Origin of the sequence: Nakamurella lactea DSM 19367 (assembly GCF_000426645.1) — a bacterium.
Classification (GTDB): Bacteria; Actinomycetota; Actinomycetes; order Mycobacteriales; family Nakamurellaceae; genus Nakamurella; species Nakamurella lactea.
This window is the reverse complement of the sequence record NZ_AUFT01000005.1, coordinates 57672-519044: the sequence shown is the minus strand read 5'-3', so window position 1 is coordinate 519044 and position 461373 is coordinate 57672. Positions and strand designations below refer to the sequence as shown.

The 461373-nt window shown below is 69.3% G+C and carries 391 protein-coding genes, 2 tRNA genes and 3 pseudogenes (2 of these 396 running past the window's edge); 191 read left to right on the top strand and 205 right to left on the bottom strand.

Annotated features, from left to right (window positions below; all coding sequences use genetic code 11):
- Positions 1–36: the beginning of an SGNH/GDSL hydrolase family protein gene (locus K340_RS27715; protein WP_211229276.1), read on the bottom strand. It extends 1185 nt beyond the left edge of the window; 36 of the gene's 1221 nt are visible here — the first part of the coding sequence; its start codon is at positions 34–36; its stop codon lies off the left edge, out of view.
- 176 nt (positions 37–212) lie between these two features.
- On the opposite strand from K340_RS27715, the gene K340_RS0105570 reads away from it, so the two are divergent.
- Positions 213–1901 (top strand): HAD family acid phosphatase, encoded by a 1689-nt coding sequence (locus K340_RS0105570; RefSeq protein ID WP_029135998.1) that lies wholly within the window; start codon positions 213–215, stop codon positions 1899–1901.
- Positions 1902–1944: 43 nt separating this feature from the next.
- Here K340_RS0105570 and K340_RS0105565 read toward each other — a convergent pair whose 3' ends face one another.
- The 3 genes from K340_RS0105565 to K340_RS0105555 form a co-directional block, all read right to left on the bottom strand.
- Positions 1945–3345 carry a mycothione reductase gene (locus K340_RS0105565; protein WP_029135997.1) on the bottom strand — a complete coding sequence of 467 codons (1401 nt, stop codon included), beginning with the start codon at positions 3343–3345 and terminating at the stop codon, positions 1945–1947.
- Positions 3346–3358: 13 nt separating this feature from the next.
- On the bottom strand, positions 3359–3904 hold the full coding sequence (locus tag K340_RS0105560) for a YbhB/YbcL family Raf kinase inhibitor-like protein (protein ID WP_029135996.1): 546 nt from the start codon (positions 3902–3904) through the stop codon (positions 3359–3361).
- 83 nt (positions 3905–3987) lie between these two features.
- Positions 3988–4866: an NAD(P)H-binding protein gene (locus K340_RS0105555; protein ID WP_029135995.1), complete on the bottom strand. Its 879-nt coding sequence runs from the start codon at positions 4864–4866 to the stop codon at positions 3988–3990.
- A gap of 91 nt (positions 4867–4957) precedes the next feature.
- Here K340_RS0105555 and K340_RS0105550 point away from each other — a divergent pair, with 91 nt between their 5' ends.
- On the top strand, positions 4958–5401 hold the full coding sequence (locus tag K340_RS0105550; protein WP_029135994.1) for a MarR family winged helix-turn-helix transcriptional regulator: 444 nt from the start codon (positions 4958–4960) through the stop codon (positions 5399–5401).
- On the opposite strand, the gene K340_RS0105545 is transcribed toward K340_RS0105550, so the two are convergent.
- From K340_RS0105545 to K340_RS0105535, 3 genes are all read right to left on the bottom strand, one after another.
- Positions 5385–6197, bottom strand: coding sequence for a class I SAM-dependent methyltransferase (locus K340_RS0105545; RefSeq protein WP_029135993.1), 813 nt, complete (start codon positions 6195–6197; stop codon positions 5385–5387). The genes K340_RS0105550 and K340_RS0105545 overlap by 17 nt on opposite strands.
- Before the next feature lie 83 nt (positions 6198–6280).
- Complete coding sequence (locus K340_RS27710) at positions 6281–7402, bottom strand: RIO1 family regulatory kinase/ATPase domain-containing protein (RefSeq protein WP_084614069.1); 1122 nt, start codon at positions 7400–7402, stop codon at positions 6281–6283.
- Positions 7403–7646: 244 nt separating this feature from the next.
- Entirely contained in the window at positions 7647–8387 is a 741-nt protein-coding gene (locus K340_RS0105535) for a YaaA family protein (RefSeq protein ID WP_029135992.1), read from the bottom strand.
- A 90-nt stretch (positions 8388–8477) separates the two neighbouring features.
- Between K340_RS0105535 and K340_RS27705 the strand changes: the two genes are divergently transcribed.
- Positions 8478–9476: a GNAT family N-acetyltransferase gene (locus K340_RS27705; protein WP_051265153.1), complete on the top strand. Its 999-nt coding sequence runs from the start codon at positions 8478–8480 to the stop codon at positions 9474–9476.
- A gap of 37 nt (positions 9477–9513) precedes the next feature.
- On the opposite strand, the gene K340_RS27700 is transcribed toward K340_RS27705, so the two are convergent.
- Both K340_RS27700 and K340_RS0105520 read right to left on the bottom strand, forming a co-directional pair.
- The gene (locus K340_RS27700) at positions 9514–10074 is read right to left on the bottom strand and encodes a DUF4439 domain-containing protein (RefSeq protein WP_051265151.1); all 561 of its coding nucleotides are present in this window, start codon (positions 10072–10074) and stop codon (positions 9514–9516) included.
- Positions 10071–10604 carry a hypothetical protein gene (locus tag K340_RS0105520; RefSeq protein ID WP_154674086.1) on the bottom strand — a complete coding sequence of 178 codons (534 nt, stop codon included), beginning with the start codon at positions 10602–10604 and terminating at the stop codon, positions 10071–10073. Before K340_RS0105520 ends, K340_RS27700 begins: the two co-directional genes overlap by 4 nt.
- Before the next feature lie 9 nt (positions 10605–10613).
- Here K340_RS0105520 and rimP point away from each other — a divergent pair, with 9 nt between their 5' ends.
- The 9 genes from rimP (at position 10614) to K340_RS0105475 (ending at position 21260) form a co-directional block, all read left to right on the top strand.
- Positions 10614–11486, top strand: coding sequence for a ribosome maturation factor RimP (rimP, locus tag K340_RS36540; protein WP_211229275.1), 873 nt, complete (start codon positions 10614–10616; stop codon positions 11484–11486).
- Complete coding sequence (gene nusA / locus K340_RS0105510) at positions 11473–12531, top strand: transcription termination factor NusA (RefSeq protein WP_037362703.1); 1059 nt, start codon at positions 11473–11475, stop codon at positions 12529–12531. The genes rimP and nusA overlap by 14 nt, the downstream gene beginning before the upstream one ends.
- Positions 12532–12558: 27 nt before the next feature.
- Positions 12559–12900: a YlxR family protein gene (locus K340_RS33880; RefSeq protein WP_051265147.1), complete on the top strand. Its 342-nt coding sequence runs from the start codon at positions 12559–12561 to the stop codon at positions 12898–12900.
- A gap of 108 nt (positions 12901–13008) precedes the next feature.
- Entirely contained in the window at positions 13009–15855 is a 2847-nt protein-coding gene (gene infB / locus K340_RS0105500; RefSeq protein WP_029135989.1) for a translation initiation factor IF-2, read from the top strand.
- Positions 15856–15950: 95 nt separating this feature from the next.
- Positions 15951–16577: a 30S ribosome-binding factor RbfA gene (gene rbfA / locus K340_RS27685; RefSeq protein WP_084614068.1), complete on the top strand. Its 627-nt coding sequence runs from the start codon at positions 15951–15953 to the stop codon at positions 16575–16577.
- Positions 16574–17584, top strand: a complete 1011-nt coding sequence (locus K340_RS0105490; protein WP_037362701.1) for a DHH family phosphoesterase — start codon at positions 16574–16576, stop codon at positions 17582–17584. The genes rbfA and K340_RS0105490 overlap by 4 nt, the downstream gene beginning before the upstream one ends.
- The gene (locus K340_RS27680; protein ID WP_211229274.1) at positions 17581–19167 is read left to right on the top strand and encodes an MFS transporter; all 1587 of its coding nucleotides are present in this window, start codon (positions 17581–17583) and stop codon (positions 19165–19167) included. The genes K340_RS0105490 and K340_RS27680 overlap by 4 nt, the downstream gene beginning before the upstream one ends.
- On the top strand, positions 19164–20183 hold the full coding sequence (truB, locus tag K340_RS0105480; RefSeq protein WP_051265145.1) for a tRNA pseudouridine(55) synthase TruB: 1020 nt from the start codon (positions 19164–19166) through the stop codon (positions 20181–20183). The genes K340_RS27680 and truB overlap by 4 nt, the downstream gene beginning before the upstream one ends.
- 114 nt (positions 20184–20297) lie before the next feature.
- Positions 20298–21260: a bifunctional riboflavin kinase/FAD synthetase gene (locus K340_RS0105475; protein ID WP_029135986.1), complete on the top strand. Its 963-nt coding sequence runs from the start codon at positions 20298–20300 to the stop codon at positions 21258–21260.
- Positions 21261–21335: 75 nt separating this feature from the next.
- Here the strand turns inward: K340_RS0105475 and K340_RS0105470 are convergent, their stop codons facing one another.
- Complete coding sequence (locus K340_RS0105470; protein ID WP_211229273.1) at positions 21336–21758, bottom strand: DUF3054 domain-containing protein; 423 nt, start codon at positions 21756–21758, stop codon at positions 21336–21338.
- Positions 21759–21975: 217 nt separating this feature from the next.
- Here K340_RS0105470 and K340_RS27675 point away from each other — a divergent pair, with 217 nt between their 5' ends.
- The 5 genes from K340_RS27675 (at position 21976) to dapB (ending at position 28306) form a co-directional block, all read left to right on the top strand.
- Complete coding sequence (locus tag K340_RS27675; protein ID WP_051265143.1) at positions 21976–22956, top strand: hypothetical protein; 981 nt, start codon at positions 21976–21978, stop codon at positions 22954–22956.
- Between the two features lie 328 nt (positions 22957–23284).
- The gene (rpsO, locus tag K340_RS0105460; RefSeq protein ID WP_029135984.1) at positions 23285–23554 is read left to right on the top strand and encodes a 30S ribosomal protein S15; all 270 of its coding nucleotides are present in this window, start codon (positions 23285–23287) and stop codon (positions 23552–23554) included.
- A 301-nt stretch (positions 23555–23855) separates the two neighbouring features.
- Positions 23856–26099 carry a polyribonucleotide nucleotidyltransferase gene (locus tag K340_RS0105450; protein ID WP_029135983.1) on the top strand — a complete coding sequence of 748 codons (2244 nt, stop codon included), beginning with the start codon at positions 23856–23858 and terminating at the stop codon, positions 26097–26099.
- A gap of 112 nt (positions 26100–26211) precedes the next feature.
- Positions 26212–27558: a M16 family metallopeptidase gene (locus K340_RS27670; protein WP_245599471.1), complete on the top strand. Its 1347-nt coding sequence runs from the start codon at positions 26212–26214 to the stop codon at positions 27556–27558.
- A complete protein-coding gene (dapB, locus tag K340_RS0105440; protein ID WP_169726899.1) occupies positions 27551–28306 on the top strand; it encodes a 4-hydroxy-tetrahydrodipicolinate reductase in 756 nt (251 codons plus the stop codon). Before K340_RS27670 ends, dapB begins: the two co-directional genes overlap by 8 nt.
- Positions 28307–28348: 42 nt before the next feature.
- Here dapB and K340_RS0105435 read toward each other — a convergent pair whose 3' ends face one another.
- Positions 28349–29143 (bottom strand): DeoR/GlpR family DNA-binding transcription regulator, encoded by a 795-nt coding sequence (locus K340_RS0105435; RefSeq protein WP_029135981.1) that lies wholly within the window; start codon positions 29141–29143, stop codon positions 28349–28351.
- 138 nt (positions 29144–29281) lie between these two features.
- Between K340_RS0105435 and K340_RS0105430 the strand changes: the two genes are divergently transcribed.
- Positions 29282–30556, top strand: coding sequence for a winged helix-turn-helix domain-containing protein (locus K340_RS0105430; RefSeq protein ID WP_245599461.1), 1275 nt, complete (start codon positions 29282–29284; stop codon positions 30554–30556).
- Positions 30553–31950 carry a gamma-glutamyltransferase gene (locus K340_RS0105425; RefSeq protein ID WP_029135979.1) on the top strand — a complete coding sequence of 466 codons (1398 nt, stop codon included), beginning with the start codon at positions 30553–30555 and terminating at the stop codon, positions 31948–31950. Before K340_RS0105430 ends, K340_RS0105425 begins: the two co-directional genes overlap by 4 nt.
- 9 nt (positions 31951–31959) lie before the next feature.
- Here K340_RS0105425 and K340_RS37245 read toward each other — a convergent pair whose 3' ends face one another.
- The 4 genes from K340_RS37245 to K340_RS0105405 form a co-directional block, all read right to left on the bottom strand.
- Positions 31960–32088: a hypothetical protein gene (locus K340_RS37245; protein WP_281170686.1), complete on the bottom strand. Its 129-nt coding sequence runs from the start codon at positions 32086–32088 to the stop codon at positions 31960–31962.
- A gap of 59 nt (positions 32089–32147) precedes the next feature.
- A complete protein-coding gene (locus K340_RS0105415) occupies positions 32148–32450 on the bottom strand; it encodes a WhiB family transcriptional regulator (RefSeq protein ID WP_281170685.1) in 303 nt (100 codons plus the stop codon).
- Between the two features lie 71 nt (positions 32451–32521).
- On the bottom strand, positions 32522–33403 hold the full coding sequence (locus K340_RS33875; protein ID WP_161632057.1) for a DUF4097 family beta strand repeat-containing protein: 882 nt from the start codon (positions 33401–33403) through the stop codon (positions 32522–32524).
- A 116-nt stretch (positions 33404–33519) separates the two neighbouring features.
- Positions 33520–34074, bottom strand: a complete 555-nt coding sequence (locus tag K340_RS0105405) for a toxin-antitoxin system HicB family antitoxin (protein ID WP_029135977.1) — start codon at positions 34072–34074, stop codon at positions 33520–33522.
- Between the two features lie 164 nt (positions 34075–34238).
- Between K340_RS0105405 and thyX the strand changes: the two genes are divergently transcribed.
- Positions 34239–34985, top strand: a complete 747-nt coding sequence (thyX, locus tag K340_RS0105400; RefSeq protein WP_037362697.1) for an FAD-dependent thymidylate synthase — start codon at positions 34239–34241, stop codon at positions 34983–34985.
- Positions 34986–35136: 151 nt separating this feature from the next.
- Positions 35137–35793, top strand: coding sequence for a TIGR03085 family metal-binding protein (locus tag K340_RS0105395; RefSeq protein ID WP_037362695.1), 657 nt, complete (start codon positions 35137–35139; stop codon positions 35791–35793).
- Positions 35794–35814: 21 nt separating this feature from the next.
- Here the strand turns inward: K340_RS0105395 and K340_RS0105390 are convergent, their stop codons facing one another.
- Together K340_RS0105390 and K340_RS27660 are read right to left on the bottom strand one after the other, a co-directional pair.
- Entirely contained in the window at positions 35815–36690 is an 876-nt protein-coding gene (locus K340_RS0105390; RefSeq protein WP_029135974.1) for a phosphotransferase family protein, read from the bottom strand.
- Entirely contained in the window at positions 36674–37774 is a 1101-nt protein-coding gene (locus tag K340_RS27660; protein WP_037362692.1) for a M20 family metallopeptidase, read from the bottom strand. The genes K340_RS0105390 and K340_RS27660 overlap by 17 nt, the downstream gene beginning before the upstream one ends.
- Before the next feature lie 171 nt (positions 37775–37945).
- Between K340_RS27660 and dapA the strand changes: the two genes are divergently transcribed.
- Genes dapA through K340_RS27650 form a run of 3 tightly spaced genes read left to right on the top strand, consistent with a single transcriptional unit; the run spans position 37946 to position 40954 of the window.
- The gene (gene dapA / locus K340_RS27655) at positions 37946–38914 is read left to right on the top strand and encodes a 4-hydroxy-tetrahydrodipicolinate synthase (RefSeq protein ID WP_051265139.1); all 969 of its coding nucleotides are present in this window, start codon (positions 37946–37948) and stop codon (positions 38912–38914) included.
- Complete coding sequence (locus tag K340_RS0105375; protein WP_029135973.1) at positions 38911–40602, top strand: ribonuclease J; 1692 nt, start codon at positions 38911–38913, stop codon at positions 40600–40602. The genes dapA and K340_RS0105375 overlap by 4 nt, the downstream gene beginning before the upstream one ends.
- Complete coding sequence (locus K340_RS27650; RefSeq protein ID WP_051265137.1) at positions 40595–40954, top strand: DUF952 domain-containing protein; 360 nt, start codon at positions 40595–40597, stop codon at positions 40952–40954. Before K340_RS0105375 ends, K340_RS27650 begins: the two co-directional genes overlap by 8 nt.
- A 48-nt stretch (positions 40955–41002) precedes the next feature.
- Here the strand turns inward: K340_RS27650 and K340_RS35705 are convergent, their stop codons facing one another.
- Positions 41003–41284 carry a hypothetical protein gene (locus K340_RS35705; protein ID WP_154674085.1) on the bottom strand — a complete coding sequence of 94 codons (282 nt, stop codon included), beginning with the start codon at positions 41282–41284 and terminating at the stop codon, positions 41003–41005.
- A 411-nt stretch (positions 41285–41695) separates the two neighbouring features.
- Between K340_RS35705 and K340_RS0105365 the strand changes: the two genes are divergently transcribed.
- Complete coding sequence (locus K340_RS0105365; RefSeq protein ID WP_211229272.1) at positions 41696–44203, top strand: DNA translocase FtsK; 2508 nt, start codon at positions 41696–41698, stop codon at positions 44201–44203.
- Positions 44204–44407: 204 nt separating this feature from the next.
- Entirely contained in the window at positions 44408–44944 is a 537-nt protein-coding gene (locus tag K340_RS27645; protein ID WP_051265133.1) for a YceI family protein, read from the top strand.
- Positions 44945–45029: 85 nt separating this feature from the next.
- Here the strand turns inward: K340_RS27645 and K340_RS27640 are convergent, their stop codons facing one another.
- From K340_RS27640 to tkt, 10 genes are all read right to left on the bottom strand, one after another.
- Positions 45030–46328 carry an RNA polymerase sigma factor gene (locus K340_RS27640; RefSeq protein ID WP_051265131.1) on the bottom strand — a complete coding sequence of 433 codons (1299 nt, stop codon included), beginning with the start codon at positions 46326–46328 and terminating at the stop codon, positions 45030–45032.
- A gap of 13 nt (positions 46329–46341) precedes the next feature.
- Positions 46342–46707 carry a YciI family protein gene (locus K340_RS0105350; protein ID WP_029135971.1) on the bottom strand — a complete coding sequence of 122 codons (366 nt, stop codon included), beginning with the start codon at positions 46705–46707 and terminating at the stop codon, positions 46342–46344.
- 147 nt (positions 46708–46854) lie between these two features.
- The gene (locus K340_RS27635; protein ID WP_051265127.1) at positions 46855–47262 is read right to left on the bottom strand and encodes an NUDIX domain-containing protein; all 408 of its coding nucleotides are present in this window, start codon (positions 47260–47262) and stop codon (positions 46855–46857) included.
- Positions 47263–47315: 53 nt separating this feature from the next.
- On the bottom strand, positions 47316–48302 hold the full coding sequence (locus K340_RS0105340) for a malate dehydrogenase (protein WP_029135970.1): 987 nt from the start codon (positions 48300–48302) through the stop codon (positions 47316–47318).
- Positions 48303–48417: 115 nt separating this feature from the next.
- On the bottom strand, positions 48418–49176 hold the full coding sequence (pgl, locus tag K340_RS0105335; protein ID WP_051265125.1) for a 6-phosphogluconolactonase: 759 nt from the start codon (positions 49174–49176) through the stop codon (positions 48418–48420).
- Positions 49173–50219 (bottom strand): glucose-6-phosphate dehydrogenase assembly protein OpcA, encoded by a 1047-nt coding sequence (locus tag K340_RS0105330; RefSeq protein WP_029135968.1) that lies wholly within the window; start codon positions 50217–50219, stop codon positions 49173–49175. Before K340_RS0105330 ends, pgl begins: the two co-directional genes overlap by 4 nt.
- 31 nt (positions 50220–50250) lie before the next feature.
- Positions 50251–51801 (bottom strand): glucose-6-phosphate dehydrogenase, encoded by a 1551-nt coding sequence (gene zwf, locus K340_RS0105325; RefSeq protein WP_029135967.1) that lies wholly within the window; start codon positions 51799–51801, stop codon positions 50251–50253.
- Between the two features lie 2 nt (positions 51802–51803).
- Complete coding sequence (locus K340_RS0105320) at positions 51804–53444, bottom strand: glucose-6-phosphate isomerase (protein ID WP_161632056.1); 1641 nt, start codon at positions 53442–53444, stop codon at positions 51804–51806.
- Positions 53441–54586: a transaldolase gene (gene tal / locus K340_RS0105315; RefSeq protein ID WP_029135965.1), complete on the bottom strand. Its 1146-nt coding sequence runs from the start codon at positions 54584–54586 to the stop codon at positions 53441–53443. The genes K340_RS0105320 and tal overlap by 4 nt, the downstream gene beginning before the upstream one ends.
- 5 nt (positions 54587–54591) lie before the next feature.
- On the bottom strand, positions 54592–56778 hold the full coding sequence (gene tkt, locus K340_RS27630; RefSeq protein WP_084614093.1) for a transketolase: 2187 nt from the start codon (positions 56776–56778) through the stop codon (positions 54592–54594).
- A gap of 511 nt (positions 56779–57289) precedes the next feature.
- On the opposite strand from tkt, the gene K340_RS0105305 reads away from it, so the two are divergent.
- The 3 genes from K340_RS0105305 to K340_RS0105295 all read left to right on the top strand — a co-directional run bounded on the left by K340_RS0105305 (position 57290) and on the right by K340_RS0105295 (position 59333).
- Entirely contained in the window at positions 57290–58180 is an 891-nt protein-coding gene (locus K340_RS0105305; RefSeq protein WP_084614092.1) for a heme o synthase, read from the top strand.
- Entirely contained in the window at positions 58174–58503 is a 330-nt protein-coding gene (locus K340_RS0105300; RefSeq protein ID WP_051265123.1) for a hypothetical protein, read from the top strand. The genes K340_RS0105305 and K340_RS0105300 overlap by 7 nt, the downstream gene beginning before the upstream one ends.
- An 89-nt stretch (positions 58504–58592) precedes the next feature.
- Positions 58593–59333 carry a peptidylprolyl isomerase gene (locus K340_RS0105295; protein WP_037362689.1) on the top strand — a complete coding sequence of 247 codons (741 nt, stop codon included), beginning with the start codon at positions 58593–58595 and terminating at the stop codon, positions 59331–59333.
- A gap of 21 nt (positions 59334–59354) precedes the next feature.
- Here K340_RS0105295 and K340_RS27625 read toward each other — a convergent pair whose 3' ends face one another.
- The 4 genes from K340_RS27625 to mptB are packed head-to-tail and all read right to left on the bottom strand — an operon-like array spanning position 59355 to position 63731.
- A complete protein-coding gene (locus K340_RS27625) occupies positions 59355–60398 on the bottom strand; it encodes a COX15/CtaA family protein (protein ID WP_051265121.1) in 1044 nt (347 codons plus the stop codon).
- Positions 60399–60439: 41 nt separating this feature from the next.
- A complete protein-coding gene (locus K340_RS0105285) occupies positions 60440–61225 on the bottom strand; it encodes an ABC transporter permease (RefSeq protein ID WP_029135961.1) in 786 nt (261 codons plus the stop codon).
- Positions 61222–62169 carry an ABC transporter ATP-binding protein gene (locus K340_RS0105280; protein ID WP_211229271.1) on the bottom strand — a complete coding sequence of 316 codons (948 nt, stop codon included), beginning with the start codon at positions 62167–62169 and terminating at the stop codon, positions 61222–61224. Before K340_RS0105280 ends, K340_RS0105285 begins: the two co-directional genes overlap by 4 nt.
- Positions 62166–63731 (bottom strand): polyprenol phosphomannose-dependent alpha 1,6 mannosyltransferase MptB, encoded by a 1566-nt coding sequence (gene mptB, locus K340_RS27620; protein ID WP_051265119.1) that lies wholly within the window; start codon positions 63729–63731, stop codon positions 62166–62168. The genes K340_RS0105280 and mptB overlap by 4 nt, the downstream gene beginning before the upstream one ends.
- 286 nt (positions 63732–64017) lie before the next feature.
- Between mptB and K340_RS27615 the strand changes: the two genes are divergently transcribed.
- The 7 genes from K340_RS27615 to K340_RS0105240 all read left to right on the top strand — a co-directional run bounded on the left by K340_RS27615 (position 64018) and on the right by K340_RS0105240 (position 70764).
- Positions 64018–64857, top strand: a complete 840-nt coding sequence (locus K340_RS27615; protein WP_245599454.1) for a helix-turn-helix transcriptional regulator — start codon at positions 64018–64020, stop codon at positions 64855–64857.
- The gene (sufB, locus tag K340_RS0105265) at positions 64854–66308 is read left to right on the top strand and encodes a Fe-S cluster assembly protein SufB (protein ID WP_029135959.1); all 1455 of its coding nucleotides are present in this window, start codon (positions 64854–64856) and stop codon (positions 66306–66308) included. Before K340_RS27615 ends, sufB begins: the two co-directional genes overlap by 4 nt.
- Before the next feature lie 162 nt (positions 66309–66470).
- The gene (sufD, locus tag K340_RS0105260; RefSeq protein ID WP_029135958.1) at positions 66471–67664 is read left to right on the top strand and encodes a Fe-S cluster assembly protein SufD; all 1194 of its coding nucleotides are present in this window, start codon (positions 66471–66473) and stop codon (positions 67662–67664) included.
- Positions 67665–67731: 67 nt separating this feature from the next.
- Positions 67732–68493, top strand: coding sequence for a Fe-S cluster assembly ATPase SufC (sufC, locus tag K340_RS0105255; protein ID WP_029135957.1), 762 nt, complete (start codon positions 67732–67734; stop codon positions 68491–68493).
- Positions 68494–68513: 20 nt separating this feature from the next.
- Positions 68514–69866, top strand: a complete 1353-nt coding sequence (locus K340_RS27610) for a cysteine desulfurase (RefSeq protein ID WP_051265117.1) — start codon at positions 68514–68516, stop codon at positions 69864–69866.
- On the top strand, positions 69863–70354 hold the full coding sequence (gene sufU, locus K340_RS27605; protein ID WP_051265115.1) for a Fe-S cluster assembly sulfur transfer protein SufU: 492 nt from the start codon (positions 69863–69865) through the stop codon (positions 70352–70354). Before K340_RS27610 ends, sufU begins: the two co-directional genes overlap by 4 nt.
- Positions 70351–70764: a metal-sulfur cluster assembly factor gene (locus K340_RS0105240; RefSeq protein ID WP_029135956.1), complete on the top strand. Its 414-nt coding sequence runs from the start codon at positions 70351–70353 to the stop codon at positions 70762–70764. The genes sufU and K340_RS0105240 overlap by 4 nt, the downstream gene beginning before the upstream one ends.
- A 128-nt stretch (positions 70765–70892) precedes the next feature.
- On the opposite strand, the gene K340_RS0105235 is transcribed toward K340_RS0105240, so the two are convergent.
- Positions 70893–71897: a type IV toxin-antitoxin system AbiEi family antitoxin domain-containing protein gene (locus tag K340_RS0105235; protein ID WP_029135955.1), complete on the bottom strand. Its 1005-nt coding sequence runs from the start codon at positions 71895–71897 to the stop codon at positions 70893–70895.
- 247 nt (positions 71898–72144) lie between these two features.
- Here K340_RS0105235 and K340_RS0105230 point away from each other — a divergent pair, with 247 nt between their 5' ends.
- The 4 genes from K340_RS0105230 to K340_RS0105215 all read left to right on the top strand — a co-directional run bounded on the left by K340_RS0105230 (position 72145) and on the right by K340_RS0105215 (position 77999).
- Entirely contained in the window at positions 72145–73701 is a 1557-nt protein-coding gene (locus K340_RS0105230; protein ID WP_029135954.1) for a deoxyguanosinetriphosphate triphosphohydrolase family protein, read from the top strand.
- Positions 73702–73729: 28 nt separating this feature from the next.
- Positions 73730–74392, top strand: coding sequence for an acVLRF1 family peptidyl-tRNA hydrolase (locus K340_RS0105225; RefSeq protein WP_029135953.1), 663 nt, complete (start codon positions 73730–73732; stop codon positions 74390–74392).
- A 212-nt stretch (positions 74393–74604) separates the two neighbouring features.
- Positions 74605–75429 carry an ABC transporter ATP-binding protein gene (locus K340_RS27600; protein WP_051265112.1) on the top strand — a complete coding sequence of 275 codons (825 nt, stop codon included), beginning with the start codon at positions 74605–74607 and terminating at the stop codon, positions 75427–75429.
- A complete protein-coding gene (locus K340_RS0105215; RefSeq protein WP_029135952.1) occupies positions 75426–77999 on the top strand; it encodes an ABC transporter permease in 2574 nt (857 codons plus the stop codon). The genes K340_RS27600 and K340_RS0105215 overlap by 4 nt, the downstream gene beginning before the upstream one ends.
- Positions 78000–78035: 36 nt before the next feature.
- Here K340_RS0105215 and K340_RS0105210 read toward each other — a convergent pair whose 3' ends face one another.
- Genes K340_RS0105210 through K340_RS0105200 form a run of 3 tightly spaced genes read right to left on the bottom strand, consistent with a single transcriptional unit; the run spans position 78036 to position 81642 of the window.
- Positions 78036–80453: an ABC transporter permease family protein gene (locus K340_RS0105210; protein ID WP_029135951.1), complete on the bottom strand. Its 2418-nt coding sequence runs from the start codon at positions 80451–80453 to the stop codon at positions 78036–78038.
- Positions 80450–81121, bottom strand: coding sequence for an ABC transporter ATP-binding protein (locus K340_RS0105205; protein ID WP_037362688.1), 672 nt, complete (start codon positions 81119–81121; stop codon positions 80450–80452). The genes K340_RS0105210 and K340_RS0105205 overlap by 4 nt, the downstream gene beginning before the upstream one ends.
- On the bottom strand, positions 81118–81642 hold the full coding sequence (locus K340_RS0105200; protein ID WP_029135949.1) for a PadR family transcriptional regulator: 525 nt from the start codon (positions 81640–81642) through the stop codon (positions 81118–81120). Before K340_RS0105200 ends, K340_RS0105205 begins: the two co-directional genes overlap by 4 nt.
- Positions 81643–82118: 476 nt before the next feature.
- Between K340_RS0105200 and K340_RS37445 the strand changes: the two genes are divergently transcribed.
- From K340_RS37445 to K340_RS0105180, 3 genes are all read left to right on the top strand, one after another.
- A complete protein-coding gene (locus K340_RS37445; protein WP_051265110.1) occupies positions 82119–85121 on the top strand; it encodes a helix-turn-helix transcriptional regulator in 3003 nt (1000 codons plus the stop codon).
- A 102-nt stretch (positions 85122–85223) separates the two neighbouring features.
- Positions 85224–86855: an ABC-F family ATP-binding cassette domain-containing protein gene (locus K340_RS0105185; RefSeq protein WP_029135947.1), complete on the top strand. Its 1632-nt coding sequence runs from the start codon at positions 85224–85226 to the stop codon at positions 86853–86855.
- Between the two features lie 108 nt (positions 86856–86963).
- Positions 86964–87254 carry a helix-turn-helix domain-containing protein gene (locus K340_RS0105180; RefSeq protein WP_245599453.1) on the top strand — a complete coding sequence of 97 codons (291 nt, stop codon included), beginning with the start codon at positions 86964–86966 and terminating at the stop codon, positions 87252–87254.
- A gap of 106 nt (positions 87255–87360) precedes the next feature.
- On the opposite strand, the gene K340_RS0105175 is transcribed toward K340_RS0105180, so the two are convergent.
- Positions 87361–88707 (bottom strand): family 4 glycosyl hydrolase, encoded by a 1347-nt coding sequence (locus K340_RS0105175; RefSeq protein WP_029135945.1) that lies wholly within the window; start codon positions 88705–88707, stop codon positions 87361–87363.
- A gap of 43 nt (positions 88708–88750) precedes the next feature.
- On the opposite strand from K340_RS0105175, the gene K340_RS0105170 reads away from it, so the two are divergent.
- Entirely contained in the window at positions 88751–89884 is a 1134-nt protein-coding gene (locus tag K340_RS0105170) for a carbohydrate kinase family protein (protein WP_084614058.1), read from the top strand.
- A gap of 42 nt (positions 89885–89926) precedes the next feature.
- On the opposite strand, the gene K340_RS0105165 is transcribed toward K340_RS0105170, so the two are convergent.
- On the bottom strand, positions 89927–90628 hold the full coding sequence (locus K340_RS0105165; protein WP_029135943.1) for a VOC family protein: 702 nt from the start codon (positions 90626–90628) through the stop codon (positions 89927–89929).
- Positions 90629–90784: 156 nt separating this feature from the next.
- Here K340_RS0105165 and K340_RS0105160 point away from each other — a divergent pair, with 156 nt between their 5' ends.
- The 3 genes from K340_RS0105160 to K340_RS0105150 all read left to right on the top strand — a co-directional run bounded on the left by K340_RS0105160 (position 90785) and on the right by K340_RS0105150 (position 94108).
- Complete coding sequence (locus tag K340_RS0105160; protein ID WP_051265108.1) at positions 90785–92224, top strand: ABC transporter substrate-binding protein; 1440 nt, start codon at positions 90785–90787, stop codon at positions 92222–92224.
- 13 nt (positions 92225–92237) lie between these two features.
- On the top strand, positions 92238–93191 hold the full coding sequence (locus K340_RS0105155) for a carbohydrate ABC transporter permease (RefSeq protein WP_051265105.1): 954 nt from the start codon (positions 92238–92240) through the stop codon (positions 93189–93191).
- A gap of 125 nt (positions 93192–93316) precedes the next feature.
- Complete coding sequence (locus K340_RS0105150) at positions 93317–94108, top strand: carbohydrate ABC transporter permease (RefSeq protein WP_037362939.1); 792 nt, start codon at positions 93317–93319, stop codon at positions 94106–94108.
- Between the two features lie 126 nt (positions 94109–94234).
- Here the strand turns inward: K340_RS0105150 and K340_RS0105145 are convergent, their stop codons facing one another.
- The 4 genes from K340_RS0105145 to K340_RS0105130 form a co-directional block, all read right to left on the bottom strand.
- Complete coding sequence (locus tag K340_RS0105145; protein WP_029135939.1) at positions 94235–94792, bottom strand: TetR/AcrR family transcriptional regulator; 558 nt, start codon at positions 94790–94792, stop codon at positions 94235–94237.
- A 46-nt stretch (positions 94793–94838) separates the two neighbouring features.
- Positions 94839–97685, bottom strand: coding sequence for an aconitate hydratase (locus K340_RS0105140; protein ID WP_029135938.1), 2847 nt, complete (start codon positions 97683–97685; stop codon positions 94839–94841).
- 255 nt (positions 97686–97940) lie between these two features.
- On the bottom strand, positions 97941–99494 hold the full coding sequence (locus K340_RS27595; RefSeq protein ID WP_051265103.1) for a hypothetical protein: 1554 nt from the start codon (positions 99492–99494) through the stop codon (positions 97941–97943).
- Positions 99495–99637: 143 nt separating this feature from the next.
- Positions 99638–100234: a hypothetical protein gene (locus tag K340_RS0105130; protein WP_154674083.1), complete on the bottom strand. Its 597-nt coding sequence runs from the start codon at positions 100232–100234 to the stop codon at positions 99638–99640.
- Between the two features lie 337 nt (positions 100235–100571).
- Between K340_RS0105130 and K340_RS33870 the strand changes: the two genes are divergently transcribed.
- The 7 genes from K340_RS33870 (at position 100572) to K340_RS0105095 (ending at position 107899) form a co-directional block, all read left to right on the top strand.
- Positions 100572–102647 carry an NlpC/P60 family protein gene (locus K340_RS33870; protein WP_029135936.1) on the top strand — a complete coding sequence of 692 codons (2076 nt, stop codon included), beginning with the start codon at positions 100572–100574 and terminating at the stop codon, positions 102645–102647.
- A gap of 256 nt (positions 102648–102903) precedes the next feature.
- A complete protein-coding gene (locus K340_RS0105120) occupies positions 102904–103935 on the top strand; it encodes an AAA family ATPase (RefSeq protein ID WP_029135935.1) in 1032 nt (343 codons plus the stop codon).
- The gene (locus tag K340_RS27585) at positions 103935–104912 is read left to right on the top strand and encodes a DUF58 domain-containing protein (protein WP_051265101.1); all 978 of its coding nucleotides are present in this window, start codon (positions 103935–103937) and stop codon (positions 104910–104912) included. Before K340_RS0105120 ends, K340_RS27585 begins: the two co-directional genes overlap by 1 nt.
- Positions 104909–105862, top strand: coding sequence for a VWA domain-containing protein (locus K340_RS0105110; protein WP_029135934.1), 954 nt, complete (start codon positions 104909–104911; stop codon positions 105860–105862). Before K340_RS27585 ends, K340_RS0105110 begins: the two co-directional genes overlap by 4 nt.
- 63 nt (positions 105863–105925) lie before the next feature.
- Positions 105926–106666, top strand: a complete 741-nt coding sequence (gene fabG, locus K340_RS0105105) for a 3-oxoacyl-ACP reductase FabG (protein ID WP_051265099.1) — start codon at positions 105926–105928, stop codon at positions 106664–106666.
- 77 nt (positions 106667–106743) lie between these two features.
- Complete coding sequence (gene fabI, locus K340_RS0105100) at positions 106744–107589, top strand: enoyl-ACP reductase FabI (RefSeq protein ID WP_051265097.1); 846 nt, start codon at positions 106744–106746, stop codon at positions 107587–107589.
- 115 nt (positions 107590–107704) lie between these two features.
- Entirely contained in the window at positions 107705–107899 is a 195-nt protein-coding gene (locus tag K340_RS0105095; RefSeq protein WP_029135931.1) for a CsbD family protein, read from the top strand.
- Between the two features lie 139 nt (positions 107900–108038).
- Here the strand turns inward: K340_RS0105095 and K340_RS0105090 are convergent, their stop codons facing one another.
- Positions 108039–108830, bottom strand: a complete 792-nt coding sequence (locus K340_RS0105090) for a hypothetical protein (protein WP_029135930.1) — start codon at positions 108828–108830, stop codon at positions 108039–108041.
- Between the two features lie 26 nt (positions 108831–108856).
- Positions 108857–109747 carry a neutral zinc metallopeptidase gene (locus K340_RS0105085; RefSeq protein WP_161632055.1) on the bottom strand — a complete coding sequence of 297 codons (891 nt, stop codon included), beginning with the start codon at positions 109745–109747 and terminating at the stop codon, positions 108857–108859.
- Positions 109748–109879: 132 nt separating this feature from the next.
- On the opposite strand from K340_RS0105085, the gene K340_RS0105080 reads away from it, so the two are divergent.
- The 4 genes from K340_RS0105080 (at position 109880) to ligD (ending at position 113871) form a co-directional block, all read left to right on the top strand.
- Complete coding sequence (locus K340_RS0105080; protein ID WP_037362928.1) at positions 109880–110704, top strand: DUF3097 domain-containing protein; 825 nt, start codon at positions 109880–109882, stop codon at positions 110702–110704.
- Between the two features lie 121 nt (positions 110705–110825).
- The gene (locus tag K340_RS0105075; protein ID WP_029135927.1) at positions 110826–111254 is read left to right on the top strand and encodes an NfeD family protein; all 429 of its coding nucleotides are present in this window, start codon (positions 110826–110828) and stop codon (positions 111252–111254) included.
- Positions 111255–111381: 127 nt separating this feature from the next.
- Positions 111382–112791 carry an SPFH domain-containing protein gene (locus tag K340_RS0105070; RefSeq protein ID WP_037362683.1) on the top strand — a complete coding sequence of 470 codons (1410 nt, stop codon included), beginning with the start codon at positions 111382–111384 and terminating at the stop codon, positions 112789–112791.
- A 9-nt stretch (positions 112792–112800) separates the two neighbouring features.
- Positions 112801–113871 (top strand): non-homologous end-joining DNA ligase, encoded by a 1071-nt coding sequence (gene ligD, locus K340_RS0105065; RefSeq protein WP_029135925.1) that lies wholly within the window; start codon positions 112801–112803, stop codon positions 113869–113871.
- Between the two features lie 108 nt (positions 113872–113979).
- Here the strand turns inward: ligD and K340_RS0105060 are convergent, their stop codons facing one another.
- Entirely contained in the window at positions 113980–114999 is a 1020-nt protein-coding gene (locus tag K340_RS0105060; RefSeq protein WP_211229269.1) for an asparaginase, read from the bottom strand.
- Entirely contained in the window at positions 114992–116077 is a 1086-nt protein-coding gene (locus K340_RS0105055; RefSeq protein ID WP_037362681.1) for an ATP-dependent DNA ligase, read from the bottom strand. The genes K340_RS0105060 and K340_RS0105055 overlap by 8 nt, the downstream gene beginning before the upstream one ends.
- Positions 116078–116332: 255 nt before the next feature.
- On the opposite strand from K340_RS0105055, the gene K340_RS27580 reads away from it, so the two are divergent.
- The 9 genes from K340_RS27580 to K340_RS0105010 are packed head-to-tail and all read left to right on the top strand — an operon-like array spanning position 116333 to position 126151.
- Complete coding sequence (locus K340_RS27580; protein WP_245599450.1) at positions 116333–117979, top strand: ABC transporter substrate-binding protein; 1647 nt, start codon at positions 116333–116335, stop codon at positions 117977–117979.
- A 13-nt stretch (positions 117980–117992) separates the two neighbouring features.
- The gene (locus tag K340_RS0105045; protein WP_029135922.1) at positions 117993–118937 is read left to right on the top strand and encodes an ABC transporter permease; all 945 of its coding nucleotides are present in this window, start codon (positions 117993–117995) and stop codon (positions 118935–118937) included.
- A complete protein-coding gene (locus K340_RS0105040) occupies positions 118934–119812 on the top strand; it encodes an ABC transporter permease (RefSeq protein WP_084614055.1) in 879 nt (292 codons plus the stop codon). The genes K340_RS0105045 and K340_RS0105040 overlap by 4 nt, the downstream gene beginning before the upstream one ends.
- Positions 119809–120642 (top strand): ABC transporter ATP-binding protein, encoded by an 834-nt coding sequence (locus K340_RS0105035; protein WP_051265093.1) that lies wholly within the window; start codon positions 119809–119811, stop codon positions 120640–120642. The genes K340_RS0105040 and K340_RS0105035 overlap by 4 nt, the downstream gene beginning before the upstream one ends.
- Complete coding sequence (locus tag K340_RS27575; RefSeq protein ID WP_211229268.1) at positions 120639–121562, top strand: ABC transporter ATP-binding protein; 924 nt, start codon at positions 120639–120641, stop codon at positions 121560–121562. The genes K340_RS0105035 and K340_RS27575 overlap by 4 nt, the downstream gene beginning before the upstream one ends.
- Positions 121559–122809: a M20 family metallopeptidase gene (locus K340_RS27570; protein ID WP_084614054.1), complete on the top strand. Its 1251-nt coding sequence runs from the start codon at positions 121559–121561 to the stop codon at positions 122807–122809. Before K340_RS27575 ends, K340_RS27570 begins: the two co-directional genes overlap by 4 nt.
- The gene (locus K340_RS0105020; protein WP_029135919.1) at positions 122806–123915 is read left to right on the top strand and encodes a P1 family peptidase; all 1110 of its coding nucleotides are present in this window, start codon (positions 122806–122808) and stop codon (positions 123913–123915) included. Before K340_RS27570 ends, K340_RS0105020 begins: the two co-directional genes overlap by 4 nt.
- Positions 123912–125369 (top strand): aldehyde dehydrogenase family protein, encoded by a 1458-nt coding sequence (locus K340_RS0105015; protein ID WP_029135918.1) that lies wholly within the window; start codon positions 123912–123914, stop codon positions 125367–125369. The genes K340_RS0105020 and K340_RS0105015 overlap by 4 nt, the downstream gene beginning before the upstream one ends.
- Positions 125366–126151 (top strand): SDR family NAD(P)-dependent oxidoreductase, encoded by a 786-nt coding sequence (locus K340_RS0105010; protein WP_029135917.1) that lies wholly within the window; start codon positions 125366–125368, stop codon positions 126149–126151. The genes K340_RS0105015 and K340_RS0105010 overlap by 4 nt, the downstream gene beginning before the upstream one ends.
- Here the strand turns inward: K340_RS0105010 and K340_RS0105005 are convergent.
- The 3 genes from K340_RS0105005 to K340_RS35700 all read right to left on the bottom strand — a co-directional run bounded on the left by K340_RS0105005 (position 126076) and on the right by K340_RS35700 (position 129061).
- Entirely contained in the window at positions 126076–126399 is a 324-nt protein-coding gene (locus K340_RS0105005) for a hypothetical protein (protein WP_154674082.1), read from the bottom strand. The two genes, K340_RS0105010 and K340_RS0105005, sit on opposite strands and share 76 nt — an antisense overlap.
- 102 nt (positions 126400–126501) lie before the next feature.
- A complete protein-coding gene (locus K340_RS0105000) occupies positions 126502–127896 on the bottom strand; it encodes an aspartate aminotransferase family protein (RefSeq protein ID WP_029135915.1) in 1395 nt (464 codons plus the stop codon).
- Between the two features lie 274 nt (positions 127897–128170).
- Positions 128171–129061, bottom strand: coding sequence for a hypothetical protein (locus tag K340_RS35700; RefSeq protein WP_029135914.1), 891 nt, complete (start codon positions 129059–129061; stop codon positions 128171–128173).
- Positions 129062–129163: 102 nt separating this feature from the next.
- Between K340_RS35700 and K340_RS0104990 the strand changes: the two genes are divergently transcribed.
- The gene (locus K340_RS0104990; protein WP_029135913.1) at positions 129164–130090 is read left to right on the top strand and encodes an Rv1476 family membrane protein; all 927 of its coding nucleotides are present in this window, start codon (positions 129164–129166) and stop codon (positions 130088–130090) included.
- Positions 130091–130145: 55 nt separating this feature from the next.
- On the opposite strand, the gene K340_RS33860 is transcribed toward K340_RS0104990, so the two are convergent.
- Positions 130146–130922, bottom strand: a complete 777-nt coding sequence (locus K340_RS33860) for a DUF6636 domain-containing protein (RefSeq protein WP_051265091.1) — start codon at positions 130920–130922, stop codon at positions 130146–130148.
- 113 nt (positions 130923–131035) lie between these two features.
- On the opposite strand from K340_RS33860, the gene K340_RS0104980 reads away from it, so the two are divergent.
- The 4 genes from K340_RS0104980 (at position 131036) to K340_RS0104965 (ending at position 134342) form a co-directional block, all read left to right on the top strand.
- A complete protein-coding gene (locus K340_RS0104980) occupies positions 131036–131707 on the top strand; it encodes a DUF998 domain-containing protein (RefSeq protein WP_029135911.1) in 672 nt (223 codons plus the stop codon).
- 103 nt (positions 131708–131810) lie between these two features.
- Complete coding sequence (locus tag K340_RS27560; RefSeq protein ID WP_051265089.1) at positions 131811–133163, top strand: NAD(P)/FAD-dependent oxidoreductase; 1353 nt, start codon at positions 131811–131813, stop codon at positions 133161–133163.
- Positions 133164–133182: 19 nt separating this feature from the next.
- A complete protein-coding gene (locus tag K340_RS27555) occupies positions 133183–133743 on the top strand; it encodes a MarR family winged helix-turn-helix transcriptional regulator (RefSeq protein WP_245599449.1) in 561 nt (186 codons plus the stop codon).
- Positions 133743–134342: a hypothetical protein gene (locus tag K340_RS0104965; protein WP_029135910.1), complete on the top strand. Its 600-nt coding sequence runs from the start codon at positions 133743–133745 to the stop codon at positions 134340–134342. Before K340_RS27555 ends, K340_RS0104965 begins: the two co-directional genes overlap by 1 nt.
- Before the next feature lie 90 nt (positions 134343–134432).
- On the opposite strand, the gene K340_RS0104960 is transcribed toward K340_RS0104965, so the two are convergent.
- Positions 134433–135719, bottom strand: coding sequence for an endonuclease/exonuclease/phosphatase family protein (locus K340_RS0104960; protein ID WP_211229267.1), 1287 nt, complete (start codon positions 135717–135719; stop codon positions 134433–134435).
- Between the two features lie 146 nt (positions 135720–135865).
- Between K340_RS0104960 and K340_RS27550 the strand changes: the two genes are divergently transcribed.
- The 5 genes from K340_RS27550 to K340_RS0104935 all read left to right on the top strand — a co-directional run bounded on the left by K340_RS27550 (position 135866) and on the right by K340_RS0104935 (position 139946).
- Positions 135866–136342: a DUF5709 domain-containing protein gene (locus K340_RS27550; protein ID WP_051265087.1), complete on the top strand. Its 477-nt coding sequence runs from the start codon at positions 135866–135868 to the stop codon at positions 136340–136342.
- Between the two features lie 58 nt (positions 136343–136400).
- On the top strand, positions 136401–136955 hold the full coding sequence (locus K340_RS0104950; protein WP_051265085.1) for an NfeD family protein: 555 nt from the start codon (positions 136401–136403) through the stop codon (positions 136953–136955).
- A 13-nt stretch (positions 136956–136968) separates the two neighbouring features.
- Positions 136969–138534, top strand: coding sequence for a flotillin family protein (locus tag K340_RS27545; RefSeq protein ID WP_051265083.1), 1566 nt, complete (start codon positions 136969–136971; stop codon positions 138532–138534).
- A 113-nt stretch (positions 138535–138647) separates the two neighbouring features.
- Positions 138648–139169 carry a GNAT family N-acetyltransferase gene (locus tag K340_RS0104940; protein ID WP_029135907.1) on the top strand — a complete coding sequence of 174 codons (522 nt, stop codon included), beginning with the start codon at positions 138648–138650 and terminating at the stop codon, positions 139167–139169.
- Between the two features lie 120 nt (positions 139170–139289).
- On the top strand, positions 139290–139946 hold the full coding sequence (locus K340_RS0104935; RefSeq protein ID WP_211229266.1) for a GNAT family protein: 657 nt from the start codon (positions 139290–139292) through the stop codon (positions 139944–139946).
- A 39-nt stretch (positions 139947–139985) separates the two neighbouring features.
- Here the strand turns inward: K340_RS0104935 and K340_RS33855 are convergent, their stop codons facing one another.
- From K340_RS33855 to K340_RS0104910, 5 genes are all read right to left on the bottom strand, one after another.
- A complete protein-coding gene (locus K340_RS33855; protein WP_029135905.1) occupies positions 139986–142448 on the bottom strand; it encodes a BACON domain-containing protein in 2463 nt (820 codons plus the stop codon).
- Positions 142445–144541 (bottom strand): S8 family serine peptidase, encoded by a 2097-nt coding sequence (locus tag K340_RS27540; protein WP_161632054.1) that lies wholly within the window; start codon positions 144539–144541, stop codon positions 142445–142447. Before K340_RS27540 ends, K340_RS33855 begins: the two co-directional genes overlap by 4 nt.
- A gap of 422 nt (positions 144542–144963) precedes the next feature.
- On the bottom strand, positions 144964–146373 hold the full coding sequence (locus tag K340_RS0104920; protein WP_029135903.1) for a glutamate decarboxylase: 1410 nt from the start codon (positions 146371–146373) through the stop codon (positions 144964–144966).
- A 63-nt stretch (positions 146374–146436) separates the two neighbouring features.
- Positions 146437–147273, bottom strand: a complete 837-nt coding sequence (locus K340_RS0104915; protein ID WP_029135902.1) for a pentapeptide repeat-containing protein — start codon at positions 147271–147273, stop codon at positions 146437–146439.
- Between the two features lie 102 nt (positions 147274–147375).
- A complete protein-coding gene (locus K340_RS0104910; RefSeq protein ID WP_029135901.1) occupies positions 147376–147783 on the bottom strand; it encodes a YccF domain-containing protein in 408 nt (135 codons plus the stop codon).
- 190 nt (positions 147784–147973) lie between these two features.
- Here K340_RS0104910 and K340_RS0104905 point away from each other — a divergent pair, with 190 nt between their 5' ends.
- From K340_RS0104905 to K340_RS0104895, 3 genes are all read left to right on the top strand, one after another.
- Entirely contained in the window at positions 147974–149053 is a 1080-nt protein-coding gene (locus tag K340_RS0104905; protein ID WP_154674080.1) for a YhjD/YihY/BrkB family envelope integrity protein, read from the top strand.
- Between the two features lie 126 nt (positions 149054–149179).
- Positions 149180–150049: a sugar phosphate isomerase/epimerase family protein gene (locus K340_RS33850; RefSeq protein ID WP_051265081.1), complete on the top strand. Its 870-nt coding sequence runs from the start codon at positions 149180–149182 to the stop codon at positions 150047–150049.
- 106 nt (positions 150050–150155) lie between these two features.
- On the top strand, positions 150156–150959 hold the full coding sequence (locus K340_RS0104895) for a class I SAM-dependent methyltransferase (protein ID WP_037362677.1): 804 nt from the start codon (positions 150156–150158) through the stop codon (positions 150957–150959).
- A gap of 85 nt (positions 150960–151044) precedes the next feature.
- On the opposite strand, the gene K340_RS0104890 is transcribed toward K340_RS0104895, so the two are convergent.
- Positions 151045–151130 (bottom strand) — tRNA-Leu (locus tag K340_RS0104890).
- Between the two features lie 69 nt (positions 151131–151199).
- The gene (locus K340_RS27530) at positions 151200–152213 is read right to left on the bottom strand and encodes an N-acetylglucosamine kinase (RefSeq protein WP_211229265.1); all 1014 of its coding nucleotides are present in this window, start codon (positions 152211–152213) and stop codon (positions 151200–151202) included.
- A 189-nt stretch (positions 152214–152402) separates the two neighbouring features.
- Between K340_RS27530 and K340_RS0104880 the strand changes: the two genes are divergently transcribed.
- A complete protein-coding gene (locus tag K340_RS0104880) occupies positions 152403–153677 on the top strand; it encodes a 6-phospho-beta-glucosidase (RefSeq protein ID WP_029135898.1) in 1275 nt (424 codons plus the stop codon).
- Positions 153678–153743: 66 nt separating this feature from the next.
- On the opposite strand, the gene K340_RS27525 is transcribed toward K340_RS0104880, so the two are convergent.
- The gene (locus K340_RS27525) at positions 153744–154883 is read right to left on the bottom strand and encodes an ROK family transcriptional regulator (protein ID WP_051265079.1); all 1140 of its coding nucleotides are present in this window, start codon (positions 154881–154883) and stop codon (positions 153744–153746) included.
- 187 nt (positions 154884–155070) lie between these two features.
- On the opposite strand from K340_RS27525, the gene K340_RS0104870 reads away from it, so the two are divergent.
- The 7 genes from K340_RS0104870 to K340_RS27515 all read left to right on the top strand — a co-directional run bounded on the left by K340_RS0104870 (position 155071) and on the right by K340_RS27515 (position 162337).
- Complete coding sequence (locus K340_RS0104870) at positions 155071–156027, top strand: ROK family protein (protein WP_029135897.1); 957 nt, start codon at positions 155071–155073, stop codon at positions 156025–156027.
- Positions 156028–156089: 62 nt separating this feature from the next.
- A complete protein-coding gene (locus tag K340_RS0104865) occupies positions 156090–157913 on the top strand; it encodes an ABC transporter substrate-binding protein (protein WP_029135896.1) in 1824 nt (607 codons plus the stop codon).
- Between the two features lie 63 nt (positions 157914–157976).
- Entirely contained in the window at positions 157977–158966 is a 990-nt protein-coding gene (locus K340_RS0104860) for an ABC transporter permease (RefSeq protein ID WP_029135895.1), read from the top strand.
- A 6-nt stretch (positions 158967–158972) separates the two neighbouring features.
- Positions 158973–159911, top strand: coding sequence for an ABC transporter permease (locus K340_RS27520; RefSeq protein ID WP_051265077.1), 939 nt, complete (start codon positions 158973–158975; stop codon positions 159909–159911).
- Positions 159880–160857 (top strand): ABC transporter ATP-binding protein, encoded by a 978-nt coding sequence (locus K340_RS0104850; RefSeq protein WP_037362673.1) that lies wholly within the window; start codon positions 159880–159882, stop codon positions 160855–160857. Before K340_RS27520 ends, K340_RS0104850 begins: the two co-directional genes overlap by 32 nt.
- Positions 160854–161837: an ABC transporter ATP-binding protein gene (locus K340_RS0104845; RefSeq protein WP_029135893.1), complete on the top strand. Its 984-nt coding sequence runs from the start codon at positions 160854–160856 to the stop codon at positions 161835–161837. Before K340_RS0104850 ends, K340_RS0104845 begins: the two co-directional genes overlap by 4 nt.
- An 83-nt stretch (positions 161838–161920) precedes the next feature.
- Entirely contained in the window at positions 161921–162337 is a 417-nt protein-coding gene (locus K340_RS27515; RefSeq protein ID WP_211229264.1) for a ribosomal maturation YjgA family protein, read from the top strand.
- Here the strand turns inward: K340_RS27515 and K340_RS0104835 are convergent.
- The 3 genes from K340_RS0104835 to K340_RS27510 are packed head-to-tail and all read right to left on the bottom strand — an operon-like array spanning position 162293 to position 165416.
- Positions 162293–163231 (bottom strand): ATP-grasp domain-containing protein, encoded by a 939-nt coding sequence (locus K340_RS0104835; protein WP_029135892.1) that lies wholly within the window; start codon positions 163229–163231, stop codon positions 162293–162295. The genes K340_RS27515 and K340_RS0104835 overlap by 45 nt on opposite strands.
- The gene (locus K340_RS0104830) at positions 163231–164019 is read right to left on the bottom strand and encodes a hypothetical protein (RefSeq protein ID WP_029135891.1); all 789 of its coding nucleotides are present in this window, start codon (positions 164017–164019) and stop codon (positions 163231–163233) included. The genes K340_RS0104835 and K340_RS0104830 overlap by 1 nt, the downstream gene beginning before the upstream one ends.
- A 5-nt stretch (positions 164020–164024) precedes the next feature.
- Complete coding sequence (locus K340_RS27510) at positions 164025–165416, bottom strand: chymotrypsin family serine protease (protein ID WP_051265073.1); 1392 nt, start codon at positions 165414–165416, stop codon at positions 164025–164027.
- A 140-nt stretch (positions 165417–165556) separates the two neighbouring features.
- On the opposite strand from K340_RS27510, the gene K340_RS0104820 reads away from it, so the two are divergent.
- Positions 165557–165778 carry a hypothetical protein gene (locus tag K340_RS0104820; protein ID WP_029135890.1) on the top strand — a complete coding sequence of 74 codons (222 nt, stop codon included), beginning with the start codon at positions 165557–165559 and terminating at the stop codon, positions 165776–165778.
- Positions 165779–165825: 47 nt separating this feature from the next.
- Here K340_RS0104820 and K340_RS0104815 read toward each other — a convergent pair whose 3' ends face one another.
- Positions 165826–166716, bottom strand: a complete 891-nt coding sequence (locus K340_RS0104815) for a hypothetical protein (protein ID WP_154674079.1) — start codon at positions 166714–166716, stop codon at positions 165826–165828.
- Between K340_RS0104815 and K340_RS35695 the strand changes: the two genes are divergently transcribed.
- The 4 genes from K340_RS35695 to K340_RS0104795 all read left to right on the top strand — a co-directional run bounded on the left by K340_RS35695 (position 166706) and on the right by K340_RS0104795 (position 172878).
- Positions 166706–167176, top strand: a complete 471-nt coding sequence (locus tag K340_RS35695) for a hypothetical protein (protein WP_154674078.1) — start codon at positions 166706–166708, stop codon at positions 167174–167176. The genes K340_RS0104815 and K340_RS35695 overlap by 11 nt on opposite strands.
- A 48-nt stretch (positions 167177–167224) precedes the next feature.
- Entirely contained in the window at positions 167225–169810 is a 2586-nt protein-coding gene (locus tag K340_RS0104805) for an exo-alpha-sialidase (protein WP_154674077.1), read from the top strand.
- 138 nt (positions 169811–169948) lie between these two features.
- Positions 169949–171499: a serine hydrolase family protein gene (locus K340_RS33845; protein ID WP_051265071.1), complete on the top strand. Its 1551-nt coding sequence runs from the start codon at positions 169949–169951 to the stop codon at positions 171497–171499.
- 71 nt (positions 171500–171570) lie between these two features.
- Positions 171571–172878, top strand: a complete 1308-nt coding sequence (locus K340_RS0104795) for a M20/M25/M40 family metallo-hydrolase (RefSeq protein WP_029135886.1) — start codon at positions 171571–171573, stop codon at positions 172876–172878.
- Between the two features lie 46 nt (positions 172879–172924).
- Here the strand turns inward: K340_RS0104795 and K340_RS0104790 are convergent, their stop codons facing one another.
- The 5 genes from K340_RS0104790 to K340_RS0104770 all read right to left on the bottom strand — a co-directional run bounded on the left by K340_RS0104790 (position 172925) and on the right by K340_RS0104770 (position 177265).
- Complete coding sequence (locus tag K340_RS0104790) at positions 172925–173236, bottom strand: AzlD domain-containing protein (RefSeq protein WP_029135885.1); 312 nt, start codon at positions 173234–173236, stop codon at positions 172925–172927.
- A complete protein-coding gene (locus K340_RS27500; protein ID WP_037362670.1) occupies positions 173233–173955 on the bottom strand; it encodes an AzlC family ABC transporter permease in 723 nt (240 codons plus the stop codon). The genes K340_RS0104790 and K340_RS27500 overlap by 4 nt, the downstream gene beginning before the upstream one ends.
- A 23-nt stretch (positions 173956–173978) precedes the next feature.
- Positions 173979–174182: a DUF5703 family protein gene (locus tag K340_RS0104780; RefSeq protein ID WP_029135884.1), complete on the bottom strand. Its 204-nt coding sequence runs from the start codon at positions 174180–174182 to the stop codon at positions 173979–173981.
- A 192-nt stretch (positions 174183–174374) separates the two neighbouring features.
- The gene (locus tag K340_RS0104775) at positions 174375–176273 is read right to left on the bottom strand and encodes an AAA family ATPase (RefSeq protein WP_029135883.1); all 1899 of its coding nucleotides are present in this window, start codon (positions 176271–176273) and stop codon (positions 174375–174377) included.
- An 8-nt stretch (positions 176274–176281) separates the two neighbouring features.
- Positions 176282–177265 carry an aldo/keto reductase gene (locus K340_RS0104770; RefSeq protein WP_029135882.1) on the bottom strand — a complete coding sequence of 328 codons (984 nt, stop codon included), beginning with the start codon at positions 177263–177265 and terminating at the stop codon, positions 176282–176284.
- Between the two features lie 165 nt (positions 177266–177430).
- Between K340_RS0104770 and K340_RS0104765 the strand changes: the two genes are divergently transcribed.
- The 6 genes from K340_RS0104765 to mshC all read left to right on the top strand — a co-directional run bounded on the left by K340_RS0104765 (position 177431) and on the right by mshC (position 182806).
- Positions 177431–178489: an LLM class F420-dependent oxidoreductase gene (locus K340_RS0104765; RefSeq protein ID WP_029135881.1), complete on the top strand. Its 1059-nt coding sequence runs from the start codon at positions 177431–177433 to the stop codon at positions 178487–178489.
- Entirely contained in the window at positions 178486–179199 is a 714-nt protein-coding gene (locus K340_RS0104760) for an MSMEG_4193 family putative phosphomutase (protein WP_029135880.1), read from the top strand. The genes K340_RS0104765 and K340_RS0104760 overlap by 4 nt, the downstream gene beginning before the upstream one ends.
- Before the next feature lie 13 nt (positions 179200–179212).
- Positions 179213–179791, top strand: coding sequence for a DUF3090 domain-containing protein (locus K340_RS0104755; RefSeq protein WP_029135879.1), 579 nt, complete (start codon positions 179213–179215; stop codon positions 179789–179791).
- A gap of 8 nt (positions 179792–179799) precedes the next feature.
- Positions 179800–180675, top strand: a complete 876-nt coding sequence (locus K340_RS0104750; RefSeq protein WP_037362889.1) for an SCO1664 family protein — start codon at positions 179800–179802, stop codon at positions 180673–180675.
- A gap of 133 nt (positions 180676–180808) precedes the next feature.
- The gene (locus tag K340_RS0104745) at positions 180809–181537 is read left to right on the top strand and encodes a matrixin family metalloprotease (protein WP_029135877.1); all 729 of its coding nucleotides are present in this window, start codon (positions 180809–180811) and stop codon (positions 181535–181537) included.
- A gap of 36 nt (positions 181538–181573) precedes the next feature.
- Positions 181574–182806 carry a cysteine--1-D-myo-inosityl 2-amino-2-deoxy-alpha-D-glucopyranoside ligase gene (mshC, locus tag K340_RS0104740; protein WP_029135876.1) on the top strand — a complete coding sequence of 411 codons (1233 nt, stop codon included), beginning with the start codon at positions 181574–181576 and terminating at the stop codon, positions 182804–182806.
- Between the two features lie 23 nt (positions 182807–182829).
- Here the strand turns inward: mshC and K340_RS0104735 are convergent, their stop codons facing one another.
- Complete coding sequence (locus tag K340_RS0104735; RefSeq protein WP_029135875.1) at positions 182830–183681, bottom strand: PAC2 family protein; 852 nt, start codon at positions 183679–183681, stop codon at positions 182830–182832.
- 221 nt (positions 183682–183902) lie between these two features.
- Entirely contained in the window at positions 183903–187736 is a 3834-nt protein-coding gene (gene metH, locus K340_RS0104730) for a methionine synthase (RefSeq protein WP_084614048.1), read from the bottom strand.
- Positions 187737–188059: 323 nt separating this feature from the next.
- On the opposite strand from metH, the gene K340_RS0104725 reads away from it, so the two are divergent.
- The gene (locus K340_RS0104725) at positions 188060–188737 is read left to right on the top strand and encodes an HAD family hydrolase (RefSeq protein WP_037362668.1); all 678 of its coding nucleotides are present in this window, start codon (positions 188060–188062) and stop codon (positions 188735–188737) included.
- Between the two features lie 9 nt (positions 188738–188746).
- On the opposite strand, the gene K340_RS0104720 is transcribed toward K340_RS0104725, so the two are convergent.
- The 8 genes from K340_RS0104720 to glgX (K340_RS27485) all read right to left on the bottom strand — a co-directional run bounded on the left by K340_RS0104720 (position 188747) and on the right by glgX (K340_RS27485) (position 202953).
- Positions 188747–191575, bottom strand: coding sequence for an efflux RND transporter periplasmic adaptor subunit (locus tag K340_RS0104720; protein ID WP_029135872.1), 2829 nt, complete (start codon positions 191573–191575; stop codon positions 188747–188749).
- The gene (locus K340_RS27495) at positions 191568–192746 is read right to left on the bottom strand and encodes a hypothetical protein (protein WP_051265067.1); all 1179 of its coding nucleotides are present in this window, start codon (positions 192744–192746) and stop codon (positions 191568–191570) included. Before K340_RS27495 ends, K340_RS0104720 begins: the two co-directional genes overlap by 8 nt.
- Positions 192746–193978, bottom strand: coding sequence for an ABC transporter permease (locus tag K340_RS0104710; protein ID WP_029135871.1), 1233 nt, complete (start codon positions 193976–193978; stop codon positions 192746–192748). The genes K340_RS27495 and K340_RS0104710 overlap by 1 nt, the downstream gene beginning before the upstream one ends.
- On the bottom strand, positions 193975–194706 hold the full coding sequence (locus K340_RS0104705) for an ABC transporter ATP-binding protein (RefSeq protein WP_029135870.1): 732 nt from the start codon (positions 194704–194706) through the stop codon (positions 193975–193977). Before K340_RS0104705 ends, K340_RS0104710 begins: the two co-directional genes overlap by 4 nt.
- Before the next feature lie 8 nt (positions 194707–194714).
- On the bottom strand, positions 194715–196394 hold the full coding sequence (locus K340_RS27490; RefSeq protein ID WP_051265065.1) for a biotin/lipoyl-binding protein: 1680 nt from the start codon (positions 196392–196394) through the stop codon (positions 194715–194717).
- Positions 196395–196635: 241 nt separating this feature from the next.
- Positions 196636–198402, bottom strand: coding sequence for a malto-oligosyltrehalose trehalohydrolase (treZ, locus tag K340_RS0104695; protein ID WP_029135869.1), 1767 nt, complete (start codon positions 198400–198402; stop codon positions 196636–196638).
- A complete protein-coding gene (treY, locus tag K340_RS0104690; RefSeq protein ID WP_029135868.1) occupies positions 198395–200707 on the bottom strand; it encodes a malto-oligosyltrehalose synthase in 2313 nt (770 codons plus the stop codon). Before treY ends, treZ begins: the two co-directional genes overlap by 8 nt.
- A 38-nt stretch (positions 200708–200745) precedes the next feature.
- Positions 200746–202953, bottom strand: coding sequence for a glycogen debranching protein GlgX (gene glgX, locus K340_RS27485; protein ID WP_051265063.1), 2208 nt, complete (start codon positions 202951–202953; stop codon positions 200746–200748).
- A 200-nt stretch (positions 202954–203153) separates the two neighbouring features.
- On the opposite strand from glgX (K340_RS27485), the gene uvrC reads away from it, so the two are divergent.
- From uvrC to secG, 8 genes are all read left to right on the top strand, one after another.
- Complete coding sequence (gene uvrC / locus K340_RS27480) at positions 203154–205280, top strand: excinuclease ABC subunit UvrC (protein WP_037362665.1); 2127 nt, start codon at positions 203154–203156, stop codon at positions 205278–205280.
- Positions 205281–205434: 154 nt separating this feature from the next.
- Complete coding sequence (gene rapZ, locus K340_RS0104675; protein ID WP_051265060.1) at positions 205435–206367, top strand: RNase adapter RapZ; 933 nt, start codon at positions 205435–205437, stop codon at positions 206365–206367.
- Positions 206364–207410, top strand: a complete 1047-nt coding sequence (locus tag K340_RS27475; protein ID WP_084614047.1) for a gluconeogenesis factor YvcK family protein — start codon at positions 206364–206366, stop codon at positions 207408–207410. Before rapZ ends, K340_RS27475 begins: the two co-directional genes overlap by 4 nt.
- Complete coding sequence (whiA, locus tag K340_RS0104665) at positions 207401–208414, top strand: DNA-binding protein WhiA (protein WP_029135866.1); 1014 nt, start codon at positions 207401–207403, stop codon at positions 208412–208414. Before K340_RS27475 ends, whiA begins: the two co-directional genes overlap by 10 nt.
- A gap of 144 nt (positions 208415–208558) precedes the next feature.
- On the top strand, positions 208559–209566 hold the full coding sequence (gene gap, locus K340_RS0104660; protein WP_029135865.1) for a type I glyceraldehyde-3-phosphate dehydrogenase: 1008 nt from the start codon (positions 208559–208561) through the stop codon (positions 209564–209566).
- A 158-nt stretch (positions 209567–209724) separates the two neighbouring features.
- Positions 209725–210942: a phosphoglycerate kinase gene (locus K340_RS0104655; protein WP_029135864.1), complete on the top strand. Its 1218-nt coding sequence runs from the start codon at positions 209725–209727 to the stop codon at positions 210940–210942.
- A complete protein-coding gene (tpiA, locus tag K340_RS0104650) occupies positions 210942–211763 on the top strand; it encodes a triose-phosphate isomerase (RefSeq protein ID WP_051265059.1) in 822 nt (273 codons plus the stop codon). The genes K340_RS0104655 and tpiA overlap by 1 nt, the downstream gene beginning before the upstream one ends.
- A gap of 105 nt (positions 211764–211868) precedes the next feature.
- Positions 211869–212108 (top strand): preprotein translocase subunit SecG, encoded by a 240-nt coding sequence (secG, locus tag K340_RS0104645; protein ID WP_029135862.1) that lies wholly within the window; start codon positions 211869–211871, stop codon positions 212106–212108.
- Between the two features lie 26 nt (positions 212109–212134).
- Here the strand turns inward: secG and K340_RS35690 are convergent, their stop codons facing one another.
- Positions 212135–212749, bottom strand: coding sequence for an amino-acid N-acetyltransferase (locus tag K340_RS35690; protein ID WP_154674075.1), 615 nt, complete (start codon positions 212747–212749; stop codon positions 212135–212137).
- Between the two features lie 12 nt (positions 212750–212761).
- Between K340_RS35690 and rimO the strand changes: the two genes are divergently transcribed.
- The 5 genes from rimO (at position 212762) to K340_RS0104615 (ending at position 217349) form a co-directional block, all read left to right on the top strand.
- The gene (gene rimO, locus K340_RS0104635; protein ID WP_084614046.1) at positions 212762–214264 is read left to right on the top strand and encodes a 30S ribosomal protein S12 methylthiotransferase RimO; all 1503 of its coding nucleotides are present in this window, start codon (positions 212762–212764) and stop codon (positions 214262–214264) included.
- On the top strand, positions 214261–214869 hold the full coding sequence (gene pgsA / locus K340_RS0104630; RefSeq protein WP_029135860.1) for a CDP-diacylglycerol--glycerol-3-phosphate 3-phosphatidyltransferase: 609 nt from the start codon (positions 214261–214263) through the stop codon (positions 214867–214869). Before rimO ends, pgsA begins: the two co-directional genes overlap by 4 nt.
- 39 nt (positions 214870–214908) lie before the next feature.
- Positions 214909–215466 carry a CinA family protein gene (locus K340_RS0104625; protein ID WP_029135859.1) on the top strand — a complete coding sequence of 186 codons (558 nt, stop codon included), beginning with the start codon at positions 214909–214911 and terminating at the stop codon, positions 215464–215466.
- Between the two features lie 144 nt (positions 215467–215610).
- Positions 215611–216060 (top strand): helix-turn-helix domain-containing protein, encoded by a 450-nt coding sequence (locus K340_RS37235; RefSeq protein WP_211229263.1) that lies wholly within the window; start codon positions 215611–215613, stop codon positions 216058–216060.
- An 80-nt stretch (positions 216061–216140) separates the two neighbouring features.
- Positions 216141–217349, top strand: a complete 1209-nt coding sequence (locus K340_RS0104615) for a M20 metallopeptidase family protein (RefSeq protein ID WP_029135858.1) — start codon at positions 216141–216143, stop codon at positions 217347–217349.
- Between the two features lie 42 nt (positions 217350–217391).
- On the opposite strand, the gene K340_RS0104610 is transcribed toward K340_RS0104615, so the two are convergent.
- Both K340_RS0104610 and K340_RS0104605 read right to left on the bottom strand, forming a co-directional pair.
- Complete coding sequence (locus tag K340_RS0104610) at positions 217392–218186, bottom strand: thymidylate synthase (RefSeq protein ID WP_029135857.1); 795 nt, start codon at positions 218184–218186, stop codon at positions 217392–217394.
- A gap of 25 nt (positions 218187–218211) precedes the next feature.
- Positions 218212–220068: a Na+/H+ antiporter gene (locus tag K340_RS0104605; RefSeq protein WP_029135856.1), complete on the bottom strand. Its 1857-nt coding sequence runs from the start codon at positions 220066–220068 to the stop codon at positions 218212–218214.
- A gap of 95 nt (positions 220069–220163) precedes the next feature.
- Here K340_RS0104605 and K340_RS0104600 point away from each other — a divergent pair, with 95 nt between their 5' ends.
- On the top strand, positions 220164–220571 hold the full coding sequence (locus tag K340_RS0104600) for an MmcQ/YjbR family DNA-binding protein (protein ID WP_029135855.1): 408 nt from the start codon (positions 220164–220166) through the stop codon (positions 220569–220571).
- Between the two features lie 24 nt (positions 220572–220595).
- Here the strand turns inward: K340_RS0104600 and serA are convergent, their stop codons facing one another.
- Together serA and K340_RS35685 are read right to left on the bottom strand one after the other, a co-directional pair.
- Positions 220596–221786 (bottom strand): phosphoglycerate dehydrogenase, encoded by a 1191-nt coding sequence (gene serA / locus K340_RS0104595; protein ID WP_029135854.1) that lies wholly within the window; start codon positions 221784–221786, stop codon positions 220596–220598.
- A gap of 76 nt (positions 221787–221862) precedes the next feature.
- The gene (locus tag K340_RS35685; RefSeq protein ID WP_154674074.1) at positions 221863–222645 is read right to left on the bottom strand and encodes a L,D-transpeptidase family protein; all 783 of its coding nucleotides are present in this window, start codon (positions 222643–222645) and stop codon (positions 221863–221865) included.
- Between the two features lie 90 nt (positions 222646–222735).
- On the opposite strand from K340_RS35685, the gene K340_RS0104585 reads away from it, so the two are divergent.
- A complete protein-coding gene (locus K340_RS0104585) occupies positions 222736–223554 on the top strand; it encodes a putative protein N(5)-glutamine methyltransferase (protein ID WP_029135853.1) in 819 nt (272 codons plus the stop codon).
- A 14-nt stretch (positions 223555–223568) separates the two neighbouring features.
- Here the strand turns inward: K340_RS0104585 and K340_RS0104580 are convergent, their stop codons facing one another.
- The gene (locus tag K340_RS0104580) at positions 223569–223922 is read right to left on the bottom strand and encodes a UBP-type zinc finger domain-containing protein (protein WP_029135852.1); all 354 of its coding nucleotides are present in this window, start codon (positions 223920–223922) and stop codon (positions 223569–223571) included.
- A gap of 52 nt (positions 223923–223974) precedes the next feature.
- Between K340_RS0104580 and K340_RS27455 the strand changes: the two genes are divergently transcribed.
- Positions 223975–225471, top strand: a complete 1497-nt coding sequence (locus K340_RS27455; protein WP_051265201.1) for an MFS transporter — start codon at positions 223975–223977, stop codon at positions 225469–225471.
- On the opposite strand, the gene K340_RS0104570 is transcribed toward K340_RS27455, so the two are convergent.
- From K340_RS0104570 to K340_RS0104560, 3 genes are all read right to left on the bottom strand, one after another.
- Entirely contained in the window at positions 225468–225881 is a 414-nt protein-coding gene (locus tag K340_RS0104570) for a VOC family protein (protein ID WP_029135851.1), read from the bottom strand. The genes K340_RS27455 and K340_RS0104570 overlap by 4 nt on opposite strands.
- Positions 225882–225960: 79 nt before the next feature.
- The gene (locus tag K340_RS0104565; RefSeq protein ID WP_029135850.1) at positions 225961–227085 is read right to left on the bottom strand and encodes a methyltransferase domain-containing protein; all 1125 of its coding nucleotides are present in this window, start codon (positions 227083–227085) and stop codon (positions 225961–225963) included.
- A gap of 52 nt (positions 227086–227137) precedes the next feature.
- Complete coding sequence (locus K340_RS0104560; RefSeq protein ID WP_084614042.1) at positions 227138–228508, bottom strand: aspartate aminotransferase family protein; 1371 nt, start codon at positions 228506–228508, stop codon at positions 227138–227140.
- Between the two features lie 137 nt (positions 228509–228645).
- Between K340_RS0104560 and K340_RS0104555 the strand changes: the two genes are divergently transcribed.
- Positions 228646–229572: a LysR substrate-binding domain-containing protein gene (locus K340_RS0104555; RefSeq protein WP_037362857.1), complete on the top strand. Its 927-nt coding sequence runs from the start codon at positions 228646–228648 to the stop codon at positions 229570–229572.
- Positions 229573–229624: 52 nt separating this feature from the next.
- Positions 229625–230188 (top strand): cysteine hydrolase family protein, encoded by a 564-nt coding sequence (locus K340_RS0104550; RefSeq protein WP_029135847.1) that lies wholly within the window; start codon positions 229625–229627, stop codon positions 230186–230188.
- A gap of 27 nt (positions 230189–230215) precedes the next feature.
- Here K340_RS0104550 and K340_RS0104545 read toward each other — a convergent pair whose 3' ends face one another.
- The gene (locus K340_RS0104545) at positions 230216–231244 is read right to left on the bottom strand and encodes an LLM class flavin-dependent oxidoreductase (protein ID WP_029135846.1); all 1029 of its coding nucleotides are present in this window, start codon (positions 231242–231244) and stop codon (positions 230216–230218) included.
- A gap of 214 nt (positions 231245–231458) precedes the next feature.
- Between K340_RS0104545 and K340_RS0104540 the strand changes: the two genes are divergently transcribed.
- From K340_RS0104540 to K340_RS0104525, 4 genes are read left to right on the top strand one after another with little or no spacing between them, the layout of a single operon-like run.
- Entirely contained in the window at positions 231459–231908 is a 450-nt protein-coding gene (locus K340_RS0104540) for a helix-turn-helix transcriptional regulator (protein WP_029135845.1), read from the top strand.
- Positions 231909–231913: 5 nt separating this feature from the next.
- Complete coding sequence (locus K340_RS0104535) at positions 231914–232324, top strand: VOC family protein (protein ID WP_211229261.1); 411 nt, start codon at positions 231914–231916, stop codon at positions 232322–232324.
- Between the two features lies 1 nt (position 232325).
- On the top strand, positions 232326–232979 hold the full coding sequence (locus K340_RS0104530) for a VOC family protein (RefSeq protein WP_029135843.1): 654 nt from the start codon (positions 232326–232328) through the stop codon (positions 232977–232979).
- 3 nt (positions 232980–232982) lie between these two features.
- The gene (locus tag K340_RS0104525) at positions 232983–235382 is read left to right on the top strand and encodes an ATP-binding cassette domain-containing protein (protein ID WP_029135842.1); all 2400 of its coding nucleotides are present in this window, start codon (positions 232983–232985) and stop codon (positions 235380–235382) included.
- Here K340_RS0104525 and rox read toward each other — a convergent pair.
- Complete coding sequence (gene rox, locus K340_RS27450) at positions 235367–236839, bottom strand: rifampin monooxygenase (RefSeq protein WP_051265197.1); 1473 nt, start codon at positions 236837–236839, stop codon at positions 235367–235369. The genes K340_RS0104525 and rox overlap by 16 nt on opposite strands.
- 66 nt (positions 236840–236905) lie before the next feature.
- On the bottom strand, positions 236906–239080 hold the full coding sequence (gene helR / locus K340_RS0104515; protein ID WP_029135841.1) for an RNA polymerase recycling motor ATPase HelR: 2175 nt from the start codon (positions 239078–239080) through the stop codon (positions 236906–236908).
- A 157-nt stretch (positions 239081–239237) separates the two neighbouring features.
- Here helR and K340_RS27445 point away from each other — a divergent pair, with 157 nt between their 5' ends.
- The 3 genes and pseudogenes from K340_RS27445 to K340_RS37440 all read left to right on the top strand — a co-directional run.
- Positions 239238–240464 (top strand): VOC family protein, encoded by a 1227-nt coding sequence (locus K340_RS27445; protein WP_037362660.1) that lies wholly within the window; start codon positions 239238–239240, stop codon positions 240462–240464.
- Between the two features lie 93 nt (positions 240465–240557).
- On the top strand, positions 240558–242339 hold the full coding sequence (locus K340_RS0104505; protein WP_084614040.1) for an alpha/beta hydrolase: 1782 nt from the start codon (positions 240558–240560) through the stop codon (positions 242337–242339).
- Positions 242336–242491 (top strand): annotated as a pseudogene (locus K340_RS37440) (type II toxin-antitoxin system YoeB family toxin); the annotation flags it as partial. The gene K340_RS0104505 and the pseudogene K340_RS37440, both read left to right, overlap by 4 nt.
- Here K340_RS37440 and K340_RS27440 read toward each other — a convergent pair.
- The 3 genes from K340_RS27440 to K340_RS0104490 all read right to left on the bottom strand — a co-directional run bounded on the left by K340_RS27440 (position 242425) and on the right by K340_RS0104490 (position 244795).
- A complete protein-coding gene (locus K340_RS27440) occupies positions 242425–243696 on the bottom strand; it encodes an RNA polymerase sigma factor (RefSeq protein WP_051265053.1) in 1272 nt (423 codons plus the stop codon). The pseudogene K340_RS37440 and the gene K340_RS27440 overlap by 67 nt on opposite strands.
- Before the next feature lie 22 nt (positions 243697–243718).
- Positions 243719–244060: a YciI family protein gene (locus K340_RS0104495; protein ID WP_029135839.1), complete on the bottom strand. Its 342-nt coding sequence runs from the start codon at positions 244058–244060 to the stop codon at positions 243719–243721.
- 156 nt (positions 244061–244216) lie between these two features.
- Entirely contained in the window at positions 244217–244795 is a 579-nt protein-coding gene (locus K340_RS0104490; protein ID WP_029135838.1) for a dihydrofolate reductase family protein, read from the bottom strand.
- Positions 244796–244959: 164 nt separating this feature from the next.
- Between K340_RS0104490 and K340_RS0104485 the strand changes: the two genes are divergently transcribed.
- Positions 244960–246654 carry a class I adenylate-forming enzyme family protein gene (locus K340_RS0104485; protein ID WP_029135837.1) on the top strand — a complete coding sequence of 565 codons (1695 nt, stop codon included), beginning with the start codon at positions 244960–244962 and terminating at the stop codon, positions 246652–246654.
- Positions 246655–246938: 284 nt separating this feature from the next.
- Complete coding sequence (locus tag K340_RS0104480) at positions 246939–248564, top strand: HNH endonuclease signature motif containing protein (protein ID WP_154674073.1); 1626 nt, start codon at positions 246939–246941, stop codon at positions 248562–248564.
- Between the two features lie 57 nt (positions 248565–248621).
- Here K340_RS0104480 and K340_RS0104475 read toward each other — a convergent pair whose 3' ends face one another.
- Positions 248622–248969 carry a VOC family protein gene (locus K340_RS0104475; RefSeq protein ID WP_211229260.1) on the bottom strand — a complete coding sequence of 116 codons (348 nt, stop codon included), beginning with the start codon at positions 248967–248969 and terminating at the stop codon, positions 248622–248624.
- Between the two features lie 41 nt (positions 248970–249010).
- Positions 249011–249442, bottom strand: a complete 432-nt coding sequence (locus K340_RS27435; protein ID WP_051265051.1) for a nuclear transport factor 2 family protein — start codon at positions 249440–249442, stop codon at positions 249011–249013.
- Positions 249443–249520: 78 nt separating this feature from the next.
- Here K340_RS27435 and K340_RS0104465 point away from each other — a divergent pair, with 78 nt between their 5' ends.
- Positions 249521–249958 carry a VOC family protein gene (locus K340_RS0104465; protein WP_029135834.1) on the top strand — a complete coding sequence of 146 codons (438 nt, stop codon included), beginning with the start codon at positions 249521–249523 and terminating at the stop codon, positions 249956–249958.
- Positions 249959–250087: 129 nt separating this feature from the next.
- Here the strand turns inward: K340_RS0104465 and K340_RS0104460 are convergent, their stop codons facing one another.
- Positions 250088–250408, bottom strand: a complete 321-nt coding sequence (locus K340_RS0104460; RefSeq protein WP_029135833.1) for a hypothetical protein — start codon at positions 250406–250408, stop codon at positions 250088–250090.
- Between the two features lie 106 nt (positions 250409–250514).
- On the opposite strand from K340_RS0104460, the gene K340_RS0104455 reads away from it, so the two are divergent.
- Together K340_RS0104455 and K340_RS0104450 are read left to right on the top strand one after the other, a co-directional pair.
- Positions 250515–250868, top strand: coding sequence for an iron chaperone (locus K340_RS0104455; RefSeq protein WP_029135832.1), 354 nt, complete (start codon positions 250515–250517; stop codon positions 250866–250868).
- 236 nt (positions 250869–251104) lie between these two features.
- Positions 251105–253564 (top strand): excinuclease ABC subunit UvrA, encoded by a 2460-nt coding sequence (locus K340_RS0104450; RefSeq protein WP_037362847.1) that lies wholly within the window; start codon positions 251105–251107, stop codon positions 253562–253564.
- On the opposite strand, the gene K340_RS0104445 is transcribed toward K340_RS0104450, so the two are convergent.
- From K340_RS0104445 to sigJ, 3 genes are all read right to left on the bottom strand, one after another.
- The gene (locus tag K340_RS0104445; RefSeq protein WP_211229259.1) at positions 253555–254073 is read right to left on the bottom strand and encodes a nucleotidyltransferase domain-containing protein; all 519 of its coding nucleotides are present in this window, start codon (positions 254071–254073) and stop codon (positions 253555–253557) included. The two genes, K340_RS0104450 and K340_RS0104445, sit on opposite strands and share 10 nt — an antisense overlap.
- A 47-nt stretch (positions 254074–254120) precedes the next feature.
- Entirely contained in the window at positions 254121–254927 is an 807-nt protein-coding gene (ddaH, locus tag K340_RS0104440) for a dimethylargininase (RefSeq protein ID WP_037362844.1), read from the bottom strand.
- Between the two features lie 72 nt (positions 254928–254999).
- Positions 255000–255878: an RNA polymerase sigma factor SigJ gene (gene sigJ, locus K340_RS0104435; RefSeq protein WP_029135828.1), complete on the bottom strand. Its 879-nt coding sequence runs from the start codon at positions 255876–255878 to the stop codon at positions 255000–255002.
- A gap of 125 nt (positions 255879–256003) precedes the next feature.
- Here sigJ and K340_RS0104430 point away from each other — a divergent pair, with 125 nt between their 5' ends.
- Positions 256004–256792: an SDR family oxidoreductase gene (locus tag K340_RS0104430; RefSeq protein WP_029135827.1), complete on the top strand. Its 789-nt coding sequence runs from the start codon at positions 256004–256006 to the stop codon at positions 256790–256792.
- Between the two features lie 75 nt (positions 256793–256867).
- On the opposite strand, the gene K340_RS0104425 is transcribed toward K340_RS0104430, so the two are convergent.
- Together K340_RS0104425 and K340_RS0104420 are read right to left on the bottom strand one after the other, a co-directional pair.
- Positions 256868–259057: a glycosyl hydrolase family 28 protein gene (locus K340_RS0104425; RefSeq protein ID WP_084614037.1), complete on the bottom strand. Its 2190-nt coding sequence runs from the start codon at positions 259055–259057 to the stop codon at positions 256868–256870.
- 95 nt (positions 259058–259152) lie between these two features.
- Positions 259153–260205 (bottom strand): LLM class flavin-dependent oxidoreductase, encoded by a 1053-nt coding sequence (locus K340_RS0104420; protein WP_029135825.1) that lies wholly within the window; start codon positions 260203–260205, stop codon positions 259153–259155.
- Between the two features lie 134 nt (positions 260206–260339).
- Between K340_RS0104420 and K340_RS0104415 the strand changes: the two genes are divergently transcribed.
- Together K340_RS0104415 and K340_RS0104410 are read left to right on the top strand one after the other, a co-directional pair.
- Positions 260340–261320, top strand: a complete 981-nt coding sequence (locus tag K340_RS0104415; protein ID WP_029135824.1) for a ribose-phosphate diphosphokinase — start codon at positions 260340–260342, stop codon at positions 261318–261320.
- Positions 261321–261352: 32 nt separating this feature from the next.
- Entirely contained in the window at positions 261353–262399 is a 1047-nt protein-coding gene (locus tag K340_RS0104410) for a PHP domain-containing protein (protein ID WP_029135823.1), read from the top strand.
- Between the two features lie 32 nt (positions 262400–262431).
- Here the strand turns inward: K340_RS0104410 and K340_RS0104405 are convergent, their stop codons facing one another.
- Positions 262432–262797 (bottom strand): hypothetical protein, encoded by a 366-nt coding sequence (locus K340_RS0104405; protein WP_029135822.1) that lies wholly within the window; start codon positions 262795–262797, stop codon positions 262432–262434.
- Between the two features lie 86 nt (positions 262798–262883).
- On the opposite strand from K340_RS0104405, the gene K340_RS0104400 reads away from it, so the two are divergent.
- Positions 262884–263648 (top strand): glycerophosphodiester phosphodiesterase, encoded by a 765-nt coding sequence (locus tag K340_RS0104400; protein WP_029135821.1) that lies wholly within the window; start codon positions 262884–262886, stop codon positions 263646–263648.
- 46 nt (positions 263649–263694) lie between these two features.
- Positions 263695–264426, top strand: a complete 732-nt coding sequence (locus K340_RS0104395; protein ID WP_084614036.1) for a thymidine kinase — start codon at positions 263695–263697, stop codon at positions 264424–264426.
- 30 nt (positions 264427–264456) lie between these two features.
- On the opposite strand, the gene K340_RS33835 is transcribed toward K340_RS0104395, so the two are convergent.
- Both K340_RS33835 and K340_RS37435 read right to left on the bottom strand, forming a co-directional pair.
- Positions 264457–266592 (bottom strand): hypothetical protein, encoded by a 2136-nt coding sequence (locus tag K340_RS33835; protein WP_245599440.1) that lies wholly within the window; start codon positions 266590–266592, stop codon positions 264457–264459.
- Positions 266593–267231: 639 nt separating this feature from the next.
- Positions 267232–267477, bottom strand: a pseudogene (locus tag K340_RS37435) (eCIS core domain-containing protein); the annotation flags it as partial.
- Positions 267478–268105: 628 nt separating this feature from the next.
- Between K340_RS37435 and K340_RS0104385 the strand changes: the two are divergent.
- On the top strand, positions 268106–268447 hold the full coding sequence (locus K340_RS0104385; RefSeq protein WP_029135819.1) for an RNA polymerase-binding protein RbpA: 342 nt from the start codon (positions 268106–268108) through the stop codon (positions 268445–268447).
- A 72-nt stretch (positions 268448–268519) separates the two neighbouring features.
- Here the strand turns inward: K340_RS0104385 and K340_RS0104380 are convergent, their stop codons facing one another.
- Both K340_RS0104380 and lnt read right to left on the bottom strand, forming a co-directional pair.
- Positions 268520–269263: a polyprenol monophosphomannose synthase gene (locus K340_RS0104380; RefSeq protein WP_245599439.1), complete on the bottom strand. Its 744-nt coding sequence runs from the start codon at positions 269261–269263 to the stop codon at positions 268520–268522.
- Complete coding sequence (lnt, locus tag K340_RS27425; RefSeq protein ID WP_084614081.1) at positions 269260–270948, bottom strand: apolipoprotein N-acyltransferase; 1689 nt, start codon at positions 270946–270948, stop codon at positions 269260–269262. The genes K340_RS0104380 and lnt overlap by 4 nt, the downstream gene beginning before the upstream one ends.
- A gap of 153 nt (positions 270949–271101) precedes the next feature.
- Here lnt and K340_RS27420 point away from each other — a divergent pair, with 153 nt between their 5' ends.
- The gene (locus K340_RS27420) at positions 271102–273555 is read left to right on the top strand and encodes an HAD-IC family P-type ATPase (RefSeq protein ID WP_051265194.1); all 2454 of its coding nucleotides are present in this window, start codon (positions 271102–271104) and stop codon (positions 273553–273555) included.
- Between the two features lie 52 nt (positions 273556–273607).
- Positions 273608–274456 carry a spermidine synthase gene (locus K340_RS27415; RefSeq protein ID WP_051265047.1) on the top strand — a complete coding sequence of 283 codons (849 nt, stop codon included), beginning with the start codon at positions 273608–273610 and terminating at the stop codon, positions 274454–274456.
- Positions 274457–274584: 128 nt separating this feature from the next.
- Here K340_RS27415 and K340_RS0104360 read toward each other — a convergent pair whose 3' ends face one another.
- Together K340_RS0104360 and K340_RS0104355 are read right to left on the bottom strand one after the other, a co-directional pair.
- Positions 274585–276729, bottom strand: a complete 2145-nt coding sequence (locus tag K340_RS0104360) for a prolyl oligopeptidase family serine peptidase (RefSeq protein WP_051265045.1) — start codon at positions 276727–276729, stop codon at positions 274585–274587.
- A 43-nt stretch (positions 276730–276772) separates the two neighbouring features.
- Positions 276773–279772, bottom strand: coding sequence for an RAD23 family protein (locus K340_RS0104355; RefSeq protein ID WP_154674070.1), 3000 nt, complete (start codon positions 279770–279772; stop codon positions 276773–276775).
- Between the two features lie 267 nt (positions 279773–280039).
- Here K340_RS0104355 and K340_RS0104350 point away from each other — a divergent pair, with 267 nt between their 5' ends.
- Positions 280040–281680 carry an ABC-F family ATP-binding cassette domain-containing protein gene (locus tag K340_RS0104350; RefSeq protein ID WP_029135815.1) on the top strand — a complete coding sequence of 547 codons (1641 nt, stop codon included), beginning with the start codon at positions 280040–280042 and terminating at the stop codon, positions 281678–281680.
- Here K340_RS0104350 and K340_RS0104345 read toward each other — a convergent pair.
- Genes K340_RS0104345 through K340_RS0104335 form a run of 3 tightly spaced genes read right to left on the bottom strand, consistent with a single transcriptional unit; the run spans position 281625 to position 284380 of the window.
- Positions 281625–282722: a hypothetical protein gene (locus tag K340_RS0104345; protein ID WP_029135814.1), complete on the bottom strand. Its 1098-nt coding sequence runs from the start codon at positions 282720–282722 to the stop codon at positions 281625–281627. The genes K340_RS0104350 and K340_RS0104345 overlap by 56 nt on opposite strands.
- The gene (locus K340_RS0104340; protein ID WP_029135813.1) at positions 282719–283180 is read right to left on the bottom strand and encodes an Lrp/AsnC family transcriptional regulator; all 462 of its coding nucleotides are present in this window, start codon (positions 283178–283180) and stop codon (positions 282719–282721) included. The genes K340_RS0104345 and K340_RS0104340 overlap by 4 nt, the downstream gene beginning before the upstream one ends.
- Entirely contained in the window at positions 283181–284380 is a 1200-nt protein-coding gene (locus K340_RS0104335; protein ID WP_051265043.1) for a M24 family metallopeptidase, read from the bottom strand.
- A gap of 81 nt (positions 284381–284461) precedes the next feature.
- On the opposite strand from K340_RS0104335, the gene K340_RS0104330 reads away from it, so the two are divergent.
- Positions 284462–285406, top strand: a complete 945-nt coding sequence (locus tag K340_RS0104330; RefSeq protein WP_037362656.1) for a 5'-3' exonuclease — start codon at positions 284462–284464, stop codon at positions 285404–285406.
- Here the strand turns inward: K340_RS0104330 and K340_RS0104325 are convergent.
- The 14 genes from K340_RS0104325 to dop form a co-directional block, all read right to left on the bottom strand.
- Complete coding sequence (locus K340_RS0104325; protein ID WP_029135810.1) at positions 285384–286085, bottom strand: SDR family oxidoreductase; 702 nt, start codon at positions 286083–286085, stop codon at positions 285384–285386. The genes K340_RS0104330 and K340_RS0104325 overlap by 23 nt on opposite strands.
- Positions 286086–286116: 31 nt before the next feature.
- The gene (locus K340_RS0104320) at positions 286117–286743 is read right to left on the bottom strand and encodes a nitroreductase family protein (protein ID WP_029135809.1); all 627 of its coding nucleotides are present in this window, start codon (positions 286741–286743) and stop codon (positions 286117–286119) included.
- A gap of 1049 nt (positions 286744–287792) precedes the next feature.
- The gene (locus tag K340_RS0104315; RefSeq protein WP_029135808.1) at positions 287793–288503 is read right to left on the bottom strand and encodes a DUF4333 domain-containing protein; all 711 of its coding nucleotides are present in this window, start codon (positions 288501–288503) and stop codon (positions 287793–287795) included.
- Between the two features lie 198 nt (positions 288504–288701).
- A complete protein-coding gene (locus K340_RS0104310) occupies positions 288702–291539 on the bottom strand; it encodes a DEAD/DEAH box helicase (RefSeq protein ID WP_245599438.1) in 2838 nt (945 codons plus the stop codon).
- Positions 291540–291573: 34 nt separating this feature from the next.
- Positions 291574–292593 carry a twin-arginine translocase subunit TatC gene (gene tatC / locus K340_RS27410; protein ID WP_245599437.1) on the bottom strand — a complete coding sequence of 340 codons (1020 nt, stop codon included), beginning with the start codon at positions 292591–292593 and terminating at the stop codon, positions 291574–291576.
- Between the two features lie 113 nt (positions 292594–292706).
- Complete coding sequence (locus K340_RS27405) at positions 292707–293717, bottom strand: helix-turn-helix transcriptional regulator (protein WP_051265039.1); 1011 nt, start codon at positions 293715–293717, stop codon at positions 292707–292709.
- A complete protein-coding gene (locus K340_RS0104295; protein WP_037362653.1) occupies positions 293714–294766 on the bottom strand; it encodes a helix-turn-helix transcriptional regulator in 1053 nt (350 codons plus the stop codon). The genes K340_RS27405 and K340_RS0104295 overlap by 4 nt, the downstream gene beginning before the upstream one ends.
- Before the next feature lie 45 nt (positions 294767–294811).
- On the bottom strand, positions 294812–296170 hold the full coding sequence (gene pafA, locus K340_RS0104290; RefSeq protein WP_029135805.1) for a Pup--protein ligase: 1359 nt from the start codon (positions 296168–296170) through the stop codon (positions 294812–294814).
- 9 nt (positions 296171–296179) lie between these two features.
- A complete protein-coding gene (locus tag K340_RS27400) occupies positions 296180–297337 on the bottom strand; it encodes a hemolysin family protein (protein ID WP_037362651.1) in 1158 nt (385 codons plus the stop codon).
- Positions 297334–298743, bottom strand: coding sequence for a hemolysin family protein (locus K340_RS0104280; protein ID WP_029135804.1), 1410 nt, complete (start codon positions 298741–298743; stop codon positions 297334–297336). Before K340_RS0104280 ends, K340_RS27400 begins: the two co-directional genes overlap by 4 nt.
- Positions 298740–299597: a proteasome subunit alpha gene (gene prcA, locus K340_RS27395; protein ID WP_084614031.1), complete on the bottom strand. Its 858-nt coding sequence runs from the start codon at positions 299595–299597 to the stop codon at positions 298740–298742. The genes K340_RS0104280 and prcA overlap by 4 nt, the downstream gene beginning before the upstream one ends.
- 57 nt (positions 299598–299654) lie before the next feature.
- A complete protein-coding gene (gene prcB, locus K340_RS0104270) occupies positions 299655–300485 on the bottom strand; it encodes a proteasome subunit beta (protein ID WP_029135803.1) in 831 nt (276 codons plus the stop codon).
- Between the two features lie 4 nt (positions 300486–300489).
- Positions 300490–300684, bottom strand: coding sequence for a ubiquitin-like protein Pup (locus K340_RS0104265; RefSeq protein WP_029135802.1), 195 nt, complete (start codon positions 300682–300684; stop codon positions 300490–300492).
- A gap of 138 nt (positions 300685–300822) precedes the next feature.
- Positions 300823–302340: a depupylase/deamidase Dop gene (gene dop, locus K340_RS0104260; RefSeq protein WP_029135801.1), complete on the bottom strand. Its 1518-nt coding sequence runs from the start codon at positions 302338–302340 to the stop codon at positions 300823–300825.
- 102 nt (positions 302341–302442) lie between these two features.
- Here dop and K340_RS0104255 point away from each other — a divergent pair, with 102 nt between their 5' ends.
- Entirely contained in the window at positions 302443–303591 is a 1149-nt protein-coding gene (locus K340_RS0104255) for a GNAT family N-acetyltransferase (protein WP_051265037.1), read from the top strand.
- 127 nt (positions 303592–303718) lie between these two features.
- On the opposite strand, the gene K340_RS0104250 is transcribed toward K340_RS0104255, so the two are convergent.
- A complete protein-coding gene (locus K340_RS0104250) occupies positions 303719–304471 on the bottom strand; it encodes an SDR family oxidoreductase (RefSeq protein ID WP_037362649.1) in 753 nt (250 codons plus the stop codon).
- On the bottom strand, positions 304468–305316 hold the full coding sequence (locus tag K340_RS27390; RefSeq protein WP_051265035.1) for a TetR/AcrR family transcriptional regulator: 849 nt from the start codon (positions 305314–305316) through the stop codon (positions 304468–304470). The genes K340_RS0104250 and K340_RS27390 overlap by 4 nt, the downstream gene beginning before the upstream one ends.
- 64 nt (positions 305317–305380) lie before the next feature.
- On the opposite strand from K340_RS27390, the gene K340_RS0104240 reads away from it, so the two are divergent.
- The 4 genes from K340_RS0104240 to K340_RS0104225 all read left to right on the top strand — a co-directional run bounded on the left by K340_RS0104240 (position 305381) and on the right by K340_RS0104225 (position 308880).
- Positions 305381–306382 (top strand): ATP-binding cassette domain-containing protein, encoded by a 1002-nt coding sequence (locus K340_RS0104240; protein ID WP_211229257.1) that lies wholly within the window; start codon positions 305381–305383, stop codon positions 306380–306382.
- Positions 306379–307203, top strand: coding sequence for an ABC transporter permease (locus tag K340_RS0104235; protein ID WP_084614030.1), 825 nt, complete (start codon positions 306379–306381; stop codon positions 307201–307203). Before K340_RS0104240 ends, K340_RS0104235 begins: the two co-directional genes overlap by 4 nt.
- A gap of 149 nt (positions 307204–307352) precedes the next feature.
- A complete protein-coding gene (locus K340_RS0104230; protein WP_029135796.1) occupies positions 307353–308159 on the top strand; it encodes a hypothetical protein in 807 nt (268 codons plus the stop codon).
- Positions 308160–308412: 253 nt separating this feature from the next.
- Positions 308413–308880: a hypothetical protein gene (locus K340_RS0104225; protein ID WP_154674069.1), complete on the top strand. Its 468-nt coding sequence runs from the start codon at positions 308413–308415 to the stop codon at positions 308878–308880.
- 36 nt (positions 308881–308916) lie between these two features.
- Here K340_RS0104225 and arc read toward each other — a convergent pair whose 3' ends face one another.
- Positions 308917–310632 (bottom strand): proteasome ATPase, encoded by a 1716-nt coding sequence (gene arc / locus K340_RS0104220; protein ID WP_084614078.1) that lies wholly within the window; start codon positions 310630–310632, stop codon positions 308917–308919.
- 288 nt (positions 310633–310920) lie between these two features.
- On the opposite strand from arc, the gene K340_RS0104215 reads away from it, so the two are divergent.
- Positions 310921–311409, top strand: a complete 489-nt coding sequence (locus tag K340_RS0104215; RefSeq protein ID WP_029135793.1) for an Rv0361 family membrane protein — start codon at positions 310921–310923, stop codon at positions 311407–311409.
- 103 nt (positions 311410–311512) lie between these two features.
- Positions 311513–312379, top strand: a complete 867-nt coding sequence (locus K340_RS0104210; RefSeq protein WP_154674068.1) for a hypothetical protein — start codon at positions 311513–311515, stop codon at positions 312377–312379.
- 63 nt (positions 312380–312442) lie between these two features.
- Here the strand turns inward: K340_RS0104210 and K340_RS0104205 are convergent, their stop codons facing one another.
- A complete protein-coding gene (locus tag K340_RS0104205) occupies positions 312443–313273 on the bottom strand; it encodes a tRNA (adenine-N1)-methyltransferase (RefSeq protein ID WP_029135791.1) in 831 nt (276 codons plus the stop codon).
- The gene (locus K340_RS0104200) at positions 313270–314379 is read right to left on the bottom strand and encodes a M50 family metallopeptidase (RefSeq protein WP_154674067.1); all 1110 of its coding nucleotides are present in this window, start codon (positions 314377–314379) and stop codon (positions 313270–313272) included. The genes K340_RS0104205 and K340_RS0104200 overlap by 4 nt, the downstream gene beginning before the upstream one ends.
- A 71-nt stretch (positions 314380–314450) precedes the next feature.
- Here K340_RS0104200 and K340_RS35680 point away from each other — a divergent pair, with 71 nt between their 5' ends.
- A complete protein-coding gene (locus K340_RS35680; RefSeq protein WP_154674066.1) occupies positions 314451–314603 on the top strand; it encodes a hypothetical protein in 153 nt (50 codons plus the stop codon).
- A 53-nt stretch (positions 314604–314656) separates the two neighbouring features.
- Positions 314657–315460: a thioesterase family protein gene (locus K340_RS0104190; RefSeq protein WP_029135789.1), complete on the top strand. Its 804-nt coding sequence runs from the start codon at positions 314657–314659 to the stop codon at positions 315458–315460.
- Positions 315461–315481: 21 nt separating this feature from the next.
- Here K340_RS0104190 and hisG read toward each other — a convergent pair whose 3' ends face one another.
- From hisG to uvrA, 3 genes and pseudogenes are all read right to left on the bottom strand, one after another.
- Positions 315482–316327 carry an ATP phosphoribosyltransferase gene (gene hisG / locus K340_RS0104185; protein ID WP_029135788.1) on the bottom strand — a complete coding sequence of 282 codons (846 nt, stop codon included), beginning with the start codon at positions 316325–316327 and terminating at the stop codon, positions 315482–315484.
- A 115-nt stretch (positions 316328–316442) separates the two neighbouring features.
- Positions 316443–316706, bottom strand: a complete 264-nt coding sequence (locus K340_RS0104180; protein ID WP_029135787.1) for a phosphoribosyl-ATP diphosphatase — start codon at positions 316704–316706, stop codon at positions 316443–316445.
- Positions 316707–317039: 333 nt separating this feature from the next.
- Positions 317040–319878 (bottom strand): annotated as a pseudogene (gene uvrA, locus K340_RS27385) (excinuclease ABC subunit UvrA); the annotation flags it as partial.
- 115 nt (positions 319879–319993) lie between these two features.
- Here uvrA and K340_RS27380 point away from each other — a divergent pair.
- The 3 genes from K340_RS27380 to K340_RS0104160 are packed head-to-tail and all read left to right on the top strand — an operon-like array spanning position 319994 to position 322763.
- The gene (locus tag K340_RS27380; RefSeq protein WP_051265033.1) at positions 319994–320800 is read left to right on the top strand and encodes a maleylpyruvate isomerase family mycothiol-dependent enzyme; all 807 of its coding nucleotides are present in this window, start codon (positions 319994–319996) and stop codon (positions 320798–320800) included.
- A gap of 15 nt (positions 320801–320815) precedes the next feature.
- Positions 320816–321487 carry an MBL fold metallo-hydrolase gene (locus K340_RS0104165; RefSeq protein ID WP_037362647.1) on the top strand — a complete coding sequence of 224 codons (672 nt, stop codon included), beginning with the start codon at positions 320816–320818 and terminating at the stop codon, positions 321485–321487.
- A gap of 52 nt (positions 321488–321539) precedes the next feature.
- Entirely contained in the window at positions 321540–322763 is a 1224-nt protein-coding gene (locus tag K340_RS0104160; protein WP_029135785.1) for a metal-dependent hydrolase family protein, read from the top strand.
- Positions 322764–322767: 4 nt separating this feature from the next.
- Here K340_RS0104160 and K340_RS0104155 read toward each other — a convergent pair whose 3' ends face one another.
- Entirely contained in the window at positions 322768–325071 is a 2304-nt protein-coding gene (locus tag K340_RS0104155; RefSeq protein WP_029135784.1) for an FdhF/YdeP family oxidoreductase, read from the bottom strand.
- Positions 325072–325448: 377 nt separating this feature from the next.
- On the opposite strand from K340_RS0104155, the gene K340_RS27375 reads away from it, so the two are divergent.
- On the top strand, positions 325449–327056 hold the full coding sequence (locus K340_RS27375) for a DHA2 family efflux MFS transporter permease subunit (RefSeq protein ID WP_084614027.1): 1608 nt from the start codon (positions 325449–325451) through the stop codon (positions 327054–327056).
- A gap of 62 nt (positions 327057–327118) precedes the next feature.
- On the opposite strand, the gene K340_RS0104145 is transcribed toward K340_RS27375, so the two are convergent.
- Positions 327119–329071: a S9 family peptidase gene (locus K340_RS0104145; protein WP_029135783.1), complete on the bottom strand. Its 1953-nt coding sequence runs from the start codon at positions 329069–329071 to the stop codon at positions 327119–327121.
- A gap of 54 nt (positions 329072–329125) precedes the next feature.
- Between K340_RS0104145 and K340_RS0104140 the strand changes: the two genes are divergently transcribed.
- Genes K340_RS0104140 through K340_RS0104130 form a run of 3 tightly spaced genes read left to right on the top strand, consistent with a single transcriptional unit; the run spans position 329126 to position 333263 of the window.
- A complete protein-coding gene (locus K340_RS0104140; RefSeq protein ID WP_037362806.1) occupies positions 329126–332134 on the top strand; it encodes an alpha/beta fold hydrolase in 3009 nt (1002 codons plus the stop codon).
- Entirely contained in the window at positions 332131–333048 is a 918-nt protein-coding gene (locus K340_RS0104135) for an ABC transporter permease (protein ID WP_084614026.1), read from the top strand. Before K340_RS0104140 ends, K340_RS0104135 begins: the two co-directional genes overlap by 4 nt.
- Before the next feature lie 23 nt (positions 333049–333071).
- The gene (locus K340_RS0104130; protein WP_029135780.1) at positions 333072–333263 is read left to right on the top strand and encodes a cytochrome c-type biogenesis protein; all 192 of its coding nucleotides are present in this window, start codon (positions 333072–333074) and stop codon (positions 333261–333263) included.
- Between the two features lie 72 nt (positions 333264–333335).
- Here the strand turns inward: K340_RS0104130 and uvrB are convergent, their stop codons facing one another.
- Positions 333336–335519: an excinuclease ABC subunit UvrB gene (uvrB, locus tag K340_RS0104125; protein ID WP_029135779.1), complete on the bottom strand. Its 2184-nt coding sequence runs from the start codon at positions 335517–335519 to the stop codon at positions 333336–333338.
- A gap of 88 nt (positions 335520–335607) precedes the next feature.
- Between uvrB and K340_RS33830 the strand changes: the two genes are divergently transcribed.
- Entirely contained in the window at positions 335608–336231 is a 624-nt protein-coding gene (locus tag K340_RS33830; RefSeq protein ID WP_051265031.1) for a VTT domain-containing protein, read from the top strand.
- Positions 336232–336353: 122 nt separating this feature from the next.
- Here K340_RS33830 and coaE read toward each other — a convergent pair whose 3' ends face one another.
- Complete coding sequence (coaE, locus tag K340_RS0104115; RefSeq protein ID WP_161632050.1) at positions 336354–337304, bottom strand: dephospho-CoA kinase; 951 nt, start codon at positions 337302–337304, stop codon at positions 336354–336356.
- A gap of 143 nt (positions 337305–337447) precedes the next feature.
- On the opposite strand from coaE, the gene K340_RS0104110 reads away from it, so the two are divergent.
- Complete coding sequence (locus tag K340_RS0104110; protein WP_029135777.1) at positions 337448–337645, top strand: hypothetical protein; 198 nt, start codon at positions 337448–337450, stop codon at positions 337643–337645.
- A gap of 6 nt (positions 337646–337651) precedes the next feature.
- Here the strand turns inward: K340_RS0104110 and K340_RS0104105 are convergent, their stop codons facing one another.
- The 4 genes from K340_RS0104105 to K340_RS0104090 form a co-directional block, all read right to left on the bottom strand.
- Positions 337652–338581, bottom strand: a complete 930-nt coding sequence (locus K340_RS0104105; protein WP_029135776.1) for a 2-hydroxyacid dehydrogenase — start codon at positions 338579–338581, stop codon at positions 337652–337654.
- A 46-nt stretch (positions 338582–338627) separates the two neighbouring features.
- On the bottom strand, positions 338628–339434 hold the full coding sequence (locus tag K340_RS27365) for a hypothetical protein (RefSeq protein WP_154674065.1): 807 nt from the start codon (positions 339432–339434) through the stop codon (positions 338628–338630).
- A gap of 166 nt (positions 339435–339600) precedes the next feature.
- A complete protein-coding gene (gene rpsA / locus K340_RS0104095) occupies positions 339601–341082 on the bottom strand; it encodes a 30S ribosomal protein S1 (RefSeq protein ID WP_029135775.1) in 1482 nt (493 codons plus the stop codon).
- Between the two features lie 228 nt (positions 341083–341310).
- The gene (locus K340_RS0104090) at positions 341311–341604 is read right to left on the bottom strand and encodes a GNAT family N-acetyltransferase (protein ID WP_029135774.1); all 294 of its coding nucleotides are present in this window, start codon (positions 341602–341604) and stop codon (positions 341311–341313) included.
- Positions 341605–341708: 104 nt separating this feature from the next.
- Here K340_RS0104090 and K340_RS0104085 point away from each other — a divergent pair, with 104 nt between their 5' ends.
- The 6 genes from K340_RS0104085 to K340_RS33820 all read left to right on the top strand — a co-directional run bounded on the left by K340_RS0104085 (position 341709) and on the right by K340_RS33820 (position 347909).
- Positions 341709–342695: a pirin family protein gene (locus tag K340_RS0104085; RefSeq protein WP_029135773.1), complete on the top strand. Its 987-nt coding sequence runs from the start codon at positions 341709–341711 to the stop codon at positions 342693–342695.
- A gap of 70 nt (positions 342696–342765) precedes the next feature.
- Entirely contained in the window at positions 342766–343572 is an 807-nt protein-coding gene (locus tag K340_RS0104080) for a class I SAM-dependent methyltransferase (RefSeq protein ID WP_051265028.1), read from the top strand.
- A 157-nt stretch (positions 343573–343729) separates the two neighbouring features.
- A complete protein-coding gene (locus K340_RS0104075; RefSeq protein WP_029135771.1) occupies positions 343730–344452 on the top strand; it encodes a hypothetical protein in 723 nt (240 codons plus the stop codon).
- Between the two features lie 98 nt (positions 344453–344550).
- Entirely contained in the window at positions 344551–345222 is a 672-nt protein-coding gene (locus K340_RS33825; protein WP_051265026.1) for a signal peptidase I, read from the top strand.
- A gap of 300 nt (positions 345223–345522) precedes the next feature.
- Positions 345523–347166: a sensor histidine kinase gene (locus K340_RS0104065; protein WP_029135770.1), complete on the top strand. Its 1644-nt coding sequence runs from the start codon at positions 345523–345525 to the stop codon at positions 347164–347166.
- Positions 347166–347909 (top strand): helix-turn-helix transcriptional regulator, encoded by a 744-nt coding sequence (locus tag K340_RS33820; protein ID WP_051265024.1) that lies wholly within the window; start codon positions 347166–347168, stop codon positions 347907–347909. Before K340_RS0104065 ends, K340_RS33820 begins: the two co-directional genes overlap by 1 nt.
- A 9-nt stretch (positions 347910–347918) precedes the next feature.
- Here the strand turns inward: K340_RS33820 and K340_RS0104055 are convergent, their stop codons facing one another.
- Both K340_RS0104055 and polA read right to left on the bottom strand, forming a co-directional pair.
- Complete coding sequence (locus K340_RS0104055; RefSeq protein ID WP_029135769.1) at positions 347919–348530, bottom strand: hypothetical protein; 612 nt, start codon at positions 348528–348530, stop codon at positions 347919–347921.
- Between the two features lie 50 nt (positions 348531–348580).
- Positions 348581–351319: a DNA polymerase I gene (gene polA / locus K340_RS0104050; RefSeq protein ID WP_084614022.1), complete on the bottom strand. Its 2739-nt coding sequence runs from the start codon at positions 351317–351319 to the stop codon at positions 348581–348583.
- Positions 351320–351540: 221 nt separating this feature from the next.
- Between polA and K340_RS0104045 the strand changes: the two genes are divergently transcribed.
- On the top strand, positions 351541–351987 hold the full coding sequence (locus K340_RS0104045; protein ID WP_051265185.1) for a hotdog fold thioesterase: 447 nt from the start codon (positions 351541–351543) through the stop codon (positions 351985–351987).
- A 45-nt stretch (positions 351988–352032) separates the two neighbouring features.
- Positions 352033–353244: an SLC13 family permease gene (locus K340_RS0104040; RefSeq protein ID WP_051265182.1), complete on the top strand. Its 1212-nt coding sequence runs from the start codon at positions 352033–352035 to the stop codon at positions 353242–353244.
- Positions 353245–353266: 22 nt separating this feature from the next.
- Here the strand turns inward: K340_RS0104040 and K340_RS0104035 are convergent, their stop codons facing one another.
- Entirely contained in the window at positions 353267–353938 is a 672-nt protein-coding gene (locus K340_RS0104035; RefSeq protein ID WP_029135765.1) for an FMN-dependent NADH-azoreductase, read from the bottom strand.
- A gap of 121 nt (positions 353939–354059) precedes the next feature.
- Here K340_RS0104035 and K340_RS27350 point away from each other — a divergent pair, with 121 nt between their 5' ends.
- Both K340_RS27350 and K340_RS0104025 read left to right on the top strand, forming a co-directional pair.
- Positions 354060–354548, top strand: coding sequence for a MarR family winged helix-turn-helix transcriptional regulator (locus tag K340_RS27350; protein WP_161632049.1), 489 nt, complete (start codon positions 354060–354062; stop codon positions 354546–354548).
- A gap of 213 nt (positions 354549–354761) precedes the next feature.
- Positions 354762–355658 (top strand): hypothetical protein, encoded by an 897-nt coding sequence (locus tag K340_RS0104025; RefSeq protein ID WP_154674064.1) that lies wholly within the window; start codon positions 354762–354764, stop codon positions 355656–355658.
- A gap of 193 nt (positions 355659–355851) precedes the next feature.
- Here K340_RS0104025 and K340_RS0104020 read toward each other — a convergent pair whose 3' ends face one another.
- The 6 genes from K340_RS0104020 to K340_RS0103995 form a co-directional block, all read right to left on the bottom strand.
- Complete coding sequence (locus K340_RS0104020; RefSeq protein WP_029135763.1) at positions 355852–356571, bottom strand: ABC transporter ATP-binding protein; 720 nt, start codon at positions 356569–356571, stop codon at positions 355852–355854.
- A complete protein-coding gene (locus K340_RS27345) occupies positions 356558–357469 on the bottom strand; it encodes an ABC transporter ATP-binding protein (RefSeq protein WP_051265179.1) in 912 nt (303 codons plus the stop codon). Before K340_RS27345 ends, K340_RS0104020 begins: the two co-directional genes overlap by 14 nt.
- A 196-nt stretch (positions 357470–357665) precedes the next feature.
- Entirely contained in the window at positions 357666–358847 is a 1182-nt protein-coding gene (locus K340_RS0104010; RefSeq protein WP_029135762.1) for a branched-chain amino acid ABC transporter permease, read from the bottom strand.
- The gene (locus K340_RS0104005; protein ID WP_029135761.1) at positions 358844–359884 is read right to left on the bottom strand and encodes a branched-chain amino acid ABC transporter permease; all 1041 of its coding nucleotides are present in this window, start codon (positions 359882–359884) and stop codon (positions 358844–358846) included. Before K340_RS0104005 ends, K340_RS0104010 begins: the two co-directional genes overlap by 4 nt.
- 107 nt (positions 359885–359991) lie before the next feature.
- A complete protein-coding gene (locus tag K340_RS0104000; RefSeq protein WP_084614020.1) occupies positions 359992–361287 on the bottom strand; it encodes a branched-chain amino acid ABC transporter substrate-binding protein in 1296 nt (431 codons plus the stop codon).
- Positions 361288–361456: 169 nt separating this feature from the next.
- Positions 361457–362041: an ANTAR domain-containing response regulator gene (locus K340_RS0103995; RefSeq protein WP_037362641.1), complete on the bottom strand. Its 585-nt coding sequence runs from the start codon at positions 362039–362041 to the stop codon at positions 361457–361459.
- Positions 362042–362233: 192 nt separating this feature from the next.
- Between K340_RS0103995 and K340_RS0103990 the strand changes: the two genes are divergently transcribed.
- A tRNA-Leu gene (locus tag K340_RS0103990) sits at positions 362234–362307 on the top strand.
- Positions 362308–362318: 11 nt separating this feature from the next.
- Here the strand turns inward: K340_RS0103990 and K340_RS27340 are convergent.
- The 5 genes from K340_RS27340 to K340_RS0103965 form a co-directional block, all read right to left on the bottom strand.
- Complete coding sequence (locus K340_RS27340) at positions 362319–362903, bottom strand: DUF998 domain-containing protein (protein ID WP_051265022.1); 585 nt, start codon at positions 362901–362903, stop codon at positions 362319–362321.
- 104 nt (positions 362904–363007) lie between these two features.
- A complete protein-coding gene (locus tag K340_RS0103980) occupies positions 363008–364723 on the bottom strand; it encodes an IlvD/Edd family dehydratase (RefSeq protein WP_029135758.1) in 1716 nt (571 codons plus the stop codon).
- On the bottom strand, positions 364704–365219 hold the full coding sequence (locus tag K340_RS27335; RefSeq protein WP_051265020.1) for a MarR family winged helix-turn-helix transcriptional regulator: 516 nt from the start codon (positions 365217–365219) through the stop codon (positions 364704–364706). Before K340_RS27335 ends, K340_RS0103980 begins: the two co-directional genes overlap by 20 nt.
- Entirely contained in the window at positions 365216–366931 is a 1716-nt protein-coding gene (locus K340_RS27330) for an MFS transporter (protein ID WP_084614076.1), read from the bottom strand. Before K340_RS27330 ends, K340_RS27335 begins: the two co-directional genes overlap by 4 nt.
- A gap of 162 nt (positions 366932–367093) precedes the next feature.
- Positions 367094–367594 (bottom strand): glutathione peroxidase, encoded by a 501-nt coding sequence (locus K340_RS0103965; RefSeq protein ID WP_029135757.1) that lies wholly within the window; start codon positions 367592–367594, stop codon positions 367094–367096.
- Between the two features lie 321 nt (positions 367595–367915).
- Here K340_RS0103965 and K340_RS27325 point away from each other — a divergent pair, with 321 nt between their 5' ends.
- Genes K340_RS27325 through K340_RS0103945 form a run of 4 tightly spaced genes read left to right on the top strand, consistent with a single transcriptional unit; the run spans position 367916 to position 381661 of the window.
- On the top strand, positions 367916–368500 hold the full coding sequence (locus K340_RS27325) for a DUF4255 domain-containing protein (RefSeq protein ID WP_051265018.1): 585 nt from the start codon (positions 367916–367918) through the stop codon (positions 368498–368500).
- Between the two features lie 2 nt (positions 368501–368502).
- On the top strand, positions 368503–370917 hold the full coding sequence (locus K340_RS0103955; RefSeq protein WP_029135756.1) for a carboxypeptidase-like regulatory domain-containing protein: 2415 nt from the start codon (positions 368503–368505) through the stop codon (positions 370915–370917).
- A 2-nt stretch (positions 370918–370919) separates the two neighbouring features.
- Positions 370920–373526 carry a carboxypeptidase-like regulatory domain-containing protein gene (locus K340_RS0103950; protein WP_029135755.1) on the top strand — a complete coding sequence of 869 codons (2607 nt, stop codon included), beginning with the start codon at positions 370920–370922 and terminating at the stop codon, positions 373524–373526.
- Entirely contained in the window at positions 373523–381661 is an 8139-nt protein-coding gene (locus K340_RS0103945) for a carboxypeptidase regulatory-like domain-containing protein (RefSeq protein ID WP_029135754.1), read from the top strand. Before K340_RS0103950 ends, K340_RS0103945 begins: the two co-directional genes overlap by 4 nt.
- A 125-nt stretch (positions 381662–381786) precedes the next feature.
- On the opposite strand, the gene K340_RS0103940 is transcribed toward K340_RS0103945, so the two are convergent.
- From K340_RS0103940 to K340_RS35675, 7 genes are all read right to left on the bottom strand, one after another.
- On the bottom strand, positions 381787–382386 hold the full coding sequence (locus K340_RS0103940; RefSeq protein ID WP_154674063.1) for a hypothetical protein: 600 nt from the start codon (positions 382384–382386) through the stop codon (positions 381787–381789).
- Complete coding sequence (locus tag K340_RS27320) at positions 382383–383111, bottom strand: phage tail protein (RefSeq protein ID WP_051265016.1); 729 nt, start codon at positions 383109–383111, stop codon at positions 382383–382385. The genes K340_RS0103940 and K340_RS27320 overlap by 4 nt, the downstream gene beginning before the upstream one ends.
- 109 nt (positions 383112–383220) lie before the next feature.
- Positions 383221–385179, bottom strand: coding sequence for a putative baseplate assembly protein (locus tag K340_RS0103930; protein ID WP_029135752.1), 1959 nt, complete (start codon positions 385177–385179; stop codon positions 383221–383223).
- The gene (locus tag K340_RS0103925) at positions 385179–385628 is read right to left on the bottom strand and encodes a GPW/gp25 family protein (RefSeq protein WP_029135751.1); all 450 of its coding nucleotides are present in this window, start codon (positions 385626–385628) and stop codon (positions 385179–385181) included. The genes K340_RS0103930 and K340_RS0103925 overlap by 1 nt, the downstream gene beginning before the upstream one ends.
- On the bottom strand, positions 385628–387382 hold the full coding sequence (locus K340_RS0103920; RefSeq protein ID WP_029135750.1) for a phage baseplate assembly protein V: 1755 nt from the start codon (positions 387380–387382) through the stop codon (positions 385628–385630). Before K340_RS0103920 ends, K340_RS0103925 begins: the two co-directional genes overlap by 1 nt.
- Entirely contained in the window at positions 387379–388038 is a 660-nt protein-coding gene (locus tag K340_RS0103915; protein ID WP_029135749.1) for a CIS tube protein, read from the bottom strand. Before K340_RS0103915 ends, K340_RS0103920 begins: the two co-directional genes overlap by 4 nt.
- Before the next feature lie 43 nt (positions 388039–388081).
- Complete coding sequence (locus K340_RS35675; RefSeq protein WP_211229256.1) at positions 388082–388288, bottom strand: hypothetical protein; 207 nt, start codon at positions 388286–388288, stop codon at positions 388082–388084.
- Positions 388289–388859: 571 nt separating this feature from the next.
- Between K340_RS35675 and K340_RS35670 the strand changes: the two genes are divergently transcribed.
- The 3 genes from K340_RS35670 (at position 388860) to K340_RS35660 (ending at position 391424) form a co-directional block, all read left to right on the top strand.
- A complete protein-coding gene (locus K340_RS35670; protein ID WP_154674061.1) occupies positions 388860–389318 on the top strand; it encodes a hypothetical protein in 459 nt (152 codons plus the stop codon).
- 753 nt (positions 389319–390071) lie between these two features.
- Positions 390072–390380: a hypothetical protein gene (locus tag K340_RS35665; protein WP_154674060.1), complete on the top strand. Its 309-nt coding sequence runs from the start codon at positions 390072–390074 to the stop codon at positions 390378–390380.
- Positions 390381–391193: 813 nt separating this feature from the next.
- Positions 391194–391424, top strand: a complete 231-nt coding sequence (locus K340_RS35660; RefSeq protein WP_154674059.1) for a hypothetical protein — start codon at positions 391194–391196, stop codon at positions 391422–391424.
- Between the two features lie 937 nt (positions 391425–392361).
- On the opposite strand, the gene K340_RS0103895 is transcribed toward K340_RS35660, so the two are convergent.
- From K340_RS0103895 to K340_RS27295, 18 genes are all read right to left on the bottom strand, one after another.
- The gene (locus K340_RS0103895; RefSeq protein WP_037362636.1) at positions 392362–392838 is read right to left on the bottom strand and encodes a phage tail protein; all 477 of its coding nucleotides are present in this window, start codon (positions 392836–392838) and stop codon (positions 392362–392364) included.
- Positions 392831–393004 (bottom strand): DUF6760 family protein, encoded by a 174-nt coding sequence (locus tag K340_RS36385; RefSeq protein ID WP_169726901.1) that lies wholly within the window; start codon positions 393002–393004, stop codon positions 392831–392833. Before K340_RS36385 ends, K340_RS0103895 begins: the two co-directional genes overlap by 8 nt.
- A gap of 6 nt (positions 393005–393010) precedes the next feature.
- Positions 393011–393523, bottom strand: a complete 513-nt coding sequence (locus tag K340_RS0103885; RefSeq protein WP_029135744.1) for a hypothetical protein — start codon at positions 393521–393523, stop codon at positions 393011–393013.
- Positions 393520–393999 carry a phage tail protein gene (locus tag K340_RS0103880; protein ID WP_029135743.1) on the bottom strand — a complete coding sequence of 160 codons (480 nt, stop codon included), beginning with the start codon at positions 393997–393999 and terminating at the stop codon, positions 393520–393522. The genes K340_RS0103885 and K340_RS0103880 overlap by 4 nt, the downstream gene beginning before the upstream one ends.
- Before the next feature lie 46 nt (positions 394000–394045).
- Entirely contained in the window at positions 394046–395617 is a 1572-nt protein-coding gene (locus tag K340_RS0103875; protein ID WP_029135742.1) for a phage tail sheath family protein, read from the bottom strand.
- 271 nt (positions 395618–395888) lie between these two features.
- The gene (locus K340_RS0103870) at positions 395889–396278 is read right to left on the bottom strand and encodes a DUF4280 domain-containing protein (RefSeq protein ID WP_029135741.1); all 390 of its coding nucleotides are present in this window, start codon (positions 396276–396278) and stop codon (positions 395889–395891) included.
- 16 nt (positions 396279–396294) lie between these two features.
- The gene (locus K340_RS27310; RefSeq protein WP_051265014.1) at positions 396295–396867 is read right to left on the bottom strand and encodes a septum formation family protein; all 573 of its coding nucleotides are present in this window, start codon (positions 396865–396867) and stop codon (positions 396295–396297) included.
- Between the two features lie 173 nt (positions 396868–397040).
- Positions 397041–397865: a DUF998 domain-containing protein gene (locus K340_RS0103860; RefSeq protein WP_029135740.1), complete on the bottom strand. Its 825-nt coding sequence runs from the start codon at positions 397863–397865 to the stop codon at positions 397041–397043.
- Between the two features lie 267 nt (positions 397866–398132).
- Positions 398133–399047, bottom strand: a complete 915-nt coding sequence (locus K340_RS0103855) for an acyl-CoA thioesterase (protein ID WP_029135739.1) — start codon at positions 399045–399047, stop codon at positions 398133–398135.
- Between the two features lie 70 nt (positions 399048–399117).
- Positions 399118–400545, bottom strand: coding sequence for a pyruvate kinase (gene pyk, locus K340_RS0103850; RefSeq protein WP_029135738.1), 1428 nt, complete (start codon positions 400543–400545; stop codon positions 399118–399120).
- Positions 400546–400633: 88 nt separating this feature from the next.
- Positions 400634–402082, bottom strand: a complete 1449-nt coding sequence (locus K340_RS0103845; RefSeq protein WP_029135737.1) for a glutamate synthase subunit beta — start codon at positions 402080–402082, stop codon at positions 400634–400636.
- Positions 402075–406712, bottom strand: a complete 4638-nt coding sequence (gene gltB, locus K340_RS0103840; protein WP_029135736.1) for a glutamate synthase large subunit — start codon at positions 406710–406712, stop codon at positions 402075–402077. Before gltB ends, K340_RS0103845 begins: the two co-directional genes overlap by 8 nt.
- Before the next feature lie 228 nt (positions 406713–406940).
- A complete protein-coding gene (lgt, locus tag K340_RS27305; protein ID WP_084614018.1) occupies positions 406941–408167 on the bottom strand; it encodes a prolipoprotein diacylglyceryl transferase in 1227 nt (408 codons plus the stop codon).
- The gene (gene trpA, locus K340_RS0103830; RefSeq protein WP_029135735.1) at positions 408164–409000 is read right to left on the bottom strand and encodes a tryptophan synthase subunit alpha; all 837 of its coding nucleotides are present in this window, start codon (positions 408998–409000) and stop codon (positions 408164–408166) included. The genes lgt and trpA overlap by 4 nt, the downstream gene beginning before the upstream one ends.
- Positions 409001–409010: 10 nt before the next feature.
- On the bottom strand, positions 409011–410306 hold the full coding sequence (gene trpB, locus K340_RS0103825) for a tryptophan synthase subunit beta (protein ID WP_029135734.1): 1296 nt from the start codon (positions 410304–410306) through the stop codon (positions 409011–409013).
- Positions 410307–410308: 2 nt separating this feature from the next.
- Positions 410309–411166: an indole-3-glycerol phosphate synthase TrpC gene (trpC, locus tag K340_RS0103820; protein ID WP_051265011.1), complete on the bottom strand. Its 858-nt coding sequence runs from the start codon at positions 411164–411166 to the stop codon at positions 410309–410311.
- Positions 411167–411202: 36 nt separating this feature from the next.
- The gene (locus K340_RS33815) at positions 411203–411964 is read right to left on the bottom strand and encodes a Trp biosynthesis-associated membrane protein (RefSeq protein ID WP_029135732.1); all 762 of its coding nucleotides are present in this window, start codon (positions 411962–411964) and stop codon (positions 411203–411205) included.
- Positions 411961–413562: an anthranilate synthase component I gene (locus K340_RS27295; RefSeq protein ID WP_051265009.1), complete on the bottom strand. Its 1602-nt coding sequence runs from the start codon at positions 413560–413562 to the stop codon at positions 411961–411963. Before K340_RS27295 ends, K340_RS33815 begins: the two co-directional genes overlap by 4 nt.
- Before the next feature lie 91 nt (positions 413563–413653).
- On the opposite strand from K340_RS27295, the gene K340_RS0103805 reads away from it, so the two are divergent.
- Positions 413654–414412 carry a GNAT family N-acetyltransferase gene (locus K340_RS0103805; protein ID WP_051265007.1) on the top strand — a complete coding sequence of 253 codons (759 nt, stop codon included), beginning with the start codon at positions 413654–413656 and terminating at the stop codon, positions 414410–414412.
- A 214-nt stretch (positions 414413–414626) separates the two neighbouring features.
- Entirely contained in the window at positions 414627–415118 is a 492-nt protein-coding gene (locus tag K340_RS0103800; RefSeq protein WP_029135730.1) for a hypothetical protein, read from the top strand.
- On the opposite strand, the gene K340_RS27290 is transcribed toward K340_RS0103800, so the two are convergent.
- On the bottom strand, positions 415035–416198 hold the full coding sequence (locus K340_RS27290) for a DMT family transporter (RefSeq protein WP_211229255.1): 1164 nt from the start codon (positions 416196–416198) through the stop codon (positions 415035–415037). The genes K340_RS0103800 and K340_RS27290 overlap by 84 nt on opposite strands.
- A gap of 81 nt (positions 416199–416279) precedes the next feature.
- Between K340_RS27290 and K340_RS0103790 the strand changes: the two genes are divergently transcribed.
- Positions 416280–417218, top strand: coding sequence for a LysR family transcriptional regulator (locus K340_RS0103790; RefSeq protein ID WP_029135729.1), 939 nt, complete (start codon positions 416280–416282; stop codon positions 417216–417218).
- Here K340_RS0103790 and hisI read toward each other — a convergent pair.
- Genes hisI through K340_RS27285 form a run of 4 tightly spaced genes read right to left on the bottom strand, consistent with a single transcriptional unit; the run spans position 417211 to position 420454 of the window.
- Positions 417211–417558, bottom strand: coding sequence for a phosphoribosyl-AMP cyclohydrolase (gene hisI, locus K340_RS0103785; RefSeq protein WP_029135728.1), 348 nt, complete (start codon positions 417556–417558; stop codon positions 417211–417213). The genes K340_RS0103790 and hisI overlap by 8 nt on opposite strands.
- Positions 417555–418352, bottom strand: a complete 798-nt coding sequence (hisF, locus tag K340_RS0103780; RefSeq protein ID WP_029135727.1) for an imidazole glycerol phosphate synthase subunit HisF — start codon at positions 418350–418352, stop codon at positions 417555–417557. Before hisF ends, hisI begins: the two co-directional genes overlap by 4 nt.
- A gap of 57 nt (positions 418353–418409) precedes the next feature.
- Positions 418410–419906 (bottom strand): kelch repeat-containing protein, encoded by a 1497-nt coding sequence (locus K340_RS0103775; protein ID WP_029135726.1) that lies wholly within the window; start codon positions 419904–419906, stop codon positions 418410–418412.
- Complete coding sequence (locus K340_RS27285; protein ID WP_161632048.1) at positions 419903–420454, bottom strand: sigma-70 family RNA polymerase sigma factor; 552 nt, start codon at positions 420452–420454, stop codon at positions 419903–419905. Before K340_RS27285 ends, K340_RS0103775 begins: the two co-directional genes overlap by 4 nt.
- 209 nt (positions 420455–420663) lie before the next feature.
- On the opposite strand from K340_RS27285, the gene K340_RS36535 reads away from it, so the two are divergent.
- The gene (locus K340_RS36535; RefSeq protein WP_051265003.1) at positions 420664–422466 is read left to right on the top strand and encodes an ankyrin repeat domain-containing protein; all 1803 of its coding nucleotides are present in this window, start codon (positions 420664–420666) and stop codon (positions 422464–422466) included.
- A 79-nt stretch (positions 422467–422545) separates the two neighbouring features.
- On the opposite strand, the gene priA is transcribed toward K340_RS36535, so the two are convergent.
- From priA to K340_RS0103745, 4 genes are all read right to left on the bottom strand, one after another.
- Positions 422546–423277: a bifunctional 1-(5-phosphoribosyl)-5-((5-phosphoribosylamino)methylideneamino)imidazole-4-carboxamide isomerase/phosphoribosylanthranilate isomerase PriA gene (gene priA / locus K340_RS0103760; RefSeq protein WP_029135725.1), complete on the bottom strand. Its 732-nt coding sequence runs from the start codon at positions 423275–423277 to the stop codon at positions 422546–422548.
- Positions 423278–423286: 9 nt separating this feature from the next.
- A complete protein-coding gene (locus K340_RS0103755; protein WP_029135724.1) occupies positions 423287–424483 on the bottom strand; it encodes a THUMP-like domain-containing protein in 1197 nt (398 codons plus the stop codon).
- Positions 424484–424583: 100 nt separating this feature from the next.
- Positions 424584–425363 carry an enoyl-CoA hydratase/isomerase family protein gene (locus tag K340_RS0103750; RefSeq protein ID WP_029135723.1) on the bottom strand — a complete coding sequence of 260 codons (780 nt, stop codon included), beginning with the start codon at positions 425361–425363 and terminating at the stop codon, positions 424584–424586.
- Positions 425364–425375: 12 nt separating this feature from the next.
- Positions 425376–426209: an ABC transporter ATP-binding protein gene (locus K340_RS0103745; RefSeq protein ID WP_051265001.1), complete on the bottom strand. Its 834-nt coding sequence runs from the start codon at positions 426207–426209 to the stop codon at positions 425376–425378.
- Between the two features lie 92 nt (positions 426210–426301).
- Here K340_RS0103745 and glgX (K340_RS0103740) point away from each other — a divergent pair, with 92 nt between their 5' ends.
- On the top strand, positions 426302–428443 hold the full coding sequence (glgX, locus tag K340_RS0103740; RefSeq protein WP_029135721.1) for a glycogen debranching protein GlgX: 2142 nt from the start codon (positions 426302–426304) through the stop codon (positions 428441–428443).
- Between the two features lie 21 nt (positions 428444–428464).
- On the opposite strand, the gene glgP is transcribed toward glgX (K340_RS0103740), so the two are convergent.
- Positions 428465–431041, bottom strand: coding sequence for an alpha-glucan family phosphorylase (gene glgP / locus K340_RS0103735; protein WP_029135720.1), 2577 nt, complete (start codon positions 431039–431041; stop codon positions 428465–428467).
- A gap of 101 nt (positions 431042–431142) precedes the next feature.
- On the bottom strand, positions 431143–432381 hold the full coding sequence (gene kynU, locus K340_RS0103730; protein WP_029135719.1) for a kynureninase: 1239 nt from the start codon (positions 432379–432381) through the stop codon (positions 431143–431145).
- A gap of 78 nt (positions 432382–432459) precedes the next feature.
- Between kynU and K340_RS0103725 the strand changes: the two genes are divergently transcribed.
- The 5 genes from K340_RS0103725 (at position 432460) to K340_RS0103705 (ending at position 441282) form a co-directional block, all read left to right on the top strand.
- Positions 432460–434454 carry an alpha-1,4-glucan--maltose-1-phosphate maltosyltransferase gene (locus K340_RS0103725; protein WP_029135718.1) on the top strand — a complete coding sequence of 665 codons (1995 nt, stop codon included), beginning with the start codon at positions 432460–432462 and terminating at the stop codon, positions 434452–434454.
- 73 nt (positions 434455–434527) lie between these two features.
- Positions 434528–436270, top strand: coding sequence for a maltose alpha-D-glucosyltransferase (treS, locus tag K340_RS27275; protein ID WP_037362634.1), 1743 nt, complete (start codon positions 434528–434530; stop codon positions 436268–436270).
- Between the two features lie 4 nt (positions 436271–436274).
- Positions 436275–437750 (top strand): maltokinase N-terminal cap-like domain-containing protein, encoded by a 1476-nt coding sequence (locus K340_RS0103715; protein WP_051264996.1) that lies wholly within the window; start codon positions 436275–436277, stop codon positions 437748–437750.
- 98 nt (positions 437751–437848) lie between these two features.
- A complete protein-coding gene (glgB, locus tag K340_RS0103710; protein WP_029135716.1) occupies positions 437849–440065 on the top strand; it encodes a 1,4-alpha-glucan branching protein GlgB in 2217 nt (738 codons plus the stop codon).
- The gene (locus K340_RS0103705; RefSeq protein WP_029135715.1) at positions 440038–441282 is read left to right on the top strand and encodes a neutral zinc metallopeptidase; all 1245 of its coding nucleotides are present in this window, start codon (positions 440038–440040) and stop codon (positions 441280–441282) included. The genes glgB and K340_RS0103705 overlap by 28 nt, the downstream gene beginning before the upstream one ends.
- A gap of 88 nt (positions 441283–441370) precedes the next feature.
- Here the strand turns inward: K340_RS0103705 and K340_RS0103700 are convergent, their stop codons facing one another.
- Positions 441371–442423, bottom strand: coding sequence for a thioredoxin family protein (locus tag K340_RS0103700; RefSeq protein WP_084614014.1), 1053 nt, complete (start codon positions 442421–442423; stop codon positions 441371–441373).
- A gap of 191 nt (positions 442424–442614) precedes the next feature.
- Between K340_RS0103700 and K340_RS0103695 the strand changes: the two genes are divergently transcribed.
- Entirely contained in the window at positions 442615–443850 is a 1236-nt protein-coding gene (locus K340_RS0103695) for an MFS transporter (protein WP_029135713.1), read from the top strand.
- 77 nt (positions 443851–443927) lie between these two features.
- Positions 443928–444440 carry a MarR family winged helix-turn-helix transcriptional regulator gene (locus K340_RS37230; RefSeq protein ID WP_029135712.1) on the top strand — a complete coding sequence of 171 codons (513 nt, stop codon included), beginning with the start codon at positions 443928–443930 and terminating at the stop codon, positions 444438–444440.
- Between the two features lie 108 nt (positions 444441–444548).
- On the opposite strand, the gene K340_RS0103685 is transcribed toward K340_RS37230, so the two are convergent.
- The 3 genes from K340_RS0103685 to K340_RS0103675 form a co-directional block, all read right to left on the bottom strand.
- Positions 444549–445613: an ABC transporter permease gene (locus K340_RS0103685; RefSeq protein ID WP_029135711.1), complete on the bottom strand. Its 1065-nt coding sequence runs from the start codon at positions 445611–445613 to the stop codon at positions 444549–444551.
- Positions 445610–446512 (bottom strand): ABC transporter ATP-binding protein, encoded by a 903-nt coding sequence (locus K340_RS0103680; RefSeq protein WP_029135710.1) that lies wholly within the window; start codon positions 446510–446512, stop codon positions 445610–445612. Before K340_RS0103680 ends, K340_RS0103685 begins: the two co-directional genes overlap by 4 nt.
- Positions 446513–446641: 129 nt before the next feature.
- Positions 446642–447826, bottom strand: a complete 1185-nt coding sequence (locus K340_RS0103675) for an acetyl-CoA C-acetyltransferase (protein WP_029135709.1) — start codon at positions 447824–447826, stop codon at positions 446642–446644.
- 142 nt (positions 447827–447968) lie between these two features.
- Here K340_RS0103675 and mce point away from each other — a divergent pair, with 142 nt between their 5' ends.
- Both mce and K340_RS0103660 read left to right on the top strand, forming a co-directional pair.
- Entirely contained in the window at positions 447969–448436 is a 468-nt protein-coding gene (gene mce, locus K340_RS0103665) for a methylmalonyl-CoA epimerase (RefSeq protein ID WP_029135708.1), read from the top strand.
- A gap of 70 nt (positions 448437–448506) precedes the next feature.
- Positions 448507–449994: a hypothetical protein gene (locus K340_RS0103660; protein WP_029135707.1), complete on the top strand. Its 1488-nt coding sequence runs from the start codon at positions 448507–448509 to the stop codon at positions 449992–449994.
- Here the strand turns inward: K340_RS0103660 and K340_RS0103655 are convergent.
- The 7 genes from K340_RS0103655 to rpsB form a co-directional block, all read right to left on the bottom strand.
- Positions 449947–451536: a hypothetical protein gene (locus K340_RS0103655; protein WP_029135706.1), complete on the bottom strand. Its 1590-nt coding sequence runs from the start codon at positions 451534–451536 to the stop codon at positions 449947–449949. The genes K340_RS0103660 and K340_RS0103655 overlap by 48 nt on opposite strands.
- Positions 451512–452384, bottom strand: a complete 873-nt coding sequence (locus K340_RS0103650) for an ABC transporter ATP-binding protein (protein ID WP_084614013.1) — start codon at positions 452382–452384, stop codon at positions 451512–451514. Before K340_RS0103650 ends, K340_RS0103655 begins: the two co-directional genes overlap by 25 nt.
- Positions 452385–452437: 53 nt before the next feature.
- Positions 452438–453310: a phosphatidate cytidylyltransferase gene (locus K340_RS0103645; RefSeq protein WP_029135704.1), complete on the bottom strand. Its 873-nt coding sequence runs from the start codon at positions 453308–453310 to the stop codon at positions 452438–452440.
- A gap of 144 nt (positions 453311–453454) precedes the next feature.
- Positions 453455–454012 (bottom strand): ribosome recycling factor, encoded by a 558-nt coding sequence (gene frr / locus K340_RS0103640; RefSeq protein ID WP_029135703.1) that lies wholly within the window; start codon positions 454010–454012, stop codon positions 453455–453457.
- Positions 454013–454122: 110 nt separating this feature from the next.
- Complete coding sequence (gene pyrH, locus K340_RS0103635) at positions 454123–454875, bottom strand: UMP kinase (RefSeq protein WP_037362630.1); 753 nt, start codon at positions 454873–454875, stop codon at positions 454123–454125.
- A 143-nt stretch (positions 454876–455018) separates the two neighbouring features.
- Positions 455019–455843, bottom strand: coding sequence for a translation elongation factor Ts (gene tsf, locus K340_RS0103630; RefSeq protein ID WP_029135701.1), 825 nt, complete (start codon positions 455841–455843; stop codon positions 455019–455021).
- Between the two features lie 54 nt (positions 455844–455897).
- The gene (rpsB, locus tag K340_RS0103625; RefSeq protein ID WP_029135700.1) at positions 455898–456866 is read right to left on the bottom strand and encodes a 30S ribosomal protein S2; all 969 of its coding nucleotides are present in this window, start codon (positions 456864–456866) and stop codon (positions 455898–455900) included.
- Between the two features lie 346 nt (positions 456867–457212).
- On the opposite strand from rpsB, the gene K340_RS27270 reads away from it, so the two are divergent.
- Positions 457213–457779 (top strand): M23 family metallopeptidase, encoded by a 567-nt coding sequence (locus tag K340_RS27270; protein ID WP_037362628.1) that lies wholly within the window; start codon positions 457213–457215, stop codon positions 457777–457779.
- A 32-nt stretch (positions 457780–457811) separates the two neighbouring features.
- On the opposite strand, the gene K340_RS34945 is transcribed toward K340_RS27270, so the two are convergent.
- The 3 genes from K340_RS34945 to K340_RS27260 form a co-directional block, all read right to left on the bottom strand.
- Complete coding sequence (locus K340_RS34945) at positions 457812–459470, bottom strand: Ig-like domain repeat protein (RefSeq protein WP_161632047.1); 1659 nt, start codon at positions 459468–459470, stop codon at positions 457812–457814.
- Between the two features lie 159 nt (positions 459471–459629).
- Positions 459630–460613 (bottom strand): tyrosine recombinase XerC, encoded by a 984-nt coding sequence (locus K340_RS0103610; protein WP_084614072.1) that lies wholly within the window; start codon positions 460611–460613, stop codon positions 459630–459632.
- Between the two features lie 72 nt (positions 460614–460685).
- Positions 460686–461373 carry the final stretch of a xylulokinase gene (locus K340_RS27260; protein WP_051264995.1) on the bottom strand. Its footprint extends 836 nt past the window's final position, so 688 of the gene's 1524 nt are visible here — the last part of the coding sequence; its start codon lies beyond the right edge, outside the window; the stop codon is at positions 460686–460688.

The following is a 461373-nucleotide window of genomic DNA, read 5'->3' as shown; positions in this document are numbered from 1 at the left end:
CACAACCCGTCGCGGGATCGCCATTCGGATCGTCAACGGAGCTCCTCGGTTACCGGTCGGTAGCGGACCCGATCAGTCTTCCAGGCCCTCCCGACAGTCCGCTCGATGAAACCCCGCTCGGCGTTCGGGGAGAACTCCCCATTGACGCGGTCGGCGCCCTCGTCAGGCCGGTTCCCGGCGAGTAGCGTCCTCGCCGGAAACCAGGAGGTGTCATGAACACACGCTTCACCAGCCGGCTCCGCCGGACCGCCATCGTGGCGGTCACGGCAGCCGTCATCCCCGCCCTCGCCGCCCTGCCAGCGCAGGCCGCCACTCAGCCAACAACCGGCCACGACCGGGGCGATGACCACGGCGCCAGCCGGCAGCTTCCGCAGCACACCAATCGACTCGCGCCGCGGACGAGTTTCACCATGGCGGCCGACGGATCCAGCGGCAGCACGGTCGGCGGCGAGGGCATCCCGAACATCGACTCGGTCAAGTCGACGATCCGTACCTACTACGGCGCCGACTCCACCGGGCTGGCCAACCACGAAACGTCCCCGTACATCAGCGAGATGGACCGGACGATGGCCAAGCAGGCGACGGAGCTGGCCAAGCTCTACCGGCAGGCCGCCAGACACGGCAAGAAGCCGGCGATCGTGTTCGACGCGGACGACACCACGCTGATGACGTACGACATGGAAGACAACGCGATGCACTTCAACTTCGATCCTGCGTTGCAGGACGTGTGGGTGCAGCAGCGCAAATTCCCGGCCACCCCGGCGATGGTCAGCTTCGTCACCGCGGCCCAGGACGCCGGCTTCGCGGTCTTCGGGCTCACCGGGCGCAACGACGATCAGAAGGTCGCGACCGTGCAGAACCTGAAGGACGTGGGGTACACCGCGTTCACCGAGGACCGGTTCTTCACCAAGTGGACGGGGGTGGGCGCGAGTCTGCAGCCGGACTACATCAGCTGTGCGGCTGCCAAGTGCACCACGGTCGAGTTCAAGGCCGGCACCCGCAAGCACATCGAGTCGATGGGTTACGACATCGCGCTGAACGTCGGCGACCAGTGGTCGGACCTGCAGGGCGGCTACGCCGACCACATCCTGAAGCTGCCGAACCCGACCTACTACCTGCCATCGCCCGACCTGCCGGGCAAGCACGAGCCATGGCTGGCACCGCGCACCCACTTCACCATGCAACCGGACGGGACCAGCGGTAAAACCGTTGGCGGGGAAGGCATTCCGAACATCGACTCGGTGAAGGCCACGATCCGCACCTATTACGGCGCCGGCTCGACCGGGCTCGCGAACCATGAAACGTCCCCCTACATCGCCGAGATGACCCGGCTGACGAAGACGATCACCCCGGCGCTGCGCACGGCGTGCGCGGTGGGCAACAGGTTCGGCCTGCGGCCGGCCATCGTGCTGGACGCGGACGACACCACGTTGATGACGTACGACATGGAGGACAACGCGATGCACTTCAACTTCGCTCCTGCCCTGCAGGACGTGTGGGTGCAGAACAAGATGTTCCCGGCCACCCCGGCCATGGTGTCGCTGGTCAACGCGGCCGACAAGGCCGGCTGCACGCTGATCGGGCTCACCGGCCGCAATGACAACCAGAAGGCCGCCACCATCGGCAATCTCACCGATGTCGGCTACACCGGGTTCACCGAGGCGAACTACTTCACCAAGTGGACCGGTGTCGGCGCGAGCCAGCAGCCCGACTACATCCAGTGCGCGGCCGCGAAGTGCACCACGATCGAATACAAGTCGCAGACCCGCAAGTACGTGGAGAGCAGGGCCGGCGGCCACTACACGATCGTGGCCAACTTCGGCGATCAGTTCAGTGACCTGATCGGTGGCCATGCGGCGGCGTCCATCAAGCTGCCGAACCCCACCTACTACCTGCCCTGACCTTCGGGCCGGCAGCAGAGCTGCCGCGATCCGGGCGCCGCGTTCAGTCGGTTGCGGCGTCCGGATCGGGCAGTTGCAGCAGGGCGTTCTCGACCAGTTCGGGCAGGGCCGGATGGATCCAGTACTGACCCCTGGCCATCCGGTGCGCCGGCAGACCGAACGACATCGCCTGGATCAGCGGCTGGATGACGGTGGCCGCCTCCGGCCCGATGATGTGTGCCCCCAACAATTGTCCGGTCTTCGGGTCGGCCAGCAGTTTGGCGAACCCGGTGGTGTCCTCGCGGGCCCAGCCGGCCGCGATGCCGGCGTATTCCTGCCGGGCAATCGCCACCTCGATGCCCTGCTCGGCGGCCTGCTGCTCGGTCAGGCCCACGGTGGCGATCTGCGGCTCAGTGAAGACCGCGGCGGGCACGAACCGGTGATCGGAGCTGATCGGCGACTCCGGGTGCAACACGTTGTGGAACACCACCCTTGCCTCGTGGTTGGCCACGTGTTTGAGCGGGTAGTGGGTGGAGATGTCGCCCAGCGCCCAGATGCCGTCGGCAGTGGTCCGCTGTTGTTCGTCGACCACTACCCGGCCATGTTCATCGAGGTCGACACCGGTAGCCGCGACGTTCAGTTCGTCACCGTTGGGCCGGCGGCCGGTGGCCAGCAGCAGCAGGTCGGTCTCCAGCTCATCGGGCCCGTCCGGACCGGTGATCTGCAGCCGGATGCCGGCCGAGGACTGCTCGGCCTTGGTCACCGTGGTGTCGGTGCGGAGGTCGTATTCGGCCGCCGCCGCCGTGGTGAAGGCCGCAGAGATGTCCGCGTCGTGATGCGAGAGCAGGTGCGACTTGCGGACCACCTGGGTGACCTGGGTGCCGAAGGAGGCGAACACGTGCGCGAACTCGGCGGCGATGTAGCCGCCGCCGATGATCACCATTCGCTGCGGCAGGGCGTCGAGCCGCATCACCGTGTCGGAGGTGTGGAAGGTGACGCTGTCCAGTCCCTCGATGTCAGGGAGCACCGCCCGGGAGCCGGCCGCCAGAATCCAACGGTCGGCGGTGATCGTCTCGGACTCGCCCGAATGCAGTGCCACCGCAAGGGTTTTCGGCCCGCTGAAGGTGCCCCGGCCGGCGTAGACGGTGATGTTCGGCGTCCGGTCGCCGCTGCGGTAGGCGCGGCCCGCGGCCTCGATCGCATCGATCCGGCCGAAGATCCGATCGCGCATGCCGGGCCAGTCGACCGCGTCGACGTGGGCGGTGACTCCGAGCCGGCCGGCATCGACCGCGCCGTGGGCCAGATCCGCGGGATGCACGAACATCTTGGTCGGGATACAGCCGACGTTCAGGCAGGTGCCGCCGAACTTGCCGTCCTCGACGATGGCGATGTCCAGGTCGTCGTAGCCGTCCGGGATGCTGTTGCCGGAGCCGGTGCCGATGATGACGAGATCGTGATGGGGCATCGATGAGCGCCTGTCAGTACTGGAAGGTGCCGTGCAACACTGCACGACCCAGGGTGTGGAACGCCAGATGGAACGACACCACGGCCGGCGTTGTTCCGCCGTCGACGCCGAGTGTGTCCATTGCCTCGATGTCCGTCGCGTGCACCACGAAGAAGTAGCGGTGCGGCATGTCGCCGGGCGGCGGCGCGGCGCCGTCGTAGCGCTGCTGCGAGAAGTCGTTGCGGACATGGAAGGCATCGCCCGGCAGCAGGTCGTCAGCGGCGCCGGCGCCGGCCGGCAATTCGGTGACGGTCGCAGGCAGGCCCACCGCGCACCAGTGCCAGAACCCGGACGGCGTGGGCGCGTCCGGGTCGAAACAGGTCACCACGAACGAGCGGGTGCCCTCGGGTGCGCCGGACCAGGCCAATGCGGGCGAGACATTCCGGCCGCCGGTCGAGTCATGGACCTGCAGCAGGTCAAGGGGTCGGCCGTCGGCGACATCCTGGCTGGACACCGAGAAGCTGCCGACGGCGGGCAGAAGCGGGTACGGATCGGGGGTGACGGGCCGGTCGAGACTCACTGGAACACGCTCCTTGACGACGACGATCTGCTCGCCGTGGACGCTACGCCACCCTGATCACCACCCGACGATCATCGCAGTGCTCACCGTGGTCGGCGTCCGGCCTGGACGGCTGTGCGGAATACGTCGGCGTTGCGCTCGCACCAGTCGCTGAACGACCGTGGCGCTCGTCCGAGGATCCGCTGGACGTGTTCCGTGCGCACGCCCGCCACGTCGGAGCGCATCAATCGAAGGCCTTCGACCAGCGCGTCCGCGAGCGCCGGCGGCGCGCCGTTCGGGTAGCGGAACCGCACGGCCTCCTCGGGCGTCCGGACATCCCGGATCTCGATCTCGATGCCCGCGGCCGCGGCGAGCACGGCCGCTTGCTCGGTGACCGTGAGCGGCTGGTCGCCGGTCAGGACGGCGGCGCCACCGACACGACCCGGCTCATCCAGCGCGACCGCGGCCACCGCGGCGATGTCGTAGGGATCGATCAGCGCTGCGCGTCCGGGACCCACCGGGTCGAGCACGTAGCCGCCGGCGCGCAACGTTGGCAGCCAATCCAGCGTGTTGCTCATGAACCCGCACGGCCGCAGGACAGTGGCGGGGATTCCCGCGGCTCGCACCAGCTCTTCGCGGTCGTGGTGCCAACGCCCCATCGCAGGCATCGGGTCGGCGGCGACGGCGTAGCTCGACAGGTAGACGACATGCCGTACACCCGCGGTCCGCGCCGCAGCCAGGGCGTGACGCGCCGGCTCGTGTCGGATGCCGGGCACCAGCAGGAAGAGCCGGTCGACCCCGTCGAATGCGGCCGCGAGTGTTGCCGGGTCCTCCAGGTCGCCGACGACGTGCTCCACGCCTTCCGGGAGCCCGGTCGCTCGTTCGGGACTGCGGACGAGCGCCCGGACGCGCTCTCCCCGTGCCGCGAGCATCCCGACGAGTTCGCGACCGACGTGGCCGGTTGCGCCGGTAATCACTATCATCAACTACCTCCATCGTTTACCGGTGAACGACTTGGACGTTAACCGGTTAACGACGTAGCGTCAATGCTTCGCACGAGAGGAACAGCAGTCGATGCCCGAGCTCTTGGATCTGTACGGCAAGACCTCCAAGGCGGTGCAGGCAGCCACCGATGCGGCGCTGCGCCGCCATGGCCTCCGTCTCGGGCAGGACCATCTCCTCGCGGAGCTGTGGGCCACCGACGGGCTCACCCCTGGTGAGGTCGCGGCGCTCGTGGGCGTCACCACCCCCGCAGTGACCAAGACCGCCACGGTTCTGGCCAACGCCGGCCTGCTTGTCCGGAGGCCCGACGCACGTGACAGACGGCTCGTACGCCTCTGGCTGACGGCTGCCGGACGCGCCCTCCAGGGTCCGGTCGAGGACGAGCGCCGCAGGCTCGACGACGCCCTCAGCGGGGCCTTGACCGCGACCGAGCGCGAGCTCTTGATGACGACGTTGGCGACCGTGCGGCGCGTTGCGACCGACCTGCTCTCCGCGGAAGCTACGCCACGCGGATGACGAGTTCTCCGTGCGGGACGAGCAGCCAGCCGTCGGGCGCCGCCGCCCAGCGTCGCCACGCATCCGAGATCCGCTGCAGGTCGTCTCGGCCGGCCCGACCGGAGGCGACCGCCTGGTCGGCGAACGACGAGGCCAGCACCCGATCCGCCCACATGCCGCCCCAGTCGGCCCGGCCCGCCGGATCGGCATACAGCCACACCGACGCGGTCGGCTCGATCTGCCCGGGGTCGAACCCGGCGGCCAGCGCCCACGACAGCAACCGCCGTCCGGCATCGGGTTCGGCGCCGTTGCTCCGCGCCACCGCCCGGTACAGCGCCAGCCACTCGTCCAGTTCCGGTACCTCGGGGAACCAACTGAACGCGCGGTAGTCGGCGTCCCGCACCGCGACGATCCCACCGGGCCGGCAGACCCGGCCCATTTCCCGGAGCGCGCCGACCGGATCGCCCAGGTGCTGCAGTACCTGGTGGGCGTGCACCACGTCGAAGGTGTCGTCGTCGAAGCTCAGTGCCTGCACGTCAGCCACGGCGAACGAGGCGTTCCCGATGCCCCGCGCCGTCAGTTCGGCACGGGTGAGATCCAGTGCTGCGTCGGTGTTCTCGACCGCCGTCATGGTGCCGGGTGCGACCAGCTCCGCCAGCTCGGCGGTGATCGTGCCGGGTCCGCTGCCGACGTCCAACACGTCGAGCCCCGACCGCAGGTGGTGCAGCAGGTAGCCGGCCGAGTTCTCGGCGGTGCGGGTGCGGTGCGAGCGCAGCACCGACTCATGATGGCCATGGGTGTAGCGGACGGTCGACATGGACACGACGCTACCGCGGCTCCCGTTGGATGGGAACTGAATCTCAGTATCTGAACTCGCCGCGCCCGAAGACTGCAAGCTGGTCACTCGTCCCATTCCCTGTCGTCGAGTTCGGCGTAGTCATAGTCGTCGTCTCTCGCCGCGTCCTCGTCGGAGCCGGAACTGATCGGCGGCAGCGGCAGCGCCGGGATCGGCGGCGGCGCATCGGATCCGGTGGCCAGCAGCCACAGGTGCTCGGACAACTTGTCGGCGTCGGCCGCGAGGACGCCGCGGCGGACGAAGAACTCGGAGATCCGTCGGCAGTCGCGCTGCAGATACTGCTGACCCTGCGGATTCGCGATCAGGTCGACCACCTGCGGCAGGTCGATCACCGCCGCGCCGTCGGCCGTCACCAGTACGTTGTACGGCGAGAGGTCGCCGTGGGTGCGCCCCGATTCGGCCAGGATCTCCAGCGTCCGGACGAGGTCGTGCCACAGCTCGGAGAACTCGCAGGTGTCGCCGTCGTGGGCGGCCAGTCGCGGCGCGGCGGTACCGTCCGGGTCGCCAAGGAATTCCATCATCAGCTCCGACCCGATCAGCTGCACCGGGTACGGGACCCGGCCGCCGGCGCGCCAGACCTGCGACAGCGCGGCGAATTCGGCCTCGGCCCACCGGCCGGACAACAGGTCGCGGCCGAACTGGGAGCGCTTGGCCATCGCCCGCATCTCCCGGGACCGCCGGGTTCGGCGGCCCTCCAGATACCCGGCGTCGCGATGGAACATCCGGTGCTCGGCGCTGCGGTAGGTCTTGACCGCGAGCAGACAGCCGGGACCACCGGGCACCGAACGGTCGAGCAGGCCGACGTCCGCTTCCTTGCCCGATTTCAGCGTGCCGAGCCGGGTGTCCCTGGCGTTCAGGTCGGTCACCACCCAGTCGGGCACCGGCTTCGGGCCGCGGACGGCGACGTCGTAGGACGACAGCGGTGCGGGTTCGTCGATGGACTCGCCGGCCAGGCCCCCTTCGACAACGTCGAGTTCCACTTCGGAACGGCCGGATCTGCCCTCGCTGACGAGCCGCGGAGCCGAACTCTGCGGTCGGTCGGCCCGTCGCCGCCGCCCGTTGTCGGTGTCGTCGTCATCGGTGTCGTACTGCGCGTACTTGGTGTACGGGTCGTCCGGATCCAGCTCCGGATCATGATCGTCGAACGGCGGGGTGCTGCGGGACATCTGGGCTCCTTGACAAGGACCCACCCGGGAGGCTGCGCCGACCGGCGCGGGGTATCGCTCAGACCGAGGTGGGGGAGGACTGGGACGGGGCTGATCCGCTTCGGACCGTCATGGTGAGCCTCCTCAGGTGTCCGGGGCTCCGACGATGCGGATGCATCCGTCGGAGTGGAACTCGGGCCGCGGCAACTGTTTGCTGCGGCCCGCGTCGCCAACTGTGCGGCGCCCGGCGCCACCGGTCAACCGATTATCCGGTGACGATCTCGATGCTCGCCGGCCCGGACCGTTCGACCCGCAACCCTGCCCGTCGGGCGACCCGCAGCACGCCGGGCAGGTCGGTCACCTCCGCGCGGGTCACTGCAAGTGCCCTGGCCAGCAGTCCCTTGGTGTGCTTGTTGAAGTGCGAGACGATCTGCCGCTGTCCGGACGGCATCTCGGTGACCACCCGGACGGCGATGGCGCCCGGGATCGCGCCGAACGCCGAATAGGCGCCGGAACGCAGGTCCACGACGGCGCCCTCGAGGCCGGCGGCCAGCTGTCCGAAGCTCTCCCGCCAGTGGGCCGCGATGGTGCCGGTGGCAAACGGCCGGCTACCGGCCGACAGGCGGTAGCCGGGAATCCGGTCAGCCGGCCGGATCAGCCCGAACAATGCAGAGGCGACCGCCAGCCGTTCGGCCGCCCGCGCGGTCTCCGACCTGGTCATGGTGCCGGCGTCCAGCGCGTCGTACAACACGCCGGTGTAGCGGCGGATCGCCGGCAGGGTCGCAGCGCTGCGCAGCCGGGTATTGCCGATCAGCTCTGGATCGAGGCTGGCCGGGACGCCGACCCGTATGCGGGCGGCGGGCAGGTCGCGGCAGAGCTCGATCACGGTGTGCAGCAAGGATTCCCGCGCTGAGTGAAGCTCCGGGAAGGACAACGTCGCCAGGTCCAGCGGTGGGCCGTTGCCGCCTGCCGCCTTGGTCTCCGACGGTGGCAGCAGTACGAGCACCGACCGACCCTATCGCCCGGTCGCAACGCCCGGGAACGACGACGCCGAAAACGGGTCGGCGACGGGCGGTCTGCCGGATAATCTTCGGTGATGACCTCGGACACCACGCTCGACCTCGACCGGCTCACCGAGCGGTCGCTGACCCTGGACGATATCCCGCAGCTCGCCGAGATCTACCGGGAGCTGGAACAGGCCGAGCCGGCCGAGGAGCACTACTCCAAGGATGAGATCGCCGAAGAGCTGACCGGCCCGACGATCGACCTGCAGCGAGCCTCGTACGCGCTGCTCGACGGCGACACCCTGGTGGCGTTCTCGGCGGTGGTCGCGATCTCCGACAGCACGATGTGGAAGGCCATGCTGAACGGCGGGGTCCGCACCGGGTGGACCCGTCGTGGCCTGGGTACCAGGGTGTTGCGCCGGTCGCAGGAACAGGCGCGTGCCTGGCGGGCCGAGGTCGCACCCGAGCTGCCCGCCGAGCTGACGATGTGGCTGCCGCAGCAGCGGGTCTCGACCATCGCATTGGCAACTGCCGAGGGCTTCCAGGTGTGGCGGTACTTCTTCGAGATGCGTCGCGATCTGCGGGAACCGGTCGAGACCGTCGCGGCGCCACCGGGTTTCACCCTGCGCGAGTACCGGGTCGGGGACGATGACGAGCCCGTCCGGCTGGCCAGGAACGCCTCGTTCGCCGATCACTGGGGCTCGCTGGAGACGACTCCCGAGCGGTGGCGTGCCCACATGATCGACGCCACGCCGTTCCGGCCGCAGCATTCGTTCGTCGCAACCTTCGACGACGGGCCGCAGCAGGGCGGGATCGCCGCCTTCGTGTTGGCCGAGGAGTTCGAAGCCGAGACCGAGGCACGTGGCTACCGCACCGGCTACGTCGCGCTGGTCGGCACCGTGCGCGAGGCCCGTGGACATGGACTGGCCAGTGCGCTGCTGGCCCGTCAGCTGGCATCGATGCAGGACGGCGGATATGCCTTCGCCGAACTCGGCGTCGATTCCGATTCGCCGACAGGTGCCGGTCGGATCTACCAGCGGGCCGGGTTCAGCCAGTTCAAACGGGTGACGGCCGCAGGCAAGAAGTTCTGACCGCCGCGGCGGCTCGTCGTCGGAGAGGTCCGCGGGCTCAGCCGGACTCGCCGGGGAACGGCTCGGTCGGCTTGGCGACCTTCGCCAGCTGCTTCCACTGCACGGTGCGCACGGCGGCCTCGGCCAGGGCGGCGGCCGCGAACGCCCGCAGCTCAGCCCGATCGGTCCGGCCGACCACCGAGTGCCAGGCCGCCGCGCAGTCGTCCTCGATGCTGATCGCCAGCTTTCTGGCGGTGGCCACGTCGGTGACCTTCGGCGTCGCGTAGGCCGGTGCCGGTGCCTTCGGCGTGACGCCGCCGGCGATCAGCCGGGAAGCGGCGGCGTCCCTGGCCATCAGGTGGGCGGCCCGCATCGCGGCGACGGTATCCGTATCGTCGACGTCGTTCGCCGCCACCAGCGCGTAGGCCCAGATGGCCGCGTTCTCCGTGCCGAGGGCCAACTGGAGGGCAGCGCCTTCGTCCTTCGTCAGCGGAGCGTTGTCGGCCGGTGCCGACGTACCGGCGCCGCCGTCGGCCGGTGCCGAACCGGCACCGGTGGGCGCCGAAGTCGATGACGAACCGGGAGTCGGCGCGACCGGTGTCGGTTCGGCCGAGGTCATGTCAATACCACCCGGTGAGTGGCCAGACACGCGGCAATGGAGGCGAACATGGCCGCCCGGAACTTCGAGACGTTACCGAGCTGGTCGCTGAAGGCCAGCTGGGCGGCGGCGGCATCGTCGGCGGCCGACTGCGCCGCCGCCGCTGGCGTCTTCGGTGCCGGCACCGACTGGCCGGCGGTTCCCGCCGCCGACGGCTTGGTGCGGTTGACCCGGGCCTGCTCGGCCAGCAGCCGGGTCAGGTGATCGGACCGGTCGGCCGCCAGCGGCGCGAGCTTCTTCGCCGTCGCGCCGCCGAGTTCCTCGCCCGCCTGCAACCGCAGCAGGTGCAGCCGGGTCATCGCGATCAGCGTCTCCATCGGGTCGATCGGCTCGGGCGCCGTCTGGGTGACCGTCCTGGTGGTCCTGGTGGTGGAGAACGGGTTGCAGCCGGCGGTGGCCAGCAGTGCCGCGGCGCCGGCCACCCCGAGCAGGGTGCGGCGGGCGACGGCGGCGCCGGCGCGTTCTGCCCGGTCGGTGTCGTCGTGTTGCACCGCACCATCATGGCAGCCGATCGGCGCTGTCGCGGTCACCGGTGCGCGACCAGGGTGTCCGGCGGCGGTGGCTGTGCCGCGGCCGTCGCGGGCGATAAGCTCAGCTGGACGGTGCAGGAAGCGCGGCGGAAATCGACTGCGGCAGACAACTACACAGGCGAGGAGATCATGGCGGCCGGCGAGCAGCGGTGGCGGGAACTGGCGAACAGGATCGCGGGCGAGAAGGGTTTCGACCTCGAGGACTTCGCTGTGGTGAGTGCCGGCCGACGCCGACTGGTGAAGGTCGTCATCGACTCGGACACCGGGGTCGCCCTCGACGATGCGGCCGAGGTGAGCCGTCGGCTGTCCGAGGAGTTCGATGCCGATGAGGCCGCCGGTCCGGATGCCGCCGGCGCGGTCGGTGCACTGCCCTACACGCTCGAGGTGACCAGTCCCGGGGTCGGCCGCCCGCTCACCCAGCCGCGGCACTTCCGGCGGGCCGGTACCCGGCTGATCACCGCCACCACGGTCGACGGACGCACCGTCACCGGACGGGTGGTCGGCATCACCGACGGCGGAGTCGATTTGTTGACCGGCAAGTCGGGAATCGAGCCCCTCACCCTGCCGTTCGATGAGATCGCCAAGGCGCGGGTCGAGGTCGACTTCTCCGGCCCGTCGGCCGCCGTCCGGGCTGCGCTGGCCGCCGACCCGCGAAGCTCGGCCCTGCTGTCGGACGGCACCGACAATGACGGCACCGACGATGACTTCGGTGACGACGACGATGACGGTGACTTCGGTGACGACGACAGCGCCGACGATGAGAGCACTGACGACGACGGCGCCGACCGGGCAGCTGCGATCGAACTGGACGCTGAGGGAGGGCTCGACGATGAAGAGCGTTGACATCGCCAACCTGAGATTGTTGGCGGCCGAGAAGGATATTCCGGTCGAATCGCTCATCGAGACGCTGGAGGCGGCGCTGCTCACCGCGTACCGGCACACCGAGGGGCACCAGAGCCAGGCCAGGGTCGAGGTCGACCGCACCTCCGGGATGATCCGGGTGCTGGCCGGTGAACTCGACGCCGACGGCAACCTGGTCCGCGAATGGGATGACACCCCTGACGACTTCGGCCGGATCGCCGCCAGCACCGCCCGGCAGGTGTTCACCCAGCGGTTCCGGGACGCCGACAACGAGCGGGTGTTCGGCGATTTCGCCGGCAGCGAGCACGAGCTCATCACCGGCACCGTTTCGGCCGACGCCAGGGTCAACGCCCGCGGCGTAGTGGTCGTCAGCCTCGGCGACGTCGAGGGGATCATCCCGGCGGCCGAGCAGGTGCCGGGCGAGAAGTACGTGCACGGCCAGCGGCTGCGTTGCTACGTGGTGTCGGTCGCCCGTGGCGCCAAGGGCCCCCAGATCACCCTGTCGCGGACCCATCCGAACCTGGTGCGCAAGTTGTTCGCCCTCGAGGTCCCGGAGATCGCCGACGGCAGCGTCGAGATCACCGCTGTTGCCCGCGAGTCCGGCCACCGGACGAAAATCGCTGTCCGGCCCATGGTGTCCGGCGTCAACGCCAAGGGCGCCTGTATCGGCCCGATGGGTTCCCGGGTGCGGGCGGTGATGAGCGAGCTGAACGGCGAGAAGATCGACATCATCGACCACGACGACGATCCGGCCACCTTCGTCGGCAACGCGCTGTCTCCGTCGCAAGTGGTGTCCGTCACCGTCGTCGACCCGGTGGCCAAGGCGGCCAGGGTGGTCGTCCCCGATTTCCAACTGTCGCTGGCGATCGGGAAGGAAGGGCAGAACGCACGGCTGGCCGCCCGACTCACCGGCTGGCGCATCGACATCCGCAGTGATGCCCAGCAGAGCACCGAAGCTCCGGCGGTATCGGCCGCCGGCGACGCACCGACGTCGGGGCCGGACGCCGCCCGCGGCGCCGGGTCCTGAGCACCGACCGGGCGGGCGTAGACTCCTGTGTCGGACCGTTCCGACTCCCGGCGCACCTGTGTGGGATGCCGTCAGACGGAACGGCCCGGTGTTCTGCTCCGCATGGTCATCAGACCGACCGCGGTCGCCGACGGCACCGACGCAGGTGCTGTCGACATCGCCACGGTCGTTCCCGACCCGCGGCGGCGACTCCCCGGTCGCGGCGCCTGGATACATCCGGACCCCGGATGTCTTCAGACGGCAGAACGTCGTCGAGCGATCGGACGGGCCCTGCGGGTCCGTCCGGGAGCACAGCTCGACACCGAATTGGTTCACGCGTACCTGACCGATCAGGTCCGTGAAGACAGAGAGCAGGTTGACACCTCGTGAGCACAGCATCGTGAGCACCCAGTGAAGCCCCAGCGATGAGCAGCAACTAACCAGGGGTCGCGCGCACCGGAATCCATCCTGTCGCCGGCCCTCACCGTGAGGAGAGCAGTGGCAGGCAAGGCCCGCGTCAGCGCAATTGCAAAGGAACTCGGACAGTCCAGCAAGGATGTGATCGCCAAGCTCCAGGAGCTCGGCGAATTCGTCAAGTCCGCGTCCTCCACCATCGAAGCACCCGTCGTGCGCAAGCTGCGCGACGCATTCCCGGCCCCCGAGAAGGGCACCCCGGAGAAGTCCGCGGCCGGCAACGGCGCGGCCTCCGGCGGCGCCGTCAAGGCCAACGGCACCTCGACCGCACCCCGGCCCGGCGCGCGCCCGGCGGCACCCGCCGCTCCGGCTCCGGCCGAACCGGCCGCGGCCGCGCCGACGCCGGCGCCCGCAGCGGCCCCGGCGCCCAGCACTCCTGCGCCGGTCGCCCCCGCGGCGAAGGCTCCCGCACCGGCCGCCCCGGCTGCGGCCGCGAACCCGGCGCCGTCAGCGCCGGCCAGCCCGGCGCCCGCCCCGGCCGCAGCCGCTCCGGCACCGGCGCCCGCCGCCAAGCCGGCGGCGCCGGAGAGCGCAGGCTCGGTACCGACCCCCGTCACCGACGGCGGCTCCGCACGTCCGCGTCCGACCGGCGGCGTTCCCGGCGCCCCGCGTCCGCCCCGGATGGGCAACAACCCGTTCCGCAGTGCCGCTCCGCCGCGCCCCGGCGGCGTCCCCGGCGCTCCGCGTCCGCCGGCCAGGGCCGACGGCGCACCCGGCGCCGGCGGCCCACGTCCCGGCGCCCGCCCCGGCGTGCCCGGTGGCGCTCCTCGTCCCGGTACTCCCGGCGGTCGCCCGCCGGCTGCCGGTCGTCCCGGCGGCCCCGGTGGCGGCGGTGGATACCGCGGTCCCGGTGGCGCACCGGCCGGCGGCGGTGCACCCGCCGGTGGCGGTGGTTACCGCGGTGGCGGCGGCGGTCGTCCCGGTGGCGGTGGCGCGGGCCGGGGCAACGCTCCCGGCGCGTTCGGTCGCAAGGGCGGCGCGGCGCGTAAGGGCCGCAAGTCCAAGAAGCAGCGTCGGCAGGAATTCGACAACATGCAGGCGCCGGCCATCGGCGATGTGATGTTGCCGCGCGGCAACGGTCGGACCATCCGGCTCGCCCGAGGCTCGTCGCTGTCCGACTTCGCCGACAAGATCGATGCCAACCCAGCCTCGATGGTGAAGGCGCTGTTCAGCCTCGGCGAAATGGTGACGGCCACCCAGTCGGTCTCCGACGACGTGCTGGAGCTGCTCGGCACCGAGATGGGCTTCGAGGTCGAGATCGTGTCCCCGGAGGACGAGGACCGCGAGCTGCTGGATTCGTTCGACCTGACCTTCGGCGACAACGACGGCGGCGAGGACGACCTGGAGGTGCGGCCGCCGGTCGTCACCGTGATGGGCCACGTCGATCACGGCAAGACCAAGCTGCTGGACGCCTTCCGGGATACCAACGTCGTCGACCGTGAGGCCGGCGGCATCACCCAGCACATCGGCGCGTACCAGGTCGCCACCGAGCTGGAGGGCAACGAGCGGCTCATCACCTTCATCGACACCCCGGGCCACGAGGCGTTCACCGCCATGCGTGCCCGCGGCACCAAGTCGACCGACATCGTGGTGCTGGTGGTCGCCGCCGACGACGGCGTGATGCCGCAGACGGTGGAGGCGATCAACCACGCCAAGGCGGCCGATGTGCCGATCGTGGTGGCGATCAACAAGATCGACAAGGAGGGCGCGAACCCGGACAAGATCCGTCAGCAGCTCACCGAGTACGGGCTGGTCGCCGAGGAGTACGGCGGCGAGACGATGTTCGTCGAGGTATCGGCCAGGGAGAAGCTCAACCTGGACGCGCTGCTCGAGGCGATCCTGTTGACCGCGGACGCGGCGCTGGATCTACGGGCGAACCCGAACATGGAAGCGCAGGGTGTTGCCATCGAGGCGCACCTGGACCGCGGCCGTGGTGCGGTGGCGACCGTGCTGGTGCAGCGCGGCACGCTGCACGAGGGCGATTCGGTGGTGGCCGGCGAGGCTTACGGCCGGGTGCGGGCGATGTTCGACGACACCGGGGCCAGGGTCAAGGAGGCGCTGCCGTCGCGGCCCGTGCAGGTGCTCGGGTTCACCTCGGTGCCCGGTGCCGGCGACTCGTTCATGGTGGTCGATGAGGATCGGGTGGCCCGCCAGGTCGCCCAGGAGCGCCAGGCCAGGGCCCGCAAGGCCCAGGTCGCCAACCGGCGCCGGATCACTCTGGAAGATCTGTCGACCGCGCTTGCGGAGAAGAAGATCGAACAGCTCACGATGATCATCAAGGGCGACAACTCCGGCACCGTCGAGGCGCTGGAGGACTCGCTGCTGAAGATCGACGTCGGCGACGAGGTCGATCTGCGGGTCGTGCACCGCGGCGTCGGTGGCATCACCCAGGACGACATCAACCTGGCCGCCACCACCGAGGCCATCGTCATCGGCTTCAACGTGAAGCCGGTGCGTGGCGTGCAGGAGTTGGCGGACCGCGAGGGCGTCGACATCCGGTACTACACGGTGATCTACCAGGCCATCGACGAGGTCGAGAACGCCCTCAAGGGCATGCTCAAGCCCGAGTTCGAAGAGGTCCAGACCGGCTCGGCGGAGGTCCGAGAGGTCTTCCGCAGCAGCAAGTTCGGCAACATCGCCGGCTGTATCGTGCGGGACGGCGAGATCCGCCGGAACGCCAAGGCGCGGTTGCTGCGCAACGGTGTGGTGATCAACGACAACCTGCAGATCGACTCGCTGCGCCGGTTCAAGGACGACGTCACCGAGGTCCGCGAGGGCTTCGAATGCGGCATCGGCCTCGGCTCGTGGAACAACATCGAGGTCCAGGACACCATCGAGACCTACGAGATGCGCGAGAAGCCGCGCAGCTGAGCGAGTTTCACCACCGGCCGATCGCCGGCCGCCCGCACCCCGGGCGGCCGGCGACCGGTTCGGGCAGCAATAGATTTCATGGAAGAGGTGAGGGCATGGCCGACAGCGCACGGGCCCGCAGACTGGCGAAGCGGATCGCCGCCATCGTGGCCACCGAACTGGAGCATCAGGTCAAGGACCCCCGGCTGGCGATGATCACCGTCACCGCCGCGACGGTGACGCCGGATCTGCGTGAGGCGACCGTCTACTACACCGTCTACGGCGACGACGAGGAACTGCAGTCCACCGAGGCCGCGCTCGCCAGCGCGACCGGCGTGCTGCGCAGCGCCGTCGGCAAGCAGACCGGGATCAAGTTCACCCCGACCCTGGCGTTCAAGCTGGACCGGGTGCCGGACACCTCCAAGCACATCGAGGCTCTGCTCGCGGCCGCCAAGGCCGCCGACGCCGCGATCGCACAGCAGGCCGCCGACAAGGCCTACGCGGGTGACGCCGACCCCTACCGGGTGCCTCGGGAGGACATCGAGGGTCTCGACGAACTCGACGCCGACGAGGACACTGCTGACGATGACGCCACTGATGCTGACGCGGACGCTGCTGACGCGGACGCTGCTGACGCGGACGCTGCTGACGCGGACGCCACCGACGAGGACGCCACCGACGAAGACGCCACCGACGAAGATGCTGCTGGCGTGGATGTGAACGAGGAGGCAGCCCGCAGGTGATCGCTGATCAGCGCGCTGATCTGACCGGGGCGGCCCGGTTGCTCGGATCGGCGCGGTCGGTGCTGCTGCTGGCGCACAACAACCCCGATGCCGACTCGCTCGGGTCCGCCCTGACCCTCGGCCTGGCGCTGGGTCGGCGGGGCGCCGAGGTCTCCGTCAGCTTCGACGTCCCCGGCGCCATCCCGCAGTCGTTGTCCGGACTGCCCGGAGTCGATCTGGTGACCCCGGCCGAGCGATGGCTGCAGGCTGGTACGTCCGGCCTCGACCTGCTGGTGAGTGTCGACGCCGGGTCCGCCGAGCGGTTGGGCCGGTTGGCGTCACTGTTCGACGGAGACGTGCCGCTGTTGGTGATCGACCACCACGCGTCCAACACCTACTTCGGGCAGCATCACCTGGTCGACCCCTCCGCCGATGCCACCGTGGTGCTGGTCGATGCGCTGCTCTCGGAGCTCGGCGTCCCGTTGGACGCCGATCTGGCCGCGCTGCTGTACGCCGGACTGGCGACCGACACCGGCGGGTTCCGGCACGGATCCGCCGCGGCACACGTGCTTGCCGCCAGGCTGATGGCGGCCGGTGCGCGGCCGGCCGAGCTGCTCCAGGCCATCACCGACAGTCACCCGTTCGGCTGGCTCGGTCTGCTGTCGGCAGTTCTGGGCCGGGCCGTGCTGGACCCGCTGGCACTCGGCGGCCGCGGACTGGTGCACACCTGCGTCACCCTGCGGGATTCCGCCGGTCTGCGCCAGGAGGAGGCGGATTCGGTGATCGACATCCTGCGCACCACCAGCGAGGCCGCCGCCGCGGCGGTGCTCAAGCAGAGTGCGGCGGACGAATGGCAGGTCTCGCTGCGGTCCCGGGACGGTGTCCGGGTCGGTGTCGCCGCCATCGCGCTGGGCGGCGGCGGGCATCCGCAGGCTGCGGGCTTCACCTGGCGGGGGGACTATCAGGGTGCGATCGCCGCGCTGACCCAGGCGCTGGACGGTCCCGGCGCGGTGAGCGACGAGGCGTGAGCATCACCCCGCCCGTCAGACCGACCGCTGCGCCCCGCCGTGCCTGGATGATCTGGGGCGTCGGCGCGGGCGTCTACGTGCTGGCCGTCTTCCACCGTTCGTCGCTGGGCGTGGCCGGGCCGCAGGCCGCCGAGCGCTTCCACCTGACCGCCGGCCAGCTCAGTTCGTTCGTGATGCTGCAACTCGGCCTGTACGCACTGATGCAGGTGCCGACCGGGATCCTGGTCGACCGGTTCGGGCCGCGACGGATGCTGCTGGCCGCGACGGTCACCATGGGCTGCGCGCAGATCCTTTTCTCGTTGGTCACCACCTACCCGTTGGCCCTGCTGGCCCGCGGCCTGCTCGGCACCGGCGACGCGATGTGTTACATCTCGGTGCTGCGGCTGGCCGCCGGCTGGTTCCCGCCGCGGCAATACCCGATCATCACCGCCTATACGGGTCTGTTGGGGACGGCCGGGAACCTGGTGGCGACCATTCCGCTGACCGCGATGTTGCACCAGTTCGGCTGGACCCCGACCTTCCTGGTAGCCGGGGTGCTGTCGTTGGCCTACGTCGGGCTGCTGGTCCGCAAGGCCACCGCGGCCCCGTTCACGCAGGTAGCGGCCGTGGCCGCGGACTCGCCGGTGGCCGGGACCCGGGTCTGGGACGAGGTGAAGGCGGCCTGGCGGATGCCCGGTGGTCGGCTCGGGTTCTGGGTGCACCTGACCACCATGGCGGCGCCGGTGGCGTTCACCACCCTCTGGGGCTTCCCGTACCTCACCCAGGCGATCGGCCTGTCGGCGTCGGCGGCGTCATCGATGTTGTTGTTGATGGTGCTGGTCGGGCTGGTGTCGAACCTGACCATCGGTCGCGCCGTTGCCCTGCGTCCGGAGGCGCGCACACCGATTGCCGTGCTGGTCGCCGGCGCCTGCCTGCTGGGCTGGATCGTGCTGATCGGCTGGCCGGGTGGCCGGCCGCCGCTGGCGGTGGTGATCGTCGTCCTGGTCGTGCTGTCGATCGGCGGTCCGGCCTCGGCGGTGGCCTTCATGCTGGCCAGGGACTACAACCCCCGGCACCGGATCTCCACCGCGACCGGGATGGTGAACATCGGCGGGTTCTGCGGGGCGGTGATCGGCGTCTACACCGTCGGTCTGGTCCTGGACGGCATCGACGGGCCGGTGCAGATCCACTCCGTCGGCGCCTACCGCTGGGCGTTCGGCACCCTGGCGCTGCTGACGGCGATCGGACTCTGGCGGATGACCACCTGGTGGCTGCGGACCAGGGCGGTGGTGCTGCTGGCCGCGGCCAGGGGCGAACCGGTGCCGGTACAGATCCAGCCGCACCGCTGGGAGCTGGTCGACCAGGCGCTGCTGGAGCGGGAGGCGCAGCTGGCCGACGAGGCCCGGCAGGTTGAGGAAGCCCGGCAGGTTGAGGAAGCCCGGCAGGTTGAGGAAGCCCGCCAGGTTGAGGAAGCCCGGCAGGTTGAGGAAGCCCGGCGGGCCGAGAACGCGGCCCGGCCGTCCGCCGAGGCCGCGGCGGACGCATCGCCGACTCCCGATGATTCACCGACCGGCCCGATCCCGGTCGTGGAGCAGAGCCGATGACGCCCAGCGAGTCCCCGACCCCAGGCGTAGCGGGGTTGTCCCGGCAGCCGCCGGTCGCGCTGCCGCCAGGCGGCGGATTGTTGTTGGTGGACAAGCCGTCCGGCTGTACCTCGCACGATGTCGTCGGCAGGGTGCGGCGGGTGCTGCGGACCCGGAAGGTCGGCCACGCCGGCACGCTGGATCCGATGGCGACCGGGTTGCTGGTGATCGCGGTGGATCGCAGCACCAAGCTGCTCGGCCATTTGGCGCTGACCGACAAGACCTACCTGGCGACCATCCGGCTTGGCTGGGCGACCACCACCGACGACGCCGAGGGTGAGGTGGTCCCGGTGGCCGAGGCCAGTAGCGTCGCGGCGGTCACCGATGCCGCGATCGCCGCCGGCATCGCCGCGCTGACCGGTGAACTGATGCAGGTACCGAGTTCGGTGTCCGCGATCAAGGTCGACGGAAAGCGGTCCTACGACCGGGTGCGGGCGGGGGAGCAGGTTCGGCTCGCGGCCCGACCGGTGACGGTGTCCAGGTTCGAGATGCTCGGTCCTCTCCGTCGGACCGCCGCCGATGACGGACGTCCGGCGATCGACCTGGACGTGCTCGTCGAGTGCACCACCGGCACCTACATCCGGGCGCTGGCGCGAGATCTCGGGTCGGGGCTCGGCGTGGGCGGTCACCTGACGGCTTTGCGGCGCACCACGGTCGGCCCGTTCGAGATCGCCGGTGCCGTCGATGTCTTCGGCCCTGACCAGCCCGGGGTTCGCGGCACCGGGCCGGTCCCGGAGGAGCTGACGCGGTTGGTCGCGGAGGCCGTCATTCCCGCGGCTGACGCGGCCCGGCTCGCCTTCGACGTGCGGACGGCGACCGAGTCCGAGCAACGGGATCTGTCCTTCGGGAGGTCACTTGCCGCCGTTGGGATCCCGGGCACCTACGCGATCCTGGACCCGACCGGCACCCGGCTGCTGGCGCTGCTGGCGGAATCCGGCGAGTCGGCCAAGCCACGGCTGGTCTTCGAGGCCCGCTGACGGGGGAGTGACATCGCTCATTCGTCTTGACCTCAGGTCCACTCCAACAGGCACGCTGTCGGACGTCGGGCACACTGAACGGCGGTGTAACGGCAGTCGAAGCGGAGGAAATTGATGGAGCGGTGGCGCGGGTTCGACCAGATTCCGGCGGGGTGGGGGCGCTGCGTGCTCACCATCGGGGTGTTCGACGGGGTGCATCGCGGACACCAGGCGTTGATCGAGCGCGCGGTCGCCAAGGGCCGCGAACTCGGCCTGCCGACGGTGCTGATGACGTTCGACCCGCATCCGTCCGAGGTGGTTCGGCCCGGCTCGCATCCGGCTGCGCTCAGCAGTCTGCGCCGGCGGGCCGAGCTGGTCGCCGAGCTCGGGGTCGACGTGTTCCTGGTGCTGCCGTTCACGCCGGCGATGGCGGCCACCGAGGCCGAGGTGTTCGTCCACGATCTGCTGGTCGACCGGCTGCACGTGGCGGCGATCGTGGTGGGGGAGAACTTCCACTTCGGGCACCGCGGCGCCGGGGATCTGTCGCTGCTGGCCGAACTCGGCCCGCGATTCGGTTTCAGCGCCGAGGGCATCGGCATCGTTGACGGGGTCGGCGGAGAGTCATCCGGTGACGGCATCGCCGTCACCTCCACCTACGTCCGGTCCTGCGTCGCCGCGGGTGACGTGCGGGCCGCCGCCGCCGCCCTCGGCCGGCCGCATCGACTGGAGGGTGTGGTGGTGCACGGCGAGGGCCGCGGCGGCAGCGCACTGGGCTATCCGACGGCCAACCTGGACGTGACCGACCACGGCGCCATCCCGGCCGACGGGATCTACGCCGGCTGGTTCCTGTTGGGGGAGCGGCGTTCACCGGCGGCCATCTCTATCGGCACCAACCCGACGTTCTCCGGAACCACCCATACCGTCGAAGCCTTCGTGCTCGACGGCGGCGGCAACTTCTACGGCCGCCGGGTCGCGTTGGACTTCGTGGAGCGGCTGCGCGGCATGGAGAAGTTCGACGACATCGATGCGCTGATCGCGCAGATCGGTGTGGACGTGGAACGGACCAAGGAGATCCTCGGCCAGGTCGAACCGCAGTAGTGCCGGCCGTAGCGGAAACGCGGCGAGCTAGCTGCCCTGCCGAGGTAGCGGAACTCTGGCGAAGTAGCGGAACACTCAGCGGCGTGTCGTCGAGTTTTGCGCTACGTCCTTGGTGTGACGTCGCGCGGCCCAGTGCGCGACCGCTCGCCAGCCCAGCAGGAACAACGCCAGCACCACGGCCGTGACCAGCAAGAAGGTCCACGCCAGCCCACCGCCAATGACGCCGCGCAGGCCGAGCCCGCCGATCACCGTGACCAGCCAGACGATCACCCCGGTGGGCCAGACCTCGGTCGGTCGAAGCCAGACTCGGGCGAGCAGCCAGCCGACGACGAGCGCGGCCAGGAACGGCCACGCCGTCCCGAAGAACCCGCTGACGGTCCCGTTCTCGTCGTGGCTCCGTCGGCCGATCAGCACGAAGGCGCAGACCGCAATCAGGTCGATGGCCAGTGCGATCGTGACTTCTCGTCCTCGCGCCGGCACCCGCGTCGTTGATCTCACGCCTCCGTTTGTACCCGCCCGGCACGTAGGTAGCGGAATGCTCAGCGGGTAGCGGAATCTTCACGGCGCGTCGTTTCAACATTGCGCTACGTCCTTGAGGCCTGATCAGGCAGCCCAGCACGTCCTTGCGGCGCGCGGTTGTCCACCCGCACCGAACCGTCCACACTGCGACGAAGCCACGCGCAGGCGGCCACGGATCGTTGATTGATTTGTCGGTATGACGACCGAGTACCAACTGCCGCTGCTGCGCCACGGGTTGGTGTACGAGCAGGGCTGGACCGACTACGACATCGGCCGGATGAAGGCCACTGGCGACTGGCAGCTGCTGCGCCAGGGGGTGTACATACCGACGGGCGTCAAGGTCTTCCCAGAGCAGCGTCACCGTTGGCTCGTCGAGGGAACCGTCGCCCGGTTGCGGTCTCGGAGCGATGCTGTGGTCAGTCACGTTTCGGCGGCGGTGCTGCACGGACTTCCGGTTTGGGGCCTCGGACTGGACCGTGTCCACATCACCCGGCCCGGTCGGGCCGGCGTCAACGGCACCGGATGCGTCCATCCGCACCGGGCCAAGCTGACGGATGCCGAGATCACCATGGTCGACGGGATCGCCGTCACCTCCGCTGCCCGCACCGTCCTCGACCTGGCCCGCAGCGCCCCGTTCACCCAGGCCGTAGTGGTGGCCGACGGTGCGCTGGCGGCCGAGCTCACCACACCGGACGAGCTCGCGGCCGTTCTGGAGATCGCCCGCAGTCGGGGATCGGCCCGCGCCGCAGCCAGGGTGATCGAGTTCGCCGACTGCCGGAGCGAGAGTGTCGGCGAGTCCCGATCACGGGTGCTCTTTGCCGTCCACGGCCTGCCAAAGCCGGAGTTGCAGGTACGGCTGCATGACCGGAACGGGCTGTTCATCGGCAGGGTCGATTTCGATCTGCCCGAGTTCCGCACGGTCGGCGAGTTCGACGGGTTCGGCAAGTACTCGACCCTGCTTCGACCAGGGCAGTCGCCTGCAGACGCGGTGATCGAGGAGAAGATCCGGGAGGACCGGATCCGCGACACCGGCCGTCAGGTGGTTCGCTGGACCGGCCGAGACCTGCCGAATCCGGGTTCGATCATGCAGCGGTTCGTGGCCGCGTTCGCCAGATCCGGATTCCCGGACTGGGTGCCGTCAGCCCCGCGGCTGTTGCTCGGCCGACAAGTCGCTTGACGCCGACCAGGTAGCGCAATGTTGAAACGACACGCGTGAAGATCCCGCTACCTGCTGAACGTTCCGCTACCTCCGAGCAGCACCCCCTGGCAGGTAGCGCAATGTTGAAACGACACGCGGTGAGACTTCCGCTACCTGGCCAGTGTTCCGCTACCTGCCGGGGCCAAGCAGCGATTCGGTGGGAGTCCCACCTGCTGGTAAAGTTGGTGGCGGTGCCGCTGCAGTCCGTGGTGGAGGCGCCGGACAATCTGTCAGCCCGCCGGCACACGCACGTACGACACGAGCGGCCCGGGCACCGAACACGGTACGGAATACAAGGAGCACCACTGTGGCGTTGACCGCCGACCAGAAGAAGGAAATTCTTGCCGAGTACGGCCTGCACGAGACCGACACCGGTTCGGCAGAGGCCCAGGTCGCGATGCTCAGCAAGCGGATCGCGGACCTGACCGAGCACCTCAAGCAGCACAAGCACGATCACCACACCCGCCGCGGTCTGATGGGTCTGGTCGGACGTCGCCGCCGGTTGCTGCGTTATCTGCAGAACGTCGACATTGCCCGCTACCGGTCGCTCATCGAGCGACTCGGACTGCGCCGATAGTTTCCTCTCGCCGGGAGCGCCCCAGGGCCTCCCGGCGAGCTGCATCCGGGGTTCGTTCCCGCATGGAGGCGATCCCCGCCGACAACTGAATCCCACAATCGAATCCGACAACTGAATACAGAAATCCACCGCCACGGCCAGTTGCACGCCCGAGATCGCCACCAGAGCGCGGTCAGGGCCGGTCCTCGGTAGTGGCCAGCCGGAACAAGTCGTCCGGCGGCTTCGATCGAAGGCCGGCATCCCAGAATTGCTGAGAAACCGGGCGCAGCAACGGCATGGCATCTTCCGTACAAGGAGAAACATGTCCGACCCCACCGCCAAGAGCGCCACCACTGTCCTGGACAACGGCAAATTTGGCACCCGCACCATCCGCTTCGAAACAGGTCGGCTGGCCCAGCAGGCCGCCGGCGCTGTGATGGCCTACCTGGACGAAGAGACCGTCCTGCTGTCGGCCACCTCGGCCGGCAAGCACCCGAAGGAGCACTTCGACTTCTTCCCACTCACCGTCGACGTCGAGGAGCGGATGTACGCCGCCGGGCGCATCCCCGGCTCGTTCTTCCGCCGCGAGGGACGCCCCAGCGACGACGCCATCCTCACCTGTCGGCTGATCGACCGTCCGCTGCGCCCCTCGTTCACCAACGGGCTGCGCAACGAGGTCCAGGTCGTCATCACCGTGCTGTCGCTCAACCCGAACGACATCTACGACGTGCTGGCCATCAACGCCGCCAGCGCCTCAACGCAGATCTCCGGGCTGCCGTTCTCCGGCCCGATCGCCGGCACCCGGGTGGCCCTGATCGAGGGCCAGTGGGTCGCGTTCCCGACCGTCGAGCAGCTGGAGAAGGCCGTCTTCGACATGGTCGTCGCGGGTCGCATTGTTGGTGACGACGTCGCCATCATGATGGTCGAGGCCGAGGCCACCCCGAAGACGATCGAGCTGGTTGCCGGCGGTGCCACCGCGCCGACCGAGGAGGTCGTCGCTCAGGGCCTCGAGGCCGCCAAGCCGTTCCTGCGGCAGCTGTGTGAGGCGCAGAACGAGCTGGCCGCGCAGTCCAGCAAGGCGACGGTCGAGTTCCCGACCTTCCCGGCCTACCAGGACGACGTGTTCGCCGCGGTGTCCGAGGCGGTGGGCGACAAGCTGTCGAAGGCGATGAAGATCGCCGACAAGAGCGAGCGCGAGCAGCGCACCGTCGAGATCTCCGACGAGGTGCTGGAGGCGCTCAGCGAGAAGTTCGCCGATCGCACCGGCGAGATCAGCGGCGCCCTGAAGGCCGTCACCAAAAAGGCCGTCCGGCAGAGCATCCTGACCGACAAGATCCGGATCGACGGCCGCGGACTGGCCGACATCCGCCCGCTCTCGGCCGAGGTCGAGTACCTCCCGCGGGTGCACGGCAGTGCCCTGTTCGAGCGCGGCGAGACCCAGATCCTGGGCGTCACCACGCTGAACATGCTGCGGATGGAGCAGCAGCTGGACACGCTGGCGCCGGAGACCCGCAAGCGCTACATGCACAACTACAACTTCCCGCCGTACTCGACCGGTGAGACCGGCCGGGTCGGTTCGCCCAAGCGTCGCGAGATCGGCCACGGCCGGCTGGCCGAGCGGGCCCTCGTCCCGGTGCTGCCGACCCGCGAGGAGTTCCCGTACGCGATCCGCCAGGTGTCGGAAGCGTTGAGCTCCAACGGTTCCACCTCGATGGGTTCGGTCTGCGCGTCCACCATGTCGCTGCTGAACGCCGGCGTGCCGCTGAAGGCGCCGGTGGCCGGCATCGCGATGGGTCTGGTTTCCGATGAGGTTGACGGCAAGACCCAGTACGTCGCACTGACCGACATCCTCGGCGCCGAGGACGCCTTCGGCGACATGGACTTCAAGGTCGCCGGCACCAAGGACTTCGTCACCGCCCTGCAGCTGGACACCAAGCTGGACGGCATCCCGTCCGAGGTCCTGGCCGGGGCTCTCACCCAGGCACGCGAGGCCCGGCTGACGATCCTCGAGGTGATGAACGAGGCCATCGACGCCCCGGACGAGATGAGCCAGTACGCGCCGCGGATCACCACGGTGAAGGTCCCGGTCGACAAGATCGGCGAGGTGATCGGGCCGAAGGGCAAGATGATCAACTCGATCACGGAGGAGACCGGTGCGGAGATCGCCATCGAGGACGACGGCACCATCTACGTCTCGGCCAGCGACGGCGAGAAGGCGCAGGCGGCGATCGACAAGATCAACGCCATCGCGAACCCGCAGCTGCCCAAGGTGGGCGAGCGGTTCCTCGGCACCGTCGTCAAGACCACCGCGTTCGGTGCGTTCGTGTCGTTGCTGCCCGGTCGCGACGGTCTGGTGCACATCAGCAAGCTGGGCCAGGGCAAGCGGATCAAGCAGGTCGAGGACGTGGTGAACGTCGGCGACAAGCTGCAGGTCGAGATCGCCGAGATCGACGCCCGCGGCAAGATCTCGCTGATCCCGGTCGCCGAGGAAGGCGCTGCGAGCGCGGCCGATCGGTCGAACGGCGCGCCGGAGACCGCCGCCGTCGGCGCCTCGGACGAGAGCTGATCTGCCACTGATGGCAGCACGCACCCGGAGCACCCGGGTCCTTGAACGCACCGGTGTGCGTCGGGGCCCGGGTGCTGCCCGCCCAGCCGGCAGCTCCGATCCGGCGGTGACGATGTCGGTCACCGACGGTGGCCTGCGGATCGTCACCGAAAGCGTTCCCGGCGTCCGATCGGTCGCCGTCGGCATCTGGGTCGGCGTCGGCTCGGTCGACGAGGCGCCGTCGCTGGCCGGTGCCTCCCACTTCCTGGAGCATCTGCTCTTCAAGGGCACCCGAAGTCGCACCGGCCACGAGATCGCGGTCGCGATGGATGCGGTCGGTGGTGAGTTCAACGCGTTCACCTCGCACGAATACACCTGCTATTACACGCATGTGCTGTCCGAGCAGGCGCAGCTGGCCATCGATGTGGTGAGCGACGTCGTGCTGGACGCCAGGGTCACCGCGGCCGACGTCGAGGTGGAGCGCTCGGTGATCCTTGAAGAGATCGCCATGCGCGACGACGATCCGGAGGACACGCTGGCCGACGCGTTCGCCGAATCCGCCTACGCCGGACATCCGGTGGCCGGACCGGTGATCGGCAGCGTCGAGAGCGTCACCGGGATGACCAGGACGCAGATCGCCGGCTACTACCACCGCCGATACAGCCCGGAGAAAATGGTGGTGGCCGTCGCCGGCGATGTCGACCACGCCGATGTCGTGCGCTGGGTGAAAAAGGCCTTCGGCGGCCGCCTGACCGGCGACACCGCTCCGATGGCGCCGCGCACCCGGCTCGGCATCGCCCGGCCGGATCAGCGGATCCGCTTGGTGGGTAAGGACAACGAACAGACGCATCTGATGGTCGGCGGCCCCGGACTGGCCCGCGACGATCCGCAGCGGCACGCGCTGGCGGTGCTCACCACCGCGCTCGGCGGCGGCATGAGCTCGCGCTTGTTCCGGACCATCCGCGAAGACAACGGCCTGGCCTACAGCTGCTATGCGACCAGCCACAGCTATGCCGACGTCGGGGCGTTCTCGGTCTACGCCGGGTGTCATCCGGCCAACCTCGGGCAGGTGGCCGCCCTGATCCAGGACGAGCTGACCGCCTTGGCCGCCGACGGGCTCACCGCCGAGGAGGTCGAGCGGGCCAAGGGGCAACTCACCGGTTCGCTGGTGATCGGCCTGGAGGACACCGAATCCAGGATGAGCCGAATCGGCAGAAGTATTCTGGTGCGCAAGTCGTTCACCACTGTTGACGAGGAGATCGCCGCGCTGGCAGCGGTTTCCCGTGCCGACGTCGATGCGGTCGCGCGACGGTTGCTGTCGGTGCCGCTGTCCGGGGCGATCGTCGGTCCGTACCACCGGCTCTCGGACCTGCCGGCCAGCGTCGTCGATCTGGTGGCTAGGCCGACCTTGCACTCCGGTCAAGGCGGTGCGTCCGGTCGGGCCCGCCAGGCGGCCAGGCGTCGGAGTGACGGTGGCTGACGCGACCCGGGTGGGCATCGTCGGTGCCGCCGGTCGGATGGGAACGCAGGCCTGTCAGGCGGTCTCGCAGGCCGACGGGCTGGAACTTGTGGCCCGCATCGGGTCCGGCGATCCACTGACGCTACTCACCGAGCAGGCCGCGCAGGTGGTGGTCGACCTGACCCGGCCGGACGCGGTGATGGACACCGTTCGGTTCTGTATCGACAACGGAATTCACTGCGTGGTCGGCACGTCGGGAATCGACGCCGGCCGTCAGCAGGAGATCGGCCGACTGCTTGCCGACCGGTCCGACGTCGCCGTGATCGTGGTGCCGAACTTCGCCATCGGCGCGGTGCTGGCGATGCGGTTCGCCCGACAGGCGGCGCGGTACTTCGACGGCGTCGAGGTGATCGAGCTGCACCATGCCGGAAAGGCGGACGCTCCGTCCGGGACGGCCGCGGCGACCGCCCGCGACATTGCGAAGGCCCGGGAGCAGGCGTCAGCCCCGCCGATGCCCGACGCGACCGTCAGCGATCCGGACGGTGCCAGGGGAGCCGTGGTGGACGGCGTGCATGTCCATTCGGTCCGGCTGCCCGGGTTGGTCGCCCACCAGGAGGTGCTGCTGGCCGGCGCGGGAGAGCTGCTCACCATCCGGCACGACTCCTTCGACCGCGGCTCGTTCATGCCCGGTGTGCTGCTGGCGATCCGGCAGGCGCGGCACCGTCCGGGGCTGACGGTCGGCCTCGAACCGCTGCTCGACCTCGACTGATCGGCCCGACGGGATCTTCGGAGCGCATCGGGCCGCACCGGCTCAGGCCTGGATCACCCGCACGCCGGCCTCGGCGAACGCCGCAACGGCGTCCGGGTCGGCTGCCGAATCGGTCACCAGGATGTCGACCTCGGCCACTCCGCAGATCCGGGCGAACGAACGCCTGCCGAGTTTGCTGCCGTCGGCGACCACCACCACCGTCGACGCCTGGGCGACCATCATCCCGTTCACCGCAGCCTCGCCCTCGTGGTGCGCGGTGGCGCCCACCTCGAGGTCGAGCCCGTCGACCCCCAGCACCACGTAGTCGAGGTGCAGCTTGGACAGGCCGGGTTCGGCCAACGGTCCGATCAACTCGTACGAGCTGGGCCGGGCAACGCCGCCGGTGACGACCAATTTGATGTTCCGGCGGACGGCGAGGTCGTTGGCGATGTTCAGCGCATTGGTGACCACCGTGAAGTCCTGACCGGCGCCGTCGGAATCGGCGGCCGGCTGGCTGGGGACGGTGACCAGCGCCCTCGCCACCTCCGAGGTGGTGGTGCCACCGTTCATGGCGACCACCGAGCCCGGCGTGATCAGCGCGGCGGCGGCCGCACCGATCCGGCTCTTCTGGTCCATGTTGCGGCCGCTCTTGTAGCGCAGCGGCAGGTCGTAGGCGACGCTGGCGGGTGCGGCGCCGCCGCGGGTGCGGGTCAACAGCTGCTGACCGGCCAGATGATCCAGGTCGCGCCGGATGGTGGCGGCGGACACCCCGAGCTCGTCGGCAGCGTCCCCGACCTCCAGCCGACCGTCCCGGCCGAGAATGTCCAGCAGCGCCGTCCACCTGTCGTGCGGGCTCATCGAGTCTCCCTCGTCGCAGCGGCTCTGACGATCGGGTGCGCCCGGGATCGCCCGGCACCCGCGATCGGTTCCTGAAGTGTCCTGCAAGTGTCCTGCACGATGATGCACTGTCGGTGTGATCTGCGAGCATTCAGGGTTGTGAGCACCTCATCCACCGAGCATCCGCACGCATCCCGAGCGCCGTCGCCGGCCCTGACCCTGACCGCCGCCCAGGCCCGGCGCACCGCGATCGCGGCGCAGGGCCTGCACCGGCCCCGATCGGCGGGCGGGCCGATCAACCGCGGTCACCTGCGCCGTTTGGTCGAGCGGATCGGCGTTTTGCAGATCGATTCGGTCAACGTGCTGGCCAGGGCGCATTACCTGCCGGTGTTCGCCCGGCTCGGTGCCTACCCGACCGAGGTGCTGGATGGCGCCGCGTGGCCGGCCAGGGCCAAGGATCGGCAGCTGCTGGAATCGTGGGCGCACGTCGCGTCGCTGATCCCGGTCGAGCTGGAACCCTTGCTGCGGTACCGGCAGCAGTTCATGGCGGACCGTTGGCGGCCGCGGTCATTGCTGGCCGAGCATCCGGACTTCCTCGACCGGGTGCTGGAAGTGATCGGCGGCGAGGGCCCGATCTCGGCCGGTGGCGTCGAGAAGATCCTGGAGGCACCTGGGAAGGGCCGACCGGGTTGGTGGGAGTGGTCGGCCACCAAACGCATCTGCGAGTACCTGTTCCTGTCCGGGCAGACGGCGGTGGCCGGCCGGCGGGCCTTCGAGCGGCAGTACGACCTGACCGACCGGGTGCTGCCGGCGGCCGTGCTGGCGGCACCGACACCGGACCCCGCGGACGCCAAGCGGGAACTGGTGGCCATGGCGATCCGGCACCACGGCATCGGTACCGCCGGCGACATCGCCGACTACTACCGGCTCCGGGTCGACGACACCCAGAGGGCATTGATCGAACTCGTCGAGGCCGGCGCCGTGCTGCCGGTGCGGGTCACCGGTTGGAAGGACAAGGCCTGGCTGGACGCCGCCGCGGCGATGCCGCGCAAGGCCGGCGGGCAGGCCCTGCTGTGCCCGTTCGATCCACTGATCTGGCACCGGCCGCGCACCGAACGGATCTTCGACGTGCACTACCGGATCGAGATCTACACACCCCAGCACAAGCGGGTGCACGGCTACTACGTCTTCCCGTTGCTGCTGGGCGATTCGCTGGTCGGCCGATTCGACCTGAAGGCCGATCGGGCGACCGGCCGGTTGCTGGTGCAGGCGTCCTGGCTGGAGCCGGGTGCCGCAGCCGGGCCGGCCGCGGCCGCCGCGGCCGACGAGCTGGCCGAGATGGCCCGCTGGCTGGGCCTCGGCGAGGTGGTGGTGATGCCGAAGGGCGACCTGGCCCGCGAACTGACCGCTGCGGTGCATACGCTTCCGGGGTGAACCTGAGCCTTCCCGCCTCGGTCGCCGCCGGTCATCCGGCCACCGCAGCCGTGGGCCGCCAGTTGTTGGCCGACGGCGGCAGCGCGGCCGACGCGGTGGCCGGCATGGTGCTGGCCGGCTGCGTTGCCGAGACCATCTTCTCCGGCCTGGGCGGTGGCGGATTCGCCACCGTCTACTCGGCCGACAGCCGGACCGTCGAGTGCCTGGACTTCTTCGTTGCGGTGCCTGGACTGGACGGCACGACGGCGGGCCCTGCCCGGCCGATCGACGTGGCTTTCGGCGGGGTGGCGGTGCCGTACGAGGTCGGTGGTCCGACGGTCGCGGTGCCTGGCACCCCGGCCGGGGTGGCGGAGCTGCACTCCAGACACGGGCGGCTGCCGTGGGACCGGGTGGTGCGGCCCGCTGAGGAGCTGGCCGGGTCCGGCGTGCCGTTCCCGGCCGAGCATGCGGCGCTGTTGCCGGACATCGCGGCGGCCATGGTGCTGGGCGACGGCATCGCCGCCTATTCCGATCCCGGTACCGGCCTGCTGTTGCGCGCCGGCCAACGGCTGTTCCACGCCGGCCTGGCCGACACGCTCGCCGGCTACCGGGAACGCGGTCCGGCCGCGGTGATGTCCGGTGAGTGGGCCGAGCGGTTGGTCGCCGCGGTGCGGGCCGACGGCGGTGCGCTGTCGATGCAGGACCTGAGTGCCTACCAGGTCCGCACCCTGACGGTGACGGACACCGTGCTCGGATCCGGCCGGGTCCGGGTCCGGGCCGACGACCTGGACAGCCTGGCCGGGACCATTGCCGCGCTGGACGTCGACGCCGTGACGTCCGGCCAACCCGGCCGGACGCTGGCCCTGGTCCGGGCGTTGCGGGCGCCGGCGCGGCGTTCCGAGACCACCTCGGTGGCTGCCGTCGATAGCGACGGAAATGCTTGTGCCGCTACGCATTCGCTCGGCCTGGGGAGTGGAATCTGGACCGGTGGCGTGCACGCGAACTCGATGCTGGGCGAGGGTGAGCTGGTGCGTGGGGAACTGGTCGCCGGCCAGCGGATGGGTTCGATGATGGTGCCGTTGGTGGTGACCGATGATGCCGGCGAGCTCCTGCTGGTGGCCGGTGCGGCGGGCGGATCCCGGATCCGTCCGGCCCTGCTGCAGGTGCTGGTCGGGATCCTGCTGGAGGGCCGAACGATGACGCAAGCCGTTGCGGCGCCCCGGTTGTCGTGTACCTCGGAGGCGGTGCACCTGGAGCCGGGCTTCCCGGCGACGGTGCCGCCGGCCATCGAGGCGGCCGGTGACCTGGTGGTGCAGTGGGAGGGGCGCCGGCCCTATTTCGGCGGGGTGGCCGGGGTGGGGCCGGGTGGCCCGGCCGCCGATCCGCGCCGGGGCGGCGCGGCACTTCTGGTCTGACGTCGCAGGTCAGACCGTTCGTTCGGCCCTGCCGCGGCGCCGGGCGCTGCGGATCCGGCGGGCCATCCTGATGGCGTCCAGCTCGTACCTGGTCTGCCTGGTTCGCTCTCTGGAGAGTTCGGTCTCGAGGATGTGCATCGTTGACTCCTGGGTAGTGGCAGCGGCTTTGCTGCCGATTGAAAGGGATGCGGTGGCCGTCAGGCGACGGCGGGCTCGTTCTTGCGGGGACGGCCGCGACCGCGCTTGCGGGCGATCACCATGCCGCCATCGATCAGCTGGCCGCCCCAGACGCCCCATGGCTCGGCACGTTGCAGGGCGCCGGCCAGACAGGCCCGGCGGACCGGGCAGCCGGCGCACAGCGCCTTGGCCCGATCGATATCGGCCGGCTGCTCCGCGAACCAGAGGTCGGGGTCGTCGTTGTGGCACGGCAGGTCGTCGGTCAGGACGAGGGTAGGTATTGCTACTGCGAGCGGCTTTTCTACTGCGAATGTGTCGATCACTGCTGCTCATCTCCCGAAGATGATCGGTGCTGCTCCGATGGCCGGACGGAGACCGGCCATCGGAGCAGCTCTCAGCCGGCGGTTGCGGCGGCGGAGCGCCGAAGCCTGATGTCGCCGGACGTGGTCCGGCAGGTGATCTCCAGTCGTCCGATCGGCACGTCCTGCGGCGCTTCGATCGGATCGTCGTGGACCTCGAACTCGTTGCGGGTGTCGCCGGAAATCGACGACAGGTCGATCTTCGCGAGCGATCCGGGATGCACCCCGACCACGATGTCGCCGGAGACCGCCGTCGCCTCGATGGCTCCGGTGACGGCATCCAGGATGTAGACGTCGCCGGAAACCGCGCGGACGAATACGTCGCGCTCCGGCTCCTCCACCCGGACGTCACCGGAGGTCGAATGCACGCTCAACGACCCGCCGCTGTGCCGGACGCTGACATCGCCGGAGGCGGTGCGGATCTCGGCGTCGGCGCCGATGCTGGCGATCCGGACGTTGCCGGAGGCCGTCTGTACCAGGGAGCCGCGCTCGACCACATCGGCCTGTACGTCGCCCGAGGCGGTCCGCACGTCGAGCCGATCGGCCACACCGGTCAACCTGATGTCGGCCGACTGGGTCTGGGTACGGACGCCGGACGAGGCCGGGGCGGTGATCCGGACAGCGAACGAACTGCGCCAACCGTTGCGGGCCGGGTCGGTGTCGACGATCAAGACCGTGCCGCTCTCCTGCACCCGCAGGTCGACCCGGACGTCGTCCAGGGCATTGCTGGGCGTCTGGTGCTGGGGCGCATCCCGGCGGAAGCTCGACATCAGGTCGTCGATGAAGCCGACGCCGGTTCCCTGCAGTTGTTCGATATCGACCGTGGTCGTCTGGGTGTCGGCGAGATCGACCGTCACCAGGCCGGCCGCGTTGCGGACCTCGACGACGATCGGATCGGGGGTCAGGAAGGTCTGCATGGTTGTGCTCTTTCGGGAGTGGGAATCCTGGCGGGAATCGGTGCCGTCGGTCGGGTCCGGGGACGGACCGCGGTGCTGCTCTGCCGGTACGCCCGGCACGGGCTCCGGGGCGGTCATCAGCCCTGGATCCAGCCGCTGACGTTGTGACTGCCGCGTCGCTGGCCCTTGTGCTGCTTTCCGCCTTTGACGCCGCGGACCGAATCGGCGACGGCCTTGGAGATGTAGGTGTTCAGCGAGATGCCCTGGTCGACGGCGGCCGATTCGGCCTGCGACTTCAGATCGTTGAAGAGCCGCACCGTGGTCCGCGAGAGCTCGCTGCCGGCCTCGCGCATCGCCGCCTTCAGGTCGTCCGGATTCGGGTGGTCGCCGTCCTTGCGCATCCTGCGGTAGTCGTAGGAACTGTCGGTGTCCTCCTCGGAGCCGTACCGGTCGTGGTGCTCGATCGCGATCCGGACGTCCTTGCCGTCGAGTTTGACCTCGACGGTGGTGTCGTCCAGCGCTCCGGTGATTTCAGCAGCCAGGTCCGACAGTGCGTTCATCAGCGCGAGCCGTGCGCTCGGCTCGACCGCTCCGGCCAGGGCGGCGGCCGTTCGCTGGGTATTTTCGTCGCCCAGCGCGGCGGCCTGCAGCAGGTCCCGGCGAAGGCTTTCGATATAGGGGGTGAGATCCATGACGTCACTATGACACCATCACTGACGTCGCGCAAGCATATTGTGACGTCAACTGACGTCGCTCTGACTTTTCTATGGCGTCGGGTTGACGTCTAGCTGACGCTGGCGTCGAGTCCGGGTGCGGTGGGCGCGGTCCGCGGAGGTACCGGCCTTAGGATCGGGCGATGGTGCCAGCACAGTCCGGACTGATCGTCCAACTGATCGGTCGCACCGAGTTCACCGCGCCGCAGGACGTCCCGTTCGAGACCGATGCCGTCGGCGGCCAAGCGCTGGCCGAGTTCGCCGGTCGGTCGATCTACAGCTCCTGGGAGAGGGCAGTGCCGGCGACGGCGAGCAATTCCGGGTTCCTGCTGCACCTACTGCAGGTGGGTCACCTTTCCGTCCTCGAGCACAGCAGTGCCACCTTCTATCTGCGTGGCCTGTCGCGCTCTGTCACCCACGAGTTCCTGCGGCACCGCCACTTCTCCTATTCCGAGCTTTCCCCCAGAGCCGAGCCGCAAGACGTGGTCGAGCCTGCCGCCATCGGCGCCGATCCCGTTCTGCACCAACGTTTCCAGACTGCGGTGGCGCAAGCCCGGACCGCATACGAGGATCTGCTGGACGGTCTGCAGCAGGCGGGTACGAGCCGCCCGGACGGATCGCTGGCCCGCAAGCAGGCGCGGCAGGCAGCCAGGGCGGTGCTGCCGCTCGCGCAGTCGACGGCGATCGTGGTCACCGGGAACTACCGCGCGTGGCGGCACTTCATCGGCATGCGGGCCACCGAGGCGGCCGACGTCGAACTGCGCATGCTGGCGGTGGCGCTGTTGGCCGAACTGCAGCGCGAGGCGCCGCACGTCTTCGCGGACTTCCGGATCAGCACGTTGGCCGACGGCACCAGTACCGCCGCCTCGCCCTACGTCGGCGACGGCTGATCCCCCCGGCCGCGGCGCTTATCAACATCTCAGTCGCTTGCGAACTTTCGCCATTTGGTACGGGAGTGACGGGAGTAGCCGAGTTGGGAAGCGCCGGGGCGGGTGTCAGCAGCCGAGTTGGGAAGAGCCGGGCCCGGCGTAGGTTCGGTTGATGACCGCGAATCTGGCCCGCACCGAACGACAGGCGCTGGCCGACCTTTTCGACAAACTCGGACCGGACGTCCCGACGCTGTGCGAGGGCTGGGACACCGGCGACCTGCTGGCCCACCTGTTGGTGCGGGAGCGGCGGATCGACGCATCGGCCGGGATGTTCGTCAAACCGCTGGCCGGGCACCTGAAATCGGTCACCGGCCAGTACCGGGATCGGCCGTGGGCCGATCAGGTCGCGCTGCTGCGATCGGGTCCGCCGCCGTGGAATCCGATGGGCTGGGGCAAGTTGGACGAGCTGACCAACGGCTCGGAGTTCTTCATCCACCACGAAGACGCCCGCCGCGGGGTCGACGGCTGGGAGCCGCGGCTGCTGGACGACGACGTCGTCGCGGCCCTGACCGCACTGGTCGAGTCGTCGATGATGCGGATGATGGTGCGGCGGCTGCCCGCCGGGCTGACGGCACAGCTGCCCGACGGGCGGTCGGTGGTGCTGAAGAAGCCGTCCGGGTCGGACGGGACAGCGGCCTCCGTGGTCACCGTCGCCGGCGATCCGGGGGAGATCGTGCTCTGGGTCGCGGGCAGGGACGCCTGTCGGGTGCAGCTCAACGGTGACGAATCCGCCGTCGCGGCCGTCGTCGCGGCCCGGGGCGGTCTGTAGCCCGGCGCGGAGCCAGGCAGGTCAGGGCGCGAACAGAGCTGCAGCCGCGTCCCGGGACTTGTCGATGTAGTCGCTGCGCCCGGTATCGCGCCCGTATGCCCAATCCTCCAGCAGGGCGCAACGGGCGTGGAACAGGCACCGCGTGCGGAACTGCTGGTCGACGTCGATCGGGCCGCCGGTCCGCCGATAGCTGCGGTAGGCGCGCTCCAAGGCGTCATCTCCGAGGTCGCGCAACAGCAGGCCGAAGTCTCGGGCCGGGTCGCACATCGCGGCGTCGGACCAGTCGATGATCCCGGTGATGGAGCCGGTCGCCGGCTCGACCAGGACGTGCTCGATGCCGAGATCGTTGTGCGAGAACACTTTCGGTCCCGGCGGCGGTGGCCGCGAGTCCAGGAAATCCGCCATCGCCCCGCGGAGACCTGCCGGAACGTCCGTAGAGATCTCGGCGAACGAGCGAATGGCATCGGCCAGGCTCTCGGCCGGCGGCGCGCCGTCCACCGGACAGCCTCCGAGATCGTCCGTGGTCAGCTGGTGCAGGTCGGCCAACATCGTGCCAAGTGCTGCGCCCACGCCGGCCCGCCATTCGTTCCGGATGTCCCGCGCGATCGAGAGTAGCGGTGTCCCGGGCAGCAGGCGACAGGCCAGCGCACCGGTGCGTTCGTCGCTGAACACCGGCTGCGGCACCGGGACGGTGAGCAGTCCGCCCAGCCGCCGGAGCAGTGAAGCCTCCGGTTCCGGCGAGCCGGCACCGTCCCGGCCGAATCGGATCAGCAGCGTGCCGTCGACGACGTACACGTCGTGGTCGGATCCAGAATCCAGCGGGCGCACCGATTCCGGCCGATAGCCCGGCAGACCGGCGGCCAGCGCTTCGGCCACCCGGTTATCGGACAGCGGCACCCGAACACACCGCATCGATCAGGCCGGCGAGCAGCGCCGTCCGGCGCGGGATCTCCTCGACGATCACGTGCTCGCTGTCGGCGTGCGCACCGCCGCCCACCGCGCCCATCCCGTCAAGGGTCGGGCAACCGACACCGGCCGTGAAGTTCCCGTCAGACCCGCCGCCGACCGAGATCTGTTGCAGAGCACCGGATCCGATCTGTGAGCTCAGCTCCTCGGCCAGGGCGAACAGGGTTTGACTGCCGGCGGGCTCCATCGGCGGCCGGTTGATCCCGCCGGTCACCTCGACCCGTGCGCCGGGCACCGTCGGCTGCAGCGACGTCATCGCCGCCTGCACCCGCTGCTGTTCGGCGACCGTCCAGGCCCGCGAATCGACCATCAGCGTGGCGGCCGCCGGCACGGTATTGGAGGTGGTTCCGGCCGACAACACCGACGGCACCACGCTGGTCCCGGCCGCGGGATCGCCGAGTCCGTTGATCGCCAGGACCTGACCGGCGATCTCCACGGCCGCGTTCAGGCCCTTCTCCGGCTCCAGTCCGGCGTGCGATGCCCGCCCGAAGGCGCTCACCCGGAACAGCGACACACCCTTGCGGCCGGTCTTCAGCGCGCCGCCGTTGCCGCTGGCCTCCAGCACGAAGGCAGCGCTCGACTGCCGCGCCTCGTCCTCGATCAGTTGCCGCGAGGTCGGGGAGCCGATCTCCTCATCGCCCGTCACCAGCAGCGTCACCGAAGGCAGAGTCTGCGGCGCGCCGAGCAGTCGGAGCGCGTGAAACGCCATGGCCAGGCCGGTCTTCATGTCGAAACACCCTGGGCCGTAAACGATCCCGTCTTCGACCCTGAATGGCAGCCGCTGCAGGGTGCCGATCGGCCAGACCGTGTCCTGATGGCAGACGATCAGGACTCGCGGACCGGTGTCGCCGCCGAGCCGCCAGCGCAAGTGGGTCCGACCGTCCACCACGATCCGTTCCGCGGCCGATCCCAGATAGCCGGCGCCCATCACATCCACCAGGTTCGCGCCCGCCGCTACTGCGGCGAGGTCCGCCGTCGGCGATTCGCAGGTCACCAGCCGTTCCAGGTCGTGCATCAGCGTGGGAAGTGCGTCGGTAGCGCGGGCCAGTAGATCGGTAGTCAACTCGGGGCCTCCGGATGCATGGTGGTGCGGCAGATGGGTTCGGCAGAGGAACGGCAGGATTCCCCGTCATCCTGGCAGTGCCGTTGGTGTCGTGTCCACGCGCCCGACGGTAGGTTGAGCGCCATGAGTTCTCACGCTTCCGGGGTCGTTGCCGGGCCTGCCGGAATGCCTGGCCGCCCGTTCGGGACCACCCTCACCGCCATGGTCACCCCGTTCGACGCCGGCGGCGCGGTCGACCTGGACAAGGTCGGTGAGCTCGCGGTCCGGCTGGTCGACGCCGGCAACAACGGCCTGGTGGTCAACGGCACCACCGGCGAGTCGCCGACCACCACCGACGCCGAGAAAGTCGACATCATCCGGGCCACCGTGGAAGCGGTCGGGGAGCGGGCGACCGTCATCTCCGGGATCGGCACCTACGACACGGCGCACTCGATCGAGCTGGCCCGTCAGGCCGAGCAGGCCGGCGCGCACGGCGGATTGCTCGTCACCCCGTACTACTCCCGGCCGCAGCAGGCCGGCCTGCTCGCGCACTTCACCGCGGTCGCCGACGCCACCGGGCTGCCGATCATGCTGTACGACATCCCGCCGCGCTCGGTGGTGGCGATCGCCCCGGACACGCTGAAGAAGCTGGCCGAGCACCCACGGATCGTCGCGGTCAAGGATGCCAAGGGTGATCTGCAGGCCGGCTCCGAGGTGATCGCCGCCACCGACCTCGTCTACTACTCGGGCGACGACCCGCTCACCCTGCCGTGGATCAGCGTCGGAGCCGTCGGCATCGTCTCGATCATCGCGCACGTCGTCGGGCCGCACGTCAAGGCCCTGGTGGATGCCGCCAACGCCGGCGACCTGGCGACCGCCCGGCGGATCCATCTGGCGTTGATGCCGGTACATCGTGCGATGGGCCGGACCGGTGGCGGCGCCGGTTTGGTGTTCGCCAGGACCGCGCTCGCCCAGGCCGGCTTCGACACCGGCACCCCGCGACTCCCACAGGTTCCCGCCACCGCCGAGCAGGCCGCGCAGATCGCCACCGATCTGTCCGAACTCGCCCCGCTCGACACCCTCGTCATCCCCGGATCGGACGCAACTACGTGACCAGCCAGAACAGCATTGCCGAACTTGCGCCGCCGCCGCTGCGGCCGGGCACCTTGCGGGTGGTCGCCCTTGGTGGGATCACCGAAATCGGCCGTAACATGACCGTCTACGAGCTCGACGGCCGGTTGCTGATCGTCGACTGCGGCGTGCTGTTCCCGGAAGACGGACAGCCCGGCGTTGACCTGATCCTGCCGGACCTGCGGCTGGTCGAGGACCGGATCGAGGACATCGAGGCCGTCGTGATCACCCACGGTCACGAGGATCACATCGGCGCCCTGCCCTGGCTGCTCCGGCTGCGCCGGGACCTCCCGGTGATCGGCGCCCAATTCTCGCTGGCGCTGATCGCCGCCAAGTGCAAGGAACACCGGATCAAGCCGAACCTGCGGGTGGTGAAGGAGACCGACCGGTTCAAGGTCGGCGCGTTCGATCTGGAGTTCTTCGCCGTCAACCACTCCATCCCGGATGCGCTCGCCGTCGGCATCCGCACCAAGGCGGCCACCGTGCTGCACACCGGCGACATCAAGCTCGATCAGTTGCCGCTGGACGGCCGGCTCACCGACCTGGCCGGCTTCGCCCGGTTCGGTGCCGAGGGCGTCGACCTGTTCTGCGTCGACTCGACCAATGCCGAGGTGCCCGGGTTCGTGCCCTCCGAGCGGGAAATCGGACCGGTACTGGACAACTACATCCGGTCCGCCCCGCAGCGGGTGATCGTGGCGTCGTTCGCCTCGCACGTGCACCGGGTGCAGCAGATGCTGGACGCCGCCCACAAGTACGGTCGCAAGGTCTCGTTCGTCGGCCGGTCAATGGTGCGGAACATGCAGATCGCCCAGGAACTCGGGCTGCTGCAGGTGCCGGACGGGCTGATCCGCAACCTGGACAAGGTGCTGGACCTGCCGCCGGAGAAGGTCTTGCTGATCTCCACCGGATCGCAGGGCGAGCCGCTGTCGGCACTGTCCCGGATGTCCCGCGGCGAGCATCGCTCCGTCGAACTGCAGCACGGCGACACGGTGATCCTGGCGTCGTCGATGATTCCCGGCAACGAGACCAGCGTGTTCACCGTGATCAACGAGCTGTCCAGGGTCGGGGTGAACGTGATCCACCAGGGCAGCGCCAAGGTGCACGTCTCCGGACACGCGGCCGCCGGCGAGCTGCTGTTCCTGTTCAACGCGGTGAAGCCGCGCAACGTGATGCCGATCCACGGCGAGTGGCGCCACCTGCGGGCCAACGCCGAGCTGGCGGTGCGGACCGGCGTGGGATCCGACCGGGTGGTGCTGGCACCCAACGGCACCGTCGTCGATCTGGCGAACGGCCGGGCGAAGATCGTCGGGCACGTCGAGGTCGGCATGGTCTACGTCGACGGCAACGCCGTCGGCGACGTCGGCGAGAACACCTTGTCCGACCGGCTGGTGCTCGGCGAGGGCGGCTTCATCTCCATCGTGGTCGCCATCGATTCGCACACCGGCCGGGCCAAGGCCGCCCCGACGCTGTCCGGCCGGGGCTTCTCCGACGACCCGAAGGCGCTGGACGCCGTGGTCCCGCTGGTGGAGGCCGAGCTGGCCCGGACCGAGGCTGACGGGATCACCGACCCGCACCGGGTCGCCCAGGCGGTGCGCCGGGTGGTCGGGCGTTGGGTCGCCGACACCTACCGGCGCCGGCCGATGATCGTGCCGACCGTGATCGATGTCTGACCGGTATCTGTACCACTACACGACCGCCGCCGATTGGGAAGCGTCCTCGGCGGCGGGGGAGCACCGCATCTCCGGACGGGGGATGACGCTGGCCGACCAGGGCTTCATCCATTTCTGTTACGCCGGTCAACGGGCCGGGGTCTGGCAGCGGTTCTGGACGGCGGAGACGCAGCCGGTGGTGCTGTTGACCGTCGATCCGGACGACCTGACCGATCTGGTCGACGAGAACACCTCCGGCGGCACCGAGCTGTTCCCGCACCTGTACGGTCCGCTGCCCCTCGACGCGGTGATCGCCGTGCACGATGTCGATTCCAACGGCGAGGTGGACGCCGGCGGCGGACCCCGGGGCTGACGGCGGCCTCCTCAAAATGCGAGATCGGCCAAGCGCACTGGCCGCCGGCTACTCGGTGAAACGAGTGAACTGTCGATCTCCATTTCGATCAACGAAGATCGCTGATCCGCCAAGGCTGGCTGCCCAGCTCGTTGCGGCGTCGAGTGTAGAGAACGACCGCAATTCGTCGGCCACGCTGCCTCGCCGGTGCACCGCGTTCCACGTTCTTTCGCCCACAGGAAAGATATGCACCGCATCATTGACGACAGCTGCAGGCAAAACCCAGCCAGGGCCGATAGCGCTCTTGCTGTCCTCGCCGGGTTCGTAGTGACGCCTTCTGCTGACCTTCATGAATGCGTGGACGTTACACCCCGCCCGACGGGTTCGCGGATCGAGGTGACGTGGCTGCCGCAGGCCTGACGACCGTTCGCCGCACGTGCGGCCCAGCAGCTGGGCGGTGTGGCAGCTGGTAACCATGGGACTCGAGCGACTAGCGTGACAACCATGCCAGGTAAGTCGTCCACGCCCGCACGTCCTCGTTCGGGGTCGCCGAGCGGCCGCGCGCAGGCCGGGCGTTCCGGTGGACGCAGCAGCACGGCGAAGACAACAGCGACGTCCCGTGGCCGCAGCGCAGCCGGCGGGTCGGCCAAGCGATCCAGCACGCCGCAGCGGCGCAGCAGTTCCACCAGGGCGACCAAGACGACATCACGGCCGGCAGCCAAGAAAAGCGCTGCCAAGAAGCAGGGTGCCTTCGGTCGCAGCATGAGCGCCATCGGTCGGGCGATCGCCGCGTTCTGGCGGCTGATCGCCAAGGGCATCGGGGGCCTGGTCCGGGCACTCGGCCGCGGCGCGGGTGCCGCCCGCACCATGGACTCCGCGCATCACCGGGACGGCGTTGCGCTGGCCCTGATTGCGGTCGCGTTGGTCTGCGCGATCGGCAGCTGGTTCCACGCGGCCGGACCGGTCGGCGAGCTGGTCGACGACGTCGCCCGGGTCTGGGTCGGCGCGGTGGCCGTGGTGCTGCCGGTGCTGCTGTTGATCCCGGCGATCGTGCTGATGCGCTCCGGCGACCGGCAACGGCGAACGGTGCCGCGGCTGGTCGGTTCGGCGGCGCTGACGCTGGGCGTGACCGGAATCCTGCAGGTCGCGCACGAGGCCGACCTGAAGGCCGCCGATGCCGTCGACTCGGTCGCGGCCCGCAAATCGGCCGGCGGCACCCTCGGCTGGCTGCTCGGGCATCCGCTCTATGCAGGTCTGACGACGGTCCCGGCGATCCTGGTGCTCGTGCTGCTGAGCATCTACGGGCTACTGGTGATCTCCGGGATCCCGCTGGTCGAGCTGCCCGGCCGGGTGCGGGAATGGCTCGGCGCCGGCCGTCCGAACGACGGCGACGACGTCTACGACCAGGGCGATCATGACGGCTACCTGGACGGTGGCACGGTGGCGCTGGATCCGGACGCCGACCTGTCGGGCGTCCGGCTGCGCCGGTCCTCCCGACGCCGGGTGGCCGAGCCGGACGACGATCCCGATGCGCAGGCGACCGCGGTCGACCTGCCGGTCGACGAACAACCCACCGAGGCGCTGCCCCGCAAGAGGTGGCGACCGAAACCGGCCGCCGACGACGAGGGCAACGCCGGCGACCTGGCCGCACCGACGGCGCCGACCGAGCAGCTCGCGCGCCGCCGGGTGGACCGGCCCGCTGTGCCCGACAAGACGCTGCCGCCCGTGCAGCAGCCAACCCAGCTGACCCTCGATCGCGCGGTCGACGGTACCTACCAGCTGCCGCCGGGCCAGATTCTCAAACTCGGTGCCCCGCCGAAGCAGCGGTCCAGCGCCAACGACGAGATGATCGAGCGGATCGACAATGTGCTCGAGCAGTTCAACGTCGACGCGGCGGTCACCGGCTTCACCCGCGGCCCGACCGTCACCAGGTACGAGGTCGAGCTCGGCCCCGGCGTCAAGGTCGAGAAGATCACCGCGCTGACCAGGAACATCGCCTACGCGGTGGCCACCGACAACGTCCGGTTGCTGGCGCCGATCCCCGGCAAGTCCGCGGTCGGTATCGAGGTGCCCAACAGCGACCGGGAGATGGTCCGGCTCGGCGACGTGCTGGCGGCACCGGATGCGCGCAAGGATCAGCACCCGCTGGTGATCGGCCTTGGCAAGGACGTCGAGGGCGGTTTCGTCACCGCTAACCTGGCCAAGACACCCCACCTGCTGGTGGCCGGCGCCACCGGCTCCGGCAAGTCCAGCTTCGTCAACTCCATGCTGGTATCGCTGCTGCAGCGGGCGACGCCGGCCGAGGTGCGGATGGTGCTGATCGACCCGAAGATGGTCGAACTCACTCCCTACGAAGGCATTCCGCATCTGCTGACGCCGATCATCACCCAGCCGAAGAAGGCCGCGGCCGCGCTGGCCTGGCTGGTCGAGGAGATGGAGCAGCGGTATTCGGACATGCTGACGCACGGGGTGCGGCACATCGACGACTTCAACAAGAAGGTCCGCAACGGGAGCATCACCACGCCGCCGGGGTCCGAACGGGTCTACAAGCCGTACCCCTACATCCTTGGCATCATCGACGAGCTGGCTGACCTGATGATGACGGCCCCGCGGGACGTCGAGGACGCCATCGTCCGGATCACCCAGAAGGCGCGGGCCGCCGGCATCCACCTGGTGCTCGCCACCCAGCGGCCGTCGGTGGACGTGGTCACCGGTCTGATCAAGACGAACGTGCCGTCCAGGCTTGCCTTCTCGACGTCGTCGTTGACCGACAGCCGGGTCATCCTGGACCAGCCGGGCGCCGAGAAGCTGATCGGCATGGGCGACGGCCTCTACCTGCCGATGGGTGCCGGCAAGCCGGTGCGGATCCAGGGTGCCTACGTCTCGGACGAGGAGATCGCCGAGGTCGTCGAGTTCACCAAGACCCAGGCGGAGCCGGAGTATCGGCAGGATGTGACCGTCGCCAAGGCGGAGCCCGGTAAGGGTGACGTCGATCCGGACATCGGCGACGACCTGGATCTGCTGATTCTCGCTGTGCAGCAGGTGATCGAGTCGCAGCTGGGCTCGACCTCGATGCTGCAGCGCAAGCTGCGGGTCGGCTTTGCCAAGGCCGGCCGGCTGATGGACCTGATGGAGACCCGCGGCATCGTCGGGCCGTCGCAGGGTTCCAAGGCCCGGGACGTGCTGGTGCAGCCGGACGAGCTGGACGACGTCATCGCCTCGCTGACCGGCGCCGAGCCCTCCAGCAGCGCCGTGCCCGACGAGCTCTGACGAAGTGCGGAGCGGAGGTTGGGACGAGCGCAGCGAGTTCCGGCCGCAGCGGAGTGCGAGGAAGAGCTCAATCAGACACGAGCTCTGACGAGCACGTAGCGGGGTTGTCCCGCGGGTGGACCGGGAACGCTACCGACCAAAGTCGGTGACGGTCGAGACCGTCGGCTGCTGTGCACCGGCCGATGCCGCGGCAGGGTGGTCCACATGACCCAGAACACCGCTCGCCCCAGTCCCGAAACCGGCACCGCGCAACGGGTTCGCCGCTACCAGATCGACCCGGTCCGCTCACAGGTCCGGTTCAGCACCCGGCATCTGTTCGGGCTCGGCGGAGTGCGCGGCAGCTTTGCGATCCGATCGGGGGAGATCACTCTCGACGAAGACGGCACGGTCGCGGTGGCGGCCGTCATCGCCGTCAATAGCTTCGACACCGGCAACTCCGGTCGGGACGTCACCGTCATATCGGCACGCTTCCTGGATGCCGAACGGTTCCCGGACATCACCTTCAGCGCAACGGGTATCAGCCACACCGAGGCGGCTGCCGCGGTGTCCGGCCGGCTCACCGTCCGGACCGAGACCCAGCCCGTCCGGCTGACGGTTCACGACCTGGACATCACCGACGACCGGATCCTCGCCACCGCGAACGCCGAGATCGACCGGTACGCGTTCGGAGTCACCGCAGCCAAGGGGATGGCCGGCCGCCGGCTGAAGGTCCGGCTGTCGCTGTCCGCCGAATCCGTGTGACGACCGAAGGCCGATGCCGCGCGGCGCATCCGGGGGAAAACGTCGAGATCTAGCCGTGACGAGGGCCGGAAGGTCGAGGTTGCGGTCAGCGCCGGTCGACGGCTGCGGCGCGGGCCAGGAAGAACGACCGCTCGGATCCGGACCTGGCGCACTCGGCGGCGCGCCGCCAGGCATCGACCGCTGCGTCGGCCTGGGCTGTTCGCTGCAGCATCTCGGCCTGGGCGGCGTGCGCGTACGGGTATCGATCGAGGCGGCCGTCGGCCATCACCTCCTGCAGATCCGTCAGGCCCGGTTCGGGTCCGTACCGGTAGGACCAGGCGACGCACCGGCCGAGGGCCAGCGTCGGACTCGGCAGCACCGTCAGCAGGTCGCCGTACAACGCGATGATCCGATCCCAATCGGTGTCGGCGAACCGCTTCGCACGGCAGTGCTCGGCGGCGATCGCCGCCTGCAGCACCATCGGCCCGCGCGACCCGGTCGGCCCGCCTTGCTCGGCCATCACCCGGCGGGTCAGCTCCAGTCCTTCCTGGACCAACGTGGCGTTCCACCGGCGGCGGTCGGCGTCGGCGAGCAGGATCTGCCTGCCGTCGGCCTGCCGGGCAGGGTTTCTGGCCTCGGACAACAGGATGAGCGCCAGCAGTCCGGTGATCTCCGGGTCCCGCGGCCGTTGGGACTGCAGCGCTCGCGCCAGGTGCACCGACCGGCCGATCAGATCCTCGTCGCGCAGTTCGTCACCGGCGACGGCGGTGTGGCCGAGTGTGTAGGCCAGCTGGATCACCCGGCAGGCGACCGGCAACCGCCGGTCGATCACTTCGTCGGGCAGGTCGAGGTCGGGTCCGGCGGCCGCGATCTTCAGCCGAGCCCGGGTCAACCTGGCTGCCATCGTGGGCACCGGCACCAGGTGCGCGGCGGCGATCGCCTTGGTCGATACGCCGCACGCCCACTTCAGGGTCAATGCGGTCTGATCCGTGGTCGGAAGTCGCGGATCGCAGCACAGCACCACCAGCCGTAGCTCGTCGTCGGCCAGCGGTCCGCGTTCGACCCCGGTGTCGGCGCCCGGGGCGGTCTCCGGCGGCCGGTCGCCGGACAGCCGCAGGGCCATCCGGCGGCCGACCTGATCGTGCCGGAGCCGATCGAGCGCCTTGCGCCGCGCCGCGGTGATCAGCCACGCCTGCGGCGCGGCCGGGATCCCGGATGTCGGCCATGACTGCAGGGCAGCCTCGAAGGCATCAGCGGTCGCCTCCTCGGCCAGGTCCGGATCACGGAAGGACCGCAGCATGACGGCCATCACCCGGGCGGAATGCTCCCGCCGGGCAATGGCCGCCGCGCGGTTCACGTCGTCGACGGTGGGCGGGATACCCGTCGTCGGATCGCGAGGGCTCATAGGTCCGACCAGATCACTGGGCCTGGCTGAAGTCCCAGATCGGGCGGACCTCGATGTAGCCGTAAGGCGCTGGGCACAACCGGCCGAGCTGGTCGGCCTGGGCGTCGTCGGCCGCTTCGATCAGGTAGTAGCCGCCGAGCACCTCCTTGAGTTCCGGCGCCGGATTGTCCACCGGCTGCACGTCCGCGGTCCTGGTGCCGCGCAGGTAGGTTGCGGTGGAGCTGGGCTGCAGCGCTTCGCCGCTCACCACCTTCGCGCCGGCCGCCTTCACGGCCTCACCGAAGTCGTTGTGCATGGCCATGATCTCGTTGAAAGAGTCCTCGCCGGCGCCTTGATAGGCCTGTTCGGATTCGTGGATCAACAGCAGGTACTGCGGCATGGCGATCTCCTTGTCGAGCGACAGTGGGCGTCGCGGTTGCGATGCTCTCACTACACCAGACGCGCACCGGATCGGGGATTCGACAATCTTCCTGGATCGGCCGAAGACGTCGCATCCCGCCCGCCGGGCGGGTTGATGGCCGCGTCCTCAGGACACCGCGGTGGCGTGGCTGACGATGACCGCGACATATCCGGCCGGCACGGAATCAGGCAACGCCACCACCGGGAGCCAGGCCAGCTGCCCGTGCTCCGCCGAGAGTCGCAACGGTCGCCGGGCAGCGAGATGGCAGGCGTAGGCGGCGATCTCCACCACGGCTGGTGCGCCCGAGGTGTCGATGATGTCGGGGATGACGAGATCGAACCGGTCGACCAGCTGGTCAACCCAGACCAGTTGCCCGGTCTCCTCCGTCACTTCCCGGGCGACGGCGGTGCGCTCGGACTCACCCGCTTCGGGACGGCCGCCGGGCAGCTCCCACTCGCCGCGTGGATTGCGGGCGAGCAGCACCCGGAACCCACCGTCGGCGTACCGGCGCAAGACGATGCCCTTGGCGGACACCGGCTTCGGGGCCCCTACCTTCCTCGGCTGGGGCCCCGTGTGCGATGCCGGGCTCAGATCAGGCCCAGACCCTTGACGGCGTCCCGCTCCTCGCCGAGCTCGGCGACCGAGGCGTCGATCCGGCCGCGGGAGAACTCGTCGATGTCCAGGCCCTGGACGATCGACCAGTTGCTGCCGTCGCTGGTGCATGGGAACGACGAGATCAGCCCTTCGGGGACGCCGTAGGAGCCGTCGGACTCGAGGGCGACGCTGGTCCAGTCTCCCGCCGGCGTGCCGTGTACCCAGGTGTGGATGTGGTCCACCGCGGCGCTGGCCGCGGATGCCGCCGACGACGCACCGCGGGCCTCGATGATGGCCGCCCCGCGCTTGGCCACGGTGGGGATGAAGGTGTTCTCCAGCCAGTCGGACTCCACCTGCTCGGCGATCGACTTCCCGTTGGCCTTGGCGTGGAACAGGTCCGGGTACTGGCTGGCCGAGTGGTTGCCCCAGATGGTCAGGTTGGTGATGTCGGCGACGCCGATCCCGAGCTTCTCGGAGGCCTGCGCGAGAGCCCGGTTGTGGTCGAGCCTGGTCATCGCGGTGAACCGGCCGGCGGGAATGTCCGGGGCGTGCGAGCGGGCGATCAGCGCGTTGGTGTTGGCCGGGTTGCCGACCACCAGCACCTTGATGTCGTCGGCGGCGCCGGCATTCAGCGCCTGGCCCTGCGGCTTGAAGATGCCGCCGTTGGCCTCCAACAGGTCGGCCCGCTCCATCCCGGGGCCGCGCGGGCGGGCGCCGACCAGCAGGGCCACGTTCGCACCGTTGAACGCGGCGGTCGCGTCATCGGTGATGTTGATGCCGGACAGCAGCGGGAAGGCGCAGTCGGCCAGCTCCATCGCGGTGCCCTCGGCGGCGGTCAGTGCCGGGGTGATCTCCAGCAGGTTCAGCTCGACCTTGGTGTCCGGCCCGAGCATGGCGCCGGACGCGATGCGGAACAGCAGGGCGTAGCCGATCTGGCCGGCGGCACCGGTCACGGTCACCTTCACCGGAGCGTTGGACATCTCAGGTCATCCTCCTCGCTGGCACCGGCGGGGCGCTCCCGCCGCTGGGGCACTGCTGACTTCAGCATGTCAGGTCCGCTGCCGCGCTTCGACAGCGAACCCGGTGTTGTTGCTCTCAGAAACCGCCGTCCTCGATCTGGGCGGCCGCCTCCGGGTCGAGCAGCCAACGGGTCGCCTTCCGGCCGACCGCGCCGGCCGCGGGCAGGTCGCTCTCGGGTGCGCCACCGATCGCTCTGGCCACCGCGGGAGCCTTCTCCGCTCCGGCGGAGATGAACCACACCTCGGTCGCCGTCCTGATCGTCGGCAGGGTCAGCGAGATGCGGGTCGGGGGCGGTTTGGGACAGTCCCGCACCGCGACCACCGATTCGGTGCTGCGCACCGCGGGGGAGTCCGGGAACACCGACGCCACGTGTCCTTCCGGGCCCATGCCGAGGATCACCAGGTCGAACGCGTCGGGGATCACCGCGGCGTAGGCGGCGGCCGCGGCGTCGGGATCGTCGCCGAACTCACCGTCCGAGGCAGCCATCTCATGCACCCTCGCCGGATCCAGCGGCAACTGATCGAGCAATGCCTTCCGGGCCTGACCGGAGTTCCGGTCGGGATCGTCGTGCGGGACGAATCGTTCGTCACCCCAGTAGATCTCCACCCGCGACCAGTCGACAGCGGCGCGGGCGGGAGAGGCGGCGAGGGCGGTCAGTGAGGCGATACCGATGGTGCCGCCGGTGAGCGCGACGCTGGGCACCCGGCCGGCCGCCTGCAGGTCGAGGAGCGTGGTGATCAGCCTGGCCGCGACCGCCTCGGCGAGCAGATCGGCGGACGGGTGCACGACGATCTCCGGCCCGGTCCCTTCCTCACCCGTTGCGGCGCGGCTCATTTCGTTACCCTCTTCCGATTCGGGGTGGCCCGCTTCGCCGGCGGTGCGGACTTCTTCGCCGTGCTGGACTTGGCGGTGCCGGACTTTGCGGTGCCTGACTTTGCGATGCCGGACTTGGCTGCGCCGGCCGCGACCGACGGCAGCCCCTTGGTCAGCACCTCGGCATAGACGTCGTCGGCGTCCAACCGGCGCAGTTCCTCGGCCAGACAGTCCCGCAGCGAGCGACGCAGCAGCGCCAGCGAACGCTCCGGCCCGTTCTCCATCATCAGATTCGCCGTGCGCTGATCCGGCCGCTCCAACCGGATCTCGCCCGAACGCCGGTTCAGGACCACCGAGTACATCCCGCTGCCGGCCCTGCCTTTCACCGTACGCTGGACCGGGCAGCCGAGACGTAACGCGAGCCAGCCGGCCATCAGATCGGCCGAGGCCGAGTCGGAAGCGCCGGCCACCACCGCGGAGTTCACCTTCTCGTGCGGCGGCTCGTCCAGCGCGGCAGCCAGTACGCCCCGCCAGTTGGTCAACCTGGTCCAGGCGATGTCGGTGTCACCGGGCCGATAGACCTCCCGACGCTGGGTGATTGCCGCCAACGGTCGCCTGGACGAGGCGGCATCGGTGATCCGGCGTTGGGCCAGCGCGCCGATCGGATCGTCCGCCGGGTTCTCCGGCGCCACTCCCGGCCACCATGCGACCACCGGTGCATCCGCCAGCAGCAGCGGGATCACCACCGATGCGCCCTGGTCGGTCATCGCGCCGAACAATCGCAGTACGATCACCTCGCTGGCGCCGGCGTCGCCGCCGACCCTGATCTGGGCGTCCATTCTGGCCGTCCCGCGGCGGGTGCCGCCGGCCACCACTATCACCCGGCAGGGGTGCTCGAAGGAGGCCGCGTTGGCGGCCGCGATGGGTGCCTCGGAGTCGGACTCGTCGGTGACGATGACCAGGGTGAGGACCCGGCCGAGGGTGACGGTGCCGCCCTTTTCCCGGAGCGTCACCATGGTCTTGTTGATCGTGGCCGACGTGGTCGACGGCAGGTCGATGATCACGGTGTCTCCCCGCTCTGCACCAGATACGCGCTCACGGCCGCCGCCAGGTGCGTCCGTCGCGGGCCATCATCACGTCCGCCGACGGCGGCCCCCAGGTACCGGACAGATACGGTTCCGGCTGCGTTTTCATGCTGCCCCATACCTTTTCGATCGGATCCAGGATCTTCCAGGACAACTCGACTTCCTCGTCCTGCGGGAACAGCGATGGCTCGCCGAGCAGCACGTCGAGGATCAGCCGCTCGTAGGCCTCGGGGGAGGCCTCGGTGAACGATTGTCCGTAGGAGAAGTCCATGTTCACGTCGCGCACCTCCATCGACGGCCCCGGCACCTTCGAGCCGAACCGGATGGTGATGCCCTCGTCCGGCTGTACCCGGATCACCAGCGCATTCGACCCGAGTTCCTCGGTGTCGGTGTGCGCGAACGGTAGGTGCGGCGCGCGCTTGAACACCACGGCGATCTCGGTGACGCGCTTGCCCAGCCGCTTGCCGGTGCGCAGATAGAACGGCACCCCGGCCCACCGGCGGGTATCGATCATCAACTTGACCGCGGCGTATGTCTCGGTGGTGGACGAGGGCGAGATGCCGTCCTCCTCCAGGTATCCGGGAACCTTCACCCCGCCCTGCCAGCCGGCCGCGTACTGGCCGCGGGCGGTGTCCCGACCGACAGCGGCGGCATCGGTCGGGGTGCGCACCGCGGAGAGCACCTTGGCCTTCTCGGTGCGCAGATCCTTCGGATCGAAGGAGACCGGCTCCTCCATTGCCGTCAACGCCAGCAGCTGCAGCAGATGGTTCTGGATCACGTCTCTGGCGGCGCCGATGCCGTCGTAGTAGCCGGCCCGGCCACCGACGCCGATGTCCTCGGCCTGAGTGATCTGTACGTGGTCGACGTAGTTGGAGTTCCAGATCGGCTCGAACAGCTGGTTGGCGAACCGCATTGCCAGCAGGTTCTGCACCGTCTCCTTGCCGAGGTAGTGGTCGATCCGGAAGACGGACGACGGTGGGAACACCTCGCCGACCAGGCTGTTGAGTTCCAGCGCCGACTCCAGGTCGTGCCCGAACGGCTTCTCGATCACTACCCGCCGCCAGGCCTCGCCGGTATCGGCGCACAGCCCGGACCGGTGCAACTGCCGCAGGACGGTGGGGAATGCACCCGGCGGGATCGACAGGTAGAACGCGTGATTGCCGCCGGTGCCCCTGGTCAGGTCCAGCTCGCCCAGGGTCACCGCCAGCGTGTCGAACGCGGCGTCGTCGTCGAACTCGCCCTGGACGAACCGGATGCCCTCGGCCAGGTGCTGCCAGACCTCCTCGCGGAAGGGGGTTCGGGCGTACTGCTTCACCGCGTCGTGCACGACCTGGCCGAAATCGTGACTGTTCCAGTCCCGGCGGGCGAACCCGACCAGCGAGAACCCGGGTGGCAACAGGCCGCGGTTGGCCAGGTCGTAGATGGCCGGCATCAGCTTCTTGCGGGACAGGTCGCCGGTCACCCCGAAGATCACCACCGAGCACGGACCGGCGATCAGCGGGAGCCGCTTGTCGCGTGGGTCCCGGAGCGGGTTGACCCACGTCGTCGACGTCTGGACCATCCTCAGCCCTGCACAGCCGCGGCGATCGCGTCCAGGCCGGCCGCGCGGTCCCAGAGGTACAGACCGAGTACCGGCCGGCCGTGCTCGGCCAGCACCGAGCCGTCACCGCGGGCCTGCGCCTGCTGCAGCGAGCCGAAGCTGAACGGTTGGTCGGGGATCGGCAGATCTTCGGCGTTGGCGCCGAGGATCTGCAGGAAGATCCCGTTCGGGTGCCCGCCCTTGTGGTACTGCCCGGTGGAGTGAAGGAAACGTGGTCCCCAGCCGAACGTGGTCTGCAGCCCGGACTTCTGCGCCACCAGCGGGCGCAATCGTGCCGCGTCGTCTGCCGTCCGGTCGAGGTAGGCCTGAATGGCAACGTAGCCGGCTTCCGGGGCGGTGGACAGGAAGCGCTGCAACAGGTCCCGTAGATCGGTCGCCCCCTCGACCAGGTCCGGCGGACCGTAGGCGGTGACGCCGTCGAAGGTCGGCGCGCCGTGCGCGGCGGCCGCCTCGGGGGAGTCGTCGCCGCTCTGCTCGGACGGGGCGTTCAGCAGCTCCCGGGTCGCCTGCTTCGCCGATTCGACATCGGGCTGGTCGAACGGATTGATGCCAAGCTCCCGGCCGGCCACCGCAATCGCGTATTCCCAACCGAGCATCTGGGCGCCGAGCGAGCCCGCCACCGAGAAGGCGAACCCCGACAACGGAACGTCGCCGGCGGGCTCGCCGATGCTCGCCAGCACGGCGTCGGCGCCGGCGTCGGCGAAGCCGGCGGAGTTGGTGTCCTCGACCACCACCGGCAGGATGCCGGTGCCCTGCTTGCCGGTCGACTCGGCGATCAGCTGTTCGGCCCAGTCACCGAAACCGACGATGCCGGAATCGGTGTCGGCCAGCACCACCTTCTCGGCGCCGGCCCGCTGCGCCAGTCCGAGCAGCGCGCCGATCACCAGCGCCGGGTTGTCGGGCTCGTCGGCGGACAATGCGGGCGCCGCCGCGGCCGCCTCATCGAGCAGCTCAGCGATGTCGACGCCGGCCAGTCCGGCCGGCACCAGCCCGAACGCGGTGAGCGCCGAATACCGGCCGCCGACGTTCGGGTCGGCCAGGAACACCTTGCGGTAACCCGCTTTCGCTGCCAGTTCGGTGAACGGGGAACCCGGGTCGGTGACCACCACGATGTGCTGTTTGGGGTCGAGCCCGGCGTCGGTGAACGCGGCCGCGTAGGCACGCCGGTGCGAGTCGGTCTCCACGGTGCCGCCGGACTTGCTGGAGACCACCAGAACGGTGTGCGCCAGATCGTGGGCGATCGCCGCCCGCACCTGGCCCGGATCGGTGGTGTCCAATGCCACCAGCGGCTTGCCGCGGGTCGCGCAGATCACCTCGGGTGCCAGCGACGAGCCGCCCATGCCGGCCAACACGACGTGCGTCAGACCCTCGGCCGCGAGTTCGTCGCGCAACTGCTCGATCTCGGCGACCAAGGGTCGCGACGTCTCGGCCAAAGTGGCCCAGGACAACCGGATCGCCGCCTCGTGCTCTGCCTCCGGGCCCCACAGGGTCGGGTCCTGCGCGGTGATCTTGGACGCCACCTGCGCCTGTACCAGGCTCCGCACGGCAGCATCCAGCGCCTCGCGATCCGGAACCACCGTGGTGACGGTCAGGGCCGCGTTCACTGCGCGTTCCCTCCGGCTTTCTCCAGTTCGGCGCCGACGGTGTCCTGCAGTTCCTTCCACGACTTGTCGAATTTGTCCACGCCTTCGCGCTCCAGCACCTCGAAGACGTCCGGCAGATCGATGCCGACCGCCTCCAGTCCGGAGAACACCGCCGATGACTGGGCGTAGGTGCCCTGGATGGTGTCGCCGCGAATGTCCCCGTGGTCGGCGACCGCGTCGATGGTCTTCTCCGGCGCCGTGTTCACCACCCCGTCGGTGACCAGTTCGACAACGTATCGGGTGTCCTCGTACGCCGGATCCTTGACGCCGGTCGAGGCCCAGAGCGGACGCTGCGGCCTCGCTCCGGCTGCGGCCAGCGCCTTCCACTCGTCGGTCGAGAACTTCTGCTCGTACAACTGGAAGGCAAGGCGGGCGTTGGCGATCGCGGCCTGCCCGCGCAGTGCCTGTGCCTCCGGGCTGCCGTTCTCGTCGATCCGTTTGTCGACCTCGGAGTCGACCCGGGAGACGAAGAACGAAGCCACCGAGACGAGCTCGGAGACGTTGTGCCCGTTCTCCTTCGCCTTGGCCACACCGGCGATGAAAGCGTCGATCACGCCTTCGTAGCGCTCCAGCGAGAAGATCAGGGTGACGTTCACGCTGATGCCATCGGCCAGCACCGCGGTGATCGCCGGCAGGCCCTCCGGAGTGGCCGGGATCTTGACCAGCAGGTTCGGCCGATCGACGATCTTCGCCAGTTCCTGGGCCTGCGCGATGGTGCCATCGGTGTCGCGGGCCAGCCCGGGCTCGACTTCGATGGACACCCGGCCGTCGACACCATCGGTGGCGTCGAACACGGGCCGCAGGATGTCCGCGGCATTGCGCACGTCGTCGGTGGTCAACGCGGTGATCACGTCGGCCAGGGAGGCGCCGCGGCCGGCCAGCTCGGCGACCTGCGCCGAGTAGGCATCGCCCTTGGACAACGCACCGGCGAAGATCGTCGGGTTCGTCGTGACACCGACAATGTGTTTGGTAGCAACGAGTTCGGCCAGGTTGCCGGAGTTGATCCGGTCGCGGGACAGATCGTCCAGCCACAGCGATACGCCGGCGGCGCTCAACTCGGCGAGGCGGTCGGGGCCGTCGTTGGTGTTCGAATCCTCGGTCATTGCAGTCACTTTCCTTCGGGCTGGTCGCCGCGGAGGTCTGCGGCGCCCGGGTTGTCGAGACGGGTCTCGTCGGCACGGTTCTTGGCCGGCGGGGTGAGCGGGACGCCGGCAGCCGAGCTCTTGTCGATCACTGCCAGCGATTCCTCTGCGGCCGCGACCACCGCGTCGGCGGTGATGCCGAACTTCTCGTAAAGGGTGGCGAAATCGGCAGAAGCGCCGTAGTGCTCCAGAGACACCGGCCGGCCGGCCGATCCGATCCACCGGTACCACGGCTGCGCGACCCCGGCCTCCACCGAGACCCTGGCGGCAACTGACGAGGGGAGCACGGATTCGACATAGTCGGCCGGTTGGCGCTCGAACCAGTCAAGGCACGGCATCGACAACACGCGGGTGCCGATGCCCTTGTCCTGCAGGATCTTTCGTGCCGCTACTGCCAGCTGTACCTCGGAACCGGATCCCATCAGGATCACCTGCAGATCGCCGTCGGCCTCGGCCAGCACATAGCCGCCGCGGGCCACGCCGGTGGCATCGGTTCCGTCCAGGGTCGGCACGTTCTGCCGGGTGAGGGCGAGACCGACCGGCCCGGAGAACCAGTCGTCCTGCCGTTCCAGGGTCGCCTTCCAGGCGAAGGCGGTCTCGTTCGCATCGGCGGGGCGGACCATCGACAGACCGGGGATCGCCCGCAGCGCGGCCAGATGTTCCACCGGCTGGTGGGTGGGTCCGTCCTCGCCCAGCCCGATCGAGTCGTGCGTCCAGACGTAGATCACCGGCGCCTGCATCACGGCGGCCAGTCGGACCGCCCCGCGCATGTAGTCGGAGAAGGTCAGGAACGTGCCGCCGTACGGCCGGGTCGGGCCGTGCAGCGCGATCCCGGTGAGGATCGCGCCCATGGCGTGCTCGCGGATGCCGAAGTGCAGCGTCCGGCCGTAGGGCTCGGCCTGCCAGGCCTTGGTGGTCGCGGCGATCGGGCCGAATGAGTCGGCCCCCTCCATCGTGGTGTTGTTGGATTCGGCCAGGTCCGCCGAGCCACCCCACAGCTCGGGCAGCACCCCGGCCAGCGCGGTCAGCACCTCACCGGAGGCCTTGCGGGTGGCCACGCCCTTGGCGTCGACCGGGTAGCTGGGCAGGGTGTCGGCCCAGCCCTCCGGCAGCCGTCGCGCCGTCAGCCGGTCGAAAAGGTCCTTGTTCTCCGGGTTCTGCTGTGCCCAGGCGTCGAACGATGGTTGCCACTGCCGGTGCGCCTGCTCGCCGCGCTTTACCAACTCGCGGGTGTGCGCCAGGACGTCGTCGGCGACCTCGAAGGTCTGGTCGGGATCGAAGCCGAGGATCCTCTTGGTCGCGGCGACCTCCTCGTCGCCGAGGGCGGCGCCGTGCGCCTTGCCGCTGTTCATCTTGGTCGGGGCCGGGTAGCCGATGATCGTTCGGATCGCGATGAACGACGGCTTGTCGGTGACGGCCTTGGCGGCCTCGATCGCCTCCAAGATCCCGGTGACGTTCTCCCCACCGGCGACCCGCTGGGTATGCCAGCCGTAGGCGTCATAGCGGGCTACGACATCCTCCGACAGGGCGATGTTGGTGTCGTCCTCGATGGAGATCTCGTTGTCGTCGTAGAACACGATGAGATTGCCCAGCTGCTGCCGGCCGGCGATCGAGCTGGCCTCGCTGGTGACGCCCTCCTCCATGTCGCCGTCGGAGGTGATCACGTAGATGTGGTGGTCGAACGGGCTCTGGCCCGGCGCGGTGTCCGGGTCGAACAGGCCACGTTCGCGGCGCGCCGCCATCGCCATCCCGACCGCGGATGCCAGCCCCTGGCCGAGCGGTCCGGTGGTGATCTCGACACCGCGGGTGTGGTGGTGTTCGGGGTGACCCGGTGTCAGAGATCCCCAGGTGCGCAACGCTTTCAGGTCGTCGAGTTGCAGCCCGAAGCCACCGAGGTAGAGCTGGATGTACAGCGTCAGACTGGAATGCCCGCACGACAGCACGAACCGGTCCCGGCCCACCCACTCGGTGTCGTTGGGGTCGTGTCGCATCACCCGCTGGAACAGTGTGTAGGCCAACGGCGCCAGCGACATGGCGGTGCCGGGGTGTCCGTTCCCGACCTTCTGCACGGCATCGGCGGCGAGCAGCCTGGCCGTGTTCACCGCGGTGGTGTCCAGCTCGGTCCAGTCCGGGGGGACATGCTGGGCGGTCAGTTCCTTGAGGGACTCTGCGTCCTGCTGAGCGGGGCTCTGGGCCACGGTTGCGACCTTCCTTCGGCGAACGTCAGCCGGTTGAAGACGCACCGGCCGGACTCGAGATCGAACGGCGGTCGCCGCGTCTGCGGCGTCGCCGGTGAAGCTGGGCGCTGCACCTGCGAGCGTAGTACCGCCCAGGTCGGGCCGCGCCCGGCGGCTCCGGCCCCCGTGGCCGGCCGGCCGTGCTACGGCTCGCCCTCCGGGGCTGACGTGTCTGCGGTGTTGCCGACCCCTACGATGGGCAGTGTCCGTGGCACCAGGGCACCGGATCGAACGTCGAGGGAGAACGCGCAGCGTGAAGGCCGAAGGCACGCGTCGGACATCGCCGGTTGGGACGGCACCGTCGATCGCCGCCACCGAGGCCGACGAGAACGACCTGCGGGCCGATGTTCCGCTTCCCGACGCCGTTGACGCCCGCGGCCGCGACACGACCGGCGACCCGGGCACCGCCCTCGCGGTTCCGGCCGGCCTGCGAGCCAGGATCGGCACCTATGTCGCGCTGTGCAAGCCGCGGATCATCGAACTGCTGCTGATCACCACCGTCCCGGCGTTGTTCGCTGCCCAGCGACAGGTGCCCGACCTCTGGTTGGTGCTGGCCACCCTGGTCGGCGGCACCTTGGCGGCCGGCAGCGCGAACGCGCTGAACTGCGTGGTGGATGCCGACATCGACGCCAAGATGCGCCGGACCCGGGTCCGCCCGCTGGCCAGGCACACGGTGAGCACCAGATCGGCGTTGGTCTTCGGCGTCATCCTCGGGGTGCTGGCCTGCGCCTTCCTTGCCGCCTTCACCACCTGGCAGGCGGGCGCGCTGGCCGCGGTGGCGATCCTGTTCTACGTCTTCGTCTACTCGCTCTGGCTCAAGCGCCGGACCAGCCAGAACATCGTCTGGGGCGGCCTGGCCGGCTGCATGCCGGTGATCATCGGCTGGTCGGCCGTCACCGGCGACATCGGCTGGCCCGCCTGGGTGTTCTTCGGCGTCATCTTCTTCTGGACGCCGCCGCACACCTGGGCGCTGGCCATGCGCTACCGCGACGACTACGCCGCTGCCGGCGTGCCGATGCTGCCGGTGGTCGCGCCGGAGCGGGTCGTGGTCAGGCAGATCGTCCTCTACAGCTGGGCGATGGTGGTCTGCTCGCTGCTGCTGATCCCGGCGTCCTCGTGGATCTACGCGGCCGTCGCGGTGCCCGCCGGCTTGGTGTTCCTGGCCTGTGCGCACGCGCTGCACCTGCGGGTGCTGCGCGGGGAGCGGGCCAAGCCGATGACGCTGTTCCACCTGTCGAACCTGTATCTCACGATCATCTCGGTGGTCTGGGCCATCGACTCGGCAGTCGGCCTGACCACCCTGGGCTGGCCATGGTGAGCGAGTCACCGGACGCCACCGATCCGGACGGCACGGTGCAGCTGTCCGACCCGGCGATCAACGCGGTGGCCTGGCTGCGCGGCTTCGAGGTCGATCACGGAGAAGCGGTCGCGGTGGTGCACTACCTGGGGCAGCGGCGGGCCCGAATCGTGGCGATCGCCGGCGACGGCACCTTCGGCGACGCGGTGGTGGAGTCGGTCGAGGCCGCCCGCGAGGTCTGCCGGCGGGCCGGCATCGACCTGGCGCAGTGGGACCGGGACACCGCCGCCCGCGTTGCCGTCAGCCCGGCCGACCGGCGCAAGATGGCCGGCACCGGGCGCTGACCCGGCCGGTTGCCTCGACCTGCGCGACCTGTCGTCACCGTCTACCGTTCGAGACGCTGTCCGGACCGCCGGTGACGGAAGGAACTCCCATGTCGTTGCAACGTGTCGTTCGAGCGCTGATCGGTGCGATCGCCGTCGCAGCCACCATTGGGGTGGCTCACCCCGCGGTGGCGGGTACGTCCGACGATTCACCGACAACGGGTCCGTGCGGCTATGCGCCGCTCGCCGACCAGACCTATTCCACCTGGGTCGGCCTGCCGAACGATCCGGCTCATACCCCGGCCAACGGCACCCGGAAGGTCGTACTCAAGACGAACCAAGGCGACATCCCGCTGGTCCTTCAGCCGGGCCTGGCGCCGTGCACGGTTCAGTCGTTCCTGTTTCTGACGCATCAGCGCTACTTCGACAACACGATCTGCCACCGGCTGACGGCCTACCACACGCCGCCGGCAGCGCTGTCCGTCCTTCAGTGCGGCGACCCGCTCGGGACCGGCTGGGGCGACCCGGGTTACGGCTTCGGTGACGAGCTCGGCGCCGCCCAGGCGCTGGCACCCTGGCCCGGCTTCCCCGACCGTCGCAACTATCACCGGGGACTGCTGGCGATGGCGAACGCAGGTCCTGACACCAACGGCAGCCAATTCTTCCTGGTCTATGGCGATTCGCGGCTGCGGCCGGACTACACGGTGTTCGGGTATGTGACCGGCGCCGGACTGGCCGTGCTCGACAAGATCGCGGCCGGCGGTATCGACCCGGGCACCGACGGGACCGCCGAGGACGGCGCGCCGGCCATCGGGGTGACCATCAACCGGGCGAAGCCGGGCGGCCGCTGACCTGCTGGGCGACCGTCGGACTCAGCTGAACTGCGGCCGGCCGGGCTTTTCCGGGCGGTCGCCGCCCGGAATGGGCGCTGGCCGCAATTGAACTGAATCCTCAGCAGTGCTGCGCTCGCGGGTGCCGAGCACCATCCAGGTGCCGGCCAGCACCACCAGCACCGCGCCGAACACGTGCGCGACCACCAGCGCCTCGGGCACGCCGGTGGCGTACTGGACCAGTCCGAGCAGCCCCTGCGCCGCCGTCACTCCGATCAGTAGCCAGCCCCGGTTCAGCAGCTTGCGGGGTGCTTTCACAGCAAGGAACCCGACGGTCAATGCCACCAACAGGCCCAGATACAGGAACATCAGGTCGGCGTGCGCCTGGGCCAGCGACAACACCGGCAGCCCGAGCCGCGGGGTGTCAACGTCGCCGGCATGCGGACCCGCGGCCGTCACCAGCGTGCCGGCGATGCACAGCGCAGTGAGCACACCCAACGTCGCGTAGGCGAGGGCCTGCAACGGCCGGGGGACCAACCGGCGGGCCGGAACGTCCGGCTCGTCGATCCGGACCACGGTGACCAGCGCGAAGAACACCAGCACCAGCGACACCAGCAGGTGCGGGGCCACGGTCCACCAGGCCAGTTCCTGGCGGACCACGACGCCGCCCCAGATCGCCTGGAACAAGACGCCGAACCCGCCGACCGAGGCCAGCCAGAGCAGCGTCCGACGACGCGGCCGGCGCAGCCACAGCAGGACGAAGGTGCCGATCGAGGCCACCGCCACCGCCCCGGTGAAGGTCCGATTGGTGAACTCGATCGCCTGGTGGATCGCCGCCAGGCCCTGCCGGTATTCCGGTACCAGCGTTCCCGGCTGGCATTCCGGCCAGGTCGAACAGCCCAGCCCGGAACCGGTGACCCGGACGGTGGCGCCGGTGACGGCGATGATGCCGTTGGTGATCACCGCGGCCCAGGCGAAGATCCGCAGCAGCCGGTCCGAGCGCAGCACGGCGCCCACCCGGCCGAGAGCCGGCCCGGGGGCGGGGGCGGTGGTCGGCGCTGGGTTCTTCGCCGGCGTCGTCGTCATCGGGGGCCTGCCGCCTTCGTCTGTGCCATTACCTGCTGCCGTTACTGCCACTTGAACCACCGTACGGTCGCCGCCCAGGCGGCCAGCGTCCAGACAATCAGGACCAGCCAGACCCGGGCGGAGGGAACGACATCGGAATTCAGCGCCGCGTGCAGACCGTCGGACAGCGCGCCGACCGGCGTCAGCCCGCCGACGGTGCGCAGCCAGCCGGGCGCCGAGCTGAGCGGCACGATCACCCCGCCGATGCCGACCAGCACCAGCCAGATCAGGTTCGCCAGGGCGAGCACCGCCTCGGCCCGCAGGGTGCCGCCGATCAGCAGCGCGAGGCCGACCATGGCGATCACCCCGAGTAGCAGCAGCGGGATGGCGAACGGCCAACTGCCGGCCGGGTGCCAGCCAAGGATCGCCGCCACCACACCGATCAGCAGCACCTGGCCGCAGGCCACCGCGAGTACCGAGCCGCACTTGCCGGCGATCAACAGCGAGCGCGACATCCCAGTGGCGGCAAGGCGTTTGAGCACGCCGTAGCGTCGGTCGAAGCCGGTAGCGATGGCCTGCGCGGTGAACGCGCTGGACAGCACTGCCAGCGTCAGCACCCCAGGGGTGACCGTATCGATCCGCGGCTCGTCGAGATCGATCACCGTGGTCAGGGTGAGGCCGAGCAGCACCCCCAACGGGATGACGACGGCCAGCAGCAGCTGCTCGCCGTTGCGCAGTTGGATCCGCAGTTCGGTGCTCGCGGCGGCCAGCACCATCCGGGCCGCGGAGGCGGGCCGCGGGTCGGGCCGGAAGATCCCGTCCGGGAAGGTCGGTGCGGGCTGCGTCATGACCGCACCTGGCTTCCGGTGAGTTGCAGGTAGACCTCGTCCAGCGACCGCGCGCCGGTGTGCATCCGCTGGGGCATCACCCCGTTGCGGGCGCAGAACGCGGTGACGGTGGCCAGGACGTCCGGGGAGATGCCCTGGCCCGTCAGCCGGTAGTGACCCGGGCTCGGTTCCGCGGTGGTGACGTCCGCCGGGAGCAGCCCGGCAAGCTCGATCAGGTCGAGCCCGGGGCGCGCGGCGAAGGTGAGCTCCGGCGCGGATCCGGCTACCAGCTCGGCGGGGGAGCCGTCGGCCAGCAGCCGGCCGTGGTCGATGATCAGGATCCGGTCGGACAGCAGCTCGGCCTCGTCCAGCAGATGGGTGGTGAGCAGCACCGTCATGCCGTCCCGGCGGGCGGCCCTGATGAGGTCCCAGACCAGGTGCCTGACCTGCGGATCCATCCCCGCGGTCGGCTCATCCAGGATCAGCAGCTCCGGCCGCCCGACCAGCGCCATCGCCAGGCTGAGTCGCTGCACCTGCCCGCCGGAGAGCCGGCGGACCGGCACGCCGACCACCTCGCCCAGCCCGAGGACCTCCAGCAGCCACCCTGTGTCCAGCGGGTTTGCCGAGCAGCGGGCGACCAGGCTCAGTGCCTCGCCGGCCCTGGCCGACAGGTGTGCGCCGCCGGCCTGCAGCATCACGCCGATCTTCGGCCGCAACGCACCGGACTGGCGCCAGGGGTCCAGACCGAGCACCCGGACGCTGCCGGCATCGGGTGCGGCAAAGCCTTCCAGGGTTTCCAGCGTGGTGGTCTTGCCGGCGCCGTTCGGCCCGAGCACGGTGACCACCTGGCCGCGGGGGACGGTGAAGGACAGCCCGTCGACCGCGGTGATCGCGCCGTACCGCCGGGTCAACCCGGACACGTCGATCGCAGTTGCCGCGTCGGGAGTCGCGGCGGTGGGTGTCACGTCATCCGAGGGTAGGGCATGTCGGCGGTCACACCTGACCCGGAGGTCGTCGGGTCCATCGGGTGCGAGGTCGGAAGCCCGGTGCGCCACAACAGGAACAATGCGATGCCGGCCACCACGGCGGCGACCGCAACGGCCTGCAGAATGGTGAACGGCGGAATCGTGCTGCCGTTGGGCATGATGATCAGTGAGTAGCCGGCGGTGAAGAAGACCGCGGTCAGCCGGAACCGTCGGTCGGCGGTGGCTGCGGCCAGCGGCAGGGTTGCCCAGAGCAGGTACCACGGTTGGATCACCGGCCCGAGCAGCACGAAACCGCCCAGCGCCAGCCCCAGACCGACGATCGGCTCCAGCCGGCCACGCCAGCACTGCCACATGATGAAGAAGGCCAACAGCACACCGGCTGCGGTGCCCACCGGCTGCATCACCGAGATGGCGGCGGAACTGTGGTCGCCGAGCCCCAGCAGCTGGCCGATGAAGCCGGCGCCGACGCCCATCGAGGTGCTGATCGACAGGAACGAGCGCACCGACCCCGGGGCGCCCAGTCCGCCGATCCAGCCGTAGCCGTAGCCGGCGATCCAGCTGACCACCGCGAAGGTGCCGAGCGCCACCGCGGCGGCCAGCGCCGCCTGCCGCAGCAGGTCCCGCCAGCCGGGCGACCGGCGCAGGGCCAGGATGATCACCAGGAACGGCAGCGCCATCGCCGCGGTCGCCTTGATCGCCACGGCCAGGGTGATGATCACCACGCCCGCGACCCACGACCGTTCCAGCGCCACCACCAGCCCGGCCAGCATGGCACCGAGCATCAGGGCCTCGTTGTGGCCGCCGGCGACCAGGTGGAACAGCACCAGCGGGTTGAGCGCGCCCAGCCACAGGGCGGTCACCGGGTCGATGCCGCAGCGGCGGGCCAGCCGCGGCAACGCCCAGATGATCAACGCGACGCCGACCAGCTCGACCAGTCGCTGCAGCAGGATCGCGCCGATCAGGTGCTGACCGGTGACTGCCACGATGCCCCTGGCGATCAACAGGAATGCCGGCCCGTAGGGCGTGGGGGTGTGCTGCCAGCGGGCATCGACCTGGTGGCTGAACACGTCGCTGTCGCCCAGCACGTCGTACGGCCCGCTGTCGTAAGGATTGTGTCCCTGGACGGCCATCGATCCCACCGCCAGGTAGGAGTAGACGTCCCGGGAGAAGATCGGCGGGGTGACCAGCAGCGGCACGGTCCACATCGCCAGCGTGTGCGACAGCTGCGAGCGGGACAGCCGCCGCGACCTGCCCGGCGCGGCCAGCCGGCCGATCAGGAACCAGCACAGCACCAGCAGGCCCATCCCCGAGTACGACAGGGCCAACGCGGCGGTGCTCAGCCGGGACATCAGCCCGAGGATGCGCATCCCGTCGACCGGGTTCGGGATCGGACTCGCCGCTCCGTAGGAAGAGGTGGAGCCGATCATCATCAGCAGGGCGCCGGCGGTTCCCCACCGGCGCAGCCGGCTCAGCTGGCTCAGCTCGTCGGCGTCGAGCGGCGCAGCCGGTGGCTGCTTCACCTCGGGGCCGGCGCTCGTCACCGGAGCAGTCTGTCATCCCCGGTCGCTCGCCGACCGGCGCCGAACTTGTATCCGCCGGCCCGGTCGAGGCTCCCCGGCCCGGGCGAGGAGCCCCCGGCCCGGGCGAGGATCACCAGCGCCCGCGCGGATCCACGTGCCTCGTTCTGTCACACGCGTCACATTTCGGCGGAAGTTGATCCTCGCCGAGGCTCTCCGGGGGCCGTGACCTGGGGCAATCGCCGGGCAGGTTCGCCAGGTGAGGGTGCCCTTCTTTGAGATGACGGCGGAAAAACGTCACACTGGTGTTGTGAAAACCGCTGACCGGGCATCGTCGGTGGCGTCCAGCGCCACCGCGGGGTCGGTGCTGCGCGTTTCCGGGGCCGATTCCGATCTCATCGAGGGCGGCACCAGGGCGGCCGTCATCCGGTTGTTGCTGGAACGCCCCGCGCCGGCCGCCGAGATCGCCGAGCGGCTCGGCATCTCCGCCGCCGGAGTCCGACGACACCTTGACGCACTGCTCGACGAAGGCGCCGTCACCTTCCGGGAATGCCGCAGTCGGCTGCCGCGCGGCCGTGGCCGCCCCGCTCGGGAATATCTGCTGACGGATGCCGGACGCAGTCGGCTGCCGCACGCCTACGACGAACTGGCCGCCGAGGCACTCGAGTTCGTCGAACAGACCGCGGGCGACGTCGCCGTGATGGCGTTCGCCCGGCGGCGGGCCGAGAAGCTGATCGAACCCTTCCACCGCGAACTGGCCGCCGCGGCCGACGTCAAGGGCCGGATAGCGGTGCTGTCCAGCGCGCTCTCGCACGCCGGATACGCGGCCAGCGTCGACGACGTGGTCGCCGGCCAGCAGCTGTGCCAGCACCACTGCCCGGTCGCTCAGGTGGCGGCCAGGTTCCCGCAGCTGTGCCAGGCCGAGCTCGAGGTGTTCGCCGAAGCCAGCGGCACCTACGTGCAGCGACTGGCCACCATCGCCCGCGGCGACTCGTTCTGCACCACCTTCGTCCCCGGCCCGGTGGACGTCGAACTCAGAGACCCGCTGCACGGCAGCCAGCACCACGTTGCCCTGCAGCACGTTGACCAGCAGCACAGTGCCCAGCAGCACCGACCATCGCGACCGCTGACGGAAGGAACACCCCTATGACCACCACCGACGAGACGATCGACCTCGGCCTCTCCGAGTCCCGCCTGGAGCAGGCGCGGACCATCGACTCGCTGGGCAGATACGCCTTCGGCTGGTCGGACTCCGATGCGGCGGGCGCAGCCGCGACCAGGGGACTGAACCACGACGTGGTCGCGGACATCTCGGCGAAGAAGAGCGAGCCGGAATGGATGCTCAAGCGGCGGTTGAAGGCCCTGGAGCTGTTCCAGCGTCAGCCGATGCCGTCCTGGGGCGCCGACCTGTCCGGGATCGACTTCGACAACATCAAGTACTTCGTCCGGTCCGGTGAGAAGCAGGCGACCTCGTGGGAGGAACTGCCGGACGATATCAAGACCACCTACGAGAAGTTGGGCATCCCGGAGGCCGAGAAGCAGCGCCTGGTCTCCGGCGTCGCCGCCCAGTACGAGTCCGAGGTGGTCTACCACTCCATCCAGAAGGAGCTGGAGGACCAGGGCGTCATCTTCCTGGACACCGACAGCGCGCTCAAGGAGCACCCGGAGATCTTCCAGGAGTACTTCGGCACGGTGATCCCCAGTGGCGACAACAAATTCGCCTCGCTGAACACCGCCGTCTGGTCCGGTGGCTCCTTCGTCTACGTGCCGCCGGGCGTGCACGTCGAGATCCCGCTGCAGGCCTACTTCCGGATCAACACGGAGAACATGGGCCAGTTCGAGCGGACGCTGATCATCGTCGACGAAGGCGCCTACGTGCACTATGTCGAGGGCTGCACCGCGCCGATCTACAAGTCGGACTCGCTGCACTCCGCGGTGGTCGAGATCATCGTGAAGAAAGGCGGCCGCTGCCGCTACACCACCATCCAGAACTGGTCGAACAACGTCTACAACCTGGTCACCAAGCGGGCCAAGGCCGAGGCCGGCGCCACCATGGAGTGGGTCGACGGCAACATCGGCTCCAAGGTCACCATGAAGTACCCGGCCGTCTGGCTGATGGGCGAGCACGCCAAGGGCGAGGTGCTCTCGATCGCGTTTGCCGGCGAGGGCCAGCACCAGGACACCGGCGCGAAGATGCTGCACCTGTCGCCGTACACCTCATCGACCATCATCTCGAAGTCGGTCGCTCGTGGCGGTGGCCGCAGCTCCTACCGCGGCCTTGTACAGGTCAATCCCGGTTCGCACCACAGCAAATCGACAGTCAAGTGTGACGCGCTGCTGGTCGACACCATCTCCCGCAGCGACACGTATCCGTACGTCGACGTCCGCGAGGACGACGTGGTGATGGGGCACGAGGCGACCGTCTCCAAGGTCAGCGAGGACCAGTTGTTCTACCTGATGAGCCGGGGGATGACGGAGGACGAGGCGATGGCGATGATCGTCCGCGGGTTCGTCGAGCCGATCGCCAAGGAATTGCCGATGGAGTACGCGTTGGAGCTGAACCGGCTCATTGAGTTGCAGATGGAAGGCGCCGTCGGGTGATGGTGGGGGCCTCTGGGGCGGGGGTGCCCGGCCGGGCAATCCACCCGTCCGGCCGCCGAAATGCTTCGCCGGCAGCCATTGAGTGGTGAGAGCCCAGCCCAGATCGTCAGAACCCATTGCCGGCCTTCGCCGCTTCCGCGGACGTGAAGAGAGAGAAGTGAAGTGACAGTTACTGAGGCGCCGAATGTTGCCGGCGCGGTTGAGACCAATGCCCGGGTGGCGACGGTGTTGCACCCGAAGGGGTCGTACGAGGTTGCCGACCATCCGGTGCCGACGGGCAAGGAGGAGGTGTGGCGGTTCACGCCGTTCCGCCGGTTGCGCGGGCTGCAGGCCGATGCCGAGTTCCAGCCCAGTGCCATCGAGTGTGAGTGGACCTCGCACGAAGGGGTGAGCATCCGGTCCGTCGGCGGAACGTCCGAGGAGGCTGATGAACTGCGGAGCCTGCGCGGGGCTTCGGGTTTCCTGCCCAACGACCGGGTCACCGCGAGGATCCTGGATGAGGTGCCGTCGTCGCTGCTGGTGGACGTCGCCGAGAACGCCGAGGTCGACGGGACCGTCGTGGTGACGCTCAGCGGCACCGATGCCGACGTCACCGAGGCCGGTCACATCGTGCTGCGGTTCGGTGCGAACTCGCGGGCCGACGTGGTGCTCAACCATCAGGGCTCCACCACCATCGCCCAGGTGGTCGAGGTGATCGCCGGAGACGGCTCCGCCGTCTCCGTGACAACCGTGCAGGACTGGGCGGACGACACCGTTCATCTTGGCTTCCACCACGTCTCGGTCGGCCGCGACGCCAAGGTCAAGCACACCGCGCTCACCTTCGGCGGCGACCTGGTGCGGATCTCGACCTCGGTCGACTACGCCGGACCGGGTGGCGACGCGGAACTGCTCGGGCTGTACTACGCCGACGCCGGCCAGCACCTTGAACACCGGATCTTCGTCGACCACGACGCGCCGCACTGCAAGTCCAACGCGCTGTTCAAGGGCGCGCTGCAGGGCAAGTCCGCCCGCACGGTGTGGATCGGCGACGTGCTGATCCGGGAGAGCGCCGAGGGCACCCAGACGTACGAGATGAACCGGAACCTGCTGCTGACGCCGGGCTCCCGCGCCGATTCGGTGCCGAACCTGGAGATCGAGACCGGCGAGATCGTCGGCGCCGGCCATGCCAGCGCCACCGGCCGGTTCGACGACGAGCAATTGTTCTACCTGATGTCCCGCGGCATTCCGTCCGACGTGGCCCGCCGGCTGGTGGTGCGCGGCTTCTTCGGCGAGGTGCTGCTGCGCCTCGGCGTGCCCTCGGTCGTCGAGCGGGCCTCGGAGACCATCGAACGTGAACTGGCCATCACCGGATACTGACCCGTCCTGCGGGCCGGACGGTCCGCCGCCGACCCTCTGAACGAACTTCTAGGAGCAACTGAAACCCATGGCAACACTTGAGATCCGCGACCTGCACGTGTCGGTACTCACCGACGAGGCGCCGAAGGAGATCCTCCGCGGCGTCGACCTCACGGTGTCCTCCGGGGAGACCCACGCCATCATGGGCCCGAACGGGTCCGGCAAGTCGACCTTGGCCTACTCGTTGGCCGGGCACCCGAAGTATCAGGTGACCTCCGGCACCGTCAGCCTGGACGGCGAAGACGTACTGGCCATGACGGTCGACCAGCGCGCCCGCGCCGGTCTGTTCCTGGCCATGCAGTACCCGGTGGAGATCCCGGGCGTCTCGATGACCAACTTCCTGCGGACCGCCGCCACCGCGGTGCGCGGTGAGGCCCCGCCGATCCGCAAGTGGGTCAAGGAGGTCAAGGAAGCGATGGCCGGTCTGGAGATCGAGCCGGAATTCGCCGAGCGCAGCGTCAACGAGGGGTTCTCCGGCGGCGAGAAGAAGCGCCACGAGATCCTGCAGCTGGAGCTGCTGAAGCCGAAGATCGCGGTCCTGGACGAGACCGACTCCGGGCTCGACATCGACGCCTTGCGGGTGGTCAGCGAGGGCGTGAACACCTACCAGGCCAACAACAACGGTGGGGTGCTGCTGATCACCCACTACACCCGGATCCTGCGCTACATCAAGCCCGACGCGGTGCACGTCTTTTCCGCCGGCCGGGTCGTCGAGTCCGGCGGCGCGGAGCTTGCCGACGAGCTCGAGACCAACGGCTACGTGCGGTTCACCAGCGGCGCAACGGTCTGATCTCAAAGAAGCGGACCGTGATGACGAACAGCCAGCACCAGCGCACCGGCGACCGGGCCGGCGTCGTCGACGCCGTCGAGTTCGCCCGGCTGCGGGAAGACTTCCCGATCCTGGATCGCACGATCCGGGACGGGAAGCCGTTGGTGTACCTGGATTCCGGTGCCACCTCGCAGCGTCCTGTGTGTGTGCTGGATGCCGAGCAGGAGTTCGTCACCGGGCACTACGGGGCGGTCTCGCGCAGTTCGCATCAGCTCGCCGAGGAAGCCACCGACTTCTATGAGGGCGCACGGTCGAAGATCGCCGGCTTCGTCGGCGCCGGTCGTCCGGAGCAGATCGCCTTCACCAAGAACGCCACCGAAGCGCTGAACCTGGTGGCGTACGCCTTCTCCAACTCCGCCGGATACGGTGCCCCGGCCGACCCGTCATCGCCGTTCGCGCTCGGACCCGGCGACGAGGTCGTCGTCACCGAGATGGAACACCATGCCAATCTCGTCCCGTGGCAAGAACTGTGCCGCCGGACCGGGGCGACCCTGCGCTGGATCCCGCTCGGCGACGACTACCGGCTCGACCTGTCCACCCTGGACGAGATCGTCACCCGTAGCACGAAGGTGCTGGCGTTCACTCACCAGTCGAACGTGCTCGGCACGGTCAACCCCGTCGACCTGCTGGTCGCCGCCGCCCGCAGGGTCGGTGCGCTGGTGGTGCTCGACGCCTGTCAGTCGGTGCCGCACCAGGGCGTCGACCTGGCGGCGCTCGACGTTGATTTCGCGGCCTTCTCCGGTCATAAGATGTTGGGCCCCACGGGGATCGGGGTGCTGTACGGGCGCTACGAGTTGCTGGCGCAGATGCCGCCGTTCCTGACCGGTGGCTCGATGATCGAACAGGTCTTCATGGACCACACCACGTACGCGGCACCGCCGCAACGGTTCGAGGCCGGCACTCCGGTGGTGACCCAGGCGGTGGCACTCGGCGCGGCGGTCGACTATCTGACCGACGTCGGCATGCCCGCCATCGCCCGACACGAGGCCGAACTCACCGGACTTGCGTTGCAGGAACTCGGTCGACTGCCGGGGGTTCGGCTGATCGGCCCGGCCGATCTGACCGATCGCGGGGGAGCGGTGTCGTTCGATGTCGAAGGGGTGCACGCGCACGACGTCGGGCAGATCCTGGACGACGCCGGCGTCGAGGTGCGGGTCGGGCATCACTGCGCCTGGCCGTTGCACCGGCGCTACGGCCTGGCCGCGACCGTCCGGGCGTCGTTCGCGTTGTACAACACGGCAGACGAGGTCGGGGCCCTGGTGGATGCCGTGAAGGACAGCCAGCGGTTCTTCCTCGGAGCCGGCACCACCGCGGCTGGGGGGCGGGCGTCGTGAAGCTGGATCAGCTGTACCAGGAGATCATTCTCGATCACTACCGCGCGCCGCACCATCGGGGTTTGCGCGAGCCGTTCCAGGCGCAGGTGCACCACGTGAACCCGGTGTGCGGCGACGAGGTGACGTTGCGGGTGCGACTCGCCGACGCCTCGGACGCCGGTTCGGTAGTGCGCGATGTGTCGTACGACTCGCTCGGCTGTTCGATCTCGCAGGCCGCCACGTCGGTGATGACGGACCTGGTGATCGGCCGCACCCTGCCGGAAGCCTTCGCGGTGCTGGACGAATTCACCGAGATGGTCACCAGCAGGGGCACAATCGAGGGTGACGAGGAAGCACTCGGCGACGGTGTGGCGTTCGCCGGTGTGGCGAAGTACCCGGCCAGGGTGAAGTGCGCGCTGCTCGGGTGGATGGCGTTCAAGGACGCCGCCAGCAGCGCCGTCGGCGGTACCGAAGTAGTGGGCAGCAACGACGAAGGAGCACAGCGATGAGCGAGACCAGCACCGAGAGCCCGATCGACGAGCGCGCCGGCCGCAGTGCGGCCGACCTGGACGCCGCCGAGGCCGCGCCGGCCGCTGGCGCCGACGTCGCGGCCCTTGACGATGTGCTCGAGGCGATGCGCGACGTGGTCGATCCCGAGCTCGGCATCAACATCGTCGACCTTGGCCTGGTGTACGACGTGGTGGTCGACTCGGCCAACACCGCGACCATCGACATGACCCTGACCAGCGCTGCCTGCCCGCTGACCGACATGATCGAGGATCAGGTCCGGGCCGCCCTGGTCGACGGCGGCATCGTCGACGAGTTCCGGATCAACTGGGTCTGGATGCCGCCGTGGGACCTGACCAAGATCACCGACGACGGCCGCGACCAACTCCGCGCCCTCGGCTTCTCCATCTGACCCCGGCCCCTGCGTCCTGATCCGGGCGCTTATCAACTTCGCAGGCGCTTGCGAAAGTGCCGAGTTTGTGGCGGCTGTGACGAGAGTGTGCAAATTCGCAAGCGCCGCGGCGGCCGGTGACGGCAGGATCAGACGACGCTGAACTGGCGCGGCGGATCGAGCGACCAGCAGGTGGGGATCGGTCTGCCGCGTTGGGCCTTTGCCGCCCGGTCCGCGAGTCGAACGATCGCCGGCCGGCGGTACAGACCCATCGGCATGTCGTATCTCTCAACGGCAAATCCCTTGGATCGCAACCAACTCTCGCGAACGATCTGCCGACGCAGCTGTTCGTGGGCATCGGCACGGTTGTTCAGCTTGAGTGCGCCGTCTGCTTCCAGCACCACACCGCTGTCCGCGATCAGATGGTCGACTCGGTAGGTCGTATTGCCGTCCGAGATCCAGACATTCGACAACGGCGCGGGCAGCCCCGCCTCCAGGAACGCCAGCCGTCCCAACGACTCTGTCGGTGACTCCACTCTCAGGTCGCCGTTCTCGACCGCCCAGATTGCCTGCTCGATTCCCGGATAGGTCTGCAGATCCGTCAGCAGCCGATCAAGGCGTTCACGATGAGTTCCGGCATGAAGCACGGCGTCGACGACAGCCAGCGCCTCGGCCGGGATGCTGTGCCGTGCGACGTCTATCGCGGCGTACGACGTGCTGACGATTCCGACTCGATCCTGCTGCCAACGGTGTGCGGTGGGAAGCACACCGGTCCGGACGCGAGCGTGTGGACCGAAGTTGGTGCCGCTGCTGGTAGGTCGGGTCCGGATCGCGATCGGCAGATCCGGAGGGGAGGTGAAGACCGGCAGGCCGAAGATCGCCTGTGCGGACGCTCCGGTGAGGAAGACGTGGGGGGCAGCCGTCAGGCCGAAGGCAAGAGAGCGCAGACGGAACTGCCCCCATTTGTCCGTCGCGTCCCAGCTCTCCCGGGTGACGAACGCGCTCTTGCTCAGTCGGAGAATCGTTCCGGCGTCCTCGACGCGCCGAACGCACCCGACCGGGACTCCGCAGGCGACCGCGTCTCGGGTGGTGATCACCTCGCCGTGGCGCTGGAAGATCTGGGCGACTTTGGCTCGGTCGGTGTGAATCGTCATTGATTCAGGCTGGTCACCACCACGCTCGGGGAACAGGGCCTCCTCGATGCTGTGGACAGGTCGGAGCAGGCACCAGCCGATGTGGACAACTCGGGGCGTATTCGCGTGGTCTGTGATTCGGACGGGATCTACGGGGTCTACCGGCCCCCGCGCTTCCGAAACCAAGCGATTTGTGGCGGGTGGGGCAGAAGTCGACACGTTGGCAAGCGCAAGCGAAGATGATAAGCGGCGGGATAGGTTGCGAAGCGTGGATGCGCGACTGCAGCGACGGAGCCCGGAGGGCCGTGACGACCGGACCGGTGCCGGGCACCCCTTGACGGCCGCCACCGAGGGCGCCTTCCGGGATGATCTGGAGCGGATCAGGTTCTCGCCGTATTTCTCCCGGCTGGCGGCGGTCACCCAGGTGGTGTCGCCGGGCGCGCTGGGCAATGTGGTCAACAATCGGCTGACGCACACCGTGAAGGTGACCGCGGTGGCCAGGGCCATCGCCGTCGGGGTCAATCGCAGCGACGACGCCCGCCTGGCCGCAGAGCTCGGCGGCTGCGACCCGGTGGTGGTGCAGGCCGCGGCGTCCGCCCACGATCTCGGCCACCCGCCGTTCGGCCACCTCGGCGAACGGATCCTGGACCGGCTGGCCCGCTCGAGGTTCGGGCTCGCCGACGGGTTCGAGGGGAATGCCCAGACCTTTCGGATCCTCACCGAACTGGATGTGCACGGCGACACGGCGGAGGGGCTGAACCTGACCGCGGCGGTCCGGGCGGCCGTGTTGAAGTACCCGTGGGCCAGGCTCGGTGCGCCGACGCCACATCCGATCGACGCCGAGCCGACGCCGAAGGGTGCCGGCCGGGCACCGGACGCACCGGGGTCGGGCAAGTATTCGGCCTACCTGCTGGACGTGCCCGAGATGGACGAGGCGCTCGCCGCCTACCCGAGGATCACTCCGTTCCGGCAGACCGTCGAGTGTTCGGTGATGGACGTCGCCGACGACATCGCCTATTCGCTCCACGATCTGGACGACTTCCACCGGGCCGGTGTCCTGCAGCACGCCGCCATCTCTGCGGAGTTCCGGACCTGGATCAAGGACCGGGTCGAACTCGCCGGAGCGGGCCAGCGGGAGCTGATCGCCGACGAGCGCAATCCCGGCCGCAGCCTGGAGCTGCTGCGCCGCAGGCTCTTGCACAAGGACGACTGGCTGTTCGACGACGAGGTGTTCGCCACCGCGGTCGGCCGGGTCGCCGGAGATCTGGTCGAGGGGTTGCTCGGAGTTCCCTTCGACTCGTCGATGTCGGCCGAGCGTGCCGTCCAGGCGTTCACCGGATCCTGGATCGCCCACCTGGAGGAATCCATTGTGGTGCAGCCGGATCCGCATCCGCGGTCGGCACATGTCACCCTGGACCGGCAGGCCTGGCACGAGGTCGCGGTGCTCAAATTCGTCCACCAGCGGTTCGTCCTGGACCGACCGGACCTGGCGATGTTCCAGCGGGGTCAGGCGCACCTGCTCGCCAGCCTGGTCTCCGGCTTCGAATCCTGGCTCACCGACACCGCCGACGCCGCCCGGGCGCCACGTCGGCTGATCGACCTGGTAGACCTGGCCACCCGCGGATACCTGGAACTGCGTGCTGCCCGCCCGGAACTTCTGGTCGGCCCGACCGGCGAGATCACCACCAGCGCCGACGATCTGGTCCGGCTGGGCCGCGGTCGCGGCATCATCGACTACATCGCATCCTTCACCGATGACGAAGCGGTGCGGGCGGGGTCGACATTGTCCGGGGGTTCCGCCCGGCTCTGGGGCGGGGCACTGTGAGCCGGCACGCAGGCGAGCGAGGAGCACCGTGACTCGACGGGGAGCGCGGCCGGCCGCCGGCGGCGGCCGGGTGGTCGAGGTGTCTCCGGACCGGTTGTCCGGCTGGGTGAACCGGTTCGCCGCCAGAAACAACGGGCTGACGAACGTCACCGCCGACGACGGCGGGGTGAGCATCGTCGGGGGTGACGGAACCACCGCCCGGATCGACGTGCCGTTCGCCCCGATGGCGCTCGGCGACCGGGAGCCGATCGAGGCCGTGCTCGACCATCTGGCGGGCATCGGTGCGATCGGGCTGATCCTGGTCAGGGCCGGCGCGCACTCGGTCGGAATCTGCCGGGACCGGAAGGTCACCGTTTCGTCCACCGACACCCACTACGTGCAGGGACGCACCGCCGCCGGTGGCTGGTCGCAACAGCGATACGCCCGACGCCGTGGCAATCAACTCACCGCGGCGCAACAGGAGACCGCCGAGGCCGCGGCCCGGGTGCTCAGCACCACCGCCGTCGCCGCCCTGATCGTCGGCGGCGATCTCAAGAGCATCGTCGCGGTCCTGGACGATCCTCGGCTTGCCGAGCTGAAGACCCTGCCGCGCAGGGAGTTCCGGGACATTGCCGAGCCACGGCGAGCCGTCCTGGACGAGGTCGCCGGCCGGAGCCTGGACGTGTCGATCACCGTTCGCGACGTGACTTGAACAGCCAGGCTCGGCGGTCCGGCGCGGCGCCCGGTTGGCCCGGCGCGGCTCGGATGTCCAGGTAGCACCACCCCGGATTCGGGGTCTACGGGCCTCGGCGCGGGCCTGTCGCGGTCCTAGCGTTATTGGTACGGCAGTTGGCTGCCGTGCCCACCACCACGGGCCGCTATCGGGACTCCGGTGCGGACCCCGGCCCACCAAGGGGAACCATCATGCGCAGTCGGACAACCGACGAACCTGCCGGCCGAACCGCGGCGAAAGCCGTAGTGCTGCAAGGAATCGGCAAGACCTACGGGCGCGGCCGTCGCACCGTGACCGCCCTGGATTCCGTCGATCTCGCGTTCGCCCGGGGCAGTTTCACCGCGGTGATGGGCCCATCGGGATCCGGCAAGAGCACCCTGCTGCACTGCGCGGCCGGGCTCGACCGGCCGTCCGGCGGTGAGGTGTTGCTGGACGGGATCCGGCTCTCCGACATGCGGGAGAAGGACCTCACCGTGCTGCGTCGGGAGCGGCTCGGCTTCGTCTTCCAGTCCTTCAATCTGCTGCCGGCGCTGACGACTGCGCAGAACGTGGCGCTGCCGCTGCGGCTGGCCGGCCGGCGGACCGACCGGCCGAGGCTGGCAGCGGTGCTGGCGTCGGTGGGACTGGCCGACCAGGCGGACCGCCGGCCGGCGGAGCTCTCCGGCGGGCAACAGCAACGGGTGGCGATTGCCAGGACCCTGATCACCGAGCCGGCGGTGATCTTCGCCGATGAGCCGACCGGTGCGCTCGATACCCGTTCCGCTGCCGAGGTGCTCACCCTGCTGACCCAGGTGGTCAGGGGCGCCGGGCGCACGGTGGTGATGGTGACCCACGATCCGGTGGCGGCGTCGTACGCGGATCGCGTGGTCTTCCTGGCCGACGGGCGGGTGGCCGATGAGCTCTTCGCCCCCACTGCCGACGCCATCGCCGACCGGATGGTGCATCTGGGTGCCTGGGCGGCGCCCGGGTTGCAGCAGGCCGACCCGCTGCTGCCCGCCGCCGGCGGTGCTCGATGATCCGGCTCGCCCTGCGATCGTTGCGGTTCCGGCCGGCCAGCGCGATCGGTACCTTCATTGCCATCTTCTTCGGCGCCACCGTGGTCTTTGCCTTCGGCGCGTTGATGGAGACCGGCATTCGCGGCGACGTCGCGCCGCAGCGGTTGGCCGCGGCCGGCGTCGTGGTCACCGGGCACCAGCAGTTCGAGATACCGGACAGTCCACCCGGTTCCGCCGATGACGACGACACGGAGACCGCGACGCTCCCGGAGACGGTCAGGATCTCCGACGACCTGCTGGCGCCGATCGCCGGCGTGCCAGGGGTCCGCGCCGCGATCGGTGACGTGTCCTTCGCCGCCACCGTGATCCGTGACGGCGATCCGGTGGATACCCGCCGGATCCTTGGCCACACCTTCGGTTCGGCCGAGCTGGCGCCCTACCGGCTGACCGCCGGGGTGGCCCCGCGGGGAGCGGGCGAGATCGCCGTCGACGACCAGGTTCCCGGCGCCGGCGTCGGCGCGCGGGTCACCGTGCTGGTCGGTGGGGTAGCGCGACAGTACCGGGTGAGCGGCATCCTGGCGGCGCCACAGCCCACCCGTGACGGTGCGGTGTTCTTCTCGGATCCGGTTGCCCGTCAGCTGTCCGGGCATCCCGGTAGTTGGGACTCGATCGGGGTTCTGACGGATCCACCGGCCGATCCGGCAGCCCTTGAGCAGATCGCCCGGGCTATCGCCGCCGCCACCCATGGCACCGCCACCACGCTCACCGGCAATCACCGAGGCCTGGCGGAGTTCCGTGAAACCCTGGGCGCCAGCGGCAATCTCGTCGTGGTCTCCGCGGTAGCCGGCGGCAACGCGATCGCCGTCGCGGCCTTCGTCATCGTCGCGACCCTGGCGCTGGCGATGCAGCAGCGCCGTCGCGAGCTGGCGCTGTTGCGCGCGATCGGGACCACCCCGCGTCAGCTCCGCAGGTTGGTGGTCGGCGAGGCGGCGGCGATCGCCGCGGTGGCCGCTGCCGTCGGCTGGCTACCCGGAAGATGGCTGGCGCAGTGGCTGTTCGACCAGCTCGCAGCTCACGAGGTGGTCCCGGCGGTGTTGACCTTCCGGGCGGGTTGGATCCCGATCGTCGTCGCGGTGGGCGCCGCCGTGCTGACCGCGGTGCTGGCCGCCACCGTGGTTGCCCGAAGGGTCGCGGTGGTCCGGCCGACCGAGGCCCTCGCCGACGCGGGAGAGCCGCGACACTGGCTGACGAAGCCCCGATTCGTGCTCGCCGGCCTGGCGTTCGCCGGTGGCACCGCACTGATCATCGTCACCCTGACGGTGTTCGACGGCCCGATCGCGGCGAGTACCGCCGGACCGTCGGTGTTCCTGTGGGCGCTCGGGATGGCGATGGTGTCGCCGGGTTCCACCAAGCTGATGACCCGGCTGGTGCAATGGCCGGTCCGAATGTTCAGTGGCGGCAGTGGTTATCTCGCCGTGGTCAACAGCAAGGCAAGGCCGATCCGGGTGGCTGGTGCCGTCACCCCGATCATGCTGGCCACCGGCCTGGCGACAGCGATGATCTACCTGCAGACCACCACGGCCGACGTCGAGCAGCGGGCGTTCGCCGACTCGCTGCGCGCCGACGCGGTCATCACCTCGACGACCGGCGGGTTGGCGCCGGACCTGCTGGGTCGGGTCTCGGCGCTGCCCGAGGTCGGCGGGGCGTCGGAACTGGTGACCAGTACGGTCTTCCTGCAGAGCCCGAACTACCGGGGACAGGACGAGGACGGGATCCAGGCGCAAGGTGTCACGGCCGGTGCCGCGGACTCGGTGGTCAGCGCGACCGCGATGGCGGGTTCGCTGGACGCGCTGCGCGGCAACACCGTTGCGGTGCCGGAGTCGATCGCGGTCGCCTCCGGTCTCGCAGTCGGGAGCACGGCGGCCGTGCGGTTCGGCGACGGCACCGACCTGCAGCTGACGGTGGTGGCGGTCATGAAGGATCTGTCGTACCGGGACACCCTGGTGTTCCCGGCGGACCTGCTGGCCTCGCACACCTCGGCCGGCCTTGCCGGCCAGATCCTGATGCGTGCTGCCGCCGGAACGGACGGGGCAGCGCTGGAACGCGCCGTGCGCGATCTGCTGGACGGCGCCCCGGGGCTGACGATCGGCGACAAGGGGGCGTTGATCGGCGCGCATCACGAGCAGCAGCAGGTGGGCGCCTGGGTGCAGTACCTGATCCTCGGCGTGCTGACGATCTACACCGTGCTGTCGGTGGTCAACTCGATGATCATTTCGACCGCACGGCGGCGCCGTGAGTTCGGTCTGCAACGGCTCACCGGATCCAGCCGCGGACAGGTGCTGCGGATGATCGCGGTCGAGGCCCTGTTGGTGGCGGTGATCGGCATCGTGCTCGGCACCGCAGTGTCGGCCTCGACGCTGGTCCCGTTCAGTCTGCTGACGAAGGGAACACTGCTGCCGACCGGACCGATCGCCATCTACCTGACGATCGTCGGCTCCGCCTTCGCGTTGGCGATGCTGTCGATGGTGCTGCCGGCCTGGCGGGTGACCAGCGGCCGGCCGGCCGCAGCCGCGCTCGCAGATTCGGACTGATTCCGACTGATCCCGGCTGGGAGCACGGACATGCGCTCACTCGGTGCGCAGCGCGCTGGGCCTGGTCAGCCGTCGCAGGGCCGGCAAGGTTGCGGCGTTGATCGCGGCGACGAGCGCCAGGGTGGCCACCGAGAGGCCGAGCAGGCCCATCGGGTTCAGTCGCAGATCGGTGCGCAGCAAGGGATTCAACGCGAAGGTGATGCCGATGCCGATCGCATCTGCGACCAGCACAGCGACGGCCGCCGGGAGCAGTGCACCGAGCACCGACGCCCTGGCCAGCACGGATCGCGGCACACCGGATGCCACCGCCATGGTGAGCGCCCGCCGACGTTCGGTGATCTGTTCGACCGCGAGCACCAACATGCTGAGCACCGCCACCAGCAGGATCAGTGCGCCGCCGATCAACAGGCCGGTCCGGGCTGTCGTCATCAGCTGGCCCAGATGTGTCAGTCCGCCGCCGACGCCGAACATGCTGTCGTCGACCTGCCAGCCGTAGCCGGCCAACGAGTTCCGCACCCGGTCGAAGCCGGCGTCGTCCATTCCACGGGTGTCGATGGCGACGCGTAGCCAGGCGTCGTCCCTCAGGAGTGCGGGGGCGGCGGGGATCAGGGCCCCCGGCGTCAGATAGAGGCGAGAAATGCCGTCCGTGGTCGCGGCAGCCGACCGGATGGTGTCAGGTAACGACAGTGTCAGGGCTTGGTCCGACCCGAGATCACCGTCGCTGCCCGCAAATGTGAGCTGCGAACCCGGCTCGGGCGGAGAGCCGGGAACGTCGCCGACGACCCGGACCACATCGCCGTCGCGACAACCAGTCAGCGTCGACAACTGTCGCAGCGCAGCGCAATCGGCAATCGCTACCGGCAGATCTGATCCCGGAGACAGGGAGGCGTCCAGCATCGACCACGCCGCTACCCGGGCGGTGCCCGCTTCCGCCTGCGCTCGGTGTTGGATCGTCGGCAACTCGCCGACAGCGGCATGGATGAACAGGTAGCTGTTGCCGTCTCCGGCCGGCCCGGCGCTCTCGGTGTTCTCACCGACCCGGGCTCCGGTGTAGGCCAGCAATGGCAACAGCGTCACCGCAGCGCAGAGCACCACTGCCAGTCCGCTGACGGATCGCGCGGCGGTTCCGCTGTCGGCCCGGACACCGCGGACGGCCAGCTGCCAACCGATCCCACTGGTCGGCAGGATGCGGGACAGCTTCTCGACCAGGTACGGAGCCAGGACCGGAACGCAGATCATCGCGAGGGCGACGCCGGGAACGAAGCGCACCGCCAGACTGTCACCGCCGCCGATCTGGCCCGACCCCTTGGACGCGACGAGCAGGGCCGCTCCGGCGAAGAGCACCAGGAGCATCCGCCACCACCAGCGCCGCGGTGTCTGCCGACCGGACCTGCGGACGCCGAGCGGCTCTACCGCGGCCCGCCGTTGACCGGCCGACACCGAAACCACGGCCAACGCCGGCACCAGCACCACGATCAGCGCCGCGAGCATCGGGTCGGGAACGAGGTCGGCGGCGAAGAAACCGGCGCCGCCCAACGACAGTGAGCCGGCAAAGGCTCGGAGCAACAGATACCCGCCAGCACCGACGGCCAGCCCGGCTACGCCGGCGATCATCGCCTCCGCCGCGGCGAACCGCCGTACCTGGATCGCAGTCGCACCGACCAACCGGATCGCCGCCAGCCGCCGGATCCTGGCCGGCCCGCCGATCCGGCTGGCGATGGAGATGAAGACCAGTAGCGGGACGACCAGGATCGCGATACCGGTGACCACCACGGCTTTGTCGACGTCGCTGAACCCCTGGTCCGGCGTAGAAAGCGCCGGATTTGTGCCCCAGCCGACGGCCGACGTGGCATCGGACAGCGGTCCGGCGCTCGGTGCGATGCCCCGGTAGAACAACAGGCTCCGAGGGGCCGGCAACCCGGCGGGTCCGATGGTGCCGATCACCCGATCGGCCAACCGCGGCCGCAACCCGGCACCCTGCTCGGAGGCGAGCAGATCCGCCAGCGCCGGGGAGATCACCAGCTGGCCGGGACCCGGCAGCGCAGCCACTCCCGGCGGCGGGGTGGCCCGCACCGTGAGCGCGGCGATGCTGTACCCGATCGCCAGGTTCGGACCGGAGTTCAGCTCTTCCCGATGTACCTCCATGGTCGGGGTGTCGGCGGCGGGAGCGCCGTACATGTCGGTGGCGGCGTGAGCCTCGTACACGGTGGTGGGCTGGAGCGCTGACGCTCGTGCCTGGCGCGACCCGGTCGCGGGGCCGATGGTCGCAGCCATCAACAGCAGCAGGACACACGCCCCGAGAGCAAAAGCCATCAGCCCCAGCCTGATCCAGGAGGCGCGGCCGGCCCCGACAGCCAGCCGCGCCCCCAGGGCCAGGTCCGACGTCAGCCCGCGAATACCCCTCGACGTCGCGGGCAGGGGCCGGGCGGAGGTCCGTTGATCGGTGCTCGTCATGCCGCGTTCGCGGCGTCCGCGGTGCGCCCGTCGCGGACGATCACCTCTCGATCGGAATAGGCGGCGACCCGCGGCTCGTGGGTCACCAGCACCAGCGCTGCCCCGGAACCACGAACGGTCGACGACAGCAGCTGCATGACCTTCTCGCCCTGCAGGGTATCCAGAGCGCCGGTCGGTTCGTCGGCGAAAATGATTGCGGGATCGTGGATCAGCGCCCTGGCGATGGCGACCCGCTGGGCCTGGCCACCGGAGACGTCACCGGGTTGCTGCCGACCTGCCTCCTCCACCTCCAACCGCTCCAGCCACACGGTGGCCGTCGCCTCGGCAGTCCGCCGGCCGGTGCCGCCCAGCCGGAGCGGCAGCGCCACATTCTCCAGGCAGGTCAGCTCGGGAACGAGCTGGCCGAACTGGAAGACGAAGCCGAAATCGTCGCGGCGCAGCGCGGAGCGATCACGGTCGGAGAGGCCGCCGAGATCGACCCCGCGGTAGGTCACTGTACCGCCGTCCGGTTGCAAGATCCCCGAAAGGCAATGCAGCAGAGTTGATTTGCCGGATCCGGACGGACCCATCACGGCGACGATCTCGCCGGCGTCGATCGTCAGCCCGGCGCCGCGCAGGGCCTGGGTCGCCCCGAACGACTTGGCCAACCGCGACGCCTGCAGGATCATCGGCCGACCCGCTGTCCGAGCTCGGCCAGCCGGCCGGCAGTGGTTTCCAGCCACTTCAGGTCGGCCTCCAGGTGGAACAGTGCATGATCGCAGATCAACTGGTCGGCGAGGTCACCAGATTGCTTGCGGCGATTGAACTCTCGCATCGACTCCAGATGAACCGCGCGTTGCGCGTCGAGGATCTGGCCGGCATCACGGTGGGACATCAACGCGAGCACCACCTTGGTGTAGAGGGTGTTATGGAGGTATTCCTGCGGGTTCTCCGGAGTGCTGAGCCACGCCGCGACATCCGTCACCCCGGCGTCCGTGATGGCGTACCGCTTGCGTTCCGGACCCTCGCCGGCCTCCGTCCCCTCGACGTCGACCAGACCGTTGCGCAGCAGCCGGGCAAGGGTGGCGTACACCTGCCCGTAGGCCAGCGGTCGTTCGGAGCGAAAGAGTTCGTCGTGGGCGCGTTTGAGGTCATAGCCGTGGGACGGCCCGACCTCCAAGAGACCCAGCAGCGTGCGGGAGACCGACATGACGCCACTATACACACAGTATCTACTCCAGGTGTCTACGCCTTTCGGAGCTACCTCAGGCTGCAGGCGGGGCCCGGATCGGGGCTCGACGGCCGATATCTGAGGTACGGCGGTCGGTGGGATACGGATGGTGTCCGATGCCGCCCGCTACCTCAGCGGCCGAGAGTTGGTGACGTCAACAGATCACCAACGATTCTCCGGTCAGCGCACCGGAGGTCACCGAAGGGTCAGGCGAACATCATGTTCGACGCCATCAACGCAGAAGCGATCTACCGCCGCCAGCAGGTCGCCAGGGATTGGCGACACAGCAGTGGCAGCCGCAATCCGCTCCGCCGGAACCGGGCAACGAGGGAAGTGCCGGATCCCGCCGTCTCCCGGCGCGCGCCGTTGGTCACCCCGGCGCACTGGGGATGATCGGGGGCACGACTGCGCCGGGGACGATTGCAGGCGCAACTACGCCCGGGGCGAAATTCTCGGTGCCACTGTCGGTGGGGCACGAGATGATGGACGACGTGTCCCAGAGTGTGTTCCAGACGCCATTGATCGGCCGTGCCGACGAGCTCGCAGAGCTGCGTCGGCTGGTCGGCGTTGACGAGGAACTGGCGGCCGGTGCGGTGCTGCTGGGCGGCGACGCGGGGGTCGGCAAGACCCGGATTCTGGCGGAACTGCGGGACGCCGCCGTCGTCCAGGGGCGTCGGGCGATGGTTGGGCACTGTGTCGACTTCGGCGACACGGCGCCGCCGTATCTGCCGTTCGCCGAGATGTTCGCCCGGTTGGCCACGGAAGACCCGGACGCCGCGGCCCAGCTCGCGCAACGACATCCGGCGGTGGCCCGGCTGGCGTTCCGCAGCTCGGACGGCGCCGCACCGATCGATCGGGGCGCCCTGGTCGACGACGTGCACTCAGCCCTGAGCGAGCTCGCCCAGGACCGTCCGGTGTTGGTGATCATCGAGGACGCACACTGGGCGGACCGGTCCACCCAGGACATGATCAGCCTGCTGTTCACCCGGGGGTTCGACGTCCCGGTAAGCGTCGTCGTCTCCTACCGGACCGACGATCTGCACCGCCGTCATCCGCTCCGGCAGGCGCTGATCCAGTGGGGCCGGCTCTCCGGCGTACACCGGGTGGCGCTGCCGCCGCTGGCCGACGACGACGTCGAGGAGCTGGTGCAGAGCCTGCACCCGGCGCCGCTGGCGGCCGCGACCGTGCACGGGATCGTGGCCAGGGCCGAAGGCAATGCGTTCTTCGCCGAGGAGCTGGTTGGCGCGGCCGAGGCCGGCCTCGGCCGGGTCCCGGACGATCTGGCCGGACTCATGTTGATCCGGCTGGACAGCCTGGACGACGCGTCCAGGGATGTGGTGCGGGCCGCCTCGGTGTCCGGCCGTCGGGTGACGCATGCGCTGCTGGCGGCCGTCTGTGGCCTCACCGACAGCGAGCTCGAGGCCGCGGTCCGCGGTGCGGTGGAGCGCAACGTGCTGGTGCCGGCGAGGGACGGATACTCGTTCCGGCACGCGTTGCTCGCCGAATCCGTGTACGACGACCTGCTGCCGGGCGAGCGCACCCGGTTGCACGCGGCCTACGTCGCCGTGCTGAAGGAATCGGCGGACGCCGGAAGTTCGGCCGAGCTGGCCAGGCACGCCAGGGCGGCCCAGGACATCGAGACAGCGGTCCGGGCCGGGATCCGGGCCGCCGGCGAGGCGGCCGACGTCGGCGGTCCCGACCAGGCGGCGAAACACTACGAACACGCCATCGAGCAGCTCAACCGGCTACCCGACCTGGCCGCCGAATTCGACCGGACGAGCTTGGTTTCGCAATGGGTCGATGCGCTCACCGCCGCCGGGCAGTCGATGCGGGCGCTGACGGTGGCCAAGCAGCTGGTCGCGGACGTCCCGCCGGAAGCGCCGTCGGCCGAACGGGTCCGGGCCGTTGTGGTGCTGGCCGAGGCGGCGCTGCTCGAGGACAGCTGGCTCGCGTTGGAGACCGCCAAGGACGGACTGGCGCTGATGCCGGAACAACTGACCATCGAGTCCATCGAGAACGGGCATCCAGGGGTGGTGCGGGCGCGGCTGTTGTCGGTACTCGCCCATGCCAGCCTGGCCAACCGCGATCTGGACCGTACGGTCGAGGCCGCCGGTGAGGCGCTGGATCTGGGTGAACGGCTCGGGCTCACCGGGCTGGTCGCCGATGTCACGACAACGTTGGCCAGACTCAAGGAGTACGCCGGAGACCCCCAGTCGTCGGCGCAGTCGTTGGCAGAGATCATCGCGACCGCGCACCAGCGCGGCCACATCACCGCTGAGATTCGCGGTCATCATCAGCTGGGCGGCGTGTATCTGGGGGAGGGCGACCTGCCGATGGCGCTGGCGTCCTACCGGGCCGGAGCGGAACAGGCCGCGGCGGCCGGCCGGCCATGGGCGCCGTACGGCATCGATTCGCGGATGCTGGGCGCTATCACCGCATACATGTCCGGTGATTGGGCGATCGCCGACGAACTCGTTGACCTGGCCGGCACCAACCCGCCGGGGCTGGCCGAGGCCGGACTTTCCTCGGTCGGTCTGCTGCTGGCTGCCGGAAGGGGACAGGCGGCGGCGCTCAACCGACTGCCGGTGATTCGGAAGCGCTGGGGCTTCGACGGCTTGATCACCGTGACGGCGGGGTTCGCCTGCATCGATCTGTACGGCGACTCCGGCGATCTGCCGAGTGCCGTTGCGATCCACGACGAGGTGGTCGCCCAGCTGGACACGATGTGGGGCCACCACGGCTACCTCGCGCTGATCAGGTTGTCCGCCCTGTTGATCGGGCAATTCGGTACCGCGGCCGCAGCCGCCGGTCAGCAGGATCGCGAGGTCTTCCACCGACGCGGGCTGGAGCTGATCGAGACGGCGCGCGAGGTGCTGGCGCAGAACGTCGGGCGCGGCATCCCGGTCGGGCCCGAGGCACACGCCTGGGCCGCCAGGATCGAAGCCGAGTTCGCCAGGTTGAGCTGGATCGCCGGCATCGATCCGCCAGCGCAGGATGTGCTGACCGGGCTGTGGCAGCAGGCGGTCGAACATTTCGCCCGGCTGGGTTGGACGTTCGAGGAGGCCAGGAGCCGCGCGCGGTGGGCGGCCGCGCTCGGCGCGACGGGTTCCGGGCAGGCCGGAGACGTGGTGGCCCCCGCGTTGGAAACTGCCTTGGCGCTCGGCGCCGGCCCGCTACTGACCGAACTGCGCGCTCTGGGCAACGGCACCGCCCGGAAACCACCCGGCCGGGGCCGGCGGGGCGCGGCGGCGAGCACCCGCGCCGACGACGACCTGACCCCCCGCGAGTCGGAGATTCTCGCCTTGGTCGCCCTCGGCCGCAGCAACGGCGAGATCGGCAAGCGGCTGTTCATCAGTACGAAGACGGTGAGCGTGCACGTGTCGAACATCCTGGCAAAGCTCGGCGCCGGCGGCCGCACCGAGGCGGCAGCCATCGGTCGGGAGCGGGGCCTGGTCTGACGGCCCTGCGCCCGGACCGGCGCCCGGGCATGGGCAGGATCACCGCTCGTCGGGACCGATGACGGCGGAAACCGGCTGACCGTCCCGGTAGCATTGGATCACGTGATCACCGCAACCGGCCTCGAACTGCGCGCCGGGACCCGGATCCTGCTCGCCGACACCACGCTGCGCCTCCAGGCGGGCGACCGGGTCGGGCTGGTCGGCCGCAACGGTGCCGGCAAGACCACCACCCTCAAGGTGCTCGCCGGCGAGGGGCAGCCGTATTCCGGGGCCGTCAGCCGCCAGGGCGATCTCGGCTACCTTCCGCAGGATCCGCGGGAGGGCGACCTCACCATGACCGCACGCGACCGGGTGCTCTCGGCACGCGGCCTCGATGTGCTGGCCGCCCAGCTGGAGAAGGTCCAGATCCAGATGGCCGAGCTGGCCGACGGCCCGGCCCGCGATGCCGCCATCGAGAGGTACGGCCGGATCGAGGAGCGGTTCGCCGCCCTCGGTGGCTACGCGGCCGAATCGGAGGCCGGCCGGATCTGCTCCAATCTCGGCCTGCCCGAGCGGGTGCTGCTGCAACAGATGGAGACGCTGTCCGGCGGCCAACGCCGCCGGGTCGAGCTGGCCAGGATCCTGTTCGCCGCAGCCGATTCCGATGGTTCGGGTAGCGCCGGCGGCACCATGCTGCTGCTGGACGAGCCGACCAACCACCTGGACGCCGATTCCATCACCTGGCTCCGCGACTTCCTGAAGAACTACGCCGGGGGACTGATCATCATCAGTCACGATGTCGAACTGCTCGGCGCCGTCGTCAACAAGGTCTGGTTCCTGGATGCGGTCCGCGGTGAGCTGGACTCGTACAACATGAACTGGCAGCGATACCTGGATGCCAGGGCGACCGACGAGCAGCGTCGCCGGCGCGAGCGGGCCAACGCCGAGAAGAAGGCCAGCACGCTGCTGGCGCAGGCGGCGAAGCTCGGCGCCAAGGCCACCAAGGCGACCGCCGCCCACCAGATGGCCCGCCGGGCCGAGCAGATGATGTCGTCGCTGGACGAGATCCGGGTCGCCGACAAGGTGGCCAGGATCAGGTTCCCGTCTCCCGCGCCGTGCGGCCGTACGCCGCTGACGGCCAGTGGCCTGTCGAAATCGTACGGATCCCTGGAGGTGTTCGCCGGGGTGGACCTCGCGGTCGACCGCGGTAGCCGGGTGGTGGTACTGGGGTTCAACGGTGCCGGCAAGACCACGCTGCTGAAGGTGTTGTGCGGCAGGGAGAGTGCGGACACCGGCGAGATCGTGGCCGGCCACGGTCTGCGGTTGGGCTACTACGCCCAGGAACACGACACGCTCGACCTGGATGCGACTGTCTGGGAGAACGTCCGGCACGCGGCGCCGGACGCCGGAGCCCAGGAACTGCGCAACCTGCTGGGTTCGTTCCTGTTCACCGGCGAGCAGTTGGACCAGAAGGCCGGCACGTTGTCCGGCGGCGAGAAGACCCGGCTGGCGCTGGCCGGCCTGGTCTCGTCGGCCGCGAACGTGCTGCTGCTCGACGAGCCGACGAACAACCTCGATCCGGCCAGCCGGGAACAGGTGTTGGACGCGCTCAGCCGGTTCGAGGGGGCCGTGGTGCTGGTGACGCACGACCCCGGTGCGGTGTCTGCCCTCAATCCCGAACGCGTGATTCTGCTGCCGGACGGCACCGAGGACCACTGGTCCGACGACTATTTGGAGCTCGTTGAGCTGGCCTGACCGCTGACCGCGATCGGCGACGGTGCCAGCACTGGCGTGATCGTCCGATGTGCCCGATCATGGACGACGAGGTTTCATCCAGAAGCGATCCAGCGGAAGGGTCGTGCCATGGTCACCAAGGCACCGAAATCAGCGACGTCGACGGCGTCCGATACCTCGAACACCGTCGGTCGCCGCAAGCAGGCAGGACTTCGCAAAGGGGCCAGGATCACCGGCCCGGAACGGGATTCGGTCAGCGCCGGGATCCGGGAGCGATATCTGGCCGGCGCGAGCATCCGGACGTTGGCCGGCGATCTCGGCCGGTCCTACGGATTCGTCCACCGGATCCTGGTCGACGCGGGGGTGCCGCTGCGCGGACGAGGCGGTGCGACCCGGGGCAGGCGAGCGGTGCCGGGCTGACCAGCCCACGACCGTGCGACCATGCCGCGGGCGGTCGCACCCCGCCCAGCGACGCGGCCCGCCCAGCGACGCGGCCCGCCCAGCGACGCGGCCCGGGATCTCAGAGTCAGCGCAGGATCGATCCGAGCTGCGGATGATCGGCGACGGTCGAATCAACCAGGGCCGCCGCGATCCGCGGTGACCCGATCAGCGGATGCTGTTCGAACGCCAACCGCGCGGTGGCTGACGACCGGTGCCGGACCGCGTCGATCAGCGTGCGTTCGGCCGCCCGCACCGAGGCGATCAAGCCGAGTTGGTGCAGGTCCAGTGGCCGGGCCACGGGCAGCGGACCGACCCCGTCGGACGTCACGGTTGCCGGCACCTCGAGGACCAGTTCCGGCGGCAGCTGTGGCACCGCGGAACCGTTGCGGCTGTTGACGATCAACGTCCGCGCGGGGCCGCCGGCCAGCGCCGCCATCAGATCGAGGGCGACGTGCTCGTACCCCCCGCCGGACAGATCCTGCTGATCGCGTTCGTCGGCGCCGCGCGCCTCGGCAAGGTAGCTGCGCTCCCGGCTCATCCGGGTCTCGGACCAGGCGGCCAGCGCCGCCGCCGGCTCGACCGGGCCCGCGTCGGTGAACGCCCGGTAGAACGCCCGTTGGCTGTCGGCGACCACCTCGCCGCGGGTCCGGCCCGTGGCCAGCTCGGCGACCAGATCCCGCTGTGCGTAATAGAAGTACAGGTACTCGTTCGGGATCGCCCGCAGGCCCTGCAACAGTTCGGCGCCGAACAGCCGTCCTTCTTCGATGCCGGCCAGTCCTGCTTCGTCCGCCAACAGTGACGGCAGCAGATCGGTGCCGTCCAGCTGGAGCGAGCGCAGCCAGCCGAGGTGGTTGATCCCGACGTAGTCGACGGTCGCAGCGGACTCCGGAACGTCCAGCGCCCGACACGCCCGGCGGACCAGGCCGATGGGGGAGTCGCAGATGCCGATCACCCGATCGCCCAGCAGCTCTCGGAGCGCCTCGGTGATCATCCCGGCGGGGTTGGTGAAGTTGAGCACCCAGGCGTACGGCGCCAGCGCACCGATCCGTTCGGCAATCTCCAGCATCACCGGCAGCGTGCGCAGTCCATAGGTCAGCCCGCCGGCGCCGACCGTCTCCTGTCCGAGCACGCCGAGTTCCAGGGCCCGGCGTTCGTCGCGCACCCGACCCTGCGTGCCGCCGACCCTGATGGCGGCGAACACCACGTCGGCGCCGGTCAGCGCGTCGTCCAGATCCGTGGTCAGCCGCACCCGGGGCGGGCGCCGGACGCCGACGGCCATCCCGTCCAGCACGGCGGCGATCACCGTCAGCCGGTCGGGGCTCAGGTCGAACAGCACCAGCTCGTCGACGTCGACCTCGTCCCGACGCTGCAGCAGGGCCCGGAAGATCAACGGTGTTCGGAACCCGCCGCCACCCAACAGCACCAGACGCATATTCAGCAGGGTATCCGGCGCCCCGGATGGCAGGCTGTTGGACATGGCGCTGCCCGAGATCCAGACCCAGACAGAAGCAGACACCGAGAGCCCAGCTGGCCCCGATGCCGCCCGGCCGGCCGCCCTCGACGTGATCATGCAGGGCACCGTCTTCCTGGACATCGTGTTCACCGGGCTCCCCGGGTTGCCGACCGCCGGCACCGAGTTGTTCGCCGAGGGAATGGGCAGCTCGCCGGGCGGGGTGGCGAACCTGGCGGTCGCCGCCGCCAGGCTCGGCCTGCACACCGGACTGTCGGCAGCGTTCGGCGACGACTCCTACGGCGACTTCCTGTGGACGACGTTGGCCGATCAGGAACACATCGACCTGTCGGCGTCCCGTCGGTTCGACCACTGGCATTCACCGGTCACGGTGTCGATGGCCGTCAACCGCGACCGGGCGATGGTGACCCACGAGCATCCACCGCCGGTGCCCATCGACCACCTGCTCAATGATCTCCCGGCCGCCAGAGCGGGCGTCGTACACCTCGGCGCGGCCAACGGCGAATGGGCGCAAAAGGCGTCTGCCGCTGGCACTCTGCTGTTCGGCGACGTCGGCTGGGATGCCACTTTGGAGTGGCCGGCCGAGGTGCTGGATCAGCTCGGGCAACTGCACGCGTTCCTGCCCAACAGCGCAGAAGCGATGGCCTACACCCGCACCGAGGATCCACGCGCAGCGTTGATGGCGCTGGCCGATCTGGTGCCGGTGGTGATCGTCACCTGCGGTGGGCAGGGCTCGATCGGGTTGGACGGGGTCAACGGCGAGGAGGAATGGGTGCCGGCGCTGCCGGTGAACGCCGTCGACGCGACCGGCGCAGGCGACGTGTTCTCCGCGGCATTCATCGTCGGCACCCTGCAGAACTGGCCGCTGCGGCAACGAATGGCGTTCGGCAATCTGTGTGCCGGCCTGGCCGTGCAACAGGTCGGTGGTTCGCTGGCCGCGCCCGGCTGGGGCGACATCGCCGACTGGTTCGGCACTGTCACCGAGCGAGCGGGGACCGGCTCGCGGCCGGCGCTGGCGTTGCGGCACAGTTACGAGTTCCTGGAGGACGTGATCCCGGCCGGCGCGGCCGAGTCGGCGCACGGCCCGGGCGCGGTACGCCGGGCCAGCGCCACCATCGCCCGGTTCTCCGACGCCTGACGGGCGACGACGGTTGTCGATGGGTTCCCGGTGGGTCTGGACTCAGCCTGCGCGGACGATGAATTCGTTGCCGTCGGGGTCGGCCATCTCGACGCGGTCGGCCGACCGGGCACGAAGGGTCGCGCCGAGCGAGACCAGTCGTTCCGCCTCGCCGGTCGGGTCCGGGCTGACCAGATCGAAGTGCTGCCGGCTCCGGGCCCGGGAATCGATCGGCGGTGCGCCCCAGGAGTCCCAGGAGATCTTGGTGCCGCCCAACGGTGACTGGACCGCGGTCTGCGCGCCCATGTCCCACACCAGCGGCCAGTCCAGTGCGTCACGCCAGAACAGTCCGACGTCCCGGGAACCGTCGCAGGTGACCTCGCCGAGGTAGCCGGTGCCGGCCAAATAGCTGTTGCCCGGATCGATGACACACAGCTCGTTGCCGCCGGGATCGGCCATCACGACGTACTCGGCGTCGGGCCCCTGGCCCACGTCCAGGTGACGGCCGCCCAGCCGAAGCGAAGTCTCGACGGTTCGCCGCTGGTGCTCGATGCTGCTGCTGGTCAGATGCAGGTGCAGTCGTCGCCGGCCGACCTGCCAGGTCTCGGAGCTGACGAAGCGGAGCCCGACCTGCGTGCTGTCACCCGGTAGCAACGCGCCGGTGGGCCCGGTGCGGACCTCCCGGTCCAGCAGGCCGGCCCAGAAGGCCGCCACCGCGGTCGCGTCGGCCACCTCGAAGGCCACTGCTTCCAGTCGTAGTCCCATGTTCGCACCCTAGGACGGGACGGTGGCCCGGGCGAGGGGGTTTACCCGGACATCCGACAGGCTGCCTGTCTCGCCGTGCAGCTCCGAGTTCTAGGCTGACGGAGCGCGCCCACCGATACCGGCCGCGCGAAGGTTCGCGAACCGAGGGAGAACACGATGACTGTTGGCAACGACCAGGGGCGCACCCGGCCCGGACCGTTGAATCGGCGGGCCTTCTTCTCGGTCGGCGGCACGCTCGCCGCCGCCGGCATTCTGGCCGCCTGCGGATCGAACACCGGTCGGGACGGGGGAACCACCAGTGCCGCCGCGGGCAGCACCGAGGCGACCGCGGGTACCACGGCGGGGACCTCCGCGGCGTCGTCCGCGGCGTCGTCGCCGGCGTCCGGGGCGGGATCCGCTGCCTCCTCGGCTTCGTCCGCCTCGGGCCCCGCGGGGGCCAAGCCGACCCTCAATCAGTGGTACCACGAGTACGGCGAGGAGGGCACCAAGGCGGCCGTCGAGAAGTACGCCGCCGCCTACCCGAACGCGACGGTGAAGGTCGGCTGGTTCCCGGGCGACTACGACTCGAAGATCGCAGCCGCGCTGCTCACCTCCGACGCGCCGGACGTCTTCGAGGCCGGGAACGGCCCGAGCATCGACGCCATTCAGGGTGGACAGGTGCTCCCGCTGGACGGCCTGCTGGGTGATGCCAAGGACGATTTCACCCAGTCCCTGATCGAGCGGATGACCTACGACGGGAAGCTGTACGCCATCCCGCAGGTGATCGACATGCAGTTGCTGGTGTACCGCAAGTCGATGCTGGCGGACAAGAACATCCAGCCGCCGACCACCTTCGACGAGCTCGCGGCCGCCGCGAAGGCGCTGACCGACGGCGACCTGAAGGGGCTGTTCGTCGGCAACGACGGCGGTGTCGGCACGCTGGTCGGTCCGACCCTGTGGTCGGTCGGCGCCGACTACCTGACCAAGGACAACAAGGTCGGCTTCACCGATCCGGCGGTCGCCACGGCGTTCGGCAAGCTGCACGAGTTGTTCACCTCGGGCAGCCTGCTGCTCGGGGCGCCCACCGACTGGTCGGCGCCGGACGCGATCGTCAACGAGCTGTGCGCCATGCAGTGGACCGGGCTGTGGACCTTCCCGACCCTGCAGAAGGAACTCGGCGACGACTTCGGGGTACTGCCATGGCCGAAGTTCTCCAGTTCGGGGGCCGGCGCACCCAGCGTGCCGATCGGCGCCTACGGGTCGTGTGTCGCCGCCAAGTCTCAGTACCCGGATGCGGCAAAGGCTTTCGTCAAGTGGCTGTGGGTCGATCAGACCAGCTTCCAGATCGACTTCGCGACCAGCTACGGGTTCCACGTGCCGGCCAGGGCGAGCCTGGCCGCCAAGGCCGACAAACTGAAGTCGGGGGAGGCGGCCGAGGCGGTGAAGATCCTGCAGGAGAACGGGCATGCCCAGACCCCGCTGTTCTGGACGCCGGCCTCCGGCACGGCGATGAGCGACGCCGTCACCAAGATCATCAAGGACGGTGCCGATCCGACGAAGACCCTCGCCGGTGTTGTCGGCAAGGTCAACGCCGAACTCAAGCGCGTCGTCAAGTAGCGCCCGGCCGGTCGTGGCTTCTCAGGCGGCGGTCGGCGCTCCTCGCGCCGGACTGGGCAGGAAGCTGCTCGGACCGCAGAACCGCAACCTGTGGTTCTGGGTGTTCGTCGGGCCATTCCTGCTCGGGTTGCTGATCTTTGTCTACATCCCGATCCTCTGGAGCATCTACCTGTCGTTCTTCGATGCCCGGAACACCGTCACCCCCACCACCTTCGTCGGGTTCGACAACTACAAGTTCATGCTCACCGACCCGGCGTTCCTGTCCAGCCTCGGCACCTTCGCGGTGTTCGCGGTGTTCATCGTGCCGGTGACGTACGCCTTCGGTCTGGCGCTGGCACTGGCGGTGAACCGGACCCACTGGTTCCAGGCGTTCTACCGATCGGCATTCTTCCTACCGACCGCCTGCTCGTACGTGGTGGCCTCGCTGATCTGGCGGATGACGATCTTCAACGGTGTCAGGTCGGGTCTGGCCAACACGGTGCTCGGCTGGTTCGGGTTCGATAACGTCGCCTGGTTGTCGGTGACCCACCCGCCCTGGTATTGGCTGGTGCTGGTGACGTTGCGGCTGTGGCTGCAGGTCGGTTTCTACATGATCCTGTTCCTGGCGGGGCTGCAGCGGATCCCGCCCATCCTGTACGAGGCGGCGGCCATCGACGGCGCCAAGGCCGGCTGGCAGACGTTCCGGTACATCACCTTCCCGCAGTTGCGCGCCACCTCCGTGGCCGTGCTGGTGTTGTTGCTGATCAACGCCTTTCAGGCGTTCGACGAGTTCTACAACACGCTGTCGAACTTCGGTAGCTACCCGCCGTACGCCCGGCCGCCACTGGTCTACCTGTACTACATCGCGCTCGGCTCGCAACAGGACCTGGGCCGGGGGAGCGCGGGGGCGATCATCCTGGCCGTCCTGATCGGCCTGGTGACCGTGCTGCAGGCGAGATTCCTGACCGGACGCAGGCGGTCGGCGTGAGCGCGACCGTCTCGTCACCGCAGGCCGATCGGGCGGCAGCTGCCAGGGCGAGCACGAAAGTGCCGAGGGACCACCGGATCCGGCGCGAGCCGCTGGACCGGATCGGCGTCGCCCTGCGCACCGCGATGCTGGCGCTGGGGTCGCTGATCTTCCTCATCCCGTTCTACCTGCTGATCCGCAATTCCCTCTCGGTGCGTCGGGAGATCGCCGGCCGGACCTTCACGCTGTGGCCGGAAACCCTGCAGTGGGACAACTTCTCGGCGATCTTCGCCAACGACACGATCCCGTTCGCCCGGAGCCTGTTCAACTCGGTGGTGGTGTCGATCGTCCAGACGACCCTCACCGTCGCGCTTGCGGCGATGGCCGGGTACGGCCTGGCAAGGATCCCGTTCCGGTTCTCCGGACTGCTTACCGGTGTCGTGCTGGCGACGCTGATGATCCCGGCCGCGGTGACCTTCGTGCCCACCTTCGTCATGGTGTCCAGCCTCGGGTGGGTGTCGTCGCTGCAGGGGCTGATCATCCCGGGGCTGTTCTCGGCCCTGGCGGTGTTCCTGTTCCGTCAGCAGTTCACCGATTTCCCGAAGGATCTGGAGGAGGCCGGCCGGATCGACGGGCTCGGCTATTTCGGGGTCTTCTGGCGGGTGGTGCTGCCGAACTCCGGCGCGTTCGTCGCGGCGGTCGCCGCGATCACGTTCCTGGGCAGCTGGAATGCCTTCCTCTGGCCCCTGGTGATCGGCCAGGACCCGAGCTCGTGGACGGTGCAGGTGGCGCTGTCGTCGTACACCACGTCACAGAGCCCGAACTATCCGCAGCTGTTCGCCGCAGCCACCATCGCGATCCTGCCGGTCATGGTGCTGTTCATCGGCCTGCAGCGTTTCATCCGCCAGGGCTACGAATCCACCGGCTCCACCGGCTGACTCCCCACCCGGCGCTTATCAACTTCCGATGCGCTTGTGAACGTGCAGGATCTGGTACGAGAGTGGCAGGTGTCGCCTATTTCGTAAGCGCCTGTGAAGTTGATAAGCGCCAGAGGGGGAGTGCGGTCAGCGGCGTACGGACGATTCGACCACGTCCAGGACGGCGGAGAAGCGGTCGGCGGGTAGGTCCGCGGCCAGGTGGGTGACCAGGCCCTCGAGAACCAGCTCGAGGTAGGAGGCCAGCACCTCGATGTCGACGTCCTCACGGAGCACGTCGGCAGCCAGCTGACGGCGCAGCCGATCACGGGTCGCGTTGCCCACCGCGCTGCGGCGCTCGGCCCACAATGACCGGAACTTCGGGTCGGTGCGGAAGCGTCTGGAGATCTCCAGCTGGGTGCCCAACCAGCCCGGGTCCGGGTTCGCGATCAGCTCCCGCATCACCTGCACAAGGCCTTGTTCGGCAACGGTTTCGGCCATCTCCGCCACATCCGCCTCGGCGAGTGCGACGAACAGCGCGTCCTTGTCGGCGAAGTGGTGGAAGATGGCGCCCCGGCTCAGTCCGGCGGCCTCCTCGAGGACGCGCACCGTCGCCCCCTCGTACCCGTGCCGCGCGAAGGCGGTACGGGCGGCATCGAGGATCTGACGGCGACGCGCCTCGAGTTTGTCGGTACTGACCCGGGGCACCGTACGCTCTGCCCTGTCCTACCGGTCCGCTGCTACTTCGCCGCTGCTACTTCGACGACCCGGCGAGCAGGTTGCGCAACACGTACTGCATGATCCCGCCGTTGCGGTAGTAGTCGGCCTCGCCCGGGGTGTCGATCCGGACGGTCGCCTCGAAGCTGCCCGGCTCGTGGTTCGGCTTGGTCGGGGTGATCCGAACGGTCACGGTCTTGGGCGTCCGACCCTCGTTGAGCTCGGTGATCCCCTCGATGTCGATCTTCTCGGTTCCGTCCAGACCCATGTCCTCGGCCGACTTTCCGTCCGGGAACTGCAACGGGATGACGCCCATCCCGATCAGGTTGGAACGGTGGATCCGTTCGTACGACGACGCGATCACTGCCTTGACGCCGAGCAGCGCGGTACCCTTCGCCGCCCAGTCCCGCGACGAACCGGAGCCGTACTCGGCCCCGGCCAGGATCACCAGCGGCACACCGGCTTCGGCGTACGCCTCGGACGCCTCGAAGATGGTGGTCTGCGGCGCATCCTGCGGCGCCGTCGGATCGCCGGCCGTGAAGTTCCGGGTGAAGCCACCCTCGACGTCGGTCAGCAGCTGGTTGCGCAGCCGGATGTTGGCGAAGGTGCCGCGGATCATCACCTCGTGGTTGCCGCGCCGCGACCCGTACGAGTTGAAGTCCCGCCGCTGCACGCCGTGTTCGGCCAGGTACTTGCCGGCCGGTGAGGTGACCTTGATGGCCCCGGCGGGGGAGATGTGGTCGGTGGTCACCGAATCGCCGAGTTTGGCCAGCACGCGCGCGCCGCTGATGTCCTGCACCGGCGCCGGCTGCGCCGGCATCCCGTCGAAGTACGGGGGCTTGCGCACATAGGTGGACTCGGCGTCCCACTCGAAGATCTTGCCCTCGGGTGTCGGCAGCGAGGTCCAGCGCTCGTCACCGGCGAACACGTCGGAGTAGCCGGAGGCGAACATCTCTTCGTTGACGGCGGACGCGATGATCTCTTCGACCTCGTGCTCACTGGGCCAGATGTCCTTGAGGTACACCGGGTTTCCGTCGGTGTCGGTACCCAGCGGATCCTTCACCATGTCGACGTCCATCGATCCGGCGATGGCGTAGGCGACCACCAGCGGCGGCGAGGCCAGGTAGTTCATCTTGATGTCGGGGTTGATCCGACCCTCGAAGTTGCGGTTGCCGGACAGCACCGAGACCACGGCCAGGTCGGATTCGTTGACGGCGGCCGAGATCTCGTCGGGCAGCGGCCCGGAGTTGCCGATGCAGGTGGTGCAGCCGAAGCCGACCAGGTTGAAGCCCAGCTTCTCCAGGTACGGCAGCAGGCCGGCCCGCTCGTAGTAGTCCATCACGACCTTGGAGCCGGGAGCCAGGGTGGTCTTCACCCACGGCTTGCTGGCCAGCCCCTTCTCGACGGCCTTCTTCGCCAGCAGCGCTGCCCCGAGCATCACCTGCGGGTTGGAGGTGTTGGTGCAACTGGTGATCGCCGCGATGGCGACGTGTCCGTGATCGATCTCGAAGGTCTGGCCGTTCATCGTCACCGATGTCGGTGCCGACGCCCGCGGCGCCAGCGACGCGGCATAGGGCTGGTGCGCCGGGTGGTTACCGGGGTTGGGATTGGTGGACGCCGGGTCGGAGGCCGGGAAGGTCTCCAGCAGTGATTCGTCGGCGCCGTTGTGCTCATCGTGGGTGACGTAGGCGTTGAGCGCGTCCCGGAACCCGTCGACGGCCTCGGCGAGGATCACCCGGTCCTGCGGACGTTTCGGGCCGGCGATCGATGGCACCACCGTCGACAGATCGAGCTCGAGGTACTCCGAGTAGTCCGGCTCGTGATCAGCGTCGTGCCACAGCCCCTGCTCCTTGGCGTACGCCTCGACCAGCGCGAGCTGTTCGTCGGGCCGGCCGGTTAGCCGCAGGTAGTTGATCGTCTCTTCGTCGATCGGGAAAATCGCTGCGGTGGAACCGAATTCGGGACTCATGTTGCCGATGGTGGCGCGATTGGCCAGCGGCACGGCGGCCACCCCGGCGCCGTAGAACTCGACGAACTTCCCGACCACCCCGTGCTGGCGGAGCATCTGGGTGATGGTCAGCACCAGGTCGGTGGCGGTGGTGCCGGCCGGCAGCTCGCCGGTCAGTTTGAACCCGACCACCCGGGGGATCAGCATCGAGACCGGCTGGCCGAGCATGGCGGCCTCCGCCTCGATGCCGCCGACGCCCCAGCCGAGCACACCCAGCCCGTTGACCATGGTGGTGTGGGAGTCGGTGCCCACCAGGGTGTCCGGGTAGGCGGTCGGCGTGCCGTCCAGGTCGCGGACCATCACCACTCTGGCCAGGTACTCGATGTTCACCTGGTGCACGATGCCGGTGCCCGGCGGTACCACCTTGAACTCATCGAAGGCGGTCTGGCCCCAGCGCAGGAACTGGTAGCGCTCACGGTTGCGCTCGTACTCCAGCTCGACATTGCGCTCGAACGCGTCGGCCCGGCCGAACACATCGGCGATCACCGAGTGGTCGATCACCAATTCGGCCGGCGCCAGCGGATTGATCTTGTCCGGGTCTCCGCCGAGGTCGGACATCGCCTCCCGCATGGTGGCCAGATCGACCACGCACGGCACGCCGGTGAAGTCCTGCATGATCACCCTGGCCGGGGTGAACTGGATCTCGGTGTCGGGCTCGCCGTCCGGCTTCCACTGCGCCACCGCGCGGATGTGATCGGCAGTGATGTTCGCACCGTCCTCGGTACGGATCAGGTTCTCCAGCAAGACCTTCAACGAGAACGGGAGCCGGTCCGCGTCCTCCAGACCCTTGACCCCCTTGATCCGGTAGATCTGGTAGTCCCTGCCGTCGACGGTCAGGGTGTCCTGGGCGGCGAAGCTGTTCTTGCTGGGGCTCACGTCTGCATCTCCTTCGACACGGTCTTCCGGTGGGCGTCAACGGGTGCTCGGCCCGGCCACTCGGCCTAACAGTACGCGTGTCCTGTTTTACCGGCAACGGCAGCGTCCCGCTCGTCGGCCGGCCCCTGGCACACCCGGATCCGCACCGGTCGACCGGCACGGACGACGAACCCGCTGCGGTGCGGGTGCACCACAGCGGGTTCGTCGTTCCGGTCGCGGTCGGTCGTCGGCCGCGCCCGGGTCAGTGCTCGATCGTCACTTCCCGGCCAGCTGCAGCAGGTAGTCGATGTCGCCCGGCTGCAGACCCTTCAGCAGGGTCAGTACCGCACCGGAGTAGCTGCGCAACGGGCTGACGTACCACTTGCCGTCGACCTCGGTGGTCACCACGCCCAGGCTCAGTACCTGCTTGAACTCACGCTTGATCAGGTCGGCGATCTGCGGCGGCAGCTGGCTACCGGTGCTGCCGCCCATCACGGCCTGCAGCACGTTGTCGCCGGTGAACTCCTGCTTCTGCCCGTCGACCTCGACGGTGACCTTGCCGGCGGCCGCGTCCACCGCGATGCTGACGGTCTTGCCATCAGCCTCGATGGTGGCCGTCTTCAGCGACACCTGGGTGCCGCCGGTGACGGCGCTGGTGCTGAACGACAGGTTGCTGATCTTGGGCATGTCGGTCGGCGCCTGCCCGCTCTTGACGTTGCCGGCCAGCAACATCTGGTGGCCGTAGTCGTACAGCACGCCCATCTCGTCGGGCGGCAGCATGCCGATCACGCCCTCGTAGTCGCCGGCGGTCGCCTTGTCCAGCAGACCGGTCACCGCCTCCTCGGGAGAGCCGGCCCCGACCGCCGCGATCGACTGCGCGGCTTCCTTGGTGTTCAACGCCGGATTGGACTTCTTGGCATCCTGCAGCCAGTAGTCGGCCATCGTGTAGAACAGGCTCGGGTACCACTTGTCGCCGCGCTTGACGGTGGCGATCCGGATCGGCTCGCCGCCGTTGTCCTTCACCACGTCAGCGATGTTGTACGTCTTCGACTCCGGCTGCACCTTGTCCAGCTCGCTGCCGGCGATCTGCTTCATCTTGTCGGTGAACGGCAGGTTGGCAGCGTCGCTGTTGATCGTCACGGTGCCGCCGGTCAGCTTGACGATGGTCACGTGGTCGTTGACCTTCTCCTCCTTGGCGGCGTCGAAGGTCAGGTCCTTCATGGTGACCGCGGTGCCGGTCAGCGCGTCGGTCGAGGCGTCCGGCTTGATGATCTCCAGCCGCTTCAGCTCGCCGAGGATGTCACCCGACATGTCGGTGAACACCTGGGCCTCGGTGGGATCCAGTTGCTGCGCGACACCCACCGCGTCCTTGTTCGACAGCGACAGGAGCATGTCGCTGGCTGCCGCCTGCGGGCTCGCCTGGCCGCCGTCAGCGGTGTTGGTGTCCTTCTTGCTGACCAGCCACACGGTGACGCCGGCGGCGATGGCCAGTACCACCACGACGGCGGTGACGATCACGCCCAGGTTCTTCTTCTTCGGCTGCGGAGCGCCCTGCGGCTGCCAGCCGGCCGGGGCTTGCGGCTGCCACCCCTGCTGCGGTCCCGGCGGGGGACCCTGCTGGTAGGCCTGCTGCTGATACGGCTGCTGCGGCTGCTCCGGACCGCTCTGGTAGGGCTGGGAGTACGGCTGCTGGGAGTAAGGCTGCTGATTCGGCTGCTGCTGACCCTGCCAGTTGCCGGGGGCGGGTTGACCCTTGAAGCCCTGCGGCGTGCCCGGGTTCTCCGGCTGCCAGCCGCCCTGGCCTTGTTGGGGCCCGTAGTTGTCGCTCATCGGCGTGCGATCCCTCCTGCAGGATGCGATCTTGGTTGCGGTCTCGGTGTGCGTACTTGTTCTCGCTTAGTGCAGAGGCGCCGACCGCGCCGCTGAATGCATCCGGCGCGGCAGTCGCCCGTTCCTCTGACGAACCACGTCCGTCATCGGTTCCCTGACGCCGGCCGACCAGCCGCCGATCGCGGGGGGACACCGCGGACCGTCACCCGGATGTCCCGGCGGCACGACGCCATGAGCAACACGCCGCCGGCGATCACCAGCACGGCTCCGGCGATCACCGTCAGCGGACCGACCAGGTCCAGCTGAATTCCGTAGCGGCTCCGGGTCCCGACCACCAGTACCGCGACGACGGACGGCACCACCCCGACGATACCGAGAACCACGGCGAGCGCTCCGGCACTGCGCCAGAGTCGGAAGGCAGCCAGCACCAGCGGGAGCATCAGCGCCGGCCCGAGCAGCGGCCAGGCGCCGAGCAGGCCGCTGACCGCCGCGTTGTCGACGAGCGGGAACCGCTGCAGGGCGCCGACGATCTGGTAGCTGTTGCGGTCGACCGAACCCGACCGCAGCCACGGTCCGAAGGTGCCGGCGAGGGTGACGACGATGCCGGTCAGCAACAGCAGCACGGCGGCGGACCGCCAGAACGGCAGACCTGTCGAATGCGGCGCCGGAATCAGCCGGCCGGCGGATTCGACGGTCCGCACGGCCGACGGCGGAGTCGGCGGCCGAGGAGTGATGGTCACGTCGAACGAGTCTGCCTCACCCGACCGGCGCAACCGCTACTCCGGCGGAAAGCCCCGGCCGAATGTCCGTAAACATGCTGTATGTCCGGTATGGGACGCAAGTTTCACGATTTGTTTGCTGGGACGGGTGGCGTCCAAGGTGTCTAAAGTGGCATGGTGCTCACGGGCGTGTCGGATTGACATCTGAACGCTCATTGGTTTCGAGGGTCGCATTTGGCCCCGATGTCCGTGGCGTCCGCCGCGGGGAGGAGAGCTTGTGAGTTCCGTCCGACAGTGGCACAGCGGAGCGCGTGACAGCGCGCGAAACGCTGCCGGCGCCGTGGTACGGAGCGCCTGCGTGATCGCGATCGTCGGCGCGCTCGGCCTCGGTGCCGTGCTTCCCGCCGGCGCCACCCCGGCCCGGCCGGTCGCCCAGGTGCCCGCCCTGGTCGCCGCGCCCTCGCCGACACCACCGCCGAATCCGTCCGATGACGACATCAACTCCAGTGAGCAGCAGGCGGCGGATGCGGCCTCCGAGGTCGGTCGGCTCTCCGGGCAGGTGAGCGCCACCGAATCCAAGATCTCGCAGTTGCAGGACGACCTGGAGCTCAAGTTCGAACTGGCGAACAAGGCCGATGTCGACCTTGAGGTGGCCAAGGACGATGCGGCCAAGGCCGACCGGGCGGCGCAGCAGGCCGCGGCAGCCGCGGCGGCCGCCGGCGACAAGATCACCGAAGCCGAGCAGAAGGCGGCCGATTTCGCGGCGGCCTCGTTCCGGAACGGTTCGGTGCTCGGCTCGATGACGGCACTGCTCGGCTCCGAGAGTCCCGCCGACCTGATGCAGCGGGACGCCATGCTGGACCAGGTGTCGCAGTCACAGCTGAACGTCATCGCCCAGCTGCAGACGGCACGAAACATCAAGGCGAACAAGGACGCGGCAGCCAGGGCAGCACTCGATGCCGCGAAGGCGGCCCAGCAGCAGGCCACAGCGGCGGCGGTGGAGGCGCAGAAGGCGCAGCAGACCGCGTCCGCGGCGTTCAAGGACGGCCAGACCCAGCTCGCCGGCCTGCAATCCGAGCTGGCGGCACAGCAGCAGGCCTACGCCGATGCGTTGAACAACACCGAGTCGCTCAAGGCCCAGCGGGACGCCTACAACCAATGGTTGGCGGAGAAGAAGGCCGAAGAAGAGCGGCAACGCAAGGCTGCCGAAGAGCGGGCCAGGCAGGCCCGGATCGAGGCGGCACGTCAGGCGGCAGCGGCCAAGGCAGCCGCCGAGGCGAAGGCCGCCGCCGAGGCGCAGGCCAGGGCGGAAGCCGCAGCCAAGGCGAAGGCCGCCGCCGACGCCAAGCGCGCCGAGCAGGCCAGGGAGGCCGCGGCGCGGGCGAGCGCTGCCGCAGCAGCAGCCAAGCGCAAGAAGAATGCCCAGGCCCAGGCCGCGGCCGAACGCGACGCCAAGAACAAGGCGGCGGCGGCGAAGGCGGCCCAGGATCAGGCCGATCGGGCCAAGGCGGCCGGGGAGAAGTCGGCGGCCGACGCGAAGTCGTCGGCGAATGCGCAGAAGGCAGCGGACAAGGCCTCAGCAGAGGCCGATGCCGCCGCCGGCCGGCAGGCGGCGCTGCGGAAGCAGGCGACCGAGGCGGCCCGGATCGAAGCCGCCCGCAAGGCCAAGGAACAAGCCGCGAAACTCAAGGAGATCCAGGGCCAGGGCACCGGTGGCGGAGCGTACTTCCAGAGCTGTGACGCCGCCAGGGCCGCGGGCTTCGGCGCCATCAAGAAGGGCGAGCCCGGCTACCGAAAGGCGCTGGACCCCAACAACAACGGCATTGCCTGCGACGCCAGCCTGCCGGCGAAGACGCCGACGGTGTACTACAAGGACTGTGACGCCGCCCGGGCCGCCGGAGTGGCGCCGCTGAAGAAGGGCGACCCCGGATTCCGGGCCGCACTGGACACCAACGGCAACGGCTCGGCCTGCGACGGTGGGGCCGTCTCACCGAGCACCGGCGGTTCGAGTGTGCCCAACAACGGCTCCAAGGGCTCGATCGTGGTGAACGCCGCGCTGCGCTATCTCGGCACGAACTACTCGTGGGGCGGCGGCAACGCCAACGGGCCGAGCTACGGCATCGGCAGTGCCTCCGGCATCTACGGCTTCGACTGCTCCGGCCTGGCGCTGTACGCCTGGGCCCAGGCCGGCGTCAGCCTGCCGCACTATTCGGCCTACCAGTACCAGTCCGGGCAGCACATCGCCCGACAGGATCTGCAGCCGGGCGACCTGGTCTTCTTCGCGCACAGCACGTCCGACTGGACGACCATCCACCATGTGGCGATCTACATGGGCAACGGACAGTTGATCGAGGCCCCGCAGGCCGGTGTGCCGGTGCGGATCCGCGGATGGCGGGACGACGGGTACATCGGCGCGACCCGGCCGGGGACCTGATAGGTCGAGAGACGGCTCACGTCCGCGACGGTTCACATCCCGGACACAGACGAGCAACAGACACTGGCGGCAACGCACCATCGACGCCGACGGCCCGGGCGGCTCCACCGCCCGGGCCGCGGTCCGTTCCGGGACGTTCGGGTCCACGCCGCTGGATCTTTCGTCATGATGGTGTGAGCAACCGCGGGCCCGAGGGCCGCGCGGCACGGCAGACTGGGCAGCAGTCGATCACGAGGAGGAGCCGGTGACGGCGGAGATGACGAGCAATACGGTCGGACGGACCGAGGCGGCGACCGCCGGACCGGGCCGCGACGCCCAACTGCTGGAGCGCACGGTCTTCGAGGTCAAGCGCGTGATCGTCGGGCAGGACCGGCTGGTCGAGCGGATGCTGGTCGGCCTGCTGGCCAAGGGCCACCTGTTGATCGAGGGCGTCCCCGGCGTCGCTAAGACGCTCGCCGTCGAGACCTTCTCGAAGGTGGTGGGCGGCACCTTCTCCCGCATCCAGTTCACCCCGGACCTGGTCCCGGCGGACCTGCTCGGCACCAGGATCTACCGGGCCGGCCGGGAGGAGTTCGACACCGAGCTCGGACCGGTGGTGGCCAATTTCGTGCTGGCCGATGAGATCAACCGGGCGCCGGCCAAGGTGCAGTCGGCGCTGTTGGAGGTGATGGCCGAGCGGCACGTGTCGATCGGCGGCAAGACCTACCCGATGCCGAACCCGTTCCTGGTCCTGGCCACCCAGAACCCGATCGAGAACGAGGGCGTCTATCCGCTGCCGGAAGCCCAACGTGACCGGTTCCTGTTCAAGCTGCTGGTCGACTACCCGGACCCGGACGAGGAACGCGAGATCGTCTATCGGATGGGCGTCACACCGCCCGAGGCGAACCAGGTGCTGCCCATCGAGGAACTCGCCAGGTTGCAGTCGGTCGCCGCGAACGTGTTCGTGCACCACGCGCTGGTCGACTACGTGGTCCGGCTGGTCTATGCCACCCGGACGCCCGCGGACCACGGCCTGACCGAGGTCGCCGGCTGGCTCTCCTACGGTGCCTCGCCGCGGGCCAGCCTCGGCATCATCGCGGCGGCGCGGGCGCTCGCGCTGGTTCGTGGCCGGGACTTCGTGATCCCGCAGGACGTGGTCGATGTGGCCGCCGACGTGCTGCGCCACCGACTGGTGCTGTCGTACGACGCGCTGGCCGACGGCGTGCCGGTCGAAGTGATTCTTTCCCGGCTCCTGCAGGCGATCCCGCTGCCGCAGATCAGCCCGTTCACCGCGCCGGGAGTCGCCTGATGCCACAGCCCCGCAGCGGCAACGCCGGGGTGCCATCGACCGCAGATCCGACCCGGCTGGACGCGGCCCTGACGACGCTGGAGCTGACGGTCCGGCGCCGGCTGGACGGGCTGCTGCAGGGCAACCACCTGGGATTGGTCCCCGGTCCGGGTTCGGAACCGGGCGAGGCGAGGGCGTACTACCCGGGTGACGACGTCCGCCGGATGGACTGGTCGGTGACCGCCAGAACCACCGAGCCGCACATCCGGCAGACCGTGGCCGACCGGGAACTCGAGACCTGGATCGTCGCCGACCTGTCGGCCTCGCTCGACTTCGGCAGCACCGGCTGCGAGAAACGGGACCTGGCGGTCGCCGCGGCGGCCGCGGTCGGTCATCTCACCCAGGGCGGCGGAAACCGGATCGGCGCGGTGGTGAGTACCGGCAGCGGGCTCGAGCGGATCCCGGCCCGCGGCGGGCGACCGTATCTGCAGTACCTGCTGCGCACGCTGGCGTCGACCCCCCGCAGCGAGGCCGGCGACCGGGGCAGCCTGGTCACCGCGCTGGAGCAGCTGCGCCGGCCGCCGCGTCGGCGCGGACTGGCGGTGGTGATCTCCGATTTCATCGGTCCGATCGACTGGGAACGATCGCTGCGGGCGTTGACCGGACGACACGACCTGCTCGCCGTCGAGGTGCTCGACCCGCGCGATCTCGAGCTGCCGGAGGTAGGGCTGGTCACCTTGGTCGACCCGGAGACCGGTCGTACCAGGGAGATCCAGACCACGGCAACGCTGCGCCGCGATTTCGCCGCTGCCGCCGACGCCCACCGGCGCAACGTGGCGACCGCGTTGCGTCGGGCGGGCAGCGCCCAGCTCACGCTGCGCACCGATCGGGACTGGGTCGCCGACGTCGTCCGGTTCGTGCTGACCCGCAAACGGGGGTGGACGGGCGCCGCTGCCGCCGCGGCCGGCGCCGGCTCCCATGCAGGGGAGGCTTGGTGACGTTCGCCGACCCCGGCTGGTTCGCCCTGGGTGCCGTCGTCCTGGCGCTGATCGTCGGGTACGTCCTGGCCCAGCACCGGGCCCGCAAGGACACCCTGAAGTTCGCCAATCTCGAGCTGCTGGAGACCGTCGCACCCAAGCGTCCGAGCCGCTGGCGGCACGTACCCACCGCGGTCGTGCTGGTCGGCCTGGCGCTGCTGACCGTGGCCGCCGCCGGCCCCACCGCCGACGCCAAGGTGCCCAGGAACCGCGCGGTGGTGATGCTGGCCGTTGACGTCTCGCTGTCGATGGAGGCCACCGACGTCACCCCGACCCGGTTGGCGGCCGCGCAGGAGGCCGCCAACCAGTTCGTCACCGACCTGACCAAGGGCGTCAACCTTGGCATCATCTCGTTCGCCGGCATCCCCAGGGTTTTGGTCTCGCCGACCACCGACCGCACCGTCGCACACGCGGCGATCGACAACCTCAAGCTGGATCAGCGCACCGCCACCGGCGAGGCGCTGATCACCGCGCTGCAGTCGATCGAGGCGTTCTCCAAGACCTTCGGCGGCACCGATGAGGCGGCACCGGCCAGGGTGGTGCTGATGACCGACGGCAAACGCACCACCGGGCGCACCGAGGAAGAGGCGGCCCAGATGGCCGCCAAGGCGAAGATCCCGGTGTCGGTGATCGCCTTCGGCACGGCCACCGGCAGCGTCGACATCGAGGGGCAGCGCATTCCGGTGCCGCCGGACGAGGACGGCATGCGCAAGATCGCCGAGATCTCCGGCGGCGACTTCCACACGGCGGCCACCGCCGAGGAATTGAAAAAGGTCTACGCAGAACTCGGCGAGCAGATCGGCTACGAGGTCGTGCAGAAGGACGTCTCGCGGCCCTGGCTGCTGGCCGGGCTGATCGCCGCGATGATCGGTTGCGCCGGAGCACTCGTCGTCGGCCGGCGCATTCCCTGACGGGAGCGGCGCCGGCCCACTGGTCATCGGCCGACGGACTCCCTGACGATAGTGTTCTGCACCATGAGCGCCGCCGTGCAGGACACCGGAAACACATTCACCGCTCGGTCGGTCCTGGTGACCGGAGGGAACCGGGGGATAGGGCTGGCCATCGCCCGGGCACTGCAGGCGGCCGGCCATCGGGTGACGGTGACCCATCGCAGCGGATCGGCCCCCGAGGGGCTCGCCGGGGTGATCTGTGACGTGACCGACGGCGCCTCCATCGATGCGGCGTTCAGCGCCGTCGAGGCCGAGCAGGGGCCGGTTGAGGTGCTGGTGTCGAATGCCGGAATCACCGACGACACCCTGCTGCTGAGGATGAGCGAGCATTCCTTCACCTCGGTGCTGGACGCGAACCTGACCGGCGCCTACCGGGTGTCCAAACGGGCGTCCTCCCAGATGCTCCGCAAGCGCTGGGGACGGATGATCTACATCTCCTCGGTGGTCGGGATGCTCGGTGGTCCGGGCCAGGTCAACTACGCCGCCTCCAAGGCCGGCCTGGTCGGACTGGCCCGATCGATCACCAGGGAACTCGGGTCGCGCAACATCACCGCCAACGTGGTGGCGCCCGGATTCGTCGACACCGAGATGACCAGGACGCTGACCGACGCCCGGCGCAAGGAGATCCTCACCCAGGTGCCCGCCGGGCGGTACGCGCGGCCGGACGAGATCGCGGCCGCGGTGGTGTTCCTGGCCTCCGACGGCGCCGGCTACATCAACGGCGCCGTCATCCCGGTCGACGGCGGCCTGGGAATGGGACACTGATCCATCGTCGCCCCCTGCCTGTCACCCCGCACTGCCTGAGCCACCCGAACCACCCAGCTGAAAGCGAGCCGACCAGAATGACCGAACCGACCACCGAGAACACCGGTACCGACGCCCCGCAGACCGGCCAGTTGGGCAGCGGGCTGCTGGCCGGCAAGAACGTGCTGATCACCGGCGTCATCACCGAGGCGTCGATGGCCTTCCACGCGGCCCGGCTGGCCCAGCAGCAGGGTGCGAAGGTGGTGCTCACCGGGTTCGGCCGGATGTCGCTGGTGGAGCGGATCGCGAAGCGACTGCCCGTGCCGGCGCCGGTCGTCGAGCTGGATGTGACGAACACCGAGCAGCTTGACTCCCTCGCCGAGCGCCTCGGCGACCATTTCGACCGGATCGACGGCGTGCTGCACGCGGTTGCCTATGGCCCGCCGAGCACCCTTGGCGCCCCCTTCATGGACGCGCCGTGGGAGGACGTGGCCACCGCGGTGCACACCTCGGCGTACTCGCTGAAGGCACTCGCGGCGGCCGCCCTGCCACTGATGACGGCCGGCGGCAGCATCGTCGGGCTGGACTTCGACGCCCGGCAGGCCTGGCCGGCCTACAACTGGATGGGGGTGGCCAAGGCCGCCCTGGAGTCCGTCAACCGTTATCTGGCAAGGGATCTCGGCCCGAAGGGCATCCGGGTGAACCTGATCTCGGCCGGACCGATCCGGACCATGGCCGCCAGGTCGATCCCCGGCTTCAGCGGGCTGGAGGACGGTTGGACCGGTCGCGCCCCGCTCGGCTGGGACACCTCGGACCCGACGCCGGTCGCCCGCGCCGTGGTCGCGCTGCTGTCGGATCTGTTCCCGGCCACCAGCGGGTCGATGGTGATGGTCGACGGCGGCTTCCACGCTTTGGGATTCGGGTCGGACGAGGCCGGCTCCTGAGGCGGTAGCGGCTGATCCCGTCGGGTGCGTGCCGCGACGTTTCACCGGCCGACGGGTGGGTACCGACAGCCGTGGACGTCGCAACCGCGCGGCGGCTCGACGAGAGGAGCACACCATGGGTCTCGGAGATCTCGGTGACAAGGCCAAGCATGCGGGCGAGGAAGCCCTCGGTAAGGCCAAGGAGGGCCTCGGCAAGCTGACCGGCGACGAAAGCACCGAAGCCGAGGGTCAGGCCGAACAGGGTAAGGCGAACCTCAAGCAGGCCGGCGACAAGATCGCCGATGCGGCCAGGAAAGTCACCGACAGCTGACGCCGGTCGCCACCTGCAACCACCCCCGGCGAGGATCCACTTCGGCCGCGAGGATCGACTTCGGCCGATCTGTGACTGGTGTGACGAAACGAGCTACGCCAGTCCTCGACAGTGAAGTGGATCCTCGCGCGGGCAGGGGTCAGGCCGAGCGATCAGGGATCAGGTCCGGGCGGGGGCGGGCGGCGAGCAGCTCGGCGATCGCCAGATTCACCGCTGCCGCCCGTCCGTTACGGGCGGCGTCGCCCAGCGGCCCCAGCACCGCGGCGACCTGATCCAATTGGTGGCCGTTGACCGCTGCGGTCCGGTGGGCGCCGATCACCGCCAGCAGCGCCTCCAACTGGATGCATCGATCCAGCAGCGCCACCGCGCGGGCCGGCATACCGGGCGGCAGCGGCATCGAGTGCTGGTGCACGAAGTCGCTTACCTGCTGGCGGGCGGCTGCCGCCTGCACACCGAGCTCTGCCGTCACGAACAGCTCGGTCGCGCGCCGTACGGCCGCATCCAACTCCTCACGCGCCGGCAGCAGCTCGTGGTTCACCGGCCGGCCGGTGGCGGCGAAGATCCGCCACAGGCCGTCGATCGGCACGATGGTGACGCCGACCTCGAACAACACCACCGCGGCACCGGCCCGCAACGCCGATGCCGTGGCCGGACCGGCCGGCACCGGCAGGCCTCGGACGTCGCCGGGCCGCGGCAGCACCAGCGACGGCGCGCCGGATCGCAGCAGTGGCAACAACGCCGCCGGCCCGGCCGGCGCCTCACCGGGGCCGGGGATCGACGCGGCCGACGAACCGTCCGGAGCCGGCCCGTCCCGGCGGACCCCGGCGGTCAGCCCGAAGCCGGAGATCGCGGTGAGCACGTCGTCGGCGGCGGTGCCTGCGGTGTAGGCGGCGCCCCACAGGGCAAGGGCGGAGGCGGCGGGAACGGACATCGCTCCACGGTACGACCTGGTTCCGGTCAGCCCGGCTCGAGCCCGCAGGAGGCCATGGTGCCGCCGGCCATCCCGCGCTCGGTCGCGGCCAGTCGGGCGTCGGGGTCGTCGTGCATCTGACGATGTTCGGCGGTGTCCAACAGCACGACCTCCTGTCGCCAGACGGCGAGCAGCTGAGCCTTGTCCATCCGTCCGGCGCTGATCTGGTCCTGTGCCCAGACACCGGCCAGGCAGTCGGCCTGCAGTTCGATCTTCTTGGAAACGTCAGGGTCGGTGGTGTCGGCGGTCTTCAGCGCCGGATCGACGGCGAACTGCGCGGCATGCCCGACCTCGTGGGCCAGCGTCATCGCCAACGAGTACGGCACCTGCTCGGGGGTGAACTGCCTGTTCCACAACGTCAGGATGCTGGTGTTCAGGTAGATGGTGCTGTTGTCCGGGCAGTAGTAGGCGTAGATCGTCTGCGGCGCGAAGCAGGCCTGCGGCTCCGGCGGAAACGTCGGCTCGATCACCACCGGTCGGTTGATCGGCCGGTCAGTCGCCCGCTGCCAATAGCTGACCAGATTGCGATGAACGCAGTCGGACAAACCGTGGATGTCGGACACCGGGACCGTCGGGCAGACGCCGAAGGCGTGGCCAGCAACGGATGTTGGAGTGGATGTTGGAGTAGATGTCTCGGTGGGTGTCTCGCTGGATGCCGGACCGGACGTCTCGGCGGATGTCGGGGTGGATTTCGGAGGGGATGTCACGGGGGAGCCGGACGTCGCTGCCGTGGACGGGAGTGCCGTCCCGGCCGTGCCCGGTCCGGACGTCGCGGCCGACGCACCGCCGGTCGCCGAGCCGCAACCGACGACCGACAGCAGCACGACGATGACGCCGGCGACCAGCCATGCGCGGCGGGTGATCATCGCGGCCCCCATCGTTGTCCTGGCACCGGCGTTGCGTTCCCGCGACCCGCGCGGGCGGTCCCGTAACGTAACGCCGCGTGCCAGAGTACTTGTGTCACCGGTCATTCCGCCGGCCGTTCGCGCCTTCGACAGGTGGTGCGCACGGTGTCGACTGACCGTTACGCCGCCGACGTGCTGGGCGCCGGCGCCCGTGCCAAGAAACAACCGCGGGTATTGCCGGCCACCTCCGATGTGGTGGCCGAGGATCCGCTGTCCGGCTTCTGCGGCGCGGTCGTGGGGTGTTCGTCATCCGCGGTGACGCTGGAGGACCGACGCGGAAACCGGCGGAACTTCCCGCTGGCGCCGGGCGCCTTCCTGGTCGACGGGCAACCGACGACGCTGGCCCGGCCGAAGAGCGGTCCGGCAGGACCGCAGCGTTCGGCCTCCGGATCCGTTGCGGTGACGGGGCTTCGGGCCAGAACCGCACGGGCGGCGCGGATCTGGGTGGAGGGCATCCATGACGCCGCGCTGGTCGAGCGGGTGTGGGGACACGACCTGCGGGTCGAGGGCATCGTGGTCGAGCCGCTGCACGGCCTTGACCACCTGCCGGACGCGCTGGCGGACTTCGGCCCCGGCCCGGGCCGACGGGTCGGGGTGCTCGCCGACCATCTGGTGGCCGGGAGCAAGGAGCAGCGGATCGCCGACCAGGTGTCCGGCGACCATGTGCTGGTCACCGGCCATCCGTACATCGACATCTGGCAGGCGGTGAAACCCGAGCTGGTCGGCATCCGCGGCTGGCCGGACGTGCCGCGCGGCATCGACTGGAAGACCGGGGTGTGTGCCGCATTGGGGGTGTCCGACCCGACCACCATGTGGGGCAGGGTCAACGGGGCCGTACGCAGCTACCGCGATCTACAGACGCCGTTGATCACCGCCGTCGAGATGTTGATCGACTTCGTCGCCGCGGACGGCGGCGACCAGGTCGGCTAGACGCCCGGCTCCGGGCCGGATCGGTCGGTCGTCTGCCGGTCCGGTCACGGGCTGGTCACGGTGTACCGGTCCCGACACCGCCGGACCCGTCCCGCATGTGCTGCTCTGGCAGGATGAGGACATGCAGGCATGGATCTGGTTCGCCGCAGCGGTCGTGCTGTCGATCGCCGAGATGCTCGGCGGCGAATTCGTCCTGCTGATGCTCGGCGGCGGTGCGCTGGCCGGCGCCCTCACCGCCTTGGTCACCGATCAGCTCTGGATCCAACTGCTGGTCTTCGCGTTGGTCTCGGTGGCACTGGTGGTCGGCGCCCGCCCGCCGCTGTTGCGGCGGCTGCACAAAACACCGCAGCTGCGTAGCGGTATGGATGCGGTAATCGGCTCGCAGGCCACGGTGATCTCCACCGTCGACGCCGGTGGCGGGCAGGTCAAGATCGGCGGCGAGGTCTGGTCGGCGATCGGTGTCGACGGTCACCGGCCGCTGCCACCGGGAACCCCGGTCACCGTGGTCGAGGTCCGCGGCGCGACTGCCGTGGTGATCTGGGGACAATGACCCCGGCGGGGGCTTCGCCGGCCGGAAGGCCCGGTGAGCAGCACCGGAAACACCTACAGTCAATGGTGACGCACCTCCGGCGACCATCGCGGTAGGACGTCACCACCGAGCGAAGGAGATGTCGGGGATGGATCCACTGGCCATCGTTGCAATCGTGATCGCGGTGCTGGCGGTCGTCATCGTGCTGCGATCCGTGAAGGTGATCCCGCAGGCGCAGGCCGCCGTGGTCGAGCGACTCGGCAGATTCCACAAGGCCAACAGCGCCGGGCTGGTCTGGTTGGTCCCGTTCATCGACCGGATCAGGGCCCGCATCGATCTGCGCGAGCAGGTCGTCTCGTTCCCGCCGCAGCCGGTGATCACCGAGGACAACCTGACGGTGTCCATCGACACCGTCGTCTACTTCCAGGTGACCGACCCGCGGGCCGCCGTGTACGAGATCGCCAACTACATCGTCGCGGTCGAGCAGTTGACCACCACCACCCTGCGGAACGTGGTCGGCGGGATGAACCTCGAGCAGACGCTGACCAGCCGTGACGCCATCAACGGTCAGCTGCGGGGCGTGCTCGACGATGCCACCGGCAAGTGGGGGATCCGGGTCGCCCGGGTCGAGCTGAAGGCGATCGATCCGCCGCCGTCCATCCAGGATTCGATGGAGAAGCAGATGCGGGCCGATCGGGACAAGCGCGCGATGATCCTGACCGCCGAGGGCACCAGGGAGTCGGCGATCAAGACCGCCGAGGGCAACAAGCAGGCCGCGGTGCTGACCGCCGAGGGCGCCAAGCAGGCGTCCATCCTGGCGGCCGAGGGCGAGCGGCAGTCCCGGATCCTGCGGGCGCAGGGCGAGCGGGCAGCCCGCTATCTGCAGGCGCAGGGCCAGGCGAAGGCGATCGAGAAGGTGTTCGCCGCGGTCAAGGCAGGCAAGCCGACGCCGGAACTCCTTGCCTACCAATACCTTCAGACGTTGCCGCAGATGGCGCAGGGGGACGCGAACAAGGTCTGGATGATCCCCAGCGACTTCTCCAAGTCGCTGGAGGGATTCGCCCGGATGCTCGGCACCAAGGGCGACGACGGGGTGTTCCGCTACGAACCGCCGAAGGAGGAGGTCGTCTCAAGGCCGGGCGAAATGGACGACGACGTCGAGGACTGGTTCGGCGGCACCACCGCCGACGAGGTCGCCCAGGCCGTGCGGGAGGCCGAGAAGGAGGCCGCGCTGACCATCGCCGACCAGGAGGCCGCCAGCCTGGCCGCCTCGAAGTCAGACGTGGCCGGCGCGCTGTCGAAGGCCCAGGCCGCTGCGGACGCGGCGACCGGCGCCAGGCAGCTGTCCGGACCGGACGACGAGCAGCGCTCGATCGCGGCTGCTCCGCCGGGACAGGCGCCCGGCCAGAACTATCCGCCGCCGCAACCCGCTCAGCAGCAGCCTCCTCGACAGCATCCCCAGCAGCCGGGACCGCCGCAGCCGGGTCAGCAGAACCAGCCCTATCCGGGTCAGCAGGGGCCGCCGGATCAGCCCTACGGCGGGTACCCAGGGCGCTGAGTCGATCAGATGGCCACCGCCGCAACGATTCTCGAGGTACCCGGCCCGGGTGACGAGGTTCGCAAGGTCCGGGTGTCGAGCCCCGAACGGGTGATGTGGGTCGAGTCCGAATTGGGACCGGCGATCAGCAAGCTCGATCTCGCGCGCTACACGGTGGCCGTCGGACCGGCACTGCTGCGGGCGGTCGGCGACCGGCCGGTCACCCTGCAGCGTTACCCCGACGGGGTGGACGGCGAGGCGTTCTATTCGAAGAACCCACCGCGCGGGGTGCCGGACTGGGCCCGCGCCGTTCCGGTGGTCTACCCGTCGGGGCGCTCGCACCCGCAGCTGGTGATCGACGAGGTGGCCACCGCGGTCTGGACGGTGCAGATGAATACCGTCACCCTGCACCCGTGGCCGGTCCGCACCGGCGAACCGGACAACCCCGACGAGTTGCGGATCGATCTCGATCCGCAGCCGGGCCGGCCGTTCTCCGACGTGGTGCGGGCTGCGCAGGGGCTGGGGGAGTTGTTGCGGGAGTTGGGCTTCACTCCGTTCGTCAAGACCTCCGGCAGTCGCGGACTACATGTGTTCAGCCGGATCGCGCCGAGCCACGAGTTCCTCGACGTCCGGCACGGGGTGATCGGGATCGCCAGGGAGCTGGAGCGCCGGCTGCCGGATCTGGTGACCACGGCGTGGTGGAAGGAAGAACGCGGCGACCGCATCTTCATCGACTTCAACCAGGCCTGCCGGGACCGGACCATCGCCGCGGCCTACAGCCCCCGGCCGTTGCCGGGCGGCACCGTGTCGATGCCGGTGTCCTGGGACCAGTTGCCGGACGTCGCCACCCGCGACTTCACCATTCGCACCGTGCCCGACCTGCTGGCCGCCGACGGCGACGCCTGGGCCGCGATGGACGATGCCGTCGGCGACGTGAACGCGGCGATCGCCTTGTGGGAGACCGACATCAACGAGCGCGGACTCGGTGAGCTGAACTTCCCGCCGGACTATCCGAAGATGCCGAACGAGCCGCCGCGGGTGCAGCCCAGCAAGAAGGTGGCCGAAAACTGGGACGGCGAGGGCAACCGGATCGACAACTAGCGCTTATCAACATCGCAGCCGCTTCTGAAGTGGTTGACTCCCGTCACTCCAGTCCCACCATGGCCGGGTACGCAAGCGCCTCGAAAGTTGATAAGCGCCGACGGGGGGTCAGCCGGCGGCACGCTCGGCAAACAGCTGCCGCCGCGCGGTGTCGTCATACCCGGCAGCCAACGCGATGGTGAGCAGCATCCGTGCCTTGAACGGGTGCAGGGCGCCGGCCGACACCAGACCCGTTGCCAGCAGGTCGATCTCGCTGCCGGGACGACTGTAGGTGTTGCGGAGTCCTTCGCCGGCGCCGGTTCGGCAGGCCAGAACCACCGGCAGCTGCTCCACGAGTCCGCGCAACGCGGCCAGCCAGCTGGACGGGACGTGGCCACCACCCATCCCGGCCAGCACCAGCCCCCGATAGCCCAGCCGCGGTAACTCGGCCAGCACACGCCCGTCATCACCCAGTACCGACGTGACAAGGGCGACCGGCGGGATCGGTGCGTCGGCCACCAGCGGCACGGCCGGGAACCTGCGGTGCCGCAACGGGATCCGCAGCCGGTCCTCGACCAACCAGCCCAACGGCCCCAGCGGGTCCGATCGGAAGGTCGCGACGCTACTGGTGTGTGTCTTGCGCACCCAGCGCGCGGCATGCACCTCGTCGTTCAGGCACACCAGCACGCCGAGATCCCGCGCCGGCTCGGCGATCGCGCAGCGGACGGCTCCGAGCAGGTTGGCCGGGCCGTCCGCGCCGGGCATCGCCGCGGTGCGCATCGCGGCGGTGAAGACGACGGGTTCCGGTCGGTCCCACAGCAGATCCAGCGCGTATGCGGACTCCTCCAGGCTGTCCGTGCCCTGCGAGACCACCACGCCAACGGCGCCGCGGTCCACCAGGGCTTCCGCGGTGTCGCGCACTGTCAGCACCTGCTCCATGGTGAGCTCGGACGAGCCGACCCGATCCACGTCAGCCGTCTCGATCCGGGCGAATGTCGTCAGCCCCGGCACCGCCGCAGCCAGCTCGGCCGACGAGAGGCCGGGAGCGGCGCCGACCCGGCCGGCCTCGGGTACAGAGGCGATGGTGCCGCCGAGCGCGATGTAGCCGACCAGGGGAAGCGGCGCACCGGAGGCCGGTTCGTCAGCCACGCTTGTCGCCGGACTGTTCATCGTCCAGGACCGCGGCCAGGTCGTAGGCGATGGCCCGGTCGACCTGGTCGAAGGTGCACGAACTCGGGTCACGGTCGGGGCGCCAGCGCAGGAAGGTCGCGGGATGACGGAACCGCCAAGCCTCCATCTGGTTGTAGCCGACCTCCACCACCTTCTCCGGGCGCAGTTTGACGTACCCGACATCTTTGCCACCGGAGAACCGCGACTTGTCGGTCTCACCGCGCACCGCCTGGCCGCTGTCGTCCGTCTCGACCAATGGAGCCAGTTCGTCGATCAATTCCACCCGCCGGGCGTTGGTGAATGACGCCACCCCGCCGACGTTCACCAGCTTGCCGTCGTCGGTGTAGAGCCCGATCAGCAGCGAGCCGACTCCGGTACCGGACTTGTGGATCCGGTAGCCGAGCACCACCGCCTCCGCGGTGCGTTGGTGCTTGATCTTGAGCCAGCCGCGCTTTCCCGGCAGGTACGGCTGGTCCAGCGCCTTGGCCACCACCCCGTCCAGCCCGGCGCCCTCGAACCGCTCGAACCATTCCTGCGCCAGCGCGGCGTCGCGGGTGATCCGGGAGAGATGGATCGGCGCACCGTGCACCCGGTCGGCGAACATCGCCGCCAACCGCTCCCGCCGCTGGGCATAGGGCAGGCCGGTCAGGTCGTCGTCATCCAGGGCCAGCAGATCGAAGGCGATGATCTCGGCCGGGGTCTGCTCGGACAGCAGTTTCACCCGGGAGGCGGCCGGGTGGATGCGCTGGCCCAACGCGTCCCAGTCCAGCCGCTCCGCCCCGGGCTCGCCGGAGCGGACGACGATCTCGCAGTCCAGCACGCACCGCTCCGGCAGGTGGGCCAAAGCCGCCTCGACCAGCTCGGGAAAGTATCTGGTGAGCGGCTTCGAGCCGCGGCTGCCGAGCTCGACGTCGTCGCCGTCGCGCAGCACCAGGCAGCGGAAGCCGTCCCATTTCGGTTCGTAGGCCAGCCCGCCGGGCACGCTGTCGGCCGCCGGAACCGTCGGCGACGATTTGGCCAGCATCGGATCGATCGGCAGCGACAGTGGAAGCACCATCGGGACAGTCTGCCGCGAACCCTCAGGTAGCGGAATGCTCAACAGGTAACGCGAACCTCACGGCGTGTCCTTTGAACATTCCGCTACCTGCCTGGGGGACCTGGTCGCCGCGTCCGGTCCGGTGTGACATTCGACCGCCGGTGTCACAGGTGGGTCACGTCACGCAACGATTCGGGTACCTGGTGCAATGATCATCGTTCTGGGGCCGGGCCCCGCCCGGCACCGACGCCGACCTCGCGATGAAGGGACCCACCGATGACGAGGACGCGAGCCCGCATGGGCCTCCGCAGCACGATCGCCCTGCTGGCCGCCGGGATGGTGGCCCTGGCCGGCTGCAGCGCCGGCTCCAGCACGGCCCCGAGCACCTCCGCTCCAGCGACCTCGGAGGCGGCGCCGACCGGCACCACCACCAGCCAGTCCGAATCCGCGACGACCGAGGGCAGCGCCGACAGTACGGCGCCGGCTTCCGAATCGGCGAGCGCCGGTAGCAGCGCGCCGGCACCGTCGAACGCCAGCCTGACCGTCGGGTTCGTAGCGGCCCCGGCCAGCCTCGATTTCACCCAGGATGACGGCGCGGCCATCCCGCAGGCGCTGCTGTACAACGTCTACGAGGGCCTGGTGAAGATGGACGGCAGCGGCAAGATCGTGCCGCTGCTGGCCGAATCGTGGAAGGTCTCGGACGATCAGAAGACCTACACCTTCACCCTGCGCAAGGGGGTCAAGTTCTCCAACGGTGCCGACTTCACCGCCGACGACGCGGTCTTCTCGATCGACCGGGTGAAGAAGGGCTGGAAGCCGGCGGTCAAGGCCAAGATGGACGTGGTCAGCAAGGCCGAGGCCGTCGATCCGACCACGTTGAAGGTCACCCTGTCCACGCCCAGTCAGAGCTGGCTCTACAGCATGACCACCCGGGTGGGGGCGATGTTCTCCAAGACCGGCGTCGATGCGCTGGCCACCAAGGCGATCGGCACCGGCCCGTACACGGTCGCCTCGTACAACCCGAACGTCGAGCTGGTATTGCAGCGCAATCCCGACTACTGGGGCACCCCGTCGTCGATGCAGACGGTGACGCTCAAGTACTTCAAGGACGCCACCGCGATGAACAACGCCGAGATCGGCGGCAGCATCAACGTGATCTCCTCGGTGCAGACACCCGACACCCTCGACCAGTTCTCCGACACCAGCAAGTTCCAGGTGATCGAGGGCACCACCACCGGTGAGGTGCTGCTGAGCTTCAACAACGCCAAGGCGCCGCTGACGGACAAGAACGTCCGGCAGGCGATCTCCTACGGCCTGGACCGCAAGGCGATCCTGGACACCGTCTGGGCGGGTAAGGGCACGCTGATCGGCTCGCATGCGGTGCCGACCGATCCGTGGTACACCGACCTGTCGAACAAGTATCCGTACGATCCGGCGAAGGCGAAAGAACTGCTGGGCGGCAAGACCTACACCCTGCGGCTGCGGGTGCCGAACCTGCCGTACGCGACCGCCGCGGCCCCGGTGGTGGCCTCGCAGCTCAAGCAGATCGGCATCACCGTACAGGTCGACACCCTCGACTTCCCGGCCGACTGGCTGCAGCAGGTGTTCACCGACGGCAACTACGACATGTCGATCATCAACCACGTCGAGCCGAACGACCTGGCCACCATCTGGGGAGATCCGAAGTACTACACGCACTATGACAACCCCGAAGTGCAGAAGTTGCTCAAGGACGGCGACGCCGCCGACCGGGACACGATGATCGCCGACTACAAGAAGGTCACCGAGATCCTCGCCGACGACGCCGCCGGAGTCTGGCTGTGGGCCTTCCCGAACCTGATCGTCGCCGACGCGAACGTCAAGGGAATCGAGAAGAACCAGATCACCGAGTCCTTCGACCTGACCACCATCTCGGTCGGCTGACGAACGACGGTTGATGCTCAGACGATTCGGGATCCGGGCACTGGTCTTCGTCGTCAGCGCCTTCGGCGCCTCGGTGCTGATCTTCTTCGTGCTGTCGATCCTTCCCGGCGACCCGGCCCGCGTTGCCCTCGGATTCGGCGCCACCGACGAGTCGGTGGCGGCGTTGCGCACCGAGATGGGCCTGGACCGCCCGCTGATCACCCAGTACCTGTCCTGGATCGGCGGGGTGCTGCACGGCGACTTCGGTCGGTCGTTCTCCTCGAAGCTGCCGATCGGGCCGATGCTGTTCGACCGGTTCACCGTGACGCTGTGGCTGGTGCTCGGCGGGGTGGTGGTGGCGCTGATCATCTCGATCCCGCTGGGGGTGCTGGCCGCGGTTCGGCATCGCAAGGTGTCCGGCATCCTGATCTCCGGGCTGAGTCAGGTCGGGGTGGCGGTGCCGGCGTTCCTGGCCGGCATGCTGCTGATCGCCCTGGTGGCGATGCGGTGGAAGTGGCTGCCACCCAACGGTTATGTGGTGCCGGCCACCGATCCGGGTGGGTTCGTCAAGCACATGATCCTGCCGTGGCTCTCGCTCGGGCTGGTGCAGGGGGCGGTGCTCACCCGCTACGTGCGATCGGCGGTACTGGACGAGATGGGGCAGGACTACCTGCGGACAGCCAGATCGAAGGGCCTGCGGCCGATGCAGGCGCTGCTGCGGCACGGGCTGCGCAATGCCTCGATCCCAGTGGTCACCGTGCTCGGCGTGCAGTTGGTGACGCTGATGATCGGCGCGGTGGTGATCGAGCGGGTGTTCGTCATCCCCGGGGTGGGTTCGATGCTCACCGACGCGGTCTCCAACCGGGACCTGATGACGGTGCAGGGCATCGTGTTCGTGCTGGTCCTGTTCGCACTGCTGGTCAGCTTCCTGGTGGACATCGCCTACACCCTGATCGATCCAAGGTTGCGTGCGAAATGAGCCTCGATCCAACTGCCAGGCCGGTCGATCCGGTGACAGCGGCGCCGGGAGCGAACCGGCGCGGGCCGAACGCGCTGCTGGTGATCGGCGCGGTGATCGTCGTCGCGGTCGCCGTCGCCGGCGTGGTGAGCTTTTTCTGGACGCCGTTCGACACCGGCTTCACCGACACCGCCAACGCCAAGGTCGGGATGGGCGTCGGCGGCCACCTGCTGGGCACCGACCGACTCGGTCGGGACATCGCCTCGCTGTTGATGGCCGGCGCGAAAACCACGCTGTACGTGGGCATTGTCGCGGTCGGCATCGCGGCGGTGATCGGTACGCCGCTGGGCATCCTGGCCGCCATGGTGCCGCGCCGGTACTCCGAGTTCCTGATGCGCTGCACCGACCTGCTGCTGGCCTTCCCTGCGCTACTGCTGGCGCTGATGTTCGCGGCGATCTGGGGCGGCGGCATCACCACCGCGATGATCGCCATCGGCATCGCCACCATCCCGTCGTTCATCAGGGTGGTGCGCTCCGGGGCGTTGGTGGTGCTGGAATCCGAATACGTGCAGGCGGCCAGGGTGGCCGGTCGGTCCCGGCTCGGCATCGCCTGGAACCACGTGCTGCCGAACGTGCTCGGCCTGGTCATCGTGCAGTCGTCGGTGTCGTACGCCATCGCGATCCTGGCCGAGGCCGGCCTGTCGTACCTGGGGTTCGGCGCCGGACTCACCACCCCGTCGTGGGGTCTGATGCTGCAGGAGTCGCAGAGCACGCTGAGCAGCTACCCGATGATCACCGTGTGGCCGGCGTTGGCGATCGCGATCGCGGTGGTCGGCTTCAACCTGCTCGGTGACGGGCTCCGCGACCGGTTCGATCCCAGGTTGGCGGGCCGATGACGACGACCGCACCCCAACAGAAATCGGTCCCCGGACCGTTGCTCGAGGTCTCCGGGCTGACGGTTCGCGCCGGCTCGTCGGTCCTGATCGACGACATCTCGCTCCAGATCGCGCAACGGGAACGGGTGGGCATCATCGGCGCCTCCGGCTCCGGCAAATCCCTGACCTGCATGGCGATCGCCCAGTTGCTGCCAGAGGGTCTGACGGCCTCCGGCAGCGTCCGGATGGACGGCGAGGACGGCAACCTGCTGACCACCCCGGAACGGCGACTCGCCCGGATCCGCGGTCAGCGCACCGGAATGGTCTTCCAGGAACCGATGACGGCGCTGAACCCGACCATGCGGGTCGGCCGGCAGGTCGCCGAAGTGCTGCGCCTGCACGGGATGTCGGCGGGCCGGGCCCGGGCCGAGGTACAGGACCTGCTGACCGTTGTCGGGCTGCCGGACCCGCAGCGGATCGCGAAGTCGTATCCGCACCAGCTGTCCGGTGGGCAGCGACAACGGGTGGTGATCGCCATCGCGATGGCGAACAGCCCCGACCTGCTGATCTGCGACGAACCGACCACCGCGCTCGACGTCACCGTGCAGGCGACGGTGCTGGACCTGATCGACCGACGGGCGGCGGCTGCGGATTCCGCGCTGCTGTTCATCTCCCACGACCTGGCGGTGGTGGCCAGGATCTGCGACCGGGTGCTGGTGATGTACGGCGGCCGGATCGTCGAGCAGGGACCGGTGACCGAGGTTCTGACGAAGCCGCAGCACGAGCACACCCGCCGGTTGTTGGCCGACGCCGACCTCGGAGGCGAACAATCAGAATCGAGCACCCGATGACCGGAGCGTCCGCGGCCGCACCCGTCACCGACGCGGTGGTCCAGTTGACCGGCGTCGGTCGGAAGTTCCACCGGCCCGGCGGCGGCACCGTGACGGCACTGGACGGTGTCGACCTGACGATCCCGCGCGGCTCGGCGTTCGGGGTGGTGGGGGAATCCGGATCGGGCAAGACGACCCTGATGCGGATCATCGCCGGCCTGGAGAAGGCCACCAGCGGCCGGGTGCTGGTCGACGGCACCGACATCACCGCGTTGCCGGAGAAGCGGTTGACCTTCCTGCGCAAGACCCTGCAAGTGGTGTTCCAGGACCCGATGGGATCGCTGAACCCGCGGATGACGATCGGCCGAATCGTTGCCGAACCGTTGGTGGTACAAGGACATCGGGACGTCAGTGGCCGGGTCGCCGAAGTGCTCGAGCAGGTCGGTCTGGACGCCACGATCGTCGGACGCTACCCGCACCAGTTCTCCGGCGGGCAACGCCAGCGCATCTCGATCGCCCGGGCGATCGCCCCCGATCCGGCCGTGCTGATCGCCGACGAGGCCGTTTCGGCGCTGGACGTCACGGTGCGGGCGCAGGTGCTCGACCTGATCGCCGAGATCGCCGCCCGCCGGTCGCTGACGCTGATCTTCGTCTCCCACGACCTCTCGGTGATCCGTCGCGTCTGCGACCGGGTGGCCGTGCTGCAGGGCGGCCGGCTGGTCGAAACCGGGGCGGTGCAACGGGTGTACGACCACCCCGAGCAGGCCTACACCCGCCGCTTGTTGGCCGCCGTGCCGCGCCTGGCAGAGTCACTGGAGATGGCCAGGGCCAGGGCCGCAGGGAACCGCGGTGGGCGCTCGACCACGACGGCCGATGCCGGCGGGAACGACAGCGGTACCGACGACAGCAGCACCGATACGAACACAGAGGATGCGCGATGACAGGCCCGGACGTAGCGGCTGCGGTACAGCTCACCCAGCGATTGGTGCGCCTGCGTACGGTGAACGAACGCGACGCGCTCGAGATCGAAACACCGGCCGCCGAACTGATCGCCGAGGTGATGCGCGGCTTCGAGTGGGAGGTGACGGTCACCGAGGTGGCTCCTGGCCGGCCCAATGTGATCGGCATCGTGCACGGCAGCGGGCCGGGCCGCACCCTGATGTTCGAGGGGCACACCGATGTGGTGACCGAGGGCGACCGGGCGTCGTGGTCGTTCGACCCGTTCTCCGGCGACATCGTCGACGGGCGGCTCCTCGGACGGGGCTCGGCCGACATGAAATCCGGTGTGGCGGCGATGATCCACGCCGTTCGCGCGGTGCAGCTCAGCGGTTTCGCCGGCCGGATCATCGTCGCGGCGTTGGCCGACGAGGAAGAGCTGATGCTGGGCGCCACCGCATTCGCCGGCTCCGACCTGGCCCGCTCGGGCATCGACGGAGTGATCGTCTGCGAACCGGAGGCAGGTGAGATCTGTGCCATCGCCAAGGGTGCGCTGCGGGTCAGGGTCGACCTGACCGGGGTGATGGCGCACGGCGCGATGCCCCAACACGGCCGGAATCCGATCCCGGTGCTCGGCCAGTTGCTGCTGGGACTGACCGAACTCGGGGAGCAGATCGCCGCGTCGGTCGGGACCCATCCGCAGCTCGGCGACTTCTACCTGACCCCGACGGTGCTGACGGCCGGGCACCCGGAACAGATCAACGTGATCCCGGCGACCGCTTCGGTGATGCTCGACATCCGGACGGTGCCCGGCACCGAGCACCCCGGAGTGCTGCACCTGGTCACCCGGCTCACCCAGCAGATCGCCGACGAGGCCGGGCTGGAGAGCGAGATCACCGTGCTGGTCGAACGCCCGGTCGTCGACACCCCGGTCGACGCGCCGGTGGTGCAGGCGTTGGCCGCGGCGCACCTCGACGTTGTCGGCGAGGAACCGGTCTACGGCGGCGTTCCGGGGTCGACCGACGGCACCGTGCTGACCCGCGATGCCGGTCTGGTGACCGTGGTCTACGGGCCCGGCGGGAAGTGGATCGCCCACCAGGCCGACGAATTCGTGGCGGTGGCCGACATCGAGACCGCGACCCGGGTCTACGCCAGGGCGGCCGAGCTGTTCCTGGCCGAGGGCGCCGTCGATGACCCAGCTCCCCAGGAACCAGCTCCTCAGGAACCAGCTCCTCAGGACCCAGCCGAATGAGCGGCCCCGGCCCGTCCAACTCGCTGACCGACGTCGAAGGTCTGCGGGTCGGGCACGTCACGATGGCCGGTGACGGCTATCTGACCGGGACGACGGTGGTGCTCGGCCCGGACGCCGGAATGGTGGCAGGGGCGGATGTCCGTGGCGGGGCGCCCGGCACCAGGGAGACCGATCTGCTGGATCCGAGCGCCGCGATGGAACGGATCAACGCGATCGTGCTGACCGGCGGCAGCGCGTTCGGCCTCGCCGCCGCCGACGGCGTTGCGAACGAACTCGCCGACCGCGGCATCGGATTCCGGGTCGGCTCCGGCGACCGCGAGGTGGTGCCGATCGTGCCGGCTGCGGTGCTGTTCGATCTCGGCCGCGGCGGCACCTTCCGGGCGACCCCCGATGCCGAGACCGGCCGGCTGGCGGTTCGGGCGGCGTTGGCCGGGTCGACGCCCGAGCAGGGCTGCGTCGGGGCCGGCACCGGTGCGGCCGTCGCGCACCTCAAGGGTGGCGTCGGGACGGCCTCGATCGTGCTGGACGACGGGACCACCGTGGCCGCGCTGGTGGTGGTGAACGCCATCGGCTCACCCGTCGACCCGTTGACCGGAGCGTTGTCCGGGGCGCGGTTGCTGCACCGCGACGACGTGGACGCGCTGATCGTTCCGGCCGCCGAAGAATCGGCTGCGGTGCTCGAAGCGGCCAGGCCCCGCGGGCCGGTCCGGGACCAGCCGTTCGACGCGCAGGTCCTGAAGAACACCACTGTCGGGGTGATCGCGACCGACGCGACGCTCACCAAGGCACAGTGCCGAAAGCTGGCCGGGATCGGCCACGACGGCCTCGCCCGCACCGTCAATCCGGTACACACCCTGCTCGACGGCGACAGCCTGTTCGGACTGTCGACCGAACGCCGGCCGCCGCCGGATCCGGTTGACCTGCACGAAATCCTCTGCGCAGCAGGCGATCTGGTGTCACGTGCGGTGATCAGGGCGATCCTGGCGGCGACCGGGACCCGGACCGAGGCCGGCTACTGGCCGGCCTACACCGACCTGGCGCCGAGCGCCGTCGGTCGATATCCGGACCCGTCGCAGGGCATCTCGGAGACGGAGGAACAACCATGACGAAGCTACTCAGCGATCCACACCTGCTGCCCGTCGGGGAGCAGGCGCTCCCCGACGGGTTCCGGGTGGATGCGGTCCGCGGCATCGTGTTTCCGTACAACGGCGACCTGGTCGGCGAGGCACCGGAAGGTACCGCGGCAGCCGCGGTCGCGGCGATCGACGCCGCGGTCCGGGTCCGTCCGGCGGTTGCGAAGCTGACCGCCGGCGTCCGCCGTTCGGTGCTGACGGCGATCGCGGACCTGGTCCGCGAACACCGGGCCGAGCTGATCGAACTGCTGGTGCTGGAAACCGGCAAACCGGTGGTGGACTGCACCGTCGAGGTGGACCGCACGGTCCTCACCTGGTCGCTGGCCGCCGAGGAGCCGGCCCGACTGCACGGCGAGACGGTGCCCATCGACCTGCTGCCGGGCGCCGAGGGCATGGTCGGCTACTTCACCCGCCGGCCGGCCGGCGTGGTGGTCGGCATCGCCGGTTTCAACTACCCGTTGATGTTGGCCTCGCACAAGATCGCCCCGGCACTGGCGGCCGGTTGCCCGGTGATCGTCAAGCCGGCACCGGCGACGCCGCTGGCCACCCTGTGGCTGGTGCACGAGATTCGGGACATCCTGGCCGCCCACGGTGCGCCCCGGGCCACTGTGCAGCTGGTGACCGGGGAGACCGAGGTCGGGGTCGCGCTGACCACCGACCCCCGGGTGGCAGTGGTGTCGTTCACCGGCTCGGCGGCCGTCGGGCATGCGATCGCCAAGGCCTGCGCGCCGCGGAAGGCCGTACTCGAGTTGGGATCCAACGCCGCGCTGGTGGTCTGCGCCGATGCCGATCTGGACGCGGCGGCCTCGGCGATCCTGCGTGGCGGGTTCTACGCCTCTGGGCAGGCCTGCATTTCGGTGCAGCGGGTGATCGTCGAGGACGCGGTCAACGACGAGTTGGTGCAGCGGCTGTTGGACCGGCTCGACGAGGTGACCACCGGTGACCCGAGGGACCCGGCCACCAGGGTCTCGGCGCTGATCGACCCGGCGGCCACCGAGCGGGTCGAGAAGATGGTGGCGGCAGCGGTTTCAGCCGGCGCGACGGTACTGGCCGGTGGCGGCCGGCGTGGCCCGGTGCTGGCCCCGACGGTGCTGACGGACGTCCGGTCGGACTCCGAGGCCTGGTGCGAGGAAATCTTTGCGCCGGTGATCGCGGTCTCCAGGGTGCCCGACGCCGACAGCGCGTGGCGTGCGGTGAACGATTCCCGATACGGCCTGCATGCGGCGGTGTTCACCCGATCGCTGGCGACGGCGTATGCGGCCATCGATACCCTGGAGGTGGGCGGCGTGGTGATCAACGACGTTCCCGGATTCCGGTCCGACGCCATGCCCTACGGCGGGGTGAAGGACTCCGGCATTGGCCGCGAAGGTCCGCGCTGGGCGGTCGAAGAATTCACCGTGACCAGGATGGCGGTGATCCGGCCATGACCGTGTCCCCGGAGCGGCCGCGGCCGGACTACACCCGGCTGTTCGATCTGACCGGCCGGCGCGCCCTGGTGGTCGGCGGTGGCGGGATCGGTGCGGAGGTGGCAACGGCGCTGGCCGCCCATGGCGCGCTGGTCACCGTTGCCGACCTGAATCCGGCGGTTGCCGAGGCAACGGCGCTGCGCTGCGGTGGTCAACACCTGCAGTTGGACGTGACCGACCCGGACGAGGTCGGCCGGCTGGCGGCCAGGGGCGTACCGGACATCCTGATCACCACGGTCGGCGCGAACGTCCGAAAACCGTTGGCGCAGTACAGCGACGACGAGTTCGACCGGGTGGTGGCGATCAACCTGCGGAGCGTGTTCAACATGATCCGCGGTTACGGCCCGGGTATGGCGGCCGCCGGCGGCGGCTCGGTCGTTGCCTTCTCATCGATCCGGGCCAGTACGGTCGAGCCCGGCCAGGGCGTCTACGCGGCCACCAAGGCCGGCCTGCAGCAGCTGCTGCGCACCGCCGCGGCCGAGTTCGGTCCGGCCGGAGTCCGGTTCAACGCCATTGCACCCGGCGTCGTCGAGACCGAGCTGACGGCGCAGATCCGTGCCGACGCCGCCTGGGAGCGCGCCTACGCCACCAAGAGTGCGCTCGGCCGGTGGGCCAGGCCGGACGAGATGGCCGGCGCCGCAGTCTTTCTCGCCTCGGATGCCGCCAGCTACGTGACCGGGTCGGTGCTACTGGTGGACGGCGGCTGGACCGCCGTCGACGGCAGGTTCGACCCCTTCGGCTGATCGCCCCCGGCGGTGCCGGCGACGGTCTCGTCGGCGGCGGGCTCGGCCGTCATCCCGATCACCTTGGTCGCCTGGCTGGGGTCATATCCCTGCTCCAGCACGGTGTTCGTCGGGTTGTCGTCAGTGTTCGTGACATCAGCGGCCCGCCGGTCCCGGTCCGGGCCCGGCCAACGCTGCAGGACCGCCCACAGGGCAACGATCAACAGCAGGATGACGACGACGACCAATACCCACCAGTACCACGTCATGACGGTCCTCATTTCGACGGTGAAGCGCGTCGTACGGACTGCACGATAGGACTGTTCGGCCGGCTCCACCAGGTGAAACGGTCGAGCCGGGCCGCCGGAGAGCTAGGCCGTCTCGGTGAGCGCGGCGTCGATGGCCCACAGGCCCTCGCGGACCTCGTCCTCGGTGGAGATCAGCGGGGGAGCGACGTGGATCCGGTTCGCCGACAGGAACGGCCACACTCCGCGCTTCTTGCAGGCGGCGGCGATCGCGTTCATCGGAGCCATGGCGACTCCACCGGCGTTGAACGGCACCAGCGGCTCCCTGGTGGATCGGTCGGTGACGAACTCGATGGCCCAGAACGCGCCGAGCCCACGGACCTCGCCGATCCGTTCGTGCCGCTGCGCCATCGCCGCCAGTTCCGGCCCGATCACCTCGGTGCCCAGCCGCCGCACATGATCGAGAATGCCGTCACGCTCGAACACGTCGATGGTAGCCAGGCCGGCCGCGCAGGCCAGCGGGTGCCCGGAGTACGTCAACCCGCCCGGATAGGCCTTGTCCCTGAACGTCTCGGCGATCGCCGCGTCGATCACCACGCCGCCGAGCGGTACGTACCCGGAGTTGACCCCCTTGGCGAAGGTGATCAGGTCGGGCCGGACGCCGAAGGCCTGGAACCCGAACCATTCACCGAGCCGGCCGAACCCGACCATCACCTCGTCGGCGATGTACAGGATGCCGAACTCGTCGCACAGCGCGCGCACGCCGGCGAGATAGCCGGGCGGCGGCACCAGCACCCCGTTGGTCCCCACCACCGACTCCAGTGCGATGGCCGCGATGGTGTGCGGGCCCTCGAAGACGATGGTGTCGCGCAGGTGCTGCAGCGCACGCTCGGTCTCCTGCTCAGCCGAGTCGGAGTGGAACGGGCTGCGGTACGGGTACGGACCGTGGAAATGGATGACGCCGGGCACGCCCGGCTCGCTGCCCCAGCGGCGGGGCTCACCGGTCAGCGTGATCGCCCCGGCGGTGGCGCCGTGGTAGCTGCGGTAGGCGGCCAGCACCTTCTGCCGGCCGGTGTGCAGCCGGGCCAGCCGCAGCGCGTGCTCGACCGCCTCGGCCCCCGCGTTGGTGAAGAAGACGTGGGAAAAGTTGTCGCCGGCCCGCTCGGTGATCAGCCGGGCGAGTTGGCCGCGCACATCGTTGGCGAACGACGGCTGGATGGTGGACAGCCGCTCGGCCTGCTGCTGGATCGCCGCGATCAGGTCCGGATGGCTGTGTCCGAGGTTCAGATTGACCAACTGGGAGCCGAAGTCCAGGAAGGAGTTTCCCGCGTAGTCGAAGAACCTGGTGCCCTCACCGCCGGCCACCGGCAGCGGGTCGATGGCGCCTTGCGCCGACCACGAGTGGAAGACGTGGCCGCGGTCGTCAGCGCGGGCCGCCGCATCCGCCTCGGCATCGGTCACCGGTCCCCGCACCGGTGCCGACCGCAGGATCCCGGTGATGTCGGACTGAACGGTGGTCATGTCGTCTCCTCGCTTCGGCGGCCGCCCGCACAACAACGGTGCGGCACCACCAGTATCGCCCGCGTCGTCGGGCCGGCTTCAACTGGCCCGCAGCCACCCGGCACCCCAGGGCGCGTAGCGGGGTTGTCCCGCGGGACAACCCCGCTACGCCCGGGGAACACGTGCCCGGGGAGCACCGGCCGGGACAACCCCGCTACGCCCGGGGAACACGTGCCCGGGGAGCACCGGCCGGGACAACCCCACTACGTGTCGGGGGAGCACGGCCGGGGCCGGGTCAGTCGATCCGGACGGGTGTGGCGTTCAGCGGCTGCGGATCGCGGCCCTCTGCGATGGCGTCGGCCACCTGATCGACCACCAGCTGCGACTCACGCCAACCCTGGACCGCCCAGCCCTGCACCCGGGGCGCCGCCCGGTTCTCCCTGGCCGCGACGATCCAGGGCTGACGGAACACCGCGTGCCGGACGATCGCCAGTGCGATCAACAGCGCCCAGAGACCGAAGATCAGCGCGGGGATCAGGACGAAGATGGTCAGCCAGGTGGCGATGGCGATCGCGATCAGGATCAGCGCGAATTTCAGCACCTTGACCAACAAGGCGCCGAGGCCGGCCAGCCCGCCGACCGCCCCACCGCCCTTTCCCTTGCCCGATGAGCCGGACGAGCCGGACGAGTCGGACGAGCCGGACGAGCCGGCCGAGTCGCCGCTGGTGCGGCTGAACGATGAACCGGTGCCCGCCACCCCTGCGGCGGCGAACGACCGCGAGCCGCCGCCACCGGAACGGGTCCAGGACGTGCCGGATCCGGATCCGCCCCCGGGGCCCGATCGAGCGGACGACCCGGTACCGGACGAACCGGACGGGCCGACCGGCAGGAAGATGGTGCCGCTCCGGTGCCGATAGCCGCGGCGCGGATGGGTGGTGGCCGCCCGATCGACCGCCGAACCCGTGTCCGACTCCGATTCCGACCAGCGGATCGGCGCCCGGGAAATGGCCGCGGTCGGCGACAGCGGCGGGCGAGCGGTGACGGCCACCCGGCGCACCCTGGGCGGCTCGAACAGGGCACGATCCCGGCCGAACCGAAATCCGATGTAGCGTGGCGGACCAAAGAGGAACGCCCGGCCGACGATCCATTCGACGCCGTCCGGCGACGTGACCAGGCGATTGAGCACGGCGGCTGACCTCCCTACGATGACGACGCGGACACCGCACGTCCGGCAGTGGCATGACGCGCGTCGCGTCCCATCGGTTCCGGCACGAGAACAGGGGTCATCATGCAGGACCAACGGCACCGTCGACGGCGATGGGTACCGACCGGCGTGCTGGTGCTGATCCTCGCGTTCCTCGGACTTGCGTCCGGCGGACCCGCGTTCGGCGAATCGGCCTCCGCCGCCCCGGCCGGCCCGTCGGCGGGAATCTTCGACGGAGACACCATCGGCGGGGTGTCGGTCGACGACGTGGTGAGCGCCCTTGGCACGAACCACGTCGCGGTGATCGGTACGACGGCGAGCGAATCGGAACTGGCGCAGATCGCCCAGCAGGCAAGAGACGGCGGCGTCAACCTGTCCATCGTGTCGCTGAAGACCAGGCTGACCAGCAAGGACGCCCAGACGCTCGCCGGCGAGATCAAGGCCAGGGTCGGCGGGACGGTGCTGGTACTCACACCGGACAGCGCTGCCCAGTATTCCGACGAGCTGTCCGGCTCGCAGCAGAGTGCGGCCGAAGCGGCGGTCAAGGCCGCCGGCGGCGACGACGTCTCGGCGGCCCGCGCCTACATGGAGTCGGCCACCGCGAAGCCGTTCCCCTGGTCACTGGTGGTGATCGGGTTGGTCGCCCTGGTGGTGATCGGGGCCATCGTCTACGGCGTGATCGGACGCAACCGCAGGAAGAAGGCCGATCACGAAGCCCTGGCCGACCTCACTCTGGGCCTGGGCAAGCGGCTGCAGGTACTGGCGCCGCTGATGCTCACCATCACTTCTCGGATCGGCCTGGTCGACCGTCCCGACCTGGCCGACAGGTTCAACCGGGCGAGCGGCGACTACACCCGGCTCGGCGGCGTCGTGGCCACCCCGTTGACCAGCCGTGCTGAGGTCGACCGCACGGCGGCCGAGATCGCCACCGTGGAGAAGACGCTCGACGACATCGACCGGCAGCTGGACACCCTGCTGCCGGGCCTTGAGGGTCCGTCGCCGGCAGGCTGAAGCGTCAGGCCGCCGGTGACCCCGGCAGCCCGGGCTTTTCGTCAGCCCGGCCTCGTCAGCTGACGTCGTAGCTGGCCTTGGCCAGCCGAAATCCGTGGCCGTCGGAGTCTGCACAGTGCATGCCGTCCTCCGCGCTGGTGCAGGTGATCGGCCCGACCTGTGATTTCTGGCCATAGGCCAGGGTCGGGATGCCGGGCTGCATCACGGTGTCCGAGATGCACCGCATCTCGGCCTTGTGCCCGGCGATCAGCGTCACCGAAACGCCCCAGTCACCGGTGCCGTGACAATCGTGATCCTTGGGGATCGACGACTCGGCGAGGTCGCAGCGCACCTGGGGCTCGGTGTCGGTAGTGATCAGGCAGGAGATGTTGCCCGAGGGTGAGGTGAAATGGTCGAGGGCCAGGACGGGTCCGGCATCGGTCGACGCGGCGCCTGTGACGGTAGCCGTGTGCACCACGGTGGTCAGCACCACCGACGGCTTGGTGGGTGGCGCCGGCGGCTTGGTGGGTGGCGCGGCGGTGGTTTGCTGAGCGGTGCTGGCGGCCGTCGTGATCTGGTCTTCAGTCGACGTGCCGGTGGTTTCGTCCGCGGTGGTTTCGTCCGCTGTCGTCTGGTCCGGGGTCGTCACCGAGGTGGGCTGCTCCGGGCTTGTCGGATCTGTGATCGGCCCGACGACGGCGCTGCTCGGCGGGTTCGGTGGTTGCTGCCCGGACTGGGTACCGGCGGCGCCGGTCACCGATGACGCGCAGCCGGCCAGCAGCAACGCTGCACCGGCGACACCACAGATCAGGGCGGAGAACCGGACCGGTCGCCGGCGGGAGTAATGGCTCATATCGATACAGACGTCGCATGACGGGTGGAGGATCCGGTATCGCAGAACATTCACGCATTGTGACCGACGGGTACCCGAGATGTCCTCACGACACGAGCGTCCACAATAGGGATGTGAGGATTTCGCCCTTCGTCGCCTATCGCGTCGGCACCGGTGTGATCGCCGTTGGCTGGCTGCTGTTCATCCTGATGCAGTGGGTGTCCGGCGATTGGCTGCCGCCGGCGATCTCGTTCTCGCAGTACGGCGTCGGCCCGCACGGCTGGCTGTTCAGCCTCTACCTGCTGGCGTTCAGCATCGGCCCGCTGCTGTTGGACCGGGCCAACCCCACCGGACGGCTGACCACCACGCTGCTGGTGATCGGGTTCCTCGGGTGCCTGGTGATGGCGTTGGTCGCCACCGATCCGGGCGGCCTGCAGCAGTCGCCCCGGGCGAAGGTGCACATGGTGGGTTCGGTGTTCGGGCTGTCGCTGGTTCCGATCGGCTGTTGCCTGTCCCTGGTGCGGGGCCGGCGGGTGTCGCGGTGGCTGCCGCTGGGCCTGATCGGGGTCTCCGCGGTCTCGCTGATCCTGCTGATCGTGTCCGCAACCGGGGTCGACACCCTCGGCGTCGGAGCGGCGGAGTCGTGGACCTACAGCCAGACGGGCGCCGCCGTTGTCGACATGCTGATGCTGGTGGCCCTGGTCGCAGGGTCGCGGCCGCTGCCGGGTGAATCCGACCACACCGACGGGTCCGGTCGACCGGACCGGGCGCGGTCCGGTGTGACAGCACCACCCCAAAAGTCATAGCGTTGAGGTGTACATGCAGCCGAGCCCGATGGCGTGCCGGCACCGCCCGGTAGATGGATACTCATCGGAGCTCCTCCCGGGCAAGATCGAGAACAGGGAAATCATGACCGAGCAGACCGCCCACGCCCGCCCCGCCAGTGCGCGGCGCAGGCCCCACGTCGTCGTCGTCGGCGGCGGGTTCGCCGGGCTGTCCGCGGTGAAGGAACTGGGCAAGGTCGATGTCGACGTCACCCTGGTCGACCGGCACACCTACAACACGTTCCAGCCGCTGCTGTACCAGGTGGCCACCGCCGGGCTGAACCCTGGCGACGTGACCTACTTCCTGCGGGCCACCCGGATGAAGCAGCGCAACGTGAGCTTCCGGCAGGGCGACGTGACCGGAGTGGATCCGGTGGCAAAGGTGGTCAGCTTCGCCGACGGCGGTTCGCTCGACTACGACTATCTGATCCTGGGCTCGGGCGCCACCACGAACTACTTCGGCACCCCTGGTGCCGAGGCGAACTCGATGGCCATCTACACGCGGGCCCAGGCCCTGCAGTTGCGGGACCGGATCTTCACCAGACTCGAGCACGCGGCCGCAGCTTCGACCGGCGACGACCTGACCATTGTGGTGGTCGGCGCCGGTCCCACCGGCGTCGAGATGGCCGGCGCGCTGGCCGAGCTCCGCAACGACGCGATGTCGACGGTGTACCCAGAGCTCGATCCGCGCCGTACCCACATCGTGCTGCTGGAGATGGCCGACAAGGTGCTCGCGCCGTTCGCCCCGAAGCTGCGGGAGTTCAGTGCCAGGGCGCTGCGCGAACGCGGCGTCGAGGTCCGGCTGGGCACCGCGGTGAAGGAGGTCCGCGAGGACGGTGTCGAACTCGGCAACGGTGATTTCCTCAAGGCCGGGGTGGTGATCTGGGCGACCGGTGTCGCGGTACCGAAGATCGTCGGGAGCTGGGGACTGCCGCAGGGCCGCGGCGGCCGGATCACCGTCCGCGACGATCTGCGGGTCGAGGGCTACGACAATGTCTTCGCCGCCGGCGACGTGGCCGTCACCCCGGACCCGCTGCCGCAGCTGAGCCAGCCCGCGTTGCAGGAGGGACGGCACGCCGCCCGGCAGATCGGGGCACTGCTGCTCGGCCGGAACACCGAGCCGTTCCGCTACCGCGACAAGGGCACGATGGCCACCATCGGTCGCCGGGCCGCCATCGCCGACATCAAGCTGCCGTTCGGCAAGTCGCTGCGGCTGACCGGCAGCATCGCCTGGCTGATCTGGATGTTCGTGCACATCCAGAACCTGCTGGCCAACCGGAACCGGCTGGCCACCTTCATCAACCTGGCCACCAAGTACTTCTCGCCCTCCAGGCGGACCAATCCGATCGTCGGCGATGTCCCGGTGTTCGAGCAGCTCACCCACGGCAAGCCGGCACCCGAGGTGCCCGCCGAGCGGACCGATCCGGCCGCGAGCTGACGGTCCGTAGGCTGGTCCGGTGACCGACTCGGTGGATCGACGCCAGGACACCGGCTGGCTGACGGAACCCGAACAGCAGGCATGGCGGGCGGTGCTCCGACTACGCGGGCCGCTGCTCGGGGCGATCGGTCGGCAGCTGGTACGGGATTCGGGTCTGTCGCTGTCCGACTACGAGGTGCTTGTCGCCCTCTCTGAATCGGGCGCCGGCGTTGTGCACGTCCAGGACCTGCTGTCCAGCACCGACTGGGAGGCCAGCCGGCTCTCGCACCACCTGACCAGGATGCAGGCCAGGGGGCTGGTGGCTCGTCAGCCCTGCCCGGCCGACGGCCGCAGCTCGGAGGTGGTCATCACCGACGTGGGGCGCCGGATGATCGAGCGGGCCGCGCCGCTGCATGTGGCGGCCGTTCGGGACCTGTTCATCGACGTGTTGAGCCCGCAGCAGTTGACGGCGCTGGCCGATATCGGCGCCACCGTGGCCGAACGCCTCGAGCCGCTCTCCACCGCTGCCCCCGCGCCGCAGCACCACCCGACCACTCGGGAACACCGTGCGCCAGGCCCGATCTCCGAGGTGAGCAGCTGATGACGGACCCGTTCGACCAGCGACCCAACGGTTCTCCGGCCGGCGACTCCGACAACGAACCGGAGATCATCGAAGGCGAGGTCGTCGACGACGCCGCGGCCGGCGCCTATCGCGGCGCCGCTGCAGGCTCCGCCGGCTTCACCGGGCGCAGTCCGTTCTCCGAGCCCGACCCGTTCGGTGACCCGGCATCGTCGCCGCAGTTCGGCGTCGGGGGTGTCGGCGGCAGTTTCGCGGCGCTGCGGGCGATCGCCGGCAACTCTGCGGAGATCCGAGAGGTGCTGACCACGCCGTTGCGGCTGCTGGCCATCGTGGTCGCGGTTCCATCGGTGATCGCGGCACTCTTCGGGCTGACGATCGACGGTGGCGCCCGCTACGTCGCCTTCGCCATCGCGGTGCTCGGCTTGATCGCGGTGGTGCTGGTCGAGCTGCGGCGCCGGCGGCTGGCGACGGTGCCGCCGCCACGGCGAGCCGGTGACCCGGCCCGCCCTGACGGCGTCGGCAATCTGATCGGCCTGATCGGCTTCAGCCTGTTGATGCTGATGCTGGCGATCGGCTTCGATCTGTTGGCGCTGTTGCTGGTGATCTTCGCCGTCTGGTGACGGTGGTGCGCCCTGGGGAGGTAGCGGAATCTTGCGGGACACGCCGGGCAGCGCCCGGCGTGTCCCGCAGAGATCCGCTACCTGCTGGTATCAGCGGCCGTGACCGCGCTGCTGAACGTCGACCCAGACCAGCCGATGGTCGCTGGTGGGGAACGGGTACTCGCCGGTGAGCCGGGACAGCGGGTCGCTGCGCTGCGGCCAGAACACCGCAGAGTCCTTCACCCGCAAGGACTTCGACGGCAGCACATAGTCGGCCCGCAGATTGCCGGGGGAGGGCACGTCGCTGAAGTCGGCCGTGTCGTAGATCGGGTTCGACTTCTGGGTCGCGTTCACCCCGCCCTGCAGGACAGCGGCCTCCGGTGCACCTGTGGACGTGGGTTTCGGGTCCGTCAGCCGTGGGTTGTCGATCAGCTGCTGGATCGCGCCCGGCACCGAATCACCGTCCAGCGGGTCACTGTTCTGGTCGCCCATGATCACGAAATCCGCGCCCCGGGCGATGCCGCCGTGGCGGCCGGCGTCGTCGTAGATGTACCTCGCCCTGCCGGGCGCGCCGATGTAGTCGGCCCAGAACCGGATCTCGTCGTGATTGCGGGTGCCGTTGCGGTCCTCGGCGCCGTCGAAGGACGGCGGGGTCGGGTGCGAGACCAGCACGTGCAGCGTCTCCCGGCCGATCTTCACCGGCAGGTCCCAATGGGACTTGCTGGACAGCCGGAACTTCGCCAGTTCATCGGGTGAGTACCAGTCGGCCGGTGCGGCAGTGGCCGGATCGTCGGGCAGCAGGGCTCCGGGCATGTCCCTCCAGAGGAATTTCTGGAAGGTGCGCACCGAGCGGGTGTCGATCGGGTACTTGGAGAACACCGCGAGTCCGTACTGGCCGGGGAACAGGCCGAAGCCGTAAGCGTCGTCACCGCCGCCGATGCTGCCGTCGTTGTTCAGGTCCATCCCGCTGGGCACGCCGGTGTTCACCGGCGCGGTGAAGGCGTACGGGTAACGGATCCCCGGTGCCCCGTTGTGCGGCACCTCGAGGTAGTTCTTGCGGAAGTCGCGCAGCGCCGAACCGTCGGCGACGTAGTCGAACTCGTTGACCAGCACGATGTCCGGGTGGGCACGCTGGATCACCTCGGCCACCGCCGCGGCTTGCGCGTCGTCGGGTGTTGACAGGTCGGCCGAGAGCTCACCCTCGGTGGCCCGGTTCAGGCTGGCGTTGAAGGTGGCGAGCCGGAGTTCGGCGGTCCCGTGACTCTTTCCGGGGTGCTGGTCGCCGGGTGCGGCCGGGGAAGCGGCGGCCGCGGGCACCGCGGGGGCGAGCAGGATCAGGGCGGCGCCGGCGACCGCGGCGCCTCGGTAGCGGAATCGGGTACGGGTGGTGACGGGCACGGTCTTCTCCTTCGGATCTCGGGTCGATCAACAGTAGTCACAGCTGCGATGACGGACAGTGAACACCAGGCGAACAGGCCGCGCGACTGGCAGAGTTGGACCAGCACCGTCGTCGAACGGACAGGGCACGAACGAACGGAGTCACAGTGGCTGAGGAAGACCAGTGGAGCGACAACAGCGACCCGGGCAGCGAGGGTCGCGCCGGCGACGGCGTGTCCGAGCAGCTCAGCCAACAGGACATGCTGCTCGACCGGGGCGTTGAGGATCTGCTCGACGAGGGGTATTCGCCGCCCGATCGGGAGCCGTCGCCGCACGCGTCGACGGAGATCGACGAGTCGCTCGACGACCGGCTGAGCGAGGAAGAGCCCGACGTCGGGGCGGCCGGCGACCCGACGGTCGACGACAACTACGAGGTCGGCGGCGCCCGGTCCGGGCGGCTGGTGGACGCGGAGAACGACGGCTTCAGTGACGTCGAAAAGGACCTGGTGGCCGAGGACGTCGGGTATGACGGTGCCGCGGCATCCGCCGAGGAAGCCGCGGTGCATGTGTTCGACGAGGACGCCGACGACGATTCCGACGACGGCGACCCCTACCCGGACGGTGAACTCGTCGACGGGCAGTAGGTGTCGGACCGATCGGGGCCGGGGCTGAAACCGAACGGATAGGCTGGCCGTCACAGGGGTGACAGAACGTGACGAACAGGGGGTGGCCGTGGATCCGGTGACGCTGACGTTCCTGGTGATCGGCGGCTTCGGCGTCCTGTTGCTGGTCATCGCGCTGGTGGTCGGAGACCTGTTGCACTTCGGCGGCCCGGACGCCGACGGCCCGTTCTCGTTGCCGGCCATCGCCGCGTTCATCGGCGGTGCCGGGTTCGTCGGCGCCATTCCGGCGGCGCTGGTGGCCGGTAGCTGGTCCAGCGGTTCGACGGTGGCGCTCTCGACGGTCGTCGGCGTGGTCGGCGCGTTGCCACTGGCCTACGGCGCCGTCCGGCTGACCTCCGGCCTGATCCGGATGCGCACCGATCCGACGCTCACCGAGGAGGGCCTGCCCGGGGCGCTGGGCACGGTGATCACGCCGATCCCGGCGGTCGGGTTCGGCGAGGTCCGGATCCGGGTCGCCGGTCAGGACCTGAAGTACTCGGCCCGCAGCCACACGCCGCTGCCGATCGGCACCCCGATCTTCGTCAGTGAAGCACTGTCAGCCACTTTGGTCGAGGTTGTCTCGACCGCCGACTGAAAGTAGGAACAGCATGTCGCCCATCGTGTACGCCATTGGCGGGGTCGTCGTACTGATTGTGTTGGTCGTGTTGCTGATCCTTTCCAGGATCAAGGTGGCCGGACCGAACCAGGCGTTCCTGGTGACCGGTCGGCGTGGCCGCGCGATCACCAGCTCGGAGGGGGTGATCTCGACCGACATGTCAGGGCAGAAGGTGGTGATGGGTGCCAGCGTGTTCGTGTTGCCCATCGTCCAGAAGCTGCACACCATCGACCTTTCCAGCCGCCGGATCCCGGTCGGCATCCGCGGCGCGGTGTCTCTGCAGGGCGTCAAGTGCGACCTCGAAGGTGTCGCGATTGTCAAGGTCGGCGGCTCGGAGTCGTCGGTTCGCGCTGCGGCCCAACGATTCCTGAACCAGCAGGAGGGCATCGACATCTTCACCTCCGAGGTGCTGGCCGGCGCGCTGCGGTCGATCGTCGGCCGGTTGACGATCGAGGAAATCATCCGGGACCGGGCGGCGTTCGCCTCCGCGGTCGCGGAGGAGGCCGAATCCTCGCTCACCGGACAGGGTCTGGTACTGGATACCTTCCAGCTGCAGGACATCCAGGCCGAGGGCACCTACCTGCAGGACCTGGGGCGGCCGGAGGCGGCCAGGGTGATCAAGGAGGCAACGATTGCCGAGGCGAAGTCGCGGCAGGCCGCCGAGCAGGAACGGCTGTTGGCCGAAGAGGCCATTGCGGTGTCGAACCGTCAGCTGGCCCTCAAGCAGGCCGAGATCTCCTCCCAGATCGATGCCGCCAAGGCCGAGGCTGCTGCCGCCGGACCGCTGACCCAGGCTGCGCAGGACCAGCGAGTGTTGGCCGAGCAGGAGAAGGTGGCCGAGCGGACCGCCGGGCTCAAGGAGCGGCAACTCGACAGCGAGGTGCGCAAGCCGGCGGACGCCGAGCGGTACCGGGTCGAGCAGCAGGCCGAGGCGAACAAGAACGCGGCGATCGCCAAGGCCGAGGCCGATCGACAGGCCACCATCGCCAATGCCAGCGCGCAGGCCGAGCAGGCCAGGCTGATGGGCGAGGGCGAACGGCTGCGGCGGCAGGCGCTGGCCGAGGCCGACGCAATCGAGGGTGCCAAGAAGGGTGAGTCGGAGAAGATGCGCCGGCAGGCCATCGCCGATGCCGTCGAGCGAGAGGGCGCCGCAGAGGCGTCGGCGATCCTGGCCAAGGGCCAAGCCGAGGCCGAGGCGATGGACAAGCGGTCGCAGGCGTTCGCCGGCTACGGCGAGGCAGCGGTGCTCGACCTGCTGGTCAAGGTACTGCCGGACATCGTGAACGCCGCGTCGGCGCCGTTGGCGGCGGTCGACAAGATGACCATCATCTCCTCCGACGGCGCGGGGTCGCTGTCGAAGTCGGTGGCATCGAACGTGGCGCACGGTCTGCAGATGTCCAGCGACCTGACCGGCATCGACATCGCCGGATTGCTGTCCCGGCTGGGTGCCAAGCGCCAGGGGAGTGACGGCGAGGCCGTGGTGGCCGCCGACTCCGGCCGGAAGGCACCGGAGCAGATCGGGATCGATGGAGCCGCGTCGGGCGGCGCTGCGGAGTGATCTGCACCGATGACAGCTGGATCCCGCGAACGGACACCGACCTCGCCCGTTGAGTAAGCGGGCGAGGTTTCTCCAACCCGATGAACCGCACGGCGCAGATCTATGGTTGGTGAATGTCGATAGTGACCACCGACCGGCTCACGCTGCGCGAAATGACGCCTTCCGATCTTGACGACATGGCAGCACTTCTCGGTGACGAACAGGTGATGCGGTACTACCCGCGGACGAAGACCCGGGACGAAGCTCGGCGTTGGATCGAGTGGAACCGCAGTCTCTACCGGGATCATGGCTTCGGGCTCTGGGCGATCACCCTGACCGAGACCGGTGCATTCGTCGGTGACTGCGGACTCACCATCCAACGGATCGACGGCGTGGATGAGGTCGAGGTCGGCTACCACGTCCGGACCGAGTATCAGCGAAGGGGTTACGCCACCGAAGCGGCTGCGGCGTCTCGAGATCTGGCCCGCGACCGGTACTCGATCGGCCGGTTGATCGCGGTCATCAATGCGGACAATCAGCCATCGACGGCAGTCGCAGAGAGAATCGGACTGCGATTCGAGAAACATGCGAGCGTCTACGGTCAGGACCGGCTGATCTACGCCGCGAACCTCGCCGGACTCGGCCGACCGGGATAAGCCTTTGACGCGCCCATAAGACTCGTGCATATGGCTCTGACAATTCACAACCGCGGCCGGCACCCCGAGATCTTCAGGGCAACGAACCACGCCGACTTCGACAGGTCGTGGCCAACCTTCATGCAGCAGGACCCGAACGCGCGGCTCTACTATTCCGAACTCGACAGCGTCGCCGACTACGTGCTGCTCGCCACGGACGGAGACGAGCCGGTTGCCAAGGCCTACTCAACGCCCTTTGCCTTCGGTATCGAGGGGCGCGAGGACCTGCCCGACGCCGGTTGGGACGAGGTGATCCGGTGGCAGCACGACGACCGGTTGGTCGGCCGGGAGCGCAATGCGGCGACCGCCCTCGAGATCGTCGTCCTGAAGGAACGCCAGGGCACCGGGATTGCCTCGGTCATGGTAAATGCACTGCGGGACAATGCGTTCCGGCTCGGCCACCAGGTGCTCTATGCTCCGGTGCGACCATCGCAGAAGGCGGACGAGCCCGAAACGCCGATGAACGAGTATGCCTTCCGGGTGCGCGACGATGGTCTGCCCTACGACGCCTGGCTACGCGTGCACGTGCGGGCCGGCGGGCGGATTCTCAAGGTCTGTCCGCTGTCGATGACCATCTCCGGCACGCTCGCCCAATGGCGGGAGTGGACCGGGCAGCCGTTCGACACCGACGGCCCGGTGATCGTGGAGGGTGCGCTGAGCCCGGTCCTCGTGTCGTTGGCACAGCAGGTCGCCGTCTACCTCGAGCCCAACGTCTGGGTCGAGCACCGCAAGTCCTGATCGCGCCGCCACCGCCCTTCTCTGACGTCGTTCCTGCTGCTACCTGCCGACTGTGGCGCTGACCCGCCCGGTTGACCGTTGCACGCTCGGGTCGTCCGGTAGATAGGTCACGATCACCGGATTGAGCCCAGCCGGCACCGGGATCACCGCGCTCACGCCGGTGCCGCCCGAAACCGGAACCGACGCGACCTTCGAGCCGCCGATGTTGATGTGTGCCACTCCGTCCGCCGGTGCCGTCGACGGTGCAGCGATCGTCACCTTCGCCGTCACCTGCAGACCCCAGCTGCGGCCGCTGGCCCGTGCGGTGGCCGCGTCGAGCCGCACCTTCTTGGCCCCCACGGTGGTCGCCGACAAGGCCATGTTGACCTTGAAGAACAGCGCCGCCGAGGTCGAGCCGAGGAGCGCGGACGGGTCCTCAGCAACGAATGTCGCTGTCAGAGCGTGCGTTCCAGCCGGTGTATCGACCGGAACCTCCAGCTTCGCGGTGCGGTTCGTCACCGGCGCGGTGCCGATGACTTCGGCGCCACGCCGGAACTCGACCGTTCCGGAGACCGTGGTGTCGATGGGCGCGTCGACATTCGCGGTCAGGGTGGCCGGCTTCGCCGGCAGGTACGTCTGCGACGCCACGTCGGCCGTCAGCGTCGTGGTGCTGGCGGCACCCACGGTCAGCGTGACCGGCAGCGTCACCGTCGGCCGGTCCGGGTCGTCGCTGCTGACGCACAGCAGCGCCGAGTGGTCGCCCGCTGCGAGCCCGGTGGCATCGGCCGTCACCTGGACCGACGCATCCTGTCCGCGCGTGGTCGCCCCGGACGGAGCGCTGACGGACAGCCAGGGGACATCGGTCGGCAGCTGGCAGGGCCGGGCATCCGGCAGTGTGACCGGGGTGATGTACCGGCCGCGCCCGGTGGTCTGCTCGGCCACAGCGGTGCCGTCCCTACCGATCTCGAACACACCCTTGCTGGAGGTGATCAGCAGATTGCCGTTGCCCAACTCGGCGACACCGCCGTAGTTGTTCCCGGTGTTGTCCGGGTACAAATTCCCGAGATAGTCGCCGGTCGCCGAGAATTCCAGCACACCGCGCGCGGGCGTGGTCTGCCAGTTCGCGGCCAGTACGTTCCCGGAGGCGGTCTCCGCCAACTGTTCTGCCCAGGTGACCTCGCCGAAGGCGGGCAACGGCTCGCCGGTGAGCGAGAACCGGTGGATCTGCTTGGTTCCGCTTGCCGAGACCAACACGTCGTTGTCCCGCACCAGGATCGACCACGGGCTGTCCAGACCGTCTTCACCGGGATCAACGAAATAGCCGAGCAGCTCCCCGTCCTGCGACAGCTCAAGGATCGAATTCGCATTCGCGCCGCTGGCGACTGTCACCAACAGCGTGTCCTGCGCCGTCCAGGCCATCCCGCGGACATTGTTCATCACCGAACTGTCGCCCTCGACAGTCTTCGGGCCGAAGGTGCCCAGGAAATTCCCCTCCAGGTCCCACCGGGTGATCATGCCCTTCACCTGATCGGAGACCAGGAAGCTCTGCCCGTCGGGCATAGGCAGCACGTTCAGGGGTGTGTACAAGGTCGACCCACCCGGCGACCAGGCCGGGTACGGCAGGAACTGGTCGTCGATCAGCGTGCCGTCCTGCGCGTCGAAGGCCATGATGCCGCGGGAACTCGTCGTCGAGTTCGGTACCAACAGCACGCCATTGCGCAGCAGTTCCAGTCGCTCAGGTGAGGCGCCGGCCTCCGGATCGTCCAGCCGCCAGTTCAGCGTGCCGTAGCCGGTGTTCGCGATGGTCACGTTCGCGGTGTCGGTGCCGCCGGCCGGCGCCGAGAGCGTCAGTTGCTCCGGATCCACGGCGACGTCAGGGATTTCCTGCACGTTGATGGTGACGGCGAGCGTCGCCAGTTCGGTGTGCGGGTCGTTGCTGGACAGGCACAACCGGGCCGAATGCTCACCCGCGGTGAGGTTTTGGGTGGCGACGGTCAGCGTCGCGGTCGCCGAGTCCTCGGCCGGCACGGTACCGGAGGTGGGATCCAGCGACAGCCAGGCCGGCAGCGCACAGTCGGCGGACGCGGCATCCACGGCCCAGTGCAGCGGCGCCCCACCGTTGTTGAGCACCTGCAGCGGATAGTCCCTGGCCTCCGGAACGGCAATGGTGTCGGTGATCGACTCCTGGTCGAGAGCAATCTCCGCCTCCGCCGGCACCACGGCAATCGGATAGTGCACATCGGCAATCTCGGCGCCGCCGGCATGCGTGCCGTCGGTGGACAATTTCAGGTCGCCGAACAGCCAACCCGGCCCGGTGAGCGCGGCGACGTCGATGGTCACCGTGAGCTCCTGGGTCGCGCCCGGAGCCAACGTGAAGGTCTGGGGCGTCACCGTCACCGTCGCGTCACCAGGGGCATCCACTTCGATGGTGTAGTCGGCGGTGGTGTCGGCCACCGACGTCAGTGTCCGGGTGAGGGTGCAGGTCTGCAGGCACGCGTCGTCGACGATGGCAGGCAGGTTCAACGTCTTCGGGTCGCCCCGGTGTTCGGGTCGGCCGCCACGAAGTTGTCGTAGGTCTCATCGAGAATCACCCCGACCCGGCTCGCTGCGTCCAGATCCAGCAGCCCGGAACCGATGTCGAAGGCATCCGCCGGCGTGCTGCCGTCCTCCTTCACCATGCCGTCGGGGTTGGCGGTGGACGCCAGCGCCGAGCGGATCGCGGACGGCGACCAGTCCGGGTGCAACGCCCGGATCAATGCGCCGGAGCCGGCAGCGTGCGGCGACGACATCGAGGTTCCCTGCATCACCTCGTACTGCACCGGATCGTCGCCGACGGCGGCAGTTGCGGCCAGGATGTTGCGGCCGGGCGCGGTGAAGGTCGGGGCCAGCAAGTCGTACTGGCTCGGGCCCCGGGAGGAGAAGTCGGCGACCAAATCCTTCCAGGCCGGGTTGTCGACCTGCACGGCCTCGGTGCCCATCCGCAGTGTGGTTCCCTGGTTCGCCGAGACGAAAGCCAGAACAGCTTGCCCATCGGCCTGCGAGATCATCAATGACGGGATGCTGGTCGACTCCAGTTCACCCATGACGATCGGCGGGCCGGGAAACTGGTTGTGCACGATCACGCCGACCGCACCGGCGTTGGCAGCGTTGTTCACCTTCACCGAAAAGTTGCAGTCGCCGCGCTTGATCAGCGCAATGGCGCCCTCGAGCGCACCCGCCGGGAACGCCGAACATCCGATCTGGTCACCGTCGGCGATGCTGCCGACATCGATCAGCGCAGCTTCGATCGGTTCGCTGTAGCCCGGGCCGCTGCCCGAGACAGCGGCCATACCGGTCAGTTCCGTCGGCGCCGTTCCGGGCCCGGTGACCGACGCGTCCATCGCTATCACCCTGGTGTTGGTACTGGCCGCCACCGACGCGTTCCACGGGCCGGTCTTGGCCACCGTGCTCTCCCCGGGGCCGGTATTGCCGGCAGAGGCTGCGATGAAGATGCCGGCGTTGTATGCGGCCAGGAACGCCAGGTCGACACTGTCGTTCCACGGGCGGTCGCTGCCGGAAATCGAGTAGTTGAGCACGTCAACGCCGTCGGCGATCGCCTGGTCGACGGCCGCGACGCTGGCGCTGGAGTAGCAGCCGAAACTGGTGCACACCTTGTAGGAGATGAGCGACGCATGGGGCGCGACCCCGGTGAGCGCCCGGTCGTAGGTGGTGTTGCCGACGGTGATGTGGGCGGTGTGCCGGTCGCCGGCCATGGTGGAGGCGGTGTGACTGCCATGTCCGACCTTGTCCAGTGCGGTGCGCTCGCCCGCGAAGTCGTAGGCGCCGACCAGTTTGCTGTTGCAGATGTCCTCGTAGTTCGCGGCCCCTTCGGCGCAGACGCCCTTGTAATTGCCCTCGCCGAACGGGTTCAGGTGGGTGTAACCGTCTTCGTCGGTCGCGGCGAACGACGGGTGGGCGGCGTTGATTCCGGTGTCCAATGTGCCGACCAGCACGCCTTCGCCCTTGGTGGCCAATCCGGTCGCGGTCCCGCCGCCCCAGATCGCTGGTGCCGCAATGATTTGGGTGCTGACGTCAGTGTCCGGTTGCCAGCTGCGATCCGCTTCGACGGCTTCCACTCCGGGCAATTCGGCCACCGCGGCCGCCTCGTCGGCGGACAGTTTCAGCGCGAGCCCGTTGAGGGCGTAGCGGTACCGGTGCTCGGCGGTGACCGAATGCCCGACGGTGTTGTCGATGGTGGCCTTGACCGCGTTCTGCCGTCGGGTGAGGTGGCTGGCGTAGGCCTTGGCAGCGCGGCTGTTGGTATCCAGTTTGCCACCCGGCTCTGCGGGCGCTGTCCGGCTCAGCCCGGCCAGACCGCCGGTGTATGTCGCCACGGCCGGGTCCTTCAGTCGGATGATCCAGACCCCGTTCTTCGGCTCGTCCTGTGTCGCAACGGGTTTGCCGCTGTTCTCCGCCTGCTCGGCCGGGGTTGGTCCGTTGGACGTAGCGTCCGAGTCGGGCGCCGAGGCAGCCGATCGACCGGCGGAAACGGGGTCTGCGCCGCTCGGCGGTGCGGTGGCGAGCGTCAGGCCGACGATGCTGAGCAGCGTCAGCACAAGGCGGAAAGGACGGGACATGGGTTTCCCTCCAGAATCCATGCATTGCGGGCATTGATCCCGCGACAGGATTTGGAGCGTAAAGTTCGCAAGTCGCCCGGGGCAAGAGCCCATTGGAGGGGTCGCATTGTCACCCTCGGTGAATGTGGGGCGGGCCGGATTGCCAGGCCTGTACTTCGATTCGATCAGGTGTCGCTGATCAAGGCACGCAAAGTTGTTGGCGGGAAGGCGATCCAGCGAGAGGTGCGGCCGTAGCACAGTCGAGGTTCGGGTCTACTGCGTCGGTTCTGACGTGTCCCGGACGGACGAGTCCGTCGCAGCCTGTGCCGGAACGCCTCCCGGATCTGCGTTGGCGGGTATCTGCCAACTCGTTGGGGTGGCGCACATCCGCCAAGTCGTTGGATGGCGCGATGTTTCAGCCGGGCTCCGGCGGAACGTCGTGATCAGTGGTGGAAACTCGGGCCCTGACGGACGGCCGGTAGCGGCCCGGTGAGGGCGTCCAGGTAGTGCACCTCGGCTCTGACGTCGGCAAGTAGCGCATCGGCGAGGTCGCGGGACAGCCCATCGCGCACCACGACACGCTGCACCGTCACGTCGGCGAGGTCGTCCGGCATCGGGTACGCGGGCACCAGCCAGCCGTGGGTGCGCAGGCGCTCGGACAGATGGTAGAGGTCCCAGTTGTCGGTGTGCCCGGCCCGCAACCGCCAGGCGAACACCGGAATGTCGGAGCCGTCGTTCCACAGATCGAACGCACCGATCCGGGCGATCCCCTCCGCGAGGTGGCGCGCCACCCGGTGTGAGGTGCCCTGCACGGCCTGGTATCCGGCGCGGCCGAGTCGGAGAAACTGGTAGTACTGCAGCAGTACCTGCGCACCGGGGCGGGAAAAGTTCAGCGCGAACGTGGACATCTCGCCGCCGAGGTAGGACACCTTGAAGACGAGGTCGTCGGGTAGCGCATCGGTGTCACGCCAGACCACCCAGCCGAGTCCGGGGTAGACCAATCCGTACTTGTGGCCAGAGGTGTTGATCGACGCCACCCGCGCGATCTGGAAGTCCCAGACGAGTTCGGGCTGCACGAACGGCGCGATCATCGCGCCCGAGGCACCGTCGACATGGATCTTGACGTCCAGGCCGGTGGCGGCCTGGATCCGGTCGAGTGCCTCCGCGATCTGCAGGACCGGCTCGTACATTCCGGTGTAGGTGACGCCGAGGATCGCGACGACGCCGATGGTGTTCTCGTCGACGTAGCTCTCCAGATCGTGACCGTCGAGCACCTTGTGCTCCTCCGTGATCGGGACGAACCGCGCCTCGACCTCGAAGTAGTTGCAGAACTTCTCCCAGCACACCTGGACCGCGCTGGACATCACCAGGTTGGGTCGCTCGGTACTTTTTCCGGCGGCGCGTCGGGCGTGCTGCCAGCGACGCTTGAGTGCCAGGCCGGCCAGCATGCCGGCCTCGGACGAGCCGATGGTGGAGGTGCCGATCGTGTGCTTCGGGTCGGGCGCGTGCCACAGGTCCGCGAGCATGGTCCGGCACCGGGTCTCGATGGCCGCGGTCGCCGGGTACTCGTCCTTGTCGATCATGTTCTTGTCGGCGGCCTCCGCGTAGAGCCGGCTGGCCTGTGGGTCCATCCAGGTCCCGACGAAGGTCGCAAGGTTCAGGCGTGAGTTGCCGTCGAGCATCGCCTCGTCGTGGACGATCTGGTACGCGGTCTCGGGCAGCGACTCATTGGCGGGCATCGTCAGCCTGGGGAGTGCGGTTGCTTCCCCAGGTCTGGAGAAGACCGGGTTCAGTCCGACACTCTCACTGAGATCCTGTTCGCGGGGTCGGCGCCCGCCTCGACGTGCGGCCATTCCAGGAACCTACCCGGGTTCGAATGCGCCTGCTTGGTCACCGCGGCCGCAACTCGAGCCGCTCTACTCGGGGGCGGCGTCAACCCAGTGCCCGGGGCGCAGCAATGACCATGGCACCCGGGTCCGGGAGTTGCCGTTGGCCCCGTTCAGCTGCAGCTGGTTCAGGAACAGGGCATCGGTCAGGTCGGCGTCGTCCAGCCGGGCATCCCGCAGATGTGCGCCCAGTAGGTCGGCGCGGCTCAGATCGACCCCGCGGAGGTCGGCGGCGATGAGCATCGCCCCGCGCAGCCGCGCCCGACGTAACGGCGTGCCGCGAAGGTCAGCGCCGGCCAGATCCCGGCCGCTCAAATCCCGGCCGGGAGCGGGATTGTCGTCATTCCCGTCCGCAGCCCGCACCAGATCGCTCACCGCGTCCAAGAGCGGCGTGACGTGCGAGTTCAGCGACAGGGTGTCCAGGGCGGCCAGGACCCCGGACGGCTGCCGGGTCAGTTCCTCGAGTTGCTCGGCAGTCTCGTCGATCTCCGACCACAACGGTGCGGCCAGCGGGGTCCGCCGGACAACGGTCAGGTACCAGAGGATCTCGTGCAGGTCGCGCATGGCGTGGAACACCGCGAACATCTCGCTGGCTCCGGCCGGGTCGTCGCGCCAGCTCCGCCCGGCGAGGGTCTGCTGGGTGACCTTCTGCCCGGCTCCGAAACAGTCGAAGCTGGTGCAGCCCTTCATCCCGTCGGCGCGCAGTGTGGCGTGGATCGAACACCTGAAGTCGGCCAGCAGGTTCTTGCATGGAAGGCCGGCCGGCTTGTCGAAGGCGAAGTCCGCCGACCTGCCGAACGCCGGCGCCACGCAGCACCAGGCCACGCACCGGCTGCAGTCCGCGCGGAGCTCCTCCAGTTCGTACACTCACCCAGCATGCACCAGATGCCCGGCATCGCCGGCGACGCCTGCGGATCATCCACTCGACGATGCCGGTCGAGGCGAGCCGTTCGACTCCGGTAGGCAGGTTCAGAAGGTGATCTCCGCGGTGCGACCGCCCACCGCTGCGGTCGGCACGATCATCTTGCCGAGCGGCACCAGCGACACCGGGATCATCTTGAAACTGCCGATGCCCAAAGGAATCCCGATGATGGTGACGCACAGGGCGAGGCCGGTGGTCAGATGACCGATGGCCAACCAAATGCCGGCGAAAACGAACCAGATCACGTTGCCGATCATCGACGGGGCACCGGAGCGGGAATCTTGCACGATGGTCCGGCCGAACGGCCAGAGAGCGAACCCCGCTATCCGGAATGACGCGATACCGAACGGGATGGTGATGATGAAAATGCAGCAGATGATGCCGGCCACCACGTAGGCGATGGCCATCCAGAATCCGCACAGCACCAGCCAGATGATGTTGAGCAGTGTTCGCACGGTGGTTGCCCTTCGGTCGACGGCGCTCCAACAGTTTCGACGCTACCCGCCGGCAGGTACATCCAGGCGGGCCTGACGACGCCGAGTCGGACACGGCCACCGGGCGTACGATGCCACGGCATGAACAGCGCTCCGGCGCCGCTCCGCCGGCCAGCCGAGCCTCGTTGGCGCACCGTCCAGGGGAGTGGCCGTGACAGGTGAATCTGAGCTCGATCCGGACGCCGTTCCGACCTCGTCCGGCCCGATGACGTCGTTCGTCGCCCGGCTCACCGCGACCGCCGCCCGTGCAGCCGGCGTCGCCGACCGATACTGGCCAGGCAGGCTATGGGCCCGGCTGCTGGAGTTGGAGTTCATCGACCGGTCGGTCGCGCTGGCGGCCAAGGCTTTCGTGTCGCTCTTTCCGTTCATCATCGTCATTGCCGCGATCACTCCGGCAAAGGTCCGCGACGATGTCCTCGACGTCCTCGCGCTGCGGTTCGGCATCAGTGGCGATCTGATGGACACTGTGCGGACGGCGTTCGCCTCGCCCACCGAGATCCGTTCGGCATCGGGCATTTTCGGGGTCTTGTTGACCCTGGCGTTCGCCGTTTCGTTCACTACTGCACTGCAGCGAGTGTTCCTGCGGGCCTGGCGCCGTCCGCCGGGCGGCGGCCTGAAGAACAAGGGCCGCGGTGCGCTGTGGATCGCCGGGCTGACGGTGTTCCTGCTGATGATGTCGACCGTGGGCGCACTGCTGGTCGGGTTCAGCGGCGCAGTCCTGCCATGGTTGCTCGGCCTGGCCGGCGGCATGCTGCTGTGGTGGTGGAGCGGCCGGTTGATGACCCGTGGTGAGGTCCGCTGGCGGGCGCTGCTGCCCACCGCGGTGCTCACCGGCATCGGGGGATGGGCCTACACCCTCACCGCTGCGATCTGGATGCCTCGCACCTTGACCAGTCAGTTCAGCCAGTTCGGCCCGTTCGGGATCGCGCTGGCGTTCGTCACCTGGTTCACCGGGTTCTCCTTCATCGTCGTGGTCGCCGGGGCGCTCGGCCCGGTGCTCGCCGAGGGGGACAGCTGGCTCGCCCGGCGCCTTCGGGGTCCGGCGGACTCTGTCCTTGAGGCCGGCGCCCTCCCGCCGTTGCCGCCGCCGCCCCTGCTCAAGACGTTGGCCGGCGCGTTCGCCAAGGGGCAGGTCGCCGTCGTGCCGGTCGGTCACCCCGACGCGGGGCCGGACTCGGCAGAGGTGGTTTCCGAGACGGACCACGACCACAGGGGTAAGACCACGCCGTAGCACGGTGGGGAGGACGCGGCTGGAGGCGCGACAACGGCGCCCCGCGGGGCAGTCCTCGGAGTCGGTCGGTGCGGAGATTACAGTCGGTCGGTCGGTCGCTTGGTTGGCTCGGGAAGGAAATCGCGGATGTCATCTGCTACTGCGGCGTTGCCGCCGGTACTCGAACTGAACTGGGGGACCGTGCGCGGCTGCTCGTTCGCAGAGGTCTTCGAGGTCGCGGGCCGAACCGGTTACCGCCGGGTCACCGTCACCCTCGCCCTGTATCGAGCAGCGCTTGAACGGGCAGGCAGCGACGCCGAGCTGCTGGCGCGGGTGCGTGCTTCCGGGGCCGACGTCGGGTATCTCGACGGCGGCGTGATCCTTCCGGGGATGTCCAACGATCCTGATGCCTTTGCGCGCAGTCAGGACGAGGTGTTCCGCTTCACCGAGACCTACCAGGCCCGGGTGGTGAACGTTCATCACTACGGTGGCAGCGGGGTGGAGTTCGGGGAACTCGTCGACGCGTTGGGGGCGGTGGCGGCCAGGGCCGCGACCGAGGGTGTAGCGCTGGTGACGGAGTTCATCCCCGGCACCGGGATTCCTGATCTCGCAACGGCTGTCGCGCTGGCCGACGCCGTGGGCGCGGCAAATCTGAGCGTCCTGTTCGACACCTGGCACCACTGGCGCAGCGGCGGACGGATGAGCGATCTCGCTGCGCTGCGACCGGGTCTGATCGGAGCGTCCCAGCTCAGCGACATGCCGGCGGAGCGGATCGGGACCTGGCTGCCCGGCGATCCCGAGGCGGCAGAACGCAACGCGCGGATGTACGTGCCGATGACGGGGCGACTGCTGCCCGGCGAGGGTGCCCTGCCACTGCCGGAGGTCGTCTCGTGGTTGCGGACGACCGCGCCGGACGTCCCCCTCGGCGTTGAGATCTTCAGCACCGAACTCGACGCGATGACGCCGGACGATGCGGCAGCGACGGTCGCTGCATCACTTCGCGAAATGCTGGCCTGAACTCCCCTCGAGGACCCGAGCCGCGGCGCGCCTGCTTCGCTCGTGGGGTGACTTCTGGTAATAGGTTCGGGTGAATACTCTTCCCGTTGCCAGCCCGTCAGCCCTCATGGCCGCCGCAGCGCGCGCCGCGCATCCGATCGTCGACTCTGTACCGCACCTGCTTGACGACGATGCCGCCCGCCGACTGTGCGCCGCGGCCGAGCCGTCACCACTGGACTTCCACCGCGCGCACCCCGCCGAACCGGTTCTCGCTGCGGCGCGGCTGTCCGCGGTCACGCGCGCCGCGTATACGGAGAATCGACTTCGCACTTCCGGATTGCGGCAGTACGTGGTCCTCGGTGCCGGCCTGGACACGTCCGGGTTCCGACTGGCCGACGAGTCCTCGACCAAGGTGTGGCACGTCGACCTCCCCGACGTGCTGGCCTGGCGCGCGGCGCTGATGGATCGCGCCGGACTTGAGGATCGCTGCGTGCCGGTCGCGGTGGACCTGGCCGCAGTCGATCCCGTGCCGGAACTCGTCCGGGTCGGCCTCGACCCGGACGAGCCCGTTTTCGTTGCGTGGCTGGGGGTGTCGATGTACCTCGATGCCGCCGCGGTACGTGGCACCCTCGGCGCACTCGGCACCCTGGCCCGGGGATCAGAGCTGGTGTTCGATCACATCGCCGCACCGCCGGAGCGAGACGCGGCGGGTGCGGCCTACGTGGCGGCGGTCGGTGCGGCGCTCGGAGCCGGCGGCGAACCGTGGCGGTGTACGCCGTCGCGGCATGAGGTGCTGCACTGGCTGGAAGCATCCGGATGGACACCGACAGCGGTGTTGGAAGAGGCCGAGACGGTCCCGGCCGACTTCTGGCCCCGGACGGACGCATTGACCCGGAAACAGCTCGTCCGGCTGGCCCACGCCCGGAGATGACACCCTCGTCCGGTCGACGATGACGCCGGAGATCGACGCCGGAAATCGAGATATCGCGACGGCCGCGAACGACGAGAGGTCAAGCTGGTGTCCGGAGGGGGACTTGAACCCCCACGCCCTTGCGGGCACTAGCACCTCAAGCTAGCGCGTCTGCCATTCCGCCACCCGGACAGGGTGCTCCACGCTGGAGCGCGGTGCGAGGACCGAGTTTACTCGATCCTCGCCGGCGTCCCAACCAAGTCACCGACCGACCGCTGCCGCGGGTGGTTGCTCGCCCAGGGTGGATCGGATCCGGGTCTCGCGTCGCCTGCTGACCGGACGTCCGTCCGCGAGCTGCTCGAGCCCGATCAGCACGGCCCCGACGATCGGGGTGATCTGCGGGATCGTCACCGTTGCCCGCGGTGCGTGGTCGGCCAGGAAGGCGGTGATGGGCTCCTGCAGCAGCCGATGGCCGGCGGCCAGCACGCCGCCACCCAGCACCACCACGGTGTCGGTGTCCAGCAACTCCAGGCGGGTGAGCGCCGCCATCGCAAACGCGATCACCTCGTCGGCCTGTCGCCGTACCACCGACAGCGCGATGGCATCGCCGGCGTCGGCCACCTCGAACAGCACCGGGACCAGTTCGTGCAGCCGCGACCGATCGATGGCCCCGACGTGCAGGTCCACGGCGACCTGCTGGGTGGTGCGGTGCCCGAAGTGTCGGGGCACGGCATCGGCCAGCGCGGTCGGAGCGCCGCGACCGTCCTCGGCGCGCATCGCCCAGAACATCGCCTGCTCGGCGAGGGTGCCGCCGCCACCCCAGTCGCCGGTGAAGGTCCCGAGCGCGAGAAAGCGCACCGTCCTGCCGTCCGGTGCGATCCCGACGCAGTTCATCCCGGCCCCGCAGACCACGGTGACGGCGGCGCGCTCGCGGGTGCCGCTGCGCAGCAGCGCGAAGACGTCATTGGTGACATGGACCCGGTCGGCGAGCTGCTGGTCGGAGAACCAGGCGGCGAACTCCTGATCCTCTTCGGGCAGGTCTGAATTCGCCAGGCATGCGGACAGCATCGACGCGCGGGGGAGACCCGCCAGGTCGAGCAGGTCCCTGGCGATCGTCGCCAGACCGCGCAATGCGCGGTCCTTCCCGAGGTGTGGCCGAAATCCGGGACCGCGGAGCCGGGCCAGCACTGACCCGTCGGCAGCCACCAGTGCGCCGTCGGTCTTGGAGTTGCCCCCGTCCAAAGCCAGTACGGTGGCGCCGATGTCGTCAGTCACGTCGTCCACACTCCGGGCTGGGGCGGTGCGCCGATATCTGCAGAAGATAATAGACAGGAAACCTGCCTGTCATATGATAGCCGCTGACTGCCGGGCGCGGCGGGCCGGTTTCTCCCTGCGATCGGCTCGGGTCACCCGCGCGCCGACGTTGCCTGGTCCGCTGCACCGACGCCTTGGAGGAGAACCCGGATGAGGATCACTGTGGTCGGTGGGGGCAGTACCTATACCCCTGAACTGGTCGAGGGTTTCGCCCGGCGGGCCGGTGTGCTCGGGCTCCGGGAACTGGTGCTGTACGACCCGGATCGGGAGCGGTTGGAGATCGTCGGCGGGCTGGCCGGAAGGATCCTGGACCGAGCGGGATTCACCGGCCGGGTCGTCACCTCCACCGACCTCGACGAGTCGGTCCGCGGGGCGGCGGCGGTGCTGATCCAGCTGCGGATCGGCGGGCAGGCGGCCCGGCTGACGGACGAGACCATCCCCAACAAGTTCGGTCTGATCGGCCAGGAGACAACCGGTCCCGGCGGGTTCGCCAAGGCACTGCGGACGGTTCCGGTGGTGCTCGGGATTGCCGAGCGGGTCCGTCGGCTGGCCGGGCCGGGCGCCTGGATCCTTGACTTCACCAATCCGGTCGGCATCGTCACCCGCGCACTGCAGCACGCCGGATACCGGGCCGTCGGGCTGTGCAACGTCGCGATCGGCTTCCAGCGTCGGCTGGCCGGCCAGTTCGGTGTCGAGCCGGAACGGGTGCGGCTCGGACACGCGGGTCTCAATCACTTGTCGTGGATCCGCTCGGTGCGTCTCGACGGGCAGGAACGGCTGCCCTCGTTGCTCGAGGGAGAGTCGCTCACCTCGCTCGCAGCCGAGGTCGGCATGCCGGCCCCGCTGCTGGCGACGCTCCGGGCCATCCCGTCGTACTACCTGCATTACTTCTACTGCACCGATGAGGAGTTCCGCAGCCAGCAGGCACCCGGCCCGCATCGGGCCGAGGAGGTGCTCGCCATCGAGACCGAGTTGCTCCGGATGTACCGGGACCCGACACTGGATCACAAGCCGGAACTGCTCGAACGGCGCGGCGGTGCCTACTACAGCGAGGCGGCCGCCGCGTTGGCCACCAGCCTGCTGACCGGCGACGGCGCGCACCACTACGTCGACATTCGCAATGACGGGGTGATCACCGGCCTACCCGATGATGCTGTCGTCGAAGTGCCTGCGTTGGTCGACACCGCGGGCGTCCATCCGGTCGAGGTGCCGCCGTTGCCACCCGAGATGCTCGGCCTGGTACAGGCGGTGACGTCCTACGAGACCCTCGCGGTCGAGGCCGCCGTCACCGGCGACCGAAAGGTGGCCCTGCGGGCGATGATCAGCCACCCGCTGGTCCGGCAGTGGGAGCTGGCGGAGCCGCTGCTGGACGAGCTGCTGACGGTCAACCGGCAGTACCTGCCGGCGTTCTTCCCGAACGGCTGACGTTCCGGACAGGACAGCGGCGGAAGCGCCCGGCCCTGGCCGGGCGGTGGCACGCCCCGAGCCGGCTCAGGCCGGCGCCGACAGCCGGGCATTCACCAATTGCCAGACCCGTTCGAGACCGGCGGCCAGCGCACCGTCGACCACCGCGTCGTCCCCCAGCGCACTGACCCGAAGCTGCGGAAGGACCGGCGCAATTCGCGTCAGCTGATCGCGAACCGCATCGACGAATCCGTCGGCCCTGCCGACCCCGCCGCCCAGGACGATCAATTCCGGGTCGACCACCGTCACCACAGCGCAGATCGCCTTGGCGACCAGGGCAGCCTCGTCGGCCACCACCTGTTGGGCCCGCGGGTCACCCTTGGCCGCGGCCTCGAACACCCGCCGGGCAGACACCGGCCCGAGCAGGCCGGCCCGGCGGGCTGCGCGGACGATGCCGGCGGCCGAGGCCGACGCTTCCAACGGGCCGCGCCTGCGCGCATCCCTGGATCCCGAGTCCGCCGGCCGGTCGAACGGCAGGTATCCGATTTCACCAGCCGCTCCGTGGGTACCGCGATGCAGCTGCCCGTTGAGCACCAGGCCCATGCCGATACCGGTACCGACCGAGACGAAGCCGAAGCTGTCGACTTCGCGACCGTGCCCGTGTTCCTGTTCGGCGAGCGCCGCGGCGTCGACGTCGTTCTCGAACATCAGCGAAGCACCGAACGCCTCTCGCAGCTCGTGGATGACGCCGGCGTCCCAGCCGGTGAGCGCCCCGGCCAGGGCCAACGTGTCCCGCCTGGCGTCGTGCACACCCGGACTGCCGAGAACAGTTTGACTGACGGCGGCGCGATCAATTCCCGCCTCGGCACAGAGGCTGTCGGCCAACCGGACGAGTTCCGGCACCAATGCGTGGCCGCTGCTGCCGTGGACCCGGACCGAGCCCCTGGCCCGGACCGCACCGGCGAAATCCCCGAGGGCGCCTCGCAGGTACTGCCGCCCGACATCCAGCGCCAGCACGTGCCTGGCCTGCGGGAGCAGCTCGTAGAGCGCCGCCGCCGGGCCGGGCAGCCCGGTCCGGACTCCCGAGGTCCGAATCAGCTCCGCCCGCTCCAAGTTGGTCAGGGCCAACGAGACCGTCGGCTTCGAGAGTTCGCACGCCCGGACCAGATCTGCCCTGGACACCTTGCCCTGCGCCCGGATCCGGGCGAGCACCAGCGTCTCGTTCATGGCGCGGATGGACTGGGGTCGCGCTGGTCGATGCCCGCCCGTACTTGGTCTCACGTATCGCCTCCTGGTGGTGATCCTAGGGTTGCGGGTAGGGATAACGAGAAACCACCTGTCTGGGCCTTGTCAGCGTTTGGTCGATAGGTTACTTTCCTATCGATTAGCCGTCGACCGGCTCCGAGGAGGTTCGATGCGCCTGCCGGTGGTGCTGGGCTTCGACTTCGGTGGCACCAAAATGGCCATCGCGGCCAGCGACCTCGACGGCAACCGGCTGGCCGAGGTGACTGTGCCGACCGTCGCGGAGACCGGGGCGGCCGCGAACCTGCGGCGGGGCATTGATGCGGCCACCGGCCTGCTGGCCAGCCTTGGCCCGAATCAACTGATCGCGGTGGGCGCCTGCACCTTCGGCATCCCCGGAGAGAGCGGGGTCGAGCTGGCCCCGGCCATCCCGGGCTGGGAGCAGCTGCGGTTGCGCAGGGAACTGGGCAGGGCCTTCCGGGGGGCGGCGATCCGGCTGGCCACCGACGTCAAGGCGGCGGCCCTGGCCGAATACGAGAATGGCGCACTGGCCGGGTGCGATCCGGGCATCTACCTCAACCTCGGCACCGGACTGGCGGCGGCCGTGGTGGTGAACGGCACCGTGCTGACCGGACGGAACGGAGCGTCAGGGGAGATCGGCTACAACCTTCGGGCGCTGACCGACGTCGGCCGGGGGCCGGCCGAGCGCAGCCTCCTCGAAGAGGCGGTCAGCGGGATCGCGTTGGGCCGGTTGGCATCTGCGCATGCCGGCGGCGCGGTGACGGCGACCGACGTATTCGCCGGGATCGATCGCGACGAACGGTGGGCGGGCATCGTCACCGCCTTCGTCGGAGAGCTGGCCTTCCACCTGGTGAACCTGGCCATCGCCATCGATCCGGCCCGGATCGTGGTCGGTGGCGGGATGGTCGCCGCCTGGGATCAGCTGTACGCCGATCTCCGGCAGGCTTTGGACGCGGGAGTTCCCTATCCGCCCGAACTGGAACCTGCCCGGTTCCCGTTCGACGCACCGCTGCGCGGCGCTCTCTCGATGGGGTTGGCCGCCGTTCGCCCGCCGGCGGATGCGGCCGGCCCGAGCACCACCACCCTGGCTGACGAACGTGAACTGTGACGGTGTCACCGATCTCGCCGAGATCAGGCGTCACGAGCACCATGAGAAAGGGTCTGGATCCCATGAAACGTGGTAACGGCATCGCCATCCTGATGGCGGTCGGCCTGTGTGCAACCGCCTGCTCCGGAGCCGATAACACCGGAGCAGGCTCGAGTTCCGCACCGTCGGCGGTGGCCGGCAGCACCGCGGGGGCCGCCGGAGCTCCGACCAGTGCGTCGAACGGCGGATCCACCGCTGCGGACACCGGTTCCAACAGCGCGGCCGGACCGACCGGCAGCGGGTCGGGCACGACCGCAACGAGTTCGGCCACCGCCGCGACCCACAAGCAGGGCGGCGAGGTGACGATCGCGAACGTCGCCGGCCAGACCTGGTCGTGCCAGTTCAATCCGTTCAACCCGTCCGTCTATCAGCAGTCCATCGGGTTCGTCTACGAGCCACTGGTGTACGTCAACCTGCTCAAGGACCAGGCGGAGACACCCATGCTCGCGTCCTCGTACACGTGGAGCAAGGACAAGAAGTCCATCGTGTTCGACATCCGGCAGGGAGTGAAATGGAGCGACGGCCAGCCGTTCACCGCCAAGGACGTCGCCTTCACCTTCAACCTGATGAAGAGGTTTCCCGGGACCGATCTCTACTCACTGTGGTCCGGCGCCGGCCTGCAGAGTGCGGAGGCCGCCGGCGATCAGGTGACCCTGACCTTCGCCGGCCCGGCGACCACGTACTTCTTCAACTTCGCCAACCAGGTGGCCATTGTCCCCGAGCACATCTTCTCCACGGGCGCGGCGGCCGAGCACCCGGACACCTGGGCCGATCCGCAGCCGGTCGGCACCGGGCCGTTCATGGTCAGCCCGTGCTCGGCCAACAACATCCAGTACGTCGCCAACCCCAACTACTGGCAGCCGGGCAAGCCCTACATCCAGAAGGTGCAGTATCCGGCATACCTGGACAACGGTCCGGCGAATCTCGACCTGGCCACCGGCAAGGCGCAGTGGGGGAGTCAGTTCATCCCCAGCATCAAGGCCTTCTACCTGGCGAAGTCGCCGGACAACCACAGCTGGTCGCCGCCGGTCAGCAACGTTGCGCTGTACCCGAATCTCGATCCCTCCCATGCGGCCACCAGCAAGCTGGCGGTCCGGCAGGCGATGGCGATGGCGATCGACAGGTCCCAGGTGGCCCTGATCGGTGAAGGCGGCCAGCAGCCTGCGGCCAACCAGAGTGGCATCGTGCTCCCCACCTTCGAGAAGTACTACGACGCCGGTGCCGTCGCGGCGGCCGGCTTCGACAAGCCGAACCCGGCAAAGGCGACCGAGCTGCTGGCGTCCGCCGGGTACTCGCCGTCCAACCCACTGAACCTGTCGGTGATCACGGTGACCGGCTACACCGATTGGGACGCTTCGCTGGCCGTCATCAAGCAGAACCTCGCGCCGATCGGGATCAACCTGACGGTCGAGGATCTCGCTCAGCAGACGTACAACTCCCGGCTCTACACCGGCGATTTCGACCTCGCCTACTACGGTGACGTCGGCGGGCCAACGCCCTTTTACGAGCTTCGACAGGTGTTGTATTCGAAGAACTCCGCACCGATCGGCAAGTCGGCGTCGACCAACTTCGAACGCTATCTGAACCCGGAGGTGGACAAGCTGTTCGACTCGTTCCCGGCCGCCGACGAGGCGGGTCAGGTGGAGATCATCAAGAAGATCGGCGCGGCGATGATCAAGGACGTCCCGGTCATCCCGATCACCGAGAGCGTCGATTGGTTCCAGTACAACACCAAGGACATCGAGGGCTGGCCGACCGAGCAGGATCCGTACGCCCAGCCCGCGGCGTACAACGTCCCGGACACCGGCCAGGTGCTGCTGCACCTGTACTCCAAGTCGGCGCAGTAGGTACGTCGGCGCACCAGCAATGCCGCCGCGGCGGCCCGGGTCAGGAAGGAGACCGACCGTTCCATGCGATATCTGCTGCGTCGTGGCGGCTTCTTCCTGTTGACGCTCTGGGCCGCCCTGACGCTCAACTTCTTCATCCCGCGTTTCATGCCGGGCAGCCCGCTGGACGCACTGCGGATCCGCACCAAGGACAAGTTGTCGACCGAGGCGTTGGCTCAGATGTTGACGGCATTCGGGTTCAAGCCGAACGAGAACATCTTCGTGCAGTACTGGGACTATCTCGGACACATGCTCACCGGGCAGTGGGGTATCTCCATCGGCGGCACCCTCGGCCAACCGGTCAGCGAGATCGTCATGCACGCCCTACCGTGGACACTCGGACTGGTCGGGGTGACCACCGTCATCGCCTTCCTGTTGGGATCGCTGATCGGCGTGCTGGCCGGATGGAGGCGGGGCGGCAAACTCGATTCGGTGCTGCCGCCGATCTTCGTGATCACCTCGGCGCTGCCGTACTTCTGGGTCGGTCTGTTGTTGATCCTGGTCTTCTCGGTATGGACCAATGGGTGGTTGCCGAGTGATTTCAACTACGACACCAGCCTGCAGCCGAGCTTCTCGTGGGAGTTCATCGGCAGCGTGCTACAGCATGCGGTGCTGCCGGCCGCGACCATTCTGATCACCTCGATAGGCGGCTGGATCCTGACCATGCGGAACAACATGATCACCACACTGGCCGAGGACTACGTCCGGATGGGCCGGGCCAAGGGGCTGTCCGGCTGGCGGGTGATGACGACGTACGCCGGGCGCAATGCCTTCCTGCCCAACCTGTCCGGCTTCGCGATGTCTCTGGGTTTCGTCATCTCCGGTTCGATCCTGGTCGAGTACGTCTTCAACTATCCGGGCCTGGGCTACCTGCTCTACAACTCGGTCGTCGGCACCGACTATCCGGTGATGCAGGTGCTGTTCATGCTGTTCACCGTCGCGGTGCTGTTCGCCCTCATCGCCTGCGACGTGGCCATCGCCTGGTTGGACCCGCGGGCCAGGACGGAGGGCTGATCGCCGATGACAGCACTGCTGGTTTCCAATGCCGCGGCCGAGAACGACGACGGTCCGCGGCGGCGCGGCGGTCTGTGGACCTCGTTCCGGCACAGTCGCAAGGCGATGATCGGGCTCGTCATCTTCGCGGTCTTCACCGTTGCCGCGCTCTTTCCCGGCTGGTTCACCTCGGTCGACGATCCGAACGCCCTGCAGTTCGCGCCGGCGCTGCCGCCGTCGTGGGACCACTTGCTGGGCACCACCGCGCTCGGCCAGGACATCTGGGCGCAGCTGGTCTACGGAACCCGCGAGTCGTTGATCATCGCAGTGGTGGCCGGCCTCTTTGCCACCGTGTTGTCGGCCCTGGTCGGTATTTCGGCCGCCTACCTGGGTGGGATCGGCGACGAGGTGCTGTCGATGATCACCCGGATCTTTCTGGTGATACCGACCTTTCCGCTGATCATCATCTTCGCGACCTACGCCGGAAAGGGAACGCTGCTGGTCGTCCTGATCGTGCTGGTCGTCACCGGCTGGTCGTACGGAGCGAACCAACTGCGCGCGCAGACGCTGTCGCTGCGCAACCGGGACTTCCTGGAATCCGCACGGGTGCGCGGCGAACGCCGCTCGTACATCATCGTGGCCGAGGTGCTGCCCACGATGATCTCGTTGCTGGTGGCGAACTTCCTGGGGGCGGCCCTGTATTCAGTGCTGACCGCGGCCGGTCTGCAGTTCCTCGGCCTCGGCAATCCCAACTCGATCAGCTGGGGAACGATGTTGTACTGGTCGCAGAACCAGCAGGCGCTGCAGACCGGTATGCCGTTGTGGTCCATCGCGCCCGGGCTCTGTGTTGCCCTGCTGGGCACGTCCTTCGCGTTGATGAACTACGCCTTCGACGAGATCAGCAATCCGGCCCTGCGGCCCGTGAGGAGACGACGTGCCAGACGCGCCGATACTGCAGGTCACTGATCTCTCGGTGGAGTATGCCGCCGAGCGTCAGGATGTCCGCGCCGTCGACAGCGTCAGCCTGTGGGTGGGCAAGGGCGAGTTCGTCGGTGTGGTCGGCGAGTCCGGTTGCGGAAAATCAACCCTGCTGTTCGCGATCGCCCAGCTGCTCAGTCCGCCGGCATCCATCGTTGCCGGCAGCGTCTCGTTCAACGGGCAGAACCTGGTCACCATGACCGAGAAGCAGCTGAACGTGTTGCGCTGGCGGGATTATTCGGTGGTCATGCAGAGTGCGATGAACGCGCTCAATCCGGTGATCAGCATCGGCGCGCAGTTCCGCGACGCACTGCAGGCGCACGGGCGGTTCTCGGCAGCGGACATCGCCGACCGGTCCGGCGAGGTGCTCGCCCTTGTCGGCATCGATCGCGTACACCTGAAGAGCTACCCGCACCAGCTCAGCGGTGGCATGCGACAGCGGGCGATGATCGCCATGGCGTTGTTGTTCACCCCCGACCTGGTGATCATGGACGAGCCGACCTCGGCCCTGGACGTCGTCGCCCAGCGGTCACTGATGGGCCAGATCCGCGAACTGCAGCGAACGCTCGGGTTCGCGGTGCTGTTCGTCACCCACGACATGTCGTTGGTCTCGCACTACTCCGACCAGTTGCTCGTGATGTACGCCGGCCAGGTGGTCGAGATCGGCCTGACCCGAACGGTTTTCGATACCCCGGCGCACCCCTACAGCCGGGGGCTGCTGGACGCCTTTCCTTCGGTGCGTGGTGAGCGACGCCGGCTGACCGGAATCCCCGGCAGTCCGCCGAGCCTGGGCAGGCCGCCCTCCGGTTGCCGATTCCACGAACGGTGTCCGGTCGCGGAGGCCGAATGCACGACCGAGCAGCCGGAGTTGTACCCGGTCGGTGAGGTCGCCAGCAGGTGTCTGCTGAACCGCCCGCCGGCGGTGAAGGGGTGAGCAGCCAGGAACGGCCGGGTCCGCTGTTGGAGGCGACGGGGCTGACGAAGCACTTCAAGGTCGGCGGCAACCTCGCCCGCAAGACGCTGCACGCGGTGGACGACGTCGACCTGGTGATCAACCCCCGGGAGATCGTTGCGCTGGTCGGCGAGAGCGGCAGCGGAAAGAGCACGGTGGCCAGACTGCTGGCCCGGGTGTACATGCCGACCCGCGGCGAGATCCGCTACCGCGGACAGTCGTTGGCGTCGATGCGATCCCGGCGGCAGAGCATGCGGTACCGCAGCGATGTGCCGATGGTGTTCCAGGATCCGTTCTCCTCGCTCAACCCGGCCTACCCGGTCTCGCACGGGATCAACCGTGGGCTGATCCTGCACCGACCCGAGCTCAGCCGCCCGCAGCGGCGGGCTGAGGCGATCAGGGTGGTGGAGACCGTCGGGCTGCGACCGGCGGCCCACATCCTGGACCGGTTCCCGTACGAACTCAGTGGTGGCCAACGGCAGCGGATCGGGTTCGCCCAGGCGCTGGCCTACCGGCCGACCGTCATCCTGGCCGACGAACCGGTGTCGATGCTCGACGTCTCGATCCGGATCGGACTGCTGAACGTGATGGCCGACCTGCGCGAGCAGGAGGACGTCTCCTTCCTGTACATCACGCACGACATCGCCAGCGCCCGTTACGTTTCGGATCGGCTGCTGGTGATGTATGCCGGGCACATCGTCGAGTCGGGACCGACCGAAGAGGTACTCGCCGCACCGAAACACCCCTACACCCAGCTGCTGCTGTCCGCGGTGCCGGACCCGCGGGCCGGTATCGCCGACGGGCCGATCGACAAGGGCGAGCCGCCACGGGTGGTTGACCCGCTGCCGGGCTGCCGATTCCGCCGCAGGTGCCCGCTGGCGATCGACGCCTGCTCGACCGTGAGCCCCGCGCTGCGTGAACTGTCACCCGGCCATTCGGCTGCCTGCCACGTCGCGCGCTGACCGACGTCGCGGTCGGGAGTTGCCCGTACCGTGGGACACGTCGGGCGTGGCTCCGGCCGGCGAGAGGGGAACGTACAGTGCGGGTGCCCCGGTGGTGGTACGCGATCGCGGCCGCTGTCACGATCGGCTGCGGCTTGGCGTCCCGGCAGTGGCCGGCGATCCCGGCCTGGGTGGGCGATCTGCTGTGGGCGACGATGGTCTTCTTCATTGTTTCCGCGGCCGCGCCCGGGATGCCGCGGGCCGGCCGGGCGTTGCTGACCATTGCCGTCAGCTTCCTGGTCGAGTTCTCCCAGCTGTACCGGGCCGGGTGGATCGACCGGATCCGCGACACGACGCCCGGTCATCTGGTGCTCGGACAAGGGTTTGCCTGGACCGACCTGGTGGCCTATGTCGCCGGCGTGCTGGTCGCCGTCCTGGTCGATCTTGGCCTTCGGACCCGTACCCGCCGGCGGCGGTCAGGCCGCGACCAGCCAGCGGGCGACCGCGTCCGAAATCGGTAGCCCGGCAGCGGTCTCGTACCACGGGAAGCCGGGCGACGGATTCACCTCGAAGCACACAACGCGGCCGTCGGGACACAGCTTCAGGTCGATGCCGGCGAACGGCAGATCGAGGTCGGCGGCCAGTGCGACGCAGCGCTCGGCCCATTCATCGGGCAGGTCCCAACGCTGCAGGGTGGCATCCTGGCCGACCTGCGCCCGGGCGTATCGGTAGTCGACCGCGGTGCTCCCGACGATCGCCGGATACACCTCACCCCCGATCACGTGCACCCGGACGTCCGGCCCGTCGATCCGCTCCTGGAACTGCACCGGGCACCAGCGCAGCCGGTTCAGGCGGGACCGGTCGGCGGCCGGATCGAAGACGGTGACGATCGAACGGATACCACTGGTCGACTTGTAGACCACGCCGTCGTGCCGGTCCGCGAAATCCAGCGCCTCCTCGGCCGAATCGGTCACCAGCGTCTCCGGGACGGCAAATCCGTGCCGGGCGATGAGCTGCGCCTGGAACGGCTTGGACATGTTCGAGCCCATGGCGGACAACCGATTCGCGACCCGATACGGCCCGTCGGCGGCGACCTCGGTGAAGGCGATCAACGCGTCGTGCACGGCGCGGGCGTGCCGGACCTGCGCGGCCTCGCCGGGCAGCTGCCGCAGCCGGGGCGACAGCTCCGGCTCGACCGGACGGACGTACACCCCGCTGAGCTGCTGCCAGGGCACCGCACGGCCCTGGATCCGCAACCCGCCCGAGAGCCGCCCAGCGGGATCGACGGCGAGCGAGACCTCGACGCCGTCCGCCTCCGGTGGTACCGATACGCAATCGGCACCGTTGGCCCGGAGCGCCTCGGTGATCATCCGCACCGGCGATTCGGACGGCACGCCCCAGACCAGCACGGTCATCACGCCACCGCCGTCCGGGCCGGTGTCAGCGTTGCCAGCAGGGTCCGGCGACCATCCCGGCCGAGGCCACCGAGCGCGGGCAGCGGCGTCAGCCCGGCGAACACCCAGTGGTCGCCGCGCACCGCGAAGTCCACCCCGACCAGGTCGGCGTCGGCGCCGATGGCGCACAGCAGCCCGACGACCCCCGCCCCCGGGTCGGCCGGAATCCCGTCCGACAGCACCATGCCGTCCAGACAGACGACCTGTCTTGCCCGCGCGCCGGGTCCGGCAGCGGCGAACGCGGCGGCCGCCAGATCGGGCTGCGCAGCGGCGGTGTCGCTGCCGTACCGCAGATCGGGGCACTCCAGCCCCGCTGCCTGCGCCGCGACAACGGCGCGCAGCGGATGCGGGGCCGGGCCGGCCAGACAGCTCGCGGTCGGCCGGTTCCGCACCGGACACTCGAACCCACTGAGCCAGCTGATGGTGAAGGCGAACAGTTCCGCCGTCGCATAGTCGCGCTCGACCGCCGTGGCCCGTCGCCAGGCCGATGCCGGCGGTTCGATCAGCCGGTTGAGCACACCCGAGACCTGCTCGTCGTTGATCGGTGGCAGGCCGAGCGCCTCGATCTCGGTGCGGACCGAGATCGGAGCGCCCGACCCGCGCACGGGGCTGACGATCCGATGAGATCGCCGACCGGCGAACGACAATGCCTCGGCCGTCAGGATTCGACACCCGGTGCCCTCGGCCGTCGCCCGGTGGGCGAAGGCGAGGGCATCGAGGTCGTCCAGCGGACACAGGATCAGCAGCATGACGATCAGGCCATCGGCCCGTCGAACTCGGCCTTGGCGGCGGCCGCCTCGGTCACCTGGTTCTCCAGTTCGGCGCGCAGTGCCTGCAGCTCGTCCGGACCGGGTTCTGCCTCCCCGGAGAACGCGGAGCTGCTCAGGTCCGGGCGCTGATCCTGGTCGATGAAACTCGTCAGCGCGGCGAGCTGTTGCTCGATGGCCCCCAACCGGTCGTCCACCGAACGTCCGCCTTCGACCGGGCCAGGATCGCCCGGCCGACCCGGCTTCGGGATCTCGATGTCGCGGATGTCCTTGAGCATCTTGCCCTCGAGCACCCGCTCCTTGATCACGTCCTTGCGCAGTTCCTTGGCGAACTCCTTGTGCTCCTTGATCAGATCCTTGCGCTCCTTGAGCAGTTCCTTGTCCTTGATGATGTCCTTGCGGCCGTCCTTGAAGTCCTTCAGCAGGGCCTTTCCGACCAGCATCGAGACGTTGAGCTCGGACAGCACCGAAGCGATCGGATTGGCCACCGTGCCGGCCCCGGCGCCGGCGAACAGCAGACCGACCACGTAACCCGAGCCGTCGACGATCACCGAGCCGGAATCGCCGTGATCGGAGAACATTGCGTTCTTGGTGGTGTCCGCTGCGATGCTCACCTGGTCCGTCAACTGCTTGACGCCGATGCCATCGCCGTAGTCGACGTTCACCGTCAGCGACAGTCCGTCGACCGAGCCGTAGGTCAGACCCGTTGTGCGGCCGCGCTTGCGAACCGCCATCCCGAGCGTCGCGGTCTTGGTGCCCTTGACGGTGCCGATCTCGGCCACCTCGGCCGAGTTTGCCCGACCGGAGTCGATGGAAACCACCGAGCCGTCGACGTGGCCGGACAGTACGGCGCGGACGATGCCGCCGAATTCGTCGCCGGGCACCACGCCGGTGTCGATGCGGCTCGGCTGCACCATCCGGTTGCCGACGGCCCAGGACGAGTCGACACAGGCGACGTGGAAGTTGGTGAGCGCCGCGTGCTGGTTGTTGGTGTTGTCGACGACGATCGCACCGAGCGTGCCGGCGAAGATCGAGCCGCCGATCACCCGGCTCGGTCCCATGCTGATCCCGCCCTGCAGGGTCGGGTAGTGATTGGTGTCCACCGCCTGGACGCCGACGTCCAGCGGCTCGGAGACGACCTGGAGCTGGTAGGCGCGTTCCAGTACATCGGTGACTACGCCGTCGATCTCGGCCGGAACCTTTTCGGCGGCCGGCACCCGGGTCTTCTTCTCCTCGACGTGCACCCTGATCGCCAACTGGTCGGTCTGCACCCCGCCGACCACCTTGTACCCGACGTCGACCCCGGTGACGCCGGGCCGACCCAGGTACTGCTGCTCGACCTGCTGCTTGATCGCGATCAGCTCGTCCAATGTTGACATGACAACTCCCTTCTGAGCGTCAGCTGATGCCAGCGCATGATGCCTGTGAGAGCGAGCGCCGACGGCGTTGGATACGTCCCCGTCACCGGTTCACCCGTCCGCCGTCACGCACCGCCGGACAACGGGCTCACACTGGGTCCATGACGATGTCGTACGAGCAGGCAGTGGATGTCCAACGGCGCCATGAGCAGCGGCTGATCGCCCTCCCGGGAGTGTCCGCGGTGGGGGTCAAGATGCGTGACGGTGTACCCGTTCTGGCGGTGACGGTCGACCAGGACGTCGAGCCCCCGGCCGAGTTGACCGCGGGGCAGATCGACGGTCTGGACGTGGTGGTCGAACGGGGCCGGTACCGACTTCAGTGAGCTGCGGGCCGGAACCGGCGCCCGGCACGACCCGGTGACGCCGGCCGTTACTGCGTGCGAGCCGACAGCCCGCTGTTGGAGTAGTAGACGATCGAAGCGCTGCCGTTGCCCGCGGCGATGCCGACGTTGCCGGTCCGGATGCCGGTGACGGCGCCGCCGGTCCATCGTCCGGCGGAGCGCTCCACGACGTAGATCTTGCCCTGCAGGTTGACCGCCTCGTAGCTGACGAACACCTTTCCCGCAGCCGCGGCGATCCGTGGGTTGTATCCGTGGTTGCTGAAGGTTCGGGTGACCCACGAGCCGCTGGTGTTGTCGCCGGCATTGATCACGCCGTCCCTGGTCCAGCTGAGATAGAACCGGCCGCCGGACCCGGCAATGTCCGGCATGTTGTTGTGGGTGCCGCTGGTCGCCAGCACCTTGGTGACCCAGCCGGCCCCGGTGTTCCTGCCGACCCACAGATCGGCGGCGCCGAGGTCGGCGGTGTAGCGGCTCCAGGCCATTTCCAGCCGGCCGCCGGAGTAGGCCAGGCTCGGCTCCAGGTCCTGGGCAGCGCTGCTGGTGATCCGCGTCCGGTGCTGGGTCCCCAACAACGTCCTGGCCTGGAACAGCTCCGCCTGGGAGCCGACCGTTTCGTGCCAGACCGCCCACCACTTGCCCTGCGAGGCAACCAGATCGCCGGATGTGTAGGCCGCCAGCGAGGTGGACAGCACGGTCACCGCGCTGAACGACCCGGCGTCGCTGACCTTGGCGATCTTCAACGACTTCGCCTGTTGGTACAGGATGTAGAGGGACGTCGATCCGTCCCAGGCGGCGGCGATCAGCTGCCCGGTGTAAGGACTGTGCCGAACGGTTTTGACGCCGCCCTGGTACCAGAAGATGCTGATCGGGCTGTCTGCCTCGGCGTTACAGGTGAAGGCGCCGCGGACGGTGCCGTTCACCGAGTCCGACGTCTCGGCGGTGCCGAAGGCGCAGCTGGCGCCGACGATCGATGTCGGTCCGCTGAACGGTTCCATCGCAGCGGCCGGGATCACTGCGATCACCGCGGCCGTGGCAGCCGCCAGCAGCGTGAGCGAGAACCGGGACAGGCAACGGCGAATCGTCATTCTCATTACTCCGATCGATGCGAGCGCCGGCCACCCGATGCAGCACGACGCTTGTCAGAGGCCGGTCGGCGGGGGACAGATACGGCGCGATGGTGGTGGGCGAGCGGGCGACTGCCACGGCGAAGAGTTCGACCGGCAGACACCGACCGTGTCCGCCGAGCCGGCGATGGTCCTGCTTGCACCCCGAATGGCCTATATGAAACGCCATTCCATTTGGCTACTGTTCGGGGCGATACGGAACAACCGTCACGATTCGGAGCGGCATCTGCTGCCGATCATCGCACTCAACCGGTAACTCTCGGGGGTGTGCGGCCGAATCCAGTCGAGGAGAGTGAACGAGTTGATGTTCGTGACACCACACCGCTGGCGCAGGGCCGTTGCTGCCGCCGCCGCGATCGCCGTCATCGTCGCCGTCGGCCCCGCGCCGGCGGCGCTGGCCGCGCCTGCCGACGGAACCGTGCGCACCTTCGATGCCGAGCCGGTCGGCGCGCCGCCGGCCGGCTGCGCCGGCGTCGGCGATGTCACGGTCGCCGAAGCCGGCTTCGGCGGGGCGGCCGCCTCGAACCGGGCCATGCGGCTCAGCGACCAGAGCGCCACCGCCCAGACCCGCACCCAGTGCTCGTTTCCGGAGTCGACCGAGCGGTCGGTGGCGTTCCGGATCTCTCCCGCGGAGCTGCGCAACAGCATGATCGTCGCCCTGATGGGCGGCCCCGGCGGCAACGCAAACGGGGTGTGGCGATTCGTCTTTGCCGCCGACGGCCCGAACCTGCGCGTGCAGGCCTACAACGGCTCCGCCTGGACCACCGTCGGGAGCGTTCCCGGCGGCGCGGCGCTCGGTGAGTGGCAGGACGTGACGATCAACGCGAACCTCGACCGGGCCGAACTCGTCGTCAACGGCGTGCGGACCCAGACGACGGTGCGCGTCGCGGCATCGGCCAGTCTGGCGAACGTGTACTTCGCTTCGGCCGGCACTGCCGCGGTCGGAATCGACTACTACATCGACGATCTGGCGGTCTCCGGCGAGCTGCCGGACGACGCGTTCGCCGGTGTGCAGGTGGTGCCGGTGTTCGGCGGCGCGGTCAAGGGCGTCGAGGTGGTGGATGCGCCGGTCGCACGATTCCGCATCGCGGACGGGACGGACGTCGCGGACTATGCGGTGACGACGACCTGGATGGATGCGGCGATCCCGGTATCGCTGAGCGGGCCGGATGCCGACGGCTGGGTGACGGCGTCCATCACGCATACCTTCGGAGAAGCCGCCAGCGGCACCATGCGCACCGTGGTCACCGACGCCGAGGGCATCCGTTCGGTTGCCGAAGAGTCCGTCACCATCAACGCATTCCGGCAAGTGACCGTCGCTACCGCGCCGCAGGGCCAGCAGATCCACTTCCCCGACATCGTCAAGCTGCAGGACGGCCGGTTGCTCGCCGCCTACTACGAGTCGCCCGGGCATACCGCGCCCAGCGGCGACATCAAGGTCACCACCTCGAACGACAACGGGGCCACCTGGAGCACACCGACCGTTGCGGTCGACGTGCCCAACGATGCCCGCGATCCCAAGCTGGTGCAGCTGCGCGACGGCACGATCCTGCTCGGCTATTTCGACTACCGCTGGACGGCGCCGCTGGCGATCCAGCCCTTCCTCGTCCGGTCGGCCGACGGCGGTGCGACGTGGTCGGACCCGATCCTGGTGTCGAACGACCAGAGCAGCGCGGTCGACAGGGCCGACGGCTGGGCCGCGAGCCATGGGCCGATCGTGGAGCTGGCGAACGGGGACCTGCTCGCGCCGCTGTACGGGGCGCCGAACGGGACCGAACGCGAACATGCACTGGTGGTCCGCAGCACCGACGGCGGGCTGACGTGGGATCCGCATAGTGTGGCAATCGCGGCCGACCACGCCATCGCCTTCCAGGAGCCGAACCTGACCGTGCTGCCATCGGGGGAGATCGTCGCGCTGATCCGTTCCACGTCCTCACCTGCCCGGGCCTACCTCAGCAGGTCCTTCGACAACGGCCACACCTGGTCGGCTGCGGCGGCCACCGATATCCCTGCCCAGTCGCACCACCAGCTGCTCACCAAGGCTGGGCAGGTGCTGCTCACCTACGGCGACCCCGAGGTCGCCGGACGGCCGACGTTCGGCGTGCTGATCGAAGATCCGTCGGCGGACTGGGACGGCTATGCCGCGGACGCGGTGCCGCTCTACGATTCCAAGAACGGTGACCAGGGCAACCCGTCCAGCGCCGAGATCGCACCCGGGAAGTTCGTCACCCTCGGCTATGACGTCAACGCACGCACACTCACCGCGGTCTTCACCTCCGCGGCCGACTTCCGGCCGCAGGACGGCGCCGGCAAGGCCCCGGCCGTCGGGGACCTCCAGTCGAACGAGGGCTGGGACACCGGCCTGACCGACGGGAACTTCCAGGTGTCGATGGACCTGTGGTGGGGCGAGAACGCCAGCATCCTGCGCCTGTACCAGAACGGCCGGCTGATCAACGTGACGAAGCTCGATCCCGACTCCCCGAAGGCACAGCACATGGTCGTCGAGCGCACCGGGCTGCCGAACGGGAGCTACCAGTACACCGGTGAGCTGATCAACTCTCAGGGGTCTTCGAGGCTCAAGCCGATCACCGTCAGGGTGGCCGACGCCAACCCCGGCCGACCTGAACTGAGCACCGACAACACCGACGCCGACGGCGCGTACACCGTCACCGCGAACCTCTGGTGGGGCACCAACGCCACGTCGTACGTGTTCCGCGAGAACGGCGTGGACGTCGGATCGGGCACCCTGCCGGCGGCAAGCCCGTCGCCACAGGTCGCGTCGGTCGATGTCGCCGGCCGGCAACCTGGCACGTACGTCTACACCGTCGAATTCCGCAACGCCGCGGGCGCGACGGTGAGCCGACCGCTGACGGTGAAGGTCAAGGGCTGACGCCGATTGGTGGCCTGGTGCGACGGCCGGCGCCGTCCCGTGGGTCGGATTGCCAGCCGGAGCCGGCCGGTGGTGCAATGCTCGGGGCCGCCGCCGTACCGCGGCGGCGGCCGCCGAGACCTCGGAGGTACCCGAACGATGCTGCATCCGCTGAGCCGCCCACCCGCGCCGACCGCCCGGCGGGCCGGCCGATGGCGCCGCTCGGCACTGTTGGTCACGGTCGCCGCGCTGAGCTTCACCGTCAGCCCCGTTGTGGTCGACCCGGCGGCGGCGCAGCCGGCCGGCCCGGCGCCCGCGGTCTCGCCGGCGTCCGCGACTCGTGCGGTATCGGCCGTGGTCACCGCTGCTACCACCGCCACCAGGACCCCGCAACAGGCGGTGAACGCCGGCGCCGCCTACTCCGCGGCCCGCGGCATCACGTCTTACCTGGCGGTGCTGGACCGCAAGACCGGCAAGGTGCTCGCCAGGACCGGCAATGCCGGCACTCAGGTGGCCAGCGAATCGATCGTCAAGTTGATGATCGCCGCGTACTACCGGGTCCACTACGGCAGCTCGATGTCCGCCACCATGAGTGCACGGCTGACGCAGATGATCCGGTGCTCGGACGACGGCATCGCCTCCGCCTACTGGACCAACAGCGCGGTCCCGGAGATGGCCGCCAGGTACGGCCTGACCCACACCAGCAACAACCCGGGCAACCCCGGTTACTGGGGCAAGACCAGGATCACCGCCGACGACATGGCCCGGTTGGTCTACCGGATCGGCAAGGACCAGCTGGTCGGTCCGTGGCTGATGCCGGCGATGGTGCAGGCCACCGACAACGGGTGTGACGGGTTCAACCAGAACTTCGGGTTCAACGCCATCGCCGGCGCCGGATCCAAACAGGGCTGGGGCGGCGACAACTGGACGTCCCAGCCCAATGCGATCCATTCCGTCGGCTTCACCGGCAAGTACATGGTCGCCGTGTTGCAGACCGGCAACCCCGGCACCTACGCCACCATGCCGGCGACCGCGACGTACACGGCGAAGCTGATCGCCGGTTCGTCGGCGAATGTCTCGCGGTACCCGACCTATCCCAAGGTGCAGGCGGACAAGTTCACCTCGGCGCTGTATCGACAGTTGCTGGCCCGCAAGGTCACCTCGCCGGTCCAGTCGGTGGCGTTGCAGCAGGGTTCCCGGAGCAAGAAGCAGGTCGCCGACGACCTGTCGACCACCGGTGCCCGGCGCGGCCGGCTGACGAATGTGGTCTACCAGGAATGCCTGGGGCACAACGCGGATGCCACCGGTCTGCGGGTGTGGACGGCGCGGCTGGCGACCAGGAACATCAAGGACCTGTACATGGCGGTGTGCGGTTCGCCCAGCGCCTACGCGCGGGCCGGCAAGAACCTGAGAACCTGGACGGCGGCCACCTTCCGGGCGGTGCTGCGGCAGTCGCCGACCGCCGCTCAGCTCGACCACTGGACCGCTGTCGCGCGATCCCGCGGCCTGCCGAAGACGGTGGACGCCCTGACCGGCACTGCGCCGTTCCGCGAGCAGTGGATCGACCGGCTGTACCGGACGATGCTGGGCCGCCCGGCCAACGCGGCTACCTATGCCGCCGTCAAGGACAACATCCGGGGACGCGGGATCTTCTCGGTGACGAGCTACCTCGCGGTGTCCACCGAATACTGGCATCGTTGGGTCGGCTGAGCTCGACCGGTGGTGGGCGCTACTGACCCTGACCGGCGGTCGCGGCCCGACGTGGTGATAGGAACACCACCATGACGAGCACAGCCGAAGACGAGGTCGTCGACCTCTGCAGCGACCTGATCCGCATCCCGTCGGTCAACACCGGGGACCCCTCGACGATCGGCGATCAGGAGGCGGTCGCCGCGAAGTACATCCAGCAGAAGCTGGAGGAGGTGGGCTACCGGACCGAATACGCAGAATCGGTACCCGGCAGGGGCAACGTGGTTGCCCGGCTCGCCGGCGCCGACCCGTCGCGCGGGGCGCTGTTGATCCACGGTCACGTCGACGTGGTGCCGGCGAACGCTGCCGAGTGGACGGTCGACCCGTTCTCCGGCGCCGTCCAGGACGGCTATGTCTGGGGGCGCGGCGCCGTCGACATGAAGGACATGGTGGCGATGACGTTGGCGGTGGCCCGAGATCTCAAGCGGCGCAACGTGATCCCACCCCGCGACCTGATCTTCTGTTTCGTCTCGGATGAGGAGGCGGGCGGTGTCTACGGCGCGGAGTGGCTGGTCGACCACCGGCCCGAATGGTTCACCGGGGCGACCGAGGCGATCAGCGAGGTGGGCGGGTTCTCGATCAACGTCGACCCGGAGCGGCGCGCCTACCTGGTGGCCGCCGCGGAGAAGGGCGTCGCGTGGGCGACGCTGACGGCCACCGGCAAGGCCGGCCACGGCTCGATGATCGCCGAGGACAACGCGGTGACCCGGATCGCCGAGGCCGTCGCCCGGCTCGGTCGGCACGAGTTCCCGATCTCCCGCACGGCCACGGTCGATGCGTTCCTGGCCGCCGTCACCGAGCTGACCGGGATGGAGTTCCCGGACGACGATCTCGAGGGCGCCATCGGCAAGCTCGGCCCGGTGTCCAAGATCGTCAATGCCACCCTGCGGAACACCGCGAACCCGACCATGCTCAGCGCCGGCTACAAGGCGAACGTCATCCCGTCGACCGCCCAGGCCACCGTCGACTGCCGGGTGTTGCCCGGTCAGGTCGACTCGTTCAAGGCCGAGGTCGCCGAGATCGTCGGCGACGGCGTCGACATCGACTGGTTCATCTCGCCGCCACTGGAGTACCCGTGGGAGGGGGCTCTGGTCGAGGCGATGAAGGCCGCGATCCGGCACGAGGACGACAACGGTCACCCGATCCCGTACATGCTCTCCGGGGGCACGGACAACAAGGCGTTCTCCCGGTTGGACATCGCCGGCTATGGCTTCTCGCCGTTGCGGCTACCGGCCGATCTGGACTTCTCGTCACTGTTCCACGGGGTCGACGAGCGGGTGCCGGTGGATGCCCTCCGATTCGGCGTCCGGGTGCTGGATCGGCTGTTGGTCAACTGCTGAGGCCGGACCGGCGGCCGGCCGACGGCTGACGGCGGCTGACGGCGGTTCAGCTGCCGGGCACCAGCAGCCGCAATACCGCTGCGGTGCCGGCGGCCAGCACGACGATGACCAGGAACGGCCAGCGCCGCCAGGCGGCGACCGCGGCCACCGCGACTCCGGCAACGCGAGCATCCAGCACCAGGTGCTGACCGGCGCCGAAGGTCTGGGTGGCGATCAGGGCCGCCAACAGCGCGATCGGCAGCAGCGCGGCGATGCGCTGCGCGGTCCGGTTCGCCAGCACGGACGCAGGCACCGACAGTCCGGCCCATTTGAAGGCGAAGCAACCGGCACAGCCGACCAGGATCGCCGCCCAGATCACCGCGCCACCCTGGCCGGCCGGGAACCGCTGCCCGCCGCCGGTGGCCGCCGTAGCCCGAATGCGACCCCGACCGCGGCGGCGATCAGGATCGGGATGCCGGGCGGCACGAACGGGGTGGCCAGCAGGGCCACCAGCGCGGCGGCCAACGCCAGCGCCCACGATTCCCGGCTCCGAATCCGCGGCGCCAGCAGGGCCAGGAAGGCGGCGGGCGCGGCCGCGTCCATGCCGAGCACCCGCGGGTCGGACAGTGCTGCGGCACCGACCGCGCCGATCAACGTGCCCAGGTTCCACAACACGAAGACCGCCAGCCCGGTGCCGTAGAAACCGGCCCTGGCCCCGCGGTCGCCGGACCGACCCATCGACATCGCGCTCGACTCGTCGATCACCAACTGGGCGGCCAGCATCCGGCGCCACCCGCGAAGATCAAGGATCGGCGCCAGCCGCAGGCCGTACAGGGCGTTGCGGGAACCGAGCATCACCGCGGTGGCGGCTCCCGCCCAGGGTGACCCGCCACCGGCCAACACCCCGATCAACCCGAATTGGGATCCGCCGGTGAACATGAACAGCGACAGCACCATGGCCTGCAGCACACTGAGCCCGGCCGTCAGTGAGAGCGCCCCGAACGAGATCGCATAGGCACCGGTGGCTATCCCCACGCCCACCGAATCCCGCAGGATGCCGCGTCGTTCCAGGCGCCAGACCTCGGGGGAGGAATCCACCCGACGATGTTAGAGCCGGACGTTCAGGACGACGGTCCGGGCACCAGGCCCGGCCGACGCCGGCGACGCAGCCAGACCCGGCGGGTGCCGTCTGGGAACAGCAGCACCCTGGCGAGCTCCCACCCGGAGTACTCGGCATGGATGGCCAGCATGGTGGTGGCCGACGACCGCGACACCGTCGGGTCCAGCCGCAGCGGTGCGTATTCGTAGTCGTCCGTCGCCGCCATCGCACCTCATTTCTGTCGGGTCCGGCGACGGGCGGAGCTGGGCCCGGCGCCGGATCGCCGGTGGCAAGCCACCAGTGTGCAACGATCTTGCCCCGGTTCAGGAGTTGACCCATGGCGATCTGCCCGCGAAACGCCGGTCAATTGTCCGTTCTGCCTGGCGGCGAGCCATGATCGTCGGCAGGGGGCCGCAGGTCAGCCCGACATCAGGTGCTGCAACAGCGTCCGGCGCGGCCTGGCGCCGATCTGCCGGACCGCCCTGGCCAGCGCCGGACCGGCGGCATGCACCACCGACAGGTGGCGTTTCGCCCTGGTCAGCGCGGTGTAGATCAACGGCCGGGAGAGCATCGCGCCGGCCTCCGGCGGCATCACCGCTACCACGGCGTCCCACTCCGAGCCCTGGGCACGGTGCACGGTGATCGCCCAGCCGTGCAGCAGGTCGCCGAGCGCCTTGCCGGCGATGTCGGATTCGCCGGCGGTGAACGCCACCCGCACGGACTTCTCGCCCGTCGACAGCACGGTGCCGACCTCGCCGTTGGCGTAGCCGGCGGGGGAGGCATCCAGATGGTTGGCGGTGGCCACCACCCGGTCGCCGACGTCGAACCCGCGGACCGAACCCGGCCCAGGGTTGAGTGCCCGCTTCAGTTCGCGGTTGAGCGCCTGGGTCCCCGCCGGGCCGCCGTGCACCGGCGTGACCACCTGTAGTTCAGCGGGCAGGACCCCGAACACCCGGGGGATCGAGTCGGTCACCAGCTGGATCACCCGATGGGCGCCCTCGGCCGATCCGCGGCTGGGCACGACCACCACTTCGTGGTCCGGATCGTCCACCACCGGGAGCTCACCGCCGCGGACCGCGGCGGCCAACCGGGCGATCGCACCACCGGTGCTCTGCCGGTACAGCCGGCTGAGTTCGGTGACCGGCACCGCACCGGCGTCCACCAGGTCGCCGAGCACCCGTCCGGGCCCGATCGAGGGCAGCTGCGCCGGGTCACCGACGATCACCAGGTGGGCGGACGTGGCGAGCGCGGCGATCAGTGCGGCGGCCAATTCCACGTCCAGCATCGACGCCTCGTCGACCACCACCAGCTGGGCCGGCAGCGGATTGTCGGCGTTGTAGGTGAACTCGGCGATGCCGGGGCGGGCACCCAGCAGCCGGTGGATGGTAGTGGCCGGGTGCCCGGCGAGCTCCTCGAGCCGCTTCGCCGCCCGCCCGGTCGGGGCGGCCAGCGCCAGCTCCACCCCGGCCGCCCGGCAGACGGCGACGACGGCGGCGATGGTACGGCTCTTGCCGGTTCCCGGACCGCCGGTGAGCAGGCTGACGCCGTGTTCGGCGGCGTGCGCCACCGCACCGGCCTGGACCTCGTCCAGGCCCTTCGCCGCGGCCTTCACTGCTCCGGGCTTGGCCAACGGCTTCGCTTCCGCGGCCAGCCGTTTCAATCCAGCTGCGATGGCGGACTCGGCCTCCCACAATGCTTTCCGGGCGATCCACTGCTCGCCGGCGGCAGTCGGATCCGGCACCTCGGCGACCCGGTCACCGGCGAGGGCCGCGCGCACTCCGGCCTCGACATCGACCCCGTAGGAGCGCAGCGCGTCGGCCACCACATCGGCCGGTGCCGCGGTGTGGCCGTCCCGGGCGAACCTGGCCAGCACCCAGTCGACCAGGGCGGCACCACGCCGCGGGTCGTCCTGCCGGACGGCCGGGTCCAGTGCCCTGGCCAGCCGATCGGCCTGTTGCACGGTGGACTCGGGCAGCACCAGCAGTCGCCAGGGATCGATCTGCAGCGCCGCCATCGCCCCGTCGCCGAGGGCGTCGACCAACCGCAGCGCCCAGCGCGCCGGCAGTCCCAATGGCACCAGGATTCCGGCCAGCTCCCACAGGTGCCCGGCGCCCACCCAGGCGTTGTACAGCCGATCCGCTCGTTTGGCGGTGAATTTCGGCAGCGCCGCCAGCGCCTGCACCGTCACCGCCGCCGGCCCGGTGATACCTGCGTCCCGCATCGTCTTGGCCACCGCCGGCCCGACCCCGGACCACAGGCCGGCGGCGCAGAACTCGTCGAAGATCGAGCCGGCTCCCGACCGACGTGCGTCATTCACGGTCGACATCAGCCGGCCGGGGCCCCGTTGTCGTCCGGGCCGTCCTCGAGCACGGCGCCGCCGGTCTCCTCGTCCAGTCCGCTGGACACGTCGTCCAACGCCGCCCTGATCGAATCCGGCAGCACCACCTCGTCGGCGGCCAGCGAACCGAGCAACTGCGCTGGGTCCCGGGCACCGATCACCGCTGAGGTCACGCCCGGGCGGTCGCGCACCCAGGCGCAGGCCACCGCCAGCGGCGAGGTTCCCAGCCCATCGGCCGCGGTGGCGACCGCCTCGACGATCCGGGAGGACACCTCACTGCGATGACGTCCGACGTAGCGCGCGTAGTGCGGCGATGCGCCACGCGAGTCGGCCGGCGTGCCGTGCCGGTATTTGCCGGTCAGCACCCCGCGACCCAGCGGCGCCCAGGCCAGCACTCCCAGCCCGTGCGACGCGGCAGCCGGCAGCAGGTCCGGCTCCGGCCCGCGCTCCAGCAATGAGTACTCGGTCTCCACGGACGCCAGCGAGATGCCCAGCGAGCGCATCCAGGTGGCGACCGTTGCCGCCTGCCAGGCGCCGTGCCCGGAGACCCCGACATAGCCGGCGCGACCGCTGCTGACCGCCGCCTGCAGCGCCGAACAGGTCTCCTCGATCGGCACGGTCGGATCGAAACCGTGCACCTGCCACAGGTCGACCCGGTCGGTGCCCAGCCGGCGCAACGAGGCGTCCAGCGCCCGGAGCAGCGAGCCCCGGCCGGAACCCACGCCGACGGTGGTGGTCGCCAGCACCACCGAATCCCTGGGGATCACGTCCGGGACCAGCGTCCCGATGATCGACTCCGCGTCACCGTCGCCGTAGACGTTCGAGGTGTCGATCAGCGTGCCGCCGGCGGCGACGAACGCCTCGAGTTGGCCGGCTGCCGCGTCTGCGTCGGTGTCTCGGCCCCAGCTCATGGTGCCGAGGCCGAGCCCGGACACCGACAGTCCAGTGGAACCGAGACGACGAATCTGCATGCTCTCAACCTACGGGCGGTGGACGCGCGGGTGGCGGTGGCTGGGTACCGTGTCGGCACACCCCGGGGTCGGGGATCGACGACCCCGCCACCGGCATCGCCGGTGGCATGCGGACCAGGCAGCGCGCACCGAGGCGGGTGCGCGGCCGGAAGAGAACGGACGCCGATGAGACTCGGACTCGACCTCGGATACCCGACCACCGTCGAAGCGTCGGACGCCAACCTGGAACTGGCCGGCCGGGCCGAGGAACTGGGCTTCGACATCGTCTGGGTCGCCGAGGCCTACGGGGCGGACGCGGTCAGCATCCTCGGCGCGCTGGCCGCCCGCACCGACCGGATCGGCCTGGGCGCCGGAGTGATGCAGATTCCCGGTCGGACGCCGGCCCTCACCGCGATGACCGCGGCCACGCTGGACGCGTTGTCACACGGCAGATTCCACCTCGGACTCGGCGTCTCCGGCCCCCAGGTGTCCGAGGGCTGGCACGGCGTCCGGTTCGCGAAGCCGCTCGGCCGGACCCGTGAGTACATCGGCATCGTCCGGGATGCGCTGTCCCGCAAACGGCTGGTGGCCGACGGCGAGCACTTCACCCTGCCGCTGCCCGACGGGCAGGGGAAGCCGCTGGTGCTGGCTCTGCAGCCGGTGCGCCGCAACATCCCGGTGTATCTGGCGGCGGTCGGGCCGAAGAATCTGGACCTGGCCGCCGAGATCGCCGACGGCTGGCTGGGCTTCTTCGTCGACGCCACCGCTTCCGGCGACCTCGACCAGATCGGCCGGCTGCGGGCCGGCCTGGCCGCACACGGGCGGGACCCCGGCGACTTCGACCTGAACGTCGGAATGGGGGCCGCCGTCGACGACAACCTGGAGAAAGCGGCCGACCGGGTGCGCCCGCACGCCGCGCTGTACATCGGCGGGATGGGCTCGAAGAAGACGAACTTCTACCACGGGGTGGCCACCGCGCTCGGCTACGAGCGCGAGGCGGACCGGGTACAGGAGCTGTTCATGGCCAGGGACTACGCCGGCGCGGCCGCCGCGGTGCCGACCGAGTTCCTTGACCGGGTGTCGCTGCTGGGTGACCAGCAGCGGATCGCCGCCCGGCTCCGGGCCTACGCGGAGGCCGGCATCAGCACCGCGAGCATCCAGCCGTTCGCCGACAGCAAGCAGGGCCGGGCCGAGGTGCTGGCCACGGTGGCCGCCGCCGGTCGCGACGCCGGAGTGCGCGGATGACCGCGGCGCGCACCGTTGTACTGCTGCGCCATGCCCGATCGGTGGCCAATGCCGCATCCGTGCTCGCCGGTCGCAGCGCGGGCGTCGGCCTGGACGAGGTCGGCGTCGAGCAGGCGGCCGGCCTGCCCGGCCGGCTGGCCGAGGTGCCGATCGCCCGGTTGGTGAGTTCGCCGCTGGAGCGGTGTCTGCGCACACTGGCCCCGCTGGCGGAGGCCACGGGTCTGACGGTCGAGCAGGACCCGGCGCTGGCCGAGGTGGACTACGGCGAGTGGACCGGACGGCCGCTCCGCGAGCTCTTCGGCGAACCGATGTGGAAGACCGTGCAGGGCCGGCCGTCGGCGGCGGTGTTCCCGGGCGGCGAGTCGCTGGCCGCGGTCTCGGCCAGGGCGGTCGCCGCCCTGCACCGGCTGATCGAGACCACCACGGATGACGGCGCCCTGCTGATCTGCTCGCACGGTGACGTGATCAAGGCGCTGCTGGCCGACGCGCTCGGACTGCACCTCGACCTGTTCCAGCGGATCTCGGTCGGTCCGGCCTCGGTCTCGGTGATCCGCTTCGTCGAGCACCGGCCGTTCGTCGAACGCATGGGGGACAACGGAACCCTGTCCGGCATCGTGGCCGTTCCCGATCCGGCAACGCCGGCCGATCAGGCCGTACCGGGCGGCGACCCCGGGATCCCGGCACCGCCGACGGCCGATCCGATTCACTAGGCTGGGAGATGCCATGTCACGTCAGATACACATCTTCCGATCTCCCGAGAAGTTCCTCGCCGGAACGGTCGGGGTGCCAGGGGAGCGCGAGTTCTACCTGCAGGCGGCCGACGGCCGTCGGGTGATCTCGGTGGCCTGCGAGAAGCAGCAGGTCGCGGTGCTCGCCGACCGGTTGGGGTCGCTGATCACCGAGGTCGGCAAGCGATTCGGTGCCGAGGCGGTCGACGATCCGGCGGCCACCGGTCCGGCGGCCGCCGGCACCGATCTGACCCTGTCAACCCCGGTGGACGCCGAGTTCCGGGTCGGCACCATGGGGCTGGCCTGGGACGGCGAGGGTTCGCAGGTGATCGTCGAATTGCTGGCGCTGTCCGACGACGAGGTCAACGAGGACGTCGTGCTCGAGGACGCGGACGAGGGGCCGGATGCGCTGCGGGTGTTCCTGACGCTGGCCGAGGCGCGGTCGTTCGCCCAGCACGCAGAGGCCATCGTCGCCGCTGGACGCCCACCCTGTCCGCTGTGCGGCAATCCGTTGGACGCCGAGGGGCACATCTGCCCCCGGCTCAACGGCTACCACCGCGGCGCGCTGGCCTAGCGGTGAGCGTGCCGACCCCATCGACCTCGCCGAGTCACGGCCCCGTCGAGGCTGTCACGGTCCTCACCAGCGGCACGCTGGAGGTGACCGGCCGGCTGACCGACGCGTCCAACGTCACCCTGCTGGCCCAGGTGACGCTCGACGGTCTGACGATGCCCTGCATCTACAAGCCGATCCGTGGTGAGCGGCCGTTGTGGGATTTCCCTGGTGGTCCGCTGGCGCATCGTGAGCTGGCCGCCTATCTGGTGTCCGAGGCCTCGGGGTGGGGCTGTGTACCACCGACCGTGCTGCGCAGCGGTCCGTACGGCGAGGGCATGGTGCAACGCTGGATCGGAGAGCCACCGGACGTCGACGGTCGGTCGTCGGACGGCGACGAACCGGGCAGCGACGATGTGCCGGGGGTGGGGGAGAGCGGGCGCGAGCTGGTGGCACTGCTGCCGGCCGGCCAGGTGCCGGCTGGTTGGCTCCCGGTGTTCCGCGCCCTGGACGAGGACGGAACCCCGCTGGCGGTCTGTCACGCCGACGACCCAGCGTTGGCGGTGATCGCCGGATTCGACGTCGTGGTCAACAACGCAGATCGGAAGGCGCCGCACCTGCTGCCGGTCGGGCCCCGCGTGTACGGCGTCGACCACGGGCTGACCTTCCACACCGACGACAAACTCAGGACCATCCTCTGGGGCTGGGCGGGGGAGCCGCTGCCGGCACCAGTGACCGACGGCCTGGAGCGGCTGCGCCTGTGGTTGCCGGAGGCCGACGCGCTGGACGACCTGCTCAGTCGCGGTGAGCAGCGCCGGCTCCGGCAGCGGATCGACGAGCTGGCCGCCGCCGGTAGATACCCGGAACCGCCGGACGACCGCACGCCGATCCCGTGGCCACCGCTGTGACAATTGGCTCGCCGGACCGCGCACGGCTGCGGTCACGAACCGGGCTCCGTCGTCGCCTGGTTCGTATCTTCGCTTCGCTGTGCCGGCTGACGGAGGGAAAGTTCGGCAGCGATGAGGTGAATACTTGGACACCATGATCGGACGGGCGCTGGGCGGGGCGGTCCGCAACCTGGCCGCCACCGCAAGGTCCGCCGTCACCGACGTGGTGACCGGCGCCGCCTACCTCGGGGATCTGGTCACCGACCGGGTCGCCGATCGCGACCCTGGGGACGCCGTGCTCAGGGTCGCGGTACTGATCCTGTCCGACCAGGACGGGCCGCTGACCTCCGAGGCGGCGGTGCTGCCCTCACTGACCAAGGCGGATGCGATCCTGCGACAGCAGGCTGGCATCGGGGTCCGGACGGTGTCGGTGCGCACCGTCCGGGAGCCGGCTCCGGTCACCGCATTGGATCCCAGGGCCAACCAGAAGCTCCTGCTGGACGACATGATGGGTCGCACCGACCTGTACCGCCGGTACCTTCCGGCCGGCAGCGGGGTCGGCGCCCCGGTGACGGTGGTGGTGGTCCGCGACATCGCCGGCCGCACCACCGGATGCTCGCTGGGAATGACGGCCGACTGGGTGATCTGCCAGCGTTCGCTGTTCGACGCGGACAACCCGAACGCCTATGACGACACCGTGCTGGCCCACGAGATCGGCCACGCGCTGAACCTTCCGCACCACTCGGACCCGCAGAATCTGATGTTCCCGACATCGTCGCCGCCGGGCGCGGTTCGCGGCACCGAGCTGCGGCGGTGGCAGGCGCTGGTACTCAATGCCAACCGGCACACGATTCCGGCGATCCGGTCGTCGGCCCGGCCGTAGCGTTGCCGTCGCCGGTTCGCCTCTAGAGTTGTCCTTGTGCATTCATGGTCCGCGCCGGACATCCCGGCACCCTCGTCAGCCCCGTCCTTCCGTCCGCAGTTGCCGTTGCGGCTCTACGACACCGCCGCCGGTGCATTGACCGACACCGTGTCGAGCGGGACCGGCACGCTGTACGTCTGCGGCATCACGCCCTACGACGCCACGCACATCGGTCACGCCGCCACGTACCTCACCTTCGACCTGGTGAACCGCTATTGGCGGGCGTCGGGCATCTCAGTGCGCTACGTGCAGAACGTGACCGACGTGGACGACCCGCTGCTGGAGCGCGCGGAGCGGGACGGGGTCGGCTGGCAGGAGCTCGCCGACCAGCAGATCGAGCTGTTCCGTGGCGACATGACCGCGCTGCGGGTGCTGCCTCCCGAGCACTACATCGGGGTGGTCGAGGAGATGGCGGAGGTGGCGGCGGCCGTCCAGGCCCTGGTGGACGTCGGCGCGGCGTACCGGGTGGACGACACCGACTACCCGGATGTCTACTTCGACGTCTCGGCCAGTGGCCGGTTCGGCTACGAATCCGGCTACGACACCGACACCATGCTCGCGCTGTCGGCCGAGCGCGGCGGCGATCCCGGTCGCACCGGCAAGAAGGACCCGCTGGACCCGCTGTTGTGGCGGATGGCCAGGCCAGGGGAGCCGAGCTGGCCGAGCAGCCTCGGCCAGGGCCGGGCCGGCTGGCACATCGAGTGCGCCGCGATCGCCGGTAAGTACCTCGGCCCGTCCATCGACGTCCAAGGCGGCGGCTCGGACCTGATCTTCCCGCACCACGAATGCTCGGCGGCACATGCCGAGGTGCTGGCCGGAACGCAGCGCTTCGCCCGCTCGTACGTGCACACCGGAATGCTCTCCTACGACGGCGAGAAAATGTCGAAGTCGTTGGGCAACTTGGTCTTCGTGTCGAAGCTGGTCGCGGGCGGCACCGACCCGGGGGCCATCCGGCTCGCCCTGCTGGCCGATCACTACCGGACCGATCGGGCGTGGACCGACGAGCTGCTGGCCACGGCCGAAGACCGCCTGCAGCGGTGGCGGCTGGCGGCCGCCCGCCCGGCCGCAGGTGCCGTCGAGCCGGTCCTGGCAGAACTCACCACTGCGCTCTCGGACGATCTGGACACACCGCGGGCGCTGGCGGCACTGGACCGGTGGGCGGCCGACGAGTCGCTGTCCGGTGCCGGGATGGCCGACGCCGTCGACGCATTGCTGGGTGTAGCGCTCTAGCCGCCGGGTCGAACCGGCGGACGTCAGCCGGCCTCCGGGCCCCGGCGCCGCAGATACCGCTCGAACTCGGCGGCGATCGCGTCACCGCTGGCCGGCCGCAGCGGCACCTCCTCCTCGCTGGATTCCTCCAGGGTCTGGATGTAGGCGGTGATGTCCTCGTCCTGGGCGGCGATGTCGGTGACCTCGTCCTCCCATTGGTCCGCCTGGTCGGGCAGCGTGCCGAGCGGAACCGGCAGGTCCAGCACCTCCTCGACCCGGTGCAGCAGAGCCACGCTGGCCTTCGGGTGTGGCCCCTGGGCGACGTAGTGCGGCACCGCGGCCCAGAACGTGTAGGCCGGGATGCCGCGCTGCACACAGGCGTCGCCGAAGATCCCGGTGATCCCGGTCGGGCCTTCGTAGGTGGATCCGCCCAGGCCCAGCTGCTCGGCCTCGGCGGCGTCCGGTGCGCTACCGGTCACCTGCACCGGGCGGGTGTGCGGCACGTCGGCCAACAGCGCGCCCAGACAGATGACGCTGGACACCCGGTAGGCGTCGGCGATGGCGAGCAGCTCCTCGCAGAACGCCCGCCACCGGAAGTTAGGCTCGATACCGCGGATCAGGATCACGTCCCTGGTGGACACCGACTCCGGCAGCCTGGCGGCACTGATCCTGGTGGTCGGCCAGTCGATCTGGCGGGTCACCCCGTCGACCAGTCGGGTGGTGGGCCTGGACACCTGGAAGTCGTAGTAGCCCTCCGGATCGATTTCGGCCAACGGGACCGAGTCCCAGCCGAGGGTGAGCTGCTCGACCGCGGTGGTTGCCGCGTCGCCGGCGTCGTTCCAGCCCTCGAACGCGGCGATCATCACCGGGTCGCGCAACTGAAGGTCGGACATCATCCGGCCAGCCTACGGCTCCCAGCCTTCGGCACCCTCCTGAGCCGAGCCAGCGAAGCGAGGACCCGAACCCAGCGACGAAGGAGCGGGGTTCGGACCCGCAGTCGAGCGCGGGAGGCGATCCAAAGGACACTGAGCCGACCCAGCGAAGCGAGGACCCGAACCCAGCCACGAAGGAGCGGGGTTCGGACCCGCAGTCGAGCGCGGGAGGCGATCCAAAGGACTCAGTCTTCCGGTTCGTAGCCGAGGTTGGGCGACAGCCAGCGCTCGGCCTGCTTCATCGTCCATCCCTTGCGCTCGGCGTAGTCGGCGACCTGGTCCTTGTCGATCCGCCCGACCACGAAGTACCGCGACTCCGGATGGGAGAAGTACCAGCCGCTGACCGCAGCGCCCGGCCACATCGCCATGCTCTCGGTGAGTTCGATACCGGTCTGGGCCTGCACGTCAAGCAGGTCCCAGAGCAGAGCCTTCTCGGTGTGGTCAGGGCAGGCCGGATAGCCAGGGGCCGGCCGGATGCCGGTGTACTTCTCGGCGATCAACGCCTCGTTGTCCAGTCGCTCGTCACCGGCGAAGCCCCAGAACTCCTTGCGCACCCGCTGGTGCAGCCGCTCGGCGAAGGCTTCGGCCAGCCGGTCGGCCAGCGATTCCAGCAGGATCGCGCTGTAGTCGTCAAGGTCCTGCTTGAACTCCAGGATCTTCTTCTCGATACCCAGGCCGGAGGTGACGGCGAAACCACCGATGTAGTCCGGCTTCCCGGACTCCTTCGGGGCCACGAAGTCGGTCAGCGAACGGTTCGGGATCCCCGGCCGGTGCTCGCCCTGCTGCCGGAGGTGGTGCACGGTGGTCAGCACCTCGGTCCGCGATTCGTCGGTGTACACCTCGATGTCCTCGCCGACGGCGTTGGCCGGGAACAACCCGATGACGCCATTGGCGGTGGCCCACTTCTGTTCGATCATCTGGTCCAGCAGGGCCTGCCCGTCGTCGTAGAGGCGGCGTGCGGCCTCACCGGTGGCCGGATTGTTCAGGATGTCCGGGAACCGGCCCTTCATTTCCCAGGCGTTGAAGAACGGGCCCCAGTCGATGTACTCACGCAGCTCCGCCAGCGGATAGTCCTTGAACACCTTCGTGTACGAGCTGACGGTGCCGTGCTGGTGATCGCAGGTAGGGCCCTCGCAGACGTCCTTGGCCTGCTGCAGCAGGAACCTGGGGCGGGGCGGGTGGTAATCGCTCCAGTCGATCGGCGAGCGGGCGGCGATCGCGTCCGGGAAGGTCAGCAGCGGGCGGTCGGTCTTCTTCGCCGCGTGCCGGCGGCGGATGGACTCGTACTCCTTTTCGACCTCGGCCATCAGCACCGGGCGCCGCTCGTCCGAGAGCAGCGCCGCGGCGGTCGGCACCGAACGGGAGGCGTCCTTCACCCAGACCACCGGTCCGTGGTACTTCGGTGTCACCTTGACAGCGGTGTGGGCGCGCGAGGTGGTGGCGCCGCCGATCAGCAGCGGGATCTCCAGGCCCTGGCGTTCCATCTCCTCGGCGAAGTTCACCATCTCGTCCAGCGACGGGGTGATCAGCCCGGACAGGCCGACGATGTCGGCCTTCTCCGCCTTGACGGTGTCCAGGATCTTCTGCGCCGGCACCATCACGCCGAGATCGATCACGTCATAGTTGTTGCACTGCAACACGACTCCGACGATGTTCTTCCCGATGTCGTGCACGTCACCCTTGACCGTGGCCATCACGATCTTGCCCTTCGGCTTCTCGGCGACGTTCGGATCCTTCTCCGCCTCGATGAACGGGATGAGGTAGGCGACGGACTTCTTCATCACCCTGGCGGACTTGACGACCTGCGGCAGGAACATCTTGCCGGCGCCGAACAGGTCGCCGACCACACCCATGCCGTCCATCAGCGGGCCCTCGATCACCTCGATCGGTCGGCCGCCGCGGGCCGAGATCGCGGCCCGGAGTTCCTCGGTGTCCTCCTCGGCGTAGCTGTCGATGCCCTTGACCAGGGCATGGGTGATCCGCTCGGCCACCGGCAGCGCACGCCATTCCTCCGTGGTCGCTTCGGGTTTCACGTCACCGGTGTTGTACTTCTCGGCGATCTCCAGCAGCCGCTCGGCGGCGTCCGGCCGGCGGTTGAGGACGACGTCCTCGATCCGTTCGCGGAGTTCGGGGTCGACGTCGTCGTAGGGCACCAGCGCGCCGGCGTTGACGATGCCCATGTCCATGCCGGCGGCGATCGCGTGGTACAGGAAGACCGCGTGGATGGCCTCACGGACGGCGTTGTTACCGCGGAACGAGAACGAAACGTTCGACACGCCGCCGGAAATGAGCGCGCCGGGCAGATTCTCCTTGATCCACCGGGTGCCCTCGATGTAATCGACGCCGTAGTTGACGTGTTCCTCGATCCCGGTGGCCAGGGCGAAGATGTTGGGGTCGAAGATGATGTCCTCGGCCGGGAAGCCCACCTCTTCGGTGAGAATCTGGTAGGCCCGCGCGCAGATCTCCTTGCGCCGCTCCAGGTTGTCTGCCTGGCCCTGCTCGTCGAAGGCCATCACCACCACGGCCGCGCCGTACTTGCGGCACAGCCGGGCGTGTTCGACGAACTTCTCCACCCCCTCCTTCATCGAGATGGAGTTGACGATCGGCTTGCCCTGCACGCACTTCAGCCCGGCCTCGATCACCTCGAACTTGGAGGAGTCGACCATCATCGGGACCCGGCTGATGTCCGGTTCGCTGGCGATCAGCTTGCAGAAGCGATCCATCGCCTCCACCCCGTCGATCATCCCTTCGTCCATGTTGACGTCGATCACCTGAGCGCCGGCCTCGACCTGCTGTCGGGCTACCGCGAGGGCAGCCGGATAGTCGCCGGCTTTGATCAGTTTGCGGAACCGGGCCGATCCGGTGATGTTCGTCCGCTCGCCGACGTTGACGAACAACGAATCGGCGGTGACGTTGAACGGCTCGAGGCCGGACAGCCGCAGGGCGGGCGCCACCTCGGCGGGCTCGCGGGGTGCCCGGCCCTCCGTCGAGGCGGCAATCGTCTCGATGTGCTCCGGGGTGGTGCCGCAGCAGCCGCCCAGCACGTTCACCAGTCCGCTGGCGGCGAACTCACCGACCACCGACGCCATCTGCTCGGGAGACTCCTCGTACTCACCGAAGGCGTTGGGCAGACCCGCATTCGGGTAACAGGATACGAAGCAGTCGGCGATCCGGGAGAGCTCCGCGACGTACGGACGCATGTCCTTGGCACCCAGCGCACAGTTGAGTCCGACGGCCAACGGCCGGGCATGCCGGACCGAGTTCCAGAATGCCTCGGTGACCTGTCCGGACAGCGTCCGGCCGGAGGCATCGGTGATGGTGCCGGAGATGATCACCGGCCAGCGCCGGCCGGCGTCGGCGAACAGCGTTTCCAGGGCGAAGATCGAGGCCTTGGCGTTGAGGGTGTCGAAGATGGTCTCGATCAGCAGGATGTCGGCACCGCCGTCGACCAGGCCCTGGGCCTGCTGCAGGTAGGCCTGCACCAACTCGTCGTAGCTGACGTTCCGCTTGCCCGGGTCGTTGACGTCGGGGGAGATGGACGCGGTGCGGTTGGTGGGGCCGAGGGCGCCGACCACGAACCGGCGCCGGTCGGGATCTTCGGCGGTGACCGCATCGCAGGCTGCGCGGGCCAGCCGGGCGGAGCAGTAGTTGAGTTCGTAGGCGAGGTCCTGCATGCCGTAGTCGGCCATCGAGATGACCTGCGCGTTGAAGGTGTTGGTCTCGATCAGGTCGGCGCCGGCGTCCAGGTACGCCCGGTGGATCCCGCTGATGATGTCGGGTTGGGTCAGGCTCAGCAGGTCGTTGTTGCCCTTGAGGTCGCTGGGCCAGTCGGCGAAACGGGCGCCGCGGTAGTCGTCCTCACCGAGCTTGTGGCGCTGGATCATGGTGCCCATGGCGCCGTCCAGGATGAGGATCCGCTCCGTCATCAGCGCGGACAGCGCATCGGTGGCGTCTGCCCGGTGCTGCGGGGTGATGTCGGCCCTGCTGAGGCTGGTCGTCGAGGTGGTGGGTGGAGTCACGGAGGTTCCCCTGTGCGTCGGCTAACGGCTTGTCGGGTGGGTGCCGGTGCTGCGGTGATCGACGGTGATCAAGCAGCACGGCCCCGCACGTCGTGGCAGGCCTGCCGGTAACGAGCGGACACCCCAGGATACGACTCGGTCCGCTCGACCCCCGACCGCGCGCGCCGACCGCCGGCGCTTATCAACTTCTCAGGCGCTTCCGAACTCGTCGACTTTCGCCTCATGCGCCACACATCCGCCTACTTCACAGGCGGCTGCGAAGTTGATAAGCGCCGACGATAGCGTTGGGGACGGCCGACCCGACCGAGGAGCGAGTAACTGCGGTGACGAACCTGTATGCCGTGCTGTTCGACATGGACGGCACCCTGACCGACTCCGAGAAGTTGTGGACGATCGCTCTCGATCGGACGGCGGCCGACCTCGGCGGACAGCTGTCGACCGCGACCAGGCACGCGATGGTCGGCCACGACCTGGTCAACTCGATCGACATGCTGCTGGCCGACGTCGGGGTGGATCGCGACGCCGACGAGGTGGCCCGGATGTTGACCGCCCACACCGCGACGCTGTTCGCCGGCGAGATCCCCTGGCGGCCCGGCGCACAGCGACTGTTGACGCAGGTCCGAAACGCCGGGCTGGCCACCGCCCTGGTCACCGCGACCCACCGCGAGTTGGTGGATCTTGCGTTGAACACCTTGGGCCGGCACAGTTTCGACGCGGTCGTGTGCGGCGATGAGGTCAGTGCGAACAAGCCCGATCCGGAGCCCTACCGGCGGGCGATGCAGTTGTTGGGCATGGCCGCCGGGCAGAGCCTGGCCATCGAGGACTCACCCAACGGCTCGGCGTCCGCCCTCGCGGCCGGCGTCCCGGTGCTGGTGGTGCCGTCCGAGGTCGAGGTGCCGCACCGGCCCGGGATGACGTTCGCCGCCTCGCTCACCGACGTCGACGTCGACGATCTCCGCCTGATCCGGTCCGCCGCGGATGCGCAGGACCGGACCCGCTGATCGATCCGGTCAGCCGCCTGGCCGGACACCGACCGCGAACCGGCCGCCGGCCTCGTTGCCGCCGAGCAGGCCGCTGTTGCTGTTCTGTCTGGTCGACGTCGGGATCGCCGCCGCCAGGTCGGCCAGCACCACCTGCTGGCCGCTGGTGAGGCCGGACAGGATCTGGATCCGGTCGGGGCCGATCGCGCCGACCGTCACCGACGTACTGGTGACCGTGCCGCCGTCCATCACCTGTACCGAGTACCGGCCACCGTCGTTGGTGACGGCCGACGTCGGCACGGTCAGCACCCCATCGACCGATGCCACCGTGAGGGTGACCATCGCGCCCGAGCCGTCGAACAGCTGGGTTTCGCCCGGATCCACCACGATGGTGATCGGGTAGGTGGTGGTGGTCGCGGTGCCGCCGTTGGCGCTGGTCAACGATCCGACGTAGGACACCTTCCCGGCGAGGGCCTGGGCCACTCCGTTGACCTCCAAGGCGGCCTGGTCGCCCACCTTGACGTTGTCCACCACACTCAGTGGCACCGTGGTGGTGACGACATGCTGATTCGTGCCCACGATGGTGACGACGGCACTGGTCGAGCCGGCGGACACCCGGTCGCCGGGGGAGATGTCCACCGCAGCAACGGATCCGCTGATCGGCGCGGTGAGTCGCGCCCGGCTCAGGCTCTGCTCGGCGACCGCAACGCCGTACTCGGCGACGTCGATGTTCGCCTGGTCGGTGGCGATGTCGGCGGCGGTCGGGGTGTGGTCCTGCTGGCCGGCCTGACCTTGCTCGGTGCCGGTGTCACCGGAACTCCGGGTGCCGCTGGAGGCCCCGGCCGCGCCGGTGTTCCCTGAGCCGCTGGAGCTCCCGGACCCGCCACTGGATGCCGAGCCCGATCCGGCCGCGTCGGACCTGGTCGTCGCCCCTGCGCCCTGGTTCCCGCTGCCGGAGTACCCGTTGCCCTGACTGTCGGAGCCCTGGCCACCGGCGCCCGCAGCTGCACCGGTGCCCTGGACACCGGTGCCCTGGCTGCCGTTGTCTTGGCTTCCGTTGTCCTGGCCCGAGTTGACTTGGCCGGTGCTGCCCTGGCTGCCCGTGCCCTGACTGCCGGTGCCCTGGTTGCCATTGCCCTGCCCGTTGCTGCCGCCACGACTGGGCGATGTGCTGTTGCTGGGTGCGGCGCCGGTCGGGTTCGACCCGGTCTGGCCGCCCTGCCCGTTCTGGCCCGGCTGCCCCTGCGTGGTGGTGAGGGCGGTCGCCAAAGCGGTGATGGCGTCCGTCAGCTCGTCCTGGGCCGCGCTCACCGCCTGCTGATTTGCGGCCCCGTCGGTCAATGCGTCCTTACAGGCCTGCAAGGCGGTGCCGTCCTGGGTTGCCGGCCCCGCGGTCGACACGGTGGTCGACGTATCCGTCGTCGAGTCGGGTGTCGACGTGTCTGTGCCCGACACCGAATCTGAATCTGACCCGGCCTGATCGTCGCCGGACGACGCCGGCACCGACGACACCGGCACGGATGACGCCGCGTCACCGGAATCGGCCGGAAGGAACGCGGCCTGGCCACGAAGCGGATCGGCAGCCTGCCCGGCGCTCGCTGCGGTGTCGGTGTCGGTCGAGGTGGTCGAGGGCGACGACGCGGACGGCGTCTCTGTGACGGTCACGGTTTCGGTGCTTGTCTCGGTCTGAGTGACGGGTGGGTCGGTGACCGTCTCGGTGACCGGTGGGTCGGTGACCGTCTCGGTGACGGGTGGGTCGGTGACGGTCTCGGTGACCGTCGTAGGGGCCTCGGTGGCGGTGCTGGTGGTGTCCGAGGTCGGAGTATCCGTCGTGGTGGTCGGGTCGGTACCGCCGGAGCTTGGTGCGAGTACGTCGGAGGTGCAGGTGTTGGCGACCGCCGCCTGCCCCTGGGCCGCGCGGTTCGATGCGGCGGTGACGGCCTTCTGGGCTGCGATCACTGCCTGCTGGGCCCTCCGCAGCTCGGCCGACCCTGACCCGTTCGGGCTGCCGTCGCCGCCGGAACCGGTGTTGGTGGGGCGACTGTTCGGGACGCTTGAGCTGGTGCCACCGTGCGGCGCGGAGCCGGAGGTCGATGCGGACGACGTGGGCGAGGTCCCGCGGGCGGCGCCGGTGGCCGAGCTGCTCGGGCTCCCCGCGCCGGAACCAGCGCCCGACCCGGCGCCCTTGGCACCCGCCGTGTCGTCATTCCTGCCGGCGTTGGTCCCGTCGTCGGTGTTGCCGGTGCTGCCGGCGCTGCCGGCGCCGCCGGCGGCCCCGGCGGTACCCGTCCCCGCGGCGGCGTCGGTCCCGGCACTTCCGGCACCGCCGTTGCTGTTGCCGCCCGGGGCGTAGCCCGACCCAGCCTGGTCGTTGCCGGCCGCGGGCGACGCCGAGGACGCCGATGATGAAGTGCTGGCTGCCGCGCTGCTGGTCACCGCATCCTGCTGGGCTTGCAGGTCGTCGGCCAACTGCTGCTCGGCCGCTTCCAGGGTGTCCTTCGCATCGGTGACCGCCGAGCTGAGGTCGTCGGTGGCCAGGGTCGCCAGGGTCTGGCCGGCGCTCACCGTGTCGCCGACCTCGACCTTCACCGTGGACACGGTGCCGCCGACGGCGAAGGCTACGTCATTGCGTGTCCCGCTGGCTACCTTCCCGGATTGGACGACCTGTTGGGTCACCGATCCCGTTGCCACCGGCGCCATTCGGTAGGCCGCCTCCGCGGGCGCACTCTGCACCACGATCACGGCGACCACCGCTCCGGCCACCACCACCGCAACGGCGGCGCCGCTCAGTCGCTGCCGGAGTCTGCGCCGCGCCCTGATCCGGGCCGCCGCCGAACCGGAGGTCATCGGATCAGCCATGTGTCGTTCCGGTGGTCGGTGCCGGATCGTTCGGCCCGGCGCCGTTCTGTTGTCCGGACCCCTGGCCGCCGACGCGACCGCCGAAGGTCGTGCACTGGCCGTCGGTCGCGGCAGTCAGCTCAACGGTGGTCGCGGCGACCGCGCCGGTGCTGTCGGCGGTCCCCATCACGGTGGCGCACTGGCCCACCTTCGCGTCTTTCGCCGTGCCGCTCTGCCGGCTGGTGTAGTCGGTGTCGGCATTGACCGTGATGGTGCCGGTGGTCTTCGCACCGTCCCGGTCCGACTCGGTCACGGTGATCGTCGACCCACTCACCTTCGTCACCTGACCGGAGAGTGCGCCGCCGAAGCCGCCCGGGAAGCCGGCCCGACCCGTCCCGTCGGTACCGCTGCCCGGAGCGCCGGCGGGTGGTGGTGCCGAGGGCGCGGCCGAGGGTGCGGCGCCGGAGGGCCGGGCGCCGCCGCGGCCGCCGCCGAAGCCGCCGAGGCCGGTGCCGTCAGTGCAGGAGCCCTTGGTCGCGGCCGTCACCAGCACCGTGCCGGCGGTGATCGCGGTAGGTCGCTGCCCGGTGCCGTTGCCCGGGGCACCGGTGCCGGACGGCGGCGCCGTGGGGGCCGCATCCGTGGATCCGCTCCCGCCCGCCGAGCCGTTCCCGCCGGCGGTCCGGGCTGCGACGGCGGTGACGCAGCTGCCGACGGTCACCGACTTCAAGGACGCGGCAACGGTCTTGCTGAACGTCGTCTTATCCGTGTAATTGACCGTGGTCTGGCTGGTGGAACTCTGGACGTAGAAGCCGGAGGTCACGAGTTGGGCGATCAGACCGGAAGCGGCCGGCCGGAAGTTCCGTCCGTCGGAGTTCGACGTCCCGCCCGATTTCCCGTCACCCGCTGCACCATCGGACGGCGCCGCACCTTCGGACGGCGCTGCACCACCGGACGGCGCCGCACCACCGGACGGCGCCGCCGGCTCGCCCGCGGACGTCGGGGCACCACCGGGTGCGGCACTGCCGGCAGCCGTTGCCGACCCGCAACCCGCAAGCAGTACCGCGATCGCCACGGCGCCGGCGGCGACCGCACCGGCCCGCCACCGTCGGGTCATCGCCGGGCGGCGGGCCCAGCCACCGACGGCGGTCGCGACCGTCCGGGCATCGTCGGCATGAGGAAGGTGGCGCATCATTCGCTCCTGAGTGCATCGATAGGGGCCAGCCGGGCAGCACGCACGGCCGGATAGACGCCGAATACCAAACCGATGGCGACGGCGATGGCAATGGAACCGGTGACGGCGGTCGGCGAGACCACCACGGCGGCAGAGGACACCAGTTTCGGTACGAACTTCGCTGCGGCGATCCCGAGGGCGGCGCCCAGCAGACCGCCGGTCAGGCCGAGGATCATCGCCTCCACCAGGAACTGCCTTCGGATGGCGGAAGGGGCTGCCCCCAACGCCTTTCGCAGGCCGATCTCCCTGGTGCGTTCGGACACCGAGACCAACATGATGTTCATGACGCCGATCCCACCGACCAGCAGCGAGAGCGCGGCGATCCCGGTGAGCAGCACGGTGAGGGTCTTGCTCACCGAGGTGGCGGTCGACAGCAACGCCTGCTGGCTGCTGATCGAGAAGTCGGCGCTGTCCGCCGAGGCGATCTGATGCAGGTTGAGCAACAACGCATTCGCCTCCTGGTAGGCCGCCGACAGGGCCGCCTCGTCCGGTGCCTGCAGGTAGATGGTCGACACCGAATTCGGTGACGACCCGCTGAACAGATCGCGGGCGGCGGTGCTCATCGGGAAGAGTGCCTGATCGTCGAGATTGCTGGTGGAATCGCTGCCCGCAGCGGCGAGCACGCCGATCACCTCGAACGAGATGCCGTTGGACGTCACCGAACTGCCCACGACGTTGGTGGAACCGAAGAGTTCGGAGGCGGTCTCGGAGCCGAGCACGGTGACGTCGGCCTTGTCGGCGACATCCGCGTCGGTGAAGAACCGACCGGAGGCCAGGGTGCGGTCGCGCACGATCGGGAACGACGGATCGGTGCCCACCAGTTGGGTTGTCCAGTTGTTGTCGCCGGCGGTCAGCGACCCCGACGACTGTTTGACCGCGGACACCGCTGCGATGTCCGGACAGTTCACCGAGTCCCGCAATGCGGCGACGTCGCTGGTGGTGAGGGTGGTGGCCGAGCCGAAGCCACCCCGAACGCCGTTGGTGCTGGCGCTGCCGGGGGAGACGATCAGCAGGTTGCTGCCGAGCGAGGAGATGCTCGCACCCACCTGCCGTTGGCTACCCAGACCCAGCCCGACGGTCAGGATGACGGCCGCGATGCCGATCAGGATCCCCAGACAGGTCAGCGCGGACCGGAGGCGGTGCGACCGGATCGATTCCAGGCCGGTACGGAAGGTGTCGAGCCACTTCATCGCAGCACCTCGTCCGCGGTGATCCGGCCGTCCCGCACCGCGATGGTGCGGCCGCTGCGCCTGGCGACGTCGTGCTCGTGGGTGATCAGCACGATGGTGCGACCCTGGGCATGCAGTTCGTCGAGCAGGCCGAGGGCGTCCTCGGTGGACTTCGAGTCGAGGTTGCCGGTCGGCTCGTCCGCGAGCAGCAGGGTGGGATCACCGACCAATGCACGGGCCACCGCGACGCGCTGTTGTTGCCCGCCCGAGAGTTCGCCGGGTTTGTGCCCGATCCGGTCGGCCAGGCCGACCTTCGCGAGTGCCTCGATCGCCCGGCGTTTGCGGTCGGCCCTTGGCACTCCGGCGTAGATGAGGCCGAGTTCGACGTTGCGCCAGGCCGACAGGTGGGGGAGCAGATTGAACTGCTGGAACACGAAGCCGATGCGCCGGTTGCGGATCTGGGCCAGCTCGACCTCGTCCAGCACGCTGACGTCCTCGCCGGAGAGTTCATAGCGCCCGGAACTCAACACGTCCAGGCACCCGATGATGTGCATCAGGGTCGACTTGCCGGAACCCGACGGCCCGGTGATCGAGACGTACTCGCCGGGATCGATCCGCAGCGAGACCCCGTCCACCGCGGTGACGTGCATGGAACCTGAACCATAGATCTTGCGGACATCGGTCAGCCGGATCACCGGTGTCGGATCGTCGGCCGATCCGTCTGCGGCGGCCGGCTCACGGTCGAGCATGGTGGTCATCAGCCGTCGCCTCGGTTCCGGCCGACGAACCCACCGGCGCCGGGGTAGCCGCCGGCACCACCGGGATAGCCACCGGCGCCGCCGTCATAGCCGCTGCGCCCGTTGGTGTTCGATGACCCGGAGCGGTTGATGGTGGTGATCGTCTCCTGCACCACATCACCCTCGGACAGCCCCTTGGTGATTTCGATCTGGGTACCAGAGGTCTCGCCGACGGTCACCGGTACCGCACTGACGACGCCGTCGGTGACCTTGTCCACCACGGCCTGGCCGTCCTGCTGACGCACTGCCAGGGCGGGGATCAGCAGCGCGTCGTTGCGTTGGGAGTAGATCACGGAGACGCTCACCGAACTGCCGTCGTGCAGATCCTTGGGGCTGCCGGTGACGTCGATCACGACCGGGAAGCTGGTGGTGTTGCCGGAGGTGGTGGCCAGAAGTCCAACCGACGCAACGACACCGAAGATTGCCGACGTGCTCTGTCCGGCGGTGCCCTGACCGGCGGTGCCCTGACCGGCGCTGCCCTGACCGGTCGCTCCACCGCCGGTGCCGCCCGAGCCGGTGCCGCTTTGGTTGGTGCCGCCTTGGTTGGTGCCGCCCGGGGCAGCCGCACCGCCCGGAGGTTCGCCGGCGAGGCCGCCGAACCCACCGGCGCCGCCGAACCCGCCGAACCCGCCGGTATTGCTCGAACTCGTCGATTCGGACAGCGAGATGGTTGCCTGCATACCCTTCTTCAGCAGTCCGACCTGGCTGTCCGACACCGTCGCGTCCACCTGCCAGCTGGCGGTGTCCACGATCAGGAACTGGGCCGAGGAACTCGAGGACCCGGTCGCGCCGGTTCCCGAACTGCCGGCACCCGAGGCACCGGCGCCCGACCCGCTGGAGCCCGAGCCGGCTGAACTCGAACCGCCGGAGCCGGTGGACGAGCCGGACCCGGACGCCGAGACCTGCTGTCCCACCGAGAGTTCCAGCCCCTGGATCTGACCGGCGACCGGAGCCTTCAGCTGGGCAGCGGCCAGATCGCTGTTGGCCTGGTCGACCTTCTGCTGGGCGACCGCGATCGAGGCGTTGTCCGCAGTGATCTGCGAGTCGTCCGCCTCCGCGTCGACGTCGGTGGTCTTCTTGGCTTTCGCCTGGGCCAGCCCGGCCTTGGCGGTGGCGACGGCCGACCTGAGCTCCAGGGTGTCGACGGTGGCCAGCAACTGGCCCTTCTTCACGGTCTGTCCCAGCGTCACCGCGACCTTCGTCACCGTCCCGGCGACCGCGAAGTTGACGTCCTCCTGGACCTTCGGTGTGACGGACCCGGTGGCCGCGACGGTCGAGGTGATGGTGCCGAGTGCCGCCGTCGCCTGCACCGTCCTGGTGCTGACTGTGGGGGCCGCGGCCGCCGTGTCGGTCGAACGGTGGGTCCACCACCAGGCACCGCCACCGGCGATCAGCACCACCACCACGCCGGCGGCGATCCACCGACCGCGGGACTTCTTGGCTGAGGCTGCGGCCGAGGCGGCCGACGGTGGCTCGCCCCAGGACGGTCGGTCGGCCGGGTCTGCGGAGCCAGGGTCCGACGGCGGGCCGGACTGGCCGGTCAACTCCGCCGTCAACGAATCGTCGGCCGGTACTCCGTCCGGGATCTGCACGGGTGTGCTGTGGGTGTCATCGTCCGTCGAGTACCGCTGGGTCGCCATCTGCGCGTCTCACCGTTCAGCCGTGCCGTCGCGGGACCCGCACGGTGCCCGCGTATTGCCAACGACAGGACGTTAGGAGCACCGCCTCGCCTCCCGGTGAGCGGAACCTGGGTGCGAACTGTGAGAATCCGTCGAAGCTGTGACGATGCTGTGAATCCCCGGATTCAGGTAGCGGAAACCTGGCCAGGTAGCGCTGATTCCTAGGGCGTGTCCGGCAAAGTTCCGCTACCTACGGGCGTGATCACCCGGCCGACGGTGCCAGCAGGACCGCGCTGTGCGCCGGCAGCTCGACCGCATCGTCATCGACGGAAGCGGCGGCCGTGGCGAGCAAAAGGCCGCCGTGTCGGCGCACCGGGATGGTGGCGACGGCGTCGGCGAAGTTCACCGCTACCTGGAGGCCGCCGCGGTCCATCAACAGCCACCGCGCGGCATCGTCGAAGCTGACACCGATCCGGTCGAACCGGGGGTCCGTCAGTTCCGTCCGGCAGCGCCGCAGCCGGATCAACTCGCGGTACAACCGCAGCAGTTCGGCGTGCGCACCGGTGGTCGGCTCGGACCAGTCGAGTTTGGAGTTCGTGAAGGTCGCCGGATCCTGCGGATCGGGTACGACGGTCGGATCCCAGCCCATCCGTTCGAACTCGGCGAGCCGGCCGGTGGCGGTGGCGATCCCGAGCTCCGGCTCGGGGTGCGAGGTGAAGAACTGCCACGGTGTCGCTGCCCCCCACTCCTCACCCATGAACAGCATCGGGGTGAACGGTCCGGCGAGCACCATCACCGCGGCCACCGCGAGGTCCTCGGGGCCGAGCGATGCGGTGAGCCGATCGCCGGTCGCCCGGTTGCCGATCTGATCGTGGTCCTGGGAGTACCCGACGAATGCCCAGGCCGGTGTGGTCCTGACGTCGACCGGACGACCGTGGCTGCGGCCGCGGAACGACGACCATGAACCGTCGTGGAAATAGGCGCCGCGCAACACCTTCGCGATCGCCGACATGCTGCCGAAATCGGCGTAGTAGCCGACCTTCTCGCCGGTCAGCGCGACATGTAGGACGTGGTGGTAGTCGTCGTTCCACTGGGCGTCGAGTCCGTATCCGCCGGCCTGCCGGGGCGTGACCAGCCGTGGGTCGTTCAGATCCGACTCGGCGATCAGCGTGAGCGGCCGGCCGACATGCGCCGACAAAGCCGCCACCTCGACGGCCAGCTCCTCGAGCAGGTGCACGGCACCACGATCGACCAGGGCGTGCACGGCGTCCAGCCGCAACCCGTCGACCCGGTAGTCGTCCAGCCACATCGCCGCGTTGTCCAGGATGAACCGGCGGACCTGGCCGGACCCCGGACCGTCCAAGTTCACCGACGAACCCCAGGTGTTGGCGTGGCCGGACTGCAGATAGGGTCCGAACAACGGCAGATAGTTGCCGCTCGGTCCGAGATGGTTGTACACGACATCCTGGATCACCCCGAGCCCGCGGGCGTGGCATGCTTCGACGAACCGCTGATAACCGGCCGGGCCGCCGTAACTCTCCTGCACGGCGTACCAGAGCACTCCGTCATAACCCCAGTTGTGGCTGCCGTTGAACGCGTTGACCGGCAACACTTCGACGAAGTCCACCCCCAGGTCGACCAGGTGGTCGAGCCGATCGATGGCCGCGTCGAAGGTGCCATCGGCGGTGAAGGTGCCGATGTGCAGCTCGTAGATCACCCCGCCGGCCAGCTGCCGTCCGGTCCACGGCCGGTCGGACTCGGGACCGGCCACCGGCGTGACGGTGCGCGACATGCCGTGCACCCCATCGGGTTGCCGGCGCGACCGCGGGTCCGGCCGTACCGCCGGGTCGTCGTCGAGCAGGAACCCGTAGTCGACCTCGGTGTCGGGTGCCAGCTCCAGCTCGACCCGCCACCAGCCGGCGTCCCCGCGCAGCATCGGGGTGTCCATCGCCGGGTGGGCGTCACCCACCCGGCGGTGGCGTAGCCGCACCCGCTCGGGAGTCGGTGCCCAGACGGCGAATTCACGCATGCGCGTCCACCACCTCGAACGGGGCCAGCAGCGCCACGGGGTAGGCGGCAAGCAGTCCGTCGACGGCGACCGAACGGGGCTGACGACGCCCGGTCAGCACATCAACCCAGTCCCGGTCAGGCAGTTCCAGCCGGGTGTCCCGCCAGCCGCCGCCGTCGGCGAGGCCGACCGGCAGCCGAGTGGCCACCGTGATCGCGCCGCCGCGGTCGAAGGCGACCAGGTGCTGCTGCGCCGCGCCGGCTGCCGGCAGCGCGGCATACCCGGTGAACAGTTCCGGATGATCACGTCGCAGTCGCAGTGCCCGCGAGGTGACCAGCAGCTTGGCCGCGCCGGAGGAGTCGATCGACGGCAGCAGCCCCCGGCCGTCGATCCGGTCCAACAGGGTCGCGTTGGCGGCCAGATCCACCTCCCGCCGGTTGTCCGGGTCCACCAACGAGTTCTGCCAGGTCTCGGTGCCCTGGTAGACGTCAGGCACTCCGGGTGCGGTGAGCTGGATCAGCTTGGCCGACAACGAGTTCGACCAGCCGTCCGGGGTCAGCTCGGCCGCGATCGCGGCGAGCTCGACGGACAGCACCGGATGGTCGTACAGGGCGTCGACCATGGCGTGCATCGTCCGTTCGAAGGCGAGATCCGGATCGGTCCAGCCGGTGGAGGCGCCGGCTTCCCTGGCTGCCTTCTCCGCATAGCCATGTAACCGGTCCCGCTCGATCGGCCAGCTGCCGAACGCGGCCTGCAGCAACAGGTTCGCCAATGGCCCGTCGGGCAGCGGCGCGACCCGCAGGCAGGTCCGCACGAAGGTGGTCCAGCGTCCCGGCACTTCCGACAGCACGGAGATCCTGGCCCGGACGTCCTCGCCGCGCTTGGTGTCGTGGGTGGACAGTGCGGTCATCGTGTGTGGCCAGGTCCGCAGCCGATGCGCCTGCACGGCATGGAACTCGTCCGGGGACACGGCGAACCCGGCGGGGTCGCCGCCGACTTCGGTGAGCGAGGTGAGCCGGGACCAGCGGTAGAAGGCGCAGTCCTCGACGCCCTTGGCCATCACCATCCCCGAGGTCTGCTGGAACCGGACGCTGAATTCGGTCCCGGCTTCCCGCAGCCGCCCGGCCAGGTACACCAGCACCTCGGCCAACTCCGGCCGGCGCCGGATCGCCTCGTCAACGGCAGCGGTCAGCTGCTCGTCGCCATCCGGCAGATAGCTGCGATACACGCCGAAGCAGGCCAGCAACTCGGCGATCCCGTCATCCGCCCGGTCGATCTGCGGCGTCAACCTGGCCAGTCGCAGCACCTCGGAGCGCAGGATGCCGTCAGCCACCGCGCGTTTGGTCCCGTGCACGAGTTCCGGCCAGTCCATCCGGCGGCCGCGCAGTTCGGTATCGAGGGCGTCGAGGGCGTCCTCGCCGGCGGGGTCGACGAACAACCGGTCGAGGGTGGCCAGCGCGTCGTAGCCGGTGGTGCCGGCGCACTTCCAGCCGGCCGGCAGCGTCTCGCCGGCTTCCAGGATCTTTTCCACCACGACGAACCGGTCGTCGGCCAGCTGGGCCAGCGCCTGCAGGTAGCCGGCCGGATCGGCCAGCCCGTCCGGGTGGTCGACCCGCAGCCCGTCAACCCAGCCACGGTCCATCCAGTCCTTGATCTGGGCATGGGACTGCCGCAACACCTCGGGGAGTTCGACCCTGATGCCGGCCAGCGTGCTGACCGCGAAAAACCTGCGATAGTTCAGCTCGGCATCGGCACGCCGCCAGTTGACCAGTTCGTAGTGCTGGCGATCGTGGATCTGTTGCGGGCTTTCGGCCGGGTCGATACCGATGCTGCCGTCGGCGATCGGGAACCGGTGGTCGTGGTAGCAGAGCAACCCGTCCCGGACCTGCAGGGCAGCGAGTTCATCGGGACCGTCGCCGAGCACCGGGATCCGCAGCCGGCCGTCGCCGAATTCCCAGTCGATGTCGAACGCGGTGGCGTGCACCGAATCCGGTCCGCGATACAACACGTCCCACCACCAGATCGACTGCACAGGGTCCTGGACACCGACATGGTTCGGCACGATGTCCACCAGCACCCCGAGGCCGGCGGCGTGCGCGGCGTCGGCGGCCAGCCGGAGCCCCGGCCGACCGCCGCGGGTGTCGTCGGTCCGGGAGTGATCGACCACGTCGTAGCCGTGGTCGGAGCCGCGGGTGGACTGCAGCAACGGCGACAGGTACAGCCAGTCGGCACCCAGCCGGCGAAGATAGTCGACGGCCAGCGCCACCTCCGGCAGTCCCCGGCGCGCGTTCACCTGGATCCGGTAGGTGGACAGCGGGGTGCGCATCGGATCGGCTCCAGCTGGCTTCGGCGGGGCCACCGGCGTCAGCCCGCGGTTCCGCCGTTGCGGGCCGGGGATCCGACCGGCACCGGTGGAACGGCCGGGACGGTGGCGGCCGTATCGGCCTGCGGCGCATCGACATCCGCTGCCGCCACGGATTCCAGCACCACCATGCCCTTGGCAGCCACCTGGACCGAGCCGCCGGCGGTGGCCGGTTGTTGTCCGTCGGCGAACCCGGCGGTGTCGATGACGATCTGCCAGGCCTGGCCGTACTCCTCCGGGGGCAGAGTGAACTCCAGACCCTCGTCGTGCGCGTTGAACAACAGCATGAACGAGTCGTCGATCACCTTGCTGCCGCGGGTGTCGGTGCCGTGGATACCGTGCCCGTCCAGGAACACCGCTACCGATCGGCCGAACCCGGCGCCCCAGTCCCGGTCCGTCATCGCCACCCCGGCGGGGGTGAACCAGGCGATGTCCGGCAACGGTTCTCCCTCGCCCCGCGCGGTCGGCCGGCCGTCGAAGAACCGCCGGCGGCGGAAGGTGGGGTGGTGTTTGCGCAGCCGCATCACGGAGGCGGTGAACTCGACCAATGATTCGTCGGCGCCGGCCCAATCGATCCAGGTGAGTTCGGAGTCCTGGCAGTAGGCGTTGTTGTTGCCCTGCTGGGTCCTGGCCATCTCGTCGCCGTGCAGCAGCATCGGGACCCCTTGCGAGAGCAGCAGAGTGGCCAGGAAGTTCCGTCGCTGCCGGGAGCGCAGGGCGAGGATTTCCGGGTCGTCGGTCGGCCCCTCGGTGCCGCAGTTCCAGGAGCGGTTGTGCGACTCGCCGTCCTTGTTGTCCTCGCCGTTCGCCTCGTTGTGCTTGTCGTCGTAGGAGACCAGGTCGTTGAGGGTGAACCCGTCGTGGGCGGTGACGAAGTTGATCGAGGCCACCGGCCGGCGCCCGGAATGTTCGTACAGGTCGGCCGATCCGGTGATCCGGGACGCGAACTCGCCGAGCGCGGCCGGCTCGCCGCGCCAGAAGTCGCGGACCGTGTCGCGGTACTTCCCGTTCCATTCCGTCCACTGCGGCGGGAAGTTCCCGACCTGGTAGCCGCCGGGACCGATGTCCCACGGCTCGGCGATCAGCTTGACCTGGCTGACGATCGGGTCCTGCTGGACGAGTTCGAAGAAGGTGGAGAGTCGGTCGACGTCGTAGAACTCGCGGGCCAGCGCGGCCGCCAGGTCGAACCGGAAGCCGTCGACGTGCATCTCCGTCACCCAGTACCGCAGCGAGTCCATGATCAGCTGCAGCGAGTGCGGGTGGCGGACGTTCAGCGAGTTACCGGTTCCGGTGTAGTCCATGTAGAACTGCAGGTCGTCGTCGACCAGCCGGTAATACGCGGCGTTGTCGATGCCGCGGAACGACAGTGTCGGACCCAGGTGGTTGCCCTCGGCGGTGTGGTTGTAGACCACGTCCAGGATCACTTCGATGCCGGCCGCGTGCAGGGCCTTGACCATCGCCTTGAACTCCTGGACCTGCTGGCCGCGGTCGCCGAATGCCGAATAGGAGTTGTGCGGGGCGAAGAATCCGATCGTGTTGTAGCCCCAGTAGTTCGACAGGCCCTTGTCCAGCAGGGTGTTGTCCTGGACGAACTGGTGCACCGGCATCAGCTCGACCGCGGTCACTCCGAGCCGCACCAGGTGGTCGATCACCGCTGGATGCGTCATCGCCGCGTAACTACCGCGCTGGCTCTCCGGCACTTCGGGGTGCAGCTTCGTCAGCCCCTTGACGTGGGCCTCGTAGATGACGGTGTCCGCGTACGGCGTCTGCGGCGCGTGGTCGCCGGTCCAGTCGAAGAACGGGTTGATCACCACCCCCCAGAACATGTGCGGGCCGGAGTCGTCGTCGTTCGGAGCCTCCGGGTTGCCCATGTCGTAGGCGTACAGCGACGGGTCCCAGTCGATCTCGCCGCACACCGCCTTCGCGTACGGGTCGAGCAGCAGTTTGTTCGGGTTGCACCTCGCGCCGGTCGCCGGGTCGTACGGGCCGGTGACCCGGTAGCCGTATCGCTGCCCGGGCTGCATGGTCGGCAGATAGCAGTGCCAGACGAAGCCGTCGACCTCGGGCAACTCGATCCTGGTCTCGGTGCCGTCGTCGTTCAGCAGGCAGAGCTCGACCTTCTCGGCGACCTCGCTGAACAGCGCGAAGTTGGTGCCGGTCCCGTTGAACGTGGCACCGAGCGGGTAAGGAGTACCGGGCCAGATGTCCATCGCGTTCTCCGTTCGACCGGCCGGACAGGGACAGCAGGTGGCACCGCGGCTGGACGCCTTGCTGCGCCGGCGCAGGCTCACCCTATCGGCATCCCGACCGCGGGTCGGCACTCCGCGAGCCGGGCGGGGCGCGATCCGGCGGCCACGTGCCCGGGTCCGGCCCGCCGGGCCTGTCGGCGCGCTGGACTACCCTCGCCGCTGTGGCAGATCCGTCCAGTTATCGTCCGGCTCCGGGAACGATTCCCGATTCGCCGGGCGTCTACCGGTTCATCGATCCGCACGACCGGGTGATCTACGTCGGCAAGGCGAAGAGCCTTCGCTCCCGGCTCAACTCCTACTTCGCCGATCCGTCGTCGTTGCATCCCCGCACGCTCCGGATGGTGACCACCGCGGCGGCGGTCCGCTGGACCGTGGTGTCCACCGAGGTCGAGGCGCTGCAGCTGGAATACAACTGGATCAAGGAGTTCGACCCCCGGTTCAACGTCCGCTACCGCGACGACAAGAGCTACCCGGAACTCGCCGTGACCGTCGGCGAGGAGTTCCCCCGGCTCCAGGTGATGCGCGGCCCGCACCGCAAGGGCGTGCGGTACTTCGGCCCCTACGCCCACGCCTGGGCGATCCGGGAGACGCTGGATCTGTTGCTGCGGGTGTTCCCGGTGCGCACCTGCTCCGCCGGGGTCTTCAAGCGGTCGGGACAGATCGGCCGGCCGTGCCTGCTCGGCTACATCGGCAAGTGCTCAGCGCCCTGTGTCGGCCGGGTCTCCGCCGACGAGCACCGCGAGATCGTCGACGCCTTCTGCGACTTCATGTCGGGCAAGGCCGACCCACTGATCCGTCGACTGCAGCGGGAGATGACCGAGGCGGCTGCGGAACTGGACTTCGAGCGGGCCGCCCGGCTCCGCGACGACCTGGACGCGGTCCGCCGGGCGGTCGAGAAACAGGCGGTGGTGTTGGGCGACGGTACCGACGCCGACGTGATCGGGGTGGAATCGGACGATCTGCTCGCCTCGGTGCAGATCTTCCATGTCCGCGGTGGCCGGGTGCGTGGCCAGCGCGGGTGGATCGTCGACGTCGACGCCGACGCCGACGACACGGCGGACGACACCGACGAACACGACGCCGGCGATCCGGACCGGGTACCCGACGAGGACGGCGCCGGAAGGGACCCGGCCGCGGGCCGGGCGGCCGTCCTGATCGAGAACTTCCTGCTGCAGTTCTACGGCGACCGGTCCGGCACCGACGGCGGCGCCGTCGTCCCTCGGGAGATCCTGGTCCCCGCGCTGCCGGCGCAGCACGAGCAGCTCGCCGAGTGGCTGTCCGACCTCCGCGGCTCGCGGGTGTCGTTGCGGGTGCCACGGCGCGGCGACAAGCGGGCGCTGGCCGAAACGGTTCGGCGGAACGCGGCCGAGGCCCTGAACCAGCATCGGCTCAAGCGCGCCAGCGACCTCACCGCCAGGTCGGCCGCGCTCACCGAACTGGCCGCCACGCTGGGCATGGACAGCGCGCCGCTGCGGATCGAGTGCATCGACATCTCGCACGTGCAGGGCACCAATGTGGTCGCCTCGCTGGTGGTGTTCGAGGACGGGCTGCCCAAGCGCAGCGACTACCGCCGCTTCGCGATCAGGGACAAGCCCGGCGACGACGTCGCGTCCATCGCCGAGGTGGTCCGCCGGCGGTTCTCGCACGGGACGGCGATGCCTGCCGACCCCGTGGTGAGCGGCCCGCTGCGGGCCGATCCGGTGGACCATGAGCCGACCACCGACGACGGCGACCGCGCGCCCGGCGGCGCCGAGTTGCCGGGAGACCGTCCGGAGTCCGCCGGTCACCGTCCGCCGGGCATCGACCCGGACACCGGCCGACCCCGCCGCTTCGCCTATCCGCCGCAGTTGCTCGTGGTTGACGGCGGCGCACCGCAGGTGAACGCCGCATCGGCGGTACTCACCGACCTGGGCATCGCCGACATCACGGTCTGCGGCCTGGCGAAGAGACTGGAAGAGGTCTGGGTCCCAGGAGATGACGATCCGATCATCTTCCCGCGGACCAGTGAGGCGCTGTACCTGCTGCAGCGGCTGCGGGACGAGGCGCACCGGTTCGCCATCACCTACCACCGGCAGAAGCGCTCGAAGGCGATGACGGTCTCCGCGCTCGACGGGATCCCGGGCCTCGGCGACACCCGGCGGAAGGCACTGCTCCGGCGGTTCGGATCGGTCAAGAAGCTCCGCGCGGCCGGTGTGGATGAGGTCGCCGCCGTCCCGGGGATCGGACCGGCGACCGCCGCGGCCGTGGTTGCGGCCTTGTCGGCACCCGCCGGCGCCGATCCGTCCTGACCTTACGGAGCCACGAAACGCGTTGCCCTGACCGGGGTCCCGCCGTGCAGGCGACCGCGGAGCGGACCGGTGGGCAGACGTCTGTGGCAACAACGGGGTCAACCCGGCGGTTCCCCGATACGCTGGCCGGATCGAACCAGCAGTCGGAGGGGACATGACGGACCGGACGCAGCAGGACCATGACGTTCCGGGTTCCCGCCCGCATCCGGCTTCGGGCATCGAGGTGGCCATCGTCTCCGGGTTGTCCGGGGCCGGCCGGTCCACCGCCGCCAAGTGCCTGGAGGATCTCGGCTGGTTCGTGGTGGACAACCTGCCGCCGGAACTGATCGCCACCATGGTCGACCTGGGCGCCAGGGCCCGCGGCAGCGTCACCAGGATCGCGGTGGTGCTGGACGTCCGCTCCCGGGCCTTCACCGAGGACCTTGCGTCGGTGATCCGTGACCTGGATGCCCGCGGCTACCGGCCGCGGGTGTTGTTCCTGGAAGCGACCGACGCCGCCCTGATCCGCCGGTACGAGGCCAACCGGCGTCAGCACCCGCTGCAGGGGGAGGGCCGGATCTCCGACGGGCTCGCCGCCGAGCGGGCGTTGCTCGGCCCACTGCGGGCGGAAGCGGACGTGGTGATCGACACCTCCGACACCTCGGTGCACGATCTGCGGGCGCTGATCGAGAACGAGTTCACCTCGGCGCCGGTGTCGACCAACCTGACGGTGCTGTCGTTCGGCTACAAGTACGGACTGCCGCTGGACGCCGACCTGGTGATCGACATGCGCTTCCTGCCGAACCCGTTCTGGATCCCGGAGCTACGGGAGAAGACCGGGCTGGACCCCGAGGTGGCGGACTACGTGCTCACCCAGGAGGGCGCGGCCGAGTTCCTCGATCGGTACACCGAGCTGTTCGACCTGATCAGCGGCGGATACCGCCGTGAGGGCAAGCGCTATCTCACCGTCGCGGTCGGCTGCACCGGCGGCAAGCACCGCAGCGTCGCGATCGCCGAGGAACTCGGCCGACGACTCGGCCAGCAGCGGCAGACCGACGGCGATCGACCGACCGTGCGGGTGTCGCACCGCGATCTGGGCCGCGAATGACACGCCGTCCGAAGGTCGTGACCCTCGGCGGCGGGCACGGCCTGTACGCGATGCTCACCGCACTGCGCAGGCTCGACGCCGACGTCACCGCCGTGGTGACGGTGGCCGACGACGGCGGCTCGTCCGGCCGGTTGCGCCGGGACAACCCAGCGGTGCTGCCGCCGGGCGACCTGCGGATGGCGCTCGCCGCGCTGGCCGGTGACGACGAGCGCGGCTCGCTGTGGCAACGGACGTTCCAGCACCGGTTCACCGGCGAGGGAGCGCTGGCCGGCCACCCGGTCGGCAACCTGGTGCTGGTCGGGCTGTCGGACGTGCTCGGCGACATGGTGCCGGCGCTGGACGCGGCCGGCGCGATGCTGGGCTGTGTCGGGCGGGTACTGCCGATGGCCCGCACCCCGCTGACGATCGTCGGCGAGGTGTCCGGGCTCGACGACGACCCCGGCACGGTGAGCCGGATCCGCGGTCAGGTGGCGGTGGCGTCCACTCCGGGCCAGGTGCGGTCCGTCGCCCTCGAGCCGGCCGATGCGCCGGCCTGTCCGGAGGCGCTGCAGGCGATCGCGGACGCCGATCTGGTGACCCTGGGACCCGGGTCCTGGTTCACCAGCGTGCTCCCGCACCTGCTGGTGCCCGAACTCGCCGCGGCTTTGGTGGCCACCCCGGCCCGCCGTCTGGTGGTGTTGAACCTGGCCCCACAACCGGGCGAGACCGAGGGATTCTCCCCCGAGCAGCACCTGGAAGTACTCTCGTCGCACGCCCCGGAATTCCGGGTCGACACCGTTCTCGCGGACACCGCGGCGGTGCCGGTTCCCGGGCGGCTTGCGGCCGCCGCAGGGGCCCTCGGCGCACACCTCGAGTTGGCGGCGATCGCCGATCCGTCCGGGTCGGCCCGGCACGACCCGGTGGCGCTGTCAGAGGCGCTGGCCGGCGTCATCGCCGGACCACTGGCGGAGACGAAGAGAACGACAGCGGGGGAGACGCAACAGATGGCAACGGATGCCGGGCTTTCGGCCCGGGAAGACAAGGAGACGACCGGATGGCGATGACGTCCGCGGTCAAGGACGAGCTGAGCCGGGTGACCTCGACCGTGGATTCGTCCGGCGGACCGCCTCGACCGCTCAGGATCTCCGAACGCAAGGCCGAGGTGTCGACGATGCTCCGGTTCGCCGGTGGCCTGCACATCGTCGGTGGCCGGGTGGTGGTGGAGGCCGAGCTGGACACCGGATCGGTGGCCCGCCGGCTCCGCCGGGAGATCGGCGAGCTCTACGGCCAGACAGCCGACGTCCAGGTGCTCTCGCCGTCCGGAATCCGCAAGAGCACCAGATATGTGGTGCGGGTGGTGCAGGGCGGTGACGCGCTGGCCAGGCAGACCGGCCTGATCGACCAGCGGGGCCGGCCGGTGCGCGGGCTGCCGCCGCAGATCGTCGCCGGCACCGTCGGCGACGCGGTGGCCGCCTGGCGCGGTGCCTTCGAGGCTCATGGCTCGCTGACCGAGCCGGGCCGGTCGTCGTCGATGGAGATCACCTGCCCGGGGCCCGAGGCGGCGCTGGCACTGGTCGGCGCGGCCCGCCGGATGGGCGTGCAGACGAAGGCGAGGGAGGTTCGCGGCGCCGACCGGGTGGTGGTCCGCGACAGCGACGCCATCTCGGCCCTGCTCACCAGACTCGGCGCCCACACCTGCGTGCTGGCCTGGGAGGAACGCCGGATGCGCCGCGAGGTGCGGGCCACCGCGAACCGGCTGGCCAACTTCGATGACGCCAACCTGCGTCGGTCGGCCAGGGCGGCGGTGGCCGCAGCCGCGAGGGTCGAGCGCGCGCTGGAGATCCTCGGCTCGGAGGCCCCCGATCACCTGACCCAGGCCGGCCGACTGCGGATCGAACACGGGCAGGCGTCGCTGGAGGAACTCGGCCAGCTGGCCGATCCGCCGATGACCAAGGACGCCATCGCCGGCCGCATTCGCCGGCTGCTGACGATGGCCGACAAGCGGGCCCAGGACCAGGGCATCCCCGACACCGAGTCCGCCGTCACCGCCGACATGCTCGAGGCCTGACCCTGGCGCCCCGCGAGAGCCGTGGTGAGCCGCCGGGCTAGAGTGAAGGAGTCGTCCCCACCGCAGTGGGCGGTTTCACTTGATCGATCCGGAACGGGCACCCGTCCGCTACCGGAACCCCATCTTTCAGGAGGGTTGGCAGGCGTGACAGTGCGCGTAGGCATCAACGGATTCGGCCGGATCGGCCGCAACTTCTGGCGGGCATTGGACTCGCTGGATTACGACCTCGAGATCGTGGCGGTCAACGACCTGACCGACAACAAGACGCTCGCCCACCTGCTCAAGTACGACAGCATCCTCGGCAAGCTCCCGTACGAGGTGACCGCGTCCGAGGACGAGATCCTGGTCGACGGCAAGGGCTTCAAGGCACTCTCCGAGCGCGACCCCGCCGCCTTGCCCTGGGGAGACCTGGGCGTCGACATCGTCATCGAGTCGACCGGCATCTTCACCAAGGCGGAGGCCGCCCGCAAGCACGTCACCGCCGGCGCCAAGAAGGTCGTCATCTCCGCCCCGGCCACCGACGAGGACCTCACCGTGGTGATGGGCGTGAACGACGACGCCTACGACGGCAGTCAGACGATCATCTCGAACGCCTCCTGCACCACCAACTGCGTGGCGCCGATGGCCAAGGTGCTCAACGATGCGTTCGGCATCGAAAAGGGCCTGATGACGACCATCCACGCCTACACCAACGACCAGGTGATCCTGGACTTCCCGCACAAGGACCTGCGGCGCGCCCGGGCCGCCGCGCTGAACATCATCCCGACCTCGACGGGTGCCGCCAAGGCCACTGCGCTGGTTCTGCCGGAGCTCAAGGGCAAGCTGCACGGCTACGCCCTGCGGGTCCCGGTGCCGGACGGCAGCGTCACCGACCTGACCGTCGAGCTCAGCAAGTCGGTCACCGTCGAGGACGTGAACGGCGCCTTCGAAGCAGCCAGCAAGGAAGGCCCGCTGGCCGGCAAACTGGTCTACTCGACCGACCCGATCGTCTCCAGCGACATCGTCGGTTCGCCGGCGTCGTGCACCTTCGACTCGCCGCTCACCCTGCAGCTCGAGGGCAACCTGGTGAAGGTCGTCGGCTGGTACGACAACGAGTGGGGCTACTCGAACCGCCTGGTGGACTTCACCGCGCTGGTCGGCTCCAAGCTCTGAGCGCAATAGGCCGGGCCGGCATCTCGTCGGCCCGGCCTCGTTGCGTCGCCGGCCGGCACCTTCTGCCGGGTGGCCGGTGCACTCATTCCGAGCACCGCTGCTGACGCCACATCGACAGCATCGCCCGATCCATTTCCTCAGAGCCGCAAGGAGTTTCCGTGCAGACGCTCGACGACCTGCTGGCCGGCGACATCGCCGGCAAGACCGTACTGGTCCGCTCCGACCTGAACGTGCCGCTGGACGGCGACACCATCACCGACGACGGCCGGATTCGCGCCTCCATCCCGACGTTGCGGGCGCTCTGGACTGCCGGCGCCAAGGTAGTGGTGACCGCGCACCTTGGCCGGCCGGAGGGCAGGCCGGACGCCAAGTACTCGCTGGCTCCCGTCGCGCAGCGGCTGGCTGACCTGCTCGACGAACAAGGCGCCGAGGGCGAGGTCCGAAGCGTCGGCTTCGCCGGCGACCTGGTCGGCAGAGCGGCCAAGGATGCCGTCGCCGATCTGCAGTCCGGCGACGTGCTGCTGCTGGAGAACGTGCGGTTCGACCCGCGGGAAACGTCCAAGGACGACGCCGAGCGGGCGGCTCTCGCCGACGATCTGGCCGCACTCGTCGGCCCGGACGCGGCGTTTGTTTCCGATGGGTTCGGGGTGGTGCACCGCAAGCAGGCCTCGGTCTACGACGTCGCTCAGAAGCTGCCGCACTACGCCGGCTACCTGGTCTCCGAGGAGACCGCTGTGCTGCGCAAGCTGACCACCGACCCGGACCGGCCGTACATCGTGATCCTCGGTGGGGCAAAGGTTTCCGACAAGCTCGGCGTCATCAAGGCGCTGTTGGAGCAGGTCGATCAGGTGCTGATCGGCGGCGGCATGGCCTACACCTTCCTCAAGGCCGAGGGCAAGGAGGTCGGCGACTCGCTGTTGCAGGAAGACATGGTCAAGACCTGCGGCGATCTGCTCGACGAATACGGCAGCAAGATCGTGCTGCCGAACGACCTGGTGGTGGCCGACGCCTTCGCCGAGGACGCGAACACCAAGGTGGTGTTTGCCGGCGAGATCGAGGCCGGCTGGCAGGGCCTGGACATCGGGCCGGACACCAGGGCCACCTTCGCCCGGATCATCGGCGAAGCGGCGACCGTGTTCTGGAACGGCCCGGTCGGCGTCTTCGAGATGGCACCGTTCGCCGAAGGGACGAAGGCCGTCGCGCAGGCCATCGCCGATTCGACTGCGTTCTCGGTGGTCGGCGGCGGCGACTCCGCAGCCGCCGTCCGGCAACTCGGCATCGACGAGGCCGGCTTCACCCACATCTCGACCGGCGGCGGAGCGTCGCTGGAATACCTGGAGGGCAAGGAATTGCCCGGACTGGCGGTACTCGACTGATGGCGCGCAAGAACTCCGGCGACGACACCTGGACCGGCCCTGGCCGGCAGCCGTTGATCGCCGGCAACTGGAAGATGAATCTCAACCACCTGGAGGCCATCGCCACGGTGCAGAAGATCGCCTTCACCCTGCCGGAGAAGTACTACGCCAAGGTCGAGGTCGCGGTGCTCCCGCCGTTCACCGATCTACGCAGCATTCAGACGCTGATCGACGGCGACAAGCTGAGGATCAGGCTCGGCGCCCAGGATCTGTCCCCGCACCCGGCCGGTGCTTACACCGGCGACATCGCCGGCTCGATGCTGGCCAAGCTGGGGGTGCGGTTCGTCACCGTCGGGCACTCCGAGCGCCGGGAGTACCACGCCGAGACCGACGACCTGGTGGGCGACAAGGCCGCGGCCGCTCTGGCGAACGGGATCACCCCGATCCTGTGCGTCGGTGAGGGACTCGAGGACCGCGAGGCCGGTATCCAGATCGATCACGCCGTCAATCAGCTGCTGCGTGCGCTCGATACCTTCACGGCCGAGCAGGCGGCAGGCCTGGTGCTCGCCTACGAACCGATCTGGGCCATCGGCACCGGCCGGGTGGCCACCGCGGCCGACGCCCAGGAGGTGTGCGGGGCACTGCGGGCAGCACTGGCACAGAAATACTCGCCCGAGGTGGCCGCGGCCGTCCGGATCCTGTACGGCGGCAGTGTCAAGGCCGGCAACGTGGCGGAGATCATCGCGCAGCCCGACATCGACGGTGCCCTGGTCGGCGGGGCCAGCCTGGACGCCACCGAGTTCGCCACCCTGGCCGCGAACGCGGTCGGTGTGCTGGCCTGACCGATTCCACCGGGTAGACTCCGTCGAGCCCGCCGTCGCGCGGGTCCGGCACCTCGGACCTGGCCGCTGGGCCGCAACCGCTCGACTCGAACACGCTAGGCGACTATGAGACTCGTACTCAACATCTTGCTCGTGATCACCAGCCTCGCGCTGATGGCGTTGATCCTGCTGCACCGCGGCAAGGGTGGCGGCCTCTCGTCGATGTTCGGCGGTGGCATGCAGTCCGCGCTGTCCGGTTCGTCCGTGGTCGAGAAGAACCTCGACCGGCTGACGTTGTTCACCGCGACCATCTGGACAATCTGCATCGTCGGCGTCGGGTTGCTGATCAAGTTCGACGTCGGCTGATCCGCCGGGCGGGCTGACCGGCCCGATCAGAGCGTCTTGAGCATCCTGGTGTTGCCAAGGGTGTTCGGCTTCACGTACGGCAGTTCCAGGAACTCGGCGACCCCACGGTCGTAGCTGGACCGCAGCTCGGCCAGCGCCTCGGCGTTCAGGTCCAGTTCGCCGATCCGCCGGAAGCCCAGCGCGGCGAAGAACATCACCTCGAAGGTCAACACGAACAGCCGCGCGACACCCATCCGCCGCGCCTCGTCGATCAGCGCAGCGGACAGGGTGCGGCCGATGCCCCGGCCGCGGAACACCGGATCGGTGGCCAGCGTGCGCAGCTCGGCGAGGTCCTCCCACAGCACGTGCAGGGCGCCACAGCCGACAACCGTCCCGTCCACCTCGGCCACCCAGAACTCGGTCAGCGACTCGTAGAGGTTGACCAGCGTCTTCTCCAGCAGAATCTCGCCGGCGTAGTGGTCGATCAGCGACTTGATGCGCGGAACGTCCGCCACCTCGGCGCGGCGCACCAGCACCGCCGCGGCCGGAGCCTGGGCAGCCGGGGTGACGGCCTGGGCGGCCGCGGCCGGAGCCTGGGCTGCGGCCTCGGCTCCGGGGGTCGCGGAACTGGCGGACGGGGGTGACGAGGGTGCGGTGCTCACCCGAGCAGCGTAATGAGGAACCTGTGCGCCGCGGTCGATAGGCTGGCCAACGTGTCCAGCGCTCCGACGGTTTCCCTGATCACCATGGGCTGTGCCCGCAACGAGGTCGACTCGTCGGAGATCGCCGGCCGGCTGGCCGCCGGCGGCTTCCGGCTGCTGACCGAGCAGGCGGACGGGGACGCCGGCCAGGAGCCGGCCGACATCGTGGTGGTCAACACCTGCGCATTCGTCGCCAGCGCCAAGAAGGACTCGATCGACACCGTGCTGGCGGCCGCCGACACCGGCGCCAAGGTGGTGGCCGTCGGCTGTCTGGCCGAGCGGTACGGGCAGGAACTGGCCGCGGCGCTGCCGGAGGCCGATGCGGTGCTGGGCTTCGATTCCTATCCCGAGCTGGCCGCCCTGCTGGGCGACGTGCTGGACGGCCACGCGCCGGCGCCGCACGTCCCGGTCGACCGGCGAACCTTGCTGCCGATCTCCCCGGTGTCCAGACCGGCGGCGGCGGCCGGCATCTCGGTGCCGGGGCACGGCGGGGCGGCGCCCACCGGGCTGGCCGCTGGTCCGCTGCTCACCAGGACCCTGCTCCAGTCCGGCCCGGTCGCACCGCTGAAGATCGCCTCCGGCTGCGACCGCCGCTGCACCTTCTGTGCCATTCCGGCGTTCCGGGGTTCGTTCGTTTCCCGTCAGCCGCAGGAGATCCTCACCGAGGCCCATTGGTTGGCCGAGCAGGGCATCCGGGAGATCGTCCTGGTCAGCGAGAACTCCACCTCCTACGGCAAGGATCTGCCCGGCGACCGACCGCTGGAGGATCTGCTGGTGGCGCTGTCCGGGGTGCGGGGGATCGATCGGGTCCGGCTCAGCTATCTGCAGCCGGCGGAGACGAAACCCTCGCTGCTGCAGACCATTGCCGGCACCGAACGGGTCGCCGACTATTTCGACATGTCGTTCCAGCACGCGTCCGAACCGGTGCTGCGGCGGATGCGCCGGTTCGGTTCGGTCCAGGGCTTCCTCGGGCTCACCGAACAGATCCGCGCCGTCGCCCCCGAAGCAGGTATCCGCTCGAACGTCATCGTCGGATTCCCCGGCGAGACAGCGGCGGACCTCGAGGCCCTGGAACAGTTCCTGATCGGTGCCAGGTTGGACGCCGTCGGCGTCTTCGGCTACTCGGACGAGGACGGAACCGGCGCCTTCGACCTGCCCGACAAGATCGACGACGACGAGATCGACGAACGGGTCGAGCGGATCACCGCCCTGGTGGAGGAGCTGTCCGCGCAGCGAGCGGAGGACCGCGTCGGCACCCGGATCGAAGTGCTGATCGACGAGATCGACGACCAGGACGGTGGACGGACCGTCGTCGGCCGGGGAGCGCACCAGGCACCCGAGGTGGATGGCAGTACCACGTTGACGGATGCCGACGGGTTGGAGCTGGGCGACCTGGTACTGGCCACGGTGATCGACACCGACGGCATCGACCTGATCGCCCGACCGACCCGGGTGCTGCCCAGGAGTACCCCATGACGGACCCGAAGCCGGGCAGCTACGTCCCGGTCTCGCTGGTGAACCTGCCGAACGCGCTGACGGTGCTGCGGCTGATCCTGGTGCCCGTCTTCCTGCTGTGTCTGTTCAACCTCGGCGGACACAACGACGGCTGGCGCTGGGTGGCCGGCGCGGTGTTCGCGGTGGCTGCCATCACCGACCGGTATGACGGCCGAATCGCCCGCAAGCGCGGCCAGGTCACCGACTTCGGCCGGATCGCCGACCCGATCGCGGACAAGGCGCTGACCGGCTCGGCGTTGGTCGGACTGTCCATGCTCGGCGACCTGCCGTGGTGGGTGACGCTACTCATCCTGGTCCGCGAGATCGGCATCACCGTGATGCGATTCGCGATCCTGCGGTACGGGGTGATCGCGGCCAGCCCGGGCGGCAAACTCAAGACTCTGGTGCAGGTGGTGGCCATCGGCCTGTACGTGCTGCCATTGCCGGATCAGATCGACTGGTTGCGGATCGGGCTGATGGGGCTGGCGCTACTGCTGACCATCGGCACCGGGATCGACTATCTGATCCGGGCACTCGCCCTGGTGTCCAGGGGCCGGTCGACGAACGCACCGCCCGCGGCGTCCTGAGACGCGGTGGATGCGGTGACCGACAACCCCTTCGACGCGCTGCTCGGCGGCGGCCGGCTGGCCGCCCTGATCGACGAGCTGACCGCCGCCCGGCTGACGGTCGCCACCGCCGAGTCGCTGACCGGCGGCCTGTTGACCGCTGCGCTCACCTCGGTGCCGGGATCCAGCGCGGTGGTCCGCGGCGGCCTGGTGGTCTACGCCACCGACCTCAAACACACCCTGGCCGGTGTCGATCCCGGGCTGCTGGCCGCGCACGGTCCCGTGCATCCCGAGGTGGCGGCCGCGCTGGCCGACGGCGCGCGGCGATCCTGCGATGCGCTGATCGGCGTCGGCCTGACTGGGGTGGCCGGGCCCGACGCCCAGGGTGGGGTGTCGCCGGGAACCTGGTTCGTGGCGGCCGCCGGACCTGCCGGCCTGCTGACGGCGCAGGGGTCGGGCGGGGTCGGCGCGTCCGACGATGAGACCGACGATGCGGCGGGCGCCATCGCCGGCGGCGGCGACGCCTCACCGACCCTCACCCGGCACCGGATCCGGATCGCCGCGGTGAACGCGGCGTTGACGTTGCTCCGGGAACACTGCGCGGTCGGGCGACGTTGAGCAGATACGAGTACACCAACGTGCCGCCCGTCGGTCACGACACCGGTCGGGCATCCGTCGCGATGTCGATACGGCGGAGTAGGTTGGCGACACACCAATCGGATCGACCGGCCGCCAGGCCATCGGCCAGGGAGGAAGAGCCTCGTGTTGCTGCGAGACGCCTTGGGGGAGACCCTGCGCGATGCCCGGACCCGCCAGAACCGCACCTTGCGTGACGTGTCGACGGCGGCCAACGTGTCGCTCGGTTACCTGTCCGAGGTGGAGCGCGGCCGCAAGGAGGCCTCCAGCGAGTTGCTCGCCTCCATTTGCGACGCGCTGGACATCGAACTCGCGGAGGTGCTGGACACCGTGAGCGAGACCATCAGGCTGGACACCGTGCCGGTCAGGGCGGAGCTGACCGCCAACTCGGTTAAGGCGCAGAACCGCCGGCCGATGCCCTACGGCCTGGACAAGGCCCTTGGCGACAAGGTGAGCGTCGGCGACCGGCATTTCGGCCGGTCGACGAACCTGCAGCCCACCCCAGCTCAGCCGGCTGCCGCCCGTCAGCTGCGGATCGTGCTGCCGTACGGACGGGCCGAGGCGCCGGTCAACTGATCCCGGCATCCGGGTAACGTCATCGCCGAGAGCGGCCCCGCTGCGCCGCCCGCGATGCGCTGTGGAAAGGTGCCCCGACCGTGGATCTGCTGGCCGAATCGACCGAACTAGCGAACGACCTGATCGCCCTGCGGCGGAAGCTTCATGCGATCCCCGAAGTCGGCCTGCAGCTGCCGGTCACCCAGCAGGCGTTGCTCGCCGAGATCGAGAGTCTGGGCCTGGAGATCACCACCGGAACCGCGGTGTCGTCGATCACCGCGGTGCTGCGTGGCGGGAAGAACCCCGGCGACGGACCGGTCGTGCTGCTGCGCGGTGACATGGACGCCCTCCCGGTGGTGGAGAAGACCGGTGAGCCGTTCGCCCCCGCCCGCGATTCGGCCCACGGCGACGCGATGCATGCCTGCGGCCACGACCTGCACATGTCCGGCCTGGTCGGCGCCGCCCGGCTGCTGACGGCCCACCGCGATGAGCTTCCCGGCGACGTGGTCTTCATGTTCCAACCCGGCGAAGAGGGCTTCGACGGCGCGAGCTACATGCTCGACGAGGGGATCCTGGACGCGGCCGGCCGGCGGGTGGACGCCGCGTACGGGCTGCACGTGTTCTCCGGCTACTTCGCCAAGGGTCAGGTCACCGCCCGGCCAGGTCCGTTGATGGCCGCCTCCGGTGGCCTGCACGTCCGGGTGATCGGTGCCGGCGGCCACGGCAGCGCGCCACACTCGTCGAAGGATCCGATCCCGGCGGCGGCCGAAATGGTCGGCGCTCTGCAGACCCTGGTGACCCGCACCATCAACGTCTTCGACCCCGTGGTGATCACCGTCGGCAGCTTCCACGCCGGCACCAAGCGCAACATCATTCCGGACGAGGCGGTCTTCGAGGCCACCGTCCGATCGTTCTCGAAGAGCAACGCCGAGCAGATCGCGACCGATGCGGTGCGACTGTGCGAGAGCATCGGCGCCGCGTACGGGCTGACGGTCGAGGCGACGTTCGAGGGGGAATACCCGCTCACCGTCAACAACGACGCCGAGTACGAGTTCGCCGCGACCACTGCCCGCGAACTGCTGGGCGCCGACCGGTTCGCCGAGCTCGCCGATCCGTTGACCGGTTCCGAGGACTTCTCCCGGGTGCTGGACGAGGTGCCGGGTGCCTACCTGTTCGTCGGTGCTCCGAAGTTGGATCTGGCCGTGTCGGCGACCAACCATTCGCCGCTGGCTGCCTTCGACGATTCGGTGATCCCGGACTGCGCTGCGCTGCTGGCCGAACTGGCGGTACGCCGGCTCAACCGCGGCTGACGCACTACCGCGTCAGACCCAAGGTCTCGCTCCGCGGGCGCCTCATACCGCGATCGGGGCCTTGATCAGCGGGTGCGGGTCGTAGCCCAGCACCTGGATGTCGGCGTACTCGACGGCGTCCAGATCCTCGACGTGGTCGGCGATCTGCAGTGTCGGAAGCGCTCGCGGCTCCCGGGTGAGCTGGAGCTTCGCCTGCTCGAAGTGGTTCGCGTACAGGTGTGCGTCACCCAGGGTGTGCACGAAGTCGCCGGGCTGTAGCCCGACCACCTTGGCGACCAGGTGCACCAACAGCGCGTACGAAGCGATGTTGAACGGCACGCCGAGGAACACGTCAGCCGACCGCTGGTAGAGCTGGCAGCTGAGCTTCCCGTCGGCCACGTAGAACTGGAACATGGTGTGGCACGGCGGGAGTGCCATCTCCGAGACCTCGGCGACATTCCAGGCCGACACGATGTGCCGCCGCGAGTCCGGGTTGGTCCGCAGCGAGTGCAGCAGCCCGGCGATCTGATCGACGTGCCCGCCATCCGGGGTCGGCCAGCTGCGCCATTGGTGCCCGTAGACCGGACCGAGTTCGCCGTCGGGGCCGGCCCACTCGTCCCAGATGGTGACGCCTCGTTCCTGCAGCCAGTGCACGTTCGTCGAGCCGCGCAGGAACCACAACAACTCGACGATCACCGACCTCAGATGAACCTTCTTGGTGGTGACCACCGGGAAGCCGGCGGACAGGTCGAAGCGCATCTGGTGCCCGAAAATGCTCCGGGTTCCGGTGCCGGTGCGGTCGGACTTGTCGGTGCCCTCGGTGAGGATGCGATCCATCAGATCCAGGTACTGCTGCATGTCTTCAGCTTAGGCGGGCAGGCCGTCAGCCGAGCTGCCGGTCGAGGTAGCACCAGCGCCACTTCTCGCCCGGCTCGAAGCTACGCATCACCGGGTGATCGGTCTGCTCGAAGTGCCGGGTCGCGTGCCGGCCGACCGAGGAGTCGCAGCAGCCGACGTTGCCGCAGTTCAGGCAGAGCCGCAGGTGAACGGGTTTGGTGCCCTCACGCTCGCAGTCCAGACAGCCGGCCGAGAGTGCCTCGGTACCGGTCGGTGCCTTGTCCAGATGCTCACATGACTTTTGGGCGATGGGTTCGGCGATGACTTCCGCGTCGATGGATGCTGACCGTCGCGCGACCGCGGCGAGCATCGACTCCTCGACGTCGAGAGTGGCCAGCACCGAGCCGAGAACCTCCTGGTCGACGCGGCCGTCATTGCGCATCTCCAGCACGGTCTGCCGCTCCACTCCCAGGGCGTACAGCCGCAGCCGGCTGTACTCGTCGGCCGGGGTCTCGTCGGGTGATGCCGCACCGAGCCGTTCCCAGATCCGGTCGGAGCGCTGCCGGATGCGGGTAGCCAGCTCCTCGCGGACGTCGTCGTCGATGTCCGGGAGCTTGTCAAGGGCCGCCAGGGCCCGGTCGCCGGCCACCTCCAGCACGGTCGCGGTGGCCAGCGCGTCCTGCCGGGCGTTGGGACCTTGCACACCGAGCCGGCGGACCAACAGCGGCAGCGTGGTCCCTTGCAAGATCAGGGTTCCGGCCGTCACCACCAGCGCGGCCAGCTCCAGTACCGGCCGGTAGGGCGTGTCCTCGGGCAGCAGGAACGCGGCGGCCAGCGTCACCACGCCGCGCATCCCGGCCCAGCCGATGATCAGCGTCCACTGCAGCGGCGGCCGGTCCTGCCCGTTGCCGTTCCGGCGGCGGAACAGCACGAACCGGCCGAGCGTCACCCACACCATCCGGACCACGATCACCGTGATCAGCACGGCCGCGCAGCACCAGATCACCGTCAGCGCGGTCACGCCGGATCGGGCGACGTCGTCGATGATCCACCTGGCCTGCAGTCCGATCAGCAGGAAAACGGTGTTCTCCAACAGGAACTGCACCGTCGTCCAGTTGGTCCGCTCGGTCATCCTGGACTGTGCAGTCTGCACCACCTGGGACTTGTGCCCGAGCAGCAGTCCGGCGGTGACCACCGCGATCACCCCGGACGAGTGCGCGGCCTCGGCCGGGACGTAGGCCGCCCAGGGAATGATGAAGGAGATCGCGGTGTCGGCGACCGGGTCGGTGATCCGTCGGCGGACCCAGGTGGCGATGGCGGCGATCACCACGCCGATGACGATGCCGCCGACCAGGGCCAGCAGGAAGCTGGCGCCGATCTTGTTGATGGTGGTGGCGCCGGCCATCGCGGCGATGCCGGCCCGCAGGCAGGTGATGGCGGTGGCGTCGTTGACCAGCGATTCGCCCTCCAGGATCGACACCAGCGCGCGCGGCAGTCCGACCTTGCGGGCCACCGCGGATGCCGCCACTGCGTCGGGCGGCGCTACCACCGCACCGAGGGCGAAGGCGACGGCGAACGGCACCGGCAGGATGAGCCAGACCACCAGGCCGACCACCGCCGCGGTGACCAGCACCAACAGCACCGACAGGTACCCGATCACCCTGATGTTGTTGCGGAAGTCGATCACCGAGGTGCGGATCGCGGTCGAGTAGAGCAAGGGCGGCAGCAGCCCGAGCAGCACAACTTCTGCGTCCAAATGGAAATCGGGAATGAAGGGCAGGAAGGAACCGATGATGCCTACCAGCATCAGCAGCAGCGGGCCGGAGATGCCCAGCCGACGGGCGAGTTGATCGAACACCACGACGGTCAGCGCCATCGCACCGACGGCTAAGGCTATGTCCACCGCGTTATCGTCACATGGAGCCGCCGAATTCCTGTGCTGCGGGCAGCCGGCGGAAGGCGCACCGACGGGCAGGTTCGACGGATCGGGAGGTCGGGATGACGAGCAGGAAAGCGCGCCCGTCCGACGTGGCGGACATCGCGTTGGCCCTGCCGGGGGTGACGCACGAGCCGTCCTGGGGGGACAAGCCGTCCTTCAAGGTGGCCGGCCGGGCCTTCGTCATCTACCGCGGCCCGCGCAAGGACGCGCTGGACGCTGACGGGCACGAGCTCCAGGACGTCATCGTCATCACCTGCAGCGCCGACGACAAGCAGTCGCTGGTGGCCGACGATTCGCCGTTCTTCACCACCGATCACTTCAACGGCTACAACGCGGTGCTGGTCAGGGAGTCGCAGTTGCCGTTGTTGACCCGCGACGAGTTGGCCGAGGTGATCACCGACGGATGGCTCTTGCGGGCGCCGAAGAAGCTGTCCAAGCCGTGGCTGGCCGAGCGCGGAGCCGACTGAACCGGAGGCGTCGGACGATCCGGCTCAGATCACCCTGAGCTTGATCGTCTCCGGCATCGACCGCAGCCGCGCCGGGACCGCGTCCGGCAACTCGGCGACATCTGTCACCACATACCCGTTGTGCCCCAATGTATTGAGTACCTGACCCTCGATGTTGACGCCGTTGTCGGCGAACACCCGGTTCACCTGCGCCAATACGCCGGGGGTGTTCACGTGGAACAGGACGAGCCGCCGGTCGCCCGGTCGCTGGGGAAGCGCGAGCGACGGGAGATTGACGCTGAGCGTCGTGGTCCCGTTCTGCACGAAGTCGCGGAGCTTGGTGGCCACGAAGCGCCCGATGTCCTCCTGGGCCTCCTCGGTGGAGCCGCCGATGTGCGGGGTGAGGATCACGTTGGGGATCTTCTGCAGCGGCGAGCTGAAGGCGTCGCCGCGCTTCTTCGGCTCGTCCGGGAAGACGTCGACGGCGGCGCCGGCGATGTGCCCGGAGCGCAGCTGCTCGGCCAGCGCGTCGTAGTCGACGACGAAGCCGCGGGACAGGTTGAGGAACAGCGAGCGGGCACGCATCCGGGCGAACTGTTCGGGCCCGAAGAACCCGGCGTTGCCGGCCCGGCCGTCGACGTGCAAGGTGACCACCTCGGCGATGTCGAGCAGTTCGCCGAGGGAGGAACAACGCTTGGCGTTGCCCATCGCGAGTTTGTCCGCGGTGTCGTAGAAGAACACCTGCATGCCCAACGCCTCGGCCACCACCGACAGCTGCGAGCCGATGTTGCCGTAGCCGACGATGCCGAGCCGGCGTCCGCGGATCTCGTGGCTGCCACTGGCCTGTTTGTCCCAGATGCCGTGGTGCAGCGCGGTGTCCTTCTCGGTGAGCCGGCGGGCCATCGTGATGATCTCGGCGGTGGCGAGCTCGACCACCGACCTGGTATTGGAGAACGGCGCGTTGAACGCCACCACTCCGCGTTCGGCGGCAGCGGCCAGGTCGATCTGGTTGGTGCCGATGCAGAACGCGCCGATGGCCTCCAGCTCGGGCGCCGACTCGAGCACCCGGCGGGTCACCTCGGTCTTGGACCGGATCCCGAGCAGGTGCGTTCCCGGCAGCGCCTCGATCAGCTCGTCCTCGTCCAGCGCACCGGAACGGGATTCGATGTCGAAGCCCGCCTCGGTCAGCAGGTCGACGGCCAACGGATGGATGGTCTCCAACAGCAGTGCCTTCACCCGGACATCGTTCCAGGTGTCCCGACGTCGCCCGCTCGCAGGGCGTCAACCGGGCGCGCATGCCGGCTGACGGGGCTCACACCGCCCGGTTCACGGAACCATCGGATGACTCGGACGAGTGCACCGGCGACGGCACCATCGCAGCGCCGACCCTGATGTCGATCGTCGGCCGCTGGGCCGGGTCGAGCCACTGCAGCAGCGTCAGCAACTCGCCCTGATCGATCGACACGCACCCGGCGGTCGCCGAGCCGGTGCCGACGTGCAGGAAGAAGGCGGATCCCTTGCCCGGGATCCGGGCCGGGTTGTAGGCGAAGTTGACCGCGTAGTTGTAGGCGCTGCCAGTGGTGTAAAGGTTCTCGCTGGCGCCGCCCGGACTGTCGTCCCGCCGGATGTGCAGGTTGTAGGTCGGCGATGCCGGGTTCTCGTCCCACCAGTCACGCAGGTCGGTGGCGAAATACGGCAGTCGGGTGTCGGGGTCGGCGAGCCGGCCGAATGCCTGGTCCAGCAGGAAGGTGCCGGCCGGGGTGTACTCCGAGCCTTCCCTGGCGGGTCCGATCCCTCTGGCGCCCACCCTGGCCGGGATCGGGCCGAGGACCTTGACCCACGATCGGTCCTCCCGCTGCTGCCAGGCGCTGAGGACGGCATGGCTGGAGCCTGCCTCGGTAGCCGCGACGGTGATCAGTTGCCGGCCGACCGCGTCGGGCGACACCGATGGCGTCGTCGATGCTGCCGTCGAGGCCGAGGCGACGGGACCGGCGGCACAGGTCACCGCGGTGACCACCAGCATCGAGACGAGCACCATGGTGCCGGACGGACGCCTCCGCAGGCGCGTCGTCGCTCCGTGGACCGTCGTCACCATCCGAGCTCCTTCGTCGGCGTCGATGCCTGCACCGACGATCGTGGTTCGCTGGTACCGGCGAACGTGACTGACGACCCGAGAGGATCCCGAGTGCGACCTGCGAAAGATCCGCTGGCCTCGCGCGTCGTGCAGACCTTACGCGCCGCCGGGTGCGTGTTCGCCGAGGACGAGGCGTCCGTGTTGATCGATGCCGCGGCGGATTCCGACCAGCTGTGGGCGATGGTCGAGCAGCGGGTGGCCGGGTTCCCGTTGGAACCGATCGTCGGGTACGCCGACTTCTGCGGCCTGCGGGTCCTGGTCGAGCCGGGCGTCTTCGTGCCCCGCCGCCGCAGCGGATTCCTGGTGCAGCGGGCGGTCTCACTGGTCGCGCCGGCCGGTGGGGTGACCGGTCCGGCATCGATCGTGGTGGTGGACCTGTGCTGTGGAACCGGCGCGCTCGGCCTGGCGATCGCGGCAGCCTTGGCGCCGCGCACGGTCGAGTTGCATGCCGCCGACGTCGAGGAGGCCGCGGTTCGTTGCGCCCGGCGCAATCTGGAGCCGGTCGGCGGTGCGGTGCACAGCGGCGATCTGTTCGAGCCGCTGCCGCCGGAGCTGCGTGGGCGGGTCGACCTGTTGTCGGCCAACGCCCCGTACGTTCCGACGGCCGCCATCGACCTGATGCCGCGGGAGGCCCGCCTGTTCGAACCGCTGGTCACCCTCGACGGCGGCGCCGACGGGGTGGACGTGCACCGCCGACTGGCGGCCGCCGCCCGGGACTGGTTGGCGCCGGGCGGATCGATCCTCATCGAAACCAGCGGCCGGCAGGCCGGAGCGACGGCGGAGGCGGTGTCCGGCAACGGGTTACGGGTGTCCGTCGCCAGCTCCGCGGAGTGGGACTGCACCGTGGTGGCCGGCACCAGGACCAGCTGAACGCGGGCGGCAGATCAGTTGATCTGCTGTCGCCAGTCGGCCGGGACTTTTCCGGCGGGCCCGGGCGCCGGCTGGTCCGCCGGGTGGGCGAGTGGCGGAGCGAGCGCCGGACCGTCCAGGTACTCCTGGGTCGCAGCGTTCCAGAACCAGTCCTCGCCGGGTTCGAAGCTGCGCAGGATCTGGTGTCCGGGGGTGCGGGCGTGCGCCGAGGCATGTTGCGAGGGTGAGCTGTCGCAGCAGCCGATGCGCCCGCACTGGGCGCAGCGCCGCAGGTGCACCCACCAGCCCGGGCCGTCGCCGGCCAGGCAGTCGGCACACCCGGTACCGCTGGGGACAGCCTGCGGATCGATGCCCTCGATCGTCGTCATGTCGTTCAAAATACGCTGCTGCACCTGCGGCGACGGCAGTACGGTTCTCCCGATGACCGGGCAGGCGCCACCGGACCAATTGCTGCTCAACAGCTCGAGAGGCCGTTGGGTGCTGCTGGCAACGGTGCTCGGGTCCGGCCTTGCCGGTATCGACGCCACCGTCGTCAACATCGCCCTGCCGGCGATCGGCCGTGACCTCGGTGCCGGATTCGGCGGACTGCAGTGGACGATCAACGGCTACACCCTGACGTTGGCCGCATTCATCCTGCTCGGCGGATCGCTCGGCGACCGGTACGGCCGGCGGCGGGTGTTCGAGATCGGGGTGGTGTGGTTCGCGCTGGCGTCGGCGTTGTGCGCGGCGGCGCCGAACGTGCAGCTGCTGATCGCCGCGCGAGCCCTACAAGGCGTGGGCGGGGCGCTGCTGACGCCCGGCAGCCTGGCGATCATCTCGGCCACCTTCTCGCCGGACGACCGGTCGAGGGCGATCGGCGCCTGGTCCGGGTTCGGCGGGATCGCCAGCGCGGTGGGTCCGTTCCTCGGTGGCTACCTGGTCGGTGGCCCCGGCTGGCGTTGGATCTTCCTGATCAACCTCCCACTGGCGGTCGCTGTCCTGCTGATCTCTCACCGGCACGTGCCGGAGACCCGCAACCCGGCCGCGATCCCACAGCTCGATCTGCCCGGCGCGGCGCTGGGGGCGGTGGGGTTGGGGGCGCTCACCTACGCCCTGATCGGGCTCGGTGACGGCTGGTCGGCCGGCGTCATCGGCTTCGGTGTTGTCGGTGTGCTCGCGCTGGTTGCGTTCGTCATCGTCGAACGACGCAGTCGGCACCCGATGTTGCCGCCGAAGCTCTTCGCCAACAGGCAGTTCACCGGAGCCAACGTCTACACCTTCGTCGTCTACGCGGCCCTCAGCGGGGTGATGTTCTTCCTGGTGGTGACGCTTCAGGTGGTCGCCGGGATGTCGCCGATGTTGTCCGGGGCGGCGCTGCTGCCGGTCACCATCGTCATGCTGGGGTTGTCGTCCTACACCGGGGCACTGGCCGGCCGGATCGGGCCGCGATTGCCGATGACGGCAGGGCCGTTGTTGGCCGCGGCCGGGGTGCTGCTGATGTTGCGGATCGGACCGGATGCCTCGTATCTCGGCGACGTGCTGCCCGCCGTCACCGTGTTCGGCCTGGGCCTCGCGTTGCTGGTCGCTCCGCTCACCACCACGGTGCTGGCCGCCGCGTCCACCGACAACGCCGGCATCGCCTCCGGGGTGAACAATGCGGTCGCCCGCGCCGCCGGCCTGCTCGCGGTGGCGGTGCTGCCGGTGATCGCCGGGATCACCGGCGACGACTACGAGCAACCGGTGACCTTTCTGGCCGGCTTCCGGATCGCCATGCTCGGCTGCGCCGGGCTGTTGGTGGCGGGTGGGGCGATCGCCATCACCGTCATCCGCAACGGCCGGCCGGTGCACACCGACCGGCCCGTGCACTGCGATCTCGACGGTCCGCCGATCGCGGCCAGCTGGTCGGAGCGCCCGGCGCCGGAGAACTCGGCGGGCTAACCGGCGCTGCCGGCGATATTGACCATCCAGGCGACACCGAATCGATCGGTGCACATGCCGAAGGTGTCGCCCCAGGGCGCCTTCTCCAGCGGCACGGTGACCGATCCGCCGTCGGCCAGCTTGTCCCAGTAGCCACGCAGTTCCGACTCGTCGTCGCCGCTGAGCGAGACGGTGATGTTGTTGCCCGCCGTGAGTTCCATCGAACTAGGGGTATCTGCACCCATCAGGGTCAGGCCGTTCGGCGCGGTCAGCATGCCGTGCATGATCTTGTCGCCGTCGGCCGGGTCGTCGGCCATCTGGGAGTCACCGAAGGTGTTCAGGGTCAGCTCGCCGCCGAACACCCCCTGGTAGAACTCCATCGCGGGCTTCGCCGTGTCGCGGAAGCTGAGGTACGGGTTGAGGAGCGTCATGGGATCGACCGTCCTTGCATCGTTGGGGTGGGTCCATCATCGGCCTGCAGAGCGGGGTCGGCAAGGTCGCCCGACGTGTTCACCGACGCTCCAGCAGAACCGCGACCTCCTGGTGCGCGGTCTGCGGGAACATGTCGAACAGCCTGGCCTGCCGCGGCCGCAGGGACGGCATCCTGGCCAGGTCGGCAGCCAGCGACGTGACGTTGCAGCTGGAGTAGATGAGATGACCGGCCGAACCGTGCTCCAACTTCTCGGCCAACGCGGCACCGATGCCACGGCGGGGTGGATTGACGATCACCAGGTCGGCGTCGACCTCTGGTTGTCCGCCCGCGTCGGCCGCCTCGAAGGTGAACCTGGCCGGATCCGGCAGCGCCAGCGCGCTGTCCCGGGCGCCGGCCGCCGCGTCCGCGGAGACCTCGATGCCACGCACGCTGCGGGCCGAGGCCGGCGCGCAGTGCAGGGCGAAGCCCCCGACACCGCAATACAGATCCAGCACCGAGCCGGGCGAGATCTCGTCCGCCCAGCCGGCGGCCTGGCGGTACAGACCGGCCGCGACCGCCGTGTTGGTCTGGAAGAAGCTGCGCGGCGGCAGGTGCAGGGTCAGGTCGTTGATCCGCATCGGCAGCGTCGCGCGGTCGCTCAGGACGATCTCGTCGGCGCCCTCCAGCACCGCCTTGTGTTCGGGATGCAGATTGACCGAGACCACGGCGAGCCCGGGCAGCGCCTGGCGCAGGCCGGGCAGACCGTCTCGGATCGCCGGTAGCTGACGGGTCGAGCGCACCACGAAACGCACCATCAGCTCGTCCTCGGGAGAAACCGTGACGATCAGGTACTTGAGCTCACCGCTCCGCCGCGCGACGTCATAGGGCGCCAGGCCCATTGCCGCGATGGCGTCGGCGAGCAGTGGGAAGGCGGCGAGCAGCCCGGGCTCGCAGATTCCGCAGCGACGCAGGTCGATGCCCTGGAAGTCGCGTCCCAGAATGCCGATCGTCGGGTTCACGGCTGTGCCGCCGACCGCCCACTTGGCCTTGTTCCGGTAGCCGGATTCGCTGCTGGCGAATGGTTCTGCCCACCGCACGTCGGCGGCCACCTCGGCCAGTGCAGCGCGGGCGTTCGCCTGTTTGTCGGCCAGCTGCCGGGCGTACGGCACTTCCATCAAGGTGCACGAGCGGCACCGGCCGGCGGAGAAGTAGTCGCACTGCACCGGGTCAGCGTAGGCGGAGCGCTCGTGCCCGGCGCCGATTGCGGGGGTGCGATCAGCCGGGGCCGCCGGCCGACACCTCGCCGATGGCGACATCCAGGATCGACAGGCCCTCGGCCAGCTCGTCCTCGGTCGCCGTCAGCGGGGGAGCGATCCGGAAGGTGCCGCCCATCCCGCGCAACTGCACGACGTTCATGTGCAGGCCGAGCTGCAGGCATCGGCGGGTGATCCGCGAGGCGAGTTCATCGGTGCCCTGCTCGGACTCGTTGTCCCGCACCAGCTCGATGCCCTGCAACAGGCCCCGGCCGCGGACGTCACCGATCACCGGGTGGCGCTGCTGCAACGACAGCAGCCCGGAGCGCAGCACCGCGCCGAGATGACGGGCCCGCTCTGCCATCCGGCCTTCGATCAGCACGTCGAGGACGGTGTTGCCGACGGCGGCCACCAGTGGATCGGACACGTGTGTGGTGAAGAACAGGAAGCCCTTGCGGTGCGCCTGCTCCTCGATCTCGGAGCTGGTCACCACGGCGGCCAGCGGCAGTCCGGCGCCGAGCGTCTTCGACAGGGTGAGGATGTCCGGCAGCACACCGTCGCGTTCGAACGCGTACCAGTCGCCGGTGCGGCACAGCCCAGTCTGCGCCTCGTCGAAGATCAGCAGCATGCCTCGTTCGCGGCATTTCCCTTGCAGCGCAGCGAAATAGCCGACCGGCGGCTCGATGATGCCGCCGGAGGACAGGATCGGCTCGACGATGCAGGCGGCCAGGCTGCCGGTCGACTGGGCGTCGACGAGATCGAAGGCATGGTCAAGTTGCCGGCGCCAGTCCAGCTCCCCGTTGGCGTCGACGAAGTCGGGGCGATAGGCGTTGGGCACGCTGATCACCAGGTTCCCCGGTGCGTTCGGGCCGTAGCCGACCCGGCCGGCGGAGTAGGTGGCGGCGGCGGCGGCCTGCGTCATCCCGTGCCAGGAACGGGTGAAGGCAACCACCTCGTGCCGGCCGGTGACCAGCTTGGCCATCCGGATCGCCGCCTCGTTGGACTCGGCGCCGGTGCTGAGCAGCAGCACCTTCTCCAGCGGCTCCGGCAGGGTGCCGGCGAGTCTTCGGGCGAGGTCGACCACCGGCCGGGAGAGCATGCCGCTGAACAGGTGATCGAGGGTGCCGATCTGGTGCCGGACGGTGCGCACGATCGCCGGATGGGAATGCCCGAGGATGGCACTCATCTGACCAGAGGTGAAGTCCAGGATGCGCCGGTCATCGGCCGTGTACAGGTAGCTGCCCTCGGCGCGCTCGATGATCTCCGGGGTGAACGGGCCGCCGTAGCGCACCAGATGCCGGTCGACGTCGGTCCAGAACTCGGCGGTGTCGGTCTCGGCGGTGTCGGACTCGGCGGCACCGACGTCATGCGGCCGGTTCTGCAGGGTGGTCATCAGCTCACCGTAAGACGGCCGACTGTCCGGTTCCAGCACAAGTTTCGCGATAGGCTGTGCGAGTAGACCGCACAGTCGTCACGGCGAACAGGACACCGGTGCCCACCAACAGCCCGCTGAACGCACATCGGCTGCAGATGCTGGTGCAGCTCGACAGCCTTGGGACGGTCCGCGCGGTCGCCGATGCCCTGCACCTCAGTCCCTCTGCCGTGTCGTCGGCGCTCGCCGCGCTGGAGGCCGAGACCGGTACCCGGTTACTGAACCGGGTCGGCCGGCGGGTCGAGCTGACCCCGGCGGGCCGGGGGCTGGTCGGTCACGGCAGGGCGATCCTCGACCGGATGACGACGGCCGTCGCCGAGCTCCGGACTTCGGCCACCGAGCCGGCCGGGTCGGTCCGGCTCGCCGGCTTCTCCAGCGCGCTGCGCTCGATCGCCATCCCGGCCCTCACCGAGCTGCGCCGGGTACATCCGGACATCGACGTCGAGCTGATCGAGCTCGATCCGCAGGACAGCCTTGCCGCCTTGCGTCGTGACGGATGTGACATCGTCATTACCGCCGACTTCGTCGACGCTCCGCCGTTGGTGGATCCGGAAATCATTGTGCAGCACCTGATCTCGGACCAGATCGTGTTCGTGACGGCGGCTCCGAACGGCTCGGCTGACGCTCCGGCCGCGGCGGACCGCCGCGCTGTCAATCTCGCCGAATGGTCCGATCGCCCCTGGTCGATCGACATGCCCGGCAGCTATCTGGCCACCCTGATCAATACCCTGTGCCGCCGGGCCGGGTTCGAGCCAACGATCGCCGGCCGGTTCACCAGCTACCAGTTGCAGCTCGAACACGTCGAAGCCGGACTGTCCGTCACCCTGCTGCCAAGCCTGGCGATCGACCCGAGGTACCGGGTGCGCGCCCTGCAATTGCGCGATCCGGCGACCCGCACCATCCGGCTCGCGGTCCGGGCGACCGCGACCACCGCCGCTCGGGACGCCGTCGTCCGACTGCTGCTGCGCGGCGCCGCTGTCGGTACCCCGATCTACGGTGGGCAGGCGTCAGCGAACGGTGCCTGAAACGGAGCGCTGCTTCATCGCAGAGCACTGCAGAACCCATCCTGGAGGAATCATGACGACCTTGGATCAACGACCGAACACGGCATTGCTGGTGATCGATGTGCAGAACGGGGTGATGAGCGGCGCGCACGATCGCGACAACGTCGTCGCCAATATCAGCAGGCTGGTCGACAACGCCCGTGCCGCAGCGGTTCCGGTCGTCTGGGTACAGCACAACAGCGAGGAGCTGACCCGGGACAGCCAGGCATGGCAATACGTGCCGGAACTGCTCCGCCGGGACGACGAACCGCTGGTGCAGAAGGCTTACGGCGACTCGTTCGAAGACACCGATCTGGAGCCGGTACTCGCCGAACGACGAGTAGGCCGACTGATCGTCGCCGGGGCGCAGACCGATGCCTGCGTCCGCTCGACCCTGCACGGAGCCTTCACCCGGGGCTACGACGCGACCCTGGTGAGCGACGCGCACACTACCGAGGACCTCTCGGCGTACGGTGCCCCTGCGCCGGACATGGTCATCGCCCACACCAACCTGTACTGGCAGTACCAGACGGCGCCCGGCCGGACCGCCGGCATCGTCAGCACCGCGGACGTCGATTTCGCCGGAGCGGGCCAGTAGCCTTTCGTCGTCGTGGAGCTCCGATCCTCAGGTGAGCAACTCCCGCACCCGCGGGATCACTTCGGTGCCGTACAACTCGATCGCCCGCATCGAATACCCGTGCGGCAACTGACCGTTGGAGTACTTCAGGTCGAACCGGTCGATGCCCAGGCTGCGTACGGTCGCGGCGATCTTTTGCGCCACGGTCTCCGGCGCGCCGACGTACAGTGCGCCTTCTTCGATCTCCCGCTCGAAGTCGCCGCGCTGTGCAGGCGGCCAGCCGCGCTCGGAGCCGATCTTGTTGCGGCTGGCCGTCCAGTGTTCGCGGAGCTGATCGCGGGCCTGCTCGTCGGTGTCGGCGATGTGACCGGGGGAGTGCACTCCGATCGGCAGCGGCGGGTTCCCCAGTTGCTCGCCGGCGTTCCGGTACAACTCGACGTACGGAGCGAATCGCTGCGCCGGTCCGCCGATGATGGCGAGCATCAGCGGGATCCGGTACTCGGCGGCCCGGACCACCGACTCCGGGCTGCCACCGACGGCGATCCACACCCGCAAGCCGTCCGTCGTCTTCGGGTAGACATGCTGGTCGGTGAGCGGTGGCCGGAGGCGGCCCTGCCAGGTCACCGGGCCTTCGGCCAGCAGGGCGCTGAACAGGTCGAGCTTCTCGGCGAAGAGGTCCTCGTACTGCGCCAGGTCGAAGCCGAAGAGGGGGAACGATTCGACGAACGATCCGCGGCCCAGGGTGACCTCGGCTCGGCCGCCGGACAGCGCATCGATGGTGGCGAACCGTTCGAACACCCTGATCGGGTCGTCGGAACTGAGCACGGTGACCGCCGATCCGAGCCGGATCCGTTCGGTGCGGGTGGCAATACCGGCCAGCACCACGTCCGGAGCACTGACGGCGAAGTCCCTGCGGTGGTGCTCACCGACGCCGAAGGCATCCACCCCGACCTGGTCGGCCAACACCGCCTGGGCAACCACATTCCGCAGCACCTGTGGGTACGACTCCGCCGTCCCGTCCTCGGTGATCGTCATGTCACCGAAGGTGTCCAGCCCCAGATCGACCGATGTGCTCAACCCCGGATGATTCACTCCCGCGCTCCCTCCGGGTCGGCCCGGCGCTCCGGCGGCGCCCCGGTCCGTTGCCTCCGCTTGCCGTCCACTCATGATGACCCCTCGCGATGGCGGCCGAAACAAGCCCGCCATGCACTAGAACGTTCAACTGCTTTCTCAACCGGTGGACGGGCCACAGCATTCCACCATCGTCGTACCGCGTGGGACGATCGACGCAATGACCGGTACTCCAGAATTCGAGCAGCGCCTGCGCGACCTGGCGCGGCTGCGGCGCGTTCGCGATCGGATGGATCGTGAATATGCCCAGCCGCTGGACGTCGAGGCGCTGGCCCGCGGCGCGCACATGTCGGCCGGCCACCTGAGCCGGGAGTTCCGGCGCGCGTACGGCGAGTCGCCTTACTCGTACCTGATGACCCGCCGGATCGAACGGGCGATGGCACTGTTGCGGCGCGGCGACCTGAGCGTCACCGAGGTCTGCTTCACGGTCGGTTGTTCGTCGTTGGGGACCTTCAGCACCAGATTCACCGAACTGGTCGGGGTACCGCCGAGCGTCTACCGTCGCGAGGCCGCCGGCCAGACGCAGGGAATGCCGCCCTGCGTGGCCAAGCAGGTCACCAGACCGATCAGGAATCAAGAAGCCCGGGACGGCCAACCGCAACTAGCGTGAACACCATGAACATCACCATTCACAGCGTCATGATCCCGCACACCGACCCGGAGGCTTCGGTCGCGTTTTATCGCGACACTCTCGGCTTCGAGGTCCGCAACGACGTGGGGTACGGCGGGATGCACTGGATCACCGTGGGCCCACCAGACCAGCCGGACACCTCCATCGTGCTGTACCCGCCGGAAGCCACTCCTGGCCTCACCGACGAGGAGCGCCGGACCGTTGCCGAAATGATCGCCAAGGGCACCTACGCCAGCATCAACCTGGCCACCCAGGACGTGGACGGCACGTTCGAGCGGGTACAGGCCGGCGACGCCGAGGTGGTCCAGGAACCGACCGACCAACCGTACGGGGTGCGTGACTGCGCGTTCCGTGATCCCGCCGGCAACCTGGTTCGCATCCAGCAGGTGGGTTGACATGTCTCTCATCGATTCCGTCATCCTCGAGGTCGCCGATCCGGCCGCCGCCGAGGAGTTCTACACCGCGGCGTTCGATCCGGGCTCCCGCATTCGACTACGCGGGATCGACACCGCCACTGCTGCAACGACAACCGGGTTCCGCGGCTTCACCCTGTCGCTCGTCGCCGCCCAGCCGAGCACGGTCGACAGCCTGGTCGGCTCCGCACTCGACGCCGGCGCGACGCCGCTGAAGCCGGTCACCAAGAGCTTTTGGGGGTACGGCGGTGTGGTTCGGGCGCCGGACGGCGCAATCTGGAAGGTCGCGACGTCCTCGAAGAAGGAGGTCGGGCCGGCTACCCGCGAGTTCGACGACCTGGTGCTCCTGCTCGGTGTGGCAGATGTCAAGGCCAGCAAGCAGTTCTACATCGACCGAGGCCTGGTGGTGGCGAAGAGCTTCGGCAGCAAGTACGTCGAGTTCGAATCCGCCGGTTCGCCGGTCAAGCTGGCGTTGTACGGTCGTCGCGCCCTGGCCAAGGACGCCGGCGTTCCACCGGACGGTTCCGGGTCGCATCGGGTCGTCGTGGCCGGCGACGGCGCCTCCGGCCACGATCCGGACGGCTTCGCATGGGAGGCTGCATCGCACAACGTTCAGCAGGCGAATGGAGTCGGATAACGCATGGCCACCAGCAAGAAATCGGCCCCACGGTCGGACGAACGCCCGAGCCCGGCCGCCGCGGACCGGCACGATCTGATCCGGGTGACCGGCGCGCGGGTGAACAACCTCAAGGACGTCAGCGTCGAGATCCCGAAACGGCGACTGACGGCATTCACCGGGGTGTCCGGTTCGGGTAAGAGCTCGCTGGTCTTCGACACCATCGCCGCCGAGTCGCAACGGCTGATCAACGAGACCTACAGCGCCTTCCTGCAGGGATTCATGCCGAGCCTGGCCCGGCCCGAGGTCGACCGGCTCGAGGGGCTGACCACAGCGATTTTGGTGGACCAGGAACGGATGGGCGCCAACCCCAGGTCGACGGTCGGCACCGCCACCGACGCCAACGCCATGCTGCGCATCCTGTTCAGCCGGATCGGCAAGCCGTACGCCGGTCCGCCGACGGCGTTCTCGTTCAACGTCCCGACCCGCAAGGCCAGCGGTGTGATGGAGACCGACAAGGGCGGCCGGGTCGAGAAGAACGTGGTGCGCCAGGCGATCTACCTGGGCGGTATGTGTCCGCGTTGCGAGGGCATGGGGCACGTCAGCGACATCGATCTGACGGCGCTCTACGACGACAGCAAGTCGTTGAATGACGGGGCACTCACCGTTCCCGGCTATTCGATGGACGGCTGGTGGGGTCGTCTGTTCGCGGGGATGGGCCTGCCGATGGACAAGCCGATCGCGAAATTCACCAAGAAGCAGCTCGACACGATGCTCTACGCCGGGCCGACCAAGATGAAGGTCGAGGGCGTCAACCTGACCTTCGAGGGCGTCGTCCCGAGGATCCAGAAGTCGATGCTGTCCAAGGACCCGGAGGCGATGCAACCGCATGTGCGGCGGTTCGTCGAGCAGGCTGTCACCTTCCAAACCTGTCCCGACTGTGCGGGCACCCGGCTGACGCCGGAAGCCCGGTCGTCGAAGATCAACGGCCAGAGCATTGCCGACCTGTGCACCTGGCAGATCAGCGACTTGGCGCAGTGGGTGGGCGATCTCGACGAGCCATCCGTCGCACCGCTGCTCGCCGGCCTGCAGGACCTGCTGGACTCGTTCACCGGGATCGGCCTCGGATACCTGTCCCTGGATCGGTCCGCCGGCACCTTGTCCGGGGGAGAGGCCCAGCGCACCAAAATGATCCGGCATCTGGGATCATCGTTGACCGACATCACCTATGTCTTCGACGAGCCGACGATCGGGCTGCACCCGCACGACATCCAGCGGATGAACGACCTGTTGTTGCAGTTGCGCGACAAGGGAAACACGGTGCTGGTCGTCGAGCACAAGCCGGAGACGATCGAGATCGCCGATCACGTCATCGATCTCGGACCCGGCGCCGGCGCGGCCGGCGGCACCGTCTGTTTCGAGGGCACCGTCGAAGGACTACGCGGCAGCGACACCATCACCGGACAGCATCTCAGCGATCGCGCTTCGCTCAAATCGTCGGTACGCACCTCGACGGGTGTGCTCGAGGTGCGGGGCGCCGACACCCACAATCTGCAGAGTGTCGATGTCGACATCCCGCTCGGCGTGCTCTGCGTGCTGACCGGGGTGGCCGGGTCGGGAAAGAGCTCGTTGATCGACGGGTCGGTCGCCGGGCTGGACGGCGTGGTGTCCGTCGACCAGTCGGCGATCAAGGGTTCTCGGCGCAGCAACCCGGCGACCTACACCGGGCTGCTCGACCCGATCCGCAAGGCGTTCGCCAAGGAAAACGGGGTGAAGCCGGCCTTGTTCAGCGCCAACTCCGAGGGAGCCTGCCCGGCCTGCAACGGCGCCGGGGTCATCTACACCGAGCTGGGGGTGATGGCGACCGTCGAGTCCGTCTGCGAGGAGTGCCTGGGAAAGCGTTTCCAGACAGCGGTTCTGGACTACCACTTCGGCGGCCGGAACATCAGCGAGGTGCTGGAGATGCCGGTGACCCAGGCGGCAGATTTCTTCGACTCCGAAGACGCGAAGGTTCCGGCGGCACACACGATCCTGTCCCGGTTGCGCGACGTCGGACTGGGCTACCTCAGCATCGGCCAGCCGCTCACCACGCTGTCCGGCGGTGAGCGGCAGCGGCTCAAGCTCGCCACCCACCTGGGGGAGAAGGGCGGCATTTTCATCCTGGACGAGCCCACCACCGGGTTGCACCTGGCCGACGTCGACCAACTGCTCGGCCTGCTCGACCGACTGGTCGACGGCGGCAAGTCGGTGATCGTCATCGAGCACCACCAGGCGGTGATGGCGCACGCGGACTGGATCATCGACCTGGGCCCGGGCGCCGGCCACGATGGCGGCCGGGTGGTGTTCGAAGGGACACCTGCCGATCTGGTCGCCGACGGCTCCACCCTGACCGGCGAGCACCTGGCGGCCTATGTCGGCGGCTGAGCTGCTGGCGCCGGCTGGTGCGGCCCGCCCGGGTCGGCCGCGGGTCCGAACCACCTGGGCAGCACGGTGAGCAGCTCCCGCTGATCATCACCGATCCAGGCGACGTGGCCATCGGGACGCAGCAGCACCGCCGGCACCTCCAGTTCCTCGCTCACCCCGACGACGTGGTCGACCCGGTCCGCCCAGCCGGCTGCAGACAGCCGGCCGGTCTGGTCCAGCAGCAGCCCCCGACCTGCATGCATCAGTCCGTAGAGGTGGCCCTGCGGCACGGACACATCCCGGAGCCGCCGGCCGAGCAGCGGCGGTCCCTCACCGAAGTCGTACCGGATGCCGATCGAGGTGGTCTTCTCGATCAGGTAGCGGTTCACGTTGTCGAAGGCGATCAGGTCCCCGAGGAGCCGGCGCACCGCCTGCGGGCCGGGTTCGACCGACATCAATTCGCTCTGCGCACGGGTGATCGTCAGGATGTCGGCGGCGACCGGACGCCGTTCCGACTGGTAGCTGTCCAGCAGGTCGTCCGGTGCCCATCCGTCGATCGCCGCGGCCAGTTTCCAGCCGAGGTTGAACGCGTCCTGAACACCAAGGTTGAGGCCCTGACCACCCAGTGGCGGGTGGACGTGAGCGGCGTCGCCGGCGAGCAGCACCCGCCCGACCCGGTAGCGGTCGGCCAGCCGGGTGGCGTCGTCGAAGCGGGACAGCCAGTACGGCGAGTGCACACCGAAGTCGGTGCCGGCAAACGTGCGTAGCCGGTCCTTGATCTCGTCCAGGGTCGGCGGGACCGTGCGATCCTCGGCAACGCCAACGGCGGGCACCACCACCCTGGCCCTGCCGTCGCCGACCGGCCCGACGCCGAAACCGCGGTGCGTCCGGCGGGCTTCGGCGACGACGGCGGCCACCTCGTCCAACGGTGCGGTCATCTGCATCTCGCCGAGCAACCAGCCGTTGCTCGCCGGCTCGCCGGGGAAGCCAATGCCGAGCAGCTTCCGGACGGTGCTGCGCCCGCCGTCACAACCGACGAGGTAGCGCGAACGCAGCCGGCTGCCGTCCGCGAGCTCGGCGGTGGCCGCGTCGGGGTCCTGGCTCAACCCGACCAGTTCGCAGCCGCGCCGGAGTTCGGCACCGAGTTCGACGGCATGCTCGGCCAGTAGCCGATCGGTCACCGGCTGCGGGAGCCCCAGGATGTACGGGTGCGCGGTGTCGAGCCCGTCCGGCAGCGGCGTGTCGATGCCGGCGAAGTGGCCGCCCAACTCGTACTGCTTGCCGCGGGCCAGGAACCGTTCCAGCAGGCCCCGTTGGTCCAACACCTCGATGCTGCGCACGTGTAGCCCGAGCGACCGAACGATCGCGGCGGGTTCGAGGTCCTTTTCCAGCACCAGCACCCGCACGTCGTGCAGCCGCAGTTCGGCGGCCAACATCATGCCGGTCGGGCCGCCGCCGACCACGATCACGTCGTACACCATGTCTCCGTTCATCACCGTGCTCCTCATTTCTGTTCTGTCGCCATGCCATTTGCCGTTCCGAACTCAGCTCGTCAGCACCACAAGCTGTTGGGTTGCCCTGGTCATGGCGACATAGCGGTCGACCGCAGCCTCGATCCCTCCGCTGTCGAGTTCGCCACCGAAACGCTGCGGGTCGATCAGCACGACCAGATCGAATTCCAGCCCCTTGGCGAGCTCCGGAGTCAGCATGCGGACCTCGGAGCCGGGCTGGAACAGAGTGTCCGCCTTGCCGTCCGCGGTGATCAGGCAGGCAATTCCCTCCTCGTGCGCGGCGCGCCAGCCGTCCAGAACGGCGGCCAGCTCAGCGACTTTGCCGTGCCCGACCGGGATCCCGGTCCTGCGGATCGAGGTCGGCACGTTGGCGTCGGGGAGGGCGGCAAGGATCACCGGCGCAGCCTCGGACATCACCTCTTCCGGCGTCCGATAGTTGATGGTCAGGGTGGCGAGTTCGATCCGGTCCAGCCCGATCCGGGTCAGTCGTTGCTCCCACGACTCGGTGAATCCGTGCCGCGCCTGGGCCCGGTCGCCGACGATGGTGAGGCTGCGGGACGGACAACGCAGCAACAACATCTGCCACTCGGCATCGGTGAGTTCCTGTGCCTCGTCGACCACGATGTGGGCAAACGGACCGGCCAGCCGATCGCGATCCGGGCCGAGCTGCGCATCATGGTCGACCAGCGCGTCACGCAGGTCGTCGCCACGCAGCATCGACATCACCTGCAGTTCCGAATCGTCGGTGGCGATCAGATCGTCGATCACCGTGGACATCTCCTGCCCGGCGGCGGCCAGCGCCGCCGCCTGTCGTCGCTGACGGCCGGCCGCATCACGCTCGCCGAGCCGCCGCCGGGCGACGTCGAGCAGCGGCAGGTCGGACACGGTCCAGGCGGCCGGGTCCGGCCGTCGCAGGCGGCGGAGCTGATCGGGCTCCAGCCACGGGGCGCACATCCGCAGGTAGGCCGGTACCGTCCAGAGGTCGCCGACCAGATCGGCGGGTTCGATCAGCGGCCACGCGGAGTTCAGCGAGCTCTGCAGTTCCTTGTTGCCGTGCAAGGCTTTCTCGACCCGATCGATCGGAACGTCCTCGTCGAGCTTGTCGGTCAGGATGGTCACCAGTTCAGCGAAGATCTCTGCTCGCGCCTCGTTGTGCGGGGTGCCCACCCTGGCTGCGGCGAACGCCTCGGACCAATCGTCGGGGGTCACCCGCAGGTCGGCCCAGTCGGTGCTGATCGTCATCGTCGTCGTCGGCGGCTCCTCGTAGAACCGGACGGCAGTCTCGATGGCTGTCACCCAGTCTGCGGACGACTTCAGCCTGGCAACCTGCGGGTCCGTCTCGACGGCGGCCGCGGCGCCTTCGGCGACCAGATCACGCAGGGTGCAGGTCTGCACGCCCTCCTCACCCAGGCTCGGCAAGACGTCGGCCACGTAGTTGAGATACGGCTGATGCGGTCCGACGAACAGCACCCCGCCCCGATCGTGGCCGAGCCGTGGATCGGAGTACAGCAGATAGGCCGTCCGGTGCAGCGCGACGACCGTCTTGCCGGTGCCAGGACCGCCGTCGACGACCAGGGCGCCCCGCGACCCGGCGCGGACGACGGCGTCCTGGTCGGCCTGGATGGTGCCCAGCACGTCGCGCATCCTGGCGGATCGATTGCTACCCAAGCTCGCGATGAACGCGGACTGGTCGTCGAGCGCTGCCCGGGACTCCAGCCCTTCGGGGGTGAAGACCTCGTCCCAGTAGTCACTGACCCGTCCACGCGACCAGCGGTACCTCCGGCGGCTGGCCAGGCCCATCGGGTTGGCGTGGGTGGCCGCGAAGAACGGCTCGGCCGCGGGGGAGCGCCAGTCGAGCAACAGTGGGTCCCCGTTGCTGTCCCGCAGGCCCAACCGGCCGACGTACAACGGCTCCGGATCTTCGACGCGGACAACATGGCCCAGACACAGGTCGAGGCCGTAGCGGCTCAGGGTGCGCAACTGCGCCGTCAGCCGGTGGACCTGCTGGTCACGCTCCATCGCTTCCTGGCCACCGCGGTAATGCTTCTTACGCTCGATGTCCAGCCGGTCGGACAACTCCGCAATCGACTGCCGCAGGCACTCCGAGATCGCGGTGAAATGCTCTTCGTCCGCGGCAATCAAGGCCGGGACGGCCTTGGCCGCGAGTCGCTCCGGCAGGTCAAACACGCTGGTGGTCAAGGGTTTCACGTCAGCTCCAATCTGAGGTCATTGACCTCGGCCGACTATTGTGCGGCACCACCGGGGCCTTGCCGCAAGGCCCCCGATGCGCTATATATTGGTAGTGGAGGGGAGTAACAAGACCTCCAGGACGGCGATCGTCCGGGATCGGTTCTACCCTCCCTGCATGACTGATCGATCGGCAGCGGCCGAATCCCAGCAGGCACAAGACCTACCCGACTGGCGAGTCCTCGGCGCCGGCGCCGAGGCGTGGTTCGAGGCATCGAGTCTTTCTGCCTGCGCCGTGCTGCTGGGTCGGATTGCCGAGTCGGCCGGCAACGACGGACTTCCCGACGTGGACCTGCGCCCCAGCGGTCTCCGGGTGCGGATCGGGTCGGGATCCGCGGACCTTGCCCAGGCGATCTCGGCGAACGCACGAGACCTCGGGCTGTCCGCGTCTCCCGGCCGGCTGCAGACGGTCCGGGTGGGCATCGACGCAGCGGACCCGGCATCGGTGGCGTCCTTCTGGCAACCGGTGCTGGGCTACCGCCCGATCGGCGCCGATCTGATCGATCCATGGCGGCGGGATCCGGCGCTCTCGGTCCGCCCGCTCGACGAGCCCCGGCTCCTGCGCAACCGGATTCACCTGGACGTGGTGCGGGTCCCGGAAGCGGTGTCGTCGATCCGGGCAGCCGTCGGCCAGGAGCCGTACGGCGTCTACGGACTGACGCTGGCCGACGCCGAGGGGAACGAGGTCGACCTGGTTCCCGGCGACGCGCTGTCGGCCGATCCGGCGACCTCCGACTGGCGCGTCGTGTTCAGTGCCATGACGTTCTATCCGACGTCGTCCGCGACCCGGACGGGCCGGCTGGTCGCCGCCGTCGCCGGACTGGCCGACGACGCCGGGGTGCCCCTGCTCATCGACGCCCGGCGGGACGGAGTCGTCATCGACAGCGGCAAGGACCAGTGGGAGGACGACGGGCACGGATCCGCGGCCCGCTTCGCCGAGCTGGCCGGCCGGGTCCAAGCCGCGGCCCGCGAGCTGGGGCTGGTCGCCGACCCGGCGGGGTTGCGATTCGTTCAGTTCGGCATCGACGCCGTCGACATCCCTGCGGCACAAGCATTCTGGATTGCCGCCCTCGGGTACCAGCACGACCCGCGGCAGCACGTCACCGACATCTACGATCCGGATCGACTCGATCCGGTCATCTTCTTCCAGAACCTGGAGTCGGCAGAGCAGGACCGGCGCCGCCAGCCCAACCGTATCCGGCTGGAACTCTGTGTCCCCGACGACCGGGCGCAGCCCCGGATCGACGCGGCGGTCGCCGCCGGGGGACAGTTGCTCGACCGAACACCGGGGCGGATCCGGCTGGCCGACCCCGAGGGCAACGAGTTGGACATCGTCACGCAGTGACCAGGAGGCCGTGCCGTCGCACCCGGCCGCTACGCATACTCTCCCTGCAGCACGCTTTCCGAGCGCATCGGGAACGATACCGAGGCAGGACAGATGACGACCCACACAGACCCGTCGGCACCCGGCGAAGCGGATGCCACCGAGTCGCCCGGGCCGGGCAGCGCCGAACCAGCGCCGGACGACGCTGCGTCAACCGCCGCGCCGGACGAACGCACCCCGGACGATCCCGCGGCCGAAGCGCGCGGTCGCAGCCGGTTTCGATACACCTTGCCGGGCCTGTGGGTGGCATTGCTGTTCGTCTGCCTGTCGTTCACCCCGTCGTTGTTGCCGCGACCAGGTGCCTTCCAGGGCTTCGTCTGTGGGGTGAACGGGGCGATCGGCTACGGCCTTGGCGTCCTCGGGGCCTGGGTCTGGCGGCAGTTCGCCGACCGGCCCGCGCGTGCCCCGCGGCGTCGGTCCTGGCAGGTGTTCGCCGTGGTGGCAGCGGTCGCGCTCGTCGCTTCCTACCTGCTGGGCTTGAGATGGCAGCTCCGGATTCGTGAGCTCCTGCAGGCGCAGACCGATGGTGTCGTCTCCCAGCTGCTGTTGCCGGTGGTGGGCGCGCTGGTCTTCGTCGGCCTGGTCGCGGCCGGCCGGGGCCTGCGCCGCTGCTACCGATGGATCGCCAAGGTGCTGAGCCGGTGGATGGGTCGGCGGGCGGCCCGGGCGCTCGGTTGGGCGGCGGTCGCCGGGCTGACGCTGCTGCTGGTGACCGGCGTCCTGTTGGACGGGATCGTCGGGTTGGCGCAGCGCAGCTTCGCCGTCCAGGACGGCTCGACCGGCGCCCTCGCGGTCAAGCCGGATACCGCGTTGCGGTCGGGCGGGCCGGGTTCGCTGGTGGCTTGGGACACCCTTGGGTTCCAGGGACGGAACTTCATCGGCCAGGGTCCGACGGTTGCCGAGATCTCCGCGTTCAACGACTCGGCCGCGGTGGAGCCGATCCGCGCCTATGCGGGCATCGCTTCGGCCGACGACATAGAGAGTCGTGCCCAGCTCGCCGTTGACGACCTGCAACGGGCGGGCGGATTCGATCGGGGTTATCTGCTGGTGGCGGGGACCACCGGAACCGGTTGGGTCGACCCCGGGGCGCTGACGTCGCTGGAGTACGAGACCGGCGGCGACGTCGCGAGCGTGGCCATCCAGTACTCCTACCTACCGTCGTGGGCGTCGATCATGGTCGATCAGGAACGGGCGCGGCAGGCGGGCCGGGAGTTGTTCGACGCCGTCTACGAGCGGTGGTCGGCGTTGCCGGCGGACCACCGGCCGAAGCTGCTGGTGTTCGGCGAGAGTCTCGGATCGTTCTCCGCGGAGGCGGCGTTCAGCGGTGAGTACGACCTGCGGAACCGCACCGACGGGGCGATGTTCGCCGGCGCGCCCAGCTTCAATCCGCTGCACCGGGCCTACACCGACGGCCGGGACGCGGGCAGCCCGCAGATCGAGCCGGTGTACCGGGACGGCCGCATCGTGCGGTTCTCCAGCGATCCGGCCGAGCCGATCGCGCCGGCCGACGCACCGTGGACCGGCACGCGGGTGCTGTATCTGCAGCACCCGTCGGACCCCGTCACCTGGTTGTCACCGGACCTGATCCTGCACCGGCCGGACTGGCTGGCCGAGCAGCGGGGCCGCGACGTGCTCGACGAAATGACCTGGATCCCGTTCGTCACCTTCTGGCAGGTGGCGGCTGACATGTTGGAACCGGTGGAGGTGCCGCCGGGGCACGGTCACGTCTACACCCAGGAGTATGTCGACGGCTGGGCCGCCATCGTCCAGCCTCCCGGGTGGACCGCCGAGAAGTCCGCGGAGCTCAGGCGAATCGTCGAACGCCCGCGGTCCTGAGCCGCGGAGGCACGTATCGCTGGTGGCAGGCGCAGAATCGCAAGGTGCTGAAACGCATCAATGCGCTGCTGATGGCCATCCAACGTCACGGCAACGAAGGAATTGGCAAGCCAGAGGCGTTGAAACATGACTTCGCCAGCTGGTCGCGTCGGCGTGCCAGATATGCCGCCTCTGCAGTATTGCCCGCCGACTCGATGGCCGCGTCGTACGCCGCGCGCGACTCGTTGCTGCGCCCCAATCTGCGCAGCAGGTCGGCCCGGGCGGCGTGATAGGCGTGGTAGCCGGTCAAGCTGACCGCGAGACCGTCGATGGATCCCAGGGCGACCTCCGGACCGTCGATCTCGGCGACCGCGATCGCCCGGTTGAGGGCGACGATCGGCGAGCGATCGATCCGGACGAGCTGGTCGTAGAGAGCGACCACCTGCGACCAGTCGGTGTCGCGGATGTCGCGGGCGGAGGTGTGCACGGCGTTGATCGCGGCCAGGATCTGGAATCTACCGGGCGGCTCCCCGGCGGCCAGTCGCTCGCGCACCAGTCGATGGCCTTCGGCGATCAGCGCAGCGTCCCAGGCACCGCGGTCCTGTTCGCCGAGGGCGACCAGCTCGCCATTGGCCGAGAGCCTGGCACGGTGCCGGGACTCGGTGAGCAGCATCAGCGCCAGCAGGCCGGCCACCTCCCCGTCCTGCGGAAGGAGAACGCGGAGCAGCCGGGCCAGCCGGATCGCCTCCGCCGTGAGGTCGGTGCGCAGCGGATCCGTGTCGGGGCCGGTCGCCAGGTAGCCCTCGTTGAAGACCAGGAACAGCACGGTGAGGACGCCGGAGACGCGTTCCGGGAGATCTTCGGCTGACGGCACCCGGTACGGGATCCGGGCGGCCCTGATCTTGGCCTTCGCCCGGGTGATCCGTTGTCCCATAGTGGTTTCCGTCACCAGGAAGGCGCGGGCGATCTCCGGCATGGTCAGCCCGCCGACCATCCGCAGCGTCAGCGCGACCCGCGCTTCGACCGCCAGTGCCGGGTGGCAACAGGTGAACAGCAGCCGGAGCCGGTCGTCCTCGATGGCGCCCAGAGGCGCCGGTGGTTCGTCGTCGAACAACACCTGAGCCTCCCTGGACTTGGTGCCGCGCTTGCCCTCTCGACGGATCCGGTCGATGGCCCGGCGCCCCGCGGTAGTCGTCAACCAGGCACCGGGGTTGGGTGGTACGCCGTCGGCCGGCCAGCGCTCGACGGCGGCGGCGAAGGCCTCGGCGGCCGCCTCCTCGGCGATGTCGAGGTCGCCGAAACGCCGGGTCAGCGAGGCCACCACCCGCGCCCATTCTTCGCGGTGGGCCCGGGTGATCGCCTCCTGCACGCCAGTCACGCTGTGCTGTCCCGGCCGTGAGTCATTTCGTATCCGCTTCGGTGAGGAACGGCCGCACCTCGACCTTTCGGTTGCACGCCTTCGAGCCGTCGGTGGCGAGCCTGAGCGCCACGTCGAGATCGGCTGCCTCGATGATCCAGAATCCGACGATGAATTCCTTGGACTCCAGGAACGGCCCGTCGGTGACGATCGCGTCGTCACCCCGGTTGTCGATGACGGTGGCGGTACTCGGCCCTGGGAGTCCGCCGGCGAATACCCAGTAGCCATCTGTCTGGAGGCGGTCGTTGAACACGTCGATGGCCGCCTGCTCGTCCTGGGTGGCTTCGTCGTCCGAATCGTTGATGACGGAAAGCAGGTATTGCATTTCGATCGTCTCCTGTGGCTCGGTGGCGCCCCAAGCGGCGCCTCTCACCCTGCTACGAACGGCTTTGCCCCGATCCGACAGTCCGAAGGGCAAGCCCGACGGAATATATCCGGACCCAGGGCCGGGGGCCGGAATTCGGTTCGGTCCTGGCGGGGCTCAGGGATGCAGGGTCGGCCGGTAGGTGAGCTCCTGGGTGTGCCCGTCGAGGGTTCGGCTCTCGATCAGTTCGAGGTCGAAGTCGGCTGCTCCTCGGAAGATCGGGGCGTCCCCGGTCTTCCCGGTGATCACCGGGAAGACCGTGACCTGGACTCGGTCGACCAGACCGGCGGCCATCAGTGCCCGGTTCATCGACAGGCTGCCGTGTGAGCGCAGCGGTACGTCCGATTCCGCCTTGAGCCGGGCGACGACATCGACCGCGTCGCCGCTGACGAGCGTCGCATCCGGCCAGTCCAGCGGACCTTCCAGGGTGGAGGAGATCACCGTGGCCGGCAGCTGGACCATTCTGCTGACCCACGGGTCGCGCACGTCGGAGTCCTCGGTGCTGGCGGCCAGCATGGTCACGAACTCTCGATAGGTGTTGGCCCCGAAGACCATTCGCCCCTCGTCGTACAGGTCGAAGCGACGATCGAGCAGCTCGGGACCCTGTTTGCCCCAGTAGCCGCCCCAGTCGCCGCTGCTCACGCCGCCGAATCCGTCGAGACTGGAAAAGACATCAAAGGTGTAGCTGGCTGTCATGGTGCTCTCCTCGGGTCGTCGGTCAGTGACGCCACTACCGACTCGAGATCTCGACGAAACTCATCGCCCGGGCCGGCGCCGCGAAGTGCCGGTACGGCGGCTACAACGAGGGCTCGGGGTCGAGGCAGCTGACGGCCGGATGTCCGGGAGCGTAGAACTATTTGATGACTGATCTCGTGACTGACCGGCGGGCGACGCTGGAACGGGCCGAGGGTTCGTGGCATCCATTGGGACTTGCCGCCCGGTTCGACCAGCTCGCCGGCCGCTTTCCGCAACGCCCGTTCGTGATCACCGCACAAGAGTCGTATTCCTACGAGCGGATGCGGGCACGGTCGCTGGAGCTTGCTCGCGGGCTGCATGAACTGGGAGTGCGGGCGGGGGACGCCGTGGCCCTGGTGATCGACAACCGCCCGGAGTTCATCGCGGTCAAATTGGCCATCGCCTGGGTCGGGGCGACCGCGGTACCGATCAACTTCTCCTATCGCACCGAGGAATTGGTTGCGGTCCTGAAGCAGTCCAGGGCCGGCGTCCTGATCAGCATCGATGCGTCGATCGGGGTGGACCGGCTGGCCGTCCTCGACGAGCTGGCACCGGGATGGGAGACCGATCCCGACACTTCCCAGGTGCCGACGTTACGAGAGATCCTGCTCGTCGATGCGGCGTCCCGGCCGATGGCGCGGGATCTGACGTGGCTGGCCGAGCGGGGCCGTGGGGTGCCGGAGTCGGTGGTGAGGCGGGTGGGGGAGTCCGTAGATCCTGCTGACGCCTGCGACATCGTGTTCACTTCCGGGACGTCGGGCCACGCGCTGGGCGCAGTACTCAGCCACGACATGGTGCTGCGCAGCGCTTACGGCTCTGCCTATCACCGAGGATTCGCCGATGGCTGGCGGATCGGGTTCTCGCTGCCGATGTATCACGTCTTCGGCTACGTCGAGGGATTGCTGGCATCCATGTTCGCCGGCGGGGCCGTGGTGCCGCACGCGGTGTTCAACCCGCGCAGCATGCTGACCTCGATCGAGCAGCACGGCGTCAACGAGGTATTGCTGGTGCCGACCATGAGCGTGGCGATCGTCGAGGAGACGACTCGGCATTCGTACGATCTCGGCAGTCTGGAGTCGGTCTTCTCCGCGGCGGCACCCGCTCCGGTTCGGTTGTGGGAACGGCTTCACGAGCAGTTGCACCCCCGCGTGGTGTTCACCGGCTACGGACAGACCGAGGTATCGGCGGCGACCACGTTGACCCAGCCGGCCGACCCACTCGAGCTGGTCGCGACGACGATCGGCCGCACCAAACTCGGTGGATGCGCAGCGGCCGATCAGCCGGATGGCGTTCTGGCCCACTACCGCACGGTCGACCCGTTCACCGGGGCCGTACTGCCCGAGGGTGACGAGGGTGAGCTCTCGGTGCGTGGGCCGATCGTCACGAGGGGATATTTCGATGACCCGGAACGCAGCGCCGAGCTGATCGACGCGAACGGCTGGTTGCGGACCGGTGATCTTGGGCGCGTCCGCGCCGACGGGTACCTGGAACTGACCGGGCGCAGCAAGGAGTTGTTCAAGGTAGGCGGCGAACTCGTTGCCCCGCAGCAGGTCGAGCAGGTGCTCACCGCTCACCCCGGCGTCGGGCAGGCGTTCGTGGCCGGTGTGCCGAACGATCGCCTCGGCGAGGTCGGCTGGGCCTGGATCGTCCCGGTGGACGGCGCCGTGGTCAGTTCCAGCGACATCATTCGCTACTGCCGTGCCCACGTCGCCGGCTTCAAAGTGCCTCGGGGCGTGACCTTCCTGAGTCCTGATGAGTTGCCGATGACCAGCACCGGCAAGGTCCAGAAGTATCGGCTGCTCGAAGGCTGGACGGGATAGGGGCTGGGGCGCTGGAGTGCATCGAAGGTGTTGCGACGGGCCCCTTCTGGTGCACTCGGCGAGGTGCGGTTCCCGGATGCGGTTGAAGTTCACTCGTTCGGCTGCTCGAACAGGGGTTCGAGGACGGGTAATGTTGGGACATGGCACGGGGGACGTATTTCAGGGGCAGTCGGGCGGTAGTCCTTGACCCGCCCGGGATGGGGGATCGGTGGGGATCCTCTGATCCGGTACTGCATGACGAACCCCGGCAGCTGGATCCCGAGTCGGCCGGTATTGATACTTCGGTGCCGCAGATCCTGTGGGTGGCAGGCAGTCTGGATTTGACGGCGTACCGGTACCGGGAAGTTCCGGAACCGGTACGGCTGGACGACGGTGAGATGATCGGCGGTGATTTCGACCCGTCCGAGATCTCCAGTGTGCACCTCATGGGCTGGTCCGGAGACGCCAGCGCCGCCGGCGCCGCCCCGGCCGAAACTCGCGCCACCCGCACCGCCCCGGCCGGAACCTGGTCGGCCGCAACGGCTCCGCCGCGTCGGTTGGATCGACTGGCCACCGCCAGGTGGCGCCAGCGGCTGGTGGAGTTGCCGGCCGGCCCAGGTTTGGCCGCGCACCTCGCCGAGCGGCCACAGGCGCCGGAGCACCTGGACCTGACACCGACCGCTGGTGGGTCGGAGCAGGAAGCGTGGGCGCAGGCGCTGCTGGATTCGGTGGTTGCCCGGCAGCGGCTGATCGATCATCTGCAGGCGCGGCAGGCGGCCGACCTGGCCGAGCTGGAGGGCAACTACCCGGGGCTGGTCGAGTTCCTGCCCACCGAACTGGCGATCGCACTGCATGTCACGGAGAACGCGGCCGGCCGGCAGATCGACACGGCGCGGCGGCTGCGGTTGCGGCTGCCGGCGGCCTGGTCCGCCTGGGATACCGGACAGCTGTCCTCGGAGAAGGCCCGCTACCTCGGCGAGGCCACCAAGGACCTCGACCAGGGGCACACCGGCCGGGTCGAGCGGTCCGTGTTGCCGGCGGCGCCGGGGCAGACTCTGCCGGAGTTCCGGGCGGCGGTCCGCCGGGCGATCATCCGAACCGACCCGGACGGTGCGCAGGTCCGGCACGAAAAGGCCAGAGCGAACCGGCGGATCGAGAAGTACACGCGCGACGACGGGATGGGGGAACTGCGCTACCACGCGACCGCTGCCGAGGTGCAGCAGGTGTGGGAGGCGCTCACCGGGATAGCGCGGGCCGCGAAGACCCCCGACGACGAGCGGACCCTTGATCAGCGGCGGGCCGACGCATTGACCGACCTGTGCATCGCCGTGCTGGACGATGGTGGCTGGGCCGGGACGCCGCTGCCGAAGCGGCAGCGGAGCAAGACGCTGATCAATGTGACGATCCCGATCACCGCCCTCGCCGGTGGGTCCGATGTGTGCGATCTGGAGGGCTACGGCCCGATCACCGCCGGTCAGGCCTGGACCCTGGTCAACGATGCGGAACTGCGCCGGATGGTCTGCGACCCGGTCACCGGGGAACTACTCGAGGTGAGTGTTCCCGAGTATCGGCCGCCGAAATGGTTGGCCGATCAGGTCATCGCCCGGGATCAGACCTGCGTGGCACCGGGCTGCCGGACCCGGGCGACACACAGTCAACTCGATCACCGCAAACCGTATGCGCAGGGCGGTGCGACCAGCCGGGACAACCTGAATTCGCTGTGTCTGCACCACCACCGTGGCAAAGACGGCGGCGGACTGCAGCTGAAGAAGCTGGCAGACGGCAGCTACCACTGGACCACCCCGCTGGGCCGAACCGCCCGGCGGAGACCGGCCCAATGGTGGCGACCACCCGATCCGAACCAGACCGCCTTGTATCTACGAGATGTTCGGGCCAGCGGCACCGCCGCCGACGACCCACCACCATTCTGAGAATCCGGCATCCCGCCCTGCCCGGAGTCCCGCTGCCTCCGTCCGAGCTCGTCCGCGTCACTCGGTCGGATCGTGATGCTGAGCGATATTGAGCACGCTCCCGCCGGGTGTTCTCACGAAGAAGCGGCGGATGCCCCACGGCTCGGTGGTCAGGGGATGGACGATCTCGTAGCCGAGGCGTTGTGCGGTGGCGAAAGCCTCGTCGACGTCGTCCACTTTGACCGAGAGCAAGGGGTTCTCCGGTCCGGTCGCGTCCTGCGAGAGCAATTGGATGTGCTCACCCGAGGACGGCACGACAACGCGCATCACCCAGTCGAGGCCCATGTCCTGCGCCTCGAGGCCCAGAAAGTCGATGTAGAAGGCCTTCTCCTCGGCGAGGTCGGACACCGTGAGGTCGGCTGTCACCCGGATGACTCGCATGAATACCTCTCCATCCCTCGGCGTCGCTACCTTCGTGCTTCCTGCACGGTCGTGTCAGATCTCGAGTCGACAGTGTCCCCGTGCCGGTGCGCCACCCGCCAAAGTCCGTCCTCGCGTCGGTACACCTGAGTCGCCCGCAACGTGTAGCTGCGTGCCTCGCCATTGACGGCGGCCGAGGTGTGCTCCAGGCCGGCGGAGTAGGCCATGTCGCCGACTACGTCATAGGCCTGAAGTTCGAAGGCGTACGCGGAACAGTCGGAGAAACTCTTCCCCAGCGCGGTGAATAGCTCGTTCACCTCCCGCAATCCATAGGCGTTACCCCACGCGCCCAGCACGCTCACGGGTTCGTTGCCCGACCAGAGCTCTCGACGCGGTTCCGGATCGCCATTGTGGAGTGCCAGCTCTGCCTGAAAGAGTTCAGACCGTACCCAAGCGAGGAACGCGTCGGGGTCGCCCATCGTCCTATTATGCCGCCATCCGGGCGACCTTCACGAGATCCACGCCATGAACGACACGAAAGCAGGGGAGCGGAACTCATGCCCATCAAGTTCGAGAACGTCGGCATCGCCGTCCGCGACCTCGAAGAGGCAATCGCCTTCTTCACCGACCTTGGGCTGACCGTTCTGGGCCGTGACACGGTCAGTGGGGAGTGGACCGACACTGCCGTCGGCCTCGACGGCAACCACGCGAAGATCGCCATGCTCCAGACACCAGACGGCGACGGTCGCCTCGAGCTCTTCGAATACATCCACCCCGACGCGATCGAGACGAACCCGACGCGGCCCAACGAGATCGGCATGCACCGCGTCGCGTTCTCGGTGGACAACCTCGACGAGGCCCTGACCATCGCGGCGAGGCACGGCTGCCACCCGCTGCGCGGCGTGGCGACCTACGAGGACGTCTACAAGCTGACCTATGTCCGCGGCCCCAGCGGCATCCTCGTGATGCTCGCCGAGAAGCTGAACAAGGACTGACCGCCGGCGGGGCACCCGGAATCAGCACGGTTCCCGCAGTTCACTGCGAATGAGGTGACGACAGCGTGACCAGCACCGGAGGACGGTCATCAGATGCAATACGCAGGCTATGATCTGACATAATGTACATTATCGGCGAACAGCTGACAGCCGGCAGGGCCGCTCGATCGAGACCCCGTCCCGGTTGGCTGCTCCGGTCCCTGATGCGCTCAGTACCCGATCCGCGCTGTCCGGCCGAACCACATCCGTCGCGGTCAGCCTGGTCGCCCAGTGCCCGGCCGAACCAACGAACTGGGCGGCCAGCTGGCTCCGGAGATCGACGAATTCGGAGATCGAAGAACTCGGCGTCCGCAGCGTGCCTGACGCACTGGCGATGACCAATCCTGCCCATTCGTCACCCAGGAGTCCCGGCAGATCCATCCGAACGTGCAGCAGCACAACGAGTTTCACACCACCGATTCGTCACCGTGACGTAATCCGGGCTGGTCGCTGGACTCCGCCCGCTCCGACCAATCCGGGACCAACAGGTCCAACCCTGACGGGATACGATCGAGTCATGGGCGATCTCACCGATTACCTGGCCACGCTCGCGGCGGCCGACCGACAGGTCCTGACCCGAGTACGCGACCTTGCCCTCGAGGTATGCCCTGAGGCCGAGGAAGGCCGCAGTTATGGGATGGCCGCCCTGCGGCTGAACGACAGACCGTTGATCGGTGTCGCCTCCACCAAGAGCCATCTGAGCCTCTTTCCGTTCAGCCCGGAGGTCGTCACCGAGGTTGCCGACCGACTGGCGGGCTATCAATTGTCCAAGGGCACGATCAGATTCACCGCCGAACATCCGTTGCCGGATGACGTGGTGCAAGCGGTGGTCCGCTTGCGCGCCGAGCAGATCGACGGCCGCCGCCACTGATCACCCGACCCCAGTTCCATCGGAGCCGGGCGGGCCCACAGATTCGTCACAGTGACATAATGCCCGTATCGATTCCCCATGACAATACTTGCGCTGCAACGTATCTCGACGACGCCCGGAGCCGCCAACCTACCGGATCGCGAGTTCGTCCGCTCGCAGCCGACGCAACAGCTGCACTCCCACCGGGTAGCCGGTCTGGTTCGTTCACAACGGGTATCAATGCGACGATGGCCCGCATGACAGCAGGCACCGAACCCGATGACGCGGTCCACTCGTGTATCCGCGTGCGTGGCGCCAGCGTGCACAACCTCAAAGGGATCGACGTGGACATCCCCCGCGACGCCTTTGTCGTGGTGACCGGAGTATCCGGTTCGGGTAAGTCGTCGTTGGCGTTCGGAACCATCTATGCCGAGGCGCAGCTGCGGTACCTCGAATCCGTAGCGCCGTACGCGCGTCGACTGATCGAGCAGGCCGGAGCACCTGAGGTCGACAGCATCACGGGTCTACCGCCGGCCGTCGCTCTCCGGCAGACCCGCGCGACTCCCGGTTCACGATCGAGCGTCGGCACCGTCACCACTTTGTCGAATGCGCTGCGCATGCTCTATTCGCGGGCCGGCAGCTATCCGCCGGGGGCGGCTCGCCTGGACAGCGATGGTTTCTCCCGCAACACTGCCGCCGGCGCCTGCCCGACCTGTCACGGCCTCGGACAGGTCCACGACGTCACCGAAGCCTCGCTGGTGCCCGACCCCGACCTGAGCATTCGGGACGGCGCCGTCGCCGCGTGGCCTGGCGCCTGGCTGGGCAAGAGCTACCGGGACATCCTGCGGACACTCGGTCACGACATCGATCGTCCGTGGCGCGAGCTACCCCAGGCAGACCGCGATTGGATTCTGTTCACCGACGACCAGCCAGTCGTCACCGTGGAGCCGATCAGGGAGGCCCACCGCATCCAGCGGCCGTATCAAGGGACCTTCAGCAGCGCGAAACGGTATGTGCTGCATACACTCTCGGAGTCACGCAGCGGCACGGCGCGGCGTCGGGCGCTGCAGTACGTCGTTACGTCGACCTGTACGACGTGCGACGGCACCGGGTTACGCGCCGAAGCCCGATCGGTCACCGTCGCCGGACGCACTCTGCCGGATCTCGCGTCCCTGCCGGTCACTGATCTCATCGACGTGCTCGGCTCCGCTGACGGCAGTGACGTGGCGGTGGCGATCGTGCCGGACATCCGGGCGCGCGTGGACGTCATGGTCCGGCTCGGTCTCGGCTACCTGTCGATCGATCGCCCGACGCCGACGCTCTCCGCGGGCGAGCTACAGCGTCTGCGGCTGGCCACTGCCCTGCGCTCACAACTGTTCGGCGTGGTGTACGTCCTGGATGAGCCATCGGCCGGTCTGCACCCCGACGACACCGAATCGCTGCTGGTCGTTCTCGATGAGTTGCGCCGCAGCGGAAACTCGCTGATCGTCGTCGAACACGACCTCGAGGTGATGCGCCATGCCGATTGGCTGGTCGACGTCGGCCCGGGCGCCGGCACCGACGGCGGACACCTGGTGCACAGTGGCCCGGTCCCGCAATTGGCCGACGTGCCGGACTCACGCACCCGCCCGTACCTGATCGACCCCGACCCTCCCCCGGCCCGCGAACCGCGGCCGACGGCTGACTGGCTGGGGCTGCGCGGTGTGACGCGACACAACCTCAAGGGCCTCGACGTCGACGTGCTGCTGGCTGTGTTCACGGCGCTCACCGGCGTGTCCGGGTCGGGAAAGACCACCCTGATCGACGTTCTCGGTGAGGCCCTGCGCGATCACCTCGGGCAGACCCGCGCACTCGACCCGGATGAGATCGACGACGACACCGCGGTTGCCTCCGCCGACCGAGGCTATGCCGCTGCCACCGGTACCGATGCCATCCAGCGGGTCGTCCAGGTTGACCAACGCCCGATCGGACGCACGCCTCGATCGAACCTGGCTACCTACACCGGGTTGTTCGATCGGGTTCGCACGCTCTTTGCCGGCCAGCCGGCGGCGAAGGCGCGGGGTTACTCAGTGGGACGGTTCTCGTTCAACGTGAAGGGCGGGCGGTGTGAAAACTGCGAGGGTGCAGGCTATGTCGCCGTCGAACTGCTGTTCCTGCCGAGCACCTACTCGCCCTGTCCGGTGTGCCACGGGCGCCGCTACAACCAAGACACTCTGTCCATCACCTACCGGGACGCCTCGATCGCCGACGTGCTCGATCTCACCGTCGACGAGGCGACGGACTTCTTCGGTGACCAGCCGAGCATCGAACGTGCGCTCGTCACATTGCAGGACATCGGACTGGGCTACCTCACTCTCGGCCAGCCGGCCACCGAGCTGTCCGGCGGCGAAGCACAGCGGATCAAACTGGCCACCGAATTGCAGCGGCGCCGGCGCGGACACACCGTCTACGTGCTCGATGAGCCGACGACCGGCCTGCACCCCGCCGACGTCGAACAGCTGCGAGCGCAACTTGATGCGCTCGTCGAGGGCGGCAACACCGTTGTGGTCGCCGAACATGACCTGAGCGTGATCGCGGCCGCCGACCACGTCATCGATCTCGGACCGGGTGGCGGGGCCGACGGCGGCACCGTCGTCGCCGCCGGAACGCCCGCTCAGGTCGCCGGTTCGACGGCCAGCCGCACCGCCCGCTACCTCGCCCGTTGGCGTCAGCGATAGGCATCGGGAACGGCCAGGTCGAAGCGGGCACACAGCCGCCGTACGTCGTCGCGGTCGAACGCGCGCTGCGGATATCCCTGGTGCCAGCGCAGCGACCACTCAGGATCCTCGCAGCGCACCGGCAAGGTGCTGATCCGGCCTGTGCCTCGCAGGGCGGTGTCCGGAAAGGTCTCGTCACCGGTGACGGCGCCGTAGTGCAACCGGCCGTCTCCGAGCGGGGTGTAGAAGTGCAGGTCGACGCGAAGGGCGCCGCCGTCGTGCAGCACGAAGTTCCAAGGGCGGTCTCCCGGCCAGGGAAGGATGCGATCGATCCCGAGCGCCGTCATCCCCCGGAACAACGGTTCGATGTCGGCGACTTCCAACCACAGGTCGAGATCGGAGTGGTCCCTGGTCTGCTGTTCCAGCAGGGCATCCACACCCCAGCCGCCGCCGACGCAGACGTCGGCCCCGGCCTCAGCGAGTGACGACAGTATCCGGGTGGCTGATTCCACCGGCATGAGGTGCGTCACCGCGCCATTGTGTCAGGCTCGATGACGGGCTGGTCCGGCACGAAACGTCACCCGCGGAGCCTGACGCTCAGACAGGTAACGCTGGACTCCAGCTTCTCGAACTCCGAGATGTCCACGACGACCGGCGTATAGCCGCGGCCGGCGAGCATCTCGGCGGTACGGGGCGCACTGCTGGAGAGCAGAATTCGATCGTCGTCGAGCAGGATCATCCGCCATGGACCGCTGTCGAGAGCAGGCGTCAACGGTGGCAACAGATCGGGCCGTCCGATCGCCGCGACGTTCGCCAACAGGGTGCCGTCGGGCAAGGCGGTGATCGCCGTCTTCAGATGCAGAACCCCGGAGATGGGAATGGGCACAACAGATATGCCACGGGGTGCCGTGAGCGCCGTCAACTGCCGGACTCCCTCCTGGTTCGTTCGGCCGCCGAGGCCGACGAACCAGGTGCTTCCGAGTTTGAGGACGTCGCCGCCGTCCAGAGTGCCGGGTGCGGAAATGGCCACGACGTCCATCCCGAGGTCGCGGACCGCCCGGGACGCACCGAGCGTCTCGGGCACCCTGGACGCAACGCCGGGTCGCGCGATCACCGCGAAGTCCCCGTCGACCACCACGGTGTCCTCGACGAAGGGTGCGTCCGGGCAGTCGTCGGCCGGCTCGACCTCGATCGCCTGCCAACCGTTCGTCGTGAAGGCGTCTACGTAGGCGGCCCACTGCTGCCCGGCCCTGGCCAGATCGACGGGGCGTCGGCTCACGTGCGTGACCACACCGTCGGTCAACTTCGGTCCCGGCCGTCGTACCAGGACGCGGCCGGCATGGTGATTCGGAAGCAGCGTTTCCGCGTCAGCATCTTGTGCCATCAGCACCACCCCATCATTCGTCGTGGACCGAGTGTGCCCGAGTTCCATCGAATCGCCCGCCCCGGCCTCCGATCACAGCGCCGACACGTCAACCTCCCGCAGCCGATCCGGATCTGCCAGCACATCGATCGCCACGATCTTCGAGTCGGTCACGGTGAACGCCATCACGAACATCGTCTTGCCGTGTGCCGCCACCACCACGCCGGCGGCGCCGTTGATCAGCGCCGGATGCACGAATGGCGACAGCCGGCTCGAGGTGAACGCCTGCTTCGCGACGTCCTGCGCGCCGTGCAGGGTGAAGGTCATCTTCGGTCGGGCCGCTCCCCCGTCAGAGCGCAGGATCACCTCCGGGTGCAACACCGCAACCAGTCCGTCGAAGTCGCCGTCCTTCGAGGCGGCGAAGAAGGCGCTCACCACCTCGCGTTGCTTCACCACGTCCGGGTCGGGTGCGGTGGGCTGGCCCTGCACCCGGCGGCGTGCCCGGCTGGCCAATTGCCGGGCGGCCGCCGGTGAGCGATCGATCATCGGGCCGATCTCGTCGAACGGCACCGCGAACATGTCGTGCAGCACGAACGACAGCCGCTCGGCCGGCGTCAGCGCCTCCAACACCACCAGCAGGGCCAACCCGACCGAGTCGGACAGCAGCGCCTCGTGTTCCGGGTCGACCCCGCTCTCCGGGCTGACGATCGGCTCCGGAACGTGCACATCGAACGGGTCCTCACGACGGTTCTGCCGTGACCGCAACATGTTCAGGGCGATTCTGGCCACCACGGTGGTGAGCCATGCGGTGAGATTCTGCACTCCGTCGACGTCGGTGCGATGCAGCCGCAGCCACGCCTCCTGGACCGCGTCATCGGCCTCGTTCACCGACCCGAGCATCCGGTAGGCAACCGATCGCAGATGCGCCCGTTGCTCCTCGAATCGCTCGGCCAGCCATTCGCTGTCGTTCATCGGACACCGTCGTTCATCGGTCACATTCCTTCGTCCTCGCGGGTCTGACAGATAGACCCGCGAGCGCGGGCTGATGTGACCGCAGGCGCACTGCCGACGGACCATCCGATTCTGGAGGCAACCTTATGTCCACTCCCATTCTGCTCACCGGCGGCACCGGAACGCTCGGCGGCCACGTGCTGCCCCTGCTACGCGCAGCGGGCCACCCTGTGCGGGTGCTCAGCCGCCAGCCGCACGACAGCGCCGACGGCGTCGAGTACGTCAGCGGCGATCTCCGCACGGACCAGGGCATCGACGCGGCCGTCGGCGGCGTGCACACGGTGCTGCACCTGGCCGGCGGTCCGAAGGGCGACGCGGAGGCGACCGCGCACCTGGTCCGCGCCGCCCGCGCGGCCGGCGTCGAACACCTGGTGTACATCTCGGTGATCGGCGCCGACCGGGTCCCGGTCGGCTGGCTTCAGTCCAAACTCGCCGCCGAACAGGCCATCGCCGGATCCGGCATCGGCTGGACCACCATGCGGGCGGCACAGTTCCACGACCTGGTGTTCAAGACGGTCACGACGATGGCGAAGCTACCGGTGTTCCCGATCCCGGGCGGGTTGCGATTCGAACCGGTGGATGCCCGCGACGTCGCCGCTCGACTGGTTGATCTGACGCTTCAATCGCCGGCCGGGCTGGTGTCAGATCTGGCCGGGCCACGGGTCTACGACATGGCCGAGCTCGCCGACACCTTTCTGCGGGCCAGTGGCAAGCACCGGTTGCGGCCGCCGGTGCGGATCCCCGGGAAGGCCGGCCGGGCCTATCGGGCCGGCGACAACCTCGCCGACCTGCGCGCAGACCGGGGTGCCCGTTCGTGGGAGGACTTCCTCGCCGGGAAGTTCGCCCATGCCGCGGCCCAGCCGGCACGGTCCTGAGTCGGGCGGCGAATGAACCTCTTCCGCCAACGCCGGCAACCCCGGCACGATCCAACCGACAGCCCGCGGCGATTGTCAGCTCGGTTGGACCAAGACCGCATCCCAGTCGCTGAAAGTGCCTTTGGACGCTGGGTTCTTCGTCCCGGTCGTGACCAGCTCGAGCGTGTGCGACCCTGCGGCAACCGTCCCGGTGTCGAAGACCACCTGGCCGGTCCGCTTGTCGGGCGTGTAGAGGTCGGACGTGGTGACGAGGGATCCGTCGAGGTATACCGCGACCTCGCCGAGGTTGTAGTCCGTCACCGCGAGAACGACGGCGCGGACACCGGTGAAGGGGATGGTGACACTCGCGCCGGCAGCCTTGCCGACCGCGTCGGTGCCACCCCAGGTGCCGGCATTGGCGTAGGTGCCCCAACTGCCGGCGTAGGTCACCGTTGGGTCGGAGTCATCGATGGCCGTCAGATCGCGGGTGACCGCAACGCTGTCGATCAGCGCCCAGGTGTTGCCGCGATGATCCCTGGGGGTCCTGACTCCGACCTGTACGTTGGCGCAGTCACTATTCATGGTGAACGAGACACTGTGCCGTGTCGGTGTGCGGGACGTGAAAGCCTTCGAAGCGAGAGTCTTTCCGGTGCAGGTGTTGTAGACGAACAGCTGGACGGGCTCCGATCCGGTGACGACATCCGTCGACAGGGTGTATGCGCCGGTGTCGAACCCGACGTTCGGGATCGGGCCGGTCAGGCCGAGACCCTGTGACAGCTCGGCGAAACCAACTCCGCGAGGCTGCAGGTACCCGACCCAGCCGTCCATGGATCGGAGGGCTGATCGGGCCTGTGGGTTGCGCAGTACCGCGGCGTGGGCCTGGTCGGTGGCCCCGACGTCGCTGTCGGCCCTCGGCTCGGTCCGGGTGCTCCACCATGCCGTGCCGGTCTGCTCGAAATCACCGTTCATCACGGTGTTGGCCCCGAGCAACTCGAAATCGGCCTTCAGATCGGTCGCGACGAATCCTTGCATGTAGGCGGAAGCGTAGGTGTTGCGGAAGATTTGCACGCCGGTGATGGCCGACTGGTCGCCGGCCTCGTTATTCGTGAAGGGCGATTGCCCGTGATAGGGGTTGTCGCACCAGCAGCCGATGGCTCGCGACGTCGAGGTCAACGAATTGTCGTGAATGCGGACGTCCGAGACCTCCACCGAGCGCTGGTCGGGCGCTCCAGTGCCCCACACGATGAATCCCACTCCCAAGCCGGGAGTGTGAACCACGTCGTTGTGGTCGATTTCGATATCGGTCGACGGCTGCGGCTCATCGGTCGACCACCACAATGAACCACCGAGGGAACTGATATACGCCCGGGGATCGCGGTACGACGACCAGATGTAGATCGCATCGTCACCGTTGCGGATGGTGTTGCCGGTGATCCGGACGTGCTGAGAGTTCTGCAGGCTGATTCCATCGGTGTTGGCGTGGTAGCCGTCGACGTTGCCGGCAGCCGCAGTGATCGTCAGGTCTTTTATGAGCCCGTGGTCGGTCGTGAACAACGACAGGTTGTACTCGACGGCTCCGAGGATCTGGACATGGCTGATCTCGTAGTGCGAAACACGATAGAGCCCGACCGCCGTCAGATGAATCGTTGCCGCGTCCGAAGCCGCCTCCGACAGTTGAATCACGCCGTCACCTGTAATGGTGACGTTGTGCTGGTTCCCGGCGTACAGCAGCGGCAAGTTGTGGTACATCGAGTGGTCCCACGGGCATGGTCCGACGTCACTGACGCAGTCCGACGTCGCCGGCATGTTGTGGCCGTGAATCGGCGTGTAGCCGTAGTCTGCGTCCGATTGGCTCTGCAGCAGCGTTCCGTCGACTTCCAGCGTGGTATTGCTTGCCAGTACCAGGCTTCCGGTCAAATACGTATGGCCCGCCGGAAGCTGGACCGTTCCGCCGCCGAGCCGGGCGACATCGTCGAGAGCGCGCTGAATCGAGGAACGATCGTTGGCCACGCCGTCGCCCGCGGCGCTGTACGGCGTATTCATGACGTTGACGATGGTTCTGGGAGAGTTGATTGGCGAACCGGCTTGCGCCGGTGCGGCCGTAACGAGAAGACCTGCGGTGAGGAAGACAGTCAGCATGGGGCGAATCCCCGACAACATTCGCATGTTCTTGCACTCCGTTCGGTGATACAGAACACCATTTGGTTGGCAGGAACAGCATGGTTGCCTGGCCCGAGCGTTGTCAAGGGTGTCCTGACGGTTGTTCACCGAGTCGAGTCGGCGCATGCCCGGCAGCGCAACGGTTTCCGACCGTTGACAGATGTGCCATGGGACAGCGGCCCGACGGCGTCACGCCGTGCCCGGTCCGGGCACGGCGGTGATCAGACGGATGCCGGCGTCAGCAATTCCGCGGCGAGTAGCTCAAGGGTGCGTTCGCGACCGACCGACCGGCGCGGGTCCTCCCCGCGATGCGCGGAGGCCAACGGGCTGATCATCACCTCGTCGACACCGAAATGTGCTGCCAGCCGGACGATTTGGGCGGCCGCGTCGGGCGGAGTTCCGAGTACCACCCGCCGCAGGCCGTCCTCGACCAGCGGCTGCTGGTCCGCAGTGATGTCCCGCTCGGCCGCGTCTTCGACCAGGTCCAGGAAGCCCATCGGTCGACCTGTGCGCAGCCGACCCATCGATTGCGCATTCGGCAGCGCCAACGCCGCCGCTTCCTCTGCGCTGTCGGCGACCACCACGTTGAGGGTCAGGAACGTTCTGGGTTCCGGCGTCAGCTCACTCGGCTGGAACTCGCTGCGGTAGATCTCCAACGCACGCTCGGTGCCCTGGCCGGAGAAATGGTGGGCGAAGACGTACGGCAGCCCCTTGGCTGCGGCCAGGTGTGCCGAGTAGTCGGACGAGCCGAGCAGCCACAGCGGCGGGGACCCGGCCGCTCGCGGGGTGGCCCGCAGTTCGTACTCACCCGTGGCCAGCCGGACCACCGCCCCTTCGGTGTCCATCAGGGCACGAACGTCATCCAGGTAGCGCGGGAAGTTCTCGATGTCGGCGTCGCCGCGGCCGGCCGGCCCGCGCAGCGCCATCGACGTCACCGGGTCCGATCCCGGCGCCCGGCCGATGCCCAGGTCGATCCGCCCCGGATAGGCCGCCTCCAGCAGGGCGAACTGTTCGGCGACGGCCAGCGGCGCGTGGTTGGGCAGCATCACGCCGCCGGAGCCGACCCTGATCCGCTCGGTCCGGGCGGCCAGGTGCCCGATCACCACCGGCGGCGAGGTGGCGGCCACCGACGTCATGTTGTGATGCTCGGCCACCCAGTACCGGGTGTAACCGGCACCGTCGGCGACCTTGGCCACCTCCACGCTCGCCGCCAACGCATCGGAGGTGCTCTGGTCGGTGCGCACCGGGACCAGATCGAGGACGGACAGCTTCAATTCGCTCACCCTCCCGGCAACACCGGCAGGTCAGCAAAACTTCCCCGCGCCGACACCTTTCCCACCCATGTGCGCTACCGTCGCAGGCGGCACTGCACGGGGCTGTCTGCGGCCCGAACGTCAGGAGAAACCCGTTGCGGGATATCGCGGTCTTCAGCGGCAGCGCCCACCCCGAACTCGCAGCCGAGGTCTGCGCCGAACTCGGCGTAGCGCTGCAGCCGTCCCGGGTCACCCGGTTCGCCAACGACTGCCTCGAGGTGCAGCTGCTGGCCAACTGCCGCGAGCGTGACGTCTACCTGATTCAACCGCTGGTGGCGCCGGTGCAAGAGCACCTGGTCGAGCTGCTGCTGATGATCGACGCGGCCCGCGGCGCGTCGGCCGGCCGGGTCACCGTGGTGATGCCGCACTACGCCTACGCCCGCTCGGACAAGAAGGACGCGCCGCGGATCTCCATCGGCGCCCGGCTGATGGCCGACCTGATGGTCGCCGCCGGCGCCGACCGGGTGCTGACCATGACGCTGCACTCCCCGCAGGTGCACGGCTTCTTCTCCATCCCGGTCGATCACCTGCACGCGCTGCGCGAGCTGGCAAGGCACTTCGCCAGCAGCGACCTGAGCAACACCGTCGTGGTCTCCCCCGACCTCGGCAACGCGAAGGAGGCAGCGACGTTCGCCCGGATGCTCGGCACCGGGGTGGCGGCCGGCGCCAAACAACGATTCGCCGACGACCGGGTGGCCATCACCTCGGTGATCGGCGACATCGACGGCCGCGACGTGATCGTCCTCGACGACGAGATCGCCAAGGGCAGCACGATCATCGAGCTGGTCAGGGTGCTGCGCCAGCAGGGCGTGAAGAGCGTTCGGGTCGCCTGCACCCACGGACTGTTCGCGGACGGTGCGCTGGAGCGGATCGGTCAGCTCGACGAGGTGCAGGAGATCGTCTGCACCAACACGGTCCCCATCCCCGCGCAGCAGCGGGCCGGGCACGAGGACGTCCTCACCGTGCTGTCGATCGCCCCGGCACTGGCCGAGGCGATGCGCCGGATCCACGACGGCGAGTCCGTCAGCGCCCTGTTCACCCAGGACGAGCCGATCACTGGTCAGAGCCTGTTCTGAGGGCAGTTCGTCGACCGCTTACCCTGGCGCCCATGGATCCGATCGAGGCCTTGGAGCGGGTGTCGTACCTGTCGGACCGTGGCCGGCTCGACTCCCGCAAGTCCGAGGCATTCCTCAAGGCCGCGAAGGTACTGCGGGATCTCCCGGCTGACGAACTGCAGCAGCGGCTGACGAACGGCACCGTCACCTTCCTGCCCGGCATCGGGCCGAGCACCGCCGCCGTCATCCAGCAGGCGGCGGCCGGCAAGGTCCCGGACCGGATCGTCAAACTCGAGCAGGAAACGGTGGTGCCGCTCGGCGCCGGCGCGGCCATCCGCGAGGCACTGCGCGGCGACTGCCACACCCATTCGCTGGCCAGTGACGGCGGCGCCTCGATCGCCACCATGGCGGCGGCGGCCCGGGCGCTGGGTCACGAGTATCTGGTGGTCACCGACCACTCCCCCCGGCTCACCGTCGCCCGCGGCCTGACCAGGGACCGGCTGTTGGCCCAGCTCGACGAGATCGCCGCCCTCAACGAGGCCGCCGCGACCGACGGCGGTACGCCGTTCCGGATCCTCACCGGTGTCGAGGTCGACATCAACCTCGACGGCTCGCTGGACGGCGACGACGACGTGCTGGCGCGGCTCGACGTGGTGGTCGCCTCGGTGCACAGCAAGCTGACGATGGATCGCAGTGCGATGACCCGGCGAATGATCGCCGCGATCCGCAACCCCCACACCGACATCCTCGGGCACTGCACCGGACGCAAGCTGGACGTCTCCACCGACGGGACGTTGGTCAAAGTGCGGCGGCCACAGTCGAACTTCGACGCCGACGCGGTCTTCGCCGCCTGCGCCGAGGCGCAGACGGCGGTGGAGATCAACTCGCGGCCGGAACGACAGGACCCGCCGGACGACCTGCTGGACATCGCCGTCGACGCCGGCTGCCTGTTCTCCATCGACACCGACTCGCACGCCCCCGGCCAGTTGGAATTCCTCAACTACGGCGCCGACAAGGCCGCGGCGCACCGCATCGCCCCCGAGCGGATCGTCACCACCTGGACCATCGAGAAGCTGCTGGAGTGGACCCACCGGCATTGATCCGGCCCGCTGGACCCGCGGCCGCCGACCTGTCAGTGCAGAACCTCCGCCTCCTTGGCGAATTCGACCAGCTCGTCCAGCAACGCCCGGAGCTCCGTCGCGGATGCTCCCTCGGCGATCGCCGTGGCCACGTCCTCGGCGGCGCACCGGACCTGGAACAGCCTGTCCGACAGCGCTTCCCGCTCGTCTTGCGTCAGCACCACGGCGTCCGCCGGCAGTCCGCCACGCTCCAGCGCGACCCGGTTCTCATACGCCCGCTGCCGGCACGACTGGCCGCAATAGCGCCGCTTGCGGCCGACCGTCGAGGCATCCTCGATCTCCCGGCCGCACCAGGCGCAGCGCCGCGGTTGCTTCGACCGCGCCGCGACCGGCGGCGCGATCGCCGGCGGGCTGGGCACAGCAGTGCGGGCGACGGGGCGGGCGCGACTGGTCACCGCAACACGGTAGCGACCGCGCCAAATCGAGACCGTGCCAAACTGGCCCGGTGACGCACTACCTTGACGGACCGCTACCGCGGGCCATCCTGCACCGCGGCTGGCACATCGGCGACCTGGCCGGCCTGGAGAACACCCTGCGTTCGTTCCAGCGCGGCGTCGACGAGGGTTATCGCTACCTGGAGACCGACGTACATGCGACCAGCGACGGCGTCCTCGTCGCCTTCCACGACAGCACCCTGGACCGGGTCACCGACGGGTCGGGCCGGGTGTCCGACCTCACCTGGGACCAGCTGAGCACCGTCAGAATCGGTGGGCGGGAGCCGATCCCACGGTTCGCCGACGTGCTGGAAGCCTTGCCGCACGCCAACTTCAACGTCGACCCAAAGACCGATGCCGCGGTCGGCCCACTGATCGACGCGATCGCCGCCGCCGGTGCTGTCGACCGGATCTGCGTCGGGTCGTTCTCGGGACGGCGTCTGGCGACGATCCGGCAGGCGATCGGCCCGGAGCTGGCCACCTCGTTGGCGCCGGGTGAGGTGCTCGGGCTGACCCGCGGCGCGATGATGACCCGCACGAAGGTAGCAACGATCGGCGCGCAGGCCGCCCAGGTGCCGGTCCGCTACGGGAGGCTGCGGATCGTCACCCCGCGGTTCATCCGGGCCGCGCACGAGAACGGGCTTGAGGTGCACGTCTGGGTGGTCGACGAGGCCGCGGAGATGCACCGGCTGCTCGATCTGGGCGTCGATGGGCTGATGACCGACCGGCCCGACGTGCTGCAGGCGGTCTACACCGAGCGCGACGTCTGGGCCTGACGCCGCTTCGACCGCGGTACCGCCGGCGGTCGGCTAAAGTCCCTGCGTGCCCTCGGAACGTCAGCCGCCCGTCGACCGTGACGTCACCGACGAGGCAGGCTCGGCGCTCTCCTCGGTCCCGGCCTCCGGATCCCGGCGCGGCCTGCCGGCACTGGGTCTGCTGAAGTACTTCTACGGGCCGATGGACTGCGGCAAGTCCACCCTCGCGCTGCAGGTCGACCACAACCACGCCCGGCAGGGCCGACGCGGGCTGCTGTTGACCAGACTCGATCGGTCCCACCGCGGGCAGATCACCTCGCGGATGGGACTGACCAGACCGGCGGTCGACGTGGACGACGACCTGGACCTGCGGGAGCTGGTCAAGGCGTCGTGGGCGGCCGGGCGTCGGGTCGACTACCTGATCGTGGACGAGGCCCAGTTCTTCTCGCCGGCACAGATCGAGCAACTGGCCCAGCTGGCCGACGACGCCCAGATCGACGTCTACGCGTTCGGCATCGCCACCGACTTCCGCAGCACGCTGTTCCCCGGCTCGCAGCGGCTCTTCGAGCTGGCCGACGAAGTGGTCCCGCTGCAGGTCGAGGTGCTCTGCTGGTGCGGCCGGCCGGGACGGTTCAATGCCAGGGTGGTCGACGGCCGGATCGCTCGCGAGGGTGCGCAGGTGGTGGTCGCCGACACCGCGGCCGACGAGGCCGAGGTCCGCTACCAGGTGCTGTGCCGGGTACACCATCGCAACGGCGATCTCGGCCCGGACGGTGCCCCTGAACTGCCACTGGGCTGACGAGCCTGTGCGGTGGCGGACCGCCGGCAGTCAGAACTTCTCCGACCCCTTGATGCGCAGGCGCACTTTCTCGATGCTCTCCCCGGTCACCTTGCCGATGCCGACCTCGTGCATGTACACCAGGTTCATCGTCTCGGCGAACGCTTCTCCTTCGGTCTCGCTCAGGTGCGTGTAGAGCAGCCCCAGTCGCTTCTCCATCACCTCCTTGCCGTATTCGGTGTCCAACGCCTGCGCCAGTTCCATGGAATCGGCGCCGATCTTGAGCCCCTTCTTCTGCAGTCCCGCGCGCTCCGCCTCCAGCATTGTGGCGAAGGACGCCTTCCGGTGCCGGTAGACGTCGATCTCGACCTTCTTCTGCGCTTCGGCCTTGGCCACGTCGCTCGCCGACGGCACAGTCGTCGGGGCCACCGGAGTGTGGGTTCTCTTCTTGTCGTCGATCTCCGCAATGCCCTTGAAGAAGTCGCCGGGGAACTTCTCGCTGAACAGGTCGTCGACGATCGTGCCCGACGTCGCCGGATCGGCGCCGGTCGCCGCGGCAACAGTGCCTTTCAGATCGTCTCGAGGTGTCTTGGATTGGAAGTAGAGGTCGGCCAGGGCGGTCAGGCCGAGCGCGGTGATCAACCGCTCGGCCGCCACCACGAACGGCGCGTATGCGGGGTTGTACTCGAAGGCGAACTTCGCATCCTTGGTGGTCTGAAGAATGTCGCTGCTGACCATGCTGGCAAAGACCTCGGCCAGACCTTCCCGGATATGGGCCGGCATCTCGCCGGCCTCATAGGCGTGCGCAGCCTCGTGGATCAGATCGGTGAATGCCCCGCGTTCGGCGTTGATCTCGATTCCGGATGTGGTGTTCTGAGCCATCACGTTGTACGACTTCGAGAATGCGGTGACCTGGCTGTCGGTGGCCGCTTCGGAGAATTTCCCCGGTAGGGGTGCGGCACCGGGATTCAGCTGCGTGGGGTCCAACTTTGCCGCCTGGCCCGGAACCTTCACCATCGTGACCGGGTTCAGGTTGTCGAACTCGATCTGGGTCTGCTTGCCGACGGTCTTCACGTGTGGATGGCCGACGATCGAGATAACGCCCGGTTGGGTGATGTCGAACCGGCTGACGGCGGTCACGCCGAGCCGGCCGGCGATCGAGGCGTAACCATCCCGGATGGCCACCGGTGCGGGGATCTGGTCGAGCCGTGCGCCGCCACTCAGCGCCCACGTGGATGCCAGCTTCTTCGTCGTGGACCCCAACTTTTCCGACCAGGCGAGCGCATACGCGCGTGCCTCGGCGATCTCGGCATCGATCTCCGAGGCCGCGACCTCGGCATCCGGAATGGCCGGGCCGGTTCCGACGGGCGGCGCAATGGCGATGAAACAGCCGTCGTCGAAGCCCTTTCCGGCATCCTTTCGCTTGTTCGGACTGAGCGGGAACTTTTCCAGGTAGGCGTCGGCGGGGACCTTAGGGCCGGTATTGGTCTGGAAGTCCTGGAAGATCACCTTGCCATTGAAGCGCTCCGCATACACCCAGTGCGCGGAAACCTCCTGTTGCCCCGACGAGTGCACGAAGACGGCGAAGCGGGTGCCGTTCGGATACGCGTGCATGGCCTTGATCAAGGTCGCCTCGTCGAACATTTCGTCGCCGGGCAGGCCCTTGCGATGAATCGTCGGCGTCACCCCCGTGCTGGTGCCTTCGTCTCCGGCCTTGCTCATCAGGTACTTGATCATGAGGTGGTACTGGGCCGAACCCAGTACATAGGAGCGACCCAGGCTGATGTCGTCGAGATTCCTGGCCGCCTTCGTCGAGACGTCGGCAACGAATGAATTCTTGGCCAAGAGATCAGCATCGAGCATGGCGATCGTCCAGAGCTTCTCGCTCTGAGCCGGCTTGCCCTGTACCGGGGCCTGCAACGTGGCCCGGACATCGGCCGTCGCAGCGCCGGACGTCGGTGCTCCGGTGATGGCCGCGATGGTGGCGATTGCGCAGTTGCTCAATTTGTCGGCCAAGGCATCGTTGACCTTGTCCGGCCGGGCGGAACGCATCACCTTCAGTAGTTTGCTGCCTTCGTCCAGATCGCTGTCCGGAACATCCACGGTGAGCGCGGCGAGTTGCGTCGGGGTCACCGCTCCGGGTGGGATGACCGGCTGGGCCAGCACCGGCGTCGGCTGGGCCAGCACCGGAGTCGGCTGGGTCGGAATCTTCGGGAGCGGCCGGCCGAGGTTCGGATTCGGCTTGGCCAGGCCGCCGCTCACCGGGGTGACGCCGACGCTGACGGGCGTCGGCTGGGCCAGCACCGGAGTCGGCTGGGCCAGCACCGGAGTCGGCTGGGTCGGTGTCTTCGGGAGCGGCCGGCCGAGGTTCGGATTCGGCTTGGCCAGGCCGCCGCTCACGAGGTCGTACTGCGACAGGTCCCCATCCTGGACGTTCGTCAGCTGCCCGCCGGGCAACGACTCCAACTGAAGGACATCGCCGAGGCCCGGCAGGCTCACGATCCCGATCACCCGGAAGCGTTCCTGGCCGCGTCGGACCTCGGTACCCGCAGGCGTGGTCTTGTCGATCTGCCGGCGGATCAGTGGCCAACGGCGAACAGCGTGGTGTCGATGGATGGGCGATGAAACCGTGCTGACCGACCGGGGTTCCTGCCCCCCGGCGTCATCCCTTCCGGTCCGGGCCGGACGCTCGGACCTGCTCGGGCTGCGACGCAGCGCCTGGACGATCCGGTCTGCCGAAGCGTCGGCCCTGGCCTCCGCCGGATCGTCGGCGCGTCCGATCGTTGTCGGTCCGCCCGAGTGGCCGTCGGCCACGTCGGCAACATGGCTCAGCTCATGGGCCAGTAGCCGCTGTCCGCCGGACTCATCAGGGTTGAAGGCCCCCGCCGTGAAGAAGATGTCCGAGCCGTGGGTGAACGCCACGGCCTGCACCGAGCGGGCCAGCTGGTCGGCTTGACCGTCGGTATGAACCCGGACTGCCGAAAGGTCCACTCCGAGTTGGTCGCCGATGCGGGTGCCCAGCGGCTCCGGCAATGCCGCACCTGCACCAGCGCTGCGGCGCAACGCAGTCATCACGCTGTCCGAGACGCGACGGCCGCCGAGTGGATCGGGATCTGTCAGAGCATCTGATCGTCGGCGGAGCGCATCCACGGACCAAGTGATCGGCCGTCCCCGCGGTACCTCTGCGAACGGCCCCCTGACCGTCGCAAGTCCGGCGACCGGCACCGGCGGCCGGGTTCCGTGGATTCGCGCCCCGTCACCGAACTGCACCGCCCCCTCCGTGTGCGCCAGGTCCCCTTCGGCGGGCATCGGGCCGCTGTGCGTCGTCGGCGTTGCAGGTTCGGACACGCCATCCTCCTGACTCATACCCGCGCCCTCGAGGCTGCCGGGGCACAGCGAGTTCGCGGTGCTCCCAGCCTATTCGCTCCCGACGATTTCGGTGGATTGCCCGATACGCTCTCCGTCTCGGTTCGCCCCGAGGCCGCAGCGGGACGCCTGCGGCGTGAGCAAGTCCGACCTCGCTAGGGCCGGGGCACACCCGTGCGCAACACTGCCTCGCCACCCTCCGCGCGGCTTTCGACTAGAATGGAGCGGTTGCAGGCAGCACGCCGGAACTATTAGGGCCGGTCGCAGCGTTGAATCTGCCGCACGACAAAATCCGCGCCGGTCCCCGACCCCGGTGCGCAGGAGGGAAAAACCCATGGCTGATCGCGTCCTTCGCGGTTCCCGGCTCGGCGCCACCAGCTACGAAGCCGACCGCAATCACGACCTCGCCCCGCGCCGTACCGCGACCTACGCGTGCCCGCGGGACCACGAATTCACCGTCCCGCTGGCCGACGATGCCGAAGTGCCCGGCGTCTGGGACTGCCGGATGCACGGCCTCGAGTCGACCCTGGTCGACGGCAGCGTGCCGGAGAGCAAGGCCAGCAAGCCGCCGCGCACCCACTGGGACATGCTGCTGGAGCGGCGCTCGATGCCCGAGCTGGAGGAGATCCTCAACGAGAAGCTCGACGAGCTGAAGGCCCGCCGCACCCTGCAGTAAGCAGCGGCCGGCACAATCGATCAACAGACCCCCGCAACACCGAGGCCGGTGGCGCGGGGGTTTGTCGTGCCGTCAGCCCTTGCGGAAAAGACCCTTGACCTGGTCCACCCGGTGACCGATCCCCCAGCCGGCCACCTTCAGGAAAGCCTCGGTGACGATGTTGCCGCTCATCTTCGACTCGCCGACCGTCCGCTCGGTGAAGGTGATCGGCACCTCGGCGACGGTGAAGCCGGCCTGCAGGGTGCGCCAGGCCAGGTCGATCTGGAAGCCGTAGCCCCGCGACTCGACAGCATCCAGGTCCAGCTTCTGCAATACCTGAGCCCGGTAGGCCCGGAATCCGGCGGTGATGTCCTTGATCTTCACCCCGAGGGCGAGCCGGGAGTAGAGGTTGCCGCCGCGGGAGATCAGCTCGCGGGCCCTTGACCAGTTCACCGTCGACCCACCGGGAACGTACCGGGAGCCGATCACCAGGTCCGCGTGCGCGGTGGCCGCCAGCAGCCGAGGCAATTGCTCCGGCGCATGCGAGCCGTCGGCGTCCATCTCGACCAGAATCCCGTAGTCACGCTCCAGGCCCCAGCGGAACCCGGCGATGTACGCGGCGCCCAGTCCATCCTTTTCGGTGCGGTGCATCACCCGGATCTGCTCGTCGGCCGCGGCCCGCTGGTCGGCAATGTCCCCGGTCCCGTCCGGTGAGCCGTCGTCGATCACCAGCACATCGGCGTCGGGCACCGCCGCCCGGAGCCGGTCCAGGATCATCGGCAGGTTGTCCCGCTCGTTGTAGGTCGGGATCAGGACCAGAACCTTGTCGGCCGTCACGGTGATGCGTCCTCCTGGATGTCGTCACCGGGCGTGCGGTGGTCGGTCGGGCGGTGCTGGTCGGCGTCCCGCTTGCCGGGCCGGCTGCCGACCCGATCGCGGCGGCGCGCTGCGACGAACAGCCAGAGTAGCGCCAGCGGCGTCGCGATCGTGACCAGCCACTCGACCCATGCCCCCAGCACCGTACCGGGCGTGGTGCGGTCGATCAGCGGAACGCTCGGCACCAGGTAGCCAGGGGTGAACAGCGGGATCTTCGACTCCACCGAGCCGTCCGGGCGGATCACCGCGGATACCCCGCTGGTCGCCGCGATCAGCACCGACCGGCCGTGCTCGACCGCGCGCACCCGACTCATCGCCTGCTGCTGGTAGGTCTCGTCGGTCCAGCCGAAGGTGGCGTTGTTGGTCTGCACCACCAGCACCTGCGCGCCGCCGTTGACCACATCCCGGGTCAACCCGTCCTCGACCACCTCGAAGCAGATCAGGTCACCGAACGGGATACCGGCGACGTCGAAGTTCCCCACTCGGCTCCCCGGCAGGAACTGCCCCGTCAGCAGGTCGACCTTGTCGCTGAAAATGCGGAAGAACGACCGCCACGGCATGTACTCGCCGAACGGGATCGGGTGCCGTTTGATGTACGTCTCCCCCGGCCCGGTCCCCGGATACCAGACGATGCCCATGTTGTAGTACGAATGCGGCTGGTCGGTTCCGACCACCGCGCCGATCAGCACCGGCACCCCGATGTCATCGACCGCGTCCGAGATCACCTGCGCCGCATCGGCATTGGTGTACGGGTCGATGTCGGACGAGTTCTCCGGCCAGATCACCAGGTCCGGTTGCGGCGCCGTCCCGGCGTGAACGGCCGCCGCGAGTTCGTGGGTGCGCTGTGCGTGATTGTCGGTGACGGCCATCCGCCGGGCGTTGAAATCCAGCCCTGGTTTCGGCACGTTGCCCTGGATGACGGCGATGGTGCGGTGCGGGTAGGAGGCGGCATCGGCCTGGCTCACCATGGTCAGCCGGCCGGCCAGACCCAGGCCGAATGCGACGACCAGCAGCACCAGCGGGAGCACCAGTACCCGGACCGCAAGGGTCCGGCGGTGACCCCAGCACCTGCGCAGCAACACCGCGAGGGAGAACCCGGCGAGTGCGGTGACGAACGTCAACCCCGCCGAACCGAGCAGCGACGCTGCCGGCACCAGCGGACCGTCCGGCTGGGAGAATGCCAACGAACCCCACGGAAAGCCGCCGAACGGGAACCTGGCCCGCAGCGCCTCGCCGGCGCCCCAGGCGGCCGCCGCCCAGATCGGCCACCACGGCAGCCGCCGCGCGGCCCAGGCCAGCAGGATGCCCACCAGCCCGGTGAGCAGCGCTTCCGCGACGGCCAGCGCCACCCAGGGCAGGCTGCCGACGTAGACGCCGGACCAGTTGAGCAACGGCAGGTAGAAGGTCAGGCCGAAGACCAGCGCGAGGCCGTAGCCCGAGCGGCCGCGGACGCCGTAGACGGACAGCCCGAGCAGGGCGATGCCGACGATCGCCGCCCACCACAAGGTGGACGGTGCGAACGCCGCGTACAGCGTCAGCCCACCCGCGGCCGCGGCCAGCAGCCGCAGCCCGCCGGTGCCCCGCAGTGCCCGCGCCCAGCGGGCCAGTCGCCGGCCGGGGCCGGCGGTGCCGGCCGGGGTGGTCATCGTCTCCACGCCCGTCAGCGTAGAGCGCTCGGATCGGTACCCCGTCCACCTCGCTGCCGGGTCCGCAGGGCGTCCGCCCAGTCCCGACCCGTGCCGCGGTTCCGGTCGGGACATTCCCGACCCGTGCGGCCGGCCGTCTGGGACACTGGTCCGGTGACCGCACCGCCACCGGCCGATCAGACCACTACCGCGCTCAATGGCCTGACCTCCGCGGAGGTCGCGGAACGGGTGCTCCGCGGCGAGACCAACGTGGTGGATACCAGTTCGTCGCGCAGCATCTGGGAGATCGTCAAGGCGAACGTCTTCACCCGGTTCAATGCGATCCTCGGCGCGCTGTTCGTGCTGATCCTCATCACCGGCTCGGTAGCCGACGGGCTGTTCGGGCTGATCCTGGTGCTCAACTCGATGATCGGCATCGTCCAGGAGTACCTGGCGAAGCGGAAACTCGACCGGCTCGCGCTGCTCAATGCCCCGACCATCAGGGTGGTCAGAGACGGCGCGACCGTGCAGATACCGACCGCCGAGGTGGTGCTGGGCGACCTCATCGAGCTGCGCACCGGCGACCAGGTGCCGGCCGACGGCACGCTGGCCGCCGAGGACGGGCTCGAACTGGACGAGGCGAACCTGACCGGCGAATCCGATGCGGTGCCCAAACGCGAAGGTGACGAGGTCCGCTCCGGCACCACGGTGGTGGCCGGTACCGGGCGTTTCGTCGCCGCAGCGGTCGGGCCGAACGCCTATGCGAACAAGATCGCCGCCGAGGCACGCAAGTTCACCAGAGCGCGCAGCGAGATCCAGGACTCGGTCAACAAGCTGCTGAAGTACATCACCTGGGTGATCGTCATCGCCTTGCCACTGCAGATCATTTCCCAGGCCAGGGTGGTCGGCGACCAGGGCTGGCGGGAGGTGGTGATCCGGTCCACCGGCGGGCTGGTCGGCCTGGTGCCGGAGGGCCTGGTGCTGCTCACCTCGGTGGCCTTCCTGCTGGCCGCCGTGCAGCTGACCCGCCAGCAGGTGCTGGTCCAGGAGCTGCCCGCGGTCGAGGGTCTGGCCAGGGTGGACGTGGTGTGCCTGGACAAGACCGGCACCCTCACGGTCGGCGACATCGTGTTCTCCGACATCGAGCTGATCGGCGACCCCGAGGGCAGCGACGACGGCATCGGGGCTGACGAGATCCGTTGCGCGCTGGGCGCATTGGCCGACGACCCGAACGCCAACGGCACGCTGCAGGCGGTCGCCGCGTCCATCGACCCGCCGCACGGCTGGGAGCGGATCGCCACCATCGCCTTCAACTCCGCCCGCAAGTGGAGCGCGGCCTGCTTCACCGGCCGCGGCACCTGGATCCTCGGTGCCCCCGATGTGCTGCTGCCCGAGGACTCGCCGGTGCGTGAGCGGGTCGGCGAGTTGGCCCGCACCGGTGCGCGAGTGGTGTTGCTGGCCAGCAGCGCGGTTCCGCGGCTGGACAGCCCGGAGCTGCCGGACGACCTGCAGCCGGAGGCCCTGGTGCTGCTGTCCGAACAGATCCGGCCGGATGCGGCCGAAACGCTGAAATATTTCGCCGAACAGGGCGTCGACATCAAGGTGATCTCCGGCGACAACCCGCAGACAGTGGCGGCGATCGCCCGGTCGGTCGGCCTTGAGGTCGACCAGGCCACCGATGCCAGAACGCTGGGCACCGACCCGCAGGAGCTCCGGGATGCCGCCAGGACCACCACCGTGTTCGGCCGGGTGTCCCCGGAGCAGAAACGGGCCCTGGTGCGGGCGCTGCAGCTCGACGGCCGGGTGGTGGCGATGACCGGCGACGGCGTCAACGACGCACTGGCGCTCAAGGACGCCGACATCGGGGTCGCGATGGGCAATGGCGCGCAGGCCACCAAGGCGGTGGCGCAACTCGTGCTGCTGGACGGGAAGTTCTCCCACCTGCCGTCGGTGTTGGCCGAGGGTCGCCGGGTGATCGGCAACGTCGAGCGGGTCGCCAACCTGTTCCTGGCCAAGAACGTGATGAGCCTGGTCGCGATCATCACCGCGGCCGTCTGGGCCCTGCCGTTCCCGTTCCTGCCCCGACAACTGACGCTGGTCAGTGCGGTGACCATCGGCATCCCGGCGTTCTTCCTCGCGCTGGGTCCGAACAAGCGTCGCTACATCCCGGGCTTCCTGCGCCGGGTTCTGCGATTCGCAGTTCCGGCCGGAGTCGTCGCCGGGCTGGTGGTGTTGGTCTCTTACCTGTGGGCCAATCAGAGCTACGGAGTGCCGCGGGAGCAGTTCGGCGAGCTGTGCAAGGTCGTCGAGGGAAGCAAATCGATCACGGACATCGCTTGCTGGCAACCGGGTTCCGGCGCCACCATCGCCCTGCTGACGGTGTTCTTCTGGATCCTGGTGGTGCTCTCCCGACCGTTCCGGCTGTGGAAGGCGTTGCTGATCGGCGCCATGGTGCTGCTGGCGGCGCTCGCGTTCACCGTGCCCTTCGCCAGTGAATTCTTCAACTTCTCGGTCCCGGCGCCGCTGCTGTGGCAGTCCCTGCTGGTCGGCGCCTGCGGCGCGGTGGCGATCGAGATCGTCTACCGCACCGCCAAAGAAGTCAGGCAGACCCACCACATCGCCGACTGACCGCTCGATCCACCCGCCATTCGACCCGACCGACAGGATCAGCTGATACCCCTTGGCAGCCAAACGCTCCCGCTCCCTGACCGACGATCTGCTACCGGCCGGATCCGAAGTGCTGCTGGATATCGCCACCGACCACGGCGCACTACGGATCGAGCAGGACCCGTCGCGACCCTCCGGCCGGCTGGTGTTCCTGGACGGCGTGGCCTGCTCCTATATCGACCTTGACGACCCCGGACACCTGGAGTTCACCTACATCCGTCGGTTCGCGGACATCATCGCTGCGCTCTGGCCGTCGCCGGAGCCATTGCGGGTCAGTCACGTCGGAGGAGGCGGGGTCTCGTTCCCCCGCTACCTGGCCGACACCCGGCCGCGGTCCAGCCAGATCGTCTACGAGTACGACGGCGCGCTGATCGAACTGTCCCGACAGCACCTGGGACTGGTGACCCATCCAGGACTGAAGATCAAGATCGGTGACGCCCGCCCGCGGATGGACCGGCGGACACCGGATTCCGCCGACGTCGTGGTCGGTGACGCCTTCGTCGGACGGGTGGTGCCACCGGCGCTGTCGTCGGTCGAGTACGTGCGGCAGGTGCGCTCGGTACTCGGCGACTCGGGGATCTACCTGCTGAACGTGATCGCAGGGCCCGACCTGCATCTGGCCCGCCGGCACGCTGCCACGCTGCGGTCGGAGTTCCCGACCGTGCTGGTCTCGTCAGACCCGGACGTGTTGTCCGGCAAGGTGAGCGGCAACCTGGTGTTCCTGGCCACCGGGCGACGGGCAAAGGATCTGCCGCTCGGCGCGATCCTGCGCGCCTGCACCTCCGGCAGTTACCCGGACCGGGTGATCCGCCCCGAGGAGATCGCCGCCTTCATCGCCCATGCCCCCGTGCTGACCGACTGACTCCCCGGCGCTTGTCGATCCCCCGCAGGCGGGAGGTGTCCCATCTCAGGCGCTTACGAAGTCACGGGAATTGTGACTGGTGAGGCACGGGTGTGCAGGTTCGGAAGCGCATCCAATGTTGATAAGCGTCAGGGGTGCGGGGTCAGGCCGGCGTGGGCGGCGGCGAACGCGAGCTGGTCGGCGTACTCGGAAGCCAACGCACCCACCGGTTTGCCCATGCCGTGGCCGGCCCTGGTGTCGATCCGCAGTAGCACCGGCGCGTCGCCGGCCTGGCAGTGCTGCAGTTGCGCACCGAACTTCAGCGAATGCGCCGGCACCACCCGGTCGTCATGGTCGCCGGTGCAGATCAGCGTCGGCGGATAGGCGGTGCCCTCGGCCAGATTGTGCAACGGCGAGTAGGCCAGTAGCGCCGGGAAGTCCTGCGGATCACCGGGATCGCCGTATTCGGTGGTCCAGGCCCGACCGGTGGTGAACAGATGGAAACGCAGCATGTCCAGCACGCCGACGGTCGGCAACGCTGCCGCCCAGAGATCGGGGCGTTGCACCAGGGCGGCGCCGGCCAGCAGGCCGCCGTTCGACCGGCCGTGCACCACCAACTGCTCCGACGAGGTGGTTCCGTCGGCGATCAATGCCTCGGCGCAGCCGAACAGATCGTCGAAGACCCGCTGCTTGTGCTGCTTCATACCAGCCTGGTGCCAGGACTGCCCGAACTCGCCGCCGCCCCGCAGGTTCGCCACCGCGAACACACCGCCCGCCTGCACCCAGGCGGCGAACAGACCGGAGAAGGACGGCAGCATCGGAATGTCGAAGCCGCCGTAGCCGTACAGCAGGGTCGGCGCCGGAGCATCAGCCGGCAGGTCGGCACGCCGCACCACCGTCATCGGAACCTCGGTGCCGTCGGCCGAGCTACCGCGCCGGCGTTCGGCGATCACCTCTACGCCGGGCACGGCCGCGGCGGACCCGGGCTGTGCCGCCGGGAGCCGTTCGGCGGCAACAGCATCGGTCACCACTGCCCGCTGGACCGTCAGCCGATCGGTGAACGAGGTGGTTCCGACGAAGACCTCGTCGCTGGTGCCGCGGGCGTGCACGGCGACCACCGATGACGGCCCGGCCGAGGTCAGCTCGCCGATGACCTGCCCGTCGTGAGCGACGAACCGGACGTCGTGTGCGGTATCCCTGGAGGTCACCAGGACGAAACCGGCCCGGGTGGCCTGCGCCGAGACCAGCAGGTCGGTGTCGTGTTCCGGGACGATCTCGGTCCAGGAACCGACATCGGTCGCTGACGCTGCCGGCAGCGACACCAACCGACCACGTTCGGCGTCGAACTCGGTGCGCAGCACCAGACTTCCGTCGATCACGTCGACCGGATGGTGGGCGTCGGCGAGACTGCCGATCAGCTGGACACGCTCGCCGAAGACCGCCGCCGAGTCCAGGTCGACCGGCCGCAACTCGACGGTGCTGCGGGAGTCGGTGCCGGGCGCCGCGGTCAGCATCAGCCACTTCCCGTCAGAGCTGAACTCGGGATCGACCATCCACTCGGCGCCACCGGCCGCCGGCGGCGGCGCCCAGATCTGCACGTCGTCGTGTTGCGGGATCCCGAGCCGGTGCAGCACCAACTCACCGGGTGGCATCTCGGCCACGTACTCCTGCCCGGACGGGGCCGGGTAGCGCCAGTACAGGAAGCCGGACCCGTCCGGGAGCCAGGTCGGCGCCACCCACTTCGTCCAGTCCAGCCGGTCGGCGGTCGGCTGCCCGGTCGCCACGTCCAGCACAGTGATGGTCCGCCAGTCGGAGCCGGCTTCCGAGATGGCGATGGCCACCAGCGCACCGTCCGGGCTCACCTCGGCCGCGGTGAGCGCCGCCGTACCGTCGTCGGCCAGCTGGTTCGGGTCCAGCAGCACCCGTGGACGTTCCAGCAGTTCGGACAGGCTGTCGCCGGTCACCAACAGATCCTGGTCCGCGGCGCCCGGATTCTGCATCCGGAAGTACCGTCCGCCCCGCTCCCAGGGAGTTCCGCCGCGCGGCTGGGTGAGCAACCTGGTCACCGCGTCCAGGAAGTAACCGGCGGCCGGCAGCGCCGACAGGTACGGCGCGCTGACCTCGTTCTGGGCGGTGACGAACGCGACCGTCCGCTCGGCGTCCGGGTCCTCCAGATAGCGGTACGGGTCGGCGACCGTGACCCCGTGCACGAGCTCGGAGACATCCTCGCGTTCGGTCGTCGGTCGTTCGACGAGCGTTGGCAGATTCGTCGGCCCACCGGCAGTCGTTGTCATCCGCCGATCACATCACACCGACGGGCCGGGCGATCGGCCCCGGTCAGCTCCGCCGGGTGCGGTAGGCGAACACCCCTTTACGTTCGGCGACCAGGGTGATCTTCCCGTCGGCGGATGCGACGCCGACATCGGGTGGAATCATCGTGGGTTTGGCCGATGTGCCATCGGGACGGCAAGGGTCGAGCAGTTCACCACCAGTGCGGTAGTACTGGGGCTCGCCGTGGACGTGGTACGGATCGCGGTAGGTGAAGGTGCCGTCGGTGCTGCACCAGGACACGTCTGTGGGTCCGGCCTTTCGGGTGGTGCCGGTGTTCAGGTCGACCACGGTGCCGGTGGTGCCGAGCAGGACCCGCTGCGGATCCAGATACCGCACGTTCGACGGGCCGTCCGGGGTGGCCAGGTCCGGGGCGCTGCCGAGCGGTCGTGACCAGTAGGGCTTTCCGGTGGTCGGATCGATCCGCATCAGGGTGATGCGCGCACCGACCGCTCGTGTGAGATCGCCGGACCGGTGATCGCCGTCGTCGAGGGTGCCACGGTGGCTGCAGGCCAACACCTTCGTATCAGAAGGACCGGCCCCGTTCAGGTTCGTCTCCGTGATCCGGAAGAAGCACAACAGCGACATTCCCGGGTTCTGCCACCGAACCCGACCGGTGTCGGCATCGATACCCACACTCACCAGATTCTTGGCAGGATCGAACGACGGATAGTCGCCGGCCGCGTTCGGGTGCCAGCCACGGTAGGCGGTGAAGACGAACACCGCGGGATCGCTGTCCATGCTCCCCGTCACCTGTACCGACGCATCCGGATCGCCGAACACCTGCTGCTTGCTGGTACTCCACAGTGCCTTCCCGTCGATGACCCGACGGACATCCGTCTTGGTGACCAGCAGCCCATTGCTGTCCGGCTGGTCGTCTTCCCCACTTCCGGTTGCCTTCGGGGCCTCGGTCACCGCACCGGACGCCGGATCGATCCGCAGTTCCGTCCAGGTGTCCCCGATGTAGGCAGCGCTGCACAACAGTCTCGGTTGCGCCGGACAGCTCTCCGGCACCGACGACCATTCGCGCACATCCGAGATCGCGCGCTCGTGGCCGTTGGAAGGGTTCACCAGCATGGTGGTGGCGGCGAATCCGTCCTTCGCCGGCTTCCAATAGACGACCCGGTTGTCGTAGGTGCCGACTGTCAGTTCTCTATCGGGATACAACTCCGCCGTAGTCGCCCACTTGTGCCAGAGCTGCTGACCGGTGGTCGGGTTCAGCGCTACCAGGAACAGCGTGTTCGATACGTCCTGCGCGTAGTAGACCGCGATCCCGTCCACCAAGCTGACCTGGGTGACCGGCGAGAGCTGGGTGTTCTTCCAGGCTATTTGCTCGGGCACCGCCGCCGGCGGGCCGACCGGCTCCGCAGCCCCGACGGTGCCGGGCTTCCCGGCCGTCGCAGTCGTCGCTGGGCCGGCCGCCGTTCCGGCGGTGGTCGGCGCGTCGGGCAAGAGGTAGGCGGTGACGGCGGAATGCGAGGTCACCACGAGGAGGTCGCCGCGCTCGTCCGACATCGGGACGCCGGCGGTGACGGGAAGTTCGCCGATGGTTCCTTTGCTGGCTCGTCCGGAGGCGTTGCACGGCATCACTAGACCTGACGTCATCACGTCGGTGAAGAGCTGACCACCGCTGGCGACCGGTACCGATCGTGGCGCCGTCCAGTTGTCCGGGCACCAGAAGACCCGGTCCGCCGGCGCCGGCGTGCTGCGCCCGGTGCGCAGGTCGATCACCAGCGGCTTTGATGCCCGTGCCAGCAGGACCGTGTCCTGACCGTCGGGCACCAGCGCTTGATTGCCGTAGACCGCCAGCAACGGAACATTGCCGACCGCCGTGCGCCACCTTGCCTTTCCCGTCCGAGGGTCGTACGCCTCGAGGGAGACCTTCAGGTCGGAGGCGACGGCCGACGGCAACGCGGCCGGATCGGTGGTCGTGGTGTCGGTGACCGTTCCGCTGAGCCGGCACCGCAACAGACCGGGTCTTGCTGTGACGGAACCGGCGCAGGCGTTGACAGTTCCGGAGTCCTTCCAGCGCAACGTTCCTGTGCTGAGGTCGATGCCCAGCGTCATCGCATCGGCCGGGTAACGGCTCCTGATCCCATGGGCGACCGGGCTCGACATGGTCAGGGTCACCATCACCATGTTGTCGGAGGCGATCTGACTGAACTTGCCATGCCATCTACTGATATCGGTGTAGTCGCTCAACTTCTTGACCCACACCGTCTTTCCGTTCAGTCGTCTGATGATCCGCGGATCGTTCGGATCCCCCACGTACACATCGTGCGAACCCATCGGCTCCAGTCCGCCGGTCGAACCGCCCGCCCGGTCGGTGAAGGCTCCGGTCTTCTCGTCGAGCTGCAACGAAACGAGATCGTCGGGGTGGTCGACCGGATAACCGGTGATGCAGATCCCTGGAGACTTCGATCCACAGTCCCAGATGTCGTTGGTCAGGTAACCCGCGGTACTGCGGATCAGGTCCTTACCGGTCCGTGCGTCCGCAATGATCAACTGACTGCGCCGCGGCTCCGACTTGTCGGGGCGGAGATAGCCGACCCGCCCTTCGTCGGTGAACACCGCCAGCGCGTCGTCCGCATCGACGTATTGGATGCCGTAGCCGGCGGGTTGGGTCCACACGACTGTGCCGTCGGTCGGGTCCAGCGCGTACAGGGACAGCTTCGAGCCCACCGTTCCGTACACCAGGAGCACCCCGGCTGCCTCCACCGCCGGTGCGACCGGAGCGAAACCCGCCGAGCGCCACGCAACTTCAGTGGTTCTCCGGGCCTGGCCTACGACCGAGCCGGTCGTCAGATCCGATCCGGTCGCCGGGCCCGATCCGGTCGACGCCGTCGCGGCCGAGGCCGACCCGGTGTCTCCGGGGCGGCTGGTACCCGAGGCCGGCGCCGGACTCGTCGTCGGTGTTGCGCTGCCCGACGACGTACAGCCGGTCGGCGCCAGCAGCGCCGCCAACAGGATGGACAGCACCGCACGGTGGCGACTCGATGGCTTCGGCATGTTCCCCGCTCCCCGTCCTGCCCCGCGCAGAACTCGAACGAAGGGTAGCCAGGCTCGACGGGTCTGCCGGAAGTTGTCCACATTCGTTGCCGCGACAGCGCTGTGCCCGGCGCGGGGATAACCGCACGACGGCATCGATGCGCTTCGGGTAGCATTGACTGGTCCCATTGTCTCACCACCTGGATGGTCGATGCTCCGCTGAAGTTCGTGCCGCAGTCCGACCGGTCGACGCCCGCGTCCCGGCAAGCACCAGCTTCAGGAGCATCCATGAGTACCGCCATCACCCTGTCCGCAGTTCAATTCGCCTGGCCCGACGGCGAGGTCGTCTTCGACGACCTGTCGGCCCAGATCCCGTCCGGCACCACCGGGCTGGTCGGCACCAACGGCAGCGGCAAATCGACCCTGCTGCGGCTCGTGGCCGGTGTGGTAGCGCTGCAGGGTGGTTCGATAGCGATCGAGGGTCGGCTCGGCTATCTGCCGCAAGACCTTGTGCTGCAAGCGGATCGGCGGGTCGACGAGCATCTCGGCATTGCCGCCGTGCGGCATGCCATTGCTGCCATCGAGGCCGGCGACACCGATGCACGGCACTTCGAGACGATCGGCGACGACTGGGACGTGGAGAGCCGCACGCTGGCCGAGCTGGCCAGGCTCGGCCTGCCCCCGGACGTGCTGGACCGTCAGCTCGGCGCGCTGTCCGGCGGCGAATGCACCCGGCTGGCACTGGTCGCGTTGCTGCTGGACCGGCCGGACGTCCTGCTGTTGGACGAACCCACCAACAACCTCGACGGCGATGCCCGGCGTTACCTCTACGACCTGGTCACCGGTTGGTCCGGCACCCTGGTGGTGGTCAGTCACGACCGCGAGCTGCTCGAACTGGTGGACCGGATCGCCGAGATCCGCCCGGTCGGGCGGCCCGGCAGCCGGCGCAGCCTGACCTGGTACGGCGGCAACTTCTCCGCCTATCGCGAGGCGGTCCAGGCGCAGCAGGCGGCCGCCGAGCAGGCGGTTACCGCCGCGCGCTCCGATGTCCGGCGGCAACGCAGTGACCTGGTCGATGCCCAGGTCACCCTCGCGCGACGGGAACGCTACGGGCGCAAGATGTCTGCCAACAAGCGGGAACCGAAGATCATCATGAACCAACGCAAACGCGCGGCCCAGGAAAGCGCCGCCAAGTTCAAGGGCATGCACACCGAACGGCTCGAGGACGCCAAGGAACGGTTGGACGAGGCGCAGGAGCGGCTGCGCCGGGACGACGTGATCCGGATCGACCTGCCGGCCACCGAGGTGCCCGCCGGCCGGGACGTCCTGCAGCTCACCGAGTTGCGGCTGCGCACCGGACAACAGCTCGATCTCACCGTCCGCGGCCCGGAGCGGATTGCCGTCACCGGCCCGAACGGCAGCGGGAAGACGACCCTGCTGCACACCATCGCCGGGCGGCTGCCGCCGGTCGACGGGCAGGCCGCGGTGCGGGTGCCGGCCCGGCTACTCCCCCAGCGGATCGATCTGCTGGACCCGGCGCTCTCCGTTTTCCAGAACGCGGCGGCGTTCGCGCCGACTGCCGAGCCGAATCCGTTGCGGGCCAGACTGGCTCGATTTCTGTTCAGCGGTGACGCCGCCGACCGGCCGGTGGCCGCCCTGTCCGGCGGTGAACAGTTCCGGGCCGCGCTGGCCTGCCTGCTGTTGGCCGAACCGGCGCCGCAGCTGCTGATCCTGGACGAGCCGACGAACAACCTCGACCTGGCCAGCGTCGAACAGCTCACTTCGGCGCTGGCGGCCTATCGCGGCGCCCTGCTGGTCGCCTCGCACGACGAGCCGTTCCTCGAGGACATCGCCGTGAGCCGGCGGATCGAGCTCAGTTCCGGGCCAGAAACCCCGGATACTCCGCCAGCTGACCGCTCTGCACCTTGAACTCGGTCGAACCGACGTCGCCCAGCGTGGTGATCACCGCGACGTCGCTCTGCAGGGTGATGGCTCCGGTGAACTTCGAGGTGCCGAGCCGGGACCAGGTGTCGGTGAGGATCTTCACCGCGGTCGCTGCTTCCTGCTGCGAGCCGTAGATGGTGACGAACGCCGCGGTGCCGGTGATCCGGCTTCCCGGTGTCCAGGCGTAGCCGCCGAACTCCGGGACCGGCGCCTGCTGGTAACCGCCCTGGGCCACCGCCTGCTCGAACGCCGTCCGCACGGCCGTCGGTGCCGACGACGGGCTGGCGGTCACCATCTCGGTGCCCATCTCCACCATCGCCGCCTTCGGCGCGGCATCCAATACGGTGCGGACCCTGCTGTCCTTGGACATCGGCGGATCCGCGGCGGGACCGGCGATCGCTTGCTGCAGCAGGTCTTCCGGGATTTCCGTGCCGTCGGCGATGTACGTCAGCGACTGCTTCTGGTCGACCCCGATCCAGGTCCGGTCCGCCCGGTAGCCGGCGATCCCGGCGACCGTCGCCGCCGACACGTCGTCGCCCCGGATCTCGGTGCTCTGCAGCTTCGTCGGGTCGGGAACCGCGCCGCCGCAGACCGCCAGCGTCCCGGACTTCTGAGCGCTGCCCAGCACGATCGAGGATGACGGACCGGCGTCCCCGGTGCGCAGCCCGGAGTATGAGGCGTCCAGAAACGTTCCGCACGGGTTGCTCACCCCGACCTGGTCGAGCCACTCGGTCTCGGCCGTCGGCCGATCGGTGCCGTTGCCGCCGGCCGCCGGATAGTCACGACGCAGGGCCACCTCGGTCATCGCCGCCGGGTCGATCAGCGCGATGTCGGACAGGGTGGATGCGGTGCCGGGCAGCCGATCCAGCACCGGGCTGGAGACCGCTCCGGTGATCACCGGTGCCTGCCCGCCTCCCGAAGCGCCCTGTTCGGCCGATCCCGCGACGGTGTCGCTGCAGGCCGCGGCGGTGGTGGTGAGCGTGGCGACCAGGGCGCCGACGGCGGCGGATCTGAGCAGCCGCCTCATCTGTCCGTTTCCTTCGGCGGCACCACTTGCCGGTCCTCGAACGGGGTGGACAGCACCACTGTCGTCCTGGTGGATACGGCGGCCCTGGTACGGATCTGGGACAGCAGCGTCTCCAGGGCACCCGGCGATGCGACCCTGACCTTGACGATGTACGACTCGGTGCCGGCCACCGAGTAGCAGGACTCGATGGCGCCGAGTCCGGCGAGCCGCTGCGGGTAGTCGTCCGGCGCCGCCGGGTCGATCGGGGTGAGCGAGATGAAGGCCGTCAACGGCAGACCGAGCTGCTCGGCGTCGAGCCGAGCGGCGTAGCCGCGGATCGCGCCGCGTTCCTCCAGCCGCCGGACCCGTTGGTGCACGGCCGAAACCGACAGGCCGACGCGTTCGGCGAGATCGGTGTACGAGCAGCGACCATCGGCGGCGAGCTCCGCCACGATCCGGGCATCGACGTCCTCGAGCACCTACTCGGTCCCGTCGCCGACGATGGTCAATTCGGTCGGGCAGTTGTTCAGCAACCGCGGGGCGCCGGCCTCGTCCACCACCACGATGTCCTCGATCCGCACGCCGAATCGGCCGGGAAGGTAGATGCCCGGCTCGACCGAGAACGTCATCCCCGGTTCCAGTGGCTGTTCGTTCCCGGCCACCAGATAGGGATGCTCGTGCACCTCGAGCCCGATCCCGTGCCCGGTCCTGGTGACGAAGTACTCGCCGTAGCCGGCCCGCTCGATCACCGTGCGGGCGGCCGCATCCGCCGATGCGCAGGTCGCACCGGCGACCGCGGCGGCCACCCCGGCGGCCTGGGCGGTTCTGACGATCTCGTAGACGCGCCCGAACTCCGGGTCCGCCGGTGCACCGACCGAATAGGTCCGGGTGCAGTCGGAGAAGTAGCCCGCGGGCGACGGCCCGCCGATGTCGATCACCACCGGATCGCCCTGCTGGATCACCCGGTCGGACGCTTCGTGGTGCGGGCTCGCCCCGTTCGGGCCGGATCCGACGATGACGAAGTCGGCGCCCGAGTGTCCCTCCTGCACCAGCGCCTCGGTGATGTCGGCAGCCACCTCGTGTTCGGTGCGGCCGGGCCGCAGCCACTCGCCGATCCGTCGCTGCACCCGGTCGATCGCGGCACCGACCGCGGCCAGCGCGGCCACCTCGGCGGCGTCCTTGCGCATCCGCAGCTCGCCGATGGCCGCACCGACCAGCGCGAGCCGGGAACCGGGCAGCGCGTCCCGCATCCCGATGGCATGCATCGCCGGTAGATAGTCGTCGACGGCCAGGCCGGTGACGCCAGCGGGCAGCAACGCCGTCAGCGCGGAGTACGGATCCTCGCCGTCTTTCCAGGTGCTGATCTGCAGGTCCAGCCGCTCGACCGGCGTCCCGGCCCAGCCGGGCCGTTCGAGTAACGGAACGAGCAGCCGGGCCCGGCCGTCCGGGGTCACCGCCAGGCAGCTGAACCGTTCGTGCGACCCGACCGAGTGACCGACGAAGTACCGCATGTCGGCACCCGGTGCGATGAGGATCGCGTCGGCCCCGATCCGGCCCGCCTGATCGGCCAGCCGACCGAGACGATCCGCGAGAGTGGCGACGTCGGTCGGTGTGCGCAGGGCGTCGTCGGCGGCCGCTGCCGCGCTGATGGCCGCGGTTGACGTGGTGGTGACGGACATACCCATCAGCCTATCGACCCCGCGCCGCCCGGTCCGCCGGTAGCGTCATCCGCGTTCCGCCTGTCGTCCGAGGGAGATGTCGTGTTGCAGCTGCTCGATCTGGCCGGGATCTATTTCCGGGCGTTCTTCGCCGTTCCCTCGTCGACGGTCGGCCCGCACGGCCGTCCGGTGAACGCGATACGCGGGACTCTTGACATCCTGGCCAGGGTGATCGCCGATGCCGAACCCAACCGGGTCGTCGCCTGCCTCGACCTGGACTGGCGGCCCGCCTGGCGGGTCGAGCTGATCCCGACCTACAAGGCACACCGGGTGCAACGGGTGGTGCCCGATCCCGACCGGCCGGACATCGAGGAGGTGCCGGACGAACTCAACCAACAGGTTCCAGTGCTGCTCGACGTGCTCGCCGCGATCGGCATCGCCACCGCCGGCGCCGAACACTGCGAGGCCGACGATGTGATCGGCACCCTGGCGGCGACCGAGTCCGCTGACCCCGTCGAGGTGGTGACCGGCGACCGCGACCTGTTCCAGGTCGTGTCGGACGATCCGCCGCCGGTCACCGTCCGGTACATCGGCGCCGGGATGAGCAAGGCGAAGGTGTATGACGCCGCAGCGGTCCAATCGCGGTTCGGCGTGCCGCCGACCGGCTACGCCGACTACGCAACGCTCCGGGGTGACGCGTCGGACGGACTCCCCGGCGTCAACGGGGTCGGCGACAAGACGGCCGCGTCGCTGATCACCTCGTTCGGTTCGATCGACGGCGTGCTGGCGGCGCTGGACGCCGCGGACAGCCGGCTGGCCTCCGGTCCACGTCGCAAGCTGGAACCTGCCCGTGACTACCTGGCGGTCGCGGCCCGGGTGGTGGCGGTCCGCACCGACGCCGAGATCCGGCTGTCCGGCGACTCCCGGCTACCCAGCACGGCCGCCGACCCGGATCGGTTGGCGCAGTTGGTGTCCGAGCACGGCCTCGGCGGTTCGGCGACCCGGCTGCTGACGGTGCTCGGGATCAGCCTCCCGGGCGCACCGTGAGGTCGGTGACGTCGCCGTCCGGCGGCAGGTCCAACGCCAACAGGATCGAAGTGGCGATCGAATCGGCCGTGGTGAAGGCGTGCGGCAGGTAGGCCCTGCCCTCCTGGCGGTGCACCTTTTCCTGCATCGGGGTGGCGGTCCGCCCCGGGTAGATCGAGGTGACGCGGACGCCGTTGGCGTGTTCCTCCTGGCGCAGCGAATCGGCCAGCGCCTTGAGCCCGTGCTTCGAGGCCGCATACGCGGCCCAGTCGGGCCGCGCGTTCAACCCGGCGCCGGAGTTGACGAACACCACCCGGCCGCGGCCCGCTCGCAGCTGCGGCAACAGCAGCCTGGTCAGCTCCGCGGGGGCGACCAGATTGACGGTCAGCTGATGCAGCCACGACGTCGCCGACAACTGTGCCACCGGGCCGAGATCGACGGTACCGGCGACGTGCATAAGCGAGTCGACGACGGCGGGGAGCTGCTGGGCGGCCAGCGACCGGGCCAGCGACTCGGGGTCCGACAGGTCGGCCACCACCGTCGCCGCGCCAGGCAATTCGGCGGACAGCCCGGCCGCCCGCTCGTCGTTGCGGGCCAGTAACACCAGGTGGTCGCCGCGGTCCAGCAACCGGCGTGCGACCGCCGCGCCGATCCCGGAGCCGGCGCCGGTGATGACGTGGGTCCGCTGTGTCTGGGTCATGCGGGTGTCCCGGGTCGTGCGGGTGTCGCCGTCATGCCGGCGTTCCGGGCGCGGAGAACCGGCCGAAGTGGACGACGTCGTCCGTCGGGCGCCGTCGGCGGGTGCGGGTGCTGCCGCTGGGCGCCGTGCGCTCCGGGTGTCCGAGGGCGATCACTCCGACGATCCCGCGATCGTCCGGGATACCGAACGCCCGGCGCACGGTGTCCATCTGGTCGCCGGGGACGCCGAAGAACAGCGCGCCCAGCCCCTCGTCGACGGCGGCCAGCAGGATGATCATGGCCGCCATCCCGGTGTCCACGTCCCAGTACGGCACTGGCCAGTGCGACTCCTGCAGGTCCTGCCACGGCTTGTCCGGTTCGGCATACCGTCGCAGATAGGTCTGCTTGTCCGAACAGCAGAGGATCAGCGCCGGCGCCTGTTTGAGGCCGGTGATCCAGTTGTCGTCCGGGCCGTCGTCCGCCGGGTCGGCGGAGGCGTCCCAGAAAGCCTCGACCTGGTCACGGCCGGACAGCACGACGAAGTCCCAGCCCTGGCTGAACCCCGCGCTCGGCGCCCGCAGGCCCAGTTCGACGAGCCTGCGGAGCTGGTCGTCCGGCACCGGGTCGGGCCGGAACCGACGGATCATGCGACGACCACGGACCACCTCGGTGAACTCCATCGGCGCATCCTGTCACGACGACCCGTGCGGTCGTCCGGCGGCTGCCCGCTCGGAGCCGTCGCCCGAACCGCATTCGGCCGGTGTGTCACGGCGACACGCCGGTGGTGCCAAGATTCTTTGCGGAATCTGGCGGAAACCCTTGCGGGCGCCCCGATCTGTGACGTAGAAACTTCGTACGCACTCCCGCAAGGGAGAGCAGATCGAACAGCAACGAGGTCCTTGTCGGCGGAGCAATCCGACGAGTCCGCGGAGACGACGCGGGCGGGCCGGCGAGCAGTTCGATGTTCGTCAGCTCGTCTCGCTGCGAACGCCCCGAGCCCCGGCCAACTCATACTTGGCCGGGGCTCACCTCTATCTAAGGCCGAATTGGTAACCAGGCCGGGCGCGACACGCCCACTGCCGCACCATTTTTCCGCGGCGCCCGTCATCCCCGGGCCGTCTCCGGCCGGTTGCCCGGTCCGTCTCCGGCCGATTGCCGGCCGATCCCGCCGGTGACGAAAGACGTTGTACTGCAGTGACTCCAGCCACTCCCGTCGGCCACCCGAATCACCCGAACGGGTTGCCGCCCGGCGTGTCAAGCCAGACGCGCCGGGCGCCGCAAAAATTCTTCGGGAATCTTCGCCGAACCCCTTGCGCACGCCAGGTGGCTGACGTAGAAATTCAGTACGCACTCCCGCAAGGGAGAGCGGGTCGGACGACAATCGGGGCCCCTGCTGGAGGAGCAATCCACCAGGCTCGCGGAGACGCGGCGGGCGGGCCGGCGAGTCGACCGACGTTCACGGACCGTCTCGTTCGCGAACGCCCGAGGCCCGGCCAACTCATACTTGGCCGGGCCTCACCTATGTCCAGGGTACCCGAGCCGCGCCCCTCCCCCGGATGAGAACGGCGCTCAGCCCGCAACACGCGCCCGATTTGCCGGGCAGCGCGTCATGATCATCGCCACTGGGGACGACGCCAATCGGAGGCCGGCGCCCGAGGCGCGAGATGCGCGAGATGCGACGCGGCCCCGATCGGCAGTGCCGTCGGGGCCGCGGTGAATCTGGTTCGGGTCAGTTGGGAACGCTGACCTCGTACTTGCCGCTGTCGTCCTTCACCGTGATGGTGACCGTCTTGTCTTCGCCGTCGATCTTCACCGTGCAGTCGAAGGTGTTGCCGGCCTTCACCTGGGTGTCGCCGGCCTTCGGGCAGCTCGCCTCGGTGGCGTTCATGTTGTAACTGTTCTTGATCAGCGCCACCACGTCGTTCTGCACGGCGGTCTGGTCGAACACCTTCTTGTTCAGCCAGCCGGGCCACAGGAACAGCAGGATCGCAGCGATCACCAGCACGGCGACCAGCGCCGAACCGCCGATGATCAGCCCCTTGTTGCCCCCCGACTTCGGTGCGGGCTGCTGGCCGTACTGGCTGTAGCCCTGCTGCCCGTACTGCTGCTGACCGTACTGCTGTTGCCCGTAGTCGTACTGGCCCTGCTGGCCGTAGGCCGGCTGCTGCTGGTAGCCGGGCTGCTGGCCGTATCCCGGCTGCTGCTGATAGCCGGGCTGCTGGCCGTATCCGGGTTGCTGACCGTAGCCGGGTTGCTGACCGTAATCGGGCTGCTGCCCGTACTGCTGCTGGCCGTAGCCGCCCTGGTTACCCCAGGCGTCGCCCTGGCCCGGTTGGCCCTGCTGGCCATACGGCGACGGGGTCGACCCGGAACCCGGTCCCGTGTACCCGGACCACTGCTGGGGGTTCTGGTCCCCGCTCTGACCGTAAGGCGTGCTCATCAGTGCCTCCCTGAGTGCCGGGCCGGAGCCGACGGCTGTGTTCTCGTTCGTCGTGCCTGTTGCCCATGATCCAACCATGACGCCCGAACGACCGGTCCGACCCGGGCCGGATCGTGCGTCGCTGGGAACGATACGGTGCGCCACCACCGCTGGAGAATGGTTCCACCGAATTCGTGACGCGACGTTTCGGGCGACCCGCTATCTGGCGCCGAGGGAAACGACACCGCGGCGGATCAGTCCGACAGCCTCCCTCGCCCGCTGCCCGACCGGGCCGGCCACCGCGCCGTGGATCTGGTCGAGCAGATCGATCACCTGCCGGCTCCAGCGGACGAAGTCGCCGGCCGGCATCTCGACCCCCGACACCGACGCGATCTCCAGCGCCTCGGCCAGCGTGCCGCCCCTGGCCCACACCCCGATCGCACCGGCGAATCCGGCGTCGGGCTCCCTGGTGACCCGCAGCTCGTGGGCCCTTTCCTGGGTGGCCAGCTCCGCCCACAGCCGGACGGTGGCCGAGATCGCCGCGCCGGCCGGCCCCGGCACCGGCCGCGCCATCACCTCCCGCCGCGCCTCGTAGACCAACGCGGACACCGCGGCCGCCAGGTCGGGAGCGGACAGCTCGTCCCAGACCCCGGAGTTCAGGCACTCGGTGGCCAACAGGTCGCTCTCCGACCAGATCCGGGAGAGCATCCGGCCGCTGTCGGTGAGCTCGTCCTCGTGCAGGTAGCCCCGATCGGCCAGCACCAGCAGGATCCGGTCGAGCTGGTCGCCGAGCGAGTCCCTGGCACCGTCGACCCGCCGACGCAGGTTCGCGGTCTCGGCGGCCAGCCGGTTGCGCCGGCGGATCCATTGCAGGTGGCTCTCCCGATCGGCACAGCCGTGCACCGGGTGCGCCCTGATGGCCTTGCGCAACGCGGTGAGATCGGCCTCGCTGAGCACCGTCCGCGCACTGCCGTCGGCACCGCGGTCGTGACCGGTGCCGGTCGCGGACTGGCTGCCGTCCCGCCCGCCGCGGCCATCCGGCCGGCTCACCCTGACGGCCGCGATCGAGGAGGCGATGTCGCGCCGCACCTGCGGCGAGCGGTGATTCACCTGCTTGGCCAGTCTGATCCGGCCCAGCGCCGGCACCGGTCCACGGAAGTCGGCCTGGCTCAACCGCCCTGACCATCGATCGGCGGTCACCACCAGCGGCCGGCTCACCCCGTCGATCTCCACGCCCGGATCGAGCACCACCGCCAGCCCCGCCCGGCGGCCGGCGGGGACTTCGATGACGTCACCGCGTTTGAGCTGGGCGAGATCCAGCGCCGTCGCCCGTTTGCGCCGGGCGGCACCGTCCCTGGCGGCGTCCTTCTCGGCCCCGGTCAACCGGCTGAGCAGGTCGAAGTACTCCTCCACATCGCCGAGGTGGCAACGGATCCGGGCGTTGTGCTCAGCGATCGACTCCTCGCCACGACGGACCTGGCGGGCCAGGCCGACCACCCCGGCATCGGCCTGGAACTGGGCGAACGATTGCTGCAGCAGGTCTTTCGCCGCAGCCCTGCCGAGCCGCTCGATCAGGTTGACGGCCATGTTGTACGACGGGCCGAACGATGATCTGAGCGGATAGGTGCGCTTGGACGCCAGTCCGCCGACCTGTCGCGGGTCCAGACCGGGCGACCAGATCACCACGGCGTGCCCTTCGACGTCGATGCCGCGTCGACCGGCCCGACCGGTGAGCTGGGTGTACTCCCCCGGCGTCAGGTCGACGTGGCTCTCGCCGTTGTACTTCACCAGCTTCTCCAGCACCACGGTGCGGGCCGGCATGTTGATCCCGAGGGCGAGCGTTTCGGTCGCGAACACCGCTTTCACCAGTCCGGCGACGAACAGCTTCTCGACCGTCTCCTTGAAAGCCGGCAGCATCCCCGCATGGTGGGCGGCGATTCCCCGTTCCAGCGCCTCCCGCCACTCCCAGAAGCCGAGCACCCCGAGGTCGGCCTCGGGCAGTTCGTCGGCCCTGGCGTCAACCACCTCGCGGATCCGGACCCGTTCGGCGTCGGACACCAACCGCAGTCCCGACCGCACGCACTGTGCGACCGCGGCCTCGCAGCCCGCCCTGGAGAAGATGAAGGTGATGGCCGGCAGCAAACCGGCGCCGTCCAGCCGTTCGATCACGTCGACCCGGTTCGACGGGCGTCGGGCCGGGCCGCCGCCCTGCCGGGATCCCGACCGACCCCGGCCGCGGACCGGGGTGGCGTGGGCCCAGCGCGGCTCGGCATCGGCGACCGCTCTGGCCAGCGCCGGGTCGATCTGCACCCGGGCACCGGCCGCGGTATCGGGGGTGAGGGACTGCCGGAAGAGGTCGTACAGCCGGCGGCCGACCATCATGTGCTGCCACAGCGGCACCGGCCGCACCTCGTCGACCACCACGGTGGTGTCGCCGCGTACCTGCTGCAGCCAGGCGCCGAACTCCTCGGCGTTGGACACCGTCGCAGACAGTCCGGCCACCTGCACCTGCTCCGGCAGGTGCAGGATCACCTCTTCCCAGACCGCGCCGCGGAACTTGTCGGCGAGGTAGTGGATCTCGTCCATCACCACGGCGGTCAGGCCGGCCAGATCCGCCGACCCGGCGTAGAGCATGTTGCGCAGCACCTCGGTGGTCATCACCACCACCGGTGCGTGCGAATTGATGGCGACATCGCCGGTCAGCAGACCTACCTTCGCCGCACCGTGCTCGGCCACCAGGTCGGCGTACTTCTGGTTCGACAGCGCCTTGATCGGCGTGGTGTAGAAGCACTTGCCGCCGGTGGCCAGGGCGCGGAACACCGCGAACTCACCCACCACGGTCTTGCCCGCGCCGGTCGGCGCGCAGATCAGTACGCCTCTGCCGTCCTCGAGCGCCCGGCAGCCGTCGATCTGGAATTCGTCCAGGACGAACGGCCGGGCCGCGGCGAACTCCGCCAGCAGCGGATGCCGGGCCAGGTCCCGCGATCGGGCGAACCGCTCCGCGGGGCTCAGGCTCTCGTCGGGATAGGTGATCTCGTCCCGCCTGCCGGTACCCACCCACCCAGCGTCGCACATCGGCCGCCGGCGTTGCTCAGGTGGCGTCCGGGTCGAATCGCGGGCGGGTCGGATCGGCGTCGGTCACCGGCGGATCGGACGCCAGTTCCCGGACCGGCGCCGGGGTCGGCGTGGGCGCCGGAATCGCCGAGCTGGCGATCGAATCGTCACCGGCGCCGATGGCGGCGGCCGCCACCGGGGTCGGGGACGCCTGGTCGTCGTCCAAGTCTCCGAAGCCCTCGGCCGCCAACCGCCTGCCCTTGCGCTTGTCGTGGATCTTCGAGACCTGAACGGCGATCTCGTACAGCAGGCACAGCGACACGGCCAGCCCCAGCATGGTGATCGGGTCGTTGCCGGGGACGGTGAGACCGGCGAACACCACCAGGCCGAACATCGAGTACCGACGGGCCTTCGCCAACCGGGCGCCGGTCAGGATGCCGATGAAGTTCAGCATGATCAACAGCAACGGCAACAGGAACGAGACGCCGAAGATCAGCAGCACGCTGATCAGGAAGCCGAAGTAGCTTTCCGGGTTCAGCGCCGAGGCGGTGACGTCGCCGCCGAACCCGAGCAGCACCTTCAGGCCCTTCGGGATGATCAGGTAGGCCAGGGTCGCACCGAGCACCATCAGCGCCGCCGCCGAGGCGACGAAAACCACGGTGTAGCGGCGCTCCTTGGCGTACAGCGCCGGGGTGACGAACGACCACAGCTGGTACAGCCAGACCGGGGACGAGACAACGGCGCCGGCCATCAGCGCACACTTCAACGCAATCTGCAGCGGCGAGAACGGACTGGTCGCCAGCAGTCGGCAGCCATCGCCGAGCTCCTGCCGGGGCGGGCTGGGGACGTCGCAGTACGGCTGCAGCAGCAGGTCGCCGAGGGAACGGATGCCGAGCGCCGGAATGCCGTTGTAGTACCAGACGAAACCGACGATCACCCCGCCGAGCAGGCCGAGGATGGCGAAGAACAACCGCCTACGGAGCTCGTACAGATGCTCCATCAGGCTCATCGTGCCGTCGGTCGACCGCTCCCTCTTGGTGCGGCGCAGTAACGCCAACGCCGGTCTCCCTCGTCTTCAGCCGGACCGGGTCCGGTACCGCTCGGGCCCGCAATGCGGCCGACCCGGCCGCCGCGCACGCCCCGGATGACGCCGATCCTACTGATCCGCCGTCAGAGACCCGGCGCTGTGGTCTCCTCGTCCGGAATTCGGTCGTCCTCGGACCGGTAGCCGGCCAGCGCCGCCGCCGCGCGTCGGCCGACCTCGGCGGCCAGATCGGGCCGGTCGACGATGACCGCGGCGCCGCCCAGTGACAGCACCAGCCGGATCAGCCATTCGTCGCTGGTGGCCGGGATGCTCACCTCGATGTCGCCGGTCGGCTCGCCGTTCGCCAGCACCGGTTCGCTGCTGGTGACCAGGTAGTACTCGGCGATCCACTGGGCGCCGCTGGCCAACCGCACGGTGACCGGGGAGCTGTCCAGGCCGGGGTGGAACATCCGGTCCGGGACGGTGGTCTCGAGCCAGAGCGTGCTCTGCGCCGGTTCGTCCAGCACCCTCGCCTCGTCGATCCGGTCGACCCGGAAGTTCCGGACAGCGCCTGCGGTGTGGCAGTAGGCCTCCAGATAGGTGTGCCCCTCCGTCAGCAGCAGCCGGAACGGGTCGACCTCGCGCTCGCTGACGGCGTCCCTGGACGCCGTGTAGTAGCGCATCCAGAGCCGGCGGCCCGATTCCACCGCAGTCCGCACGGTGGCCAGCGCCGGTGCGTCCTCGCCCGCGGCGACCCGGACCGCTGCGGCAGCCGCGCCGCCGCCGGCCCGCTCCAGTTTCGTCAGCGCCGACTGCACGGCACCGGCGTCGAGCAGGCCGGGCAGGTCGGCCAGCGCCCGCAACGCGGCGGTCAAAGCGACCGCTTCGTCACCGGTGAGTTTGACCGGGCGCTCCAACCCGGCCTGGAACCCCATCGACACGGTGCCGCCGTCCTCGTCCAGCACCACGTCGATCAGGTCGTCCGGGTAGTAGCCGGGCAGGCCGCAGACCATCAGCAGGTTGAGGTCGGCGGTCACCTGCTCGACCTCGACGCCGTACTCGGCGGCGATCTCGGTCATCGAGACGCCCGGCCGGCGCGCGATGTACGGCACCATCGACATCACCCGCGACAGCCGCTGGGCGGCGGTCTCGTTCACCTTCGATCCCCGGCCAGGGCCAGCGACCCCTGCAGCAGCCGGATGACCGCGTCCCGCAGGTCGGCCGGCTCCAGCACCTGGACGTCAGCTCCGCAGGCAGCGATCTCCCTGGCCGTCGCCCACAGCCCGGCGATCGGGATCCGCAACACGTCGAAACCCTCGGCGCCGGTGTCGCCGGTGGCCGCACTGATCAGTGCTGCTCCGCGCCGCAGCCCGACCGCCCGGCCGGGCCGGACCCGCACCTGCGCGCTGCGCTCCACGGGCTGCTCGGCGCTGCGCCGGACCTCCTCCATCAGGTCCAGCTCGGCCGGCGGCAGGTACGCGCCGGCCCGGCCTGATGCGGTGACGTCGCCGACGATCCGAGACAGCCGGAAGGTCCGCTGCTGCTGACGATCCAGGTCGTACCCGATGACGTACCAGCGGCCACGGAAGGACACCAGGCCCCAGGGCTGCACCTTGCGGGATTCCGGCTCGTCGGTGGCCGACTTGCGGTAGCCGAATCGCACCTGGCGCCGGGCCAGGGCGGCCGCCCGCAGCGGGCCGAACGCCGGATCGGCGGTGCGCACCCGCGGCTGCAGCAGCAGTCCGCGGGCCGACAGTCCTGGGCCGTCGGCAGATCCGTTCGCGTTCCGATCGGTGGCGTCCGGACCGGTGGCGTCAGGATCGGTGGCGTCGGGATCGGTGGCGTCGCGGAGTTTGCGCAGGGCCTGCTCGCCGGCCGAGGCCAGCGAGGTGGTCGCCCACAGTCGCGCGGCCAGGCCGACGGCCGCCGTCTCCTCCGGGGTGAAGGTGAGTTCCGGCAGCGAGAACTCATGCGGCGGAATGCGATAGCCGTCGTCGCCGTCGGTCTCCAGCGGCACGTTCAGCTCGCGCAGCTCGGTCTTGTCGCGTTCGAACATCCGGGAGAACGCCTCGTGGTTCGGGGCATCCGCGTAGCCGGCTACGTTGCGCCGGATCCAGCCGGCCGACCGGAACTGCCGGGTGTTCACCAGGGCGATCACCAGGTTGAGCAGCCGCTCGGCCTTTGCCGCGGTGGGTAATTGTGCCACCGGACCACTCTATGGTGCGCGGAGCTCCAGCCCGGTGCACCGGCCTCACATGGTCTCGATGAGCCGCGCCACCCGTTCGTCGGTCGCCTTGAACGGATCCTTCAGCAACACCGTCCGCTGCGCCTGGTCGTTGAGTTTCAGGTGTACCCAGTCGACGGTGTAGTCCCGGCCGGCCTGCTGGGCGGCGGTGACGAACTCGCCGCGCAGTTTTGCCCTGGTGGTCTGCGGCGGGATGCTCTCGGCGGCCACGATGTCGTCGTCGGTGACCACCCTGGCCGCCCGGCCCTTCGCCTGCAGCAGGCTGAAGACGCCGCGGCCGGGCCGCACGTCGTGGTAGGTGAGGTCCAACTGCGCGATCCGCGGGTGGTCGAGGTCCAGCCCGTTGCGGGTGGCGTAGGCGTCGATCAGCCGCTTCTTGATGGCCCAGTCGATCTCCGTGTCGATGCTGGACAGGTCGTCGGACTCGACCGCATTCAGGGTGCGTCCCCACAGATCCAGCACCCGGTCGGTGACCGGATCGCTCCCCCGCTCGGCGACGAAGTCCCTGGCCCTGGTGAAGTAGTCGATCTGCGCGTCCAGCGCCGACACCTCGCCACCGGCGGCCAGCCGGACCGGCCGGCGGCCGGTGATGTCGTGCGAGATCTCCCTGATCGCCCTGATCGGGTTCTCGAACGTGAAGTCCTTCAGCGGGACGCCCGCCTCGATCATCTCCAGCACCAGCGCGGCACTGCCGACCTTGACCAGGGTGGTGGTCTCGCACATGTTCGAATCGCCGACGATCACGTGCAGCCGGCGGTAGCGCTCGGCGTCGGCGTGCGGCTCGTCGCGGGTATTGATGATCGGACGCGACCGGGTCGTCGCCGAGGACACGCCCTCCCAGATGTGGTCGGCCCGCTGCGACAGGCAGTAGCCGGCCCCGCGGGGCGATTGCAGTACCTTGCCCGCTCCGGCGATCAGTTGCCTGGTCACCAGGAACGGGATCAAGCCGTCGGCGATCCGGGAGAATTCACCGGACCGGGAGATCAGGAAGTTCTCGTGGCAGCCGTAGGAGTTGCCGGCGGAGTCGGTGTTGTTCTTGAACAGGTAGATATCGCCGCCGATCCCCTCCTCGGCGAGCCGGCCCTCGGCGTCCACCACCAGGTCCTGCAGGATTCGCTCCCCGGCCTTGTCGTGGGCGATCAGTGTGGGCAGGTCGTCGCACTCGGCGGTCGCGTACTCCGGATGCGAACCGACATCCAGGTAGAGCCGGGACCCGTTGCGCAGGAACACGTTCGACGACCGACCCCAGGCAACCACCCGCCGGAACAGGTACCGGGCCACCTCGTCCGGTGAGAGCCGGCGTTGGCCGTGGAACGTGCAGGTGATGCCGAACTCGGTTTCCAGTCCCATGATCCGTCGGCGCATCGGCCCAGCCTATTCCAGCGCGCCCGGCGGCCGGGCGGGACCGTCCGGCGGCGCCGGCTGCTGTCTTGGCTCCGGACGGCGCCTGGTGGCGTCGCCGATGTCGCCGACCAGTTCCTCGATGACGTCCTCGAGCATCACCAGGCCGCGCCGGCGGTCCGGCATCGGGATCGCCACCACCCGCCCGGCCAACCGCTGTGCCTGGCCGCCGGTGGGATCGGCGGCGACCTGGGCCAGGTGGGCGCCGGCCCGGCGCATCCGGTCCAGTACGGCCCGCAGCTCGGTGCCCTCGGCGAATGCCGGCAGCACCCTGATCGTCTCGGCGGGCAGCGGATCGTCGCGGTGCTCCGGCGGTACCGCCATCACGTCCCTGATGTGCACGTATCCGATGTACCGGCCCTGCGCGTCGCGGATCGGGAACCGGGAGAATCCGGTGCGGGCACACATCTTTTCCACCTCGGCCGCGGTGGTCCCCTCGTCGAGCGCCACCACCTCGTCGTCCGGCAGCAACACCGAGTTCAGGGTGCCAGATTCGAAGTGCAGCGCCGAGGTGATCAGCTGGTGTTCCTCGGCGTCCAGCAGGCCCTCGGCGCGGGACTCGGCGACCAGGCCGGCCACCTCCTCCCTGGTGAACGTCGAGCTCACCTCGTCCTTCGGCTGCCGTCCGGTGGCCCTGACCACCAGGTTGGCGAAGGTGTTGAGGCCGCGCACAAGCGGGCCGAGGCCGACGGCGATGGCGCGCAGCGGCGGCGCCAGCAGCATCGCGGTGCGCTCAGGATCGGTCAGCGCCAGGTTCTTCGGCACCATCTCGCCGAGCGCGACGTGCGCGGACACCACCAACAGCAGCGCGATCACCAACGACACCGGATGCAACGCCGACTCGGGAACACCGAGCCGGTGGAACAGCGGCTCGAGGACGGTGGCCACCGCGGGTTCGCCGAGCGCACCGAGCAGCACCCCGCACAGGGTGATGCCCAGCTGGGCGGTCGCCATCATCAGCGACACGTCCTCCATCGCGCGCAGCGTCACCCTGGCCCTGGCGCTGTGCACGGCCAACGGCTCGACGACGGTGCGCCGGGCCGATACCAGCGCGAACTCGGCCGCCACGAAGAACGCGCTGACGAACAACAGCAGAATCACCAGCCCGATCAGCAGGATCTGCCCGGTCACGACTGGTGCCCCCGTCCGGGATCGATGCTGGACAGCTGCACCACGTCGACCCGGCGGCGGTCCACCTCGCGAGCGGTCAACCGGACGGTGACCGCCCTGGGCAGATCGTCCTCGGTGTCGGCCTCCAACCGCAGGCCGTCGCTCAGCGCGCCGAGCACCGCGTCGGCGGCGGCGTACGCGTCCACCTCGACGTGATCGCCGACGGCGGCCAACCGGCCGAGCCGGCTGACCAGTAGGCCGGCCACGGTCTCGTAGGCGCCGGACTCCGGCAGGGCGATACCGGTGATCTCCTCGATCTCGTCCGGTCGTAGGTTGCCGGTCAGCAGCCAGGTACCGTCGGCCAGACGTTCGCCGCGCCCGGCCACCGGGTCGTGCTCGTCGGTGATCTCGCCGACCAGCTCCTCGACCACGTCCTCAAGGGTGAGAATCCCCGCGGTGCCGCCGTACTCGTCGACCACCACCGCCATCTGCAGGCCGCGCGCCCGGAGCTGGTCGAGCAGATCGTCCAGCGGAATCGTCTCCGGTACCACCGGCACGTCCACCATCAACTGGGCGGCATGTACTCCGCCGCGCTCGTCCGGCGGAACGGCCACCGCACGTTTGAGATGCACCAGCCCCACCACGTCGTCGCTGTCCTCGCCGGACACCGGGAAGCGTGAGTGACCGGTCTGGATCCCGGCGGCGATGATGTCGTCAGCCGAATCGGTGGACTTGACGAACCGCACCCGCGGCCGCGGCGTCAGCACGTCCTGGGCGGTCTTGTCGGAGAAGGAGATCGACCTGGCCAACAGCCCGGCGGTCGGTCGCTCCAGGGTGCCCTGGGCGCCGGACCGTCGGACCAGCGACTCCAGTTCCTCGCTGGTTCGGGCGGAGCGCAGCTCCTCCTGCGGCTCGACACCGAACAACCGCAGGACGCCATTAGCGACGCCGTTGAGCACCCAGATCAGCGGTCGGAACAGCATGGTGGACAACCGCATCGGGGTGACGATGGCCTTTGCGGTGTCCATCGGCTCGGCGATCGCGATGTTCTTCGGCACCAGCTCGCCGAACACCATCGACAGCGCGGTGGCCACGATCAGCGCGATGGCGACGGCGATCGACTCCGCGGTCGCATGATTCAGTCCGATGCTCTGCAAAGGGCCGGACAACAATGCCGCCAACGACGGCTGCATGACGAAGCCCAGCGCCAAGGTGGTGACGGTGATCCCGACCTGGGCGCCGGACAGTTGGGTGGACAGCGACTTCAGCGCCAGCGACAGCGATCTGGCCCGCCCGTCCCCCTCGGCGGCCTGTCTGTTGACCGTTGCCCGGTCGACGGTGACGAAACTGAACTCGGCGGCCACGTAGAGCGCGGTGAAAGCGATCAGCACGAGTCCGACCCCCAGCAGGACCCACTCGGTGATCATTCCTGGCCCCCCGCGGGGTCACCTGCCCCGTCGCCGTCGGGGAATTCCGGTTCGGCGGGTTCGGTCGGCTCGGCGGGTCCGGTCGATTCGGTGGATTCGGCGGGATGTCCACCGTCGGTTGTCGCCTCGTCCGCGGCGTCGGGTGTGTCGGTGGCGAGGATCCCCGCGACCGCGACATCGTCCAGCCGCCGGAAGGTCCGGCCGAGCAGGCGCCGGTCCAGCACGGCGACCTCCAGCTGCGCCGGGGACAGCACCCGCTTCGTCCCGTCGGCGGCCGAGCCCAGCGCTGCCGCGCAGGAACGCATCGCGGTCGGCAGGTCCCAGCCGTCGGCGAAGGTCGCCTCCAGCGCCGCGGCCACCGGCTCTGTGACGCCGCCCATCACGACGAATCGTGGCTCGTCGAACATCGATCCGTCGTAGCTGATCCGGTAGAGCTGGTCGGCCGTCCCGTCGGTGGGTCCGTCCGGCGGTCCCACCTCGGCGACGCAGAGTTCGACCTCCAACGGCTTGGAGTGCTCGGAGAACACCGAGCCGAGCGTCTGCGCGTAGGCGTTCGCCAGCCACCGCCCGGTGACGTCGCCCCGGTCGTAGGAATAGCCGCGGACGTCGGCCAACCGGATGCCGGCCGTCCGCAGGTTCTCGTACTCGTTGTACCGCCCGGTGGCCGCGAAACCGATCCGGTCGTAGATCTCCGAGACCTTGTGCAGGGTCGGCGACGGGTTCTCGGCGACGAACAGCACGCCACCGGAGAAGATCACCGCGACCACACTCCGGCCGCGCGCGATGCCCTTGCGGGCGTAGTCGGACCGGTCCCGCATGAACTGTTCAGGCGATGCATAGATCGGCATCGTCACGTTCGGTGTGCTCCTCGATCAGCTTGCGTCGACAGGGATATCGGGTTCATTCGCCGATCAACCGCCCGGATTCGTCATCCGGCCGGCGACGACCTGTTCGGAGACTTCGCCGACCGCCTCATCGGTCCACCGGACGGCGCCGTCGCGGCCGATGGTCACCACTACCGGGAAGATCCGCCGGGTCAGGTCGGGTCCGCCGGTCGCCGAATCCTCGTCGGCGGCGTCGTACAGCGCCTCGACGGCGAACCGAACGGCGGAAGCGGGGTCGCTGCCGCGGACGAAACGCTTCTTCAACGCCGATCTGGCGAAGGTCGACCCGGAGCCGACGCCGTAGTAGTCGTGCTCCTCGTACCGGCCGCCGGTCACGTCGTAGGAGTAGATCCGGCCGGTCCGCGTCGGGTCCGAGATCGACAGGTCGTAGCCGACGAACAGCGGCAGCACCGCCAGCCCCTGCAGGGCGGCGCCGAGGTTCCCCCTGATCATCGACGCGAGCCGGTTGGCCTTGCCGTCCAGGGAGAGCTTGGCGCCCTCGATCTTCTCGTAGTGCTCGAGTTCGAGCCGGAACAACCGGACCATCTCGATAGCCATCCCGGCGGTGCCGGCGATGCCGATCGCCGAGTGCGAATCGGTGACGAAGACCTTCTCAATGTCACGCTGGGCGATCACGTTGCCCATGGTGGCACGTCGATCGCCGGCCAACACCACACCGTCTGCGCAGGTCAGTGCCACCACCGTGGTGCCGTGCCTGAGCTCCGGCAGCGGACCGAGGTCGCGGCCGTGCCCGGGCAGCAATTGAGGTTCGGCGCGGGCAAGGAATTCGGAGAACGAGCCGGTGCCCGGGGTCAGATACGCGGCCGGGATGGCCTGCGCCGGCCAGTCCGAACTCATCGGATTACTGCCCGCCCTTCTGCACGTACGCCCGGACGAAGTCTTCCGCGTTGGTCTCCAGCACGTCGTCGATCTCGTCGAGGATGTCGTCGGTCTCCGTCGCCAGCTTCTCGCGTCGTTCCTGACCGGCCGCGTCGCCACCCGGCGTCTCGTCGTCTCCCCCGCCGCCGCCCTGCCGGGTGGTCTGCTCCTGTGCCATCTCGTCTCCTCGTCATCCCGGGCGGATCCCGAGTCGAACCGCTGAGTCAAACCTTACCGAGCGCGGCGGACATCGCTCGGGCGGCGCTCGCCGCGCCGCGGACCAGTTCGTCGCCGACCGGCGCGACCGCCAGGCGTATCAGTGCTGGGCGGTGAGCGCGTCGACCAGTTCGGCAGCGTCGGCAGCGTTGTCCATCAGCTCACCGACGTGCGCCCTGGTACCGCGGGTCGGCTCCATTGTCGGGATCCGCACCAGCGACTCGCGGCCGACATCGAAGATCACCGAGTCCCAGGAGGCAGCGGCCAGCGCATCGGCGAACTTCGACACGCACCGTCCACGGAAGTAGGCGCGGGTGTCGACGGGCGGGTCGACCATCGCGGCCAGCACCGCATCCTCGCTCACCAGCCGCTTCATCGAGCCGCGGGAGACCAGCCGGTTGTACAGCCCCTTGTCCAGTCGGATGTCGGAGTACTGCAGGTCGACCATGGCCAGCCGCGAAGCGCCCCAACCCAAACCGTCCCGCTGCCGGAACCCCTCCAGCAGGCGAAGTTTCGCCGGCCAGTCCAATTCGCCGGCCAGCTGCATCGGGTCGGTGTCCAGCCGGTCGAGCACATCGATCCAACGGTCGAGGACGGCAACCGTGTGCTCGTCGGCGTCGGCACCGAACCGATCTGCGACGAACCCGGCGGCCCGCTCGTGGTAGGCCCGCTGCAGGTCGATACCGGTCATTCGGCGGCCGTCGGCCAGCGGCACCGTGGTCTTCAGCGACGGATCGTGCGAGATCGCGTGCACCGCCGACACCGGACCGTCGAGCTCCAGATCGGACAACGGGACACCCGCCTCGATCAGCGACAGCACCATCGCCGTCGTGCCGAGCTTGAGGTACGTGGACAGCTCCGCGAGGTTGGCATCGCCGATGATCACGTGCAGCCGTCGGTACTTGTCCGCGTCCGCGTGCGGTTCGTCCCTGGTGTTGATGATGCCGCGTTTGAGAGTTGTCTCCAGCCCCACCTCGACCTCGATGTAGTCGGCCCGCTGGGACAGCTGGTAACCGTCCACCTGGCCGGTCCGGCCGATCCCGACCCGGCCCGAACCGGTGAACACCTGACGCGAGGCGAAGAACGGCATCAACCCCGAGATCAGTTGCGGGAACATGGTTTCCCGGCTGCACAAGTAGTTCTCGTGGGTTCCGTAACTGGCGCCCTTGCCGTCGACGTTGTTCTTGTACATCTGGATCGCCTTGGTGCCGGGCACCGCTGAAGCGAGCAGGGCCGCCCGTTCCATCACCCGCTCGCCGGCCTTGTCGTACAGCACGGCGTCCAGTGGGTTGGTGACTTCCGGTGCGGAGAACTCCGGATGGGCGTGGTCGACGTACAGCCGCGCACCGTCGGACAGGATGACGTTCGCCGCACCGAGGTCGTCGACGTCCGGATCCACGGACTGCCCGAACAGCGCCGACAGGTCATAGCCCCTGGCGTCCCGCAACGGCGACTCCACCTCGTAGTCCCACCGGGCCCGGCGGGCCCGCGGCGCCGCCACCGACGCGGCGTAGGCCAGTACCACCTGGGTCGAGGTCATCACCGGGTTGGCCGTCGGATCGCCCGGAACAGAGATCCCGTACTCGACTTCGGTCCCCATGATCCGGCGCGCGCTCATGACCCCAACGTTATCGTCAGCGGAAATCCGATCGCGCCCCTGCCTACCCTGAAGTCAACGGACATCCCGGACGACAGTCTCACTCCGCGGAGGGTGATTCGCATGAACGGAACCGCAACCCGAACACTCGACAAGGACGACGGCGACCCGTCGGCCGGCACCCGGGTGACCATCGAAGAGTTCGCCATCCCGGCCACCCTCGAGGCACCCGGTGGCACCGATTTCCGCCGCATGGTCCAGGTGCGCAATGCGATCGAGGTCGCGAGCGCCGGCACGGTCGATCTGCAACCGACTGCCGAACAGTTGATCCAGGCGTGGAACAACTTCGAGTTCGAGCCCAAGCGCATGTTCCTGGCCAGGGTGGACGGCGACATCGTGGGTCGCGGCACCTATGAATGGCAGCCGGAAGGCCCCCCGCGGATCGCCTTCCTGGCGGTCGAAGTGCTTCCGCAGCACCGGCGCACCGGAATCGGAGCCGCACTCCTGCGGACCATCGAGTCAGCCGCAGCCGCCGACGGTCGTTCGGTGTTCCAGGCCTGGGCACTGCACGGCGTACCGGGCGGAGCGACCACCATCTCGCCACCGACAGGATTCGGCACGGTGGACGCCGACCGACCCGAGGTGCGCTTCCTGCGACGGCACGGCTACTCCCTCGAACAGGTGGAGCGGGTCTCCAAGCTCACCTTCCCGGTCGCCGAACCCTCGCTGCAGCAACGGTTCGACACGGCCGCCGGTCATGCCGACGGGTACCGGATCGAGTCCTGGGTGGCCGACGTCCCGGAGCGCTGGGTTGACGATCTGGCCTACCTGCACTCCCGGATGGTGACCGACGCTCCCAGTGCCGCCCTGGAGTTCGACGAGGAGGACTGGACACCGGCGCGGGTGGCCAAGATCAGCGAGCAGGTCGAGGCGGCCGGCGACCAACTGCTCAGCGTGGCGGCGATCGACGCCGGCACCGACAGGGCCGTGGGCTTCAGCAATCTGGTGGTGCCGTCCGACGCGTCCCGGCCGGCCGTTCAGGAGGACACCCTGGTAGTGCGCGAGCACCGGGGCCATCGGCTGGGCACACTGCTGAAGATCGCGAATCTTCAACAGCTGCAACGCATCAGCCCGCGAACGCCCTCGGTCACCACCTTCAACGCCGAGGAGAACCGGCCGATGCTGGACGTCAACGAGGCGGTCGGGTTCGTCCCGATCGGCTCCGAGGGAGCCTGGAAGAAGGCAGTGCCCGAGCCCAAGTCTCGACCCTGAGCGAAGCAGTGGTCACAGCGCGAGCTGGACCATTCCTCCCGGTGGCGTCCGGTAATGGTCGACGATCTTATTCAACTCGGACTGGTAGTAGAGCGGATACAGCAGTTTGCCGGCGAATCCGAAACGATCAGCCCCGGAAGACCTGCAGCGGCGCGGAACTCTGCACCACCGGCATCAGTTCGATGACGTTCACGTTGACGTGCGCCGGCTGTGACGTGCACCAGTACACCGACTCGGCAATGTCGTCGGCGGTCAGCGGCTGCACGCCTTCGTAGACGGCATCTGCCTTCGCCCGGTCGCCGTCGAAGCGGACGACGGAGAACTCGGTGCCGCCGCAGAGGCCCGGTTCGATGCAGGTCACCCGGACGCCGGTGCCGTGCAGGTCGCTGCGTAGATTCAGACTGAACTGGTGCACGAACGCCTTCGTCGCCCCGTAGACATTGCCGCCCGGGTAGGGGTAGGTGCCGGCGATCGAGCCGAGGTTGACGATGTGCCCGCGGCCCCGGTCGACCATGCCCGGCAGCACCGCTCGGGTGACGTGCACCAGCCCGGTGCAGTTGGTCGCGATCATCTGATCCCAGTCGGCCAGCTCGGCCCGCTGGGCAGGTCCGAGACCCTTGGCGAGGCCGGCGTTGTTCACCAACACATCGATCTCAGCGAACCCGGACGGCAGGCCGGCGACCGTTTCGGCGATCGCGCCGAGGTCCCGAATATCCAGTGCCGCAACGTGAATCGAGTCGCCGAGGTCGTCAGCCAGGCGACGCAGTCGATCCTCCCGGCGGGCGGTGGCCACCACCCGCCAACCCTCGGCGACGAACCGACGGACCGTCGCCTCACCGAATCCGGCACTCGCCCCGGTCACAAAGGCTGTTCTGCTCATCGCGGTGATCCGTCCTTCCGGCTCTTTCTCCGGCCCCCGATCTTGCCAGTGGCGGCGACGGTCGGGTCGCGGCGGTCGATCAACGCCTGGATACCGTCCAGGATGCAGTTCAGGCCGAACCGGAAGCCGAGCAGGTCCTGGTCAACTCCGGGCGGCAACTCTTCGCTGCGGGGTCGGGCCGTCATATCCGGCGACCAGGCCAGCCGGTGCAGCGCCGGGTACTCATCCGCCGTCACCACGGTGCGCAACACCGCACCGTAGTCAGCCTCCGGTTGCCCGGTAACGGCCGCCGCCTTTGCCGCCTGGTGCGCCATCCTGGCATCGCCGAGCGAATATATGGACACCGCGCCGATCACGGCCATCTTCTCCGCCTCCCGCAACGGGGTATCCGCCATCGCCGCCAACGCCTGCTCGACGAAGGCCAGCGACTGCGGCCCGGCCGGAGGTGCGGCCAGCGGCATCTCCAGGAGCCAGGAACGCAGTAGCACTGCGGCGCGCTGCGCCTCGGCCCAGTCCGCCAGACGCTCCCGCCAGGTGCCGCCGCTGATCTCACCGAGCCCGGCGGCGCTGGAGTTCCACATCAGCAGGTGCAGTTCGTCCTTGGACCGGACGTAGCGGTACATCGACATGGTGCTGAAGCCGAGTTCGCGGGCGAGCCTGGCCATCGAAACGGCGGCCAGCCCTTCGTCGTCGGCGATCCGGATGGCGGTGGCGACGATGGTGTCGATGCTCAGGGACGGCTTCGGGCCGGTGCGGCCGCGCTCCTTGCGACCCCAGAGCACGTCGAGTCCCGGCGGGAGTTCGGCGAGGATCAGATCGTCGGCGGGCGGAACGGGTTCGGCCATGTCCTATGCGTACCCGGCGAAATTCATCTTGACAAATCCGCGTATGGCACCAACCATTCGCGTTATGGCATACACAGTTACTGAACCTGAGAGCCTTCCCACTCGCCCGCTGATGATCGACGTCCGGGCACTGTCCAAGGCCTACGGCGCGAATGTCGTGCTGGACAACGTCTCTCTGCAGGTGCTGTCCGGCACCAGCTACGCCCTACTCGGGCAGAACGGCGCCGGCAAGACCACCTTGATCCGGATCCTGAGCACCCTGGTCACCGCCGACGCCGGTTCGGCGTCGGTAAACGGGTCCGACGTCGCCGCGGACTCCGGCGCCGTCCGGGCCAGCATCAGCCTGACCGGACAGCACGCCGCGGTTGACGAGATGCTGACCGGCCGGGAGAACCTGGTGATGATGGGCCGGCTCCGCCGACTCGGCGTCCGCGGCGCACGCCGGCGGGCCGACGAGCTGATCGGCGCCTTCGACCTGGCGGAGTTCGCCGGCCGGACGGTCAAGGGCTACTCCGGTGGTATGCGCCGACGGCTTGACCTGGCCGTCAGCCTGGTCGCCGAGGTGCCGTTGCTGTTCCTGGACGAGCCGACCACCGGTCTCGACCCGGTCAGCAGGAACCAACTGTGGAACGAGGTCCGAGAACTCGGTGCCCGCGGGACCACCATCCTGCTGACCACCCAGATGCTGGACGAGGCCGACCGGCTGGCCGACCGGATCGGCATCCTGCACGATGGCGCCGTCGCGGCCGAAGGAACACCGGACGAACTCAAGGAACGCGCCGGCGGCGAGCTGCTCGACGTCACCTTCGACAGCGCGCAGACCGCCAGCGCCGCCGCCGATCTGCTCGGTTCCGCGGTTCGCGGGACGGTGACCCTGACGGCCTCGTCGGCGACCGTCTCGATCGGCACCGATGGCACCGCGAACGCCGTCAAGGACGTCCTGGACCGGTTGGCCCTCGGCGGGTTCGCGGCCCGGTCGCTGTCCACCGCTCGCCCCACCCTGGATGACGTTTTCGCCGATCTGACCGGCACCACGAACACGAACAACAAGGAGCAGGCAGCATGACCGTCACCGCATCGGCACCCTCCACCGCTACCGCCCCGCCCGGCCACCCGTCCAGCTCGCTCGGCCTCGCCGAGGTGCTGTCCGATGTCCGGGTGATGGTCGGCCGCAGCCTGCGCCGGTCGTCCCGGGACGGCGAGGCGCTGGTGATGGCCGTGATGTTGCCGGTCGCCCTGATGCTGCTGTTCGTCTACGTATTCGGCGGCGCGATCGAGGTCGGCACCGACTACATCAACTACGTTGTGCCCGGAATCATCCTGCTGTGTGCGGGTTTCGGCGCCGCTTCGACAGCCACGTATGTCGCCAACGACGCCGTCACCGGAGTTGTCGACCGATTCCGCTCGATGCCGATCTTCGGCTCCGCCTGCCTGATCGGGCATGTGGTGGCCAGTGTCGTGCGGAACCTGCTCGCGACAGTTGTGGTGATCGGGGTGGCCCTGCTGATCGGCTGGCGACCGTCGGCCGGTCCGGTCGAATGGCTGCTGACGCTTGTCTTCCTGGTGCTGTTCATGACGGCCGTTTCGTTCCTGTCGGCGGCGCTCGGCCTGCTGGTCGGCAGCGTGGAAGCGGCCAACAGCGTCACCTTCGTGATGCTCTTCCTGCCGTACGTGTCCAGCGCGTTCGTGCCGCCGGACACCATGCCGGCAGCGCTGCGCGGGTTCGCCGAGCACCAGCCGATCACGCCGATGATCGAGACCCTGCGCGGTCTGTTGATGGGCTCGGTGATCGGCAGCAGCTGGTGGATCGCTGCCGTCGAATGGGCCGCAGTGCTGGCGGTCTCGGCGGTCGGCGCCGGGTTGTTGTTCCGTCGCAAGACCCGCTGATCTGACGACCCCGACGAGGCCGGCAGGTCGCGCGACGAGTACGGGTATTCGCGGACCGCTCCGCCGACTCTGCAGTGCAGATCGACAGCAGTGCAGAACCGACGAAGTCGGCCGCCCGGCCGCCTTCGACTCGTCGTGAGGAACAGCCCATGAAGCGCTATCTGATCGCCCTGATCACCGGTGCCTTGCTGGTGGGCGGCGTCACCGCTGCCTCCGGATCGCCGACGCCCGCGCCCCCGCCGAAACCGTCCGCCGACCTCGGCGATCAAACCAACGCCGTCTCCACACCTGTCCCGCTGGCGATCGGGAGCAAGAATGCCACCATCAAACGCGAGTACACGCAGCTGGCCACCGCGTGCCGGCTCTACGACTCGCGGAGCACCACCCGGCTGGCATCCAACTCGACCAGGACGATCCCGTTGACCAAGTGCCCGGCGATCCCCTCCTACGCCACCTCGCTGACCGTCTCGCTGTCGGCGATCACCCCCACCCACGCCGGCTACCTGCGGGCCTGGGCGAACGGCGCGGCGGAGCCGTCCCAGACCGTGCTGCAGTGGGGATCGTCCAGCACCACCACGGGTGCGAACATCACGATGAGCAGCAGCGGGGTGAAGGTGCACTCGTTCGGCGGGCCGGTCGATCTGGTGGTCGACGTGGCCGGCTACTGGAACGAAGCCATCTACGCCGACATCCTCACCGCATCGACCACCCAGTTCGCCGACATGTATTCGTCCACCGGGATGATCTCCGGGTACTCCAGCTCGCTCGCCTCCCCGGGTCAGATTGTCGTCTCGGTCCGGCGCGATATCCTCTACTGCGATATCCAGGCCACCGCTGAATCCGCCGGATACATCGCCAGTGCCGTTTACACGTCCAGCAACTCGTTCGTCGTCAGGGTGACCGACTCGAACGGCGCCGCAGCCCGGGCGTATGCCTCGGTCGTGGTGAACTGCTGATCGCACACCCGAAGGGTGCGGCCCGCAGCGCCGGCCGAGTACGCCGTTACAGGTACCGGCCGGTGCTCGGGGCGGTGCCGATGGCCCCCCGAACTTTCGTACTGTATGTCTGTGGCACATCAGACAGTCGGCCCGATCCAGGTCAAGCGGACTTCCTACTAGCACCAGCATCTTCGATCTCTACCAAATCCCTGACGCCGACGTTTCTGATCTGCCGGTGCCCGGCCGACGAACCAGCGACCCTGGAGATCCGGTGAACGTTCAGCGTCATACAGGCGAGGCCCTGGTCGGCTATCACTTTTTCTGTGTGCGAACTCCTCCAGGAGCGTCGCAGATCATGACTCCATTATTCCGGGATGATCCTGAGGACGACCTGCCTGAGCACGATCCACCACGGCATGTCAACGTGTACCCAGGCGAAGGAATCTGCATTCCGATCAAGTCGGACCCGGGTCCGATCCTGATCGGTGTCACGATCGGCACCCCCGAACCTCACCCAGAATCGACCGAACCCGCGCTCTCCTGGAGCAGCCCGGCCCCGATCAACCTCGGCAGCCGCGAACTCACTGTCGAATCGATAGCAGCTCCACCACAGGGGTTGAGGGACCCGATCGAGCTGCCGACGACCACGATGTCCGTGCGCATCGACTGGGAGTACGGCCCACCCAGACCGGACCAGGTCGATCCGTTCACCGAGAAGGTCTTCTTGTACTTCTGGTAGGCCGAGTGTCGTCGGCCGCCAGCGGCCGCCCGGAAACTAGAGGTACTGGCCGGTGCTGGGGGCGGTGTCGATGGCCCGTGATCCCTCGGACTGCTTGCCGGACACCAGGGTGCGGATGTAGACGATCCGCTCCCCCTTCTTGCCGGAGATGCGCGCCCAGTCGTCCGGGTTGGTGGTGTTCGGCAGGTCCTCGTTCTCGGCGAACTCGTCGACGATCGCCTCCTGCAGATGCCCGACCCGTAGCCCGGAGGCGCCGGTCTCGATCTTCGCCTTGATGGCGGCCTTCTTGGCCCGGTCGACGATGTTCTGGATCATCGCGCCCGAGTTGAAGTCCTTGAAGTACAACACTTCCTTGTCGCCGTTGGCGTAGGTCACCTCGAGGAACCGGTTCTCGTCGGTCTCGGCGTACATCCGCTCGACCGTCAGCTGGATCATCCCGGCGATGGTCGCCTCCCGGTTGCCGGCGTTCTCGGCCAGATCGTCGGCGTTGATCGGCAGACCGGGCGTCAGATACTTGGCGAAGATGTCCCTGGCCGCCTCGGCGTCCGGCCGCTCGATCTTGATCTTCACGTCCAGCCGGCCGGGCCGCAGGATGGCCGGGTCGATCATGTCCTCGCGGTTCGAGGCGCCGATCACGATGACGTTCTCCAGGCCCTCGACGCCGTCGATCTCGCTGAGCAGCTGCGGAACGATGGTGGTCTCGACGTCCGAGGAGACGCCGGTCCCCCTGGTCCGGAACACCGAGTCCATCTCGTCGAAGAAGACGATCACCGGAGTGCCCTCGGAGGCCTTTTCCCTGGCCCGTTGGAAGATCAGCCGGATGGTCCGTTCGGTCTCGCCGACGTACTTGTTCAGCAGCTCGGGGCCCTTGATGTTCAAGAAGTAGCTCATCACCTTCTCCTCGCCGCGGGCCCTGGCGACCTGCTTGGCGAGTGAGTTGGCCACGGCCTTGGCGATCAACGTCTTGCCGCAGCCTGGCGGGCCGTACAGCAGTACACCCTTCGGCGGCCGCAGCTGGTACTCATGGAACAGCTCGGCATGCAGGAACGGCAGCTCGACCGCGTCCCTGATCTGTTCGATCTGCCGGCCGAGGCCGCCGATGTCGGAGTAGGCGACGTCCGGAACCTCCTCCAGCACCAGGTCCTCGACCTCGGACTTCGGCACCCGCTCGTAGGCGTACCCGGCCTTGGTGTCCACCAGCAGCGAGTCCCCCGGCTTGAGCGGGCTGTCCAACAGCGGCGCGGCCAGATGCACCACCCGCTCCTCGTCGGCATGGCCGACCACCAGTGCGCGGTGGTCGTCCAGCACTTCACGCAGCGTGCTGACCTCACCCACCACGTCGAAGCCGGTCCCCTCGACCACGGTCAGCGCCTCGTTCAGCCGCAGCTGTTGACCCCGCTGCAACGCCGCGACGTCGACGTTCGGCGAGACCGACAACCGCATCCGCCGGCCGGCCGTGTAGACCTCGACCGACGACTCCGGTCCGGTGCCGAGGAACACGCCATAACCGCTGGGTGGCTGCGCCAGCCGGTCGACCTCCTCCTTCAGCTGCAGCAGCTGGGTCCGCGCATCGCGGAGGGTGACGACCAGCTTCTCGTTGCGCTCGGTGAGCGTCGCGATCCGGTTGCCGGCCTCGGTGAGCTGACGTTCGAGCGGACGGGTGTCCATCGGTGCACTGGCCAGTCGGCGGCGGAGCTGCGCGAGTTCGTCGGTCAGCACCCGGACCTGGGTCTGCAACTGGGCCGGGCTCATCCCGACCGCTGGCGCCTCCTCGGGTCCGTCGTTCCGGTCGTCGCCGGAGATAGGCGTCGAATCGCTGTAGGTCACGTGGATCTCCGTTCGTTCCTAGTCAAAACCCTACCCGTGGCCCCGACGCACTTTCCCGGGCCGGACCGGCGTGCCGCGCCGGCACTGCGGCATCCGGCCCGGCGCCGCCGGGAGATCCCGGGCGAATCGGCCGTCACCGGCCGCGGAATTTGACAGACTGCAGGCGTCAGACGGGACCGACCGGGGTCCCGCCGCCGACGCGAAGGGCACCCGATGAGTGCACCACCACCCGAGCAGTCGTCCCACCGCCCGGCCGGCCCGCCGGGGTTCGGCCGACAGGTGCCCACCCGATCGAACACCAGGGTGCTGCTGATCACGGTGCTCGCGGTGGTGCTGGTCGGCGGCGGCCTGTCCGCCTGGCTGCTGTCGGCGCCGTCGTACGACCGGGCGACGGCCCGCGGCACCGCCGAGGCCTTCGCCGACGCGCTGAATTCCAGCAACGTCGATGCGGCGAAGGAACTGCTGTGCTCCACCGACCGACGCGGCTTCGGTCAATCGACGGCGGGTGCACTCGGCAGCGTGAACGTCACCCTCGACCGGGTCGACGCCGACAGCGACAAGGGCACCGCGGTCTTCACGATGTCGGCGAACGTTGCCGGAGCCAGTATCGGCCGTCAAGATGTGACGATCCCGCTGCAGCGCACCGGTGACGACGGGCAGTGGGAGATCTGCGGCCTGTCCGATGCCGGGTTCGGCAACTGACCGTGCGTGCGCATCAGCGTCATCCTGGTCCGCATCACCGCTGTCCACCCGGCGTCACCCCCGCTGTGCCGACGAGTCCCGCCCACGAAAACGGAGAACAGCCGTGACGGAGAATCCGCCGCCCTACCGGCCCAGCGGGCCGCAGCCCGGGGGTCAGCCGCCCTACGGGCAACCTCCCTACAACGCCGGCCCGCAGCAACCGGGCTCACCGCAACCGCGCCCACCGCAACCGGGACAGTGGGCGCCCGGGCCGCAGGCCCCGCGGCCCGCTGACGCCGGCCGGTCCGACTACCGGCCGGCAGCGCCGTCAGCCCCGCACCCGGCCACCGGATACCCGGTGCCGGCCGGACCGCCGACTCGGAATCTTGCGCAGCAGCCGCCCGGCCGGCCCTACCAGCCGACCGGGCAGTACCCCGCCGGACCGCCGCCGCAGCAACCGCCGAACGGCCCCTACGGCGGCGGGCCTGGCTGGTCGGGTGCACCGAACCCGGGAAAGAAGCGGTCTGCAACGCCGTGGATCGCGGCGGCCGGGGTGATCGTGCTGGCCGCGGCCGCCGTGGTGATCGTGCTGCTGACGAACAACGACAGCGGCACGCCGGCAGATCCGGCGTCGACCGAACCGCAGACGGTCGGCACCATCCGTGCCTACCCATCGCTGGAGTTCACCACCGATCCGGCCGAGGCGGAGTCGCAGAAGCGGGCCCAGCAGGTCGGCGAGGCCTGGGTGAAGGCGGTGAACGCCCAGGACCTGGAGGCCGCGACCCGACAGATGTGCGCTCGCAACGCCGGCATCAGCGCCGGTGAGTTGTTCGGCGGGCTGGAGCAGGGCTCGATGAAGCCGGGCAACGCGGCCGTCAACGGCAAGAAGGGCTCGTTCGGGATCACCTACTCGTCGACCAACGCCGGGGAGCAGACCGGCGCCGTGCCGATGGTCCTCGAGGACGACAGCTGGACCATCTGCCTGGCCTGACCGGGCGCAGTGCGGCCGACCGATCCCCCGGCCGCGGGCCCGGGCTGACGGCACACCGGTGGATCAGCGAGTGGCGGTCGGCCGGCGCTGCGGACGCGGGGTACTGACCCCGGGCGCGAGTTTGCGGGCCGACAGCAGGAACGCGGTGTGCCCGATCATCCGGTGCTCCGGGCGGACCGCCAGGCCGACCAGATGCCATTCGCGGTGCATCGACTCCCAGGCCTGCGGTTCCGTGTAGCCGCCGTCCTCGCGCAGCGCCTCGGCGACCCTGGACAACTGGGTGGTGCTCGCCACGTAGACGATCAGCACCCCGCCGGGCACCAGGTTGGCGCTGACCGTCGGCAGCATCGCCCATGGTTCCAGCATGTCCAGCACGATCCGGTCCACCTCGCCCGTGTGCACGGCCATGTCGGCGATCCGCAGCGACCAGTTCTCCGGATGCTCGCCGAAGAACCGCTGAACGTTGCGTTCGGCATGCTCGGCGTGGTCCTCCCGGACCTCGTAGGAGATCACCGAGCCGGTCGGCCCGACCGCCCGCAACAGCGAACAGGTCAACGCGCCGGAGCCGGCGCCGGCCTCCAGCACGGTGGCGCCGGGGAAGATGTCGCCCCAGTGCACGATCTGGGCGGCGTCCTTCGGGTAGATCACCGCGGCACCGCGCGGCATCGACAACACGTAGTCGGTGAGCAGCGGCCGGAGCGCCAGGTAGGGCGTGCCGTTCGCGGAGTTCACCACGCTTCCCTCGGGGACACCGATCAGCAGGTCGTGGTCGATGGCGCCGCGATGGGTGTGGAACTGCGCGCCGGTCTCCAGGATCACCGTGTACTTGCGGCCCTTGGTGTCGGTCAACTGCACGCGGTCGCCCACGACGAATTCGCGCGCAAGCTCGCTCATGATGTTTCCTCGGATCGTCGGTCGGCGGGTGGGGCTCCCGCCGGCTCGGCGCCTGGAAGGCCACTGCTGTCGTTGTCACGGTTGTCGGTGTCGAGTATCCGGGTCAACTCGGCCCTGGCCAAAACGCCGGCCGCCAGGCCCTCGTCGTCGACCAGCAGGAAGGTCTGCCCCGAGCTCCTCGCCAGGGCGTCCCGCAGCTCGGCCGGGCCGTCGGTGGTGAGCACCACGTCGGTCGGGTTCACCGGCCGCAGGTCGGCGCCGGCCGCCGCCCCGACCACCGGCACACTCGCCCCGATGAGTGCGGCGGCCAGCCGGCCGGCCGGCGACTCCGGATCCGCCGGGCCGTCGGGGCCGTCCGGGTCGTCACCGAGTTCCTGGGCCTCGCGGCGCCACTCCACCATGGCGGTTGCCGCCAGATGGACCACCAGAGCAACGATCACCACCGCCTGCGCGGCCGCGCCCGGCGGACCGTTGAACCAGACCAGGGCGGCCAGCACCAGCAGTCCGGCGCACACCACCGAGGTGGACAGGTAGCCGGCGATACTGCCGGTGCGCCAACTGCCGCTGATCCGCCACACCGCCATCCGCACCACCTCCCCGCCGTCCAACGGGTAGGCGGGCAACAGGTTGAAGATCGTCAGCAGCGCGTTGGTGACCCCGATCGCCATCGCCAGCAGCCACGGCGTGGTGCGGGAGTCGAAGAGCTGGGCGGCAGCGAATCCGGCGGCCGAACAGACCGCGGACATGGCCGGCCCGGCGATCGCGACCCAGGCGTCCCGGCCGGCCCCTGCCGACCCGATCAGATCGGTCTGCCCGCTCAGCACGTCGAAGCGGATCCGGACCACCCGGCGGCCGACCGAGCGGGCCGCGAACAGGTGGCCGAGCTCGTGCAGCAGCACGCTGACCATCAGCAACAAGGTCAACGCGACCGCGGCCAGACCCAGGGACAAGGCAGTGCGATCCGGCAGCACCCGACCGGCGAGCACCGCGACGACGACCACCACGATCAGCAACGACACCGGCCAGCTGCGGGTCAGCAGGATGGGCACCCCGGCGATCCGACCCAGCTGGGTGCCCGGCGATCGGGTTGCCCGTGCTGGTGCCATGGACACAGCCTAGGGACCATCCCTGGCCCGATGCGCAGGGCCGGCGACAGCCGATCGTCAACTGCCGACGGATGCGGCAATCTGACGAGCGACTCGACCAGGAGATCACCGAGCTCGTCTCGGCCTGGGAGGAGCGGACCGCCGGCCGGGATCCGGAGCGCAGCACCTACCAGTACTTCGCCATCCTGCAGCCGTTCCCGGACCTGCCGAACGAGCGGAGCTGAGTCGCCGGCAGGCGCCGGCCCCGGCTCCGGGTGGCGGCAGCTACCCTCGACCGGTGACTTCCGCGCAGCCGTCCGCCGACCCGGACAGTGACGCCCTCTACATACCGCTGGGCGACGGCCGGTACCTACCGACCGTGCACACCGAGGGCGCCTGGAACTCAGCCGAGCAACACATGGCACCTGCCTCCGGGCTGCTCACCGAGGCGATCGAGAACTGTTCGGACAGAACCGATCTGGTGACGTCCCGGATCTCCTTCGACATTCTCGGGATGATCCATCGCCGCGAGGTGCAGGTCGCCGCTTCGGTGATCCGTCCCGGCCGGACGATCGAGCTGGTGCAGGCCGAGATGTCGGCCGGCGGCCGGACCCTGGTCCGGGCCACCGCCTGGCGGCTGGCGGTCGCCGACACCTCCGACGTCGCCGGTTCCGAGCTACCGACCATGCCGGGTCCGGACTCGGCCGAGCCCTGGGACGGCACCAGCACCTGGGAGGGCGGCTTCATCGCCGGGTTGGAGTTCCGGGTCGTTCCGGGCCGACGGCCCGGGCGCGGGCGGGTGTGGATCCGGACCGAACATCCGCTGATCGAGGGCCGGGCGGCCGGCAACCTGGCCGGCTACGTCGGGCTGATCGACAGCGCGAACGGGATCGCGGTCCGGGTGGATCCGGCCGAGTTGCTGTTCCCCAACACCGATCTGACGATCCATTTCGTGCGACAGCCGCGGGGCAGGTGGCTCGGCCTGGACACCTCGGTCAGCTTCGGGCCGGAAGGCGTCGGCCTCACCTCCTCGGTGCTGCACGACGAGCAGGGCCCGATCGGCATCGCCGCCCAGTCGCTGACGATTCGGCGCCGCGGCTGAGCGCTCCGACCGCCAGTCACCTCAGAGGCGGCAGGACCGGATGTCGCTGGCCAGGATCGCCTTCGCCCCGAGTGCCGCCAGATCGTCCATCACCTGGTTGGAAGCGGAGCGTTTGACCATCGCCCGCACCGCCACCCATTCCGGATCGGCCATCGGCGACACCGTCGGCGACTCGAGCCCGGGGGTGATCTCGACGGCCGCGTCCAGCAGTCTTTTCGGACAGTCGTAGTCCAGCATCAGGTACTGGTTGGCGAACACCACGCCCTGCAACCGGTTCGCCAGTTGCCTGGCGGCCGGCGACACGTCGGCGTCCGCCCTGGCGATCAGTACCGCCTGGGACGCCAGGATGACGTCACCGAAGGCGGTCAGCCCGTTCTGCCGCAACGTCCGCCCGGAGCCGACGACGTCGGCGATCGCGTCGGCCAGGCCGAGTTGGATGGAGATCTCCACGGCGCCGTCCAACCTGATCACCTCGGCGGTGACACCGCGCCGCTGCAGGTCCGCCCGCACCAGGTGCGGATAGGCGCTGGCCACCCGCTTGCCGTCGAGGGCCTCGACGGTCCACTCGGTGCCGACCGGCGCGGCATAGCGGAAAGTCGAGTGGCCGAACCCGAGCTCGACCAGTTCGGTGACGCCGCCGACGGTGTCGGAGGCCAGATCACGCCCGGTGATGCCGAGGTCCAGCTCTCCGGAACCGACGTAGATGGCTATGTCCTTGGGGCGCAGAAAGAAGAACTCGACGTCGTTGTCCGGGTCGAGCACCGTGAGGTCGCGGGCCTCGGTGCGTTGGCGGTAGCCGGCCTCGAGCAGCATCTCGGCGGCCGGTGCGGACAGGGTCCCCTTGTTGGGGACGGCAACTCGCAGCATGGTGGTGACCTTCTATGGGGTTCGGCGCGGCTCGGCGAGCAGCGGCCGGGTGGGGAGCAGGACGGGGATGCTCACGGATCGGACCGCGCGGCGGCGATGCCACAGCGGCCCGACCCTACAGATGGTGGTAGACCTGCTCGAGCGGGATGCCGCGGCCGATCAGGATCACCTGGGCGCGGTACAGCAGCTGGGAGACCTCAAGGGCGAGTGCGTCATCGCTCTCGTGTTCGGCGGCGATCCAGACCTCGCCGGCCTCTTCCAGCAGCTTCTTGCCCTGGGCATGCACGCCGGCATCCAACGCCTCGACGGTGCCCGACCCTGCGGGTCGGCTGGTTGCCCGCTCGGTGAGCTCGGCGAACAGCTGGTCGAAGGTCTTCACAGTTGACCATTGTCCCAGGCATCCGATCGGGTCGGGCACCCGGCACCGGTCAACTCGCCGTCTTGCGCGCCGCCGCCCGAGACGTCCCGCCGGAGCCCGAGCGCCGCGCCGGCGCCTTCTTCGCCGCCTGCCCGTTGGTCGCGACCTGCCCGTTGGTCGCCGGCTTCCCGTTGCTTGCCGCCGTTCCGTTCGTGGTCGGCTTCGCCCCGGTCACCGGTTTTGCCCGGCCGGCCGCCTTCGCGCGGGCGGGTGCCTTCGTGGTGCTCTTGGCCTTCGTTCTGGCCCGGGGCGCAGTGGGCTTCCGGCCGGCGGACCGACCGGCCAGCACCGGCGCCAGGAACTGCCCGGTATAGGAGTCCGGATCGGCCGCGACCTGCTCGGGGGTGCCCTCGGCGATCACCGTTCCGCCGCCGGCGCCGCCCTCCGGGCCCATGTCGATGATGTGGTCGGCGGTCTTGATCACGTCCAGGTTGTGCTCGATCACCACTACGGTGTTCCCCTTGTCCACCAACCCGTTCAGCACCAGCAGCAGCTTCTCCACGTCGGCGAAGTGCAGGCCCGTGGTGGGTTCGTCGAGCACGTAAACGGTGCGGCCGGTCGAGCGCTTCTGCAGCTCGGAGGCCAGCTTCACCCGCTGCGCCTCGCCGCCGGAAAGGGTCGGCGCCGGCTGACCGAGCCGGACGTAGCCGAGCCCGACGTCCACCAGCGTCTTGAGGTAGCGGTGGATCGAGGTGATCGGCTCGAAGAACTCGGCGGCCTCCTCGATCGGGGTGTCGAGCACCTCGGCGATGTTCTTGCCCTTGTAGTGGACCTCAAGCGTCTCCCGGTTGTACCGGGCGCCGTGGCAGACCTCGCACGGTACGTAGATGTCCGGCAGGAAGTTCATCTCGATCTTCAGCGTGCCGTCGCCGGCGCAGGCCTCGCAGCGGCCGCCCTTGACGTTGAACGAGAACCGGCCCTGCTGGTAGCCGCGGACCTTCGCCTCGGTGGTGGAGGCGAACAGGGTGCGGATCTTGTCGAAGACCCCGGTGTAGGTGGCCGGGTTCGACCGCGGGGTGCGGCCGATCGGTGACTGGTCGACGCCCACCACCTTGTCCACCTCGTCGAGTCCGATGACCCTGGTGTGCCGACCGGGCACCAGCCGGGCACCGTTCACCCGGTTCGCCAGCACGGTGTACAGGATGTCGTTGACCAGCGACGATTTGCCGGACCCGGACACCCCGGTCACCGCGATCAGCTGACCCAACGGGAAGTCGACGGTGATGTCCCGCAGGTTGTGCTCGCGCGCACCGACGACCGTCAGCTTCCGTTTGCGGTCGGCCGGCCGGCGGATCAACGGGACGGCGATCTCCTTGCGGCCCGACAGGTAGGCGCCGGTGACGGATTCCTCGGACGCCTCCAGTTCGGCCACCGTCCCGGATACCACCACCTTGCCGCCGTGCTCGCCGGCACCGGGCCCGATGTCGACCACCCAGTCGGCGGTCCGGATGGTGTCCTCGTCGTGTTCCACCACGATCAGCGTGTTGCCGAGATCCCGCAGCCGGGTCAGCGTCTGGATCAGTCGGTGGTTGTCCCGCTGGTGCAGGCCGATGGACGGCTCGTCGAGTACATAGAGCACCCCGACCAGCCCGGACCCGATCTGGGTGGCCAGCCTGATCCGCTGGGCCTCGCCGCCGGACAGGGTGCCGGCGGCCCGATCCAACGAGAGGTAGTCGAGCCCGACGTCGAGCAGGAATCCGAGCCGGGCGTCCACCTCCTTGAGCACACGTTCGGCGATCATCCGGTCGCGTTCGTTCAGCACCAGTCCCGGGAAGAACTGGGCGGCGTCGCGCACCGAGAGCGCGGCCAGTTGGGCGATGTTCATCCCGCCGTGGGTGCGGTGCTCGAGGGTGACCGACAGGATCTCCGGTTTGAGCCGGGTGCCCTGGCACTCCGGGCACGGCACCTCCCGCATGTAGCCCTCGTACTTCTCCCTGGCGTAGTCCGAATCCGTCTGCGCCGCCCGGCGCTCCAGGAACGGGATGACGCCCTCGAACTCGGCGTAGTACGACCGCTGCCGGCCGTACCGGTTGCGGTAGGTGACGTGCACCTGGTCGGAGGACCCGTTCAGCACCGCCTTCTGCGCCTTGGCCGGCAGGCGTCCGAACGGCGTGTCCATCGAGAAGCCCATCGCGTCGGCCAGCCCGCCGAGCAGCCGGGTGAAGTACTCGCTGGTCTGTCCGGTGCTCCACGGTCGGACCGCGCCCTCGGCCAGCGACATCTCCGGATCGGAGATCACCAGGTCGGGGTCGACCTCCTTGCGGGTACCGAGCCCGGTGCAGACCGGGCAGGCGCCGAACGGCGAGTTGAACGAGAACGACCGCGGCTCCAGTTCGTCGATCGCCAGCGGGTGGTCGTTCGGGCAGGCCAACCGTTCGGAGAACCGGCGCTCGCGGTCTGGGTCGTCCTCGTCCAGGTCGACGAACTCCAGGATGAGCACGCCGTTCGCCAGCCGCAGACCGGTCTCCACCGAATCCGTGATCCGCTGCTTGGCACTCGCCGAGTTCACCAGCCGGTCGACCACCACCTCGATCGAGTGCCGTTCCTGCTTCTTCAGGGTGGGAGGCTCGGTGAGCCGGTACACCACGCCGTCGATCCGAGCCCGGGCGAACCCCTTGGACTGCAGGTCCTCGAGCAGGTCCGTGTACTCGCCCTTGCGCTCCCTGATCACCGGGGCGAGCACCTGGAAGCGGGTTCCTTCGTCCATCGACAGCACCCGGTCGACGATCTGCTGCGGCGTCTGCCTGGCGATCGGCTCACCACAGATCGGGCAGTGCGGGTGTCCGATCCGGGCGTACAGCAGACGCAGGTAGTCGTAGATCTCGGTGATCGTGCCGACCGTCGACCGCGGGTTGCGGGAGGTGGACTTCTGGTCGATCGACACCGCCGGGGACAGGCCCTCGATGAAGTCGACGTCCGGCTTCTCCAGCTGGCCGAGGAACTGCCGGGCGTAGGACGACAGCGACTCCACGTACCGGCGCTGCCCCTCGGCGAAAATGGTGTCGAACGCCAGCGACGACTTCCCCGATCCGGACAGACCGGTGAAAACCACTAGGGATTGCCGCGGCAACGACACGTCGACGTTGCGCAGATTGTGTTCGCGGGCGCCCCGCACGATCAGCTGTTCGGTCACGATGAACCATGCTAGGCGGCGGCACCGACAGTGCTCTGCCGAGCGAGCGGGCTCACACCATCCGGGTGGGGTCGATGGTGCACGATGGACCAGTGAGCGAGCGACGGGCGGACCAGTGAGCGAGCGGCGGCGAGCGGCTGTCGGCGCCAGCCCGGACTCCCCCGACCCGACCGCGGCGGCCGATCCGGAGCACCTCCGGGAACGGGCGACGGTACTTCGGGCCGCGGACGCGGAGCTCAGGGCGGCCATCGCCGGCCTCGACCCGGCCGTCGTCCGCGGGCCGTCGCGGCTGCCGGACTGGTCGGTTGGACATGTGCTCAGCCATTTGTCCCGCAATGCCGACGGGCTCGGCAACCTCCTGCAGTGGGCCGCCACCGGGATCGAGACACCGATGTACGCCTCGACCCAGGCGCGCGACGCGGACGTCGAGGCCGGCGCCCGGCGTGACCCGGCGGAGATCCTGGACGACTACGTCGTCAGCTCCGATCGGTTCCTGACTGCCGTCGACACCCTGCCCGCGGCTGCCTGGTCGACGCAGGTGCGGACCAGGACCGGTGGGCCGATCCCGGCCGCCGTCGTGCTCGACCACCGGATCTGCGAGCTGTTCCTGCATCATCACGACCTGGGCATCGACGGCGGGCTGACGGAGCTGACGAACCAGCAGGCAACTGCCCTGCTGTCCGGTCTGCAGCGCACCTACGTGCGCACCCACGACGTACCGGCCATCGCCCTGCTGCCGATCGACGGCGACCGGATCGACATCGGCCCGGTGGCGGCCGACCCCGCGACGGCCGACCCCGCGACGGCCGACCCGGTGACGGTGACCGGAACCGCGGCCGCGCTCGCCGGCTGGCTGACCGGCCGCACCGACGGCGCCGAGCTGATCTTCGACGGACCCCGACCGACCCTCCCCTCCTGGTGAAAGGTGCACAGAACCATGCAGCTGGCGTATTCCGGACATGTCGAACCGGGTGGCCCGTCCGCCACCCGGGAACTGCCGGCGATCACCATCACCAAGATGTCCGTCGGCCCGATGGACAACAACGCCTACCTGCTGGTCTGCCGGACCACCGGTGACGCGCTGCTGATCGACGCCGCGGCCGACAGCGAGCGCATCCTCGACGAGCTCGGCGACGGGCCGGACCGGCCGCGGCTGCGCAGCATCGTCACCACCCACCGACATCGCGATCACTGGCAGGCGCTGCCGGCGGTGGCCGGGGTGACCGGGGCCAACCTGTACGCCGGCGCGCCGGATGCCGACGAGCTACCGGTCCCCACCGATGTCCCGCTCGACCAGGGCGGCACGGTTCCGCTCGGCGACAGCGTGCTCGAGGTGATCGCGCTGCGCGGCCACACCCCGGGCTCGGTCGCGCTGCTGTACCGCGACCCGCAGGGCAGCGCCCACCTGTTCACCGGCGACTCGCTGTTCCCGGGCGGCCCCGGTAAGACGGGCTCGCCGGAGGACTTCACCTCGCTGATGGACGACCTGCAGCAGCGGGTTTTCGATGTGTTGCCGGATGACACCTGGGTCTATCCGGGTCACGGTGACGACACCGTCCTCGGCAGCGAGCGCCCGCACCTCGCAGAATGGCGCGAGCGCGGCTGGTGACTCGGCCGGGCCGGACCGCGGCGGCAGCCGGCCACCACCTAAGGTCGGACGAATGACACGCATCCTGTTCCACGGCGGAACCCTGTTCGACGGCACCGTTTCCGAGCCGAGCACTGGCGACCTGGTGGTGGAGAACGGCCGGATCGTCGACGTCGGTACCGGGCTGGACGGTGACGAGTCGGTCGATTGCAGCGGAAAGTGGCTGTCCCCCGGCTTTTTCGACTCGCACGTGCACGTCACGATGGACGGCTTCGACGTGCTGCGCCAGCTGACCTCGCCGTTCAGCCTGTCGTTCTATCTGGCCGCGCAGAACCTCAAGAAGACGCTGGACATCGGGATCACCTCGATCCGCGACGCCGGCGGCGCCGACCTCGGCATCAAGGAGGCCGTTGACCGCGGAATGATTCCCGGGCCACGGATGCAGATCGCCATCAGCATGCTCTCGCAGACCGGCGGTCACGGCGACGACTGGGAAGCCTGCGGGGTGAACGTGCCGTTGTTCGTGCCGCACCCTGGACGGCCGAACACGGTGGTCGACGGGCCGGACGAGGTGCGCAAGAAGGTCCGCGAGCTGATCCGCAACGGCGCCGACGTGATCAAGGTGGCCACCTCCGGCGGCGTGCTGTCGGCCCGCGACGACCCGCGGCACGCCCACTTCCGGGACGCCGAGATCGCCGTGATGGTCGAGGAAGCGACCGCGGCCGGCATCTTCGTGATGTCGCACGCCCAGGCCACCGATGGCATCAAGGCGGCCATCCGCAACGGCGTCCGATCCATCGAACACGGCATCTACCTGGACGACGAGGCGATCGAGATGATGCTGCGGGCCGGCACCTGGCTGGTGCCGACGCTGCACGCACCCCGGGCCGTCGTCGCCGCCGCGGCCGCCGGCGCCTCGATTCCACAATCGTCGGTGGACAAGGCGAAGATGGTCGCCGCGGCCCATGACGACAGCGTCCGCAGGGCGCACGCCGCCGGGGTGAAGATCGCCATGGGCACCGATTGCGGGGTCGGTCCGCACGGATCGAACCTGGACGAGTTGCGGTACCTCACGGACACCGGGCTGACGCCGCTGGAAGCGTTGCACGCCACCACGTCCAGCGCCGCCGAGCTGTTCGGGGTGGACGGTGATCGCGGCCGGCTGGCGCCGGGGCAGCGCGCCGATCTGGTGCTGTTGGACTGCGACCCGCAGGACATCGACAACCTGGCCGGCCGGGTGCGCGGCGTCTATCTGGACGGCGCCCTGGTCTCCACCGGTGCGGCGACCGTCGGCTGATTCGTCAGACCCGCGGTGTCGTGGCGCGTTCCAAGCGCAGGATGATCGCCTTCGACGTCGGCGTGTTGCTGCGTTCGGCGACACTGTCCAGCGGGACCAGCCCGTTCGCCTCCGGGAAGTAGGCGGCCGCGCAGCCGCGGGCGGTCGGGAAGGCCACCACCCGGAAGTCGCGGACCACCCGGTCGACCCCGTCCGTCCACTCGCCGTGCAGGTCGACGGCTTCGCCGTCGGCGAAGCCGAGTTCGGCGAGGTCGTCGGGATTGACGAACACCACCCGGCGCCCGCGGTGGATGCCGCGGTAGCGATCGTTGAGCCCGTAGATGGTGGTGTTGAACTGATCGTGCGATCGCACGGTCTGCAGCAGCAGCCGCCCAGGGGGCACCACGATCGGTTCCAGCTGGTTGACGGTCAGCCGCGCCGACCCGTTCACTGTCGGGAACCGGCGTTCGTCCCGCGGTGGATGCGGCAGCACGAAACCGCCTTCCCAGCGCACCTTCTCGTTGTAGCCGTCGCAGCCGGGGACGGTGCGCGAGATGTGCTCGCGGATGCTGTCGTAGTCGCGTTCGAAGCCGGCCCAGTCCACGTCGACCCGGTCGCCCAGCGTGGCCGCCGCCAGCCGGCTGACGATCGCCACCTCGGACAGCAGCCCGTCGGCCACCGGCGGTACCGCACCGTGCGAGGCGTGCACGGCGCACACGGAATCCTCGACGGTGACGAACTGCGGACCCGACGCCTGCAGATCCATCTCGGTCCGGCCGAGGGTCGGCAGGATGATGGCCCGCTCGCCCACCACCCCGTGCGAACGGTTCAGCTTCGTGGAAACCTGCACCGAGAGCTTGGTTCGGCGGATCGCCGCCTCGGCGACGGTCGTGTCCGAGACCGCGGACACCAGGTTGCCGCCGAGCGCGAACAGCACCTTGACCTCGCCGTCCCGCATCCGGCGGATCGACTCGACCACGTCGAAGCCGTGCTTGCGGGGCGGCTCGAAGCCGAACTCCGTCTGCAGCGCGTCCAGGAACGAGTCGGGCATCTGCTCCCAGATGCCCATCGTCCGGTCGCCCTGCACATTGCTGTGCCCGCGGATCGGCGACGCGCCCGCGCCCGGCTTGCCGATGTTCCCGCGGAGCAGCAGCAGGTTGAGGATCTCCCGGATGGTGTCGACCGCCTTGCGGTGCTGGGTCAGCCCCATCGCCCAGGTGACGATCACTCTGCGCGCCTTGAGGTAGCGGTCCGCGAGTTCGTCGATCTCGGCGGGTCGCAGCCCGGTGGCGATCAGCACCTGCTCGTCGTCCAGATTCCTGATGTGGTCGGCGAACTCGGTGAATCCGGTGCAGTGCTCGGCCAGGAACTCGTGGTCGAGTGCGTTGCCGTAGGCGTCCTCGGCCTCCAGCACCCGCTTGCACAGCGCCTGCATCAGCGCCAGGTCGCCGCCGAGCCGGATCTGCAGGAACTGATCGGCCAGTTGGGTGCCGCGCCCGACCACCCCGCTGGGCCGCTGCGGATTCTTGAACCGCAGCAACCCCGCCTCCGGCAACGGGTTGACCGCCACGATCGAGGCGCCCTCCCGCTTGGCCTCCTCGAGCGTGGTGAGCATCCGCGGATGGTTGGTGCCCGGGTTCTGGCCCATGATGATGATCAGGTCGGCCAACGCGAAATCGTTATAGGAGACAGTGGATTTGCCGACGCCGATGGAGTCGGCCATCGCCACCCCGGTCGACTCGTGGCACATGTTCGAGCAGTCCGGCAGGTTGTTCGTGCCGAACGCCCTGACGAACAACTGGTAGGCATAGGCGGCCTCGTTGCTGGCCCGGCCGCTGGTGTAGAACGTCGCCTGGTCCGGCGAGTCGAGACCGTTCAACTCGTCGGCGATGATCTCGAACGCGGCGTCCCAGCCGATGGGCGTGTAGTGGTCGGAGTCGGCGCTCTTGTACACCGGCTGGGTCAGCCGGCCCTGCTGGCCGAGCCAGTACTCGCTACGGCCGGCCAGGTCGTCGACCGGGTGCTCGGCCCAGAACTCCGCCGGCACCAACAGCGGATCAGCTTCCCAGGACACCGCCTTCGCGCCGTTCTCGCAGAACTCGGCCACCTTGCGGTGCGGCGGGTCCGGCCAGGCGCAGCTCATGCAGTCGAACCCGTCCTTCTGGTTCATTGCGGAGAGCGTCTTCAGGCTGCGCCGGGGGCCCATCTCACGGAGCGCATGTTGCAAGGCGACCGCGACACCGGGGACGCCCGCTGCCCAGGTCTTCGGCGGCGTGACCTCGATGCCGCTGTCGCCCGGATCGGTGGATGGGCGCTGCCGGTCAGCCATCGGTCGTCTCCACCGACCGAGTATAGGTTCGCCGTGTCTGCGGGCGCCGGTCGCCCGCTGTCGGCCAGGTCGCCCGGGCCAGTCGCCCGACCGGCCTCCGGGCGGCGCCAGGGACCCTGACCGGCCTCGGGGTTCACCCCGATATTCGGTGACGAAGCTGAGTAACCGGTCACACCCGGGTGATAATTCCTTCGTTCGGCAGTCTTACCTTCCAGTACGATTCCAGCGTCCCGGCATCGACCCGTTGCGTTCGGGAATCACCCAGCTACCTCGACCGGTCAGCACCAGTGTCGGTGCCCGACGGTACGTTCGGACACGGCCGATTCAGGCCCGGTTCCCTCCTCAATGCCCCACCCGCACCAATCGAAAGTGACCTGATGACCACCACCTCCGACCCGCAGAACACGGGACCGTCGCTCGACAAGAGTGCCGCGACCGGCGGCGCGACCCGCGCGCCCAAGGACAAGCTCGACGCCAGGGTGCTGAAGATCGCCGGCGTCGTGGTGATCGGCTCGATCATGGCCATCCTCGACATGACCGTCGTCGGGGTCGCGCAGAACACCTTCCAGGCCACCTGGGGCGCCAGCCCGGCGCTCGCCGCCTGGACCATCACCGCCTACACGCTGGCGTTGGCCGCGGTGATCCCGGTGACCGGCTGGGCCGCCGACCGGTTCGGCACCAAGCGGCTGTACCTGATCTCGATCCTGCTGTTCGTCGGCGGCTCGGTGCTCTGCGCCACTGCCTGGGACATCGGCCCGCTGATCGTCTTCCGGGCCATCCAGGGCCTCGGCGGCGGCATGCTGATGCCGCTGGGCATGACCATCCTGACCAAGGCGGCCGGCCCGGAGCGGGTCGGCCGGGTGATGGCCGTGCTGGGCATCCCGATGCTGCTCGGCCCGATCGGTGGCCCGATCCTGGGCGGCTGGCTGATCGACGCGGTCAGCTGGCACTGGATCTTCCTGATCAACCTGCCGATCGGCGTGATCGGCCTGGTCTACGCGGCGCTGGTGCTGCCCAAGGACAACCCGACGCCGTCCGAGTCGTTCGACGTGCTCGGCTTCGCCCTGCTGTCCCCCGGCCTGGCCGCGTTCCTGTTCGGCGTCTCGTCCATCCCGGAGGCCGGCACCATCGCCTCGCCCAAGGTGCTGATCTGGTCGATCGCCGGCCTGGTCCTCATCGTCGCATTCGTGCTGCACGCACTCCGCAAGACCGACGCACTGATCGACCTGCACCTGTTCAAGAACCGTCAGCTGACCTTCGCGATTCTCACCATGGCGATGTTCGCGATCGCCTTCTTCGGCGCGATGTTCATCTTCCCGCAGTACTTCATCGGCGTGCGCGGCGAGACCCCGATGACCGCGGGGCTGCTCGGTGCCCCGATGGGCATCGGCGCCATGCTGACCATGCCGCTGGCCGGCGCGCTGACCGACAAGTTCGGTCCCGGGAAGTTCGTGATGACCGGCCTGGTACTGATCGTCATCGGCCTGATCCCGATGACCATGTTGGGCGTCGACACCTCTTACTGGGTCACCTCGGGCGCGTTCTTCGTGATGGGCCTCGGCATGGGCATGACGATGATGCCCACCATGACGGCGGCGCTGAAGACGTTGCGGGACCATCAGATCGCCCGTGGTTCGACGCTGACGAACATCACCCAGCAGGTGGCGGCGTCGATCGGTACCGCGGTGATCTCGGTGCTGTTGACGAACTTCCTCAAGAAGGACCCGACCGCCGGCCTGGCGATCCTGTCCAACGCGGATCCGGTCAACGGCCCGGCGATGCTGGATGCGGTCGCGCAGCAGCAGGGAGTCCCGGCGGACGCCCTGCAACTGCACGGGCTGACGGTCGCCGCCGACGCCTTCGGTTCGACGTCGCTGATCGCGCTGATCCTGGTGGCACTGACGCTGATCCCGGCGTTCTTCCTGCCCCGCAAGCGGCAGGAGTCGACCGTCGACCCGGCCGCAGCAGCCGCGATGATGCACTGACCTCATCACCCCACGCGAAAACGCCCGGCCGAGACTCGGCCGGGCGTTTTCGCGTCCCTGGGTTATTTCTCGACCGGCAGGTACCGCTGCCACCAGTCCAGGATCGCCTCGAACCGCTGCTGACGGTGCTGCGGCCGGCCGCTGCGGGACAGCTCGTGCCCCTCGCCGGGGAACAGCAGCATCTCGGTCTCGGCGCCGCGCAGCTTCAGCGCGGTGAACAGCCGCTGCCCCTGCTCCAACGGGCAGCGCCAGTCCTGCTCCGAATGAATGATCAACAGTGGCAGGTCGATCTTGTCGGCGTGGGCCAACGGCGACCGATCCCATTGGGTGTCGCGATCGACGCCGACGTAGGCCTCGGCGAAGAAGTGGCCGATGTCGCTGGCGCCGGAGAACGAGTCCCAGGCGTTCACCGCGCGTTCGGAGATCCCGGCGACGAACCGGTCGCCGGCGTGCGATGACAGCCAGCTGGTCATGAAACCGCCGTAGGAGCCGCCCATCACCCCGACCCGCTTCCCGTCCAGATCGGCACGCTGCAACGCCACATCCAGCACCGCGAGCACATCGTCGACGTCGACCGTGCCCATCGCCTTGACCACCGCCCGGCCGTGCCGCTGGCCGTAGCCGGCGGAGCCACGCGGGTTGCCCATCACCACTGCGTAGCCCGCGCCGGCGTACACCTGCGCCTCGTCGAACAGCGACCAGCCGTACGCGGCGTGCGGCCCGCCGTGCACGTTCAGCAGCACGGGATGCGGGCCGTCACCGGCGGGCAGCACCAGCCACCCGTGCACCGGGTAACCGTCGGGCGACTGTCCGGTCAGTTCGACCACCTCGCCGAGCCCGGTGTCCCGGAGCCCGCTCCCGAGGTCGGTGACGGTCCGCTCGTTCGCCGTGGCCGGGCCGTCGACCAGCTCGGCGGTGACGATCTCGGCGAACGAGGTCGGATCGCCGACCACCGCCGCGATCCGACCGCCCACCGGGTCGACGTCGAACCCGCGCACCACCCGGTGGCCGCCGATCAGCAGTGGCAGTTCGTCCTGCGTCAGCCCCTCGGCGTCCAGCGGGACCGCGCGCAGCTCGACCGCTCCGCGGGTGACCACGCCGACCGCGATGAACGACCCGGCGGCCCGCGGCTCGGTGGAATCCACCAGCACGGTCTCCTCGTCGGTCAGCCGGCGCGGCGACCCGCCGCCCACCGGGACCGACCAGAGGCCGGTGTTGCGTCCGGGAAAGTCGTTGCCGGAGAACGCATCCGCAAAGAAGTACAGCGTGTCGTCCAGCACCAGCGCGGCCTCGACGCTGCCGAGTCCGGTGACGATCCTCTCGGCCTCCTCCGGCGCGGCCGGGCCGGCGGCCGGGATGCTCACCAGCTCGCTGGTGATGTCGTCCGGCCCGGTGGCCCGTGAGTAGACGATCCGGGTGCCGTCACCGGTGAACAGCGGGCGGCCGGCGCCGCGCGGTTCGGCGGTCAGCGCGACCGGCGCCGCGTCCTCGGCGCTCGGGTCGTGGTCGGAATCGATGACGAAGACCTGCGACGGCTTGTCCAACACGAAACCGAGACCGTCCCGGCGGTAGGACATCGAGGTGAACCGCCGCGGTGCCTCGGCGTCAGCGGAGACCTTCTCGTCGGTCCCGTACCGTCCCGCCTCGGGTACGGCTGCGAGATAAGCGATCCGGGTGCCGTCCGGCGCGAAGGTGGCCGAACCGGCCCCGAGCTTGTGATCGGTGAGCCGGCGGGCCTCGCCGCCGTCGACCGGGATCGCGAACAGTTGCGGAGGCCCGGACTCGCCGGCCCTGGCGAAGACCACCGTGCGGCGGTCGGGCGACAGCACCGGATCGCTGTCCTTGGGGCCCGCGGTGAAGTCGCGACGACCGCCGTCAGGCTCGATCAGCACCAGATTCGAGTGCGTCAGGTTCTTGTCCAGGTCCGGGTGCGACACCGCGACGAGCACCCGGCCGCCGTCGAGCAGGACCGGCCGGCCGGCCGAGAACATTAAGGGAAGATCAGCAGGTTGCATCCATCGAACCTATCGCGCCGCCCGCCCGGCCCGCCGTGCTGGCAGGCTGTGGAGATGCGCGCACTGTTGGGGAGCCGGCTGCGACGATGGACGGCGCTCGTTGTGGCCGTTCTGATCGTCGCAGCAGCCGCTGTCATCTTCTGGCCGAGGAGCACCGAGACACCGGTCGCCACCAGGGATCTCACCCTGCCAGGGGCCAAGGCACCGTGGGATGCGGCGCCGGTGCAACTGGACTCGACGCTGTACCTGCCGACGGCGACGCCGGCCCCGGCGGTGATCTTGGCGCACGGGTTCGGCGGCTCGAAGGCTTCGGTGGTGGACGATGCGCAGCGGTTGGCCAGGGCCGGATTCGTCGTTCTGGCCTATTCGGCCCGCGGCTTCGGTAACTCCACCGGCACCATTTCGCTGGATTCGCTCGACGCCGAGATTCCTGACGCCAGGGCGCTGGTGGACTATCTCGCCACCCTCCCCGAGGTTCGGCAGGACAAGCCGGGTGACCCACGGGTCGGGGTGACCGGCGGCTCCTACGGCGGGGCGCTGTCGTTGATGCTGGCCGGCACCGATCCGCGCATCGACGCCGTGGTGCCGGTGATCACCTGGAACAGCCTGCAGGCGGCGCTGTTCCCGAATTCGGCCGAGGTCGGCGCCACCGGCCAGGGCTCCGACGGTGCTGCCGGGCCGAAGACTCCGGCGGAGGTCACCGCCGGCGCCGACGGGGTGTTCAAGAAGTACTGGACCGCCTCACTGGTCAGCTCGGTGGTGCTGGGCGGTGCCCTCGGCAACACGGCCCAGGTCGACGTCGGTCCCGGCGGCATCGGTGGTGGGTCCCAGGGCGGGTCCGGCGCAGCGACTACCGGCGACCCGAACGGCGGCGATTCAGGTACCGGAGCCGCTACGGTGCCGTCCGACCGGGACCCCGGCTGCGGCCGGTTGCGGCTGGAGGTCTGCGCCGCCTACGCCAGGGCCGCCGACACCGGGCGGATCGACGACGCCCTGACGAAGTTGCTCACCCGGTCCAGCCCGTCCGAGGTGGCCGGCGCGATCACCGCGCCGACGTTGTTGGTGCAGGGCGAGCAGGACACCCTGTTCCCGCTCGACCAGGCGGACGCCAATGCCCGGGCGATTGCTGCCAACGGCACAACGGTGGCCGTCGACTGGTACCGCGGCGGCCACGACGGCGGCGCTCCAGATCCGGAGACCGAGGACCGGATCACCGGCTGGTTGCAGCACTATCTGGCCGGCACCGGGCCGGTTCCGTCCGCTGCGTTCCGCTACTCCGTCGACGGCGGGGTGACGGACAACGGCCGGCCCCGGACCAGGGTGCTGCAGGCCGACGCCTACCCGGGAATCGCCGGCGCTCCTGCCGTCCGGCGGACCGCCGTTCAACTGCAGGGCGCCGACCAGTTGGTGCTGAATCCGGCCGGCGGCACCCCGGCGGCAATCTCCTCGCTCCCCGGGCTGAGCCAGGCGTCCGGCGGCCTGAGCTCGCTGCTCACCTCCGCCCTGCCCGGACAGAGCGCCACCTTTAGCTCGGCACCGTTCGACCGGCTGGCCGTGGTGACCGGCAGTGCCAGGGTGCGGGTCACGGTGAGCGCGCTGCCGAGCGTCACCACGACCGCCGGCAGCGCGCAGGCAGCGACCGGACCGGTGCTGTTCGCCGCTATCGGCTCCCGGAACTCCGCCGGCACCGTCACCATGGGCCGCAGCGCTGTGGCCCCGATCAGGCTGCCGGCGTCGGCCGCCGAGGGCGACACGACGGTGACCGTCGACCTGCCCGCCGTCGCGCTGCAGGTTGCCGCCGGCGACCAGTTGATCGTCAGGTTCACGACCACCGACCAGGCGTACGCCGGACCGACCTCAGCCGCCGCCTACCGGATCTCCGGAGTGACGTCGGTATCGGTGCCGGAGGCGAACGGGGTTCGGGTCTCGGCCGGTGAGGTCCCGATCGGCACCCTGATCGCGCTGATCGCGCTGGCGGTGCTGGCCACGGTCGGGCTGTGGATCGCCGGCCGGCTCCGGCACCGCCCGCGGCCGGCGCCGCAGGCCGCGGCTGCCTCGGGCGAGGCCGGACCGGATGGCGGACCGGATGCCGCGGCGGACGGGACACCGGACCCAGCCGAGTTGGATGCACCGGTGCTGCCGCTGACCATCCGGAACCTGTCGAAGAGCTACCCCGGCGGCGTGCACGCCGTCCAGGACGTGTCCTTCGAGGTTCGGCCGGGACAGGTACTCGGTCTGCTCGGCCCGAACGGCGCCGGCAAGACCACCACCCTGCGCATGGTGATGGGGCTGATCCGGCCGAGCAGCGGGGAGATCGCGGTGTTCGGCACCAACGTCGGACCCGGCGCCGAGATCCTGTCCAGGATCGGCAGTTTCGTCGAGGGCTCGGGCTTCCTGCCGCACCTGTCAGGGACGGCGAACCTGCTGAACTATTGGCGGGCGACCGGCCGGCCGATGGCCGATGCGCACCTGGACGACGTACTGGCCATCGCCGGACTCGGCACCGCGGTCCGCCGTCGGGTGAAGACCTATTCCCAGGGGATGCGGCAGCGGTTGGCGATCGCCCAGGCGATGCTGGGCCTGCCCGATCTGCTGTTGCTCGACGAGCCGACCAACGGACTCGACCCACCGCAGATCCACGCGATGCGGGAGGTCCTGCGACGGTACGCGGGCACCGGCCGGACCGTGCTGGTGTCCAGTCACCTGTTGTCCGAGGTGGAGCAGACCTGCAGCCACGTGGTGGTGATCAATCAGGGCCGGACCATTGCCGCCGGCCGGGTGTCGGAACTGATTGCCACCTCGGGCGAGATGTCCTTCACCGTCGACGATCCGCCGGCCGCGGCCGCCGTGCTGACGGCGATCGACGGCGTCGGCGAGATCGAAGTGCTCGGCGACACCCTGCAGGTCGATCTCGGCCGGACCAGTCCGGCCGCGGCGATCGCCGCCTTGGTCGCGGCGAACATCGCGGTGTCGTCTGCCGCCCCGCGGAACCGCCTCGAGGACGTCTTCCTCGACCTGGTCGGCGCGACCGGAACCGGCCCGCAGCAAGGAGATCCAGCATGAGTCCGGTACACCACGACCAATCGGCCGACGCCGCGGTACAGGTGATGCGGAGCCTGCCGCCACCGAAGCCGGTGACCGACAGCGGCCTGCCCCCGGGATTCAACGCGTCCCGGACGCTGCCGGTACGGGTCGAGCTGGGCCGGCAGTTCGGTCGCCGGCGGACCCAGCTGGTGCTCGGATTCATGGTGGCGCTGCCGATCATCCTGGCGATCGCCTTCGCATTCGACACGGGTGACGATGGCGGGACCTCGTTCGTCGACATGGCGCAGCACAGCGCCACCAATTTCGCCCTCACCACCCAGTTCTTCTCTGCCACCTTCCTGCTGGTCGTGGTGGTGTCGCTGTTCTTCGGCGACACCGTGGCCAGCGAGGCGTCGTGGTCGTCGCTGCGCTACCTGCTGGCAATGCCGGTCCCGCGGATCAGGTTGCTGCGGCAGAAGTTCGTGGTGGCGGGGTTGATGTCGCTGCTCGCGCTGGTGGTGCTGACCGCCGCGGCCTGGATTCTCGGCGCCGTGCTGTACGGCACCGGATCGGTGTCCACCCCGACCGGCGAATCGTTCACCGGCTGGGGCGCCATCGGGCGGCTCGGCATCATCGTGCTGTACCTGGCCGTGAGTCTGATCTGGGTGGCCGGACTGGCTTTTCTGCTCAGCGTGTCCACCGACGCGCCGCTCGGCGCGGTCGGCGGTGCTGTACTGCTGGCCATCCTGTCGCAGATCCTGGACCAGATCGACGCGTTGGGCGGCATCCGCGACTGGCTGCCGACCCACTACTCGTTCGCCTGGACCGGGGCGATGGTCGACCCGATCCGCTGGGACGACATGGTCCGCGGCGGGTTCTCCAGTCTGTGTTACGCGGTCCTGTTCACCGGTCTGGCGTTCTGGCGGTTCTCCCGCAAGGACATCACCAGCTGATCCCGACCTGATGGAGGTTCCCCATGCGCAGCGTGTGGCTTGTTGTCGGTGGCGTGCTGGTGGCGTTGATCGGCCTGCTGTTCACCCTGCAGGGCGTCGGTGTGGTGAAGGGCAGCCCGATGACCGGCACCACCTTGTGGTCGATCCTCGGGCCGATCATCATCGTGGTCGGGCTGGTGATTCTTGCTCTCGGCGCCCGACGCCGCCGTGGCTGATTTGGGTGCCCGCTCGACACCCGAACACGTCGACGTGTTGCAGCCGATCCCTGAACGGCTGCCGACAGTGCGTCAGACCGGGGAGCGTTCGACGCCGGCCGCGTCCATCTGCCTGATCTCCTTCTTCAGCTCGGCGATCTCGTCGCGGAGCCGGCCGGCCAGCTCGAACTGCAGGTCTCGGGCGGCACTCATCATCTGTTCGGTGAGTTGGTGCACCAGGTCGGCCATCTCGGAACGCGCCATGCCGACGGTCGAGTGCCCGGCGTACACCCCGGAGCTGGATCCCGGCGCGCCTTGGGCGCGGCGGCCGCGGGAGGCCGAGCGGCCCGATCCGGCCGGCCCCACCTTGCCGCCGGCCTCGTCCTCGAGCGAGTTCTCCGCCTCGGCGTAGACCCGCGCCAGGATGTCGTTGACCTTCTTCCGCAGCGGCTGCGGGTCGACACCCTTTTCGGTGTTGTAGGCGACCTGCTTCTCCCGCCGCCGGTTGGTCTCCTCGATCGCATGTTGCATCGACGGCGTCAACCGGTCCGCGTACATGTGCACCTGCCCGTTGACGTTGCGGGCGGCCCGGCCGATGGTCTGGATCAGCGACCGGGACGACCGCAGGAAGCCCTCCTTGTCGGCGTCCAGGATCGACACCAGCGACACCTCCGGCAGGTCGAGCCCCTCCCGCAGCAGGTTGATGCCGATCAGCACGTCGTACTCGCCGAGCCGCAGCTCCCGCAGCAACTCCACCCGGCGGAGGGTGTCGACCTCGGAGTGCAGGTAGCGCACCCTGATGCCCTGCTCCAGCAGGTAGTCGGTGAGGTCCTCGGCCATCTTCTTGGTCAGCGTGGTGACCAGTACCCGTTCGTCCCGATCGGCCCGCTCCCTGATCTCGCCGAGCAGGTCGTCGATCTGGCCCTTGGTCGGCTTGACCACCACTTCGGGATCGACCAGGCCGGTCGGCCGGATGACCTGCTCGACGAACTCGCCGTGCGTCCGGCCCATCTCGTAGTCGCCCGGCGTTGCCGAAAGGTAGACGGTCTGCCCGATCCGGGCGTCGAACTCCTCCCAGGTCAGCGGGCGGTTGTCCAGCGCCGACGGCAGCCGGAAGCCGTGCTCCACCAGGGTGCGCTTGCGGGAGGCGTCGCCCTCGTGCATCGCGCCGATCTGCGGCACGGTGACGTGCGATTCGTCCAGCACGATCAGGAAGTCTTCCGGGAAGTAGTCCAGCAGCGTGGCCGGCGCCGACCCAGCCGGTCGGTCGTCGATGTGCCGGGAGTAATTCTCGATGCCGTTGCAGAAGCCGACCTGCCGCATCATCTCGATGTCGTAGGCGGTCCGCATCCGCAGTCGCTGCGACTCCAGCAGCTTGCCCTGCTTGTCCAGCTCGGCGAGCCGCTCCTGGAGCTCGGCCTCGATCGAGGAGATCGCCTTCTCCATCCGCCCCGGGCCGGCGACGTAATGGGTCGCCGGGAAGATCCGTAGCTCGTCGACCTGCCGGACGATGTCTCCGGTGAGCGGATGCAGGTAGTACAGGCTCTCGATCTCGTCGCCGAAGAACTCGATCCGGACCGCGAGCTCCTCGTAGGCCGGAATGATCTCCACGGTGTCGCCGCGCACCCGGAAGCTGCCGCGGGTGAACGCCAGATCGTTGCGCGAGTACTGGATGTCGACCAGCGCCCTGAGCAGCTGGTCCCGCTCCACCCGGTCGCCGACCGCCACCGGGATGGACCGGTCCAGGTACGACTGCGGGGTGCCCAAGCCGTAGATGCAGGACACCGAGGCGACGACGATCACGTCGCGGCGGCTGAGCAGCGACATGGTCGCGGAGTGCCGGAGCCGCTCCACGTCGCTGTTCACCGACGAGTCCTTCTCGATGTAGGTATCCGTCTGCGGGACGTAGGCCTCGGGTTGGTAGTAATCGTAGTACGAGACGAAGTACTCGACGGCGTTCTCCGGGAACAATTCGCGCAGCTCGTTCGCCAACTGGGCGGCCAGCGTCTTGTTCGGCGCCATCACCAGGGTGGGTCGTTGCAGCTTCTCGATCAACCAGGCGGTGGTCGCAGACTTACCGGTGCCGGTCGCTCCCAACAGCACGACATCGCGCTCGCCCTCGGCGAGCCGTTGTTCGAGTTCGGCGATCGCCTGCGGTTGGTCGCCGGCCGGCTGGTAGTCGCTGACCACCTTGAAGGCGCCGCCGGTACGGGGGATCTCGCCGACCGGCCGGTGCTCGGAGACGGCGATGACGGGATGCTCGGTTGCGAAGGCCACCCATCAAGGCTACGACGGAGCACCGACAGAGGGTCGTCGGCGACCGGCTGCCGGTAGCCTTCGGGGCTGACGAGAAGGGCGGTGACGGGTGTACGGCTGGGTGATCGACGCGGTCACCGGCTTCGTGCATTCTCCGTGGCTGCTGGTGGTGGTCCTCGCCGTGCTGATCGGCGGGGCGTTCCTGCCCGGACTGCCGGGCGGCACCACCCTGCTGACCGCCACCGCGGCCACCGCGCCCGACTGGCGATCCACAGCGGCGGTGGCCGTCACGGCGTTCGCCGGTGCGCTGATCGGCGACCTGATCGGTCATGCCCTCGGCCGCCACTACGGGACCCGACTGCTGGCCCATCGCCGGCTGCGCCGCCTCCGCCGGCCGGTGCTACGGGCCAGGACGGCGATGCGACGTCACCCGACGCCGGTGCTGGCCGGTGGACGGTTCCTGCCCGGCGGCCGGCTGACGAGTGTGCTGGCAGCGGGGATCAGCCGGGTCCGGCTGGCCAGGATGCTCGCCGTCACCGTCCCGGTGGCCGCGGTCTGGACGGCCTGGATGACGGCCCTCGGTGTGCTGGGCAGCGCGGTGGCCGGCAACCATGTGCTCGGTGGGCCGGCCGCGGCGCTCACCATCTCGGCGGTGACGACGGTCGCGGTGGTCGGCGTCGGCGCGATCATCGCGCGCCGGTCAAGGGGCAGCGCCCTGGATCAACCGGCCTGAGCGACCGTCACCCACCCACCGCTCGCCAGCCCTCCAGCCTCCAGCGCTCTGCTGCTGCCGCTCGCCACGTCACCGCCGCTACCGCTCTGCCCCGCTCTGCGGGGCACAGTGGTAGCGACCGACTAGTCCCCCGGGTCGCGCCCCGCCGATCGATCCCTCACCCTCAAGTAGAGGTTAAGATTCCGCCCCGGGTCGGCGCTGCCGAAGCGCCACACCGCCCCCTGGTGGCCGGCCGCGATCGGCGGAAAGCCGGCGTCGGCCAACACCGGGCGGAATCGGTCGAGATCGGCCGGATCGTCCAGCAAGACCGTCATGCTCAGTGCTCCGTCGACGGACGCGGTCGACAGCTCGGGAGCCCGTCCCCCGCAGGCCGCAGACACCCTGGCGGCCGTCATCGCCGTGGCCTCCAGTTCGGTCATGCCCCTGACATCCGGGCTGGTCCGATGCGCGGCCGGCGCTCCGGCCCGCCGCTGCGCGGCGAAGGTCGTCACCCGGGTCCAGAGCGCGTCGATGGCCTGCTCCAGATCCTGCACCGGCCCTGAGTTGTCGATCCAGACGTCCGCCAGCCGACGCCGCTCGACATCGGAGATCTGTGCCGCGATCCGCGACCTGGCGTCCGGCTCGGTGTGCCCCCTGGCGATCAACCGCCGCACCCTGATCTCCTCGTCCGCGACACCGACGCCGATCACCAGGTGATAGCGGGCGGCCTCCGGCATCGCCCTGATCAGCGGGATGTCGTTGACGGCGATCGCGTCCGCCGGCACCGCGGCGATCCGCTCGGCCGCCAGCGCCCTGACCAGCGGATGGGTGATCGCCTCGAGCCGGACCAGCGCGGCCGGGTCGGCGAACACGATCCGGCCCAGCGCGCCCCGATCCAGGCTCCCGTCCGGGGTCAGTACGCCGCGACCGAAGGCCTCGGTCACCGCCGTCAGCCCGGTCGTTCCGGGCGCCACCACGTCGCGCGCCAGCCGGTCGGCGTCGATCACCACGCCGCCGCGGGCGGCCAACCCGGCCGACACCGTCGACTTACCGGCGCCGATGCCGCCGGTCACCGCGACGATCAGTGCCGTCACCGGGGCTCCGATCGAGGAGGTCGAGTCACTTCCGTCACACGAGGTCGATTCCGACACACCGATACACCTCCCCAGGTCACCGCCTGTTGTCACCTAGCGTCGTAGTTGTCACTATCGGACCATCGCACTCACCAGGAGGACCCGTGCGCAGCACCATTCTCGGCCAGGGTCGTCATCGGCTCGGCCTCCCGGGCCTGGTTCCGGTGCGGCATTTCGTCACGGTCACCCAGCGCAACTTCTTCGCGCGGCTGTTCGGCTTCGGCGCCCGCCCCGGCCGTCACCACCTGGTCGATGGAGCAACGGATCGCGCGGTACCCGCCCTGCAGGCCGCCGCCGCCTGACGCAGGTCATTCGCCACCCGTCAGCACCACATTGCTCAACCCGTCGCCGGCCGCGTAGCCGGCGAGTTCGCGGCGTAGCAGCGCCAGGGCGCGGGGCTCGAAGGCAGTACTGGCTCCGCCCACGTGCGGGCTGATCAGCACTCCGGGAGTCGACCACAGCGGATGGCCGTCCGGCAGCGGCTCGGGATCGGTCACGTCCAGCGCGGCCAGCAGCCGACCGGCGGCGCATTCCCGTTGCAGGGCATCGGTATCAACCACAGCACCGCGGGCCACATTGACGACCAGCGCACCCTCGGGGAGCGCGCCGAGGAAGCGCCCGTCGACCAGCCTTCGGGTGCTGTCGGTCAACGGAACAATGAGGATCACCACGTCGTGCTCCGGCAGCAGCTCGGGCAGATCGTCAATGCCGTGCACCCGGCTGACGAGGTCGTCACCGTGCCGTGGCCGACTCGCCACCGCAGTGAGCGAGACCTCGAACGTCGACAGCCGCCGGGCCACCGCCCGGCCGATCGCCCCGTAGCCGACCAGCAGCACCCGACGATCGGCCAGCGACGGCCGGCCGGCCAGCCGCTGCCAACTCCCGGCCAGCTGGCCCTTGACCATCTCCGGCACACCGCGCAGCGCGGCGAGGGTCAGGGTGAGCGCCAGCTCGGCGGTCGAGGTGTCGTGCACCCCGGCTCCGTTGGCCAGCTGGACGCCGGCCGGCAAATACTCGACGGCCTGCTCGTACCCCGCCGTGAGCAGTTGCACGGCCCGCAGTCCTGGCAGCTCGGCCAGCACCGTCAACCGCTGCGAGCTACCCATGTACGGCGGAACGACGATCTCGATATCCGGATCCGGCGGCGTCCCGGTGAGGTCCCACAGCACCGGACGCAGGCCGGGAACGTCGGCGAGCGCGTCGACCCATGTCTGTTTCGGAATCGAGGCGACGACCATGACTGCAACCTATCGACCGGGTCGGGTGCGGCCGCGGGCAGGCCGGTCAGTTGGCGCTCTTGAGCACCCTGGCCAGCGCGAGATCGGCGAGTTTGGTCAGCTGGGCCGGCTGGTCACCATCGAGGAAGCCGGCCGGGACGGCAATGGCCAGGGTCCAGTCCCCGTACTGCATCTGGATCAGTCCACCATCCCGGAGCAGCACGTGGGCCGGCTGGCCGCCGACGGTCGTCTCCGAGGCCTTCGCACCGAGATCCGTCTCGGCCTGCACGGTCACCTTGACCTGTTGGGCGGCGTCCGCCGCCGAGTCGTACTTCGTCAGCCGCAGGCTGACCTTCTGCTGACCGTCCTTGACGCCGTACAGGCACCGGATCGAGCCGGTCGAGCCGATCTTGGGATTCGCCACGTCCTTGATCCGCGAGCCGGCCGCCGGGATGGTGTTGCCGGTGACCTTCTTGACGTCATTCGGGGACAGCAGGGCACTGCAGTCCACGGTCAACGGGTCCACCTTGGCCGTGGTCTTGGCGGTAGCAGCGGAGGTGGACGGCTTGGCCTTGGTCGTGCTGGCGGCCGCCGTGGTCTTCGATGCCGTTCCGGTGGCGCTGCCGGCCGCCGGGGTACCGCTGCCGCTCACCGCGCCGCTGCCGGTGGCGTCGGCACTGCCGGAGGCGGTGGGCGCTCCCACCGTGATGGAACCGGTCGGGCTGCTGGTCCCGGCAGCTCCGCTGGACGAGGTGAAGGTCTGGGTCAGCGTCACCGTGCGCTTGGCACCGGTGCTCGAACCGCAACCGCTGAGAATGAGTCCGAGAACGAGGGCGGGCACGAACACCCGCACGGCAGAAACTGAACGTCGCATGCCTTTCACCGTACTGAAAGCGACCCTGGCGACCCCGGCAACCCGCCGAGGCACCAGGCGCGAGGTCCGTCGTCACCGAAAAACCACCTCGTGCAGAAGCCGGGACCGCCACCGAAAGATCTCGGTGGCGGCCCCGGCCTCATGACTGCTGTGGAACGAGCCGAACTCAGTTGCCGGCGAGCCGCTCGCGCAGCGCGGCCAGCTGCTCGTCGTTGACCAGCGACCCGGCCACCTCGGCCGGTGCACCGGTTTCGGTCGGCTCGGTCGCCGAGGTGTAATTGCCACCTTCGCCGTTGCCGGCGGCCTCCGCATCGGCGGCCTGGGCAGCAGCGATCTGCTTGAGGTGCTTCTCGTACACCTCGTGCGCGTCGGCGTACTGCTTCTCCCACGCCTCCCGCTGGGTGTCGTAGCCCTCGAGCCATTCGCCGGTGGCCACGTCGAAGCCCTCCGGCGGCACGAAGTTGCCCTGCTCGTCGTAGTGGTCGACCACGCCGTACTGGGCGCGCACCTCATCGAACTCGGTCTCGGTGGTGATGCCCTCGTTCGCCTGCTTCAGCGACAGCGAGATCCGGCGACGCTCCAGGTCGATATCGATGACGCGGACGAAGATCTCGTCCTCGACACCGACGACCTGCTCCGGGATCTCCACGTGCCGACCGGCCAGCTCGGAGATGTGCACCAGACCCTCGATGCCGTCGTAGACGCGGACGAACGCGCCGAACGGCACCAGCTTGGTGACCCGGCCCGGCACGACCTGGCCGATGGCGTGGGTGCGGGCGAAGTGCCGCCACGGATCTTCCTGGGTGGCCTTGAGCGACAGCGAGACGCGCTCGCGGTCCATGTCGACGTCGAGCACCTCGACGGTGACCTCCTGGCCGACCTCGACGACCTCGCTCGGGTGGTCGATGTGCTTCCAGGACAGCTCGGAGACGTGCACCAGGCCGTCGACGCCACCGAGATCGACGAACGCGCCGAAGTTGACGATGGAGCTGACGACGCCCTTGCGGACCTGGCCCTTGCCCAGCTGATTGAGGAATTCGCTGCGCACCTCGGACTGGGTCTGCTCCAGCCACTGCCGGCGGGACAGCACCACGTTGTTGCGGTTCTTGTCCAGCTCGATGATCTTGGCGTCCAGCTGACGGCCGACGTACGGCTGCAGGTCGCGGACGCGGCGCATCTCCACCAGCGAGGCGGGCAGGAAGCCGCGGAGGCCGATGTCCAGGATCAGGCCGCCTTTGACGACCTCGATGACGGTGCCGGTGACGACGCCGTCGGCTTCCTTGATCTCCTCGATCGTGCCCCAGGCGCGCTCGTACTGCGCGCGCTTCTTGGACAGGATCAGCCGGCCTTCCTTGTCCTCCTTCTGCAGGACAAGGGCCTCGACCTGCTCGCCGATCTCGACGACCTCATTGGGGTCGACATCGTGCTTGATGGAAAGCTCACGCGAGGGGATGACACCCTCGGTCTTGTAGCCGATGTCGAGCAGTACCTCGTCCCGGTCGACCTTGACGATCGTGCCCTCGACGATGTCGCCATCGTTGAAGTACTTGATCGTCGCGTCGATGGCGGCGAGGAAATCCTCTTCCGACCCGATGTCGTTGATGGCGACCTGCGGTGCGGTGGAAGTGGGGGCTGTAGGGGCTGACATGTGGTGGGTTGCTCCGTGGGCGGATCAGTTGTCGTTGGGACGCGGTGTCGTTGGGACGCGGTGTCGTTGGGACAAGTATTGGTGGGTGCCGTGCCGACGGGTGCCTGAACACCTGACGAACGACCTGCGAGATGCGCCCGAAAATCGCCGCCTGCTCCATTCCGAGGCAGCACGAGCACACAACGCACTCAACAGGCTACCCGAGCACGCTGTGAGCGCCAATTCCGCTCAGGGCCGGGGGCGCAGCAGCTCCTGGTAATCGGGATGACGCTGGATCCAGGCAGCAATGAACGGGCACTCGGCAACCACCTGCACGGTCCCGTCGTCCCGCAGTCCGTCCAGCGCCTGCCGGGCCAGCGCGCCACCGATCCCCCGGCCCTCGAACGCCGGGTCCACCTCGGTGTGCACGAAGACGATCCGACCTGGCTCGCGCCGATAGACGGCGAACCCGGCCAGCGCACCGTCCAGCCGCGCCTCGAAGCGATGCAGCTCTGAGTTGTCGGTGACCTCGACGTCGCTCATCGTCCCAGTGTGCGCCGGCGGGTGCACCCGGCGGCGCCCGGCCTGTGCCACGCTGGAGACCGGACCGCAGGCCCCAGACCGCACGCCGGAACGAGGTGCTCCCCATGAGCAATACCCAGGATCACCCGCAGCTGCTCGCCTGCGATCCGGCGAGCGCGGCGACGAGCACCGTTCAGGTCCTCGAGCCGCGCGAGGTTCCGCTCGGCGGCCCGCGGGCGATGACGGTCAGGCGCACCCTGCCGCACCGCAGCCGGTCGTTCGTCGGGGCGTGGTGTTTCGCCGACCACTATGGGCCGGATGATGTCTCCCGCAGCGGCGGGATGGACGTACCGCCGCACCCGCACACCGGGCTGCAGACAGTCAGCTGGCTGTTCTCCGGCGAGATCGAGCATCGCGACAGCGCCGGCAACCACGCAATGGTGCGGCCCGGCGAACTGAACCTGATGACCGGCGGACACGGCATCGCCCATTCGGAGGTGTCAACGCCGGCCACCACGGTGCTGCACGGCGCCCAGTTGTGGATGGTGCTGCCCGCGGCCGAAGCCGATGCTGCCCGCGACTTCCAGCACTACGTACCGAGGCCGGTGACGGTCGCCGGGGCGACCGTCAGGGTGTTCATCGGCGAACTGGCGGGCGGTCGTTCGCCGGTCCGTACCGCCACCGAGCTGCTCGGCGCCGAGGTCACCATCGATCAGGGCGCGGCCCTGCGCGCACCGGTGGACCCGACCCACGAGCACGCGGTGCTGGTCGACACCGGCGTCGTATCTTTCGATGGAACCCCTTTGACACCAGGGGATCTCGGCTGCCGGGACGTCGGCGCCGATACGGTCGAGATCATCAACACCGGCGATGCCCCGGCCAGGGTGCTGGTGCTCGGCGGCGAGCCGTTCACCGAGCCGGTGATCATGTGGTGGAACTTCATCGGACGTAGCACCGAGCAGATCGCCGCTTTTCGCGCCGAGTGGAACGATCCGGGTCCGGATCCGGCGTCGGGCCGGTTCGGTGCGGTGCCCGGATACCTCGGCGGCGTCGATCGGCTGCCCGCTCCGGAGATGCCGGCAACGCCACTACGGCCGCGGCGGCCCCGATGAGCGAGGGTCAGCGAGCGAACAGTGACACAGGTCGGGGAACCTGCGCGAGGAACGAGCGGCAGGAGGCCCGATGAATCTCGGGCCGACCCGGCCGAAGGTGATGCCCGCCGACCAGCCCACCTCCCGCTCCGCCAATCGACGCTGGTGGGACCACGACGCGGACGCGTATCACCTCGAGCACGGCACCTTCCTCGGCGACGCCGACTTCGTCTGGTGCCCGGAGAACGTCCGCGAGCAGGACGCCCGGCTGTTGGGTGAGGTGAGCGGCAAGCGGGTGCTGGAGGTCGGTTGCGGGTCGGCCCCGTGCTCGCGCTGGCTGGCCGGCCGGGGTGCCCGCCCGGTCGCCTTCGACGTGTCGATCGGGATGCTCGCGCACGGCACCGCGGCCGCCCGCCGATCGGGCATCGGTGTTCCGCTGGTGCAGGCGGACGTCTGCGAAATGCCGTTCGCAGCAAGTAGTTTCGATCTGGCGTTCGCTGCCTTCGGAGGTATCCCGTTCGTCGCCGATTCGGCCGGCGCGATGCGCCAGGTGTTCCGGGTGCTGCGGCCCGGCGGCCGCTGGGTGTTCTCGGTGACGCACCCGATGCGCTGGATCTTCCCGGACATGCCGGGCGAGGTGGGCATGACCGCGATCCAGTCGTACTTCGACCGTTCCCCCTACGTCGAGGTGGACGAGGACGGAGTCCCCGCGTACGCCGAGCACCACCGCACGATGGGCGATCGGATCCGCGAACTGGTCGGCGCCGGGTTCGTCCTCGACGACGTGATCGAGCCGGAGTGGCCCGAGGACTTCACCGGCACCTGGGGCCAGTGGACGCCCGAACGCGGCCAGGTGTTCCCTGGCACGGCGATCTTCGTGTCGCACAAGCCGTTCTGACGCTGCTCGCTGCTCACTTCCCGATCTGTCCGACTCCCCCAGTTCCCCAATTTTGACGATGTGCCTGGCGGGGTGGTTCGCCGACGCTTGCAGTGACCCGGCGGCCCAGAGCGTCGCACCCGAGTGGGGATGGGGGTCGGTGACGAAGGAGCGGTACATGAACAAGGGAAAGATCGCCAGGCTGGCGGGCTTCGTGGGGGCGCTGGGCATCTCCGGCGCCCTGGTCGCGATGGCCAGCAGCACCACTGGGGCGTACTTCACTGACGAAGTCGGCGGCAACCTGTCGGGGACCTCCGGCGTCCTGGACATCACCGCCAGCGGTCAGAACATCAACTTCACCGGCCTCAACCCGGGTTCGGACAAGGACCAGACGATCAACTTCCGGGTCAAGGGGAACTCGACCACCAGCGCCGATGTGTGGTTGGTGTTCGACAAGGAGTCTCCGGCGTACGGACAGTTCACCGGCGTCAAGACGACGAGTTACGGCTGGTACACCGGGGGCGGGCTGGGTGGCTACGGGCACTTCAAGGTCACCAGCGCTCAAGGTATGAGCTTCGAGTCCTACAACCTGCAGCTGCAGCAGGACTCGGCCGCGACCAACGCCTACAACAACGGCACCTGCCACGTTCACGCGAACGGGACCGGCGGTGACACCCACAAGGCAACGGGCCCGGACAACGCCACCCAGGCGGCGCCCGAGTGTGGTGTGCCGGCAGCGATCCAGATCGGGTCGAACATCGCCGCCGGAACCTCGAGCTGGGCAAAGGTGTCCTTCGGGCTGACCGGAAAGGCGACCGACCAGAACAAGGTGATGGTGGACGTCCCGTTCAAGGTCGTCGCCACCCAACCGGGAATACGCCCCGACGCCGCCAACTTCTGATCCGATGATGTTCTGACGTCGACAAACCACCGGCTACCGGACGGTGGGTGCGGCCCCGATTCCGCCCCACCGCCCGGCCTGACAGGAAAGGAGTCCGGGTGCACCGCAAGCGCAGGGGCCGACGCGTCACCTGGACCTTCGTCATTCTCGGTTTCCTGGGGGTGTTGGTAGCCGGCCTTGCCTTCTGGCAGGCCGGCTACCGGCCGTATGTGGTGCACACCGGATCGATGGCTCCGACCTACCGGCCCGGTGATCTGGTGATCGACCGGCCGGCGGCTCGGAGCTACCAGGTCGGCGAGGTGATCACCTTCCGGTACTCCGCGGACCCGAACGCCCTGGTGACGCATCGGGTCACCGAGGTGACAGCAAACGGATCGATCCACACCAAGGGCGACGCGAACCGAACGGCGGATTCCTGGACGATCCGGCCGGGCCTGGTCGTCGGCAGCGTCGCCACCTCGATTCCGCGGCTGGGCTATGTCGTCGTCTTCCTGCAGCAGCCGACCGGGCTGGCCGCACTGCTGGTCGCCGCGATCGCGGCGTACCTGTTGTGGGGCTTGTTCTTTCCACCGGCGCCGACAACGAGCGCGTTGTTCGCTCCGGCTGGTCCGTCGACCAACGCGGCCAGAATTGCGCCAAAGGCAGTTCCCGCAGTGGCTGCATCCCCCACTGCCGCCGATCCGGCGGCCGACTACCGGACCCCAACCCTTTCGCTGGTCCATTCAGGTGGATTCCCGGGCATTCGGCCCAGCGTGATGGACAATTCGTAACCGTCGGTCCCAGACTCAGATGAACGAGCAAGCACCAAACAACCGAATCCGTTTCAGCCGGTTTCCAGGATCGACGGGGCGATCCCGCCGGCGAACAGTTCGGGTCGGTATTTCGGCCCGTGCGACCTGCCGGGCGACCGGATCCGATCGGACGGGCACTGTCGGACCCGGCACCGATGATGTGCTGGTCGGTCGGGTTGACGGTCGTCGGGATTGACGGTCGTCGTGATTGACGGTCGTCGGGACTGATGGTCGGTCGGGTGTGGTGGTCGGTCGGGTGTGATGGAAGTGGGGCAAGGGGTGCCGAACGAAAGATCGTGGGACGGCGCGAGAACCGGCAGGCAGGCGCCGTACCGGGGGCCGGACCGGCGGGCGCAGGTTCCACCGAGCGAGCACCGCCGGATTTCGCTGGTGCTGCTGGTGACCTCACTGCTCGGGCTGGTCGTCTGGAGCGTATTGCTGTTCGCCGGGCGGTTCGATCCGGCCGGCGCCGGCAGTCAGCTCAAGGTGCTGGCCCGGTCGCTGGCCGCCGCACTGTTGCTTGCCGCCGGGGGTCTCCGGTTGGCCGCCTGGCGGCTGAGCGGGGTCGCCGAACCGGCCTGGCACGCGATTGGTCTGATCGTGATCGGTGTCGCGCTGTCGTTCGTGTCGGTCCTGGGCATCCTCGGCTCGGCGAGCAACCCGTTCGCCATGGTCCCCGGCCGCCAATTGTTGATCATCGTCGGCATCCTCGCCCTGCTGTTCGGCGCCTTCTCGGCCCCGATCCAGGGTGGATTGCGGCCGCTGCGGACGTTGGTGATGTTGATCGCGATCTCGCTGACGTTGGCGCTGGTGCTGGCCTACCGCACGACCAGCTGGCTGCCCGCCGAGACGATGTACGACTTCGCCCGCGGGGCCGAGTGGGTGGTCACCGGCCTATGGGCCGTACTTGCCGGTCACCATCTGTGGCAGGGTCGGCAGCAGGGCCGGGTCACCCAGCAGTGGGCCGGAATTGGTTTCGCGGTCCTGGCCGTCAGCGAGATGCTGCGCGCCACCGGCCTTTTCGGGCTGCAGTCCTGGACCCTGGCCGCCGGCTCCCAAGCCATCGCAGCACTGTTGCTGCTGGCCTCCGCGACCACCACCCTGTGGGAGCTGTTGTCCGCCAACGGCACCAAGACCCTGCGGCTGACCGGCGATCTGGAACTGGTGCGAACCGATCTGATGTCGATCGAACGGCATCAACGCGAGCGTCTGCATGATGCCCGGACCGCAGTGGTCAGTGTGCTCGGCGCGTCCCGACTGCTCAGCCGACCGGATCCGTCCAGCGGCATCGACCCGGCGCAGCTGCACCGGATGATGACCGCCGAACTGCACCGGCTCGGCGCAGTCCTCGATCCGCAGCAGCAGACCACGCTCACCGACTTCGACATCGCCGACGTGTTGGAGCCGTTGATCCTCGCCCACCGGATCGCCGGCGCCGAGATCTCCACGGACCTGCGCTCCACCGCGGTGGTCGGGCGCGCGCCGGCCTTCGCAACGGCGGTGGCGAACGTCATGTCCAACGCCCGAACGCATGCCGCAGGTAGCCCGATCCTCATCCGGTCCCGGCGCAGCGGCGACACCGTCGAGCTGACCATCGAGGACGACGGACCGGGCATCGCGGCGGCCGACCGGCAGCGCGTGCTGCTGCGCGGTGTCCGTGGCCAGGACGCTGCCGGCGAGGGATCCGGCATCGGCCTGTACACCGCCGAGGCGGCCATGCACGTCCAGGGAGGAACCCTGCGACTGGACGGCGGCCCGGACGGCGGAACCACGGTCACCATCACGCTCCCGGCGGCCCAGCCGCAGGCGCCGGCGCTGGCCACCGGAACAACGGGCGCGGCCGCCGCCGGCGTGCCGATCCCCCAGCAGCTGTCGCAACAGACGACCGCCGCGGCGATCCGGCCGCTCCGCGGGGTGGGCTGATGCCGTCCATCGTGATCGTCGACGACCACCAATTGCTGGCGGAGACCGTCCGAGAGGCCTTGCGGCGCGACGGTTTCGATGCGGTCGTCGTCGCCCCGGTCGGGGTCCCGGCCGGCGGTGCCGGCCCCGGTACCGCCGACCCGGTCGAATCCACCCTGGCCCGGATCCTTCAGATCGGTCCTGAGCTGGTGTTGCTGGATCTCGACCTCGGCGGGGCCGGCAGCAGTACCCCGTTGATCGCTCCGCTGGTCGCGGCCGGTATCCGGGTGCTGATGGTCACCGGGGTCCAGGATCGGCTGCAGATCGCCGAGACGCTGGGGCTCGGCGCGCTCGGTTACGTGCCGAAGGCGGACGGTTTCGACGCCCTGGTCGACGCGGCCGGCCGTGCGATGACGGCCGAGGGCCCGCTGGACCCGGTGCAGCATGCCACCTTCCGGCGGGAACTGGCTGACGCGCGGGCGGAAGGACAAAGGCTGCAGGCCGACCGGGATCGCGAGCTGGTGCCGTTTCGCCGACTCACCGAGCGGGAGCGAGAAACCCTGCAAGCGTTGAGCGATGGCCGCAGCGTCCGGGAGATCGCCGACGACTGGGTGGTCTCCGAGGCGACCGTTCGCAGCCATGTCCGCAGCCTGCTCAGCAAGCTGGGTACCAGCTCGCAACTACAGGCGGTGGCCAAGGCGGCGCGGCGCGGCTGGCTGTCCCGTGGCGACGCCGACCAGGCCGGGCAGACGACGCATCGCTGAGCCCAGGCGTCAGCCCAGGGACGCGAGGTAGGCGGCGCCACGTGGAGACAACCGGTATCCGACCTCGAGGCTGATCGTCAGACCCAGGGCCTTGAGTTTGCGGATGTCGGCCTTCATCGGCAGCAGGTCGCGGTCCAGCAGCGCGGCCAGTTCCTTGGACACGACGCCGGGATTGGCCGCGATCCATTCCAGGATCGGGCGGGTCCACGGTCCGGTCTTCTTGCCGGCGTCCAACTTGGCCACCGCTGCGGTCAGCTCGGCAAGGTCGGCGCCATCGGGGACTTGTTCCCGCAGCGTCAGCCGCGGGTCCTCCCCCAGGTAACGCATCCGAACCCGATAGACCCGGTCGCCGCCCTTGCTGCTCCGGGGGCCACTCCGGGCCGGGGCACCCGGCGCCAACCGCTTCCGCAGGGTCTCCGCGTCCGGCAGCCCGGCCGCCAGCGCGTCGGTGTCGGAAAGCGTTGCCAGATCGACGATCTCGTCGACGGCGTCGAACCCGACAATGCCGGCCGCCGTCAACTGGGTGGAGCCGATCTTGACCCTGGGTGCCTCCCAGCGACGGAAAGCGAGAGTGATCCGGCCGTCCCGGACACCCTCGGCGATCGGCTTCGGCAGCAACATCCTGGCTTCCTTGTCCTCTGGGGTGTGTGGCCACCCACGACGGTCGTTAGTTAGTGCGCTGCGGCGTCCCAATTGGCGCCGAGCCCGACCGAGACGTCCATCGGCACGTCCAGCCGGTACGCGCCGGCCATCTCCTCGCGCACCACGGCGGTCACCGCCTCCGCCTCGCCCTCGGCGACCTCGCAGACCAGTTCGTCGTGCACCTGCAGCAGCAGCCGTGACCTGAGCTTTTCCGTCTCGAGGCGGCGCTGCACGCTGACCATCGCGACCTTGATGATGTCGGCAGCCGATCCCTGGATCGGCGAGTTCAGCGCCACCCGCTCAGCCAGCTCACGCCGCTGACGGACGTCGCTGGTCAGATCCGGCAGGTATCGCCGGCGGCCCAGCAGCGTCTCGGTGTAGCCGTCCATCCTGGCCTGGTCGACGGTGGCCCGGAGGAAGTCGCGCACTCCGCCGAACCGGTCGAAGTAGGCATCCATCTGCTCCTTGGCCTCTTCGACGCTGATCTTCAGCTGGCCGGACAGGCCGAACGCCGACAGCCCGTACGCCAGCCCGTAGCTCATCGCCTTGATCCGCCGGCGCATCTCCGGCGTGACCTCCTCCTGCGGCACCCCGAACGCCCGCATGGCGACGAAGGTGTGCAGGTCCTCACCCGACCGGAACGCCTCGATCAGCCCGGCGTCGTGGGACAGGTGCGCCATGATCCGCATCTCGATCTGCGAGTAGTCCGCCGTCAGCAGCTCGTCGAATCCCGGTCCTGCGATGAAGGCCTTGCGAATCTGCCGACCCTCCGCCGTCCGCACCGGAATGTTCTGCAGATTCGGGTCGGTGGAGGACAGCCGGCCGGTGGCCGCGATGTTCTGCAGGTAGGTGGTGTGGATCCGGGCGTCGTCGCCGACGGACTTCTGCAGCCCCTCGACCGTGGTCTTCAGCTTGGTGACGTCCCGGTGCCGCAGCAGGTGCTGCAGGAACGGGTGTTCGGTCTTCTCGTACAGGGCGGTGAGCGCGTCCGCGTCGGTGGTGTATCCGGTCTTCGTGCGTTTGGTCTTCGGCATGTCGAGTTCGTCGAACAGGATCACCTGCAACTGCTTGGGCGAGCCGAGGTTCACCTCCTTGCCGATCACCCCGTAGGCCGCCTGCGCGGCCTCGGTCGCGGCCGCGGAGAAGGTGCTGTGCAACTCATCGAGGTAGTCGACGTCGACGGCGATGCCGGTGCGCTCCATCTGCCCGAGCACCGTCATCACCGGCAGTTCGATGTCGTTGAGCAGATCGAGCTGACCGCCGGCCGACAGCTGCGCCGCCAGTACCTCGGCCAGATCCAGCACTGCCCTGGCCTCGACCATCAGCGCGGTGTCGTCGACGCCGTCGTCCAACAGCGAGAGCTGGCCACCCGCGGCCGCGTCTTCGGTCTGCAATGTGCGGTGCAGGTAGCGCTGCACCAGGTCGCCGAGGTCGAATGAGCGCTGGCCGGGTAGCACCAGGTAGGCGGCCAGCGCGGTGTCGCAGGCGATGCCGTCGACCGGCCAGCCCCTGGCGACCAGGGCATTGATCGCCGGCTTCAGGTCGTGGCCGACCTTCGGCCGGGCCACGTCGGCCAGGAAGGCGCCGATCGCCGCGTCGTCGTCCGGGTCGATGGCCGACACGTCGACCACGGCGGCCGCGCCGTCGGGCGCGGCGAAAGACAGTGTGTGCACGTCGCCGGCGCCGGCGCCGAACGCGCCGCGCACCACCAGGCCGAGCCGGCCGGTGCCGCCGTGCTCATCCAGCCAGGCCCGCACGCCGCCCGGCTCCAACCGGCCGCCCTTCACGTCGAAGCCGCCCTCGACGCTGGTCTCGTCGGCCTGTTCGAAGATCTCCAACAGCCGCTCCCGGAGCACCCGGAACTGCAGGTTGTCGAAGATCGAGTGCACGGCCTCCCGGTCGTACGGGACCGCCTGCAGGTCGTTCGCCGGATCCGCCTCCACCGGCACGTCCCGCACCAGTTCGGTCAGCCGGCGATTCTGCAGCACGTTGGACAGGTTGTCCCGCAACGCGTTCCCGGTCTTGCCGGGGACCTCGTCGACCCGGTCGACCAGGGCGGTGAGCGAGCCGAACTCGCGGATCCACTTGGCCGCCGTCTTCTCCCCCACCCCCGGGATGCCGGGCAGGTTGTCCGACGGATCGCCGCGCAGGGCGGCGAAGTCGGGGTACTGGATCGGCGTCAGCCCGTATTTGGACTCGACCTCGTCGGGAGTGAACCTGGTGAGCTCGGAGACCCCGCGCTTGGGGTAGAGCACGGTGACCTGGTCGGAGACCAGCTGCAGCGCGTCGCGGTCGCCGGTACAGATCCGGACGGCCATCCCTTCGCCGGTGGCCCGAACGGTGAGGGTGGCGATCACATCGTCGGCCTCGAAGTTCTCCGCCGACAGCGCCGGGATCCGCATGGCCTCCAGCACCTGCTTGATCAGCTCGACCTGGCCCCGGAAGTCTTCCGGTGAACTGGATCGGTTGGCCTTGTAGGCAGCGAACTCCTCACTCCGCCAGGTCTGCCGGGACAGGTCGAAGGCCACCGCGACGTGGGTCGGCCGCTCGTCCCGCAACAGGTTGATCAGCATCGAGGTGAAGCCGTACACCGCGTTGGTCGGCTGCCCGGTGGTGGTGGAGAAGTTCTCCACGGGCAGCGCGTAGAACGCCCGATAGGCCAGCGAATGGCCGTCCAGCAGAAGCAGGGTCGGCCGTTCCCCTGCAGGGGTGGCCGGCGCCGCCACCTCGGTCGTTGCCGCCGTGGTCCCGCTGGTCGTCGCCGTCACCGTGTCTCCCCGCTCGTCCCTCGCGGGTCGACATCGTTCGGTGCCGACGGTTCACTCGCAAGCTCGTTCACGTGCCCGAGTCTAGATTCAGACTCCGACAGCCCTCACGTCCCGGTGACCAAGGAGCCGCAGCGATGACCGACCAGCCCGACCCGACCCAGCCGACCGCGCGCCCCGGCCCGCTGCCCGCCTTCTACCCGCCGGAGCAGATCGAGACCGGAATGCGGGAGTTGTTCGCCGCAATTGCCGCCGTCGCCGACGGCGGCGACCGGGTGGCGGTACTGGCCGCGGCCAACCGGGTGGGCGGCGAGCTGAACGCCATGATGGGAATCCGGATCGAGGAGTTCGGCCCCGACCGGGTGGCGGCCAGCATGCCAGTGGTCGGCAATCGTCAGCCTTTCGGGCTGTTGCACGGCGGGGCGAACGGGGTGCTGGCCGAGGCGCTCGGCTCCTTCCACGCCGCGCTGCTGGCCGGCCCCGGCCGGGTCGCCGTCGGTGTCGAACTGAGCTGCACCCATCACCGATCGATGACCGCCGGATCGGTAACGGGCGTCTCCACACCGGTGCACGTCGGCCGGACGATGATGACGTTCGACATCGTCATCTCCCGGGAGGACGGCGCCCGGGTCTGCACCGCTCGGCTGTCCTGCCTGGTCCGCGGCGGCTGACGGGTGTCCGCTGCGGCGGCCACCACGATCGGCGTCGTGGCATTGATGGCGGTGCTGGCGTTCGCCGTCATCCGCCCGCGGCACCTGCCGGAGGCGGTCGCGGCAGTACCGGCCGCCGGCCTGCTGTTGGCGCTGGGCATCGTCACCCCGACCCGGGCCTGGCGGACGATCGCCGAACTTGGCCCGACCCTGGGGTTCCTGGCAGCGATCCTGGTGATCTCGCAGCTGGCCGCCGCCGACGGGGTGTTCCGCTGGATCGGCGACCTGATGGCGCACCGCAGCGGCGGCTCGGCGCAACGATTGCTGCTGTTGGTTTTCGGCGTCGCCGGGGTCACTACGGCCGTACTGTCCCTGGATGCCACCGTGGTGCTGTTGACGCCGGTGGTGTTCGCAACGGTGCGCAGGCTGACGGTGCGGCCGTCCCCGCATCTGTACGCGACGGCGCACCTGGCGAACACCGCGTCGGTACTGCTACCGATCTCGAACCTGACGAACCTGTTGGCATTCCACGCATCCGGGCTGACGTTCCTGCACTTCGCCGCTCTGATGACGTTGCCATGGCTGGCCGCTCTGGCGGTCGAGTACCTGGTCTTCCGTGGCTATTTCGCCGGCGACCTGCGCGGTCGGGTCGAGGTCGTGCGCGGCGCCGCCGTGCGGCCGCCGCTGACCTCGCTGGTACTGATCGGACTGGTGCTGGCCGGGTTCGTGGTCGCGCCGGTGTTCGCCGTGCAGCCATGGGTGGTCGCCTCGGCCGGCGCCGCGGCGATGGCGGTCCGGGCGATGGTGCGTGGCCAGCGAGCCCCGGGCGCGATCCTGATGGCGGCGAACCCGCTGTTCATCCTGTTCGTCGGCGCCCTCGGCGTGGTGGTCGACGGCGTCACCGGACACGGCCTGCAGCAGGCGATCTCGACCGCACTGCCGGCCGGCGACAGCTGGCTCACCCTGCTGACACTGGCCGGGATCGCAGCGCTACTGGCCAATCTGCTGAACAACCTGCCGGCGACCCTGCTGCTGCTCGGCGCCATCACCGCCGCCGGGCCCGCGGCACCGACGGCGATCCTGGCGATTCTGATCGGGGTGAACATCGGCCCGAACCTCACCTACACCGGATCACTGGCCACCCTATTGTGGCGCCGGATCCTGGTGCGCAACGAGCACTCTGCCAGTCTGGCCACCTTCACCCGGCTCGGCCTGCTGACCGTCCCGTCGACGCTGCTGGCGGCGACCACGGCGCTGTGGCTGGCCGGCCGGTGGTAACAACGGGACAAGCGAAGCGCGGTCAGGACGCGGTCAACAGGCGATGGGTCACCGATCGCCCGACGACCCGCGCAGTGTCGTGCGAAGCGGCGAGCTGCTGCTTGGCCAGATCACGCAACTCCGCCATCTGTGGCGTCACCTCTGCCAGCGTCAGCTCGGTCTCGATCGTCTCGAGATCGAGTCCCCAGACATCGACCAGCACCCGCTGCATCCAGGCGGTCGCGTGGTCCCAACCCTCGCGCGGGGTGCCGGGACCGTAGCCGCCGCCCCTGGCTGTCACCAGAAAAGCGGGCCGGCCGGCAATGTCGTCGGCACCGGGAGCGAGCCGCGGGTCGGTGGAGACGATGTCGTACCAGGTCTTGAAATGCTGCGAGACGCCGAAGTTGTACATCGGCACGGCGAAGACCAGCGTGTCTGCGGAAGCCAGTTCGTCGGCGAGCTCGCCGGCCAGCTCGATCGCGGACCGCTGCTCGCCCGTTCGCTGTTCGGCCGGCAGCAGCCGGGACAGTGCGGCGTCGGCCCAGACCGCACCGCCGAGCGGCACGCTACCGACATCGCGGCGGACCACCGCCGGGTTCCCCAGCTCAGCGCTGATGGTGGCCTGCAGCGTGTCGGCCACCGCCCTGGTCACCGAGCCCTCGATCCGGATGCTGGCGTCCAGTCGGAAGATGGTGCTGCTGTTGCTGCCGGACATGGCGCTCCCGTCATCACGATCCCAACCCTGCTGGTCGATGATCTGCGCTACCGATCATATTGGCTACAGAACATCTGACAACGTGACCGTCGCCACAGGCGACCGCGGATACACTGGGCCGATGGCCGGGACCAGCACCCCACAGACGCGGGCATCCGTCGACTTCGGGCTGGCCCTCGGCGCACTGATGCGTCGCTACCATTCCGGCGCCACCCAGGCGGTCGCCGAGCTTCCCGGCGGCCCGCGCGGGTTCCAGGTGTTGGCCATCTCGGCCGCCGGTGGCTGCGAGAGCCAGGCCCAGATCGCCGAAAGGCTCGGCCTCGATCGCACCGTGATGACCTACCTGGTCGACGATCTGGAGAAGGCAGACCTGGTGGTCCGCCGGCCGGACCCGGTCGACCGCCGGGCCCGACAGATCCTGCTGACAGCCAACGGCCGCAAGGCTTTCGACGCGGCGACCCGGCGCCTCCAACACGTCGAACGCGAGGTGCTGGGCGAACTGACCGCCGCGGAGGCCCGGCAGTTCCGCGAGTTGCTCCAGCGGATCGTCGCGTCCACTCCCCCGGATCACGCGCCGGACTGCAGCGTCCCGGACCCCTGCGCCGGCTAGCCGCCACCCGCTAGCCGGCGGGCTCCCCTCCCACCCCGTGTTGATCATGGGCGACTGCCCGGCAAAACGGGTATCGCAGCGGCGCGTCGCGGGCTGCGCGCCATGATCATCACCGTTGCGGGGTTGTCCACCCACGACCGGTTGTCCACTGAATTACGCCGAGATTGTCTGATGCGGCCGAATGCACACCACGCTCGGCGGATGGACCCAGCAATGTTGCAGCTCGCACGCCGTCAGGGCGGCGTAATCCGGATGGCCCAACTACGGCAGGGCTACCGCTGGGAACGGATCTCGAAATGGGTCGGGCAGGGCCATTTGACCTCGCTCGGACGCGGTTGGCTCCAGCTTCCCGATCCGGATCACGACCTGATGGCGCGATTCACCCGCGCCCAGGCGCAGATCGCCGAGCCGCTGATCCTCTGTGGACTCAGCGCTGCCGACTACTACGGGTTCGGGGTGGTCACCGACAACAAGCTGCACGTGACCACCGCGGCGGGCCGATCGCTGGCGGCGCCTCAGGGGGTTGTCGTCCACCAGGCCCCGCCGCGCTCGCCGATTCTGGAGTGGCCGGACTTCCGGGTGATCGATCGGGTGGACGCGGCCGTCGACGGTGCGCGCGCTGTCACCGGCCTCGACGTGCTCGCTCAGCTCGACGCCGCGGCCGCGAAAGGTGTGACCGCAGAGGAGGTCTCGCGATCATTGTCGCTGGCCGGGCGTCGGCGCGGGGTGCTGCAGGTTCGCCGCTGGCACGGCTTCATGGCACACGACAGTGGCTCTGCCATGGAATCCAGAACGCGGACGCGCATCCTCGAGTACGGACTACCGGAGCCGGAAACTCAGATCCTCGTCGCCACACGGAGCGGCAACAGGTACCTCGATCTGGGCTGGGGGCGCTACCGACTCGGGCTGGACTACGAGAGCGAGGAGTTCCACACCGGGGACGGGAGAATGGCCAGCGACCGCCGCCGTCACAACGGGCTCACCGACGAACGTTGGACGATGTTCTATCCGACAGCCCGCGACATCTACACCGAACATCAGCAGTTCCTGGTGAAGGTCGAACGCGCGCTCAGAGCAGCGGGCTGGGACGGAGAGCTCACTCCGCGGTGACCGTGGTGCACCATTGTCCGCGGAGTGACGAACGACACCGATGATCATGGTGCCCGGCTCGCAACTCCACTGATGATCATGGCGCCCAGCCCGCAACACGCCGATCAGGTGTCCGATATGCCGTGCAGGGGCCCATGATCAACACTGGGGGGTGGGCGCACCGAGACGCGCAACAGGGCGTGCAACCTGGCGGTCAGGCGACGCCGAGGTAGGCCTCCTTGACCGACGGGTCGGCCAGCAGCTCCTTGCCACCGCCGGTCTTGATCACCTCGCCGGTCTCCAGGATGTAGGCCCGGTGCGAGCGTGAGAGTGCCTGCTGCGCATTCTGTTCCACCAACAAGATGGTGGTGCCCTCGGCGTTGATCTCGGAGACGATCCGGAAGATCTGTTGGATGATCATCGGGGCCAAACCCATCGACGGCTCGTCCAGCAGCAGCAGCTTCGGCCTGGCCATCAGGGCCCGGCCGATCGCCACCATCTGCTGCTCGCCGCCGGACATCGTGCCGCCGACCTGGCTGCGCCGCTCCGCCAACCGCGGGAACAACTCGAAGACGTGGTCCAGGGTCGCCTGGTACTCAGCCTTGGTGGCGAACTTGCGGGTGTAGCACCCCATGTCGAGGTTCTCCTGCACCGTCATCCCGGGGAAGACACCGCGGCCTTCCGGGGCCTGCACGATGCCCTCCAGCACGCGCAGGTGCGCCTTCATCTTGGTGATGTCCTGGCCATCAAACTTGATGGTGCCGCGGGTCAGCGGACGGATCCCGGAGACGGCCCGCATGGTGGTGGTCTTGCCGGCGCCGTTCGCGCCGATCAACGTCACCAGCTCCCCCGCCTCCACCGTCAGCGAGATGCCGTGCAGGGCCTCGATGCGGCCGTAACCCACGACCATGTCGGTGATCTCAAGCAGTGGCATCGTCCGGCACTCCCAGGTAGGCGGCGATCACGGCGGGATTGTTGCGGATGTCGACGGGCAGGCCCTCGGCGATCTTCTTGCCGAACTCCAGCACCACGATCCGGTCCGTCACACCCATCACCAGCCGCATGTCGTGTTCGATCAGCAGGACGGTGTAGCCGTCGTCGCGGATCTTGCGGATCAGGTCCATCAACGCCGACTTCTCGCTGGGGTTGAACCCAGCTGCCGGCTCGTCCAGGCAGAGCAGCTTCGGCTCGGTGGCCAGCGCGCGGGCGATCTCCAACCGCCGCTGGTCGCCGTAGGGCAGGTTCCGGGCCTTCTCGGTGGCTCGCTGTCCGATACCGACGAACTCCAGCAGCGCCATCCCGCGTTCCAGCGCGTCCTGCTCCTCCCGCCAGTGCCGGGGAACCCGGAACAGCGCCCCCGGCACGGAGGTCCGGTGCCGGGCGTCGGTCCCGACGGCGACGTTCTCCAGCGCCGTCATCTCGCCGAACAGCCTGATGTTCTGAAAGGTTCTGGCGATCCCGCGCCGGGTGATCTGGTTCCGCTTGAGCCGACCGAGCGGTACGCCGTCGAAGGCCACCGACCCGGACGTCGGTCGGTAGACGCCGGTCATCGCATTGAAGCAGGTGGTCTTGCCGGCGCCGTTCGGGCCGATCAGCCCGAGGATCTCGCCGCGACGGATGTCGAAGGTCACCGAGTCGAGGGCGACAAGCCCGCCGAACTTCATCGTGACGTCGCGCATCTGCATCAACGCTTCGCCGACCTCGACATGCGTCTCCCGTTGCGCAGCAACCATTTCGGCTACCAGTTTGGGATCGCCCAGCGCGGGATCGACGTCGGACAGGTCGACCGATTCGAGTTCGGAGATGGGCGGGAACTCGCCGAGTTCGACCACCGCCTCGTCGGCATCGCTCGCCTGCTGCGCCTCGTACCGGCCGGTGCCGGCCTCCTCGCTGTCCCATTCCGAGCGCTCGACCTGGCCGAACTCCGGATTCTCGTGGTCGGGCCTGTCGCGCTCACTCACGACGGCACCCCTCTCGTCACTCGGGGGCCGCCCTCGTTCAGCGCCGATGGTTCGTTCGCCAGCTCACTCACGATTGCTCCTCCCGTGATCGTCGGCCGGCTGCCTGCCAGATCTTGCGCCCGTACGCCAACAGCTTCTGCCGCACCGGAATCAGACCCTGCGGCCGGAACACCATCATGATCATCAGCGCCAGGCCGAAGATCAGGTACTTGTAATCGCCGATACCCAGGAACCGGTTGGGCAGGTACACGATGATGAAGGCGCCGAGGATCACCCCGAGCTTGTTGCCCTGGCCGCCGAGCACTACAGCACACAGGAACAGCACCGAGTTGATGACGTTGAAGTTGGTCGGCACCACGAACTGCACCTGACCGGCATACAGGGCACCGGACAGTCCACCGATCGAGGCACCGATGACGAATGCCCACAGCTTGAATTTGAAGGTCGGCACGCCCATGATCTCGGCGGCGTCCTCGTCCTCCCTGATGGCCACCCAGGCCCGGCCGACCCTGGAGCGCTCCAGGTTCCCGACGAACATCAGCACGACGATGATCAGCACGATCGACAGCCAGAACCACCACAGGCCGGAGTTGAACGGCTCAGCCGTGTTGCCGATGGAGAAGATGCCGAACGGATTCGCCTCGGTGACGCCGACCCGCGGGTAGGCGATGCCGGACAGGCCCTGTCCGCCGCCGGTGGTGTTCTCCAGGTTGTCGGCCAGCAACCGGACGATCTCACCGAAACCGAGGGTGACGATGGCCAGGTAGTCCCCACGCAATCGCAGGGTCGGCGAGCCGAGGATCAGCCCGGAGATCGCCGTCACTGCCACGGCCACCGGCAGCACCGCGAGCCAGGCCCATTTGTCGGACAGGAAGCCGTCCGCGCCGGTCTTGTTCCACGGGCTGTCCGGGCTGGTCAGCAATCCGACCGTGTAGGCACCGACGGCGTAGAAGCCGACGTACCCGAGGTCGAGCAGGCCGGCCGAACCGACCACGACGTTCAGCCCGATGGCCAGCAGGGCATACATGCCGAACTGCGCCATCACCGCGCCGAAATCGGTGTCCGGGGTGGTGAGCAGCGGTGGCCGGATCACCGGCATGGCGGCGATCAGCAGGATGATCGGCAGCCCCACGCCCCACTGGGCCGGGCGGGACAGTTGGTTCCACCACAGCCGCAGCCGATCGCCGACACCGACCGGTCCCGGCGACTTGGCCGCCGCCGCGCTGGTGGCACTCGTCGAGGTGCTCATGCCCGTGCCCTCCCCAGGGTCTCACCGAGAATGCCGGTGGGCCGGACCATCAGCACCAGGATCAGCACGACGAACGAAACCACGTCACGCCACCCGGACCCGAAGACGATCTGCCCGTAGTTCTCCAGAACGCCGAGCAGCAGCCCGCCGAGCAGTGCGCCACGCAGGTTGCCGATACCGCCGAGCACCGCGGCGCAGAACGCCTTGATGCCGAGGATGAAGCCGCCGGAGTAGATGATGCCGTTCGGGATCCGCAGCGTGTACAGCAGTGCAGCGGCGCCGGCCAGCACGCCGCCGATCAGGAAGGTCAGCATGATGACCTTCTCCCGCGATACGCCCATCAGCGTCGCGGTGGTCGGGTCCTGGGCGACTGCCCGGATGCCACGACCGAACTTGGTGCGATTGATGAACACGTCGGCGGCGAACGCCAGGATCAGCGCCGAGATGACGATGATCAGGGTGATGTTGGTGACCGAGCCGCCGAAGATGGTGAACTGCTGCTTCGACTCCACCAGCCGGATCGGCTGCTGGGCGTTGACGCCGCCCAGCTTGCCTCCGGTGAGCTTGGGCAGGATGAAGTGGACGAACTCCTGCAGCACGAACGACGCGCCGATAGCGGTGATCAGGAAGACCAGCGACGGGGCGTTGCGTTTGCGCAGCGGTCGGTACGCGACCCGCTCGAGCCCGACGGCGACCCCACCGGATACCGCCATCCCGACGATCATGGCGATGCCGAGGAAAACGATGGTCATCACCGCACCCTCGGCATACGCATTGCCGCTGGGCGAGAACCCCAGTATCATCAGCGCCGCGTACTGGCCGAACATGCCGAGCATGAAGACCTCGGAGTGCGCGAAGTTGATCAGCCGGAGCACGCCGTAGACCAAGGTGTAGCCGACCGCGACCAAGGCATAGATCGCGCCGTACGCGAGGCCGTCGATGGTCAACTGCCAGAAACTGTGGCCCAACGCGCTGATGTTGAAGTTGATGTCGCTGTCCGCGAGTGCAAAGACACTCGCTGCCCATGGGCCGGTCATCGTTCTCCTTCGCGCCGGAACTGCCCGTACATTCGCCTCGAACGGGCGGCGGTCGGGGGCGCCCCGTGAAGGCGGCGCCCCCGACCGTCACACCTGGTGCAGGTGCGTTACTGGACCTTGTAGATCCAGATCAGCGCCGCGGCGAGTTCACCCGTGGCGTCCCACTTGTATTCACGTGCCAGGCCCTGACCGCTGTAGTTCTTGACGAAGTCGATCATCCCGGCGCGGTCCTTCACACCGGAATCGATCGCCTTCAACATGATGGTGGTCAGGTCGTAACCCTCGACGGAGTACACGCCGGGTTCGGCGTTATTAAGGGTCTGGTACTCCTTGGCGAACGCTTCCGGAGCCGGACCGCACGGGCAGGACAGGATCGCGTCCTTGGATGCCGCGCCGGCCTGGGCGACGAACTGCGGATCGTTGGTGCCATCGGCAGAGACGAAGGTTCCGGTGAAGCCGCCATCGCGCAACTGGGCGACGAACGGCGCCGCCTCGGCGTAGTAGCCCGAGTAGAAGACCGCGTCCGGCGATGCGCCGGTGATCAGGCTGACGGTCGCGGAGAAGTCCTTGTCACCGGTCTTCACCTTGGCCGCGCAGGACGAGTCCGCCACCGATCCGAGCCCGGTGGTGATCTCCTTGGCCAGGCCGACGCCGTAGTCGGAGTTGTCCTGGACCACGCAGACCTTCTTGTACTTGAGCGTTTCCGCCATGTACTTGGCGACGGCCGGACCCTGGGTCGCATCGTTCGCCAGGCCGCGGAAGAAGGTCTTCCAGCCGTTCTTGGCCAGATCGGGGTTGGTGGCCGAGGCGGTCAGCGCCAGCAGGCCGGCCTGGTTGAAGGTGCCACCGGTCGCCTTGGTCTCGCCGGAGAACGCCGGCCCGAGCAGGCCGATCACCGACTTTTCGTTGACGATCTGCGGCGCCACCTGGGTCGCCTTCTGCGGATCACCTTCGGTGTCGAACGGCTTCATCTCGACCTGGCAGTCGGCATTGGCCTTGTTGTGCTTGTCCAGCGCCACCTTGGCGCCGTTCAGGATGTTGATGCCCAGCGCGGCATTCGGTCCGGTGAGCGCACCGGCCATCGCCAGGCTGATGCCGGAGCACTTGGCCTTGCCGTCACCTGCCGGATCGGCGGCGTCGGCGGCCGCGGCGGCCGGTACCTCCTTGCCGGTCTTGTCGATCTGCAGCTGCGGGACGATCTTCAGCCCGCCGGCATCACCCGTGCCGGACGTGGCCGACGACTCGGTGCCGGGAGCCGACGACTCGCCACCCGCGCCGGACGTCTCGCTGCCCGCCGCCGTTGTCCCCGATCCCCCGCCCGCTGTCGTGTCCGTGTTGTTCTTGCTTCCACAGGCAGCCAACGCCAGGGTGGCCACAGCCACCACGACGAGAGCGCCTCGCATCGAGAGACGATGCACGAGCCACCTCCGATGAGTCCGGCCCCGGTGTTCCGGGGCTGTCGGCGACGCCGACCCGCGGAACTTAACTCACTGGAGGGTCATTTTCGAAGAGGCCACTACGACACGTGACCAAATAGCGACCAGACTGCGAAGGCCGACACCCGAAAGCCGATCAGGACTTCTTGGACAAACCGTCCACTACCGCCTGTGCCACGGCCTGCATGGACGTCCGCCGGTCCATTGCCGTGCGCTGGATCCAGCGGAAGGCCTCCGGCTCGCTCATCTTCTGCGCCGTCATCAGCAGCCCCTTTGCCCGGTCGATCACCTTGCGTGCCTCGAGACGCTCGGTGACATCGGCGAACTCGGCACGCAGGGTCACCAGCTCCTGATGCCGTGCGACCGCCAACTCGATGGCCGGCACCAGGTCGGTCTGCGAGAACGGCTTCACCAGGTAGGCCATCGCGCCGGCGTCCTTGGCCCGATCGATCAGCTCCCGTTGGGAGAACGCGGTCAGCATCACCACCGGGGCGATCTGGTCGGCGACGATCTCGGCGGCCGCGTCGATGCCGTCCATGTTGGGCATCTTGACGTCCATGATGACCAGGTCGGGCTTGAGCTCCTTCGCGAGCGCAACGGCCTGCACGCCGTCGGCGGCCTCGCCGACCACTTCGAAGCCCTCGTCGGCCAGCATCTCTTTGAGATCAAGGCGGATCAATGCCTCGTCCTCGGCGATCAGCACCCGCTTGGCTGCAGTCATCGGCGACACCTCTTTCCCAGACCCGACTCGGGTGTTCGATCTACGGCGAGGCTTCAGACTAAACGCCGGGACGGGTCGTTCCGGGTGATTCGCCGCGTCTGGCGATGTGGCAAGAATGACGCTGCCGGGCCCGGCCCGGAGCACTCCGGCTGCCCGGTACGATGATCACCGCGGCCCTTCTGGGGGCGGCTGGCCCCCGTAGCCCAATTGGCAGAGGCAACGGATTCAAAACCCGTCCAGTGTGAGTTCGAGTCTCACCGGGGGCACCGACGACGTTCTAGCTCACCGCTCGCGGTTCACCCGGGTGCAGCGTCCGACCGGTACGGCCGCGCCGATCCCGCCGGATGAGCACGATGGCGACGGCCAACGGCCACAATGCCTGGGCGCCGGCCAACAGCCGTTCGGTGAGCCCGAGCCACCCGCCGGCCAACTGCACACCGAACCAGGCCAACAGGATGGTCAGCACCGCGGTCGCCAGCAGTCCGCCGACCCAGGACGGGACGCCCGAAACGGCCGGCCAGATCGCCAGTGCCACGAACGCGAGGCCGGCCATCGGCACATGCCCGGGGTTCGGTTGCGGTAGCGCCGCGACCACGATCGTCGCCAGGCCGCCGAGACCCAGGAGCACGCGGCTGACGGTGCGCGCCTCGGCCAGCCCGACGGCCGTCAGCAGGTAACCGGTTCCGACGACCGCCAGGGCGGCCGTCATGATCCACCGGTCGTTGGCTCCGGTGGCCGCCATCGCGCTGATGCTGTTGTGCACCGAGCTGTATCCGGCCGGCTGACGGGACACCGCGACCTCGGCGCCGCCGAACAGTGCCACCGGGGTGATCGCGGCGGACACCAACGTCGGCGTGTTCATGCCGTCGAGTCTGCTCCGTTGGTCGGATCCGCCTGCCCGATCCGACCGGGCCGGCGACGATCCCGGCCGTCAGCTCCCGGCCGTCAGTTCGCTGGTCGAAGCGGTCAGTGCGATTCCCGCGACACCTGATGGCCGGTCGAGCCGACCAGGAAATCCAGGTCGGCGCCGGTGTCGGCCTGCCCGACAGTGCTGACGTACAACCGTTCCCAACCGCGCAGCGGTTCGGCATACCGGGCGGCCGCGGTCGCTGACGGTGTCCGCCGGGCCAGCTCGTCGTCGTCGATGTCGATGTCCAGCCGCCGCTGCGGTACGTCCAGGACGATCATGTCGCCGGTGCGAACCAGCGCCAGCGGACCGCCGGCCGCCGCCTCCGGCGCGACGTGCAACACCACGGTGCCGTAGGCGGTACCGCTCATCCGCCCGTCGCAGATCCGCACCATGTCGCGCACCCCCTGCTGCAGCAGCTTGGCCGGCAGCGGCATGTTCGCCACCTCCGGCATCCCGGGGTACCCCCTTGGTCCACAGCCGCGCAGAATCAGCACCGAGTCGGCGTCCACCACCAGTTCTGGGTCGTCGATCCTGGCGTGCAGGTCCTCGATCGAGTCGAAGACCACGGCGGGGCCCCGGTGCCGGAGCAGGTGTTCGGACGCCGCGGCCGGCTTGATCACCGCGCCGGACGGGGCGAGATTGCCGTGCAGCACAGCAATTCCGGCGGCCGGCTGGACCGGGTCGGCCCGGGCACTGATGACCTCGCGATCCCAGATCCGGGCCTCGTCCAGGTAGTCGACGAGCGGGCGTCCGGTGACCGTCAACGCCTGCGGGTCGAGCAGGTCCCTGACCTCCGCCAGCACCGCGAGCAGCCCGCCGGCCCGGTGGAAGTCCTCCATCAGCCAGCGACCGGCCGGCTGCAGATCGACCAACAGCGGGACGGCGGACCCGGTCCGGTCGAAATCGTCCTGGGTCAGATCCACCCCGAGCCGGCCGGCGATGGCCAGCAGGTGCACCACCGCGTTGGTCGAACCGCCCACCGCGGCAAGCGTGACGATCGCGTTCAGGAACGACGCCCTGGTGAGCACGGAGCTCGGCCGGCGATCGTTCTCGACCATCTCGACGATCAGCCGGCCGGTCTCGTGTGAGTGCTCCAGCAGCCGGCTGTCGGCCGCCGGCGTGCCGGCCAGGCCGGGCAGCACCATCCCCAGCGACTCGGCCATCAACGCCATCGTCGACGCGGTGCCCATGGTGTTGCAGTGCCCCTTGCTGCGGATCATCGACGATTCGGACTTCAGGAAGTCCTGCTCGGACAATCCGCCCCCGCGTACTTCCTCGGACAGCCGCCAGACATCCGTGCCGCAACCCAGCGGCTGCCCTCGGAAGGTGCCGGTCAGCATCGGGCCACCGGGAATCACCACCGCCGGCAGGTCGACCGAGGCGGCCGCCATCAGCAAGGCCGGGATGGTCTTGTCGCAGCCGCCGAGCAGGACGACACCGTCGATCGGGTTGGCCCGCAACATCTCCTCCGTTGCCATCGAGGCCAGGTTGCGCCAGAGCATCGCTGTCGGCCGGACCAGGGTTTCGCCCAACGAGACCACCGGCAGGTTCAACGGTATCCCACCCGCCTCGTACACCCCCTGCTTGACACTCCGGGCCACCTCGTCGAGGTGCATGTTGCACGGCGTCAGATCCGAGGCGGTGTTGGCGATCGCGATGTGCGGCCGGCCGTCGAACGCATGGGACGGCAGCCCGCGCCGCATCCAGGCCCGGTGGATGTAGGCGTTCCGGTCGGTCCCGGCGTACCACTGGTCACTGCGGTGTTCGGCCATTCGCGTCATCTTTCCCGGTGCCGTCCGCATTCGCCGGTCCGGGCCGTTGTTCGGTGGCCGGCGCGGCGGCCGCGGCGGCCACTTGCTCCAGCGCCTCCAGCGCGTCGGTCAGCCGCCGGCGTTGATCGGGATCCAACCGCGCGAGCAGTTCCCGCACTGTGGCGGTCCGGTCCCTGCGGGTCTGCCGGACGACCGCCCGGCCCTGCCCGGTCAGCTCCACCGACAGCGCCCTGGCATCGCCGGAGCTCGGCCGACGGACGATCAGTCCGCGGCTCTCCAAGGTGGCCAGGATCCTGGTCATCGTCGGCGGCGAAACCCGCTCCACCCTGGCCAGATCGCTCGGCCGGCAGCCGGTCCGCCGTTCGATACTGGCCAGGGTGGAGAAGTGACCCATCGACAGCTCGCCGCTGCTCGGGCGAATCCGCCTGGCGATCTGTCCGACCGCTCTGGCCAGCCGTCCGGCGACGTCCTCGGGCGGCGGAAGCACCTCGCTCACCCGACGCCTCCGCCGCTGACGGTGTTCGGCAGGACCACCGTGGTGTCATCGCGCCGGGTGCCATCGTGCCGGGTGTCATCGTGCCGGGTGTCATCGTGCGGGGTGTCATCGTGCACATACCGGCCGCCGCGACTCAGCGAGGCGATGGCGCCGATCAGTGACATCGCCGCCGCCACCGAGAACACCACCACCAGACCGTGGTGGAACGGCCCGGACACCAACTGCGGGAAGAACTCCTGGCCGGTCAGCGTCGCCGCGTCCGCCGGCGACACGGTGCCGAGCGCTCCGGTCGGCCCGAGCAGGCTCTGCATCGGGTTGTAGCCCAGGAAGGTGGCAAACAGGCTGCCGACCGGCGGCAGCCCGGCCACCTGGTCCGCGGTGGCGGCGGAGATCCCATGGTCCGTCAGCCCGGTGCGCAACGCGTCCGGCAGTGCGCTGGCCAGGCCGACGATCAAGAGCGAGAAGAAGACACCGATGGACAGCGACGAACCCGCGTTCTGCACGGTGCCGGTCACCCCGGAGGCCGCTCCTCGCTCGCCGGCCGGCACGCTGTTCATGATCGCCGATCGGTTGGGCGCACCGAACATGCCGGAGCCGATCCCCGACAACCCGGTGATCAGGGCGAACTCCCAATAGCTGAAATCGACCGGCAGCAGCAGCAAGGCAATGAAGGTGCCGCTGACGATCAGCAGCCCGACGCTGGCGAAGCCGCGGGCCCCGAACCGATCCGACAACATGCCGGACACCGGGCCGGCGATCAGGAACCCGATGGTGATCGGCAACATGTAGATGCCGGCCCACAGCGGGGTGTCCTGGTAGGCGTAACCGTGCAGCGGCAACCAGATCCCCTGCAGCCAGATGATCAACATGAACTGCAGCCCGCCACGGCCGACGGCGGCCAGCAGCCCGGCCAGGTTGCCCATGCTGAACGCCCGGATCCGGAACAGCGCCATGTTCAGCATCGGTGCCGGGGAACGCAGTTCGATGCCGACGAACAGGACCAGCACCAGCGCGCCACCGACGATGGCACCCAGCACCCACGGACTGGTCCAGCCGGTGGAATGCCCGCCGTACGGCTGGATCCCGTAGGTGATCCCGGTGAGCACCGCCGTCAGCCCGACGGCGAAAGCAAGGTTCCCGGGCCAGTCCAGCTTCGCCCCGGTACGGGTACCGGTCTCGTGCAGCGACCGGTACGACCAGACGGTCCCCAGGATCCCGATCGGCACGCTGACGATGAACACCGCCCGCCAGTCGACCACCGCCAGGAACCCGCCGACGATCAGGCCGATGAAGCTACCGGCGATCGCCGCCACCTGATTCACCCCGAGGGCCATCCCCCGCCGGTGGGCGGGAAAGGCATCGGTGAGGATCGCGGTGGAATTGGCGAACAGCATGGCGCCCCCGACGCCCTGCACCAATCGCCAGACGATCAGCCACATCGCCCCCGCCCCGGCCCGGAACGGATCCAGCGACAATCCGATCGACCCGACGGTGAACACCACGAAGCCGAGGTTGTAGATCCTCACCCGGCCGTAGATGTCGCCGAGCCGGCCGAAACTGACCACCAGCACGGCGGTGATCAGCATGTAGCCCATCAGGATCCACAGCAGGTAGCTCACGTTGCCCGGCTGCAGCGGGTTCAGCCCGATCCCGTTGAAGATGGCCGGCAGCGAGATGATCACGATCGACGCGTTGATGGTCGCCATCAGCATGCCGAGGGTGGTGTTGCTCAGGGCGACCCACTTGTCATGCGGGTGGTCCTTCGACAGGAAAGGCGTACGCGTTCTCACGACACTCCGGACGGCGACGGATAGTTGCTATGTGCTAACTAACCAACCCTACGCCGGCGCCCACACCGATCGGCCGCCGCCGCCTCAGCCTGCGTCGATCCGCTCCAGCGACGCCTCGATCGCCGAGATCAGTTCGGGGGCATCGGGTTCGGTCGCCGGCCGGAACCGGGCTACCACCTCACCGGATGGGTCGACCAGGAACTTCTCGAAGTTCCACCGGACGTCCCCGGCCTCGCCCTCGGCGTCCGGCGTTCCGGTCAGGATGCGATAGAGCGGATGCCGGTCGGGCCCGTTCACGTCGATCTTCTGCATCATCGGGAAGGTCACGCCGTAGGTTGCCGAGCAGAAGGTCGCGATCTCCTCGGCGGTGCCCGGTTCCTGCCCGCCGAACTGATTGCACGGGAATCCGATGACCGTCAGACCCTTGCCCTGGTATGCGTTCTGCAGTGCTTCCAGCCCCTCATACTGCGGCGTGAGTCCACACTTCGATGCCACGTTCACCAGCAGCAGGCTCCGCCCCCGGTAGTCCAGCAGGGAGGTCGGCGTGCCGGCCAGGGACGTCAGCGGGAGGGCATAGATGCTCACCGTCGAAGACTACGCCGGATGCGCCGAAGACCCGTGTGCGGACCGGGAATTCGCGCCGTCGGTCCCCTTTCGGGCCACGTCGTCACCCGAACGATCTGCTCGCTTTGGGCCGAATGAGTGGATCATTTCGCATTGGCGCGCTTTGCCCTATTCTCGCAGTATCCGAGCGGTCGAAACGGTCTTCCATCTCCGTCCTCGACATTCGATCCCGCCGCGTTGCGAGGTAATGATGGCGATGTCACAGCGGACGCAGCGGTTGTGCCGCCGCGGCGCTGTGGCGACGGCCCAAGGTCAGCACAGCATTCCGGAACCGGGGGCGCAGTGATCATCCCGACGATCGACTCGGCCCTGGAAAACCTGGTCCGGGCCGCCCTTCCGCTGCCGTCCACGGTCGGCGACGTCTCCTTCGACCCGCCGTCCGGAACCTGGTCGGCGCAGCTGAGCCGGATCACCGTCAACCTGTTCCTGTTCGGGATCGGTCGATCGACGCAGCAGCCGCGTCCGCCTGCCGAACGCACCGTCGACGGGCAGCGCCAGCGACGCCAGCCGCTGCCGATGCTGGACCTGCACTATCTGGTCAGTGCCTGGACCGGCAGCATCCGCGACGAGCACCAATTGATCGGCGACGTCTTCACCTGCCTGTTGGGCATCCAGGTGATGCCGGTCGAGCACCTTCCGGTCGAGCTCGATTCGCGGGTACAGCTGGCCATCGCCTCGCAGGAGAGCAACCGGGCGAAGGACGTCTGGTCGACCATCGGCGGGACCCTGAAACCGTCGTTCGAACTCGTCGTGACGACCGCCGTCGACGGCATGCCGTTCGCGGGTCTGGCCACTCCGGTCCAGCGGATCGAGGCGATGGTCGCGCCCAAGCCGGCGTCGGTTCCCATCTCCGAGTCCCGGGGCTGACGATGCGGGTCAGCGCGGACACAGATCTGATCGACCTCAAGCCCGGCGGCACCGCCGAGGTCGGTCTCGACGTGGTCAACACCGGGCAGGTGATCGACGGTGTCACGGCGCGGATCGTCGGGCTGCCCGATCGGCACGTCAGTACCCGACCGGCGGTGCTCCCACTGTTCCCCGACTCCGCCGGTCGGATGACGCTGGTGGTCGGGGTTCCGAACGAGTTCCCGGCCGGCGTGCATCCGGTAACGGTGGAAGTCCGCTCCCGGCAGAGCGATACCGCGCCCAGCTACCTCGACCTGGACCTCAAGGTCCCACAGTCGGCCGCGATGGAACTGACCTGCCGGCCGCAGGTGGTCCGCACCCACCGGACCGCGCGGTTCGTGCTGACGGTGCACAACCGCGGCAACGTGACCCTTGACGTGTCCCTGCAGGCGACCGATCCGGAACGGGCCGTCGACTGCCGGACCGAGCCGTCGGCGGCGACGGTCCCGGCCGGCGGCGCGGTGGACGTGGTGATCAGTGCCCGTGCTCCGCGGATGCTGCTCGGCAGCGAACTTGACCGGCCGATCAACGTCACCGCAACCGGTCATGTCGTCGCCCCCGGGCGTGCCCCGCGGCTTCCGGTTCCGGTAGGTGCCCCGCTGGACCCGTTGCCCGAGCCCGCCGATTCCGGAACCGGATCGGACGCCGAACCGCTGACCGCGGGCCGGCCGCTGACGGTGCGGCAGCGGCCCTGGCTGACCCGTGGGCTGATGACCGCCTTGATCCTGCTGGCCATCATCGCCGTCTGGGCGGCGGTCTTCCTGTTCGGCATCGGACAGGTCTTCGGGGGCGACCCGTTGACCAAGTCCGCACCCCCGTCGTACTTCGTCGCTCCGGCGCCGGCGCTGGCCGCCCAGCAGAACCCGTCCGACGGTGCGGCGGCCGCGGCGCCGGCCGCTGCCGGGAGGGGCGCGGGAACCGCTGCGGCGGCAGCGGGTCCGGTCCGCGCCGAGGCCCCGGCAGACGCGCTGCCGAAGGACGGCAGCCTGCCGCCGGGGACCGCCGGCGGCATCGGCGGGACGATCACCGCCAAGGCCGACGGCGCTGGCATCGCCCGGATCCTGGTGGAGGCGGTGCGCCCGACCAGTACCGGCAAGCTGGTGGTGGCCAGCTCGGCGGCATCCCAGGCCGACGGCAGTTACGAGATCTCCGGACTGTTCCCCGGCCCGTATCTGCTGCGGTTCTCGGCGGACGGATTCACCCCGGTGTACTTCCCGGGCACCGCCTCCGCCGGTAAGGCGAAGCAACTACAGGTCGGCACCGGATCGGTGATCACCGGAACGGACATGGTGCTGAGCGGAAAGCCGGCCACCATCAGCGGGACGGTCGACCCCGGCGACACCGTTGAACGGCGGGTGACCGTGGTGTCGGCCCGGCCGATCGGCGCCGCCTCGACCAGCAAGCCGGTGGCGACGGCGAAGACCGATGCCGCCGGCAAATACACCCTGAAGAAGCTCCCGGCGCCGGCAACCTACGAACTGTCGTTCACCACCAAGGGTTATCAGGCGTCGAGCGCCCAGGTCACCGTGGACGGCGGGGCCAACCGGATCCAGCCGAATGTGGTACTCAACTCGGGCCTCGGCGAGATCTCCGGGACGGTCACCGACGCCTCTGGCGGCGTCGGCCAGGCGACCGTCAGCACCACGGTCCGGGGGGTCGACGTCACCACCGGCACCCCGACCACCGGCACCCCCGGCCAATTCGTGATCGGTGATCTGCCGACCCCGGCCACCTACGTGCTGACGGTGACCGCCGAGGGCTACGCGCCGAGCAGCGTCGTCGTCGATCTCGGGCCAGGCCAGAAGCTGACCGGGCAGAAGGTCGAATTGGTGAAGGGCACCGGCCAGGTCAGCGGCCGGCTGGTCGCTGCAGACGGCACCGGTCTGGGCGGAGCGACGGTGACCGTCGGCGGCGGCGCCGACCTCCCAGGGACGACCACCCTGACGTCCGGCGAGGTCGGGTCCTTCGCCCTCGACAAGCTGCCGAATCCGGGCTCCTACACACTCACCTTCACGTTGGCCGGATACCTGGACACGACCGTGCCGGTGACCCTGGACGGTGCGAAGGCGATCGATCCGCTCACTGTCACCATGACCAGCTCGATGGGCCGGATCACCGGCCGGATACTGGGTCCGGGCGGCGCCCCGGTCGCCGACGCCACGGTGGTGGCGACCGACGGGATCCGAACCTGGCCGGTCACCTCCGCGGCCAGCGCCGGAGTGGTCCCGGCCGGCGGCTACGTGATCAGCGGGCTCGCCGCCGGCACCTACACGGTGACCGCGACCGGACCCGACGGCGAGCCGCACACCGCGCTGGTCACCGTCGCCGCCGGAAGCAGTGCGACGCAGGACTTCGCCGTCAGCAACGGTGGTGGCTGATCATGCGGGTGCAGGTCGATCCGGAGCGAGTCGAACTCGTTGCCGGGATTCCGTTCGAGATCAGTGTCACGGTGACCAACACCGCCGACATCATCGGCGGCTACCACCTGCGGGTGCTCGGCGCCGACCCGGGCTGGGTCACCCTGGAGGCCGAGAACCTGTCGCTGTTCCCGGACACCTCCCAGACGGTGACCGCCAGGATCGAGATCCCGAACGGGATCGGGGCCGGTGACCGGCGGATCGCCGTTCAGGTGCGCGAACTCACTCCGCCGCAGGCGATCGCGGTTGCCGAGATCGAGCTGGCCGTGCCCGCCCAGGAGGCGCTGCGGCTCTCGCTGTCACCAATGACGGTGATCTGCGGGCACACCGGCCACTTCGGCCTGGTCGCGGAGAACACCGGCAACACCACCATCGCGACCTCGGTGGTCGGGCTCGACCCGGAAGACAAGATCCAGTTCGAAGTGATCCCGCCGGTGCTGCACCTGGCGCCGGGCGAGCATGCCATCGCCGACCTGCGGGCATCGGCCCGGCGGCGTTGGCTGGGCACACCGGTGGTCCGCCCGTTCGGCGTCGCCGCCGCGCCGGCCCGACCGGGCCGGCCTTCGTCAGCGCCGGACGGCACACCCGTTGCGGTGCCGGTGGAACCGCTGGCCAACGGCACCATGATGCAGAAGCCGAGGATCGGTCGCGGCGTGCTGTCGATGCTCAGCCTGCTGGTGGCGGTCAGCGTGTTCGCCACCGTGATCACCATCGCGCTGTCCCGGCTGGTCGGCGTCTCGGCGGCCGATCGCGATCTGGCGCTGCAGGTCGCCGCCGCCGCCGACAACGTCGGCAGCGGCGCCGGGAGCTCGGAGATCGGCGGCACCATCACGCTTCTCACCGGTGCACCGGCGGCCGGCGTCGCCGTGGAGGTGTTCTCCGCAGCCTCGCTGACCCAACCTGTCGCCAGCACGGCCACTGCCGACGACGGCAGTTTCACCGTCGCTTCGCTGCCCGCCGGCGCCTACAAGGTGCGGTTCAGGGGCGCCGGTCTGGCCGAGGTCTGGTATCCCGGCGCGCTCACCGGCGCCGAGGCGAAGGAGATCGACGTGCAGACCGGGGAGAAGTCGCCGGATCTGTCGGTCTCGCTCGGCGGGCTGCCGGCCACCGTCTCCGGTGAGGTGCTCGGCGACGACGTCGCCGGCGCGGTGGTCAGCATCCAGGTGCCGGCCGATCGGTTGCCGGCCGTTGCCGGCTCCAAGGCGGCCGCGCCGGGCGCACTGGTCGACTCGATCCCGGTCGCCTCCGACGGCCGGTTCTCGTTGTCCGACATCGCCTCTCCGGCGGTGTACGAGCTGGTGGTGACCAAGGCCGGCTTCGCCCCCGAGACCCAGCGGATCGATCTGGCCGGCGGCGAGACCAGATCCGATTTGCAGCTGCGGTTGCGCACCGGCGACGGTCTGATCACCGGGAGTGTGATCGGGCCGGACGGGCCGGTGGTCAAGGCCCTGGTCACCGCCACCACGGGGTCGACCACCGTCCAGACGCTGACCCTGACCCAGGGCAAGAAGGGCACGTTCACCGTCCGCGGCCTGGTGACACCTGCCACGTACACGGTGACGGTGACGGCGCCGGGCTTCGGCACGCAGACCTCGACCCTGACCCTGGCCGCCGGTCAGAAGCTCACCGACGTCCGGTTCACCCTGAGCCATTCGGCCGGCACCCTGTCCGGCCACGTCAACACGCTCGCCGACCAGGCGCCGGCCGGCGGGGTCGGCGTGACGCTCACCTCCGGCGACACCACGGTGACGACGGTGACCCAGTCGACCGGCGACGTCGGCGCCTGGATGGTGGCCGGTCTCCCGCTGCCTGGCACCTACACCGTGACCTTCTCCCGGGATGATCTGCAGTCCCAGACCGTTTCGGTGGCACTGGACCGCAACGGCAATCCCAGCACAGGTGCCGGCGGCATCACCGTCGGGATGACGTCGGCGTTCGCGGTGGTGTCCGGCACGGTCAGTCAACGCAACGCAGCGGGTGGATCGTCACCGGGCGGCGAGGCCGTCATCACGCTGTCCTCCGGTACCGACACCTACACCGTTTCCAGTGCCTCCGTCCCAGCCGCTGGCGCCGGCAAGTACCTGATCGCCGGCGTGAAGCCCGGCACCTACACGCTGTCCGCCAGCCGGCGTGGCACCAGCCCGACGACGGTGACGATCACGCTGATCGCCGGACAGAGTCTCACCTACGACCCGGTGCTGGTACCGGGTGCTGGGATCTCCGGCCGGATCACCGATCGGACCGGCGGCTCTGTCGCCGGTTTGCAGGTGGACCTGTTCGAATCGTCGCAGTACCCGGCGCAGGTCTACCGGAGCACGGTGACCGATGCCAAGGGCGACTACGTGTTCGAGAACGTCGACGCACCGCAGGCCTACGTCGTGCAGGTCAGGTCGGCGACCGCCGGCGCGCTGGGATCGGCCACCCTGGTGCTGCCGGCCAGCAAGGCCGGCGTGCTGAACCTGACCGTCGAGTCGACCACGTCCGTCGGCGACGGCAACGTCTCCCCGACCACCGCAATCCCGCCACCGGCCGCCACCGGAACGGCCGGCAGCACCGGAGGGACACCGTGACCGGCCCTTCCTCGCGCCCGACGTCCCGAGCCGACGCCCCTGAGGTCCGGGTCGCGCCGCAGATCGCCTGCTCGGCCGGTCGGACCAGCATGGTCGATGTCGGTGTCCGCCACCGCGGGTTCACCCCGGCCATGCTCACGGTCACCGTTCTCGGGCTGGACAGCAGCTGGGTCGCCGAGCCGATCCGGATCGGGCCGTTGCAGCCGGGCGAATCCGTCCAGTTGGCCATCGCCGTCAGCCCGGAACGCGGATCGCTCAGCGCGCTGTACCCGTTCGTGATCGCCGCCGAGATCACCCCGATCCGCCCCGGCGGGACCACGCCGCCGCCGGGCGCCGGCTCGGCCCCGGTACTGGGGATCGCCGAGTCGACCCTCGCGGTCGACGGTCGGGAAAGGGTGACGCTGGCCATCGACCCGTCCACCTCCGAGGCGGTCAACAGCCGGAAAGTCCAGCTGCACATCACCAATCCCGGCCGCCGCGATCGCTCGCTGTCCCTGTCCGCCGAGGCTGCGCACGGCGTGTGGGTGCACCTGCAGGACGACACGGTCCTCGCCCCGGCCGGACGCACGGTCAGCGTGCAGGCCCGTGTCCGGGTCCGCCGGCCGCGGCTGCTGACCGATGGTGGGGTGCACAGTTTCGCCCTCACCGCCCGCGGCGACGGCGCCCCCGAGCGGGTCGACGGCACGCTCAACGCCCGGCCGCTGATCCGCGGCGCGGCGATGAAGATCGCCGCGGTCGCATTGGTGCTGGCCGTCTGGGCGGCCGCCGCGCTGCTGTTCATTCCCAAGCTCTCCGACCAGTTCACCGCCCGCAACACGGTGCCCAACGCCACCTCCGGCGCGACCGCCCCCGGCACCGGCACCGGCGGTTCGGGCACCGGTGGCACCACCGGCGCCGGCACCTCCGGGTCGGGCGCCGAGGCCACCACCGGTGCCGGCGGCGCCGGGAGTGGCGCGGGTGCAGCACCGACCACCGGGCAGTCCGGTGCCGGCACCGCGGGCGGCGACAAGTCCGGCGGCAACGACGGCGGCAAGGGCGGCGGCAGCAAACCCGGAACCACGTTGTCCGGCACGGTGTCCGGTGCCGCGCCGGCCGGTGTCCAGGTCGGCCTGCGCCCGACCAGCCTGATCGAGGCGGCCGACGTCCAGGCCGCCCCGGCACCGGGCGACACGGCCACTGCGGACATGCTCCGGGCCGGCTCCGGGGCCTTCGGCAAGATCCCCGCCGAGGCGGTCCGGCTGGCGCCGGAGGGACCCGACGGGGCCCAGTCCACCGAGACCGACGCCGATGGCACCTTCGCCATCGGCGGCATCACCGGACCTGGCTACTACCTGCTGACCCTAGCGAAGGCCGGATTCCAGACCCAGCGTTTCATCATCAACTCCGCAACGCTGGCCGCCGGGGTGCCGTTGGACGTCGCCATGGTCGCCGGCCCCGGACGCCTCACCGGAACCGTCACCGGGCCGGACGGTCCGGTCGGCGCGGCCGAGATCAGCATCACCGACGGGACGGTGTCGCTGGCCACCTCGACCGTGTCGCCGCCGACCGGAACGACCCGGGGCGCCGCCGCCGGCGCCCCGGGAACCTGGACTGCGGACGGGCTTTCGACACCGGGCACCTATCTGGTCACCGCGTCCGCACCCGGGTTCGGCACCACCTCGCACCTGGTGACGCTGACCGCGGGCGGCGCGGGCAAGGTCGACCTGACAATGAAACCGGGTGTTGCCGCCGTTACCGGCACGGTTTCGGGTCGCGACGAACTGGGCCGGGTCGGTGGACTCGGCGGCATCGGCATCACCATCACCAACGGCGGCATCACCCGCACCGCGACAACCGTCACCACCGGTCCGGTCGGCGCCTTCGTCCTGCCCGACCTCCCGGCGCCCGGCGAGTACACGATGACGATCTCCGGCGCCGGCTTCACCGATCAGGTCAGGACCGTCACCATCCCGCCGGACACCGGGCAGGTACGGGTCGACGTGTCCCTGGCGGCGGCGGCCGGCGTCGTGACCGGATCGACGGTCGGCGACGACGGCGGCGGCCTCGAAGGGGTCGGTCTGACCTTGACCGGGGACACCGTGTCGTACAAGACGATGAGCACCTCGGCCCCGGCCGGGCGGTTCCGGTTCTCCGGCGTGGCCCCCGGCACCTACCTGCTCAGCGCCTCGACCTTCGGCCGGGCGCCGGCCTCCACCACCGTCACGGTGACCGCCGCCGGGACGGCGCAGGCCGATCTGCGACTGCCCGCCGACGCGGCGATCGAACTGGCGGCCACCGCGCACATCCAGGGTCGGGTCGTCGACGCCTCGACCGACAGCGCACTCACCTGTGACCGTTCACCGGTGCCGGATGTCGAGTGTCGGGTCAAGGTCACGGTGCCGGTCCCGGTTGATCCGGCCGACGACAACGGCAAACGGGACGTGGTACCCACGACCGCCGGACCCGCCGAGGACTACGTCATCCCGGCCAAGAACGACCCGAAGCACCGCGGCCTGGTGGCCGGGCTGTACACGTTGACGATCTCGGCGCCCGGCTACGAAACGACCACCACCCAGGTCCAGGTGGCCGAGAACCAGATCACCGTCGCACCGCAGATACGGTTGCAGCCATTGGGTCTGATATCCGGCACGATCACCACCCACGTCGGCTCGCCGTCCTCACCGAGCTGCGTGATCGCCGTTCCGGCCGGCACCAAGGCTCCGACATCGTGCACGCCGAGCGGCAAGTCCTGCAGCGTCCCGGGCGGCGCGCCGGTGCGCTGTTCCCTGGTCGCGGCCAAGGACGGCAGCTATCAGATCGTCGGGCTGCTGCATGGCAGCTACCAGGTCGGGGTGTTGACCACCGACCGGGAGTTCCTGCCGGTGGCCACCTCCACCGTGCAACTGCAACTGGGCGGCGACGCCCGGTACGACGCCGTGCTCGACCGGCTGGGTCGGGCCACCGTCACCGTGTTGACGCCGGACCTGAAGACGGTCGCCCTGACCCCGCAACCCGGTGCCGCCGTCACCTTCACCCCCACCGGGCAGGCACCGCCGCCGTTCGCCATCGGACGGGCGGGGACCACCGGGCCGGCCGGCACGCTGCAGGTGGGCGGGTTGAACGGTACCTACACGGTGACCGCGAAAGCCGGTGGCAGCGCCCGGATCAGCCTGCCGGTCGGGCTCAACCAGACCGAGTCGGTCACCATGGTGTTGACCTCACCGATCGGGGCCGTTGTCGGCCGGGTGACCACATCGGTGGACGGACGAACCGTGAGCGTCGGCGGCGCGAAGGTCACCGTCAGCGGCGTCGTCGGGTTCGACGGGCAGACCCCGGTCACCGGCGCGGGCACGGTCACCACCGCAGGCAACGGATGTTTCGCAATCCTGCCGGCTAACTGGCCGGCCACCGGCGGCCCGGCGTTGACCAGCCCCGACTGTCCCTCGGTGCCCAGATCGGCGACCGCGGTGATGTCGGATCCGGACGGCACACCGGCCTCCCTGGTGGTGCTGCCGGTGACCGTGGGCGTCGCGGCCGCGGACACCAGAACCAAGGAGTACCAGGCGACCGCGACGCTGGTCGGCGGCAGCGGTCCGGTGAAGAACCTGCCGGTGGTGATCGTGGACGCCAGCCCGTCACCGGTCGGCTCCCAGGCCATCAGGCAGGAGTTGCCGGAAGGCGACCCGCTGGTCTCGATGCTCGATGCCAAGGTCACCGTCACCCGGGCGCCGGCCGGCGCCGGGGCAGTCACGGTGCGCAGCGACAGCGGCGGCAACCTGACCTTCACCGACGCCTCCCTCGCCGCTCCGGGTCAGGCCGTTCCGGGCCGCTACTCGCTGCATGTCGAACAGACCGGCTTCGTCAGCGGTGACGCAGACCTGTTGTGCGCGTTGGGAAAGACCTGCGTGATGGTCGCCACCGGCACCTCGACGCCCGGCCCGCTCCGGCTGCGGCAGCTGGCGAAGATCAGCGGCACGCTCCGGGTCCCGGCGCCGCTGCCCAGCGGAGTCGATTCCAACGACCTGCTGACGACGTTCGTCAGCACCACAGCCACCGGCGTCGGCGCCATCACGGTCTCGGTCGGCGATCCGAACGCCGTCCGTGGAGACGGCGACGCGATCGTCGCCTATACCTACGCCTTCAACTTCCGGGACGACGCCCAGCCAAGGGATGGCCTGGCGGCCCAGGGGAGCTACACCTTCCAGTTCAATCTGAACGGCTACGCCGGAGCCACCGTCACGATCAAGTGCGGCGCCGACTTCGTGGCCGGCTGCGACCCGGTCAACCGCACCCTCAAGCCCTTCCCCCGGCTGGCGGCGGGAGCGACCGTCAGCACCAATCCGGCCGGACTTCCGGCCGGCGCGACGAAGGTCAACGTCATCCCGCCGGACGGCGGTTCGGTCGACGTCGGCGTCGACCCGACCACCGCCGCGCTCAGCTGGAAACAGGATGACCTCCCGCCCAACGTGATCCGTCCGGGCACGTACCGCGTCTCGGCCATCCTCGCCGGCTTCGACCAATCCTCTGGCGCCACCTTTGTCTGCGGGGGCGACAGCTCGACGTGCGACCCGCACGTCGAGATGACCCAGCGCACCGACCTGAAGTTCGACTTCATCAATTCCGCCGGCAATCCGGTTCCCGACGTCCTGGTCACGCTGACCGGCAACACGCTGACTGCCCCGGCGAAGGCCAGCACCACCGCGATCGGGAACACCGTCACCATCAAGGGAATGGTCGCGCTGCCGACCGCGACCTATCTGCTGCACACCCAGGCCGCCGGCTACAAGTTCGACGTCGACTACGACCGCAACTCCCCTGCCGTGCAGTGCGATGCCGCCGGCAGCACCGGGCTGATCCCGCACCCCGGCGGCACCACCACCTGCACCGTGCGGCTCACCGCGATCGGCTCGATCAGCTTCGCCACCGTCGAGTCGGTCACGCCGCCGGGCCAGGCTCCCTTCACGAACGCGCTCGGGTCCGTCGCGGTGGCGCTCCGGGCGGCGGACGCCGACGGCAATCCGGTGGCCGGCTCGCCGACGTTCAGCGGCGTGACGAATGCTTTCGGTGGCCTCGTACTGACCGGGACCAAGGTCGACGAGGGGCTGCTCGCCGGCCGATACCTGGTGACGGCAACGAGATCTGGCCACGGGACGGCGACCGGCACGGTGCTGCTGTCGGGCAATCCGGGCGGGACCTACGGCCTGTCGGACGCCACCGGCGACCTGACCATCACCGGCGGGGCACTGCAGGTCACCCTGCCGATCAACCCGGTACCGGTGCAGATCGTGCTCGCGTCCGTCGACGACCCGACCAAGACACCCATCATGCAACCGATGACGGCGACCCTCTCCGGTCCCAACGGCACCTACACCTGCAACTACCAGAAGGGCCAGCTACCCAGCTGCGCGACGGAGGGTGACGACGCGGCCATCGACTTCCCGGCGGTGAATCCAGGCACCTACCAGGTACAGGTGGCACCGCAACCGGACCTTCCACTGTTCAACCCGGTGAGCACCCAGATCGAGGTGCGAGAAGGGCAGACCACTCCGTTGCTGGTGCAGCTGTTCCTGCAGTTGAAGACGAACAACCAGCGGGTGGTGGTGAACGGGCCGGGCGGTGTGCCGCTGACGGGGGCGGCCACCGTCGACCTGATGCAGTACGACGTCAACGGATTGTTCGTGATCGCCAAGGACTTCGGCGGTGATCCGCTGGAACTGAACTGGCCGCCGGCCGGCCCGGCGACCGAACTGCAATTCACCGGCATTCCCGACGGCTTGTACTACGTCCAGGTGACGGCGGCCGGTTACGACACCTTCGTCAGTCCGCAGATCACCCTGATCCGGGCGGCCAACCCGGCACCGTCGCTGGTGACGGCGAACCTCACCCGCGCCGCCCGGACCGTCGACCTGACCGTGCAGACCACCGCCAAGGGGCCGGCCGGTGCGACCACGGCGAATCTGGCCGGCACCGAACTGACCCTGACGCAAACCGCGGCAGCGGTCGGCCAGCCGGTGGATCCGCTGACCGGTATTCCGGTGGCCGGGGCGCCGGCCGGGCCGTTCACCGCCTCCTTGAACCAACCGCTGGCCACCGGGGATTGGCAGCCGACCACCACGAAACAGACCGGCATCGACGGCGCACTACCCGCTCGATTCCGGGCCACCGGCAGCACGTTCACCGTCACTGCCACCACCGGCGGCACGACCCAGAGCCAGACGACGCTGCTCCACCAGGGGTTGGCGACACTGACGGCGTCGTGGAACAAGACCGACTGCACGGACCAGTCGCCGATCAACGGGACCCTGCCGATCACGGTGACCCGCACCGACGGCACCAACGCCTCGGTCACTGTCCAGGCGACGGTCAGCGGAAACAGCGCGACGGCGAACGTGTTGCTGCCGGCCGGAACCTACAGCTGGGCGCCGGATCTGACCGGCCTCGGCGACGGTTGGACGGCACCGTCCGGTGGCTTCCCCGGTTTCACCATCGCCGTCCCGAACGGCGCGGCCGCCGGTTCCGTCGACCCGAAGGCGGTGTCCGGCACGCTCGGGTTCACGGCGGCGGCGGTTACCGCGACGCTGACCCTCGACGGCAGTCCCGGTAGCGGATCGGTAAGGGCCTTCCAGGGAGCGGCTCCCGGCCCGACCGACCCGACCTTGTCCGTTGGCACCCCGACCTGCCTGAGCCCGGGAGCCTGGAAATTCAGGCTGGCCGGTGCCAACGCCCATCTAGACGACGAGTCGGTGACGCTCGACGCCACCAAGAACAACACGGTGGCCTTCACCGGTTACTCGTTGATCCCGCGGGTCGCGCTTGCGGATGTGGCCAACCGTGCCCCGGACTCGGTCGCTCGGGCCATGTCGGTCACCGTGACGAGCGGTGGGACAACTGTTTTCGCCGGGTCGGTCACCATCCCCAGTGGTCAGTCGGCGGCCAACGGGACCACCCAGATCGTCCCGACGGGTGCCTACTCGCTGGCCGCCACCAACCCGGTCGCCGGCGACGTCTTCGCCGCCGCCGCGACCGCCGGCAGCCTCACCATCGCCGACGGCTCGACCAACCACACGATCACCGGATCCTTCGGCTACACCGCGTCCACCCTGAGGTTGACCACCAGCGTCGCGGTCTCCGGCAACCTTCCGGCCGGTGCCACCGTCGAGCTGTTCCCGGCCGATCCGAATCACGCCAGTTGGCCGACCGTCGCTGCCAACGGCGCGGTCGTGCTGTCCGACGTCACCCCGGGTACCCGGGCGATCATCGTGCACTGGCAGTCCGGCGGCACATACTACCAAAAGGTGTTGCCCGATCACGTGTTCCCGGCGGGCATCTCGGCGGACATCCCGGTGGTACTGGACGCAACGACCACCGCCACGATAGCGCTGACCGTCGACGGTCCGGCGGCCGCCGTCACCGGAGCCACCGTCCGGCTCATCCCGGCCGACCCGGCCAACCCGACGCTGCCGACGGTCCGGTCCGACGGCACCGTCCTGCTCACCGGCATCACCCCCGGCACCTACGACATTGCGGTGAGCCGCACCAGCGGCGGCACTTCCTACCTGGACGTCCTGGAGGATCAGGTGCTCACGGCCGGACCGCCGCAGGCGTTGTCGGCCACCCTGACGGCGACCACCACCGGCACCGTGATCGTCCGCCCGGTCGGCAACGGCGCACCGCTGCCGGCCGGCAGTACGGTGACGCTGCTGCCGGACAACGGGTCGGCGGGTTCAACGAAAACCGTTGACTCGCACGGTAATGCCATGTTCACCGGGCTCTCCCCGACTCCCAACTACCACGTCGCGGTGAGCGGTTCGGTGGGCGGCACGGTCTATTCGGTCGTGGCGGCCGGCCAGTCGGTGAACGCCGGGCTGACGGTACTCACCCCCACCGCGGTCGCCCAGACCACCGCGACTGCCGCGACAGTCCTGCTGCAACCGACGTCCGGAACTCAGAAGGTCTTCACCGGCATCACGGTCACCGAGGGAGCGACCGCCATCACGGTCACCAGGCTCACCGGTCTCTATCTGGAGTTGAGTGCAGCCACCGGTGCCCACACCTACAAGCTGGCCTGGACGAGCGCCGGGAAGGACTACACCGGAACGGCAACGGTGACGGCGACGGCCGGCATCAACGGCGTGAAGGAGGTACCGATGACCTAGGTCCCGGCCGGCCCGTGAGCTGCAGCCGACCTCAGGCGTAGCGGGGTTGTCCCGGCCGACCTGTGAGACAAGCCCGCTCCCGCACGCGTAGCAGGGTTGTCCCGGCCGCGGAATCGACCGGCCGATCAGGCCTGCAGGATCCAGACGATGGCGGCGATCACCAGCAACAGCGCCAGGGCGGACGCCAGGATCCACCAGAACCGGTCCTGGACGACCTCCGGCTCGGGCAGCGGCGCCGGAACGAATACCGGCTCCGGTACCGGTTCGGGCTCCGGTGGCGCCACCGGGTGCATGTCGCCGCCGCAGCGGATGCAGACCAGGGCGATCGGCGAGTTGGGTTCGTTGCAGTGCGGGCAGTTGAGGGCGGCCGTCGCGGCCCGCCCGACGGTGCCCGGCAACCGGCGCAGCGAGGCTCCCGTCTCCTGGCCGCTGGGCAGGATCACCGCGCTGCGCGCCCAGAACAGCGGGTAGTCACAGTTCCGGCAGAAGTCGTCGGCACGACGGCGCGCCGTGTCGACCGTGGCCATCTCGCCGCACTCCGGACAGGTGATCAGTTCCTCGTTGCCGAGTTCGGCATCGTCGGTCGCGGTGGCGACCGCAGCTGTCAGCAGGGTGGCCGCAGACCCCGATCCGAGCGGCGGCAACGGATGCAGCGGGGGCAGCGGATGCAGCGGTGGCAGCTCCACCGGTAGATCCTCCGGCACCACAGGTCTCGGGTTCGTCATCGGTCCTCCTCGGCGGTATTCAGCACCCTGCGGTCGCCGATCCACAGCTCGGCACGAACGTGCGCGGGAATCTCGTCGCGGATCATCGCGACGAATTCGTCCTCGGAAAGGTGCCCGGTGCCCTGGATATTCATCCGCAGCCAGCCGACATCGGCGGGGGCCTCGCCCTCGGCCCAGATGCCACCGCCGTCCGTCACCTCGGCGGGGGCACCGGACAGCATGGCCAGATACTCGCGCAGGCCCCTAGCGGTGCCGCGGCGCGCCAGGGCGCGCGCGGAGCTGGCCAGGATCAGTCGCTGCAGATGGTCGGGCAGCGACTGATCGACCGCATCGACGCCGATCCAGCCGGCCAACGCCGACAGCATCGGTGTCGGCGATACGGTGAGATCAGGGACGTGCTCGAGCAGATCCGCGTCCTGCATGAGAGTTTCGCCGAGTTCTTGGAAGATCGAGACGAAGCGGACGAAGAAGTCGGTCTGCAGCATGCCCACCGGCAGCTGGTTGACGAGCCATTGCTGATGACGCGGTGGCGCCCCGACCCGGGCGTCGCGGCGCGGTGCCGTCACCGCCGGCCAGCCGGCCGCGTCGGTGGGCAGGGTCGCACCCGGTGCGGGCCTGGTCAGAATCTCTGCCCCGGCAACGGGTTCGACCAGATCATGGCCGGGACCGGCCTCCGCCGCCGGCGGTTCTGCAGGCGGCGGCTCGGCCCACTGGTCGTCGCTCATCGTGGCCCCTGCCGCTCGTCCCTCGCGCAGGCACCCCGACCGGCAACATTATTCGTTCGTCCCAACGACGTTCGGCTTCGTCCCACGTCGTGTGGGCCTACGCGCCCACTCATCGCACCACGACCCGATGCGGCCCCGACAGGAACAGCGAGTGCCGGTCCAGCCGGATCATGTCCCGGCCGGCACCGATCCGCCGCCCGGTGCGCAGGTCGTACTCGAACAGTTGCACCTCGTCGACCCGGTCGATGCCTTCCACGCTCTCCAGCAGCTGGGCCAGTGCCGCCGCGTTCAGGTCCGCGTCGAACAGCCAGCCGGCAGCGTCGGCGCCGCCGGTGAGCGGATGGATGTAGCGGGTCAATGCCGCCATCGCCCGCTGCCGGACCAGCGCCATCGGCCGCCCGGCCGGGGCGTGGACCAACGCGGCGATCGAGACACCTTGGTAGAACGGCGTTCCCACCTCGACCGCAGTCCCGACGATCCGATGGGCGTCGAGGTGTTCGGTGATCCGGCGTAACAGCGGCGCGCTGAGCGCGAAATCGTCGAGCTGATGGGTCGCCGGATCCGTGCGGACCGCGGGAACCACCAGCAGCCGGACCGGACCGCCCGGTGTCGCCGACGGCAGACACCTGGCCCTTGCCACCTCGATCGACGACTCGAGGGTCAGCCGTTCGAAGTCCCCAGCCGTCACGGCCCGCTGACCGGTCCGCAGCGTCAGCGGTCCCCTGATCTTCGCCTCGGCAACGGATTCGCCGTCCACCCCACCGACCGCGCCGCGCAGGTTCACCACCCCGGAGACGTACGGCACCGCCGACCGCATCACCGTCAACGTTCGCGACCCGACGTTGCCGGCCGAACCGCCACCGTGCCGGTAACCCGACACCGCGATCTCGGTGCCGTCGCGCGGGATCCGGCCGTGCTGGCGGACCGAGCCGTCGGGATAGCGCAGCCGGGGGCCGAACCGGACCACCCCGCTGGTTGACTCCCAGACGAAGTGCGGGTCGGTTGCCGTCGACCGGGAGAAGTCCTCCACTTCGGTCCATTCCACCGGATTCCCGGCGTCGGTCACCACCACGGTCTCGCCGGCCCGCCGCGGCAGCACCGGCGGGAAGCCGACGACGAACTCCTGGCCAGGGCTGCCGTCGGAGCGACCGAGCACCTCGCGGACCGCCGTCGACGAATGTTCCGCCGCCACCGTCGCCCCGAGCGCGGCCACCGCGAGATCCTCGATCCGGGGCGACTCCTGGTAGGTCGGCTGGCCGGGCGCGGGCTGCAGCAAGCGCACCCGCAACCAATACGCCGCGGTCCGGCCCAGGGTCAGCAGTTCGTGCTCGGGGCCGACCATCAGCACCACCTCGCCCGCCCGGTTGAGCCCACCCGTGCTGTCGGAGAACACATCGGTGGCGATCCAAGCCTCGCCGTTCCATACCTCCCAGGCCAGCGGCGGCCGGGCCGGATCAACGCCGATACCGCGGGCGGTGGCCGCGAAGGACAACCGAAGGGCCATCCCGGCAAGACTTTCGGCGAACCCGAGGATCAGGCAATCGCCCGGGATCAGGTGCCCGCGTTCGCCCACCGAGGTGAAGCACACCACGGAAGCGCCGGGGAATCGGAGATCGTCGTACACATCGACCAGCTGATCGGCCTCGGCGTCCGTGGTGAGGGCGGCCCGCAGCGTCGGCTGGGTGATCAGCAGTTCCGAGTTGGTGGTGAAGACCACCGGGTCACCGCTGGCATCGGCCACGGTGGTGACCTGCAGACCCGCCGGGACACTCACCGGGCTGTCCTGCACCGCGGACAACCAGAAGGTCAGGTCGGCCCTGGCCACCGATGGCGGGAAGGGCGTGATCCCGACCAGGTTCAGGAAGTGGACGAACAACCGGTCGGGTACCTGGTTGACCCGGAACAGCACCATTTCGCTCATCCAGGCGAACAGCTCGATCAGTGCGACGCCGGGGTCGGAGAGATTGTGGTTCGTCCACTCCGGGGTGTACCGGGGGATCAACCGCTTCGCCTCGTCGACGATGTCCTGGAAGGTCCGGTCGTCGAGATCGGGTGCCGGGATCGTCATCATCCCTCCTCGTGGGGAATCACATAGAACGGGAACACCAGATTGCGCCGGTCGTTCGTGGACTTGACCCGGTAGGTCACCGAGATGTTGATCAGCGCCGGGTCGTTCGGATCTGCTATCGGGTCCACGTCGTCGATCTCCACCCGCGGCTCCCATTGCGCGAGGGCATCGCGAACGGCCTGGGCCATCAAGCCGATGAGGTTGGCGGTGACCGGCTCGAACAGCAGCTCCCAGATCCGGCAGCCGAACTCCGGCCGCATCACCCGCTCGCCGGGCGCGGTCGCCAGCACCATCGCCATCGACCGGTCCAGATCGGCAGCACCGTCTGTCATCCGCATCGACCCGGTGTGGTCGATCTGCAGTGGCCAGTAGAAGCCGCGCCCGACGAAGCTCGCGTCGTAGTGCGGCGCCTCGGTGGCGCCGGTGGCCGGTACCCGGATCTCGTCCATCAGTTGATCTTCACCATTGCGCCCTTGACCATCACCACACCGCCCGAGGAGATCTCGGCCTGTGCCTTCGCTTTCAACGTGGTGGATGTCCCCTCTACCTCGAACCCGACGTCCGCCTTCGTCTTGACATTGAGCCCGTGAGTCTGCACGTCGGTCTGTGCATCTATTTTTACGCTCTTACCCTTGATCACGATGTCACCGGCGTCCGAGATGGAGATCTCGGCCGACCCGGCCTTGAGACTGATCGGCACCCCCGCCGGTGCTGTTACGTTGATGGCGTCCTTTCCCAGATGCAGCAGGTGCTTCTCACCGGCAAGGATGATGTTCACCGCCTGGTCGGCCGGTGCGGAGCCGTCGGCCAGTTCGATGAAATGGCCGAGCCGCGAAGTGATCCGGCGCTTGTCGACCTGTCGGTTCGCCACCCCGTATTCGGTAGCCAGATCCTTACCGTTGTACAGGCCGCCGAGAACCACCGGCCGTCGGATGTCGCCGTTCTCGAACCCGATCAGCACCTCGTCGTTGATCTCGGGCAGGAACGTCATGCCGCGCCGACTACCGGCGCCGAGCGCCACCACCCGGGCGAAGTGGCTCTCGATGCCGTCACCGAGGGTCGGGAACTTGACCTTGACCACCAGGTTCGCATCGCTCTTGCTGCCGACGTCGGTGACGACGCCGACCACCATGCCGGAATGTCGGAAGTTGGAGGAACCGTTGCGGCCCAGCGAGTCGGCCAGCGACGTCGGACTGCGATCGCCTGCGGTGAAGCGGGTTTCGAATCCGCGGACGGAGTAGCTGTGTTCGACCTCGGTCACCGGGTAGCTGCCGCTGGCCGGGCCGGCGTCCTGCACCGTCACCGAGACACCGGGCCGCAGCGTCGGTTCGACGTAGCAGACGCCGGTCGCGGTCACCGCGCCGGCAGCCCAGGCCTGCAGCAGTCGTTCCGCGAGTTGCTGGCCTTCATCAACGGTGGCCGGACTCTCGGCGGCGCCGACCATCTTCTGGTTCGCCGCAGACCCGACCCTCAGGTACGGCGCGAGCATCGCCGGGGTCGGCAGGCCGGAGGCCGTGGTGGCCGTTCCCTGCACCGACTGCTTCTGCACCTGCGACCACCCGTTCACCGTGACAGCGCCCGGATGCAGACCGCTTGCCCGCAACGAGAATTCGCTCAGTTCCTTCCCGAAGGTCAGCGTCGGACCGGTCGCCGCCGTCGGCGGCGGTTTGAAGACCAGTGTCCGGTCATTCACATACCAGTCATATCCCACCCGGTCGGCCAGCTCGGTGACGAAGGCCAGATCCGACCCGGTCTGCAACAGGTAGTCGTGGCGGGTGCTGGTCGAGGCGATGTCGGCTGACAGGCCGGCCTCCTGGGCGATCGTCGTCACCACCTCGGAGAAGGTCTGCTGGGTGAACGTCCGTACCCGACTGCCCAGTGCCAGCTTGTACGCCAGGTCGTCGGCCGTCACGATCAGCTCAGGTCCCCCGCGCTCCAGACGCAGGTCGACCCCGGTGATCTCGCCGCCGAACAGCAGCGTGCCGTCGGCCATGGTGATGCGCACCGCGTTCGCCAGTTTGTAGGTCTCGCCGGCACTGAGCAGGTAACCCTCGTCGGCGAACCGCAACACGGCCCTGGCCGGCAGTCGCAGTCCGCTGCTGATCTTCATCCCCGACAACCGACCCAGGTCCAGCTGGGACAGCTGGAGGCCGTTCACCGTGACCTGCGGTGCGATCAGCGCGGTGGTCGGCAGCGGACTCATGAGCCCAACCTCGGGACCGACAGCAGAGAACCGTTGCGCAGCGCGAGCGGATCGACGATGCCGTTCGCCGCGGCGATCTGCCGCCAGCGGGTGGGATCGCCGTAATACTTGGCGGCGATCCGGTCCAGGGTCTCCCCCGGCTGCACCCGGTGCACCCGGTGCGGCTGTGGCGTCCCGGACGTCGGGTTCTGTGGGCCGAACGCGTTGGATTCCTCGAACTGGGTAAGGCTGAGGTCAACCCTGGCGCGCAACGGGACGCCCGTCGAGGAGAAGTAGACGAACTGCAGGTTGAGGGCGGACACCACGGCCTTGAACGAATGCATGTTCCCCCAGTGGAAGATCACGTAGGGCGGCCGGGCGTTGTTGCTCTGCGCATCTGTGCCCGGCAGCGACGGATCGATGTCCATCAAGGTGAGGATCCGACCGGTGTGCTTGGTGACCGGGTCGCCGGTGTCGGTGGTGTCGAAGGTCAGGCTCACGTTCATCGAACCGGACTGCGCGCCGCGGTACTGCAGGCTCGGAACGCCTTGTCCGGCCAACGATTCGCCGTACCAGGAATTCGACCGGCTCACCGAGAACTCCGCCGGGTTGAACATGCACGGCACGGTCGCGCTGTTGCCCTCGATCTCCAGGAAGGCCTTCTCCGTCAATGGCATTCGACACCCCTGTCCGTGGCCGGCACGGCGACCGATGCGTCCATCAGAACACCTCCGGGAGAAAACGCCGGCCACGCCGGTCCAGTTCGTCCAGCACCCGGCGCTCGATCCGGTCCACAACGACATCCACCAGCTCGTCCCACTCCCGGTGGGTCAGCGACTCGGCGACCGACATCGTGCCGGAAGTCGGAGCATCCACCGCCCCGCTGCGTACCGGTTCCACGTCCATCACTGGTCTGATGCCTCCCATGTCGACGGTGGCCGAGGGCCGGCGGCCGGTGATTCGCTGTGGCAAGAGGCCGCCTAACGGCGGCGCCGGAAGCCGTGAGCGTCCGTGCCCGGAACGGCCCGGAACCTCACCACCCAGACGGTCGTCGAGGGCGGTCGCGGCGGGGCCGGCGAGCACCGCCGCGACAGCGGACGGCGCTGGGCGGCGGGCGGCGCCGATGGTGGGTCCGGATCGGTTCGGACGGTGCGGCGGCTGACTGCTGCCCGGAGCCGGCCCCGCCCCGGCCGTCGCCGGGACATCCACGGAGCCTCCGGGAACACCGCGCGGCGGCGCGACCGTCGGAAGCGACATCAGCCCGGTCGTGACCGGCAGAATGTCTGTGGTGTAGCCATTTCGGCGGTGGGTTCCGATCAACGCGCGACGCACGATGCCCTGCTCGGCCGGAGATCGTCGGCCGACGCCGGGCCGGCCGCCGGATTCGGCCCCCGGTCCCTGCGTCCCGGACAGCGCCGGTCCGATCGGTCCGGGGGATGCTGCCGCCCCCGGCCGGTTCGCGCTTCGTTGTCCAGAGCTGACCAACGACGTTGCGAGGGTGGAGAAACCCGGCGAGAACGAAGCAGTCCTCAACAGGACGGACGGCGATCCTGCCGATCGGGACATCACCGTGCCGGACACCGCCGTTCCGGCCAACGCAGCACCTGACAACACCGAGCCGGACAATCGCGAGCCGGTCAGCATCGACCCGGACAACACCGACCCGGGCAGCACCGACCCGGTCGATTGCAAGCCGGTCGGTTGCGAGCCGGTGGGCACCGACCCGGACCACACCGACCCGGTCGACCGCGAGCCGGTCGGCATCGACGCGCCCACCGACGATCCGACGACCGCCGGTCCGGGCGCGCCCGGCCCGACCGCCATCGGCTGCGCAGGCTCGGTTGGATGCCAGCGCCGACGCAGTGGCACGGCCACCGACTCGGGACTGCGGCGTACAGGGGCGGTGCCGAGCGAGCGGACGATCCGGGACCCGATCGCCGGGGCGGCCGGCTGCTGACCGGATCGGGCCAGCGACACGACCGCGCGGACCATGGCGCCCGGACGCAACGGGTCGGCGCTCAACGAGTCGGCACCGGTCGTCCGCTGCCGGGTCCCGACCATCGCCGATCGACGGATCACCGGCGGGTGCACCGGAAACGCGCCGGTCGGCGGGCTGTGCCCGGACGGGACCGACGGTGACGCCGCGAGTCCCCCGCGCTCACTACGCCGGACCGGTCTGCCGGGACGAAGGGCCAGGTGACCGGACGTCGGGTGCCCTGCTGCCGCAGGTCGGGCCGACAAGGCCGGGGCCGCCTCGCTCAGATGCGTCGCCGGGACGCGCCGGATCACCGGCAGCGGACCGGCTTTCGCCCCACCTGTCGACGGCGCCGGCTGTTCCGGAACCCGCCGCACCGAGGCGTCGATGCCGGGCGCGACGGCTCCGAACAGGCCGGCCGGGTCCGCGCTCAACGACCGGCCCAGACCGCGCAGCACCACCGGTCCGGTGGACCGACGGACCAAGCTCCGGCTCGCCATCGACCCGGCTTGGGGCCACTGGTGCCAGGGGACGGCCGAACCCGGACGACGTCCGAGCGTCCGGCGGAGTGCATCGACCGAACCGGGCACTGCGGTATCGACGGCGGCCGTCCCGGACGATGGCGCCGGACCGACCGGTGCCGCCGGACCGACCGACGCCGCCGGAACAAGGTGGGACGCAAGGCCGAGGTGGGACCCCGGGTCGGCGGTAGACATCGCACCTACCGGCGCTGCCGTGCCGACCGATGCTGCCCTGCCGGCCGATACTGCCGTGCCGGCCGATGCTGCCGTGCCGGCCGATGACGTCAGCCCGGCTGATCGCGCTGGACCGACCGATGCCGCCGCTGTTGTACCCGAGGGGCCGACACTGCCGGCTCGAGCCGAGTCCTTGGACGACGCCCGCAAGGCGCCGGCGAACAACGCCGTGGCCACGGCTGCCGCCGAGCGCCTGGGAGCCGGGGTCGCCGGCCTGGCCTGTTTGCTCGGATCGGCAACACTGCGCCGCAGTGTCGCGGACCCGAGCATCGGGTCGCCGGAGGCGTGACCGGCGGCTGCCGCGGCCGCCGCGGCGCTGGAAACTGTTCCGCCCGTGGCCGTTTCACCGGTCGCCGCTCCACGGGTCGCGGTTCCACCAGCGGCCGCTCCGCCGGCGGCTCTCGGCACAGCGGGTGTATCCCCGCGTTCCGCTCCGGTCGGACGCAAGGGTGCCGACGAATCGGGTCGGGCACTGTGCCGGCCGCCGGGTGACGGGGCCGTCGCGCCGGTGCGAACGGCCGGGCCGCGGACACCTCGGGTTTCACGAGCAGTTGGAGCCTGGGCCGCGCCGGCCCCCAGCAACCGTCGCAGCCCGGCGGACGCCGGTGACGTTGCACCGACCGGAGCCGCAGCACCCGGCGTTCCGGCCGGCCGGATCGGTGCCGGGGCGCTCACCACCGGTGGCAGGCCCGACCAAGCATCGGGACCGGGCAGCGGACCGAGCGCCCGCCCCAGGCGGACACCGGTCGATCGCCGCAGCACGGCGGAGAGATGACCCGGTGGGCGAGCAGTGCCCACGCCCTCAATGGCCGGCGTCAGTCCCGCCGCTCGCTCCGTCAGCCCTGCGCCGCCCGGCCCGGCCGGGGAAACCTGTTGGAACGCTGCCGGAATCGAGCTCGCGACCGGTGCGTCCGGTGGGGCAACCGGCGACCCAACGTCGGACGAGCCCGGCGGCTGCGGCGTCGCGGGCGTGGACAGCGCCGGCGTGGATGCCCCCGGCGTGGACACCCCAGGCAGCTCCGGCCCGGTTTCGGAGGATGACCGTCGCAACTCGGCGGCGGGCGCGCCCGGCCGCACCGCCGGCGACGGAGCCCGAACAGCGGTGACCGCCGACGGGACGTTCGGTTCAACCGTCGCCGTCGCCGCAGGGGCGCCGGGCGCACCCGTGTCTGTCGCCGGCACCGGGCGGCTCGCCGGCACCGTCCCGGTCGACGACACCATGCCGGTCGGCGGCACCGTCCCGGTCGACGACACCATGCCGGTCGGCGGCACCGTCCCGGTCGACGACACCATGCCAGTCGGCGGCACCGTGCCGGTCGGCGGCGTCTGGTGACTCGACAGCACCGAGCCACTCGACAGGCGGGCGGCCGATGGGACGACTCCGCGTGGACGGTCGCCGAAGGACGCACCTGGGCCGGCCCAGGCACGACGCAGCGCAACAGCGGCCATCGCTGGAACGCTCGACAGCAGCCTGGCACCACTGCCAGCGGACGCCGGCGAGCCCACCCGCCCCAGGGGTGACGCCCGCACCCGTGCCGACATCGAGATCGGTTGCTGCACAGGCTGTCGCGCCACGTTCGCCGGCCCGAGCGGGGCGGGCTGTGCCGACCGCGATGCCGAGGGTGACGCCGGAGTTCGGTGCCGGCTGCTGCGCGCTGCAGGGGGAACGGCGCCGGCCACCGGCCGGTGCGCGGTACCGTCCCCCGCGGCCCGCCCCGGCGGAGCAGCGCCGCCGGGGTCCTGGCGGCCGGGTGTCTGCGGACGGTGCAACCGGGTCGGGCCGGTGGTCATCACGCCGGCCGCCCGCACCTCGGGATGCCGCTGGACCTTCACCACCTGGCCGGCCATCGAAGAGCTCATCGCCCCCGGGCCGTGGGTCTGCTCGGTCGGGATCGTTCCGATCGAGCGTCGCAAGCCACGGGCCGGCAACATCGGCAACGATCGCGGGCTACTGAGCGGATCGCCGGTGACATCTATGGTCTCGGCCGGATGCCACCAGCGCGGCGGCCGCACCAGTTCGACCACCGCGGCCGGTCGCAACTCGCCGGGTCCGGCCAACTGCCGTCGGAGTTCCGGTGGCCGCGCCACCGCGGCCGCGAACCGCAGCGAGGAAGCGGCAAGACTGCCCAGCGGCGCGGGTCGCCGGCGTCCCGGCGGACCCGGCCGGCCCCAGCGCCGGACAGCGGCGCGACCCAGTCGGGATGCCGCGGCTGCGTCCGACACTCCGGCTACCGGCACCTGCCCGCCCCCCTCGCCCGGCCCGCTCACGGTCATCCCCCGACGTTCGAGGCGCGGAACCCGTGATGGGTCACTTCGAGTTCTTCGGTGAGGAAGGACTCCTCGGTGCCGTCGAAGTCCGGCCCCTTCCAGCGGACCGGGAAGACGCCGTCCAACGACCACGACCGTGACCGGACCCCGTCATTGCTGATCGCGGTGATCGCCCCGGTCGATCGGGTCAGCTTGTTGCCGGCCGCCGCGAATCCCTCGCCGGCGGTGCGATTCATCCAGTCGAACAAGGCATCCGACTGGGTCAGCCCGTGGGTGAAGACGATGTTCGGCCACTCGAGCGGACCCGGCAGCTTATGGGTGTACCCGTTCTGCCCGCCCTCATGCAGATCCTCGGTGCGGGAGTGCACCGACAGCCCCTGCACGGCGGTGAACACACCGATCTCGACGCCGTCGACCTCGAAGACGAACCTCGACGACAGCGGCGCCTCGCCACCGAGTGGCTCCTGGGAATCAGGCATACTCACGGGCCACCTCCCAGGCGCGTTCGTTCAGTTTCGCGACGGCCCGGACCATCCGAACCCGGTCCATGTGTTCCAGATCCAGCAGATCGTCCAGTGGCCAGTGCAGGTGATAGGCAAGGTAGGTGATCTCCTGCCACAGCGCATCGGACGGGTATCGGAGCACGGAACGTCACCCCTGCTGCCGCGGGATCTCCTCGACCCGCGGCCTCGGCCGCCCCACTTCGGGAGCGACCGCAGCGTCGGCGTCGGCAGTACCGGTGGCGCTGCCGTTGACCGGGTCGGTGCCGGCCGGCACGTCCGTCGGGCCGCTCGGTGCCGGCGTCGGCCCCGCTCCGGTCAACGGCGGCGACTGGGCCTGCGCGGCCAACAACGCCTCGTACTCCTGCTGATTGCCGAAGTTGATGACGCCGTAGAAGTCCTGCAGGAAGGCCAGATCCGCGGCGAACAGCCCCTCGATCTCGTGCGGCGTCACCTGGTCGAGGGTGCCGAGCTTCTGCACCACTCTGGCCAGGATGAGCACCGTCAGCCGTGGGTCGTCGGCACCGGAGACGGTCGGGTCGCGCAGCGGCTCGAGCTCGTCGCGGGCCGTCGCCAGCCGCATGGTGCCGACGCGGTGCACCCCGCCCTGGGGATCAACGTATCCCCGGGGCAGGGTGAACTCGTACGAGGTGACCAGGCTCATTTGACTCGCGCGAGCGACTCGATCGTGAGGGTGATCGTTTCCTTCACCGGGTCGTTGGAATCGACCGAGAGCTGGTCGGTCGAGATCTTGCTCGGCCAGCCGTTGGTGAAGTTGAACCGGGCGACCTCCGCATGAGTGGAGTCGTACAACACGATCGAACCGTTCTTACGGTTGTTCGTCCGGTCGGACAGCAGGATGCCCTTGGACTCGATGTCGTTGAACCATCCCCACATCTTGTCCTGGGTCGAGTCCGGCGGCGCCATCCGGACCAGGCTGAGATCCGGCGCCTTGTTGCGGCCGGCAAGAGTCTTGACGACCTGGCTCTTTCCGTCCTTCCCGACCTGCTGCATGGTCGCGACCTCCATCTCGACGTCGAGGCCGGACACCGACGCGAGAATGGTGACAACCTCCCCGTCGATCTCGAGGAAGAAGTTCTGGGCGATGATCGGGTCGTTGTCGATCAGCTCGTTGGGCATTGCTGACGCTCCTTAGGAATAGACGTCGATGGGGGCAACGGACACATCAGTTCGCCACCTGCTTGTGCTGGGCGATCCGGAAGACGACGAACTCGGCCGGTTTGACCGGGGCGATGCCGACCTCGACGATCAGCAGACCCTGATCGATCGACTCGGGTGGATTGGTCTCGGCGTCGCACTTGACGTAGAACGCCTGGTCCACCGACTGCCCGAACAGAGCGCCCGCGCTCCACAAGCCCTTGAGGAAGGCGTTGAGGGTGCGCTTGATGCCTTCCCAGAGCGCGACGTCGTTCGGCTCGAAGACGGCCCACTGGGTGCCTTCGGCGATGGTGCTCTCGACCATGTTGAACAGCCTGCGCACGTTGATGTATCGCCAGTCGGAATCGCTGGACAGGGTGCGCGCGCCCCAGATCCGGATTCCTCTGGTGCCGAACGGCCGAATGCAGTTGATGCCGATCGGGTTGAGGATGGCCTGTTCGTTCTGGGTGATCGCGTACTCGACGTCGAGGCACCCGCGCAGCGTGTCGTTCGCCGGTGCCTTCCACACCCCACGGGACTCGTCGGTGCGGGCCCAGACTCCGGCGATGTGGCCGCTCGGCGGAATGAACACCTCGGCATCGCCGTTGGTGCCGATCGGGTTCTCCACCTTGATCCACGGGTAGTACAGGGTTGCGTAGCCGGAGTCGTACATCGCGACATCCGATCGCCACTCCTTGATCTGCTGCGGCGACATCCCGGGAGGAGCGTCCAACAACGCCATCCGATTCCCGTGCTGTTCGCAGTGACTGATCAACGACGTCTGAACTGCCTTCCACAGGCCCAGATCGACGCTGCCGTCCTCCTTGGTGGCCGCGGTGATCAGATCAGGCACCATCACGATGGTGACGTCCTCGGCGACGGCCAGGCCGTTGATGCCGGCCCGCGCGGTCTCCGAACCGGCGAACTTCCGCCCGTTGACCGCGACCGGAGTCGGCGCCGCCTTCTCCAGCGGGTAGCTGCCGGGCTTGAGCACCTCGATCTGGCTGGACAGGTCGGTCTTGGCGTCCAGCAGCACGTCGACCTTCACCTTGGTGGAGGTGCCGTTCACCACGGTCGCCACATTCCGATCGCCCTTGTCCAGCGTCAGGTTCTCGAACCGTTCGACCACCACGTCGTTCTGCAGCACCGAGAGATCGAAGGCCGACGGGCCTTCCACATCACCGGGCGTGTCGGCAGTGCTGATCTGCAAGGTCAGGTCGGCGTCCGGTTCCAGGCTCTCGACGGCCAGCGGCAGCCCGAGACTGCGGTCCGCAGCCGGGAGTTCGCGGCGGGACGGTTGGCCGGACGGTGCGGTGTGCGGCACCCGGACGATGTACGCGAGAGCTCCACCGTTGGCGAAGTACCCGTACACCGACAGCGGCAGCACCGCGCCGGGAGTGAAGCTCCCGTAAAGCTTTTCGAACTGCGGCCAGCTGGTCACCAGCCGCGGGGCGAGTCCGTCCGGGTCGTTCGGATCATCGCTCGGCGCCCGCTCGGTGAAGCCGACGAAGGCCGCGATCGCGGTCGGCGCCGAGCTCAGGACTTTCTGGGTCGAGACGACTTCTTCGACATAAACGCCTGGGGCGGCATAGGTAGGCATACCGACTCCTGTCAGGGGATCACGTGCAGTGAGGTCGCCGTCGATTGGCGGAGACCGGAGGAAACACGTCGCGATCGCATTCCGTACAAACTATTGCATTCCGAACGCGTGGTGAGAATAGCTTTCATCCAAATGCCAAATCCGGAGCTGTTCGATGGTGAACACCACCCGTTCGGCCGATACCCTCCGCTGCTCCACGGCCCGGGCGGCCCTTCGCTGTAACCCGAAAGCGCGAAACGGCCGCAATCGGCCGGCGTTGGCCCGGCCGGACTCAGGGTGTGGTGACGGTCGCTGCCCCGGGCAAGGTCACCGAAATGACGCCCCCGTAGGCGCACATGCACTTGGAAGTCTGCGTGACGACAGGCAATCCGCCGACCAGCACGGTGGGTCCACCCGGCGCCCAGGGCGCCGCCGGCACCGGCACGCAGGGCATCGGGGTCAGCACCCCGAGTGCCGCCGCGGTTGCCGCGGCAACGGTGGGGTTGGCCAGCGACTGGCACATTCCGAAGGGCGGGATATTGGCCATCGGCGCGATGTCGGTGATCGCCGCCGCTGGCCGTCCCTCGACTATCGGGCGGGTCGGGTTGACCACCACCAGACTCGACGGCGCCATCCCCATCGTGCACATCAGCGCGGCGCCGGACACCACACATTGGCCCATCACATTTCCTTTCGCCTCAGAGCTTCGCGCCCTTCACCGAGCTGGTGAGTTCCGGACCGGTCGTTGTCACGAAACAGATCACCGAGCGGTCGTCGCCCTGCTCCCACCCGCGCGCCGACGGCAACAGGTAGGTGAAGTACAGCGAGGAGTCGAGGTAACTGACCCCGACGTAGGGACCGAAGGCCTCAGCACACTTGCCCTCGGCGAACGAGGTGAGCGCGGTGTCCCCCGGGTACAGCGACGGGTCGGCGCCCTTCGGCGCCTGGTACGGCAGCAGCGCGAACGACTCCTGGCGATGCGGGGTCTGGCACGGCACCGTGATCAGGTCGGAGAGCTCGGCGTGCACGGCGGTCGGCGCCTGAAAACACTGGCCCACCTTGACATCGAAAACCGAGATCGAGGTTCCTGCCGACGGGTCCGACCCACCGAAGATGCCGGACACCCAACTACACCCGGCTACCAGCAGCAGCACGCCGGCGAGCAGCCCCGTCAGGACGGCGGTCCTCCCCGACGTGGCTCGTCCGGACGGGGCCGGGTCTGACGGGGCCGGGTCCGACGGGGGTCGGTCGGTCGGACGCGCTTGCGGCACCTGACGCCTCCCCTCGGCTGACGATGCGACGACCCGACGACCAACCGCGGTGCGATGGCACGATTCGGCCGGTTGAGGTCAACCGTACGATTCCGGATTTGTCCGGCATAGCCGCCATTAGTGTCATACATCATCGTTCGGGCGTAGCCCGTTCGGGGACGACCGGACCTGCTTCACCGGTGCTGACCGGCAAGTACCGGCTCGCGATCGTCCGTCCGGGTCTGCTGCGGTCGGCCGATCCCGGCGCGTCGGGTCGGGTCGGAACCGCGATCACGCTGTGCCGCTTGCCGTTCCACACCGAGCCGCTGCACCGACCGGTTCCTGGCCAACCGGCCGAGCTGCCAGACACAGACCACCATCAGGATCGCCAGCAGTCGTTGCGACAAGCCGTTCACCGCGGTCAGGCCCGCGAGCACGGCCGGATCGGAGTGCAGGATCGCCGGGAGGAATCCGCCGAGGAAGATCAACCCGGCGGCCGCGGTCAGCGTCAGCAACCGCACCAAACGGCGCCGGATGATCGCGACCGTCGGATCCAGACTGGCCTGCGCCCGCAGTGACGCGACCACCCGGAGCGTGGCGACCAGCGGCAGCACGAGCACCGCGGTCGACGCCCATCGATGCACCTCGCCCACGCCCGTCATCACCAGCGCGTCCGGCGGATCCGACGGGTACAGCGCCGCCGCCGCCCCGCCGACGCCGGCCAGGCCGAGCAGCACGGCCGGCAGCGATCCCCACCGTCGTACCGCGCCGACCACCCCCGCCGCACAGCACAGGCCGACGGCCAACGCCATCAGGGCCACCGGGAACAGCCACCCCTGGGACGTCCACTCCAGCCCGGACAGCGGATCCTTGGTCGAGTCGTAGCTGGGTCCCGACAGCAACTGCGCCGCGAGCAGGGCCAGCACGGCGACCGACAGCGCCACCGGCAACACCCCCGAGCCCCAGGTCGCACTGCCGCCACTGGTTGGCCCCGAACGCCGCACCACCAAGATCGTCATAGGTTCAGCCTGGTCCGGTCCGGACACATGCTGAATCCCCGTGACCCCCCAATCAACCCTGATCCTCACCCCCCGTCCGACCCTGGTGCTAACTGGACATTGGCCGCGCGACCGGCCGGCCGAACCGGCGGCCGGTCACCGACTCGGCATCCGGGCGCAGTGGCAGACCAGTTGCGCGGCACCGCTTCTGCTACTGCTGCCCGTCGCCTCGACGTCACCCCGACGCCCATCGTTCGATCCCCGACACCGATCGTTCGGTCCCCGGCGTCATCGCAGCCGGACCAGACCCTCCTGGACCACCGTCGCGACCATCTGGCCGTCAGCCCCGAAGAAGTGACCGAACCCTAGGCCGCGGCCACCCGACGCGCTCGGCGAGCTGACGTCGTAGAGCACCCAATCGTCCATCCGGATCGGGCGGTGGAACCAGACGGCATGATCCAGCGAGGCCATCTGCAGGTTCCGCTGCTGCGGGTCAAGGCCGTGGATGGCCAGCACCGAGTCGAGCAGGAAAAGGTCGGAGACATAGGTCAGCAGGCAGATGTGCAGCAACGGATCCTCCGGCATCCGTCCGTCGGCCCGGAACCACACCTGGGTGTGCGCCCCCGGCAGCGGCAACCCGAGCGCCCGCGCCCACGGCGGATCGGTGACGTACCTGATGTCCACCGGGCGTGGGATCTTCGCCCACGGGCCCGGATGACGGCTGCCGGCAAGCCTTTCCGGATAGCTCGGCAGCAGGTCCGGGCCGGCCACCTCCGGCATCTCCAGCTGGTGATCGACACCGGGCTCGTCAATCTGGAACGAGGCCGAAAGGGTGAAGATCGGCGTGCCCTGTTGCTGGGCTACCACCCGGCGGGTGGTGAACGACCGGCCGTCCCTGGTGCGGTCGACGTAGTAGTCGATCGGCTCGCGCGGGTCGCCGGGCCGGACGAAGTAGGAGTGCAGCGAATGCACGGTACGGTCGGCGCCCACCGTCCGGCCGGCGGCGACCAGCGCCTGGGCGGCGACCTGCCCGCCGAACACCCGCTGCAGCCGGCTCTTCGGCGACAGACCGCGATAGACGTCAGGGGTCAGCTCCGCAACGTCGAGCATCTGCAGTAACGCATCGAGCACGGACTGCCCGCGCGGAACCCCATCGGTGTCCAGTTCGACCTCGGTCGGTTCGCCGCCGCCTGGTGTGGTCACGCCCGTCACCGTATCGCCCGCAGGCGCCGATCGGGCGTCGCCCGGCCGTGGCCGGCCGCCCGCGGCTCCCTCAGTTGATGTCTTCCTCGCCGATCTTGTGCACCCGGATCAGGTTCGTCGAACCAGAGGTGTTGGGCGGTGAGCCGGCGACGATCACCACCGTGTCGCCGGAGTGGTACCCGGGGACGTCCAGCATCGCGCTGTCGACCTGCCGGACCATGGCATCGGTGGAGTCGACGCTGGGCACCGCGAAGGTCTCGGTCCCCCAGGTGAGCGACAGCTGGTTCCTGGTCGACTCCAAGGGTGTGAAGGCCAACAGTGGCAGCGGCGTGTGCAACCGGGCGAGCCGGCGGACGGTGTCGCCGGACTGGGTGAAGGCCACCAGCGCCTTGGCGCTCAGCCGCTCGCCGATGTCGCGCGCCGCATACGACAGCACGCCCCGCTTGGTGCGCGGTACATGGGTCAGCGGCGGCGCCACCACCGACTCCTTCTCCACCGCCTCGACGATCCGCGACATGGTCCGAACGGTGACGATCGGGTATTTGCCGACCGAGGTCTCGCCGGAGAGCATCACCGCGTCGGCGCCGTCGAGTACCGCGTTGGCCACGTCGGAGGCCTCGGCCCTGGTGGGGCGCGAGTGCTCGATCATCGAGTCGAGCATCTGGGTCGCCACGATCACCGGCTTGGCGTTCTCCCTGGCGATCTGCACGGTTCGCTTCTGCACCAGCGGCACCTGCTCGAGCGGCAGTTCGACACCCAGGTCTCCCCTGGCCACCATGACCCCGTCGAATGCCAACACGATCGCCTCGAGATTGGCCACCGCCTCCGGCTTCTCCAATTTGGCAATCACCGGCAGCCGCGGCGACCCGACCTCGTCCATCACCTGGTGGACCAGGTCGACATCGGCCGGCGAGCGGACGAACGACAGTGCGATGAAGTCCACGCCCAGCGACAGGGCGAATTTGAGATCGGCGATGTCCTTCTCGCTCATCGCCGGCACCGAGACGTTCATCCCGGGCAGCGAGATGCCCTTGTTGTTGGACACCGGCCCACCCTCGGTGACCTTGCAGTGCACGTCGTTTCCGGACACCTCGGTGACCACCAGACCGACCTTGCCGTCGTCGATCAGCAGCCGGTCGCCCGGCCGGGCATCGTTCGCCAGACCCGCATAGGTGGTCGACACCCGATCGGCGCTGCCGACGATGTCGTCGACGGTGATGACGATGTCGTCACCGGTCGCCCAGTACGGGCTCAGCCCCTCGGTGAACCGGCCGAGCCGAATCTTCGGGCCCTGCAGATCGGCGAGGATGCCGACCGCCTTCCCGGTGGCCGCGGCGGCGTTGCGGACATGCTGATAGACCTCGGCGTGGTCGGCGTGATCGCCGTGGCTGAAATTCATCCGGGCGACATCCATGCCGGCGTCGACCAGAGCGTCGATCTGCTCCTGCGACGAGGTGGCCGGGCCGAGGGTGCAGACGATCTTTGCGCGACGATCCATCCGGACAGCCTATAACCCTTCTGAATCGGTTCACATCGTCGGGTCCGATACCCGTCCGGCGTGCCGTCGGCCGGGGACGGCGCGCTGGTCAGCGCAGCGCCACGGCCGTCGGCGCCAGCGGATTCGGCAGCTGGGACCCTTCGGACAGGTAGCCGTCGATGCCGGCCGCCGCGGATCGTCCCTCGGCGATCGCCCAGACGATCAGCGACTGCCCGCGGCCGGCGTCGCCGGCCACGAAGACGCCGGGGACATCCGTCTGGTAGTCGTCACCCCGGCCGATCAGCCCGCGTTTGGTGAGTCCGACGCCCAGCCCGTCCAGCAGGCCGGTGGTCTCCGGCCCGGTGAAACCCAACGCCAGCAACACCAGGTCCGCGGGCAGGTGCGCGTCGGTGCCCTCGTCCGGAACGAATCCGCCGGGGATCCGGGTCCCGGACACCAGGTGCAGTCCGGTGACCGCACCATCCGCACCTTCGAAGGAGGTCGAGTTCACCCCGAACACCCGCTCGCCGCCTTCCTCGTGGGCAGCCGACATCCGCAGCATCAACGGGTAGGTGGGCCACGGGGTTGACGGGTCCCTGGTTTCCGGCGGCCGGGCATGGATGTCCAGCTGGGTCACCGAGGCCGCGCCCTGTCTCAGGGCCGTTCCGTAGCAGTCGGCGCCGGTGTCGCCGCCGCCGATGATCACCACGTGTTTGCCGGCCGCGTCGATCGGCGCGCGTTCCAGCGCCCCCTCGACCACCTTGTTCGCCTGTACCAGATACTCCATGGCCAGGTGGATCCCGCCCAGGTGCCGGCCCTCGACGTCGAGTTCGCGGGCGACGGTGGCGCCGGTCGCCAACAGAATCGCATCGAACCCCGCGCGCAGGTCTTCGACCGCCAGGTCGACCCCGACCTCGCAGTGGGTGATGAACCTGACGCCCTCCGCGGCCAGCTGGGCCAGCCGCCGGTCGAGCACCGCCGAGTCCATCTTGAACTCCGGAATGCCGTACCGCATCAGGCCGCCGACCCGCCCGTCCCGCTCGAACACGGTGACCGCATGGCCCGCCCTGGCCAGCTGCTGCGCGGCCGCCAGGCCGGCCGGCCCTGACCCGACGACGGCCACCGTGCGACCCGTCGCCACGGCCGCCGGCCGTGGCGTCAGGCCGCCCGATTCGATGGCCGTGTCGGCGATCTGCTGCTCCAACAACTTGATCGCCACCGGCTCGTCACCGATGCCGAGCACGCACGACGCCTCACAGGGTGCCGGACACAGCCGACCGGTGAACTCCGGGAAATTGTTCGTCGCGTGCAGCCGGTCGGCCGCATCCTCCCAACGACCCAGCCGGGCCAGCTCGTTCCACTCCGGGATCAGGTTGCCGAGCGGACATCCATTGTGGCAGAACGGCACTCCGCAGTCCATGCAGCGCGCTGCCTGATCCCTGGAGTCCTTCTCGGAGAACGGTTGGTAGACCTCGCGCCAGTCCCGCAGTCGCAACGGGACGGGGCGACGGGCCGGCGTCCGCCGGCTGTGCTTGAGGAATCCACTCGGATCAGCCATGAATGCTCTCCATGATCAGGGCGTCGGGATCGGCACCGGATCCGGCGGCCAGCGCCTGGATCTCCAGCACCCGCTTGAAGTCGCGCGGCATCACCCGCAGGAACCTGGCAGCCGACGCCGGCCAGTCGGCCAGCAACGCGGCGGCGGTCGGCGATTCGGTGAGTTGGTGGTGCTGGTGCACCACCTCGCCCAACCAGACCACTTCGTCGTCGGCCAGTGGTTCCAGTTCGACCAGCTCCGGGTTCACCGTCGCCGGATCGGGATCGAGCAGATAGGCGATACCGCCACTCATCCCGGCCGCGACATTGCGGCCGGTCGGGCCGAGCACCACGACCCGGCCACCCGTCATGTACTCACAGGCGTGATCGCCGGTCCCCTCGGCCACCAGCAGCGCACCCGAATTGCGGATGGCGAATCGTTCGCCGACGGTCCCCCGCAGGAACAGTTCACCGGAGGTGGCGCCGTAACCGATGGTGTTGCCGGCGATCACCGACTCGTCTGCGCCGGCGTCGTCGTCGACCGCCGAGACCGCGGCCGGGCGGATCACCAATCGGCCACCGGACAGTCCCTTGGCCACGTAGTCGTTGGCGTCGCCGACCAGATCGATCGAGATGCCGCGCGGCAGGAAAGCGCCGACGGATTGGCCGGCGGTCCCGGTCAGTTGCACCCGGATGGTGTTGTCCGGCAGTCCATCCGGCCCGAACCTGCGGGTCACCTCCGACCCGAGCATGGTGCCGGCGGTCCGGTCGGTGTTCTTGATGGTCGCGGTCAACCGGACCGGCGTTCCGTCCGCGAGCGCCGCGGACGCCTGCTCGATCAGCACCGCATCCAGCGTCTTCGACAGGTCGTGCCGGATCGGCGCGACATTGCGGTGCGGCGAGTCGACCGCGGCCACCTGGAGCAACGGAGACAGATCCAGCCCGGCCGCCCGGTGGTGGGCGACCGCGGGGCCGGTGCGCAACAGATCGGCCCGGCCGACGGCCTCGTCGATCGACCGCAGCCCGAGCTGCGCCAGATACCTGCGGACCTGCTCGGCCAGGTAGCGGAAGAAGGTCTCGACGAACTCCGGCGTTCCGGTGTAACGCTCGCGCAGCACCGGGTTCTGGGTGGCGATCCCGACCGGGCAGGTGTCCAGATGGCACACCCGCATCATCACGCAGCCGGCGACCACCAGCGGAGCGGTGGCGAACCCGAATTCTTCGGCGCCCAGTAGCGCGGCGATCACCACGTCCCGGCCGGTCTTCAACCCGCCGTCCGCCTGCAGTCGGACCTGAGCGCGCAACCCGTTGAGCCGCAACGTCTGTTGCGCCTCGGCCAGTCCGAGTTCCCAAGGCTGTCCGGCATGTTTGAGCGACGTCAGCGGAGCCGCGCCGGTCCCCCCGTCGTAGCCCGCCACGATCACCGTGTCCGCGTGCGCCTTGGCCACGCCGGCCGCGACGGTGCCGACCCCGGGCTCACTCACCAGCTTCACCGAGACCCTGGCCGCCGGGTTGGCGTTGCGCAGGTCGTGGATCAGCTGTTTGAGATCCTCGATCGAATAGATGTCGTGGTGCGGTGGCGGCGAGATCAACCCGACGCCGGTGGTGGCGTGTCTGGTGCCGGCGATCCACGGATACACCTTGTTGCCCGGGAGCTGGCCGCCCTCACCGGGTTTGGCGCCCTGAGCCATCTTGATCTGGATCTCGTCGGCGTTCACCAGGTACGCGCTGGTGACCCCGAACCGGCCCGAGGCAACCTGCTTGATGGCCGACCGACGGGCGGGATCGAGCAGCCGCTCGACATCCTCACCGCCCTCACCGGTGTTCGACTTGCCGCCCAGCCGGTTCATCGCGATCGCCAGGGTCTGGTGGGCTTCCATCGAGATCGATCCGTAGCTCATCGCGCCGGTCACGAAGCGCTTCACGATCTCGCTGGCTGGCTCCACGTCGTCCAGCGGAATCTCTTGCTGCTCTTGTGTTCTCAGCTCGAACAGACCCCGCAGCGTACCGCCCTTGGCGGACAGTTCGTCGACCGTGTCGGTGTAACGCTGGAACACCGATTCCTGCTTCGACCGGGTGGCATGCTGCAGCAGGTAGACCGTCTCGGGGTTGAACAGATGCAGTTCGCCCTCGCGCCGCCACTGGTAGTCGCCGCCGACGGTGAGACCGCGGTGCTCACGCGAGGCCTTGTTCGTGGCGAATGCCAACGCATGTCGCGCAGCCACATCCGCGGCGATCACATCCAGATCGGTGCCGCCGGCGACCGCGGTGGTCCCGGCGAAATACCTCTCGATCACCGAGGCGTCCAGTCCGAATGCGGAGAACACCTGCGCTCCGGTGTAGGACGAGACGGTGGAGATGCCCATCTTGCTCATCACCTTGAGCACGCCCTTGCCGAGGGCGTACACGGTGTTGCGCACCGCCTTACGCGGCGCGATCGCCCCGAGCAGCCCGGCAGCGGCCATGTCCTCGGCACTTTCCAGCACCAGATAGGGATTGATCGCCGCGGCGCCGTATCCCAGCAGCAACGCGATGTGGTGCACCTCGCGGGCGTCACCGGCCTCGGCCACCAGCCCGACCTGGGTCCTGGTCTTCATCCGCACCAGGTGCTGATGGACGGTGGAGGTCAACAGCAGGGACGGAATCGGTGCGAGGGTCGAGTCCGAGTCCCGATCGGACAGAATGAGGATTCTGGCGCCGGCGGCGATCGCGGCGTCCGCATCGGCGCAACATCGTTCCAGGGCGGCGGCCAGCCCGTCGCCGCCGTCGGCCACCGGGTACAGGCCCTGGATCACCGCGGAGCCGAACCCCGGCATGTCGCCGTCGGCGTTGATGCCGACCAGTTTTGCCAGGTCGTCGTTGTCGATGGTCGGGAACGGCAGGATCACCTGACGGCACGAGGCCGGTCCGGAGTCGAGCAGATTGTGCTCGGGACCGATCACTCCGGACAGCGAGGTGACCACCGCTTCCCGGATCGCATCCAACGGCGGGTTGGTGACCTGGGCGAACTGTTGACTGAAGTAGTCGAAGAGCATCCGGGGCCGCTGGGAGAGCACCGGTTCCGGGGTGTCGGTGCCCATCGACCCGATCGCCTCCGCAGCGGATCGGGCCATCGGGGCCACTAGGATCCGCAACTCCTCCTCGGTGTAGCCGAACGCCAACTGGCGGCGCAGCACCGAATCGCCGGCGGCGACAACGTGTTCGCGGGCCGGCAGGTCGGCCAAGCTGATCACCCCGGCATGAGTCCACTCGCCGTACGGCTTCTCCGCGGCCAGGGCGAGCTTCACCTCGGTGTCGTCCAGGATCCGGCCGGCGACGGTGTCCACCAGGAACATCCGGCCCGGCCGCAACCGGCCGCGGGCGACCACCCGTTCGGGCGGGATCGGCAGCACCCCGGATTCGCTGGCCAGCACCACGACGCCGTCGTCGGTGCGCCACCAGCGGCCCGGCCGCAGACCGTTGCGGTCCAGCACGGCACCCAGCAGCCGGCCGTCGGTGAAGGTGACGCAGGCAGGCCCGTCCCAAGGCTCCATCAGCGATCCGTGGAACTCGGCGAACGCCCTGATCCGGGGGTCCATCGAGGTGTTGTTCTCCCACGACTCCGGGATCATCATCATCACCGCATGCGGCAACGATCGTCCGCCGAGGTGCAACAGTTCCAGCACCTCGTCGAAGCTGCCCGAGTCCGACCCGTCGGGGGTGACGATCGGGAACGCCCTGGCCAGGTCGCCCGGGATGAGGTCGGTGGCCAGCAGTGTCTCCCTGGCGCGCATCCAGTTCCGGTTGCCACGGATCGTGTTGATCTCGCCGTTGTGCGCGATGAACCGGTACGGGTGGGCCAGCGGCCAGGCCGGGAAGGTGTTGGTGGAGAAGCGGGAATGCACCACGGCGATGGCGCTGGTCACCCGCCGGTCGGTGATGTCCGGGAAGAACACCGGCAACTGTGCCGTGGTCAACATGCCCTTGTAGACCAGCGTGCGGCTGGACAACGACGGCAGGTACACGCCGACGCCGGCCGCCACGGTCTCGTGCTCGATCCGCTTGCGGGCCGGATAGATCAGCCGGTCAAGGGCGATGCCGTGCGGTCGGCCGCCGTTGGCCGCGGGCGGCGCCGCGATGAACAGTTGCTCGAAGGCCGGCATCACGTCCAGGGCCATCCGGCCGACGCCGGCGGCGGCGGGTTCCGTCGGTACCCCGCGCCAGCCGAGCAGCTGCAGGCCCTCGGATTCCAGGATGTCCGCGATCAGCTGCTTGGCGGCCGCTCTGGCCACCGGATCGACCGGCAGGAACGCGTTGCCGACCGCGAAAGCCTCGCCGTCGGGCTCCATCGGCGCCGCGACGCCGGACTCACCGGGATTCGCCGCACCGACCGCGGGGCCCCGGCCGCAGTCGGCAGCGGGCAGCTCGAAGTCGACGACCTCACGCAGGAAGTCGCCCGGCACCTGGATCAGGATCCCGGCGCCGTCGCCGACCGCCGGGTCGGCGCCGGCGGCGCCACGGTGGTCGAGGTTGATCAGTGCGGTGACACCATCGGCCACGATGCGATGGCTCCGTCGACCCCGAATGTCCGCGACCGCCGCAACGCCGCAGGCATCACGCTCGAAAGCGGGGTCGTACAGGCCCTGACGGGCGGGAATAGCCGAAAACTGCACCGCAGACCTCCGGAAAGAAGGTGACTCTCGCCGGGCGGCTCTGCCCGAGCGACATGGCGCGGAACGGAACGAGAGTGGTGCGCCTCGTGCGATGCGGCGGCGGGCCGCGCAGCGAGTGGCGGCAGAGCAGAACGGGGAGCGGGTTCTCCGCGTTGTCGTCCTACCCTGCAGGAAGGGGTGGTCCAGGACGACTGTGGCCTGATGTCCAGGAGGTTACAGGACGATGTCTCAGCCGCCGATACGGCGATCGGGCGACGTATCCGTCGTTCCCGAATCGTGACCGACGTCGGAGCCGGCGGTCGGCTCACCGGCCGGTCCGTCACCGGCCTCGCCGATCGGTTCGCCGGTGACGTCGGCCGCGGGTTCGCCGGAGACCTCGGCCGCGGCGTCACCGGTCGGCTGCCCGACGCCGTCACCGGCGGTTTCGCCGGCGTCCTCGGCCGCGGCGCCGTCGATGGTGTCCACCGGCGTGCTCAGCACGCCGGCCGCATCGGCCGCGCCCTCCGCGGCCGGCGGCGGCGCACCGGCCGAGTCCTTGTCGGCCCCGCCCGGCCCGGCGACGACCGCCGGGTCCTCCCGGCCGACCTTTCGACGCCAGATCAGGTAGGCAACCGCGAGCAGGAATACCACGATCGAGACGACGATGTTCACCCGGAGACCGAGGATGTGGGTCCGGGCCGGGTCGATCCGCAACGCCTCGATCCAGCCCCGGCCGGCCGTGTAGCCGGCGACGTAGAGCGCGAACACCCGGCCGCCGCCGAGCCGGAACTTCCGATCCGCCCAGACGATGACGGCAGCCACCAGCAGATCCCAGATCAGCTCGTACAGGAACGTCGGGTGGTAGACCCCGCAGAGCACCTCGGGGGTGGCCTTGATGAAGTCCGTCGGGAACTCGGGGGCAACGCCGGCGTCGACGCACTGCTGCACGCTGCCGGCCACCCCGCCTGGTGTCCGCAGATACACCTCGAGGCCCCACGGCAGCGTGGTGGGCGAGCCGAACAGCTCCTGGTTGAAGTAGTTGCCCAGCCGCCCGATCGCCTGGGCGACGACGATGGCCGGCGCCAGCGCATCGGCCACCGGCGCCAACGGGATCTTGTAGTGCCGGCAGCCGAGCCAGAAACCGAAGGCGCCCAACGCGATCGCGCCCCAGATGCCCAGCCCGCCCTCCCAGATGGCCAGCGCCTTCCAGGGGTTGCGGCCGGGGCCGAAGTACAACTCGTGATCGGTGATCACGTGGTACAGCCGGCCACCGACCAGGCCGAACGGGACCCCCCAGACCGCCAGGTCGGCGATCCGACCGGGTCGACCGCCGCGGGCGACGTACCGCCGACCGCCCCAGATGACGGCGATGATGATGCCGGCGATGATGAACAGCGCGTAGGCCCGGATAGCAATCGATCCGACGTGCCAGACGCCCTGCGGCGGTGAAGGGATGTCGGCCAGGTAATGCGTCACGCTGAGGTCTCCTGGTGTGTGCGATCGGCGCTGCGGACCCCGGTGGCGAGTTCGGCGGCCAAACCTGCCACAGCCGCCGCACCGCCCGGACCTCCGGCGAGTGCCACGAAGGCGGACCCGACGATCACGGCGTCGGCGTAGCCCGCGATCTCGGCGGCCTGGTCGGCGGTCCGCACGCCCAGCCCGACGGCGACCGGAAGGTCGGTGGCCTGCCGACAGCGGGACACCAATTCCGGTGCGGACGATGCCACCTGGTCACGGGTGCCGGTCACCCCCATGGTCGAGGCGGCATAGAGGAACCCGCGGCTGGCGCCGGCGGTGAGCACGATCCGGTCCATCGGCGAGGACGGTGCGACCAGGAAGATCGGCGCGATGCCCGCACCCTCGGTCGCGTCCAGCCAGAACTGTGCCTCGTCGACGATCAGGTCCGGGGTGATCACCCCGGAACCGCCGGCGGCCGCCAGGTCGCGCGCGAACCGTTCCGGCCCGTAGGCCAGGACGGGGTTGAAGTAGGTCATCACCACGGCCCGACCGCCGGCCGAGGTCACCGACTCGACGGTGCGGAGCACGTCGGCGATCCGGGTGCCGGCGGCCAGCGCCCGTTGCTGGGCGGCCTGGATCACCTGGCCGTCGAGCACCGGGTCGGAGAACGGCAGGCCCACCTCGATCAGATCGCAGCCGCCGTCGAGCATCGCCCGCATCACCGCCTGCGAACCGGGGATGTCGGGATACCCGGCCGGTAGGTAGCCGACCAGTGCCGCCCTGCCCTCGCCGCGGGTGACGGCGAACAGGTCGTCCAGCACGCTTGTCGACCCCGGCGCCCGTTCGCTCATTCCGGGTGCCTCACTTCGTCGCGGTGGCCGCGGCGCTGACGCCGTCCGGCCGGTCGAGTCCGAACCACTCCATGGCGGTCTCCATGTCCTTGTCCCCGCGACCGGAGATGTTGATCAGCACGATGCCCGCCGGGCCGATCTCGGCGGCCGCCTTCACCGCGGCCGCCACCGCGTGTGCCGACTCGATCGCCGGGATGATGCCCTCGGTCCTGGTGAGCAGGGCGAAGGCGTCCATCGCCTCGGCGTCGGTGACCGATACGTACTCGGCGCGGCCGATCTCGGCCAGGTGCGAGTGCTCAGGGCCGACGCCCGGGTAGTCCAGACCCGCGGAGATCGAGTGGGATTCGGTGATCTGGCCCTCGTCGTCCTGCAGCAGGTACGAACGGGCGCCGTGCAGCACGCCGACGCTGCCGCCCGAGATGGTCGAGGCGTGCCGGCCGGTCTCCATGCCGTCTCCCCCGGCCTCGGCTCCGACCAGCCGGACACCGGGGTCGTCGAGGAACGCGTGGAAGGTGCCGATGGCGTTGGATCCCCCGCCGACGCAGGCCACCACGGCATCCGGCAGCCGCCCGGTGAGCTCGAGAACCTGTTGCCGCGCTTCGAGGCCGATGATCCGCTGCAGGTCACGCACGATCATCGGGAACGGGTGTGGGCCGGCCGCGGTGCCGAAGATGTACGACGTGCTCGCGACGTTGGTGACCCAATCCCGGAACGCCTCGTTGATGGCGTCCTTGAGGGTGGCGGACCCGGAGTCGACCGCGACGACGGTGGCGCCGAGCAGCTTCATCCTGGCGACGTTCAGCGCCTGCCGTCGGGTGTCGACCGAACCCATGTAGATGGTGCAGTCCAGGCCGAGCAGCGCGGCGGCGGTCGCGGTCGCGACGCCGTGTTGGCCGGCCCCGGTCTCCGCGATCACCCGGCGCTTGCCCATCTTCCGGGTCAGCAGGGCCTGGCCGAGAACGTTGTTGATCTTGTGGCTGCCGGTGTGGTTGAGGTCCTCGCGTTTGAGCAGGATCCGGGCACCGCCGACGTGCTCGGTGAGTCGGGCCGCCTCACTCAGCGGTGACGGTCGTCCGGCATAGGTCTCGGCGAGCCGGTCCAGTTCCGTCAGGAACTCGGGGTCGAACCTGGCCTTGTCGTAGGCATCGGCGATCTCGTCCAGGGCCGCCACGAGTGCCTCGGGGAGCCATCGGCCCCCCATGCTTCCGAAGTAGCCGCGGGCGTCCGGGTCGTGCGAGGTCCCGGTCAGCCCGTCGGAGGGACGGGGTAATCCGTCTGGCCGCGGGCGGCCGTGGGGTGCGGTCATCGTCAGCGCGCCGGCCGGGGGCAGGACGGATGCGAACCCGCCGTCACCAGATCGGCGACGGCGACGCCAGGGTCACCGCTGGTCACCAGGCCCTCACCGACCAGCACTGCGTCGGCGCCGGCGCCGGCGTAGGCGAGCAGGTCGGCCGGACCGCGCACGCCGGACTCGGCGACCGCCACCACCTCGCTCGGCAGTCCGGGGGCGATCCTGGCGAACACGTCACGGTCGACCGTGAGCGTCTTGAGGTTGCGTGCGTTGACCCCGATCACGGTGGCGCCGGCGGCCAATGCCCGGTCGGCCTCCTCCTCGGTGTGTACCTCGACCAGGGCCGTCATCCCCAACGACTCCACCCGCTCGAGCAATCCGTGCAGCACAGGCTGCTCCAGCGCAGCGACGATCAGCAACAGCAGATCGGCCCCGTGTGCGCGCGCCTCGTGCACTTGATAGGGGCTGACGACGAAGTCCTTGCGCAGCACCGGGATCTCCACGGCCGCGCGAACCGCGTCCAGGTCGGCCAGCGATCCGCCGAACTTGCGCTGCTCGGTGAGCACAGAGATGGCCCTGGCGCCGCCGCCGGCATAGATCGCCGCCAGCGCGGCCGGGTCGGCGATGTCGGCGAGGCTGCCCCGGCTCGGACTCGACCGCTTGACCTCGGCGATGACGCCGACCCCCGGTTCCCGCAGCACCGGCAGGACGGGCAGTGCCGGGCGCGCGGCCTGGGCCATGGCCTTGATCTCGGCGAGCGGGATGACCGCCTCACGTGCGGCGAGGTCTGCTCGCACGCCCTCGATGAGGGCATCGAGTACGTTCACCGGACTTCTCCTGCCGCTGTCTGCTGCCTGGGATGGAGCGGTATTCATGGTAGCCGTCGCGCTCCGGTCGCCGTGACGGCCGGGTCACCGGTGCTTGCCGTCGCCGGCGGTCGGGTCGTCGCCGGCGTCCAATGCCTTCCAGAGGTTCCGTGCGTCGTCATCCGTGCTTTCGGCAGCGGCCCGCCGCCCGCCGCTGTCCCCCGCCACCTGTTCGGCCGACCCGGTTGGGCGAGCCACACCACCGGCCACGGCACCGGCCTGCCCGGCTCCTCCAGCCACGGCACCGGCCTGCCCGGCTCCTCCAGCCACGGCACCGGCCTGCCCGGCTCCTCCGGCCACGGAACCGGCCTGCCCGGCCAGCCCACCGGCCGGTCCGCGATCGAACCGGGAGCCCATGCCGCGGCCGGCGAACATCCCGGCGAGCACCAGCAGGCCGCCGACCAGCACCAGCAGGCCACCGAGACCGGACAGCACCGGCCCGACCCAGCCGCGGTCTCCGCCGAGAACTCGCTCGACCTGCGGGTTGGCCTCGGAGATCCGCTCGACGGGTATGCCGGCGGCGCCGGACCAGGCGGCCAGCACGGCAAGACCCCCGGCGACGCCGACCAGCAGGCCGATCACCCGCCGGAGCACCCCGCGCGCCGCGGCGACCGCAGCCAGCCCCGCGACGGCCACCAAAGCGATCACCAGCAGCGCCGGCGCCACCTGGCGGCCGGTGAAGCTGCTCGTCTGTTCGCCCAGCATCGGGTGCACCCAGTGCACCGTCCACCAGCGGGTGATGGCGCCGCCGGCGATCGCGGCGGCGCCGAGCACCACCAGCAACGGCACCAGCATCCGCCGGTTCACCGCACGTCCCGCGCGCGGGCGCCCGGAACATTGTCATTGCTCGCGACGGGCCGCAGCGTGCCCGCGGCCGCCACCGCACGCAGTACGGCGGCGGCCTTGTTCTGGCATTCGGCGTCCTCGTTGGCCGGGATCGAGTCGGCGACCACGCCGGCCCCGGCCTGCACGTTGGCCATCCCGTCGGCGACCAGCGCGGTGCGGATGCTGATCGCGGTATCGGCGTCGCCGGCGAAGTCCAGATAACCGACGACCCCGCCGTAGATGCCGCGCTCGGCCGGTTCCAGTTGTTCGATGATCTGTAGGGCCCGCGGCTTCGGCGCACCGGACAGGGTGCCGGCCGGGAAGCAGGCCGCCAGGGCGTCGAAGGCCGTCCGGCCACCGGCCAGCCGGCCGGTGACGGTCGAGACGATGTGCATCACGTGGCTGTACCGCTCGACGGTGAAGAACTCGGTGACCCGCACGCTGCCGGGTGCGCAGACCCGGCCAAGGTCGTTGCGTCCGAGATCCACCAGCATCACGTGCTCACTGCGTTCCTTCTCGTCGGCCAGCAGGTCCTTGGCGAGCAGTAGGTCCTCCTCCGGGTCCGCCCCGCGCGGTCGGGTGCCGGCGATCGGATGCATCGTCACCTGGCCGTCCCGGACCGTCACCAGCGCCTCCGGCGAGGACCCGACGATACTGATCGGCTCGCCGTACTCCCGCCCGTCGGTGCCCGGGGTCGGGAGTTTCAGCAAGTACATGTACGGGCTCGGATTGGTGGTCCGCAGCACCCGGTAGATGTCCAGTGGATGAGCATCGGTCGGCGCGTCGAAGCGCTGCGAGACGACGATCTGGAAGGCGTCGCCGGCCCGGATGTGTTCTTTGGCGCTCTCGACCGCCGAGCGGTAGTCGATATCGCTGGTCCGGCGCCGGAAGGTCGGCGCCGGCTCGGCGAAGATGGCTGCGGGCAGGGTGACCGGAGCGGCCAACGCCTGCGCCATTCCGTCCAACCGGCGGACCGCGTCGGCGTAGGCGTCGTCCTCCCTGGCGTCAGTACCGTCCCAGTTGATGGCGTTCGCGATCAGCGTGACAGTGCCCTCGTGATGATCCAGCGCAGCCAGGTCGGAGGCCAGCAGCATCACCAGTTCCGGGACCCGCATCTCCTTGGCGGTGTCGGAACCGCGGGGGATCTTCTCCAGTCGGCGGACGATCTCGTAGCCCAGGTAACCGACCATCCCGCCGGTCAGCGGCGGCAGGCCGTGCAGCGGCTCGGTGTGCAGGCCCTCCAGCGTTCGGCGCAACACCTGCAGCGGATCGCCGGTCGTCGGCACGCCCTGCGGCGGCGTCCCCAACCACGTTGCGACACCGTCGATCTCGCTGAGCGCCGCGACACTCGCGGCGCCGACGAAACTGAACCGCGACCACGACCTGCCGTGCTCGGCGGACTCCAGCAGGAACGTCCCCTGGCGGTCGCCGGCGAGCGTCGCGTACAGACCGACCGGGGTGATCGAGTCGGCCAACAGGGTGCGGGTCACCGGGATCACCCGGCGTCCCTGCGCCGCGAGGGCGGCGAAGTCCTCACGGGACGGGAAGGTCTCGCCGAGGCGGCGGTCGCTGACGGGCATGGTTGGTCATTGTGCCCGCCGCCGGCCGCCGGTCCCCGATCGGGCACCGCCGCTCGCCGGGCCGCCGGGCCGGCTGCCTAGCATTCATCAGGTGCCCACCGACATCCTGAACCTGGAACGCATCTGCGCGGCCGGCTGGCCAGGGCTCCGCTCCCGCAGTTGGAGCGACTGGCACGCCCGATTCGGCAACGGGTTCACCAGCCGGGCGAACTCGGTACTGGTGCTCGGTTCGCCCGGCTGCGACCTGCCGGACGCCGTCGCGGCGGTCGATCGGTGGTACGCGGGCTTCGACCGCCGGCCGATCTACCAGCTGCCGACCGGGCCGGGTCTGCCGGCCGAGGTGACCGCCGTCGATGGCGCCTTGCGGGTATCAGGGCTGCGTGTCGGTGACCGGGTGTCCGTGCAGACCGCCGCGATCGATGCGGTGTTGCCGCGGTGCACCCCGCGGCCGGAGCTGACGGCGTCGGTATCGGCCGCGCCGGCACCTGCATGGTTGGCGTCATACCTCTACCGCGGCAAGCCGTTACCGCCGACCGCGGTGCAGGTGCTGACGGCCGGGCCGGACCCGGCCTTCCTGTCGCTGCGCCGCGGTGACCAGGTGGTCGGGGTCGGCCGCGGCGTCGTGGTCGATGGCTGGCTCGGCGTCACCGCGGTCACCGTCGCGGAGTCGGCCCGCCGGAGCGGGATCGGCACCGAGGTGATGGCGGCGCTGTTGCGCTGGGGCCGGTCGAACGCAGCGCATTCGGTGTACCTGCAGGTGGATCGGGCGAACGAGGCAGCGCTGGCGCTCTACGCCGGATTGGGATTCACCGAGCACCACGGCTATCACTACCTGCTCGACCGCAGCTGATCGAGCGGTCACGACCCGGATCGGTGTCGGATGCCGGGATTTCGCACGGTTTTCGGCAAACGCCGACGCGGGTTTACCCGGGGCGCTTGAATAACACCCAGTTCCGGGGCAGATCAACGAGTGCGAACCGCCGTGTTCGCGGCCGGTGCAGCTGTCCACCCGGGGCGAACCACACCGAGCGACCACCGCTCCCGTCCGAGAGAGAGCCTTCATCATGAGACGCCTGTTCAAGATCGGCGCGGTCCTGGCCGTCGCTCTGGGGATCAGTGTCGGGGCCGTCATCCCCGCTGCCGCCGCGCACTATCAGGGCGGTGACTACGGCTACTGCGCGAAACCCGAGAACGCCGCGTACGACGGTGTGTGGGTGGAGGCGTGGGGCGTCGGCTCCGATGTGCCGCGCCGCAACGCGTTGGTCGCCGCGGTGGCCTTCGTCGGGCTCAGCAGCAACCACAACTGCAAGCGGTCCGGGGCGGTCTACCACGTGGTCCGGGTGCAGATCGACAAGGTTGCAGTCCGGCAGAACAACAAGAACTACCACACCGTCGGTCCGGTGAACAAGGGAAAGCCCTACGCGCAGGCGCAGTCCGGCGGCGCCGCCATCAAGTGCGGCACCTATGCCCAGTCAGCCGTCCGATACTCGGTGCGGTACTCCAACAATGCCCTGTTCACCGGTTACCTCAACAGCGCCGGATTCCGCCGCTGCTGACGGCCCCGGCTCGCTCGGGGCGGGCGTCGCCCGCCGGATCTCGGCGGGCGACGCCGTCGTCGTCGGAGTGGGTGACGAGTCGATTTCCGGCGCCCGGGCGTCACCGACGCCGGTCGGCCCTGGTCGGGGACGCAACCGGCTGACGAACACCCCGAACAGCGCCAGCCCGCCGCCGATCATCGCCACCACGGTCGGCACCTCGCCGAGCAGCGCCCAGGACATCAGTACGACGATCGCCGGGACCGCCAGGGTGGTCGAGGTGAGTGCCCCGGCGTTGCTGCGGGACAACGCGTATGCCCACAGGGTGAAGGCGACCGCGGTCGGGAAGATGCCGAGGTACACCACCGCCAATATGGCCCCGACCGGCGCCGCCGCGGCCTGATGCACCGTCTGCGGCAGGAACGGAAGCAGCACGACAGTGCCGATCAGGCAGCCGAGCCAGGTGGCCGAAACGGCATCGACGCTGCGCAGCGCGACCTTCTGCGAGAGCACGCCGGCGGCGTAGAGCAGGGCGGTGAGCAGCCCGAGCAGTACCCCGAACCCGTCGCTGTGCCCGCCGACCCCGCCGAAGGCGATCACCGCGACCCCGCCGAAGGCGATGACGATCCCGATCAACAGCGGACGCGGGAAGCCCTCACCGAGGAACAGGCCGGCCGCGACCGCCACCAGGATCGGCGCCACATTGACCAACATGGCAGCGGTCCCGGCGTCCAGATGGCGTTCCGCCGCGTTCAGCAGAACCGTGTAGCCGGCGAACCAGAGGACCCCGTAAACCGCCACCATGGCAAGGGATCTGCCCCTTGGCAGCGGCCGCCGGTACCGCAGAGCCAGCAGCCCGAGGGCGATCGAGCCGACGAACAACCTACCGAACGCCAAGGCACCAGGGTCGAAGGAGTCACCGACCGCACGGATCGCGATGAACGCCGAGGCCCAGAGCAGCAGCACCACGACCACCGCGACCGGCAGTTTCCAGCCGGCGGGCGCTGCGGAGGCGGTAGGTGCGGTGACCGCGGTGGGATCAGGGAGCGTGGGTGGTGTCGAAACGGTGGGAACGGATCGGACATGATCAGGGAGGGCCACGCCACGATCCTGGTCGGAGAATCGCGTAAGCACTAGCGAATACTCCTTCACCATCGTTCAGATCCGCTGTATGGTCGGAACATGCTGGACACGCACCGCCTGCGCATCTTCCGGGCGGTGGTGGCCACTGGTTCGGTGGCCGGCGCCGCCGGCGCCCTGGGCTACACACCGTCTGCCGTCAGCCAGCACCTTGCCGCCCTGCAGCGGGAGACGAATCTGGCGTTGGTGGAACGCCGCGGGCGCGGGATCGTGCCGACCGCGGCCGGGTTGGCGCTGGCCGCCGAGGCCGGGTTGGCGCTGGCCGCCGAGGCCGGCGACGTGCTCGAGCGGCTGGCGGCACTGGAGGCCAAGGCCAGCGATCTGCGGGCGGGCCGACTCGGCAGCCTGACGGTGAGCTACGTCGGGTCCGCCGGCGCAACCTGGATCCCGCCGGTCGTGGCCGCACTGTCCCGCGAGTTCCCGCTGCTGCGGCTGGACCTGCGACTCATCGAACTGGCCGGCGAGCGGCCGTTCGTGCCCGACCTGGAGATCTATGTCGCCGAGGCGACCTCCCTCCCGATCACCGGGTACCGGGCGCAGCAGCTGCTGGAGGAGCCCTACCTGGTCGTGATGCCCGACGGCCATCCGCTTGCCCACCGGGTCGACATCGACCTGGCCGAACTCGAGGGACAGAGCTGGGTCGACAACGACGTCAGCCGCGGGCCGTGTCGGCAGATCGTGCTCGACGCCTGTGCTGCGGTCGGCTTCGCCCCATCGTTCCGGATCCAGGCCCAGGACTACCCGTCGGCGATAGCGTTCGTCGCCGCCGGTGTCGGGATCACCGTTCTACCCCGACTCGGCACGGTGAATCTGCCGCCGGGGCTCTCCGCGGTGCCGGTGGTGAATCCCGCGCCGACCCGGCGAATCATGGTCCGGATCAAGGATTCCGTCAGCGGTCACCCCGCGGTGGCCAGGGCACTCGAGCTGCTCACCGACTGCGTCGAGCGGCATGAGGCGCAACACGCCGCGGCAGTCAGCTGAGGGTCCGGGTCTCATCGAAGCAACTCCTGGTGCCGGTGTGGCAGGCCGGGCCGGTCTGGTCGACCGTGAGCAGCAGCGCGTCGCCGTCGCAGTCGTGCCGCACCTGCAGGACCCGCTGGACGTGTCCCGACGTCTCGCCCTTGACCCAGTACTCGCCCCGGGACCGCGACCAATAGGTGGCCATCCCGGTGGCCAGGGTGCGTCGAACCGCCTCCGCATCCATCCAGGCGACCATCAGTACCTCGCCGGTGTCGTGCTGCTGGGCCACCGCGCAGACCAGCCCGGATTCGTTGTACTGCAAGGTCTCCGGATCGAAGTGAGGGTCCGGTGTTGGCGTCATGACGACACCGCTGTGGTGAGCCGAACCGGGTGCCCCGCGGCGGCGAGCGCGCGCTTGACCTCACCGACGGTGAAGGTGCCGAAGTGGAACACGGATGCCGCCAGCACCGCGTCGGCCCCGGCATCGACCGCCTCGACAAAGTGCTCCAGGGTGCCGGCACCGCCGGAGGCGATGAGCGGCACCCCCACCGCCGACCTGACCTGTTGCAACATCGGCAGGTCGAAACCACCCTTGGTGCCGTCCGCATCCATGCTGGTCAGCAGGATCTCGCCGGCGCCGGCCTGCTCGGCCCGCCTAGCCCAGTCGACGGCGTCGATCCCGGTGCCCTGTCGGCCGCCGTGGGTGGTCACCTCGAACCCGGACGGGCAGTCCTGTGCCGCCGAACCACCGACCCGCCGGGCATCGATCGCCAGCACCACGCACTGCGAGCCGAACCGCTGCGCCGCCTCGGCCAGGAACTCGGGCCTGGCCACGGCGGCCGAGTTGATCGACACCTTGTCGGCACCCGCCCGCAACAGCGCATCGATGTCGTCAACTGTGCGGACCCCGCCGCCGACGGTGAGCGGGATGAACACCTGCTCGGCGGTGCTGGTGATCATGTCGTAGGCGCTGGCCCGGTTGTCGCTGGTCGCGGTGATGTCCAGGAAACACAGCTCGTCCGCACCCTCGGCGTCATAGAGCCTGGCCATCTCCACCGGGTCGCCGGCGTCCACCAGGTCGACGAACTGCACGCCCTTCACCACCCGGCCACCGGACACATCAAGGCACGGGATCACCCGTACGGCAACTGTCATCACGCCAGTCTACGAAGCGCACCCACAGGAACCTGTCACGCCGACCGCGACCGCACTTCAGCCGGCTGGCGTCAGCAACGCCATCTCGGTCTGTGGGGCCGCATCGGTGCCCGCATACCCCCAGACCAACACCGCGTCCCCGGTCCACACCGCGCCGACAGTCGCCGTCACCGGCGAAGCCGGCAGGCTCGTCCAACGGTCGAGGTTCGGCCCGGCGATCTGCGCCGCACCGGTCGTTCGGGCGCTGCCGTCCGGGTGTGCCAGCTGGCTGTTCAGCTCCGCCACGGCCTCGCCGGTCCATGCATGGACGGATTGGGCGAGATCACCAGACCCTCGCTCCGCCCTGGCATTCGGCTGACCGGTGCCGGGGTCGACCAACACATCGCTGGGGAAGGTATATGGGCAGCTGTGCATCCCGCACCAGCTGGCTGCGGCAGGCATCGCGATCGACGTCCCGGTCCAGAGTGGATCCGACCACGACAGCTGGCCAGTGGGGGCAGCCACGATGAGCGCCGATCCACTGCCGGCGTCTACCGCGATCAGGTCGATGCCATCGCGTCCGTGGGTCTCGTTCGCCGAGACCTGCTTCATCCAGGACCAGGCGGCGAACACATAGACAGCGTCCTTGCCGGCGACAGCCCGCAGCTGTCGAACCTGATGGTCTGCCGGCAAGGTGACATCGGTGTGAGACGTCCATGTGTCGGTGTCCGCGTCGAGCCGGTGCAGCCCAACTGTGGGACTGTTGTCCCAGGTCAGCACGAGCAGATCGGTGCCGGTCCAGACAGCCTCGATGCCCAGGTAGACCTTGACCGGCAAGGGCGGAATCGGCCGCCAGCTGTCGGTATCCGGGTCGTACAGCGCGCCGCTGCCCACCGCACCGTCCGGTGCAAAGCCGGGATCCAGAGTGCTCAGACCGCCCCAAACGAACAGCTTCGAACCGGTCCAAGCCGACGCGTCGGGGACATTGCCGGGCACGGGCGATGGCGCCATCGGCCGCCAGGTCCTGCTCGCGAGGTCGTATCGCGCGCCGTCGTCGTATCCGCCTTCGTACTTCACCGACGCACCGCCCCAGACCAGCAACTCTTGGCCCGTCCATGCCATCGCAGCGCCGGTCCGTGCGGTAAGCGGACCTGCGGGCAGCGAGGTCCAGGACCCGGCCGCGAGCGCCGTTGGCCCGCCGTTTCCAGCACCAGCGACAACCGTCGGAGCTACCGACGGCGGGGTGGTATCCGAAGCGGGTGACGTGCCGGCGGACGCCACCGCGCTGGTTGACGACGTCGTGGTGGCGGGGGCGGCGGGACCGGTGCCGGGACCGGTCGGCACAGCCGGGAACTGCGTCGCCGGCGCCGCGTGCTGGATGTTGACGAGTACAGCCCCGGCCACCACCAACAGCGTGACGGTGGCCGCGGCCAGCACCGGCCAACTGCGCCGCAACCATCGCGCACGGCGCACATCGCGCCCCTTGCCGGCCGCCACCTCGGCCAGGATCGCCTCGCCGTCCGGTGCGTATTCCTCGCGATCGGTCAACGCCGCACGCAAGTCGTCGGTACTCATGATGTCGCGCCCTTTGTGTGGTCGTCGCTCGTCGGGCCGTTCTCGTCAGACGTGCTAGCGCCGCTGGCGACCCGCATCCGCACCAGGGCCCTCGACACCAGGGTGCGCACGGTGGACGCCGGACAGTCGAGCGCTGCCGCGATCTCGCTGTCGGGCAGGTCGAGGTAGTACCGCATCACCACGGCCGCCCGCTGACGCTGCGGCAACTGCTGGATCAACACCGCCAACTCGAGCCGCGCATCCATGGTCGCAGTGGCATCGGATTGCGACCGTTCGAAAACCCCGTTGTCGGCAGTCGGATCCGGTCGGCGCCGCCGCTCCCGGCGCTCGTGGGCGAGGAACGTAGTGACCACCATCCGCCGCACGTAGGCGGCCGGTTGATCCAGCGAGCCGATCCGGTGCCAACGCGCCGAAGCTGCGATCAACGCGTCGGTCAACACATCGTGGGCAAGATGCCGATCGCCGGTCAACACGCCGGCGAACCGCGTCAGGGCGCCGATCTCGGCCGCGGCGAATTCCGCGAACTCACCCGCCGCCTCGGTCGCCATCCGTCCGCTCACCTCCGCACCCATGTTCATTGAATGCCACCAGGCCGTTGTGACGTCCCAATTTCCAGTACCGCGCTAGTGTTGACGACGGCGGGCAGGACCGCCGGACGTCCGCTCGAAGGGGCTCAGCCTCCCTGCAGCAGTGCTTATTGTCGACCGACCTCCTTTCGGCCCGACTCGCGGACACGGGCTCACGGAAGGGGTCCATCATGGCCAGCTGTCTGCCCGACAATCCCTCACTCGACCGGCTCAGGGCCGATGCGCGGCGCCTGCAGCGCGGCGTGCGCGCCGGCGATCCCGATGCGCTCGACCTGGTGCAGCGATGGCATCCACGCGCGGAAGACGCTGCGGCGCAGGAATTCCCACTGCACGCTGCACAGCTGACGGTGGCCCGTCGCTACGGCTTCACCGGTTGGCCGGCGTTGGTCGGCTACCTCGAGGTCGCCGCCAGGCTGACCCGTCATCCCGGGTCCGTGGACGAGCACTCGCTCTCGGCCGCCGACCGGTTCTGCGCGCTGGCCTGTTTGCGCTACGACCAGAGCGACGAGCCACCGCGCTGGGCTTCGGCCGCCGCGCTGCTGGCCGAGCACCCGGGCATCGTCGACGAGCACATCTGGGCCGCTGCGGCCGCCGCCGACCCGGCCGCGGTGCGCCGGCACCTGCGGTCCGACGGCGCTTCGGTGCGCGCCGACGGTGGCCCCTACCGCTGGGTTCCGCTGCTCTACCTGACCTACTCGCGTGTGCCGGGAACGTCCGAGACCGACGTGTTGGCAACGGCTTCGGCGCTATTGGAGGCCGGCGCCGATGTCAATGCCGGCTATCTGTGGGGCGGCCAGGCGACCCCGTTCACGGCGCTCACCGGCGCCTTCGGTGAGGGCGAGCAGGGGCCGGGTCGTCAGCCCCGTCGTCCGCATTCGTCGGCACTGGCCCGGTTGCTGCTGGAACGGGGCGCCGATCCGAACGACGGCCAGGCGCTGTACAACCGGATGTTCACTCGCGACAACCGCCATCTCGAGCTGCTTTTCGAGTTCGGGCTCGGCAGCGGCGACAGTGGTCCCTGGCGCCGCCGGCTCGGCGAGGCACTGGAATCGCCGGCGCACATGCTGCGCCGGCAACTCGACTGGGCGATCGACCACCAGTTGACCGAACGGGTCCGGTTGCTGGCGCAGCACCGCATCGACCTGGTGACACCCTCGGCCGATGGGCTGACACCCCGGGATCGGGCGCATGCGCTCGCCTTCTTCCCGGTGACGCACGAGCTCGTACTCGGCGGGACGATGCCCAGTGTCGGCGGGAAGGACGAGGTCGCCCAGGCTGCAGCGATCCTGCTGGCCGGGCCGGATCAGGATGTCCACGCCCGGGCCTGGCTCAGCTCCCACCCCGAGCTGGTGGCGGGCGTCAAGCAACGCTGGCCGGAATTCGCAGACGGCTATCTCCCTCGCCACCAGGACGCGTTGGATCGGTTGTCCTGGGCGGGTTTCGATGTGGGCGGATCCCAGCACGCCGTCGGGTTGCGCCCGTCGGCCGAGGCCAGTTCCATCGATCGGGACTCCCGGCACGAGATGGTGCCGGAGGTGTTCTCGTCGGCATTGGAATCCGGTGAGTTGTCGCTGGTCTTCCTGTTGATGCTGGGCGGTCGAGACGCTGACGACGAGGCGAAGCTCCGAGAGTATCTGCTGCGGGATCGTGGCACCGAGATCCTCGCCCGTGATCGGGAGCGTCACCCCGCATTGATCCACCGGGCATCGGATGCCATCGCGATCGACCGGATCGCCTGGGCGGGATTCGATGTGAACATCAAGCTGGACGGGCACACTGCCCTGCACCAGGCCGCCTGGGACGGCGACCTGGCGAAGGTCAGCGCGCTGCTGGCGGCCGGCGCCGACCCGAACGTCACCGACGACGAACATCAGGGCACTCCGCTGGCCTGGGCCGAATACGCGTACCAGTCCGAGGCGGCGGACCTGCTGCGAGGCGTCACCCCGCCGGACCCTGACGTCCCGGGAACGTGACCGGACTGTTCAGCACGCGGCGAACATCGCCTCCGGATGATCCCGGGACAACCCCGCTACGCCAGCCGGGACAACCCCGCTACGCCCCGGGGGTAGCGACCGCCGCCAGCGCCTCGGGCAGGGTGAAAGCACCGGCGTACAGCGCCTTTCCGACGATGCTGCCTTCGACACCCTGCGGCGCTAGTGCGGCCAGTGCTACCAGGTCGTCCAGCGAGGAGACCCCGCCGGAGGCGACCACCGGCGCGTCCGTCACGGCGCACACCTGGGCGAGCAGTTCGAGGTTCGGGCCGCGCAGAGTGCCGTCCTTGGTGACGTCGGTGACCACGTAACGCGAGCAACCCTCGGAGTCGAGCCTGGCCAACACCTCCCACAGGTCGCCGCCGTCCTGGGTCCAGCCACGGGCGGCCAAGGTGCTGCCGCGGACGTCGAGGCCGACGGCCACCTTGTCGCCATACCGGGCGATCGCCGAGGCGCACCACTGCGGATCCTCCAGCGCAGCGGTGCCGATGTTGACCCTGGTGCAGCCGGTGGCCAGCGCGGATTCCAGGGAAGCGTCATCCCGGATTCCGCCGGACAGTTCGACCTTCACGTCCAGCGACCCGACCACCTGGGCCAGCAAGTCGGCGTTGGATCCGCGGCCGAAGGCGGCATCCAGGTCGACCAGATGGATCCACTCGGCCCCGTCGGTTTGCCAGGCCAGTGCCGCATCCAGCGGCGAGCCGTAGGTGGTCTCGGTGCCGAGTTTGCCCTGCACCAGGCGGACGGCCTGGCCCTGAGCGACGTCGACGGCGGGGAGGAGTTCGAAGGTCACCGCAAGAGCTTAGCCAGCCCCGGCGGGTGGATCGGCCCGGCACCAATAGGCGGTTGCGGCGTCGCCGATCCGAGCGATCACCAGGGTGGCTGCCGTCCTGGTGTCCTTGCTCATCGCCTTGCGCAGTCGGCGGCGCAGCTCGTCCGGAATCACCGGCGTGCCGCGTTGCTTGATCTCCAAGGTTCCGACGCCGTCCCGGCGGACCCACTGGGCCACGGTCTTCTCGGCGTACGGCGCGACGTCCAGCACGCGGAAGGCGCGAGTCCCCGCCGGCGGGGCGGTTCCGGTCAGGTAGGCAAGATGCGGGTCGAGTTGGTGCAGCCCGTGCCGGGCCGCATAGTGGCGGACCAGGTGCGCCCTGACCACCGCCGGGTCCGGATCAACGATCCATTCGTCGATCGCTCCCGCGGCGGTTCCGTCATCCCCGTCGCCGTCCAGATCGGTGATCTGCCAACCGGTCCCGTCGCTCGCCAACACCGACGCCCGCCGCCGGACGCCGCCGGCGGCGAACGCATCGGGCCAGAGCACTGCCTCTCGCGCGGCCCCGTCCAGCGAGACGATCTCAACCTCGCCGGGTCGGTCCAGATCGTCGTAGTCGATGCCCGGCGGCAGCCGCAGCACCGGTGGACGATCTGGGTAGGCGGCATCCAGCTCGGCCACCGACGGGACGGTCGAAACGGAGGTGATCCGGCGCCCGTCCGACCGCCGGGCAGGATCGGCGTAGACCACCAGTTTCCGGGAGACCGGAGCCAGCGCATCGGCCCTGACCAGCGGTACCCCTGGCAGGTTGAACGCCGCCATGGCCAACCTGACCGGGTCCAGGTCGGACCCGAGCAGCGGACTGTGGCCGGCGGCGTTCAGCGCGGCGAGGTCGGTGCCGATGGAGCAGGTGACGTCGTGTACCCCGGCTGCGACCAGCCGATCCGCCCGATGCCGGGCCACCGGCCAGGGACTTGCCTGCTGCAGCGCCTCGTCCGTCAGCAGCCAGCCCGCCGCCCGCTCCCCCAGCTTGCCGACCGCGCGCCGGCGCAGCCGGACGGTTTCGACCACCGCGGCCGCATGCCCGCCGGCGAACCGACGGGCGGCCGTCAGGTCGGCCAGCAGGGTCGCGTCGGTGACCGCCAGCGCGGCAGCCAGATTCAGGGCGTCGGCGCCGGCCGGGCCGGCCAGGTATCCGACGTCGGCGAGCGAGAACTGATAGGCCATAACCACCTTGCGATCCGCGGAGCCCGCGGCGCGCGGTTCCACCGCTCTTATCCGGCCCTGGCCGGAACGGGATCACCGCACCGCGACCCGTGAACCCGGGTCAGCGACCGGTGAAGACGGCCTTGCCCGGCCCGTTGTCGATGAAGCTGTGCATGCCGATGTTCTGGTCCTGCGAACCGAACACCGCGGCGAAGGCCAGCCCCTCGATCCGCAGGCCGCCGGCCAGGTCGACGTCCAGCCCGTCGTCGATCGCCTGCTTCGCCAGCCCGAGAGCGACCGTCGGACCGGCGGCCAACTGGCCGGCCCAACTGAGCGCCTCGTCGAACACGGCTTCGTCCGGGACCTTGCGGGACGCCAGGCCAAGCGAGAGCGCGGCGTCGGCACCCACCGGGCGACCGGAGAAGATCATCTCCTTCGCCTTGGTGACCCCGATCAGTCGCGGAAGTCGTTGGGTGCCACCGGCTCCGGGGATCACCCCGAGGGTGATCTCGGGCAGTCCCAGCTTCGCCGACTCCCCCACCACCCGGAAGTCGGCGGCCAGCGCCAGCTCGAGCCCGCCGCCGAGCGCGTAGCCCGTGACGGCGGCGATCACCGGTTTGCGGATCCTGGCCACCGCGTCGCAGGCGGACGTGAGACTCCGGCCGTAGACCGCGATGTCCTGCGGATCCATGTCGGCCATTTCCTTGATGTCGGCGCCCGCCGCGAAGGCCTTCAGGCTGCCGCGGACCACCACCGCCCGGATCTGCGGATCGCTGTCGGCGGCGGTCGCCGCCTGCCGGATCTCACCGTGCATCGCCCGGTTGATGGCGTTCACCGGAGGGCGGTCCAGCCGGATCACGCCGACCGGCCCGTCCTTCTCCAGGTGCACCAATTCGCTCATTCGTGGGTCCTCTCAGGAATTCTTCGCGTGGGCGAAGTAGCGACCGTCCCTGGTCTGCAGGTCCAGCTTCATGTCGAACGTCTCGGACAGCGCATCGGCGGTCAAGGTCTGCGAGATCGGTCCGGCCGTCACCACCCGGCCCTGGCGCAGCAACAACAGGTGGGTGAAGGCGGTCGGGATCTCTTCGACGTGATGGGTGACCAGCACGGTGGCCGGCGCTGCCGGATCGTCCGCCAGGGTGGACAGCCGGCGCAGCAGATCCTCCCGGCCGCCCAGGTCAAGGCCGGCGGCCGGCTCGTCCAGCAGCAGCAGTTCCGGATCGGTCATCAGCGCCCTGGCGGCGAGCACCCGCTTGCGTTCGCCCTCGGACAGGGTGCCGTAGTGCCGGGCGGCCAGCGGCGCAACACCCATTGCCTCCAGCAGCTCGTTCGCCCGGTCGAAGTCCAGTTCGTCGTAGCGTTCGCGCCACCGGCCGAGTACCCCGTAACCGGCCGACACGACGACGTCCAGCACCTTCTCCATCGGCGGCACCCGGTTCGCCAGGGCGGCCGAGCTGATCCCGATCAGCGGCCGGATCTCGGCCAACGACACCGCTCCCAGCCGGGCGCCCAGCACATGGGCCCGGCCGGACGTCGGGTGCAGTTGGGCCGCGGCGATCTGCAACAACGTGGTCTTGCCGGCGCCGTTCGGCCCGAGGATCACCCAGCGCTGATCGGCGTCAACATTCCAGCGCACCGCATCCAGCAGGACCGACGGCCCCCGCCGGACGGTGATGTCGAACAGGTGGATCACCGAATCGGGTCCGGGCAGGATCGTCGTCGCCGTGGGTGCGCTCACAGCCGCCATTGTTCCGTACGACCGGGTCACCGGGCCTACCGGGACGCGCCGCACCCCCCGACTGCGTCAGGGCGTTGCCCGGATCGGCAAGAATGCAGCCAATGTCCCGACAACTCAACCACCAGGTCGCGCCGACGAGCCTGTCCGCATTCCCCGGACAACCGTTCCCGCTCGGCGCGACGGTGACCGACACCGGCACCAACTTCTCGGTGGTCGCCGACGGTTCACCGTCGGCTGCCGGAGCCGGCGAGAGCGGCGTGGTGCTGTGCCTGGTGGACGCGGCCGGTGAGGAACGGCGATGGGAAATGCGGGACTTCACCCACGGCGCCTGGCACGCCTTCGTCCCCGGAGTCGGCGCCGGGCAGCGTTACGGGTACCGGGTGGCCGCACACGATCCGGGCAAGCTGCTACTCGACCCCTATGCCCGCCGGGTCGACAGCACCGAGTACGACCTGATGGCGGCGTCCGGGGCCGGCATCGACACGCTCGGTGCTGCGCCGCTGGGCGTGGTCGCGGCGCGGTCAGCGCCGGTGCCGGAGGGCCCGCGGGTGCCGTGGGAGCACACGGTGATCTACGAGGCGCACGTGACCGGGTTGACGGCGACCCATCCCGCCGTCCCTGACGAATTGCGCGGGACCTTCGCCGGCGTCGCCCACCCGGCGGTGATCGAGCACCTGAAGCAACTGCACGTCACCACCCTCGAGCTGCTGCCGGTGCAGGCCTTCGCCTCCGAACCCGGGCTGGTCGCCACCGGGCGGACGAACTACTGGGGCTACTCGACGCTGAGCTACTTCGCTCCGCATCCTGGTTATGCCAGGGGTCGCGGCCGGGAGGTCGAGGAGTTCGCCGACATGGTGCGGACACTGCACGAGGCCGGGATCGAGCTGGTTCTGGACGTCGTCTACAACCACACGTGTGAGGGCGGTCCGAGCGCGCCGATCACGCTGTCCTGGCGCGGGCTGTCGCCGGCGGGCTACTACCTGCCGGAGTGGATCGACCTGACCGGTACCGGCAACACCGTGAACGTCGCGCCGCTCGCGACGATCAGGATGATCACCGATTCGCTGCGCTACTGGGCCGGCGAGCTGGGTGTCGACGGGTTTCGGTTCGATCTCGCCTCGGTGCTCGGGCGTCCGCACGGCGGCCCGTTCGACGCCGGGTCGGCACTGCTGACGGCGATCGCCGCCGACCCGCTGCTGTCCGGCCGGAAGCTGATCGCCGAACCGTGGGACGCCACCGGCGAGGGCTACGCGGTCGGCGGCTTCGGCCTGGACTGGGCCGAGTGGAACGACCGCTTTCGCGACGACGTCCGGGACTTCTGGCGCGGCGCCGGTCGGATCTCGGATCTCGCCTATCGGCTGACCGGGTCGCAGGACCGCTTCGGTGACGGACGGCGGCCATGGGCCTCGGTCAACTTCGTCACCGCCCACGACGGGTTCACTCTGCGGGATCTGGTGTCGTACAACGACAAACACAACCTGGACAACGGCGAGAACAATGCCGACGGCACCGCCGACAACCGTTCGGACAACAACGGTGTCGAGGGCGACACCGACGATCCGGCGATCCTTTCCCGGCGCCTGCGGCAGGCCCGCAACATGGCGGCGACCATGCTGCTGTCGACCGGCACACCGATGCTGTCGATGGGCGACGAGCTGTGGCGTACCCAGGGTGGCAACAACAACGCCTACTGCCAGGACAACCCGATCAGCTGGATCGACTGGGAGCCGATGTCGTCCGGCGAACCGGGGCCGGCGACCGACCTGCTGGCCTTCTACCGGCGGACACTGGACATCCGGCTGGGTGCGGTGGCCCTGCACCAGGGTGAGTTCTTCAGCGGGCGCCCGACGGATGTCGGCGCGGACGATCCGGCGGCGGTCGCCGTCAGCGCGCCGGATCTGGCCTGGTTCAACGCATCCGGTGGCCGGATGAGTGAGGCGGACTGGGCCGATCCGCACTGCCGCACGGTGCAGATGTGGGTCAACGGCACCGATGTGGCCGGCCACGGTCCGCACGGCGAGCTGCTCACCGACGACAGTTGGCTATTGGTGCTGCATGCCGGCGTCGACCCGGTCGAGGTGGCCCTGCCGGACGGTGAGTTCGGCGTCGCCTACCTGCCGATGCTGGACACCGGCACCGCCGACGGCACCCCACCGGACAGCAGTCCGCTGTCCGCCGACCTCGAGCTGACAGTGCCGGGACGCACCGTGCTGTTGCTGCGCGCGGTGCGCCCTGGCGGCTGACCGCGACCGGTCCGGTCCGGATCAGGAAGCCGTTGCCACCAGGCCCATCTCGGCCGGCGAGGCCAGCAACCGATGGCGCGGGATCACCCGCACGGTGTACCCGATCGAACCCGCCCGGCGCAGCGGCACGTCGGCCTGGAAGCGGAACCCGGATCCGTTGCCGACGAATTCCATCTCGGTGTAGCTGACGTCCGACAGCACCTCGTCGTCATCGACACTGCCGGTCGCCACCTGCACCTGGACGTCGTCCGGGGTCAGCCCGCCGAGTTCGGTGTAGGCCCGCAGCCGCAGCACGCTGCCCAAGGATGCCTGCGCCCCGATGCCCGAGGCGTCGACGTGCGCCACCCTGACCTGCGGCCAGGCCTGCGCCACCCGCTGCTTCCAGGCAGCGAAAGCCTTGGCGCCCTCCAGGTCCGAGGTCAGTGCCCGGACCGCCGTGGCGGCCGGACCGTAGTACCCGTTGACGTAGTCCCTGACCATCCTGGTGGCCTGCACCCGGGGCCCGAGGTAGGACAAGGTGTGCCGGATCATCTCCACCCAGCCGTCCGGCCGGTCGTCCTGTCCGCGGTCGTAGAACAGCGGAACCACTCGGGTGCCGATCATCTCGTACAGCGCTGCCGCCTCCAGGTCGTCCCGGCGTTCGTCGTCGGCCACGTTCGCGCTCGGAATGGTCCAGCCGTCCCGGCCGTCGTACAGCTCGTCCCACCAGCCGTCGGAGATGGACAGGTTCAGCGCACCGTTGAGTGCCGCCTTCATCCCGGAGGTGCCGGAGGCCTCCTGCGGCCGGATCGGGTTGTTCAGCCAGACATCGGCGCCGGCGCACAACACCGAGGCCATGCCCATGTCGTAATCGGCGAGGAAGACGATGCGGTGCCGGATCTCCGGGTCGTCGGTGAACCGCACCATCTCCTGCATGAACCGCTTGCCGCCGTCGTCCGCCGGGTGCGCCTTGCCCGCGATCACCATCTGCAGCGGCCGCTCCGGATCCAGCAGCAGCCTCTTCAACTTCTCCGGCTCGCGCAACATCAGGGTCAGTCGCTTGTAGGTGGAGACCCGGCGGGCGAAGCCGATGGTCAGGATCTCCGGATCCAGGATCGAATCGGTCCAGCCCAGCTCGGCGTCGCTGGCACCGCGCTGCCGCCAGGACTTGCGTGCGGTAGCCCTGGCCATCTCGACCAGCCTGCCCCGCAACGTGTTCCGCAGCGTCCAGATCCGTTCGTTGGACACCTGCTCGCCGCCGGGCCATTCGTCGGCGGAGGCCAGATCCTTCCATCCGGACATGTCGCCGGCCACGTCGTACATCTCCCTGGCCGCCCAGGTCGGCAGGTGCACGCCGTTGGTCACCGACCCGATCGGGACCTCGTCCGCGGCGAATCCGGGATAGAGGCCGGCGAACATCTCCCGGCTCACCACGCCGTGCAGCTTGGCGACACCGTTCGCCCGCTGCGCCAGCCGCAATCCCATGTGCGCCATGTTGAATCGTTCCGGATCCTGCTCGGCGCCCAGCGCCAGCAGCTGTTCCACCTGCAGACCCGGGAGCAGCCGGCTGTCGCCGTGCTCGTCAGCGTCCAGGAAATGCCTGACCAACTCCATCGGGAACCGGTCGATACCGGCCGGCACCGGGGTGTGGGTGGTGAAGACGGTGCCCGAACGGACAACGGTGAGTGCCTCGTCGAAGCTGAGGCTCTCCAGGTCGCGCAGGGTCCTGATCCGTTCCAGACCGAGGAACCCGGCGTGTCCCTCGTTCATGTGGAACACCTCGGGCTGGCTCCGCCCGGCCAACTCGGCATACGCCCGTACGGCGCGCACACCACCGACACCGAGCAAGAGTTCCTGCTTGATCCGGTGGTTCTGGTCGCCGCCGTAGAGTCGGTCCGTGGTCTGCCGCAGCTCGTCGTCGTTCGCCTCGATGTCGGTGTCCAGCAGCAACAACGGGACCCTGCCGACGTCCGCCCGCCAGATCCGCGCGGTCAGCACCCGCTGGTCCGGCATCGGCAGGGACACCGTGAGCTCGTGCCCGTCAGCGGTGCGCAGCAACTCGATCGGCAGACCCTGCGGGTCGTAGGTCGGGTAGTGCTCCTGCTGCCAGCCGTCGGCCGTCAGCGACTGCCAGAAGTAACCGTGCCGGTACAGCAGGCCGACCCCGATCAGCGGGAGCCCGAGGTCGGACGCGGATTTCAGGTGGTCGCCGGCCAGGATCCCGAGGCCGCCGGAGTAGTTCGGCAGCACCTCGGTGATGCCGAACTCCATCGAGAAGTAGGCGATGCCGGCCGGCAGCTGCTCGGCGCCCCTGGTCGCCTGCTCCTGCTGGTACCAGCGGGGGCTGTCCAGGTACGCCTGCAGGTCGACGTCCAGGTCGTGCATCCGCCGCAGGAAGTCGGCGTCGGCCGCCAGTTCCTCGAGCCGGTCCCTGGATACCGCGCCGAGCAGTTTGAGCGGGTCACCGTCGAAGCGGGACCACAACTGTGGGTCGATATCGGCGAGCAGGTCCTGACTCGGCGTGTGCCAGGACCAACGCAGATTGCGGATCAGGTTGCCCAGCGGAGCCAGCGCATCCGGTAGCTGGGGGCGGACGATGAATCGACGGAGTGCCTTCACCGGGGCCACGGTACCGTGAGCCGGATCGATTCAGAAGCCCCGACCGCCCACCGCGGGCGAAATCCCCCGGGCGATGACGAACCTCACCCTCCGGGTGCTCGTCAGGTGACGGTGCTGCGCGCGGCGAACTCCGGGGCCAGGTATTCCCCCGAATCGAGCACCTGCTGCAGGTGCCGGCCGGCGCTCACCACGTCCTGTCGGCTGACGTACAGCGGGGCGAAGCCCAACCGGATGACGTCCGGCGCGCGGAAATCGCCGACCACGCCTCGAGCGATCAACGCGCGGACGATCGGGTAGGCGTCCGGGTGCCGCAGGCTCACCTGGGAGCCCCGGCCGGCCGGCTCCACCGGGGTGACGACCTCGACCCGGCCGCCGAGCTCGGAGTGCACGAAGTCGATCATCAGCCCGGTCAGCTGCAGCGATCTGGCCCGGACGTCCGCGATGTCCAGGTCCTGCCACGGGGCCAGCGCTGCCTCCATCGCCAACAGCGACAGCAGCGGCGGCGTCCCGGTGCGCATCCGGTCGATCCCGTCGACGGGCGTGAACTGCTGGCTCATCTCGAACGGCTGGGCGTGCGAGTGCCAGCCCGGAAGCGGCGAATCGATGCCGCCCTGATGCCGCGGCGCGACGTAGACGAAGGCCGGCGCCCCCGGTCCGCCATTGAGGTACTTGTAGGTGCAGCCGACGGCCAGGTCCACGTCGTGCTCGGCGAGCCCGACCGGCACCGCCCCGGCCGAGTGGCACAGGTCCCAGATGGCCAGCGCGCCGGCCGCGTGTACCCGGGCAGTCACTGCCGGCAGGTCGTAGAGCACCCCGGTGCGGAAGTCGACGTGGCAGTAGACGGCCAGCGCGACCGAGTCATCCAACGCGGTGGCATCGTCCGGCGCGGCCGCCCGTACCCGCAGGCCGAGCAGCCGGGCGGCCTCGTCGACCATGTACCGGTCCGTCGGGAAGGTCGCATCGTCGACCACGATGGTGTTCCGCTCCGGTCGGTCCGTCATCAACCGGGCGGCCGCGATCACCGCCTTGAACAGATTCACCGAGGTCGAGTCGGCGACCACGACGGTGCCTGGCGCCGCCCCGATGATCGGCGCGATCGCGTCGCCGACCCGGCCGGGCGCCTCCCACCAACCGGCGTCAGTCCATGACCCGATCAGCTCGGTCCCCCATTGCCGGCTGACGACATCCGCGACGACGCCGGGCACGGCCCGCGGCAGCGCGCCGAGCGAGTTCCCGTCCAGGTAGACCAGCCCGTCCGGCAGCAGGAACTGATCACGCAGGTGGGCCAGTGGGTCGGCGGCGTCGTCGGCGGCTGCCCGGTCGGCAAATCGGTCGGTCATGACATCTCTCTATCAGAGGGCGCGCTCGGCACGTTCGTCGGTGCGTGCCGGCAGGCCAGGCACGGTAGCGTTGGCGCCGTGGTCGGACGTATCGGATTGAACGACATCACGCCTCTCGTCGCCTGCGGTCGCTACCCGGCGAAGGCAGTGGTCGGCCGCCCGCTCGAGGTCGGTGCCACGGTGTTCCGTGAGGGCCACGACGCGGTCGCCGCGAACGTGGTCTTCCGGCCGGTACCGGCCAAGGGCAGCAAGGCTCGGGCGGTAGTCGGGCCGCTCAACCGGATGACGCCGGGCACCCCTGGTACCGACCGGTGGTCGGCGACCGTCACCCCCGATTCCCAGGGCATGTGGTCGCTGACGGTCGAGGCCTGGAGCGACCCGCTGGCGACCTGGCGGCACACCGTCGAGGTGAAGGCGGCGGCCGGCCAGCTCGGCGACGAGCTGGCCAACGACCTGGAGACCGGCGCCCGGCTGCTGGACAAGATTGCCCGGCGCCCGCGGAACCCTAACGCCGGCCGGCTGCGGGCCGCCGCGGCGGCCCTGCGGGATCCCGACCGGGGCGTGCCGGAACGCCTGGCACCCGCGCTGGATGCCGAGCTGTGGAAGGCCTTGGTGGCCGATCCGATCCGCGAACTGATCACCAGGTCCGCCGCTGTGCAGGTCTGGGTCGACCGGCCGTTGGCGGAGTTCGGCTCTTGGTACGAGCTGTTCCCGCGATCGATCGGGGGCGAGATCGACCCGGCGGGCCGGCCGCTCAGGCACGGCACCCTGCGGGACGCGATCGGCGCGCTGCCGCGCGTCGCCGCGATGGGCTTCGACATCGTCTACCTGCCTCCGGTACACCCGATCGGCGAGGTGAACCGCAAGGGCCGCAACAACTCCGTCACCTGCGAACCCGACGACGTCGGCTCCCCGTGGGCCATCGGCTCGGCGGCCGGCGGGCACGACGCGATCCATCCCGAGCTGGGCACGATCGACGATTTCGACGCCTTCGCCGCCGCCGCCGGCGAACACGGACTGGCCGTCGCACTGGACATCGCGTTGCAATGCGCGCCCGATCACCCGTGGGTGTCGGCACACCCCGAATGGTTCACCACCCGGCCAGATGGCACCATCGCCTACGCCGAGAACCCGCCGAAGAAGTACCAGGACATCTACCCGCTCAACTTCGACAACGACCCGGCCGGGCTGTACCAGGCGGTGCTGGAGATCTTCCAGTACTGGATCGCGCACGGCGTGACGGTCTTCCGGGTGGACAACCCGCACACCAAGCCGCTGAACTTCTGGGAGTGGCTGATCGCCAAGGTGCGGGCCGACACTCCGGACGCCATCTTCCTGGCCGAGGCATTCACCAAGCCGGCGATGATGCACGAGTTGGCCAGGGTCGGGTTCAGCCAGAGCTACACCTACTTCACCTGGCGGACCGGCAAGGCCGAGCTCACCGAGTACGGCGTCGAGCTCGTCGAGGGTTCGGACTACATGCGGCCCAACTTCTTCGTCAACACCCCGGACATCCTGCACGCGTCCTTGCAGTTCGGCGGTGAACCGATGTTCGCCATCCGGGCGGTGCTCGCCGCCACCATGGTCCCGAGTTGGGGCGTGTACTCCGGGTACGAACTGTTCGAGCACGTCGCGGTGCGGGAGGGCAGCGAGGAGTACCTGAACTCGGAGAAGTACCAGCTGCGCCCGCGGGACTTCGCCGGCGCGCTGGCCGACGGCCGATCGCTGGAGCCGTTGATCAGTTCGCTGAACCGGATCCGCCGCGCGCACCCGGCGCTGCAGCAGATGAAGGGCCTGTGGTTCCACCAGATCTCGAACGACAACCTGCTCTGCTACTCCCGCCGCGACCAGGCCACCGGCGACACCGTGCTGGTGGTGGTCGCGCTGCAGCCGTGGGACAGCCATTGGGGGCAGACCGATTTGTATCTGCCCGCACTGGGTATGGAGTGGGGTGAGCAGTTCGAGGCCACCGATCTGCTGGACGGCCAGGAGTACATCTGGGGGCAGTTCAACACCGTCGGTCTGCACCCGGTGAGCAAGGCAGCGCACGTCTTCGCGGTCCGAAGGCGTTAGGGGCGGTCGTCACCCGGCCGCCAGGGGCTGTCCGAGCCCCATACCTGTGAACCCACAACCCAGAGAGGCCGGAATGACGGAACCGTCAGCGGAGGTCGTCGAACCCCTCGCCAGCGATTTCCCGCGGGCGCGGCCGATGCCGGTCGAGCCGCAGTGGTACAAGCGCGCCGTCTTCTACGAGGTTCTGGTGCGCGCTTTCTACGACTCCAGCGGTGACGGGACCGGCGACCTGCGCGGTCTGATCGAGAAACTCGACTACCTGCAGTGGCTGGGTGTCGACTGCCTGTGGCTGCCGCCGTTCTACGACTCGCCGTTGCGCGACGGCGGCTACGACATCGCCGACTACCGCAAGGTGTTGCCGGAGTTCGGCACGGTCGAGGACTTCGTCGCGCTGCTGGACGCGGCGCACGAGCGCGGCATCAGGGTGATCACCGACCTGGTGATGAACCACACGTCCGACCAACACGCTTGGTTCCAGGCCTCGCGCAGCGATCCGGACGGGCCGTACGGCGACTACTACGTGTGGGCAGACTCCGACGAGGGCTACCCGGATGCCCGGGTGATCTTCGTCGACACCGAACCCAGCAACTGGACCTTCGACCCGCTGCGCAAGCAGTACTTCTGGCACCGGTTCTTCTCCCACCAGCCGGACCTGAACTACGACAACCCCGACGTCGGCGACGCGATGATCGACGTGATGCGATTCTGGTTGTCGCTGGGCATCGACGGCTTCCGGCTGGACGCGGTCCCGTACCTGTTCGTCCGGGAGGGAACGAACGGTGAGAACCTGCCGCAGACCCATGAATTCCTCCGGCGCTGCCGCAAGGTGGTCGACGACGAGTTCCCGGATGCCGTCCTGCTGGCCGAGGCCAACCAGTGGCCGGCCGATGTGGTCGCCTACTTCGGCGACCCGGCGGTCGGCGGCGACGAGTGCCACATGTGCTTCCACTTCCCGCTGATGCCGCGCATCTTCATGGCTGCCAGGCGGGAGAACCGGTTCCCGATCTCGGAGATCCTGGCCCAGACCCCGGCCATTCCGTCGTCGTCGCAGTGGGGCATCTTCCTGCGCAACCACGATGAGCTGACGCTGGAGATGGTCTCCGACGAGGACCGCGACTACATGTGGGCCGAGTACGCCAAGGACCCTCGGATGAAGGCCAACATCGGCATCCGCCGACGGCTCGCGCCGCTGCTGGAGGGCAATCGGGACCAGACCGAACTGTTCACCGCATTGTTGTTGTCGCTGCCCGGGTCTCCGTGCCTGTACTACGGCGACGAGATCGGCATGGGCGACAACATCTGGCTGGGCGACCGGGACGGCGTCCGCACCCCGATGCAGTGGTCGCCGGACCGCAACGCCGGATTCTCCCGCTGTGATCCCGCGCGGCTCTACCTGCCGGCCATCATGGATCCGAACTACGGATACCAGACGGTGAACGTCGAGGCACAGATGAACACCACCTCGTCGCTGTTGCACTGGACGCGCCGGATGATCGAGATCCGCAAGCGGTTCGCCGCCTTCTCGGTCGGCGAGTTCAACGACCTCGGCGGTTCCAACCCGTCGGTGCTGGCATATCTGCTGAGCTATCGGGGTACCGGGCCCGAGGATCCGGACCACACGGTGCTGTGCGTGAACAACCTCTCGCGCTTCCCGCAGCCGGTGGAACTGGACCTGCGTCGCTGGGAGGGCGGGCTGCCGGTGGAACTGACCGGCGGGCAACAGTTCCCGCCGATCGGCGAACTGCCCTACCTGCTCACCCTCACCGGCCACGGTTTCTACTGGTTCCAGATCACCGACAACCCGGAGGTGTCCTGAACGCATGACTGCCGATCGACCCGAACCCGTACCGACTTCCGGAGCCGCCGGCGCTGCCGCGGTGCCGGACACCCACCTCGAGCTGCTGCTGACCGACTGGCTGCCGGCCCAGCGCTGGTTCGCGGGACGCGACGAACTCGTCGGCGGGGTCCGGATCGCTGCGCGGAGCCGGATCGCCGAGGTCGACGGCGCGGTCTTCGAGCACCTGCTGATCGAGGTGCCCGGCACGATCGGTACCCCCCCGCGTACCTACCAGGTCTGGCTCGGGCGACGCACCGAGCTCCCGGAGCGGCTGGCGCACAGCGAGATCGGCGCGCTGGCCCAGCCGACCGCCGACGACGCCGGGGCATTGCCGGGCGCCGACGGCGCGGTCATCGTCTACGACGCGTTGCACGACCCGGCGTTGACCTCTCTGCTGCTGACCGCGCTGGCCGGTGGCTCCGACCTGGGCGCGGTCCACGCGACCGCTGTGCCGGGTGCCGACCTCGACGTCAGCGCCCCGGGCCTGGTGATCAGCGCCGAACAGTCGAACACCTCGGTGGTCTTCGGCGAATCGGCCATCCTGAAGATCTTCCGACGGCTGTCGCCCGGGCGTAACCCGGACGGCGAGTTGCTGGCCGCCCTGGCCACGGCAGGTTCGACCCACGCGGCCCGGCTGCTCGGCGAGCTTTCCGGTGAGATCGGCGGCGTCAGCACCACTTTCGGCGTTCTCACCGAGTTCTTCGCGAACAGTGCCGACGGTTGGCAGATGGCCACCGCCAGCGTCCGCGATCTGATGGCCGAGGGCGACCTGCGAGCCGACGAGGTGGGTGGCGACTTCGCCGCCGAGGCGCACCGGCTCGGCGCCGCGGTCGCCGCGGTGCACCGCGACCTGGCCGACGAGCTGGGCACCACCACGGTGCACGAGGTGGAGTTGCGGCGGACCATCGAGCAGATGGCAACGCTGGCCACCGAGACGATCGCCGTGGTGCCGGACCTGCAGCCCTTCACCGAGCGGATCATGGCCACCTTCGACGAGGCCGGCTCGTCGGCCGCGTCGCTGACCCTGCAACGGATCCACGGCGACCTGCACCTTGGCCAGGTACTGCGGACGCTGACCGGTTGGGCGTTGATCGACTTCGAGGGCGAGCCCAGCAAACCGCTGGACTACCGCAGGGCACAGCACTCGACGCTGCGCGACATCGCCGGCATGCTGCGCTCGTTCGACTATGCCGCGCATCACCTGCTGCCCGGATCTGTGCAGGACTCCCAGCACACCTTCCGGGCCGGCGAGTGGTCGGCCCGCAACCGCCGGGCGTTCTGCGACGGGTACGCGGAGGCCGCCAGGCACGATCCGCGCAACGCCGGGGTGCTGCTCCGGGCGTTCGAGCTGGACAAGGCGGTCTACGAGGTGCGGTACGAGCACGACCATCGCCCGGCCTGGCTGCCCATCCCGATGTTGGCCATCGATCAGCTGACCCGACCGAAAGGCACCCCGTGACCGAACACCGCACGCCGGGATCCGCTCCGTCATCCCCCGCCGAGGACGGCGGCGACGTCCCTGCGACCGCCCCGGCCCCCTCGGTCCCCGCTGCTTCGGTGCCGGCCCCGACCACACCACCGTCCCCCGCCGTCCCGCCGGCACCGGCCGGCCCGTCCGTGGCGGAGCTGGAGAAGGTGATCGGCGGCGACACCTTCGACCCGCACGGCATTCTCGGGGCGCACGTGCAACCGGACGGCAGCATCGTGATCCGGACGTTGCGGCACCATGCGAAGGCCGTAACCGTGCTGATCGCGGGCGGCGAGCAGCCGATGGAACACGTGCACGGCGGCATCTTCGCCGTCACCGTGCCTCCGCCGCTGCAGGACTACCGGCTGCGGGTCGACTACGGCCCGGACGCCGTCTACGAGGTCGACGATCCCTACCGTTGGCTGCCGACCCTTGGCGAGATGGACCTGCACCTGATCGGCGAGGGCCGGCACGAGCAGCTCTGGGAAGTGCTCGGCGCCCACCTACGCAGCTACTCGACGCCCAACGGGGAGGTGACCGGCACCTCGTTCGCGGTCTGGGCGCCGAACGCCAGAGGGGTGCGGGTGTCCGGCGACTTCGACTACTGGTCGGGCGCAGGTACTCCGATGCGATCGCTCGGCAGCTCCGGCGTGTGGGAGTTGTTCGTCCCCGGTGTCGGCGCCGGCACCCGCTACAAGTTCGTCCTTCTCGGGCCCGACGGGGTCTGGCACACCAAGGCCGACCCGATGGCCTTCGGCGCCGAGGTGCCGCCGGCTACCGCATCGGTGGTGGCCAGCTCCGACTACACCTGGGGCGATGCGGAGTGGCTCGAGCAGCGGGCGGCGCAGGATGCGCTTGCCCGCCCGATGTCGATCTACGAGGTGCACGTCGGTTCCTGGCGCCCAGGTCTGAACTATCGGGAGTTGGCCGACGCGCTGATCACCGATCTGGCGCAGACCCGCTTCACCCACGTGGAATTCCTGCCGCTGGCCGCGCATCCGTTCGCCGGATCCTGGGGCTACCAGGTCACCTCGTACTACGCCCCGGACCCCCGGTTCGGGTCGCAGGACGACTTCCGCTACCTGGTCGACCGGCTGCACCAGGCCGGGATCGGGGTGATCCTGGACTGGGTGCCGGCCCACTTCCCGAAGGACGAATGGGCGCTGGCCCGATTCGACGGGACACCGCTGTACGAGCACGCCGATCCCCGGCGGGGCGAACAGAAGGACTGGGGCACACTGGTTTTCGATTTCGGTCGGAACGAGGTGCGAAATTTCCTGGTGGCCAATGCGGTGTACTGGTTGGAGCTGTTCCACGTCGACGGGCTGCGGGTCGACGCGGTGGCATCGATGCTCTACCTGGACTACAGCCGTGAACCGGGCGAGTGGGCACCGAACATCTACGGCGGCAACGAGAATCTGGAGGCCGTCTCGATGCTGCAGGAGGTCAACGCCACCGTCGGCAAGCGGGTGCCGGGCACGGTGATGATCGCCGAGGAATCGACAGCATGGCCGGGCGTCACCCGGCCGACCCATTTGGGTGGCCTTGGCTTCCACCTGAAGTGGAACATGGGCTGGATGCACGACACCCTCGGCTACATCGCCAGGGATCCCGTGCACCGGTCCTGGCACCACAACGAGATGACGTTTTCCTTGATGTACGCCTTCTCCGAACAGTTCACCCTGCCGCTGTCGCACGACGAAGTGGTGCACGGCAAGGGATCCCTGTGGGGCAAGGTGCCAGGGGACCCGTGGCGCAAGGCCGCCACCCTGCGCGCCTACTACGCGCACATGTGGGCCCATCCGGGCAAACAGCTGTTGTTCATGGGCGGCGAGATCGGCGATCCGCGGGAGTGGAACGCGGACGGCTCGATCGACTGGTCGCTGCTCGGCGACCCGTTGCACAGCGGGATCCGGTCGCTGATCGGCGATCTGAACCGGGTCTACGCCGGCTCACCGGCGCTGTACACCCAGGACTTCAGCTCGGCCGGCTTCCAGTGGATCGACGCCAACGACCGCGACGGCAACGTCTTCAGCTATTTGCGCTGGGGCAGCGACAGCAGCGTGCTGGCCTGTGCGCTGAACATGTCGGCGCAACCGCATGAGGGCTACCGGATCGGTCTGCCGCGAGCCGGCTCGTGGCGCGAGGTGGTCAACACCGATTCGGAGATCTACGGCGGTTCCGGCGTCGGCAATCTCGGACTGATCAAGGCGGAGCCCGGCGACTGGCACGGCCAGCCAGCACACGCCACCGTCACCCTCCCGCCGCTGGCGGCACTGTGGTTCACGCCCGACGCCGAAGGCTGATCGGCACGGCAGCGCTGACCGTGCTGGCCGTCTCCGGTCTGCTGGTCGGCTGCGCGAAGCCGGTGGCCGGAACGGCCGAATCGGCGGCCGGTGTCGACACCACGGCCAGCGCCGTGCGGATCACCCAGGCTCCGGATGTGGTGTCGGCACCGGCGGCCGCGCAGGTGGCCGGCATCCTGTCCGACCTGCAGGACTTCTGGCGGACGCAGTTGGGCGATCGTTTCACCGCGCTCAAGGGCGGCTACGCCCTGATCGACTCCGCCGACACCACCGGCACGCCCGCGTCGATGTGCGCCGCCGGTTCGCTGTCCGGGAACGCCTTCTACTGTCCGGTCCAGGACGGCATCGTGGTCGACGCCGCCGCACTGGTGCCGGTGCTGGTCGATCGCTACGGCGTCGGCGGGCTGGCCGCCTCGCTGGCCCACGAGTTCGGCCACGCCGTGCAGGCCAGGATCGGTCCTACCCAGGATCAGCAGCAGGCCGACCCGGACCGCTACCCGCAGATCCTGGTCGAGGCCCAGGCCGACTGCGCGGCCGGCGCCTTCCTGCAGTGGGCGGCCAGCGGGCAGTCCCGCCGACTGCGATTGCCCGCCGGGCTGCTGACGTCCGCGGTGTCGCCGCTGCTGGATTTCCGGGACGGGGCCGACTCACCGGCGGCCGACTCCCCGGCCGCCGACTCGCTGGCGCACGGGCTGGGGTTGGACCGGCTCCGGTTCGTCCTGACCGGGATGCGTGGCGGCGCTGCCGCCTGCCACGCGATGACCGTGCCGGAGTTGGCTCTGACGTTGGGCAAAGACGGTACCCACCAACAGCAATCCGCCCGCTATCCGGACAGCGCGGCCGTGGCCGCCGCCGCCGACGAGTCGGTCCGGGAGTGGAACCCAACGGCGCCGGCGGGCCGGGAGGACCTCGACCGTGACGCCGAGGCGGCCGACGCCGACCTGGTAGCGGCCCGACCCTACGGACAGTTCGCGGAGGCCACCGCGACGGTATTCGCGATCGGCCGCAGCCGATACCCGGACAGCGCCGGCGCCGCCTGCTTTGCCGGGGCCTGGACCGCGGCGGTCTTCGGCCATGCCCCGGCCGGCGGGCTCGGGTCATGGCCGGGCGACGCGGACGAGGGCATGGATCTGATCCGCGCCCGCCCGGGCTCGACCTTCGCCGATCTGGCCGGCTACGCCGACGGCTTCGACCGCGGGTTGGACGCCTGCGGCTGACCCGAAGCCCGCACCCGGTTCGCGGTCCCCCGGTGTCGTTATGGCAACCCGGAACCGCCCGATAACCGCCGTAGGACCCGCGAAGGGGTCAGTAGAGCGCGGCGGCCAGCGCCCGCCTGGCCGCGACCACTTCCGGGTCGTCGACACCGAAGATGGTGAACAGCCCGATCAGGTGCTCCCGCAGCTCGGTCCGCTGGTCCGGATCCGCCCGTTTGATCGCCGCGATCAACCGGCCGAAGGCCGCCGCCGGGTCTCCACCGGCGAGTTCGACGTCCGCCGCATCGCGCTGGGCCTTGGCGTCGTCCGGCGCCGCATCTGCCGCCGCCACCGCGGTCGGCGACAGTGCCGACACCCTGGCCAGGAAGGTGGCCGATGCCAGCGCGGCGGCGGCATCGGCGTTGGCCGGTTCGGTATTCAGGATCTGCTGGTAGGCGGCCGCAGCCTCTTCATAACGCTCCTGGGCCAGTAACTCCTCGGCGGCGGTGAATCGCGGATCCTCCGGCTCCGGCGGCGGGCCGCCGTTAGTATCCTCGGCCGCCTTGATCCCCGGCAGCTTGTCCCGCAGCGAAGCCAGTAGGCCAGAGATCCATTGCCGCACCTGCGGTTCCGGCTGCGCCCCGGCGAACGCGTCCACCGGCTGGCCGGCGGCGAGAGCAACGACAGTGGGGATCGACTGAACGCCGAACGCCTGCGCGATCCGGGGGTTGGCGTCCACGTCCACTTTGGCCAGGATCCACGAACCGCCGGCGGCGCCGGCCATTTTCTCCAGCACCGGCGACAACTGCTTACACGGCTCGCACCAGGTGGCCCACAGGTCGATCACCACCAGCACCTCCGCCGACGCCTCGACGATCTGCTGGAAGGTCTCCTCGGTGACGTCGACGACGAACGGCGACCGCGCACCGGCCGAGCCTTCGCCGACCGATCCGCCGTCCACCGATCCGTCAGCCGCTGCGGGGCCGAAGGCGTCAGCCCCGCCGTTGTCTACCGGCCGCGGTTGCCCGGCTCCGGCCGGGGGCGGTCGGTTGGCCAGCGGGCTCAGATCGATCGCGCCGGCGAAGGCGGCGCTCACCGCCTGGGCGGCTGGTGGTGGCCCGCCGGGGCGGGCGCTGCTGGTCCTCGGTGGCGTCGGACGAGTCATGGCTCCATCGTTCCACGCGACCGTGCACCGTTCGCCCTCGGCTGACCGGTTGCCGTCGGCCGCCGACCTGCACCAGCTCGCCCGGCCCCGTCCGGTCCCTCCGTCCGGCCCGCCCGTCCGGTCCTGCCGTCCGGTCCCGCCGCCCGGTCCCGCCGTCGGGTCCTGGCGGCGGCGGGCATAGGTTGACGGCGATGAGCACGACGGCCGGGGAGTTCCGTTGGCGCCCGATCCTGGTGCCGGCATACGGCCCGACTGCGCTGGCGTCGCTGGGCTATGGCGCGCTCGCCCCGATCGTCGCGCTGGCGGCCATCGACCTCGGCGCCGGGGTCGCAACGGCCGCCCTGGTCGTCGGTCTGACGGCCTTCGGGCAATTGATCGGTGATCTGCCCGCCGGAGTGATCGCCGCCAGACTCGGCGAACGGCGGGCGCTGCTGCTGGCCAGCCTGGTCGACGCCGCCTCGATGACGGTCGCCTACTTCGCCCATTCGCTGCTGGTACTGGCGATCGCCGTCTTCGTCGACGGGATGGCAGCCGCGGTGTTCAACCTGGCCCGGCACACCTGGATGACGACGGCCATCCCGGTCCGCTACCGCGCACGAGCTTTGTCCAGCCTGGGCGGCACGTTCCGGATCGGGCTGTTCTTCGGGCCGTTCATCGCCGCCGGCCTGGTCTCGGCGTTCTCGCTGCACGCGGTGTTCCTGTTCGCCGCCGGCACCGGGCTGGCGGCCGGCCTGCTGACCCTGACGATGGCCGAACTGCCGATGCCAGAACCCCGGCCGGGCGAGCTCTCGGCCACCGACCCGGTCACTCTGGCCCGGGTGGTGCGCCGGCACCTGCGGGTGCTGGCCACCATCGGGGTCGGGGTGCTGCTGATCTCGGCGGCAAGGGCCTCCCGGCAGAGCATCCTGCCGCTGTGGTCACAGGCCCAGCAGCTGGACGCCTCCACCATCAGCCTGATCTTCGGCATCGCCTCCGGTGTCGAGTTGCTCCTGGTCTACCCGGGCGGTGCGGTGATGGACCGCTACGGCCGGGTGTTCGTCGCCGTCCCGGCGGTCGCGCTGATGGGTGTCGGTCTCGGCCTGCTGCCGCTGGCACACACCGCCGTCAGCATCTGTCTGGTGGCCTGTGTGATGGCGGTGGGCAACGGATTGTCGTCGGGGATCGTGCTGACGTTGGGCAGTGACGCTGCCCCGGCGGTGGGCCGACCGCAGTTCCTGGGTGCCTGGCGTTTCCTGGCCGACACCGGCGGCATTCTCGGCCCCGGCCTCATCGCCGTGGTCGCCGCGATCGGAACGTTGGCCGGGGCGGCCTGGGTGTTGGTCGGGGTGTGTGCCCTGGGTGCCGGCTGGCTGGCGGCCTGGGCGCCGCGCAGATCACCCGTCATCCCTGTCTCCGTGCGCAGCACCCGGCCGCCGCAGCATCCGTAACGCCCCGACCTCAGCAAGCAGGTCCGGCCCCTGGTGGTGCCGAAGGGCCGGGTGGCCGCGGTTGCTACGGTCGTCGGATGAGTTCTGGTGCCCGAAATACAGCCCTTCCGTTCGACCCGATCGCCAAGGCGGCGCAGACCTGGAGCGAACGGATCGGCTCGAACACATCGATGGCTGCGGTCACCAACGTGATGCGGGTTCAGCAGATCCTGCAGGCGACGGTCGACGACGTGCTCAAGCCGCACGGGCTGACCTTCGCCCGCTACGAGGCGCTGGTGCTGCTGTCGTTCAGCAGCCGCGGGTCGCTGCCGATGCGGCTGATGGGCGAGCGGCTGCAGCTGCACCCGACGTCGATCACCAACATCGTCGACCGGCTGGAGGCCGACGGCCTGGCCCGCCGGCTGCCGCACCCCAACGACCGCCGGACCACCCTGGTCGAGTTGACCGACGCCGGCCGGGAGCGGCTGACGGCGGCCACCACCGCGGTGACCGGTGCCGAATTCGGCTTCGTCGGCCTGCAGGACAAGGAACTGGCAGAACTGACCAGGCTGCTCACCAAGGTGCGGCAGGCGGCCGGCGACTTCGAGTAGCCCGCCCCGGCCGCTTATCAACATCGCAGGCGCGTGCGAAGTCGTTAACTTCCGTCACACCCGCCCCAAACGGCCCTTGTTCGGAAGCGTATGAGAAGTTGATAAGCGTCAGGCCTTGTCCCACTTGAAGAACCGGGTGGCGATCGCGCCGACCACCACGGAGAAGGCCAGCAGGATGGCGATCGGCAGCAGCGCAGCACCCGGACCCTGCCCGCGGACCATCACATCCTTCAGCCCGGTCACCAGCCAGCCCATCGGGAGCACCTTGGCCACCCCCTGGATCCAGCCGGGAGCCACCTCCAACGGGATGAACGCCCCGGACAGGAACGCCATCGGCAGAGTGATCAGGTTGGCCAGCGCGGCCCCGCCCTCGGCGGTCTTGGCGATGGCGCCGACGAACAGGCCGATCGACAGGAACGCCAAGGTCCCGGCCAGCGTCAGCGGTACCGCCATCCACCAGGAACCGGTGAGTTTGAGCCCGAGGAACGGCAATGACGCCACCCCGATGAAGATGACCAGCTGGACCAGCGCGACCAGCAGCGAAACCACCACCCGGGAACCGACCACCGATGCCGTCGAGATCGGCGCCAATCGCAAGCGGCGCAACAGCTTCTTGTCTCGCCAGGTGATCAGCGTCATCGCCGCGCCGAAGGTGGCACCGATGGCGATGCCGTAGCCGATCATGCCCGGCGTGACGTACTGGATCGCCTTCAGCGATGCGTCCTCGACGGTTTGTTGGGACAGGGTGTATTTCGGTGGCGAGCCGGTGGCGGCGATGTTCGCCTGCCCGATGAAGGAGTTCAGCACGCCGAGCACGGTCGCCGAGCCGACCTGGTCGGCCGCCGAGTAGTGCACCTCGATGGTGTCGCCCTGCTGCTGCACCGCCGCCGCCAGATCGCCCTTGCGGACCGATTCCACCGCGGCGCCCAGGTCGTCACCGGTGCTCAGTTGGAACACCTCGTCAAGGCCCGCCCTGGCATCGGCCGGCAGCGAACTGATCAACGGCACCTCGCCGACCAACTCCACCTTCTGCTTGGCGGCGCCCTGGTCGGAGAACACGGTGCCGAAGATGATGATGAAGAACAGCGGGAAGAACAGCGTGAAGAACAGACTGGTGCGATCCCGCAGGAACCCCTTGAACATCGCCCTGGCGAGGCTGACGAACGCCCTCATGCCCGGTACTCCCGTCCGGTCAGGTCCAGGAAGACGTCCTCTAGGGTGGCGCCGCGCACCTGCAGGCCATCGAGTGCGTCCCGCTCGGCCAGGGCGCTGAGTACCGGCGACGGGGTCCTGGTGGTGATGATGGTGGAGCTGCCGTCCTGCTCGACCTGGTCGGCTCCCGGCAACCCGCGGGCGGAATCGGCGTCCAGCACCGCCTGCTCCACCGAGATCCGCACCGGCGCGTCCAGCCCGCGGACCAGCACAGCCGGCGGGCCGAGCTGCAGGATCTTGCCGTTGTCCATGATCGCCACCCGGTCGCACAACGACTCTGCTTCATCCATGTAGTGAGTCGTCAGCACCACGGTCTTGCCGCGATCGTTGATGTCCCGCAACACATCCCACAGATTGCGCCTGGCCTGCGGATCGAGCGCCGCTGTCGGTTCGTCCAGGAACACCACCTCAGGATCGTTGACCAGCGAGCAGGCGATCGACAGCCGCTGCGCCTGGCCACCGGACAGCTTCTCGGCCCTGGTCCCCGCCTTGTCCTGCAGCCCGACCATCTCGAGCAGCTCATCGACCCTGGCCATCGACTGCCCGTACAGGTCGACGAAGGTGTGCAGCTGTTCCCTGGCCGTCAGCTGTTCGAAGAAGGCCGAGGCCTGCAGTTGCACGCCGATCCGCGGCAGCAACTTCGAGTTCCGCGGCCACGGGCTCATCCCGAGCAGCGAGACGCTGCCGGAATCGGGCTCCCGCAGGCCCTCGATCATCTCCAGGGTGGTGGTCTTGCCCGCTCCGTTCGGCCCGAGAATCCCGAAGAACTCACCGTCGGCCACGGAGAAGGTGACCCCGTCGACGGCGTTCTTGGACTCGTAGGACTTGACCAGATCGGTGACCACGATGGTGTCCGCCATCGAAGTGAATGTCCTCCTGTCACGGCCGGCTCCCCGACAGAGACCAGGCCGCCCAGGACACTAACAGCCGCCCGCACCCCACCACAGGTTTATTCGGCGCGCGGAACGGCGGCCACTCGACTGCGGCTGTCAGCCGGCCGGCACCGAGATGATCAGCGCGTCGCCCTGCCCACCGCCGCCGCACAGTGCGGCCACCCCGGTGCCGCCGCCCCGACGACGCAGCTCCAGCGCCAGGGTCAGCACCAACCGGGCACCCGACATGCCGATCGGATGGCCGAGGGCGATGGCGCCGCCGTTCACGTTGACGATCTCCGGCGAGACACCCAGATCTTCGGTCGAGGCGATTCCGACGGCAGCGAACGCCTCGTTGATCTCGATGAGATCCAGCGCGGACGGCTCGATTCCCGCCTTGGCACAAGCAGCCCGGATCGCGTTCGACGGCTGCAGCTGCAGCGACGAGTCGGGCCCGGCGACCACACCGTGTGCCTCGATCTCGGCCAGCCAGCTCAGCCCCCGCCGCTGCGCTTCTTCCTTGGCCATCACCACCACGGCACAGGCGCCGTCGGAGATCGGCGACGCCGATCCGGCGGTGATGGTGCCGTCCGGGCGGAAGGCAGGCTTGAGCGTGGAAAGGGTTTCGACGGTGGAGTCCGGCCGGATCCCTTCGTCAGCGGTCACCGTGACATCGCCCTTGCGGCCGCGATAGGTCACCGGGACGATTTCCTCCTCGAACTTCCCGGCCGCCACCGCCGCGGCGGCCCGCTGGTGCGAGCGGGCGGCGAAGGCATCCTGGTCGTGCCGGCTGATCGGGTTCTTGTCGTTGACCACCTCGGTGAGCCGGCCCATCGGGCCGCCGACGAAGGCGTCCCGCAACCCGTCGAAGTCCATGTGGTCCAGCAGGGTCACGTCACCGTATTTGAAACCCTTGCGAGACTGCGGCAGTAGATGGGGGGCGTTCGTCATCGATTCCATGCCGCCGGCGACCACCGTGGTGAACTCGCCGGCCCTGATCAGCTGGTCGGCCAACGCGATCGCTTCCAGTCCCGACAGGCAGACCTTGCTGATGCCCAGCGCGGGTACGTCCATCGAGATGCCGGCGGCAACGGCGGCCTGCCGCGGCGGCATCTGACCGCAGCCGGCCGGCAGCACCTGGCCGAGAATGACGTACTGCACGTCGGCCGGCGGCACTCCGGAGCGCTCCAGCGCCCCGGCGATGGCGACACCACCCAACTGCACAGCAGTGCGCTCGGCCAAGCCACCCGACATCCGTCCCATCGGGGTCCGCGCCCCGGCAATGATCACCGTCGATCCCATGCCCCGAACTTACCCGGCCGGGTGCCCTCGCCCGCCGCCGCGCTCGCCGCGCCCGCACCGCGCGCCGACCAACTGCCCGCGGGTGCCCGGTAGGTCGAGCCGTTCCACCGTCTCCCCGGTCCGGGCAGCTACGGTGAAGGACATGACTATCGCCGACCGGCTCGACGTGCTCGCCATCGACCACGTCGGGATCGCTGTGCCCGACCTGGAGGCGGCCATCACCATGTACACCGGTCCGTTCGGCGGCCGGGTTGCGCACCGCGAGACGAACCCCGACCAGCAGGTTGACGAGGCGATGATCGCCTTCGATGACGGCACCCAGCTCCAGCTCATCGCGCCCACCTCGCCGGACTCATCGATCGGCAAATTCATCGATCGAAGCGGGCCGGGCCTGCAGCAGCTGGCCTTCCGGGTGCCCGATGTCGCTGCTGCCGCCGCCACGCTGCGGGACGCCGGCATGCGGCTGCTCTACGACGAACCGCGAACGGGCACCGCCGGGTCGCGGATCAACTTCGTCCACCCGAAGGACGCCGGCGGCGTCCTGGTGGAACTCGTCCAGCCGATGGCGGAGCGCTCCGGCGCGCCGGCCCACGGCACCGAGAGCCGATGAGCCAGCGCACGCCAGCCAGTAATGGCGCCGGACGGGGTGCCTGCGCGAGGGACGAACGGCGGGCGGGCCGATGAGTGGCAACGACTGGCTGCCGACCCAGGCACCGTTCGACGTGGTGCGCCGCGGCTACTCCCCCGAACAGGTGACGGCACACCTGGAGCAACTCGAGTACGACCTGCGGATCGCCACCGCCAACCGGGACGCCACCAACCAGCGGATCGCCGAGCTGAACAGCCAACTGTCGGCCGCCCAGGCCGAGGCGGACTCGATGCGCGCCCAGTTGGACCGCAACGCCCTCGAGCCGATGTCGGTTGCCGGCCTCTCGGATCGCATGCAGCGGCTGATCAGGCTGGCCGAGGAGGAAGCCGCCGAGGTACGGGCGACCGCCCAGGCCGATGCCACCGAGATCCGGGAGCGGGCCGACGCCGAAACCGGTGAGCTGCGCCGACGCGCCGAGGCCGAGACCAGTGAACTACGCCGCCGCACCGACGCCGAGGTGGCATCCACCCGGGCTGCGGCGGAGTCGTCCGTCGCCGAGGCGCGGGCAGAGCTGGCCGCGGATCAGCAACGGCTGGCCGACGAACGAACCGAATTCGCCGCCGAGCGGGACCGGATCAGGGCGGCCGCCACCGCCGAAGTACGCACCGTGGTGGCGCAGGCCGGCCAGCACGCCGACCGGACCCGACAGGAGGCCGCTGCCGCGGCGGAGACCATGACCAGCGAGGCGAAGGCGGTGGCGGCCCGCACCCTGTTGGAGGCCCGGACCGCCGCCGAGGAGCTCAGTTCGACCGCCCGCGCCGAGGCCGACCGGATGATCAGCGATGCCACCGCGGCCGCCGCCGAGCTCACCGAATCGTCGACCACGGCAGCGGCCCGGCTCGACGCCGAGTCCGCGGCCCGTCGCCGAGAGGTCGAGGAGGACTTCGAGATCACCATGGCGGCCAGGCGGACCGAGGCGCACCAGACCATGGCAGAACGGGAACGGAGCTCGATCGAGGAGGCCGGGCGCCGGCTGGACGACGCCGAGAACAGATCGCGCGAGCAGCTGGCCGATGCCGATCGCCGGTCACACGAGCAGCTGGCCGACGCGGACCGCCGGTCCCGGCAGCAGCTCGCCGAGGCCGACGCCGAGGCGCGCCGACGGATCGAGTCCGGGGCCGCCGAAGCCAGCCGCCGGGTCGCCGAAGCCGATGCCGCCGTCATCCAGCTCACCGAGCTGCGTCGGCACCTGCTGGACCAGCTCGGATCGCTGACCGCTCATCTGGACCAGGTGCGCGGCCTGGTCGGTACCGCCCCGGAACACCTCACCCCGCCGGCCGCCGAGGCCGGCCGGACCCGTGCGGCGGACTTCCCGCCGCATCCCGAGGGCCGGCCGGCACCCGCGGCCGACGAGGACACCGGGCCGGCCGCCGACACGCCCCGCGGCGGGGCCGTGGACGGCCGGATCCCCGGGGTCGTGCCCGAACAGAATCAGCGACCCGTCTCGATCGGGCCCGCACCGGGGCGGGCGTCAGACCCGGTCGCCCGCGCTGACGACCGCCAGAATCTCCGGCGCTGATTCCAGGTACCTCTCGGCGGTCAGCCGGGTCGCGAAGGTCAACAGCAGCGGCGGAAGCAGCAGCCCGACACCCAGTGCCGCCCACCCCCAGCCCGGGGCGACCAGCAGCGCCAGCGCCGCAAAGGCCACCGCCGGCAACGCCGTCACGATCGCACCCAGCATGGTGCCCAGGGTCGCCCGGACGGTGATGCCCTTCTGTCCGGCGACGCTGGAGGCGAAGATCGACTTGCGGCTCTGCGGCATCGCGTACGGCACCACGGCGGACAGGTAGCAACCGACGGCCACGGCGCCCCCGACGGCGGCGATCCCGACCCCGAGCGCGCCCGGGAGGTTGGCCCAGTCGTCCCGGACCGCGGCGACCGTCACGGTGCTCACCACGATCACCGGGACACCGGGGATGACGACGCTCAGCGCGTGCCCGATCACCTCGCCCCTGGCCCTGGCCCGGTCCGCGAAGGTCACCAGGTGCATCCAGAGTCCGGAGCCTTCGTAGCCGTACATGTTGGCCGCCTGAGTGCCGATCAGCAATGCACCGAGGGCGCATCCGTAGACAGCGCCGGCACCACGGAACACCAGCAGCGGCCAGCCGATCGCCATCAACAGCGACAACAACCACGGCATCCGGCGCATCGGATCGCGCCACATCAGGGTGAGGTCGCGACCGGCGATCACCTGCGCCGTCCCGGACACCGTGCCGGCCACGGCGTCGGCATTGCCGAGGCCGCGGGACGGGGCGCTCCCGGTTGTCTCGGACTCGCCGGAGGTCAACCGGCGACGCAGCGCTGCCGACCACCACCACCAGCCCGCCCCGAGGAACAGCGCCGCGACAACGACCGCTACCGCCGCCCGGCTCCACTGGCCGGTGGCGATCAGTGCCGGCAGCGAGGCGAGCGAACCCGGCGGCCCCCAGGCCAGCGCCTCGGTGATGGCGACCGCGCCGGCGCCGATGCCGCTGGAATCCCCTGATCCGAGGGTGAGGCTGGTCAGCATGTACAGCACGATCACGCCGAACCCGACGAGCATCCCGAGGTCCCGACCCCGGCGGGACGACATCAGGGCGGCCATCGAGGTGGCCGCGGCCCGGGAGAAGACCACGCAGGTGACGAGCTGGACGGCCGCACAGACCAGCGCCAGCGGGATCATCCAGCTCCGGTACGACACACCGATCGCGGCCCCGACCAGCACGATCAGGTTCGCCACCGGCAGGTAGCCCACCAGCGACGAGATCAGCAGACCGCGCTGCAACTGCTGGGGCCGGATCGGCAGCATCGCGAACCTGCCGGGGTCGACGGTCTCGTCGACGCCGAACGCGATCAGCGGGGTGAGGATCCAGGCGACCAACTGCGTCGAGAACAGCCCGGTGACCACCAGCAGGCCGGCCTCGGGCAGCGTCCGCAGTTGTGCCAGCAGCAGCCCGAACCCGATCAACAGCAGGGCCAGCACGCCGAGGCCGAGCAACATCAGCAGCCGTTTGCGGGGCGGGAGAACGCGCAGTCGGCTGGTGACCAGCCGCCACTTCAGGCTTGCGAAGACCGCAGCCACGCCAGCCCCTCCGTTTCACGCTCGCGGCCGCCGATCAGGTGGAAGAAGGCGTCGTCCAAGGACTTCGCGGAACCGCGGACCACCGCCAGCTCGCCGGAGGCGACGATCCGGCCGGCGGCCATCACCGCGACATGCGTGCACAGCTCCTCGACCAGCGCCATCACGTGGGAGGAGAAGATGACCGTCCCGCCGGATTCGCAATACCGGGTGAGCACACCGCGAATGGCCCTGGCCGAAATCGGGTCCACCGCCTCCAACGGCTCATCCAGCAACAGCAACGGCGGCGAGTGCAACAGCGCGGCCGCCAGGGTGATCTTCTTCCGCATGCCGGTCGAATAGTCGGCGACCAGTTTGTTGCCCGCCTCCGCGAGATCCAGTACGTCCAGCAGCGATGCCGCCCGCTCGCGAACCACCTCGGCCGGGATCCCCCGGAGCCGACCCAGATAGCTCAGAAGCTCGGCCCCGGAAAGCCTCTCGAACAGCCGCAGGCCGTCCGGCAACACTCCCATCCTGGTCTTGGCGGTGACCGGATCGGCCCAGACGTCAACCCCGGCGACGAAGGCCCGGCCGCCGTCCGGGCGGAGCAGCCCGGTGACCATCGACAAGGTGGTGGTCTTGCCCGCCCCGTTGGGACCGACCAGGCCGAAGAACGACCCGGCCGGCACGTCGAGATCGATGGCGTCCACGGCGATCTTCTCGCCGAAACGTTTGGTCAGCCCGCGGAGCGCGAGTGCCTGTGCACCGGTGGCGGCGTCCAGTGGCGACGCCGCCGGGTAGCCGGGCAGCGCGGCTCGCGCCGGCTGCGCCGGCCCGGACGGATGATTGGACGGTGGTTGTTCTCCCGACATGGCAGCCACCCTGCCACAGCCGGTGCGACGACTGCGATCGCCGGGCGGTCGAGCTAGCCGATCGGGACGAACAGGTGCAGCAGCGCCCAGGACACCACGGCGCTGGGCAGCAGCGAGTCCAGCCGGTCCATCACGCCGCCGTGGCCGGGCAGCAGGTCCCCCATGTCCTTGACCCCGAGGTCGCGCTTGATCAGCGACTCGGCCAGGTCGCCGATCACCGCCACCACGGTCAGCACGGCGCCGATCACCACCCCCTGCCACCACGGGTGGTCGAGCATCAGCGAGACAGACAGCGCGCCGCCGATCATCGCTGCGGCTGCCGAGCCGGCGAAGCCCTCCCACGACTTCTTCGGCGAGATCGTCGGCGCCATCGGATGTTTGCCCAGCAGCGCGCCGGCTGCATAGCCCCCGGTATCGGAGGCGACGACCACGATGAGAAAGGTGAGCACCCGCTGGGCGCCATCGTGCGGCTGCACCAGCAGGGTCGCGAACGAGGCGAACAGGCCCAGGTAGACGAGCAGGAAGACGCTGGCCGAGACGTCCCGGAGGTAGCCGTCAGCCCCCTTCGGGAACCGCCACAACAGGCAGACCAGCCCGGCGATCGCCAGCCCGAGGGCCTGCGCCTGATGCCCGTACGGCCAGGCCAGTGCGATCACCACCACCGAACCGATACCCACCGGCAGCCAGGAGATCTCGATCCCCCGGGTCCGGCGGAGAGTACCGGTCATCTCCCACACCGACGCCAGCACGGCCGCCGCGATGATCACCACGAAGGCGGGCCGGTACAGCAACAGCGATGCGATGATCAGCGCGCCCAGGCCCACCCCGACACCGATCGCCATCGGCAGGTTGCGGCCGGCCCGCGAGGGGGTGGGCGCGGCGCTCGCGGCCCCGTCGGAGCCGCCGTCAGTGCTCATGGTGCTCATGGTTCGCCTCCGCGGTCCTCCCCTCGGTTCGTCGCTCCGCTCCGTCCCGTGCGGGTCCACCGGGCCGGGCCCCCGCTCCTGCGTCGCGGCGTCCCGATCCTCACTCCCTGTCGGCTCACGGGTGCTCATCGAGTGCCGGATCCCTCAGACCTCGAGGAGTTCGGCTTCCTTGTGCTTCACCAAGTCGTCGACGGTAGCCACGTACTTGTCGGTGGTGGTCTGCAGGTCCTTCTCCGCCCTGGCGACCTCGTCCTCGCCGGCCTCGCCGTCCTTGCCGATCCGGTCGAGTTCTTCCTTGGCCTTCCGCCGGATGTTGCGGATCGAGACCCTGGCGTCCTCGCCCTTGCCGCGGGCCTGCTTGCCGAGCTCCTTGCGGCGGTCCTCGGTGAGCTGCGGGAAAACGATCCGGATGACGGTGCCGTCGCTGGACGGATTGACGCCGAGATCCGAGTCCCGCAGCGCCTTCTCGATGTTCTGCAGCTGGCCGGCGTCGTAGGGCTTGATGATGGCCATCCGCGCCTCGGGCACATTGATGGTGGCCATCTGCGGCAGCGGCGTCGGGGCACCGTAGTAATCGACGGTGACCTTGCCGAACATGTTCGGGTTGGCCCGGCCGGTGCGCAACGTCGCCAGGTCCTCCTTGGCGGCCGCGACGGCCTTCTCCATCTTCTCCTCGGCGTCGAGGAGGGTGTCGTCGATCATGGTGTCCCTTTCGCTGTTGCTGCGCGTGTGGTGCTGCAGTGCTGCCGGTGGTGCTGCGTGCTGTTGGTGCCTGCTGATCGTGCCCGACGGCTGCCGGTCGGTGCCCGCCGCTACCGCGGAGTGTGCACCAGCGTGCCGATCGGCTCGCCCCGCACCGCCCGACCGATGTTGCCCCGCTGGAGCAGATTGAAGACGATCAGCGGCATCGCGTTGTCCATGCACAGGCTGAACGCGGTGGCGTCGGCCACCTTCAGCCCACGCTCCAGGATCTCCCGATGGGTGATCTCGGTGAACATGGTGGCTGCCGGGTCGACCCGCGGGTCGGCGTCGAAAACGCCGTCGACGGCCTTGGCCATCAGTACCACCTCGGCGTCCACCTCCAGCGCGCGCTGCGCGGCAGTGGTGTCGGTCGAGAAGTACGGCATGCCCACCCCGGCCCCGAAGATCACCACCCGGCCCTTCTCCAGATGCCGGATCGCCCGTCGCGGGATGTACGGCTCGGCGACCTGGCCCATGGTGATCGCGGTCTGCACTCTGGTTTCCAGGCCCTGTTCGCGTTCCAGGAAGTCCTGCAATGCCAGGCAGTTCATCACCGTGCCCAGCATTCCCATGTAGTCGGAGCGGGCCCGATCCATCCCCCTGGTCTGCAGTTCGGCCCCGCGGAAGAAGTTGCCGCCGCCGATCACCACGCCGACCTGGACGCCGTCCCGGGCAACCTCGGCGATCTGCTTGGCAACGGTCGACACCACCATCGGATCGACGCCGACCTCGCCGCCACCGAACATCTCGCCACCGAGTTTGAGCAGCACCCGGCGGAACGGACGCCGCGGGGACTCGCCGTTGTTGGTCACTGTCTGGGCCATACCCGTCACCGTCATCCGCTCATCCTCTGTCGTCCCCTGGCCTGCCGTCCCGCTTGCTGCTGCTCATCCTGCCCGAAACGGCAACTGCCGCCGGTCACCGGCATGTCTGCGGGTAACCGGCGGCAGTGTCGAGCTCGCGGCAATCAGAGAGTGCCGACCTCGAACCGGACGAAGTCGGTGACGGTGACGCCGGCCTCGGCCAGCTGGGCACCGACGGTCTTCTTCGAGTCCAGCACACTCGGCTGTTCGACCAAGACGCTCTCCTTGTAGAACCCGTTGACCCGACCCTCGATGATCTTGGGCAGGGCCGCTTCCGGCTTGCCCTCCTCACGTGCAGTCGCCTCGGCGATCCGCCGCTCGGACTCGACCACGTCGGCCGGGATGGCGTCCCTGGACACGTAGCGGGCCTTCAGTGAGGCGATCTGCAGGGCGGCGGCGCGAGCGGCCTCGGCCGCAGCATCGCCGTCACCGCTGTAGGCGACCAGCACACCGATCGACGGCGGCAGGTCCGCGGACCGCTTGTGCAGGTAGACCGTGGTCGGGGCGTCGAACTTGGCGACCCGGTTGAGCACCAGCTTCTCGCCGATCTTGGCGGACAGCGCGGTGACCGCGTCGGCCACCGTTCCGCCGTTCAGCGGAGCGGCCAGCACCGCCTCGACGGTCCCCTCGACGTCGCCCGCGGCAGCCTGGGCGACCGCGGCCGCCAGCTCCTGGAACTCGGAGTTCTTGGCCACGAAATCGGTCTCGGAGTTCAGCTCGACGAGCGCGTTGCCGCTGGTGGCGACCATGCCCTCGGCGGTGGTCCGCTCGGCCCGCTTGCCCGCGTCCTTCGCACCCTTGATCCGGAGCAGCTCGATGGCCTTGTCGAAATCGCCGTCGGTCTCCTCCAATACCTTCTTGCAGTCCATGAAACCGGCGCCGGTGAGTTCCCGGAGCCGCTTCACGTCAGCGGCGGTGTAGTTCGCCATGTGACGCTGTTCCCTCTTCTCCTGTGATCTGGTGATGGATGGTCGGCGGGCCGGTCAGGCCTGGCCGGCCTGCTCGTTCGGGACGACCTCGGCGACACCCTCGACCGCGTCCGCCTGCACCTGCAGCAGTGCCTCGGCACCGGCCTCGGTGACGGCCGCGGCATCCACCGGAGCCTCGGCGACCGGGGCAGCGTCAACGACCGGAGCGGCCTCGGCAGCCGGAGCAGCGTCCGCAGCCGGAGCAGCGTCGGCAGCGGAGACCTGCTCGCTGTTGGCGAGCAGCTCGCGCTCCCACTCGGCCAGCGGCTCTTCGCCCTGCTGCACCGCGGACGAACCGGAGCGCGCGATCAGTCCTTCGGCGACGGCCTCGGCGATCACCTTGGTCAGCACCGCGGCGGACCGGATGGCGTCGTCGTTGCCCGGTACCGGGTAGTCGACCTCGTCCGGATCGCAGTTGGTGTCGAGCACCGCGACCACCGGGATGTTCAGCTTGCGGGCCTCGCCGACGGCGATGTGTTCCTTCTTGGTGTCCACGATCCAGACGGCGCTGGGCACCTTGGACATGTCGCGGATGCCGCCGAGGGTCTTGGCCAGCTTGTCCTTCTCGCGGGTCAGCAGCAGAACTTCCTTCTTGGTGCGACCCTCGAATTCGCCGGACTGCTCCATCGCCTCGAGATCCTTGAGGCGCTGCAGGCGCTTGTGCACGGTGGAGAAGTTGGTGAGCATGCCGCCCAACCAGCGGTGGTTCACGTAGGGCATCGAGACCCGGGTCGCCTGCTCGGCGATGGCCTCCTGTGCCTGACGCTTGGTACCGACGAACAGCACCGTGCCGCCGTGGGCGACGGTCTGGCTGACGAACTCGAACGCCTTGTCGATGTAGGTCAGCGTCTGCTGCAGATCGATGATGTAGATGCCGTTGCGCTCGGTGAGGATGAAGCGCTTCATCTTCGGGTTCCAGCGACGGGTCTGGTGCCCGAAGTGGACGCCGGCGTCCAGCAACTGACGCATGGTGACGACAGCCATGGCTGTCCTTTCGTGTGGTGCCCGGTCGGTGGGCCCGATGGCCCAACGCCGCGCAGTTTCGGTTGTCGCCCCCGGCCGGGTGGCCGCGAGCCCTGACGCCCTCGGGCACACCACCCCGGCAGATCGCCGGGGACCATGATGTGCACCGCCGGTGCGGCTGATGGAACGGCCGCGGGAAAGGGCGTGCGAAGTCACCTCGTGCGAGCACAAGGTGCACGTCGATCTTACGGGAGGGCGGCACGGATGGACGAATCCGGCCGAATCGGGTTGTCCACACGGCGAAGGTTGTCCACCGTCATCGCCGACCGCCGCCCGCGCGCGGCACCGTGGGCCGCAGGCTCGACCGATGAGAGCCATCCTGCTGACCTCGGTGACCAGTGTGCTGCTGACCCTCGCGGTGCCCGGGAGTTCGACCTCCGCCACGGCGATGTCCGGCCGCGCCGGGCCACCGTCAGCCGCGTCCGGCCCTGGCGTCCTCGGGATGGCGTCCGTGCCGGCCGGCTACCAACTGCCGGTGCCGGGACCGCCGCGGGTGCTGACCCCGTTCCGGCCGCCGGCAGAACGCTGGGGCGCCGGCCACCGCGGCGTCGACCTCGCCGCGGCGGTGGGAACCGCGGTGCGCGCCGCCGGTGCCGGCACCGTCGCCTACGCCGGGCTGCTGGCCGGGCGTCAGGTGGTCTCGGTGCGGCACACCGACACCCTGCGCACCACCTACGAGCCGGTGCGGCCGAGTGTCAGGGCGGGCCAACGGGTGTCCGCCGGCGAGGTGATCGGGACCCTCGAGGCCGGCCATCCGACGTGCCGACCGGCCGATTGTCTGCATTGGGGCGCCCGAATCGGGGCCGATCACTACATCGACCCGTTGTCCCTGCTCGGCGGGCGTCGGGTTCGGCTCAAGCCCTGGGACGGCTAGCCGGCGGCCGGAACGGGCGGGCGCTCGACCGATCAGTAGGGGCCGTAGCCGAACACGTGCACGGTGTCGCCGTAGTCCAGGGCGTTCCAGTAGTAGGTCGCCGCCGAGTGCGACAGGTGGATGCAGCCGTGCGACAGCACGTACAGGCTGCCCTCGTGGAAGGCAGTGCCACCGTCGAAGAAGATCGCGTACGGCATCGGCGCATCGTCGAAGATGGACGACTTGTGGTCGATGTCCTTCCAGTACACCGAGAACATCCCGGCGGACGTGCGGTACCCGGGACGACCGGAGAGCATCGGGACCGGTCCGTAGATGATCCTGCCGTTCTGCTGGATCCAGGTGAGGTTGTGGGTGAGATCGACGCACGCCCGCGCGGCGCCCGAACAGCCGTTGACGAAGGGGGCGGTCACGGTGATCGTCGCGGTGCCGGACACCGCTGGGGTGTACCGGGCGTCGCCGCCATAGCTCACGACGACACGGTGGGTGCCCGCGCTCAACGTCGGCAGGTCGATCGCCGCACGACCGGACTTGAGTGGCTTGCTCCCCCGGTTCACGCCGTCCACCAGGAACTTGACCGTGCCGGCGGAGGCCGCCGGCCCGCCGCTCACTGCAGTGTTCACCCGGACCCGTTGCGTGGTCTTCACCGTGCTCGCGGACAGTGAGATGCCGACGCCGGGCCGCGCCTTGATCACGTCGAAGGCCTTGACCCCGGCACTGGCGGTGGCCCGAGCCTCGCCGGTGTACTTGGCGTTCAGGGTGTATCGACCCGGATTGAAGGCGAGGCCGACGGAGAACTTGGCCTGGCCGGAACTGAGCGCCTTGGTGCCGATCGAGTGCCCGTTGGCGGCCAGCGAGACGGAGCCCTTCGGACTGGACACCCCGGAGGCGGTCACCTTGACGGTGACCGGGAGTGCAGTGCCGTACGGAACCGGATTACGGGTGGGACTCGGCGACGTCGACGACGTGGCCTTGACGTTCAGCCGGACGGTGCCCGACACGGTCTGCGCGAAATGCGAGTCTCCGTCGTAGCGAGCATTGATGGCGTAACTGCCTGGTGCCAGCCGCGGCACCTTGACTTCACCGGTGCCGTTGCGCAGGCTGAACGCCGCCCGCGCAGTGCCGTTCACCAGGATTCGTACCGCACCGGTGACGGTCGCACCGGCGCCGACCACCTTCACCCGGACCGTGGTCTGCTGCGATCCGACCACGGTGGACGGCAGCAGGGTGACGGCGAAGCCGCCGGGGTGCGATTTGATCACGTCGACCGCCTTGCTGGCGGAACTCGCACCGTACGAGGAGTTCCCCGCGTAGGTCGCGGTCAGCGTGTGCCGACCGACCGACAGCGACGTCGGGAGCGCGAAGGTGGCCGCACCACCGGACAGTGACTTGGTACCGACCACGGTGGAACCCGCCCGCAGCGTCACCGAGCCGCTGGCGTTGTTCGAGATCTTCACCTGCACGGTCGTGCGCTTGCCGAACGGGATCACCGTGCTCTGCGGCGTCACCGTCGCGGTCGTGCCAACCTTCGCGAGGGTGGCGGCCGCCGGGGCCACCGCAACCGGGGCCGCGCCGACGGGAGCCGCCAGGATCACCCCGGCGGCGACCGCGATGGCCGCTCCGAGCGAAAGGGCAGAGCGAGTTCGGCGCGGTCGGCGAACCGTTCGCCGGGTCTGGTCGACGACTGTCTGCATGCTGGACTCCTTAGCCCCTCGATACGTCCCCCGGCCCACCCCAACGGTCCCCATCGGCCGTCGGCAGGCTGGCTCATCGTACCGAAGATGCACGAGCTCGGTTCCCGGTTGCGTCCGGCCCGGTTTTACCGACAGATTTGGCCCGTTCGGCCCATCGGGTCACGCGCGCGGATGAGCCTGCCGGTAGACGGCGGCCAGCCGCTCGGCCGACACATGCGTATAGATCTGCGTCGTGGCCAGGCTCGAATGCCCGAGCAGTTCCTGGACGGTACGCAGGTCGGCACCTCCGTTGAGCAGATGGGTGGCCGCGGTATGCCGAAGACCGTGCGGTCCGAGCTCGGGTGCGCCGTCGAGCGCGGCCGTCCTGCGGTGCACCAGGGTGCGGACGGCGCGCTGGTCGATCCGACCACCGCGCCGACCGAGAAAGACCGCGGCACCGGAACCGTCGGTCGCCAGTTCGCGCCGCCCGGTCTGCAGCCACTGCCCGACCGCGCGCCCGGCAGGGACCCCGTACGGCACCGTGCGTTCCTTGTCGCCTTTGCCGATCACCCTGAGCAGCCGGCGCGCGTGATCGATCGATCCCAGGTCGAGTCCGGTCAGCTCGGACACCCGGATGCCGGTGGCGTACAACAGCTCGAGGATCGCCTGATCGCGCAGCGCGATCGCGACGTCGGCCGGGTCTGCATCGGGCCCGTCGGCGACCGGCGGCGCCGCCAGCAGCCCGCTGGCCTGGTCCTCGCGCAGCACTCCCGGCAGGTTCCTGGCGATCTTCGGTGATGCGAGCCGAGCCCCCGCGTCTGTCGTACTGCGTCCGGTGCGTCGGCACCAACCGGTGAACGCCCGGGCCGCCGCGGCCCTGCGGGCCAGCGAAGCCGGTGCCCCGCCGAGGGTCCGGAGCTTGGCCAGCCAACTACGCAGGGTCGCCAATTCGAGCTGTTCCGGAGTGACGACGCCGAGCCGACCGGCGTGGGCCAGCAGCGATGCGATATCCGCTGTGTAGGCGGTCACGGTGGCCGCCGACAGCGAGCGCTCAGCGGCCAGGTGCCGGACGAATCCGTCCAACGCAGCCGTCAGCGGTTCCGGCAGCGAGTCCCGCGCCGCGGCCGTTCCGGCCCGGCGGTTGGCGGAACTGTTCGGCGTCACGCTTGAGACGATGGCCGCACCCGGGCCGCCGGTCAAGCGCGGCGCGCGGCCCGCCGGGCCGCCGCCGGTGGATCAGACCGGACGAACGTCACTGCCTGGTCCCGGCGATCGGGTTCCACGCACCGCCGTCAACAGCCGGTGTGCCTCCTGCCTGCGCTGCCGGTACCGATCGGTGAAGGCCGCTCTCGGCCGGGCGACCGGGGTGACCGACGGCTGCACCGAGCCGATCAACGATCCCTCGTCGATCAGGTCGGCGGCCAGTGCCCCGGTCAACGCCGCCCCCGAGGCCGACGCGCCCGGTACCTCCAGTGCGTCCAACCGGGCCCCCAGCACATCGGCCAGCAGCTGCCGCCAGCCGGCGGCCAGGCTGCCACCGCCGCCGAGCCTGATGGCCGCTGCCGTGGAGGCGGTGCCCGGCAAGGCGTCCCGGGCGTCGGCGATGGCGAAGGCGACCCCTTCCAGCGCGGCCCGGAGCAGGTCACGGCGAAGATGCCGGCCGGTCAGCCCGATCCAGGAGGCGGTCAACGAGGTGTCCAGGTGCGGGGTCCGCTCGCCCGCGAGGTACGGCAGGAAGATCGGGCCCTCGTCGTCGGGCTCCGGGTCGTCGTCGACCGCGGCATACAGCTCTGCCCACGACACGTCGAGGGTCCGCCGGACCCAGTCCAGCGCCGACCCGCCGTTGAGCACCGCCGCCATCGCGTACCAGCCGTTCGCGGTCGCGGCCCGGTAGGTGTGTGTCGTCGGCTCGCCGGCGGCGGAC

Coding starts and splice junctions, on each gene's coding strand:
- K340_RS0105570 (WP_029135998.1), top strand. CDS start 213: ATGAACACACGCTTCACCAGCCGGCTCCGCCGGACCGCCATCGTGGCG.
- K340_RS0105565 (WP_029135997.1), bottom strand. CDS start 3,345: ATGCCCCATCACGATCTCGTCATCATCGGCACCGGCTCCGGCAACAGC.
- K340_RS0105555 (WP_029135995.1), bottom strand. CDS start 4,866: ATGATAGTGATTACCGGCGCAACCGGCCACGTCGGTCGCGAACTCGTC.
- K340_RS0105550 (WP_029135994.1), top strand. CDS start 4,958: ATGCCCGAGCTCTTGGATCTGTACGGCAAGACCTCCAAGGCGGTGCAG.
- K340_RS0105545 (WP_029135993.1), bottom strand. CDS start 6,197: ATGTCGACCGTCCGCTACACCCATGGCCATCATGAGTCGGTGCTGCGC.
- K340_RS27710 (WP_084614069.1), bottom strand. CDS start 7,402: ATGTCCCGCAGCACCCCGCCGTTCGACGATCATGATCCGGAGCTGGAT.
- K340_RS27705 (WP_051265153.1), top strand. CDS start 8,478: ATGACCTCGGACACCACGCTCGACCTCGACCGGCTCACCGAGCGGTCG.
- K340_RS27700 (WP_051265151.1), bottom strand. CDS start 10,074: ATGACCTCGGCCGAACCGACACCGGTCGCGCCGACTCCCGGTTCGTCA.
- rimP (WP_211229275.1), top strand. CDS start 10,614: ATGGCAGCCGATCGGCGCTGTCGCGGTCACCGGTGCGCGACCAGGGTG.
- nusA (WP_037362703.1), top strand. CDS start 11,473: ATGAAGAGCGTTGACATCGCCAACCTGAGATTGTTGGCGGCCGAGAAG.
- rbfA (WP_084614068.1), top strand. CDS start 15,951: ATGGCCGACAGCGCACGGGCCCGCAGACTGGCGAAGCGGATCGCCGCC.
- truB (WP_051265145.1), top strand. CDS start 19,164: ATGACGCCCAGCGAGTCCCCGACCCCAGGCGTAGCGGGGTTGTCCCGG.
- K340_RS0105475 (WP_029135986.1), top strand. CDS start 20,298: ATGGAGCGGTGGCGCGGGTTCGACCAGATTCCGGCGGGGTGGGGGCGC.
- K340_RS27675 (WP_051265143.1), top strand. CDS start 21,976: ATGACGACCGAGTACCAACTGCCGCTGCTGCGCCACGGGTTGGTGTAC.
- K340_RS0105450 (WP_029135983.1), top strand. CDS start 23,856: ATGTCCGACCCCACCGCCAAGAGCGCCACCACTGTCCTGGACAACGGC.
- K340_RS27670 (WP_245599471.1), top strand. CDS start 26,212: ATGTCGGTCACCGACGGTGGCCTGCGGATCGTCACCGAAAGCGTTCCC.
- K340_RS0105435 (WP_029135981.1), bottom strand. CDS start 29,143: ATGAGCCCGCACGACAGGTGGACGGCGCTGCTGGACATTCTCGGCCGG.
- K340_RS37245 (WP_281170686.1), bottom strand. CDS start 32,088: ATGCACATCCTCGAGACCGAACTCTCCAGAGAGCGAACCAGGCAGACC.
- K340_RS33875 (WP_161632057.1), bottom strand. CDS start 33,403: ATGCAGACCTTCCTGACCCCCGATCCGATCGTCGTCGAGGTCCGCAAC.
- K340_RS0105405 (WP_029135977.1), bottom strand. CDS start 34,074: ATGGATCTCACCCCCTATATCGAAAGCCTTCGCCGGGACCTGCTGCAG.
- thyX (WP_037362697.1), top strand. CDS start 34,239: ATGGTGCCAGCACAGTCCGGACTGATCGTCCAACTGATCGGTCGCACC.
- K340_RS0105395 (WP_037362695.1), top strand. CDS start 35,137: ATGACCGCGAATCTGGCCCGCACCGAACGACAGGCGCTGGCCGACCTT.
- K340_RS27660 (WP_037362692.1), bottom strand. CDS start 37,774: ATGCACGACCTGGAACGGCTGGTGACCTGCGAATCGCCGACGGCGGAC.
- dapA (WP_051265139.1), top strand. CDS start 37,946: ATGAGTTCTCACGCTTCCGGGGTCGTTGCCGGGCCTGCCGGAATGCCT.
- K340_RS27650 (WP_051265137.1), top strand. CDS start 40,595: ATGTCTGACCGGTATCTGTACCACTACACGACCGCCGCCGATTGGGAA.
- K340_RS35705 (WP_154674085.1), bottom strand. CDS start 41,284: ATGAAGGTCAGCAGAAGGCGTCACTACGAACCCGGCGAGGACAGCAAG.
- K340_RS0105365 (WP_211229272.1), top strand. CDS start 41,696: ATGAGCGCCATCGGTCGGGCGATCGCCGCGTTCTGGCGGCTGATCGCC.
- K340_RS27645 (WP_051265133.1), top strand. CDS start 44,408: ATGACCCAGAACACCGCTCGCCCCAGTCCCGAAACCGGCACCGCGCAA.
- K340_RS27640 (WP_051265131.1), bottom strand. CDS start 46,328: ATGAGCCCTCGCGATCCGACGACGGGTATCCCGCCCACCGTCGACGAC.
- K340_RS0105350 (WP_029135971.1), bottom strand. CDS start 46,707: ATGCCGCAGTACCTGCTGTTGATCCACGAATCCGAACAGGCCTATCAA.
- K340_RS0105340 (WP_029135970.1), bottom strand. CDS start 48,302: ATGTCCAACGCTCCGGTGAAGGTGACCGTGACCGGTGCCGCCGGCCAG.
- pgl (WP_051265125.1), bottom strand. CDS start 49,176: ATGAGCCGCGCCGCAACGGGTGAGGAAGGGACCGGGCCGGAGATCGTC.
- zwf (WP_029135967.1), bottom strand. CDS start 51,801: ATGGTCCAGACGTCGACGACGTGGGTCAACCCGCTCCGGGACCCACGC.
- tal (WP_029135965.1), bottom strand. CDS start 54,586: ATGACCGAGGATTCGAACACCAACGACGGCCCCGACCGCCTCGCCGAG.
- K340_RS0105300 (WP_051265123.1), top strand. CDS start 58,174: ATGGTGAGCGAGTCACCGGACGCCACCGATCCGGACGGCACGGTGCAG.
- K340_RS0105295 (WP_037362689.1), top strand. CDS start 58,593: ATGTCGTTGCAACGTGTCGTTCGAGCGCTGATCGGTGCGATCGCCGTC.
- K340_RS27625 (WP_051265121.1), bottom strand. CDS start 60,398: ATGACGACGACGCCGGCGAAGAACCCAGCGCCGACCACCGCCCCCGCC.
- K340_RS0105285 (WP_029135961.1), bottom strand. CDS start 61,225: ATGACGCAGCCCGCACCGACCTTCCCGGACGGGATCTTCCGGCCCGAC.
- sufB (WP_029135959.1), top strand. CDS start 64,854: ATGACCACCACCGACGAGACGATCGACCTCGGCCTCTCCGAGTCCCGC.
- sufC (WP_029135957.1), top strand. CDS start 67,732: ATGGCAACACTTGAGATCCGCGACCTGCACGTGTCGGTACTCACCGAC.
- K340_RS27610 (WP_051265117.1), top strand. CDS start 68,514: ATGACGAACAGCCAGCACCAGCGCACCGGCGACCGGGCCGGCGTCGTC.
- K340_RS0105240 (WP_029135956.1), top strand. CDS start 70,351: ATGAGCGAGACCAGCACCGAGAGCCCGATCGACGAGCGCGCCGGCCGC.
- K340_RS0105235 (WP_029135955.1), bottom strand. CDS start 71,897: ATGACGATTCACACCGACCGAGCCAAAGTCGCCCAGATCTTCCAGCGC.
- K340_RS27600 (WP_051265112.1), top strand. CDS start 74,605: ATGCGCAGTCGGACAACCGACGAACCTGCCGGCCGAACCGCGGCGAAA.
- K340_RS0105215 (WP_029135952.1), top strand. CDS start 75,426: ATGATCCGGCTCGCCCTGCGATCGTTGCGGTTCCGGCCGGCCAGCGCG.
- K340_RS0105210 (WP_029135951.1), bottom strand. CDS start 80,453: ATGACGAGCACCGATCAACGGACCTCCGCCCGGCCCCTGCCCGCGACG.
- K340_RS0105205 (WP_037362688.1), bottom strand. CDS start 81,121: ATGATCCTGCAGGCGTCGCGGTTGGCCAAGTCGTTCGGGGCGACCCAG.
- K340_RS0105200 (WP_029135949.1), bottom strand. CDS start 81,642: ATGTCGGTCTCCCGCACGCTGCTGGGTCTCTTGGAGGTCGGGCCGTCC.
- K340_RS0105180 (WP_245599453.1), top strand. CDS start 86,964: ATGGTCACCAAGGCACCGAAATCAGCGACGTCGACGGCGTCCGATACC.
- K340_RS0105175 (WP_029135945.1), bottom strand. CDS start 88,707: ATGCGTCTGGTGCTGTTGGGTGGCGGCGGGTTCCGAACACCGTTGATC.
- K340_RS0105170 (WP_084614058.1), top strand. CDS start 88,751: ATGGCGCTGCCCGAGATCCAGACCCAGACAGAAGCAGACACCGAGAGC.
- K340_RS0105165 (WP_029135943.1), bottom strand. CDS start 90,628: ATGGGACTACGACTGGAAGCAGTGGCCTTCGAGGTGGCCGACGCGACC.
- K340_RS0105160 (WP_051265108.1), top strand. CDS start 90,785: ATGACTGTTGGCAACGACCAGGGGCGCACCCGGCCCGGACCGTTGAAT.
- K340_RS0105150 (WP_037362939.1), top strand. CDS start 93,317: ATGCTGGCGCTGGGGTCGCTGATCTTCCTCATCCCGTTCTACCTGCTG.
- K340_RS27595 (WP_051265103.1), bottom strand. CDS start 99,494: ATGAGCGACAACTACGGGCCCCAACAAGGCCAGGGCGGCTGGCAGCCG.
- K340_RS0105120 (WP_029135935.1), top strand. CDS start 102,904: ATGACGAGCAATACGGTCGGACGGACCGAGGCGGCGACCGCCGGACCG.
- K340_RS27585 (WP_051265101.1), top strand. CDS start 103,935: ATGCCACAGCCCCGCAGCGGCAACGCCGGGGTGCCATCGACCGCAGAT.
- fabG (WP_051265099.1), top strand. CDS start 105,926: ATGAGCGCCGCCGTGCAGGACACCGGAAACACATTCACCGCTCGGTCG.
- fabI (WP_051265097.1), top strand. CDS start 106,744: ATGACCGAACCGACCACCGAGAACACCGGTACCGACGCCCCGCAGACC.
- K340_RS0105095 (WP_029135931.1), top strand. CDS start 107,705: ATGGGTCTCGGAGATCTCGGTGACAAGGCCAAGCATGCGGGCGAGGAA.
- K340_RS0105090 (WP_029135930.1), bottom strand. CDS start 108,830: ATGTCCGTTCCCGCCGCCTCCGCCCTTGCCCTGTGGGGCGCCGCCTAC.
- K340_RS0105085 (WP_161632055.1), bottom strand. CDS start 109,747: ATGGGGGCCGCGATGATCACCCGCCGCGCATGGCTGGTCGCCGGCGTC.
- K340_RS0105075 (WP_029135927.1), top strand. CDS start 110,826: ATGCAGGCATGGATCTGGTTCGCCGCAGCGGTCGTGCTGTCGATCGCC.
- K340_RS0105070 (WP_037362683.1), top strand. CDS start 111,382: ATGGATCCACTGGCCATCGTTGCAATCGTGATCGCGGTGCTGGCGGTC.
- ligD (WP_029135925.1), top strand. CDS start 112,801: ATGGCCACCGCCGCAACGATTCTCGAGGTACCCGGCCCGGGTGACGAG.
- K340_RS0105055 (WP_037362681.1), bottom strand. CDS start 116,077: ATGGTGCTTCCACTGTCGCTGCCGATCGATCCGATGCTGGCCAAATCG.
- K340_RS27580 (WP_245599450.1), top strand. CDS start 116,333: ATGACGAGGACGCGAGCCCGCATGGGCCTCCGCAGCACGATCGCCCTG.
- K340_RS0105045 (WP_029135922.1), top strand. CDS start 117,993: ATGCTCAGACGATTCGGGATCCGGGCACTGGTCTTCGTCGTCAGCGCC.
- K340_RS0105040 (WP_084614055.1), top strand. CDS start 118,934: ATGAGCCTCGATCCAACTGCCAGGCCGGTCGATCCGGTGACAGCGGCG.
- K340_RS0105035 (WP_051265093.1), top strand. CDS start 119,809: ATGACGACGACCGCACCCCAACAGAAATCGGTCCCCGGACCGTTGCTC.
- K340_RS27575 (WP_211229268.1), top strand. CDS start 120,639: ATGACCGGAGCGTCCGCGGCCGCACCCGTCACCGACGCGGTGGTCCAG.
- K340_RS27570 (WP_084614054.1), top strand. CDS start 121,559: ATGACAGGCCCGGACGTAGCGGCTGCGGTACAGCTCACCCAGCGATTG.
- K340_RS0105020 (WP_029135919.1), top strand. CDS start 122,806: ATGAGCGGCCCCGGCCCGTCCAACTCGCTGACCGACGTCGAAGGTCTG.
- K340_RS0105015 (WP_029135918.1), top strand. CDS start 123,912: ATGACGAAGCTACTCAGCGATCCACACCTGCTGCCCGTCGGGGAGCAG.
- K340_RS0105010 (WP_029135917.1), top strand. CDS start 125,366: ATGACCGTGTCCCCGGAGCGGCCGCGGCCGGACTACACCCGGCTGTTC.
- K340_RS0105005 (WP_154674082.1), bottom strand. CDS start 126,399: ATGACGTGGTACTGGTGGGTATTGGTCGTCGTCGTCATCCTGCTGTTG.
- K340_RS0105000 (WP_029135915.1), bottom strand. CDS start 127,896: ATGACCACCGTTCAGTCCGACATCACCGGGATCCTGCGGTCGGCACCG.
- K340_RS0104990 (WP_029135913.1), top strand. CDS start 129,164: ATGCAGGACCAACGGCACCGTCGACGGCGATGGGTACCGACCGGCGTG.
- K340_RS33860 (WP_051265091.1), bottom strand. CDS start 130,922: ATGAGCCATTACTCCCGCCGGCGACCGGTCCGGTTCTCCGCCCTGATC.
- K340_RS27560 (WP_051265089.1), top strand. CDS start 131,811: ATGACCGAGCAGACCGCCCACGCCCGCCCCGCCAGTGCGCGGCGCAGG.
- K340_RS0104965 (WP_029135910.1), top strand. CDS start 133,743: ATGACGGACCCGTTCGACCAGCGACCCAACGGTTCTCCGGCCGGCGAC.
- K340_RS27545 (WP_051265083.1), top strand. CDS start 136,969: ATGTCGCCCATCGTGTACGCCATTGGCGGGGTCGTCGTACTGATTGTG.
- K340_RS0104940 (WP_029135907.1), top strand. CDS start 138,648: ATGTCGATAGTGACCACCGACCGGCTCACGCTGCGCGAAATGACGCCT.
- K340_RS0104935 (WP_211229266.1), top strand. CDS start 139,290: ATGCAGCAGGACCCGAACGCGCGGCTCTACTATTCCGAACTCGACAGC.
- K340_RS27540 (WP_161632054.1), bottom strand. CDS start 144,541: ATGTCCCGTCCTTTCCGCCTTGTGCTGACGCTGCTCAGCATCGTCGGC.
- K340_RS0104920 (WP_029135903.1), bottom strand. CDS start 146,373: ATGGCCGCACGTCGAGGCGGGCGCCGACCCCGCGAACAGGATCTCAGT.
- K340_RS33850 (WP_051265081.1), top strand. CDS start 149,180: ATGTCATCTGCTACTGCGGCGTTGCCGCCGGTACTCGAACTGAACTGG.
- K340_RS0104895 (WP_037362677.1), top strand. CDS start 150,156: ATGGCCGCCGCAGCGCGCGCCGCGCATCCGATCGTCGACTCTGTACCG.
- K340_RS0104880 (WP_029135898.1), top strand. CDS start 152,403: ATGAGGATCACTGTGGTCGGTGGGGGCAGTACCTATACCCCTGAACTG.
- K340_RS27525 (WP_051265079.1), bottom strand. CDS start 154,883: ATGAACGAGACGCTGGTGCTCGCCCGGATCCGGGCGCAGGGCAAGGTG.
- K340_RS0104870 (WP_029135897.1), top strand. CDS start 155,071: ATGCGCCTGCCGGTGGTGCTGGGCTTCGACTTCGGTGGCACCAAAATG.
- K340_RS0104865 (WP_029135896.1), top strand. CDS start 156,090: ATGAAACGTGGTAACGGCATCGCCATCCTGATGGCGGTCGGCCTGTGT.
- K340_RS0104860 (WP_029135895.1), top strand. CDS start 157,977: ATGCGATATCTGCTGCGTCGTGGCGGCTTCTTCCTGTTGACGCTCTGG.
- K340_RS27520 (WP_051265077.1), top strand. CDS start 158,973: ATGACAGCACTGCTGGTTTCCAATGCCGCGGCCGAGAACGACGACGGT.
- K340_RS0104835 (WP_029135892.1), bottom strand. CDS start 163,231: ATGACCGTGCTGGTCTGGGGCGTGCCGTCCGAATCGCCGGTGCGGATG.
- K340_RS0104830 (WP_029135891.1), bottom strand. CDS start 164,019: ATGCTGCTGATCCTGTGTCCGCTGGACGACCTCGATGCCCTCGCCTTC.
- K340_RS27510 (WP_051265073.1), bottom strand. CDS start 165,416: ATGTCAACATTGGACGAGCTGATCGCGATCAAGCAGCAGGTCGAGCAG.
- K340_RS0104820 (WP_029135890.1), top strand. CDS start 165,557: ATGACGATGTCGTACGAGCAGGCAGTGGATGTCCAACGGCGCCATGAG.
- K340_RS0104805 (WP_154674077.1), top strand. CDS start 167,225: ATGTTCGTGACACCACACCGCTGGCGCAGGGCCGTTGCTGCCGCCGCC.
- K340_RS33845 (WP_051265071.1), top strand. CDS start 169,949: ATGCTGCATCCGCTGAGCCGCCCACCCGCGCCGACCGCCCGGCGGGCC.
- K340_RS0104795 (WP_029135886.1), top strand. CDS start 171,571: ATGACGAGCACAGCCGAAGACGAGGTCGTCGACCTCTGCAGCGACCTG.
- K340_RS0104780 (WP_029135884.1), bottom strand. CDS start 174,182: ATGGCGGCGACGGACGACTACGAATACGCACCGCTGCGGCTGGACCCG.
- K340_RS0104770 (WP_029135882.1), bottom strand. CDS start 177,265: ATGCAGATTCGTCGTCTCGGTTCCACTGGACTGTCGGTGTCCGGGCTC.
- K340_RS0104765 (WP_029135881.1), top strand. CDS start 177,431: ATGAGACTCGGACTCGACCTCGGATACCCGACCACCGTCGAAGCGTCG.
- K340_RS0104760 (WP_029135880.1), top strand. CDS start 178,486: ATGACCGCGGCGCGCACCGTTGTACTGCTGCGCCATGCCCGATCGGTG.
- K340_RS0104755 (WP_029135879.1), top strand. CDS start 179,213: ATGTCACGTCAGATACACATCTTCCGATCTCCCGAGAAGTTCCTCGCC.
- K340_RS0104745 (WP_029135877.1), top strand. CDS start 180,809: ATGATCGGACGGGCGCTGGGCGGGGCGGTCCGCAACCTGGCCGCCACC.
- K340_RS0104735 (WP_029135875.1), bottom strand. CDS start 183,681: ATGATGTCCGACCTTCAGTTGCGCGACCCGGTGATGATCGCCGCGTTC.
- K340_RS0104720 (WP_029135872.1), bottom strand. CDS start 191,575: ATGGCTGATCCGATGACCTCCGGTTCGGCGGCGGCCCGGATCAGGGCG.
- K340_RS27495 (WP_051265067.1), bottom strand. CDS start 192,746: ATGCGCCACCTTCCTCATGCCGACGATGCCCGGACGGTCGCGACCGCC.
- K340_RS0104710 (WP_029135871.1), bottom strand. CDS start 193,978: ATGAAGTGGCTCGACACCTTCCGTACCGGCCTGGAATCGATCCGGTCG.
- K340_RS0104705 (WP_029135870.1), bottom strand. CDS start 194,706: ATGCTCGACCGTGAGCCGGCCGCCGCAGACGGATCGGCCGACGATCCG.
- K340_RS27490 (WP_051265065.1), bottom strand. CDS start 196,394: ATGGCGACCCAGCGGTACTCGACGGACGATGACACCCACAGCACACCC.
- treZ (WP_029135869.1), bottom strand. CDS start 198,402: ATGCGTGAATTCGCCGTCTGGGCACCGACTCCCGAGCGGGTGCGGCTA.
- treY (WP_029135868.1), bottom strand. CDS start 200,707: ATGCGCACCCCGCTGTCCACCTACCGGATCCAGGTGAACGCGCGCCGG.
- glgX (WP_051265063.1), bottom strand. CDS start 202,953: ATGGACATCTGGCCCGGTACTCCTTACCCGCTCGGTGCCACGTTCAAC.
- rapZ (WP_051265060.1), top strand. CDS start 205,435: ATGACGGACCGGACGCAGCAGGACCATGACGTTCCGGGTTCCCGCCCG.
- K340_RS27475 (WP_084614047.1), top strand. CDS start 206,364: ATGACACGCCGTCCGAAGGTCGTGACCCTCGGCGGCGGGCACGGCCTG.
- whiA (WP_029135866.1), top strand. CDS start 207,401: ATGGCGATGACGTCCGCGGTCAAGGACGAGCTGAGCCGGGTGACCTCG.
- tpiA (WP_051265059.1), top strand. CDS start 210,942: ATGGCGCGCAAGAACTCCGGCGACGACACCTGGACCGGCCCTGGCCGG.
- secG (WP_029135862.1), top strand. CDS start 211,869: ATGAGACTCGTACTCAACATCTTGCTCGTGATCACCAGCCTCGCGCTG.
- rimO (WP_084614046.1), top strand. CDS start 212,762: ATGAGGAACCTGTGCGCCGCGGTCGATAGGCTGGCCAACGTGTCCAGC.
- pgsA (WP_029135860.1), top strand. CDS start 214,261: ATGACGGACCCGAAGCCGGGCAGCTACGTCCCGGTCTCGCTGGTGAAC.
- K340_RS0104610 (WP_029135857.1), bottom strand. CDS start 218,186: ATGCAGCAGTACCTGGATCTGATGGATCGCATCCTCACCGAGGGCACC.
- K340_RS0104600 (WP_029135855.1), top strand. CDS start 220,164: ATGACGAGCAGGAAAGCGCGCCCGTCCGACGTGGCGGACATCGCGTTG.
- K340_RS35685 (WP_154674074.1), bottom strand. CDS start 222,645: ATGGTGACGACGGTCCACGGAGCGACGACGCGCCTGCGGAGGCGTCCG.
- K340_RS0104580 (WP_029135852.1), bottom strand. CDS start 223,922: ATGACGACGATCGAGGGCATCGATCCGCAGGCTGTCCCCAGCGGTACC.
- K340_RS27455 (WP_051265201.1), top strand. CDS start 223,975: ATGACCGGGCAGGCGCCACCGGACCAATTGCTGCTCAACAGCTCGAGA.
- K340_RS0104570 (WP_029135851.1), bottom strand. CDS start 225,881: ATGACGCTCCTCAACCCGTACCTCAGCTTCCGCGACACGGCGAAGCCC.
- K340_RS0104560 (WP_084614042.1), bottom strand. CDS start 228,508: ATGACCACCCTGCAGAACCGGCCGCATGACGTCGGTGCCGCCGAGTCC.
- K340_RS0104555 (WP_037362857.1), top strand. CDS start 228,646: ATGCTGGTGCAGCTCGACAGCCTTGGGACGGTCCGCGCGGTCGCCGAT.
- K340_RS0104550 (WP_029135847.1), top strand. CDS start 229,625: ATGACGACCTTGGATCAACGACCGAACACGGCATTGCTGGTGATCGAT.
- K340_RS0104540 (WP_029135845.1), top strand. CDS start 231,459: ATGACCGGTACTCCAGAATTCGAGCAGCGCCTGCGCGACCTGGCGCGG.
- K340_RS0104535 (WP_211229261.1), top strand. CDS start 231,914: ATGAACATCACCATTCACAGCGTCATGATCCCGCACACCGACCCGGAG.
- K340_RS0104530 (WP_029135843.1), top strand. CDS start 232,326: ATGTCTCTCATCGATTCCGTCATCCTCGAGGTCGCCGATCCGGCCGCC.
- K340_RS0104525 (WP_029135842.1), top strand. CDS start 232,983: ATGGCCACCAGCAAGAAATCGGCCCCACGGTCGGACGAACGCCCGAGC.
- K340_RS27445 (WP_037362660.1), top strand. CDS start 239,238: ATGACTGATCGATCGGCAGCGGCCGAATCCCAGCAGGCACAAGACCTA.
- K340_RS0104505 (WP_084614040.1), top strand. CDS start 240,558: ATGACGACCCACACAGACCCGTCGGCACCCGGCGAAGCGGATGCCACC.
- K340_RS0104495 (WP_029135839.1), bottom strand. CDS start 244,060: ATGCAATACCTGCTTTCCGTCATCAACGATTCGGACGACGAAGCCACC.
- K340_RS0104490 (WP_029135838.1), bottom strand. CDS start 244,795: ATGACAGCCAGCTACACCTTTGATGTCTTTTCCAGTCTCGACGGATTC.
- K340_RS0104485 (WP_029135837.1), top strand. CDS start 244,960: ATGACTGATCTCGTGACTGACCGGCGGGCGACGCTGGAACGGGCCGAG.
- K340_RS27435 (WP_051265051.1), bottom strand. CDS start 249,442: ATGGGCGACCCCGACGCGTTCCTCGCTTGGGTACGGTCTGAACTCTTT.
- K340_RS0104465 (WP_029135834.1), top strand. CDS start 249,521: ATGCCCATCAAGTTCGAGAACGTCGGCATCGCCGTCCGCGACCTCGAA.
- K340_RS0104455 (WP_029135832.1), top strand. CDS start 250,515: ATGGGCGATCTCACCGATTACCTGGCCACGCTCGCGGCGGCCGACCGA.
- K340_RS0104450 (WP_037362847.1), top strand. CDS start 251,105: ATGACAGCAGGCACCGAACCCGATGACGCGGTCCACTCGTGTATCCGC.
- ddaH (WP_037362844.1), bottom strand. CDS start 254,927: ATGGCACAAGATGCTGACGCGGAAACGCTGCTTCCGAATCACCATGCC.
- sigJ (WP_029135828.1), bottom strand. CDS start 255,878: ATGAACGACAGCGAATGGCTGGCCGAGCGATTCGAGGAGCAACGGGCG.
- K340_RS0104430 (WP_029135827.1), top strand. CDS start 256,004: ATGTCCACTCCCATTCTGCTCACCGGCGGCACCGGAACGCTCGGCGGC.
- K340_RS0104425 (WP_084614037.1), bottom strand. CDS start 259,057: ATGCGCCGACTCGACTCGGTGAACAACCGTCAGGACACCCTTGACAAC.
- K340_RS0104410 (WP_029135823.1), top strand. CDS start 261,353: ATGGATCCGATCGAGGCCTTGGAGCGGGTGTCGTACCTGTCGGACCGT.
- K340_RS0104385 (WP_029135819.1), top strand. CDS start 268,106: ATGGCTGATCGCGTCCTTCGCGGTTCCCGGCTCGGCGCCACCAGCTAC.
- lnt (WP_084614081.1), bottom strand. CDS start 270,948: ATGACCACCCCGGCCGGCACCGCCGGCCCCGGCCGGCGACTGGCCCGC.
- K340_RS0104360 (WP_051265045.1), bottom strand. CDS start 276,729: ATGACAACGACTGCCGGTGGGCCGACGAATCTGCCAACGCTCGTCGAA.
- K340_RS0104355 (WP_154674070.1), bottom strand. CDS start 279,772: ATGCCGAAGCCATCGAGTCGCCACCGTGCGGTGCTGTCCATCCTGTTG.
- K340_RS0104350 (WP_029135815.1), top strand. CDS start 280,040: ATGAGTACCGCCATCACCCTGTCCGCAGTTCAATTCGCCTGGCCCGAC.
- K340_RS0104345 (WP_029135814.1), bottom strand. CDS start 282,722: ATGAGGCGGCTGCTCAGATCCGCCGCCGTCGGCGCCCTGGTCGCCACG.
- K340_RS0104335 (WP_051265043.1), bottom strand. CDS start 284,380: ATGTCCGTCACCACCACGTCAACCGCGGCCATCAGCGCGGCAGCGGCC.
- K340_RS0104325 (WP_029135810.1), bottom strand. CDS start 286,085: ATGACCCAGACACAGCGGACCCACGTCATCACCGGCGCCGGCTCCGGG.
- K340_RS0104320 (WP_029135809.1), bottom strand. CDS start 286,743: ATGGAGTTCACCGAGGTGGTCCGTGGTCGTCGCATGATCCGTCGGTTC.
- K340_RS0104315 (WP_029135808.1), bottom strand. CDS start 288,503: ATGAGCACGCCTTACGGTCAGAGCGGGGACCAGAACCCCCAGCAGTGG.
- pafA (WP_029135805.1), bottom strand. CDS start 296,170: ATGCGCCGACGGATCATGGGACTGGAAACCGAGTTCGGCATCACCTGC.
- K340_RS0104280 (WP_029135804.1), bottom strand. CDS start 298,743: ATGATCACCGAGTGGGTCCTGCTGGGGGTCGGACTCGTGCTGATCGCT.
- prcB (WP_029135803.1), bottom strand. CDS start 300,485: ATGAGTTCGGACTGGCCGGCGCAGGCCATCCCGGCCGCGTATCTGACC.
- K340_RS0104265 (WP_029135802.1), bottom strand. CDS start 300,684: ATGGCACAGGAGCAGACCACCCGGCAGGGCGGCGGCGGGGGAGACGAC.
- dop (WP_029135801.1), bottom strand. CDS start 302,340: ATGAGCGCGCGCCGGATCATGGGGACCGAAGTCGAGTACGGGATCTCT.
- K340_RS0104255 (WP_051265037.1), top strand. CDS start 302,443: ATGAACGGAACCGCAACCCGAACACTCGACAAGGACGACGGCGACCCG.
- K340_RS0104250 (WP_037362649.1), bottom strand. CDS start 304,471: ATGAGCAGAACAGCCTTTGTGACCGGGGCGAGTGCCGGATTCGGTGAG.
- K340_RS27390 (WP_051265035.1), bottom strand. CDS start 305,316: ATGGCCGAACCCGTTCCGCCCGCCGACGATCTGATCCTCGCCGAACTC.
- K340_RS0104240 (WP_211229257.1), top strand. CDS start 305,381: ATGGCATACACAGTTACTGAACCTGAGAGCCTTCCCACTCGCCCGCTG.
- K340_RS0104235 (WP_084614030.1), top strand. CDS start 306,379: ATGACCGTCACCGCATCGGCACCCTCCACCGCTACCGCCCCGCCCGGC.
- K340_RS0104230 (WP_029135796.1), top strand. CDS start 307,353: ATGAAGCGCTATCTGATCGCCCTGATCACCGGTGCCTTGCTGGTGGGC.
- arc (WP_084614078.1), bottom strand. CDS start 310,632: ATGAGCCCGGCCCAGTTGCAGACCCAGGTCCGGGTGCTGACCGACGAA.
- K340_RS0104215 (WP_029135793.1), top strand. CDS start 310,921: ATGAGTGCACCACCACCCGAGCAGTCGTCCCACCGCCCGGCCGGCCCG.
- K340_RS0104205 (WP_029135791.1), bottom strand. CDS start 313,273: ATGAGCGAGCTTGCGCGCGAATTCGTCGTGGGCGACCGCGTGCAGTTG.
- K340_RS0104200 (WP_154674067.1), bottom strand. CDS start 314,379: ATGGCACCAGCACGGGCAACCCGATCGCCGGGCACCCAGCTGGGTCGG.
- K340_RS35680 (WP_154674066.1), top strand. CDS start 314,451: ATGCGGCAATCTGACGAGCGACTCGACCAGGAGATCACCGAGCTCGTC.
- hisG (WP_029135788.1), bottom strand. CDS start 316,327: ATGCTGCGAGTTGCCGTCCCCAACAAGGGGACCCTGTCCGCACCGGCC.
- K340_RS0104165 (WP_037362647.1), top strand. CDS start 320,816: ATGCAGCTGGCGTATTCCGGACATGTCGAACCGGGTGGCCCGTCCGCC.
- K340_RS0104160 (WP_029135785.1), top strand. CDS start 321,540: ATGACACGCATCCTGTTCCACGGCGGAACCCTGTTCGACGGCACCGTT.
- K340_RS0104155 (WP_029135784.1), bottom strand. CDS start 325,071: ATGGCTGACCGGCAGCGCCCATCCACCGATCCGGGCGACAGCGGCATC.
- K340_RS27375 (WP_084614027.1), top strand. CDS start 325,449: ATGACCACCACCTCCGACCCGCAGAACACGGGACCGTCGCTCGACAAG.
- K340_RS0104145 (WP_029135783.1), bottom strand. CDS start 329,071: ATGCAACCTGCTGATCTTCCCTTAATGTTCTCGGCCGGCCGGCCGGTC.
- K340_RS0104140 (WP_037362806.1), top strand. CDS start 329,126: ATGCGCGCACTGTTGGGGAGCCGGCTGCGACGATGGACGGCGCTCGTT.
- K340_RS0104135 (WP_084614026.1), top strand. CDS start 332,131: ATGAGTCCGGTACACCACGACCAATCGGCCGACGCCGCGGTACAGGTG.
- K340_RS0104130 (WP_029135780.1), top strand. CDS start 333,072: ATGCGCAGCGTGTGGCTTGTTGTCGGTGGCGTGCTGGTGGCGTTGATC.
- K340_RS0104105 (WP_029135776.1), bottom strand. CDS start 338,581: ATGGTCGTCGCCTCGATTCCGAAACAGACATGGGTCGACGCGCTCGCC.
- K340_RS27365 (WP_154674065.1), bottom strand. CDS start 339,434: ATGCGACGTTCAGTTTCTGCCGTGCGGGTGTTCGTGCCCGCCCTCGTT.
- rpsA (WP_029135775.1), bottom strand. CDS start 341,082: ATGTCAGCCCCTACAGCCCCCACTTCCACCGCACCGCAGGTCGCCATC.
- K340_RS0104090 (WP_029135774.1), bottom strand. CDS start 341,604: ATGAGCGACGTCGAGGTCACCGACAACTCAGAGCTGCATCGCTTCGAG.
- K340_RS0104085 (WP_029135773.1), top strand. CDS start 341,709: ATGAGCAATACCCAGGATCACCCGCAGCTGCTCGCCTGCGATCCGGCG.
- K340_RS0104080 (WP_051265028.1), top strand. CDS start 342,766: ATGAATCTCGGGCCGACCCGGCCGAAGGTGATGCCCGCCGACCAGCCC.
- K340_RS0104075 (WP_029135771.1), top strand. CDS start 343,730: ATGAACAAGGGAAAGATCGCCAGGCTGGCGGGCTTCGTGGGGGCGCTG.
- K340_RS33820 (WP_051265024.1), top strand. CDS start 347,166: ATGCCGTCCATCGTGATCGTCGACGACCACCAATTGCTGGCGGAGACC.
- K340_RS0104055 (WP_029135769.1), bottom strand. CDS start 348,530: ATGTTGCTGCCGAAGCCGATCGCCGAGGGTGTCCGGGACGGCCGGATC.
- K340_RS0104045 (WP_051265185.1), top strand. CDS start 351,541: ATGCGGGAGTTGTTCGCCGCAATTGCCGCCGTCGCCGACGGCGGCGAC.
- K340_RS0104040 (WP_051265182.1), top strand. CDS start 352,033: ATGGCGGTGCTGGCGTTCGCCGTCATCCGCCCGCGGCACCTGCCGGAG.
- K340_RS0104035 (WP_029135765.1), bottom strand. CDS start 353,938: ATGTCCGGCAGCAACAGCAGCACCATCTTCCGACTGGACGCCAGCATC.
- K340_RS27350 (WP_161632049.1), top strand. CDS start 354,060: ATGGCCGGGACCAGCACCCCACAGACGCGGGCATCCGTCGACTTCGGG.
- K340_RS0104025 (WP_154674064.1), top strand. CDS start 354,762: ATGTTGCAGCTCGCACGCCGTCAGGGCGGCGTAATCCGGATGGCCCAA.
- K340_RS0104020 (WP_029135763.1), bottom strand. CDS start 356,571: ATGCCACTGCTTGAGATCACCGACATGGTCGTGGGTTACGGCCGCATC.
- K340_RS0104010 (WP_029135762.1), bottom strand. CDS start 358,847: ATGAGCACCTCGACGAGTGCCACCAGCGCGGCGGCGGCCAAGTCGCCG.
- K340_RS0104005 (WP_029135761.1), bottom strand. CDS start 359,884: ATGACCGGCCCATGGGCAGCGAGTGTCTTTGCACTCGCGGACAGCGAC.
- K340_RS0104000 (WP_084614020.1), bottom strand. CDS start 361,287: ATGCGAGGCGCTCTCGTCGTGGTGGCTGTGGCCACCCTGGCGTTGGCT.
- K340_RS0103995 (WP_037362641.1), bottom strand. CDS start 362,041: ATGACTGCAGCCAAGCGGGTGCTGATCGCCGAGGACGAGGCATTGATC.
- K340_RS27340 (WP_051265022.1), bottom strand. CDS start 362,903: ATGAACACGCCGACGTTGGTGTCCGCCGCGATCACCCCGGTGGCACTG.
- K340_RS0103980 (WP_029135758.1), bottom strand. CDS start 364,723: ATGGCCGAACACCGCAGTGACCAGTGGTACGCCGGGACCGACCGGAAC.
- K340_RS27330 (WP_084614076.1), bottom strand. CDS start 366,931: ATGCTGATGGCGACCATCAACGCGTCGATCGTGATCATCTCGCTGCCG.
- K340_RS0103955 (WP_029135756.1), top strand. CDS start 368,503: ATGCGGGTCAGCGCGGACACAGATCTGATCGACCTCAAGCCCGGCGGC.
- K340_RS0103950 (WP_029135755.1), top strand. CDS start 370,920: ATGCGGGTGCAGGTCGATCCGGAGCGAGTCGAACTCGTTGCCGGGATT.
- K340_RS0103940 (WP_154674063.1), bottom strand. CDS start 382,386: ATGACGAACCCGAGACCTGTGGTGCCGGAGGATCTACCGGTGGAGCTG.
- K340_RS27320 (WP_051265016.1), bottom strand. CDS start 383,111: ATGAGCGACGACCAGTGGGCCGAGCCGCCGCCTGCAGAACCGCCGGCG.
- K340_RS0103930 (WP_029135752.1), bottom strand. CDS start 385,179: ATGACGATCCCGGCACCCGATCTCGACGACCGGACCTTCCAGGACATC.
- K340_RS0103925 (WP_029135751.1), bottom strand. CDS start 385,628: ATGGACGAGATCCGGGTACCGGCCACCGGCGCCACCGAGGCGCCGCAC.
- K340_RS0103920 (WP_029135750.1), bottom strand. CDS start 387,382: ATGAGTCCGCTGCCGACCACCGCGCTGATCGCACCGCAGGTCACGGTG.
- K340_RS0103915 (WP_029135749.1), bottom strand. CDS start 388,038: ATGCCATTGACGGAGAAGGCCTTCCTGGAGATCGAGGGCAACAGCGCG.
- K340_RS35675 (WP_211229256.1), bottom strand. CDS start 388,288: ATGGGAGGCATCAGACCAGTGATGGACGTGGAACCGGTACGCAGCGGG.
- K340_RS0103895 (WP_037362636.1), bottom strand. CDS start 392,838: ATGCCTGATTCCCAGGAGCCACTCGGTGGCGAGGCGCCGCTGTCGTCG.
- K340_RS0103885 (WP_029135744.1), bottom strand. CDS start 393,523: ATGAGCCTGGTCACCTCGTACGAGTTCACCCTGCCCCGGGGATACGTT.
- K340_RS0103880 (WP_029135743.1), bottom strand. CDS start 393,999: ATGCCCAACGAGCTGATCGACAACGACCCGATCATCGCCCAGAACTTC.
- K340_RS0103875 (WP_029135742.1), bottom strand. CDS start 395,617: ATGCCTACCTATGCCGCCCCAGGCGTTTATGTCGAAGAAGTCGTCTCG.
- K340_RS0103870 (WP_029135741.1), bottom strand. CDS start 396,278: ATGGGCCAATGTGTGGTGTCCGGCGCCGCGCTGATGTGCACGATGGGG.
- K340_RS0103860 (WP_029135740.1), bottom strand. CDS start 397,865: ATGACGATCTTGGTGGTGCGGCGTTCGGGGCCAACCAGTGGCGGCAGT.
- pyk (WP_029135738.1), bottom strand. CDS start 400,545: ATGGATCGTCGCGCAAAGATCGTCTGCACCCTCGGCCCGGCCACCTCG.
- K340_RS0103845 (WP_029135737.1), bottom strand. CDS start 402,082: ATGGCTGATCCGAGTGGATTCCTCAAGCACAGCCGGCGGACGCCGGCC.
- trpA (WP_029135735.1), bottom strand. CDS start 409,000: ATGAGCGAACGGGCGCCGGGGTCGACAAGCGTGCTGGACGACCTGTTC.
- trpB (WP_029135734.1), bottom strand. CDS start 410,306: ATGACCGCACCCCACGGCCGCCCGCGGCCAGACGGATTACCCCGTCCC.
- trpC (WP_051265011.1), bottom strand. CDS start 411,166: ATGAATACCGCTCCATCCCAGGCAGCAGACAGCGGCAGGAGAAGTCCG.
- K340_RS27295 (WP_051265009.1), bottom strand. CDS start 413,562: ATGCCCGTCAGCGACCGCCGCCTCGGCGAGACCTTCCCGTCCCGTGAG.
- K340_RS0103800 (WP_029135730.1), top strand. CDS start 414,627: ATGAGACGCCTGTTCAAGATCGGCGCGGTCCTGGCCGTCGCTCTGGGG.
- K340_RS0103790 (WP_029135729.1), top strand. CDS start 416,280: ATGCTGGACACGCACCGCCTGCGCATCTTCCGGGCGGTGGTGGCCACT.
- hisI (WP_029135728.1), bottom strand. CDS start 417,558: ATGACGCCAACACCGGACCCTCACTTCGATCCGGAGACCTTGCAGTAC.
- hisF (WP_029135727.1), bottom strand. CDS start 418,352: ATGACAGTTGCCGTACGGGTGATCCCGTGCCTTGATGTGTCCGGTGGC.
- K340_RS0103775 (WP_029135726.1), bottom strand. CDS start 419,906: ATGAGTACCGACGACTTGCGTGCGGCGTTGACCGATCGCGAGGAATAC.
- K340_RS27285 (WP_161632048.1), bottom strand. CDS start 420,454: ATGGCGACCGAGGCGGCGGGTGAGTTCGCGGAATTCGCCGCGGCCGAG.
- K340_RS36535 (WP_051265003.1), top strand. CDS start 420,664: ATGGCCAGCTGTCTGCCCGACAATCCCTCACTCGACCGGCTCAGGGCC.
- K340_RS0103755 (WP_029135724.1), bottom strand. CDS start 424,483: ATGGCCTATCAGTTCTCGCTCGCCGACGTCGGATACCTGGCCGGCCCG.
- K340_RS0103750 (WP_029135723.1), bottom strand. CDS start 425,363: ATGAGCGAATTGGTGCACCTGGAGAAGGACGGGCCGGTCGGCGTGATC.
- K340_RS0103745 (WP_051265001.1), bottom strand. CDS start 426,209: ATGGCGGCTGTGAGCGCACCCACGGCGACGACGATCCTGCCCGGACCC.
- glgX (WP_029135721.1), top strand. CDS start 426,302: ATGTCCCGACAACTCAACCACCAGGTCGCGCCGACGAGCCTGTCCGCA.
- kynU (WP_029135719.1), bottom strand. CDS start 432,381: ATGACCGACCGATTTGCCGACCGGGCAGCCGCCGACGACGCCGCCGAC.
- treS (WP_037362634.1), top strand. CDS start 434,528: ATGACGGAACCGTCAGCGGAGGTCGTCGAACCCCTCGCCAGCGATTTC.
- K340_RS0103715 (WP_051264996.1), top strand. CDS start 436,275: ATGACTGCCGATCGACCCGAACCCGTACCGACTTCCGGAGCCGCCGGC.
- K340_RS0103700 (WP_084614014.1), bottom strand. CDS start 442,423: ATGACTCGTCCGACGCCACCGAGGACCAGCAGCGCCCGCCCCGGCGGG.
- K340_RS0103695 (WP_029135713.1), top strand. CDS start 442,615: ATGAGCACGACGGCCGGGGAGTTCCGTTGGCGCCCGATCCTGGTGCCG.
- K340_RS37230 (WP_029135712.1), top strand. CDS start 443,928: ATGAGTTCTGGTGCCCGAAATACAGCCCTTCCGTTCGACCCGATCGCC.
- K340_RS0103685 (WP_029135711.1), bottom strand. CDS start 445,613: ATGAGGGCGTTCGTCAGCCTCGCCAGGGCGATGTTCAAGGGGTTCCTG.
- K340_RS0103680 (WP_029135710.1), bottom strand. CDS start 446,512: ATGGCGGACACCATCGTGGTCACCGATCTGGTCAAGTCCTACGAGTCC.
- K340_RS0103675 (WP_029135709.1), bottom strand. CDS start 447,826: ATGGGATCGACGGTGATCATTGCCGGGGCGCGGACCCCGATGGGACGG.
- mce (WP_029135708.1), top strand. CDS start 447,969: ATGACTATCGCCGACCGGCTCGACGTGCTCGCCATCGACCACGTCGGG.
- K340_RS0103660 (WP_029135707.1), top strand. CDS start 448,507: ATGAGTGGCAACGACTGGCTGCCGACCCAGGCACCGTTCGACGTGGTG.
- K340_RS0103650 (WP_084614013.1), bottom strand. CDS start 452,384: ATGTCGGGAGAACAACCACCGTCCAATCATCCGTCCGGGCCGGCGCAG.
- K340_RS0103645 (WP_029135704.1), bottom strand. CDS start 453,310: ATGAGCACCATGAGCACTGACGGCGGCTCCGACGGGGCCGCGAGCGCC.
- frr (WP_029135703.1), bottom strand. CDS start 454,012: ATGATCGACGACACCCTCCTCGACGCCGAGGAGAAGATGGAGAAGGCC.
- pyrH (WP_037362630.1), bottom strand. CDS start 454,875: ATGGCCCAGACAGTGACCAACAACGGCGAGTCCCCGCGGCGTCCGTTC.
- tsf (WP_029135701.1), bottom strand. CDS start 455,843: ATGGCGAACTACACCGCCGCTGACGTGAAGCGGCTCCGGGAACTCACC.
- rpsB (WP_029135700.1), bottom strand. CDS start 456,866: ATGGCTGTCGTCACCATGCGTCAGTTGCTGGACGCCGGCGTCCACTTC.
- K340_RS27270 (WP_037362628.1), top strand. CDS start 457,213: ATGAGAGCCATCCTGCTGACCTCGGTGACCAGTGTGCTGCTGACCCTC.
- K340_RS34945 (WP_161632047.1), bottom strand. CDS start 459,470: ATGCAGACAGTCGTCGACCAGACCCGGCGAACGGTTCGCCGACCGCGC.